Origin of the sequence: Lentzea sp. NPDC051213 (genome assembly GCF_044455585.1) — a bacterium.
GTDB lineage: Bacteria > Actinomycetota > Actinomycetes > Mycobacteriales > Pseudonocardiaceae > Lentzea.
In genome coordinates, this window is the sequence record NZ_JBITEX010000005.1 from 115344 (window position 1) to 506723 (window position 391380).

416 protein-coding genes, 5 tRNA genes and 1 riboswitch are annotated in these 391380 nt (G+C 68.3%); of the genes, 254 read left to right on the forward strand and 167 right to left on the reverse strand.

The window, feature by feature from the left end; translation table 11 throughout:
- Positions 1–240: 240 nt before the first annotated feature.
- A complete protein-coding gene (locus ACIA8G_RS22840; protein ID WP_396420661.1) occupies positions 241–639 on the reverse strand; it encodes a DUF5318 domain-containing protein in 399 nt (132 codons plus the stop codon).
- A 164-nt stretch (positions 640–803) separates the two neighbouring features.
- Here ACIA8G_RS22840 and ACIA8G_RS22845 point away from each other — a divergent pair, with 164 nt between their 5' ends.
- Complete coding sequence (locus ACIA8G_RS22845; RefSeq protein ID WP_396420662.1) at positions 804–1340, forward strand: PadR family transcriptional regulator; 537 nt, start codon at positions 804–806, stop codon at positions 1338–1340.
- Between the two features lie 30 nt (positions 1341–1370).
- Complete coding sequence (locus tag ACIA8G_RS22850) at positions 1371–2456, forward strand: inositol-3-phosphate synthase (protein WP_396420663.1); 1086 nt, start codon at positions 1371–1373, stop codon at positions 2454–2456.
- Between the two features lie 57 nt (positions 2457–2513).
- On the opposite strand, the gene ACIA8G_RS22855 is transcribed toward ACIA8G_RS22850, so the two are convergent.
- The 4 genes from ACIA8G_RS22855 to ACIA8G_RS22870 form a co-directional block, all read right to left on the reverse strand.
- Positions 2514–3248: an SDR family NAD(P)-dependent oxidoreductase gene (locus tag ACIA8G_RS22855; RefSeq protein WP_396420664.1), complete on the reverse strand. Its 735-nt coding sequence runs from the start codon at positions 3246–3248 to the stop codon at positions 2514–2516.
- Positions 3249–3317: 69 nt separating this feature from the next.
- Positions 3318–3581, reverse strand: coding sequence for a ComF family protein (locus ACIA8G_RS22860; protein ID WP_396420665.1), 264 nt, complete (start codon positions 3579–3581; stop codon positions 3318–3320).
- On the reverse strand, positions 3562–3879 hold the full coding sequence (locus tag ACIA8G_RS22865) for a hypothetical protein (RefSeq protein WP_396420666.1): 318 nt from the start codon (positions 3877–3879) through the stop codon (positions 3562–3564). Before ACIA8G_RS22865 ends, ACIA8G_RS22860 begins: the two co-directional genes overlap by 20 nt.
- A gap of 73 nt (positions 3880–3952) precedes the next feature.
- Positions 3953–4846 carry a DNA-processing protein DprA gene (locus ACIA8G_RS22870; RefSeq protein WP_396420667.1) on the reverse strand — a complete coding sequence of 298 codons (894 nt, stop codon included), beginning with the start codon at positions 4844–4846 and terminating at the stop codon, positions 3953–3955.
- Positions 4847–4946: 100 nt separating this feature from the next.
- Between ACIA8G_RS22870 and ACIA8G_RS22875 the strand changes: the two genes are divergently transcribed.
- Positions 4947–5528: a hypothetical protein gene (locus ACIA8G_RS22875; RefSeq protein WP_396420668.1), complete on the forward strand. Its 582-nt coding sequence runs from the start codon at positions 4947–4949 to the stop codon at positions 5526–5528.
- Here the strand turns inward: ACIA8G_RS22875 and ACIA8G_RS22880 are convergent.
- Entirely contained in the window at positions 5477–6106 is a 630-nt protein-coding gene (locus ACIA8G_RS22880; RefSeq protein WP_396420669.1) for an HAD family hydrolase, read from the reverse strand. The genes ACIA8G_RS22875 and ACIA8G_RS22880 overlap by 52 nt on opposite strands.
- Before the next feature lie 66 nt (positions 6107–6172).
- Between ACIA8G_RS22880 and ACIA8G_RS22885 the strand changes: the two genes are divergently transcribed.
- The 5 genes from ACIA8G_RS22885 to ACIA8G_RS22905 all read left to right on the forward strand — a co-directional run bounded on the left by ACIA8G_RS22885 (position 6173) and on the right by ACIA8G_RS22905 (position 12991).
- Positions 6173–7339, forward strand: a complete 1167-nt coding sequence (locus ACIA8G_RS22885) for an MFS transporter (RefSeq protein WP_396420670.1) — start codon at positions 6173–6175, stop codon at positions 7337–7339.
- A gap of 64 nt (positions 7340–7403) precedes the next feature.
- Entirely contained in the window at positions 7404–9422 is a 2019-nt protein-coding gene (locus ACIA8G_RS22890) for a PhoX family protein (RefSeq protein WP_396420671.1), read from the forward strand.
- A gap of 129 nt (positions 9423–9551) precedes the next feature.
- A complete protein-coding gene (locus ACIA8G_RS22895) occupies positions 9552–11645 on the forward strand; it encodes a PhoX family protein (RefSeq protein WP_396420672.1) in 2094 nt (697 codons plus the stop codon).
- A 128-nt stretch (positions 11646–11773) separates the two neighbouring features.
- Positions 11774–12316 carry a DUF3455 domain-containing protein gene (locus ACIA8G_RS22900; RefSeq protein ID WP_396420673.1) on the forward strand — a complete coding sequence of 181 codons (543 nt, stop codon included), beginning with the start codon at positions 11774–11776 and terminating at the stop codon, positions 12314–12316.
- 135 nt (positions 12317–12451) lie between these two features.
- Positions 12452–12991, forward strand: a complete 540-nt coding sequence (locus ACIA8G_RS22905) for a DUF3455 domain-containing protein (protein WP_396420674.1) — start codon at positions 12452–12454, stop codon at positions 12989–12991.
- Here ACIA8G_RS22905 and ACIA8G_RS22910 read toward each other — a convergent pair.
- Positions 12964–14139 (reverse strand): MFS transporter, encoded by a 1176-nt coding sequence (locus ACIA8G_RS22910; protein ID WP_396420675.1) that lies wholly within the window; start codon positions 14137–14139, stop codon positions 12964–12966. The genes ACIA8G_RS22905 and ACIA8G_RS22910 overlap by 28 nt on opposite strands.
- A 14-nt stretch (positions 14140–14153) precedes the next feature.
- Between ACIA8G_RS22910 and ACIA8G_RS22915 the strand changes: the two genes are divergently transcribed.
- A complete protein-coding gene (locus ACIA8G_RS22915) occupies positions 14154–14831 on the forward strand; it encodes an SDR family oxidoreductase (RefSeq protein ID WP_396420676.1) in 678 nt (225 codons plus the stop codon).
- Positions 14832–14861: 30 nt separating this feature from the next.
- On the opposite strand, the gene ACIA8G_RS22920 is transcribed toward ACIA8G_RS22915, so the two are convergent.
- Positions 14862–16175: an amidohydrolase family protein gene (locus ACIA8G_RS22920; protein WP_396420677.1), complete on the reverse strand. Its 1314-nt coding sequence runs from the start codon at positions 16173–16175 to the stop codon at positions 14862–14864.
- Positions 16176–16397: 222 nt separating this feature from the next.
- On the opposite strand from ACIA8G_RS22920, the gene ACIA8G_RS22925 reads away from it, so the two are divergent.
- Positions 16398–16604, forward strand: coding sequence for a hypothetical protein (locus ACIA8G_RS22925; RefSeq protein ID WP_396420678.1), 207 nt, complete (start codon positions 16398–16400; stop codon positions 16602–16604).
- 1 nt (position 16605) lies between these two features.
- On the opposite strand, the gene ACIA8G_RS22930 is transcribed toward ACIA8G_RS22925, so the two are convergent.
- From ACIA8G_RS22930 to ACIA8G_RS22945, 4 genes are all read right to left on the reverse strand, one after another.
- Positions 16606–17775 (reverse strand): sensor histidine kinase, encoded by a 1170-nt coding sequence (locus tag ACIA8G_RS22930; protein ID WP_396420679.1) that lies wholly within the window; start codon positions 17773–17775, stop codon positions 16606–16608.
- 299 nt (positions 17776–18074) lie between these two features.
- Positions 18075–19181: a nitric oxide synthase oxygenase gene (locus ACIA8G_RS22935; RefSeq protein ID WP_396420680.1), complete on the reverse strand. Its 1107-nt coding sequence runs from the start codon at positions 19179–19181 to the stop codon at positions 18075–18077.
- 132 nt (positions 19182–19313) lie between these two features.
- The gene (trmB, locus tag ACIA8G_RS22940; RefSeq protein WP_396421256.1) at positions 19314–19958 is read right to left on the reverse strand and encodes a tRNA (guanosine(46)-N7)-methyltransferase TrmB; all 645 of its coding nucleotides are present in this window, start codon (positions 19956–19958) and stop codon (positions 19314–19316) included.
- Between the two features lie 68 nt (positions 19959–20026).
- Positions 20027–20539, reverse strand: a complete 513-nt coding sequence (locus ACIA8G_RS22945; protein WP_396420681.1) for a hypothetical protein — start codon at positions 20537–20539, stop codon at positions 20027–20029.
- A 155-nt stretch (positions 20540–20694) separates the two neighbouring features.
- Between ACIA8G_RS22945 and mycP the strand changes: the two genes are divergently transcribed.
- On the forward strand, positions 20695–21870 hold the full coding sequence (gene mycP / locus ACIA8G_RS22950) for a type VII secretion-associated serine protease mycosin (protein WP_396420682.1): 1176 nt from the start codon (positions 20695–20697) through the stop codon (positions 21868–21870).
- Here the strand turns inward: mycP and ACIA8G_RS22955 are convergent.
- From ACIA8G_RS22955 to ACIA8G_RS22965, 3 genes are all read right to left on the reverse strand, one after another.
- On the reverse strand, positions 21836–22738 hold the full coding sequence (locus ACIA8G_RS22955) for an ABC transporter ATP-binding protein (protein ID WP_396420683.1): 903 nt from the start codon (positions 22736–22738) through the stop codon (positions 21836–21838). The genes mycP and ACIA8G_RS22955 overlap by 35 nt on opposite strands.
- 82 nt (positions 22739–22820) lie before the next feature.
- On the reverse strand, positions 22821–23570 hold the full coding sequence (locus ACIA8G_RS22960) for a hypothetical protein (protein WP_396420685.1): 750 nt from the start codon (positions 23568–23570) through the stop codon (positions 22821–22823).
- Between the two features lie 5 nt (positions 23571–23575).
- Positions 23576–24487 (reverse strand): ABC transporter ATP-binding protein, encoded by a 912-nt coding sequence (locus ACIA8G_RS22965; RefSeq protein WP_396420686.1) that lies wholly within the window; start codon positions 24485–24487, stop codon positions 23576–23578.
- A 131-nt stretch (positions 24488–24618) separates the two neighbouring features.
- Between ACIA8G_RS22965 and ACIA8G_RS22970 the strand changes: the two genes are divergently transcribed.
- Positions 24619–25053, forward strand: coding sequence for a PPOX class F420-dependent oxidoreductase (locus ACIA8G_RS22970; protein ID WP_396420687.1), 435 nt, complete (start codon positions 24619–24621; stop codon positions 25051–25053).
- Between the two features lie 3 nt (positions 25054–25056).
- Here ACIA8G_RS22970 and ACIA8G_RS22975 read toward each other — a convergent pair whose 3' ends face one another.
- Complete coding sequence (locus ACIA8G_RS22975; protein ID WP_396420689.1) at positions 25057–25845, reverse strand: HAD family hydrolase; 789 nt, start codon at positions 25843–25845, stop codon at positions 25057–25059.
- A 48-nt stretch (positions 25846–25893) separates the two neighbouring features.
- On the opposite strand from ACIA8G_RS22975, the gene ACIA8G_RS22980 reads away from it, so the two are divergent.
- From ACIA8G_RS22980 to ACIA8G_RS22990, 3 genes are read left to right on the forward strand one after another with little or no spacing between them, the layout of a single operon-like run.
- A complete protein-coding gene (locus ACIA8G_RS22980) occupies positions 25894–26421 on the forward strand; it encodes a TetR/AcrR family transcriptional regulator (RefSeq protein ID WP_396420690.1) in 528 nt (175 codons plus the stop codon).
- Positions 26421–26894, forward strand: coding sequence for a pyridoxamine 5'-phosphate oxidase family protein (locus ACIA8G_RS22985; protein WP_396420691.1), 474 nt, complete (start codon positions 26421–26423; stop codon positions 26892–26894). The genes ACIA8G_RS22980 and ACIA8G_RS22985 overlap by 1 nt, the downstream gene beginning before the upstream one ends.
- Complete coding sequence (locus tag ACIA8G_RS22990) at positions 26878–27798, forward strand: SDR family oxidoreductase (protein ID WP_396420692.1); 921 nt, start codon at positions 26878–26880, stop codon at positions 27796–27798. Before ACIA8G_RS22985 ends, ACIA8G_RS22990 begins: the two co-directional genes overlap by 17 nt.
- A 158-nt stretch (positions 27799–27956) precedes the next feature.
- Here ACIA8G_RS22990 and ACIA8G_RS22995 read toward each other — a convergent pair whose 3' ends face one another.
- Positions 27957–28613, reverse strand: coding sequence for a response regulator (locus ACIA8G_RS22995; protein WP_396420693.1), 657 nt, complete (start codon positions 28611–28613; stop codon positions 27957–27959).
- Positions 28614–28622: 9 nt separating this feature from the next.
- On the reverse strand, positions 28623–29798 hold the full coding sequence (locus ACIA8G_RS23000; RefSeq protein ID WP_396420694.1) for a sensor histidine kinase: 1176 nt from the start codon (positions 29796–29798) through the stop codon (positions 28623–28625).
- Positions 29799–29913: 115 nt separating this feature from the next.
- On the opposite strand from ACIA8G_RS23000, the gene ACIA8G_RS23005 reads away from it, so the two are divergent.
- Entirely contained in the window at positions 29914–30582 is a 669-nt protein-coding gene (locus ACIA8G_RS23005; RefSeq protein WP_396420695.1) for a hypothetical protein, read from the forward strand.
- Positions 30579–30944: a GntR family transcriptional regulator gene (locus ACIA8G_RS23010; RefSeq protein ID WP_396420696.1), complete on the forward strand. Its 366-nt coding sequence runs from the start codon at positions 30579–30581 to the stop codon at positions 30942–30944. The genes ACIA8G_RS23005 and ACIA8G_RS23010 overlap by 4 nt, the downstream gene beginning before the upstream one ends.
- Here ACIA8G_RS23010 and ACIA8G_RS23015 read toward each other — a convergent pair.
- Positions 30932–31366, reverse strand: coding sequence for a hypothetical protein (locus ACIA8G_RS23015; RefSeq protein WP_396420697.1), 435 nt, complete (start codon positions 31364–31366; stop codon positions 30932–30934). The two genes, ACIA8G_RS23010 and ACIA8G_RS23015, sit on opposite strands and share 13 nt — an antisense overlap.
- 54 nt (positions 31367–31420) lie before the next feature.
- On the opposite strand from ACIA8G_RS23015, the gene ACIA8G_RS23020 reads away from it, so the two are divergent.
- The 7 genes from ACIA8G_RS23020 to ACIA8G_RS23050 all read left to right on the forward strand — a co-directional run bounded on the left by ACIA8G_RS23020 (position 31421) and on the right by ACIA8G_RS23050 (position 38336).
- Positions 31421–32923, forward strand: a complete 1503-nt coding sequence (locus ACIA8G_RS23020; RefSeq protein WP_396420698.1) for a dynamin family protein — start codon at positions 31421–31423, stop codon at positions 32921–32923.
- Positions 32920–33285: a nucleotide exchange factor GrpE gene (grpE, locus tag ACIA8G_RS23025; RefSeq protein WP_396420699.1), complete on the forward strand. Its 366-nt coding sequence runs from the start codon at positions 32920–32922 to the stop codon at positions 33283–33285. Before ACIA8G_RS23020 ends, grpE (ACIA8G_RS23025) begins: the two co-directional genes overlap by 4 nt.
- A complete protein-coding gene (locus ACIA8G_RS23030; protein WP_396420700.1) occupies positions 33282–35102 on the forward strand; it encodes a dynamin family protein in 1821 nt (606 codons plus the stop codon). The genes grpE (ACIA8G_RS23025) and ACIA8G_RS23030 overlap by 4 nt, the downstream gene beginning before the upstream one ends.
- Positions 35103–35346: 244 nt before the next feature.
- Positions 35347–35937: a hypothetical protein gene (locus ACIA8G_RS23035; protein WP_396420701.1), complete on the forward strand. Its 591-nt coding sequence runs from the start codon at positions 35347–35349 to the stop codon at positions 35935–35937.
- Entirely contained in the window at positions 35934–36818 is an 885-nt protein-coding gene (locus tag ACIA8G_RS23040; RefSeq protein WP_396420702.1) for a copper resistance D family protein, read from the forward strand. The genes ACIA8G_RS23035 and ACIA8G_RS23040 overlap by 4 nt, the downstream gene beginning before the upstream one ends.
- Before the next feature lie 19 nt (positions 36819–36837).
- Positions 36838–37728 (forward strand): plastocyanin/azurin family copper-binding protein, encoded by an 891-nt coding sequence (locus ACIA8G_RS23045; protein WP_396420703.1) that lies wholly within the window; start codon positions 36838–36840, stop codon positions 37726–37728.
- Entirely contained in the window at positions 37728–38336 is a 609-nt protein-coding gene (locus ACIA8G_RS23050) for a cupredoxin family copper-binding protein (protein WP_396420704.1), read from the forward strand. Before ACIA8G_RS23045 ends, ACIA8G_RS23050 begins: the two co-directional genes overlap by 1 nt.
- Here the strand turns inward: ACIA8G_RS23050 and ACIA8G_RS23055 are convergent.
- Positions 38315–38923 carry a hypothetical protein gene (locus ACIA8G_RS23055; protein WP_396420705.1) on the reverse strand — a complete coding sequence of 203 codons (609 nt, stop codon included), beginning with the start codon at positions 38921–38923 and terminating at the stop codon, positions 38315–38317. The two genes, ACIA8G_RS23050 and ACIA8G_RS23055, sit on opposite strands and share 22 nt — an antisense overlap.
- Positions 38924–39050: 127 nt before the next feature.
- Here ACIA8G_RS23055 and ACIA8G_RS23060 point away from each other — a divergent pair, with 127 nt between their 5' ends.
- From ACIA8G_RS23060 to ACIA8G_RS23070, 3 genes are all read left to right on the forward strand, one after another.
- Positions 39051–39737 (forward strand): hypothetical protein, encoded by a 687-nt coding sequence (locus ACIA8G_RS23060; protein ID WP_396420706.1) that lies wholly within the window; start codon positions 39051–39053, stop codon positions 39735–39737.
- A 299-nt stretch (positions 39738–40036) separates the two neighbouring features.
- A complete protein-coding gene (locus ACIA8G_RS23065; protein WP_396420707.1) occupies positions 40037–41848 on the forward strand; it encodes a phosphoenolpyruvate carboxykinase (GTP) in 1812 nt (603 codons plus the stop codon).
- A gap of 74 nt (positions 41849–41922) precedes the next feature.
- The gene (locus tag ACIA8G_RS23070; RefSeq protein ID WP_396420708.1) at positions 41923–42135 is read left to right on the forward strand and encodes a hypothetical protein; all 213 of its coding nucleotides are present in this window, start codon (positions 41923–41925) and stop codon (positions 42133–42135) included.
- Positions 42136–42419: 284 nt separating this feature from the next.
- Here ACIA8G_RS23070 and ACIA8G_RS23075 read toward each other — a convergent pair whose 3' ends face one another.
- From ACIA8G_RS23075 to ACIA8G_RS23095, 5 genes are all read right to left on the reverse strand, one after another.
- Positions 42420–43262 (reverse strand): septum formation family protein, encoded by an 843-nt coding sequence (locus ACIA8G_RS23075; RefSeq protein ID WP_396420709.1) that lies wholly within the window; start codon positions 43260–43262, stop codon positions 42420–42422.
- Positions 43259–44515: a hypothetical protein gene (locus ACIA8G_RS23080; protein WP_396420710.1), complete on the reverse strand. Its 1257-nt coding sequence runs from the start codon at positions 44513–44515 to the stop codon at positions 43259–43261. Before ACIA8G_RS23080 ends, ACIA8G_RS23075 begins: the two co-directional genes overlap by 4 nt.
- A 70-nt stretch (positions 44516–44585) precedes the next feature.
- Entirely contained in the window at positions 44586–46220 is a 1635-nt protein-coding gene (gene mctP, locus ACIA8G_RS23085; protein ID WP_396420711.1) for a monocarboxylate uptake permease MctP, read from the reverse strand.
- Positions 46220–46486 (reverse strand): DUF3311 domain-containing protein, encoded by a 267-nt coding sequence (locus ACIA8G_RS23090; protein WP_396420712.1) that lies wholly within the window; start codon positions 46484–46486, stop codon positions 46220–46222. Before ACIA8G_RS23090 ends, mctP begins: the two co-directional genes overlap by 1 nt.
- 105 nt (positions 46487–46591) lie before the next feature.
- Positions 46592–47278, reverse strand: a complete 687-nt coding sequence (locus ACIA8G_RS23095) for a GntR family transcriptional regulator (protein ID WP_396420713.1) — start codon at positions 47276–47278, stop codon at positions 46592–46594.
- 96 nt (positions 47279–47374) lie between these two features.
- On the opposite strand from ACIA8G_RS23095, the gene ACIA8G_RS23100 reads away from it, so the two are divergent.
- Positions 47375–48154: a LamB/YcsF family protein gene (locus ACIA8G_RS23100; RefSeq protein WP_396420714.1), complete on the forward strand. Its 780-nt coding sequence runs from the start codon at positions 47375–47377 to the stop codon at positions 48152–48154.
- Between the two features lie 60 nt (positions 48155–48214).
- Here the strand turns inward: ACIA8G_RS23100 and ACIA8G_RS23105 are convergent, their stop codons facing one another.
- The 7 genes from ACIA8G_RS23105 to ACIA8G_RS23135 form a co-directional block, all read right to left on the reverse strand.
- Positions 48215–49105, reverse strand: coding sequence for an ROK family protein (locus ACIA8G_RS23105; protein ID WP_396420715.1), 891 nt, complete (start codon positions 49103–49105; stop codon positions 48215–48217).
- A gap of 11 nt (positions 49106–49116) precedes the next feature.
- Entirely contained in the window at positions 49117–51285 is a 2169-nt protein-coding gene (locus ACIA8G_RS23110; RefSeq protein WP_396420716.1) for an NEW3 domain-containing protein, read from the reverse strand.
- Between the two features lie 72 nt (positions 51286–51357).
- Entirely contained in the window at positions 51358–53466 is a 2109-nt protein-coding gene (locus tag ACIA8G_RS23115; protein WP_396420717.1) for a pentapeptide repeat-containing protein, read from the reverse strand.
- Positions 53467–53471: 5 nt separating this feature from the next.
- Positions 53472–54239 carry an amino acid ABC transporter ATP-binding protein gene (locus ACIA8G_RS23120; protein WP_396420718.1) on the reverse strand — a complete coding sequence of 256 codons (768 nt, stop codon included), beginning with the start codon at positions 54237–54239 and terminating at the stop codon, positions 53472–53474.
- Positions 54236–55036 (reverse strand): amino acid ABC transporter permease, encoded by an 801-nt coding sequence (locus tag ACIA8G_RS23125; RefSeq protein ID WP_396420719.1) that lies wholly within the window; start codon positions 55034–55036, stop codon positions 54236–54238. The genes ACIA8G_RS23120 and ACIA8G_RS23125 overlap by 4 nt, the downstream gene beginning before the upstream one ends.
- A 79-nt stretch (positions 55037–55115) precedes the next feature.
- Positions 55116–55928: a basic amino acid ABC transporter substrate-binding protein gene (locus ACIA8G_RS23130; protein WP_396420720.1), complete on the reverse strand. Its 813-nt coding sequence runs from the start codon at positions 55926–55928 to the stop codon at positions 55116–55118.
- Positions 55929–56169: 241 nt separating this feature from the next.
- Positions 56170–58824 carry an MGH1-like glycoside hydrolase domain-containing protein gene (locus ACIA8G_RS23135; RefSeq protein WP_396420721.1) on the reverse strand — a complete coding sequence of 885 codons (2655 nt, stop codon included), beginning with the start codon at positions 58822–58824 and terminating at the stop codon, positions 56170–56172.
- A gap of 136 nt (positions 58825–58960) precedes the next feature.
- Between ACIA8G_RS23135 and ACIA8G_RS23140 the strand changes: the two genes are divergently transcribed.
- The gene (locus ACIA8G_RS23140; RefSeq protein ID WP_396420722.1) at positions 58961–61024 is read left to right on the forward strand and encodes a hypothetical protein; all 2064 of its coding nucleotides are present in this window, start codon (positions 58961–58963) and stop codon (positions 61022–61024) included.
- Here ACIA8G_RS23140 and ACIA8G_RS23145 read toward each other — a convergent pair.
- On the reverse strand, positions 60975–62378 hold the full coding sequence (locus ACIA8G_RS23145) for a M20/M25/M40 family metallo-hydrolase (RefSeq protein ID WP_396420723.1): 1404 nt from the start codon (positions 62376–62378) through the stop codon (positions 60975–60977). The two genes, ACIA8G_RS23140 and ACIA8G_RS23145, sit on opposite strands and share 50 nt — an antisense overlap.
- 370 nt (positions 62379–62748) lie before the next feature.
- Between ACIA8G_RS23145 and pdhA the strand changes: the two genes are divergently transcribed.
- Genes pdhA through ACIA8G_RS23160 form a run of 3 tightly spaced genes read left to right on the forward strand, consistent with a single transcriptional unit; the run spans position 62749 to position 66385 of the window.
- Positions 62749–63945, forward strand: coding sequence for a pyruvate dehydrogenase (acetyl-transferring) E1 component subunit alpha (gene pdhA, locus ACIA8G_RS23150; RefSeq protein ID WP_396420724.1), 1197 nt, complete (start codon positions 62749–62751; stop codon positions 63943–63945).
- Positions 63945–64970, forward strand: a complete 1026-nt coding sequence (locus tag ACIA8G_RS23155; protein WP_396420725.1) for an alpha-ketoacid dehydrogenase subunit beta — start codon at positions 63945–63947, stop codon at positions 64968–64970. The genes pdhA and ACIA8G_RS23155 overlap by 1 nt, the downstream gene beginning before the upstream one ends.
- A 14-nt stretch (positions 64971–64984) precedes the next feature.
- A complete protein-coding gene (locus ACIA8G_RS23160) occupies positions 64985–66385 on the forward strand; it encodes a dihydrolipoamide acetyltransferase family protein (protein ID WP_396420726.1) in 1401 nt (466 codons plus the stop codon).
- A gap of 63 nt (positions 66386–66448) precedes the next feature.
- On the opposite strand, the gene ACIA8G_RS23165 is transcribed toward ACIA8G_RS23160, so the two are convergent.
- Positions 66449–67039 carry a hypothetical protein gene (locus ACIA8G_RS23165; protein ID WP_396420727.1) on the reverse strand — a complete coding sequence of 197 codons (591 nt, stop codon included), beginning with the start codon at positions 67037–67039 and terminating at the stop codon, positions 66449–66451.
- Positions 67040–67257: 218 nt separating this feature from the next.
- On the opposite strand from ACIA8G_RS23165, the gene ACIA8G_RS23170 reads away from it, so the two are divergent.
- Entirely contained in the window at positions 67258–68178 is a 921-nt protein-coding gene (locus ACIA8G_RS23170) for a MerR family transcriptional regulator (RefSeq protein WP_396420728.1), read from the forward strand.
- A gap of 68 nt (positions 68179–68246) precedes the next feature.
- Positions 68247–68570: a hypothetical protein gene (locus ACIA8G_RS23175; RefSeq protein ID WP_396420729.1), complete on the forward strand. Its 324-nt coding sequence runs from the start codon at positions 68247–68249 to the stop codon at positions 68568–68570.
- On the opposite strand, the gene ACIA8G_RS23180 is transcribed toward ACIA8G_RS23175, so the two are convergent.
- From ACIA8G_RS23180 to ACIA8G_RS23195, 4 genes are all read right to left on the reverse strand, one after another.
- Positions 68571–69068: a hypothetical protein gene (locus ACIA8G_RS23180; RefSeq protein ID WP_396420730.1), complete on the reverse strand. Its 498-nt coding sequence runs from the start codon at positions 69066–69068 to the stop codon at positions 68571–68573.
- Between the two features lie 103 nt (positions 69069–69171).
- Positions 69172–69879 (reverse strand): thermonuclease family protein, encoded by a 708-nt coding sequence (locus tag ACIA8G_RS23185; RefSeq protein WP_396420731.1) that lies wholly within the window; start codon positions 69877–69879, stop codon positions 69172–69174.
- 101 nt (positions 69880–69980) lie between these two features.
- The gene (locus ACIA8G_RS23190; protein ID WP_396420732.1) at positions 69981–71195 is read right to left on the reverse strand and encodes an acyl-CoA dehydrogenase family protein; all 1215 of its coding nucleotides are present in this window, start codon (positions 71193–71195) and stop codon (positions 69981–69983) included.
- A 21-nt stretch (positions 71196–71216) separates the two neighbouring features.
- A complete protein-coding gene (locus tag ACIA8G_RS23195; protein ID WP_396420733.1) occupies positions 71217–71846 on the reverse strand; it encodes an SCP2 sterol-binding domain-containing protein in 630 nt (209 codons plus the stop codon).
- 100 nt (positions 71847–71946) lie between these two features.
- On the opposite strand from ACIA8G_RS23195, the gene ACIA8G_RS23200 reads away from it, so the two are divergent.
- On the forward strand, positions 71947–72582 hold the full coding sequence (locus ACIA8G_RS23200; protein ID WP_396420734.1) for a TetR/AcrR family transcriptional regulator: 636 nt from the start codon (positions 71947–71949) through the stop codon (positions 72580–72582).
- On the opposite strand, the gene ACIA8G_RS23205 is transcribed toward ACIA8G_RS23200, so the two are convergent.
- Entirely contained in the window at positions 72571–73332 is a 762-nt protein-coding gene (locus tag ACIA8G_RS23205) for a MaoC family dehydratase (protein ID WP_396421257.1), read from the reverse strand. The two genes, ACIA8G_RS23200 and ACIA8G_RS23205, sit on opposite strands and share 12 nt — an antisense overlap.
- Positions 73332–74567: a 3-oxoacyl-ACP reductase gene (locus tag ACIA8G_RS23210; RefSeq protein WP_396420735.1), complete on the reverse strand. Its 1236-nt coding sequence runs from the start codon at positions 74565–74567 to the stop codon at positions 73332–73334. The genes ACIA8G_RS23205 and ACIA8G_RS23210 overlap by 1 nt, the downstream gene beginning before the upstream one ends.
- Before the next feature lie 45 nt (positions 74568–74612).
- On the opposite strand from ACIA8G_RS23210, the gene ACIA8G_RS23215 reads away from it, so the two are divergent.
- Genes ACIA8G_RS23215 through ACIA8G_RS23225 form a run of 3 tightly spaced genes read left to right on the forward strand, consistent with a single transcriptional unit; the run spans position 74613 to position 77096 of the window.
- The gene (locus ACIA8G_RS23215) at positions 74613–75827 is read left to right on the forward strand and encodes an acetyl-CoA C-acetyltransferase (RefSeq protein ID WP_396420736.1); all 1215 of its coding nucleotides are present in this window, start codon (positions 74613–74615) and stop codon (positions 75825–75827) included.
- Complete coding sequence (locus tag ACIA8G_RS23220) at positions 75824–76801, forward strand: serine hydrolase domain-containing protein (RefSeq protein ID WP_396420737.1); 978 nt, start codon at positions 75824–75826, stop codon at positions 76799–76801. The genes ACIA8G_RS23215 and ACIA8G_RS23220 overlap by 4 nt, the downstream gene beginning before the upstream one ends.
- Before the next feature lie 34 nt (positions 76802–76835).
- Entirely contained in the window at positions 76836–77096 is a 261-nt protein-coding gene (locus ACIA8G_RS23225; protein WP_396420738.1) for a hypothetical protein, read from the forward strand.
- A gap of 1 nt (position 77097) precedes the next feature.
- On the opposite strand, the gene ACIA8G_RS23230 is transcribed toward ACIA8G_RS23225, so the two are convergent.
- Complete coding sequence (locus ACIA8G_RS23230) at positions 77098–77418, reverse strand: hypothetical protein (RefSeq protein WP_396420739.1); 321 nt, start codon at positions 77416–77418, stop codon at positions 77098–77100.
- A 71-nt stretch (positions 77419–77489) separates the two neighbouring features.
- Positions 77490–78101, reverse strand: coding sequence for an SIMPL domain-containing protein (locus tag ACIA8G_RS23235; RefSeq protein WP_396420740.1), 612 nt, complete (start codon positions 78099–78101; stop codon positions 77490–77492).
- Positions 78102–78244: 143 nt separating this feature from the next.
- Here ACIA8G_RS23235 and ACIA8G_RS23240 point away from each other — a divergent pair, with 143 nt between their 5' ends.
- The 5 genes from ACIA8G_RS23240 (at position 78245) to ACIA8G_RS23260 (ending at position 82627) form a co-directional block, all read left to right on the forward strand.
- Entirely contained in the window at positions 78245–79438 is a 1194-nt protein-coding gene (locus ACIA8G_RS23240; RefSeq protein ID WP_396420741.1) for an AAA family ATPase, read from the forward strand.
- A gap of 158 nt (positions 79439–79596) precedes the next feature.
- Positions 79597–79743, forward strand: a complete 147-nt coding sequence (locus ACIA8G_RS23245) for a hypothetical protein (protein WP_396420742.1) — start codon at positions 79597–79599, stop codon at positions 79741–79743.
- A gap of 233 nt (positions 79744–79976) precedes the next feature.
- The gene (locus tag ACIA8G_RS23250; RefSeq protein ID WP_396420743.1) at positions 79977–80828 is read left to right on the forward strand and encodes an NAD(P)-dependent oxidoreductase; all 852 of its coding nucleotides are present in this window, start codon (positions 79977–79979) and stop codon (positions 80826–80828) included.
- A 51-nt stretch (positions 80829–80879) separates the two neighbouring features.
- Positions 80880–82268 carry a S28 family serine protease gene (locus ACIA8G_RS23255; protein ID WP_396420744.1) on the forward strand — a complete coding sequence of 463 codons (1389 nt, stop codon included), beginning with the start codon at positions 80880–80882 and terminating at the stop codon, positions 82266–82268.
- Between the two features lie 14 nt (positions 82269–82282).
- Positions 82283–82627, forward strand: coding sequence for an NTP pyrophosphohydrolase (locus ACIA8G_RS23260; protein WP_396420745.1), 345 nt, complete (start codon positions 82283–82285; stop codon positions 82625–82627).
- On the opposite strand, the gene ACIA8G_RS23265 is transcribed toward ACIA8G_RS23260, so the two are convergent.
- Positions 82624–83397, reverse strand: a complete 774-nt coding sequence (locus ACIA8G_RS23265) for an HAD family hydrolase (RefSeq protein WP_396420746.1) — start codon at positions 83395–83397, stop codon at positions 82624–82626. The genes ACIA8G_RS23260 and ACIA8G_RS23265 overlap by 4 nt on opposite strands.
- Positions 83398–83424: 27 nt before the next feature.
- Here ACIA8G_RS23265 and ACIA8G_RS23270 point away from each other — a divergent pair, with 27 nt between their 5' ends.
- On the forward strand, positions 83425–84093 hold the full coding sequence (locus tag ACIA8G_RS23270) for a dienelactone hydrolase family protein (protein ID WP_396420747.1): 669 nt from the start codon (positions 83425–83427) through the stop codon (positions 84091–84093).
- On the opposite strand, the gene ACIA8G_RS23275 is transcribed toward ACIA8G_RS23270, so the two are convergent.
- Positions 84090–85142: an NAD(P)-binding domain-containing protein gene (locus tag ACIA8G_RS23275; RefSeq protein WP_396420748.1), complete on the reverse strand. Its 1053-nt coding sequence runs from the start codon at positions 85140–85142 to the stop codon at positions 84090–84092. The two genes, ACIA8G_RS23270 and ACIA8G_RS23275, sit on opposite strands and share 4 nt — an antisense overlap.
- 115 nt (positions 85143–85257) lie before the next feature.
- Here ACIA8G_RS23275 and ACIA8G_RS23280 point away from each other — a divergent pair, with 115 nt between their 5' ends.
- Entirely contained in the window at positions 85258–85776 is a 519-nt protein-coding gene (locus ACIA8G_RS23280) for a hypothetical protein (protein ID WP_396420749.1), read from the forward strand.
- 34 nt (positions 85777–85810) lie between these two features.
- On the opposite strand, the gene ACIA8G_RS23285 is transcribed toward ACIA8G_RS23280, so the two are convergent.
- The gene (locus tag ACIA8G_RS23285; protein WP_396420750.1) at positions 85811–86383 is read right to left on the reverse strand and encodes a PIN domain-containing protein; all 573 of its coding nucleotides are present in this window, start codon (positions 86381–86383) and stop codon (positions 85811–85813) included.
- 3 nt (positions 86384–86386) lie between these two features.
- Positions 86387–86878, reverse strand: a complete 492-nt coding sequence (locus ACIA8G_RS23290; RefSeq protein WP_396420751.1) for a helix-turn-helix domain-containing protein — start codon at positions 86876–86878, stop codon at positions 86387–86389.
- Positions 86879–86940: 62 nt separating this feature from the next.
- Here ACIA8G_RS23290 and ACIA8G_RS23295 point away from each other — a divergent pair, with 62 nt between their 5' ends.
- The 4 genes from ACIA8G_RS23295 to ACIA8G_RS23310 all read left to right on the forward strand — a co-directional run bounded on the left by ACIA8G_RS23295 (position 86941) and on the right by ACIA8G_RS23310 (position 92018).
- Positions 86941–88791: an NHL domain-containing thioredoxin family protein gene (locus ACIA8G_RS23295; protein WP_396420752.1), complete on the forward strand. Its 1851-nt coding sequence runs from the start codon at positions 86941–86943 to the stop codon at positions 88789–88791.
- A 36-nt stretch (positions 88792–88827) separates the two neighbouring features.
- Positions 88828–89121: a GroES family chaperonin gene (locus tag ACIA8G_RS23300; protein ID WP_396421258.1), complete on the forward strand. Its 294-nt coding sequence runs from the start codon at positions 88828–88830 to the stop codon at positions 89119–89121.
- Between the two features lie 272 nt (positions 89122–89393).
- Positions 89394–91178 carry a VanW family protein gene (locus tag ACIA8G_RS23305; RefSeq protein WP_396421259.1) on the forward strand — a complete coding sequence of 595 codons (1785 nt, stop codon included), beginning with the start codon at positions 89394–89396 and terminating at the stop codon, positions 91176–91178.
- 111 nt (positions 91179–91289) lie between these two features.
- Positions 91290–92018: a DUF1206 domain-containing protein gene (locus tag ACIA8G_RS23310; RefSeq protein WP_396420753.1), complete on the forward strand. Its 729-nt coding sequence runs from the start codon at positions 91290–91292 to the stop codon at positions 92016–92018.
- 57 nt (positions 92019–92075) lie between these two features.
- Here ACIA8G_RS23310 and ACIA8G_RS23315 read toward each other — a convergent pair whose 3' ends face one another.
- Both ACIA8G_RS23315 and ACIA8G_RS23320 read right to left on the reverse strand, forming a co-directional pair.
- Positions 92076–93911, reverse strand: coding sequence for an acyl-CoA dehydrogenase (locus ACIA8G_RS23315; RefSeq protein ID WP_396420754.1), 1836 nt, complete (start codon positions 93909–93911; stop codon positions 92076–92078).
- A 151-nt stretch (positions 93912–94062) separates the two neighbouring features.
- Positions 94063–95109 carry an FAD-dependent oxidoreductase gene (locus tag ACIA8G_RS23320; protein ID WP_396420755.1) on the reverse strand — a complete coding sequence of 349 codons (1047 nt, stop codon included), beginning with the start codon at positions 95107–95109 and terminating at the stop codon, positions 94063–94065.
- Between the two features lie 34 nt (positions 95110–95143).
- Here ACIA8G_RS23320 and ACIA8G_RS23325 point away from each other — a divergent pair, with 34 nt between their 5' ends.
- Entirely contained in the window at positions 95144–95767 is a 624-nt protein-coding gene (locus ACIA8G_RS23325) for a TetR/AcrR family transcriptional regulator (protein WP_396420756.1), read from the forward strand.
- Here the strand turns inward: ACIA8G_RS23325 and ACIA8G_RS23330 are convergent.
- Positions 95729–96367 (reverse strand): response regulator transcription factor, encoded by a 639-nt coding sequence (locus ACIA8G_RS23330; RefSeq protein ID WP_396420757.1) that lies wholly within the window; start codon positions 96365–96367, stop codon positions 95729–95731. The genes ACIA8G_RS23325 and ACIA8G_RS23330 overlap by 39 nt on opposite strands.
- 239 nt (positions 96368–96606) lie before the next feature.
- Between ACIA8G_RS23330 and ACIA8G_RS23335 the strand changes: the two genes are divergently transcribed.
- Positions 96607–98121, forward strand: a complete 1515-nt coding sequence (locus ACIA8G_RS23335) for a sodium:solute symporter family protein (RefSeq protein ID WP_396420759.1) — start codon at positions 96607–96609, stop codon at positions 98119–98121.
- Here the strand turns inward: ACIA8G_RS23335 and ACIA8G_RS23340 are convergent.
- Positions 98069–98476 carry a hypothetical protein gene (locus tag ACIA8G_RS23340; protein WP_396420760.1) on the reverse strand — a complete coding sequence of 136 codons (408 nt, stop codon included), beginning with the start codon at positions 98474–98476 and terminating at the stop codon, positions 98069–98071. The genes ACIA8G_RS23335 and ACIA8G_RS23340 overlap by 53 nt on opposite strands.
- 92 nt (positions 98477–98568) lie before the next feature.
- On the opposite strand from ACIA8G_RS23340, the gene ACIA8G_RS23345 reads away from it, so the two are divergent.
- Positions 98569–98985, forward strand: a complete 417-nt coding sequence (locus ACIA8G_RS23345) for a hypothetical protein (protein ID WP_396420761.1) — start codon at positions 98569–98571, stop codon at positions 98983–98985.
- Between the two features lie 135 nt (positions 98986–99120).
- Here ACIA8G_RS23345 and ACIA8G_RS23350 read toward each other — a convergent pair whose 3' ends face one another.
- On the reverse strand, positions 99121–99549 hold the full coding sequence (locus ACIA8G_RS23350) for a PH domain-containing protein (RefSeq protein ID WP_396420762.1): 429 nt from the start codon (positions 99547–99549) through the stop codon (positions 99121–99123).
- A gap of 176 nt (positions 99550–99725) precedes the next feature.
- Between ACIA8G_RS23350 and ACIA8G_RS23355 the strand changes: the two genes are divergently transcribed.
- On the forward strand, positions 99726–100169 hold the full coding sequence (locus tag ACIA8G_RS23355; protein WP_396420763.1) for a hypothetical protein: 444 nt from the start codon (positions 99726–99728) through the stop codon (positions 100167–100169).
- A 99-nt stretch (positions 100170–100268) separates the two neighbouring features.
- Here the strand turns inward: ACIA8G_RS23355 and ACIA8G_RS23360 are convergent, their stop codons facing one another.
- Both ACIA8G_RS23360 and ACIA8G_RS23365 read right to left on the reverse strand, forming a co-directional pair.
- The gene (locus ACIA8G_RS23360) at positions 100269–100700 is read right to left on the reverse strand and encodes a PH domain-containing protein (RefSeq protein ID WP_396420765.1); all 432 of its coding nucleotides are present in this window, start codon (positions 100698–100700) and stop codon (positions 100269–100271) included.
- Positions 100701–100848: 148 nt separating this feature from the next.
- Positions 100849–100919, reverse strand: a tRNA-Gly gene (locus ACIA8G_RS23365).
- 49 nt (positions 100920–100968) lie between these two features.
- On the opposite strand from ACIA8G_RS23365, the gene dcd reads away from it, so the two are divergent.
- Positions 100969–101550, forward strand: coding sequence for a dCTP deaminase (gene dcd / locus ACIA8G_RS23370; protein WP_396420767.1), 582 nt, complete (start codon positions 100969–100971; stop codon positions 101548–101550).
- Here the strand turns inward: dcd and ACIA8G_RS23375 are convergent.
- A complete protein-coding gene (locus tag ACIA8G_RS23375; RefSeq protein ID WP_396420768.1) occupies positions 101547–102521 on the reverse strand; it encodes a cation diffusion facilitator family transporter in 975 nt (324 codons plus the stop codon). The genes dcd and ACIA8G_RS23375 overlap by 4 nt on opposite strands.
- A gap of 195 nt (positions 102522–102716) precedes the next feature.
- Here ACIA8G_RS23375 and ACIA8G_RS23380 point away from each other — a divergent pair, with 195 nt between their 5' ends.
- The 6 genes from ACIA8G_RS23380 to ACIA8G_RS23405 all read left to right on the forward strand — a co-directional run bounded on the left by ACIA8G_RS23380 (position 102717) and on the right by ACIA8G_RS23405 (position 107996).
- Positions 102717–103346: an SdrD B-like domain-containing protein gene (locus tag ACIA8G_RS23380; protein WP_396420769.1), complete on the forward strand. Its 630-nt coding sequence runs from the start codon at positions 102717–102719 to the stop codon at positions 103344–103346.
- A 175-nt stretch (positions 103347–103521) separates the two neighbouring features.
- Complete coding sequence (locus ACIA8G_RS23385; protein WP_396420770.1) at positions 103522–104073, forward strand: MarR family winged helix-turn-helix transcriptional regulator; 552 nt, start codon at positions 103522–103524, stop codon at positions 104071–104073.
- A 160-nt stretch (positions 104074–104233) separates the two neighbouring features.
- A complete protein-coding gene (locus ACIA8G_RS23390; RefSeq protein WP_396420771.1) occupies positions 104234–105478 on the forward strand; it encodes an SdrD B-like domain-containing protein in 1245 nt (414 codons plus the stop codon).
- A 23-nt stretch (positions 105479–105501) separates the two neighbouring features.
- Positions 105502–106737, forward strand: a complete 1236-nt coding sequence (locus ACIA8G_RS23395; protein ID WP_396420772.1) for an LPXTG cell wall anchor domain-containing protein — start codon at positions 105502–105504, stop codon at positions 106735–106737.
- Positions 106738–106768: 31 nt separating this feature from the next.
- Positions 106769–107149: a phage holin family protein gene (locus ACIA8G_RS23400; RefSeq protein WP_396420773.1), complete on the forward strand. Its 381-nt coding sequence runs from the start codon at positions 106769–106771 to the stop codon at positions 107147–107149.
- Between the two features lie 76 nt (positions 107150–107225).
- On the forward strand, positions 107226–107996 hold the full coding sequence (locus tag ACIA8G_RS23405) for an SdrD B-like domain-containing protein (protein WP_396420774.1): 771 nt from the start codon (positions 107226–107228) through the stop codon (positions 107994–107996).
- A gap of 55 nt (positions 107997–108051) precedes the next feature.
- Here ACIA8G_RS23405 and ACIA8G_RS23410 read toward each other — a convergent pair whose 3' ends face one another.
- Entirely contained in the window at positions 108052–110271 is a 2220-nt protein-coding gene (locus ACIA8G_RS23410) for a (Fe-S)-binding protein (protein ID WP_396420776.1), read from the reverse strand.
- A gap of 144 nt (positions 110272–110415) precedes the next feature.
- Between ACIA8G_RS23410 and ACIA8G_RS23415 the strand changes: the two genes are divergently transcribed.
- The 9 genes from ACIA8G_RS23415 to ACIA8G_RS23455 all read left to right on the forward strand — a co-directional run bounded on the left by ACIA8G_RS23415 (position 110416) and on the right by ACIA8G_RS23455 (position 117588).
- On the forward strand, positions 110416–110739 hold the full coding sequence (locus ACIA8G_RS23415) for a DMT family transporter (protein WP_396420777.1): 324 nt from the start codon (positions 110416–110418) through the stop codon (positions 110737–110739).
- Positions 110736–111314 (forward strand): TetR/AcrR family transcriptional regulator, encoded by a 579-nt coding sequence (locus tag ACIA8G_RS23420; RefSeq protein WP_396421260.1) that lies wholly within the window; start codon positions 110736–110738, stop codon positions 111312–111314. Before ACIA8G_RS23415 ends, ACIA8G_RS23420 begins: the two co-directional genes overlap by 4 nt.
- A gap of 4 nt (positions 111315–111318) precedes the next feature.
- Complete coding sequence (locus ACIA8G_RS23425) at positions 111319–111873, forward strand: hypothetical protein (RefSeq protein WP_396420778.1); 555 nt, start codon at positions 111319–111321, stop codon at positions 111871–111873.
- A gap of 81 nt (positions 111874–111954) precedes the next feature.
- Positions 111955–112788 (forward strand): DUF4097 family beta strand repeat-containing protein, encoded by an 834-nt coding sequence (locus tag ACIA8G_RS23430; protein WP_396420779.1) that lies wholly within the window; start codon positions 111955–111957, stop codon positions 112786–112788.
- 188 nt (positions 112789–112976) lie between these two features.
- Positions 112977–114842, forward strand: a complete 1866-nt coding sequence (gene dnaK / locus ACIA8G_RS23435) for a molecular chaperone DnaK (protein ID WP_396420780.1) — start codon at positions 112977–112979, stop codon at positions 114840–114842.
- Positions 114839–115462 (forward strand): nucleotide exchange factor GrpE, encoded by a 624-nt coding sequence (grpE, locus tag ACIA8G_RS23440; RefSeq protein WP_396420781.1) that lies wholly within the window; start codon positions 114839–114841, stop codon positions 115460–115462. The genes dnaK and grpE (ACIA8G_RS23440) overlap by 4 nt, the downstream gene beginning before the upstream one ends.
- 24 nt (positions 115463–115486) lie before the next feature.
- Positions 115487–116647, forward strand: a complete 1161-nt coding sequence (dnaJ, locus tag ACIA8G_RS23445; protein ID WP_396420782.1) for a molecular chaperone DnaJ — start codon at positions 115487–115489, stop codon at positions 116645–116647.
- A 6-nt stretch (positions 116648–116653) separates the two neighbouring features.
- A complete protein-coding gene (locus ACIA8G_RS23450) occupies positions 116654–117082 on the forward strand; it encodes a heat shock protein transcriptional repressor HspR (protein WP_396420783.1) in 429 nt (142 codons plus the stop codon).
- Complete coding sequence (locus ACIA8G_RS23455; RefSeq protein WP_396420784.1) at positions 117079–117588, forward strand: hypothetical protein; 510 nt, start codon at positions 117079–117081, stop codon at positions 117586–117588. Before ACIA8G_RS23450 ends, ACIA8G_RS23455 begins: the two co-directional genes overlap by 4 nt.
- Here the strand turns inward: ACIA8G_RS23455 and glyA are convergent.
- Positions 117571–118788, reverse strand: a complete 1218-nt coding sequence (gene glyA, locus ACIA8G_RS23460; protein ID WP_396420785.1) for a serine hydroxymethyltransferase — start codon at positions 118786–118788, stop codon at positions 117571–117573. The two genes, ACIA8G_RS23455 and glyA, sit on opposite strands and share 18 nt — an antisense overlap.
- Positions 118789–118801: 13 nt before the next feature.
- Positions 118802–118883: riboswitch (ZMP/ZTP riboswitch) on the reverse strand.
- A 6-nt stretch (positions 118884–118889) separates the two neighbouring features.
- Positions 118890–119993 carry an FAD-binding oxidoreductase gene (locus ACIA8G_RS23465; RefSeq protein ID WP_396420786.1) on the reverse strand — a complete coding sequence of 368 codons (1104 nt, stop codon included), beginning with the start codon at positions 119991–119993 and terminating at the stop codon, positions 118890–118892.
- A gap of 480 nt (positions 119994–120473) precedes the next feature.
- On the opposite strand from ACIA8G_RS23465, the gene ACIA8G_RS23470 reads away from it, so the two are divergent.
- Both ACIA8G_RS23470 and ACIA8G_RS23475 read left to right on the forward strand, forming a co-directional pair.
- A complete protein-coding gene (locus ACIA8G_RS23470) occupies positions 120474–120935 on the forward strand; it encodes a pyridoxamine 5'-phosphate oxidase family protein (protein ID WP_396420787.1) in 462 nt (153 codons plus the stop codon).
- Positions 120936–121446: 511 nt separating this feature from the next.
- Complete coding sequence (locus ACIA8G_RS23475) at positions 121447–123105, forward strand: MDR family MFS transporter (RefSeq protein WP_396420788.1); 1659 nt, start codon at positions 121447–121449, stop codon at positions 123103–123105.
- Here the strand turns inward: ACIA8G_RS23475 and ACIA8G_RS23480 are convergent.
- The gene (locus ACIA8G_RS23480) at positions 123003–123386 is read right to left on the reverse strand and encodes a VOC family protein (RefSeq protein WP_396420789.1); all 384 of its coding nucleotides are present in this window, start codon (positions 123384–123386) and stop codon (positions 123003–123005) included. The two genes, ACIA8G_RS23475 and ACIA8G_RS23480, sit on opposite strands and share 103 nt — an antisense overlap.
- 158 nt (positions 123387–123544) lie before the next feature.
- Here ACIA8G_RS23480 and clpB point away from each other — a divergent pair, with 158 nt between their 5' ends.
- The 8 genes from clpB (at position 123545) to ACIA8G_RS23520 (ending at position 130968) form a co-directional block, all read left to right on the forward strand.
- Entirely contained in the window at positions 123545–126127 is a 2583-nt protein-coding gene (gene clpB, locus ACIA8G_RS23485) for an ATP-dependent chaperone ClpB (RefSeq protein WP_396420790.1), read from the forward strand.
- Between the two features lie 174 nt (positions 126128–126301).
- Complete coding sequence (locus tag ACIA8G_RS23490) at positions 126302–127039, forward strand: hypothetical protein (RefSeq protein ID WP_396420791.1); 738 nt, start codon at positions 126302–126304, stop codon at positions 127037–127039.
- 111 nt (positions 127040–127150) lie between these two features.
- Positions 127151–127327, forward strand: a complete 177-nt coding sequence (locus ACIA8G_RS23495; RefSeq protein ID WP_396420792.1) for an LPXTG cell wall anchor domain-containing protein — start codon at positions 127151–127153, stop codon at positions 127325–127327.
- A gap of 49 nt (positions 127328–127376) precedes the next feature.
- Positions 127377–128150 (forward strand): SDR family NAD(P)-dependent oxidoreductase, encoded by a 774-nt coding sequence (locus ACIA8G_RS23500; RefSeq protein ID WP_396420793.1) that lies wholly within the window; start codon positions 127377–127379, stop codon positions 128148–128150.
- A 67-nt stretch (positions 128151–128217) separates the two neighbouring features.
- Positions 128218–128772, forward strand: coding sequence for an orotate phosphoribosyltransferase (gene pyrE / locus ACIA8G_RS23505; protein ID WP_396421261.1), 555 nt, complete (start codon positions 128218–128220; stop codon positions 128770–128772).
- A 67-nt stretch (positions 128773–128839) separates the two neighbouring features.
- Positions 128840–129208, forward strand: a complete 369-nt coding sequence (locus ACIA8G_RS23510) for a DUF2784 domain-containing protein (RefSeq protein ID WP_396420794.1) — start codon at positions 128840–128842, stop codon at positions 129206–129208.
- Positions 129180–129845 carry a TrmH family RNA methyltransferase gene (locus ACIA8G_RS23515; protein ID WP_396420795.1) on the forward strand — a complete coding sequence of 222 codons (666 nt, stop codon included), beginning with the start codon at positions 129180–129182 and terminating at the stop codon, positions 129843–129845. The genes ACIA8G_RS23510 and ACIA8G_RS23515 overlap by 29 nt, the downstream gene beginning before the upstream one ends.
- Positions 129846–129870: 25 nt before the next feature.
- On the forward strand, positions 129871–130968 hold the full coding sequence (locus ACIA8G_RS23520; protein ID WP_396420796.1) for a glycoside hydrolase family 76 protein: 1098 nt from the start codon (positions 129871–129873) through the stop codon (positions 130966–130968).
- Here the strand turns inward: ACIA8G_RS23520 and ACIA8G_RS23525 are convergent.
- A complete protein-coding gene (locus ACIA8G_RS23525; RefSeq protein ID WP_396420797.1) occupies positions 130955–131689 on the reverse strand; it encodes a sugar phosphate isomerase/epimerase family protein in 735 nt (244 codons plus the stop codon). The genes ACIA8G_RS23520 and ACIA8G_RS23525 overlap by 14 nt on opposite strands.
- Positions 131683–132657, reverse strand: coding sequence for a LacI family DNA-binding transcriptional regulator (locus ACIA8G_RS23530; protein WP_396420798.1), 975 nt, complete (start codon positions 132655–132657; stop codon positions 131683–131685). The genes ACIA8G_RS23525 and ACIA8G_RS23530 overlap by 7 nt, the downstream gene beginning before the upstream one ends.
- A gap of 33 nt (positions 132658–132690) precedes the next feature.
- Between ACIA8G_RS23530 and ACIA8G_RS23535 the strand changes: the two genes are divergently transcribed.
- Both ACIA8G_RS23535 and ACIA8G_RS23540 read left to right on the forward strand, forming a co-directional pair.
- On the forward strand, positions 132691–133536 hold the full coding sequence (locus ACIA8G_RS23535) for a PfkB family carbohydrate kinase (RefSeq protein ID WP_396420799.1): 846 nt from the start codon (positions 132691–132693) through the stop codon (positions 133534–133536).
- The gene (locus ACIA8G_RS23540) at positions 133500–134135 is read left to right on the forward strand and encodes a nucleoside/nucleotide kinase family protein (protein ID WP_396420800.1); all 636 of its coding nucleotides are present in this window, start codon (positions 133500–133502) and stop codon (positions 134133–134135) included. The genes ACIA8G_RS23535 and ACIA8G_RS23540 overlap by 37 nt, the downstream gene beginning before the upstream one ends.
- Here ACIA8G_RS23540 and ACIA8G_RS23545 read toward each other — a convergent pair.
- Entirely contained in the window at positions 134132–134926 is a 795-nt protein-coding gene (locus ACIA8G_RS23545) for a right-handed parallel beta-helix repeat-containing protein (RefSeq protein WP_396420801.1), read from the reverse strand. The two genes, ACIA8G_RS23540 and ACIA8G_RS23545, sit on opposite strands and share 4 nt — an antisense overlap.
- A 241-nt stretch (positions 134927–135167) precedes the next feature.
- Positions 135168–135836, reverse strand: a complete 669-nt coding sequence (locus ACIA8G_RS23550) for a DedA family protein (RefSeq protein ID WP_396420802.1) — start codon at positions 135834–135836, stop codon at positions 135168–135170.
- A 156-nt stretch (positions 135837–135992) separates the two neighbouring features.
- Between ACIA8G_RS23550 and ACIA8G_RS23555 the strand changes: the two genes are divergently transcribed.
- Positions 135993–137369: an FAD-binding oxidoreductase gene (locus ACIA8G_RS23555; protein WP_396420803.1), complete on the forward strand. Its 1377-nt coding sequence runs from the start codon at positions 135993–135995 to the stop codon at positions 137367–137369.
- Here the strand turns inward: ACIA8G_RS23555 and ACIA8G_RS23560 are convergent.
- From ACIA8G_RS23560 to ACIA8G_RS23590, 7 genes are all read right to left on the reverse strand, one after another.
- A complete protein-coding gene (locus ACIA8G_RS23560) occupies positions 137366–138802 on the reverse strand; it encodes an amidohydrolase family protein (protein WP_396420804.1) in 1437 nt (478 codons plus the stop codon). The genes ACIA8G_RS23555 and ACIA8G_RS23560 overlap by 4 nt on opposite strands.
- A 42-nt stretch (positions 138803–138844) precedes the next feature.
- Positions 138845–139990 (reverse strand): glycoside hydrolase family 18 protein, encoded by a 1146-nt coding sequence (locus ACIA8G_RS23565; RefSeq protein WP_396420805.1) that lies wholly within the window; start codon positions 139988–139990, stop codon positions 138845–138847.
- A 158-nt stretch (positions 139991–140148) separates the two neighbouring features.
- On the reverse strand, positions 140149–140865 hold the full coding sequence (locus ACIA8G_RS23570; protein ID WP_396421262.1) for a DedA family protein: 717 nt from the start codon (positions 140863–140865) through the stop codon (positions 140149–140151).
- Positions 140866–140888: 23 nt separating this feature from the next.
- Positions 140889–141083 (reverse strand): hypothetical protein, encoded by a 195-nt coding sequence (locus ACIA8G_RS23575; protein ID WP_396420806.1) that lies wholly within the window; start codon positions 141081–141083, stop codon positions 140889–140891.
- Between the two features lie 4 nt (positions 141084–141087).
- Positions 141088–142239 (reverse strand): N-acetylglucosamine-6-phosphate deacetylase, encoded by a 1152-nt coding sequence (gene nagA / locus ACIA8G_RS23580; RefSeq protein ID WP_396420807.1) that lies wholly within the window; start codon positions 142237–142239, stop codon positions 141088–141090.
- Entirely contained in the window at positions 142239–143147 is a 909-nt protein-coding gene (locus ACIA8G_RS23585; protein ID WP_396420808.1) for an ROK family protein, read from the reverse strand. The genes nagA and ACIA8G_RS23585 overlap by 1 nt, the downstream gene beginning before the upstream one ends.
- A 108-nt stretch (positions 143148–143255) precedes the next feature.
- Positions 143256–143819, reverse strand: a complete 564-nt coding sequence (locus ACIA8G_RS23590) for a SigE family RNA polymerase sigma factor (protein WP_396420809.1) — start codon at positions 143817–143819, stop codon at positions 143256–143258.
- 40 nt (positions 143820–143859) lie between these two features.
- Between ACIA8G_RS23590 and ACIA8G_RS23595 the strand changes: the two genes are divergently transcribed.
- A complete protein-coding gene (locus ACIA8G_RS23595) occupies positions 143860–144144 on the forward strand; it encodes a YciI family protein (RefSeq protein ID WP_396420810.1) in 285 nt (94 codons plus the stop codon).
- On the opposite strand, the gene ACIA8G_RS23600 is transcribed toward ACIA8G_RS23595, so the two are convergent.
- Genes ACIA8G_RS23600 through ACIA8G_RS23610 form a run of 3 tightly spaced genes read right to left on the reverse strand, consistent with a single transcriptional unit; the run spans position 144134 to position 146261 of the window.
- Positions 144134–144985, reverse strand: a complete 852-nt coding sequence (locus ACIA8G_RS23600; RefSeq protein ID WP_396420811.1) for an SDR family oxidoreductase — start codon at positions 144983–144985, stop codon at positions 144134–144136. The genes ACIA8G_RS23595 and ACIA8G_RS23600 overlap by 11 nt on opposite strands.
- Before the next feature lie 44 nt (positions 144986–145029).
- Positions 145030–145956, reverse strand: coding sequence for an aldo/keto reductase (locus tag ACIA8G_RS23605; protein WP_396420812.1), 927 nt, complete (start codon positions 145954–145956; stop codon positions 145030–145032).
- A 20-nt stretch (positions 145957–145976) separates the two neighbouring features.
- Positions 145977–146261: a DUF427 domain-containing protein gene (locus tag ACIA8G_RS23610; protein WP_396420813.1), complete on the reverse strand. Its 285-nt coding sequence runs from the start codon at positions 146259–146261 to the stop codon at positions 145977–145979.
- A gap of 113 nt (positions 146262–146374) precedes the next feature.
- Between ACIA8G_RS23610 and fbaA the strand changes: the two genes are divergently transcribed.
- Positions 146375–147409, forward strand: coding sequence for a class II fructose-bisphosphate aldolase (fbaA, locus tag ACIA8G_RS23615; protein WP_396420814.1), 1035 nt, complete (start codon positions 146375–146377; stop codon positions 147407–147409).
- A gap of 74 nt (positions 147410–147483) precedes the next feature.
- On the opposite strand, the gene ACIA8G_RS23620 is transcribed toward fbaA, so the two are convergent.
- On the reverse strand, positions 147484–148599 hold the full coding sequence (locus ACIA8G_RS23620) for a hypothetical protein (RefSeq protein WP_396420815.1): 1116 nt from the start codon (positions 148597–148599) through the stop codon (positions 147484–147486).
- A 250-nt stretch (positions 148600–148849) separates the two neighbouring features.
- Here ACIA8G_RS23620 and ACIA8G_RS23625 point away from each other — a divergent pair, with 250 nt between their 5' ends.
- Positions 148850–149260, forward strand: coding sequence for a DUF3151 domain-containing protein (locus tag ACIA8G_RS23625; protein WP_396420816.1), 411 nt, complete (start codon positions 148850–148852; stop codon positions 149258–149260).
- A gap of 6 nt (positions 149261–149266) precedes the next feature.
- Positions 149267–150427 (forward strand): aromatic acid exporter family protein, encoded by a 1161-nt coding sequence (locus ACIA8G_RS23630; RefSeq protein WP_396420817.1) that lies wholly within the window; start codon positions 149267–149269, stop codon positions 150425–150427.
- Between the two features lie 159 nt (positions 150428–150586).
- Here the strand turns inward: ACIA8G_RS23630 and ACIA8G_RS23635 are convergent, their stop codons facing one another.
- Positions 150587–151216, reverse strand: a complete 630-nt coding sequence (locus ACIA8G_RS23635; RefSeq protein WP_396421263.1) for an HNH endonuclease family protein — start codon at positions 151214–151216, stop codon at positions 150587–150589.
- Positions 151217–151320: 104 nt separating this feature from the next.
- Positions 151321–151977: a hypothetical protein gene (locus ACIA8G_RS23640; RefSeq protein ID WP_396420818.1), complete on the reverse strand. Its 657-nt coding sequence runs from the start codon at positions 151975–151977 to the stop codon at positions 151321–151323.
- A 62-nt stretch (positions 151978–152039) separates the two neighbouring features.
- Between ACIA8G_RS23640 and ACIA8G_RS23645 the strand changes: the two genes are divergently transcribed.
- Entirely contained in the window at positions 152040–153329 is a 1290-nt protein-coding gene (locus tag ACIA8G_RS23645; protein WP_396420819.1) for an adenylosuccinate synthase, read from the forward strand.
- Here ACIA8G_RS23645 and ACIA8G_RS23650 read toward each other — a convergent pair.
- On the reverse strand, positions 153322–155772 hold the full coding sequence (locus ACIA8G_RS23650) for a M48 family metalloprotease (protein WP_396420820.1): 2451 nt from the start codon (positions 155770–155772) through the stop codon (positions 153322–153324). The genes ACIA8G_RS23645 and ACIA8G_RS23650 overlap by 8 nt on opposite strands.
- Before the next feature lie 128 nt (positions 155773–155900).
- Here ACIA8G_RS23650 and ACIA8G_RS23655 point away from each other — a divergent pair, with 128 nt between their 5' ends.
- The 4 genes from ACIA8G_RS23655 to ACIA8G_RS23670 are packed head-to-tail and all read left to right on the forward strand — an operon-like array spanning position 155901 to position 159457.
- Positions 155901–156716 carry an ABC transporter permease gene (locus ACIA8G_RS23655; protein WP_396420821.1) on the forward strand — a complete coding sequence of 272 codons (816 nt, stop codon included), beginning with the start codon at positions 155901–155903 and terminating at the stop codon, positions 156714–156716.
- Entirely contained in the window at positions 156701–157402 is a 702-nt protein-coding gene (locus ACIA8G_RS23660; RefSeq protein WP_396420822.1) for an ABC transporter ATP-binding protein, read from the forward strand. Before ACIA8G_RS23655 ends, ACIA8G_RS23660 begins: the two co-directional genes overlap by 16 nt.
- Positions 157386–158336, forward strand: a complete 951-nt coding sequence (locus ACIA8G_RS23665) for an ABC transporter substrate-binding protein (RefSeq protein ID WP_396420823.1) — start codon at positions 157386–157388, stop codon at positions 158334–158336. The genes ACIA8G_RS23660 and ACIA8G_RS23665 overlap by 17 nt, the downstream gene beginning before the upstream one ends.
- Complete coding sequence (locus ACIA8G_RS23670; RefSeq protein WP_396420824.1) at positions 158333–159457, forward strand: LLM class flavin-dependent oxidoreductase; 1125 nt, start codon at positions 158333–158335, stop codon at positions 159455–159457. The genes ACIA8G_RS23665 and ACIA8G_RS23670 overlap by 4 nt, the downstream gene beginning before the upstream one ends.
- Here the strand turns inward: ACIA8G_RS23670 and ACIA8G_RS23675 are convergent.
- Entirely contained in the window at positions 159447–160529 is a 1083-nt protein-coding gene (locus ACIA8G_RS23675) for a glycerophosphodiester phosphodiesterase (protein ID WP_396420825.1), read from the reverse strand. The two genes, ACIA8G_RS23670 and ACIA8G_RS23675, sit on opposite strands and share 11 nt — an antisense overlap.
- 84 nt (positions 160530–160613) lie before the next feature.
- Positions 160614–162179, reverse strand: a complete 1566-nt coding sequence (locus ACIA8G_RS23680) for a Na+/H+ antiporter (RefSeq protein ID WP_396420826.1) — start codon at positions 162177–162179, stop codon at positions 160614–160616.
- A gap of 28 nt (positions 162180–162207) precedes the next feature.
- Here ACIA8G_RS23680 and ACIA8G_RS23685 point away from each other — a divergent pair, with 28 nt between their 5' ends.
- From ACIA8G_RS23685 to purD, 4 genes are all read left to right on the forward strand, one after another.
- Entirely contained in the window at positions 162208–162468 is a 261-nt protein-coding gene (locus ACIA8G_RS23685; protein WP_396420828.1) for a UBP-type zinc finger domain-containing protein, read from the forward strand.
- Positions 162469–162581: 113 nt separating this feature from the next.
- Complete coding sequence (locus tag ACIA8G_RS23690; protein ID WP_396421264.1) at positions 162582–164471, forward strand: TRAP transporter permease; 1890 nt, start codon at positions 162582–162584, stop codon at positions 164469–164471.
- The gene (locus ACIA8G_RS23695; RefSeq protein ID WP_396420829.1) at positions 164461–165438 is read left to right on the forward strand and encodes a TAXI family TRAP transporter solute-binding subunit; all 978 of its coding nucleotides are present in this window, start codon (positions 164461–164463) and stop codon (positions 165436–165438) included. Before ACIA8G_RS23690 ends, ACIA8G_RS23695 begins: the two co-directional genes overlap by 11 nt.
- A gap of 16 nt (positions 165439–165454) precedes the next feature.
- On the forward strand, positions 165455–166711 hold the full coding sequence (gene purD / locus ACIA8G_RS23700; protein WP_396420830.1) for a phosphoribosylamine--glycine ligase: 1257 nt from the start codon (positions 165455–165457) through the stop codon (positions 166709–166711).
- A 39-nt stretch (positions 166712–166750) separates the two neighbouring features.
- On the opposite strand, the gene ACIA8G_RS23705 is transcribed toward purD, so the two are convergent.
- The gene (locus tag ACIA8G_RS23705) at positions 166751–167599 is read right to left on the reverse strand and encodes a GyrI-like domain-containing protein (protein WP_396420831.1); all 849 of its coding nucleotides are present in this window, start codon (positions 167597–167599) and stop codon (positions 166751–166753) included.
- Between the two features lie 210 nt (positions 167600–167809).
- Between ACIA8G_RS23705 and ACIA8G_RS23710 the strand changes: the two genes are divergently transcribed.
- The 9 genes from ACIA8G_RS23710 to ACIA8G_RS23750 all read left to right on the forward strand — a co-directional run bounded on the left by ACIA8G_RS23710 (position 167810) and on the right by ACIA8G_RS23750 (position 175748).
- Complete coding sequence (locus ACIA8G_RS23710) at positions 167810–168268, forward strand: hypothetical protein (RefSeq protein ID WP_396420832.1); 459 nt, start codon at positions 167810–167812, stop codon at positions 168266–168268.
- Positions 168265–168858: a DUF3558 domain-containing protein gene (locus ACIA8G_RS23715; RefSeq protein ID WP_396420833.1), complete on the forward strand. Its 594-nt coding sequence runs from the start codon at positions 168265–168267 to the stop codon at positions 168856–168858. Before ACIA8G_RS23710 ends, ACIA8G_RS23715 begins: the two co-directional genes overlap by 4 nt.
- 9 nt (positions 168859–168867) lie before the next feature.
- On the forward strand, positions 168868–170154 hold the full coding sequence (locus tag ACIA8G_RS23720) for a hypothetical protein (protein ID WP_396420834.1): 1287 nt from the start codon (positions 168868–168870) through the stop codon (positions 170152–170154).
- A gap of 23 nt (positions 170155–170177) precedes the next feature.
- Positions 170178–170915, forward strand: coding sequence for an ESX secretion-associated protein EspG (locus tag ACIA8G_RS23725; protein ID WP_396420835.1), 738 nt, complete (start codon positions 170178–170180; stop codon positions 170913–170915).
- An 89-nt stretch (positions 170916–171004) separates the two neighbouring features.
- Positions 171005–171472 (forward strand): ESX secretion-associated protein EspG, encoded by a 468-nt coding sequence (locus ACIA8G_RS23730; RefSeq protein ID WP_396420836.1) that lies wholly within the window; start codon positions 171005–171007, stop codon positions 171470–171472.
- A gap of 20 nt (positions 171473–171492) precedes the next feature.
- Entirely contained in the window at positions 171493–171798 is a 306-nt protein-coding gene (locus tag ACIA8G_RS23735; RefSeq protein ID WP_396420838.1) for a hypothetical protein, read from the forward strand.
- Between the two features lies 1 nt (position 171799).
- Positions 171800–172972: a transglycosylase SLT domain-containing protein gene (locus tag ACIA8G_RS23740; RefSeq protein ID WP_396420839.1), complete on the forward strand. Its 1173-nt coding sequence runs from the start codon at positions 171800–171802 to the stop codon at positions 172970–172972.
- Positions 172973–173398: 426 nt separating this feature from the next.
- Positions 173399–174529, forward strand: coding sequence for a pyridoxal phosphate-dependent aminotransferase (locus ACIA8G_RS23745; protein WP_396420840.1), 1131 nt, complete (start codon positions 173399–173401; stop codon positions 174527–174529).
- A gap of 493 nt (positions 174530–175022) precedes the next feature.
- Positions 175023–175748: a potassium channel family protein gene (locus tag ACIA8G_RS23750; RefSeq protein WP_396420841.1), complete on the forward strand. Its 726-nt coding sequence runs from the start codon at positions 175023–175025 to the stop codon at positions 175746–175748.
- Here the strand turns inward: ACIA8G_RS23750 and ACIA8G_RS23755 are convergent.
- Together ACIA8G_RS23755 and ACIA8G_RS23760 are read right to left on the reverse strand one after the other, a co-directional pair.
- A complete protein-coding gene (locus tag ACIA8G_RS23755) occupies positions 175692–176294 on the reverse strand; it encodes an HAD-IA family hydrolase (RefSeq protein WP_396420842.1) in 603 nt (200 codons plus the stop codon). The genes ACIA8G_RS23750 and ACIA8G_RS23755 overlap by 57 nt on opposite strands.
- Entirely contained in the window at positions 176294–177235 is a 942-nt protein-coding gene (locus ACIA8G_RS23760) for a threonine aldolase family protein (RefSeq protein ID WP_396421265.1), read from the reverse strand. Before ACIA8G_RS23760 ends, ACIA8G_RS23755 begins: the two co-directional genes overlap by 1 nt.
- 182 nt (positions 177236–177417) lie before the next feature.
- Here ACIA8G_RS23760 and ACIA8G_RS23765 point away from each other — a divergent pair, with 182 nt between their 5' ends.
- Genes ACIA8G_RS23765 through ACIA8G_RS23795 form a run of 7 tightly spaced genes read left to right on the forward strand, consistent with a single transcriptional unit; the run spans position 177418 to position 182851 of the window.
- The gene (locus tag ACIA8G_RS23765; RefSeq protein ID WP_396420843.1) at positions 177418–177936 is read left to right on the forward strand and encodes a SigE family RNA polymerase sigma factor; all 519 of its coding nucleotides are present in this window, start codon (positions 177418–177420) and stop codon (positions 177934–177936) included.
- Positions 177937–177959: 23 nt separating this feature from the next.
- Positions 177960–178661, forward strand: coding sequence for a hypothetical protein (locus ACIA8G_RS23770; protein WP_396420844.1), 702 nt, complete (start codon positions 177960–177962; stop codon positions 178659–178661).
- A gap of 27 nt (positions 178662–178688) precedes the next feature.
- Positions 178689–179273 (forward strand): TetR/AcrR family transcriptional regulator, encoded by a 585-nt coding sequence (locus tag ACIA8G_RS23775; protein WP_396420845.1) that lies wholly within the window; start codon positions 178689–178691, stop codon positions 179271–179273.
- A 57-nt stretch (positions 179274–179330) separates the two neighbouring features.
- On the forward strand, positions 179331–179864 hold the full coding sequence (locus ACIA8G_RS23780) for a SigE family RNA polymerase sigma factor (RefSeq protein WP_396420846.1): 534 nt from the start codon (positions 179331–179333) through the stop codon (positions 179862–179864).
- A complete protein-coding gene (locus tag ACIA8G_RS23785; RefSeq protein ID WP_396420847.1) occupies positions 179861–180616 on the forward strand; it encodes a hypothetical protein in 756 nt (251 codons plus the stop codon). The genes ACIA8G_RS23780 and ACIA8G_RS23785 overlap by 4 nt, the downstream gene beginning before the upstream one ends.
- 25 nt (positions 180617–180641) lie before the next feature.
- Positions 180642–182060 carry an adenylosuccinate lyase gene (gene purB / locus ACIA8G_RS23790; RefSeq protein ID WP_396420848.1) on the forward strand — a complete coding sequence of 473 codons (1419 nt, stop codon included), beginning with the start codon at positions 180642–180644 and terminating at the stop codon, positions 182058–182060.
- A 2-nt stretch (positions 182061–182062) separates the two neighbouring features.
- Positions 182063–182851: an MOSC domain-containing protein gene (locus ACIA8G_RS23795; protein WP_396420849.1), complete on the forward strand. Its 789-nt coding sequence runs from the start codon at positions 182063–182065 to the stop codon at positions 182849–182851.
- Here the strand turns inward: ACIA8G_RS23795 and ACIA8G_RS23800 are convergent.
- Positions 182848–183276: a hypothetical protein gene (locus tag ACIA8G_RS23800; RefSeq protein ID WP_396420850.1), complete on the reverse strand. Its 429-nt coding sequence runs from the start codon at positions 183274–183276 to the stop codon at positions 182848–182850. The genes ACIA8G_RS23795 and ACIA8G_RS23800 overlap by 4 nt on opposite strands.
- A 90-nt stretch (positions 183277–183366) precedes the next feature.
- Here ACIA8G_RS23800 and ACIA8G_RS23805 point away from each other — a divergent pair, with 90 nt between their 5' ends.
- Entirely contained in the window at positions 183367–184242 is an 876-nt protein-coding gene (locus ACIA8G_RS23805) for a phosphoribosylaminoimidazolesuccinocarboxamide synthase (protein WP_396420851.1), read from the forward strand.
- A 65-nt stretch (positions 184243–184307) separates the two neighbouring features.
- Positions 184308–184943, forward strand: a complete 636-nt coding sequence (locus tag ACIA8G_RS23810; protein WP_396420852.1) for a DUF2334 domain-containing protein — start codon at positions 184308–184310, stop codon at positions 184941–184943.
- Here the strand turns inward: ACIA8G_RS23810 and ACIA8G_RS23815 are convergent.
- Complete coding sequence (locus ACIA8G_RS23815; protein WP_396420853.1) at positions 184906–185529, reverse strand: MBL fold metallo-hydrolase; 624 nt, start codon at positions 185527–185529, stop codon at positions 184906–184908. The two genes, ACIA8G_RS23810 and ACIA8G_RS23815, sit on opposite strands and share 38 nt — an antisense overlap.
- 66 nt (positions 185530–185595) lie before the next feature.
- Here ACIA8G_RS23815 and ACIA8G_RS23820 point away from each other — a divergent pair, with 66 nt between their 5' ends.
- Positions 185596–186735 carry a trypsin-like serine peptidase gene (locus ACIA8G_RS23820; RefSeq protein WP_396420854.1) on the forward strand — a complete coding sequence of 380 codons (1140 nt, stop codon included), beginning with the start codon at positions 185596–185598 and terminating at the stop codon, positions 186733–186735.
- Here the strand turns inward: ACIA8G_RS23820 and ACIA8G_RS23825 are convergent.
- Positions 186719–187699, reverse strand: coding sequence for an NAD-dependent epimerase/dehydratase family protein (locus tag ACIA8G_RS23825; protein WP_396420855.1), 981 nt, complete (start codon positions 187697–187699; stop codon positions 186719–186721). The two genes, ACIA8G_RS23820 and ACIA8G_RS23825, sit on opposite strands and share 17 nt — an antisense overlap.
- Before the next feature lie 153 nt (positions 187700–187852).
- On the opposite strand from ACIA8G_RS23825, the gene ACIA8G_RS23830 reads away from it, so the two are divergent.
- The 4 genes from ACIA8G_RS23830 (at position 187853) to purL (ending at position 191709) form a co-directional block, all read left to right on the forward strand.
- A complete protein-coding gene (locus tag ACIA8G_RS23830) occupies positions 187853–188311 on the forward strand; it encodes a hypothetical protein (protein WP_396420856.1) in 459 nt (152 codons plus the stop codon).
- Between the two features lie 232 nt (positions 188312–188543).
- Positions 188544–188783, forward strand: coding sequence for a phosphoribosylformylglycinamidine synthase subunit PurS (gene purS / locus ACIA8G_RS23835; RefSeq protein WP_030465889.1), 240 nt, complete (start codon positions 188544–188546; stop codon positions 188781–188783).
- Entirely contained in the window at positions 188780–189451 is a 672-nt protein-coding gene (gene purQ / locus ACIA8G_RS23840) for a phosphoribosylformylglycinamidine synthase subunit PurQ (RefSeq protein WP_396420857.1), read from the forward strand. The genes purS and purQ overlap by 4 nt, the downstream gene beginning before the upstream one ends.
- On the forward strand, positions 189448–191709 hold the full coding sequence (gene purL / locus ACIA8G_RS23845) for a phosphoribosylformylglycinamidine synthase subunit PurL (RefSeq protein WP_396420858.1): 2262 nt from the start codon (positions 189448–189450) through the stop codon (positions 191707–191709). The genes purQ and purL overlap by 4 nt, the downstream gene beginning before the upstream one ends.
- Before the next feature lie 43 nt (positions 191710–191752).
- Here the strand turns inward: purL and ACIA8G_RS23850 are convergent, their stop codons facing one another.
- On the reverse strand, positions 191753–192544 hold the full coding sequence (locus ACIA8G_RS23850; RefSeq protein ID WP_396420860.1) for a lysozyme: 792 nt from the start codon (positions 192542–192544) through the stop codon (positions 191753–191755).
- A gap of 42 nt (positions 192545–192586) precedes the next feature.
- The gene (locus ACIA8G_RS23855; protein WP_396420861.1) at positions 192587–193426 is read right to left on the reverse strand and encodes an aldo/keto reductase; all 840 of its coding nucleotides are present in this window, start codon (positions 193424–193426) and stop codon (positions 192587–192589) included.
- Between the two features lie 78 nt (positions 193427–193504).
- On the opposite strand from ACIA8G_RS23855, the gene ACIA8G_RS23860 reads away from it, so the two are divergent.
- Positions 193505–194398 carry a LysR family transcriptional regulator gene (locus ACIA8G_RS23860; RefSeq protein WP_396420862.1) on the forward strand — a complete coding sequence of 298 codons (894 nt, stop codon included), beginning with the start codon at positions 193505–193507 and terminating at the stop codon, positions 194396–194398.
- Between the two features lie 871 nt (positions 194399–195269).
- Here ACIA8G_RS23860 and ACIA8G_RS23865 read toward each other — a convergent pair.
- Positions 195270–196136 (reverse strand): hypothetical protein, encoded by an 867-nt coding sequence (locus ACIA8G_RS23865; RefSeq protein WP_396420863.1) that lies wholly within the window; start codon positions 196134–196136, stop codon positions 195270–195272.
- A 71-nt stretch (positions 196137–196207) separates the two neighbouring features.
- Between ACIA8G_RS23865 and ACIA8G_RS23870 the strand changes: the two genes are divergently transcribed.
- Positions 196208–197020: an SAM-dependent methyltransferase gene (locus ACIA8G_RS23870; protein WP_396420864.1), complete on the forward strand. Its 813-nt coding sequence runs from the start codon at positions 196208–196210 to the stop codon at positions 197018–197020.
- A gap of 60 nt (positions 197021–197080) precedes the next feature.
- Complete coding sequence (locus ACIA8G_RS23875; RefSeq protein ID WP_396420865.1) at positions 197081–199246, forward strand: putative bifunctional diguanylate cyclase/phosphodiesterase; 2166 nt, start codon at positions 197081–197083, stop codon at positions 199244–199246.
- Here ACIA8G_RS23875 and ACIA8G_RS23880 read toward each other — a convergent pair.
- Entirely contained in the window at positions 199243–201888 is a 2646-nt protein-coding gene (locus tag ACIA8G_RS23880; protein WP_396420866.1) for a glycosyl hydrolase 2 galactose-binding domain-containing protein, read from the reverse strand. The two genes, ACIA8G_RS23875 and ACIA8G_RS23880, sit on opposite strands and share 4 nt — an antisense overlap.
- Positions 201889–202038: 150 nt before the next feature.
- On the opposite strand from ACIA8G_RS23880, the gene ACIA8G_RS23885 reads away from it, so the two are divergent.
- The 5 genes from ACIA8G_RS23885 (at position 202039) to ACIA8G_RS23905 (ending at position 206862) form a co-directional block, all read left to right on the forward strand.
- Entirely contained in the window at positions 202039–202629 is a 591-nt protein-coding gene (locus ACIA8G_RS23885) for a DUF3558 domain-containing protein (RefSeq protein WP_396420867.1), read from the forward strand.
- Between the two features lie 113 nt (positions 202630–202742).
- A complete protein-coding gene (locus ACIA8G_RS23890; RefSeq protein WP_396420868.1) occupies positions 202743–203114 on the forward strand; it encodes a transcriptional regulator in 372 nt (123 codons plus the stop codon).
- Positions 203115–203129: 15 nt separating this feature from the next.
- On the forward strand, positions 203130–204356 hold the full coding sequence (locus tag ACIA8G_RS23895) for a PPE domain-containing protein (RefSeq protein WP_396420870.1): 1227 nt from the start codon (positions 203130–203132) through the stop codon (positions 204354–204356).
- On the forward strand, positions 204353–205159 hold the full coding sequence (locus tag ACIA8G_RS23900) for an ESX secretion-associated protein EspG (protein WP_396420871.1): 807 nt from the start codon (positions 204353–204355) through the stop codon (positions 205157–205159). The genes ACIA8G_RS23895 and ACIA8G_RS23900 overlap by 4 nt, the downstream gene beginning before the upstream one ends.
- A 56-nt stretch (positions 205160–205215) precedes the next feature.
- On the forward strand, positions 205216–206862 hold the full coding sequence (locus tag ACIA8G_RS23905; RefSeq protein WP_396420872.1) for a glycosyl hydrolase family 28-related protein: 1647 nt from the start codon (positions 205216–205218) through the stop codon (positions 206860–206862).
- Here ACIA8G_RS23905 and ACIA8G_RS23910 read toward each other — a convergent pair.
- Positions 206857–209097 carry an FtsK/SpoIIIE domain-containing protein gene (locus ACIA8G_RS23910; RefSeq protein ID WP_396420873.1) on the reverse strand — a complete coding sequence of 747 codons (2241 nt, stop codon included), beginning with the start codon at positions 209095–209097 and terminating at the stop codon, positions 206857–206859. The genes ACIA8G_RS23905 and ACIA8G_RS23910 overlap by 6 nt on opposite strands.
- A complete protein-coding gene (locus ACIA8G_RS23915) occupies positions 209094–210620 on the reverse strand; it encodes a hypothetical protein (protein WP_396420874.1) in 1527 nt (508 codons plus the stop codon). Before ACIA8G_RS23915 ends, ACIA8G_RS23910 begins: the two co-directional genes overlap by 4 nt.
- An 88-nt stretch (positions 210621–210708) precedes the next feature.
- Between ACIA8G_RS23915 and ACIA8G_RS23920 the strand changes: the two genes are divergently transcribed.
- Complete coding sequence (locus tag ACIA8G_RS23920; protein ID WP_396421266.1) at positions 210709–211056, forward strand: sterol carrier family protein; 348 nt, start codon at positions 210709–210711, stop codon at positions 211054–211056.
- On the opposite strand, the gene ACIA8G_RS23925 is transcribed toward ACIA8G_RS23920, so the two are convergent.
- Both ACIA8G_RS23925 and ACIA8G_RS23930 read right to left on the reverse strand, forming a co-directional pair.
- On the reverse strand, positions 211053–213035 hold the full coding sequence (locus ACIA8G_RS23925; RefSeq protein WP_396420875.1) for an alpha/beta hydrolase: 1983 nt from the start codon (positions 213033–213035) through the stop codon (positions 211053–211055). The two genes, ACIA8G_RS23920 and ACIA8G_RS23925, sit on opposite strands and share 4 nt — an antisense overlap.
- Positions 213032–213355 (reverse strand): type VII secretion target, encoded by a 324-nt coding sequence (locus ACIA8G_RS23930; protein ID WP_396420877.1) that lies wholly within the window; start codon positions 213353–213355, stop codon positions 213032–213034. The genes ACIA8G_RS23925 and ACIA8G_RS23930 overlap by 4 nt, the downstream gene beginning before the upstream one ends.
- 94 nt (positions 213356–213449) lie before the next feature.
- On the opposite strand from ACIA8G_RS23930, the gene ACIA8G_RS23935 reads away from it, so the two are divergent.
- The 8 genes from ACIA8G_RS23935 (at position 213450) to arfB (ending at position 219572) form a co-directional block, all read left to right on the forward strand.
- Complete coding sequence (locus ACIA8G_RS23935) at positions 213450–214196, forward strand: maleylpyruvate isomerase N-terminal domain-containing protein (RefSeq protein WP_396420879.1); 747 nt, start codon at positions 213450–213452, stop codon at positions 214194–214196.
- Complete coding sequence (locus tag ACIA8G_RS23940; RefSeq protein WP_396420880.1) at positions 214196–214519, forward strand: hypothetical protein; 324 nt, start codon at positions 214196–214198, stop codon at positions 214517–214519. The genes ACIA8G_RS23935 and ACIA8G_RS23940 overlap by 1 nt, the downstream gene beginning before the upstream one ends.
- Positions 214519–214857, forward strand: a complete 339-nt coding sequence (locus tag ACIA8G_RS23945; RefSeq protein ID WP_396420881.1) for a hypothetical protein — start codon at positions 214519–214521, stop codon at positions 214855–214857. Before ACIA8G_RS23940 ends, ACIA8G_RS23945 begins: the two co-directional genes overlap by 1 nt.
- On the forward strand, positions 214857–215198 hold the full coding sequence (locus ACIA8G_RS23950; protein ID WP_396420882.1) for a hypothetical protein: 342 nt from the start codon (positions 214857–214859) through the stop codon (positions 215196–215198). Before ACIA8G_RS23945 ends, ACIA8G_RS23950 begins: the two co-directional genes overlap by 1 nt.
- Positions 215199–215344: 146 nt before the next feature.
- Positions 215345–216850, forward strand: a complete 1506-nt coding sequence (gene purF / locus ACIA8G_RS23955) for an amidophosphoribosyltransferase (RefSeq protein ID WP_396420883.1) — start codon at positions 215345–215347, stop codon at positions 216848–216850.
- 32 nt (positions 216851–216882) lie between these two features.
- Entirely contained in the window at positions 216883–217944 is a 1062-nt protein-coding gene (purM, locus tag ACIA8G_RS23960; protein WP_396420884.1) for a phosphoribosylformylglycinamidine cyclo-ligase, read from the forward strand.
- 52 nt (positions 217945–217996) lie between these two features.
- Complete coding sequence (locus ACIA8G_RS23965; RefSeq protein WP_396420885.1) at positions 217997–219133, forward strand: SigE family RNA polymerase sigma factor; 1137 nt, start codon at positions 217997–217999, stop codon at positions 219131–219133.
- A gap of 10 nt (positions 219134–219143) precedes the next feature.
- Positions 219144–219572, forward strand: coding sequence for an alternative ribosome rescue aminoacyl-tRNA hydrolase ArfB (gene arfB, locus ACIA8G_RS23970; protein WP_396420886.1), 429 nt, complete (start codon positions 219144–219146; stop codon positions 219570–219572).
- Here the strand turns inward: arfB and ACIA8G_RS23975 are convergent.
- Together ACIA8G_RS23975 and ACIA8G_RS23980 are read right to left on the reverse strand one after the other, a co-directional pair.
- A complete protein-coding gene (locus tag ACIA8G_RS23975) occupies positions 219555–220226 on the reverse strand; it encodes a response regulator (protein ID WP_396420887.1) in 672 nt (223 codons plus the stop codon). The genes arfB and ACIA8G_RS23975 overlap by 18 nt on opposite strands.
- Positions 220223–221758 carry an ATP-binding protein gene (locus ACIA8G_RS23980; protein WP_396420888.1) on the reverse strand — a complete coding sequence of 512 codons (1536 nt, stop codon included), beginning with the start codon at positions 221756–221758 and terminating at the stop codon, positions 220223–220225. The genes ACIA8G_RS23975 and ACIA8G_RS23980 overlap by 4 nt, the downstream gene beginning before the upstream one ends.
- Positions 221759–221888: 130 nt before the next feature.
- Between ACIA8G_RS23980 and ACIA8G_RS23985 the strand changes: the two genes are divergently transcribed.
- The 3 genes from ACIA8G_RS23985 to ACIA8G_RS23995 are packed head-to-tail and all read left to right on the forward strand — an operon-like array spanning position 221889 to position 224890.
- Positions 221889–222857 (forward strand): Bug family tripartite tricarboxylate transporter substrate binding protein, encoded by a 969-nt coding sequence (locus ACIA8G_RS23985; protein WP_396421267.1) that lies wholly within the window; start codon positions 221889–221891, stop codon positions 222855–222857.
- Complete coding sequence (locus ACIA8G_RS23990; protein WP_396420889.1) at positions 222854–223372, forward strand: tripartite tricarboxylate transporter TctB family protein; 519 nt, start codon at positions 222854–222856, stop codon at positions 223370–223372. The genes ACIA8G_RS23985 and ACIA8G_RS23990 overlap by 4 nt, the downstream gene beginning before the upstream one ends.
- Positions 223373–224890, forward strand: coding sequence for a tripartite tricarboxylate transporter permease (locus tag ACIA8G_RS23995; RefSeq protein WP_396420890.1), 1518 nt, complete (start codon positions 223373–223375; stop codon positions 224888–224890).
- 43 nt (positions 224891–224933) lie between these two features.
- On the opposite strand, the gene ACIA8G_RS24000 is transcribed toward ACIA8G_RS23995, so the two are convergent.
- The 5 genes from ACIA8G_RS24000 to ACIA8G_RS24020 all read right to left on the reverse strand — a co-directional run bounded on the left by ACIA8G_RS24000 (position 224934) and on the right by ACIA8G_RS24020 (position 228986).
- Complete coding sequence (locus ACIA8G_RS24000) at positions 224934–225398, reverse strand: BTAD domain-containing putative transcriptional regulator (RefSeq protein WP_396420891.1); 465 nt, start codon at positions 225396–225398, stop codon at positions 224934–224936.
- Positions 225395–225658 carry a hypothetical protein gene (locus ACIA8G_RS24005; RefSeq protein ID WP_396420892.1) on the reverse strand — a complete coding sequence of 88 codons (264 nt, stop codon included), beginning with the start codon at positions 225656–225658 and terminating at the stop codon, positions 225395–225397. The genes ACIA8G_RS24000 and ACIA8G_RS24005 overlap by 4 nt, the downstream gene beginning before the upstream one ends.
- A gap of 263 nt (positions 225659–225921) precedes the next feature.
- The gene (locus ACIA8G_RS24010) at positions 225922–226233 is read right to left on the reverse strand and encodes a hypothetical protein (RefSeq protein ID WP_396420893.1); all 312 of its coding nucleotides are present in this window, start codon (positions 226231–226233) and stop codon (positions 225922–225924) included.
- Positions 226234–226494: 261 nt separating this feature from the next.
- Complete coding sequence (locus tag ACIA8G_RS24015) at positions 226495–227988, reverse strand: CoA-acylating methylmalonate-semialdehyde dehydrogenase (protein ID WP_396420894.1); 1494 nt, start codon at positions 227986–227988, stop codon at positions 226495–226497.
- Entirely contained in the window at positions 227985–228986 is a 1002-nt protein-coding gene (locus ACIA8G_RS24020) for a LacI family DNA-binding transcriptional regulator (RefSeq protein ID WP_396420895.1), read from the reverse strand. The genes ACIA8G_RS24015 and ACIA8G_RS24020 overlap by 4 nt, the downstream gene beginning before the upstream one ends.
- Before the next feature lie 109 nt (positions 228987–229095).
- Between ACIA8G_RS24020 and ACIA8G_RS24025 the strand changes: the two genes are divergently transcribed.
- The 11 genes from ACIA8G_RS24025 to ACIA8G_RS24075 all read left to right on the forward strand — a co-directional run bounded on the left by ACIA8G_RS24025 (position 229096) and on the right by ACIA8G_RS24075 (position 240404).
- Positions 229096–230091 (forward strand): Gfo/Idh/MocA family oxidoreductase, encoded by a 996-nt coding sequence (locus ACIA8G_RS24025; protein ID WP_396420896.1) that lies wholly within the window; start codon positions 229096–229098, stop codon positions 230089–230091.
- A 2-nt stretch (positions 230092–230093) separates the two neighbouring features.
- On the forward strand, positions 230094–230954 hold the full coding sequence (locus ACIA8G_RS24030) for a TIM barrel protein (protein WP_396420897.1): 861 nt from the start codon (positions 230094–230096) through the stop codon (positions 230952–230954).
- Positions 230955–230968: 14 nt separating this feature from the next.
- A complete protein-coding gene (locus tag ACIA8G_RS24035; RefSeq protein WP_396420898.1) occupies positions 230969–231952 on the forward strand; it encodes a sugar ABC transporter substrate-binding protein in 984 nt (327 codons plus the stop codon).
- Between the two features lie 21 nt (positions 231953–231973).
- The gene (locus tag ACIA8G_RS24040) at positions 231974–233023 is read left to right on the forward strand and encodes an ABC transporter permease (protein WP_396420899.1); all 1050 of its coding nucleotides are present in this window, start codon (positions 231974–231976) and stop codon (positions 233021–233023) included.
- Positions 233020–233790 carry an ATP-binding cassette domain-containing protein gene (locus ACIA8G_RS24045; RefSeq protein WP_396420900.1) on the forward strand — a complete coding sequence of 257 codons (771 nt, stop codon included), beginning with the start codon at positions 233020–233022 and terminating at the stop codon, positions 233788–233790. Before ACIA8G_RS24040 ends, ACIA8G_RS24045 begins: the two co-directional genes overlap by 4 nt.
- On the forward strand, positions 233787–234719 hold the full coding sequence (gene iolC, locus ACIA8G_RS24050; RefSeq protein WP_396420901.1) for a 5-dehydro-2-deoxygluconokinase: 933 nt from the start codon (positions 233787–233789) through the stop codon (positions 234717–234719). The genes ACIA8G_RS24045 and iolC overlap by 4 nt, the downstream gene beginning before the upstream one ends.
- The gene (locus ACIA8G_RS24055; protein WP_396420902.1) at positions 234716–235621 is read left to right on the forward strand and encodes an aldolase; all 906 of its coding nucleotides are present in this window, start codon (positions 234716–234718) and stop codon (positions 235619–235621) included. Before iolC ends, ACIA8G_RS24055 begins: the two co-directional genes overlap by 4 nt.
- Positions 235618–236505, forward strand: a complete 888-nt coding sequence (iolB, locus tag ACIA8G_RS24060) for a 5-deoxy-glucuronate isomerase (RefSeq protein WP_396420903.1) — start codon at positions 235618–235620, stop codon at positions 236503–236505. The genes ACIA8G_RS24055 and iolB overlap by 4 nt, the downstream gene beginning before the upstream one ends.
- The gene (iolD, locus tag ACIA8G_RS24065; protein WP_396420904.1) at positions 236502–238355 is read left to right on the forward strand and encodes a 3D-(3,5/4)-trihydroxycyclohexane-1,2-dione acylhydrolase (decyclizing); all 1854 of its coding nucleotides are present in this window, start codon (positions 236502–236504) and stop codon (positions 238353–238355) included. The genes iolB and iolD overlap by 4 nt, the downstream gene beginning before the upstream one ends.
- Positions 238356–238411: 56 nt before the next feature.
- Positions 238412–239332: a pentapeptide repeat-containing protein gene (locus ACIA8G_RS24070; protein WP_396420905.1), complete on the forward strand. Its 921-nt coding sequence runs from the start codon at positions 238412–238414 to the stop codon at positions 239330–239332.
- An 82-nt stretch (positions 239333–239414) separates the two neighbouring features.
- A complete protein-coding gene (locus ACIA8G_RS24075) occupies positions 239415–240404 on the forward strand; it encodes an NADH:flavin oxidoreductase/NADH oxidase (RefSeq protein WP_396420906.1) in 990 nt (329 codons plus the stop codon).
- A gap of 72 nt (positions 240405–240476) precedes the next feature.
- Here ACIA8G_RS24075 and ACIA8G_RS24080 read toward each other — a convergent pair whose 3' ends face one another.
- Positions 240477–240665, reverse strand: coding sequence for a DUF3073 domain-containing protein (locus ACIA8G_RS24080; protein ID WP_396420907.1), 189 nt, complete (start codon positions 240663–240665; stop codon positions 240477–240479).
- Between the two features lie 173 nt (positions 240666–240838).
- On the opposite strand from ACIA8G_RS24080, the gene ACIA8G_RS24085 reads away from it, so the two are divergent.
- Complete coding sequence (locus tag ACIA8G_RS24085) at positions 240839–241702, forward strand: hypothetical protein (RefSeq protein ID WP_396420908.1); 864 nt, start codon at positions 240839–240841, stop codon at positions 241700–241702.
- Here the strand turns inward: ACIA8G_RS24085 and ACIA8G_RS24090 are convergent.
- The 5 genes from ACIA8G_RS24090 to ACIA8G_RS24110 are packed head-to-tail and all read right to left on the reverse strand — an operon-like array spanning position 241645 to position 245784.
- Complete coding sequence (locus ACIA8G_RS24090; protein ID WP_396420909.1) at positions 241645–242826, reverse strand: MFS transporter; 1182 nt, start codon at positions 242824–242826, stop codon at positions 241645–241647. The two genes, ACIA8G_RS24085 and ACIA8G_RS24090, sit on opposite strands and share 58 nt — an antisense overlap.
- 43 nt (positions 242827–242869) lie before the next feature.
- A complete protein-coding gene (locus ACIA8G_RS24095) occupies positions 242870–243439 on the reverse strand; it encodes an aerial mycelium formation protein (protein ID WP_396420910.1) in 570 nt (189 codons plus the stop codon).
- A gap of 60 nt (positions 243440–243499) precedes the next feature.
- Positions 243500–244324 (reverse strand): 3-keto-5-aminohexanoate cleavage protein, encoded by an 825-nt coding sequence (locus tag ACIA8G_RS24100; RefSeq protein WP_396420911.1) that lies wholly within the window; start codon positions 244322–244324, stop codon positions 243500–243502.
- 18 nt (positions 244325–244342) lie between these two features.
- On the reverse strand, positions 244343–245404 hold the full coding sequence (locus ACIA8G_RS24105; protein WP_396420912.1) for a YgfZ/GcvT domain-containing protein: 1062 nt from the start codon (positions 245402–245404) through the stop codon (positions 244343–244345).
- Entirely contained in the window at positions 245401–245784 is a 384-nt protein-coding gene (locus tag ACIA8G_RS24110; RefSeq protein ID WP_396421268.1) for a Fur family transcriptional regulator, read from the reverse strand. Before ACIA8G_RS24110 ends, ACIA8G_RS24105 begins: the two co-directional genes overlap by 4 nt.
- Positions 245785–245855: 71 nt before the next feature.
- Here ACIA8G_RS24110 and ACIA8G_RS24115 point away from each other — a divergent pair, with 71 nt between their 5' ends.
- Positions 245856–246698 (forward strand): aminodeoxychorismate lyase, encoded by an 843-nt coding sequence (locus ACIA8G_RS24115; RefSeq protein WP_396420913.1) that lies wholly within the window; start codon positions 245856–245858, stop codon positions 246696–246698.
- A 57-nt stretch (positions 246699–246755) separates the two neighbouring features.
- On the opposite strand, the gene ACIA8G_RS24120 is transcribed toward ACIA8G_RS24115, so the two are convergent.
- From ACIA8G_RS24120 to ACIA8G_RS24170, 11 genes are all read right to left on the reverse strand, one after another.
- Entirely contained in the window at positions 246756–249290 is a 2535-nt protein-coding gene (locus tag ACIA8G_RS24120; protein ID WP_396420914.1) for a glycosyl hydrolase family 18 protein, read from the reverse strand.
- 84 nt (positions 249291–249374) lie between these two features.
- A complete protein-coding gene (locus ACIA8G_RS24125; protein ID WP_396420915.1) occupies positions 249375–250229 on the reverse strand; it encodes a biotin-dependent carboxyltransferase family protein in 855 nt (284 codons plus the stop codon).
- Entirely contained in the window at positions 250226–250813 is a 588-nt protein-coding gene (gene pxpB / locus ACIA8G_RS24130; RefSeq protein WP_396420916.1) for a 5-oxoprolinase subunit PxpB, read from the reverse strand. The genes ACIA8G_RS24125 and pxpB overlap by 4 nt, the downstream gene beginning before the upstream one ends.
- A 63-nt stretch (positions 250814–250876) precedes the next feature.
- A complete protein-coding gene (locus ACIA8G_RS24135; RefSeq protein ID WP_396420917.1) occupies positions 250877–251551 on the reverse strand; it encodes an FABP family protein in 675 nt (224 codons plus the stop codon).
- A gap of 601 nt (positions 251552–252152) precedes the next feature.
- Positions 252153–252452 (reverse strand): DUF1416 domain-containing protein, encoded by a 300-nt coding sequence (locus ACIA8G_RS24140; protein ID WP_396420918.1) that lies wholly within the window; start codon positions 252450–252452, stop codon positions 252153–252155.
- A 5-nt stretch (positions 252453–252457) separates the two neighbouring features.
- A complete protein-coding gene (locus ACIA8G_RS24145) occupies positions 252458–253303 on the reverse strand; it encodes a sulfurtransferase (RefSeq protein WP_396420919.1) in 846 nt (281 codons plus the stop codon).
- Positions 253304–253332: 29 nt separating this feature from the next.
- On the reverse strand, positions 253333–253770 hold the full coding sequence (locus tag ACIA8G_RS24150; protein ID WP_396420920.1) for a DUF4395 domain-containing protein: 438 nt from the start codon (positions 253768–253770) through the stop codon (positions 253333–253335).
- 74 nt (positions 253771–253844) lie between these two features.
- Positions 253845–253922, reverse strand: coding sequence for a putative leader peptide (locus ACIA8G_RS24155; protein WP_352235731.1), 78 nt, complete (start codon positions 253920–253922; stop codon positions 253845–253847).
- Positions 253923–253988: 66 nt separating this feature from the next.
- Entirely contained in the window at positions 253989–254414 is a 426-nt protein-coding gene (locus tag ACIA8G_RS24160) for a thioredoxin family protein (protein WP_396420921.1), read from the reverse strand.
- The gene (locus ACIA8G_RS24165; protein WP_396420922.1) at positions 254411–255241 is read right to left on the reverse strand and encodes a DUF2993 domain-containing protein; all 831 of its coding nucleotides are present in this window, start codon (positions 255239–255241) and stop codon (positions 254411–254413) included. Before ACIA8G_RS24165 ends, ACIA8G_RS24160 begins: the two co-directional genes overlap by 4 nt.
- On the reverse strand, positions 255238–256053 hold the full coding sequence (locus tag ACIA8G_RS24170) for an alpha/beta hydrolase (RefSeq protein ID WP_396420923.1): 816 nt from the start codon (positions 256051–256053) through the stop codon (positions 255238–255240). Before ACIA8G_RS24170 ends, ACIA8G_RS24165 begins: the two co-directional genes overlap by 4 nt.
- A gap of 82 nt (positions 256054–256135) precedes the next feature.
- On the opposite strand from ACIA8G_RS24170, the gene ACIA8G_RS24175 reads away from it, so the two are divergent.
- The 7 genes from ACIA8G_RS24175 to ACIA8G_RS24205 all read left to right on the forward strand — a co-directional run bounded on the left by ACIA8G_RS24175 (position 256136) and on the right by ACIA8G_RS24205 (position 263046).
- Positions 256136–256891: a winged helix-turn-helix domain-containing protein gene (locus ACIA8G_RS24175; RefSeq protein ID WP_396420924.1), complete on the forward strand. Its 756-nt coding sequence runs from the start codon at positions 256136–256138 to the stop codon at positions 256889–256891.
- A gap of 10 nt (positions 256892–256901) precedes the next feature.
- On the forward strand, positions 256902–257777 hold the full coding sequence (gene mshD / locus ACIA8G_RS24180; protein WP_396420925.1) for a mycothiol synthase: 876 nt from the start codon (positions 256902–256904) through the stop codon (positions 257775–257777).
- Between the two features lie 198 nt (positions 257778–257975).
- Positions 257976–259079, forward strand: coding sequence for a phosphate ABC transporter substrate-binding protein PstS (gene pstS / locus ACIA8G_RS24185; RefSeq protein WP_396420926.1), 1104 nt, complete (start codon positions 257976–257978; stop codon positions 259077–259079).
- A gap of 33 nt (positions 259080–259112) precedes the next feature.
- Positions 259113–260177: a phosphate ABC transporter permease subunit PstC gene (gene pstC, locus ACIA8G_RS24190; protein ID WP_396420927.1), complete on the forward strand. Its 1065-nt coding sequence runs from the start codon at positions 259113–259115 to the stop codon at positions 260175–260177.
- A complete protein-coding gene (pstA, locus tag ACIA8G_RS24195; RefSeq protein ID WP_396420928.1) occupies positions 260174–261088 on the forward strand; it encodes a phosphate ABC transporter permease PstA in 915 nt (304 codons plus the stop codon). Before pstC ends, pstA begins: the two co-directional genes overlap by 4 nt.
- Before the next feature lie 10 nt (positions 261089–261098).
- Positions 261099–261875 carry a phosphate ABC transporter ATP-binding protein PstB gene (gene pstB, locus ACIA8G_RS24200; RefSeq protein ID WP_396420929.1) on the forward strand — a complete coding sequence of 259 codons (777 nt, stop codon included), beginning with the start codon at positions 261099–261101 and terminating at the stop codon, positions 261873–261875.
- Between the two features lie 10 nt (positions 261876–261885).
- Complete coding sequence (locus ACIA8G_RS24205; protein ID WP_396420930.1) at positions 261886–263046, forward strand: hypothetical protein; 1161 nt, start codon at positions 261886–261888, stop codon at positions 263044–263046.
- A gap of 4 nt (positions 263047–263050) precedes the next feature.
- Here ACIA8G_RS24205 and phoU read toward each other — a convergent pair whose 3' ends face one another.
- Together phoU and ACIA8G_RS24215 are read right to left on the reverse strand one after the other, a co-directional pair.
- Positions 263051–263716 (reverse strand): phosphate signaling complex protein PhoU, encoded by a 666-nt coding sequence (gene phoU / locus ACIA8G_RS24210; RefSeq protein ID WP_396420931.1) that lies wholly within the window; start codon positions 263714–263716, stop codon positions 263051–263053.
- 72 nt (positions 263717–263788) lie between these two features.
- On the reverse strand, positions 263789–266320 hold the full coding sequence (locus tag ACIA8G_RS24215) for an LCP family protein (protein WP_396420932.1): 2532 nt from the start codon (positions 266318–266320) through the stop codon (positions 263789–263791).
- Between the two features lie 255 nt (positions 266321–266575).
- Between ACIA8G_RS24215 and ACIA8G_RS24220 the strand changes: the two genes are divergently transcribed.
- Positions 266576–267115: a hypothetical protein gene (locus ACIA8G_RS24220; protein ID WP_396420933.1), complete on the forward strand. Its 540-nt coding sequence runs from the start codon at positions 266576–266578 to the stop codon at positions 267113–267115.
- Between the two features lie 429 nt (positions 267116–267544).
- On the opposite strand, the gene ACIA8G_RS24225 is transcribed toward ACIA8G_RS24220, so the two are convergent.
- The 5 genes from ACIA8G_RS24225 to ACIA8G_RS24245 all read right to left on the reverse strand — a co-directional run bounded on the left by ACIA8G_RS24225 (position 267545) and on the right by ACIA8G_RS24245 (position 271360).
- Complete coding sequence (locus ACIA8G_RS24225) at positions 267545–268393, reverse strand: GGDEF domain-containing protein (protein ID WP_396420934.1); 849 nt, start codon at positions 268391–268393, stop codon at positions 267545–267547.
- Between the two features lie 141 nt (positions 268394–268534).
- Positions 268535–268987 (reverse strand): hypothetical protein, encoded by a 453-nt coding sequence (locus ACIA8G_RS24230; RefSeq protein ID WP_396420935.1) that lies wholly within the window; start codon positions 268985–268987, stop codon positions 268535–268537.
- A complete protein-coding gene (gene dusB, locus ACIA8G_RS24235) occupies positions 268980–270104 on the reverse strand; it encodes a tRNA dihydrouridine synthase DusB (protein WP_396420936.1) in 1125 nt (374 codons plus the stop codon). Before dusB ends, ACIA8G_RS24230 begins: the two co-directional genes overlap by 8 nt.
- Positions 270105–270155: 51 nt before the next feature.
- Positions 270156–270653, reverse strand: coding sequence for a macro domain-containing protein (locus ACIA8G_RS24240; protein ID WP_396420937.1), 498 nt, complete (start codon positions 270651–270653; stop codon positions 270156–270158).
- 41 nt (positions 270654–270694) lie between these two features.
- The gene (locus ACIA8G_RS24245; protein ID WP_396420938.1) at positions 270695–271360 is read right to left on the reverse strand and encodes a macro domain-containing protein; all 666 of its coding nucleotides are present in this window, start codon (positions 271358–271360) and stop codon (positions 270695–270697) included.
- A 76-nt stretch (positions 271361–271436) separates the two neighbouring features.
- On the opposite strand from ACIA8G_RS24245, the gene ACIA8G_RS24250 reads away from it, so the two are divergent.
- Entirely contained in the window at positions 271437–272114 is a 678-nt protein-coding gene (locus ACIA8G_RS24250) for a DUF4241 domain-containing protein (protein WP_396420939.1), read from the forward strand.
- Here ACIA8G_RS24250 and ACIA8G_RS24255 read toward each other — a convergent pair.
- On the reverse strand, positions 272111–272662 hold the full coding sequence (locus ACIA8G_RS24255; RefSeq protein WP_396420940.1) for a superoxide dismutase: 552 nt from the start codon (positions 272660–272662) through the stop codon (positions 272111–272113). The genes ACIA8G_RS24250 and ACIA8G_RS24255 overlap by 4 nt on opposite strands.
- Positions 272663–272751: 89 nt before the next feature.
- Here ACIA8G_RS24255 and ACIA8G_RS24260 point away from each other — a divergent pair, with 89 nt between their 5' ends.
- The gene (locus ACIA8G_RS24260; RefSeq protein WP_396420941.1) at positions 272752–273225 is read left to right on the forward strand and encodes a DUF6328 family protein; all 474 of its coding nucleotides are present in this window, start codon (positions 272752–272754) and stop codon (positions 273223–273225) included.
- On the opposite strand, the gene ACIA8G_RS24265 is transcribed toward ACIA8G_RS24260, so the two are convergent.
- Positions 273190–273891, reverse strand: a complete 702-nt coding sequence (locus ACIA8G_RS24265) for a hypothetical protein (protein ID WP_396420942.1) — start codon at positions 273889–273891, stop codon at positions 273190–273192. The genes ACIA8G_RS24260 and ACIA8G_RS24265 overlap by 36 nt on opposite strands.
- A 161-nt stretch (positions 273892–274052) precedes the next feature.
- Here ACIA8G_RS24265 and ACIA8G_RS24270 point away from each other — a divergent pair, with 161 nt between their 5' ends.
- Entirely contained in the window at positions 274053–275018 is a 966-nt protein-coding gene (locus tag ACIA8G_RS24270; protein WP_396420943.1) for an NAD(P)-dependent alcohol dehydrogenase, read from the forward strand.
- Between the two features lie 9 nt (positions 275019–275027).
- On the opposite strand, the gene ACIA8G_RS24275 is transcribed toward ACIA8G_RS24270, so the two are convergent.
- Complete coding sequence (locus tag ACIA8G_RS24275; RefSeq protein ID WP_396420944.1) at positions 275028–275240, reverse strand: hypothetical protein; 213 nt, start codon at positions 275238–275240, stop codon at positions 275028–275030.
- A 452-nt stretch (positions 275241–275692) separates the two neighbouring features.
- Here ACIA8G_RS24275 and ACIA8G_RS24280 point away from each other — a divergent pair, with 452 nt between their 5' ends.
- Complete coding sequence (locus ACIA8G_RS24280; protein ID WP_396420945.1) at positions 275693–277129, forward strand: MDR family MFS transporter; 1437 nt, start codon at positions 275693–275695, stop codon at positions 277127–277129.
- Between the two features lie 402 nt (positions 277130–277531).
- Here ACIA8G_RS24280 and ACIA8G_RS24285 read toward each other — a convergent pair whose 3' ends face one another.
- From ACIA8G_RS24285 to ACIA8G_RS24295, 3 genes are all read right to left on the reverse strand, one after another.
- A complete protein-coding gene (locus ACIA8G_RS24285) occupies positions 277532–278113 on the reverse strand; it encodes a hypothetical protein (RefSeq protein WP_396420946.1) in 582 nt (193 codons plus the stop codon).
- 15 nt (positions 278114–278128) lie between these two features.
- On the reverse strand, positions 278129–278263 hold the full coding sequence (locus tag ACIA8G_RS24290) for a hypothetical protein (RefSeq protein WP_396420947.1): 135 nt from the start codon (positions 278261–278263) through the stop codon (positions 278129–278131).
- Between the two features lie 90 nt (positions 278264–278353).
- A complete protein-coding gene (locus tag ACIA8G_RS24295) occupies positions 278354–278629 on the reverse strand; it encodes a hypothetical protein (protein WP_396420948.1) in 276 nt (91 codons plus the stop codon).
- Between the two features lie 1205 nt (positions 278630–279834).
- Here ACIA8G_RS24295 and ACIA8G_RS24300 point away from each other — a divergent pair.
- From ACIA8G_RS24300 to ACIA8G_RS24310, 3 genes are read left to right on the forward strand one after another with little or no spacing between them, the layout of a single operon-like run.
- Positions 279835–280455 (forward strand): hypothetical protein, encoded by a 621-nt coding sequence (locus tag ACIA8G_RS24300; protein WP_396420949.1) that lies wholly within the window; start codon positions 279835–279837, stop codon positions 280453–280455.
- Positions 280455–280994: a hypothetical protein gene (locus ACIA8G_RS24305; protein WP_396420950.1), complete on the forward strand. Its 540-nt coding sequence runs from the start codon at positions 280455–280457 to the stop codon at positions 280992–280994. Before ACIA8G_RS24300 ends, ACIA8G_RS24305 begins: the two co-directional genes overlap by 1 nt.
- A gap of 1 nt (position 280995) precedes the next feature.
- On the forward strand, positions 280996–281769 hold the full coding sequence (locus tag ACIA8G_RS24310; protein ID WP_396420951.1) for a hypothetical protein: 774 nt from the start codon (positions 280996–280998) through the stop codon (positions 281767–281769).
- Here ACIA8G_RS24310 and ACIA8G_RS24315 read toward each other — a convergent pair.
- Complete coding sequence (locus ACIA8G_RS24315; RefSeq protein WP_396420952.1) at positions 281762–282232, reverse strand: NUDIX hydrolase; 471 nt, start codon at positions 282230–282232, stop codon at positions 281762–281764. The genes ACIA8G_RS24310 and ACIA8G_RS24315 overlap by 8 nt on opposite strands.
- Before the next feature lie 9 nt (positions 282233–282241).
- On the reverse strand, positions 282242–282985 hold the full coding sequence (locus ACIA8G_RS24320; RefSeq protein WP_396420953.1) for a DUF5919 domain-containing protein: 744 nt from the start codon (positions 282983–282985) through the stop codon (positions 282242–282244).
- 159 nt (positions 282986–283144) lie between these two features.
- On the opposite strand from ACIA8G_RS24320, the gene ACIA8G_RS24325 reads away from it, so the two are divergent.
- The 8 genes from ACIA8G_RS24325 (at position 283145) to ACIA8G_RS24360 (ending at position 289004) form a co-directional block, all read left to right on the forward strand.
- Positions 283145–283597 carry a hypothetical protein gene (locus ACIA8G_RS24325; RefSeq protein WP_112275217.1) on the forward strand — a complete coding sequence of 151 codons (453 nt, stop codon included), beginning with the start codon at positions 283145–283147 and terminating at the stop codon, positions 283595–283597.
- Between the two features lie 8 nt (positions 283598–283605).
- Positions 283606–283842 carry a hypothetical protein gene (locus tag ACIA8G_RS24330; protein ID WP_359842812.1) on the forward strand — a complete coding sequence of 79 codons (237 nt, stop codon included), beginning with the start codon at positions 283606–283608 and terminating at the stop codon, positions 283840–283842.
- Positions 283829–284080: an AMED_5909 family protein gene (locus ACIA8G_RS24335; RefSeq protein ID WP_359842814.1), complete on the forward strand. Its 252-nt coding sequence runs from the start codon at positions 283829–283831 to the stop codon at positions 284078–284080. The genes ACIA8G_RS24330 and ACIA8G_RS24335 overlap by 14 nt, the downstream gene beginning before the upstream one ends.
- A 222-nt stretch (positions 284081–284302) precedes the next feature.
- Positions 284303–284521 carry a hypothetical protein gene (locus ACIA8G_RS24340; protein WP_396420954.1) on the forward strand — a complete coding sequence of 73 codons (219 nt, stop codon included), beginning with the start codon at positions 284303–284305 and terminating at the stop codon, positions 284519–284521.
- 89 nt (positions 284522–284610) lie between these two features.
- Positions 284611–285981, forward strand: coding sequence for an FtsK/SpoIIIE domain-containing protein (locus tag ACIA8G_RS24345; RefSeq protein WP_396420955.1), 1371 nt, complete (start codon positions 284611–284613; stop codon positions 285979–285981).
- A complete protein-coding gene (locus ACIA8G_RS24350; protein WP_396420956.1) occupies positions 285978–287582 on the forward strand; it encodes a replication initiator in 1605 nt (534 codons plus the stop codon). The genes ACIA8G_RS24345 and ACIA8G_RS24350 overlap by 4 nt, the downstream gene beginning before the upstream one ends.
- A gap of 16 nt (positions 287583–287598) precedes the next feature.
- Positions 287599–287793 (forward strand): helix-turn-helix domain-containing protein, encoded by a 195-nt coding sequence (locus tag ACIA8G_RS24355; RefSeq protein WP_396420957.1) that lies wholly within the window; start codon positions 287599–287601, stop codon positions 287791–287793.
- On the forward strand, positions 287793–289004 hold the full coding sequence (locus ACIA8G_RS24360; protein ID WP_396420958.1) for a tyrosine-type recombinase/integrase: 1212 nt from the start codon (positions 287793–287795) through the stop codon (positions 289002–289004). The genes ACIA8G_RS24355 and ACIA8G_RS24360 overlap by 1 nt, the downstream gene beginning before the upstream one ends.
- Before the next feature lie 82 nt (positions 289005–289086).
- Here the strand turns inward: ACIA8G_RS24360 and ACIA8G_RS24365 are convergent.
- A tRNA-Lys gene (locus tag ACIA8G_RS24365) sits at positions 289087–289159 on the reverse strand.
- A 187-nt stretch (positions 289160–289346) separates the two neighbouring features.
- Here ACIA8G_RS24365 and ACIA8G_RS24370 point away from each other — a divergent pair.
- Positions 289347–290414 carry an aldo/keto reductase gene (locus ACIA8G_RS24370; protein ID WP_396420960.1) on the forward strand — a complete coding sequence of 356 codons (1068 nt, stop codon included), beginning with the start codon at positions 289347–289349 and terminating at the stop codon, positions 290412–290414.
- Positions 290415–290513: 99 nt separating this feature from the next.
- Positions 290514–291641: a serine hydrolase domain-containing protein gene (locus ACIA8G_RS24375; protein ID WP_396420961.1), complete on the forward strand. Its 1128-nt coding sequence runs from the start codon at positions 290514–290516 to the stop codon at positions 291639–291641.
- Positions 291642–291667: 26 nt separating this feature from the next.
- Here ACIA8G_RS24375 and ACIA8G_RS24380 read toward each other — a convergent pair whose 3' ends face one another.
- A complete protein-coding gene (locus ACIA8G_RS24380) occupies positions 291668–292579 on the reverse strand; it encodes a CobW family GTP-binding protein (protein WP_396420962.1) in 912 nt (303 codons plus the stop codon).
- Positions 292580–292590: 11 nt separating this feature from the next.
- A complete protein-coding gene (locus tag ACIA8G_RS24385) occupies positions 292591–293403 on the reverse strand; it encodes a TIGR03619 family F420-dependent LLM class oxidoreductase (protein ID WP_396420963.1) in 813 nt (270 codons plus the stop codon).
- A gap of 73 nt (positions 293404–293476) precedes the next feature.
- On the opposite strand from ACIA8G_RS24385, the gene ACIA8G_RS24390 reads away from it, so the two are divergent.
- From ACIA8G_RS24390 to ACIA8G_RS24400, 3 genes are read left to right on the forward strand one after another with little or no spacing between them, the layout of a single operon-like run.
- The gene (locus ACIA8G_RS24390) at positions 293477–294007 is read left to right on the forward strand and encodes a hypothetical protein (protein ID WP_396420964.1); all 531 of its coding nucleotides are present in this window, start codon (positions 293477–293479) and stop codon (positions 294005–294007) included.
- A 4-nt stretch (positions 294008–294011) separates the two neighbouring features.
- The gene (locus ACIA8G_RS24395) at positions 294012–295937 is read left to right on the forward strand and encodes a flotillin family protein (protein ID WP_396420965.1); all 1926 of its coding nucleotides are present in this window, start codon (positions 294012–294014) and stop codon (positions 295935–295937) included.
- Positions 295934–300349: a DNA repair ATPase gene (locus tag ACIA8G_RS24400; RefSeq protein ID WP_396420966.1), complete on the forward strand. Its 4416-nt coding sequence runs from the start codon at positions 295934–295936 to the stop codon at positions 300347–300349. The genes ACIA8G_RS24395 and ACIA8G_RS24400 overlap by 4 nt, the downstream gene beginning before the upstream one ends.
- Here ACIA8G_RS24400 and ACIA8G_RS24405 read toward each other — a convergent pair.
- Positions 300346–300801: a hypothetical protein gene (locus ACIA8G_RS24405; protein ID WP_396420967.1), complete on the reverse strand. Its 456-nt coding sequence runs from the start codon at positions 300799–300801 to the stop codon at positions 300346–300348. The two genes, ACIA8G_RS24400 and ACIA8G_RS24405, sit on opposite strands and share 4 nt — an antisense overlap.
- Positions 300802–300886: 85 nt before the next feature.
- Positions 300887–301333, reverse strand: coding sequence for a PPOX class F420-dependent oxidoreductase (locus ACIA8G_RS24410; protein ID WP_396420968.1), 447 nt, complete (start codon positions 301331–301333; stop codon positions 300887–300889).
- On the opposite strand from ACIA8G_RS24410, the gene ACIA8G_RS24415 reads away from it, so the two are divergent.
- Both ACIA8G_RS24415 and ACIA8G_RS24420 read left to right on the forward strand, forming a co-directional pair.
- Positions 301332–302144: an oxygenase MpaB family protein gene (locus ACIA8G_RS24415; protein ID WP_396420969.1), complete on the forward strand. Its 813-nt coding sequence runs from the start codon at positions 301332–301334 to the stop codon at positions 302142–302144. The two genes, ACIA8G_RS24410 and ACIA8G_RS24415, sit on opposite strands and share 2 nt — an antisense overlap.
- 82 nt (positions 302145–302226) lie before the next feature.
- Positions 302227–303042, forward strand: a complete 816-nt coding sequence (locus ACIA8G_RS24420; protein ID WP_396421269.1) for a glutamate ABC transporter substrate-binding protein — start codon at positions 302227–302229, stop codon at positions 303040–303042.
- Here the strand turns inward: ACIA8G_RS24420 and ACIA8G_RS24425 are convergent.
- Entirely contained in the window at positions 303039–304130 is a 1092-nt protein-coding gene (locus tag ACIA8G_RS24425; RefSeq protein WP_396420970.1) for an Ig-like domain-containing protein, read from the reverse strand. The two genes, ACIA8G_RS24420 and ACIA8G_RS24425, sit on opposite strands and share 4 nt — an antisense overlap.
- Positions 304131–304508: 378 nt before the next feature.
- On the opposite strand from ACIA8G_RS24425, the gene ACIA8G_RS24430 reads away from it, so the two are divergent.
- Complete coding sequence (locus tag ACIA8G_RS24430; RefSeq protein ID WP_030477903.1) at positions 304509–304712, forward strand: cold-shock protein; 204 nt, start codon at positions 304509–304511, stop codon at positions 304710–304712.
- Between the two features lie 83 nt (positions 304713–304795).
- On the opposite strand, the gene ACIA8G_RS24435 is transcribed toward ACIA8G_RS24430, so the two are convergent.
- The 4 genes from ACIA8G_RS24435 to ACIA8G_RS24450 all read right to left on the reverse strand — a co-directional run bounded on the left by ACIA8G_RS24435 (position 304796) and on the right by ACIA8G_RS24450 (position 308203).
- A complete protein-coding gene (locus tag ACIA8G_RS24435; RefSeq protein WP_109629158.1) occupies positions 304796–305095 on the reverse strand; it encodes a hypothetical protein in 300 nt (99 codons plus the stop codon).
- A gap of 358 nt (positions 305096–305453) precedes the next feature.
- Entirely contained in the window at positions 305454–307637 is a 2184-nt protein-coding gene (locus tag ACIA8G_RS24440) for a heavy metal translocating P-type ATPase (protein WP_396420971.1), read from the reverse strand.
- The gene (locus ACIA8G_RS24445) at positions 307637–307843 is read right to left on the reverse strand and encodes a heavy-metal-associated domain-containing protein (protein WP_396420972.1); all 207 of its coding nucleotides are present in this window, start codon (positions 307841–307843) and stop codon (positions 307637–307639) included. The genes ACIA8G_RS24440 and ACIA8G_RS24445 overlap by 1 nt, the downstream gene beginning before the upstream one ends.
- Before the next feature lie 54 nt (positions 307844–307897).
- Positions 307898–308203: a hypothetical protein gene (locus ACIA8G_RS24450; protein WP_396420973.1), complete on the reverse strand. Its 306-nt coding sequence runs from the start codon at positions 308201–308203 to the stop codon at positions 307898–307900.
- 155 nt (positions 308204–308358) lie between these two features.
- On the opposite strand from ACIA8G_RS24450, the gene ACIA8G_RS24455 reads away from it, so the two are divergent.
- From ACIA8G_RS24455 to ACIA8G_RS24475, 5 genes are all read left to right on the forward strand, one after another.
- Complete coding sequence (locus ACIA8G_RS24455; RefSeq protein WP_396420974.1) at positions 308359–308604, forward strand: hypothetical protein; 246 nt, start codon at positions 308359–308361, stop codon at positions 308602–308604.
- A gap of 124 nt (positions 308605–308728) precedes the next feature.
- Positions 308729–309367, forward strand: coding sequence for a ScbR family autoregulator-binding transcription factor (locus tag ACIA8G_RS24460; RefSeq protein ID WP_396420975.1), 639 nt, complete (start codon positions 308729–308731; stop codon positions 309365–309367).
- A gap of 130 nt (positions 309368–309497) precedes the next feature.
- A tRNA-Glu gene (locus ACIA8G_RS24465) sits at positions 309498–309570 on the forward strand.
- Between the two features lie 37 nt (positions 309571–309607).
- Positions 309608–309681 (forward strand) — tRNA-Asp (locus tag ACIA8G_RS24470).
- Positions 309682–309712: 31 nt separating this feature from the next.
- Positions 309713–309786, forward strand: a tRNA-Phe gene (locus ACIA8G_RS24475).
- A gap of 46 nt (positions 309787–309832) precedes the next feature.
- Here the strand turns inward: ACIA8G_RS24475 and ACIA8G_RS24480 are convergent.
- Entirely contained in the window at positions 309833–310537 is a 705-nt protein-coding gene (locus ACIA8G_RS24480) for a protein phosphatase 2C domain-containing protein (protein ID WP_396420976.1), read from the reverse strand.
- Between the two features lie 61 nt (positions 310538–310598).
- Here ACIA8G_RS24480 and ACIA8G_RS24485 point away from each other — a divergent pair, with 61 nt between their 5' ends.
- A complete protein-coding gene (locus ACIA8G_RS24485; protein ID WP_396420977.1) occupies positions 310599–310808 on the forward strand; it encodes a helix-turn-helix domain-containing protein in 210 nt (69 codons plus the stop codon).
- Positions 310805–311332 (forward strand): Clp protease N-terminal domain-containing protein, encoded by a 528-nt coding sequence (locus ACIA8G_RS24490; RefSeq protein ID WP_396420978.1) that lies wholly within the window; start codon positions 310805–310807, stop codon positions 311330–311332. The genes ACIA8G_RS24485 and ACIA8G_RS24490 overlap by 4 nt, the downstream gene beginning before the upstream one ends.
- Here the strand turns inward: ACIA8G_RS24490 and ACIA8G_RS24495 are convergent.
- A complete protein-coding gene (locus ACIA8G_RS24495; protein ID WP_396420979.1) occupies positions 311298–311936 on the reverse strand; it encodes a YitT family protein in 639 nt (212 codons plus the stop codon). The two genes, ACIA8G_RS24490 and ACIA8G_RS24495, sit on opposite strands and share 35 nt — an antisense overlap.
- Before the next feature lie 61 nt (positions 311937–311997).
- Here ACIA8G_RS24495 and ACIA8G_RS24500 point away from each other — a divergent pair, with 61 nt between their 5' ends.
- Positions 311998–313434 carry a PLP-dependent aminotransferase family protein gene (locus ACIA8G_RS24500; RefSeq protein ID WP_396420980.1) on the forward strand — a complete coding sequence of 479 codons (1437 nt, stop codon included), beginning with the start codon at positions 311998–312000 and terminating at the stop codon, positions 313432–313434.
- A 299-nt stretch (positions 313435–313733) separates the two neighbouring features.
- Here ACIA8G_RS24500 and ACIA8G_RS24505 read toward each other — a convergent pair whose 3' ends face one another.
- Entirely contained in the window at positions 313734–314534 is an 801-nt protein-coding gene (locus tag ACIA8G_RS24505; RefSeq protein ID WP_396420981.1) for a hypothetical protein, read from the reverse strand.
- 252 nt (positions 314535–314786) lie between these two features.
- Here ACIA8G_RS24505 and ACIA8G_RS24510 point away from each other — a divergent pair, with 252 nt between their 5' ends.
- Positions 314787–315626, forward strand: coding sequence for a S8/S53 family peptidase (locus tag ACIA8G_RS24510; protein WP_396420982.1), 840 nt, complete (start codon positions 314787–314789; stop codon positions 315624–315626).
- On the opposite strand, the gene ACIA8G_RS24515 is transcribed toward ACIA8G_RS24510, so the two are convergent.
- From ACIA8G_RS24515 to ACIA8G_RS24530, 4 genes are all read right to left on the reverse strand, one after another.
- Positions 315557–317611, reverse strand: a complete 2055-nt coding sequence (locus ACIA8G_RS24515; RefSeq protein ID WP_396420983.1) for a CHAT domain-containing protein — start codon at positions 317609–317611, stop codon at positions 315557–315559. The genes ACIA8G_RS24510 and ACIA8G_RS24515 overlap by 70 nt on opposite strands.
- A complete protein-coding gene (locus ACIA8G_RS24520) occupies positions 317608–317976 on the reverse strand; it encodes a hypothetical protein (protein ID WP_396420984.1) in 369 nt (122 codons plus the stop codon). Before ACIA8G_RS24520 ends, ACIA8G_RS24515 begins: the two co-directional genes overlap by 4 nt.
- Positions 317973–318503 carry an RNA polymerase sigma factor gene (locus ACIA8G_RS24525; protein ID WP_396420985.1) on the reverse strand — a complete coding sequence of 177 codons (531 nt, stop codon included), beginning with the start codon at positions 318501–318503 and terminating at the stop codon, positions 317973–317975. The genes ACIA8G_RS24520 and ACIA8G_RS24525 overlap by 4 nt, the downstream gene beginning before the upstream one ends.
- Positions 318504–318675: 172 nt before the next feature.
- Positions 318676–319839 carry a pyridoxal phosphate-dependent aminotransferase gene (locus ACIA8G_RS24530; RefSeq protein ID WP_396420986.1) on the reverse strand — a complete coding sequence of 388 codons (1164 nt, stop codon included), beginning with the start codon at positions 319837–319839 and terminating at the stop codon, positions 318676–318678.
- A gap of 80 nt (positions 319840–319919) precedes the next feature.
- Here ACIA8G_RS24530 and ACIA8G_RS24535 point away from each other — a divergent pair, with 80 nt between their 5' ends.
- Positions 319920–321116 carry a DUF445 domain-containing protein gene (locus ACIA8G_RS24535; RefSeq protein WP_396421270.1) on the forward strand — a complete coding sequence of 399 codons (1197 nt, stop codon included), beginning with the start codon at positions 319920–319922 and terminating at the stop codon, positions 321114–321116.
- Here the strand turns inward: ACIA8G_RS24535 and ACIA8G_RS24540 are convergent.
- Entirely contained in the window at positions 321089–321586 is a 498-nt protein-coding gene (locus ACIA8G_RS24540) for a CGNR zinc finger domain-containing protein (protein ID WP_396420987.1), read from the reverse strand. The two genes, ACIA8G_RS24535 and ACIA8G_RS24540, sit on opposite strands and share 28 nt — an antisense overlap.
- Positions 321587–321672: 86 nt before the next feature.
- On the opposite strand from ACIA8G_RS24540, the gene ACIA8G_RS24545 reads away from it, so the two are divergent.
- From ACIA8G_RS24545 to ACIA8G_RS24555, 3 genes are read left to right on the forward strand one after another with little or no spacing between them, the layout of a single operon-like run.
- Positions 321673–322197 carry a PadR family transcriptional regulator gene (locus tag ACIA8G_RS24545; protein WP_396420988.1) on the forward strand — a complete coding sequence of 175 codons (525 nt, stop codon included), beginning with the start codon at positions 321673–321675 and terminating at the stop codon, positions 322195–322197.
- A complete protein-coding gene (locus tag ACIA8G_RS24550; protein ID WP_396420989.1) occupies positions 322194–322868 on the forward strand; it encodes an ABC transporter ATP-binding protein in 675 nt (224 codons plus the stop codon). The genes ACIA8G_RS24545 and ACIA8G_RS24550 overlap by 4 nt, the downstream gene beginning before the upstream one ends.
- Positions 322865–325102 (forward strand): ABC transporter permease, encoded by a 2238-nt coding sequence (locus ACIA8G_RS24555; RefSeq protein ID WP_396420990.1) that lies wholly within the window; start codon positions 322865–322867, stop codon positions 325100–325102. The genes ACIA8G_RS24550 and ACIA8G_RS24555 overlap by 4 nt, the downstream gene beginning before the upstream one ends.
- On the opposite strand, the gene ACIA8G_RS24560 is transcribed toward ACIA8G_RS24555, so the two are convergent.
- Positions 325038–327056: an NACHT domain-containing protein gene (locus ACIA8G_RS24560; RefSeq protein WP_396420991.1), complete on the reverse strand. Its 2019-nt coding sequence runs from the start codon at positions 327054–327056 to the stop codon at positions 325038–325040. The two genes, ACIA8G_RS24555 and ACIA8G_RS24560, sit on opposite strands and share 65 nt — an antisense overlap.
- A 70-nt stretch (positions 327057–327126) precedes the next feature.
- Positions 327127–328194 carry a methyltransferase domain-containing protein gene (locus ACIA8G_RS24565; protein WP_396420992.1) on the reverse strand — a complete coding sequence of 356 codons (1068 nt, stop codon included), beginning with the start codon at positions 328192–328194 and terminating at the stop codon, positions 327127–327129.
- A 118-nt stretch (positions 328195–328312) separates the two neighbouring features.
- On the opposite strand from ACIA8G_RS24565, the gene ACIA8G_RS24570 reads away from it, so the two are divergent.
- The 5 genes from ACIA8G_RS24570 to ACIA8G_RS24590 all read left to right on the forward strand — a co-directional run bounded on the left by ACIA8G_RS24570 (position 328313) and on the right by ACIA8G_RS24590 (position 330977).
- Positions 328313–328690, forward strand: a complete 378-nt coding sequence (locus ACIA8G_RS24570) for a helix-turn-helix domain-containing protein (protein WP_396420993.1) — start codon at positions 328313–328315, stop codon at positions 328688–328690.
- A 5-nt stretch (positions 328691–328695) separates the two neighbouring features.
- The gene (locus ACIA8G_RS24575; protein ID WP_396420994.1) at positions 328696–329361 is read left to right on the forward strand and encodes a hypothetical protein; all 666 of its coding nucleotides are present in this window, start codon (positions 328696–328698) and stop codon (positions 329359–329361) included.
- 132 nt (positions 329362–329493) lie between these two features.
- Entirely contained in the window at positions 329494–329766 is a 273-nt protein-coding gene (locus ACIA8G_RS24580; protein ID WP_396421271.1) for a DUF2516 family protein, read from the forward strand.
- A complete protein-coding gene (locus ACIA8G_RS24585; RefSeq protein WP_396421272.1) occupies positions 329763–330419 on the forward strand; it encodes an alpha/beta fold hydrolase in 657 nt (218 codons plus the stop codon). The genes ACIA8G_RS24580 and ACIA8G_RS24585 overlap by 4 nt, the downstream gene beginning before the upstream one ends.
- A gap of 9 nt (positions 330420–330428) precedes the next feature.
- Positions 330429–330977, forward strand: coding sequence for a type 1 glutamine amidotransferase domain-containing protein (locus tag ACIA8G_RS24590; RefSeq protein WP_396420996.1), 549 nt, complete (start codon positions 330429–330431; stop codon positions 330975–330977).
- Between the two features lie 26 nt (positions 330978–331003).
- Here ACIA8G_RS24590 and ACIA8G_RS24595 read toward each other — a convergent pair whose 3' ends face one another.
- Positions 331004–331759 (reverse strand): MerR family transcriptional regulator, encoded by a 756-nt coding sequence (locus tag ACIA8G_RS24595; protein WP_396420997.1) that lies wholly within the window; start codon positions 331757–331759, stop codon positions 331004–331006.
- A 203-nt stretch (positions 331760–331962) separates the two neighbouring features.
- On the opposite strand from ACIA8G_RS24595, the gene ACIA8G_RS24600 reads away from it, so the two are divergent.
- Positions 331963–332511, forward strand: coding sequence for a YbaK/EbsC family protein (locus ACIA8G_RS24600; protein WP_396420998.1), 549 nt, complete (start codon positions 331963–331965; stop codon positions 332509–332511).
- Between the two features lie 24 nt (positions 332512–332535).
- Here the strand turns inward: ACIA8G_RS24600 and ACIA8G_RS24605 are convergent, their stop codons facing one another.
- Positions 332536–333603 carry an LOG family protein gene (locus tag ACIA8G_RS24605; protein WP_396420999.1) on the reverse strand — a complete coding sequence of 356 codons (1068 nt, stop codon included), beginning with the start codon at positions 333601–333603 and terminating at the stop codon, positions 332536–332538.
- 127 nt (positions 333604–333730) lie between these two features.
- Here ACIA8G_RS24605 and ACIA8G_RS24610 point away from each other — a divergent pair, with 127 nt between their 5' ends.
- The 3 genes from ACIA8G_RS24610 to ACIA8G_RS24620 are packed head-to-tail and all read left to right on the forward strand — an operon-like array spanning position 333731 to position 335584.
- Positions 333731–334705: an aminotransferase class III-fold pyridoxal phosphate-dependent enzyme gene (locus tag ACIA8G_RS24610; protein ID WP_396421000.1), complete on the forward strand. Its 975-nt coding sequence runs from the start codon at positions 333731–333733 to the stop codon at positions 334703–334705.
- Positions 334706–334760: 55 nt separating this feature from the next.
- Entirely contained in the window at positions 334761–335186 is a 426-nt protein-coding gene (locus ACIA8G_RS24615; protein ID WP_396421001.1) for a hypothetical protein, read from the forward strand.
- Positions 335183–335584, forward strand: coding sequence for a hypothetical protein (locus ACIA8G_RS24620; RefSeq protein WP_396421002.1), 402 nt, complete (start codon positions 335183–335185; stop codon positions 335582–335584). Before ACIA8G_RS24615 ends, ACIA8G_RS24620 begins: the two co-directional genes overlap by 4 nt.
- On the opposite strand, the gene ACIA8G_RS24625 is transcribed toward ACIA8G_RS24620, so the two are convergent.
- From ACIA8G_RS24625 to ACIA8G_RS24645, 5 genes are read right to left on the reverse strand one after another with little or no spacing between them, the layout of a single operon-like run.
- Positions 335581–336351: a hypothetical protein gene (locus ACIA8G_RS24625; protein WP_396421003.1), complete on the reverse strand. Its 771-nt coding sequence runs from the start codon at positions 336349–336351 to the stop codon at positions 335581–335583. The two genes, ACIA8G_RS24620 and ACIA8G_RS24625, sit on opposite strands and share 4 nt — an antisense overlap.
- A 24-nt stretch (positions 336352–336375) precedes the next feature.
- Complete coding sequence (purU, locus tag ACIA8G_RS24630) at positions 336376–337251, reverse strand: formyltetrahydrofolate deformylase (RefSeq protein ID WP_396421004.1); 876 nt, start codon at positions 337249–337251, stop codon at positions 336376–336378.
- Positions 337252–337276: 25 nt separating this feature from the next.
- On the reverse strand, positions 337277–338011 hold the full coding sequence (locus ACIA8G_RS24635) for a maleylpyruvate isomerase family mycothiol-dependent enzyme (protein ID WP_396421005.1): 735 nt from the start codon (positions 338009–338011) through the stop codon (positions 337277–337279).
- A gap of 9 nt (positions 338012–338020) precedes the next feature.
- Positions 338021–338827: a class I SAM-dependent methyltransferase gene (locus ACIA8G_RS24640; RefSeq protein ID WP_396421006.1), complete on the reverse strand. Its 807-nt coding sequence runs from the start codon at positions 338825–338827 to the stop codon at positions 338021–338023.
- On the reverse strand, positions 338806–339294 hold the full coding sequence (locus ACIA8G_RS24645) for a DUF2505 domain-containing protein (RefSeq protein ID WP_396421007.1): 489 nt from the start codon (positions 339292–339294) through the stop codon (positions 338806–338808). The genes ACIA8G_RS24640 and ACIA8G_RS24645 overlap by 22 nt, the downstream gene beginning before the upstream one ends.
- Before the next feature lie 16 nt (positions 339295–339310).
- Between ACIA8G_RS24645 and ACIA8G_RS24650 the strand changes: the two genes are divergently transcribed.
- Together ACIA8G_RS24650 and ACIA8G_RS24655 are read left to right on the forward strand one after the other, a co-directional pair.
- Positions 339311–340393 (forward strand): UDP-N-acetylmuramate dehydrogenase, encoded by a 1083-nt coding sequence (locus ACIA8G_RS24650; RefSeq protein ID WP_396421008.1) that lies wholly within the window; start codon positions 339311–339313, stop codon positions 340391–340393.
- Positions 340394–340470: 77 nt separating this feature from the next.
- Positions 340471–341475: a hypothetical protein gene (locus tag ACIA8G_RS24655; RefSeq protein WP_396421009.1), complete on the forward strand. Its 1005-nt coding sequence runs from the start codon at positions 340471–340473 to the stop codon at positions 341473–341475.
- A gap of 192 nt (positions 341476–341667) precedes the next feature.
- Here ACIA8G_RS24655 and ACIA8G_RS24660 read toward each other — a convergent pair whose 3' ends face one another.
- Positions 341668–342402 carry an SDR family oxidoreductase gene (locus tag ACIA8G_RS24660; RefSeq protein ID WP_396421010.1) on the reverse strand — a complete coding sequence of 245 codons (735 nt, stop codon included), beginning with the start codon at positions 342400–342402 and terminating at the stop codon, positions 341668–341670.
- A gap of 128 nt (positions 342403–342530) precedes the next feature.
- Between ACIA8G_RS24660 and ACIA8G_RS24665 the strand changes: the two genes are divergently transcribed.
- The 7 genes from ACIA8G_RS24665 to ACIA8G_RS24695 all read left to right on the forward strand — a co-directional run bounded on the left by ACIA8G_RS24665 (position 342531) and on the right by ACIA8G_RS24695 (position 349388).
- Positions 342531–343634, forward strand: a complete 1104-nt coding sequence (locus ACIA8G_RS24665) for an Ig-like domain-containing protein (RefSeq protein ID WP_396421273.1) — start codon at positions 342531–342533, stop codon at positions 343632–343634.
- A gap of 113 nt (positions 343635–343747) precedes the next feature.
- Complete coding sequence (locus ACIA8G_RS24670) at positions 343748–344512, forward strand: alpha/beta fold hydrolase (protein ID WP_396421011.1); 765 nt, start codon at positions 343748–343750, stop codon at positions 344510–344512.
- The gene (gene mshA / locus ACIA8G_RS24675; RefSeq protein WP_396421012.1) at positions 344509–345768 is read left to right on the forward strand and encodes a D-inositol-3-phosphate glycosyltransferase; all 1260 of its coding nucleotides are present in this window, start codon (positions 344509–344511) and stop codon (positions 345766–345768) included. Before ACIA8G_RS24670 ends, mshA begins: the two co-directional genes overlap by 4 nt.
- Positions 345765–346244 (forward strand): YbjN domain-containing protein, encoded by a 480-nt coding sequence (locus ACIA8G_RS24680; RefSeq protein ID WP_396421013.1) that lies wholly within the window; start codon positions 345765–345767, stop codon positions 346242–346244. The genes mshA and ACIA8G_RS24680 overlap by 4 nt, the downstream gene beginning before the upstream one ends.
- 38 nt (positions 346245–346282) lie before the next feature.
- On the forward strand, positions 346283–347146 hold the full coding sequence (locus tag ACIA8G_RS24685; RefSeq protein ID WP_396421014.1) for a DUF4349 domain-containing protein: 864 nt from the start codon (positions 346283–346285) through the stop codon (positions 347144–347146).
- 399 nt (positions 347147–347545) lie between these two features.
- A complete protein-coding gene (locus ACIA8G_RS24690; protein ID WP_396421015.1) occupies positions 347546–349111 on the forward strand; it encodes a 4-coumarate--CoA ligase family protein in 1566 nt (521 codons plus the stop codon).
- 64 nt (positions 349112–349175) lie between these two features.
- Positions 349176–349388, forward strand: coding sequence for a hypothetical protein (locus ACIA8G_RS24695; protein WP_396421016.1), 213 nt, complete (start codon positions 349176–349178; stop codon positions 349386–349388).
- Here ACIA8G_RS24695 and ACIA8G_RS24700 read toward each other — a convergent pair whose 3' ends face one another.
- Entirely contained in the window at positions 349389–350021 is a 633-nt protein-coding gene (locus ACIA8G_RS24700) for a TetR/AcrR family transcriptional regulator (protein ID WP_396421017.1), read from the reverse strand.
- A 56-nt stretch (positions 350022–350077) separates the two neighbouring features.
- Here ACIA8G_RS24700 and ACIA8G_RS24705 point away from each other — a divergent pair, with 56 nt between their 5' ends.
- The 14 genes from ACIA8G_RS24705 to ACIA8G_RS24770 all read left to right on the forward strand — a co-directional run bounded on the left by ACIA8G_RS24705 (position 350078) and on the right by ACIA8G_RS24770 (position 361697).
- The gene (locus tag ACIA8G_RS24705; RefSeq protein ID WP_396421018.1) at positions 350078–350521 is read left to right on the forward strand and encodes a VOC family protein; all 444 of its coding nucleotides are present in this window, start codon (positions 350078–350080) and stop codon (positions 350519–350521) included.
- 5 nt (positions 350522–350526) lie between these two features.
- Positions 350527–351273, forward strand: a complete 747-nt coding sequence (locus tag ACIA8G_RS24710; protein WP_396421019.1) for a phosphoglyceromutase — start codon at positions 350527–350529, stop codon at positions 351271–351273.
- A gap of 198 nt (positions 351274–351471) precedes the next feature.
- Entirely contained in the window at positions 351472–352644 is a 1173-nt protein-coding gene (locus tag ACIA8G_RS24715; RefSeq protein WP_396421020.1) for a sensor histidine kinase, read from the forward strand.
- The gene (locus ACIA8G_RS24720; RefSeq protein ID WP_030477953.1) at positions 352641–353321 is read left to right on the forward strand and encodes a response regulator transcription factor; all 681 of its coding nucleotides are present in this window, start codon (positions 352641–352643) and stop codon (positions 353319–353321) included. Before ACIA8G_RS24715 ends, ACIA8G_RS24720 begins: the two co-directional genes overlap by 4 nt.
- Positions 353322–353348: 27 nt before the next feature.
- On the forward strand, positions 353349–354332 hold the full coding sequence (locus ACIA8G_RS24725; RefSeq protein WP_396421021.1) for a hypothetical protein: 984 nt from the start codon (positions 353349–353351) through the stop codon (positions 354330–354332).
- Positions 354332–355552, forward strand: coding sequence for a hypothetical protein (locus ACIA8G_RS24730; protein ID WP_396421022.1), 1221 nt, complete (start codon positions 354332–354334; stop codon positions 355550–355552). The genes ACIA8G_RS24725 and ACIA8G_RS24730 overlap by 1 nt, the downstream gene beginning before the upstream one ends.
- Positions 355549–356361 (forward strand): sugar phosphate isomerase/epimerase family protein, encoded by an 813-nt coding sequence (locus ACIA8G_RS24735; protein WP_396421023.1) that lies wholly within the window; start codon positions 355549–355551, stop codon positions 356359–356361. The genes ACIA8G_RS24730 and ACIA8G_RS24735 overlap by 4 nt, the downstream gene beginning before the upstream one ends.
- A gap of 10 nt (positions 356362–356371) precedes the next feature.
- Entirely contained in the window at positions 356372–357268 is an 897-nt protein-coding gene (locus ACIA8G_RS24740; protein WP_396421024.1) for a proline dehydrogenase family protein, read from the forward strand.
- Positions 357265–358047 carry a thioesterase family protein gene (locus tag ACIA8G_RS24745; protein ID WP_396421025.1) on the forward strand — a complete coding sequence of 261 codons (783 nt, stop codon included), beginning with the start codon at positions 357265–357267 and terminating at the stop codon, positions 358045–358047. The genes ACIA8G_RS24740 and ACIA8G_RS24745 overlap by 4 nt, the downstream gene beginning before the upstream one ends.
- A 23-nt stretch (positions 358048–358070) precedes the next feature.
- Positions 358071–358880, forward strand: a complete 810-nt coding sequence (proC, locus tag ACIA8G_RS24750; RefSeq protein WP_396421026.1) for a pyrroline-5-carboxylate reductase — start codon at positions 358071–358073, stop codon at positions 358878–358880.
- A gap of 129 nt (positions 358881–359009) precedes the next feature.
- Complete coding sequence (locus ACIA8G_RS24755; RefSeq protein WP_030477960.1) at positions 359010–359222, forward strand: helix-turn-helix domain-containing protein; 213 nt, start codon at positions 359010–359012, stop codon at positions 359220–359222.
- A 120-nt stretch (positions 359223–359342) separates the two neighbouring features.
- Positions 359343–359444, forward strand: coding sequence for a 30S ribosomal protein bS22 (locus ACIA8G_RS24760; RefSeq protein WP_015105422.1), 102 nt, complete (start codon positions 359343–359345; stop codon positions 359442–359444).
- A gap of 239 nt (positions 359445–359683) precedes the next feature.
- The gene (locus ACIA8G_RS24765) at positions 359684–360721 is read left to right on the forward strand and encodes an NAD-dependent epimerase/dehydratase family protein (RefSeq protein WP_396421027.1); all 1038 of its coding nucleotides are present in this window, start codon (positions 359684–359686) and stop codon (positions 360719–360721) included.
- 16 nt (positions 360722–360737) lie between these two features.
- Positions 360738–361697: a lysophospholipid acyltransferase family protein gene (locus ACIA8G_RS24770; RefSeq protein ID WP_396421028.1), complete on the forward strand. Its 960-nt coding sequence runs from the start codon at positions 360738–360740 to the stop codon at positions 361695–361697.
- Here the strand turns inward: ACIA8G_RS24770 and ACIA8G_RS24775 are convergent.
- Positions 361666–362940, reverse strand: a complete 1275-nt coding sequence (locus ACIA8G_RS24775; protein WP_396421029.1) for an isocitrate lyase/phosphoenolpyruvate mutase family protein — start codon at positions 362938–362940, stop codon at positions 361666–361668. The genes ACIA8G_RS24770 and ACIA8G_RS24775 overlap by 32 nt on opposite strands.
- Positions 362941–362997: 57 nt before the next feature.
- On the opposite strand from ACIA8G_RS24775, the gene ACIA8G_RS24780 reads away from it, so the two are divergent.
- Entirely contained in the window at positions 362998–363654 is a 657-nt protein-coding gene (locus ACIA8G_RS24780) for an ArsR/SmtB family transcription factor (protein WP_396421030.1), read from the forward strand.
- A gap of 175 nt (positions 363655–363829) precedes the next feature.
- Here ACIA8G_RS24780 and ACIA8G_RS24785 read toward each other — a convergent pair whose 3' ends face one another.
- Genes ACIA8G_RS24785 through ACIA8G_RS24795 form a run of 3 tightly spaced genes read right to left on the reverse strand, consistent with a single transcriptional unit; the run spans position 363830 to position 366468 of the window.
- Positions 363830–364726, reverse strand: coding sequence for an HAD family hydrolase (locus ACIA8G_RS24785; protein WP_396421031.1), 897 nt, complete (start codon positions 364724–364726; stop codon positions 363830–363832).
- Positions 364727–364767: 41 nt separating this feature from the next.
- Positions 364768–365838 (reverse strand): DUF5667 domain-containing protein, encoded by a 1071-nt coding sequence (locus tag ACIA8G_RS24790; protein WP_396421032.1) that lies wholly within the window; start codon positions 365836–365838, stop codon positions 364768–364770.
- 54 nt (positions 365839–365892) lie between these two features.
- Positions 365893–366468, reverse strand: a complete 576-nt coding sequence (locus tag ACIA8G_RS24795; RefSeq protein WP_396421033.1) for a sigma-70 family RNA polymerase sigma factor — start codon at positions 366466–366468, stop codon at positions 365893–365895.
- 211 nt (positions 366469–366679) lie between these two features.
- Between ACIA8G_RS24795 and ACIA8G_RS24800 the strand changes: the two genes are divergently transcribed.
- From ACIA8G_RS24800 to ACIA8G_RS24880, 17 genes are all read left to right on the forward strand, one after another.
- Positions 366680–368155 (forward strand): AMP-binding protein, encoded by a 1476-nt coding sequence (locus ACIA8G_RS24800; RefSeq protein WP_396421034.1) that lies wholly within the window; start codon positions 366680–366682, stop codon positions 368153–368155.
- Positions 368156–368158: 3 nt separating this feature from the next.
- Positions 368159–368398: a glutaredoxin family protein gene (locus tag ACIA8G_RS24805; protein WP_396421035.1), complete on the forward strand. Its 240-nt coding sequence runs from the start codon at positions 368159–368161 to the stop codon at positions 368396–368398.
- Between the two features lie 57 nt (positions 368399–368455).
- Positions 368456–369925 (forward strand): molybdopterin-dependent oxidoreductase, encoded by a 1470-nt coding sequence (locus ACIA8G_RS24810; RefSeq protein ID WP_396421036.1) that lies wholly within the window; start codon positions 368456–368458, stop codon positions 369923–369925.
- Positions 369926–370168: 243 nt separating this feature from the next.
- Positions 370169–370864, forward strand: a complete 696-nt coding sequence (locus ACIA8G_RS24815) for a redox-sensing transcriptional repressor Rex (protein ID WP_396421274.1) — start codon at positions 370169–370171, stop codon at positions 370862–370864.
- A gap of 37 nt (positions 370865–370901) precedes the next feature.
- Positions 370902–372218, forward strand: coding sequence for a glutamyl-tRNA reductase (locus tag ACIA8G_RS24820; protein WP_396421037.1), 1317 nt, complete (start codon positions 370902–370904; stop codon positions 372216–372218).
- Positions 372215–373150 carry a hydroxymethylbilane synthase gene (gene hemC, locus ACIA8G_RS24825; RefSeq protein ID WP_396421038.1) on the forward strand — a complete coding sequence of 312 codons (936 nt, stop codon included), beginning with the start codon at positions 372215–372217 and terminating at the stop codon, positions 373148–373150. The genes ACIA8G_RS24820 and hemC overlap by 4 nt, the downstream gene beginning before the upstream one ends.
- An 18-nt stretch (positions 373151–373168) precedes the next feature.
- Entirely contained in the window at positions 373169–374701 is a 1533-nt protein-coding gene (locus tag ACIA8G_RS24830; protein ID WP_396421039.1) for a uroporphyrinogen-III synthase, read from the forward strand.
- A 71-nt stretch (positions 374702–374772) separates the two neighbouring features.
- Entirely contained in the window at positions 374773–375747 is a 975-nt protein-coding gene (hemB, locus tag ACIA8G_RS24835; protein ID WP_396421040.1) for a porphobilinogen synthase, read from the forward strand.
- Positions 375748–375918: 171 nt separating this feature from the next.
- A complete protein-coding gene (locus tag ACIA8G_RS24840) occupies positions 375919–376209 on the forward strand; it encodes a hypothetical protein (protein ID WP_396421041.1) in 291 nt (96 codons plus the stop codon).
- A gap of 9 nt (positions 376210–376218) precedes the next feature.
- A complete protein-coding gene (locus ACIA8G_RS24845) occupies positions 376219–376662 on the forward strand; it encodes a hypothetical protein (RefSeq protein WP_396421042.1) in 444 nt (147 codons plus the stop codon).
- Positions 376659–377057, forward strand: coding sequence for a hypothetical protein (locus tag ACIA8G_RS24850; protein ID WP_396421043.1), 399 nt, complete (start codon positions 376659–376661; stop codon positions 377055–377057). The genes ACIA8G_RS24845 and ACIA8G_RS24850 overlap by 4 nt, the downstream gene beginning before the upstream one ends.
- The gene (locus tag ACIA8G_RS24855; protein ID WP_396421044.1) at positions 377054–377713 is read left to right on the forward strand and encodes a hypothetical protein; all 660 of its coding nucleotides are present in this window, start codon (positions 377054–377056) and stop codon (positions 377711–377713) included. The genes ACIA8G_RS24850 and ACIA8G_RS24855 overlap by 4 nt, the downstream gene beginning before the upstream one ends.
- Complete coding sequence (locus tag ACIA8G_RS24860; protein ID WP_396421045.1) at positions 377713–378132, forward strand: hypothetical protein; 420 nt, start codon at positions 377713–377715, stop codon at positions 378130–378132. Before ACIA8G_RS24855 ends, ACIA8G_RS24860 begins: the two co-directional genes overlap by 1 nt.
- A 5-nt stretch (positions 378133–378137) precedes the next feature.
- Positions 378138–378500 carry a hypothetical protein gene (locus ACIA8G_RS24865; RefSeq protein WP_396421046.1) on the forward strand — a complete coding sequence of 121 codons (363 nt, stop codon included), beginning with the start codon at positions 378138–378140 and terminating at the stop codon, positions 378498–378500.
- An 11-nt stretch (positions 378501–378511) separates the two neighbouring features.
- A complete protein-coding gene (gene hemL / locus ACIA8G_RS24870; protein ID WP_396421047.1) occupies positions 378512–379807 on the forward strand; it encodes a glutamate-1-semialdehyde 2,1-aminomutase in 1296 nt (431 codons plus the stop codon).
- Positions 379804–380433: a histidine phosphatase family protein gene (locus ACIA8G_RS24875; protein ID WP_396421048.1), complete on the forward strand. Its 630-nt coding sequence runs from the start codon at positions 379804–379806 to the stop codon at positions 380431–380433. The genes hemL and ACIA8G_RS24875 overlap by 4 nt, the downstream gene beginning before the upstream one ends.
- Positions 380430–380987, forward strand: coding sequence for a TlpA family protein disulfide reductase (locus ACIA8G_RS24880; RefSeq protein ID WP_396421049.1), 558 nt, complete (start codon positions 380430–380432; stop codon positions 380985–380987). Before ACIA8G_RS24875 ends, ACIA8G_RS24880 begins: the two co-directional genes overlap by 4 nt.
- A 29-nt stretch (positions 380988–381016) precedes the next feature.
- On the opposite strand, the gene ACIA8G_RS24885 is transcribed toward ACIA8G_RS24880, so the two are convergent.
- Positions 381017–382003 (reverse strand): M64 family metallopeptidase, encoded by a 987-nt coding sequence (locus tag ACIA8G_RS24885; RefSeq protein ID WP_396421050.1) that lies wholly within the window; start codon positions 382001–382003, stop codon positions 381017–381019.
- 128 nt (positions 382004–382131) lie between these two features.
- Here ACIA8G_RS24885 and ACIA8G_RS24890 point away from each other — a divergent pair, with 128 nt between their 5' ends.
- The 4 genes from ACIA8G_RS24890 to ACIA8G_RS24905 all read left to right on the forward strand — a co-directional run bounded on the left by ACIA8G_RS24890 (position 382132) and on the right by ACIA8G_RS24905 (position 386756).
- Entirely contained in the window at positions 382132–382908 is a 777-nt protein-coding gene (locus ACIA8G_RS24890; protein ID WP_396421051.1) for a cytochrome c biogenesis CcdA family protein, read from the forward strand.
- 41 nt (positions 382909–382949) lie between these two features.
- Entirely contained in the window at positions 382950–384425 is a 1476-nt protein-coding gene (locus ACIA8G_RS24895; protein WP_396421052.1) for a cytochrome c biogenesis protein ResB, read from the forward strand.
- Positions 384425–385345, forward strand: coding sequence for a c-type cytochrome biogenesis protein CcsB (gene ccsB, locus ACIA8G_RS24900; RefSeq protein ID WP_396421053.1), 921 nt, complete (start codon positions 384425–384427; stop codon positions 385343–385345). Before ACIA8G_RS24895 ends, ccsB begins: the two co-directional genes overlap by 1 nt.
- Before the next feature lie 103 nt (positions 385346–385448).
- Positions 385449–386756 (forward strand): AAA family ATPase, encoded by a 1308-nt coding sequence (locus ACIA8G_RS24905; RefSeq protein WP_396421054.1) that lies wholly within the window; start codon positions 385449–385451, stop codon positions 386754–386756.
- Positions 386757–386805: 49 nt separating this feature from the next.
- Here the strand turns inward: ACIA8G_RS24905 and ACIA8G_RS24910 are convergent, their stop codons facing one another.
- A complete protein-coding gene (locus ACIA8G_RS24910; RefSeq protein WP_086667950.1) occupies positions 386806–386973 on the reverse strand; it encodes a hypothetical protein in 168 nt (55 codons plus the stop codon).
- 57 nt (positions 386974–387030) lie between these two features.
- Entirely contained in the window at positions 387031–387237 is a 207-nt protein-coding gene (locus ACIA8G_RS24915; protein ID WP_167980329.1) for a BldC family transcriptional regulator, read from the reverse strand.
- Between the two features lie 162 nt (positions 387238–387399).
- On the opposite strand from ACIA8G_RS24915, the gene ACIA8G_RS24920 reads away from it, so the two are divergent.
- The 5 genes from ACIA8G_RS24920 to ACIA8G_RS24940 all read left to right on the forward strand — a co-directional run.
- A complete protein-coding gene (locus ACIA8G_RS24920; protein ID WP_396421055.1) occupies positions 387400–387861 on the forward strand; it encodes an Lrp/AsnC family transcriptional regulator in 462 nt (153 codons plus the stop codon).
- A gap of 4 nt (positions 387862–387865) precedes the next feature.
- Positions 387866–388135: a DUF4229 domain-containing protein gene (locus ACIA8G_RS24925; RefSeq protein ID WP_396421056.1), complete on the forward strand. Its 270-nt coding sequence runs from the start codon at positions 387866–387868 to the stop codon at positions 388133–388135.
- 26 nt (positions 388136–388161) lie between these two features.
- Positions 388162–389250, forward strand: a complete 1089-nt coding sequence (locus ACIA8G_RS24930; RefSeq protein WP_396421057.1) for a PLP-dependent cysteine synthase family protein — start codon at positions 388162–388164, stop codon at positions 389248–389250.
- A gap of 54 nt (positions 389251–389304) precedes the next feature.
- A complete protein-coding gene (locus ACIA8G_RS24935; RefSeq protein ID WP_396421058.1) occupies positions 389305–389607 on the forward strand; it encodes a hypothetical protein in 303 nt (100 codons plus the stop codon).
- Positions 389604–391380, forward strand: a 1777-nt coding sequence (locus ACIA8G_RS24940) for a hypothetical protein (protein WP_396421059.1), incomplete at its 3' end; no start/stop codon positions are given. The genes ACIA8G_RS24935 and ACIA8G_RS24940, both read left to right, overlap by 4 nt.

The window sequence follows — 391380 nt, forward strand, 5'->3', positions numbered from 1 at the left end:
GTGGCGTGCCACCCTGGGGAGGGCGTGCGAAACCGCCGGGCGGGGTGCCCGGTCGTGGCTGATTCGGGACATCGCGCCTCGTACCGCCGCCGTCCGGGTCGTCCCCGGTCGGCCACTGCGGCTCGCCTCCGCGCTGTCGGTCATCATGCTGGTCGTTCACGTGAAAAGGCCTCCCAGACCGGCGTGCATCAGCACACGGTTCGGTGGTCGTACTTCATCCGGAGCAGTGTCACCTGTGGGTCATTCCGCCGCAGTCCTCCTGCGTGGCTTTTCCAGCCCACGCTTCCCCAGGACGTATGACTGCACCAGGTGGTTCCAACTGCATGTGCGACAGACTTCAACCACGTACACGGTGAACTCCTCGAAGAGGGTTGCCATCTTCACGAGTTCTTCAGGTGTCCGGGCAGAGCCGGTCGCGTGCTTGAGCTCGTCACCGTAGACCCAAGACACGTTGGTGAGGGGTTCCTTGCGGCAGACAGGGCAAGGCACTTGTGTCTGCGTACCGTGGAACTTCGCAGCTCGCAGCAGGTACGGGGACGCGTCGCAGACCTCCATGGTGCCCGTGCGGCCAGAGTAGACCTCCGCCAGCAGCGCACGCCGCTGCAGCGAGTAGTCCACCACCTGCCGTTGGGTCAACACGTGACCAGAGTACGTGCCGACCGCATCCCGATGATGGGCCGTTCAGGGCAGCGAAGTCCGAGGCGGTATGACGGTGTGCCACATCCCACAGTGAAGAGGGGCCATCGATGTATCGCGGCGATATACTCGCCTCACCTATCGGTGCAGGTGCGAGGAGGTGACTCGTGTTCGAGTTCGCGCTGCTCGGCCTGCTGCACGAGGCGCCCATGCACGGCTATGAGCTGCGCAAGCGTTTGCATGACCTGCTCGGAGCGTTTCGAGCGTTCTCGTACGGATCGCTGTACCCAACACTGCGGCGACTCCAACGTGCGGGCCTGATCGTGGAGGAGGGGCCGGAGGAGTCGGCTCTTTCTTGGGGACGTCGGGCGCGCAAGGTCTACAAGCTGACCCCGGAGGGCAAGGAGCGGTTCGCCGATCTCCTGGTCAACGCGGGCCCGCAGACCTGGGACGACGATGCGTTCGGTGTCCACCTGGCGTTCTTCTCCCGCACGCCCGCCGAGATCAGGATGCGAATCCTGGAAGGGCGGCGGCGGTGTGTCGAAGAACGCAGGGAAGGGCTCCGTGAGCGGCTGGCTCGCACGGGTGAGCAGATCGACCGCTACACCCGCGAGTTGCACCGCCAGGGACTCGAAAGCACCGATCGCGAGGTGCGGTGGCTCAACGAGCTCATCGCGCACGAACAGTCCGAGCAGGACGAGTAGTACTCACCGTTGATCAAGGAGGACTCGGCAATGGGCGGAAACCACCGCACCGTTCGAGTGGCCATCGTCGGGGTTGGCAACTGCGCGGCGTCGCTGGTGCAGGGCGTCCACTACTACGCGGACGCCGATCCGAGCACCCGCGTGCCCGGCCTGATGCACGTGCAGTTCGGTGACTACCACGTGCGCGATGTCGAGTTCGTCGCCGCGTTCGACGTCGATGCCAAGAAGGTCGGTGTCGATCTCGCCGAGGCGATCCTGGCCAGCGAGAACAACACGATCAAGATCGCGGACGTGCCGCCGCTGGGCGTCGTCGTCCAGCGCGGGCACACCCACGACGGTCTCGGAAAGTTCTACCGGGAGACGATCGAGGAGTCCGACTTCGAGCCGGTCGACGTCGTCGCGGCGTTGCGCGAGGCCGAGGTCGACGTGCTCGTGTCGTACCTGCCGGTGGGCTCCGAGGACGCCGACCGCTTCTACGCGCAGTGCGCCATCGACGCCGGTGTGGCGTTCGTCAACGCCCTGCCGGTCTTCATCGCCTCGGACCCGGAGTGGGCGGAGAAGTTCCGCGCGGCCGGCGTGCCGATCGTCGGTGACGACATCAAGTCCCAGGTGGGCGCCACCATCACGCACCGTGTGCTGGCGAAGCTCTTCGAGGACCGCGGCGTCCAGCTCGACCGCACCATGCAGCTGAACGTGGGCGGCAACATGGACTTCCTCAACATGAAGGAACTGGAGCGCCTGGAGTCCAAGAAGGTCTCCAAGACCCAGGCCGTCACCTCCCAGGTGGACCGGGAGATGGGCAAGCGCAACGTCCACATCGGCCCGTCGGACTACGTGGCGTGGCTCGACGACCGCAAGTGGGCCTACGTGCGCCTCGAGGGCCGCGCGTTCGGCGACGTGCCGCTGAACCTCGAGTACAAGCTGGAGGTCTGGGACTCCCCGAACTCCGCGGGCATCATCATCGACGCGGTCCGCGCCGCGAAGATCGCTCTCGACCGCGGCATCGGCGGCCCGATCCTCTCGGCGTCGTCGTACTTCATGAAGTCGCCGCCCGTGCAGTACTCGGACTCCGCGGCCCACGAGGCCGTCGAGGCCTTCATCCGCGGCGAAGCCTGACCTTCGGTCGTCTGCAAGTACCACCAACAGCGAGTTGGTGGTACTTGCAGACGCCGTTCAGCGCTTCGAGAGCCGCAGCTTCTGCCACGACCCGTCGGCGGTCCACCCGCCGTCCACGGGCAGCGCGACCCCGTTGATGTACCGGGCGCTATCGCTCGCCAGGAACCGCACGGCCTGCGCGATGTCGTCCGGCGCCGCGAACCGCCCGACCGGCACGTGGTCAGTGATGTCCTCGTCGACGTAATAACCGCCGGCCTGCGACTCGACGTCCATCTCCGTCTTGACCCAGCCGGGGCACACCGCGTTGACCGTGATCCCCCGCCCGCCCCACTCGACGGCGAGCGTGCGGGTCAGCCCGATCAACCCGTGCTTCGTCGTGTTGTACGCGGCCCGGTCCGCCACCCCCTGCAGCCCGGCGACGCTCGCGATGTTGATCACCGCGCCGCTGCCCTGCCCGAGCATGACCTTGCCGAGTGCCTGGGTCAGCAGGAACGGCCCGGTCAGATTGACCGCCATGATCCGCTCCCACTGCTGGAGCGTGGTCTCCTCGAACGGCACGATGCCGGCGATCCCCGCGTTGTTCACCAGCACGTCGACCCGGCCGTGGGTGCTGGTCACGTGATCGGTCAGTCGCTGGACGTCCTCGGCGCTCGTGACACTGCCGACGATCCCGTCCTTGCTCTCCTGCAGGTCGAACCCGACGACGGCGAACCCGTCCTCGCGCAGCACGTCCGCGATCCGCAGCCCCATGCCCTGCGCCGTGCCGGTGACCACAGCAACTCGTTGCGTCATGAGCGCGAGGCTAGGTAGCCGCTGCGGGTCAGCGACAGTGCCCATCGGTGGCTGCACGCCTGAGGCCAATCACTGCTGTTGCTCGAGGCAGCAGACGTCCCAGTCGAACGGCTCCGTGACCGAAGGCGTCGGCTCATCGAGGTGCCTGCCGATCACCAGGCCGACCACTCGGGTGGCACCAGCACGTTTCAAAGCCACTGCTGCCGACTGCAGACTTGCTCCCGATGTCCAGGTGTCGTCGACGAGCAGGATGCTCCGCTCCTCGACATCAGCGGCGACCTCGTACTGCGCAGGCCGCATCTTCCGGGTGTTCTCACCGCAGGTGCTCAGCATCTCGGCGAACTTCTTGCTGGTCAGCCCGAGTCGCCGACCGAGCACATCGATCAACGGAGACGTGCGGCCTCGGGAAGCTCGCGAGGACGGTGAGCAGTTCGTCGGTGAACCGGCGTCGCACCGTCTCGGAGGCAGCGTCCTTGTAGTGGAACAGCACGTGAGCGAGCTGCTTCCCCTTGAACGCCAACGAGATGGGCGCGACCTCGTCGGCCAGCTCCGCACCAAAGGACTGGAAGTGCTGGTTGCACTGCCAGCACCGCTCGAACCCGTCGGTGGTGCGCCGGCACGTGACGCACACATTCGGTCCACGGTCAGGAGGCGCGATGAGGATGTTGCGATAACGCTCGCGAACGGGGCTGAGTGGGCTCAAGTCAGATGTCGATCAGGTCCGGGACTTCGGCGCTCAGTTCGTCAAGGACGCGCAACAGGTGGTCGGGGCTGTCCAGCACCGTCGTGTTCGGACGGTCGGCCATCTCCCGGCCCCACGTCGTGCCGGACACGACCTCGAGCAGCAGGAAGACGTGGCGGCCGTGCTCCAAGGCCAGCCGCGCCTGGATCCGGGTGCCGCTGTGTTCGCCCGCCTCCACCACGACCGTCGCGACGCTGCACCCGCTCATCACGGCATTGCGCATCGGGAAGTGGTGCTTCGCCGGGCCGGCGTCCGGCCAGAACTGGGACAGCACAGCGCCCGTCCTGGCGATCTCCTGCTGCAGCTCCGCGTTCTCCGACGGGTAGCTGTGACGCAGGCCTGTGCCGACCACCGACACGGTCCGGCCGCCGGCGTCCACCACCGCTCGGTGCGCTGCCGTGTCCACGCCCGCGGCCAGACCGCTGAAGACCGTGATGTCGTGCTTGGTCAGAGTTGTCGCGATCTCACGAGTGATGTGGAGTCCACGCGCGGTCGCGTGCCTGCTGCCGACGACGGCGACGCCGAACTGGTCGGCGGGGTCGAGGAAACCCCGGCAGGTGAGGAAAGGCGGTCGCTGATGCACCATCAGCAGCTGAACCGGGTACTGCTCGTCCAGCACGGTCACCAGGTGAATGCCCTCGTCCGCCCAGGACTCGATCTCCTTCTCCAGGAGGTCGAGCCGATCGGTCAGATCCGGAGCGATGTGATCGAGCGTCGGCTGGTCCGGCGTGAGCAGCGACTCCAGCGCAGACAGTGCGGAACCGGCTTCCTCCACGGCGTTGGTGACGTCGGCCCAGCCGCGCTCGCTGTCGCGGAGTGCGAGCAGCAGCGCCGCTTGTTCGCGCCGGTTCACCACGGTCACATCCTATCGAACACAGGTTCGACGCGCTGGGTCGAATCGCCTGAGAGTGGGCGAGTCTAGTCGGACAAGAGGTGATCACCGCTAGGTTCGCGCGGTGCGCACCCTGCTCGTCGCCCTCCCCGGCCTGGTCCTCGCCACCATCGGCCTGACCCACCCCCACCACCTCGACGGCGACACCGCCCAGTGGTGGCGCGACATGCACATCATCCTGGCGGTGATCTTCCCGCTCCTCGGTGCGGCGCAATGGGTTCTGCTCGAAGACACCCCGATGCCCGTGCGCTACGCAGGCCGCCTCGCCGCCTTCGGCTACGTCGTCTTCTACGGCGCGCTGGACGCGTTGGCGGGCATCGGCGGCGGCGCCATGACCATGGCCACGAACGGCCGCACCGACGCGAGCCTGCCGGTGTTCAAGATCGGCAACCAGCTCGGGCACGTCGGTGCGTGGTGCTTCTTCGCGGCCAGCATCGCCATCGCGGTCTGCGCGCTGCTCAAGCACAAGCTCAGGGCCATCCCCGGAGCCATCTTCCTGCTTACCGGCAGCTTCCTGTTCCTCAGCAGCCACATCTACTGGCCGAAGGGCGTCATCGCCTGCCTGTGCATCGCGATCGGCATGGCCGCGATCAGCTACGTCAGCGCGCCCGGCAGGTCGGCGATCGAGGACAGCACCGTCACCTGAGCCAGCACGGCGGGGTCCGGCGGGAAATGCGGGTTCGGCACGGCGAGCACGGTCATCCCCGCTGCCAGCGCGGCCTTCAGTCCGTTCGTCGAATCCTCGACGGCGTAACAGGAAGTGGCGGAAACCCCGAGCCGCGAGGCCGCCAGCAGGTAGACGTCCGGCGACGGCTTGCCCGCGGCGCACTCTTCGGACGACACCGCGACGGGCACCGGCAACCCGGTCACCTCGAGGAACACCTTGATCAGCACCGCCGGTGCCGAGGAAGCGATCGCGACGGGGAATCGGGACGCGACCGCGCGCACGGTGTCCACGGCGCCGGGGATCACCGGCAGATGGGCCGCGTACGCCTTCTCCATCGAGGCGATCACGCCGGCCGAAGCCTCCTCGGGCGTGAGCTGCACCCCGACGGAGGACACGAGGTACGAGGCCCACTCGGGGGTCGACATCCCCTGCATGTCACGGGTGGCCGTGGCCGTCCACGTGCCGCCGTGCGCGGCGGCGAACGACTGGCGCACCTCGTCCCACACCTGTTCGGAGTCGATCAGCACGCCGTCGAGGTCGAAGATCACCGCATCCACCTCCGAACCGTACCCTGTGGCGCAGGATACTTAGCTACACGAAGTAATAAATGTTAGGGTAGCTAAGTGAATTTCAAGGCTCAGCCCAAGCAGGTGTGGATCACGGCCTTCGCCGCGGTCATCGCTTTCATGGGGATCGGGCTCGTGGACCCGATCCTGTTGTCCATCGCAGAGGGTCTGCACGCAACACCCGCGCAGGTCACCCTCCTCTTCTCCTCCTACCTCGGCGTTCAGGTCGTCGCGATGCTGTTCACCGGCGCCGCGAGTGCGCGGTTCGGGGCCAAGCGGACGCTCGTCGGCGGGCTCGCGCTGATCGTCGTCGCCACGCTGGCGTGCGCGGCGGCGGGGAGCATCGGCCAGCTCGTGGGACTGCGGGCCGTCTGGGGGCTCGGCAACGCGTTCTTCATCGCGACCGCGCTCAGCGTCATCGTCGGCGCGGCCAGCGGCGGGCAGAAGGGCGCGATCCTGCTCTACGAGGCCGCCCTCGGCCTTGGTCTGAGCGTCGGGCCGCTGCTCGGTGCACTGCTCGGCAGCTTCTCGTGGCGCGGGCCGTTCCTCGGCACCGCCGTTCTGATGGCCATCGCGCTGGTCCTCTGCGTGATCTTCCTGGCCAAGGACTCCCACCACGAACGGCAGAAGATCGGCTTGCTCGACCCGCTCAAGGCACTCAAGAACCCGGTCCTGCTGCGCACGTCGATCGGTGCCGCGCTCTACACGGCCGCGTTCTTCACGGTTCTCGCGTGGTCGCCGTTCGTCCTGCGCTGGGGCGCAGTCGAGATCGGACTGATCTTCTTCGGCTGGGGTGTGGGCGTTGCGCTGTCGAGCGTCTTCCTCGCTCCCCGGCTCGCCGACAGGATCGGCGAGAAGCGCGCGATCATCGGTTCGGTCCTCGCCTTCGCGGTGCTCATGCTGCTGATGGCCGTGCCGAGCAAGCCGTTGCTGGTGGTCGCCGTGATCGTGAGCGGCCTGGTCAGCGGCCTGCTGAACACCCTGTTCACCGGTACCGCCATGAGCGTCAGCGACGCGCCGCGGCCGGTTGCGAGCGCTGGTTACAACTTCCTGCGCTGGCTCGGCGGTGCCCTCGCGGCGACGTTCGTCAGCCACCTCGCCTCGCCGTTCGTCGTGGCGGCCGTCCTCTGCGTCCTCGCGGCGGGGCTGCTCACGCTGAACCGGACGGACACGCGGGAGATTCCGGACGAAGCGATCGTCAGGTCAGAACAACTGGTGGGTTAACAAAGGGTGAACTGCAGCATACGGTCGGTACCGGTTCCCGGACCGACTGTAGGAGGCCACCACCATGATCCCTCTGCCGCTCGCCAACCACCGCATCGGCAGAGCAGCGGTGACGTGCGAGTACCGCTGCGGAGATGCCTGTTTCCACGAGGTGCCCAACACCTCGGACAACCCCTACTTCGGGGACCTCGTCAGCCGTCGCGCCGCGCTCAAGGCAGGCGCTGTGATCGCCGCGGCCGCGACGGTCGCACTGCCGGCCACCGCGGCGGCGGAACCTGAGGCCCAGTCCCACGGCCGCCCACCGCGGGGACTCGACTTCAAGCCCGTCGAGGTCAACACCAAGGACGAGGTCGTCATCCCCGAGGGCTACCAGCAGGGCGTCGTGATCCGCTGGGGCGACCCGCTCTTCCCCGGCGTGCCGGAGTTCGACTTCGACAACCAGACCGCGGCCAAGCAGGCCAGGCAGTTCGGCTTCAACTGCGACTTCGCGGCGATCCTGCCGCAGGACCCGCTCGGGCTGACCGGGATCATGGTCACGAACCACGAGTACACCAGCGAGCCCTTCATGTTCCGCGGCTACAGCGCCGCGAACCCCACCGAGGAGCAGGTCAAGATCGCCTGGGCCGCGCACGGCCTTTCGGTGTTCATGGTCAAGCGCTCGCTGTTCTCCGGCCACTACCGGCCGCGCTTCAGCAAGTACAACCGCCGCATCACGTTGCACACGCCGTTCGAGGTGCGTGGCCCGGCCGCGGGCAGCGACCTGCTCAAGACCTCGGTCGACCCCCAGGGCAAGACCGTGCTCGGCACGATCAACAACTGCTCCGGCGGCGTCACGCCGTGGGGCACGATCCTGTCCGGCGAGGAGAACTTCAACCAGTACTTCGCCAACGCCGCCGGGCGCAACGACCCGAGGCTCACTCGCTACGGCGTCACCGGCACGGCGACGACGCGCAAGTGGGAGCGCTTCGACAAGCGCTGGGACCTCGCGCAGGAACCCAACGAGGTCAACAGGTTCGGCTGGGTCATCGAGCTCGACCCCAACGACCCGGACTCCACGCCGGTCAAGCACACGCACCTCGGCCGGTTCAAGCACGAGACCGCGAACGTGCGCATCGCCGACGACGGCCGCGTCGTCGCGTACTCCGGTGACGACGAGCGGTTCGAGTACATCTACAAGTTCATCTCGAACGGCAAAGTCAAGCGCGGCAACAGCAAGGCCGCGCGCCGCCACAACATGACGCTGCTCGACGACGGCACGCTCTACGTCGCGCGGTTCAAGGGTGACAGCCCGGCAAGCGAGATCGACGGCACCGGAAAGCTGCCCAGCGACGGGAAGTTCGACGGCACCGGTGAGTGGATCCCGTTGGCAGCGGGCAAGAAGTCGTTCGTGCCTGGGATGTCCGCCGAAGAGGTGTACGTCTTCACGCGCATCGCGGCGGACAAGGTCGGCGCGACCAAGATGGACCGTCCCGAGGACATCGAGACGCACCCGCGCACCGGCACGGTCTACTGCGCGCTCAGCAACAACGTCGAGCGCGGCCTGCCAGGCAAGGAGGGCGGGACCGAGCCGAACCCGCGGGTGAACAACCGGCACGGGCAGGTGCTGGAGCTGATCGAACGACGCAGCGACGCGCTGGCGCTGACGTTCAACTGGAACCTGTTCATGGTGTGCGGTTTCCCGAACGACCCCAACACCTACTTCGGCGGCTACGACAAGTCGAAGGTCAGCCCGATCTCCAGCCCGGACAACGTGGCGTTCGACCGGCACGGCAACCTGTGGATCTCCACGGACGCCGACGGCAAGCTGGACGGGTTGAACGACGGCCTCTACGGCGTGCCGCTGGAAGGACCGGAGCGAGGCCACCTCAAGCTGTTCCTCACGGTGCCGCGCGGTGGTGAGACGTGCGGCCCGATCATCGGCGAGCGGGTGATCACCGTGTGCGTCCAGCACCCCGGTGAGGTGGACGGCGCGAGCGCCGACAAGCCCGCCTCCAACTGGCCGGACCGGGGTGACTCGCGGCCTCGTCCGTCGGTCGTCGCGGTGTGGCGAGAAGGCCATCGTCAGCTGGGTGAAATCGGTTGATCACCCAGCGTTGCCCGATCGTTCGGGAGTAGCGCGTGTTCGCCTGCCGTTCACCTCCTGGACGGCAGGCGAACTCGTTGGGCTCTTAGGTTCGGCCAGTTCCCACACTGACCGATCTCGGAGGCCTGCGTGTCTTCATCCACCGATCGGGGCCGCCGCCTGCTGCCCCTGCTCCCGACGAACCACCCGCTCGGGCGTCAGGCCGTCACCTGCGAGTTCCGCTGTGGCAACGCCTGTGCGCACGAAGCGCCCAACTCGTCGCAGAACGCGTACTTCGGCGACGTCGTCAAGGAGGTCGTGAGCCGCCGCGGCATGCTCAAGGCGGGCGCGGTCGTCGCGGTCGCCGGCGCCGGTGCGCTCGCGATGTCCGGCTCGGCCGCCGCAGCCCCGGTAAACGTCGACGTCGACCTGAACCTCGGGTTCGGCCACAACAACGACGGACTCAACTTCGAGCCGGTGCTGCCCAACACCCTCGACCAGATCACGGTGCCCAAGGGGTTCCAGCAGGACGTCGTCATCCGCTGGGGTGACGCGGTGCTGCCGGACGCGCCCGCGTTCGACTTCGACAACCAGACGCCAGAAGCGCAGGCGAAGCAGTTCGGCTTCAACAACGACTTCTGCGGCCTCGTCCCGGTGCCCGGCTACCACGACAGCTGGCTCATGGTGAGCAACCACGAGTACACGACCGAGTCCTTCATGTTCAAGGACTGGGCCGCGGACAAGGTCACCGAGAAGCACGCCAAGATCGCGTGGGCCGCGCACGGCCTGTCGGTCGTGATGGTCGACCGCGACCCCCGCACGGGCAAGCTCTTCGTCTGCCCGGACGACATGGAGAAGTACAACCGCCGGATCACGCTCACCACGCCGTTCGAGGTGCGTGGCCCCGCGGCCGGCTCGAAGTTCCTCAAGACCTCCGCCGACCCGACCGGCAAGACCGTGCTGGGCACGCAGAACAACTGCTCCGGCGGCGTCACGCCGTGGGGCACGATCGTGTCCGGCGAGGAGAACTTCAACCAGTACTTCGCCAACGCCAACCTGGTCACCGACCCGGACACGAAGGCCAAGTTCGTCCGCTACGGAATCAGCGGTGGCGCGTCGCTGCGCAAGTGGGAGAAGTTCGACAAGCGCTTCGACCTCGCGCAGGAGCCGAACGAGGCCAACCGCTTCGGCTGGATCGTCGAGATCGACCCGCTCGACCCGAAGTCGACGCCGGTCAAGCACACCGCGCTCGGCCGCTTCAAGCACGAGGGCGCGAACGTCATCGTCGCGAAGGACGGCCGCGTCGTCGCGTACATGGGTGACGACGAGCGCTTCGACTACATGTACAAGTTCGTCACCGACGAGCGCATGCAGAAGGGTGACTCGAAGCGCGCCCGCGAGCACAACAAGAAGCTGCTGGACAAGGGCACGCTCTACGTCGCCAAGTTCACCGGTGACAGCCCGGCCGCGGAGATCATCGGCGACGGCACGCTGCCCAAGGACGGCGAGTTCGACGGCACCGGCGAGTGGATCGCCCTGGCGCACAACGACAAGTCGTTCGTGCCGGGCTTCACCGCCGAGGAGGTGTACGTCTTCACGCGGCTGGCCGCGGACAAGATGGGCGCCACGAAGATGGACCGTCCGGAGGACGTCGAGCCCTCGAAGCACAACCGCCGGATCTACGCCGCGCTGACCAACAACACCGACCGCGGCAAGGCGGGCAAGGAAGGCCCGACCGAGATCAACCCGCGCAACGCCAACAAGCACGGCCACATCCTCGAGATCGAGGAGCGCCGCAGCGACAACACGGCGCTGGTGTTCTCGTGGAAGCTGCTGCTGGTCTGCGGTGACCCGAAGGACCCCGGCACGTACTTCGGCGGCTACGACAAGTCGCAGGTCAGCGCGATCTCGTGCCCGGACAACGTCGCGTTCGACTCGCACGGCAACCTGTGGATCTCCACGGACGGCAACGCCCTGGGGTCCAACGACGGCCTGTTCGCGCTGCCCGTCGCCGGCAAGCGCCGCGGGTTCGTGAAGCAGTTCCTCACGGTGTCCAAGGGCGCGGAGACCTGCGGTCCGGTCATCACCGAGGACTTCGTGCTGGTGTCCGTGCAGCACCCCGGTGAGCTCGACGGCGCTTCGGCGAACAACCCGCTCTCGCACTGGCCGGACGGTGGCACCTCGCAGCCGCGTCCGTCCGTCGCGGTGGTGTGGCGCAAGGACCGTCGCAAGATCTGCGACTGATCCTCCGACTGTGCGCTGGGTCACTCAACCGGAATGAACCGGTGCAGCCATCTGTCCGTGTGATGGGTGGCTGCACCGCGGACAGCCGACGGGAACGTCCACAATGGCTGTCTACTTTGGAGTGAGCTGTGAAGCGTGTTGGTCTTTTCGTTGGTACTGCTGCTCTTCTGGGTCTTGCTGCGTGCGGCACCACCGCCGGCACCGCAACCCCGACCCCGGTCGCCCAGGCCGACAAGGACGTCCCTGTCGCGGCCGCCGTCCAGGTTCCGGCCGGTCAGCAGCTCGTCGGCAAGTACCAGGCCGAGGGTGTCCAGACGTACAGCTGCACCGGCAACGCGTGGAAGGGCCTGGAGCCCGCCGCGACCCTGGTGGACAAGGACGGCAAGCCGATCATCCTGCACTCCCGCGGCCCGATCTGGGTGTCCACAGTGGACGGCAGCGCGGTAGAGGCGACGCCGGTCGACGGTGCGAAGAACGACATCAAGGGCGCCGTCCCCGAGCTCCTGCTGAAGACCAAGACCGTGCGCGGCGACGGCCTGTTCGGCAAGGTCAGCTACATCCAGCGCCTCGCCACCGAGGGCGGCGTTGCTCCGTCCGGCGGCTGCAAGGCCGGCGCCCAGATCTCCGTGCCCTACAAGGCGCTCTACACGTTCTTCGCTCCTGCTGCCTGAGTACGCGCGGTACGCATCGTCTCACTAGGTGAAGTCGTTTGAACCGGTGCGGTCACCTGCACGTTAGCCCTGGTGGCTGCACCGCGGACAGCCAAGACACGTCGCACTGTCTGTTCTGTCCACTAGGAGTAAGTGATGAAACGTGCTGGGCTCGTGCTCGTCGCAACAGCTCTGATCGGCGTCGGAGCAGGAGTGGCAGGCTCCACCGCCGCGCCGACGCCGGAAGCCATGGACGTATCAGAAGCGCAGGTCGCGTCCGCGGTGAAAGTTCCGCCAGGCAACAAGCTCGTCGCCAAGTTCTACGCCAAGGGTGTGCAGACCTACAGCTGTGTGACCGGCGCCTGGAAGGGGCTGGAGCCCGCAGCCACCCTGGCTGACCGGCTCGGCCGTGCGGTCGCGCTGCACTCACGTGGTCCGATCTGGGTGTCCACGATCGATGGCAGCGCGGTCGAGGCCGCTCCGGTCGACGGTGCCCGCAACGAGGTTCCCGGAGCCGTTCCGGAGCTCCTGCTGAAGGCCAAGTCGACCAGGGGCGCGGGGGTGTTCGGCGGCGTCAGCTACGTGCAGCGCCTCGCGACCAAGGGCGGCCTCGCCCCGACGGGCGGATGCCAGGAAGGTACCCAGACGTCCGTGCACTACGAGGCGCTCTACACCTTCTCCGTGCCCGCTCTCTGAACCAGCGCGACCACGGCTGCGCTGATCATCGTGATGCCGACGACCCAGAGGCCGGTCTTCTGGGTCCCGGTGATGTCACGCAACCATCCGGTGACGTAAGGCGCGACGAAGCCACTCACGTTGCCCAGTGAGTTGATCAACGCGATCCCGCCCGCCGCGGCCGTGCCGCCCAGAAAGCTCGTGGGAAGTGCCCAGAACGTGGGCAGGGCGGCACAAACACCGATGGCGCAGACCGAGACGGCGACCATCGCGGCGACGGGGTTGCTGAGGTAGAGCGCGACGGGGATGGCCGCTCCCCCGAGCAACATCGGCGCGGCAACGTGCCACTTCCGTTCTCCGGTGCGGTCTCCGTGCCTGGCCCACAGGACCATGGCGACCGCACCGAGGACGTACGGAATAGCGTTGATCAACCCGCGCTCGACGATGCCGGCGTTCGGCGCCAGGCCCTTGATGATCGTGGGCAGGAAGAACCCCAGGGTGTACAGCCCGTACACGATCCCGAAGTACACGAAGCTCAACGCCAGGATCCGCGGGTGCGTGAGGGCCTTGCGCAGCGGCCAGTGCTCCTTCGCCGGCTCCTCGATCGCGGTCTCCGGCTTGTCCGGCAACCAGAACCACGTCACGAACGCCAGCGCGATCGCGGGCAGTCCCTCGATCAGGAACATCGTGCGCCAGTCAGTCCACTGGATCAGCAACCCGCTGAGCGTGGCCCCGAGCGCGGTCGAGATCGGCACCGCCATCATGAACAGCGCGACGATTCGCGCCCGTTCCTTCTCCGGGAACCAGTACGTCAGGTACAGGATGATGCCGGGAAAGAACCCGGCCTCCGCCACACCCAGCAGAAACCGCAGGACGATCAGCACGGTTCCGTTGGGCACGAACGCCATGGCCGTGGCGACGATCCCCCAGCTGATCATGATCCGGGCGATCCACTTCCGCGCCCCGAACCGGTGCAACGCCAGGTTGCTGGGCACCTCGAGCAGGAGGTACCCGATGAAGAACACCCCGGAGGCGAACCCGAACGCCGTCGCCGTCAGCTTCAGCTCGTCCGACATCCCGTTCGGCCCGGCGAACCCGATGTTGACCCGGTCGAGGTAGTTGACGAAGTACAGCAGGCACAGGAACGGGACCAGCCACTTCTTCGGCACGTTACGGTTCCCCCATGAGTGATCGTCCGGTCGCCCTCGTCACCGGGGCATCCAGCGGAATCGGCTCGGCCATCGCCCGCAGTCTGGCCCCAACTCACGATCTTCTGCTAGGTGGACGCGACGAAACGTCCCTCTCACTGGTCGCCGCCGAACTGCCCGGCGCGCAGGCGTGGCCGTTCGACCTGACGAACGTGGCCAGCGCGGACCTGGGTCCGTTGCAGCGCCTGGACGTTCTCGTGCACAGCGCGGGCGTCGCGCTGCTCGGCCCGCTCGCCGAGGCGTCCCCCGCCGACTGGCGCACGACGTTCGACGTGAACGTCTTCGCCGTCGCCGAACTGACGAACCTGGTGCTGCCACAGCTTCGAGCCGCCTCAGGCCACGTCGTGCTGATCAACTCGGGCGCCGGCCTGAACGCCAATCCGGGCTGGGGCGTGTACGCGGCCTCGAAGTTCGCCCTGCGCGCCTACGCCGACGCCCTGCGCGCCGACGAGCCGTCGTTGCGGGTGACCTCGGTCTTCCCCGGCCGGACCGCCACGCCGATGCAGCAGGACGTGCGCCGCCAGGAAGGCGGCGACTACGACTCCTCGCAGTACATCGACCCGGCGTCGGTGGGACGGGCGGTGGCGTCAGCCGTGCTGGCGACGCCCGACGCGCACATCACCGACGTGATGGTGCGCCCCCGGCCGAGGTGAGTTGTCCACGGGCCCGTCAACAGCCTGTGGTCAGAGGTTGACGCTCCGCAAGCGGGAGGCAACGGCGGTCACTCCGGCCTGAGCCTCCCGCCGATCCACCCGAGTGGACTCCCCACCTGCGACGACGTGGTCGCCGGCGACCCACACGTCGGTGACCCGCCGGGCTCCGGAAGCCCAGACGAGGTTCGCCAGCAGCTGGGAGTCGGGCGCGTCCAGCCCGGTCGCGAAGGCGGGGTCGTCGACGTCGATGTGCACGACATCGCCCCAACGCCCGGCCTCCAACGCCCCGATGTCCTCGCGGCCGAGAGCCGCGGCCCCGCCCCGAGTCGCCATCAGCAACGCCTGCGCGGCACCCAGCACCGTCGCGTCCATCGCGGAGACCCGCGCGAACAGCGCCGCCAGTCGTGCCTCCTCGAGCAGGTCGAGGTCGTCATTGGACGCGGGTCCGTCGGTGCCGAGTCCGACGTTCACGCCCGCGTTCAGCAGCGCCGGCACCCGCGCGATGCCGGAGGCCAGCTTCGCGTTGGAACCGGGGCAGTGCGCCACACCGACGCCGTACGACGCGTACAGCGCGATGTCGTCATCGGACAGATGCACCGAGTGCGCGGACAGCACTCGCCCGCCCAGCACGTCCGAAGCCTTCAGCAACGCCGGCACCGAGCCGTACTCGGCCCGCTGCGCGAGGTCCTCCTCCGGCGACTCGGCGACGTGCACCATCAGCAACGCCTCGCGCGCCCGAGCCTCCTCGGCCACGGCGGTCAGCATCGAGGGCGCCAGCGTGTACGCGGAGTGCGGACCGTAGGCCAGTTCCACCCGCTCGCCCGGCCCGAACCGCAGCCCGTCGGCGTCGATCCACGACGTCATCTCGTCCATCAGCGACCGCCACGACATGCCGGGCACGTCGAGGATCGCCGCGCCGAACACCACGCGTGACCCGGCGGCCAGGATCGAGGACACCAGCTCCGGTCCGTGGAAGTACATCTCGGCCGAGGTGGTGACGCCGTGCCGCAGCATCTCCACAGCGCCGAGCAGCATGCCCGTACCGACGTCGGCCGCGGTCATCTGCGCCTCGTTGGGCCACATCTGTTCCTGCAACCACCGCAGCAGCGGCAGGTCGCTGCCCAGGCCGCGCAGCACCGTCATCGGGCTGTGCGCGTGGGTGTTCACCAGACCGGGCAGCAGGATTCCGGTCAGCTGCCGGACCTCGCCGTCGAAGGCCGGCGCGTCGGCAGAACCACCCACAAAGGTGATCCGACCGTCCACGACGTCCACGACCGCGTCCCGCAACACGGAGCAGGACGGGTCGCAGGGCAGGACCACCGGAGCGTGCAGGCGCAGTGACATGCGGAGAATCTTCCCATTGTGATCCCAGTCACAAGCAGGCATGGGTCGGTGACGAATGGGAATCCTGATCCCGTCGGGCGCGGGCCGACCCCCAGGGTCCGCCCCGGCCTTTAACTCCTCCCCAACCAAGGGGCCTGTCGCGCTAGTTGCGACAGGCCCCTTGTGCATCCGCACGCAACCACGGACGGGACAAGGGCGTCACATGATCATGTCGAAGAAGCCGTGCACGTCCAGTGGAGACTTCCGGCGCGCGCAGAAGCCCGCCACCCCCAAGCCGCCGACTCGGCGCTGAGTTGGCATGATCACATCGCACGGGTACGGCGTGATCATGCGGAGGCATCAGTGGCCGACATCGACCCACAGAACGACGACCAGTTCAGCGATGCCGAGATGACGAAGGAGTTCGACGTCATCCGCGAGGACAGCTGAGCTACGAGATCGGCAGTTCGGCGCGGACCGTCCATCCAGTCGGTTCGCGTCGGCCTGCGGAGAACGTCCCGCCGAGCAGTTCCGCGCGTTCACGCATGCCGATGATGCCGTAACCTCCCGAGCCCCCAACGGGAACGCCGGAAGCGATCCCGTCGTCGGACACGGCAAGGAACAGCACACCGTCCCTTGAGGACAGCGAAACATCCACTGAGGACACTGCCGCCGCGTGTTTCTGGGTGTTCGTCAGCGATTCCTGCACCAACCGCAGCACCGAGCGGGCCAGCTCCTGCGGCACCGCGTCCTGCAGGTCGAACGAAAGCCGCACCGGCAGCCCGGACTCCGCCGCCAGCGAGCGCACGTCGTCCACCAGCGACGAGGACGCGGCCGGTCCGGAGGATTCGCCGTCCCGCAACGTCCCGACCAGCCGCCGCATCGCGGTCAGCGCCTCGTAGCCGGACGCCTCGATGGTCGGCAGCACCTGCTCGGCGGTCTCGCGACTCATCTGGCCAGCCTGCGCGTGCACCACGATCGCCGTCACGTAGTGCGCCACCACGTCGTGCAGTTCACGGGCCAGCGCAAGGCGTTCCGCGTTCTGGGCCGCGGCGACGGAAGCGGCCAACTGAGACGTGCGTTCGTTGTCGCGGGCCCGGAAGTACAGGCCAGTCCCGACCGCCACCACGAGCATGAGGACCGCGCCGAACAGGTAACCCGGCACGTCGGGTGTGTACTCGTAGCGGTAGTACTCCTGCGGCGCCACGATCGGGTAGCCGATGAACTCCGCGGCCACCATCGCCACCACGACGAGCGCGCTGCCGGACACCGCGTACCAGCGCGATGCCTCGCGGACGACGATCGCGATGGTCGCCATGGCCGCGCCCGTCACGGAGATCGACGCACCGCTGACGAAGAAGTGCGGATGCATCGGGACGCCGATGAACCGCAGGTAGATCGCCGTGAAGGTGATCGCGGCAGCGAGTGCGAGCGTCGCGTCGAACGGGCGGCGAGGCGCCAGCACCGCGATCGCGCAGATCACCGCGACCCCGGGAGCCTGCCACCAGGGGTTCGTGAAGTCCGCGGTGATCAGTTCGAGCGACGCGATGAAGGCCAGTGAGAGCGCCAGCGGCCACTGGCGTTTGGCGAGCAACCGCCAGTTCAGTTCCGTGCTCTCCACCCGGTACACGGTAAAGCCGGAAGGCTGATCCCGCGTCCGACCGGGGTCTACCTACGGGTCAGCCATAAGGCTGAGTGGGCGACCTGCGGAAATACCCTCCCGGCGGATGCCGGATGACGACGCGGTAACGGACTCTGGAGGAGCGAAAGTCGGGGAATGGAGGACGCCATGTTGTCAGTTGTGTTCACTTGGGCCGCCGCGGTGGTCGGCCTGTTGGTCCTTGCACTGATGGCCCTGTCGGGCGTGATGATCGACTCTCAGCGTTAGAGATCGACCGCGATCAGCGTGTGATGGGGAAGTCAGGCGCTGGTCAGGGAATGTTGCAGGCGAAGCAGTTCCGCCAGCCTGCTGGTCGGTTGAGGACGGGTTTCGTCCAACGCGGCCGTGAACCTCGCCGGCGCACCGGTGCGGGCACGGGCCGCGGCGGCCGGGTCCAGGCGGAAAGCGGGCCTGGCCGCGGAAGGACGTTGGCGAGAGCGCAACCACGCGAGGCGGTGCAAGGCCTCCGCGTGGTGGTCGGTGATGGTGACGGACGCCTTGTCGAATGAGTGCAGCACTGCCGCGTTCAGGTGAACGGTCGCGAAGTCCCGCCACAGCGTGCGTTCGGATGAAGTGTCCAAACCCAACGCGTCGGCGACCTCGCGCGCCACACCGTATGCGCCTTCTTCGGCGAGCGAACGAGTGCCGATCTCGGCGCCCACGAACCAGGAGTTGAACGGCGCGGCCGGGTAGTTCACGCCGCCGATCGACAGCCGCATGTTCGAGATGACCGGAACCGCGTGCCAGCGCAGGCCCATCTCGCCGAACCACGGCAAAGTCGGGTGCTCCAGCGGAACCTCGTGCACGATCTCCTGCGGCAAGGTGAACAGCCGCGATCCTTCGTGCTCGGTCTCCACCACCAACGGCAGCAGGTCGAAGCGCGATCGCCGGGCAGGCGGCCGCCATCCCATGCCCTGCATGGTCTCGGTGAACTGGGTGAAGCGACGGTCCCCCATGCCGTCGGCGTACCCGGCGTACCGGATCAGCTGCTCGTTCCAGATCACCGGACCCGGCGAACCGGGAGCGTCCGGCGCGAACACCGTGACCAGCGGCCGGATCTCGCCGCCGTTCGTCGCGAGCCGCAGGTGCTCGACGCACTCGCCCGCCACAGCCGCGGCGTTGCGATAGCCGCGCAGATCGCGGACTTTGAGCCGCCGCCACGGCACACCCGAGGTGCACCAACCGGAATCTCGCAACGCGATCCGCGCGCCGTACGCGAGTTCGTTGGTGGTGTGGCGGTAGGTTCCGGTCTCGGCGATCTCGGCGCGCACCTGGGCGATGCGGGCGGACAACGAGCCTGCGTCTGAGTGCGCCGCGTGGAACATGCGGACGAACTCCTCCGCAACGGGGAGGACGTCGGGGGTCACGGAGCGAGAACCTATGGCCGGAACGACCTCACGCGTCACTGCCACTCGGGGCATTTCGGGTGATCAACACGTGCCACCCCATCGAGTGAACGCTCGACCGAGTGTGCTCACTCGAACGGCTTGAGACCTCGATCAGGTGAGGTCGTTCCGCTTGAACATCAGGTCGTGCGACACGCGCCCCTCGTTCACCGCACGCTGCTCGAACTTCGTGACGGGCCGCCAGTCCGGCCGTGGCGCCCAGTCGTCGAACATGTTCGTGAGCAAACGCTCCCCGGAACACACCTCGAGCATCTGCTCCGCGTAGTGCTCCCAGTCCGTCGCGAGGTGCAGCACCCCGCCCGGCGAGAGCCGCGACGCGAGCAGCGACACGAACTCCGGCTGCACCAGTCGGCGCTTGTGGTGCTTCTTCTTCGGCCACGGGTCCGGGAAGAAGATCCGCACGCCGTGCAACGACCCCGGCGCGATGTGGTCGGTCAGCAGGTCGACGGCGTCACCGCGCAGCACGCGCAGGTTGTCGAGCCCGCCGAGGTGCTCGCCGCGCAGCAGCAGCTGGGCCAGGCCGGGCTTGTAGACCTCGACGGCCACGTAGTTGAGCTCGGGCGCCGCCGCCACGAGCTGGGAGGTCGTCTCGCCCATGCCGGAACCGATCTCCAGCAGCACGGGCGCGGAACGGCCGAACCACGAGTCGAAGTCCAGCGGTCCCTCGGGCAACGCTTTCACGTCGTTGCCCATCTTCTCCCAGTACGTGTCCCAGGCGCGCTCCTGCCCCACGGTCATGCGCTCGCCGCGCTGGACGAAGCTGACGATGGAACGGGGGAACTCAGGCCTGGTCACGACCGAGAAGTCTAAGCAATGAGTTCGATGTCCTCGATCTGCGCACGCAGGTCGGCGACCGTGAAGTCGATGGGCTGGGGCCGGCCAGGCCCGCGATGGGCGGGCACCAGGTGGATCCAGCCGCGGTGCGAGGCCGTGAACTGCACGGTCGTCGGCGTCGCCGGACCGTAGACACCGGTCTCGGACGGCACGAACTCCCAGTACCCGACCTCGCCGTGGTCGACCCACGGCACGAAGACCCAGCCGGGACGTGAGGACAGCAGTTCGGTCACCGCGTCTTCGAGGGCGTGACCTTCGGCACGTGAGGAGAGCTTGCCGCGATCCAGCGCACGCAGCCACCACGGCGCGGGTGCGTCACCGACCGCGTTCACCGCGCGGTACGTCGCGAGGACCTGCTTCTCGTCCGCTTTGTTCACCCAGGACCGGCGGAGCTCTGCCGGTGCGTTGGCCAGGTCAGGAGAGTTCGGGACTTCGAGCGCGTCAGACCACTCGAGGCTGAGCATTGCTTCGACACGGACCGCCACAGGCCACCTCCGGCACGGGGATAACCCAATTGAACGCGAATCCAAACGCCGGTGTTGTCTGGAAAGGGGCATTTCACGGCTTGTTAACACCACTCTTACGCAACGTGTGACCCCAGGCACGTTGCGCTGTGGGTTGGAAACACGATGTAGCTGACGTGCACCTGGTTCCCGCGCTCGCCGTCGCGCTGCCGTTGCTGCTCGCCGCGCAGACGATCGAGGAGCAGGAGTGGCATCTCGACGCGCTCGACATCTACTCCGCGCAGGACCAGAGCCGCGGTGACGGCGTGGTGGTCGCGGTGATCGACTCCGGCGTCGACGCCAAGCACCCCGACCTCTCCGGCCGCGTCTTACCCGGTACCGGCTTCGGCAGCTCGAAGGGCAGCGACGGCACGACCGACCCCGACGGCCACGGCACCGGGATGGCCGGGATCATCGCCGCGACCGGCCGCAACGGCGGCGCGCTCGGCATCGCGCCCGGCGCCAAGATCCTGCCGATCGCGAGCGCCGAGAAGGAGCAGTTCACGCTCGACGTCGTCGCGGAGAGCATCAGGTGGGCGGCCGACCACGGCGCCAAGGTCATCAACATGTCCCTGGGCTTCTCCAGCTCGATGACGCCGAGCCTCGTCAAGGCCGTGAACTACGCGATCGAGAAGGACGTCGTCCTCGTCGCCGCCACCGGCAACGAGGGCAAGGAGGTCTCCGCGCCCGCCAACATCGGCGGTGTGATCGCGGTCGCGGGCACCGACCGCCAGGGCAAGCCGTGGAAGTCCTCCAACATCGGCGCCGACACCGCGATCGCGGCGCCGGCGGAGGGCATCGTCACCGCCGCGCCGGAAAGCGTCTTCGCCAGCGGCTATGCCGAGATGGACGGCACGAGCGCGGCGTCGGCGATCGTGTCCGGTGTCGCGGCGCTGGTGCGGGGGAAGCATCCGCAGATGCCGGCCAAGGACGTCGTCAACGCGCTGATCAAGACCGCGAAGGACATGGCGGAACCCGGCCGCGACGAGACGACCGGGTTCGGCATGGTCAACCCGATGGGCGCGCTGACCGCCCAGCTTCCGCCGGTGGAGCGCAACCCGTTGCTGCCGCCGCCGCGGCCGTCGACGACGCCGACCACTCCTGTCGCCGCGGCGCAACAACGTGCCGCGCAGCCGGCCGTGAGGATGACGGACCGGCTGCCGTTCGTCGCCGCCGTGGCGGGTGGGACCGCGGTGCTGACGGGGCTGCTGATCGCGTTGCCCGCCATCAGGTCACGCCGCCCGCGGCCGCAGGCCGTCGTGCACGTGCTGGCACCCGTCAGTGGGCGTGATACTCCACCGATTCACTGGTGAGCTGCATGAAGGCCTCCTCCAGCGACCCGCGCTGAGGGCTGAGCTCGTGCAGCACGATCTGGTTCTCCGCCGCGATCTCACCGATGCGCGGCGCCGGAAGTCCGTGCACCACAAGGGCTCCGTCGACCGCGTCCTCGGTGACCGTGGCACCGGCCGCGAGGATCTCGCGCAGCTTCAACGCGTGCGGTGAGCGCACCCGGACGTGGTCCTGGGTGGCGTCGCTGATGAACTGCTCGGTGGTGGTCTGCGCGATCAGCCGGCCCCTGCCGATCACGATGAGGTCCTGCGCGGTCTGCGCCATCTCCGAGAGCAGGTGGCTCGACACGAACACGGTGCGGCCCTCGTCCGCGAGCCGGTGCATGAACTGCCGGATCCAGAGGATGCCCTCGGGGTCGAGGCCGTTGACCGGTTCGTCGAACAGCAGCACCTCCGGGTCGCCGAGCAGCGCGCCCGCGATGCCGAGCCGCTGGGACATGCCGAGCGAGAAGCCACCGGCCTTCTTGCCGCCGACCTCGGTCAGCCCGACGATCTCCAGCACCTCGTCGACGCGGCTGACCGGGATCTTGTTGGAGACCGCGAGCCACTTCAGGTGCGAACGCGCGGATCGGTTGGGGTGCACCCACTTCGCGTCGAGCAACGCGCCGATCTTGCGCAACGGCTGCTTGAGCTCGGAGTAGTACTTCCCGTCGATCGTGACGTCTCCACCGGTGGGGGTGTCGAGGCCGAGGATCATCCGCATGGTCGTGGACTTGCCGGCACCGTTGGGGCCGAGAAAGCCCGTGACACGGCCGGGTTTGATGGTGAACGACAGGTCGTCCACGGCCTTCGTCCTGCCGTAGTGCTTGCGCAGCCGCACTGCCTGGATCATGACCACTCCGTTCGCTCGAAAGACTGATCGGGGCGCGGTCATCCCCCCGAAGGATGACCGCGCCCCGCTCCCCCTCAGTTGGTCACGCGTCCCGCCGCTTGGCGACGATCAGGGCGACCACCAGCAACGCGACCGCGATGCCGGCGTAGTAGCCGAGCGAACCCCACTGGCTCAGCTTGAAGACGACGCCCGCCGGTTCGGCGTTGAGCTCGTTCGAGCCCGTCTGCATCGCGAGGAAGTTGTCCGCGTTCATGAACGGCAGCCAGGCCTGGATCTTCACGCCGACCTTGGGGATGATCCCGACCAGGTTCTCCAGCAGCATCGACCAGACCAGCAGGATCGCCACGGCGCCCGCGGTGTGGCGAACGAGGATGCCGACCGCGACCGCGATGATCGCGCCGATCGCGAACATCAGGCCGACGCCCGCGACGTGCCGCCATTCCGCGCCTGTGTTGATCGCCAGGTCGGCGCTGGGCTTGATCACCTTCGCCATCGCCCACGAGCCGAAGGCGACGATCTCACCGATCACGCCGGCCACGAGGGCGACGACCGCCGTCTTGGCGACCAGTGCCGACGTGCGGTTCGGCACCGCGAGGAACGTCGAGCGGATCGTGCCGAAGCGGTACTCGGTGGTGACCGCGAGCGCGCCGAGCACGAGCACGACGACCAGCGCGAGCCTGCTGCCCGCCTGCGTGAGGTCGATGCCCACGGTCTCGGAGTTCGCCGCGATCAACGCCGTGAATCCGATCGACATGGCGATCGCGAGAGCCGTGCACCAGTAGGGCGACCGGGTCGAGAAGAGCTTGATTCTCTCAACTGCCAACAGGGTCATCAGACTCACTTCCCGATCTCTGCGTGGTACTCGACAGCATCTCCGGTGAGCTCCATGAACGCCTCTTCAAGCGAGCCGCGCTGCGGGCTCAGCTCGTGCAGGACGACACCGTTCGCTGCCGCGATGTCACCGATCTGGTCACTACTGGCACCCGATACGGACAACGCGCCGTCCGCGCCGTCACGAACCGTGAACCCCTTGTCCACCAGAAGCGGGCCGAGCTTGAACAACTGAGGGCTGCGCACCAGCACGGAGTTCCCCGTCGAGCGGTCGATGAACTCGCTCGTGCTGCTCTGCGAGATCAGCTTCCCCCGGCCGATCACCACGAGGTCGCTCGCCGTCAGCGCCATCTCGGACAGCAGGTGGCTCGACACCAGGACCGTGCGGCCCTCGGCGGCGAGGTTCTGCATGAACGTGCGGATCCAGAGGATGCCCTCCGGGTCCAGGCCGTTGACCGGCTCGTCGAACAGCAGCACCTGCGGGTCGCCGAGCAGTGCCGCGGCGATCCCCAGCCGCTGCGACATGCCGAGCGAGAACCCGCCCGCCTTCTTGCGGGCGACCTGGCTGAGGCCGACCGCGTCGAGCACGAAGTCCACGCGCTTGTCCGGCAGGCCGTTGGACTTGGCGAGCCAGCGGAGGTGGGCGCGCGCCGAACGGTTCGGGTGCACCCACTTGGCGTCGAGCAGCGCGCCGACCGTCCGCAGTGGACGGTGCAGTTCGGTGTAGGGCTTGCCGTCGATCAGCACGCGGCCTGCCGTCGGACGGTCGAGCCCCAGGATCATGCGCATCGTGGTGGACTTGCCGGCGCCGTTCGGACCGAGGAACCCGGTCACCCGTCCAGGCTGGACGGTGAACGACAGGTCGTCGACCGCGACCGTCCTGCCGTATCTCTTGGTGAGGCCGATTGCCTCGATCATTGGCTTTCCCCTCTCGGTGATGGGGACAACTCTGCTGGTCCGAGGGGGTCTGCCACATCGGCCTGCGGTCTTCGGCCGCGTCAACTTCCGTCGCCGGGTGCCGCTACCTCCGTCGTAGTTGAATGAGCCACATGGGATACACGGAAGCTCCCGAAGGCTGGTGGCGCGAGTTCGTGCTGGCCACGCCCGCCCGCACCGGCAAGCTCGCGGTCACCCGCAAGGACGGTTCACCGCACGTCGCACCGGTGTGGGTCGACGTCGACGGCCCCGATCTCGTCTTCCTGACCGCGCGCGAGACCCTTAAGGGCAGGTCGATCCTGCGCGACGGCCGGGTGGCCCTGTGCTTCGACGACGAGCGGCCGCCGTTCAACTTCGTCACCATCACCGGCCAGGCGGTCACCGACGAGGATCCCGAGCAGCTCAAGTACTGGGCGGGCCGCACCGCGGCCCGCTACATGGGTGCCGACAAGGCCGACCACTACGCCGAGCGCAACGGCGTGCCCGGCGAGATGGTCGTGCGGGTGAAGATCGACAAGATCGTCGCCAGGGTGAACATCGCGGACTAGGCCCTAGGCCGGGAAGAACCGCCCCAGCACCTCCGCCGCGCCGTCCTCCAGCACAGTGGGGGCGACCGCGTCCGCCGCCGCCTGCACGTGCGCGGGTGCCTGCCCCATCGCGACGCCGAGCCCCGCCCACTTCAGCATCTCGACGTCGTTCGACCCGTCGCCGATCGCGAGCGCGTCCTGCGCGCCGATGCCGAGCTCCTGGCCGAGTTCCTCCAGCGCGGAACCCTTGGTCACGTTCTCCGGCACGGCGGTCAGCCACGCTTCGGTGTGGTCGACCGACCACTCGATGCCGGACATCTCCAGGTTCCTCACGGCGAACGACAGTTCGGCCGGCGTGTGGTCGAGCCAGCGCATGACCAGCCGCGGGGTCGGCGTGGCGGCGATCTCGTCGAACGTCGCGTCGGTCGTCACGCCCCACAGGTCGTCGGGCAGGAAGCGACCGAGCGAGAGGTTGCCGACCCCGGTCTGCTCGATCGCGAACACCGCGCCGGGCAGCAGCGCCTGCAGGGCCTTGATCGTCGGGCCGGGGTCGAACGTCGTGCGCCTGATGACCTCACCGGTCGCGGGGTCCCACCACACCGCGCCGTTCGAGCACACCGCGTGTGACGCGGGCAGTTGCGCGGCGATCGGGGTCGTGCCGATCAGGCTGCGGCCTGTGCACAGCACGACGTGCGTGCCGTGTTCGGCCACGCGTGTGATGGCTGCTTTTACGGCCGGAGAGATGTCATTCGAGCCGACAGGGGTCAGGGTTCCGTCGATGTCCAGCGCGACGAGCCGCGGTCTCCAGTTCACGCGGTGCCACCCTATGCGAAGGTTAGTGAACTGTGGTTCACTAATGGCGTGGCACGACCTCGCACGATCACCGACGAGCGGATCCTGTCCGCCGTCGCGGCGGTCATCGACCGGCGCGGACCGGAGTTCACCGTCGCGGACGTGGCGACGGAGGCCGGGGTGTCGGTCGGGGCGGTGGCGAAGCGGTTCGGGTCCAAGAGCGGACTCCTGCAGGCACTCACCCGAGCGGGTACGGAAGAGGTCGCGCGCCGGATGCGTGAGGCCGGCTCCGTCCGGGAAGCGCTGCTGACCTGGTTCGACCGCCTGGCGGACCCGGTGGTGGCGACGAACAACCTCGCGCAGCTCGGGGTCGACCTCATCGACCCGGAACTGCGCGCGCTGCTGGCCCGGCACTACGCGGTGCTGGAGGCGGAACTGGAGACCCTGTGCGCGGCAGAGGATCTGCCACCGAACGCGGCTCGCGTGCTGGCCGGGCTGGTCTACGGGATCTCGATGGACTGGTCGATCCGACCGCGAGGAGACCTGTTGGCACGCATGGCAGAGGACATCGATCTGGTGCTGGAAGGGATGCGCTGATGGCTACCTGGGCGGAGTTCGCGGCCGAACAACCCGATCTGGCCGCGTTCGTGGAGAGCAGGTTCGCCGCGGACCGGCACGCGTTGATCGCGACCCTGCGCAAGGACGGTGCACCGCGGATCAGCGGCGTGGAACCGGACTTCACGCGCGGCGAGCTGTGGGCAGGCATGATGGTCGACTCGACGAAGTCGCGTGACCTGCGCCGCGACCCGCGGTTCGCGTTGCACTGCATGAGCACGACCGCCTCGGTGACGGAGGCCGGCGACGCGAAGATCAGCGGCACGGCCGAGTTCTGGACCGACAAGACCAACTACCTCAAGGACCTGTTCGAGCGCACCGGCTGGGAACCCGATGGACTCGACCTCTTCCGGATGAACGTCACCGAGGTCGTTTCGATCACCGTCGAGGGCGACGAGATGGTCGTCCTCTCCTGGCACGAGGGAAGGGGAACTCGCCGTGTCGGCAAGAAGTGATCCCGATCTGAGCGGCAAGGTCGCCGTCGTCACCGGCGCCACCAGAGGCGCAGGCCGGGCGATCGCGGTCGAGCTGGGGGCCGCCGGGGCGACCGTCTTCGTCGGTGGCCGCACCACGCGGTCAGAGCAGTCGGAGGTCGGTCGTGCCGAGACGATCGAGGAGACCGCGGAACTGGTGGACGCGGCCGGTGGCAGAGGGATCGCCGTCCGGTGCGACTTCACCTCACCGTCCGATGTGGACGCTTTCGCGGCGCGCATCGACCGGCTCGACATCTTCGTCGACAACGCCTGGGGCGGCGAGAACCTCGTCGAGTGGGGCAAGTTCTGGGAGCACGACCTCGACAAGCAGCTGCACATGTGGCGCAACGGCATCGAGACGCACCTCGTGGCGCTGCACAAGCTGATGCCGATCCTCGTGCGGTCCGACGACGGGCTCGTGATCGAGGTGACCGACGGCGAGGACGGCGAGGCGTACTTCGTGAACCTCACCTACGACGCGGTGAAGAACTCCGTACGGCGGTTCGGCGAGGTGCTGGCGAAGGACCTCAAGGACGTCCCGAACGTGACGGCGATCGCCGCCACGCCTGGTTTCCTGCGCTCGGAGCAGATGCTGGACACGTTCGGGGTGACCAAGGCGACCTGGCGGGACGCGATCGAGAAGGTGCCGGACTACGCGTTGTCCGAGACACCGCACTACCTCGGGCGCGGGCTCATGCACGTGGCCGCCGACCCGGACCGCAGGAGGTTCTCCGGGCAGTGCCTGTCGTCGTGGCGGCTCAAGCGCGAGTACGGCTTCACCGATCTCGACGGTTCGCAGCCCGACTGGGGTCGCTGGTACGACGACGTGGTGAAGCCGCGGATGGCGGGGACGATCGTGGAAGCCGATCCCGAGCAGTATCGCTAGTGGCGTGACCCGGAACGTGGGCGGCTAATTCACGCTCAGGAGGACGCCTCGCGGCACCGCCCCCGCGCCCCCATACATCCAGTATGAAGGCGCGGGGGCGGCACCACGATGCGCCCGCCTGACCGCGAATTGGCACGGCAACGTTCCGGGCCACGCCACTAGACATCTCCGGGGCGGACGAGACCGGTCTCGTAGGCCAGCACCACGGCCTGCACCCGGTCTCGCAGCTCCAGCTTGGCCAAGATCCGCCCGACGTGCGTCTTCACCGTCGCCTCCGACAGGAAGAGCTTCCTGGCGAGCTCGGTGTTCGACAGCCCCTTGGCGATCAGCACGAGCACCTCGCGCTCCCGCTCCGTCAGCACGTCCAGGACGGTGGCGTCGCGCAGTTCGCCGCCGCCGTCACCGAGGAACCGGCCCAGCAGCCGCTTCGTCACCGACGGGGAGACCACCGCGTCGCCCGAGGCCACGGCACGCAGCGCCGAGACCAGGTCGCTGGGCGGCGTGTCCTTCAGCAGGAAGCCGCTGGCGCCGTTGCGCAGCGCGGACAGCGCGTACTCGTCCATGTCGAACGTGGTCATGACCAGCACCTTGGCCGTGTCGGCCTCGGTGATGCGCTTGGTCGCCTCCACCCCGTCCAGCACCGGCATGCGGACGTCCATCAGCACGACGTCAGGGCGCAGTTTGTCCGCCATCTGCACGGCGTCCAGTCCGTCGGCTGCTTCGCCGACGACGTCGATGTCCTCTTGCGCACCCAGCACCATGCGGAAGCCCATGCGCATGAGTTCCTGGTCGTCGACCAGCAGCACCCGAATCACTCGATCACCCTATGCGGCCAGTGGGAAGACCGCGCGCACGCGCCAGCCCCCGCCGGGGTTGGGGCCCGCCTCGAACTCGCCACCCAGCACCGCAGCCCTTTCCCTCATGCCGATCAGTCCGTTGCCGCCCGACACCTTGACCACGTCGTGCGGCGTGCCGAAGCCGTTGTCGATGACCTCGAGCCGCAGCTCTTCCGGGGTGCGGGCGAGCCGGACGAGCGCGGTCGAGCCCGTGCCGGCGTGTTTGATGGTGTTCGTCAGCGCTTCCTGCACGATCCGGTAGACGCTCAGGCCGACGCCGACGGGCAGGTCCTCCACGTCGCCGTTGATCTCCAGGCGCACCGGCACGCCGGCCGCGCGGGTGTTCTCGGCCAGTTCGACGACGCCGCGCGCGTCCGGTTGCGGGGCCCACTGGGTCTCGGCGTCCTCGCTGCGCAGCACGCCCAGCAGGCGCCTCATCTCGGTCAGCGCCTGGCGGCCGGTGTCCGCGATCGTGCGGACGGCGTTCTCGGCGACCTCCGGCTGTGACCTGATCGTGTAAGCGGCGCCGTCCGCGTGGACGATCATCACGCTCACCGCGTGCGCGACCACGTCGTGCAGCTCGCGGGCGATGCGGGAGCGTTCCTCGCCGACCGCGATCCTGGCCTGCTGGTCACGTTCGGTCTCCAGCAGCGCGAGGCGTTGTTCCAGCTCGCTCTGGTACGCGCGGCGCGCGCCGACGAACTCGCCCATCGCCCAGCTGAAGCCGAAGATCACGAAGACCATGAACACGAGGAACACGGCCTCGAGGTTGCCGAGCTGGAAGATCGCCCAGAGCAGCGTGCCGGCGAGCAGCCAGCCCGCGTAGATCAACGCCGTCTTGCGGGTCGTGTACGCGACGAGCGTGTACAGCGCGATGGCCAGCGCGAAGTCCGACATCCGCGCCGGTATGCCGTTCTCGCCACCGTGGGTGAAGAGCTGCAGGAACGCGCCGCCGAGGATCAGGTAGCTGCTGCCGAGCGGGTGGTAGCGCCGGAAGGGCAGCGGCCCGAGCATCAGCAACGTGACCGCGAGGAACGCCGAGAACGACACCCCCCGCTCCACTGTCGAGACACTGAGTCCCATGTCGAAGATCAGCAACAGCCCGGCGATCAGGGAGTCCCCGAACGCCGGGTGAGCCTTCATCCACAGGCTGAACCTCCGCACCGGACAAGGTTAGGTGCGCTTCGAACTTCCGCGCGTCGCGCCACGGAATGACGCTCCGTACGACTTCAGTGTGAGTTATTGTGTCGAGGGATTGATACAAAGTTTGGGGGTCACGATGGGCGAGCTCACCACGATCGGCATTGTCGCGGGCGTCGGCCTGGTGCTCATGGTGCTGCTCTGGCCGACCCGGTCGACCGGCGAGCGCCTGCTGAAGAAGTGGCAGGTCGCGGACCCTGCGGAGGCGCAGGTCGAGGACGCCGTCCGGTACTTGCGGCGGCGCCGGCTGCTGTACCCGTGGCTCTACCTGGGCCTCGGGCTGGCTCCGGAGATCAGCGCCGGCACCACTCACCTCGCGGTCATCGTGCTCGGCGGCACGCTGCTCGCGGAGTTGATCGCACTGCGCCCGTCCCGAGGCTCGAAGCGAGTGGCGTCGCTCACCCGGCGCGGGCTCACCGACATCGCGGCCAAGGGCCTGCTGGCCTCCTACGTGGTGATCGTGCTGGGCGCGGCGATCTACCTCGTCATCGACCACGGTTGGCAGCGAATCCTGTGGCTCGGGCTGTCGGTGTTCGCGGTCGCGGTGATCACGTGGGCGGCGGTGGCCAGGCCCGCGACCGGTGACGAGCGCGTCGACATGGCGTTGCGCACTCGCAGCGTGCACGTCTCGGCCGGTCTCGGCGCGGCGGTGGCGGGTGCGTTGCTGCCGTCGCCGTTCGGGTTCGTCGGAATCCTCGCCTGGATCGCGATGGCCAACACGAAGCCCTACGCGAAGATCAGAAGGTGAGCGCTCCCCGAATCGTCGTGGACGTCGACAACGGCGTCGCACCGTGGCGTCAGGTCCGCGACCAGCTCATCCTGTTGATCAGCGGTGGGGTGCTGCCGGTCGGCTCCCGGTTGCCGACGATCCGCCAGCTCGCCGCCGACCTCGGGCTCGCGGCGGGCACGGTCGCGCGGGCGTACCGGGAGCTGGAGACCGAAGGCGTGCTCACGACAGGGCGAAGGCAGGGCACCGTGGTGGCCGCCCTGCCTTCGCATGCACCGAATCCGCTCTCCGCCGCCGCAGCGGAGTTCGTCGCCGTTGCCCGTGCTCTCGGCGCGAGCGAGGGGGAGGCGCTCAACGCCGTTCGCGCTTGTTATGTCGAGTAAGGCGACTCGATCTTCGGTGCGGGTCGTGGTTCGCTGACGTGCGCGTGCCGTTCCTCGTAAATCCGGTGCTCCTCGGCCATCTGGTCCGCGAGCTGCTGCTGCATCTGGCGATCCCGAATCCTGGCCAGGATCGCCATCGTCACGCCGTGAGCGAGTGCCAGCAGCAACAGCACCACACCGAGCTTCACGACCACGTTCTTCACCGGATCACCGGTGTCTACTTCGATGATCGACACCAGCGCCAGGAGGCCGAGCACGACGAGGTGGAACAACACGGCCGTCAACCGCATCATGGCCGCGGCCTGCTCGTCGTCGTACGCAGCGCGCTTCAAATATCCCTTGCCGCTGTGGTAGATCAGCTGGCCGTCGACCACGACCAGGACGATCCCCAGCACTAGGAACGTCACGTAGCTGTCACCCATGCGCTGTGGCTACCCGCGCACGCACGCGCACAAACCGTGGCACGATCAGTGCCCGTGACGGCGTTGCAGGGACAACAACTGGCCGGACCGCTGTGCGCGGCGGTGGCCAACTTGTGTGTTGCCTTGCAACCGCAGGTTTCCCAGCAGACGGCCGCCGGGTTCCAGGAGGTGCTCCGCCGTCTGCACGCACCGCTGCAGGTCGCGGTGGCCGGCCGGATCAAGTCCGGCAAGTCGACGCTGGTCAACGCGCTGATCGGGCGCCGGGTCGCACCCACCGACATCGGTGAGTGCACACGGCTGGTCACGCGCTATCAGTACGGAACGGTCGACCGCATCGAAGTCGTTCTTCAGGACGGCCGGCGGCAGGTGTTGCCGTTCGACCCGAACGGCATGATCCCTGCTTCTCTTGGCGTGGAAGGCGTCTCGCACATCGAGGCGTACCTGACGAACGCGGTGCTGCGCGACTTCACCGTCATCGACACACCCGGTCTCGGTTCGCTGGACGCGGCCTCGGTCGCGCGCACCGAGGAACTGCTGGATCCCGTGTCCCGCAACGCGGTCGCCGGCGCCGAGGCGGTTCTCTACGTCGTGACGCAGGGCGTGCGCGCGGACGACCACTCGACGCTGGCCGTGTTCACCGCCGCGACGGCCTCGCGGGAAGCCGGTCCGGTCAACGCCATCGCCGCGTTGAACAAGGTCGACGCCGTGGCACCGGAGACCGTCGAGGGGTCGGACGGCGAGGTCTGGCGTGCCGCGGAGATCCTCGCTTCGAAGCAGGCCCAGCTGCTGAAGCCGCGGGTGGCCGACGTGCTGCCGGTGATCAGCCTGCTCGCCGAGTCCGCGGAGACCGGCGAGTTCACGTCGGCGGACGCGGAGGCGTTGCGGCAGCTGGCGGCCCTCGATGCGGACACCCGCTCGATGATGCTGATGGCCGGTGATCTCTTCACCTCCTGGGACTGCGACGTGCCGGCCGGCGTGCGCTCGCGGTTGCTGGAGAAGCTCGATCTCTACGGCATCGGCCGCGCCCTGCTGGCCCTGGACGCCGAGCCCGCGCTCACGGCGGGTGCGCTGCGGCGGGTGCTGTTCGACGCCTCGGGGTTCGCCGCCGTCCGCGGCCGGCTGGACGCGGTGTTCCGGGCGCGGGCCGACGGCATCAAGGCGGCGGCCGCGCTGGCGTCGATCACCTCGCTGGCCTCCGGTGATCCCGGCGAACGGCAACGCGTGCACGACGCGATCGAGGTCCTGCTGGCCCGGCCGGAGGCACACCAGCTGCGGCTGCTGGAGGCGTTGACCCTGGTCTCGTCCGGTGCGGTCACGCTGCCGCCGGACCTGACCGAGGAGGTGCTGCGGGTCGGCAGCACCGCGGACGTGCCGGGCCAGCTCGGTCTGACCGGCCGGCCGCTGCCGGAGCTGGTCGCGTTCGCGCTGGAACGTGCCGGCTGGTGGCGTTCGTTCGCGTCGTTCGGCGCGACGCCGGCGCAGGCTCGGGTGGCGCACGTCGTCCATCGGGGGTATTTCCTCATCTGGCAGCGACTACGTGCTGGGGGGCACCGATGAGCACGAGTGGAACCGAACCCGCCGACGTGACGTCGGACGACGGTGTGGAGACCATTGCCGACGAGCTGCTCGACCAGGCGCTGGCCGAGCGCCGCGCGTTGGTCGGGCTGTGCCTGTACGCGCTGGACCGCGCCAGTGCCGGCGTGGTCGAACGCATCGAAGAAGGCCTGTCGTCCATAGGCGTCGTGGCGGTGCGTGCCGACGGTGAGCGGTTCGACCCCGCGCTGCACGAGGCGGCCGGTGCCGTGCCGACGGACGACCTGTCCCTGCAGGGCCTGGTCGCGGAGACCGAGGTACCCGGCTTCTGCGACCGCGGGCGAATCCTGCGGGCCCCGATCGTCACGGTCTACACGGCCCGATGAGCACCCTTTCCCAGACAGTCCGGCAGACGCGCGAACGCCTGACCGCGCTGGTCCGCGAGCTGGACTCGTCGATGGCCGACTGGGTCACGCGTCGCGCCGCTCCCGAGGTCTCGTCCGTGGTGATCGTCGGCGAGACGAACCGCGGCAAGTCGTCCTTGGTCAACGCGTTGCTGGTGAGCCCTGGCCTCTCCCCGGTCGACGCCGACGTCGCCACGTCGACCTACCTGGTCTTCCAGCACGGCCCCACCTGGGCCGCCCGCGCCTGCTATCCGGGCCTGCTCGCACCCGTCAGCTTCCCGCTGCCCGCCCTGATCAACTGGGTCTCCGCGGCCCACGACCTGCCGGAGGGTGAGCTACCCCCGCGCTACGTCGAGGTCGACGCGCCGATCCCCTTGCTGGAACGCATGTCCGTTGTGGACACTCCGGGCGTCGGTGGCCTGGAGTCCGTGCACGGCGAGCTGGCCCTGGAAGCCGTCACGTCGGCCACCGCCCTGGTCTTCGTCGTCGACGCCTCCTCCCCGTTCACCCGCGGCGAGCTGGACTTCCTCAAACGCGTCGGCGACCGCGTCGAAACCGTCGTGTTCGTGTTGACGAAGACCGACCAGTACCGGGGCTGGCGCCAGATCCTGGAGGCCGACCAGGCCCTGCTCGCCGAGCACGCGCCACGCTTCGCCGACGCCACCTTCTACCCGGTGTCGTCCCGCATGTTCGAGATGGCAGCCCAGGCCCCGAACCCGGACGCGGCGGCCATGCTCCGCGAACGGTCGGGGGTGGCGTCGTTGCAGACCTCCCTGCAGGAGCTCGTCGCGGGCCGGGCCGGAATGCTGGCCGAGGCCAACGCACTCCGCGCGCTGTCGACGGTCCTGGACGAGCTGGTCGTGCGCCTGGAGCACGAGAAGCGCGCTCTGTCCGTGGGCGAGGACGAGGCCGCCGTGCTGAGGGCCCGCCGCGAGGAGCTGCAAACCGAACGCCGCTCGTCCACGCGAGGCTGGCAGGTCCGCCTGCGCGGCGAGATCCAGCGCGCCCGCGTGGAGAACTCGCACGAGATCTCCCGCCAGATGCGCGACCTCCAGACCTGGTACCGGCAGGCCATCGACTCCGCCGACCGCACTGCTCTGGCCGCGTTGCCGCAGCAGGTCGACACGGCCCTGCAGGTGGTGTCCGGCCGCATCTCCACGGCTCTGTCCGTGCGCCTCGGCCAGGTCACCGACGCCGTGCTGGCCACGATGTTCAGCACGGAGGAGCTGACCCTGATCCGCGGTCAGTTCGCGCGCGGTGAGCAGCCGCCGGTCGTGTTGCGCCCCAAGGAGAAGCGCCCGCCGACGGCCGAGGACAAGCTGCTGGTGTTCATGGGCGTGTCCGGTGGCCTCGGCGCCGGCAAGCTCGCGGTCATGCCCCTGGCCGGGCTCGGCGTCGCCGTGCTGAACCCGATCGTGCTGCCGGTGACCATCGCCCTGGGCCTCGGCGCGGGCTGGTGGATGGCCCGCACCCGCACCCACACCGCGGAGAAGCAGCACGTCAAGCAGTGGCTTTCGGACGCCATCGCCGACGCACGCTCCACAGTGGACCAACTCGCCGCCGAGCAGTTGATCCAGGCCGAGCAGGCCCTCTCGCTCGCGCTGGACGAGGCCCTCGCCAAGCGCATCGAGGCCATCGAGGCGGAGCTGCGCGAGGTCGACAGGGCCCTGCGGATGGAGGCCGGCGAACGCGGCCGCGAGCTGCAGTCCGTGACGCGCCGGCTCGCCGAGGTGGAGTCCGGGCGGGCGAAGGCCGAGGAGCTGCTCGGCCGGATCCGGTCCGTGCGCGACCGCGCATAGGGCCGAAAAGAACTCAACGAGCCCCGGACCACGTGGTTGCGGGTGGTTTTGCAATTCACCCGTGCAAACGAAGGAAGTTAATCGAGCGATCCTCATTTTGCCTGTTCAGAGCCTCTTTGTGGCGACAACTTAATTCGGTGTTTCCGGCTCTGCACCGATCTTCCTGAATTAGGTGAGGAGCTAGTTCACGCGCGGTTCACGGAATGGGAACAGCCGGTAATCGCCAACTGCTTCGCTGCCGAATATGAAGCTGCAACGAGACCAGGTGGTGGCGGCGACCCTGGTGGGCACCGTGGTCGTCGTGCTCGGGTTCGCGTCGGGAATGGGGCGTGTCCCGCAGACGCAGAACGCCGTCAGTCAGCCGAGTCAGCACACCCACACACCGACGCCGACGCCGACCGAGCAGCCGCATCAACCGATGAACCACGTGCCGCAACCGGTGGCGCACAACCCCGTCCCGATCCCGCACCAGCCGGCGGGCCCGCACGTTCCGGCACCTGAGCATCCGCACCCGACCACACCTCCGCCAACGACGAAGCCGCCGACGACAACACCCCCGACCACCGAGCCTCCCAAGCCCTGTGACGCCGGCGCGATCACGAAGCTGTTGCGGCAGCTCGGGTTGCTGTCGTTGCTCGACGGCGACCTGCCGGTCGTGCAGGAACTGCCGGAAGGCACGAAGAAGGCCGAGGAGCTGTCCCTTGTGGAGCTTCCGCTGCTCGGCGATCCCGTCAAGCTGGTCGACGGCGTGCTCGCCGGTCTGCTCGGCACGACGTGTGCGCTCGTCGTGGACGAGAAGACCGACAAGGTCACGGCGCTGCTGGAGGGGCCATGACCGAGGCGGCGAAGTCGTGGTTCATGTTCGCCAGGTCGTTCGACTACCTCGGCACGACGCTCTTCGTCGGCGGGGTGGCGTTCCTCGCGTGGCTGTGGCCTGACGGCGCGGACACCGCGCGGGGCAGGCGGCTGCTCGCGTTCGGCTGGCTGTGCGGCTTCGCCGGCACCGTGGCGAGCCTCGCCTTCAACGCCGCCTGGGTCGCGGGACGTCCGCCGTCCGCCGCGCTCGACCCGTCAGTGCTGCTGCCGCTCTTCGACGCCCCGTTCGGCCGGGTCTGGTTCGCCCGCACGTTGTTGTGGGTGCTCGCGCTGGTGGTGCTCGCCGACCTGACCCGGCGTGGCTCGAGGGCCGCGAGATCGTGGTCGTGGCGCGTCGGAGCGGGGGCGATCGCACTCGGCGTGTTGCGCACCAACGGGATGACCGGTCACGTCCTCGACCTGCCCGGCTGGAGCCAGGTCATCGTGTTCGTGCACCTGCTGGTGGTCTGCGTCTGGATCGGCGGGCTGCTGGTGTTGCTGCTCGCCGTCCTGCCCGCCCGCGACCGGGACGCGCTGATCGCGGTGCTGCCGCGCTACTCGCGGCTCGCGGTGGTCTCCGTCGCGACGCTCACCGTGGCGGGCGCGGTGCTGGCGTTCCAGCTGATCGGTTCGGTGGACGCGTTGCTGCACACCGGGTACGGGCAGCTCCTGCTGGCCAAGCTCGTGCTCTTCGGCCTGCTGCTGGTACTCGGGTTCGCGAGCAAGACCTGGGTGGACCGGCGGCTACGCGTCGCCGCGACCACCCGCGGGCTCGCACTCTCGGTCACCGCCGAGGCGGTTCTAGCCGTCGGCGTGCTGGGTGTGGCCGCCTTCCTCGTCACGACCGGTCCCGGTCGCTGACCCTGCAAAACGAGAAGGGATGTCCACTGTGGACAAAGGAAACCGGTTCGCCGTGCTGGTCGCGGCACTCGGAATAGCGGGTACCGCGTTCTGCCTGAGCCTGGTGGGGCCGGGCCAGGCGGCTCCGGTCGGGATCGATCTCGCGGCCGCACAGGGCGAGGCGGCGCCCGCGGTCCAGGCGGCGACGACCAACGTCGAGATCATGGGCTACGCGTACCAACCGGCCACCCTGACGATCAACGCGGGCGACACCGTCCTCTGGACGAACCACGACACGGCACCGCACAACGTGGTCGTCACCAACGGGCCGGAGAAGTTCACGTCGCCGACCCTGCAACAGGGTCAGACCTTCCGCTTCACCTTCACCAAGGCGGGCTCGTACTCGTACTACTGCTCGATCCACCCGGACATGAAGGCGTCGGTCACGGTCAACGGCAGCACCACGCCGCCGTCCACCCCGCCGTCGACCACCACTCCACCGTCCACGACCACCCCACCCACGACCACCCCGCCGACCGGTCACCCGACCACGCACCCCACCCCGACGACGGCACCACCGACGGGAACGCCAGGCTGCGTCAAGAAGGAAGCGCTGGCACCGTTCATCGCTCACCTGAAGGCAGCCCACTTGGAGACGTCGCCACTGCAGCAGGTGCAGGATGCATTGGCCTTCGACAAGTACATCAAGGCGCACACCGTGCTCCTGGAACAGATGCTCGACCCGGCGTTGAACTCGTCGCTCGCCACTGACGCGCTGGCACCGTTCATCGCGCACCTCAAGGCGGCTCACCTGGAGACGTCGCTGTTGCAGCAGGTGCAGGACGCACTCGCGTTCGACAACTACATCAAGGCGCACACCGTCCTGCTGGAACAGATGCTCGATCCGGCCTTCAACCAGGCGATCTGCTGATGATTCGCGGCCTGGCCAGCGTCGTCCTGGCCGCGTTCGCCGTGCTGACCTTCGCCCTCAGCACGGCGTCCGCCGCCGAGACGCACCAGATCCCGATCGCGCGGTACACGTACATGCCCGCCTCGATGACCGTGCGAGTGGGCGACGTCGTCACGTGGACGAACCAGGACGAGGCGTCGCACGACGTCGCGGGCGGCACGTTCCGCTCCCCGATGCTCGCCCAGGGGCAGTCGTGGAGCTTCACGTTCACCCAGCCGGGCACGTTCGACTACATCTGCTCCGTGCACCCCGACATGCGGGCGCGGATCGTCGTGCTCCCTCAGGAGACGACAGCCGCCCCGCCGCCGGCGCCGGTGCAACAGCCCGTCGCCCAGCAACCCGCCGCGCAGACAACACAACCGACGACGACCACATCGGCAGCACCTGAGGTCACCACCCCTGCGACCAGCACGCCGGCAGTCGCCGCGGCGTCGTCGCCGACGTCACCGGGGTTGCCTCCGATGCTGCTCCTCGCGGGTCTGGTCGCTGCGGTCACCACGCTGTGCCTGCTGATGATCGGCTCGCGTCCGGAAAGCGGCGCTGGGCGTCACGTAGCGGAAACCAAGTAGGCGACCCACGCCAGGAGCGCCGGCAACCCGAAGCACAGCGGAAAGATCACGAAGGTCATGGAGGTACCGCCTGGCAACCGCCAGGTCCGGTACCTCCCCGGTGGTTCCGGCAGGCCGAGCCGGGCGAGGGCGGCACTGGAGATGCGGAGTGAGTCGGTCTCGTGGTTCGCCAGCGCCCGTTTCATGACTCGGTCGAGGTCGTCGTCAGCGTTGACCATGAGCCGAACGCCGTCGAGGTCGACCAGCACCAGCATGTCCGTGTCCTTGCCGCCGCGCACGTTCATCACGTAGTAGCGCCCGACCCTCGCCAGCCGGTGCAGGTCGACCGTGCGCCAGCCGCTGATGGTCTGTGCCGTCAGGTACCGGGGGCCCAGCCGGACAAAGGCACCCTTGGCCAGGTACGGCAGCATGAACAGGAGCAGCCCGGCGAGGCCGACGAGGATCTTGCCCATCATCTTGTCGTCGGAGTCGGAGTGCTGGAGGTTGCCGCCGAGCACCGGCAACGCGGCGCACACCAGAAGTGCGACCGCCAGTCCGGCACGAGCCCGTCGCCGCGCACTCGTCGCTGGTACCGGTTCTCTCTTCACGACATCCCCCTGGCTCGTCGTCACCACCCAGACGCCGGATCAGACGCCGGTGTTGAGCTTGGCGAGGGAACCGAACCGGCATAACGTGGGTCATACCGGTACGCAAGATCCCAGGAGGTGTGTCCCGGTGTACATCGACGAGAACGGTGCGGCCGACGCCGAGCTGAAGGTCACCGTCGAGGATGAGGAGTACACCGCCGACGTCACCTTCGACCTGAACGACGACGGCGTGAACGACTCCGCCGTGGTCGAGACGGACGACGGCGGCCACCTCGCGTTCACCGACACCAACGGCGACGGCGATGCCGATCTGATGAGCACGTTCGACAAGGACGGCAATCTGCTGAGCCGGGCTCGGTTCGAGGAGAATTCGGGTGAGTGGGTTGCTGTCGACCCGAACGACTCCCCGCAAGAAAAGACGAATTCGTCACCCCAGCAGACGATTGTCGTGGACACCGACGAAGGCGACCGAAAGGTCGGGCAGGCGACCGAGGACACCGACGGCGACGGCAAGGCCGACACCGCGGTGGTCCGCGACGACGCCGGAGACACCTGGCTGTTCACCGACAAGAACGGCGACGGGCACGCCGACGTGGCGACCGAGATCACACGATCCGGCGAGGTCACGATGTCGGAACACCGCGGTGACGACTGGGTCGAGGTCGAGCACGGGCACATCGAGTCCGACGGCCGGTACGTGACCGACAGCAAGAGCGGCATTCTGGACGACTCGGACGACTGGTTCGAGGAGGAACGGTTCGACGGGGTCGTCCGAATCGATTCCACCACCGGGCAGTGGATCAGCCCGAACTGAAGCGCAGGTCACAGGCCCCGATGTGGTGAGAACCGCATCGGGGTCTCTTGTTTTTTCCCCACCTCAAGCGCGCCTTAACGCCGTCCGAGTGCTGAATCGATTCCAGAATCGGTTTTGTGAGGGAAGCGACAGGCTGGGGGTGCTTTACCTGCCATTCACCGGGCTAACCTCGATCCATCCCCTTCACGCACGCCCGGCCCCACCGGGCGTCTGGAGCTATTCCCGAGGACGACGAAGTCCTGAACGGACCCAGCTACGTCCTCGGGCAGCCGAGGCGTTCAGTCAGGAGACGAGACGAGATGACGGCAGTGACCATTCCCGGTCTCGAACACGCACCTACCAACCACGCGCGTTTGCTCGCCTGGGTTCAGGAAGTCGCTGAGCTGACCTGCCCTGATGAGGTTGTTTGGGCGGACGGGACCCAGCAGGAGTGGGACCGTCTCACGCAGAAGCTCGTCGACGCCGGCACCTTCGTGCCCCTGAAGAAGAAGCAGAACTCGTTCTGGGCGGCCTCGGACCCGAGCGACGTCGCGCGCGTCGAGGAACGGACCTACATCTGTTCGGTGCGCGAGGAGGACTCGGGCGCGACGAACAACTGGATGGACCCTTCCGAGATGAAGGCCATCATGACCGAGCTCTACCGGGGCTGCATGCGTGGTCGCACGATGTACGTGATCCCGTTCTGCATGGGCCCGCTGGACGCGGAGAAGCCGATGCTCGGTGTCGAGATCACCGACTCGGAGTACGTCGTCGTCTCGATGCACATCATGACCCGCATGGGCACCAAGGCGCTGGCGCTGTTCGGTGAGGACGCACCGTTCGTGCCCGCGCTGCACTCGCTCGGCGCGCCGCTCGAGGCCGGTCAGGAAGACGTGCAGTGGCCGTGCAACGACACCAAGTACATCTCGCACTTCCCGGAGACCCGCGAGATCTGGAGCTACGGCTCCGGCTACGGCGGCAACGCCCTGCTCGGCAAGAAGTGCTTCTCGCTGCGCATCGCCTCGGCCATGGCGCGTGACGAGGGCTGGCTCGCCGAGCACATGCTGATCCTCAAGCTCACCTCGCCGGAGAACAAGGCGTACTACATCGCCGCCGCGTTCCCGTCGGCCTGCGGCAAGACGAACCTCGCGATGCTCGAGCCGACCATCCCCGGCTGGAAGGTCGAGACGCTCGGCGACGACATCGCCTGGATGCGTTTCGGTGAGGACGGCCGCCTGTACGCGGTGAACCCGGAGAACGGCTTCTTCGGCGTCGCGCCCGGCACCGACTACCACACCAACCCGAACGCGATGCGCACGATCGCGAAGGGCAACTCGCTGTTCACGAACGTCGCGCTGACCGACGACGGCGACATCTGGTGGGAGGGCATGGGCGAGCCCCCGGCCCACCTCACCTCGTGGAAGCACCAGGACTGGACGCCCGACAGCGAGGAACTGTCGTCGCACCCGAACTCGCGTTACTGCACGCCGATCGAGCAGTGCGACATCAAGGCGCCGGAGTGGGAGGACCCGAACGGCGTGCCGATCTCGGCGATCTTCTTCGGTGGCCGCCGCGCCACGACGATCCCGCTGGTCACCGAGTCGCGCGACTGGCAGCACGGCACCTACATGGGCGCCACGCTGTCGTCGGAGACCACGGCCGCCGCGGTCGGCAAGACCGGTGTCGTCCGCCGCGACCCGATGGCGATGCTGCCGTTCATCGGCTACAACGCCGGTGACTACTTCCAGCACTGGGTCGACCTCGGCAAGCGCGCCGACGCGGACAAGCTGCCGAAGATCTTCTACGTCAACTGGTTCCGCCGCGGTGACGACAAGCGCTTCCTGTGGCCCGGGTTCGGCGAGAACTCGCGCGTGCTGAAGTGGGCCATCGAGCGCATCGAGGGCAAGGCCGCCGCGCAGGAGACCCCGATCGGTTACGTGCCGACCGCGGCCGACCTGGACCTCGAGGGCCTGGACGCGTCGCGTGAGGACATCGAGGCCTCGCTCGCGTTCGACGCCGACGAGTGGCGTGCAGAGATCCCGCTGGTCGAGGAGTGGTTCGCGAAGATCGGCGAGAAGGTTCCGACCACGCTCCGCGACGAGCTGGCGTCCCTGAAGCAGCGCCTGGGCTGATAGCTCTCAGGTGTTTGGTGACCCACCGGTCAACGGCGACCGGTGGGTCACCTTTTTGAGGTACTACTAGTGGTGTGACGCAGGAAGACGACTTCCTCGGCGGACTGCACTTCGACGGCTCGAAGCGCGATGTCGAGGTCGGCCCGACGAAGGGCATCGTGCGCTACTACCCGGTGCCGCCCGCCCCACCGGCCCGCGTGCCGTGGTGGCGCTACACCCTCGTGTTCGTCCTCGGTTTAGCGATCGGCACTGCTGCCGGCGTGGTCCTGTGCAGCAATTTCCTCTGAATCAGTGCAGCTCACCGTCCATTTGAGACGAAGTTGTCCACAGGTGTGGACGGCTCTGTGCACATGTTGTGGATAGCTGGGGACAGCCTGGGGTGAGTTCTCCACAGGTTGGAAAAATGGTCTTGCCGCAGGAATGAACCTGCCCGCCTCCGGGAACGTCTTATGTGTGTGATGACGGTCACAAAGATCGTCACCGGAGGTGAGGGAGGTGTGCCGTGGGGATCGCAGGAATCGCGATGCTGGTGCTGTCCCTGGCCGCCGTGCTGATGGTCTGGATCGCCGGATCAGTTCGGGAGCGGATTGTCGCGGATGCCGAGGAGAGTGCCGGTGAAGGTCTTGTTGGCCTCCGCGTAGCAGATCGCGTAGGTCCAACCCTCTGACCAGCCCTGGGAGCCGGGCATGCGCCACGCGGGGATGACGTCGGTGCGCTTGTCCGAACCCACGTAGTCGTGGACCGCCTTGGTGCACTTGTCCTTGGCGACCGCGTTCATCTGGTCCTTGGACGGCGTCGGGTCGCTGTGCTTGCCGAGCGGCACGATGCCGCCGGGAACGGCCTCGGCCATGTGTGCGCCGTTGCAGGCGGTGGTCTTCACGTCGGCCTCTTTCGAGGGCGAGCCCGCTAGGCAGAGCTGATAGGTGTTGAAGCTGTTCCCCTTGAGGGAGTCCTTCAGCGAACCCTTGCGGGGGAGCGCTTTGCCGTCCGGCGTGAGCTCCGTGACGGTGCACAGCCGCCAGCGCTCGCCCTTCGCCCAGCCCTGCTCGTTCGGCCAGAACGTCCAGATCTGCAACCGGGTGCCGGCCGAGTCCTGGCTGCCGAGGTAGTCGTTGATCAGCGCGTAGCAGGGCGGCAGCGTCGCCTTGCGCAGCGCCTGCGCGTCCGGGTAGGCCGACGGCAGACCGGAGATCTCGCCGACGGCCATCACCTCGGCGTCGTGGCTCTCCGCGCACTCGACGGGCTTGATCTCGGCGGAGTTCAGGCACTGCCCCGCCTTCGGCAGCGTCGGTGCGCCGGGGGCGGCGGTGGACGGCGCCGGTCCTGGGAGCGCCTGACCTCCCACGTTGATCGTGCAGGCGGAAAGCGCCCACACACAGAGGAAGATTCCCACCGCCAGCCGTACCCGAGTCACACCAGAGAGACTAGGGCCTTCACCTGATCGGCGATGTCCCGACGCTGCTTTTCGAACGCGGCATCGGTGAGCGCGGCCGGATCCGCCGGCTGGCCCAGCACCGGGGTGTGCAGGTGTCCACCTAGGACGTTCGTTGCGCCGTAACCGATTCGCAGGCGGTTGGCCCGGTACATGCTCTCGTTGGAGAGGTAGTCACCACCACCGCCGCTGGCCGCGACCGCACCCGGCGTCGGCTGGTCGGTGCGGCAGTCGCGCTGGGTGCCGACCGGCGTGCCGACCTTCCACTCGCAGAAGCTCAGGTTGTAGGCCACGGTGAACGGCCCGGTGCCCGCGTCGATCATCTTCTGGAACGGCAACGACGTCTCGATGAACTCGTGCGCCGGCTGCGGCCAGCCCGCCGCGTTGGGCACGGAGCCGAAGGAACCGACGTTGTTGTTGTCCGCGAAGCCACCGCGCCAGCGCGCCGCCCACCGCTCGATGTCGAACCGGCCCGGCCGGCCCTGGCTGATCGTCACGAACCCGTCCGGCTTCTGCGTCAGCGCCGAACCGTAGAACTGCTCGACCACCCCCTCGTCGAAACCGCCCCACAGCACCGGAAGTACCGCTGCCTGCAGCACGACCTTGCCGGTAGGGGTGCTGATCTCACGGCCGTCGAGCTGCAGTGCCGCCGCGCCCGCGGGGTTGGCGCGCCGCACGTTGACCCCGCTGAGCTGGAACGGGTCGAAGCCGGTGACCGCGACTCTGCGCACGCCGGGCTTCGCCGGGAAGGCCGCGTCGCTCAACCCGCGCGAGGCCCAGTCGAACTGCTGGACGAGCTTCGCCCGGTCGTTCGGCGAGATGGCGAAGCGCGGCTTCCACTGGCGCAGTGCGGTGCTGAGCTGCAGTCGTGCCCAGTAGAGCGGGCGGTCGTCGTAAGCGTCGTGGGTGACCGGCTTCGTGCTCTGCGCACGGGAGACCGCGGCCTTCCACAGCGCGTTGCCTTCGCGTTCCACGAACTGCTGCGCCTGTTTCGGCGCGATCTGGCGGCAGAGCTTGGTGGTGAAGTCCGTGACGCGGCCGTCGAAGCCCGCGAGCTTCACGAGCGCGGGACCGACCGCGGGACCACCCGCGACGAGTGTGTCGTCGAGTCGTTGTTCTTCAACGGTGAGAGGGACGGTGGTGTCGTAGCAGTTCGCGTCCTGCGCGTGGGCGATGCCCGGCGCGACCGTGAGCGCGGTGGCGGCCAGTGCGACAAGAGCAGCAGGGATTTTCACCTGAGCAATCTCAACAAAAGGGTCCACCCGCCGGAACCGACGGGTGGACCCTTTTGTTAACTCTCTTGTCTCAGTGGGCGGCGACGGGCTTGACCCGCGGGCTGTCCTCATCGACGTGGTAGTCGGACGGGTCGGTCTGGTCCGTGCCGTTGAAGACGCGGAGCTTCTTGGCGATCAGCGTGACGATCACGGCCACGATCAGGTTCGTCGCCAGCGCGGGGATACCGACGTAGATCGTCATCGCGGACTCCCCGAACGGGTGCCAGCCGAAGATCGACAGCTTGCCGAGCGGCAGCGCGGAACCAGCGAAGTGCGCCTTGCCGATGGCCGGGTTGCCGATGTTGTAGAGCAGCCACATGCCGTAGCCCATGCCCGCGATCCAGCCGGCGACCAGGCCGTACACGTGGAACCAGCGCGTGTACAACGCGATCGCGACCGCCGGCAGCGTCTGCAGGATCATCACGCCGCCGATGAGCTGCAGGTCGATGGAGAACTGTGGGTCGACGAACACGATGAACGCCACGGCGCCGAACTTCACGACCAGGCTGGCGAACTTGGCCTGCTTGGCTTCCTCCGCCGGGGTGGCGTGCTTCTTGATGTATTCCTTGTAGACGTTGCGCGTCCACAGGTTCGCCGCCGCGATCGACATGATCGCCGCCGGCACCAGCGCGCCGATGCCGATGGCCGCGAACGCGATGCCCGCGAACCACGACGGGAAGTTCGCGCCGAAGAGCTCGGGCACGATCGTGTTGGTGTCGGGACGCCCGGTCGCCTGGTTGACGATCGGCTTGGTGCCCGCGCTGATCGCGACGTAGCCCAGCAGTGCCAGCAGGCCCAGCACCAGCGAGTACGCCGGCAGCGCGACCATGTTGCGCTTGATCACGTTGCGGCCGCGGCTGGCCAGGATGCCGGTCAGCGAGTGCGGGTAGATGAACAGCGCGAGCGCACTGCCCAGCGCCAGCGACGCGTACTGCAGCTGGTTGTTGCCGTTGAGCAGGATGCCGTCGGTCTTGGCCGGTGTGGCGTCGAACTTGGCCTGCGCGTCGTTGAAGATCTCGCCCCAGCCGCCGAACTTGGCGGGCAGGTAGACGATCGCCACGAGGATGACGATGTAGATCAGGATGTCCTTGACGAACGCGATCAGCGCCGGCGCCCGCAGGCCGGACTGGTACGTGTAGACCGCGAGGATCACGAACGCGACGAACAGCGGCAGGTGGCCGAGGATGCCGCTGCCGTTGAGGCCCATGCTGCGCAGCACGGCTTCGAGGCCGACGAGCTGCAGGGCGATGTACGGCATCGTCGCGATGATGCCGGTGACCGCGATGATCAGCGCCAGCCAGTGCGAGCCGTAGCGGCCCTTCACGAAGTCGGCGGGCGTGACGTATCCGTGCACGCGGCTGACCGACCACATCCGCACCAGCGGCAGGAACACGATCGGGTAGAGGATCACCGTGTAGGGCAACGCGAAGAACCCGGTCGCGCCCGCGCCGAACATCAGCGCCGGCACCGCGACGAAGGTGTAGGCGGTGTAGAGGTCACCACCGACCAGGAACCACGTGATCCAGCTGCCGAACTTGCGGCCGCCCAGACCCCACTCGTCGAGGTGCTCGAGGGTGTCGCCCTTCTGCCACTTGGCTGCCACGAAGCCCATGACCGTGACGAGCAGGAAGAGGACGCTGAAAACGATCAGCTCGGTCCACTGCATCAGTTCGCTCCCTCGTCCAGGTCGTCAACGCCGAGCTTGTCGGGCTTGCCGGTGACCACCGGCTTGTCCTTGGTCTTGATGTAGACCAGTGCGACGCACAGGACGCCGAGTGGCACGAACGCGAACTGGTACCAGTAGAAGAACGGCAGCCCGAAGACTCGGGGCTCGTCCTGGTTGAACCACGGCGTGATGAGCATGACCAGGGGAACCAGCAACAGCAGGTTCCAGTTGCTCCAGCGCAAGCCGGTCTTCGGGTCCGACGGCATGGTGGCCCTCCGTGTACGCGGTGTTGCGCGGATGTTAGGCCTGATCACACGTGCCGTCAGCCTGGTGATCGGAATCGTTGCACTCGTCTTAACGTTCCCTTTGGCTTAATCCGCTTCCAGTCGGGTGACGAGGTCCTGCTCAGCGGCGTCGAAGTACTCGTAGAGCTGGTCAATTGCCTCGTCGGTCGTTCCATTGTTCAACAATTCTACGATCCTACGATTCCACGGCAGGTACGTCTGGTGGAAGTCGTTGATCTCCTGCGCCACCCGGAACGCGAGCATGAGCTCGGCGAACAGCCGGTCCGACTCGTCGCTCAGCCGGGCGCTGCCGGCCAGTCCGACGATGCCGCGGTGGAACTGGATGTTCGCGGCGCCGGCCTTGGACCAGTCGTTCTTCTCGGCCCTGGCGACGGCCTGCCGGACGGGTGTCCGCACGGCCTCGCGCTGCGCCTCGGTGACGTTGCCCCACAACCTCAGCGCGCCGCATTCGATCACCCGGCGGGCGGCGTAGAGATCACGCACGTCGTCGCCGGTCGGCCTGCGGACGAACACGCCGCGGCTGTGCTCGTGCACCAGCAGGCGGTCGCGGGTGAGCAGCCGGAAGGCTTCCCGCAGCGTGTTGCGGCTGACGCCGAGCGCCCCGCCGATGGCTTCCTCGCTGAGCCGCAGGCCGGGTGCGAGCTCACCGTCCAGCACCCGCTCACGCAGCATGTCCGCGACCTTCTGCGCGGTGCTCGCGCGCTCCAGATCGGCCTTGCCCTGCGCCAGCGTCGACACCCACGTCTCACTCACCGAACCAGTCTATTTGCAGGATCGTTCGATTGCACTATCGTAGAATCGTTCAACAATCCAACGATCCAACAAAACACGCAGGCGTTGGAGGACGGCATGGACCTGAACGCGGACCTCGGCGAGGGCTTCGGCCACTGGACCCTGGGCGACGACAAGGCGTTGCTAGAGGTCGTGACCAGTGCAAACGTGGCGTGCGGCTATCACGCCGGTGATGCCGACACGATGCGCTCGGTCTGCGCGCTGGCCGCCGAGGCGGGCGTGGCCGTCGGCGCGCATGTCGGGTACCGCGACCTGGCCGGGTTCGGGCGGAGGTTCATCGACGTCGCTCCGGACACCTTGACCAACGAGGTCGTTGCGCAGCTCGGAGCCCTGTCGGCCTTTGCCCGCGTCGCCGGGACGCGGGTTTCGTACGTGAAGCCGCACGGCGCGCTCTACAACGCGCTGGTCCGGCATGAAGGCCAGGCCGACGCCGTGGTGGATGCCGTGCGGATGTTCGACCCGACGCTGGCGGTGCTGGGTCCGCCAGGCGCGGTGTGGCTGAAGCGGGCTTCCGTGGCAGGCCTGCGCGTGTGGCACGAGGCCTTCGCGGACCGCGCCTACACGGCGGCCGGAACGCTGTTGCCCCGCGGCGAACCGGGGGCGGTGCTGCGCGATCCGGCGGAGATCGCGGCTCGCTGCGTGCAGCTCGCCACCGAGGGATGGGTGCGCAGCGTCAGCGGTCGCCCGGTGCGGATTCAGGCCGACTCGATCTGCGTGCACGGGGACACGCCGAACGCCGTGGAGATCGCGAGGACGGTTCGTGCGGCCCTGGAATCGGCCGGGACAGCGGTGGCACGGGTGGAGTCACCGCTGCGCCACACCTACCAGGCAGTCTGAAGGCGGCCGCCGGTATTCACCGCGCCGCGCCCACCGGCCCGGCCTCTCCGCCCACGGTCGTCACCGCACCAGCGCCGCCGCGCCCACCAGCCCGGCCTCTCCGCCCAGCTCAGCCGCCCGCACCTCGAGACCGGCCAGGTACGACAACCCGGCGTGGGTCTTCAGTGCTTGCCGCACCGGCTCGAACAGCAACTCCCCGGCTTGAGCCACTCCGCCCCCGATGACCGCCAGCTCCAGATCACACAGCGCTGAGGCACCGGCGATGGCCATTCCGACGGCCTGACCTGCGCGTTCAAAGGCGACGATCGGGATCTCCTCGCCTGACAGCGCGGCAGCGGCCAGCAGGGCCGCGTCGGCGTGATCCGGTGCCTGCCATCCGGCTCGCCGCGCCCACGCCACCATTCGCGGTCCACCGGCCACGGTCTCGACGCAACCCCGCCCGCCGCACGTGCAGGGCTCGCCGTCGGGTTCGACGACGAGGTGGCCGATGTGCCCGGCGTTTCCGGTTCGGCCGCCGAACGGTCGCCCGCCCAGCACCAGGCCGCCACCGACGCCGGTGGACACGACCAGGCCGACCATGAACGTGCTGCCTTGCCCGGCTCCGCGCCAATGCTCGCCCAAGGCCATGCAGACGCCGTCGCCCGCCAGCTCGACCGGGGCGTCGGGAAAGAGCGAGGCCACGGAGGCTCGCAACGGGAAGTCGTGCCACGAAGGCACGTTGATCGGGGAGACGGTGCCGCGCACTGCGTCCACCGGGCCCGCCGAAGCGATGCCGACCCCGGCGACCGCCTCGACGCCGACGACGGACGTCACCAGCGAGGCGACGGCGTCCCACGGATCGGTGGCCGGCGTCGGGACCCGGGACGAGCGCACTACAGAGCCTGCGGAGTCCACCAGGGCGGCAGCGATCTTGGTGCCGCCGAAGTCCAGTGCCAGCACCAGATCAGTCACGATGAACCATGTTAACCAGCGACTTCGAGGCGGATCACCGGAGTGGTCCGAACCAGCTCACCGGCCGCCACCTTCACCACGGCCGACCACGAACCGGCGGTCGCCCACTCGGGCGCGGAGAGCGTGAAGTCGAGTGGCAACCGGCTTTGCGCTGGTAGCAGGCCGCCCACGCAGAACGGGGCGACCAGGTCCCACGTGTCGCGCGGCGACAGGACCCGCGCCTGCACCGGCAGGTCGCCGTGCGCGCCGGACGCCACCCAGACCCGCAGCGCCGAGGACTCGCCTGGCGAGACCCGGACCACGGCAGGCGACGACGAGACCCACAGCACCTCGACGGGATCTTCGAAGTCCCACTCCGGCACGGTCAGCAGTGCGACGTCGTAGACCTCGAACGGCAGGCCCTGCAGCGTGGCCCGCACCGGGTAGCAGCCGGGGGTCCGGGGCGGCACCAGCCGCACCTCGGCGGACACGAACTCGCCGGCGGGCACCGTCACCGGCATGGATTCCCACGAGGCCGACCAGCCGTCCGGCAGCGTGAGCTGGACGGAGCCGGTGAAGTCCGCGCCGTCCGACACCGCGACCACCCGCAACCGGGTCGGCCCGAGCACCTCCAGCCGCACGTTCGCCGCCAGTCCGCCCAACGGTGCGGGCTCGTGCAGCCAGTACCGCGCGAACACCGGCGTCACCTCGGGCGAAACGGGCCCGAGCGGCGGTCCGGCGACCGACAGCCGAGGCGTCACCTCGGGCAGCGTGCCGCAGGCGGGTGTGCGCGAACCCAGCACGCCCACCAGCGGTGACGGGTCCAGGTGGCCGACCTCGTGCCACAACGTGCAGGTCGTGGAGCCGACCATCTTCTCGCCGACCTCGCTGTGCCAGACGGTCACCGGGCCCACCAGCGCCGGCGGTTCCAGCGCGGGACCGTCGACGGCCACCAGCGAGGCGACCGGGTCGTACGACAGGACGAAGTGCGTGGACGCGATCTCGTTGCCGTAGCCGCGCTTCCACCCGTGGTCGACGTCGTCCTCGACCAGCGAATAGGTCCGCCACCCGGTCGCCGGCACGTCCTTGGCCAGGAAGGTCACCGTGGATCCGTCGACCAACGTCGGCAACGCGGCACCGTCGGAGGCCACGTGCACGTTCCGCGCGGAAGGCAGGTGCACGGAAACGATGTCGGTGCACGGCTCCGGCAACGGGTTCCAGACGACCACCGACGAGTCCACAGTGGACGTCAGCGCGGCCAGAGAGCGCGATGTGACGTCGGAGCGCAGGTCGAAGGCCTCGCGCGGGTGAGCGACCTGCGCGCGGGCCAGCGCGGAAGCGGGGAACGCGGCCCCGGTCAGCCGCGCGGCGTGCGAGGCGAACACGGCGGCGGGCGACTCGTCCGGTGGCGCCGGAGGTACCGGCACAGACCCGCGCACGTAGTAGTCACGCGGCAACGAGCAGGCGACCCGCGGCCAGGTGTAGCGCCGATTCCAGTCGTGGTGGATCGCGGTCACCCAGCGGTTCGGCCAGGACCGCGGCGACCCGACCGGCAGCAGCACGTGCGGCGACTCGGCAGAAGACCGCAGATCGAGGAAGGACGAGTAGACCGACCGCTCCGCCTCACCCAGCGACGAGGCCTCCAGCGGGCTCCCGGACGGCAGCGCGGCGAGCAGCGGCGTCACACCGACCACATTGGACGGATCGCCGACGACCTCGACCCGTCCCTCCGAGATCAGCCGCAGCAGCAACGAGCGGTGCTGCGGAAACGTGTCCCAGTACGGCTGCAGCAGCTGCACCGACGTCACGGCGAACCGGTAGGCGGGATCGGTCAGCGCCAGGTCCAGGTGCGCGCGCAACACGTCGAACGGAGCATCCCCCGCCACGTGTCCGACCAGGTGCACCGTCCACCCCGGCTCGCCCACGACCAGCGAAAACGCGCAGGAAGCCTCGCCGGCGGCCGAGCGCAGGAAGGCCTGGGCGGGCACCACGTCGCCGGGGGAGTGCTCGGAGACGTCGACGCTCACCTCGAAGCCGAACGGGCCGGGGTGGAGCGTTCCGCCGTGCCGCGGCGAGTGCAGGCCGGGCCCGGACACGTGCGCGTGCGCCGGCCCCGTCGGCGTTGGCGAGGTCACCCGCACCACCTGGAGCAGTGCGGTCCGAGGCCCGACGAAGAGCTCGGTGGACTCGGCGGCGATCACCGAATGATCGCACCACCGTTCAGTACCGGACGAAATACCCCGATGGTGGCGAGTGCGGTGACATCACCGCTCTCATCGTTTCAACATTCGTGTCAGGCCGGCCGCCACCGTCGTAGCCAAAATCCACCCGGTGACGATCAACCCGGACGCGATCCACTGCGACGCCCCCGGCATCTGCCAGCGGTTCTTGTTGCCGAAGTCGACGATCGGCACCACCAGGTCGATGGTGAAAAGCCACGCGTTCCACGGCAGGTGGTCATCGGCGTTGATCTCCACGAGCGGTCCCTTGAACTGGAACCACATGACGCCCACCAGCCACGCCGTGATCAGCCACCCCAACGCGCGCGCCGGCCGGTAGCCGTACCCGACCATCGAACGCTGCAGGAAGCTCCACAGCAGCACCAACGGGCCGAAGAACCGCATGCCCTCGGCGACCGCCCGGTACCGCAGCCGCTGCTTCTCGATCAGCACGGTCGAGGCGTGCTCCTCGTTGCCGGACGCGGTCAGCATCTCGGCGAACTGGTCGTACGGGCGCGGGCGGTAGCTGCGCCGCATCGCCTGCCGCAGCCAGCGCAGCCGCTGCTCGACCTGGTCGTCGTCGCGCAGGTCGATCGGGTAGGCGAGCGAGTCGTAGCGGAAGTCGTCGAGGTCGATGAAGCCGGTGGCGTTCCAGAAGTTCTCGTTGTCGTCCAACGACGTGCAGCGCGCCTGCCGGAGCGTCACCAGGCCCTTGGGCGGCGACACCACGTTCAGCATCAGCTCCTGGACCTGCATGCCCATGGCGTTCAACGCGTGGCTGTCCAGCTTGTCGCCGAGCACCGCGCCGTTGAAGTTCGCCATGCGGCCGATGGTCGCGCGCCGGCACCGCACGCCGCCGTGCGCGACGAACTCCTTGTCGCCGCGCGCGCAGATGAGGTCGCGGCCGATCGCGGCACCGCCGATGTCGAGCGACGGCTTCTCCCGCGGCTGGTGCCGGTACTTGCCCGGCTTGATCAGCCGGCTGCCGCGCAGGTCGAGGTTCGCGCCGACGGTGATGCCGCGCAGCTCCAGGCCGCCGGAGATGTCCGACTCGCGCACCACGAAGTTGCTGCCGACCTGCGAGCGGTTGGCCAGCACGGCGTCCGCGAGCGGATTGTCCACAGTGGCCCGTTCGATCGTGATGCTGCCGCGCACGTGCGTGTCGACCATGCGCAGCTGGCCCTTGATCACCACGCCGCGCCCGACCACGTCGCCGCCGATCTCCGCGCCGTCGACGTGCAGCGCTCGCCCCGATCCGGTCGGGTCGGTGCCCACGGCGGGTGGTGACACCGCGTCCAGCTTGGCGCCGGCCATCGACAACGTGCCGCCGATCCGCGCGTTCACCGCGCGCACGGTGCCCGAGCTCGTGAAGCCGCGATCCAGCTCCAGGTCACCGGACACGTCCACCCGGTCCAGGACGAGCGTCGCGGACGGGTCGTCGTGCGGGTCGGTGGTCTCCTCGAAGTCCGATCCGCGCGACAGCATCGCGCCGCTGAGCGACAGCGTGGAGCTGATCCGCGCGTTGGCGAGGAATACCACGCCGTGCGAGGTGAAGGCGCCGAGCAGGTTGCCGCCGACCTGCATGCCGTTGCCGTTCAACGTGAAGCCGTTGGCGTTCTCCAGCACCGCGCTGCCGAGGTTGACGTTGCCGCCGATGTGCGAACCCGCGAGCCGGATCTCGCCCTCGGCGTGGATGCCGAAGCCGAGCAACGCACCGGCGACCGTCAGCCGGTCACCGTGCACGCACAGCCCGCCGGGCAGGCTGAAGCTGCTGTCCCGCAACAGAACCGAGCCGGCGATGTCGGCGTCGGTCAGGTCGGTCAGCCCGGAGACCCGGCAGCCGAGCAACGAGACGTCGTTGCTGCTGCGGAGATTGCGCGCTTCGAGGCCCGGCAGGTCGCAGTCGCTGAACGAGACGCCGGCGAGGTTCGCCTGCCGCAGGTCCGGTGGCTCCTCGAACTTGCAGCGCTCGAACTCGAGCACGTACGGCACGTCGACCGCGCGCAGGTCGAGCACGCCGGTGACCACCCGGTCCACCACGCGGATGACGGGCGGGGTGCTCGGCTTGCGCCGAGGCAACCGCCACCCGCCACCACCAGAGTTGTCGTTCTCCCCCATCAGCCCCCGCAGCACCTCGGCCGCGGGGACCTTCCCCCTCGCCACGCGGCCTAGACCGGGTCGCTCGGACCGTGGTGCGTCGGGTCGAGCACGCGGGCCAGGAACTCCTTGGTGCGGTCCTCCTGCGGGTTGCCGATCACCTCGGCCGCCGGGCCCTCCTCGACGATGTAGCCGCCGTCCATGAAGATCACCTTGTCGGCGACCTCACGGGCGAACTGCATCTCGTGCGTCACGACCAGCATCGTCATGCCCTCGTCGGCGAGCTGGCGCATCACGCCGAGCACGTCACCGACGAGCTCGGGGTCGAGCGCGGAGGTCGGCTCGTCGAACAGCATCACGTCGGGGTTCATCGACAACGCGCGGGCGATCGCCACGCGCTGCTGCTGACCACCGGAGAGCTGCGCGGGCATCGCGTGCACCTTGTCGCTCAGCCCGACGCGCTCCAGGTTGTGCAGCGCGACCTCGCGGGCTTCCTTCTCGCCGCGCTTGAGCACCTTGCGCTGTGCCACCGTGAGGTTGGCCAGCACGTTGAGGTGCGAGAACAGGTTGAACGACTGGAAGACCATGCCGATCTTCGTGCGTGCGGCGTCGATGTCCACGTCCGGATCGGTGAGTTCGATGCCGTTGACGACGATCTTGCCGCCGTTCGGCTCCTCGAGCAGGTTCACGCACCGCAGCAGCGTCGACTTGCCGGAGCCGGACGGGCCGATGATGCAGACCACGTCACCGCGTTCGACGGTCAGGTCGATGCCCTTGAGGACGTCCAGCGGGCCGAAGGACTTCTTCAGCCCGGTGATCTCGACGAACGTCTCGCTCATGCGGACACCTTCTTCTTACCGGTGGTGCCGCGGCGCTCCAGGTACCGGGACAGGTAGCCGAGCGGCAGCGTGATGATCAGGTAGCAGAGACCGGCGATGAGGATCGGCGTCAGGGACGGGCTGCGGCTCAGCGTCTCCCGGCCGAACTTCGTTAGCTCGTACTGCTCGCGGAACAGGCCGAGGATGTAGATGAGCGAGGAGTCCTTGGTCAGCAGGATCAGCTCGTTCGTCAGCGGCGGCAGGATGATCCGGAACGCCTGCGGGATCACGATCGTGATCATGGCGCGGCCGCTGGACATGCCGAGCGAGCGAGCCGCCTCGACCTGTCCCTTCGGCACCGCCTGGATGCCGGCGCGGATCGTCTCCGCCATGTAGGCGGCGCCGACGCCACCGAGCGCCAGCATGACCGTGGTCAGCGGCGGGAACTGCATCTGGAACGCGATCGGCACGCCGTAGTAGATGCCGATGAAGACCAGCAGCGCGGGCACGCCGCGGAAGAACTCGATGTAGACCGTGGCGATCCAGCGGTACGGAGCGACCGACGACAGCTTCATCAGCGCGAGCACGAGACCCAGCGCGAGGCCGAACGCGAAACCGAGCGCGGTGTAGATGATGGTGTTCTTCAGCGCCACCGTGATGACGCTCGGGAACATCGACGCGGCGATGTCCGTGTTGAAGAACGCGCCCCGGATCTGGCCCCAGTCAGCCAGGAACGCGACCAGCAGGGTGATGACGACCAGCACGCCGTATTGCACGTAGCGGATGATCTGCGTCCGCTTGCGCTTGGACAGTGCCATGGAGGCTCCTAGCGGTGGTGGTTCGAACAAGCGGCGGGGCCGGTGCGACGCGAGCCGCACCGGCCCCGAGGGCAATGAGTTACTTGCTCTCCGGCTTCTTGCCGAACCACTTCTCGTAGATCTTGTCGTACTCGCCGCTCTCCTTGGCCTTCTTCAGGACCTCGTTCACCTTGGTGAGCAGGGCGGTGTTGCCCTTCTTCAGGCCGATGCCGTACTTCTCGCCGGTGTCGAACTCCTTGGTGACCTCGGTGTCCGGGAACTCCTTGGCGTAGTCGTAGAGCACGCCGTTGTCGTTGATCGCCGCGTCGACGGCGCCGGTGCGCACGGCGGTCTCCATCAGCGGGAGGTCCTCGAACTGCACGACGGTGTAGCCGTTGGCGGCCGCGTTGTCGTTCGCGTAGGTCTCACCGGTGGTGTCCTGCTGGACGCCGAGCTTCTTGCCCTTGAGGCTCGCGAGGTCCTTGAGACCGGCGCCCTTCTTCACGAGCAGCGCCTGCGAGGCGTCGAAGTACGGGTCGGAGAAGTCGATCGCCTTCTTGCGCTCCTCGGTGATCGTCATGCCCGCCGCGGCCAGGTCGCACTGGTTCGCGTTGAACGACGTGCCCGAGGTGATCGTCTCGAAGGGCGTGTCGAAGATCTGCTGCGTGACGCCGAGGTCCTTGGCGATCAGATTCACCAGGTCGACGTCGAAGCCGACGGTCTGGTCGCCCTCGCTGTACTGGAACGGCTTGTAGGACAGGTGTGTGCAGGTGACCAGCTTGCCGCTCTGCACCAGCGGGATGCCCGAGCCGCCCGTGCCCTGGTTCACGGGAGTCGCGCAGCCCGACGCTGCCATCACGGCCAGCCCCAGCACGGGGATCATGGCCATCAACTGCCTGGTTCGACGAGCCACTGCGTCACTCCTCGTAACTGTCGCGGACGAGTGACCGGGATACTGCCACTCGGGTGACGTGGTGGACAGCACGTGCGTGTTACAGGCCACTCCGTTGCAACAATTTTGCGTGAAAAGGCCCTGAGTGGCGCAGAATGTTGCGCAGATTGGCCTAGATCACACAACGTATGCACGTATTGCACCCGAATGGTGACGACTCGCAACGTTGCTTGATCAGGATTTGATCACGACAGCAGGACGTTCACCGGAAACGCTCGGTCAACAGGCCCGCGACCAGCGCCGTCCACCCCGTCTGGTGGGTCGCGCCGAGCCCCTCACCGGTGTCCCCGTCGAAGTACTCGCTGAACGTGACGTGCTGCCGCCACAGCGGTGACTCCGAGGCCTCGATCCGCTTGCCGTCCGAGGGCCTGCGCCCGTCGTGGTCGGGCAGGAACAGCCCGATCAGCCGATCCGACAGGTCGTCCGCCACCTGCCCCGCGGTCACCCAGCGGCCGGAGTGCGTCGGCATCTCGACCTGGAACACGCCGTCGTGGAACGCGCAGACCGTGCGGAGTGCCTCGACGAGAAGTGCGTTGGTGGGCAACCAGATCGGGCCGCGCCAGTTCGAGTTGCCGCCGAACATCGGGGTGTGCGACTCGCCCGGTTCGTAGCCCATCCGGTGGTCCTGGCCCGCGACCTTGACCTCCAGGCCCTCGCGGTGCGCGGCCGACAGGGAGCGAATCCCGTGCGGCGAAAGGAACTCCTGCTCGTCGAGCATCCGGTGCAACACGCGGCGCAGCTTGGACTCGTCCAGCAACGACACGAACGCGCCGCGCTCGTAGTGGAACGTGATGAACTGCCGCAGCTCCGGCCGGCGCTTGAGCAGGTGCTCCAACCGTCTGGTGAACCCGTGCAGCTCGCTGAGCACCCACGGTTCGAGCACGGCGCTCGCCAGCAACGGGATCAGGCCGACCATCGACCGCACCCGCACGGGCTCCGACTCGACCGAGCCGTCCGGCTGACGGCGCGAGACCCGGTCGTAGCAGAAGCCGTCCTCGTCGTGCCAGATGCCGCTGCCGGACGACCCGAAGTGCGTGAACGCCTCCGCGATCGACAGGAAGTGCTCGACGAACTTGGTCGCCACGTCCTCGTACGACTCGTCGTCGCGCGCCAGCTCCAGCGCGATCTGCATGAGGTGCAGGCTGTACGCGGCCATCCACGAGGTGGCGTCGGACTGCTCCAGCCGCCACTCGCCGAGCATGGGCTCGGACCGGTTGACCGGCCCGATGTTGTCCATGCCGAGGAAGCCGCCCTCGAAGAGGTAGCTGCCGTCGGCGTCCTTGCGGTTCACCCACCAGGAGAAGTTCAGCAACAGCTTGTGGAAGATCTTCGCGAGGAACTGCCGGTCCCGGCTGCCGTCCGCGCGGTAGACCTGCAACGCCGCCCACGCGTGCACGGGCGGGTTCACATCGCCGAACTCCCACTCGTACGCGGGAATCTGGCCGTTCGGGTGCATCATCCACTCGCGGCAGAACAGCAGCAGCTGCTCCTTCGCGAACGCCGGGTCGACCAGCGTGAACGGGATCGTGTGGAACGCCAGGTCCCACGCCGCGAACCAGGGGTACTCCCACTCGTCCGGCATGGAGATCACGTCGGCCACGTCGAGGTGCCGCCAGTGCACGTTGCGCGCCTCTTGCGCCCGCCGTGAGCTGGGCGCCTCCGGCTTGGTCGGGTCGCCGTCGAGCCAGTCCCGCGTCCGGAACCGGTAGTGCTGCTTCGTCCACATCAGACCGGCGAGCGCCCGGCGCAGCACGTTCTTCTGCTCCGGCCCCGCCTGCGGCGCGATCGCGTCGTGGAACTCGTCCGCCTCGATCTTCCTGGCGCTCATGGTCTCTTCGAAGCTCGGCCCGAACGGGTCCATGTGCCCGTCTCCGCCGACGAGCCGCAGCCGGATGGTCACCGTCTCGCCCGGCTCCACCGGATCGAACGAGTACCAGGCCGCGAACTTCGTGCCCGCCGCCCCCGCGTCGTCCGGCCCGACCACCTGACAGGTGCTCGTCGACCCGTGCACCACGTAGTTGCAGATGCCGTCCTTGGTCCACGGCGACGGGTTGCGCTCGGCACCGAAGAGCGACATCTCGTTGCTCTCGTTGTCCGTCATGAGCATCGACGGCGAGTCGTCGAGGTGCAGCGTGTACCGGCCGAGGTTGCCGTGGTCCGCGGTGACCTTGCGCCCGGTGGAGGTGCTCGCCACGAGCTGGCACGGCCGCTGGTCCCGGCCCCACGCCCAGGTGTTGCGAAACCACAGCTGGGGCAACAGGTGCAGCGGCGCGTCTTCAGGCCCCTGGTTGGTCGCCTTGATCTCGACGCAGATGTCGTCGGTGTCGGCCTTCGCGTAGGTGACCTGGACGTCGAAGAACCGGTTCTCGTCGAGCACCCCGGTGTCACTCAGCTCAGGCTCGCGGTTCTCCCGGCCGGCGTTGCGCGACATCTCCCGCAGCTGCCCGTACGGGAACTCCCGCTGCGGATAGCGGTAGAGCACCTGCATCCAGGAGTGCGTGGGCGTCCCGTCGGTCACCCACCAGTGCTCCTTGACGTCCTCACCGTGGTTGCCCTCTTCGTTGGCGAGGCCGAAGTACCGCTCCTTGAGGATGACGTCGTTGCCGTTCCACAGCGCGAGCGCGAAGTTCAGGAACCCGTGCATGTCGCAGATGCCCGCGATGCCGTCCTCGCCCCACCGGTAGGCGCGCGCACGGGCGTGGTCGAACGGGAACGACCGCCAGGCGTCACCCTCGGGCGAGTAGTCCTCGCGGACCGTCCCCCACTGGCGACCGGACAGGTACGGCCCCCACAGCCGCCACGGCGAAGTCGGGTTCTCCGACTCCGCGAGACGCGCCCGTTCCGCATGTTCGCCCATCGCTCCAGTGTGGGACACGGGGCAGCACGCCTGGTCAGGCCCAGGTCAGGTCTGAGTCTTTCCTCACTAAACAACCGGTGGAGCATGACCTGAACGGGGCATTTCATCTGTGTCCGAATGAAGTCAGCATGCTCGAGTGACCCGTGACGACAGCGAGGACGCGGTGTTCGAGTGGGCGGTCGCCGCAGCGCTGGAGCCGCGGCACCGGGGAGACCGAGCGCTCCGGCACGCGATCGACGTTGCGAAGCCGTGGATCCTGGCCGCCGCGGAGACTCAGGAGGACAGCTACGCCGTCCGCGCGGAGAAGGTCCGGCGCAACACCTCCGAGCGGGCGGCTCGCCGACCGGCGCTGGTGCGAGTCGTGCTCCTCGTGATCGTTCCGACGATCACCTGGTCGCTCCTGGTCCTGTCCACCCGTCTGGGTTCGCTGCGCGCCGCCGAGCTGAGCGTGGGCAGGTCCGCGTTGTACGTGCTCGGCTTCTCCCTCGTGGTGCTTGCTGTGTCGTACGCGGGATCGCCGGGCAGAGCGGTCGGCCGGTACTGGGCCACCACGAGTCTCTGGCTGCCGACCTGGTTCGCGTGTGCCGGTGTCATCGTCGCTTCGGGTCAGTCCGGCTGGTACTCGCTGGTTGCCTTCCTGGTCTGCGCAGGTATCGGCGGCGCGTTCTTCACCATTGTGGAGACTGCGCTGCCCACCAAGGAGATGAAGGCTGATGCCGCCGCTGCGGAGCAGGCACTCGAAGAGTGGCGCGCGGTGGTCCTGAGGGACGGCGTGCAACCTGTGTTGCGTGCCGAGCTCGGCAGCAAGCGGGTCGTGCTCGGCACCAAGCTGTCCTATCGCGGCGGCCACGGTCTGCAGAAGGGCGGCTCGCTGATCGTCCACCAGCCCGTCCGGGCGGGCCGTGACCTGGCTGAGCACGTGCGCGGCCTCAACGGCGGCAGCTTCGCGCTCGCCGGGCCTCGTGGGGCGGGCAAGACCAGCCTGCTGAAGGCGTTCTGCCAGGGCGCCTACCGCAGGCCGGAGGAGCCGCTCGACCTGGCGATCATGGTCGCGGCGCCGGTGGACTACGTGCCGCGGGAGTTCGTGCTGCACCTGTACGCGCGGACCTGCCGCGCCGTGATCTCGTACATGCACGACGTCGACCGGCGCGCGGTGAAGCGGGCAGGACGGCGCGACCTGTGGTGGCGATCCGCACCTGACGACGCGGTCCGGCTCGTCCGGGCCGCCCGGCGCGGGCTTCAGGACGTCGCGTGGGTGCAGACCCGCAGCGGCGAGACGAGCGGGAAGTTCGGGTTTCGTGGTGCGGAGCTCGCGTACAAGAGGGGCGTCAGCCTGGCCGGCCGTCCGGCGACGTTCCCCGAGGTGGTCGACGACTTCCGCCGGTTCGTACGGGCCGCGGCGAGGGTGCTGGCGCCGGTCAGGGTCGTGATCGCCATCGACGAGATGGATCGCATCGGTGCAGGGGAACCGGCGCGCAGGTTGCTCAACGAGATCAAGGCGATCTTCGACGTACCCGGCTGCTACTACGTGGTGTCGGTGTCCACCGAGGCGCAGCACGACTTCGAACTGTCCGGCATGGGCCTGCGCAGCGTGTTCGACAGCTCGTTCGACGAGGTCGTGCGCGTCGACTACCTGGACTTCGCGCTGGCCCGCGGCCTGATCAGCCGGTCGGTGGAGGAGCTGCCCGAGGTGTTCGTGGCGCTGGCCTACGTCTTTTCCGGCGGACTGGCGCGCCAGCTGACCAGGACGGCGCGGGCGATCCTGCGGCGGGAGCAGGGGACGCCGCTCGCCTCGGTCACCGAGGAACTCGTGGCCGACGAGCTCGAGCGGGTGTGCAAGACGACGGGTGACGCGTTGACCGCGTTGGACGACGGCGCCGGCGTGACCGCCTTGCTGCGGGTGCTCGCCGACCAGGGGAACGATCTTCGCGACTACCGGAAGGCGATCCAGGCCGCTTACGACGGCGAGAACACCGCGATCTGCGACCTGCGCGACCGAGCGGCGGCGCGCGTCGAGTTTCTGGCGGTGGTGAGGGAGATGTTCACCGAGGAGCTGGCCGGGGTGCTCACCGATCGGGTCGACGCACTCGCGAGAGCGCGCCGCTACGCGGGCAGCAACCCGGCCACCGGCCTCGCGTTGCTGGAGGAGTTCAGTGCTGAGACGAGTGCGCGTCCAGCACCAGAGCAACCGCCTCAGTGACCCGAGCCGCATGCGCCAGGTGCAACCACTCATCCGGCACGTGACAGTTGGAGTCCGGCCCGATCGCGCCGGTCACCACGAACTGCGCGTCCGGGTACGCCTCGTGCAGCAGCCCCATGAACGGGATCGACCCACCGAGCGACACGGTCCGCCACGGCGCGCCGAAGACCTCCTTGCCGGCGTCGTCCAGCGTCGCGGACAGCCACGGCGCCAGCGCCGGCGCGTTCCAGCCGTCGGCGAACTCGACGCGGGAGAGCTCCACGGTCGCGTTGTAGGGCACGTCGGTGGTCAGCTTCTGGCGCACCGCCTCCAGGGCCGCGGCAGCCGAGGCCGTCGGCGGCAGGCGGAAGGACAGGACCAGGGTGGTGAACGGGCGCAGCACGTTGCCCGCGTCGTCCGGGAGCGGCAGGCCTTCCGCGCCGGTCACCGAGAGCGTCGGGCGCCAGCCGGAGTTCAGCGCCAGCTCGACCTCGTCGGAGGACATCGGCTGCAGGTCGCCCACGCGCGGCACCGGACCCCACAGGGCACCCGGCGCGGCCTCGACGGCCTCGCGGACCTCGGCCAGGCGGTGCGCCGGGATCTCGACGTGCATCTCCGGGATCAGGATCTCGCCGGTCTCCGAGTCCTCGAGCCGGTCGAGCAGGATCCGCGCGATCCGGAACGACGACGGCACGATGCCCGAGGCCATGCCGGAGTGCAGACCGCCGTCCAGCACCCGCACGGTGGCCGTGACCTGCACCAACCCGCGCAGCGACGTGGTCAGCCACATGCGCTCGTAGTCCGAGCCGCCGGAGTCGAGGCAGACGACCAGCGACACGCGGCCCAACCGCTCGGAGAGGTGCTCCAGGTACGCGGGCAGGTCGGGCGAACCCGACTCCTCGCCGGTCTCCAGCAGCACCACGGAGCGGGCGTGCGACCCACCGCCGGCGCGCACCGCCTCGAGAGCGGCAATCGCGGCATATCCGGAGTAACCGTCATCTGCGGCGCCACGGCCGTAGAGACGTCCATCACGCAGCACCGGGGTCCACGGACCCAGTCCTTCGCTCCAGTTCGCCACCGGCGGCTGCTTGTCCAGGTGTCCGTAAAGCAACACCGTGTCGTCGCCCGCATTGCCGAACGCGGGCACGTCGACGATCAGAAGCGGCGTGCGTCCCGCCAGTTGGACGACCTCGAGCGTGACGTCCGGCAGGTTGCGGGAGGCGATCCACGCGCGCACGTGCTCGATCGCGGCGGCCAGTTCGCCGTGCTCTTCCCAGGCGGGATCGAACGCGGGCGAGATCGCCGGCACGGCGACGAGCTGAGACAGGCTCGGAACGATGTCGTCGTCCCAGAGCGTCCTGACAGTGCTGGTCACAACTGAGCGGTCCACCTCTCGATCCTGTCACGACTCCGCCTCTGCTCGCGTGCCTAGGCTCTTCCTCGGAGGCCCCTGACGAAGTTAACGATCGGTAACCGGGACAGCATCGTCCGGTAATCGGACGGCCTAGTCGGAGGACAAAAGGTCGAACCTCCGACTGTTGTCGCTGATCAGAACGTTGACTCGTGTGTTACGAAGTGGGACGGGTCTCACCAAGTCGGGTGAGGCCGTGTCAGGATGTGGTCGTAAGCCACCGTCACCGTCGACGGCTGCCTCCGGCCCCACAGGGTCAGCGGCGACCGCCGGCGTCGCCGCACGAGATCGTCACGAGCGATCAGGCGGTCGGAGAAGACAGAGGAGAAGGCGCATGTCGTCCCCTGAGCAATGGACGCACCCTGAGCCGGACGCAGCGCCGGCCGCCACTGCCGCAAAACCGACAGCGGAACAGGTGATCGCAGGCTTGCGAGCGACTGACGAGGGCGGCGCCGACCTGGTGCAGCTCCTCACCCCTGAGGGCGAGCGGGTCACGCACCCCGACTTCGACATCGACATCTCGGCGGAGGAACTGCGCGGGCTGTACCGCGACATGGTCCTGATCCGCCGCGTCGACCGCGAGGCGAACGCGTTGCAGCGCAAGGGCCAGCTCGGCATCTGGGTGCCGCTGCTCGGTCAGGAGGCCGCGCAGATCGGTGCCGGCCGCGCGATGCGTCCGACCGACATGGCGTTCCCGAGCTACCGCGAGCACGGCATCGCGTGGACCCGCGGGATCAACCCGACGGAGCTGCTGGGCATCTTCCGCGGCACCGATCAGGGCACGTGGGACCCGATGGAGAAGCGCTTCCACCCGTACACGATCGTCATCGGCAACCAGGTCCTCAACGCGGCCGGGTACGCGATGGGTCAGAAGTTCGACGGCAAGGTCGGCGACGACGACGGCGAAGCCACCATGTGCTTCTTCGGCGACGGCGCGACCAGCCAGGGTGACGTGCACGAGGGCTTCGTGTGGGCCGCGGTCTACGACGCGCCGCTCGTCTTCTTCTGCCAGAACAACCAGTGGGCCATCTCCGAGCCCACGGAGCGCCAGTCGCGCCTGCCGCTGTACCAGCGCGCCCGCGGCTACGGCTTCCCCGGCATCCGGGTCGACGGCAACGACGTGCTCGCCACGCTCGCCGTGACCAAGTGGGCGCTGGAGGAGTGCCGGCACGGCAACGGCCCGATCCTGATCGAGGCGTTCACCTACCGGATGGACGCGCACACCACCTCCGACGACCCGACCCGTTACCGGCTGTCGGACGAGCTGGAGATGTGGAAGCTCAAGGACCCGATCGAGCGGGTCAAGGTCTACCTGGTCAAGCAGCAGTGGGCCGACCACGCGTTCTTCGAGGGTGTCGAGGCCGACGCCGACGCGCTGGGCGAGGAGTTGCGCGAGTTCTGCACGAACATGCCGGACCCGCCCGCTGAACGTATCTTCAGCAACGTCTACGCAGAGGGCAACGCGAACCTCGAAGCGCAGCGCGACGAATTCCTCGACTACGTCTCGGGTTTTGCTGGAGGTGAGCACTGATGGCTGCTCCGACCATGGACCGTTCCACGACGGCTGCCCCGGCCACCCCGGTGCAGACGCTCACGATCTCCAAGGCCCTCAACATGGGCTTGCGGGCGGCGATGGAAGCCAACCCCAAGGTCATCATGATGGGCGAGGACATCGGCAAGCTCGGCGGCGTCTTCCGAATCACCGACGGTCTGCAGAAGGACTTCGGTGAGCAGCGCGTGCTCGACACGCCGCTCGCGGAGTCCGGCATCATCGGCACCGCGGTCGGCCTCGCGATCCGCGGCTACCGCCCGGTGTGCGAGATCCAGTTCGACGGCTTCATCTTCCCCGGCTTCGACCAGATCGTGTCGCAGGTCGCGAAGCTGCACTACCGCACGCAGGGCAAGATCAAGATGCCCATCGTGATCCGCGTGCCGTTCGGCGGCGGCATCGGCGCGGTCGAGCACCACTCCGAGTCGCCCGAGTCGTACTTCGCGCACACCGCCGGCCTCAAGGTCGTCTCGTGCTCGAACCCGGCCGACGCGTACTGGATGATCCAGCAGGCGATCGACTGCGACGACCCGGTGCTGTTCTTCGAGCCCAAGCGCCGCTACTACGAAAAGGGCGAGGTCGACACGACCGCCAAGCCCGGCCCGCTGTTCGCCTCGCGCGTGCTGCGTTCCGGTGACAAGGCGACGTTGGTGGCCTACGGCCCGATGGTCCGCACGGCTCTCGACGCCGCCACCGCCGCCGCCGAGGACGGCAACGCTTTGGAGGTCATCGACCTCCGTTCGTTGTCTCCCCTGGACCTGGCGCCGGTGTACGAGTCGGTGCGCCGCACCGGCCGTCTGGTGGTCGTCTCCGAGGCTCCGTCCGAGTCCTCGATCGCCAGCGAGATTGCAGCCAAGGTCCAGCAGGAGTGCTTCTACTCCTTGCAGGCACCGGTGCTGCGGGTGACCGGTTTCGACACCCCGTACCCGCCCTCGAAGCTCGAGGAGGAGTTCCTCCCCGACCTCGACCGGGTGCTGCACGCCGTCGACCGCTCTCTCGCCTGGTAAGGGGAACAACGGAAATGCCGCAGTACAAGCAATTCCCCCTGCCCGACACGGCTGAGGGACTGACCGAGGCCGAGATCCTCACCTGGCACGTGAAGCCGGGTGACACCGTCAAGGTCAACCAGATCATCGTCGAGATCGAGACGGCCAAGGCGGCCGTCGAGCTGCCGTGCCCGTGGGCCGGCGTGGTGACCGAGCTCCTCGCGGAGCCGGGTCAGACCGTCGAGGTCGGCGTTCCGATCATCACGATCGACACCGACCCCGGTGGCGCGGCCGCACCCGCTCCGGCTCCGGCACCCGCCGCGGTCGCGGAGGCCAACGGCACCTCGTCCGGCAAGATCGGCGAGGAGATGCCGGGCGGCCGCATCGCGACGCTCGTCGGCTACGGCCCGAAGTCCGGCGCCGCCAAGCGTCGTGCCCGCAAGGACACGGCCGCTCCGGCACCGGTTGCGGCCCCCGCCGCCGTTGTCGTCGCACCGCCCGCGCCAGCGCCGGCGCCTGCTCCGGCTCCTGTTGTTGTGCCGCAGCCGGTTGCGACGCCCGGTGGTTACGTGCCGCTGGCCAAGCCGCCGGTCCGCAAGCTGGCCAAGGACCTCGGCGTCGACCTGTACGCGCTCACGGGCTCCGGCCCGAACGGCGTGATCACGCGGGAAGACGTGGAGAACGCCGGTTCAGCTCCCGTCGTCGCCACCGCGCCGGTGTCCGTTGTGGACAACGGCTCGCGCGAGCGCCGGGTGCCGATCAAGGGCGTCCGCAAGGCGACCGCGCAGGCGATGGTGGACAGCGCGTTCACCGCACCGCACGTCACCGAGTTCCTGACGGTCGACGTGACGCCGATGATGGAACTGCGCGCACGCTTGAAGAACGCGCCGGAGTTCCGCGGCGTGAAGCTGACGCCACTTGCGTTCTGCGCAAAGGCGATCATTCTCGCCGCGCGCCGCACCCCGGACGTGAACGCGACCTGGGACGCGGCCGCGAACGAGATCGTCTACAAGGACTACGTCCACCTGGGCATCGCGGCCGCCACGCCGCGCGGCCTGGTGGTGCCGAAGGTCCGCGATGCCGACCGCATGTCCCTGAAGGAACTCGCGGTGGCACTGGACGAGCTCGCGACGGTCGCCCGTGACGGCAAGACGTCCCCGGCGGACATGATGAACGGCACGATCACGATCACCAACGTCGGCGTCTTCGGCGTCGACACCGGTACGCCGATCCTCAACCCCGGTGAGTCCGCGATCCTCGCGCTCGGCGCGATCCGCGACATGCCGTGGGTGGTCGACGGCGAGATCAAGATCCGCAAGATCTGCCAGCTCGCGCTGTCGTTCGACCACCGCGTGGTCGACGGTCAGCAGGGTTCGCAGTTCCTCGCCGACGTCGGTGCGCTGCTGGCCGAGCCCGGCATCGCGATGACCTACTGAAATCAGGCAGCGGGGTGCCTTTCCGTCGCCAAAACGACGGAATGGCACCCGGCTGCCTTTTCGCTACAGAATCGTTCCGGTCACTGCTTCCAATTGCCGGGACCCGCCGATGGTGCCGACAGCGGTGAGGATTCCGGCGTCGTTGCAGCGGTACCCCATCCAGCCGAGGCCGGCTACGTGGGCCTCCGCGCACGAGCTCCGCCCGGTGTTCCCGAACCGGATCGCCTCGATCCTCTTGGCCTGCCCGATGGTGCCGACCCGTCCGACCAGGCCGTCTCCCAGGCACAGCGTGGTCTGCCAGCCGTCGTTCTGGACGTGTGCCTGCATGCAGGTGTGAGCACCCGTGTTGCGGCCGAAGAACTCCACGGCCTCAAGCCTGCGGGACTGGCCTGTCGTGCCGGCGAACGCCCAGCTCCCGTCGTCGCTGCAGTCCCAGCCCTGCCAGCCGAGGTCCTGGACGTGGCCGCGGAAGCAGGCCACGGGATCCGCGCCCGAACCGAGGTTGGGCGGGGCGTCGCCGACGCCTACCGTCTCCGGCACCACATCACCGATGCTCACCGGCGTGTCCCACGGCTCGTCCGCCGCGGTCGCCGGCGCAGCGACCGCGGAGAGCAGCGCGGCGATCAGCCCGGCGGCTCCGATGGTGAGTTTCAACGCACGCGAAAAACCGCGCATTACTTCCCCCAGAGAAATGGCTGGTCGGCGCACACCGAATAGACCTTCGACGAAGGTCATGAATCGATGTTTGCCCCCCAGGCGAATACCGACGCGGCCCACGCTTCCACAGGACGGGCGGTTTCGTCACTAGTTCATTCGGCCCAACCGCGTTGCGAGTTGACTCTCCACCTACTGGAGACTGCACAGTTGTCCCCGTGACGCGCTACCAGATCGGTGAGCTGGCCAGGATGTCCGGACTCACCGTCCGCACCATCAGGTTCTACTCCGACTCGGGCCTCATCCCGCCCACGGACAGAACCTCAGGCGGGTACCGCACCTACGACGCCGACGCGCTGGCCAGGTTGAAGCTCGTCCGCACCCTGAGGGATCTGGGTGTGGACCTTCCCACCGCTGGCCGCGTGCTGGCGCGCGAGGTGTCGGTGACCGACGTGGCGCGTGCTCATGCAGATGCGATCGACGCGCAGATGAAGACGTTGCGGCTGCGCCGCGCCGTTTTGCGCGCCGTCGCCAAGGGAGGGGAGATGGAACTGATGAACGAGTTGGCTCGCATGTCGGACGAGGAGCGCCAGCGCATCCTCGACGACTTCTTCGAGGAGGTGTTCGGCCCGTACCAGCTGGACCCGCAGTTCGAGCAGCACATGCGGTCCGTGCGGATCGAGCTGCCGGACGACCCGTCGACCGAGCAGCTGGAGGCGTGGGTCGAGCTCGCGAAACTCGTGCAGGACCCGGACTTCCGCGCGTCGGTCAAGCGGATGTCCCAGCAGCACGAGGAACGACGCAACAGCGGCGCGGACATGGCTCCGCCGTCGGACGGTCAGATGGAGGCGTTCAACTTCGCGATCGCCCAGGCGCGCGCGGCGCTCGAAGCCGGCATCGTGCCGGAGTCGGACGAGGCGAAGGCCGTGGTGGACCGCGTGAACGCCAACTGGGCGGAGGCGCTGGGCGTGCCGAACGACGAACGCGTCGTCGAGCGGCTGCGCACGTTCTCCGACTTCGCGGACCCGCGTGCCGAGCGGTACTGGGTGCTGATCGCGAAGATCAACGGGTGGCCCGCCATGCCGGACCACTCGCGGGAGCGCGCCTGGCTGCGCGCGGCCGGCCAGCCGTTCGGCTAGACCACCTGCACTGCACGGGAACCAGCTGGGCGCCCAGCTCGTTCCTGTAGCAACGAAGGGGGTCGTCTATGTCTGTGTTTGAACTTCTTGGGGGAGTTCTCGGGGAGGCCTTCGGGCCGAGCGGGGAAGACCACACGCGCGGGGACGGCGACGTCTTCCTCGACGGCGAGTGGCGTGAGGGCGAGCTGTTCTTCGGCCCGACGAAGATCATCTGGGACGAGCGGATCATCTTCAGCGCCGAACAGGGCCGGGTCGAGTTGATCGTCGACCACGACCCGCCGCACCCGAACTTCGTGGTGCTGCACTTCCGGCGCGCCGAGGACGTCCTGCTGCTCGCGGTGCACCGCCGTGAGCTCAAGCGCGTGCAGGCGGTCCTGCCGCTGCCGGTGTGATCAGCTGGTCTCCTTGATCCGCCGGACCACCCCGGCGAATCCGAGCACACCACCGGCCACCGCGAGCCCGATGGAGCTGAAGATGCGCTGGTTCGCCGCCTGCGCCGCCTCGTACTGCTCCTTCGTGAGCACCTTCACGACCTTGCGCTGAGTAGACGTGTACTGGCCGTTCTCGTACTTGAGGTTGCCCGCCGCACTGCCGGACACCATGGTGCCCAGCGCGATGAGCCACCCGCCGTAGAACGCGAGAGCGGCCAGCACGATCGCCCACATCGGCAACGACTCGCGCAGGAACCGGAACGCGGTCTTGAGCCCCTTGACCCGCAGCGCGCCCCCGGACCGCACCAGCAACAGCACGAGAAGCGCCGCGGACGCGAGCACCAGCACGAGGTTCCACCACGAGGCCAGCACCGGCACGCCCATCAACGTCGACACGACGACGATCGCGTCGAGCACGATCAGCGCGACGGCGGCCCACTGCAGCGGCAACAGCTTCATGGCTCGGGAGGATATGTCCAACCTGGACATTTACCGAGCCATAACCGCGCACCGACACGGTGTGGTTCTTGGCGGCCCGCCGGTACAGGGGTACGGCGGGCCGTCACCTCAAGCCCTTCACGACGTTGCGCAGCTCGGCTTCCTTGCGGTACAGGGTCGGCACGACCTTGGTGACCTTGGCCAGCAACACCGTCTGGTCCACCGGCGCCACCGCGTCCCACGTCAGCCCGCCGGGCTTCGCGAGCTGGTCCACCAGCCCGATCGCGGTCTTCGCCGTGTCCGCCGCGACCGTGAGCTCGGTCTTGGTCCCCTTGAGCGGCTGGGCTTCCACGGCAGCGGCCGCCTCCGTGATCGCCCGCACCTGGCCGGGCAACGTGCACGGGATGTCCGGCGAGTGCAGTCCCTTCCGCTGCTCGGCAGCGGAGTGGTGCGCTTCCTTGGCCCTGTCGAGGAACATCGTGCCGTTGACCGACGGCACGGCCAGGCCCGCGGCGATCAGCGCGGCGTTGACCAGCGTGCCGTCCTGTGTGGACACCGCGACGAACGGCCCGTCCCGCACGACCGTGATCGGGGTGCCTTCCGGCAGCAGCTCGGCGAGCTTCACCGCGGATTCCTGGTGCAGGCACTCGGAAGCCGCCGGTGCGTCGACGTTGACGAGCTTGAACCTGGTGACGCGATCACCGTCGCGCACCTCGATCGTCTCGCCGTCGAGCACCTCGGCGACGTGGCTGACCACGACCGGCTTCGGACGGTCCACGACCGTCACGACGTAGGCACTGCCCGCGGCACCGGCCAGGACCGCGGCAGCCATGAGGTACACATTCGGGAGCATCTCGATTCCCCCTAACGCCGTTCCACTGCTCTGATCGGAGTAGTGGAACGCGGCGTTACAGGGTGCTCACGCTCGGTGGCTCACTTGATCTGGATGCCGGAGATCGCGCGCGACACGACGAGCCGCTGAATCTCGCTGGTCCCCTCGAAGATGGTGAAGATCTTGGCGTCCCGGTGCATCCGCTCCACCGGGTGCTCCCGCGTGTACCCGGCCCCGCCCAGGATGTGGATGGCCCGCTCGGTGGCCCACACCGACACCTCGGAAGCCTTGAGCTTCGACATCGACCCCTCGCCCGCGGTGAACGGCACGTTGTTGCGCCCCATCCAGGCCGCCCGCCACACCAGCAGCCGGGACGCGTCGATCTCCATCCGCATGTTCGCGAGGTCGAACGCGATCGACTGGTTCTCGATGATCTTCCGGCCGAACGCCTCGCGGTCCTTGGCGTACTCGAGTGCGTAGTCGTACGCGGCCCGTGCGACGCCAACGGCCATCGCGCCCACGGTCGGGCGGGTGGTCTCGAAGGTCGCCATCGCGGCCTGCCCGCCGGCCTTCTGGCCCTCACGAGCCCGCGCGAGCCGCGCCTCCAGCCGTTCGCGGCCACCCAGCACGCAACGCCCAGGCACCCGCACGTCGTCGAGGAACACATCGGCGGTGTGCGAGGCACGCATGCCGTGCTTCTTGATCTTGCCGGGCGACGACAGGCCTGGCGTGCCGGGCGGGATGATGAACCCGGCCTGGCCGCGAGCGCCCAAGGAAGCATCGACCACGGCCGTCACGACGTGCACGTTCGCGATGCCGCCGTTGGTGGCCCAGGCCTTCTGGCCGTTCAGCACCCACTCGTCGGTGGCCTCGTCGTAGCGCGCCCGCGTCCGGTAGCCGGCGACGTCCGAACCGGCCTGCGGCTCGGAGGCGCAGAACGCCGCGACCTTCGGGTCCGACTCGTCGCCGAAGCACTCCGGCACCCACTCGGCCAGCTGGTCCGGGTCACCGCCCGCGAAGATGCCGGCGGCCGCGAGGCCGGTGCCCATCAACGAGAGTGCGATGCCGGCGTCACCCCAGAAGAGCTCCTCGGTGGCGATCGGCAAAGACAACCCGATCGGGTCCGCGAACCAGGTCGCGAGGGCTTCGAAGCCGTAGAGGCCGATCTTCGCGGCCTCCTGGATCACCGGCCACGGCGTCTCCTCGCGCTCGTCCCACTCGGAGGCTGCCGGCCTGATCACGTCTTTGGCGAAGCCGTGCACCCAGTCGCGCAGGTCGGTCTGGTCTTCGTTCAGCTCGAGCGAGAAGCCACCCACTGGAACTCTCCCCAAAATTCGTCAGGCCTTCGGGATGTTGAACAGGCTCATGAACCCGGCAGCGAACCCCAGGTCACCCTTCACCTTCAGCTTGCCGGTCATGAACAGCACCGGGGCCGAGGCGTTGCCGGTCGCGAGCTTCAGGAAGTCCGCGGGGGTCAGCGTCACGATGGCGCGGGCCTCACGCGAGACGCCCTTGTTGATGACACACGTGGCGTCTTCGATGATGGCCTCGTAGACGTCTTCCAGCACGTGGAAGTGCACGACGGCACGGGTCGCACCGGCCCGGTCCGCGCGGAAGTGGACCTCCATGCGGCGGAACACCTCGTCCAGCACGCGCACGCGCAGGGCGGGGTCGGCGACCACGGCCTCGATCTGGTCCTTCGAGGCACGCGAGATGATGCGGGCGAAGTTGGACGGGTCCATCTTCGCCAGGTCGAGGTCGGCGCCGCCGTCGGCCAACGCACCCAGCACGTTCAGCAGAGCCGCGAAGTCGTCCTTGCCCAGCTTCTTCGGGTCGATGCCGCGGGCGATGACGTCGATGTTCACATCGGCGAGTGCCGGGTCGTCCGGCGAGATCTGCTGCAGCGTGCTGATCAGCTCAGCCGGGCTGAGCTTCGCGATCGCCTCGGTGGTGAGGTCGAGCGTCATTGACACACCTCCTGGTACCTACTCGTGAGTAAGACTACTGGCGAGTAGATAGCGCGGCAAGCCGATCGGATAATCTTGTCCTCCGAACCGAGGGGTAGTGATGCGCACAGAAGGTCGAGCCAAGCGCTTGCCACGCGCCGTGCGTGAGCGGCAGATCATGGATGCCGCCGTCGACGTGTTCTCGCGGCTCGGCTTCCACGCGGCGTCGATGGACGAGATCTCCGACGTCGCCGGCATCTCCAAGCCGATGCTCTACGCCTACCTCGGCTCGAAGGAAGAGCTGTTCGCGACCTGCATCCGGCGTGAGGCCACCCGGATGATGGAGGCCATCGCGACCGGCGTCGAGCCCGACCAGGAACCCGACGTGCAGCTGTGGAGCGGGCTGCGGGCGTTCTTCGGGTTCGTCGGCGAGAACCGGGCGAGCTGGCTGGTGCTGCACCGGCAGGCCTCGAGCCAGGGCGGGCCGTTCGCGGTCGAGCTCACGGACATGCGCAGCCGCGCCGTGTCACTGGTCGCCGCGCTGCTGACCCAGTCGACGAAGGCGCCCGCGACCAAGCTGGAGGCCGAGTCGCTGGCCGCCGCGCTCGTCGGGGCCGGCGAGTCGCTCGCGGAGTGGTGGCTCGATCACCCCGAGGAACCCGCCGGCGTCGTCGCGGCCCGCCTCATGAACCTCGTCTGGATGGGCTTCGGCGACCTCGTCGACGGCAACGTCTGGCACCCGCCGTCACGCCGCTGACCCGAGCAGGTGGGGACCCTTGCCCCACACCGCGAACTCCCAGCCCGTGCCGTTCTCGTGCGCCGAGAACTCGACACGTCCGGGGATGAGCAACGGCTTCTTGAACCGCACGTCCACGGTCACCGCTTCCGGCAGGCGGCCCTCCAGCGCGGCCAGGCAGCGGGCCTTCGTCCACATCCCGTGCGCGATCGCCCGCTTGAACCCGAACAGCTTGGCGCTCAACGGGTACAGGTGGATCGGGTTCCGATCGCCGGACACCGCGCCGTAGCGCCGGCCGATGTCGCCCGGCACCCGCCACACCGCCGATCCGACGGGCCGTTCCAGTTCCTCGCCCGGACCCGAGGAGCCGCCGGTCCGCCGCAGGTAGGTCGACACCCCTTCCCAGACACCGGAAACCGACGTCACGACGTCGACCTGGGTGCCCTGGGGGTGCTCCCGCAGATCGCGCGCGGACACCGTGATCTCCAGCGGTTCGTCCAACGTCAGCGGCCGCGACTGCGTGATCCGGTTCGCGATGTGCACCAGGCCGGGCAGTGGAAACGGGAACCCGCTGCCGGTCATCAGCTTCATCTGCAGCGGAAAGCCCAGCACGTGCGGGTAGGTCAGCGGCAACGCGTCGCGCAACCCGAACCCGCACACCGCGTTGTACGCCGCCAGATGCTTCAGCGAGACGTGCAAGGACGTCGAGACCGGCTCCGCGGAAAGCGAAGCCCCGCGCCGGAACGACGTGAGTGCCGCCTTGAGCAACATCACGCCCCCAGCAGCATCTGGCCGCACACCCGCACGACGTTCCCGTTCACACCACCGGAACCAGGCGATGCGAACCACGCCACGGTCTCCGCCACGTCCGACGGCAGACCGCCCTGCGAGAGGCTGTTCATCCGCCGACCGACCTCGCGCGTCAGCAACGGCACCGCCGCGGTCATCTTCGTCTCGATGAACCCCGGTGCGACGGCGTTGATCGTGGCCCCGCGACCGGCCAGGACGGGTGCGAGGGAGTTGACCATCCCGATCACGCCGGCCTTCGAGGTGGCGTAGTTGGTCTGGCCAACGTTGCCCGCGATGCCGGCGATCGACGACACCCCGATGATCCGCCCGCCGTCGCGCAGCACGTCGCCGTCGAGCAGTGCCGCGTTGACCCGTTCCTGACAGGCCAGGTTGACCTCGAGCACCGCGTCCCACAGCGAGGAATCCATACGCGCCAACGACTTGTCGCGCGTGATACCCGCGTTGTGCACAACGATGTCCACACCGCCGTGCCGTTCCTTCAAGTACGAGGTCAGTCGAGCCGGGTCGCCGGTGATGTCGAGCTGCAACGCCGACCCGCCGACGGAGTTCGCCACCTTCGACAGGTCCTCGCCGGCCGCGGGCACGTCCAGGCAGACGACGTGCGCGCCGTCGCGGGCGAGCGTGGCCGCGATCGCCTCGCCGATGCCCCGCGAGGCACCCGTGACCAGCGCGACCTTGCCCTCCAGCGTGCCTGTGGCGGCGTTCCCGGACACGTGGACGACCTGCCCGGACACGTACGCCGACCGTCCGGACAGCAGGAACCGCAGCGTCGACTCGACGCCGTCCTCGGCACCGTCGGCCACGTAGACCAGGTTCGCCGTCCCGCCCCGCCGCAGCTCCTTGCCGGCCGAGCGGACGAAACCCTCCAGCGCCCGCTGCGCCACGGAGTCCGGCGATCGCCCGAGGACGACCACCCGCCCGCACGGCCCGAGCTGGGTGATCACCGGGTGGAAGAAGTCGTGCAGCTGCCGCAGATCGGCGACGGAAGAGATGTCGGAGGCGTCGAACACCAACGCGCCGTACGGGGCTGTTCCTGTTTCGAGCTGCTTCAGGAAGGGCAGCCGGGTGGCGCCCCCGACCAGCACGGGTGTCGCGAGGGCGGCGTCGCGGCGCAGTGGATGCGGGTTCGGCAGGCCGAGCCCGCGCACGAGCCTGCGACCCAGCCCCGACGATGCGAACTTCTGGTAGCTGTCCACGACCTACAACCTACTCGCTAGTAAGTCTACCCGCTAGTAGGTAGTATGCCGTGCATGCGAGTAGCGATCATCGGCGGCAACCGCATCCCGTTCGCCCGCTCGAACGGCCCGTATGCGACCGCGTCCAACCAGGACATGCTCACCGCGGTGCTCGACGGCCTGGTCAGCCGCTTCGGCCTGCAGGGCGAACGGCTCGGCGAGGTGGTGGCGGGCGCGGTGCTCAAGCACTCGCGCGACTTCAACCTCGTCCGCGAGTCTGTCCTGGGCAGCAAGCTCAGTCCGCAAACTCCCGCGTACGACCTCCAGCAGGCGTGTGGCACCGGCCTCCAGGCCGTGATCGCGGTGGCCAACAAGATCGCGCTCGGCCAGATCGAGGCGGGCATCGCCGGCGGCGTCGACACCACGAGCGACGCCCCGATCGGCGTGAACGAGAACTTCCGCAAGCTCCTGCTCGAGTTCAACCGCACCCGCAAGGTCAGCCTGCTCGCCAAGCTGCGCCCCGGTCACGTCGTGCCGCACCTGCCCCGCAACGGCGAACCGCGCACCGGCATGTCGATGGGCGAGCACGCGGCCATCACCGCCGCGAAGTACGGCATCGCCCGCGAGGATCAGGACGAGCTCACCGCCCGCAGCCACCAGAACCTCGCCCGCGCCTACGACGAGGGCTTCTTCGACGACCTGGTCACCCCGTACCTGGGCCTGACCCGTGACCAGAACCTCCGCCCGGACAGCAGTGCCGAGAAGCTCGCCAAGCTCAAGCCGGTCTTCGGCGACACGATGACCGCCGGCAACTCGACCCCGCTCTCCGACGGTGCCTCCGCGGTTCTGCTCGCGACCGAGGAATGGGCGCAGCAACGCAACCTCCCCGTGCTCGCGTACCTGACGTTCGCCGAGACCGCCGCCGTCGACTACGTGCACGGCGATGAGGGCCTGTTGATGGCTCCGGTGCACGCCGCACCGCGCATGCTGGAGAAGGCCGGCCTCAAGCTGCAGGAGTTCGACTTCTACGAGGTGCACGAGGCGTTCGCGTCCCAGGTGCTCGCCACGTTGAAGGCGTGGGAGCCCGACCTCGGCGAGATCGACCGCGCCAAGCTGAACGTCAACGGCTCGTCGCTCGCGGCGGGCCACCCGTTCGCGGCGACCGGTGCCCGGATCGTGGCGACTTTGGCGAAGTTGTTGCACCAGAGGGGGAGCGGGCGCGGGTTCGTGTCGATCTGTGCCGCCGGCGGTCAGGGGATCACGGCGATACTGGAGCGATGACGCTGCAGGAAGTGCTGGAGTCCCACCGCGACACCGTGCCCACCGCGGTCGCGTTGATCGCCCGAGGTGACGACGTCGAGTTCGCGGCGGTCGGCGAGGACACGCGCGAGTCGGTCTTCCCGATCGCGTCGGTCACGAAGCCGATCATCGCCGCCGCGGCGATGCTCCTGGTCCAGGACAGGGCGATCGCGCTCGACGACCCGATCGCCGAGTGGCTGCCGGAGCTGGCCTCGCCAGTGGTCGTCCGCACGCCCGGCAGCCCGGTCGACGACGTGGTTCCCGCGACGAAGCCGATCACCCTCCGGCACCTGCAGTCGTTCCGCTCCGGCTGGGGCTTCACCGCGGACTTCTCGTTGCCCGCCACCCGGAAGCTCTTCGAGGCATCGACCGTGCACGGCCGCGATGACCTGCCGACCCCGGACGAGTGGCTCAAGCAACTCGCCGAGGTTCCGCTGCTGCACCAGCCCGGCGACGGCTGGCTCTACAACACCGCAGCGGACGTCCTCGGCGTGCTGATCCACCGCGTGACGGGCTCGCTCCCTGGCTTCCTCGCCGACCGGATCTACCGGCCGCTCGGCATGACGAACACCCGCTTCACCAACGCCGTCTTCCCGTCCGGCGCCGGCGGCCTTGAGTCCACTGTGGACGACCTGCTCGCGTTCAACCGGTACCTGCTGGCCAGTGACCTGCTGCCGCAACTGGCGGTCGACACGACGACGGCGGAGGAACGTGCGGAGGCGGAGATCTTCCTGGAAGGCCAGGGCTGGGGCTTCGGCGGCAGCGTCGACGTCGCCGAGATCGACCCGTGGAACGTCCTGGGCCGCTACGGATGGGTGGGCGGTTCCGGCACCGCCGCGCACGTCGTACCGGACCGGAACATGATCACGATCCTGCTCACCCGCACCGCCATGACCAGCCCCAGTCCGACGGCCGTCATGCGTGATTTCTGGCGCAGCGCCATGCACACTCTCTGAACCTGGGGGAAGTGCTGTACTGGGGGTAGTGCTGATGTTGCAGGTCGATCCAGAGAAAGATCCGGTGCTGGCCAGAGCCTTGACGGGCACCCTGCGCGACGAGTGGCGGCCGGCCGCCGACGCGATGGCGTCGGCGCGGGAGTGGGAGCGCCGCGCCTACATCGTGCTGACGCTGGCCGAGGCGGCCGCGCGCCGCGACGAGTGGCTCAGGAACTGGCTCAGGGCCCGTCCCGGCGACCGTGATGCCATGGCCGTGCGTGCCGCGATGGAGTCCTTGCACGGCACCAGTTCGTAGGTCAGCGCGACCACGGTGCTGTTCGCAGGCACCTCGGCACAGGTCTCTTCGCCGCCTTGCGCGCCGAGTACTTCGTTGCCGAGCCGCGGTGAGGCCGGATGCTCTTGCGCGCCGACGCCTTGCCCGAGCAGCGGGACGGCACGGGCGCGGTCTTCAGCGGCGTCAGGGCCACCGGGGTGGTGAGCTTGATCGGGCGAAGGTCGCCCTGGTGCATGCTCTCCATCTTCGTGACGCTGCCGTCCGCCTGGGCAGGCATCACCGCAAGGGTCGTCGCAGCCATCGTCGCCGCACCGACGACCATCCCGATCAGCAAGTTCCGCATGGCCGGAACGCTACGGAACCACGTCGTCAGCGCGGATCATGCCGCCGCATGATCCGCGTCAGACTTTAGGACTAGTCCAGCAACGACCAAGTAGCTGTGCAGGAGGCGGAAACGGTGATCTGCTGGGCCTTGAGGTTCAGCTGGTCGACCATCCCGGCCGGCCCGGCCATCTCGAACGACGCGGCCGCGCTCATCCGGGGCGAGTAGCCCACGCCGCCGTCGGTGTCGCCGATGCGCAGCAACGGCCCGAGCCGCCGCCCCAGCGCCAACGCGTAGCCCTCGGCGCGGCGCAACGCGTCCGCCACGGCTCCCTTCTGCGCCTCGCGGATGGCCTCGGTGTCGTCGACGAGCGTCCACGACGGTCCGTTGACCCACGACGGCTCGGCCTGCACCAGTTCGGCCAGCAGCCCGTCGAGCCGGTCGAGGTCCTTCACCCAGATCACGTACTGCTGGGTCGCCCTGCTGCCGACGCGCTGGTTGTTGTCCCAGTTGTCGTGCACAGAGAGCTGCCGCGACCGCACCTCGAAGTCCTCCAGCACCGGCTCCACGACGGAGATGCGCTGGTTGAGCGTGCTCACCGCCTCGGAGCGATCAGCACCCTGAGCCTCGAACGTCACGTCCACCTGGGCGCGGTCGGCGGTGCGCTCGACCTCGCCGGTCCCCTTCGTCACGACTTCAGCCACGTGACCAACCCTTCCCGTGCCCCGGTCCATCCGCAACTATTCATCTGTATTGCTCGATCACTAGAAAGCTGAATACAGATCCAGTCGAGGTTCGTCTGCGCGTCTCTACTGCGTGCACTAGAAACGCCGATACGGTGCGAGGCATGGACCCGGTGCGCAATCCGTTCGCCCCCGGTGCAGGCCAGCGGCCTCCTGAGCTCGCCGGCCGGGACAAAGAGGTCGGCGCCTTCGAGGTGGTGCTCGAACGCGTGGCCCGCGGCCGTCCGGAACGCAGCCTCGTGCTGACCGGACTGCGCGGCGTCGGCAAGACCGTGCTGCTCGGCGAGCTGCGGTCGATGGCGGTCAAACGCGGCTGGGGCGCGGGCAAGATCGAGGCCCGGCCGGAGGCCGACCTGCGCAGGCCGCTGTCCGCGGCGCTGCACCGGGCGGTCCGCGACATCGCCGTCCGCCACCGCGCGCCGGACCGGGTCGAAGCGATCCTCGGCGTGCTGAAGGCGTTCGCGCTCAGGGCCGCCCCGGACGGCGCCAAGCTCCGGGACCGCTGGCAGCCAGGCATCGACGTCCCGGCGGCGCAGGGCAGGGCCGACTCCGGTGACATCGAGATCGACCTGGTCGAGCTGTTCACCGACGTCGCCGAACTGGCGCAGGACGTCGGTACGGGCGTCGCGCTGCTCATCGACGAGATGCAGGACCTGAAGCCGGACGACATCAGTGCGTTGTGCGCGGCGTGCCACGAGCTCTCGCAGTTGGGTGCACCTCTAGTAGTTGTCGGCGCCGGACTGCCGCACCTGCCGGCGGTGCTCAGCGCCAGCAAGTCGTACTCGGAACGTCTCTTCCGCTACGTCCGCATCGATCGGCTCAGCCGCGAGGACGCCGACCGAGCGGTGCTCGCCCCGGTCGAACGGGAGGAGGCGGGCATCACCGACGAGGCGCTCGACGCGTTGTACGACGCGTCCGGCGGCTACCCGTACTTCATCCAGGCCTACGGCAAGGCCGCCTGGGACGCCGCGCCGGCCGATCCGATTAGCGCGATGGACGTCTCCGTGGCCGCTCCGGAGGCCGACGCGGAGCTGGCCGTGGGCTTCTTCGGCTCCCGATACGAGCGTGCAACGCCTGCTGAACGCGAGTATCTCCGGTCGATGGCCGAGTTGACCGACGGAAAGGATGCGGGGGTCAACACCGCCCAGGTGGCCGACCACCTCGGTCGCAAGCCCTCCTCGCTGTCGCCCGCGCGGGACTCGCTCATCAAGAAAGGCCTGGTCTACAGCGCGGAACGGGGTCAGATCGCCTTCACCGTGCCGCACTTCGGGAGGTTCCTGCTCGGTCGCGAGGACTGAGGGGGCCCACCCGGCGTTGTCCGGCCGTTCACGTTGTCAACCGGCGATTCATCGGCCTGTGCCCCAACTCACCGGATAATCGCGTGCGTTTGTAGGTCTGCAGGTGCATACTTGAGTCACCAGCCCGACAGACCTCCGAGAGGGAAGTGCAGACCGAGATGAACTTCGCAGCGAAGCTCCGCGCCCGCCGTGCCGAGGCGCGCAACCAGAAGGCCGTGGCTCGCGCGATCGACATGGCCACCACCCCGGCCATGCGTCACGAGCTGATGGCCATCGCCCAGGCTCAGGTCACCACCCTGCGCTGACTCACGAACCCGGCACTCGCTTGACGGCGCCCCGTCGCGAGTGCCTCCCCAAAACGGAAACCCCTGGTGCACCTCCCGCGCACCAGGGGTTTCATTCTGTTAAACGTGATCCAGGCCACAGTATGCTGGTCGTGTAACAGTGCAAGACCGTGGACCGATCTCACGGTTGACCTCGCGGTGCTGTCGGACCCCCGACCTGGCAGCACCGCGAGGTTTCTTGTTTGCTGGGGGACATGAAGATCGCCGTGCTCGGCACCGGCCTCATGGGTGCCCCCATCGCAGCCAACCTCGCCGCAGCCGGGCACGACGTCCGGGTCTGGAACCGCACGCGCGCGAAGGCGGAACCGCTCGCCGCGCAGGGCGCCACCGTCGCTGACTCGCCCGCGGCCGCCGTCGACGGTGCGGAGATCGTGCTGACGATGCTCAACGACGGCTCGACCGTCACCGAGGCGATGAACGCAGCCGCCGAGGCGTTGCCGCACGACGCGGTCTGGATCCAGGCGTCCACAGTCGGTGTCGACGCCACAGACGACCACATCGCGCTCGCCCGCTCGCTCGGGCTGGAGTTCGTCGACGCACCCGTGCTGGGCAGCGTGAAGCCGGCGACCGAGGGCAAGCTCGTCGTGCTCGCCGGTGGCGCCGAGGAACTGCGCTCTCGCGTGCAGCCCGTGTTCGACGTGATCGGCGCGCGCACGATGTGGGTCGGTGAGGCGGGTGCGGCATCGAGGCTGAAGCTCGTCGCGAACAGTTGGGTGCTCGCGCTGACCGCGGCGGTCGGGGAGGCCGTGTCGCTGGCCGAGTCGTCCGGGCTCGACCCGAAGCTGTTCCTGGAGGCCGTGTCCGGCGGCGCGATGGACAGCCCGTACCTGCAGATGAAGGGCAACGCGATCATCGCGAGGTCGTTCGAACCGTCCTTCACCGCGCAGAACGCGTTGAAGGACGCGTTGCTCGTCAGCGAGGCCGCTGACCGGGCGGAGGTGCGGCTCGACGTCGCGGAGGCCTCGGCCGAACGCCTCAACCGCGCGGTCGCGAGCGGTCACGGTGACGAGGACATGGCAGCGTCTTATTACGCCAGCTACGAATAAGCCGACGATCGGCCGGTCCGGTGAGGCGGCCGGGCTGCATAGCTTGGCCGGGTGAACAGATTCGTACGCTCCCTGCTGGCGATCGGCCTGGCATCGGCACAGGTTGTTGCCGTTGCGGCGATCGCCACCGCGGCCCCGGAAAGTGCGCCGGACATCAAAGATCGCATCGCCGCCATCCCCGGCGTGCGGATCATCAGCGAGGGCACTTCAGGCACGGCCAGGACGTTCGTCCTCGGCATCCAGCAGCCCGCGGACCACCGCAAGCCGCGCGGCGGCAAGTTCGAGCAGCGCTTCTCGTTGCTGCACAAGGCGGAGTCCAAGCCGATGGTGCTGCACACCTCCGGCTACCACCTGCCGGGCACGATCGGCGCGTCCGAGCCCGCCCGGCTGGTCGACGGCAACCAGATCAGCGTGGAGCAGCGGTTCTTCGCGCCCTCGCGGCCGGCGCCCGCCGACTGGGACGATCTGAACATCTGGCAGGCGGCCAACGACCACCACCGGATCGTCGGCGCGTTCAAGAAGATCTACGGCGCGAAGTGGCTGTCGACGGGTGCCAGCAAGGGCGGCATGACGTCGATCTACCACCGCAGGTTCTTCCCGCGTGACGTCGACGCGACCATCGCGTACGTCGCGCCGAACGACGTGGTGAACGACCGCGACGTCTACGGCGAGTTCATCAAGAACGTCGGCAACGACCCGGCGTGCAACAGGCGCCTCGAAGGCGTGCAGCGCCAGATCCTCCAGAACCGCGACGCGATCGTGGCTCGCCTGGAGGCCAAGGGCTACACGTACAAGCAGTTCGGCAACGCACACCGGGCACTCGAGGTCCTGGTGCTGGACACGCCGTTCACGTTCTGGCAGTACGGGACCCAGGACCAGTGCGCGCTGGTGCCCGGTGCAGCGGCTTCGGTGGACGACCTCTGGACGTTCATCGACAAGACCGTCGGCTGGGACTTCTACACCGACGCGGGCGTCGCGCCCTACGACACCTACTACTACCAGGCGGGTACGCAGCTCGGCTGGCCTGAGGCCGACGAGTCGGCGGTGCGGGATCTGCTGCGCTACCCCGGTGTCAGCGTGCCGCGCACGATGGTGCCCGCCGAGATCAAGTTCGCGCGCTTCGACCGGCACGCGATGAAGGACGTCGACCGCTGGGTGCGGTACGAGGGCAGCCGGCTGCTGTTCGTGAACGGGCAGAACGACCCGTGGAGCGCGGAACCGTTCACGCTCGGGCGCGGCACGCGTGACTCGTTGTCGTTCGCCGTGCCGGGTGGCAACCACGGCGCGAACATCGCGAAGCTGCCGGAGAAGGAACGTGCCGCGGCCACGGCGGCGGTGCTGCGCTGGGCCGGCGTGTCCGCTCCGGCGGCGTCGCTTTCCGTTGCGACCGCCGACGAGGACCCGGACTCGCTCGACGCGCTGCGGGCCCGCCGGGGCTGAGGCAGTCTGGAGGCGTGAAGCCGTTGCTCGTGGTCGACGCCGCCAACGTCGTGGGATCGGTTCCCGACGGGTGGTGGCGCGACCGGGCGGGCGCGGCCGAACGCCTCCGCGACGCGTTGCGCGGCCGTGACGAGGAGGTCGTCCTGGTCGTGGAAGGCAAGGCGCGCAACGTGTCCAGCGTGGAGGACGTCCGAGTCGTCGCCGCGTCAAACTCGGGTGACGACAAGATCGTCGAGGTGGTCCGGGAAGAGGGAGCCGGACGACCGGTGACGGTCGTGACCGCCGACCGCGAGCTGCGGCGGCGGGTGACGGCGCTCGGTGCCGAGGTGGCGGGACCCACCTCGGTGCCGCGCCGTTAGAGCTGGAACAGGCGCTCGAGCACCTGGGCGACGCCGTCCTCGGTGTTCGGCGGCGCGTGGTTGGTGCAGGCCTGTTTGACCACCGGGTGCGCGTTGCCCATCGCGTACGCCGTGCCGGCCCAGCCGAGCACCGACAGGTCGTTCGGCATGTCACCGAACGCGATCACCTCTTGGGCTGAGATTCCCCTTGTGTGGCACAGAGCTTCGAGCGTGGCGGCCTTCGAGACGCCCGGCGGGCTGATCTCCAGGAGCCCGAGCCCGCCGGAGTGCGTGACCGTGACGTGCTGCCCGACCGCCTCTCTGGCGATCTCCATCAGGTGGTCGCTCTCGGCGTCCGGCGCCCACGCGAGCATCTGCACGACCTGGTGCGCCTCGTCGAAGACGTGGTCGAGCAGTTCGAGTGTCCGGTGTGGATTCTTCGGCCCGAACCCCTGGAAACCGGGCTCCGACAGCACTTCCAGCCCCGTCTCGACCGCGATGCCGACGTTCGGGATCACGTCGGCCAGCGCCTCCGACACCTTGCGGACGATGTCGAGCGGAACCGTCTGAGCGTGCGTGACCTCGCGGTTCGTCAGGTCGTAGATCATCGCCCCGTTGGAGCAGATCGCGGTACCGGTGAGCGCGAGGTCCTGCACGAACCGCGGCGGCCGCGCGGTGACGACCACCACGTCCGCGTCGACGGCGTGGAGCGTGGCGCGGGTGCGGTCGCTGAGCACTCCGCCAGGCTGGAGCAGCGTGCCGTCGAGGTCGGTCGCGATCAACCGGATCATCGGCCGATTATGCGGCAGGATCAAGGTATGACCCATCGAGTTGACGACATGCCGCTGCCCGTCTGGCTGCCCGAGTCCGGATCCGGACCCGGCATCGTGCTGATCCAGGAGATCTTCGGCCTGGACGCCTACCTGCGGGGCATCGCCGAGAAGCTCGCCGCGCTCGGCTACGTCGTGGCTGTTCCCGAGCTGTTCCACCGCTTCCAGCCAGGCTGGGTGGGCGAGCACGACGAGGCCGGCATCGCGAAGTCGATGGAGGTGGCCGGGAAGCTCGACCTCCCGCTGGCCGCGGCAGACGTCGTCGCGTCCGTCGCCTACCTGCGCGGTTTGCCCGAGGTCACCGGCGGCGTCGGCGTGCTCGGTTTCTGCCTCGGCGGCACCCTGGCCTACGCGGTGGCGGTCGAGTCCGACCCGGACACCTCCGTCTCGTTCTACGGCTCGGGCGTGCCGGACCAGATCGGCACGCTGGACCAGGTGTCGTGCCCGATCCTGTTCCACTTCGGCACCGAGGACGCGTTCATCACCGGGTACCAGAAGGTCGCCGACGCGGTGGCGGAGCACGAGGGCGCCGAGATCAACCTGGCACCCGCGGGTCACGCGTTCCTCAACCACCTCGCCCCCTGGTACGACGAGACCGCCGCCGACCAGGCGTGGGACCTCACCGCGAACTTCCTCAAGCGCACGCTGCCCGCCTAAGCGATGCAGGGCACCGCGAGCTGCTGAGAGAAGAACCTCTCCAGCGGCTTGCGGTGCAACCGGCGCTCGACCCCGAGCAGCTCGTCCTTGCGGTAGTGCCGGACCTGCGTGCTGGTGACGACGAACCCGTTCTTCCGCCGCAGCGGCATCTCGTCGTAGAGAAGCGCGTGCTGGCCTTGGGGCACAACGACGTCCGCCAGCCCCTGCGGGATGGCGTGAGCCCGAGTCGCGATGGTGGCGGCCAACGCGTCAGGCCGGTTGCGCAGCTTGCGATGCGGCCAAGGCACCCCGTGATGCTCGGCCTCGAGCGTCCGGTGCAACGCCCTGGCAGCGTGCCGAATGGCTTTGATCGAGTCCCCGGCCAGCACGTGCGCGTGCGAAGCATCGAGGCTGGTGTCCCGCCGAAACCCGGCACACACGATGACCTTGTCGTACCGCAGCTCCCCCGAGCCGTCGATGGTGGCCCGGAACCCGTTGCCGTCCTTGACGATGCGCTGCACGGTCCGCCCAACCGTGTGCGTGACCCGAGCCGTAGCCGCGATGTTGTCCGCAGTCTCGAACGCACTGTGCCCGCGCCCGATGATCAGCACCCGCTTCCCCGCGTACTCGGTGGGATCAGTGCTGGCCGTCGCATACGTCTCGGCCAGCTCGACACCGGGAATTTCCGGAGTGTGCGGCCGATTTCCGGTAGCGATGATGACGTGCCGCGCCCGGAACTGAGCGATGTCGCTGACGGGCGTGTTGTACCGGATGTTCAACGGCCGCGCGAAGTCTTCCAGATACCGCACCAGATCGTCCGCGTTGGGAAAGGAACGCTTGCTGTACCGGGAAAACGGCACACCCTCGAACAACGAGTTGTCGTCCGTCCCGAGCACCCGATGCCGCGGAAACCTCCGGAAGAACGCCGCAGGCTGCTGTGCGGCCTCGAGGATCACGTAGTCACGGCCGGCCCGGTGCAGAAATCGCCCCATCTGCAAACCCGCGGGACCTGCACCGATCACCAGGTACTCCACCATCACGCACCTCCCGGCGTCCTCTACGCCGAGCACGGCGAAAAGGTTCAGACGGGCGGTCTACCTCCATGATGACGGCTACCGGCGAGTTCGGGTGAACGTTCGCTCCAACGGACCCGCGCCCCCGTTACGCCGGGGTTACGCTGGCCTTATGAGGCTCCTCGCAGTGACGGCTTTCGCGTTGCTGCTAGCCGCCTGCGCCTCCGGGGCAGAACCGGCACCTGTTGCGTCGACCGAGCCGGCCGATAGTTTGACGACCATGCCACCGACGCCGCCGAGGCAGGAGCCGATCGAGATCGCGACGGACGCCCAAGGCGTCCGCGAGTGGCACAATTCCCCAGAGGAGATGGGCTTCGTCTATCGCATGCAGCCCATCGACTTCATCCTGAGGGCGCGCAACACCGGCAGCACACCGCAGACGGCTGCGGAGATCAGGTTCGTCGTTGAGGACATGGACGGCGAGGGCGAGCTGTCTGTCAGCGGGGAGGGGTGGAACTGCGAGGGCGGGCGTGCCATCGGCTGCACGGCTACTGGCACGGCTGAGCCTGGTGGGACCTGGCCTCCGCTCACCCTGACCATGCGGCATGCCAAGGGCGGGCAGACTCGCGTTGTTGTGCATTGGGGCGGGGCCACGCCCAACGTGATCTTTCGGTACGACACCGGCACCTGAGGTCTCGCCGCCACCGTCGTTCTGCTGCCAAAGGTCAACTTCTCCATGTGCCGAACGAGCGAGCGTTCCGGAACGCCTCAACGAAGCCGGTGCAGCGGTGACCGTCATTGGCCAGAACCTCGAGCAGGTCGTCGACCGAACGCGGTGCTTGCCGATACCGGGACACCTGCCGCCGGAGTGCCGCGATCACCAGCTCAGGCGCGAGATCGAGCTGGTCGAGCAGGAACTCGTCCTGGTGCAGCACCTCGATGTCGAAACGGCTGACGGCGGCCGCAGGGAAGTCCTTCAGGTTCTCGGTGACCAGCAACTCGGCACCACCCCACACAGCCGCAGCGAGAACGTGTCGGTCCTTGGGATCGTTCTCCATCGCGTCGATCAGGTGCTCGTAGCCGGTCACTTCGGCATCCGGAAAGTGCCGTTGCATCTGACCGATCCGGTGGGCCACCTGCCGCTCGGACGCACCACGCTTGCGCAGGTTCCGGTCAAGCTCGGCCAGCACGTCCCTCGACCACAACGGACGGTAGACGCCACTTTCGCTGATCGTCAGCAGCGTGTCGCACAGGTAGGGCTTGAGCAGGACACATGTGTCGATGAAGACGGGAAGCACTGATCACCTGAGGTCGTCGTTCGTCGGCATCCGCTCGAACGGCGTGTCCAACGGGAGGTCGTAGAGGCCGCTGTCCTCACCGTCGCGGACCATCTCGTCCAGCCCGGCGGCACGTGCCCTGCGGGAGCGGTCCTGGTAGGCGAGAAGGTCGGCCAGGCGGACCCGGCGGTGCCTGCTGGGCTGCTCGTAGGGGATCTCGCCCGCCTCGAGCAGGCGCACCAGGGTCGGCCGGGACACTCCAAGCAGGTGGGCGGCTTCGCTCGTGGTCAGCACGGTGTGCTGCGGGGCCACCGTGATCGCCAAGCCTTGTGACATCGCGAACACGACCGACCGCAGCACCTCGAAGATCTCCGGGGGCAGCTCCAGGTGGGTGCCGTCCGGTGCGACGAGCGCGGCGGTCTCGCTCCCTGACCGTGCCAGCGCGGCGACCCACGGGGACAAGCTCTCCGGACGTGCCGGAGGCAGCACTGTTCGTTCGCCTGCGCCTGCCGTCATGCCCTGATGCTAGCCCAAAACGAACAAAACGAAAGCCGTCCGCATCGTGGACAGCGGAATCGATGCCCCGTCCCACGGTGTTGGATACCGTCGTGACGACTGCGAAGCGCCGTGCCCGTGTCCGAGCCCCAGAACTGGCAGGCCGAGGCTGGCTCAACACGGGCGGCGACCAGGTCAGCCTCAAAGACCTGCGCGGCAAGATCGTGCTGCTCGACTTCTGGACGTTCTGCTGCATCAACTGCCTGCACGTCCTGGACGAGCTGCGCCCCCTCGAAAGGCAGTACGAGGACGTCCTAGTCACCATCGGCGTGCATTCGCCGAAGTTCGTCCACGAGGCCGACGCCGACGCGCTGAAGGCCGCGGTCGAACGGTACGAGGTGCACCACCCGGTCCTGGACGACCCGGAGCTCACCACCTGGCAGAACTACGCGGTCAAGGCATGGCCGACGCTCGTCCTGGTCGACCCCGAGGGCTACGTCGTCCACGTAGCCGCGGGTGAAGGCCACGTCGAGGCTCTCAAGACGATCATCAAGGAACTCGTCGAGGAGCACGACGAGAAGGGCACGCTGCACCGCGGCAACGGCCCGTACGTCGCGCCGACGCCCGCGGACACCACCCTCCGCTTCCCCGCGAAGGCGATCGTCACGCCGCAGAACACCATCCTGGTGAGCGACTCCGCCCACCACAGCCTCGTGGAACTGGAAGCCGACGGCGAGACCGTCATCCGTCGCATCGGAACAGGTGAACGGGGCAGGGCGGACGGCCTCAACCCGACCTTCTCCGAACCCGCGGGCCTCGCCATCGTTCCCAACACCCACGGCTACGACGTGGTCATCGCGGACACCGTCAACCACCTGCTCAGGGGCCTCAACCTCGCCACCGGCGAGGTCACCACGCTGGCCGGTACCGGTGAGCAGTGGCGCGGCGGCGAGACCGACGGGCCCGCCGACAAGATCGACCTCACCAGCCCGTGGGACGTCGCGTGGTGGAACGGCGGCGTTGCCATCGCCATGGCCGGCAACCACACGCTGGGCTTCTTCGACCCCGAGGCCAACGAGACGACCCGCCTGGCCGGCACCACCGTCGAAGGCATCAACGACGGACCCAAGGAAGAGGCCTTCTTCGCGCAGACGTCCGGGCTTGCCGCGGACGGCGACCGGCTGTGGATGGTCGACTCCGAGACGAGCGCTCTGCGGTACCTCGAGCACGGCGAGGTCCACACCGTGATCGGCAAGGGCCTGTTCGCGTTCGGCCACAAGGACGGGGACGCGGACCAGGCCCTCCTGCAGCACCCGCTCGGCGTCACGGTCCTCGGCGACCACTCGATCGCCATCTCGGACACCTACAACAACGCCATTCGGCGCTTCGACCCCGAGACCAACACGCTCACGACCATCGCGACGGACATCGCCGAGCCGTCCGACGCGCTCGTCATCGAGAACGAACTGGTCGTCGTGGCGAGCGCTGCTCACCGACTCGAGCGGTTCTCGGCGGCCGCGACCAAGATCGATGGTGAGGCTCACGAGGTCAAGCGGCCGTCCACCGACATCGCGGCGGGCGAGGTCGAGCTCGCGGTGATCTTCACGCCGCCGACCGGGACAAAACTGGACGAAAGGTACGGGCCGTCGACCCGTCTGGAGATCACCAGCTCACCCCCGGAGCTGATTCTCGAGGGCGCCGGCGTCAGCACCGAACTGGTACGGGCGTTGCGGATCAACGATCAGGTCACGAACGGTGTACTGCACGTGGTCGCTCAGGCTGCCAGCTGCAGTGATGATCCGGCCGAAGAACACCCCGTCTGCCGTCTGACCAGGCAGGACTGGGGAGTGCCCGTTCGAGTTGTTGCCGATGCACCTACCCGGCTCCCCCTGCTCATGGGCGGCATGGACGAGGCACCTGGGCAGGACACGTAGACTCTGCTGGTGCCTGATGTCAAGCTCGAGATCCAGATGCTGTACGACCGCGTCATGGTCCGCATCTCGCCGGAGGACGGCGAGCGGCGTTCCAGCGGAGGCATCGTGATCCCCGCTACCGCCCAGATGGCGAAGCGGTTGGCGTGGGGCGATGTGTTCGGGGTCGGTACCAGCGTTCGCCAGGTGAAGGTCGGCGACCGGGTTCTGTTCAACCCGGAAGATCAGCTTGAGGTCGAGGTGCACAGCACCACGTATCTCGTGATGAGGGAACGCGATCTGCACGCTGTGGCGACTGAGCTCACCGAGCACGGTACTGGCCTGTACCTATGAGCCGCCGGTTCGTGATCTGCGCCTGATAGCTACACATATGCCGCCTCAGGAGAGACAGGGCAACGGGGAGAGCTGTGCCGTACGACGCTGACAAGACGAGAGCGATACCTCCGGTGGGTCCTGGGGGTACGGCTTCCGAGGAGACGACGAAGATCGCGCCGGTGAGCGCGTCCGCGGACGCGTGGCCGTCTGAGGAGCCGGACAACGAGCCGACCATCGCGGCCGCCGTGCCCGGTGTCGGCTTCCCGGCCAGTGAGGACGCCACCGAGTACATGCGGCCGGTCCTCCCGCCGGAGCCGAAGCCGGAGGACTCCGGCGTCTACGGGCCCGTGATGATCGAGCCGGGCGAGGACGAAGCCCCGGAGGGCAACAGCAGGAAGAAGGCCCTGATCGTGGCCGCGGCCGTGGTCGGCGCGTTCGGCCTGCTCTACGGCCTCGACATCCTTGTCTCCAGCGGCAACGTCCCGCGCGGCGTGACCGTGGCCGGCGTCGAGGTCGGCGGTCTCGGCCACGCGGAGGCCGAGAAGAAGCTGCGCGACGAGATCGGCCCCCGGCTGAGCAAGCCCGTCGCGCTCAAGGCAGGCGACGTCACCGCCGAGCTCGACCCCGCGGCCGCGGGTCTGGAGCTCGACTGGTCGGCCACGGTCGACCGCGCCGGCAGCCAGCCGCTCAGCCCGATCACGCGCATCACCTCGTTCTTCACCTCCCGCGAGGTCGGCGTCGCGACGAAGGCCGACGACGCGAAGGTCGGCGGCGCGCTCGAGGCCCTGCGGCCCAAGCTCGACCACGACCCGATCGAGGGCACCATCAAGTTCGAGGGCGCCAAGCCGGTCGCCGTCGAGCCGCACGACGGTCAGAAGCTGAAGGCCGACGAGGCCGCCGGCGCCGTCGTCGCGAACTGGGCCTCCGGCAACCCGGTCGAGGTCCCGATGGACTTCACCGCGGTCAAGACGACCAAGGAGGGCGTCGAGAAGGCGCTCAACGACGTCGTCAAGACGGCGGTCTCCGGCCCGGTCAAGATCAAGGGCGAGGGCAAGGACGCGGACCTCACGCCCGAGCAGGTCGCCGCCACGCTGGCCTTCGAGCCCGGCGACGGCGGGTCGCTGAACGTGAAGCCGAACAAGGACAAGCTCGTCGAGGTGGCCCTTCCGCAGCTCAAGGACACGGTCAAGGAGGGCAAGGACGCCCAGATCGTGTTCGAGGGCGGCAAGCCGACCGTGAAGCAGTCGGTCGACGGTCTCGACCTCGACTGGGACAAGAACCTCCAGCCCTACTTCGACACGCTGAAGAAGACCGACGCGCGCGAGGTGAAGTTCGAGTACAAGCACACGCCCGCGAAGGTCACCACCGAGCAGGCGAACAAGATGGGCATCAAGGAGGTCATCGGCGAGTTCACCACCGGTGGCTTCGTCGCCGCGTCGGGCACCAACATCCGCGTCGTGGCCGAGAAGGTCAACGGCGCGATCGTGAAGCCCAAGGAGACGTTCAGCCTCAACAAGTACACCGGTCCTCGCGGCACCGCGCAGGGCTACGTCGAGGCGGGCATCATCGAGAACGGCATCCCCGGCAAGGCGGTCGGCGGCGGTATCTCGCAGTTCGCGACCACGCTCTACAACGCGTACTACTACGCGGGCATGAAGGACGCGGGCCACCGGGAGCACAGCTACTGGATCACGCGGTACCCGAAGGGCCGTGAGGCCACCGTGTTCATGGACGGCGCGGGCAACAGCCTGATCGACGTCGCGTTCACGAACCAGGACGACACGGGCGTCGCCATCCAGACGATCTGGACCCCGGGGAACATCACGATCAGACTGTGGGGAACCAAGAACTACGACGTCTCCGGCTCCACCAGCGGCGAGTTCAACCCCACCCAGCCGCAGGAGAAGAAGGTCAACAAGGCCGGTTGCGCGCCGAGCAACGGCGTCCCGGGCTTCTCGGTGACGGACACCCGCACGATCACGGACCGCCGCACCGGCCAGTCCCGCAGTGAGTCGCGCACGGTCCGTTACGACCCGCAGTTCAAGATCGTCTGTGAGCCACCGCCAGGCGGCTGATTCGTCCCGAGGGTTGTGCAGTGGCCACGAGTGGGTATTCACCCCTTCGTGGCCACTGTTGCGAATGAGGCACGAAGACATCCCGCGGTCCAGATGCTGGGGCGGGCGGGCATGGTTGTGTACGGAGCCGTTCACGTGCTCGTCGCGTGGCTTGCGCTCCAGGTCGCGTTCGGCACGAGTGCCGAGCAGACGGATTCGAAAGGCGCGCTCAGCGAACTCGCGCAGAACGGCGCCTGGTTGTTGTGGACGGTCGGGATCGGCCTGGTGTTCTTCGCGCTCTGGCAGGTGCTCCTGGCGTGCGTCGGGTACACGTACGTCAGCAAGAAGCGCAAACGGATCTCGAAGCGCATCGGCTCGTTGGCGCGCGCCATCACGGCCAGCGCCATCGCGCTGGGTGCCTTCAAGTACGCGACGAGCGGCAGCTCCGGCAACCAGACCGAGCAGCAGCAGGAGCTGACGGCACAGGTGCTCGCGTGGCCGGGCGGTCAGCTGATCGTCGGCGCGATCGCGATCGGCGTGCTGATCACCGCTGGAGTCATCGCATACAAGGGCTTCAAGAAGTCCTTCGAGAAAGACCTCGACATGAGCCGCGCACCGTCGTGGATCGAGGCCGTCGGCCGGGTCGGCTGGATCGGCAAGGGCGTCGCGTACGGCGTGATCGGTGTCCTCATCGGACTTGCCGCGGTGAACGCGGACCCGGAGCAGTCCGGCGGCATGGACAAGGCCTTGCACACGTTGGCCGAGCAGCCGTACGGCATGTTCCTGCTGGCTGCCGTCGCGATCGGCATCGCCGCGTTCGGCGTGTACTGCTTCGTCGCCGCAAGGGCTTTGAAGGAATGAAAAACGGGTCCTCGCACCTCGGGCAGGAGGTGCGAGGACCCGTCGTCCTGGTGGCGCTTAGAACACGCTCTCGTCGATGTCCATCAGCGCGTTGTCGGTCTGCTCGGCGATCTTGCGACGCGCGGTCAGCTCCGGCAGGACGCTCTTCGCGAAGAACGACGCGACGGCGACCTTGCCCTCGTAGAACGCCTTGTCCTTGGCGGACGGCGTGCCCGCGAGCTTCTGCAGCGCGACCTCGGCCTGACGCAGCAGCAGCCAGCCGACGAGGACGTCACCCGCGGTCATCAGCAGGCGGACCGAGTTCTGGCCGACCTTGTAGAGGTTGCGGACGTCCTCCTGCGAGGTGGTGAGGAAGCCGACCAGGGCGCCCAGCATGCCCTGCAGGTCCTCGAGAGCCTGCTTGAGGAGCGCGCGCTCCTCCTTCAGCCGGCCGTTGCCGCCCTCGTTGTCCAGGAACTTCTGGATCTCGCCGTTGATGAAGCCGAGCGCCTGGCCCTTGTCGCGGATGATCTTCCGGAAGAAGAAGTCCAGCGACTGGATGGCCGTGGTGCCCTCGTACAGCGAGTCGATCTTCGCGTCGCGGATGTACTGCTCGATCGGGTACTCCTGCAGGAAGCCGGAGCCGCCCAGCGTCTGCAGCGACTGCGCCAGCTGCTCGTACGCACGCTCGGAGCCGACACCCTTGACGATCGGGAGCAGCAGGTCGTTGACCTTCGCCGCCAGCTCGGCCTCGTCGCCGCCGAGCATCACCTTGTCCTGGAACGTCGCCGTGTACAGGTACACCGCGCGCAGGCCCTCGGCGTATGCCTTCTGCAGCATCAGGCTGCGGCGGACGTCCGGGTGGTGGGTGATGGTGACGCGCGGGGCGGTCTTGTCCGTCATGCGCGTCAGGTCGGCGCTCTGCACGCGCTCCTTGGCGTAGGACAGCGCGTTCAGGTAACCGGTCGACAGCGTCGCGATGGCCTTGGTGCCGACCATCATGCGGGCGTACTCGATGACGTCGAACATCTGCGCGATGCCGTCGTGCACCTCGCCCAGCAGCCAGCCCTTGGCGGGCACGCCGTGCTGGCCGAACGTCAGCTCGCACGTGGTGGAGGCCTTGAGGCCCATCTTGTGCTCGACGTTGGTCACGAAGGCGCCGTTGCGCTCGCCCAGCTCACCGGTCTGCGGGTCGAAGTGGAACTTCGGCACGAGGAACAGCGACAGGCCCTTGGTGCCCGGCTTCGACTCGACGCCTTCGCCCTCGGGGCGCGCCAGCACCATGTGCATGATGTTCTCGGTGAGGTCCTGGTCCGCGGACGTGATGAAGCGCTTCACGCCGTCGATGTGCCAGGAACCGTCTTCCTGCTTGAACGCCTTGGTGCGACCGGCGCCGACGTCGGAACCCGCGTCCGGCTCGGTCAGCACCATCGTGGCGCCCCAGCCGCGGTCGATCATCAGCTGCGCCCAGTGCTGGTCGCGCTCGGTTCCGTTGTGGTAGACGACCGTCGCGAAGCTCGGGCCCGCGAGGTACATGTAGATCGCCGGGTTGGCGCCGAGCAGCAGCTCGGACGCGGCCCAGGTGACCGACGGCGGGGTGCCGAAGCCGCCCAGCTCGTTCGGCAGGAACAGGCGGTACCACTCGCCGTCCCACACCGCCTGGTACGACTTCTTCAGCGACTCCGGCAGGGTGGCCGAGTGCGTCGCCGGGTCGAACACCGGCGGGTTGCGGTCGGCGTCGACGAAGGAGTCCCCCAGGACACCCTCCGCGAGGTTCTTCACCTCGGCCAGCACGCTGCGCGCGGTGTCCTCGTCGGACTGCTCGAACGGCCCCGTGCCGAGGTGGTCCTGCACGTTGAAGACCTCGAACAGGTTGAACTCGAGATCCCGGACGTTGCTCTTGTAGTGGCCCATCTCGTCAGCTCACTCCTCAGGGTCGCGGCGGGGTCGCCTACTGACCGGTAACAACAGAGTATTACCCGACAGTAACCCCGGCAAGGCCGACCACCCACTGGTGGCGAACCAGACAGTCCCGCAACGTCCCTGAATCGGGCATGAGCGCCGGTCAGACGCGTATCGGGCGCGCGGGAACCATCTCCTGAAGTCCGACCTTCGTGTGCTCGGCGTACTCGATCGCGCGCGGCACCATGACAGATTCGTAGGCCTGCACGCCCTCTCGGACACCGTGCTCGGCGATCGCGAGCGCCAGATCGGCCGCGTCCTGCATCGCGAGGTTCGCGCCGACGCCCAGCGGTGGCATCAGGTGGGCGGCGTCGCCGAGCAGGGTCACGCCGGGCGTGTGCTCCCAGGTGTGGGGCACGGGCAGTGCGTACAGCGGCCGATAGATCAGCTCGCCCTCGAGGAACGCCGTGAGCGACGGGTGCCAACCGGCGTAGACCTCCAGCAGTTCGGCCTTGGAGGGCTTCCAATCCTCACGCGCGCGCATGCACGCGTACGCGCGAATGTGGTCGCCGCTGTTGCGCTGGCACCACAGCAGCACGCCCTCGTGGTCCGCGACCATCGTGCCGTGGCCGGTGAGGTCGAGCAGCTCCTCGTTGTCGTCGTGCCGGGTCTCGACGAACAGCACACCGGTGTACTCCGGCGTCGCGTCGGACAGTGCCTGGCGCACCCGTGACCAGGCGCCATCCGCGCCGATGACCAGGTCGAACTCGGCCGTGGACTCGTCCAGGAACGTGACGGTGCTCTTCGGGTCGCCCGGCGTGGCCGAGGCGATGCCGAGGCCCCAGGTGACGGTCGCGGGTGCCAGCGAGTCGAGCAGGAGTCGCCGCAGCTGGCCGCGGTCGATCTCCGGGTGGAAGTCGCCCTCCGCCGGCTGATGCCCGATCAACGCGGCCGTGACGTGGTCGACCTTGCGCTGTTCCTGGCCTTCGTCCCGGGCGAGAGCGCGCCACTCCTCGTAGAGCCCGGCGGCGCGGACGGCCTCCTGGCCGCTGTCGGCGTGCAGGTCGATCGTGCCGCCCTGCTGGCGGGCGTCCGGCGAGCTCTCGCGCTCGAACACGGTGACGTTGTCGAAGCCGTGCAGCTGGAGGACGCGGGCACAGGTGAGGCCGCCGATGCCGGCCCCTGCGATGGCGATGCGTGGTGTGGTCATGTCTCCAGGAAAGCGCATCGACTACAAAAGTGCAATGACTAAACTTTCGAAGTGGCTCAACTCGCAGTACGATCTGGAGGTGCCCGAACTCGGCCGCCGTGAGCGGAAGAAGCTGCAGACCCGTCAGTCGCTCGCCGACGCGGCACTGGAGTTGTTCATGGCGCGCGGGTTCGACGACGTGGGCGTGAAGGAGATCGCCGACCGTGCGGACGTGTCGGTCACGACGCTGTTCAAGCACTTCCCGAGCAAGGAGTCGCTGCTCTTCGACGAGGACGAGCAGCAGGAGTCCGAGCTGGTCAGCGCCGTGCGGGACCGTCCGGCCGGGCAGTCGATCCTGGGCGCGTTGCGCGACCACTTCGTGGGCGCCGCGGCGGGGCACCCCGACAATCCGCTGTTCGCCGACTTCCTGCGGCTGGTGCGGTCGACGCCGGCGTTGCGCGCGTACGAGCACAGGATGTGGTTGCGCCATCAGGAAGGGCTGGCGCGCGCCATCGCCTCGGAAATCGGTGCGCCGGAGAACGACGTCAGGTGTGCTGCGCTGGCCCGGTTCGCCCTCGAGGCGCGGGACGTGATCTTCGAACGGCAGGACCGGCGGAAGGCCGCGGAAGAGGTGTTCGGGCTACTCGAGTACGGCTGGGCGGCCCACCAGCAGGCCTGACCGATAAGCGAGCGACACCGCGTGTGTCCGGTCGCGCGCGCTGAGCTTGCGCAGAATGCCCTTCACGTGGGTGCGCACGGTCTCCACGGACACGATCAGCTCGTTGGCGACCTGCTGGTTCTCCAGGCCGTCCGCGATGAGCGTGAGCACCTCGTACTCGCGTCGGGTCAGCGTCGGCCGTTCCTTCGGCCGCAGGTCAGGATGCACGTAGCCGCGGGACCGGAAGGTCTCCGCGATCACCCGCACGATCTGCTCGGGCTGGGCCGACCGCGGCACGACGCCGCGCACCCCGGCTTCGAGCGCGGACGTCACGTAGTTCGCGTGTGAATGCGCGTCGCGGACCAGCCCGATGATCAGCAGCCGCGGGTCGCGCTCGGTCAGCAGGCGGGCCAGATGCCCGACCGGATCGAGCACGGAGTCGACGAGCAGCACGTCGGGGCGCAGTCGTTCGTGCAGGCGAACGGCAGCGTGCAGGTCGCCCGTGGACCCGAGCCAGCGCAGACCGGGAGTCCGTCGGACCAGTGCGGACAGACCCTCGCGGTAGAGCGGAACCGGGTCGATCAGTGCGACACCGGGGGCAGGCCGGCTGGGCGGGAGCATCAGCACCTCCGTTCGTACATCCAGACGAGAGACGTCGTTCCCTCGGACGTGTGACGCGGAACAGTCGGTTCATGTAGGTGAACAAGGGTCACGAATGTGATTCAAGACCGCCGAAGGTCTTCCACCGGGGGCAACAGTCTCGTAAGACCTACGTCACATATCCCGTGCGGATGTGCCAGGTTCGCCGCCAGAGGCCTGGTGCTCTCGCGGGCACACGTGTGTGCACGCAAGGAGGTCACATGGGCACCCTCGATTGGATCGTGGTCGCCGGATATTTCGTGGTGATGGTCGGCATCGGTCTCTGGTCCCGCAACCGGATCAAGAACATCGCCGACTTCTTCACCGCGGGCGGCAAGATGCCGTGGTGGTTGTCGGGCATCTCGCACCACATGTCCGGGTACAGCGCCGTCATGTTCGTCGCGTTCGCGGCGGAGGCGTACCGGCTCGGCCTCACGGTCTACATCTGGTGGTCGCTGACGATCGGCATCGGCGTCGGCATCGGCGCGTTCCTCTGGGCGCCGGCGTGGAACCGGCTCCGTGCCAAGCACGACGTCAAGTCGCCGCTCGAGTACCTGGCCATCCGCTACAACGTGCCGACCCAGCAGGTCATGGCGTGGGCAGGCGCCGGCCTGAAGGTCGTCGACATCGCGGCCAAGTGGGTCGCCGTCGCACTGCTGCTGCAGGGCTTCGCCGGTGTCCCGATCGGCTGGGGCATCGGGCTCGTCGGCGTCGTCACGATGGTCTACTCGGTGCTCGGCGGCCTGTGGGCGGACGCGCTGACCGACTTCGGCCAGTTCATCATCCAGGGCCTGGCGGGCTTCGCGATGTTCTTCGCGGTCGCCTCGCACTTCGGCGGCATCAGCTTCATGTGGACGATCTGGGACAAGCTCCCCGCGAGCCACAGCGACCCGCTGACCGGCCCCTACACACTGACGTTCTTCATGGCGCTCTTCCTGATCAAGACGCTCGAGTACAACGGCGGCATGTGGAACCTGGCCCAGCGCTACATGGCGGCCCCGTCGGGCTTCGCCGCGAAGCGCTCGGCGTTGCTGTCCGCGGGCCTGTGGCTGGTGTGGCCGCTCGTGCTGTTCTTCCCGATGTGGGCGGCCCCGCTGATCGTGCCGGGCATGGAGGCGAACGCCGAGCAGGCCTACGTCAAGATGGGCGAGGCGATGCTCCCCGCGGGCATGATCGGCCTCGTCCTGGCCGGCTTCTTCTCGCACACGATGGCGATGGTCTCCTCCGACGCCAACGTCATCACCGCCGTCATCACCCGCGACATCCTTCCGCGCCTGTGGAAGGGCGCGAAGGCGATGACCGCGGAGGCCCAGCTGAAGCTGGCCCGCATCACGACGTTCTTGTTCATCGGTCTGTCGATGACCATCGCGTTGACCGCGGATACCAAGGGCTTCGTGCTGAAGGTCGTGATCGCGCTGGTCGCGGCCACAATGGGCCCGATCGCGATCCCGCTGATGCTCGGCCTGCTGCCGTGGTTCCGCAAGTTCGGCCCGACGGCCGCACTCTCGTCGACCATCGGTGGCCTCAGCACCTGGGTGTTCCTCTACGTCGAGCAGCAGTTCCTGAAGGACTTCGCCGTCTCACAGGCCCTGATCGTCTCGACGCCGTTGCTGGTCTCCCTGGTCCTGTACCTGGCGATCGGCTTCGCGAAGCCGGAACCGTCCGACGAGCGCGACGCGCTGATCAACTCGCTGAAGTCTGATACGCCAGAGACCGCGGAGCCGGTGACGGCCTAGCAGGACGTTCGTTCTTGATGATCCTCGCGGCGGCGCACCCGAACAGGGTCGTCGCCGCGAGCCAGACGTAGGGCATCGGCGTGCCGGTGTAGTTCTGCGCGAACACCGCCAGCACCGCCGTCGCCCCCGCGACAAGCCCGCACGTGTGCGTCACCGGATACCGGCTGCGGAGCACGGTGACGACCGCGATGGGCACGAGCAAGAACCCGTAACCCAGCACCCGAGTGAGCAAATTGGCGTGGTCGCTCGCCTCGTACTCGAGCGCCAGTAGAGCGAGCTGAGTCAGCAGCAGGCCGACCCCCAGCCCGGTCGCGAGACTCAGCAGCACGGTAAGCCCTGGCCATACACGCGTCATGCGGTTCAAGACGCGCACATCACTCGTTGGTTGCCGTGGCGTGCGTCATCGTCACGAGACCTATGCGTGCCGACGCATGCACAGTGGAGGTCATGGGTGCCTGGTTTCCTGGAGACGACGCGGAACTGGCCACGGGTTGGCGGCTCTGGCTGGAGCTGAGCGACCGCGTGTGGCCGGATCCGTCGTGGGACGGCACCCCTGCCGATGCCATCCGCCAGGTCCGCTCGTTGCTGGCGGTGTGCGAGGAGATCCGGGTCGATTACCTCGCCGAGTCCTCACGGCCTTCTGTGGCGCTTCTGCAGCTGCTGCAGTCGATGGTCTTCGTGGCGTCGTTCCCGGTTGATCTTTGGCATGACGACACTCATCCGTTGGATGTGGAGCGGGCTGAGCTGTTGCACGGTGATCTTGCGTCGTTTGCTCAGCATGTGGCTGGGGTGCGGGCGGCTCTGGCTCGGGGTGGGGGCTGGGTTGAGCTGGACCGCCGGCCGTGGGGTCTACCGGTCGACTGAACTCGGGCTCGAACCCTCGCCACCCCACGTGGGTTCCTGCTGGGGGGTCGGCCAGCCCCTGTCCCAGGCCGCGCCGTTGTGGCACATCGTGCTGCCAGCGCAACAGATCGCGTTGGGACACGTGCATGACAAAACCTAGTCGGCGCGCCGTTCCTGCGCCGCGAGCCGTTCGGTGACCGCCTGAACCAGCGCCCGTGAGTGTGGCTCGTCGCCGAAGGCCCACCCGCGCATCGCGTCACACGGCACGACCCTGCCGTCGCTCATCAGGAACGACACTCGCTGGATGCGGCTCGACTCGAGGTCGATGCCCCTGATGTCGGCCCACGGCAGGTAGTGGTCGCGCCACGAGTTGCGGACGAGCACCCCGTCCGGCCGCAGCGTCACCGCCAGGCGCCAGGTCTGCCAGAGCCCTGCCACCACCAACGCGGCGAACAACCCGATGAGAATGGAGTCGAAGGGCGCGTCCACGTTCTGGGTGATCCGCCACGACACCAACGGGTACGCGATCACGAAGATGATCACTGCGGTTAGGCGGGCCGACGGGCGGCGGAACGTGGTCCCCATGTGCCGAAGTTAGCCCGCGGCCGGTCTGCCTGACTCGGAAACGACGAAAGCCCCCGCGTGGAGGGCTTTCGAGTGGAGCGGGTGACGGGAATCGAACCCGCCCAGATCGGTAGCCGAGGGCTCCGTCCGACGGACACCATGTAGGCGTGACAGCTTGGCTAGCCAGCGTGATCGCTGTGGCAGGCACTCTCCTCGGGTCGACCATCACCTTCGTGTTCCAGCGTTCTCACGCAGAGCGGGCCGAAAGATTCGCCCGCGATGAGCGGCTGCGCCAGGAGCGGATACAGGCCTACAGCGCGTTCGCCGGGGCGATCACCGAACTTCGGCGCGGAGTCATCAGCCTCTGGTTCGTTCGACTTCGCAAGGACGACCCCGCAGATCCGGAACTTCTTGCGGCTTTCGCAGAGTCGGATCGTTTGGGGGCCGCCGCCGCTCATGCCCGGTTCAGGGTGCAGCTCCTGGCCGAGGATGCTGATCTTGTGGCACTTGCGGCAGCCGCATTCGGACCGATCACCGCCATACGAGCCTCGGCTGATCGTGCTGAGCTGGTGGAACACGAGGATCTGTGTGAGGAGAGGATCAAGGCGTTCATCACCGCTGCTGGCACTCAGGTTCGCTGAGCCTTGTCATGTCATGCCGCGCGCTGGGCTGCTCCGCTGCGGAGTCGGCAGTCGACGCAATTGCACAAGCTTGGGAAGCCGTTGCGGTGGTCGACTGGCTTACCGCTGTCCGGACCCGATCCGCTGCCGAACCGCGTCGACGAATTCCTCACCCAGCGGCGTGCCGCTCAGCGACCCGCCGCGGAAGGCCGCACACGGCACGCTGGAGCCGTCGGTCAGCACAAGGTTGACGCGCTGCATGCCCAGGACGTTTTCACGCTCGATGTCGGCGATCCGGTCCCAGGTGATGTGGTAGTCGCGCCCTGGGTTGCGCACGATGACCTTCTCGGGCGTGAGCGTCACGCACACGCGCCATATCTGCCAGATGGCGGCGAACGTGCCCAGGATGTAGGCGGCTCCGGCCATGACCACCAACGTCGAATCGCCGAAGTTGACGACGAGCCGCCAGGGCACCATCACCACGCCCGTCACCATGATGACTGTGACGAGCCAGCGTGCACCTCGCCTGAAAAACGTCACGTTCTCTTCCATGCGTCCTCCCTCGCGAGAGTCACGCGGGGCCGGGCAGAAAGGTTGCCCGGTTGCAGGCCGCTGCTGTGGCAGGGCATCAGAGAGCTCCCGAAACGCCGAAACCGGGGTGTGTCTGCGCTTCCGCAGACACACCCCGGTTCCGGTTTTGAGCGGGTGACGGGAATCGAACCCGCCTCTACAGCTTGGGAAGCTGTCGTTCTACCAATGAACTACACCCGCAGGAGCAGTGCGTCGCCGATCATACACAAGCCTGAGCTAGCCTGTCCGAGTGCTGCTGAGTGACCAGGATCTGCGCAAAGAGGTCGAGTCGGGCCGTCTCCTCCTCGACCCGTTCGACGTCGAGATGGTTCAGCCGTCGAGCATCGACGTGCGTCTGGACCGGTTCTTCCGGGTCTTCAACAACACCCGGTACACGCACATCGACCCGTCGATCCAGCAGGACGACCTCACGAGCCTGATCGAGGCGCAGGAGGACGAGCCGTTCGTGCTGCACCCCGGCGAGTTCGTGCTCGGGTCGACGTACGAGATGGTCACGCTGCCGGACGATCTGGCCGGGCGCCTCGAAGGCAAGTCCAGCCTCGGTCGGCTCGGGCTGCTCACGCACTCCACGGCCGGCTTCATCGACCCCGGCTTTTCCGGCCACATCACGCTCGAGCTGTCCAACGTCGCGAACCTGCCGATCACGTTGCACCCCGGCATGAAGATCGGGCAGCTCTGCCTGTTCAAGCTGTCGAGCCCGGCGGAGCACCCGTACGGCTCGTCGCAGGCCGGCAGCCGGTACCAGGGGCAGCGCGGGCCGACGCCCAGCAAGGCCTACCTGAACTTCCACCGCACGGACACCCGGCGCTAGAAGCCGTAGCGCTCCAGCACTCGGCGGCGCAGGTCGGGATCGGTCCGGGGCACCGGCTCCAGGAAGATCTCGTCCAGGTCCGGGAACGACGCGCGCAGCTCGGCGGAGATGCGCACGCACGCGTTCTCCAGCTGGAAGGCCGTCAACGCGTCGTCGAAGTCCAGCCGGGCGCACAGCAGCACGCGGTCGGTGCCGATCAGCATCGTCAGCACGTCCACGACGGCGTCGACCTCGGGCACCTCGGCCAGCCGGGCCCAGATCGCCTTCACCATGACCGGGTCTGCCTGCCTGCCGATCAGGAGGCCGCGGTTGGTGCGCGCCAGCACGTAGGCCACCAGAGCCAGCAGGACTCCGATCGCCAACGATGCCAGGCCGTCCCACAGGGACGAGCCGGTCAGCTGGTGCAGGCCCAGGCCGGAGAACGCCAGGACCAGGCCGATCAGCGCGGCGGAGTCCTCGAGGAAGACCGTCTTCACGGTCGGGTCGTCCGACATGCGCAGGAAGTCCCAGAAGCCACGGCCGTGTGCGGCGGCCTCGGAGCGGACCTGCCGGAACGCCTGCGTCCAGGACACGGTCTCCAGTGCGAACGCCAGGCCGAGCACCAGGTAGCCCACCCACGGCCGGGTTTGCTCTTCGGGAGAGCCGAAGACCGTGCGGAAGCCCTCGTAGAACGCGAACATCGCGCCCGAGGCGAAGATCGAGACGGCCGCCAGCAGGGACCAGAAGTAGCGCTCCTTGCCGTAGCCGAACGGGTGGCGGCGGTCGGCTGGGCGGTCCGAGCGGCGCAGGGCGGTCAGCAGCAGGGCTTCGGTGAACGTGTCGGCCACCGAGTGCGCGGCTTCGGAGAGGATTGCCGCCGAACCGGTCAAAACGCCCGCAATGGCCTTCATGACCGCAATCGCCAGATTGACCAGCAGGGCCAATACGACCGTGAGAGTGCTTTCACCCGAGCCCGACGGCTTCTCGCTCATGGGTGATCAGCTTAGGGCTCCAGGCGTGTGCGCACCCGGCGTTGACCGGCGAAAATCACGGTTCGGTCTCGGGCTGCAACCGGCAGTACCCCTCAAACGACTTCTATAGTGACCGGCTGCTGGGGAGCTACCGGGAAATCCACTGATGAATGTGCGGCCCTATTTGTGCTGCGCGAAAATCCTGGGGGAAGAGAAATGAACAGCAAGATCCGCGCGGAAGCCGTCGTCATCGCGACCTCACTGGTCGCCCTGCCGCTCGCGCTCACTGGTACCGCACTGGCGCAGGACGAGGACCGCCCGACGAGCTACATCGGCGGAGCCGTGTTCAGGGACCTCAACGGCGACGGTGTGCGGCAGGACGACGAGCCCGGAATGGTGAACGCCGAAGTCATGGTCAAGGACTTGGAGGGCCAGAGCTCTCCGTTCTTGTCCGACAACAACGGCAACTGGTTCGTCAAGCGCGTCCCGGCCGGCGAGTGGGAGATCAGCTACACCCACCCGTACATCGTCAACACCACGCCGGCCTCGGTGAAGGTCGTCGTCGAGGACGACAACGGGTACACGGTCAACTTCGGTGTGCGCGTCAAGTCGAAGGACGAGATTGCCGGCGGCGAGGCGCCGCAGGGTGCCGCCCCGAAGCAGGCGCAGCAGGTGGACCAGGTGCAGCAGGTGGACCAGGCGGAGCAGGCGGTGACTCCCGTGGCCAAGACGACCTCGCTGGCCGAGACCGGTGTGGACCCCGTCGCCGCGGGCGCGGTCGGCCTGGGTGGCCTGGCCCTCGGTGGCCTGGTGTTTTACGCGGCTCGTGGCCGCCGCCGCGCCTGATCGTTACTGCATTCGAGTGACATTCGGCCTGCAGGGCAACATCCAGCTGCCCTGTGGTGTCTTAAGGCTGGGATCTGCTCCGGGGGGACGCTGATCACCAGGGGGTAAGACAGAACCGCCCGCGTCCGGGAGAGACGCGGGCGGTTCTGCGTTTCGGCACAACTACCATCGTGAGATGGGCAAGCGTGGTGCGGACGACACCGATGCCGAGGTCGAGTCGTGGAGGGCCATGGTTCCGGCGATCGATCCTGTGGTCGAAGGCGTGGTCGACCGGGTGCACCAGATCAGCAAGTACCTCGACTTCCTCGCCACGGAGATCGCCGCGCCGCACGGGCTCAACCGCGCCGACTACGAGATCCTCGCCAGACTCTTCTGGATCGGGCCGCCGCACCGGCTGACGCCCAAGCAGCTCGCGAACGGCACGCTGAGCCCCGCCACGACGATCACGAGTCGCCTCGATCGGCTGGAGAAGGCCGGCCTCGTGGTCCGCGAGCTCGACCCGAGCGACCGCCGGTCGTTGCCCGCGACCCTCACCGACGCCGGCCGCGAGATCTTCCTGCGGATCGTCGCCGGTCAGGCGGAACGAGAGAAGGAGCTCTTCACCTCGTTGCCCGGCGCTGATCTCGAGAGCCTGCGGGATCTGCTGCGGCAGGTCATGGAGGTGCTCGGGGGCGAGTTGGGACCCGCGCACCGTCGCACGAGGCTCGCGCTCGACACCAAGGAATAATTGCTACGAACTCGTACTATCCGATATCGTGCTATCTGTGGCACGAGAGGGAGGGGTGCGACATGGGTGGCTATCCGCTGTCCGAGTGACCGGGATCACGCAACGCTGAGCCCCTGGTGTTCCGATGTCCTAAGTGGAGCACTCGAACGCTGGGGGATCAGTGAAGAACGTCTTCGCCGTCACGATGACGGCTGCCTTAGTCCTGGCCGCGACCGGCGCACCCGCCGCCGCGCAGGAGGACAAGATCTTCATCGGCGGCCTGGTCTGGCTCGACCGCAACGGTGACGGCAAGGTCGGCGACGAGCCGGGTCTCGCCGGCGAGAAGGCCGTGAAGATCACCAAGTTCGACGGTGGTGAACTCGTCGGTGAGTACACGACCGACGACAAGGGCATGTACGTCGCCAGGGACCTGCCGGCCGGCAAGTACCGCGTGAGCGTTTCCGGTGAGCGGTACACGCCCACCACCCAGCGCAACGTGGTGACGGAGGGCGGGACCGTCGACTTCGGCCTGCAGGGTCGCGGCATCGCGGGCCGCTCGTTCCTCGACAAGAACCGCGACGGTGTCCGCCAGGCCGACGAGGAGCTGCTCTCGCCGGGAACGCTCAACGGCAAGCCCATCCCGGTGTCCCGTGAGGACGGTCAGTTCAGCGTCGAGGACCTGCCGTTCGGCAAGTACAAGTTCGTCGCGGCCGACTACTCGCAGCGCGGTCTCGCGCTGGTCAAGCCGCTGGGCACCAACCCGATCGACTGGGTCACCGGCACGCTCGAGTTCACGATCGGCGAGCTCGAGGGTCCTGCTCCGCTCGACGCGATGTACTTCGAGCCCAAGGCCGACGCCGCCGTCGAGGACGTCACTATCGCCCCGGCCAAGGACACCTACACGGTCGGCGAGCAGATCGACGTCAAGTTCAAGCTGGCCAACAAGGGTGACGTCCCCGGCAAGCTGTCGGTGATCATGTTCAACTTCGGCAGCGTCAAGCTCGTCTCGCTCAGCGACAACGTCGCCGGTTCGAAGGACGACTTCGAGACGGTCGCGGCGGTGCTGCCCGGTGAGTCGGTCACGGTCGATCTGAAGGTCGAGATCACCGGCACCGACCTCGCCGAGATCTGGCCCTGGGCGCGCCCGTTCGTCGGCCCCTTCAAGGACGTCGACCGCAAGAACCAGGGCACGCAGTCGAAGAAGACGATCAAGGTCGTGGAGAAGGGCGCCAGCGCGCCGACCACGTCGCCGACCGAGACGACCGCACCGACCACCACCACGACTCCACCGGCCGTGGTGAAGGCGGGCAACAACTCCGGCCTCGCGACGACGGGTGCACCGGTGCTCGGTTTCCTGGCCCTCGGTGCCCTGCTGCTCACGGCTGGTGCGAGCGCGTTCCTCGTCGCGCGCCGCCGCCGTTCCTGACAACCAAAGTCCTTGGGGGACAAGTGAAGAACGTCTTCGCCGTCGCGACGACGGCCGCCCTCGTGCTGACCGCGGCGGGTGCTCCCGCCTTCGCGCAGGACGAGAAGATCTCGATCGAGGGTCTGCTCTACCTCGACCGCAACGGCTCCAGGGCGCACGAACCCGGTGAGGCCGTGCTGGCGAACGAGCCCGGCACGATCGTCAAGGCGGACTCCGGTGAGACCGTCGCCCAGTTCGCCACCGACGCCAACGGCCGGTACCGCGTGGAGAACCTCCCCGCCGGCAGCTACCGCGTGGAGCTGGAAGCCGCCATGAGGGACTTCCACTCGCCGGTGAGCCCGCGGGAGCGCACGACCACCGGCGGTGTCGTCGACGTGCGGTTCTTCGGCATGCGCTTCTACGGCTTGTCGTTCCTGGACAAGAACGAGGACCGCGTCCGACAGGCCGACGAGGAGCTCCTCAACCCCGGCACGCTCAACGGCAAGCCGTTGCCGATGCCGAACGACGAGGGCAAGTTCGAGGTCGACGACCTCCGCGCGGGCGACTTCACCTACGTCGCGGCTGACCACGCGGACAAGAAGTACCGGCTGGTCAACGAGTCCGAGGTGGATCGGACGACCCGCACGCTGACTTTCAAGCTCGAGAAGTTCGCCAACTTCAAGACCGTCGACGTCCGCAACGTGCCGATCAAGGGCGACTTCGCGACCGACCTGCCGGTCCTGTCTCCTGCCAAGGACGCCTACGTCCTCGGTGAGGAGGCCGACGTCGTCATCAAGATCAGCAACAAGGGCGAGGTCGCCGAGAAGCCGTCGTTCGTGCTGGCGAGCTACGACGCCGAGACGCTGTCCCACAGCGACAACGTGGTGGCGTACAACCACACCGGCTTCGAGTTCGAGGCGAAGGACCCGATCGCGGCCGGTCAGAGCATCGACGTCAAGCTCAGGATCAGGTTCACCACCACCAAGATCGAGAACCTGCACGTCATCGTGCGGCCCAGCGTGTTCGGCAAGGACCCGTTCAAGAACAACGTGGCCATCAAGCCGGTCAAGGTCGTCGAGAAGGGCGCCACGACCGAGCCGACCACGCCTGCGACGGAGACGCCGGCGCCGACCACCTCGGCCCCGGCCGTGGCGAAGGCGGGCAACAACTCGGGTCTCGCCTCGACGGGTGCCTCTGTGCTCGGTTTCGTCGCGCTGGGCGGCGTGCTGCTCGCCGGTGGCGCGGGTGCGTTCCTGATGGCGCGCCGCCGCCGTTCCTGACCACTGAGGACCGCCACGGTTAGGCTGCGGCATGGGCATCTTGGTGCATGTGCTGCTGACCGCCGTGGCGGTCTGGGTCTCGACCGCGCTTCCCGGCATCGACCTGGGCGAGGGCACCACCGGCGCGAGAATCCTCACGCTGATCGGCGTCGCGGTGATCTTCGGCCTGGTCAACGCCGTGGTGAAGCCGCTGGTGAAGTTCTTCGGCTGCCTGTTCTACCTGCTCACCCTCGGTCTCATCGGGCTCGTCGTGAACGCGCTGCTGTTCATGTTCACCGGGTGGATCGCCGAGCAGCTGGACGTGCCGTTCCGCGTCGACGGGTTCTGGCCCGCGTTCTGGGGCGCGATCATCGTCGCGCTGACCAGCTGGGTGCTGAACGTGATCTACGACAAGATCACCGACAACGACTGAGGCAACCCCGGTGCGCGAGGCACGTCTCTCCAGGTGAAAGTTCACTTTTCATCCTGGGGGATTTGAAATGCGTGCTGTGACAAGACTTTCCGCACTCGGGCTCGCGCTGGCCGCGTCGGTCGTCGTCGTCGGACCGGCGATGGCCGACGAGCCCGGCGGTGTCATCACCGGGTCGGCGTGGTTCGACGACAACGGTGACGGCATCCGGCAGCAGGGCGAGGCGCCGAAGGCCGGTTACACCTTCCTGATTCCGGGGCTGTACCGGGCGGCGACCACCGACGCGAACGGCAACTACCGGTTCGAGGACATCCCGGCGGGCACCTACGTGGTGACCATGTTCAGCCGGGATTGGTCGACGACGTTCACCAAGAGCGGCGGTGACTCGGACTTCGACGAGAACACGCTCGAGACCGAGAAGTTCACCCTCGCGCCGGGCGGCCAGGCCGGCCCGTACGACGCGGGTTTCGTGAAGGGGCGGTTCGACACCGCGGTCGGCCGCGTGGAGGCGCCCCGCGTCATGAAGGTCGGTGACGAGGTCGACGTCGAGATCACCTACCGGAACAAGGGCAACATGCCCACGCCGCTGCACGGTTACGCCACGCTGCCGGAGGGGCTGACCCCGTTGTCCGCCAACGCACCCGTCTGGTACGTCGACGGACAGCGCATCAGCCTGTCGAGTGCCTACCAGAAGGACACCTACATCGGCGAGTCCGTGACCTACACGGTGAAGGCACGGGTCGACAAGCCGATCAGGCGCGGCGAGATCGTCGTGACCGCCGAGACCTCCGGCGCTCCGGACGTCGACCAGGAGAACAACGTCAAGAAGGTCAAGGTCTGGGCTTTCTGACCACAAAAAATGGCCCCGGTCCACAGTGGACCGGGGCCGTTTTTCGTTGCTCGGCTCAGACGTTCGCGTCTTCCGCGGTAGGCGCCGGCTTTCCGCGCTTCACGGACTCCAGCAGCATCTGCGCGACGTCCACGACCTCGACGTGCGCACCGGCCAGGCCGTCGGACTGACGAGCGGTCACGCCGTCGGTCAGCATCACGCGGCAGAACGGGCAGCCGGTCGCGATCTTCGACGGCGCGGTCGAGAGGGCCTCGTCCACGCGGTCGACGTTGATGCGCTTGCCGATCCGCTCCTCCATCCACATGCGAGCGCCACCGGCACCGCAGCACATGGAGCGCTCTTCGTGGCGCGGCATCTCGCGCAGCTTCGCGCCCGACGCCCCGATGAGCTCACGCGGCGCCTCGTAGACCTTGTTGTGGCGGCCGAGGTAGCACGGGTCGTGGTACGTGACGTCCTCGGTGACCGGCGCGACCGGCACCAGGCGACGCTCGCGCACCAGCTTGTTCAGCAGCTGCGTGTGGTGCACGACCTCGTAGGTGCCGCCCACCTGCGGGTACTCGTTCGCCAGCGTGTTGAAGCAGTGCGCACACGTGACGACGATCTTGCGCTGACCGGCGGGGCGGTCCTCGAAGACCGAGTTGAGCACCTCGACGTTCTGCTGCGCGAGCATCTGGAAGAGGAACTCGTTGCCGGCGCGGCGAGCCGGGTCACCGGTGCAGGTCTCCTCCGGCCCCAGGACCGTGTACTTGACCCCAGCGGTGTGCAGCAGTTCGGCGACGGCGCGCGTGGTCTTCTTCGCGCGGTCCTCGTACGCACCGGCGCACCCGACCCAGAACAGGTACTCGGCGTCGCCCAGCTCGCCCTCGAACACCGGCACCTCGAAGTCGAGGCCCTCGGTCCACGCCAGGCGGTCCTTGGAGTTCTGGCCCCACGGATTGCCCTTGTTCTCCAGGTTCTTGAACATGCCGCCGAGCTCGCTCGGGAAGTTCGACTCGATCAGCACCTGGTAGCGGCGCATGTCGACGATGTGGTCGACGTGCTCGATGTCGACGGGGCACTGCTCGACGCAGGCACCGCAGGTCGTGCACGACCACAGCACCTCGGGGTCGATGACGCCCAGCTCGTCGGGGCCGCCGACCAGTGGGCGCTCGGACTCGGCCATCGCCAGCACGTCGATCGACTCGAGGCGCTTCTTGTAGTCCTCGTACTTGTCCTCGGTGAGACCGACCTCGTCGCCCGCCATGTCCCGCGAGCCACCGGCGAGCAGGTACGGCGCCTTGGCGTACATGTGGTCGCGCAGCTGCGTGATGACCAGCTTGGGGGACAACGGCTTGCCGGTGTTCCACGCCGGGCACTGCGACTGGCAGCGGCCGCACTCGGTGCAGGTGGAGAAGTCGAGCACGCCCTTCCAGGTGAAGTCCTCGACCTTGCCGACGCCGAACACGTCCTTGTCCGGGTCGGCCTCTTCGAGGTCAAGGACCTTGCCGCCGGACATCATCGGCTTCAGCGCGCCCAGAGCGACGCCACCGTCGTCCTCGCGCTTGAAGTAGATGTTGAAGAACGCCGAGAACCGGTGCCAGGCGACACCCATCGTCAGGTTCCGGCCGACCACGATCAGCCAGATCATGCCGCTGAGCAGCTTGATCAGCGCCATCACGGACACCCAGATCGGGGCGGACGGCAGCACCGAAGCCAGCGGCTGCGTCACGAACGACGTCCACAGCGGGGCCACCTCGAGGCCGCTCGACTGCTTGAACGCCTTGACCATCAGGATGCCGATGCCCTCGATGATCACGACGGCCTCGACGAAGTACGCGGCCTTGAAGTCCGAGCCCTGGAAGCGGGAGACCCGGTCGGCGCGGCGCGGGTGGTTGCGCTGGCGGATCACCGCGAGCGCCACACCGCCGACGACGGTGCCGAGGCCCAGCAGTTCGATCAGCAGCAGCCAGATCGACCACGTGCCGATGATCGGCCAGTGGAAGTGCGGGTCGAACACCTCGCCGTAGGCCTCGAACAGCACCGCGGAGCCGATGAGGAAGCCCCACATCACCATCCAGTGCCACGGGGCGACAGAGCGGAACTTGGCCATCCTCGTGTGCGCCACGAACTCGACGATCAACGTCTTCAGCCGCGGCCAGAACGGGCCCGTCCGCGTCCCGTCCGGCTGGCCGAGCCGGATGATTTTGATCATCTTCCACACGGCGGCGACGAACACGCCCCAGGCGACGACGCTCACCGCCACGGCGACGAGTCCGAGAACCAGCTGGAGGGTCATGGCGGGAGTCTAGGCCACGTTACTCACCAGTAACCACTTGGACGTGGCCGGTGTCTCCTCACGTACCGGTAAAGAAGCCGGACTCCAGCGGAAAACTTGTGGAACACTTGTTCAAGTAGTTCCGCTGGACACCTGGAGGTCGCCGTGTTGTACCTGTATCTCGCTGTGGCGATCGTGGGAGAGATCGCCGCCACCGTCTCATTGAAACTGTCCGACGGGTTCAGCAGACCGTGGCCGTCGGCCGTGGTCGTCGTCGGATATGCCATCGCCTTCACGGCGCTTTCGCGCGCGTTGAAGTTGGGTATGCCCGTGGGTGTCGCTTACGCCGTATGGTCGGCTGTCGGCGTCGCGGCAGTCGCGATCATCGGCTGGAAGTTCCTCGGCGAGACCCTCAACCCCACGATGGTCATCGGGTTGGCGTTGATCATCGGAGGCGTGGTGACGCTCGAGCTCGGGAGGACGCACTGACCGCGGTAGCAGTAGACGGACGGAAAGCACGCGGCGAGAAGAAGCGCCGCGCGATCGTCGAGGCCACCCTGCGGGTGATCGAACGCGACGGTGTCGCGGGCGTGACCCATCGCAGCGTGGCGCGGGAAGCCGGCGTGCCGACGACAGCGCCGACCTACTACTTCGCGACGCTCGACGACCTCTTGATCGCCACGCTGATGTGGGTCGCCGAAGAGCTGTGCGACGACATGCTGAAGATCGTCGCGAGTGGTGGCACCGCGCGTGAGATCGCCGTGTCCCTCGCCCGAGCGGTCGACGAGAACCGCGGTCGCACGCTCGCCGAGTACGAGCTGTACCTGCTGGCCGGTCGCCGACCTGAGCTGAGGGCAGCCGCGCGCCGGTGGCTCGACCTGGCGGTGGAGACGGTGCGCCCGGCGGACCCGATCGCGTTCCGCGCGTTCCTCGCGGCGATCGACGGGCTGCTGCTCCAGGGCCTGATCGCCGATGTTGCGCCGAACGAGGACGAGCTGGAGCCAATTGTGTCCTTCTTGATCCGCGGTCGCGACGATTCCACCCCGCCGACACGGGAACAATGAAGTCATGAAGTTCGCGCGAGAGGTGTCCGGTATCAGCCACGGGGTGAGCCTCGGGCTGCTCGCCGCGCTCTACGTGCGCGACTCCCTCGCGTTGTCGGTGGACGTCGAGCCGCACGTGCCGCTTTTGGAACCGTCGCTGCCGGTGCGGGTGCCGGTGGGCATCGACCGCGCGGCAGTCACCCTCGAGTGGCCCGGCTGGTGGACCGACGCGCTGGAAGCGTGCAGGCGAGGCGCCGAGCCGGCCACGCCGGAAGACGCCGAGGCGTTGCTCACCCGGCCCGCCAGCCGTGCCGCCGTGCTGGCGCTCAAGGCGGGCATCGAGCAGCTGCACCGGGTGCAGAGTCCGGTGGCGCTGCCGATCGGCGACGTGCTGCGCGGCATCGAGTCCCGGATCGGCAGGTGGGCGCAGAGCGTGGAGCTGCACATCGCCGAACTGCCGGTCGACGGCCTGCTGTGGGAGCGGATCGCACCTGCTCATGTGCTGGCCTCCACGCGGTTCCTGAACGACCCGGCCCGCACCGCACCGGCGTTGCGCGCGGTCCTCGAAGACCTGGTCTGAGCAACGGTAGGGACAACCCCACCCCGCCTTAGGGGGCTGACCGTCGTGTAGGTGAGTCTCGCCACCTCTAGTTTTGTGCTCATGATGAGGACGGCGCTGGTGGCGTTGCTGGTGGGGGCGGTGCTCACGGCCTGTGGCATCCGCATCGTCAAATACGAGTTCGCCGACGACCAGGTGGTCGCGGACAAGTTCACGTCGGTGCGGGTGCGCACCGGCTCCGGGGACGTCTCGATCAGGTACCAGCAGGGGCTGACCGAGACCAAGATCCACCGCAAGATCCAGCACGCGAAGGACAACAAGCCGGCGAACGTCTCGCACCGCATCGAGGGCAACGCCCTGGTGCTGGAGGACTGCGGCCGCAACTGCTCGATCGACTACGAGGTCGCGGTGCCCGATCCGGCCATCTTGGTGCGGGGCGAGGAGGTCGGCTCGGGCAACGCGGTGATCGAGGGGCTTGCGTCCGTCGACTACCAGGTCGGCTCCGGCAACGTCACGGTTCGCGACATCGCGGGCGACGTCAAGATCCGCACCGGCTCCGGCGACTTCCGCGCCACCGCCGTGAAGGGCACCGTCACCGCCAACGTGGGCTCCGGCAACCTGTGGCTGGATCAGCTCAAGGGCAAGGTGCTGGTCAACACGCACTCCGGAGACATCAGGGGCACGGCGATGGACGCCGACGTGACCGCGGACGCCGACTCCGGCAACATCGACCTGACGTTCCTGTCGGCCAGGACCGCCCGCATCGACACCAGGTCCGGCGACGTGACCGTGCGGGTGCCGGGGAACGACTCGTACAAGGTCGGCGGCGACACGTCGAGCGGCGAGCGCAGGATCGACGTCCGGACGGACCCGAACGCGCTGAACGAGCTCAAGCTGACCACGAGGTCGGGCGACGTGAAGGTGCTGGGCGTCTGAGGCGCCATCCAGGGGGAATGTGTCGAGGGCCACTCCACAAGGGGTGGCCCTCGTCGCGTTCTGGGGGAACAACCAGACCTGCACGTCCGTTGGGTCAGTCAGAAAGCTTGAGTCGGGTAGGCTCAATCTTGAGCGGATGGCAAACTTGAGCCAGCAACGCTCAACAAGTACTAGCGGAAGGAACTCCAATGGCGCGTGCAGTCGGCATCGACTTGGGGACGACCAACTCGGTCGTCGCAGTCCTCGAAGGTGGTGAGCCGACGGTCATCGCCAACTCGGAGGGCTCGAGGACGACCCCGTCCATCGTCGCGTTCGCGAAGAACGGCGAGGTCCTCGTGGGTCAGCCCGCGAAGAACCAGGCCGTCACCAACGTCGACCGCACCATCCGCTCGGTCAAGCGCCACGTCGGCACCACGTGGAAGACCGACGAGATCGACGGCAAGCAGTACACCTCGCAGGAGATCAGCGCGCGCGTGCTCATGAAGCTCAAGCGCGACGCCGAGGCGTACCTGGGCGAAGAGATCACCGACGCGGTCATCACCGTCCCCGCCTACTTCGAGGACGCGCAGCGCCAGGCCACCAAGGAGGCCGGCCAGATCGCGGGCCTCAACGTGCTCCGCATCGTCAACGAGCCCACTTCCGCCGCGCTGGCCTACGGCCTCGACAAAGGCGAGAAGGAGCAGACCATCCTGGTCTTCGACCTCGGTGGCGGCACGTTCGACGTCTCGCTGCTCGAGCTCGGCGACGGTGTGGTCGAGGTCCGCGCGACCTCCGGTGACAACCACCTCGGTGGCGACGACTGGGACCAGCGCATCGTCGACTGGCTGGTCGAGCGCTTCAAGTCCGCGAACGGCATCGACCTGACCAAGGACAAGATGGCCCTGCAGCGCATTCGCGAGGCTGCGGAGAAGGCCAAGATCGAGCTGTCCAGCTCGGCGCAGGCCTCCATCAACCTGCCCTACATCACGGTCGACTCCGACAAGAACCCGCTGTTCCTCGACGAGACGCTGTCGCGTGCCGAGTTCCAGCGCATCACGAACGACCTGCTCGAGCGCACCCGCGCGCCGTTCAACAACGTGATCAAGGACGCCAGCATCTCCGTCGGCGACATCGACCACGTCGTGCTCGTCGGTGGCTCGACCCGCATGCCCGCCGTCGCGGAGCTCGTGAAGGAGCTGACCGGCGGCCGCGAGCCCAACAAGGGCGTGAACCCGGACGAGGTCGTCGCCGTCGGCGCCGCCCTGCAGGCCGGTGTCCTCAAGGGTGAGGTCAAGGACGTCCTGCTGCTCGACGTCACCCCGCTGTCCCTCGGCATCGAGACCAAGGGCGGCGTCATGACCAAGCTGATCGAGCGCAACACCACGATCCCGACGAAGCGCTCCGAGACCTTCACGACGGCCGACGACAACCAGCCGTCCGTGCAGATCCAGGTCTTCCAGGGCGAGCGCGAGATCGCCTCGCACAACAAGAAGCTCGGCATGTTCGAGCTGACCGGCCTGCCCCCGGCCCCGCGCGGCGTGCCGCAGATCGAGGTCACCTTCGACATCGACGCGAACGGCATCGTCCACGTGTCGGCGAAGGACCTGGGCACCGGCAAGGAGCAGTCGATGACGATCACCGGTGGCTCCGCGCTGCCGAAGGACGACATCGACCGCATGGTCAAGGACGCCGAGGCCCACGCGGAGGAGGACAAGCGCCGCCGCGAAGAGGTCGAGATCCGCAACCAGGCCGAGACCCTCGTCTACCAGACGGAGAAGGTCGTCAAGGAGAACGACGACAAGCTCCCGGCCGAGGTCAAGGAGAAGGTCACCGCCGCGATCGCCGAGGCGAACGAGGCGCTGAAGGGCACCGACATCAACGCCATCAAGACGGCGGTCGAGAAGCTCGCGACCGAGTCCCAGGCCATCGGCCAGGCGATCTACGCGAACGCGCCGGGTGCCGCCGGTGCCGAGGCTCCTGGTGCGGACGCGCCTGGTGCCGCGGGCGCCGGAGCCAAGGCCGGTCAGGACGACGTCGTCGACGCCGAGATCGTGGACGAGGACGAGAAGAAGTGACCGAGCCGAGGCACGCCGCCCCTGACGAGGAGCAGCCTCAGCCTCAGGTGGTCGTGAACGACCGGCGCCGGATCGACCCCGAGTCGGGTGAGGTCCGCGCGCCGGCGCACGCCGCCGAGGAAGGCGCTGCTCCGGCCGAACCTCTGGTCGCCGAGGTCGTGGACGAGGTGGCCGCCGAGCTGAAGGTCCAGCTCGACGAGCGCACCGCCGACCTGCAGCGGCTCTCTGCCGACTACGCGAACTACCGCAAGCGGGTGGAACGCGACCGCGAGGCAGTGATCAACAACGCGAAGGCGGCCGTGGCGGCCGAGCTGCTGCCCCTGCTGGACGACATCGAGCGGGCCGCCGCGCACGGCGACCTGACCGGTGCCTTCAAGGCCGTGGCGGACAAGCTCGTGTCCACGCTGCAGAAGACGGGTCTGGAGCCGTTCGCGCACGACGGCGAGGCGTTCGACCCGTCAGTGCACGAGGCCGTGCAGCACAACACGTCTCCGGACGTCGAGGGCCCGACGGTCACCGCCGTCCTGCGCCGCGGTTACAAGTTCGGCGACAAGCTCGTCCGGCCCGCGCTCGTCGCGGTGACCGACCACGAGCCTGCCGCACCGGCCGAGGAAAGCTGATTCCGGGGAAGGAGGAGACGTCCGGTGAGTGCTAGGGACTGGATCGAAAAGGACTTCTACCGCGAGCTGGGCGTCTCCTCCGACGCGTCGGCGGATGAGATCAAGAAGTCGTACCGCAAGCTCGCCCGCGAGCTGCACCCCGACGCGAACCCCGGCGACGCCAAGGCGGAGGCCCGCTTCAAGTCGGTCTCCGAGGCCTACGGCGTGCTGTCGGACCCGGCCAAGCGCAAGCAGTACGACGAGGCCCGCCGCCTGTTCGCGGGTGGCGGCTTCCCCGGCGCCGGTGGTTTCGGCTCCGGGGGCTTCGACGTCAACGACCTGTTCGGCCGCGCCGCCCAGGGCACCGGCGGTGGTGGCCTCGGCGACCTGCTCGGTGGCCTGTTCAACCGCCGCGGCGGCGGTACGGCGGGTTCCGCCACGCGCCCGCGTCGTGGCGAGGACGTCGAGACCGACGTCCGCATCGACTTCACCGAGGCGGTGCGCGGGGCGACCGTTCCGTTGCGCCTCTCGTCTCCCGCCGCCTGCACGACGTGTGGTGGTTCCGGCGCCAAGCCGGGCACCACGCCGCACGCCTGTGCGACCTGTTCCGGCTCTGGTTTGGTGACGCGTTCGCAGGGCGCTTTCGCGTTCAGCGAGCCGTGCCGCGACTGCCGCGGTACCGGGCGGATCATCGAGGACCCGTGCCCCGAGTGCGGTGGTGACGGCGTCAGCACCCGCACGCGGACGCTGACCGTCCGGATCCCGTCCGGGGTCGACGACGGGCAGCGGATTCGCCTTGCCGGGCAAGGGGAACCCGGTCGCAACGGCGGTCCGTCCGGCGACCTGTTCGTGCGCGTGCACGTCAACCCGCACAGCGTGTTCGGGCGGCAGGGCAACGACCTGACGCTGACGGCGCCGATGACGTTCTCCGAGCTGGCTCTCGGGACGACGTTGACCGTGCCGACGCTGGACGGCAAGGTGACCTTGAAGGTGCCCGCCGGCACCGCCTCCGGGCGGGTCCTGCGGGCTCGGGGCAAGGGGATCACCAAGCGGGACGGTTCCGCCGGCGATCTCCTCATCACCCTGGAGGTCGCGGTGCCGAACAACCTGTCTTCCGAGGCTCGCAAGGCACTCGAGGCCTACGCGGCCACCACTGGTGACCACGATCCGCGTGGCGAGTTGAACGCGCTGCTTGAAGGGCGGTGAGTTCTGGTGGGTTTTCCGTTCCCTCCTGGGACCGACGAGGACACGCCGTTCTTCGTGATCTCGGTGGCGGCCCAGCTCTCGGGTCTGCACGCCCAGACACTGCGGTCCTACGACCGGCTGGGTCTGGTGTCGCCGGGCCGCACGTCGGGTGGCGGTCGCCGCTATTCGATGCGCGATATCGTGCTGCTGCGTGAGGTCCAGCGGCTCTCGCAGGACGAGGGCGTGAACCTCGCCGGCATCAAGCGGATCATCGAGCTGGAGAACCAGGTCGATGCTCTGCACGCGCGAGTCGCCGAGCTGACCCAGGAACTGGCGCAGGCGTTGGCAGCGGCCGATTCCACGGCCGCCGCGGTGCACGCCTCCTACCGGCGGGACCTGGTCCCGATCCGGCAGGAGACGGCGCTCGTCGTGTGGAAACCCAAGCCCCGCAAGTGATCGAGCGTCTTTACGAGGTGTTCGCCGCACCTCGTCCGAGGGTGGTCGACTACTGCGACCACTGCGTGGATCCGGCGGACATCGCGCCGTTCACCACCGTGCCGTTGCGCGAGCTGACCGCTGATCAGGTCGAGAAGTACTGGCTGCGTTGCGGGACGATCGGCGACGAGACCTTCCGTCGCTACCTGCTCCCGCGGGTGCTGGACCTGATCGCGGCGGATGATCTCGACGCGGACTTCTTCTGGTTGCGCATGGCGACCGAGGCTCATGCGAAGGGCGACCGGCGGGAGCAGGCGGTTCTGCAGGAGTACTTCCTCGCCACGCCACGCGCGTTGGCGGTGCTCGTCCAGGAGACCGCTGAGGGAAGCCTGGCCACGTGGCTGTGTGGCCCGGAACCGCTTGCCGCCCTTGAGGAAGCCGCGCTCGCCGGGCCAGATCCGAATGGCGTGATCTCCGACGCCCATCTCGTGCTCGAAGCTCAGCGCTCCTCAGAGGGTGCCGAGTAGTTCCTCGACCTCGGCGGCGATCCGGTCCAGCGCCTGCTCGTCGTCGTGGGCGGTGATCGCGCGGTCCATCCAGTTCGCGATCAACGGCATCTGCTCCGGCTTGAGGCCCCGCGTGGTGACACCGGGCGTGCCGAGGCGGATGCCGGACGGGTCGAACGGCTTGCGGGTGTCGAACGGGACCGCGTTGTAGTTCAGCTCTATCCCGGCCCGGTCCAGCGCCCGAGCCGCCGGCTTGCCGCCGAGGTGCTTCGACGTCAGGTCGATCAGGATCAGGTGGTTGTCCGTGCCGCCCGACACGAGGTCGAAACCCCGCTCCAGCAACGCATCCGCCAACGCCCGTGCGTTCGCCACGATCGCGTGCGCATACGTGCGGAACTCGGGCTGTGCGGCCTCGTGCAGTGCCACGGCGATCGCCGCCGTCGTGTGGTTGTGCGGACCGCCCTGCAGACCGGGGAAGACCGCGCGGTCGATCGCCTTCGCGTGTTCGGCATCGGTGAGGATCATGGCGCCGCGCGGGCCGCGCAACGTCTTGTGGGTGGTCGTGGTGATCACCGGCGCGTGCCCGACGGGTGACGGGTGCGCGCCGCCCGCGACCAGGCCGGCGATGTGCGCGATGTCGGCGACCAGGACGGCGCCGATCTCCTGCGCGATGGTCGCGAAAGCGGGGAAGTCGATCGTGCGCGGGATCGCCGTGCCGCCGCAGAAGATCACCTTCGGGCGTTCGGCGAGGGCCAGTGAGCGGACCTCGTCCATGTCGACCACACCGGTGTCCTTGCGGACGTCGTACTGGACCGCGTGGAACCACTTGCCCGTGGCGGACACGTTCCAGCCGTGGGTCAGGTGGCCGCCCATCGGGAGCGACATGCCCATCACGGTGTCACCGGGCGAGAGGAAGGCGAGGTAGACGGCGAGGTTCGCCGGTGCGCCGGACAGCGGCTGGACGTTGGCGTGGTCGACGCCGAACAGCGCTTTCGCCCGGTCGATCGCCAGCTGCTCGACCTGGTCGATGAACTGCTGGCCTTCGTAGTACCGCTTGCCGGGGTAGCCCTCGGAGTACTTGTTCGTCAGCACCGAGCCTGTTGCTTCGAGCACGGCGGCCGACACGTCGTTCTCGGACGCGATCATGCGCAGCTTGCGGGACTGGCGGTCGGCCTCGGCGTTGATCAGGCCGAACAGGGTGGGATCGGTTTCAGCGAGCACGGCATCACTCCGTGCCGGGCACCCAGGCGTTCGGTGCGCTCGGCAGTCGCTTCCCGGTGGTCGTTTCCACCCTCGGCACGCCAGTCGCGGACGTGCCGAGCCTAGTCCAGCGTGAACGGGTCGTACTTGATCCGGTCGAGCGGAGTTCCGGCGACCAGCATGCGGGACACGGTCGACCTGATCATGGCGGGACTGCCGCAGACCAGGACGTCGCGCTCCTCCCACGCTCCGTAGCGCGTGACCACGTCGGCCAGGGTGCCCTGCTCGACACCGCGGACGCCGGGGTCCGACTCCAGCACCGGCACGACCGTGAGCCACGGGTTCGTGGTCGCGATGCGCTGCAGGTTGTCCAGGTCGTAGAGGTCTTCGCGGGTGCGGCCGCCGTAGAACAGGTGCACACGCGGGTTCTCGCCGTACTGCGCCATCTCGTCGATGATCGCGTGCATCGGCGCGACGCCAGTGCCACCGGCCACCATCAGGATGTCCGTCCCGGCCGTGCGGTCGACCGAGAGACGTCCCATCGGCGGTCCGATCCGCCACGTGTCGCCGGCCTGGGTGTGGCCGACCACCGAGCGGGACACCCAGCCGCCGTCGACGGACCGGATGTGGAACTCGATGATGCCGTCCTCGCGCGGGGCGTTCGCCGGCGAGTAGTACCGCCACAGCCTCTTGCGCTGCGGCGTCTCGACCGAGACGTACTGCCCTGCCTTGTAGGCGACGGGGTGGTCCGGTTGCAGCCGGACGACGGCCAGGTCCCACGACACCCGCTGGTGCTCCAGCACCGTCGCGTGCCAGTAGGCAGGCCCGTTGTCCGCGTCGGCCGCTTCCTGCATCGCCCGGGCCATCAGCGTGTAGGCCTCGGCCCACGCCATCTCGACCTTCGGCGTCCAGGCAGCGCCCGCGAACTTCTTGACCGCGGACAGCAGGGCCGTGCCGACGGCCTCGTAGTGGACGTTGATGACACCGAACTTGCGGTGGTCACGGCCCAGCTGGCGCAGGAAGGGGATCAGGTCGTCCGGGCGGTCGACCATCTGAACCACGTGCACGAGGGCGCGCAGCAGACGGCTGCGCTGCACCTCCATGTTCGCGGGGAACATCTCGCGTGTGGCAGGCGAGAGCGAGAAGAGCATGCCGTAGAAGAATTTCGCCACTTCTTCGGCGTGCGGTTCCACCACCGCGAAGCTCTCCCGGATCATCCGCACCATCGCGGTGACGCCAGGCGGGGGTTCACGGTGTGGCGGGGTAGGGATGGGGCTCAGCACAGCGTTCGCAGTCATGGTCCGCGCGCAGTCTCCACGTTCTCATTGGCGCCAGCAAGGTGCTGTCGTCCTCGTCAAGCATCCGTCCCCCGACAGGGTGGACAGTAACCCCTGATCGGTGGGTTTGACTCCTTGATGCCACCTTCGAGCGAAGTCCGATTACCGTACGCAACTGGTTGTTACCGCAACAGTGTGAATGTGAGGGTTCGTCTGTACCGGGTTGCGTGCTTGCGTGCGACGGTGGAGCGCGTGTCCCTGCCTGAGCTGACTGAAACCACCTCACCCGACCGTGTTGAGCGTCCTGGCTCACGTCCTGAGTCACGTCCTGGTTCTCGGGGTGAGCACTTCCTCCAATGTGCCCTGGAGACGTCGGACCGCGCTAGCAGGTTCTACGAGGACCAGGTACTCGATCACCTGAACCCGGTCATGGTGGAGTTCGTTGGGCGGATGGAGATGGCGTTCATCTCTACTGCTGATGCTGATGGGGCCTGTGACTCTTCGCTGCGGGCTGGGCCTCCTGGGTTTTTGCGGGTGGTCGACTCTCGGACCGTGGTCTACCCCGAGTATCGGGGGAACGGGGTTATGGCCTCGCTGGGCAACATCATGGAGAACCCGCACGTTGGGATGCTTCTGCTGGACTTCGCTGATGATCTGATCGGGCTGCATTTGAACGGGGCGGCTCGGATTGCTCCTCTGGAGGAGTTCTCCACTGAGGATCGGCGGGTTGAGCGGTGGGTTGTGGTTTCGGTTGAGGAGGCTTACATCCACTGTCGGAAGCACATCCCTCGGATGGTGCCGGTGGAGCGGGTTCGGGCGTGGGGGACGGACGACGTTCGGCGCAAGGGTGGGGACTTTTTCGGGGTTAAGGCTGGTCAGAGGGCTGATTGACGGTGCGCTCCGGGTGCTTTGGTGGTCCGGTTGAGTTGGCGGGTTCCTGGTGGGTGCTTCCACCTGGGGCTCTGCCCCAGACCCCGGCAATCTGATCTGGGGGTCCGCGCCGTGGGCGGGTTGATGGCACGCCTGTTGCTTACGGCGGCTTGCGGTTGCGTAGGTGCTTGCGTTGGCGGTGGGGTCCCGTCACGAGTCGCACGGGAGGCAGCCACACCCGAGTAGGGGTGTCAACCGGACGAAAAGCGTGTCCGGTTGACACCCCTACTCGGGCGCGGCAAGAGCATCCATGCGACTCGTGACGGGACCCCACCGCCGGGTCTGTGTGACTGAAGGGCAACTGCGGCTCGGCTTCGCCGTCGCGTCGGCTCGCCTGCGGCATTGCGTTGATTGGCGCTCTAGCGGCTGGCTGGACGCTGGGTGTGATCCGTCAGCTAGAGGGAATTGTTGCTCTAGCTAACTATCTCCGGATATAGTTGCGTAGCATCAACTAACTTCTGGAGGGGTGTGCTTGAACCGGCCCAGCTCGCATCGGGAGATTCTCGAGGCGCTGTCGGGGATCTGGGTGGCGCTGCTTGTGGCCATCCTCAGCTCGACGATCGTGTCCAACGCTCTTCCGACGATCCTGGCCGAGCTCAAGGGCACTCAGACCCAGTACACGTGGGTCATCACCTCGATGCTGCTCGCGTCTACGGCCAGTACGCCGTTGTGGGGCAAGCTCGCTGATCTTTTTGACAAGAAGATGCTGCTTCAGGGCGGCATCGTGCTGTTCGTCATCGGGTCTGTGCTGTCGGGGCTCAGTCAGAACATGGAGCAGCTCATCGCGTTCCGGGTTGTTCAGGGGCTTGGCATGGGTGGCGTGCAGGCTCTTGGCCAGGTCGTGGTCGGGGCGCTGCTCAGTCCGCGTGAGCGCGGCCGGTACAGCGGGTACACCGGCATGGTGATCTCCGCGGGCACCGTTGGCGGGCCGTTGGTCGGTGGGTTCCTGGTCGACTGGCCTGGTTGGCGGTGGTGCTTCTTCGTTTGCGTGCCGCTTGCCCTTGTTGCGCTGGCCGTGTTGCACAAGACGTTGCACCTGCCGGTCACCAAGCAGCGGGTGAAGATCGACTATCTCGGGGCCACGCTCATCACCGGTGGGGTCAGCCTCGTGTTGATGTGGGTGTCGTTCGCGGGTAAGGACTTCGCCTGGTTCAGCAAGGAGAGCGCGCTGTTTGTTGGCGGTGCGCTGTTTGCGCTGGTCACGGCGTTCTTTGTGGAGCGGCGGGCGTCCGCTCCGGTTATTCCGTTGCACCTGTTCCGCAACCGGACGGTCTTGCTGGCGATGCTTGGTGGCATTGCGGTTGGTACGGCGATGTTCGGCGCGTCTGTGTTCATGGGGCAGTACTTCCAGATTGCGCGGGGGTTTTCGCCTACCAAGGCTGGGCTGCTCACTGTGCCGTTGGTGCTGGGGCTGGCGGTGTCCAGCACGGTCAGCGGGCAGTTGATCGCTCGGAGCGGGCGGTGGAAGAGCTACCTGGTCTGGGGGGCGTTCTCGCTGGTCATCGGGCTGGCGTTGCTCGGCACGATCGACCATCGGACGAACCTTGTGCTGATGAGTGCGTATTTGCTGCTGGTTGGCGTTGGGGTGGGGCTGACCATGCAGAATTTGGTGCTGGCCGTGCAGAACGGCGTTGGCATGGCTGATCTTGGGGCGGCCAGTTCTACTGCCACGTTCCTGCGATCGCTTGGGGGGACGGCCGGCGTCTCGGTGCTTGGGGCGGTGCTTGCCGCCCACGTGAGCACTAAGACACTCGACCGTGGGTCCCTCTCCCCAGTTGTGCGGGACTCTTACGGCGATGCGATGGGCCAGTTGTTCCTCATCGCCGCTGGTCTCGCGGTCTTCACGGTGATCGCGGTGCTGCTGATCAAGGAGCAGCCGCTGCGGGACTCCGTGGATGTCACCCCAACGGCTTCTGGTGCACAGACGGTCGCCACTGAACTTGATTCACCTGTGGATACTGAACAGCGGATTGTGGATAACTCGGTGCCCGCTGTGGACAAGCTGTTGGTACGAGTGGGTGACGGTGATCAGGAGGTTGCGGCGCGTTCCGCTGCGCTGCGTTCAACGCAGAACTCGTTGCCCTCTGGGTCGCGCATCGTGACCCAGCCGGTGCCGTCCGGCCTGCGCTGATCGTCGTAGATCGTCGCGCCGATGCCTTGCAGGCGCTCTACCTCCTCGTCGCGGGTGGCGTCTGAGGGTTGTAGGCAGATGTGCAGGCGGTTTTTGACCGACTTGTCCTCTGGGACCTCGATGAAGAGGTAGCGGATGCCGTTCGGCAGGTTGATCAGGCACTCCGGGTCGCCTGGGTTGTCCTCCGGGTCCAGTGGCAGGCCCAGGACTTGGCCCCACCACGACGCGATCTTGTACGAGTCGCGGCAGTCGACGGTGACGTTGTGGATGATTGAGGTCATGGCGCCGATCTTGGCCTAGCCGGCTCGAACCGCCGCCCGAATTTCGGACAGACGTGTGTGAAGTGAGGCCGTTCTCGTAGTTGAGCGGAACAGACTCAACTTTTCTGACGTTGTGCGGGATGATGGGCCATGCTGAAGGCTGACCACGAGGTGGAGGAATGGACGCTTTCAACCCGACGACGAAGACACAGCAGGCGGTTTCTGCTGCGGTGCAGGCCGCGACGCTCAACGGGAACCCGGACGTGGGGTCCGTGCACCTGCTCAGTGCGCTGCTGGCGCAGACGGACGGGTTGACCGCGCCGTTGCTCTCGGCGGTGGGTGCTGACCCGACGCTGGTGCGCAAGGAGCTCGAGCAGCTCTCCCGTGCGCTGCCCAGTGCGTCGGGCACGACGGTCTCCGCTCCGCAGCTCTCGCGTGACGCCGTGCGGGTGCTCAGCAAGGCGCAGGAGCTCGCCACCGAGATGGGTGACGAGTACGTGTCCACCGAGCACCTGCTCGTCGGGCTGGCGCAGCACGGTGGGCAGGTCGCCGACCTGTTGCGCAAGCACGGGGCGACGCCCGACGCGTTGACCGAGGCCTTCACGAAGGTGCGAGGGTCGGCGCGGGTGACGTCGGCGGACCCGGAGGGCACCTACAAGGCGCTGGAGAAGTACGGCGTCGACCTGACCGAACGTGCCCGCAAGGGCGAGCTCGACCCGGTGATCGGCCGTGATGCCGAGATCCGCCGGGTCGTGCAGGTGCTGTCGCGGCGCACCAAGAACAACCCGGTGCTGATCGGCGAGCCCGGCGTGGGCAAGACGGCGATCGTCGAGGGTCTTGCGCAGCGCGTGGTGGCCGGTGACGTGCCGGAGTCGTTGCGCGGCAAGCGGGTCGTGTCGCTGGACCTCGGCTCGATGGTCGCGGGTGCCAAGTACCGCGGTGAGTTCGAGGAGCGGCTGAAGGCCGTTCTGAAGGAGATCACCGACTCGGCCGGTCAGGTCATCACGTTCATCGACGAGCTGCACACGATCGTCGGCGCGGGTGCGACCGGTGAGTCGGCCATGGACGCCGGCAACATGATCAAGCCGATGCTCGCCCGCGGTGAGCTGCGCATGGTCGGCGCGACGACGCTGGACGAGTACCGCGAGCACATCGAGAAGGACGCCGCGCTGGAGCGCCGCTTCCAGCAGGTGCTGGTCGGTGAGCCGTCGGTGGAGGACACCGTCGGCATCCTGCGGGGACTCAAGGAGCGCTACGAGGTGCACCACGGTGTGCGCATCACGGACGCCGCTCTGGTCGCCGCCGCAACGCTTTCCGACCGGTACATCACCGCGCGTTTCCTGCCGGACAAGGCGATCGACCTCGTCGACGAGGCCGCGTCCCGGCTGCGCATGGAGATCGACTCGCGGCCCGTCGAGATCGACACCGTCGAGCGTGCCGTGCGCCGGTTGGAGATCGAGGAGATGGCGCTGGCGAAGGAGTCGGACGCGGCCTCGATCGCACGGCTGCACGCGCTGCGCGCCGAGCTGGCGGAGAAGCGCGAGACGTTGTCCGCGCTGACCGCCCGGTGGCAGAACGAGAAGGGCTCCATCGACCGGGTCCGGACGCTGAAGGAGCAGCTGGAGTCGTTGCGCGGTGAGTCGGAACGCGCTGAGCGCGACGGCGACCTCGGCCGTGCCGCTGAGCTGCGCTACGGCCGGATTCCCGCGCTGGAGAAGGAACTCGAGACGGCCGCCGAGTCCACCCAGGACGATGCGATGCTCAAGGAAGAGGTCGGGCCCGACGACGTCGCGGACGTCGTCTCGGCGTGGACCGGCATCCCCGCCGGTCGGCTGCTGGAAGGTGAGACCGCGAAGCTGCTCCGGATGGAGGACGAGCTCGGCCGCCGTGTCGTCGGCCAGGGCGAGGCCGTGCGGGTCGTCTCGGACGCGGTGCGCCGGACACGGGCCGGCGTCGCCGACCCGGACCGCCCGACGGGCTCGTTCCTGTTCCTCGGCCCCACCGGCGTGGGCAAGACGGAGCTGGGCAAGGCGCTGGCGGCGTTCCTGTTCGACGACGAGCGCGCGATGATCCGCATCGACATGAGCGAGTACTCCGAGAAGCACTCGGTGGCCCGCCTGGTCGGTGCGCCTCCCGGCTACGTCGGCTACGACCAGGGCGGCCAGCTCACCGAGTCGGTCCGCCGCCGCCCGTACTCGGTCGTACTGCTCGACGAGGTCGAGAAGGCGCACCCGGACGTGTTCGACGTGCTGCTGCAGGTCCTCGACGACGGTCGTCTGACGGACGGTCAGGGCCGCACCGTCGACTTCCGCAACACGATCCTGGTGCTGACCTCGAACCTGGGTTCCACCGCGATCGCCAACCCGTCGCTGACGGAGATGGAACGCAAGGACGCCGTGTTGGCGGTGGTGCAGCGGCACTTCAAGCCGGAGTTCCTGAACCGGCTCGACGACATCGTGGTGTTCCACGCGCTCGCCACCGAGGAACTGACCTCCATTGTGGACATCCAGATCACCCGCCTGGCCGACCGCCTGGCGGCTCGGCGGCTGACCCTGGACGTCACGGCGTCGGCCCGCGACTGGTTGGCCCTGAACGGCTTCGATCCGGTGTACGGGGCCCGGCCGCTGCGGCGGCTGGTGCAGTCGGCGATCGGTGACCAGCTGGCGAAGGAGCTGCTGGCCGGCGAGGTGCGGGACGGCGACACCGTGCGCGTGGACGTGCTGGACGACAACTCGGGGCTGATCGTGGGCCGCGCGGCCTGAGCCCGCGGCGCCGCTGGATGGAGTCCGACTACCTGGACCACGTCATGTACGAGGACGCGGCCCAGGTAGTCGTCGTGCCGAGGTGGGGGCCCGAACCGCCGGGTAACTCGCGAACTAGCACCGACGCGCGGAAGTGATCTTCGTTCCCGAGGGCGGACCCACTACGCTTCAGCTGTGGACATACCGGTGTGGGTCTGGTTCACCGTCGCCGCGGTGGCGGGTGTGGCGGGGTTCGCCCTGCTCGCGACCGACCGGGCGCAACGAACCGCGCGCAATCGTGAGCGCCGCCGTTGGGCTGCTCTGCGTGGCTGGCAGTTCGAAGAGACAGACCACGTCCTGCCGACACGCTGGGAAGCGGGTGCCATCGCCTACTACGGCACTGGGATCGCGCGTGACGTCGTCGCGGGCTCGACCTTCACCGCGGACGGACGGCGCCAGGTCTACGTGCTCGACCACGAGACCGGCGGCAAGGTCAACTCGGTGCTGGTCGGCGTGCGCTGCCGCCGGGCGTTGTCGGTGGTGATCGAGCTGTGGCTCTCGACGGTGCCGTTCCAGCGCGACAACGACAAGATGCCGATGCCGGACCTGCTGGGGCCGGTCGGCTCGCGGTACGCGTTCGTCACGGACGTCCCGCCCGCCCGCAAGATCATCACGCCGGACCTGATCGACGCCGCCGAGGAGATCGGTGGCGACGTCACGGTCGTCTGGCTGGAGAACGACTGGGTGCTCGCCGCCGCGCCGCCGAACTCGTCGCCCGCGCGCCTCGAGCGGCTGCTGCGCGACATCGGTGAGCTCGCCGACGTCATCGATCCTTTCGACCCGGATCCTTCCGAGGCGGAACCCGCCGAGGACGCCGCGGACGAAGAAGGTGGCGAGGTCTACCGGCCGTCGTTCGGTCGCAAGCAGCCGTAACCAAAGTCGACGTGACCTAGGTCACACTTTTCTCCGTGTAAAACATTCCGTGTCGATGCAGATACTCCGTGCGTAAGTCGTCGCGTCCCCACTCCCCCGGAGGGAAGCACGATGTACGGAGTGAAGGTTGTGCCACCTGTAGCCGTCGCGGGTACGGCGTCTGTGGTGACGCTCGCCAACACGGGTGCGTCAGTCGGGTGGTTGCTGTTCGGCGGCGTAGCACTGGTCGTGTCCGGCCTCGCGCTGCGCCTGCTCGTGCTTCGACGCCCTGCCAAGCGCGAAGCGTGATCATCGGCGCGCTTCGAACCCGGCGGTTCAAGGACTAACGTGCGGTGGCATGCCTATCGCACTGGTGACCGGATCGACCGTCGGGATCGGAGCCGCCTTCGCCCGCCGGCTCGCCGCCGAGGGGTATGACCTCGTGCTGGTCGCGCGCACCGCGTCCGCGCTGGAGGAACTCGCGCAGCAGCTGCACGACCGCCACGGCGTGCACGTCGACGTCCTGCCGGCCGATCTCAGCGACCACGGTGACCGCGCCAAGGTCGAGGCGCGCCTCGCGGAGTCGCCGGTCGACCTCCTGGTCAACAACGCCGGCTTCGCGAACACCGGCGAGTTCTTCGCGGCCGACGTGGAGAAGCTGCAGGCCCAGCTGGACGTCAACGTCGCCACGGTGCTGCGCCTGTGCCGGGCCGCGATCCCCGCCATGATCTCCCGCGGCAAGGGCGACGTGATCAACGTGTCCAGCGTCGCCAGCTTCCTGCCGGGCCGCGGCACCAGCTACAGCGCAGACAAGGCGTGGGTGACGGCGTTCTCCGAGGGCATGTCTCTCGCGGTTGGACGGTCTGGCGTGCGGATCATGGCGCTGTGCCCCGGCTTCGTGAAGACGGAGTTCCACAAGCGCGCGAAGATCGACATGTCGAAGACGCCGGACTGGCTCTACGTCGACGCCGACCGGCTGGTCCACGAAGCCCTGCGCGACCTGCGCCGCGGCAAGGTGCTGTCGATCCCCGGCGCCCAGTACAAGGCGATCGTGACCCTGACGAGGGTGTTGCCGCGGGCAGTGGTGCGCAAGATGGCGTCGCGGTTCGCCGGTGGACGCGGCCGGACCTGAGCAGTGACGAAGGGTATGCGGCGCCCGCCGCGCCGGTGTGCGAAGCTCACGACCCGTGCGAACTGAAGTGGTCTTGGACGCGAACGCGAAGTCTGAACTCGCTCGTCTGGTGAGCGAATTGGCCGTCGTGCACGGCAAGGTAACTCTCTCTAGTGGCAAGGAAGCTGACTACTACGTCGACCTGCGGCGAGCCACGCTGCACCACGCCGCGGCACCGTTGATCGGCAAGCTGCTGCGGCAGCTCACCAGCGACTGGGACTTCGTCGCTGTGGGCGGTCTCACGCTGGGGGCCGACCCCGTCGCCTACGCGATGATGCACTCCGCCGCGATCTCCGGTGACGTGCTCGACGCGTTCGTGGTGCGCAAGGCCAGCAAGGCCCACGGCATGCAGCGGCAGATCGAGGGCATCGACGTGCGCGGCCAGCGCGTGCTCGCCGTCGAGGACACCTCCACCACCGGCGGTTCGGTGCTGACGGCCGTCACGGCGTTGCGCGAGCACGGTGCGGAGATCGTCGGTGTCGCGACGGTCGTCGACCGCGGCACGGGTGCCAAGGAGGCCATCGAGGCCGAAGGTCTGCAGTACCGGTACCTGTTGGACCTGAACGACCTCGGTCTTGCCTGACGCCTGAAGGTTTTATCGAGAGCGCTTCGAGCCACCCCGTCCTAGTCTGGAGGACGGGGTGGTGCGAATGGCCAGGTTCTTCGCCGAAGCGGTCATGATGCTGCACTTCGCCGTGCTGGCGTTCCTGCTCGTGGGCGGGTTCTTCGCATGGCGGTGGCGCGGTGTCATCTACCCGCACCTGGCGATCGGTGCGTGGGCGATCCTCAGTCTGCTGGTGCCGGTGACGTGCCCGCTCACGTCCGCGGAGGAGTTCTTCCGCGCGCAGGCCGGGCTGCCGTCGCTGGGCACCGGGTTCATCGACCACTACATCGACGGCGTCTGGTACCCCGAGAGCGCGTCGATGTTCGTGCAACTCGTGCTCGGGTCGATCGTGATCGTCTCGTGGGTCGGCTTCTATGCTGGCAGCCGTGCTGCTCGAAGGCTTTCACGCTGTTAAGCACGCGTTGCGCTTCGGCGCCCACGTGCACCCGTTGATCACGACGGATCTCGCCGCCGCGATCAGCCTCGCCGAGACGCACGCCCCCGACCTGCGCGAGCAGTTCGCGGCCGCGACCGAGGTCGACCAGGCGGCCTTCAAGATCCGGGCCGGGCGCATGCACCCCACCGGTGTGGCGGGGTTCGCGGAGCAGCCGGACCTGCCGTTCGACCGCAACGCCCCGATCGTCCTGCTCGACAACCCCCGCAACCTCGGCAACTTCGGCGCCGCCATCCGGGTGGCGGCCGGCCTGGACGCGGGCGGCGTGCTCTCCACCGGTGACGTGGACCCGTGGCACCCCAACGTCATCAGGGGATCCGCGGGCCTGCACTTCGCGCTCCCGGTCGCGAAGACCGAGACCCTGGACTTCGCCGGTGAGCTGATCGCGTTCGACGCCGACGGCGATCTCCTCACCGGCCCGATCCCCGACAACGCCGTGCTGGCGTTCGGTTCGGAACGCCACGGCCTCTCCCCGGAGGTCCGCGCGAAGGCCGCCAGGATCGTCCGACTCCCCATGCGGGACAGGGTCAGCAGTTACAACCTGACAACTTCTGTGGCCATGGGCCTGTACCACTGGGCGATTCACCGAGCTTCTTGACCGATCAAGCCCGCACGATGGCGCAGTGGTGATCGCGAAACTGCTGGCGGCGCGGGCCGGTGTCGCCGAGCGGGCGGTGTACTCGAGGCACTTGCGACGTGTTTGGGGTGTGCCGGGCACTCTGCTCGGGGCGCGGGCGTGGCCCCCGCTGCTGCGGGACAAGCTCCACACGAGCTTCAACTACTGGTGGCAGGCGCACCTGCTCGACTGCATGATCGACGGCTACCAGCGTTCGCCGAGCGTGCTGCGCAAGGCGGCCATCACCAAGGTCGTGCGGGGCATCCGGGTGCGCAACGTCCTCGGCTGGACCAACGACTTCTACGACGACATCGCGTGGCTCGGGCTCGCCCTGCAGCGCGCCCAGCACGAGCTCGGCATCGCCAAACCCAAGGCGCTGGACGCCATCGCGGAGCGGCTGCGGGACGCCTGGACCGACCACGCCGGCGGCGGCATCTGGTGGAAGCGCAACGACGACTTCAAGAACGTGCCGGCCAACGGCCCGGCCGCGATCTTCCTCGCCCGGCAGAACGACCGCACCGATCTCGCCCGCGCGCGATCCATTGTGGACTGGGTGGAGGACAACCTCGTCGACCCCGCCAGCGGTCTCGCGTGGGACGGCCTGCACGTCCACCCGACGGGCGAGGTCCGCGAGGTCGAGAAGAACATCTACACCTACTGCCAGGGCGTGCTTATCGGCGCGTGCGTCGAACTGGCGAAGCACGGCCAGCAGGAGAAGTGGCTCGACCGGGCAGCGCGCACGATCACCGCGGTGCACGACGACCTGGCCACCAACGGTGTCATCAGGGGGCAGGGCGGCGGTGACGGCGGCCTGTTCGCCGGCATCCTCACGCGCTACCTGGCCCAGGCCGTGCTCACGATCCCCGAGCTCGACCCCGCCCGGCACGAGACGGCCGATCTCGCCAGGGAACTCGTGATCCAGTCAGCGGAAGCGGCGTGGCTCAACCGAGTGAGTGCGGTGAGCGGCCCGTTGTTCGGTCCGGAGTGGACGATCCCGGCGGACGAGCGGGAAGGACGCGACCTGTCCGTTCAGCTCGGTGGCTGGATGTGCCTCGAGTCGGCGGCCCTGCTCGAACGGCACGGCCTGAACGTCACTGGGGCTTGAGGTAGCTCAGCAACGACTTGGCGTCCTCGCGGAACTGCTCGGGCGAGTCGTCGAGCACGAACTCAAGCAACGCGTTGCGCTCGATGCCGTCACGCGCGAGTTCGGTCAGCACCGGCCTCCACATGTCGCGGCGCGCGGCGAGCGGCAGCCGATCCTTGAAGCCGCCCGGCCCCCAGGAGAAGACGTGCGCCGTCACCGGTTCCAGCGTGCGCACCTCGTGCACCGCGGAGAACACGTCCTGGCCTCCGCGTGGCTGCCAGTACGACACGACGCCCTCGACCTCTTCGAGCAGTTGGACGGTGGAGTCCAGCGTGTCCGTCAACGTGTTGCCGTGGTACTCCAGCGCGATCCGCGTGCCCATCGCCTCGGCGTGCTCGACGGCGTGCTGCAACGCCTCCACCACCGGCCCGCGATCGGGACACTCGGCCGATCCCGCGGTTCCCGCCCACACCCGGACCAGCGGCGCGTCCAGTTCGGCGGCGGTCTCCAGGATCGCCGCCAGGTCACCGCGATCGGACACGCCCGCGCGGTAGTACGACCCGTACGCCGCCACCTTCAGGCCGGTGTCCAGCGCACGCCGTGCCGCCGCGAAGTCACCGGGCGGTACGTGCACGTCGCCGCCCCACTCCACGGCCTGCAGCCCGCATTCCGTTGCCAGCTCGCCGATCTCCTCGACCGACAGCTGCCGGAACGTCACCGAGACGAGGCCGGGGATCAGCATCCGCAGGACTGCCGGTGCATCAGCGAGGGCGCGAGCCGGATGGTCTCCGGTGGCCTCGTCGGGTCGGCGATGCGGGAGAGCAGCAGCTTCACCGCGGTCCTGCCGATCTCCTCGACGGGCTGGGCCAGCGTGGTCAGCGGCGGTTCGATCAACGTCGCCCACTCGACCTCGTCGTAGGACACGACGGCCAGGTCGGTGCCGAGCTTCAGGCCGCGGGCGCGGGCCTCGTGCAGCATGCCGATCGTGACGAGGTGGTCCGCGGCCACGACCGCGGTCGCCGGGTCGTCCTGGTCGAGCAGCGGCGCGAGCCAGCCGGCCTGCGACACCAGTGCCTCGTCCCACTTCAGGCCCGCGCGGCCGAGGCCGAGCCGGTAGCCGAGGATGCGTTCCTCCGTGGTGGCCACGCCCGTCTTGCCGCAGAGGATGCCGATCCGCCGGTGCCCCAGTTCGGCGAGGTGCCGGACCAGGCCCGAGGTGGCCTGCACGTTCTCCGGCCCGACCTGGTCGATGTCCTTGGCCATGGTGAGCCGGTCCACCAGCACGGTCGGGATGCCCAGCCGCTTGAGCTCAGGGAGCACCAGGCTCCCGCCGCCGGCCGAGGGTGTCAGGAGCAGTCCGTCGACCCGTCGTGAGCGCAGCATTCTGACCGCTGTCTGCTCGGATTCGGGGGTGTCCCTGGTGTCGATCAGCACGAGCGAGTAGCCGCATCTCGTCGCTTCGGACTCGATGGCGGCGATCAGCTCGGCGAAGTACGGGTGGGAGACCAGCGACACCGCGAGGCCCAGCGACTTCGTGCCGCCCATGACCAGCGATCGCGCGATGGCGTCACCCGTGTACCCGGTTTCGTCGATCGCCTTCTGGACCCGCTCTCGCGTGTCTCCCGCGACCGGCCTGGTCTCGTTGATCACGTGTGACACCGTGGTGATGGAGACCCCCGCGAGAGCCGCGACATCCCGCATGGTGACCATGGCCGGGACCTTACCCGTTTGGAGGAAGCCCAGATGGCAGCCGTGCTGTGTGTCGGGCTGACAACTCTCGACGTGACTCAGCGGGTGGACGTTTTCCCAGAACCCGGCCACAAGGTCAGGTCGCTCGACGCCGTCCTGTCACCGGGTGGTCCCGCGGCCAACGCGGCCCGTGCCGTTGCCGCACTCGGCGGATCGTCGTCGCTGCTCACCGCGTTGGGTGCGGACGCTCTGGGTGAATTCGTGCGGGCGTCCCTGGCGCCGGTGGTCGTCACCGCCGTGCCGGGAACCACGCCGGTCAGCATGGTCGTCGTCCGTGACGGCGACGGAGAACGCACCGTCGTCTCCCGCAACGCGTCGGTGCCGGTCACCGCGCCGGACCTCGACGGCCTGCTCGACGGCGTCGACGTCGTGCTGGTGGACGGTCACCACGACGGCCTGGTGCTCCCGGTCGCCCGCGCGGCGAACGCGCTGGGATTGCCTGTGGTGCTCGACGCCGGGAGCTGGAAACCTGTCCTCGATCACCTGTTGCCGCTGGTCGACGTGGCCGCCTGCGCTTCGGGGTTCGAGCGGTCGGAGGCCGAGGTGCACTCCTACGGGGTGCCGCTGGTGATACGCACGCACGGTGCGGCGCCGGTGACCTGGTCCCGCGACGGCTCGACCGGAGAGCAGCCCGTGCCGGCGGTGGAGGTGAAGGACACGAACGGTGCCGGGGACGTCTGGCACGGCGCGTACGCCTACGCGCTGGCGTCAGGTGCGGACCCGGTCGCGGCCATCGGCTTCGCGTCGGAGGCGGCCGCCGTGCGCGTCGCTGCGGTCGGGGACTGGGTTGAAAGGCTGGCACGGTGGCAGGACAGCAGGTCAAGTTCGAGGAGCTGCTAGAGCGGGCCCGAGCGCTCACCGATCTGGGCGAGCGCAAGATCCTCGGGATCGGCGGCGCACCGGGTTCCGGCAAGTCGACACTCGCGCGCAGGATCGTCGAGGCGCTCGACGGTCAGGCCGTGCTCGTCGAGATGGACGGCTTCCACCTCGCACAACGCGAGCTGGAACGGCTTCGGCTGGTCGAACGCAAGGGCGCGCCGGACACGTTCGACATCCCCGGCTACGTCGACCTGCTCGGCCGGATCAAGGCGTGCGGGCCGGACATGATCTACGCGCCGGAGTTCCGCCGCGAGATCGAGGAGCCGGTCGCCTGCGCGGTGCCGGTGCACCCGGACGTGCCGCTGGTCGTGACCGAGGGCAACTACCTGCTGCTCAACTACGACAAGTGGAAACGCGTCCGGATCATCCTCGACGAGGCGTGGTTCCTGTTCATCGACGAGGACGTGCGCGTGCAGCGCCTGATCGACCGCCACTTGCGGTACGGGCGGACCTTGTCGGAGGCGGAGGAACGCGTGCTGCACGGCACGGACCACGTCAACGCGTTGATGGTCAACTCGTCCAAGGGATCAGCGGATCTGCTGATCACCGAGGTGCTTTAGCTGCAGACGATGCTGAAACAACCGAGCGCGTCGTTGTTGGAAACGTTGCCGCCGCCGTCTTTGACGGTTCCTGCGGTCGCCCACATCCCGTACTGACCGTTGTTCTCGCTGACGTTCTTCCGCACGGTGATGTCGAGTGGGATGGGGACGTTGACGCGCAGTCCGTCCTCGACGTTTCCGGCGAAGGTGTTGCGGTCGATCACGGCGGGCCCGGTGAGTGGTTGTTTCACGTCGACGAACAGACCTGCGAAGCGCATGTTCTCGAACCGGTTGCCGCGGATGATGCCGCTGCCGAGTTCGTGGACGCCGATCCAGGGACCGCCGCTGAACGTGTTGCGCAGGAGTTCCAGCCGGCCGGGTGCGTACACGTCGAAGTGGTCCAGTTCGCTGTCGCGGATGGTGAGTCGCTCGGACGCGCCGACCCGCAACGGGTTCAGCCTGGTGTCGATGATCTCGGTGATGGTGCCGCCGATGAAGTTGATGCCGTTCGTCGTGCCCTGGTCGCCCTGGATGATGAGGTGATCAGCGCCGATCTGGTTCAAGGTGAACGTGCTGCGCAGCAGGTGGCAGCGTGCGCCGCAGAAGAGCCGCCACGCGTCGATCTTGCTGCGCAGGAACGTCACGGACGTCGTGCCGTTCCACAGGTAGGTCCCGTTCCTGTTGCCGACGGTCGCGTCGATGAACCTGGTGTTGGTCGCGTTCTCGGCGACGATGTTGATGCCGGCCACCGTGCCGTTGCGGATCGTCGTGCCGTCGACGTTCGTCATGGTGAGCACAGGAGAACCACTCACCGTGTGTCCGTTGAGGTTGATCGTCACCCCGTTTGCCCCAATGGTGAGGCCGGCCGTTCCGGAACATTCCAGATCGGCTGTCAACTTGACGCTTTGTCTCAGGGTGTCACCGCATTGCGGCATCGCTTGTGCTTGTGCCGGTGTTACTGCGCCGAACAGTGCAATTAAGCCGACTAATGCGCCTGAAAATCGCATGACAGGCCTCCCCTTGCCTTTGCGGAAAGGCCAGGGTGGCAGATTTTCAGCGCGCGTGGTGCTCGCTCAGGTGTTCCAGGTCGTCGCTGGTCTCGTCGACGGGCTTCTGCATCTCTTGGCGATAGCGCCAGATGCCCCAGCCCGTGCCACCGAGGAAGAACGCCACACTGATGACCAGCGCCGCCGTCTCCAGCCAGGGAAGTTCCTGCAGCACGCCCGCGCCGTAGTACCCGGCCAGCACCAGCGTCGGCACCCACGCGATGGCCCCGATGGTGGTGGCCAGCGTGAAACGGCGGATGTCCATCCGCGCGGCACCGGCGATCATCGGCGCCAGCGTGCGGATCCACGGCAACCAGCGGGCGAGCACGACAGCCCAGAACCCGCGCCGGTCGAGGAAATCACCCGCGCGCGTCAGGTTCTTCCGGTTCAGCACCTTGCCACCCTTGCGTGCGAGCACGCGGGTGCCGGTGTGCCGGCCGATGTAGTACCCGACCTGGTTGCCGACAACGGCCACGATCAGCGCCACACCGGACAGTGCCCACGCCGAGAACTCGCTGTTGTGCTGCGCCAGCACCACGCCGGCGGCGAACAGCAGCGAGTCACCGGGCAGGAACAGCCCGAAGATGAACGCGCACTCGAAGAAGATGAAGCTCAGCACGATCAGCCACACGGCCACCGGACCTGCGGTCTCCAACGAGGCGAAAGCATGCGCCACGGTGAGCCAGCCTACGTTGTGGTGTGCCGCCGGCACGGCGACATCGGTCTAACGGGTCGACGAAATCTGGGTTGAGCACACACAGTCACCTCGTGAACTCCCTTCGTTCGAGATCACTTTCGAGTGAACCAGTCGAGTCGGACTAGCGTGGGACACATGGAGACGCTGCTCGCCGAACTCCGCGCGGCGCTGGGTGACCAGGGCGTGGTGACCGACGCCGATGTCACGGCCGGCTATCAGCGCGACATGATGCCGCTGGCGCCGCACGGCAGCCCGTTGGCAGTGGTGTTCCCGCTGGACACCGAGCAGGTCCAGGCCACGGTGAGGGCCTGCGCCCGCCACCGCGTCCCGATCGTGCCGCGCGGGGCGGGCAGCGGCCTTTCCGGTGCCGCGAACGCCATCGACGGCTGCGTGGTGCTCGTGACGACCAAAATGGACGCGATCGTGGAGATCGACGCCGACAACCGTCTCGCCGTCGTCGAACCGGGCGTGATCAACCTCGACCTGCGCGGCGCGGTGGAGAAGGACGGCCTGTTCTACCCACCGGATCCGAGCAGCTACGACTGGTGCACGATCGGCGGCAACCTCTCCACCAACGCGGGCGGCCTGTGCTGCGTGAAGTACGGCGTGACCACCGACTCCGTGCTGGGGCTGGAGGTCGTCCTGGCCGACGGCGAGCTGCTGAAGACCGGCCGCCGCACGGTCAAGGGCGTCGCGGGCTACGACCTGACCAAGCTCTTCATCGGCTCTGAGGGCACGCTGGGCGTGATCACCAAGGCCACCCTGGCCCTGAAGCCGCTCCCGCAGGCACCCGCCACGCTGGTGGCCGCGTTCAGCAGCACCGCGACGGCCGGTGCCGCGGTCAGCCGGATCGTCCGCGAGGGCCTGGTGCCGTCGCTGATGGAGATCATGGACCGGACCTCGATCGAGGCCGTCGAGCAGTACCTCAAGACCGAACTCGGTGCGGGTCCAGGCTGCGCGGCCCTGCTGATCTGCCAGTCCGACGCGGGCGGCGAGCAGGCCCGCCACGAACTGCAGCAGATCGAGACGATCTGCGCCGAGGCCGACCTCGTCTACGCGACCGACGACGTGAACGAAGGCCGCGACCTGCTCACGGCCCGCCGGGCTGTGCTGACCGCGCTGGAGGTCTACGGCTCCTGGCTGACCGACGACGTGTGCGTGCCGCGCACCCGCATCGCCGAGCTCATCCAGGGCTGCGAGGACATCGCGGCGGAGGTCGGCCTCAAGATTGCCGTCGTCGGCCACGCGGGCGACGGCAACATGCACCCCACGATCGTCTACAACCCGGCGTCGGAGGACGAGTTCGCCCGCGCCCAGAAGGCGTTCGACGACATCCTCGCCGTCGGGCTGGCGCTTGGGGGCACGGTCACCGGTGAGCACGGCATCGGCAAGATCAAGCGTGAGTGGCTGGCCAAGGAGATCGGGCCGGTCGGTCTCCGGGTCCACCGCGAGATCAAACGCGCGCTGGACCCGGAGAACCTGTTCAACCCCGGTTCGATGTTCAGCCTCTAGCAGCACGCCCGCTGAACAGTGGGAAATGGCTCCTGAGCGGCCTTCTCCACATCCGCGAGCATCTTCGTCCGTTCCGCGGGCCCGAGCACCCTGCCCCGAGTAAGCACCGCGTGGATCCGCTGCGTGTTGCGGATGTCGGCCAACGGGTTGCCGTCCAGCACCACGAGGTTGGCCTTGGCACCCGCAGTGAGCGCGGCGCCTCGCGTACCGGCCTTCAGCGCCGCCCGAGGTGACAGCCCGGCCTCGACCAACAACTCCAGCTCGTCGTGCACCGAGAAGCCGGAGAACACGTACGGGTTGCCCGCGTCCGTGCCGAGCAGGACCTCGACGCCGTGCGAGTGCATCTCGGCGACCTGTTCCATGCGGCGCTTGAAGAACTCGGCCTGCTGCCGGATCTCCTGCGGTGTCACCGGAGCCCAGTTCTTCAGGCCGTCGCGCCAGAAGTCCCGGTAGAACGCAGGCATGTACTTCATCCGCGGATCGTTCGCGAACCGATCCGCCGGACTCGAGTACACCCGCATCGCGACCATCGTCGGGCTCAGCGCCGAGCCATTGCGCCGCAACCGTTTCGCGAGCTGAACGGTCTTGGACCTGCTGTGCGACGCGGCAGCCTGGCGTTCGAACTCCAGCACCTGCTTGAACCACGCGAACGAGTTCGCCGGATCCAGCGGCAGGTCCCGAATCGCTTGGCGCAGTTCGGTTTCCCGCGTGCTGGTCGCGAGCGGCAGGCCGTACATGTGCTCGAACGTGCGCTGCCCCAGATCGCTCGCATCGCCCAGCGCCACGTGGTTCGAGCAGTGCCCGGCGAACGTGATGTCCTGCCGCGTGCACTCGTCCGCGATGGCGGTGAGCGTCGCGCGGTCCAGGTACGAGTAGACCTTCACGAAGTCGGCGCCCTGGGTCTTGGCGTCACGCACGGCCTGCCGGCCCTCGTCCGGCGTGCTGACGATCACGGCGCCGGGCAGGGTGGAGTGTGGGCCGTCGATGATCGAGCTGCCGACGACGAGCTCTGGCCCGAACACCTCGCCGCGGGCGATGCGTTCGCGCAACTCGTAGAGCGGCGGGAAGCCCCACATCTCGCGGATCCCGGTCACGCCGTTGACCAGGCACAACGGCAGCGTGATCCGCTCCGAGTAGGCGCCGTGCACGTGCATGTCCCACAGGCCGGGGATGACGAACTTGCCCGCCAGATCCAGCACCGTCGATCCGCGCGGCAACGGCAGGTCGCACGAGCCGACTGCGAGGATCTTGTTGTCCGCCAGCACGATCGTGGCGTTGGAGCGAGTGCCGGTCGCGTCGACGAGCGTGACGCCGCGCAGTGCCGTGACGGAGGTGAGAGCGGCGGCCCGGCCCGGTGCGAGCAGGCCCATGCCTGCCGCCGCACCGAGCCCGGCCAGCCAACCCAGCACCTCACGTCGAGTGGTGTCAGTCATGCCTTCAACCAACACCTTGACGTTACGTCAGACTCAAATCCTTTAGCGCGCCATCGCCTTCAGCAGCGAGTACTGCGCGTCGTCGTGCCCGAGCTCCCACATGAACGTGCCGAGCAACCCGCGTGAGCGCGCGAAGTCCGCGCGGAGGCCGATCGACCGCGGGTTCTCGTAGGAGACGAACTTCTTCTCCGCCGCGTTGTACAGCCACGGCGACTGTGCGACCGGGTGCCAGTACTCCTTCCAGCCAGGAGCAGCCTTCAGCTTGAGCGCTTCCTCGTAGCCGTCGACCCAGAACGCGCTGTCGTAGGCCTGGTAGAGGCCGTGCTGCGGGCCCTCGGTCTTCACGTTGAAGCCGCGGCCGTAGAACGGCGTGCCCAGCACCATCTTGCGCGGCGAGACGCCGTGCCGCTGGTAGTAGTCGATGGCGCCGACGACGTTGTTCCACCTGCGGTCCGCCGGCGGCATCGGGTCGGAGGAGACCTCGCGGAACGGTGCGTTGAACGTCGACACGGGCGAGAAGCCGGTGCCCATGTCGTAGGTCATCACGTTGATGAAGTCCATGATCTGCGACAGCTCGCGCAGCTCGAACGACTTCGCGGGGTCGTACGGGCCATCGGTCTGCAGTCGGCCGGTCGGCAGCGCGGCGGTGACCAGCTTCTTGCCGAGCGCGCGGCGGAAGTCCTTGGTCAGCAACGTCATGTTGCGCTTGTCCTCTGGCCGGTCCTTGATCTCCGTCGGACCGCCGTAGACCGGGAACTCCCAGTCGAGGTCGAGGCCGTCGAACGTGCCGTCCGTGAAGAACAGGTCCACACAGGACTTGACCAGCGTCGATCGGGAAGCCGGAGTCAGTGCCGCGTCGGAGAAACCGCCGGCGCCCCAGCCGCCGAGGGAGATCAGGGCCTTCAGCGACGGCTTGCGCTTCTTCAGGTCGCGGATGTCCGCGAAGTCCTTGGCCGCCGTCGCCGCCGGCATCACGCACTTGCCGTTCTCGATCAACGCGAACGCGTAGAACAGGTGCGTGACCGGGGTGTTCGTGGGGATCGACGAGATCGGCTTGCTGGCGCTGTACCAGTTGCCGTAGTAGGCGCCGACGATCTTGCGCGGTCCGGCCTCCGCAGCCGGGACAACGCCAAGTGAGACGGAAAGGGCGGCTAGTGCGACCGCCAATCCCTTGCGCAACAACGACATCACAGGCCTCCACCCAGGTGGTTTAGACCAAAGCAACCTAGGGCCGACAGCCGGTCCGCCGCAAGACCGCGTGCGGATGTGCCTCCAGGCCGGGTGAAAAACCGGGAAAGCCCGCAAAAAAGGCCCGCCTGCCGGAGCAGGCGGGCCTCAGCCGCTGGTCAGCGCTCGGCGCGCGGGATGACCTGGGTCGAGTCGTCCTGGAGCTGAGCCTGCATGACCTGGGTGATGTCGTCCGCCTCTTCCTGCATGAGCGACTTCTTCTCCCGGCGCGCCTTGATCACCTCGATGATGATCGGCACGATCGACAGGAACACGATGGCGAGCAGCGTGACCTCGAGGTTGTTCTTGATGAACGAGACCTGGCCGAGGAAGTAGCCCAGGATCGTCAGACCCGCCGCCCACGCCACGCCGCCGATCGCGGAGTACGTGAAGTACTTCTTCGGGTCCATCTTGCCGACACCGGCCATCGCCGTGATGAACGTGCGGACGATAGGCACGAAGCGGGCGAGGACGATGGCGCGCGCGCCGTACTTGTCGAAGAACTCCTGCGTCTTGTCGACGTACTCCTTCTTGAAGATCTTCGACTCGGGCTTGCTGAACAGCGCAGGGCCGGCCTTCACGCCGATGTAGTAACCGGCGACGTTGCCGACGAACGCGCACACCGTCAGCAGCACGCAGACGAGCCAGAGCGGGGTGTCGATGGTGCCCGCCGCAACGAAGAGACCCGCCGTGAACAGCAGCGAGTCGCCGGGCAGGAAGAAACCGACGAGCAGTCCGCACTCAGCGAAGATGATCAGGCAGAGTCCGATGAGCATGTACGGGCCGAGCCCGTTCAGCAGAACGGTGGGGTCCAGCCAGTCAGGTCCCAAGGCAATCGTCACGGCCACAACGGTACAGGTCAGCTGAGCGTGATCACTGCGGCCACCGTGCCCGCAGCCAGGCCCAACAGCAGCGCCAGACCCAGCACCCACCACAGCGACAGGTGGGCAGGACGTTCCGGGGGAGCCGGGACATGTGCGACAAATCCGGCATTGGTGCTGGTCGCCTGGGCACGCAAAGCGTCGGTCACCAGTCGTTCCGGATCGTCCGCCATGCACCTATTCCTTGACCCATGCGCCCTTGACCATCACGTCCCTCGGCTTCAATTCTGCATCCAGCACGACGATGTCCGCAGCGAGCCCTGCCGCCAGCTTGCCGGTGTCGAGTCCGAGCAGCTCGGCGCCACGCGTGGACGAGGCGTACACGGCCTCCACGAGCGACAGGCCACAGGAGTTGACGGCGTTGCGGAACGCCATGTCCATGGTCAGGGTGCTGCCGGCCAGGGAGACGCCGCCGGCGAGCGTCGGGACGCCGTCGACCACGCGCACTTCAAGGCCGCCGATGTCGTAGACGCCGTCACCGACGCCTGCGGCCGCGATCGCGTCCGTGATCAGCACGGTCCTGCCGGTCCCCGCGTGGCGTGCGGCCAGCCGGACGGCGGTCGGGTGCAGGTGCACGAGGTCGCAGATGAGCTCGACGGTCACGCGCTCGTCGTCCAGCAGGGCGCCGATCGGGCCGGGCTCGCGGTGGTGCAGCGGGCGCATGCCGTTGAACAGGTGCGTGGCGACCGAGGCGCCCGCGTCGACGGCCGGGCGGACCTGCGCCTCGGTGGCGTCGGTGTGGCCGATGGCGGCGATGACGTTGTTGTCCACGAGCTGGCGCACGGCGTTGACCGCGCCCTCCAGCTCCGGCGCGATCGTGATCATCCGGATGGTGCCCTTGCCGGCGTCGAGCAGCTTCGTGACCGCGGTCTGCTCGGGCGGGCACAGGATCGCCGGGTCGTGCGCGCCGCAGCGGGCGGCGGACAGGAACGGGCCCTCCATGTGGATGCCCGCGACCACGCCCTCCTGGACCAGCTCGGCCAGCGCGGACACCTGGTCGGCCAGCTCGGGCACCGGGCGGGAGACCAGCGAGGCGAGCAACGTCGTCGTGCCGTGCTTGCGGTGTGCGGCCGCGGCCCTGCGCACCTTGGCGGGATCGCTGCTGGTGAACGCGTCACCGCCGCCGCCGTGGCAGTGGATGTCCACGAACCCCGGCACGATCGTGCCACCGCCCACGTCGCTCGTCGGGCCCTCGGGCGCGGCGCCTTCGCCCACGGCCGCGATCCGGCCGTCCCGGACGCTGACCCACCCGTTCTCGAGCACCCCGCCCGGCGTGACGACCCGACCATTGGTCAGGGTCACGTCGACAGGTCCACCCCACGTGCTCATCACGCCTCCAGCATGTCGATGGCCAGCAGCGCCGCGCCGAGGAAGCCCGCCTCGTCGCCGAGCGCCGCGAGCCGCAGCTCCGGTCGGCGCTGGAAGGCGATCAGCCCGTCCAGCCTTGCCCGCAACGGCTCCACCAGCAGGTCTCCTGCCAGTGCGAGCCCGCCACCGAGCACGACGGCTTCAGGGCCGAGCAGTGTCGCCAGCACCAGGATCCCCCTGGCCAGCGCGTCCACCGCCTCGTGCCACACCGCGATGGCGTCCTGATCCCCGTCTTTCACCCTGCTTGCGACTTCAGCGGCGCCGTTCACGGGAGTGCCGGTACGTGCGGTGTACCGGCGGGCGATCGCTGCGGACGACGCGACCGTCTCCACGCAGCCGATCTGGCCACAGGCGCACGGCACGCCATGACCCACGTTCACGTGCCCGATCTCGCCCGCGTAGCCGTCCCCGCTGAAGATCTCCCCGTCGAGCAGCAGCGCACCGGCGATGCCCGTGCCGATCGGCAGGATCACCGCGTTGCGCAGGTCCTTCGCGGCACCCATGCGGCATTCGGCGAGGCCGGCCGCACGGACGTCGTGACCGAACGCGACCGGGATGCCCAGCCGTTCGGTGAGGACCGAGCTGAACGGGAACTCGCTCCACGGCAGGTTCGTGGTGTACACGCCCACGCCGTTGGCCTCGTCCACGATCCCTGGCGCGACGATGCCAACGGTGTCGATCTCGTGCTCGGAGGCCCGGCGCAACTCGCCGACGAGCTCGGTGATCACGTCGAGGAGCGGTTCCAGCTCGTCCGGCGTTGCCCGGCGTGCGTGCTTCTCCGCCACCACTGCGTCCGAGGTGCCGGTGACCAGCGCCGCCTTGGTTTCGGTGCCACCGATGTCAACGGCGACCACGTGTCTGCGTGCCACGAGGACTGATCCTGCGGCATCGGAGCCCTATTGGTCTATACCAAGTACCGGATTGGGCGCGTGTTCCTACACGGTGAAACCACTCTCACCGGGCAAAACGGCTTTTGGTCACCCAGCCATGATCTTCTGCAGTGCGTCGAGCGCACGGGACGCCGTCGACTTCACGGTGCCCTTCGAGATACCGGTCGCCTCGGCGATCTCGGCCTCCGACAGGTCGCCGTAGTACCGCAGCACGAGCACCTCGCGCTGCCGCGGCGGTAGCTGCTGCAGCGCCTTGACCACGGCCTGGTGCTCGGCCGTCAGCATCGCGAGCGACTCGGCCGAACGTGCGTTCGCCACGTGCGGCGGGATGTAGTCGCGTGCTGTCTTGCGCCGGCGCAGCACGCTGCGCGAGCCGTTGACCACGGCCGTGCGGAGGTAGCCCACGGCCGCCTGTGCGTCGCGCAGGCCCTTCCAGTTGCGGTGCAGTCCGGCGAACGCCTCCTGCACCACGTCCTCGGCCGTCGACGGCTCGTCCACCAGCAGCAGCGCGAGCCTCACGAGGCGCATGCGGTGCTGCTTGTACAGGTCTTCGAGCGTGAGCGGCCCTGTGGGAGGTCCTGCGACGCCGTCTTGGATCCGCAGGTTGGTCAGGGTGTCCTGCACGCTGCGCGGGGTTTCGTCGCCAACCACAAGGTAGGACGGTACCGGTCAGCATCGCTACGGTGGTCGCATGGCCCGCTTTGCTGTCGAATTGGTGTTCGGTCCGGACCGCGAGAAGCGCCTCGAGGTGCGTCCGGCGCACCGCGAGTACATCGCCTCCCTCGCCGAGAAAGGCGTGGTCCTGGCCGCAGGTCCGTACGCGGACGACACCGGCGCGTTGATCATCTACGAGGCGCAGGACGAGACGACGCTGAAGGAGATCATCTCCGCCGACCCGTACACCCCGGCGAACGTGATCACCAAGTGGGAGATCCGCGTCTGGAACGCCCTGCTGGGCTCCTGGCTCACCGACTAGCTGCTTGACCACCCGGTCCGACCAGCCCTGATGTGTCGCTCGCGGCCATCTGCCGGTCGGCCTCGGCCACCTCATCGACCGCCTGGCGGTCCACGACCATCGGCGTGAACGCGCGGAAGTACTTCAGAGCGCCGACCCAGCCGGGGACGTGGACCGCCTTCGCTCGTTTCTCGATGCCCTTGACGACGGCCCTGCCGACGTTGCGCACGGGGTACTTCTTGCCGGCGACCCCCGGCATGCCCTGGCGCAGCTTGCCGAAGACCGGGTGCTGGTCGGCGCTGTTGACCATGTCCGTCGAGATCCACGAGAAGTACGCGGTGCCGACGCCCACGCCCAGGTGCCTGACCTCGGCCCGCAGGCTGTCCGCGAACGCCTCGCAACCCGCCTTCGCCGCCGAGTAGGCCGCGTTGCCCGGGATGTGCACGATGGCGGCCAGCGACGACACGACCAGGCAGTAGCCGCGGCTGCGGATCAGGTGCGGCAGCGCTGTGCGAACCGTGCGCCACACACCGAGCAGGTTGACTTCGATGACCCGTTCGAACGCCTTCGGGTCCATCGAGCGCACGAACCCGGTGGCCGCGATGCCCGCGTTCGCCACCACGACGTCGATGCCGCCGAAGTGCTCGGCGACCTCGTTCGTGACGCGTTCGAGCACGTCCCAGTCGGTGACATCGGCTTCCCACGCCTTGCCGCCGGTCTGCTGGGCGACCTCTTCGAGCTGGGCCTTCTCGAGCCCGACGAGCGCGAGCCGAGCCCCGCGCGCGGCCAGTTGCCTCGCCACCTCGGCGCCGATGCCCCTGGCCGCGCCGGTGATCAGTACCACCTTGCCCGTGACGTCCATGCCGTCACGGTAACGCAACCTACTCCCGGTAAGCTACTGGCAAGTTAAACTACGCTGAGGCGGTCCACCTCGGCCTGCGTCAGTTCGAGGTCGAGGACCTGCACGATGTCGCTGAGCTGCTCCAACGTGCGTGCCGACGCGATCGGCGCGGCGACCGTGGGCTGCTGCGCGAGCCACGCCAGAGCCACCGCGGCCACCGTCGTGTCGTGCGTCTCGGCCAGTTCGTCGAGCACCTCCAGCACCTGCAGGCCGTGCTCGTCCAGGTACTTCGACGCGGCCTTGGCCCGAGCGCTCTCGACCTCGACGCCCGGCCGGTACTTGCCGGTCAGGAAGCCCTTGGCGAGCGACCAGTACGGCACGGTGGCCAGGCCGTTCTTCGCGACGACCTGCTGCAGGTCGCCCTCGAACTGGTCGCGGCTGACCAGGTTGTACTCGGGCTGCAGCGCCACGAACTTCGCGAAGCCCTCGCGCTCCTGGATCTCCAGCGCCTGCGCCAGCCGTTCGGCGGAGAAGTTGGACGCCGCGATGTGGCGGACCTTGCCGTCCTGGACGAGCTGGTCGTAGGCGGCCAGCGTCTCCTCGAGCGGCGTGTTCGGGTCGTCGAGGTGGTTGTAGTAGAGGTCGATGTGGTCGACGCCGAGCCGCTTCAGGGAGCGGTCGGCGCTGGCCAGGACGGTGTCGCGCTTCTGGTTGTTGAACCCGGCGAGCATGCCGACCTTGGTGGCGACCACGACCTCGTCGCGGTTCCCACGGCCGGCCAGCCACTTGCCGATGATCGTCTCCGACTCGCCGCCGGAGTTGCCCTCGCCCCAGGCCGAGTACACGTCGGCGGTGTCGAGGAAGTTCCCGCCCGCCGCGGTGTAGGCGTCGAGCACTGCGAACGAGGCGTCCTCGTCGGCCGTCCAGCCGAAGACGTTGCCCCCCAGGCAAAGACGGGACACGTTCAAATCAGTGGTGCTCAAGATCGGCATACAGCGAAAGGTAGTCCGTCTCAGGCGGTGATCTCGACGCCTTTCCAGAACGCCACGCGGCCCTTGATCTGCGCGGCGGCCTCTTTCGGCTCGGCGTAGAACCAGGCGGCGTTGGCGTTCTCAGAGCCGTCGACCTGCAACGAGTAGTAGTTCGCCGTGCCCTTCCACGGGCAGAACGAGGTGTGCTCGGACGACGCCAGCACGGCCGGGTCCACGGACTCCAGCGGGAAGTAGTGGTTGCCTTCGACGACCACCGTGTCGTCACTCGAGGCGATGATCTTGTTGTTCCACCGGGCGGTTGCCATGACCTCCACTATGCCCTTACCGGCGGGTAGCCCGGAGCGGGTGGGAACCACCGGTCACCCGGCCTCGTAGGATGCGGTTGATACGCGTTCAGGGCGCCTGAGGAGGACGACCGATGCCCATCGCAACCCCTGAGGTCTACGCGGAGATGCTTGACCGGGCCAAGGCGAACGAGTTCGCCTACCCCGCGATCAACGTGACTTCGTCGGAGACTCTCAACGCGGCTCTGCGCGGATTCGCCGAGGCCGAGAGCGACGGCATCATCCAGTTCTCGACCGGTGGTGCGGAGTTCGCCTCCGGCACCAAGGTCAAGGACATGGTGACCGGCGCCGTCGCCCTCGCGGAGTTCGCGCACGTCGTCGCGGCCAAGTACCCCGTGAACATCGCGCTGCACACCGACCACTGCCCGAAGGACAAGCTCGACGGGTACGTGCGCCCGCTCATCGCCATCAGCCAGGAGCGGGTGGACAAGGGCGGCAACCCGCTCTTCCAGTCCCACATGTGGGACGGCTCCGCCGTGCCGATGGAGGAGAACCTCCAGATCGCGAGCGAGCTGCTCGACCTCAGCGCCAAGGCGAAGCTGGTCCTCGAGATCGAGGTCGGCGTCGTCGGTGGCGAGGAGGACGGCGTCGACAACGAGATCAACGACAAGCTCTACACGTCGCCAGAGGACTACCTGAAGACGGTCGACGCGCTCGGCGCCGGTGAGAAGGGCCGCTACCTGCTGGCCGCCACCTTCGGCAACGTGCACGGCGTCTACAAGCCGGGCAACGTGAAGCTCCGCCCGGAGATCCTCAAGCAGGGCCAGGACGTGGCGGCGGAGAAGCTGGGCCTCGCGGCCGGCTCGAAGCCGTTCGACCTCGTCTTCCACGGCGGCTCCGGCTCGCTGCTGGAGGAGATCCACGAGGCCGTGTCGTACGGCGTCATCAAGATGAACATCGACACGGACACGCAGTACGCCTTCACCCGCCCGATCGCGGCGCACATGTTCGCGAACTACGACGGCGTGCTGAAGATCGACGGTGAGGTCGGCAACAAGAAGGCCTACGACCCGCGCAGCTACCTCAAGGCCGCTGAGCAGGCCATGGCCGCCCGCATCGCTCAGGCGTGCGAGCACCTCAAGTCGTCGGGCCGCATGATCGCGGGCTGACCTGGCACAGGCTGAAATGCCATGAGGGTGACCTTCATGGACCTCAGGTCCATGAAGGTCACCCTCATGGACGTCTAGCCGAGTTTGAGGCGTGACGCGAGTAGCTGCGTCTCCGGCCGGTGGATCAGCATGTCCCCGGCCGTCCACAGCACCGCCAGCAGCACGGCGGTGACCGCTGCCGATGAGAACGAGATGGGCGGCCCCCACAGGTACTCCTGCTGGGCCCAGATGCCGACGTACCCGACAGTCGTGACGGCCGCCGATCCCAGCACGGCCGCGGCCGGCGTGGGCATCTTGACGACGTGCGCGGCGTCGATCGCGAGGCCGACGAGGATCAGGAACAGCGGCACCGCGGACTTCGGGAAGTCGATGCCGGCGAGCAGCGGCCAGATCAGGCACCGGTAGGCGATGTAACCACCGGCGACGGCCGCGGCCGCCCACGGCCGGTCGATCGTGCGCCGCGCGACCACCAGCACGATGGCCGCCGCGACCAGGCCCCACACCGGGTACACCCAGTCCGCGATGGGCAGCGCGAAGTGCACGACGGCCTCGCGCCCGACCGGCACGCCGAGCTGGTCGGCGGCGAACTGGATCAGGATCGGCTCGGCCTCGGCCCTGCCGCTGTCGTAGGCCTGCAGCGCGCGCACGCCGTACTCCTGGTGCTGGTTGGGGAACCAGACGTTCTCCAGGAAGAAGAACCACAGGGCGACGAGCCCGAACGTCCGCATGGTGCCCACGGGGAAGTACTTCATCCACCCGCGGATCGCGCCGGCCAGCATGACCGCCGTGCCCAGGTAGAGCAGCGCGTGCGACCCGCTCCAGCTCGTGATGTCGAGCCCGTTGATCCGGTGGTTGATGATGTCGATCGGCAGTGCGACGAGGAAGACCCCGCACCCGATCTGCATCAGCCGCAGGGTCACCTTGTCGACCCCGTACCCGGTGAACGTGTGGAACAGCGTGAGCCCGACCACGATCACCGTGCCGACGGTGTTGATCAGGTGCGGCGGCGCGAGGTCGTCGCGCAGCCACTTGAAGTGCCACGACACGTCCCACGACGACCCGATCAGCTTCAACAGCAGACCTACGAGCCAGAGCTGGTAGAGCTGCTTCGTCAGCGCCGCCGGTGTCTCCCTGCCGGGCGCGCCTCGCTCCCAGTACTGGTCGCGGAACTGCTTAACCCCCTGAATCATCCGCCCATCATGAAGTGAGGGTTCGTCATCAGGAAGGCCAACTCACCCTGGCTTTACCCTGATGTTTCCAATTCGTTTGCTCGGACGGGTGAACGCCGTTGATCTGTCCGGCCCAGCCCGGCACCATGCTCCGCCATGAGCAAGAAGATCGTCGCCGGAGTGCTCGTCACCGCTCTTGTGCTGGCCGTCGTGGCCGCCGTCGTGAGGGTGTTCGTCTCGTAGTTCCCCGTCGTGCGGCACGATGGGCCGCATGCATGAGAACCTCCTCGGGCCTGAGCCGACCCGTCTTCCTGAGCGCCCTGAGGCGCAGGCCGCCGCGGACGGTGGCACTGATCCCGCGAAGATCGTGCGGGCCTATCCCGATTTCTCCGAGGCTTGGGCCTTGCTGGCCGAGCGATCGCTGCACGCCGGCGACCCGGTGGCGGCGTACGCCTACGCCAGGACCGGCTACCACCGCGGCCTCGACCAGTTGCGTCGTTCCGGCTGGAAGGGCTTCGGCCCGGTGCCGTGGGACCACCGGCCCAACCAGGGCTTCCTCCGCGCGCTCGGCGCGTTGGCCCGGGCTGCCCGGGAGATCGGCGAGGACGAGGAGTGGGAGCGCTGCTCCAAGTTCCTCGCGGATTCCGACCCCAAGGCACCGGCCGCGCTCGGGCTGGTCTGAGCCGAGATGGGTGCGGTGCGGGATGCGGTCGGACGTGGGCTGACGCGGTGGCGTGGAGCCGCGCTGCCGATCGTCCAAAGTGCCCTGTCCGCCGGGCTCGCCTGGGTCGTGGCCACCCTCCTGATCGGCCACGAGCACCCGTTCTTCGCACCGATCGCCGCGGTCGTCTGTCTCGGAGTCTCGCTGGGACAACGGCTGCGGCGCGTCGGTGAACTCGTTGTCGGCGTGTCGGTCGGTGTCGGGGTGGGCGACGCGCTGATCAGCTGGATCGGCTCGGGTCCCTGGCAGATCGCGCTGGTGGTCGCCCTGGCGATGTCGGGTGCGGTGCTGCTGGACGGCGGTTCGATCATCGCGCTGCAGGCAGGCAGCAGTGCGGTCCTGGTCGCGACGCTGCTGCCGCCGAGCGCGGGCGGCGGGTTCGACCGCATGATCGACGCGCTGACCGGTGGCCTGGTCGGTCTTGCCGTGGCGGCGCTCCTCCCGGCCAACCCCGTCACCGTCGCCCAACGTCAGCTGAAGGCGCTCACGGGCGCCCTCAGCGGTGCGTTGCGCAACATCGCCGCGGCGATCGACGAGAAGGACTCGGTCAAGGCGGCCGGGGTGCTCGCGGAGCTGCGGACCAGCCAGACCGCGATCGACGACTACAAGGCCGCGCTGCAGACCGGGTCGGAGATCGCGAAGATCGCGCCCATCCGGTGGCGGTCCAAGGACGAGCTCGGCAGGTACCAGACCGCGGCCGGGCCGGTGGACTACGCGATCCGCAACACCAGGGTGCTTGCGCGCAGGACCATGGCCGCGCTCAAGGCGGACGAGCAGATCCCGGACGGGGTGGCCGAGGTGCTCGTGGCCTACGCGAACGCCGTCGACTGCCTGAAGAAGGAACTGGAGAAGGGCACGACGCCCCAGCAGACCCGCGAGGCGATCAAGAACGCCGCGCGGCCTCTGACCGCGCGGCGTCTCGGTGGGGACGGGTTCTCGTCCAAGGTCGTGCTGGCGCAGATCCGGAGTGTCGCGGTGGATCTGTTGCAGGCGACCGGCCTCAGTCGTGCTGAGGCGATGGAAGCGTTGCCGCCGCTCAGCCCTCCGGCCGGTTCAGCAGGCCCAGCAGCAGGGAATGAACCGGTTCGTGATCGCGAGGATCGGTCAGGGCACACGCAGCGCCCGTGATGGCGTACCACTCTTCCGCGCCCTCGTAGCGGACCAGTGCGCGGAGCTTTCCGTCGTCGGAAAGCTCGGTGCACAGTTCGAGGTCTCCCGTGACGACGCCGACCTCGTCGGTCATCACGCCGCCGGGGCCTGCCACGAAAAGCGAGGAGAGCGCAGCCATCAGCACCTTCCGAGCATGGTTCCCAACGCGTCCTTTTCGGCCTGGTTCACGCTGAGGTTCCAGTGGTCCTTAGTACGTACCCACATCTTGGCGTAAGTGCACCAGTACGACTGCAGCGGAGGCTTCCAGGTGGCCGGGGTCTGGTCGCCCTTGGCCTGGTTCACGTTGTCGGTCACCGCGATCAGCTGCGGGCGGGCGCGGTCGTTCGCGAACGCCTGGCGGCTGGCCGTCGTCCAGGTCGACGCTCCCGACCTCCAGGCGGCCGCCAGGGGCACGATGTGGTCGATGTCCACGTCGGAGGCCGCGGTCCAGGTGGCGCCGTCGTACGGCGAGAACCAGCGGCCGGAGGTGGCCGCGCACGACGAGTCGGTCACCACGTTCGTGCCATCGCGCTTGAGGACTTCCTCGCGGGTGTTGCAGGACCCCGACACCGTGCTCCAGTGCGGGAATTTGTCGCGCGAATAGCCCGTCATCGATCCGTCCGCGCGGACGGTCAAAGAAGCGAGCTGGGTCCGCGCCTCGGCGGCAGTGGGGATGTCCGGCGGTGTCGCGAGTGCAGGGGAAACGAAACCAATGGTCAGCGCTAATGCGGCAACTGAAACACCAATGGTTCGGTTAACTTTTGACATCATCCCGACCTTCCTTGTTGGAAAGTGATCGGGACCACCCTTAGTCACCATTTGGAATTAGGCAATGCCCTTGGGTGACGCTCAAGTGAATGACAAGCGCACGGTTAGACGCCTCGAACCAGCCTCAAGTCCTCGGTGTGGCGGTACCAGGTCCACTTGTCGACGGCCCGCGGATGCTTGTGACCATCCAGAACGGCGGTCGTGGGCAGGCAGCCGAGCTGAAAGGCGCGCGGCCGGCTCTCCCGCACACGGGACCCGATGAGGCGTTTGTTAACGATTCGGATGACGAGGCCCAAGCCGCCGTCCGGGTCCGGGGTGCACTCGATCCGGCTCGCCTGGCCGCGCAGCACGTTGTCCGCGTCGCTGTAACCAACGCCACGCACAGGTGACAACACGCCGCGGCCCATCAGCACTCCGCCGACGTCGTCACGCACGAGCGGGACGGGATCTACGTCACCGTTCAGGGCGATGTCCAGCGCGCGTCCGGGATCGGCCGAAAGGTCCCACAGCGCGGCCACCGGGGAATCGTCGACCGGCACGTACCCGAGTGCCACCGAACCGAGTTTCTCCTTGCGCAGCAATCGCAACGCCACCGCTGCAAGATCGGCGTCGGTACCCACTACGATGAGCCTGTCGGCGTCGAGGTGATGGTCAACGTGGTCTTTGCCGGGGCGTGCGGGCACCACCTGCACTTCGTCACGTTGAGTGATCATTGGCAACTGCGTGTTTCCGCAGGCCAACACGATTCCGCGCACGGTCATCTCCTGGTCTACCCTCGCTTACCGGCATTCGCTTGAACCAGTCCAAGTGCTTGGAGTTTCACATGCCGGCCGTCGTGCTGATCGGTGCCCAGTGGGGCGATGAGGGCAAGGGCAAGGCCACCGACATCCTCGGTGAGCGTGTCCAGTGGGTCGTCCGCTACCAGGGTGGCAACAACGCGGGTCACACCGTGGTCCTCCCGGACGGCCAGAACTTCGCCCTCCACCTGATCCCCTCCGGCATCCTCACGCCCGGCGTGAAGAACGTCATCGGCAACGGTGTCGTCGTCGACCCCGGCGTGCTGCTGACCGAGCTCGCGGGCCTGGAGGCGAAGAACGTCGACACCAGCAGCCTGCTGATCTCGGCCGACGCGCATTTGATCATGCCGTACCACGTGGCCATCGACAAGGTGACCGAGCGCTACCTGGGCAAGGCGAAGATCGGCACGACCGGTCGCGGCATCGGCCCCGCCTACCAGGACAAGCTCGCCCGCGTCGGCGTGCGCGCGCAGGACCTGCTGGACGAGAAGATCCTGCGGCAGAAGGTCGAGGCCGCGCTCGACTTCAAGAACCAGGTGCTGGTCAAGGTCTACAACCGCAAGGCGCTCGACCCCGAGCAGGTCGTCGACTCCGTGCTCGAGCACGGCCAGCACTTCGCGCACCGCATCGCGGACACCCGCCTGCTGCTCAACGAGGCGCTCGACCGCGGCGAGCACGTGCTGCTGGAGGGCTCGCAGGGCACCCTGCTCGACGTCGACCACGGCACCTACCCGTTCGTCACGTCCTCGAACCCGACGAGCGGTGGCGCGGCCGTCGGCTCCGGCATCGGCCCGACGCGGATCAAGACCGTGATCGGCATCCTCAAGGCCTACACGACCCGCGTGGGCTCCGGTCCGTTCCCGACCGAGCTCAACGACGACATGGGCGAGTTCCTGCGCAAGACCGGTGGCGAGTTCGGTGTCACCACGGGCCGTTCGCGGCGCACCGGCTGGTTCGACGCCGTGATCGCCCGGTACGCCTCGCGCGTCAACGGCATCACCGACTACTTCCTCACCAAGCTGGACGTGCTGTCGGGCCTCGAGAAGGTGCCGGTCTGCGTCGGGTACGAAGTGGACGGCCGCCGCGTCGACGAGATGCCGATGACGCAGACCGACGTGCACCACGCCGTGCCGGTGTACGAGGAGCTGCCGGGCTGGTTCGAGGACATCTCTGGCTGCCGCGAGTTCGACGAGCTGCCGGCCAACGCCAAGGCCTACGTCGAGCACCTGGAGAGCATCATCGGTGCCCGCGTGTCGGCGATCGGCGTCGGCCCAGGCCGCGACCAGACGATCGTCCGCCACGACGTGCTCAGCTGATCACCCGGTTCTGGGCCTCGAGCAGCTCGGTCTGCACGACCTTCAGCTGTTCGAGGCCCTTGCCGAACTCGCGGGCCATCGAGCCGTCGTCGGCTCCGCTGTCGCGGAACACGACGAGGCACGACCGGGCGCCGTTCTCCAGCGCCACCAGCCCGTCGCGCCACATCGTCGCGATCCGGTCGTCCGGTGGCGCGGGGAACTCCTCACGCACCACGGGAACGAGTGCGTCGCAGCCCACCGCGATGGCCGCCGGGTCGTTCGCCCGCACGCCGGCGAACACCTGGTCGTTGGCGCGGACCACCGCCATCATCCGGTCCCAGCCACCGCCGTAGATCCACGTGTTCACCGCCTCGTCGGTGTTCACCTCAACGTCCTGCGGAGCAGGCGGTTGCAGCGGTGCCGCGGTCGGTATCGCCTTCGGCCACCAGACCGAGACACCCACGCTCACCACGGCGATCGCGATCAGCCCCCACGGCCGGGCGGGGTTGGGGCTGGGCCGGCCGAGACCGCCCACCAGTGCCACCAGCGTGCCCAGCACGGGCAGGACCTGGTGCGGGCGCGTCGCAAGCACGCTGTCGACTGCACCATCTTGCAAGTGCGTCAGCCAGATCGTCGCGGTCGCGGCCAGTCCGATGAGCCACGCGGTGAACAGCGCGCCCACCCGGTCCACGCGCCGCGCCACCACCAGCGTCACGACGAGCTGCACGGCCACGACGGCCACGACCTGCCACGCGGTCGCGACCAACGGCGACCCGAGTGACCCGGTCAGCACCACAGCCGCGGCCGCCAGCAGACCACCTGCCGCACCCGCGAGGGCGGCGAACCTGGGGAACTCGCGGCGCAGCACCAGCGGTACCAGCCACACAAGCGCCAGTGCCACGACGGTCAGCACCCGGTTGAAGTTCCACAGGAACGGGAACGCCACCGCCTTCAGCACCACGTCGTCCACTGTGGACGAGGTGTAGGTGCCGAGCAGGTCGAACACCGGCCCGATGGCGTTGTTCCACAACGAGGACGCCAGCCGCACCTCGGCGAACCACCCGAGCAGCGTGTACGTCACCACGGCCGCGGACAGGCCGAGGAACCAGGCGTGCCAGCGGTTGCGCACCAACGTGGCGCAGTAACCCACCCACACCGTGACGAGCGTCGTGGTGGCGATGAGCACGGCGGCGGCGATCACGCCGGGCACCGTCACGGGGCTGAGGTTCTGCACGTCCAGACGGTCGCCGAACACGAGACCGAGCCCGATCGCGAGTCCCGGCAGCGCGAACGTGCCGCGCACCGGCCCGAAGGCCGCTCCCCGCCAGGCGACCAGCCCGATCAGCGCGGCGATCGCGATCACCCACACGATCCGCATGACCACGAACGACTCGTTGCCCTCGCGGTACCAGGTCACGTCGCGCAGTCCTGCGATTGTGTGCCACCACGCGATCTGCACGGCGAGCGCGGAACCGAGCACCTCCCAGAAACCGGGGCGCAGCAAGGAGTCCGGGTCGCGCATGACGGCCAACCTGGCGGCCGGCGCCGGGTGGTGGCCGAACCAGCGGCGGAACCAGCCGGTCGGTGGCAGCGTGCGGTATGGCTCGGAGTCACCGGTCCACCGCACGACCAGTGCGTCGGCGTACTTCTCGCGGGCACGCAGCACCGCGATCCGCGCGGCGAACACCAGCAGCGTCATGACCGCGAGCCGCCACATCATGCCGAACGTGATCGAGCTCGACGGCAGCCCGAACACAGGCAGCTTGAACGGCGTGCGGGACAACAACATCGGGTTGACCAGCGTGAGCGCGTACGGCACAAGCACCGCGATGACGAAAGCACGCCAGATCGCCAGCGTCGCGTAGGTGACGGTCACGTCCGCCCGGACGTGCGCGAGTTCGTGCAGCACGATCGCGCGGAACGCCGCCGGGTCGGTCCGGCGCAATGCGAGCATCCCGGCGTTCAGCGCCACGTACTTGTGCCGGTGGTTCCCGAACGCCACGCCGCCCACGCGCACGTTGGTCCGGTCGAGCAGGAACACCGGCGCCTTGGCCAGCCCCGCCTCGTCCACCAGCGCGGCGAGCGGTTCGTTCAGCTCTTCCGGCACCAGCACGAGTCCGCGCCTGCGGACGCGCCACGACGGCCGCACGAGGTAGATCAGCAGCGCGACCGCGGCGAGCAACACGAGGCCGCCCACGAGCCACAGCGCACGCGCACCGAGGAACGTGGCCATGCACGCGCGATAACCGTCCCATTTGGACTGATCAGGATCGACCTGGTGGGTGGAGGTCAGGTAGAGGCCGGACCGCACCTGGCACCGGGCGTTGTCGAGATTGGTGGCCATGGGCCACACCGCCGCGTAGTGGCCGAACATCTGCAAGGTGGTCGCGGTGGCCAGCAGCACCACCGACACGAACCTCAACGTGGTGCCCGACGGCACCCTGGATCTCTCCCCCTGGTTCATGGCCAAATGTTCGCTGGCGCACGGGACGATGTCACTCGGCTGTTGGAGCGAAAGCCTCGCTGTCCGACGCATTTTCACAATTTGGGCGTCGTTGACTCGCGCCTTGGGCTCGCCTGTACTCCGTGGCTATGTCGGTGTCATTTGCAGGCGTGGCCGCGCGGCCCAAAACCGCGCGGCCACCTACCACGCCATCGCGGAAACTGAAGCTGCCGCTGCGCTGGATCAGCCCGGTGGCGCTGGTTCTGCTGTGGCAACTGGCCAGCTCAACAGGGTTGCTGTCACCGGACAAGCTGGCGTCGCCGGTCACCGTCGCGCAGTCCGCCGGTGAGCTGATCGCCGACGGCCAATTGGTCGAAGCGTTCGCGGTGTCCATTGGCCGCGTTTTCTTCGGATTTCTCATAGGTGGCGCGGCAGGCGTTGCTCTCGGTCTGGCTTCCGGCCTTTCCAGGTGGGGCGAGATATTGTTGGACCCACCCGTCCAGATGTTGCGCACACTGCCGCACCTCGGCCTGATCCCGTTGTTCATCCTGTGGTTCGGGATCGGCGAGGAACCCAAGCTCGCGCTGGTCGCGGCCGGTGTGGCGTTCCCGCTCTACCTCAACCTGCACGCGGGCATCCGGCAGACCGACCCCGGCCTGGTCGAGGCCGCGAAGGTCCTGGGCTACAGCCGGATCGAGCGGGTCCTGCACGTCGTGCTGCCGTCCGCCGTGCCGCAGACCCTGGTGGGGCTGCGGATCGCGCTCGGCACGGCGTGGCTGTCGCTGATCGTCGGCGAGCAGATCAACGCCGATGCCGGGCTCGGCTTCCTGATCAACAACGCCCGTGAGTTCCTCCGCACCGACGTCGTTGTCGTCGGCCTCGTGGTCTACGCGTTGCTCGGTCTCTCGACCGACGCGCTGGTGCGGTTGCTGGAGAGGAGGGTGCTGCGATGGCGAGCGCGGTGAGCATTCGGGGGCTGCGCAAGGCTTTCGGCCCGCGGACTGTGCTGGACGACATCGACCTGGAGATCGCGCCCGGCGAGTTCGTGGCGCTGCTAGGCCGCAGCGGCTGTGGCAAGTCGACGTTGCTGCGCATCCTGGCCGGCCTCGACCGCGAGATCTCCGGAGAAGCGCACGTCCCCGGCACGGTGTCGATCGCGTTCCAGCAGCCGCGCCTGCTGCCGTGGCGCACGGTCTGGCGGAACATCTCGTTGGGCCTGCACAAGCCCGACGGCCGCGCGGTTGCCCTGAAGGCGCTGGAAGAAGTGCGGCTGACCGATCACGCCGACGCGTGGCCGCTGACGTTGTCCGGCGGTGAGGCGCAACGGGTTTCGCTCGCGCGAGCGCTGGTGCGCGAGCCCGACGTGTTGCTGCTGGACGAGCCGTTCGGCGCGCTGGACGCGTTGACGAGGCTCGCGATGCACCACCTGGTGGAAGACCTGTGGATCAGGCACCGGCCGGCCGTGCTGCTCGTGACGCACGACGTCGATGAGGCGTTGCTGCTGGCCGACCGGATTCTCGTGCTGGACGAGGGCCGGATCGTCGCCACGCACCACGTCGACCTGCCCCGCCCGCGCCGCCGGGCATCCGTTGTGGAGCAACGCACCCGCGTGCTCGCTGATCTGGGAGTGGACGTTGAAACAGCTGCTTAGCCTGCTCACCGCGATCCTGTTGACGACCGGGTGCGCGGCGACCGCCGAGACGCCCCAGGCCGAGGTCGTGCTGAAGGTCGGCGACCAGAAGGGCGGCGCGAAGTCGCTGCTCACCGCCGCCGGTCTGCTCGACGACTTCCCGTACAAGATCGAGTGGTCGACGTTCACCTCCGGCCCGCCGCTGCTGGAGGCCGCCTCCGCGGGCGCGATCGACGTCGGCGCGGTCGGCAACACACCGCCGATCTTCGCCGCCGCCGCGAACGCCAAGATCGCCGCGGTCGGCGTGTCCAAGGGCGAGGTCGAAGCGGACGCGATCCTGGTGCCGGAGAACTCCCCGCTGCGGACCGTCCCGGATCTCAAGGGCAAGAACATCGCTGTGGCCAAGGGAAGTTCGGCGCACGGCCAGGTGCTGCTGACGTTGCGCTCGGCCGGCCTCACGACCAAGGACGTCACGCTGAACTTCCTGCAGCCCTCGGACGCGTACGGCGCGTTCACCCAGGGCAAGGTCGACGCGTGGGCGGTCTGGGACCCCTACACCGCGCAGGCGCAGCAGGAGGCCAAGGCGCGCGTTCTCACGACCGGTGAGGGCAGGTCGAACGGCTACGGCTTCCAGGTCGCCGGCAAGAAGGCCTTGGACGACAAGGGGAAGAACCCGGCGCTCAAGGAGTACCTGATCCGGTACTACAAGGCGCAGAAGTGGGCGGACACGCACCGCGAGGAGTGGGCGAAGGCGTGGTCGGCGGAAACGGGCCTGAAGTACGAGGTCGCGCTCGCCGCGGTGAAGCGCAACGGCGACCAGGTGGTGAAGCTGGACGACACGGTGATCCGCTCCGAGCAGGAGCTCGCGGACGCGTTCACCGAGGACAAGACGCTGCCGGGCAAGGTCGACTTCGCGAAGTTCGTCGACACGAGGTTCCAGGGAGATCTCGCATGAGCATCACGCTGCACTGGTTCCTGCCGACATCCGGCGACGGGCGCACGGTCGTGGAGCACTTCCACGCCAACCGCGCACCGGCTGCCGGGGCACGCCGCGAGCCGGACATCGACTACCTGGCACAGATCGCCCGCACCGCCGAGCAGGTCGGGTTCACCGGTGTGCTCACGCCGACCGGCACGTGGTGCGAGGACGCGTGGCTGACCACGGCGGCGTTGATCGCGCAGACGTCGAAGCTGAAGTTCCTGGTGGCGTTCCGGCCGGGCGTGCTGTCGCCCACGCTGGCCGCGCAGATGGCCTCGACCTACCAGCGGATCTCGCGCGGGCGGTTGCTGCTCAACGTCGTGACCGGTGGTGATTCCGTTGAGCAGCAACGGTTCGGCGACTGGCTCGACAAAGACCAGCGGTACGCGCGCACCGACGAGTTCCTCCAGATCGTGCGCGGTGCGTGGAGCGGCCAGCCGTATTCGTTCCAGGGCAAGCACTACCAGGTCGAGGGCGCGACCGTGCTGGGCGCACCGGACCCGGTGCCGCCGATCTACTTCGGTGGCTCGTCCGACGCTGCTTTGCCGGTGGCAGCGGCACGCGCGGACGTCTACCTGACGTGGGGCGAACCGCCGCAGGACGTGGCGTCGAAGATCGCGCGGGTGCGGGCGCTGACGGACAGGCCGATCCGGTTCGGCATCCGGCTGCACACGATCAGCCGTGACACGTCGGCGGAGGCGTGGGCGGCGGCAGGGAGGTTGCTCGACGCGCTGGACCCGGCGGCGGTGGCGAAGGCGCAGGAACAGCTGCGGACGTCGGAATCCGTTGGCCAGCAACGGATGCTGGCGCTGCACGGTGGCGACCTCAGCCGTGGCGTCCGCGGTCTGGAGATCTACCCGAACCTGTGGGCCGGCGTCGGACTCGTGCGTGGTGGCGCGGGAACGGCGCTGGTGGGTTCGCACTCCGAGGTCGCCGATCTCGTCGAGGAGTACCACTCCATCGGGATCAGGGAGTTCATCCTGTCCGGCTACCCGCACCTGGAAGAGGCCTACTGGTTCGGCGAGGGCGTGCGGCCCCTGCTCGCGCAACGCGGGTTGCTCGACGGGGACCGCACGCTCTCGCTCGTCAACGCTTGATCTTGGCCTCGATGGCCGTGTCGGGGTTGTCCGCGAACACGCCGTCGATGCCGGTCTTGAAGAACCTGTCGTACTCCTCGAAGGCCCGGCCGTACGCGGCCGGGTCGACGGAGGACCGGAAGTCGGCCGGCAGGAACGAGTTCTCGTTGCGGAACGTCCACGAGTGCACGATCAGGCGTGCCTTGTGGGCGTCCTGCACGAGCGTGGTCGGCTGCTGCAGGAACCCGGCGGCGTTGCGCGGGATGATCCGGTCCTTCGCGGCGCCGATGCCGTCCGCGTAGGTGGCGATCTCCTTGAGCCCGGCCGGGGTGACCATGTCGCTGTAGGTGCGCTTGTCGCCGCCCGCCACGAAGTCGTACGGCGCGCCGGAGGCGTTGATCAGCTGGACGATCGGCACCCGCAGGCTCTTGTTGAGCTCCTTGAGGTTCGCGACCTCGAACGACTGCACGTAGACCTTGGCGCTGCGGCGGTTGAGGCCGTTGCGGTTCAGGGCGTCGAGGAGCTTCGGCTCCAGCGCGAGATCGATCGACTGGAAGTACGTCGGGTGCTTGGTCTCCGGGTAGATGCCGATCTCGCGGCCGAGTTCGCGGGACAGGCGCTTGCTGAGGTCGATGACCTCCTGGAACGTCGGTACCTCGAAGCGGCCGTCGTAGAGCGTGTTGCGCGGCCGGATCTCCGGGATGCGTTCCTTGGCGCGCAACGTCTTCAGCTCGGCGAGCGTGAAGTCCTCGGTGAACCAGCCGGTGAGCGCGACGCCGTCGATGGTCTTGGTCTTCTTGCGGTCGGCGAACTGGAGCTTCGTCGCCACGTCCGTCGTGCCGCCGATCTCGTTCTCGTGCCTGGTGACCAGCTTGCCGTCCTTCGTCGGCACCAGGTCCGGTTCGATGTAGTCGGCGCCCATGCGCGCGGCCAGTTCGTAAGCGGCGAGCGTGTGCTCCGGCCGGTACGCCGACGAGCCGCGGTGGCCGATCACGATCGGGCCCTTCTCGTCGTGTGCCGAGGCGGACGGCAGTGACGCCACCACCGCTCCCGCGAACACGAGGACCGCGGCGGCAAGACCTCTCCGGTACATCGTTCGACCTCCCAGATGGTGTTGAGAGCGCACCCAAGCATCGCAACACGAAATGCAGGTGAACGGTTACTCACGAGGCAATGTCTATTCACGTGACAGGGCGGCTTCCTCCAAGTCCAGCTCGCGCAGCACCCGGAACAGCACCTCGTCGTCGATCTCGCCCTGGTCGCGGGCCTTGATGAACTCGTCGCGCTCGGCCTTCAGCATCACCCTGCGCACCCTGCGATAGGCGGCGGCCGGGCTCTCCTCCTCCTGGCGGCCGAGCCGTTCCCACGCGGCGTTGCCCCGGTGCTCGGCGAGGGATCGCAGCTGGTCACGCACGTGGTCGGGCACGTCGTCGAGCTCCGCGTCCAGCCGGTCGACCGCCGCCTGCGCGGCCCGGTGCTGCACCTGCGCCTCGGCCAGCGCGTCCTCGCGCTCGTCGTCGCCCTCGAAACCGATCTTGTTGATGACCCACGGCAGCGTCAGGCCCTGCAGGAGCAGCGTGCTGATCGTCACCACGAAAGCGCAGAAGACGATGATGTCGCGGCCAGGCACGTTCTGCGGGATCGCGGCCGCGGCGGCGAGCGTGACCACGCCGCGCATGCCCGACCACGCGATCACCGTGACCTGGCCGAGGTGCGGGGCTCTGTCCTCGCGCTCCTTGAGCTTCGGGAAGAAGAGCCTCGGCAGGTAGGTGGCCGGGTACATCCAGACGAACCGCGCCAGGATCGTCGCCAGCACCACGGCCGCGGCACCCAGCAGCAGGCCGGAGTTCAGGTCGGCGTCGCTGATGATCGTCGACACCTGCAGCCCGATGAGCGCGAAGACGAACGACTCCAGCAAAACGTCCGCCGAACGCCACACCGCCGCGTCCTGCAGGCGGGTGGAGTAGGTGCCACGCGGTGAGTGGTGGCCGACGTAGAGACCCGCGACGACGACCGCGAGCACCCCGGAGAACTGGATGCCGAACGCGTGCAGGCCCTCTTCGGCGAGGAGGTAGGCGCCGAACGGCACGAGCAGGCCGAGCGCGCTCTCCAGCACGCCCTCGCAGAGCCGTTTGCGCAGGAAGCGGACCACCACGCCGACGACGAGTCCGACCGCGATGCCACCCGCCGTGATGTACAGGAACATCCACACGCTCGCGACCGGGTGCATGGCCGCGCCCGCCGCGGCCGCCACCGCGACCTTGAACGCGGTCAGCGCCGTGGCGTCGTTGATCAGGCTCTCGCCGACCAGCAGCGTCATCGCGCGGCGTTGCAGCCCCAGCTTGCGCCCGATCGCGACGGCCGCGACGGCGTCCGGCGGCGCCACGACCGCGCCCAGGACCAGCGCCGCGGCGAGCGGCAGGTCCGGGAAGACCAGCTTCGCGGTGAGGCCGACGGCGACCGTCGTGAACAGCACCAGCCCGACCGCGAGCAGGCCGATCGAGCGCATGTTCGCGCGGATGTTGAGGTACGAGCTGTCCAGCGCGGCGCTGTAGAGCAGCGGCGGCAGGACCAGCACCAGGATCAGGTGCGGATCCAGCTCGAACTCCGGCACACCCGGTATGAACGAGACGACGAGCCCGACCGCGACCAGCACGAGCGGTGCCGACCAGTTCAGCCGGCGGGCGATGGCGGTGACGACCAGCGCCCCGAGCAGCAACAGCAGAAGTTCAGGCCCGTGCATGCGCTCATTCTGCGTAAAGATGGACGGCATGACCTGTTCGCATCTGGAAGCGCTACCTCGGTCGGTTGACCCGGAGACGACCGAGGGCTGCGTCGACTGCCTCGCCGAGGGCCAGCGCAACTGGGCTCACCTGCGGATGTGCCTGTCGTGCGGGCACGTGGCGTGCTGCGACTCGAGCCCGGGCAAACACGCGACCGCGCACTTCGGCTCGTCCCAGCATCCGGTCATGCGCTCGTTCGAACCGGGCGAGAGCTGGCGCTGGTGCTATGTGGACAGTGCCATCGTCTGAGGACTTTGCACTCCCTTTGGATTGATCGCCTAACGCTGTGATCGCGCCCACAGTACGGTGCGATCGTGGCCAACCCCGACCTCGCCCGCATCGTCGCGGAGCACGACGAGGAGATGCCGTCGCGCTCGCTGTCACCCCGGTGGGAGCGGGCGCTGTGGATCGCCGGTCTGCTGATCGCCCTGTTGGTGCTCAAGCAGGTGTTCTTCCCGTTCGCCAAGGGAAGCCAGTACTACCTGATCATCTTCCTGGCGGTGACCCTGCCGCTGGTGTTCCTGTCCTACGGCCGCGGTCATTCGCCGAAGATCGTCGACTGGGTGCTGGCGGCGCTGGCGTTCGCCGCCGCCTCCTACCCGCTGTTCGGTGGCTTCGACGCGTTCCTGAACCGGCAGGGGCAGCTGACCACGCTCGACGTGATCGCGGGCGCGGTGCTGCTGGTGCTGATCCTGGAGGCGTGCCGGCGCACGACCGGGTGGGTGCTTCCGCTGGTGTGCCTGGGGTTCATCGCCTACGCCTACTACGGCGGGTTCTTGCCGCCGTCGTGGTCGATCGCGCACTCCGGCGTCGACTTCTCGAACATCATCAACGGGTTCTTCAACGACGCCAGCGGGTTCTACGGGACGCCGCTGGACGTCGCGGCGACCTACATCGTGCTGTTCACGATCTACGGCGCGGTGCTGAACGCGTCCGGCGCCGGGAAGTTCTTCGTCGACGTCAGCTTCGCCGCCTTCCGCAAGTCGCGGACGGCGCCGGGTCGCACGGCGGCCACCGCCGGCTTCCTGCTGGGGACGGTGTCCGGCTCCGGTACCGCGACGACCGTGTCGCTGGGCGCGGTGACGTGGCCGATGCTGCAGAAGGCCGGATATCCCAAGGAGAACGCGGGCGGCCTGCTCGCGGCGTCCGGCATCGGCGCGATCCTGTCACCGCCCACGCTGGGCGCGGCGGCGTTCATCATCGCCGAGTACCTGCAGGTGTCGTACCTGGAAGTGCTGATCTGGGCGATCATCCCGACGCTGCTCTACTACCTGGGCATCGCGCTGGCCGTGGAGGCCGACGCGCGGCGGTTCGGGGCCAAGCCGGTCGACGTGGACGCGCCGCGGTTCTGGGACGTGCTGAAGGTCGGCTGGTACCACTTCCTGTCGCTCGGGATCATCATCGTCTTCCTGGCGCTCGACATCCCCGTCTACCGCGCGGTCGTGTACGCGACCGGTGTCGCCGCGCTGTTCGCGTTGGTCAACCACCGGCGGGACTGGCCGCGGCTCATCGCCGACTCGCTGTCGACCGGCGTGCGCTCGGCGTTCCCGGTGATCGCGGTGTGCGCGGCGGCCGGTGTGATCACGTCGACGATCACCAAGACCGGGCTGGGGCAAGCGCTTGCGGGCTCGCTGGTGGACCTCGCCTCGGTGTTCACGGACAACCGGACCGTCGTGCTGATGCTGACTGCGGTGCTCGCCGCGGTGGCGGTGTCCGTGCTCGGGCTCGCGGTGCCGGTGACGGCGTCGTTCATCATCTCGTGGGTCGTGATCGGTCCGGCGTTGATCACCCTGGGGGTCGAGCCGGCCGAGACCGCGATGTTCATCTTCTACTACGCGGTGCTGTCCGAAGTGACGCCTCCGACGGCGCTCGCCGCGGTGGCTGCCGCGGCGCTGACCGGCGGCGATGTCATGAAGACGATGTGGCAGACGTGGAAGTACACGCTGCCCGCGTTCCTCGTGCCGCTGGCCTTCGTGCTGACCGATCAAGGTGCCGGGCTGCTGTTGCGCGGGTCGCTGCTGGAGTCGGTGTGGACCTTCGGGGCGTCCGCGCTGGGGGTGGCCGCTCTCGCGGTGCTGACGGGCGGCTGGTTGTTCGGTCCCGCGCGCTGGCCGGAACGCCTGTTGTGCGTGCCGGCGGCGTTGTTCCTGCTCTATCTGCAGCCGTTGACGATCGCCATCGGGGCCGGGTTCCTCGTGGTGGCCGTGGCGGTACACCTGGTTACTCGTGGGAGGGTTCCTGATGCTGCGTAAATATGCGATCGGCGCGATCGCTTTGGCGCTCGTGGTTTCCGGGTGTGGCGGCAAACGCACGCCCACGACCCCGGACGCCGGCGGCTCGCAGGCGGCGTGTGAGACGTCCGACGGGCGGATCACGATCGCGACCGGCAACTCCGGTGGCGTCTACTTCGTGGTCGGCGGTGGTCTGGCCAAGCTGATCTCCGACAACACGAAGCTGAAGGCGTCGGCGGCGGAGACCGGCGCGTCCGTGCAGAACATCCAGCAGCTGGCGGACGGCACCTACGACATCGCGTTCTCGCTGGCGGACACCGCCGCGGACGCGGTGAACGGCACGGGCGCGTTCGACGGCAAGAAGCAGAAGATCGCCGCCCTGTCGCGGATCTACCCGAACTACACGCAGGTGCTGGTCAGGACCGAATCCGGGATCAACTCCGTGGCCGACATGAAGGGCAAGCGGATCTCGACGGGGTCGCCGAAGTCCGGCACCGAGGTGATCGCCGGCCGCCTGCTGAAGTCGGCCGGGCTGAACATCGACTCCGACGTGGCGGCCCAGCGCCTCGACCTGACCAAGACCGCGGACGGGATGAAGGACGGCAGCATCGACGGCCTGATCTGGTCCGGCGGCCTGCCGACGCCGCAGCTCACCGACATCACCACGTCGCTCAAGGGCAAGGTGAAGCTGCTCGACATCTCGTCGCAGCTGGGCGAGCTGCAGAAGATCAGCAAGGTCTACGACACGGCCTCGATCCCCGCGGCCACCTACGGGCTCGCCGAGACGCCCACCATCGTCGTGCCGAACCTGCTGCTCGTCCGTGAGGACTTCGCCGCCGGTAACGCGTGCGCTCTGACCAAGCTGATCTTCGACAAGAAGGCTGACCTGGAGAAGGTGCACCCGGCCGTGAAGGACATCGTTCGGGACAAGGCCAGCGCCACCGACCCGGTCCCGCTGCACCCAGGAGCGAAGCAGGCGCTCGGCTGAACTAGGCTCGGGCACCGTGCGTGTCCTGGTCATCGGGTCTGGCGCCCGTGAACATGCCCTTGTCGTCGCGTTGTCGCGCGACCCGCAACTGACTGCTTTGGCGTGCGCGCCTGGCAATCCGGGAATCGCGGGTCACGCCGAGATCTACGGCGTCGACGTCGGTGATGCCTCGGCGGTCGCCGCTCTCGCGAAGGAGTGGAAGGCCGACCTCGTGGTCATCGGCCCCGAACAACCCCTGGTGGTCGGGGCCGCCGATGCGGTCCGAGCGCTCGGCATCCCGTGCTTCGGGCCGTCGAAGGAGGCGGCCCGGATCGAGGGGTCCAAGGCGTTCGCCAAGGACGTCATGAACGCGGCGGGGGTGCCGACAGCGCACAGCGAGGTCGTGGACAATCCGGCCCGCCTGGACGCGGCCCTGGGCCGGTTCGGCCCGACGTGGGTGGTGAAGGACGACGGGCTGGCCGCGGGCAAGGGCGTCGTGGTGACGACCGACCTGGCTTTGGCGCGTGCGCACGCCATGACGTTGCTCGACGGCGGGCACCCGGTGCTGCTGGAGTCCTTCCTGGACGGTCCGGAGGTGTCGCTGTTCTGCGTCACCGACGGCGTCTCCGTGGTTCCGCTGATCCCGGCGCAGGACTTCAAGCGCGTGGGTGACGGCGACCACGGCCCGAACACCGGCGGCATGGGCGCCTACGCACCGCTGCCGTGGGCCCCCGAGGGCCTGGTGTCCGAGATCGTGTCGCGCTGCGTGCAGCCCGTCGTCGACGAGCTGCGCGCGCGTGAGACCCCGTTCGTCGGCCTGCTCTACGCCGGGCTGGCGCTGACGTCGTCCGGCGTGCAGGTGATCGAGTTCAACTGCCGCTTCGGCGACCCGGAGACCCAGTCCGTGCTGGCGCTGCTGAAGTCGCCGATCTCTTCTCTGTTCTTGGCGGCCTCCTCCGGCTCGCTGGCGTCGTTGCCCGCGCTGGAGTGGGAGAACGGCTACGCCGTGACCGTCGTCCTGGCCGCCGAGGGCTACCCCGGCCGCCCGCGCACGGGTGACGTGATCACCGGTGCCGAGGCGGACGGCGTGCTGCACGCGGGCACCCGCCGCCGCGAGGACGGCGCCGTGGTGTCGTCCGGCGGCCGCGTGCTGTCGGTCGTGGGCACCGGCAAGTCGTTGTCCAAGGCGCGCGATCGGGCCTACAAGCGGGTGGCGGAGATCCACCTGACGGGCTCGCACCACCGTTCGGACATCGCTTCGAAGGCGGTCGACGGCCAGATCACGCTGCCGTGAGCCCTGCCCGGCGCCTGTACCGGCGCCGGGCGTTCGGCCTCAGCTGGTAACAGGAATCCACAACTCGGCCGTGGCCGTGTCACCGTTGATGCGCGTCTGCAACATCGTCGGCCCTTCGACGCTCTCGTAACTGTTGGACGGGAACCACTGCGTGTACACGTCCCGCCACATGTGCTGAATCGTCTCCGGATAAGGGCCCTCGGTCCGGAACACGGCCCACGTGTGCTTCGGCACGGTGACGACCTCCATGTCGTCCGGTGGGTTCTGGCTCGTCACCGCCCCGTGGAAGTAGTCGAGGTGATCGCCCTCCTCGTTGCCCTCCTGGTTGCTGGTGAGCGCCACCAGTCCCTCGGGATCGCTGTCGCTGAGGGCTTTCATCCGTTCCAGCGTGGGCATTCCGATGCCCTTGATGAAGTCGACGATCGCGGGGTTCATCCCCAGATGAACCAACGGCACCCGCGTGCCCCTGCCGACGACCTGGAACGCGTCCTTGTTGACGATCCGGTACTCCATGTTCGTACTCCCCTCGACGACCAGCTTGAACGTGAGAATCTGCTGTGACTGCAACGGTTTCTTGGTGTTCCGCGCTTCCTGCGGCCCCACCTTGTGCATGGCCTTGAAGGCCCGCGCGAAGGCCTCGTTGGACCCATAACCCCACCGCGTGGCGATGTCGAGCAACGAGTCGTGTCCACTGAGGACCTCACTCGCCGCCCTGGTGAGCCGCCTGCGCCTGATGTACTCGCTCAGCGGGATGCCGGCGAGCGCGCTGAACATCCTGCGGAGGTGGTACTCGCTCGTGTGGGCGATCCGGGCGAGGTGTTTGACATCGATCTCGCCGTCGAGGTTCGCCTCGATGTGGGCCATGGCCTGGTTGAGTCGTTCCAGCACGTCGTCAACGCTATGGGGCGTTTTCGGTTCGCACCCGACTTCCTGTGCCCTGTCCGGTCGCCTCGTGTTCGCCCAGGTGGTTGAGGACTCAGGGGCAAGGGGGAACCAAAGAAGGGTGGTCTTCGTCCAACCACAGGTACGTCTTACGCAGGCGTTGGTAGCCTGCGAAGCGGGACCGAACCGTTACCGAACGTACGGGGGTAGGACGTCGTGACACAGGAGAGCGCGGGGGCGGATGCCGCTCTCAGTGCCGTCGCGGGTGTGGCCGGGGGCGCGATCGGGGCCGCGGTCAGCGCGTTCCACACGGCATCGGCGTTTCTGGACGGCCTGACGTCGGGTCCGGCCACGCAGAGCTTCCACGTCGACAAAGACAACGTCCTCAAGGCTGGCACTGTCATCCAGGACCAGGCTGATGTGCTGAAGCGCGCGCTGATCTCGGCGCAGCGCAAGCTCGAAGTGCATGTGAACGCAGACTCGGCCGGCGTGGTGAGCGCGAACATCGCAGCTTTGTGGAACCGTCGTCTGACGACCGATGAAGATTCATACGTGGGTCGAATTGTGCAGTACGTCGAAAGCCTGGAGAACTTGGCGATACAGCTGAAGGAATCGGCCAAGCAGTACGGCTTCACCGACGAAGAGATCACTACTGTGTTCGGAAAGACGACGTGAGCAAAACCTCCTTCAAGATCATCGCCGCGGCGTCCGCACTGGTGGCGGCCACTGCCTGTACGGGCAGCGGAGAACAGGGCAAACCGAACCCAACTTCGGGCGGCGGTAGTCCTACTTCAGGCTCCGCTTCGGAATTGCCGAAGCGTCCAGCTGAGTTGAAGCTCGACGGCGTTGATGCGTGCAAGTTGCTCACGCAGGCGCAGATGAGTCAAATCAAGGTCGCTGAGGCCGTGCCGGACCAGATCGAAGTGTCCAATTTCGGGAAAGCACCTGGCTGCTTCTATGAGAACGGACTCAAGTATTCCTACACCGCTGTCCTGGTGACGAACAAGGGCGTGCCGTTCTGGCTCACGGGTTCAGGCAACCTCGACGTGAAAGTCGTTGATGTTGCCGGATACGGGGCCGCTCAACTCACGTTGACCGGCACGAACAGCGTTAATTGCACCGTAACGGTCGACGTGGCGGAAGGCCAGCAGCTGCACATGTCCTACGACCCAGTTACGGAAAAGGGTGACTCGCAGGACCTGATGTGCAGCAAGGTCAACAAAGCCGCCGCGCTCGCGGTCGAGACTCTCAAGACCTTGAAGTGAGGGGGAGCTATGTCGGGTGAACAACTCACTGATTGGAACTTCGAAGGCTGGAGCAACGAGCAGCTGGCGCAAGAGGTCAAGAAGCTCAGCGTCGGCAGTGGCGAACTCTCCCGGCAGTTCGCATCCGCTTCCGACGTCCTTCGGGATCTTGCCAGCAGCCTTCACGGCGTGGACGCCGTACTGCGTGATCAGCTGAACAAGCTGGGCATCGACTGGGGCGGCGCGGCCGGCGAGAAGAGCCAGCAGAAGACCAAGGTCACTTCCGAGGGCTTCAACGAAGCGGGCGAAGCGACCGTGGGGAACTCGGACGCGATGGCTCGCCAGGGCGAAAGCACCACCGATGCCCGCAACAAGTCGCCCGAATCCGACTCGCTGCGCGGCGACACGGACAAAAACCTGTTCGACAAGGGCGCGGGACTCTTCGGCATCGAGACCGACCACGCTGCCGAGGTCGCGCAGACCAACCGGGCGCGTGAGCAGGCGATCGACAGCCTCACCGGCTACACGAAGAACAGTCAGGGTGCGCTGGACTCGTTCCGCACGCCCAACCAGCCGCCGGACATCGTCGTCGCCAGCGCCGCAGTGGCTCCGACCGTTGGCCCAGCTGTCACCCCAGGCACGGGCGGCACTCCGGGCATCCACGGTGGCCCCGGCTTCACCGGCACACCTGGCCCCGGCTCGCCCGGCTCCCCGCTCGGCCCCACCCCCAACTTGCCCGGCGGCAGCACGGGCGTGATCCCCGGCACGCAGCCCCCCGGCCCACTTGCGACCGGCCCCGGCCTGCCCAAGCCGTTCGGCTCCCCGCTGCCAGTCGGTATCGCCGCAGCGACCGCCGCGGCGACGGGTCTCGCCGGCGCCACCGGTGCCGCGCGCGGACCACAGGTGGTCGGCGGTGGCCGCGGCCCGAGCCAGGCCCCGAAGACGCCCATCGCGCCCACCGGGCCGAAGGGTGCGCCGAGCACGATCGGTGCCGGCGACAAGCCTGGCGCCGGAGGCAAGGGTGGTCCTGGTGTACCGGGTGCGACCGGTGCCGCGGGCAAGGGTGCGATGACGCCTGGTGGCGCCACCGGTGTCGGGCCTGACGCGAACCGGCCAGGTGCGGGCGCTGCAGGCAAGGGTGGCGTGGCCGGCAAGGGTTCTGGTTCGCTCATGTCGCCCGCGGCCAGCGCTGCCAAGGGTGAGGGCGACGAGGACGGCGAGCACTTCAGCAAGTACGGCGTCGACTCCGACGAGATGTTCGGTGATGACCGCATGGTGGTGCAATCCGTCATCGGCGAAGACCCGAAGGACAAGTAGATCCCTTGAGCTCACCAGGTTCTGTGGTTCTGTCCACAGTGGAGTTCGCCGTGGTCTGGGAGGCGCAACGCCTCCCGGCCGCGCACGTCGCGCTCGACACGCGGATTCCCTCCATCACCCACACCGAGAAGGCGGAGGTGGTGAAGCGGGCCTGGGAGTCGCTCGAGGCACGCGGCCTGGCCGACAACGGCCGGGTCGTGCCCGAGCTCGCCGACGGGTTCGCGTTGCTGGCGAACCCGCAGGTGTCGATCGACCTGTGGATCTGGGCCGACCGGCAGATCAGCGGGCTGGCCGCGGCGATCGGCGACGAGGCGATCCTGGCGGTCCAGGATCGCGACGAGATGTGGCTGATCGAGGCTCGCGGCACCGCACTCGCCGAGGCCGCGGTGTCCGTGGCCGGCGAGATGCCGGCAGGCTTCGGACGGTCGATCAGCCTGCCCTACGACGATCTGGTGGCCGCGGCCAAGGACGTCGGGCAGGACGCTCAGCGGTTGATCACCATGCTGGAGCGGCAGGGCATGCGGCTCGGTGACGCGCAGGAACTCGCCGGGATGCTCGACGGCACGTCCACGCGCGGGCAGTTCGGCGTGCAGCGCAACGGACAGCGCGCCGGCCGCGTCGTTTCCTTCCACGACACGCACAACGGGCGCTACATCCGCCAGCTCAAGCCGAGCAGCGACGGGCGCAGGTGGTGCACCATCACGCCGGTCGACAACCACCGGCTGGCCGGCGCCATCTGGGAGCTCCTGCAAGAGGTGTGATCGCGGAACCCCGGCCCCCGCCCGCGCGTCGTAGTCGACGCGGGCCTGGGGGGCCAGGGGATGACGCCCGCCGCATGCCGGGAGTCCGCGTGAGAGCAGCACTCTCCCCGTCCGCGTTTCGCGCGGCGTGGGACCACCTCGAGCTAGGCGCGATGCCGATCGTGCTGCACGTGCCCAACGCCGCCGAGCAGCACGTCGGCGACCTCGATCCGTGGCTCGCCAAAGCACTCGAACAGCTCGCGCACCCGACCCTCGCGCTGGACCTGCGCCTAGGCATCGGCAGCACGTCGACGCGCGCGATGGTCGTGGCGAGCGGGATTCGCGCTGTGCTCACGCGGGACGAGCTGACCGTCGAGGAAACGACCGACATGACGCAGTCGCTCGTCGAGCTCGTGCCGGCAGAAGGCATCCGGGCCTGGTTCGGCGCCGTCGCCGTCGACGCCAGCGGGCGCCGTCATCGGGTCGACGCGATCGTGGACGAGGACATCACCCGACCGGCGTTGAAAGGACGAATCGACGCCCTGCTCGACGAAATTCGTTCTAAGGTCTTCGAGTAGACATGAGGGGGTAGGCGCGCATGGCTGTGGCGAAGTTCAACAGCGAAGCCATGGAACAGTGCCGCACGACCGTGAGCAGCCAGGCCGGACAATTCGGCGCGATCGGTGACGGCTTTTCCAATCAGTACGGCAATCCGGACATTTTCGGGAAACTCGGCGCTTCCGGTGCGATCTCGGGCGCGGTGACCGCAATGGATCAAGCGGGCTCGCAGGAGTTCGAGGCGGCGGAGAAGTTGCTGCGCAAGGTCGAGAGCGCGCTGGACGCGGTCCAGACGACCGTGGAAGGCGTCGAAGAATCCAACAAGAACTCGATGAAGGCGGTGTGACGTGAGCGCGATGGACGAGGTCGCGGCACTGCCGGGCGGCGCGGAACTGGCCGCGCTAGCAGACAAGATCGAGACCGCCCAACCGCAGGCCGTGCGCGACATCGCGAACCGCTGGAAGCAGGCAGGCGGCAAATGCGGCGACCAGACGAACGCGCTGCAGAAGTCCGTCTCGCAGATGGACGGCGCCTGGGAAGGCAAGTCCGCGGACGGCTTCGTCGCCTACATGGCCAACGTCACGAAGTGCGGCACCTCGATGACAGAGGCGCTCAACGGCGCCGCGGCCGACCTGGAGGCGGCCGCGAACGCGTTGGAAACCGCGAAATCCTCGATGAGCCGCATCTGCGAAAACCTCCTGAGCCGCGCCCGCCAGGTGCGTCAGCAGCTCCACAACCAGCCGCAGGAGGACGTCGACAGCGTCATCCGCGGCCTCTGCGCCGAGGCGACCGGCGACGCGCAACCCGTGATCTCCCAGGCAGAGAACGCCGTGAACGCCGCCGCAGGCACCCTGAAGGGCCGCCCCGGCGCGCTGGCACCGAAGTTCTCCTCCATTCAGGACCCGAACACCCAGGCTTTCACCCTCGCCCCCGGCAAGCCGGTGGAGTGGGCGCCGACCCCGCCGCCAGACGACTCGACCAAGCCGTCCCAGTCAGACTCGAAGCCCCAACCGGCTGAAGACCGCGGCGGCTCCAGTGGCTCCAGCGGTTCCGGCGGCTCGAGCGGCGGTGGCGGTGGCGCTTCCGGTGGAGGCGGCGGCGGTGGAGGTGGCATGGGCGGCCTCGGCTCCAGCGGCGGTCCGCCGTCGGGCAGCCCACCTCCCGGCAACGTCGAGGAGTGGATCCGCGAGGCCATCAAGATCCTTCAGGCCAACGGCATCCCGGTCACCGAGGACAACATCGACGAGATCTGGAAGATCATCGAGAAGGAGTCGAGCGGCAACCCGCACGCCATCAACCTCTGGGATTCGAACGCGCAAAAGGGCACGCCGTCCAAGGGCCTGATGCAGTGCATCGACTCGACCTTCAACGCCCACAAGCTGCCCGGCCACGACGACATCTGGAATCCGGTCGACAACATCGTTGCCGGCGTCCGCTACACGTTCTCGCGTTACGGCGGCTTCGAAGGACACCCCGGTCTGAAGGCAATGTCCCAAGGCGGCGGCTACCAGGGCTACTAACTCATCGCACGATCGGGTGACCTCTGTCCCGAACCCGGCACCTCTTCGTCCTGTCTCTCGTGACGGAAATGTGCCGGGTTTCGTTTGTCCACACCCACATGGGTATGGAATGTCCTGAAACGCTGTTGCCGTTTCTCTCGCATATGCGGAAGCGCGGGGGTTGCGGCCGAAGGCGAAGGGCGGAACGGACCGGGAGGTGACGGGTCGGATGGCGGCTGGGCACGGCGCCAGACAGGGTCGGACGTGCGCGTGGTGTCTTGCGAGAGAAACCGCGTCGCCGCGGGAGAGGCGTGCGGTGCGCGCGGGAGAGGCGTGCGGTGCGCGCGGGAGAGGCGTGCGGTGCGCGAGAAGTCGAGGTGTGGCACGAGGTGTGGCGCACGCAGGATCTCGGGGCCTGCCAAAGCGATGGGGAGCTAGCCTGGCGGCATGCTGACCGTGGCTGCCCGCGCCGACGTCCCGCCCTTCCACGTCATGGACGTGCTCTCCGCCGCCGCGCACCGGCAGCGGACCCACGGGGACGTGATCTCCCTGGCCGCCGGGCAGCCGTCGAGTCCGGCACCGCGCCCGGTGCGGGAGGCTGCTGTGCGTGCACTGGGCGAGCATGCGCTGGGGTACACCGAGCAGTTGGGGATTCCCGAGCTGCGGAGTGCCATCGCGGGGCACTACCGGCGGCAGTACGGGTTGGACGTTGCGGCGGACGACGTGGTGGTGACGACGGGGTCGTCGGGGGCGTTCACGTTGGCGTTTTTGGCCGCGTTCGACGCCGGGGATCGGGTCGCGCTGGCTCGGCCGGGGTATCCGGCTTACCGCAACATCTTGAAGGCGTTGGGGTGTGAGGTTGTCGAGTTGCCGTGCGGGCCCGAGACGCGGTTTCAGCCCACGGTGGAGATGCTCGATCCGGGGCTCAAGGGCGTGATCGTGGCCAGCCCGGCCAATCCCACCGGGACGGTCGTGGACGTCGGGCCGATTGCTCGGTGGTGTGCGGACAACGGGGTGCAGCTCGTCAGCGACGAGATCTATCACGGGATCAGCTACGGGGAGCCGTTGCGGTGTGCGTGGGAGACGTCGCGGGATGCGATTGTCGTCAACTCGTTCTCGAAGGCCTTTGCCATGACCGGGTGGCGGTTGGGGTGGATGTTGCTGCCGGAGCGGCTGCGGCGGGCGGTTGACTGTTTGACCGGCAATTTCACTCTTTGTCCGCCTGCGTTGGCCCAGTATGCCGCGGTTGAGGCGTTCCACGCGGATGCCTATGCGGAGACCGCGGAGCACCTCAAGCGGTACAAGGTGAATCGGGATCTGTTGCTGGAAGGGTTGACGAATCTCGGGGTCGACAAGCTCGCGCCGGCGGACGGGGCGTTCTACGTGTACGCGGACGTGCGGCATCTGACGGACGACTCGATGGGGTTCTGCCGGAGGTTCCTGGACGACACCGGGGTCGCGATCGTGCCCGGCATCGACTTCGACCCCGTGGACGGGCATCACTTCGTGCGGATGTCGTTCGCGGGGGCCACCCAGGACATCGAGGAGGCGCTGAGGCGTCTCAAGGCCTGGCTCTGAGCGAACCCCCGAGCGAACCAACGACCGCAGCCACCGACCGCAGCCAACGAGCAGCCACCGGCCCGCAGGCAACGACCGTAGCCAACGAGCAGCCACCGGCCCGCAGGCAACGACCGCAGCCAACGAGCAGCCACCGGCCCGCAGGCAACGACCGCAGCGAACGAACCACCGAGCGAACCACCGAGCCACCAAACGACCGAGCGAACGATCCCAGCCACCGGCCAGCCCCAACCACCAGACAGACGAGCGCAACAAACCGGGCCACCCGAACGTTGCAAAGAGGAGAGAGGGAGGGGACCGGACCAATGTGGGCGATCATCGGTTGGCTCGTCGCGATCTGGATCGCGCTTGCCGTCGTAGGCGCGGTCGTGAAAGGCCTGTTCTGGCTCGCTGTGATTGGAGGACTACTCCTCGCAGGCACCGCGGCTTACGGTGCGATCAAATCGCGCAGATGACCCTGGTCTAATCGGAGATCACCGCTCACCATGAAGCGGTGTTGCAGTCCAACGAGGCTCGCCTCGAGCAGTGGGAGCGAAAGGTCGAGTGGCCGCTGACGGCTCTCGCCGTGCTGTTCCTCGTCGCGTACGCGTGGCAGGTGCTCGATGTCCGCGCGGAGACGCATCTGCCGCTCGAGATCGCGTTGTGGCTGGTCTGGGCGCTGTTCACGGCCGACTACGCGACCAGGTTCGCGCTGGCGACGAACAAGATCCTGTTTGTGAAATCGCACCTGTTCGAGCTTGCGGCTGTCGTGCTGCCGATGGTGCGGCAGTTCCGGGTGCTGCGGCTCGTCACCGTGCTCAGCCTCCTGAACAAGAAGTTCCAGCACAAGATTCGGCAGCGGGTCAGCATTTATGTTGCCGGCGTGACGATTCTTGTCATGTTTTGCGCGAGTCTTGCCGTGCTGGACGCGGAGCGGAATGCGGAAAACGCCAGCATCACGACGTTCGGGGATGCCTTGTGGTGGACCATCACCACGATGTCGACGGTCGGGTACGGCGACCGCTTCCCCGTCACGGCCGAGGGGCGGCTCGTGGCTGCGTTGCTCATGGTCGGGGGCATCGCGCTGCTTGGTGTCATCACCGGCACGATCGCCAGCTGGCTGGTGGAGAAGCTGCGCGGCGTCGAGGAGGCCGAGCTCGAGACCGTGCAGGAGCTCCGGAACCTACGCGCCGAGATCGCCGAACTCCGCGCGGAGCTCGGTGCGCGCGGCAAGAGCTGACGTCCACAGGCGCGCGTCGATGCCGAAGGCCTGTGCGCCGTCCACATTGGACGCGCGGTCGTCGTAGAAGATCAGGTCACCGGCAGAGGCACCCAGCACCGAGCAGGTGTGTTCCCAGATCGCCACGTCCGGCTTCGCGTAGCCGAGGTCGCCGGAGAAGATCAGGTGCCGGAAGTGCTTGGCCCACGGCACCTTCTCGGCCAGCCGGGCGAAGGTGACCGGCGCGTTCGACAGCAACGCCAGCGGAAGTCCGAGAGCGGACAGGTCCTCGATCAGGGCGACGGTTTCCGGCACCGGGTCGTCGAGCCAGCCTGCGTTGTCGAGAGCGGTCATCTCGGCAACAACCGGCGAGTCGAACGAAAGCCCGAGCGAGGAACCGATCGACGACCAGTAGGAGGCGTCGGAGCCGCCGCGGTCGTAGGCGTCGCGGTCCCAGTACGCGTCCTCGAACCGGTCCAGCGAGACGCCGAGCCGGGAAGCCATCGCCGGCAGAGCCGGGTTCCGCCGGCTGATGACCTCGCCGAAGTCGAACACGATCCAGCGCATCAAGCGTCCTCTCGTAGCCGGCGCAGCACCTCGGCGATGTCGGACGAGTCCACGTCGCCGTGCGTCACGAACCGAACCTTGCCGGACATCGGACTGGCGAAAACCCCGACATCGCGCAACGAAACGATTGTCTTGTCCAGGTCGGGCACCGAAGCCAGCACGATGTTCGTCGCGGGTTCAGCCACCTCCCAGCCCAGCGAACGCAACCCGGCAGCCAAAGCGACAGCATTTGCATGATCAGCACTCAACCGATCGATCCGATCAAGAGCGACCAGACCCGCAGCGGCCAGCACGCCACCCTGCCGAACGCCGCCGCCGAGCATCTTGCGCACCCGCCGCGCCTCGACGACGAACGAAGCCGACCCGGCCACGACGGACCCGACCGGCGCGCCCAGCCCCTTCGACAGGCACACCTGCACGGTGTCCGCCCCCGCGGTCAAAGCCGTGAGCGGCACCCCGAGAGCCACCGACGCGTTCCAGAGCCGGGCGCCGTCCAGGTGCACAGCCAGCCCGACCGAGCGAGCCGCGGACACCAGAAGAGCATGAGACTCCGGCGTGGTCACGGTGCCGCCGGAGGCGTTGTGCGTGTTCTCCAGGCACAACAACGTGGTGCGCAGCCCGTAATAAGGAGACTCGCCGCCACCGGCAGCCACCACGGCCTCCGGAGAGACGACGGGGAGCGCGTGCGGCATCCCGCCCGCTAGCCAGGCGGCGGTGCCGAGCTCGGCATCCAGCACGTGCGCGCCGAGCGGGGCCAGGAAGCGGTCGCCGCGCCGCAGGTGCAGGAACAGGGCGATCAGGTTGCCCATGGAACCGGACGGCACCCACAGCGCCGCCTCGACGCCGAGCAGCGCCGCGACCCGCTCTTCCAGGGCCGCCATGGTCGGGTCGTGGTCCAGCACGTCGTCGCCGACCTCGGCCGACGCCATCGCGCGGCGCATCTCCTCGTCCGGCTGGGTGACGGTGTCCGAGCGCAGGTCGATGGGGGTCACGACCCCGATCACATCACATCCGGTGAACGACCGAGGGGGTGATGTAGCTCTCGCCGATGGTTCATGCAACCGTTGGTGCCTCAGATTCCGTCCGGTCAGTGCAACTCGAGGAACGAGCGGAGACAGTCCGCGTGGATCAGCGCGACGAGCAGGAGTTCGCGGAGTACTTCGTGGCTCGCCGTGAGGCTGTGCGCCGAACGGCATACCTGCTGTGCGGCGACTGGCACCGCGCTGACGACTTCGCGCAGACAGCGTTCGTGGCACTGCACAGGAGGTGGCGGAAGATCCGGGACAAGCAGGCCCTCGACGCCTACGTCCGCCGCACCGTGGTGCGTGCCGTGATCGACGAATCGCGCCGTCCGTGGCGGCGCGAGAAGTTCACCGACGAGCTGCCGGAGTCACCGACGACGGACAACGAGATCGGCGAGACGGTGGCGACGCGTGACGCGTTGATGAAGGGTCTGCGCAGAGTCCCGCCGAGGCAACGGGCCGTGCTCGTGCTGAGGTTCCTCGAGGGCCTCGACGTGACGGCCACGGCCGAGACGCTGAAGTGCTCGGAAGGAACTGTGAAAAGTCAGACCGCACGCGGGCTGACCGCATTGCGGGAAGCTCTCGGTGACGCGATCGATGATCTGCGGCCGGCGTCATGAACAAGAGCGAGAGGAGGACGTAGATGGACGAGCAGAAGCTCGCGGGCCTGTTCCGCGACGCCGCGCACGACGCGCCACCGGCGTCCTTCGACGCCGGTGACGTCCGAACGGCTTCGCGACGCGCCACCCTTCGCAGGCGCAACTCGATCGCCGTCGGCACTACCCTGGTCGTCGTGCTCGGCATGGGTGGCGTCGTGGTGGGCAACGGCTGGTTCGGCGCGAACACGAGCAATGAAGCGGGTACTGGGCAGGCGCAGGACAACGCGGCACAATCGCCGCTGACCGGACCGATAGCCCCGAACCAGTCAGCACAACCGCCGGCCAACGACTTCCCTGGCAGCGTGTCCACGCAGGGGGACACCGCTTCGCCGGGAAGCACCGGGCTCACGCCCGGTGAACGCGCAGTGCAGGGCTGCGCGGCGGTGGACCGAGAGCTCGCAGACGCCCTCGCCAGCGAGCTTTCGGTCTCATCGCAGCCTTCGGTCTCGCCGGAGGACGCGAAGCCACCGTTGGTGACCTGCTCACCCGACTCCCGGTCGGCCATGTTCACGATCGACGGCCTGTCGATCACCGCGATCGTCACGCCGCAATCCTTCGAAGCGCCCTCCGGCGCGGAGAAGGTGAAGACGGCCAAGGGCCAGGACCTCTACGTGTTCACCCAGGGCGACGGCGAGTTGAAGGGCAAGGCCAGGCAGTTCGCGGACGCACTGGCCCCGCGGTTCTGAGCGGTCGCCCAGTACTCTGGCGCGACTATGACGGCAGCAACCCCCAAGGGCGAGCGCAGACGGCAGGCGCTCGTCGAGGCGGCGTCCGACCTGCTCGTGCAGGGCGGCTTCGACGCGGTCCGGCACCGCGCGGTCGCCGAACGCGCAGGTCTGCCGCTCGCGTCCACCACGTACTACTTCGACTCGCTCGACGAGCTGATCACCGCCGCGGTCGAGTTCCACGGCCGCACCGAGCTGGCGACCTGCCGGCAGCGCCTTGCCTCGATCTCGGACCGGCTGAGCGACGACGACGTGCTGGTGGAGCTCATCCTCGACCTGCTCGTCGGCGAGGACGTCACCGACACCGAGACGATGTTGCTGCGCTACGAACGGCTCGTCGCGACCGGGCGCCGCCCGTACCTGCGGCCGCTGATGCGGACGCTGTCCACCGAGCTGCACGAGCTGATCGCCGAGATCTTCGCCCGCTCCGGCCGCGACATCGCCCCGGACCGGGTCGAGGAGCTGATCGCGCTGGTCGACGGTTCAGTGGTCAACTCGTTCATCGAGCTGAAGTCGGATCCGCGCGGAGTGGCGGCCAGGATGCTCCGAACGGCCCTTTCGCGTCACGAGTGATGCAACCTCGCGTCCCTCCGGTGCGTTCCCCTGGTTGAGGACGCGAGAGGGGAACGTATGCGCAGGGCCGATGAGCAGGGCTTTCGCGAGTTCGCGGCAGCCAATGCCGCGTCTTTGCGACGCACTGCGTACCTGTTTTGTGGCGACTGGCACACGGCTGAAGACCTGATGCAGTCGAGCCTCATGAAGATGTACATGGCCTGGAAGCGCATCAAGGACCTCGACAACCTGATCGCTTACGCCCGCAAGGTGCTGCTGCGCACCTGGCTGGACGAGAAGCGCAGGCCCTGGCGCAGAGCCGAGCAGCGGGACGGGGAGCTGCCGGACGCCGCGGACGCCAGCGTCGATCCCGACACCACCGGCGCGAAGCTGTGGGCGCGGGAGTTGGTGCACACCGCGTTGCTGGAGGTCCCGCCGAGACAACGAGCCGTGCTCGTGCTGCGGTACTTCGAGGACCTGCCGGTCGCCGAGGTGGCGGTGGCCATGGGGTGCACCGAGGGAACGGTCAAAAGCCAGACGGCGCGTGGTCTCGCGACACTGCGCACCATCGTGGAGAAGCTCGACAGCAGTTCGGGGAGGGTCGCGTCGTGAGTGAGCAGGAGATCCGCGAGGGAATGCTGCTGGCCGTGTGGGACGAGCCGCCGCTCGACTTCGACCCCGACCAGCTGATGAGGCGGGCCGAGCAGAAAAAAAGTCGCAGGCGAGCGCTGGCAAGCGTGGGAGTTGCCACCGCCCTGATCGTGGCGACGGCGGTGACGCTGCCCGGCTTCGTGCTGCGTGGCGGCGGTGACGCACAGGTCGGCTCGGAGACGCCGTCGAGCGTCTCCACCACACCGTCGTCCAACGTCAGCGAGGTGCGCGTCGGCGAGTCGCTGGTGAAGAGGCTGAAGGTCATCAGGCCGGACCTGAAAGACGTCAGCGTGAGCTTCAACTTCAACCAGGCGGGCTTCAAGCCGACGCAGTCGCTGCAGCCGGCCAGGAGGAACCCGAACGACCTGTACGGGTTCGTGTACTTCACCGACGACATCGGCCCGACCGCGCTGCTGGTCACCACGGGTCAGGCCGTCGGCACCAAGGACCTGTGCGGCGGCACTCAGAAGGTGCTCTTCTGCCGGGAGAAGCCGATGAACGACGGATCGGTGGTCGTCGAGGCCGAGTACTTCGAGGGAACGGAGACGATCGGGGCGGTGTCGGCGCGCAAACTCGCCGGCGGCAACACGTCCGTGGTGATCTCCAGCTACTCGCACAACCCGTCCAACTCCACCGGCTTCCGGCAGATGATCCCGGTGGGTGTGGAAGTGCTCACAAGCCTGGTCACCGACCCCGGCATCACCTGGGAGTGAGTCCGGGGTGCACTAACCTGACGGCGTGAGCAAGCCGCGCATCGCCAACGTCCTCGCAGGTCGCTACGCCTCCACGTCGCTCGCGACGCTCTGGTCGGCCGAGCACAAGATCGTGCTGGAGCGCCAGCTGTGGCTCGCGGTCCTGCGCGCCCAGGCCGCCGCCGGCATCGACGTGCCGGCGACCGCGGTCGCCGACTACGAGCGCGTGCTGGAGCAGGTCGACCTGGAGTCGATCGCGGCACGCGAGCGGGTCACGCGGCACGACGTGAAGGCGCGCATCGAGGAGTTCAACGCGCTCGCCGGCCACGAGCAGGTCCACAAGGGCATGACCTCGCGCGACCTGACCGAGAACGTCGAGCAGCTGCAGGTGCTGCGCTCGCTGGAGCTCATCCGGGGCAAGGTCGCCGCGGTGCTCGGCCGGCTGGCCAGGCTCGCCGCCGAGCACACCGACCTCGTGATGGCGGGCCGCTCGCACAACGTGGCGGCGCAGGCCACGACGCTGGGCAAGCGGTTCGCGACCACCGCCGACGAGCTGCTGGTCGCGTTCGGACGGCTCGACGAGCTGATCGCGCGCTACCCGCTGCGCGGCATCAAGGGCCCGGTCGGCACCGCCCAGGACATGCTCGACCTGCTCGGCACGCCGGAGAAGCTGGACGAGCTGGAGCGCACCGTCGCCGGGCACCTCGGCTTCGAGCGCGTGCTGACCTCCGTCGGGCAGGTGTACCCGCGCTCGCTCGACTTCGACGTGGTGTCGGCGCTGGTCCAGCTCGCGGCCGGGCCGTCGTCGCTGGCGAAGACCATCCGGCTGATGGCGGGCCACGAGCTCGTGACCGAGGGCTTCAAGCCCGGCCAGGTCGGTTCCAGCGCGATGCCCCACAAGATGAACACGCGGTCGTGCGAGCGCGTGAACGGCTTCGCGGTGATCCTGCGCGGCTACCTGGCGATGGTCGGCGAGCTGGCCGGCGACCAGTGGAACGAGGGCGACGTGTCGTGCTCGGTGGTCCGCCGGGTCGCGCTGCCGGACGCGTTCTTCGCGTTCGACGGGTTGCTGGAGACGTTCCTGACGGTGCTCGACGAGTTCGGTGCCTACCCGGCCGTGGTCGCCCGTGAGCTGGACCGCTACCTGCCCTTCCTCGGCACGACGAAGGTGCTGATGGCGGCGGTGCGCGCAGGTGTCGGCCGGGAGACGGCGCACGAGGCCATCAAGGAGAACGCGGTGGCCGTCGCGCTGGCGATGCGTGAGCAGGGCCTCGCGGAGAACGACCTGCTGGACCGGCTGGCCGCGGACGACCGGCTGCCGCTGGACCGGGCAGCGCTGGACGCGTTGCTGGCCGACCGCCTGTCCTTCACGGGCGTGGCGTCGGCGCAGGTGGCGGCCCTCGTGGCGCAGGTCGAGGACGTGATCTCGAAGTACCCGGCCTACGTCCCGGAGCCGATTCTGTGATCGTGTCCGGCCTGGTCGTGTATCCGATCAAAGGGTGCGGTGGGTACTCCGTCGCGTCGTCGGCGGCCGACCTCACGGGGTTGCGCGACGACCGGATGATGATGCTGGTCGACAGCGACGGCGTTTTCCTGTCACAGCGCAAGGTTCCGGAGATGGCCGCCCTGCGTCCGTCTGTTGTGGACTCCTCGCTGGTGATCGGCGGGGAGTCGTTCCCGGCGGTGCTCGACGGGCCGCGGGTGCCGGTGGTCCTGCACACGTGGCACGGCTTCGGGGTGGATCAGGGCGACGCCGCTGCGGCTTACTTCTCGGACGCGCTCGGCAAGCCGGTGCGGCTCGTGCGAACCCCACCTGACCTGCGCCGGGAGACGACCGGGGAGACCACGGGGCTGGTCGGATACGCCGACGGGAACGCGCTGCTGGTCCTCTCGCTGTCCTCGTTGGACGGCTTGAACGAGCGGATCGCGGAACGCGGCGGCGAGCCGGTGCCGATGGATCGGTTCCGCCCCAACGTGATCGTGTCGGGCTGGCCGGAACCGCACACCGAGGACCGGGTGCGGCGCGCGGTGATCGGTGATGTGGAACTGGCCTACGCCAAGGACTGCGTGCGGTGCGCCGTGCCGATGGTGGATCAGGAGACCGGGCGCAAGGACGGCCCGGAGCCGATCCGCTCGCTCGCCACCTACCGGCGTGACCCCGACGGCGGCGTGACCTTCGGGATGAAGGCCCAGGTCGTGCGTACCGGAAAGGTCGCTGTCGGCGACAAGCTCGACGTCCTGGAGTGGCGTTCCTAGGCCTTCTGCCAGCGCAGCCGGTCGTTGCGGTCGGGGTCCTTGCGGCAGAGCAACGGCTCACCGCGAGGGCTGAGACCGAGTGCGCCCTCCGGCCGGCAGGGTGCGCCCTCGTGGACGAACAGGCCCTGCTGAGGGGACTCGGTGGTCGTCGTGGGCTGCTGCACGGGCGGCGGAGCCTGCACCGGTGGCGGCTTGGGCGTCGTCGTCGTTGTGGTGGTCGGCGACGGGGTCGTCGTCTTGACCGTGATGTCGGCGACGTTCGGCGTCGGCATGATGCTGACCGACTGGGCCGTGCTCGAGTTCAACGAGCCCGACTGCGGGGACGACACGGGGCCGGCGTTGCTGCCCCAACCTGCCACGACCAGCACGATGAGCAGTCCCGCACTGGCCAATGCCGGGATCCACAGCGCCTTTCGGGTGAGCACGGGGTGCACCTTAAGGGTCTTTTGGCTTGATCTGTAGGGGTGAAGGGGTGTACGTCGGTTCCGGGAACCCGCACACGTAGGCTGACCAGCGTGCCAACGCTCGCTGACTACCAGCACGTCGCCCGCGGCAAGGTCCGCGATCTGTACGACGTAGATGACGAGCTGCTGCTGTTCGTCGCGTCCGACCGGATCTCGGCGTACGACCACATCCTGAGCACCGAGATCCCGGACAAGGGCCGGGTGCTCACCGCGATGAGCGTCTTCTGGTTCGAGCGGCTCGCCCCGAACCACCTGGTCAGCCACGACGACCCGCGCATTCCCGCCGAGGTCCGCGGCCGGGCGCTGCTGGTCCGCAAGCTCGACATGATCGACGTCGAGTGCGTGGCGCGCGGGTACCTGACGGGCTCCGGCATGGCCGACTACCGGGCCACCGGTGCGGTCTGCGGGATCGAGTTGCCGGCCGGTCTGGTCGAGGCCGACGAGCTGGACCCGCCGATCTTCACGCCCGCGTCGAAGGCCGAGATCGGGGCACACGACGAGAACGTGTCGTTCGAGGTCATCGCGGCCAAGCACGGCGTCGAGCTGGCGTCCAAGCTGCGTGATCGGACGATCGAGCTGTACAGCGAGGCGCGTTCGTACGCGCTGTCGCGCGGGCTGATCCTGGCGGACACGAAGTTCGAGTTCGGGCTTTCCAAGGACGGCGAGCTGATCCTCGCCGACGAGGTCTTCACGCCGGACTCGTCGCGCTACTGGCCGGCCGAGGGCTACGAGCCGGGCCGCGTGCAGCCGTCGTTCGACAAGCAGTACGTCCGGGACTGGCTGACCTCGCCCGCGTCCGGGTGGGACCGGAAGTCGGACACGCCCCCGCCTGCGCTGCCCGCGGACGTGGTCGAGGCGACGCGCAACCGGTACGTCGAGGCGTACGAGCGGCTGACCGGCCGGTCTTTCGCCGATTGGCTCGCCTGAGTTAGCTCCGCTTTCACGCGGTTGTCACCACGGCATGGGGCACTCATACCGTGCACTCACAGCTCGTGGTCTCTCTGTCCGGCATCGGTCCGCAGACACTCGACCGATGCGCTGCTCTCGCCGCGGCCCTGGAGCCGCGGCAGGTGCCGTTGTCGCTGCTCGTGGTACCTCGCGAGCTCGGCAGGGCGCATGACTGGGTGCGGGAGCGTGCCGCACTCGGTGACGCCGTCGTGCTGCACGGTCTCGGCCAACGGCGGTTGCCCGCGCACGAGGCGGGGCTGCTGCTCACCGGCGCTCGGGTCGCGATGGAAGCCGTCGGGCTCAACGCCGACACGTTCGCGCCCCGGCGGTGCGTGGCGTCGCCGGGAACGTTGCTCGCGCTGCGCAAGCACCGCTTCAACCGCTGCGCCGACGCGCACGCCGTCCGCGACCTCGGCACCGGCCTCGCGACGCTCGGGCGGCTGCACGCGCTGACCGAGCGCAGCAGCTTCGGCGAACTGCGCTCGCTGGCGCTGGTCTACGCGACCGCTCGCTCCGCGCGGCGCGGTGGGCTGACCCGGATCACCGTGGACGCCCGTGACCTGGACCGGCCCGGCGCGCGGCAGGCCGTGCTCGACGCCGTGGACATCGCCCTCGCCCACGACGCCGCGCCGACCACCTACGTCAAACTGCCGACTCCTCGCCACGAGGCAGCGGCCTGACCTCGGTTCCACCCGGCTTGAGCAGCTCGAACAGGCGGTAGGCCATCTGCGGCATCGCGAGGACGGCCTCGTGGATCGGCACGGCCACCCGCGGCTCGACCGCGCGCAGGAAGTCGACGGCCTCACCGGTGCGCATCCAGGGCGCGCCAGAGGGCAGGCCGAGCACGTCGATGTCCTCGTCGGGGACGAACAGGGCGTCGCCGGGGTGGTAGAACGCGCCGTCACCGATCACGTAGCCGGCGTTCGGAATGACCGGAATGTCCTGGTGGATCACCGCGTGGCGGCCGCCGACGACCTTGACCGTCGTGTCGCCGACCTTGACGACATCACCCGGCCGGGCGACGGTCGGATTTTCGGTCTGATCCGCGCTTCCCTCGTCCACGATCAGCTGCGCCCGCGGGTTGGCGGCGAGCAACGCGGGCAGTTTCGCGATGTCCAGGTGATCGGGATGCTGGTGCGTGATCAGCACCGCATCCAGGTCTTTCACGCCCTCGAACCCGCTCGAGAACGTGCCGGGGTCGATCAGGATCCGCGTGGTTCCCGTGTCGAGAAGTACGCACGCATGACCGAAATGGACAACTTGCACAGATGCCTCCTTTACCGACGTTCGGCGGGCTGACACGGTCGTGTGACGTCGGAAGTATCAAGGAGCATGAGGAAAACCCTGCAACTCCTCACGGCACTGGCGCTTGCCCTGCCGATGACGTCCTTCGTCCCTGCAACCACCACCTCTACACCTGCTCAGGCTCTGGCGCCGCAAACGCAGTCGCCTCAGACGCAGGAGATCGGCACCGAGGAATCGCTCTCGGTCCGCGTAGGTGGAAACAGCCGCACCACCGCGATCGAGCGGCCGGGCTCCGGCTACGTGAAGATCCACTTCACCGATCTCCGTATCTTGCCCGGCGATGTGCTCACGGTGTCGAACCCTGACGGCACCGAGAAGTACACCTACACGCGGGATCTTCGCTCCTCCCTGACGGCCACTCCCGATGCGACCGGCTTCTGGGCCATGTCGATCACCGGCGAGAAGGCCGTCGTCTCGGTGAAGAACCCGCTGTCGCGCGTGCGGATCGACAAGATCACGCGCGGCTACACCGAGGCCGAGATGTCCGCGCAGCCGTCCGTGCAGAGCATCTGCGGCACGAACGACTACAAGGACGCGGTCTGCTACCAGTCCAGCAACCCGACCGAGTTCGGCAAGACGGCGTCGGTCGCGAAGCTGCTGCGCAACGGCAGCTCGCTGTGCACCGCGTGGCGGGTCGGTCCCAACAACCGCCTGCTGACCAACAACCACTGCTTCACCAGCACCGCCGGCATCGAGGTCTGGTTCAACTACCAGTGCCCGACCTGCGGCGGCACCGCGTCGGCGCCGACGACCAAGGTGCTGGCGGCGCAGGTCCTGAAGACCAGCGCCCCGCTCGACTACACCCTCTTCACCGTGAACAACTTCGCGGCCATCAGCTCGTTCGGCTACCTCGAGCTGGACGCGCGCGTCCCGGCCGTGGGTGAAGAGATGTACGTCATCGGCCACCCGGCCGGGAAGCTCAAGAAGTTGTCGTTGCGCGACAACACCAACGGCGGTGGCTACTGCATCGTGCGCGGGGTGCGGGTCGACGGCAGCTCGTCGCAGTCCGACATCAGCTACATGTGCGACACCGAGGGCGGCTCGTCCGGCTCGCCGGTGCTGTCGAGGCGCACGCACAAGGTGATCGGACTCCACCACTTCGGTGGCTGCCCGAACCAGGGCGTGCGCATCGACCTGGTCGCGGCGCAGATCAACTCACTGCTGTGAGGATCTCCTCCTCTTCCTGCTGAGTGAGCCCGGCCTTGCGAGGCCGGTCCAGCCCGAGGCCGCGCTCGTACTCCAGCGAGTCGAGCGCGGTCTCGGCGAGAGGCCGGGTCCGCAGCCCGTTCGCCAGCGCCGGGCTGACGTCCCGGCCGGTCATCTTCGACCACTCCCGCGGCAGCCACAGCGGAATCGACCGCGGCCCCGACCACGGGTTGATGCCCAGCTTCTCGAGGACGCTCTCCGGCACGGACACGAGCTGCGTTCCCGGCGGCGCGGTGGCACCCGCGATCTCGCCGATCCCCAGCTGGAACGGAATCGCGGGCCCGGTCGCGTCGTAGGTGCCGGTCACCCGCTCCTCCGCGGCGAACACGATCCACTGCGCCAGATCCCGCGCGTCGATGTGCTGGAACCCCAGGTCGGGGCTGTTCGGCACGACGACCCGGCCACCCTGGCTGAGCCGCGCCGGCCAGTACCCGAACCGGTCGGACGGGTCGTCCGGCCCGGTGATCAGCCCGGCCCTGACGATGAACTCCCGCCCCCGCACGGCCTCCCGGACCGCGTTCTCGCTGGCCACCTTGACGCTGCCGTACCGCTCCGACGTGAACTCCTCCGCCGGGTCGTCCTCCAGCGGCGGCAGCAGCTCGTTGTTCAGCGTCGAGTGGTCCGCGTAGACCGAGATGCTGGAGACGAACGTCCAGTGCGGCGTGCTGTGCCCGAACGCCTCCAACGCGTCCCGCACCCAGTTCACCGAGTACTTCGACACGTCGATGACCGCGTCGAACTGCTCGCCGGCCAGCTGGTCGAACGCGCCGGGTTTGTTTCTGTCCATCGGGATCAGGCGTGCGCCGTCGGGGACTTCGCCCGAGGCGCCGCGAGCGCCGCACACCACGTCGTGGCCCCGGCGGACCGACTCCGCCGTGATGGCCTTGCTGAGGAACACGGTTCCGCCGAGCACCAGGATCTTCATGATCTCCAGCATCCGTCGGCTGCGCCGGTTCTGCCAGCGGTTCTCCGTTCAGCAGAACGCGCTCGATCGGCTGGACTTCTTTATGCATTCGTCGACGAGTCGCGGCGAAACCACACCTACCTGCTGGCCGCAGCTGTCGTCGACCCAGGCGAGTTGACCAAGCTGCGCAAGTTGCTCATGGGACTGCGCATGCCGAATCAGCGTGAGCTGCACTTCAAGAAGGAGGCCCCAGCTCGCCGCAAACAGATCCTGTCCGCTCTGGCCCCAGCTACGGTTCACGTCGACATCTATCTCGCGTGTTGCCGGAAGGGCGAAGAGCGGGCTCGGCAGACGTGCGTTGCACGACTGACCGACGACCTGCTGAAAGTCGGCGTCTCGCGGTTGGTGTTCGACAGTCGCGAAGTTCGTGACGACCACGATCTGCTGACCATTCGAACCGCTCTCGGCAAGTCCGCATGGGGCACGGGCCTGTTCTACGAGCACCTGCCTAGCGAGAACGATCCGTTGCTGTGGATCGCCGACATCGTCGCGTGGTGCTACGGCGCCGGCGGGGACTGGCTGCGCCGCGTTCGGCCGTTGATGGGCAACGTCGTTGACACGAGATTGCCCTAGAAAGCGCGAAGCACGGCGGCCGACCGTCCGGACGGGCACCGTGCTCACTTCTCCGGCTTACGGGCCGAAGCTGACTCAAGACTACCAAACCGCCGGACCGAGGCAAGGTCGTTCACCCGATGGTGGAGCAGGGTGAAGGTGTGCCTCCGAACACCTGTCGAGTTGATGAACAAGCAGGTCAGGTAGGCTCCCGGAGTACCGCCAGCCCCCTCAAACCCGGGAGCAGTCTGTCGTGGCCCGAGTCGTCGTCGACGTCATGCCGAAGCCCGAAATTCTCGACCCGCAAGGCCAGGCGGTGGCGAACGCGCTGCCGCGCCTTGGGTTTGACGGCATCACCGCCGTCCGCCAGGGCAAGCACTTCGAGCTGGAGGTCGCCGACGACGTCGACGACGCCACGCTCGCCAAGATCGCAGAGACCTTCCTCGCCAACCCCGTGATCGAGGACTGGACCGTGCGCAGGGTCGAGGCATGAGGGTCGGTGTCATCACCTTCCCCGGCACGCTCGACGACATCGACGCGCAGCGGGCCGTGAAGTACGCGGACGGTGAGGCCGTGCCGCTGTGGCACGGGGATCACGACCTCAAGGGCGTTGACGCGGTCATCGTGCCCGGCGGGTTCTCGTACGGTGACTACCTGCGCTGCGGTGCCATCGCCCGGTTCGCGCCGGTCATGCAGGAAGTGATCGAGGCCGCGAACAAGGGGATGCCCGTCCTCGGCATCTGCAACGGCTTCCAGATCCTCGCCGAGGCGCACCTGCTGCCGGGCGCGCTCGTCCGCAACCACAAGCTGCACTTCGTGTGCCGCGACCAGTGGCTCAAGGTCGAGAACAACTCGACCGCGTGGACGACCCGCTACGACGAAGGCGCCGAGATCCTCGTGCCGCTGAAGTCCGGTGAGGGTGGTTACCAGGCCAACGAAGAGACCCTCAAGGAGCTCGAAGGCGACGGCCGGGTCGTGTTCCGGTACGTCGGCGAGAACCCGAACGGCAGCCGCAACAACATCGCGGGCATCACGAACGCCAAGGGCAACGTCGTCGGCCTCATGCCGCACCCCGAGCACGCCATCGACGCGCTCACCGGCCCGACCGACGACGGACTGGGCATGTTCCTGTCCCTGCTCGACTCGGTGGTGAAGGCATGAGCATCGACACCGTGAAGAACGCGGAAAGCACGCCCGACCAGGAGCAGCCCTACAAGGAGCTGGGCCTGAAGGACGACGAGTACGCGCGCATCAAGGAGATCCTGAAGCGCCGTCCCACCGACGCCGAGCTCGCGATGTACTCGGTCATGTGGAGCGAGCACTGCTCGTACAAGTCGTCGAAGGTCCACCTGAAGTACTTCAGCGAGACCACGACCGACGAGATGCGCAGCAAGATGCTCGCGGGCATCGGTGAGAACGCCGGCGTCGTCGACATCGGTGACGGCTGGGCGATCACGTTCAAGGCCGAGAGCCACAACCACCCGTCCTACGTCGAGCCCTACCAGGGTGCGGCGACGGGTGTCGGCGGCATCGTGCGCGACATCCTCGCGATGGGTGCGCGGCCGCTCGCGGTCATGGACCCGCTGCGCTTCGGCAAGCCGGACCACCCGGACACGCGCCGGGTGCTGCCCGGCATCGTCGCGGGCGTCGGTGGCTACGGGAACTGCCTCGGTCTGCCCAACATCGGTGGTGAGGTCGTCTTCGACGAGACCTACCAGGGCAACCCGCTGGTCAACGCGCTGTGCGTCGGTTCCATGCGCGTGGAGGACCTGCACCTGGCGCACGCATCGGGCACCGGCAACAAGGTCATCCTCTACGGCGCGCGCACCGGCCTCGACGGCATCGGCGGCGTCAGCGTCCTCGCGAGCGAGACCTTCGACGACTCGGCCGGCAAGCGCAAGAAGCTGCCGTCGGTCCAGGTCGGCGACCCGTTCACCGAGAAGGTGCTGATCGAGTGCTCGCTCGAGCTGTTCGAGAAGGGCATCGTCGTCGGCATCCAGGACCTCGGCGGCGCGGGCCTGTCCTGCGCCACGAGCGAGCTGGCGTCCGCGGGTGACGGCGGCATGCACGTGTGGCTCGAGCGCGTCCCGCTGCGGGCCACCGGCATGACCCCGGCGGAGATCCTGTCCAGCGAGTCCCAGGAACGCATGTGCGCGGTCGTCGAACCGGCGAACGTCGAGGCGTTCATGGAGGTCTGCCGCAAGTGGGACGTCATCGCCACCGAGATCGGTGAGGTGACGGACGGGGATCGCCTGGTGATCACATACCACGACGAGGTCGTCGTGGACGTGCCGCCGCGCACCGTCGCCCACGAGGGCCCGGTCTACCACCGGCCGATCCAGCGGCCGGCCGACCAGGACGCGCTGCAGGCCGACACGCCGGACAGCCTCGCGAAGCCGGCGAAGGACGAGCTGCTCGCGCTCATCAAGAGCCAGGCGGCCAGCCCCAACCTGGCCTCCAAGAGGTGGGTCACCCAGCAGTACGACCGGTACGTCCGCGGTAACACCGTCCTGGCGCAGCCCAGCGACGGCGGCATGATCCAGATCGACGAGGAGACGCACCGCGGTGTCGCTCTCTCGACGGACTGCAACGGCCGCTACACCAAGCTCGACCCGTACGAGGGTGCGCGGCTCGCGCTGGCCGAGGCCTACCGCAACGTGAGCGCCACCGGTGCCACGCCGGTCGCCGTCACGAACTGCCTCAACTTCGGCTCGCCGGAGGACCCGGCGGTCATGTGGCAGTTCGAGCAGGCCGTGAAGGGTCTCGCGGACGGCTGCGTCGAGCTGGGCATCCCGGTCACCGGCGGCAACGTCAGCTTCTACAACCAGACCGGCTCCACGGCGATCCTGCCGACGCCGGTCGTGGGCGTGCTCGGCGTGATCGACGACGTGCGGCGCCGCATCCCCACCGGGATCGGGGCCGAGGCCGGCGAGACGCTGCTGCTGCTCGGCGAGACGCGCGCGGAGTTCGGCGGGTCGGAGTGGGCGCACGTCGTCCACGGCCACCTCGGCGGTCTGCCGCCGAAGGCCGACCTGCAGCGTGAGAAGCTGCTCGGCGAGGTCATGGTCGCGGGCTCCCGCGACGGCATGATCTCCGCCGCGCACGACCTGGCCGAGGGCGGTCTGGCCCAGGCGCTGGTCGAGACCTGCCTGATCGGCGAGACGGGTGCGCGGGTCTTCCTCGAGGGCGACCTGTTCACCGAGCTGTTCAGCGAGTCCGCCGGTCGCGTGCTGGTCGCCGTGCCGCGCACGGAGGAGCAGCGCTTCAGCGACATGTGCACCGCGCGCGGTCTGCCGTGGCGCAAGGTCGGCGTCGTCGACCCGGAGTCCGGCTCCCTGGAGATCCAGGACCTCGGTCAGCTGCCGCTCGACGAGCTGCGCGAAGCCTGGGAGGGGACCCTCCCGGCGCTGTTCGACTGAGCGAGAACGCAAGGAGAGGGCCCCGTCGTCGACGGGGCCCTTTTCAGCTGGTCGCGATGCGCTGCAGCTGCTCGAACTGACCGTTGAACAGGTTCTGGTCGCCGGGGAAGAGCCCGGCCGCCTGCCACTGCCAGATGGTGTGGAACTCGAACCCGACCGGCAACGGCCCGAGCTTCGCGTTGTAGTGCGCGACCCACAGCGGGTTGTTCTCGCCGAACTTCACCGAACCGCCGACGCACTTGTTCCACCAGCTCGTGGACGTGTAGATGACCGGATGGCGCTTGGTGCGGGCGAAGACCGTGTCGCTGAACGCCTTCACCCAGGCGGTCATCGCGGCCTGGTCCATGCCGTAGCAGGTCTCGCCGTACGGGTTGTACTCCATGTCCAGCGCCGGCGGGAGCGTCCTGCCGTCGGACGACCAGCCGCCGCCGTTGCTGACGAAGAAGTTCGCCTGCGCCGCGCCGTCGGCCCGGTTGGGCAGCGCGAAGTGGTACGCGCCGCGGATCATGCCGACGTTGTAGGAACCGTTGTACTGCTGGGTGAACTTCGGGTTCCGGTAGTGGGTGCCCTCGGTCGCCTTCACGTAGCTGAACCGGGCCCCTTTGTCCCAAGAGGACTTCCAGTCGACGTCGCCCTGGTGGCTGCTGACGTCCATGCCGGGCACTTTGCCCTCCGTCGGCGGTGATGTCTCCGCTTTCGAATACTCGTCGCCCTCGTGCTTGAGGATCTGAGATCCCGCGAAATGGTCCGCGGAGCCCTCTGGCAAGGGCGCCGCGGACGCGGGGGCCGGCGACAGGCCGGCGACGATCGCCACGATGCTGATCAAGGTCCGCATGGACTAGATCGTGCGACCATTTGTCCTAATTTGCCACAGGGGTCACCCGTCCAGGCGGCGCAGCTCTTCGCTGGTCAACTCCAGGTGGGTGGCCGCGGCGGAATCCTGGATGCTCGCGGGCCGGGAAGCACCCGGAATGGGGACTACCACTTCGGACTTCGCCAGCATCCACGCCAGGCAGGCCTGGTGCGCGCTCACCCCGTGCGCGTCACCGACCTCCTTGAACGGACCGCTCAACGCGCCCGCCTTGCCGATGCCACCGAACGGGCTCCACGGCAGGAAGGCGATGCCGAGCTTGTCGCACAGCTCCAGCTCCGGCTCGCTCGACCGGTACGACGGCGAGAACTGGTTCTGCACGGCCGCGAGGCGCCCGCCCAGGATCTCGTTGGCCAGGCTGATCTCGTCCGGGTTGAAGTTCGACACGCCCGCGTACCGGATCTTGCCGTTGTCCAGCAGTTCCTTCAGCGCGCCGACCGACTCGGCGATCGGCGTCTTCGGGTCCGGCCGGTGGAACTGGTACAGGAAGATCTGGTCGACCCCGAGCCGCCGCAGCGACCCGTCGACGGCCTTGAGCAGGTACTCCGGGCGTCCGTCGAGTTCCCAGCCGCCGCCGGGCACGCGGGTGTGACCACCCTTGGTCGCGACGAACACCTCCTCGGAACGGCCTCGCAACGCCTCGGCGATCAGCTCCTCGTTGTGGCCGAAGTCGGTGTCGTCGAGCGAGTAGGCGTCGGCGGTGTCGATGAACGTCACGCCGGCGTCCAGTGCGGCGTGGACGGTCTCGATCGCCTGTGCGCGGTCCGGCCTCCCCTGGACGGAGATGGGCATGCCGCCCAGGCCGATGGCGCTGACTTCCACTTCTCCGATACGACGCTTCTGCATGAAGACCACTCTGGACCAGTTCGATTAAGCTGTCCAACGCAAAGAAGTGATCTCATTAAGCACCGTGGGTGATGAATCTTGGAACTCAGACAGCTGGAGTACTTCCTCGCGGTCGCCGAGGAATCGCACTTCACGCGGGCCGCGCGCCGGATGCACGTCGCCCAGTCCGGCCTCTCGGCGTCGATCCGCGCCCTGGAGGTGGAGCTCGGCGCGCCGCTGTTCCTGCGCACCACCCGGCAGGTCGAGCTCACCCAGGCAGGCCGGGCGTTGCTGCCGGAGGCCCGCCGCGCGCTCGGCAGCATCGAGTCGGCCCGCGACGCGGTCGCTGCGGTGCAGGGGCTGCTGCGCGGCACGTTGTCCGTCGGCAGCCTGCAGTGCCTCCACGTCGTGCACCTGCCCGCGGTGCTCGCGCGGTTCCACGAACTGCACCCCGGCGTGGAGATCAGGATGCGCCAGTCCGGCAACGCCGAGCTCGTCGAGGAGGTCCGCGCGGGCCGGCTCGACCTCGCGTTCGTCACGCGTCAGCCGAAGATCGCGGACGACCTGCGAGTGTCCACTTTGGCCGCGGAACCGCTGGTGCTCGCATGCGCGCTGGAAAGTCCCTTCGCCGCAAGGGATTCCGTCGCACTCGAAGAACTCGCCGCGCAGTCGTTCGTCGACTTCAACGCCGACTGGGGCACGCGCGACGAGGCCGACCGCGCGCTTGCCGCCGCCGGTGTCGAACGGCGGGTGGCGGTCGAGGTCAACGACGTGCACTCGCTGCTCGACTTCGTCGGGTTCGGCCTCGGGGTGGCGCTAGTCCCGCAGTCCTTCGCCGTCAAGACCGACAGTGCGTGCTTCGTCGGCCTTCGCGGGGACCTGCCCGTTGCCGAGACGGTGGTCGTCACCAGCAACACCGTCAGCGCTGCCGCGAGCGTTCTGCTCGACATGGTCGCCGAGGCCAAGTCCGGCCGCCTCCGTGCCGTCGGTTAGCTGCCAGCCGGTCGCGGGTGCGCGGAACTCGGTCTCCTTCAACACCGTCATCTCACCGGTCTGCTCGGCGGGCGGCTTCGGCGACGGGTGGAAGAACCGGCCGACCTTCGCGACGCCGATGTCCTGCTTGCTCAGCTCGACCTCGCCGGCGAACGTGACTTCCTGGAAGGAGACCCCGCCTTCGAAGTTGCCGTTGGACAGCTGCAGCCTGCCGTGGAACGAGCCGCCGGAGAACAGCGCGACGCTTTGCACGTGGACGTTGCGCAGGTTCGTGATGCCGTAGAACTGCGCGCGCCGGGCGACCAGCCGGTTGACGTGCCTGCCGTCCAGCGAGAAGTACTCGAGCGTCGCGCCCGTCAGGTCCAGGTTGTAGTGCTTGTACCTGCGCTGCTTCCGCCACGACAACGTGTCCTTGATCAACCGCTGGGCGGTGAGCCGGACCTGGTGCTCCAGCTGGATCGCGTGCTCCACGTCGAGGAAGGCCTGGTCAGGATCGTCAGGGCGCTTCTTGTGTGCGGGGTGCACGAACGGCCGCCGCAGGTACGCGCACAGCACGTCCAGCACGGTCTGCCGGTAGCGCGGCGTGGATTCCGCCAGCCACGCCAACGCGTGCATGGCGCCCACGCGCACCTGGTCCGCCTCGTTGCCGAGCAGCTCGACCGAGCGCGCGAACCGTTCGTCGGCGACCTTCTCGCTCTCCAGGAAGTGCTTGCGGTCGTTGAGCCACAACGCGTACAGGGCGACGATGGCGCCGCCCGCCACCCCCGCGGTCTTCACCAGCTCGATGGCGGGGGCGTCGACGAGGTACAGCGCGTAGCCGGTTCCCACCGTCACGAGTGCGGCCATCAGCACCGCGGTAAGCCACTTCACGTCAGTTCCTCCACGCTTCCGGAAGATCGGCTTCCAGTGCGAACGTACGGCCGTCGGCCTTCACGTCCGCCCACTCCGAGCCGGTGAACTTGGTCTCTCCCAGGAACTTCGTGTCCGTGAAGATGGCGAGCCCCCGCGACTTGAACCGGCTGAACCAAGCCTTGCCGCGGATCTCGGTGTGGTGCATGTGGAACCGGCCGTTCATCTCGGCCTCGGTCACGTAGAAGTGGCCGTGGATCTTCATGTGGTGGAACGAGTTGGAGTCCTCGAAGCGCGCGACCCGCATGTACAGGTCGCCGACCTGCCGGTACGACAGATCCATGAACTCCAGGTGGGCCTTCGTGAGGTTGAGATCATAGAGAGGCGGGTTCTCCTCCTCGAGGCGCGGCAGCAGGTCCTCGATCAGCCGCTGCGAGGTGAGCCTGACCTCCAGCTCGATCTCCTCGGGGTCGTTCTTGGTCTTCGTGTACGGGCGGCGCAGGTACGCGCAGAGGATGTCGAGCACGGTCTGCGCGTACTCGACCCTGGACTTCGCGAGGCCGGCGAGAGCGTGCATGGCGCCCACCCGCACCTGGGCCGCTTCGTGCCCCAGCAGCTCCACGGCGCGCGCGAACCGTTCGTCGGCCACGCGGGACCTGTCGTGTTCGATGCGCTGGCCTTCGAGCTCCTGGCGGGCTTCCTCGACCTTGCGGCGCCGGTCGTTGAGCCACAACGCGTAGAGCGCGATGATGGCGCCGCCCGCGAGGCCGCCGGTCTTGATCGCCTCGTGCTTCGGCGCGCCGGGGTCGATCAGCAGCAGCGCGCCGCCGACCAGCAGAAACACGCCAATTGACGCGAGAATGGTCGACAGCAGCAATCTTTTCCTCACGAGGTCGGCATTCTGCCAAGTCAGCGGTGCACAATGTGCTGGAACGGTCCGGACGCGGATGAGGTGAGCGGGTGGAGCGGCCGCACTGGGCGCCGGGCGACATCGACCTGGAACGGCCGAGTGTCGCGCGGGTGTACGACTACTGGCTCGGCGGCGCCCACAACTTCGCCGCCGATCGCGCGGTCGCTCAGCAGGCCATGGAGAAGATGCCGGACCTGCGCGGCATCGTCCTGAACCACCGCGCGTTCCTGGGCAGGGCCGTCCGCTACCTGCTCGGCAGGGGTGTCCGGCAGTTCCTCGACCTCGGTTCCGGCATCCCGACCGTGGGCAACGTGCACGAGATCGCCCAGTCCGTCGACCCCGCGGCCAAGGTCGTCTACGTCGACATCGACGCGGTCGCCGTCGCGCACAGCCGGTCGCTGCTCGACGGCAACAAGCAGGCGAGCGTGCTGCACGCGGACATCAGGGACCCGGCGGCCGTGCTGGCCTCCGTCGAGGTGAACGACCTGCTCGACTTCGAGGAGCCGATCGGGGTGTTGATGATCGCGCTGCTGCACTTCGTGTCGGACCAGGAGAAGCCGCTGGACATCATCGGCGGCTACCGCGACCGGCTCGCTCCCGGGAGCTTCCTCGCCATCTCCCACGCAGGCTACGAGGCCGAGGAGGAAACGGACGAGTGGCGGGAGGCGCGCCGGCTGTACGAGCGCAGCGTCACGAACACGACGTTGCGCAACGAGGTCGAGGTCGCCCGCCTGTTCGACGGTTTCGAGCTGGTCGAGCCCGGTGTGGTGCGGTTACCCGCCTGGCGTCCGCAGTCGCCGGACGATCTCGACGGGGCCGAGAGATCGTTTCCCGGGTTCTGCGCGGTAGGCCGGAAGGTGTAGAGGTGACTCCACACGGCGACCGCCCGTATGCTGCGCGTTCGTGGCGTTAGGGCCGAACAGATGACCGAACGGGTTGACCACCGGGTGCGTGACGACCGCTCGCCTTTGGACCCGGCCGTGTTGGCCGGTGCCGAGTCGTTCGCGCGCAGCTGGGCCACGGCCGTGATCGGGTCGAGCTACGTGCCGATGACCCGCGCCGAGGTCGCCCAGCACCTGCAGGATCTCACCGAGATGCTGGTCGAGGCGCTGTTCGCGAGCCCGTTCCGCACGGCGCCCGGTTACGAGATCGGCTCACGGCTGGTCGACGCGCACTTCACCGGCACGGACACGCTGGGCCGCACCATCCAGCTCCTGGGCGACGACCTGCTGGTCGAGCTGGACGCCGCGGCCGATGAGCGCCTGCACTCCCGCCTGGCCGCCCTGCAGGGCGCGCTGGCCGCCGGGTACGCCCGCGCGCTGCGGGAACGCACGCTCGCCGAGCAGGAGGCGATCAGGGCGGCCGTCCTGGACGCCCGCGACCAGGCAGAGGCGATGCTGCGCGCCTCGGAGGCCCGGTTCCGCGCGATGTTCACCGAGGCCGCGATCGGCATCGGCATCGCCGACATCGACGGCCGGATCCTGGACGTCAACCAGGCCCTGCAGGACATGCTCGGGTTCAGCGTCGAGGAGATGCGCCAGTACAACGTGCGCGACCTCATGCACCCCGAGGACGCGGGCAGCGTGTGGCGGCTCTACGACCAGCTCATCGCGGGCGAGTGCGACCACTACCGGGCCGAGAAGCGGTTCCACCGCGCCGACGGCGAGCAGGTGTGGACGCACCTGACGCTGTCGCTGGTCCGTGACGACCACGGTGAGCCGCAGTACCAGGTGGCGATGATCGAGGACGTCACCGATCGGCACCTGCTGCAGAACCGGCTGCGCTACCAGGCGCTGCACGACCCGCTGACCGGCCTGCCGAACCGGGCGCTGTTCCTGGAACGGCTCGGCCGGGTGTTCAACAACCGCGGCAGGCACCTGCGGGCCGGCCTCTGCTACCTGGACCTGGACGGCTTCAAGGTCATCAACGACTCGCTCGGCCACGACGTCGGCGACCAGTTGCTGGTCGAGGTCGGGCGCAGGCTCGACCACTCCGTCTCCGGCGAGGGCAAGCTGGTCGCACGCATGGGCGGCGACGAGTTCGTGATCCTGGTCGAGGGCTCGTCGGGCGAACGGGACATCGTCGACGTCGCGGACCGGGTGCTGACCGAGCTGGAGGCGCCGATCCGCATCGCGGGCCACGAGCTGTCCGTGTCGGCCTCCATCGGCATCGTCGAACGGCAGCTGTCCGGCACGACGTCCGCTGACCTGATGCGCGACGCGGACATCACGCTCTACTGGGCGAAGGCGGACGGCAAGGCGCGCTGGGCGTTGTACGACCCGGAGCGCAACGCCCGCGAGGTCGCCCGGTTCACGTTGTCCGCCACGATGCCGCGGGCCCTGGAACGTGGCGAGTTCTACGTCGAGTACCAGCCGCTGGTGCGCCTGGAGGATTCGACGGTCACCGGCGTCGAGGCGCTGGTCCGCTGGCAACACCCGGAGTTCGGGCGGCTCGCGCCGGACCGGTTCATCGAGCTCGCCGAGGAGACCGGCCTGATCGTCCCGTTAGGACGGTGGGTGCTCCGCAAGGCGTGCGAGGAAGCACGGCGCTGGCTGGTGGAGTTCGGTGACGCGGCACCGTTCGTGTCGGTGAACCTGGCCGTGCGGCAGTCCCGCGACCCCGAGCTGGTGCGCGACGTCAAGCGCATCCTGGACGAGTGCGCGCTGCCGCCGCACCACCTGCAGCTGGAGCTGACCGAGTCGGCGATCATGGGCACCGCGGACGAGCCGCTGGAGGCGCTGCGGTCGTTGTGCGACATGGGTGTGCGCATCGCGATCGACGACTTCGGCACCGGCTACTCGAACCTGGCGTACCTGAAGCACCTGCCCGTGCACGAGCTGAAGATCGCCGGCTCGTTCATGGAGGGCCTGCGCGCCGAGAACGAGGAAGACCCCGTCGACTCGCAGATCGTCGCCACGCTGGTGCAGCTCGCGCACGCGTTGTCGTTGGGCGTCACGGCCGAGGGCGTGGAGACGCCCGCTCAGGCCGCACGACTGTTGAGGCTGGGATGTGACACGGGCCAGGGCTGGTTCTTCGCCCGCCCTGGCCCGCCGGAGAACATCGACAGCCTCCTGCGTGGAGACCTCTAGCTGAAGGACTTCTTCGCCACGTTGTGACCGGAGATCTCCACGACCGGCTGCGCGGAGCCGAGCGAGGAACTGCGGTACTCGGCCTTGAGCGTGAGGGTCTCGCCAGGCCACAGCGTCACGTAGTTGTCGCTCCACTGCGTCGGCAGCACCTCGGCACCGCCCTGGCCCTTGCGCAACGACGCCCGCACGAAGAACGCCACGGAGTTGCCGGTGTTCTTCACCGTCACGGTCGTCACCTGCTTGTCGTCACCGGCCGGTGCGGTGGACACGGTGGAGGACACCGTGCCGGGCTTCAACGTGTTGAGGCCCTTCAGATCCGCGTAGCCGGACTGCGGCGTGTGGTACCAGGTGGAGCCGCCGTAGTTCAGCGTGTCGGCCTTGGTCGACAGCCAGTAGACGTTGCGGTCCACCACGTTGCCGGCCGCGTCCTTGAGCAGCAGGCGCACGAAGTACGTCGTGGACAGACCGCTCGGCTGCGGCAGCGAGCCGACCTTCGTGGGGCCGTTCGCCGTCGCGTTCACGTTGCGGGTCTCGTCGGCCTTCTGCGTGCCGTCGAGGTTGAACAGCGTGACCTGCAGCTTGTGGTTGTTCGCGGTCTGCAGGCTGGTGTTCATCACGGCCAGCGACTTGTCGTCGTAGGAGTACTGGGCGTGCAACGGACGCAGACCGGTCTTGGCGCCGAAGTACGAACCCGCCGTGGCGAGGTAGTAGTCGTACAGGTGCCAGTACAGCGTCGGCCACGCGTTGTTGAGCATCCAGTAGATGACGCCCGTGGACGGGTTGCTGGAGTCGTTGAAGTTGTCGCCGAACGCCTCGAACTGCGAGCGGTTCGTCTCGTAGTTCGCGAGCTGCGCCTTGCGGACGAAGTCCTCGACGTTCGACGGCTTGCCGTAGCGGTTGTCGAGTGCGGTGCCCCAGAAGGTGAGCTTGTTGAACGTCGACGACGGCGACAGGTGGTACTGCGTCGCGTTGTAGTCGGTCAGCTTGTTGATCTCGCCCTGGGACAGGAACTTCTTCAGCTCGTCCATCTCCGGGATGGTCGCGCCGGGGCCGATCTCGGACGCGAACCCGGCCGCGCCGCCCTTCTGCTTGTTGAACCAGTAGACCGGCGGCTCCCACCAGTACGGGCCGTCCATCTTCATGCCGGGATTGCCCAGCTGCGGCGAGCTGACGTTCTTCGCCGACGAGATCACCGGCAGGTTCCACTCGGCCCGCTTCAGCGCGTCGAGGTAGATCTTCTCCAGGCCCGCGCGAGGCGCGTCGTCGGAGCCGATCATGAAGCCGATCATGCTCGGGTGGTTGCGGATGCGCTTGGCCTCGCTCTCCGCGGACTCACCGGCGACGCGGTTGTCCTCGGCGTCGAACGAGTCGTACTTCTCCCACTTCGAGCAGCACTCCCAGCCGGTGAGCAGCATGATGCCCTTGCGGTCGGCCAGGTCGTAGAGCTCGTCGTTCTCCGGCTTGCCCTCCAGCCGGATGGTGTTCATGCCCATCGCCTTGACGAGGTCGAGCTGGTCCTCGATGTAGCGCAGGTCGGTGCGCAGGAACAGATCCGACGCCCAGCCGCCGCCGCGCACCAGGAACGGCCTGCCGTTGACGGTGAACTGCCGGCCGCTGCCGCGGATGCTCGACGTGACCTCGCGGACGCCGAAGGTCGTCTTCGCGGTGTCGGACTCGGTCGTGCCGACGTTCGCGGCGAGCGTGGCCAGGTAGAGCGGCTGCGCGCCCATCTGGAACGGCCACCACACCTGCGGGTTCTGCAGGTCCTGGGTGAACGTCACGGTCTTGGTCTGGTTCGCGTTCAGCTGCACCGGCTGCTTGAACACCTGGCCCGCGATGGTCGCGGTGACCTCGGCGTTCACCGGCTGGCCGGTGTTGTTGCGCGCGTCGACCTTGGTGGTGATCTTGGCGCTGCTCAGGCTCGGCAGCGGCAGGTCGGAGTCGACGCGCAGGTTGCGCAGCGACACCGGGCCGCTCGGCGCGAACTGCACGTCGCGGAAGATGCCCTGGTTGCGGTCGGGCGGCAGCTGCGCCCAGTCGATGAAGTGGATCGCCAGGTCGTTCTGCGGGTCGGACGGCGACGCCTTGATCGCCAGCGCGTTGTCACCCTTGCGCAGCAACGAGGTCACGTTGAACTCGTGCGTCGGGTACGCGCCGACGACCGTCTCGGTGCCCGCGACCTTCGTGCCGTTCAGCCAGATCTCACCGCGCGAGATGATGCCGCCGTTGAGCTTGAGGAACGTGTTCACGCCCGGCTGCGGGTCGGCGGTGAACACCTTGCGGTACCACCAGGCGACCTTGAAGTCGTTGGGGTTGGCCTGTTTCAGGTTGTCGGAGTACCGGACGTCCGGGTACCTGTTGTTGGCGATCAAGCCGGCCATCACGGTCGACCTCGCCGGCACGGACAGCCAGCCGGCGTCCGAATAGGCCGGTCCGGAGATCACGTTCCCGGCCTGCGTGGCCGTGGCGCTGCTCTGCATGCGCCAGTCGGGAACGGTGGAGGTCGCACCGGGGCCGGCTGCCACCTTCAGCGCCGCTCCCGTGCCGGGTACAGGTCCCGCGTTGGCCGTGGTGCCTGGCACGAGCAAAGCCAGGCCCATCGCCGCCACGACCAGTGTTGGCAGTGGTCGGTTGCGCAGCATGTCGCTCCTCGACGCATCGGTGGCGGCGGCGCTCGGGGTATCGTAAAGAAGGTTTCCTTTTTGTGAGGTGACCGGCAATGCGCCTAATGGGTGATGCGTGCCACATCAATCGGCACACTCCGTGCGTGGTGATCCGATACGTTGGCCCGCATGCGTCGACTTGCCGTCCTGTTCGTGCTGGCAGCGGTCCTGAGCGGGTGTTCTTCGAAGGAATCCGGTACGCCGTCCGCGGGTGACCAGACCGCCACCGCACCGACCGGAACTTCCACAAAGAGCACCCCGGTGAACAGGCCGAAGGCCGTCGACATGAAGACGCTGGACCCGTGCTCGCTGGTCACGCCGGAGACGAAGACGGCACTCGGCATCCGCACTGTGGAGCCGGGTAAGCCGGACGCGGACTACGGCGAGGGCAGCAAGGGGTGCGGCACCAGCTACGAGGACCGCAAGTTCATCTGGAGCATCGACACGCTGGTCAACGGTGGCGTCGAAAGGCTGAAGAGGACGGTCGGCAAGGAGAGCGAGCTCACCGAGCTCAAGGTCGCCGGTTACCCCGCCTACCTCACCAAGGGGACGTCCGGGCTGAGGACCCCTGAGTGCCAGATCTACCTCGACTCGAACGACGAGCAGATGTTGCTGGTTTCGGTGACCGTGTCACTGGGTAGCGAATCGACTATGGACAGTGCTTGTGAGCGGGTCAAAGGGCTCGCTGAAGCGGCAGGTGCCGTGCTCGCGACGAAGTGAGTAGAAGTACTCCGCTTTTACCGGGAACCGGTCACTCGCGTCATGCATCAGAGCTAAAGTCGTTTCAAATGCACACGAGGCCCACTGGGGGCCGTACTGACGGAGGGTGTGCCGTGCATCTCGTGGATGGTGGGGGCGGTACTTCGCTGCCCCCGGACTTCGGGCAGCGCAAACTGAAGGTGGAGCCGTCCGCCATCCCGGAGGCCAGAAAGGCCTTCGAGCACGCACTTGACCAGTTCGACGCCAAGATCGAGCAAGCCGTTCGCGAGCTGCCCACGAAGCCCTGGGCCGAGGACCCGATCAGCAGCGAGACCTCCAAGGCGTTCAACGAGCAGACGACCGAGAAGGCGCTGGCCGCTCTGATCTTCTACAAGAAGCAGCTCGTGGGCGTCATCGATCAGCTGAAGATGATCGAGGAGCAGTACCGCCAGGTCGAGGGCGACAACACGGCCATGTGGGGCAAGCATCTGCGGGACCGGGACTGAGAGGGGGACTGACCGATGTCCGACCACCGTTTTCAGGGGTACGACCACCCCGAGCTGTACAAGATGATCAACTCGGGCCCCGGCGTCGCCGTCTCCATCCCGGTCGAGGCCGGTTGGAAGACCATCGCCACGACGCTCGCGCAGATCGACAGCGACCTGCACACCGCGCTCACCAAGATGGGCGCCGGCTGGGAGTCGGATGCCGCCGACGCTGCCCAGGGCGCATTGTCGCCGCTGGCCGAGTGGGCTGGATTCGCCGAGCGCGGCGCGAGCACCATGGAGAGCTCCGCCCGTCTGCAGGGCGAGTTCATCGCCGACGCGCGCAAGAAGATGCCCGAGGTCGTCCCGATCACGACCGAGAAGCCCGGCTTCATGGACTACGCCGTCGGCAGTCTCGCCGGTGGCATCGGCGTGGCGCACGTCGTCGGCCAGCAGCTCGACCACGAGCGCCAGGAAGCCGCCGCGGACAACGCCGCGGCCCAGGCCGTGAAGGTCATGGAGGACTACCAGTCAGACAGCCGCTGGAACTCCTCGACGCTCGGCGAGTTCCCGGACCCGCCGCAGGTCGTGATCGACACGCCGCCTCCCGGCGACACCGGCACCGGCAGCACGCGCGTCGGCTACACGTCGACCGGCCCGTACTCGCCGTCCGGCAACACCGGCACGACCTCGCCGTCGTGGACGCCGCCGCCGTCGGGCCCGCCGGTCACGCCCACGCCGACCTGGACGCCTCCCGGCACCGACACCCACGTCTCGTGGACGCAGCCGACGCCCACGCCCACCCCGACCCCGCCGCCGACGAGCCTCCCGCACCCGACGCCCACCCCGACGCCGACGCCGACCCCGGTCGCGCCCGGCCCGGTGTTCACCCGGCCGTCCACGGGCGGGCCCGGTGGTGGCGGCTCCAACGGCGTTCGCGGTGGTCAGCTCGGTGGCGGCAAGTCGTTCGGCCCGATGTCGGGTTCGCTCGGCTCGTCCAGCCAGAGCGGCATGAAGCCCGGCGGCATGCCCGGCATGGGCTCCGGTCCCGACGCGATGCGCGGCGGTGCCATGGGCGCCGGTGCGGGTGGCGGCAAGGGCGGTGCCGCCGGCGGCATGGGTGCCGGTGGCGCGCAGGGCCAGAAGGGCGAGGGCGAGGACGACATCGAGCACAAGGCGGCCGACTACCTGGTCGAGACCGACGACGTGTTCGGCGACGAGCGCATGGTCGCGCCCCCGGTCATCGGAGGCCTTCCGGAGTGAGTCTGTTCGGCAGCCCTTCGGAGAGGGAGCCGATCACTCTCTCCGCAGAGGAGTTCGACGTGGTGTGGGAGCGGCTGAACGTCGGTCCCATGCCACTCGTGCTCAAGGTTCCTTCGCCCGGCAAGACGCGCGACGAGCGCATCGCGCTGGAGAACCGCGTCCACCAGCAGCTCGACCAGCGCCGGCTGGGCAACTCGCGCGGGCTTTCCGCCGAGCTGGACGGACTGCTGCGCATGTTCGTGAAGCCCGAGCGGGAGGCGGACGGCCGCCTCTGGCTCGGCCACAGCTTGCGTGTCCTCGCGGTCGCGAACGGCGACTTCGGCGCGCTGGCGACGTTGCAGGACAAGCAACTGACGTTCCAGCCGTGGGCGGGCTCCGGGCTCGCCTCGGCGTTGCTGTCCGTGCTGCCCGCGCATCCCGCCGGCACCGGGATGTCGGTGACGGTGCCGAGCGAGGACATCGAGAAGGCCCTCGGGAACACCGACGGGTCGCCGAAGTCGATGGACGCGGCGTTCCGGAACATCGGTCTGCGCGAGGACGACGCGAAGGCGCTGGTGAAGATGTTCACCGGCCTGGAGCGCACCGGGAACTTCGGTGCCGCCGCCCGCGACAAGTACGGCAAGCGTTGCCGCCCGGACCGCGTGGTGTCGTTCTTCGACACAGAAGAGGGCCGCTACCTGCAGCAACGCCGTGCCTCGAACGGTCAGCCGCCGTGGAGCACGTTCACGCCGACCGACGCGCGCCGGCTCATGCACCAGGTCGACGAACTCATCGCCGAAGCGGTTCGTTCCGCCGGCGACTGATGTCTGGTTTGATCTGAGCACCGCCGCCGTGGCCAAGACCCCTTGGAGACGGCGAAATGAGCATCGACAGACGGCGGTTCCTGCTGGCTACAGGGGCTGCACTGATCGGGACGTCAGTGTTGACGGGGACGGCGTACGCCGAGCCCTCCGCTTCGCTGTGGCAAGAATTCGTTGCCAACCCGTACAACCACCCGCAGATCCCGAACATCGCCTTTGCCGGCTACCGCACGGGTGAGCGCCCGCCGCGCAGGCCCGTGCTCGCCAACGTCCTCTTCTTCGGCGCCCGCCGCGATGGCTCGGCCGACGCCTCCGGTGCGATCAACAAGGCGATCGAGTTCGTCGGCCGATTGGGCGGAGGCACCGTTTTCGTGCCGCCGGGCCGCTATCGGATCGACGACATCATCCGCATCGGCTACGACAACGTGGTGCTGCGCGGTGCGGGTAGCGCGAAGACGACCTTCTACGCGACCCGCTCGCTCGAGGAGATCGTCGGCATCAACCGCAGCCGCTACGGCTCGGAGAACTCGGCGTGGAGCTGGTCCGGCGGCCTGGTGTGGGTGTGCCACCGCGCCCGCTACCAGCCCCTGGTCGACGCCATCAAGGCCAAGAAGTGGCCGTTCGAGGGCTGGACCGGCAACGAGCTGGAAGCCGGTGAGACCCTGACGACGGTTTCCGGCTCCGCGGCACGGGGTGCGTTCGTCGTGACCGTCGAGAATGGACGGAAGCTGCGTGCCGGCCAGCGCGTGCTGCTGCGGCTGGACGACTCCGAGTACTCGCTGCCGAAGCACATGTGCGGTGACGTGCCCGGCACGACGACCTACCGGTGGGACGACAAGACCAAGCTCCTGTCGTACTTCCCGTTCCTGTGGCCGGTGCGCGTGGAGTGGGTGCGCGGCAACAGGGTCAAGCTTGCGCAGCCGTTGCCGCTGGAGATCCGCCCGGAGTGGAAGGCGCGCCTGACCACCATGGCACCGGTGATCACCGGCGCCGGTGTCGAGGGCATCAAGATCGAGATGTTCAAGGTTCCCACGCCGAGGCACCTGCAGGACAAGGGGTACAACGGCGTCGCGTTCCAGTGCGCCTGGGACTGCTGGGCCGACGACGTGCACGTCCAGGACGTCGACAACGGCTTCCTGCTGGTGTCCGCCAAGGGAATCTCGCTGCTGAACACGAAGGTCTCCGGCCGCGGTCACCACCACGCGTACGCGACCCGCGAGCAGTCGCACGACAACCTCACCGACGGCTTCGTGATCGAGGCACCGTCCGAGCCCTCACAGCCTGGCGCGGGCAACCACGGCCTGAACGTGGAGGGCCTGTCCTGCGGCAACGTCTGGACCCGCGGCCGGATGGACCACGACGTCTTCGACACCCATCGCGGTCTCCCGTTCGCCAACGTCCGCACCGAGATCACCATCAACAACGTCGGTGCGCACGGCGGTAGCGCAGACGCAGGACCCTTGTACGGCGCCAGGTTCGCGCACTGGAACGTCACCGTCACCAACCAGCGTGCCGGCAACGTCCGCATCGACCTGGTCGCCCCGTGCAGCGCCACCGTCGCCATCTCCGAGGTCCGCGACTTCGGCCAGATCGACAAGCCGGACTTCGCCGGAGCGCTGAACTCCCGCCTGGAGCTCTACGGCTCGACCGAGGTCACTCCTCGCAACCTCTATGACGCGCAACGCAAGCTGCGCCGCCACTCATGAGGTAATAGCGATCCGCACCTGTTGCTTCTGGTGCACGCAGAGGCCCGTGCCCGGTCGATCGGGGAGATCCGCCTGCCGGCGTTCATCCACGATCGACCAGGTCGGGTCCGTCAGCTTCAGCTCGACGCCCCACGCCAGGCTGTCCCTGACGAACTGCGGCACCTCGGCCCACGACGACGCGGTGACGACGACGTGCTGAGCCTCCGGGCGGCCGTACAGCGGGCCGTCCTCCAGGTGGAAACCGCTGGTGGAGCCGAAGGTTCTGGTGATCGACTCGGTCAGCGTGCGCATCGCCGTGGTGCGCCCGGAACCGGGCTTGCCGACGATCGCGCCGTGCCGGCCGGTGCCGCCGAAGTTCGCGTCGAACACGTCGACCCGGTGCTCGAACGGGTTGTCGCGCAGACCCACCGGCACCGTCCTGTGCTCCGGGGCGATCACGGTGAACTGGTCGAGCGTGATGTCGGTCCACTTGTGCAGCGGTGGCGGCAGGAGCTGGTCGCACACGGCTTCGACCTGACGCATCGCGTGCGGCAGCGACTTCGTGGTCTCGTCGAGATCTGGTGGGAGCGCGAAGCTCTCCACCGACCTGCCGATGCGCCGCGTCCAGTTCTCGCCGGTGAGCTCGAAGTGGTACGCGAGGAAGCTCTTCAGGTCGGCCGCCGGAGCCGTGTCGGACAGCAGGAGGTGCTGGCCGTAGCTGCGTCCGACTCGTCCGAAGGTCTGCAGGACCTCGAGGAACTCCGGGTGCTGGTCGATGAGGCCCTGCACGCCGTCGATGCAGACGAGCACCTCGGGCAGCGGGTCGAGCGGGGCGCCGTTGACGCGTGCTTCGCGGTAGTCCCAGGTGGTCTGGTAGTTGCCGCCGCCGACGAGCACGTTGGTGCGCCGCTCCTGTTCGCCTTGCAGTGCCTCGAGAATCCGGCTCGCGGTGGCCGCCTCCACGCGGTACGACCCGTACACGTGCGGTGCGCTTTCGAGCCCCGCGAACACCCCCGAGCCGTGGAAGTCGATGAGGATGAGCTGAAGCTCGTCCGGTGAGTGCCACAGGATCTGGCCGAGCAGCATCGCGCGGATGACCTCCGCGCGGCGTGCGGCCGGCGCGACCACCTCGCCGTGCGGCCCCATGCCGTCCTGCAGGCTGGCCGACTTGATGTCGATGTCGATCGGCTGACCGTGCTCGTCCGTCCCGACAGCGACCCGGTACTGCTCGCGGACCGGGCGCATCCGCCACGCGTGCTGCCGGTCGAAGCCGTCGGGCAGTCCGTGCAGTGCGAAGAAATCCGGTACCGGTTCGGCCTTGTTCATGAGCAGCGGCAACGACCTGGCCACCTCGTCGAGGTTCGCGGGCACGGTGCAGCCGGGAACCTGGTGCGGTGCCAGGTCGTGCGGGCTGTCGAGCAGCAGCTGCATCCCGGACTTGCCGACGTCCTGGGCGATGGTCGCCAGCGCGGTGCCGAACTCCGGTGCCGCGGCGAGGATGTCGTCCAGCCCGTTGACGCAGATCAGCAGCTGCGGCAGAACCTGGTCGAAGCCGCGGTGGTGGAAGATCGTCCAGGTGTTGCCGACGACCTCGAGGCGGCGTTCCGACTCGGCCAGCAGGGTCCCGGCGACCTGGCCGGGATCCGTTGCCACGCCTCGGTAGTGCGCGTGTACGTGCGGTGCTTGGTCCAGCCCTGCGAACGTGGTGGTGTCGTGGGCGTCGATGAACACCGCCTGGAACACCTTGGGCGAATGGGTCGTCATCAGGCCCAGCACCAGGCTGCGGAAGGCTTCCGGTGCGGTCGCGCAGAGATGCGAACCTCTCCGGTACTGCTCGTCGGAGTCGGTGAGCTCCACGCTGACCGGGTCGCCGTCCCCGTCGACACCGATCGGAACCGTCCCCCACTCACCCTTCCACGCTTCCGCCCTGGTGAAGCCACCCAGGCCGTGCAGAGCGAGGAAGTCCAGTCGTACCAACGATCGCAGGTATTCCGGAACGTCGTTCGGCGAGCCCGCCGTGATGATCACCTCGACGCCGCGGGCCATCGCGGTGATCCACCTGAGCGACTGGGCGAGGCCGGGATCGGCTTCCTCGCAGAGCTTCCAGTTGTCGATCAGCAGGGTCGCGCCCGGCTCGCCGCCGCGTTCGAACCACGTCAGCAGGTTCTGACACCGGCGGTGGTCGGTGGGGTCGAACGAGACGTTGACCGGTCCGGGCGGGGCACCTCGGCCGATGCGGTAGATCTGCTGGGTCACGGGATCGCGATCTGTACGGCGGTCTTGTCCCGCACGGACAGCCCGATGCCGGGCTGGTGCGGCACGTGCGAGGCGCTGCGGGCGTTGATCAGTGAGGTGGTCGGGTCGTCCAGGCGCAGCTCGATGCCGAACGCGAGGCTGTCCCTGATGAACGACGGTACCTGGTCCCACGACCGCGCGGTCACCACGATGTGCCGCTGCTGGTCGAGGGGCTCGCCGGGCCCGTCGAGCAGCTGGTACGCGCTCAGGTCGCCGAGGACAGCGGCGAGGGTGCGCATGGTCGCGCTCTTGCCGGTGCCGGGCGCGCCGACGATTGCCCCGTGCCGCAGTTCCTGGCTGAACTGCGGCACGAGCAGGTCGCGGCGGTGCTCGTAGGGGTTGTCGATCAGGCCGAGCGCGCCCTGCGGCAGCATGCCCAGCGTCAGCGGTTCGCCGTCGTAACCCAGCGGCGGAAGCATGATCTGGTAAGCGATTCCGGCGCCCGGCACGTTCGGGAGCCTGTCCGTCATCTCGGCCAGGTCGTGGGTCGGCGTCGCGAGCGGCCACTCCGGCAGCTCGTACGGGATGCCCTCGGGCACCTCGCCGACGAACAGGACGTGCATGCCCACCCCACGTCCGCCGCGCATCGCGGTCAGCAGCGCCGGGAGGTACTTCGGTTCCCTGGCGAGCAACGCCTCCGCGCCGGTGACGCAGACCAGGAAGTCGGCGACGGGCTCCAGATCCGCGCCGTCCAGCATCGCCTCCCGGTACTCGTGGAGGTTCTTGAACCCGCCCTTGTGCACGGTCTCCTGCCGTCGCGCGATCTCGCCGTAGAACGCGTCCAGCAACCGGATCACCATCGCGTCGTCGGCCGCCGGCGTCATCGTGTGTGTGACCTGCGGTGCGAATGCCAGCGGGTCGAAGACCCCGCTGCCGTCACCGTCGATGAAGAGGTACTGCAGGTAGTCCGCCGAGTGCGTGACCATCAGCCCCAGCAACAAGCCCTGCACCTGCTGCGGCAGGCCGCGGTGCACGGCGCTGCCGATCCCGACCTCGACGTGCACCGGCCAGCCCCGCTCGTCGACCCCCGCGGCGGCCGTGAAGTCGTTGCGCTGCCACATACCGCTCAGATCGGCCTCAATGCCGTGCAACGCCAGGAAATCCGTCGGCTGACCGAGCAACTGCCGCCGCAACCGAGGGGACAGATCGGTCCACTTCCGCGCCGTGACCACGACCTGCACGCCACGCGCGGGCCCGAAGCCCGCGATCCACTCCACGACACCGTCGAGCCCGGCGTCCTGCCCGGCGCACAACGCCCAGTCGTCCACCAGCAGCACCGCCCCGGAGGGCGCCCCGCGCTCGAACCAGTCCAGCAGACTCCGGCACCCGGCCTGATCGGCCGGATCGAAGGTGGCCGCGACCGGCAACGGGTCCGCACCCCGCCCGATCCGGTAGACGGCCATGTCCGGCGCGGCCGCGAGAGCCGCCGTCAGCCGCTCCCTCGTCGCCTGCCCGGAACCGACCACGGCGAAGTTACTGATCACCGCCCAGATATACCAACAGCCCCGAGACGGCCGCTGTCACTTCGCTAATGTGGGCCACGTGCCAGCCAGAGCCGTCGACCCCGCCGAAATGCGCGCCGCGGTCGAGGCCGTCCTCCCCTGGCTGCGCGGAGAGGCTGACCAGCCAGAACGCCCCACGCTGGCCGCAGCCGTCCGCCTGAGCCTGCGCACCCTCGAACAGATCGCGCCGGGCCGCAGCGTCGAGGTCCGCGTCCCGCCGTTCGCCGCCGTGCAGTGCGTCGAAGGCCCGCGCCACACCCGCGGCACGCCCCCGAACGTCGTCGAGACCGACCCCCGCACGTGGCTGGAACTGGCCACGGGCACCCTGGGGTGGTCCGCCGCGCTGGACGGCGCTCGGGTCACCGCTTCCGGGACCCGAGCCGACCTCTCAAGCCTGCTACCTATCGTGAAGTTCTAGAACCACGACCCGATCGTCGAGCCAACGCCCTTGACGATGTTCACGCCACCCTCGACGACGTCTCGCCCGGCCTCGATGGTGTTGCCCACCGTGTCGGCCACGACGTCGACCGCATCGCTCGCCACCTCGCCGACGGTGTCCACCGCGTGGCCGGCCGCGTCACCCCAGTTGCCCTTCGAGATGTCGTCGACGACCTGACCGCCACCGCGCCAGATGTCCTCGCCCATGTCGACGACCTCCTTGCCGGTGTTGACGCCCCAGTCGATGATCGGCCCCGCCACCGGCAGGTCCGAGCCGGGCACCTCGACCGGCGTAGGCGAGTCCTGCCACCGCTGCTCGCTGACGTCGCCGCCGTGACCGGTGGCGATCTTGGCCAGGTTGTCCAGCGACTCGCTGCCCTTGTCGTAGTAGGAGGAGTGCGCGTGCCCGACCCAGTCCTGGCCGGACGTGCCGAACTGCTTCGCGCCGAACGACGAGTCGTAAGGCCCGGTCGACGACCCGTCCTTGGTGAACCAGTCGCCACTCGTCAGCTGGATGATCGGGTCGTGCTCGGCACCGCCGACGTACACGTGGCCGCGACCTGGCGGGATCTGGTCCACATTGGACGCACCGACGCCCGGTGAGCCGACGAACGCGATGTCGTCCGCCTTCAACCCGTTGTCCATCGCCGAGTAGCCGACGACCGTGCTGCCGTAGCTGTGGCCGACCACGGTGACGTGGGCGCCGGGGTTGCGCTCGCGGTAGTTCGCGACGTCCTGGGCCAGGAGCGCCCCGCCTTCCTTCGCCTGTGCCGGGTCGTCCACCTGGCCGGGCATGAACTCCGGAGCGTCGTAGCCGAACCACTGGATGGCGGCGCCGTCGGCGCCCATCGCGGCGCTGAGCTGCGCCGCCTGTTCCATGCTGAAATCGTCCAGACCGGATCCCGTACCGGGCACTGTCACCGCGAGGTTCTTGGCGGTGTCGGGGTCACCGAACGCCACCGCCATCGTGCCTTCCTTGGCACCAGGTCCGTCAGGGCTCCACTGCAGGACGTAGGCCTTCTTGCCGGTCTCCGCGCTGAGGGTGTTCGCCTGTTCCAAAGCAAGCGTCGCGTCGGTGGCGTTCTTGGCGCGGCGGGCGGCATCGTCGTAGTCCGACATGAGCTGCGCGGCCTGTGGGTCGTTGCGCAGGGCACGCTGACCGTCGGACGTGTTCGGGTCGATGCCGAGTTCGCGAGCTCGGTCCGCGAGTTGCCGCTGCAGGTCCTGCTTCTGCGCCTCGAACCGATCCTTGTCCTGCCGGATGCGCTCGCGGTTGGCCATGTCCAGGCCCTCGGCGGGCAGGCCCTTGATCTTGCTGAGCTCTTCTGGCTTGGCCTTGGCCAGCGCTTCCTTTTCCTCTTTGCTGAGCTTGTTCCACCAGTCGCGCACGGCCTGCGGGTCGCTGCCCGGCGGCGGAAACGGTGGCAGCGCGCCGCCGGGACCCGAGCGCTGGGCGGCTCGGTCCCAGCCGCAGTCGGTCCGCGCGGACTCCTCGAAACCTGGCGGGATCTTGGTGAGGGCACTCGCGTAGGAACGCAACACGTTGTCGTAGCCCGACTTCACCTTGTTCAGCGAGTCGTTGACCTGCCTTGCCAGCGTGCGGGTCTGCTCCTCGTCGAGGCCCGGCGGACGGCTGCGCCACACGCCGATCGCCTGGTCGGCGGCGCCCCGCATCTGGCCGTAGGCACGGGAAGCCGCCTGCACGATGTCGACACCTGCGCCCAGGCGTTCGCCAACGGCCTTCGCGGCGCTCGCGGACAGCTCAGCACGTGCGGTGAACTTCGTCGCCGTCTCGCCGACCCAGTTGCTGACCGCGGTCTTGCCTCCCTTGGCGACCGATTCGCCCGCACGCCCGACCGCGCTGATCGCGCCGGTGATCGGGTCGGCCGCGGCCGCGATGCGACCGGCGTCGCCGGAGGCGAGCCTGCCGTAGATGCTCTCCGGATCCGGGTAGCTCACTTGCCACCCCCGAGTCCCTGCATCAGCTTCGTCAACGCGGACGCGTGGTCGTCGTCCGTGCGCTGGTAGGCGTCGGCATTCGAGGTCAGGCCCTCGGCGGCGTCGGTGAACCAGGAGGAGCCGCGCTGGAGGTCCTGGGAGTGGGTGCCGACGAACTTGGACAGTGCGGCCGCGAACTCCGCCGCCGCGTCCACCTCACCGAGGGCGCCCGCGTCGAGCTGGAGCATCGAGATCATCTCCGCCGCCTCACGCACCGCGTCGGAGCCGTTGCCGAACTCCTTGGACGCGTTGCGCAGCAGCTCTGGCTCAACGCCGAACATCGCCACCCCCTGTTGGTCTTTGATCTATGCGACGCAGAAGCATCATGACCGGTTCCTCACTCATGCGTGGACCGTTTCGGGCACGATGTCGCCCATGGCGCAGACAGGGTGGACGGCTCAGCGGTGGACCGCTGTGTTCATCGAACAGGCAGAGATGTTCCGCAAGGCAGTGGCGGACGCGGACCCCACCGCCGAGGTGCCGACGCGTCCTGGATGGACCGTGCAGGACCTGGTCATCCATCTCGCCCGCTTCCTGGAGACGTCCACCGCGTACCTGCGCACCGGAAGCCGCGCCCCTTTGCAGCCGCCGTCCGCGCCCACCGGCCTGTCCCCGCTGGAGTACCTGGACCTGCAGCTGACAGCGGCCAACGAGATCCTCACAGCTGTGCCGGGCAACCGCCCTGTGTGGACGTTCTCGCCGTCCGCGCCGGACCTGGCCTGGGTGTGGCACCGCCGGATCGCGCACGAGACGGTGCTGCGCAGGTTCGACGCCCAGGCGACCGTGCGGCAGCTCGTCGCCACCGACGCCGACCTCGCCGTCGACGGCATCGACGAGGTGCTGACCACGATCGTCGCGGCCAAGGTCGCGGGTGACGTCCCGAGCGACGCGTCCGGCAGCGCCGTGGTGCGACCGACCGACGTGCCCGAGTCGTGGCTGATCTCGCTCGCAGCCGGCGAGGTGCCCGAGGTCCGCGCCGCCGCCCCTGGCGAGGAAGGCGACGCCCAGGTCGCCGGCGACGCCGAGCTCGTCTACTTCTGGCTCTGGAACCGGATGAACCTCAAGGAGATGACCGGCGACCGGCGCGTGCTGGACGTTCTTCAGGTCGGGCGGGGGCATTGATGCGCAAGGTCGCTGCGGTAGTGCTCGGTTGTCTGCTGCTCACGGGTTGTGCCGCGTCCTGGCAGGGAGAGGAAGTCCGCTACAAGATCGTCTCCCTCGACCACAGCAGCCCGACCGAGATGTTCAAGGTCGAGCTGGTGGGAGACGCCCCGAAGGGCGCGCTGGATCCGAAGGCGCTGACACCTCGGTTCAAGACGACGAGCGAGGTCAGCGGTGGTGCCGCGGTCGGCGACGAGATCGTGTGCACGGCCCGGCAGGAGAAGGGGAGCGCGTTCGAGAACTCCAACGTCCGCACCTTCCTGACGGACTGCCGGAAGGCCTGATGCGCAAGATTGTTGGGGTGGTCGCGGGCTGTCTCGTGCTGACCGGATGTGCCTCCGACTGGCAGGCGGAGGTCACCTACAAGGTCATCGAGGTCTACGACTACAAGATGGCGCCGAGCTCGGACCCGGAGAAGCGGGTCCGGATGGAGCTCGCCGGATCGGCGCCGAGCGGTGCGCTGGCCAAGGACTCCCTGTCCGCGCAGAACGTGGCGTTGGCCGCCGTCAGCGGCCCGGTCGAGGTGGGTGACCAGGTGACGTGCACCGCGAAGCAGCACTCGCGGGGCGCGACGCAGACCAACCCTGTCCAGACCGAGCTGAACGGGTGCAGGAAGGCTTGATGCGCAAGATCCTTGTGGTGGCCGCAGGCTGCCTGGCACTGACCGGATGCACCTCCAACTGGCACCAGGAGGTCACGTACGAGGTCACCAACGTGGACGAGTTCAAGATCTCGCCGACCACCGGCCCGGTGAAGCGGGTCCAGCTGGAACTCGTCGGATCGGCGCCAAGTGATGCCCCGGCGAAGGACTCCCTGTCCCCGCAGTCGGTGGACATGTCCGAGATCAGCGGCGGCCCGGTCGAGGTGGGCGACCAGGTGAGGTGCACCGCGAAGCAACACTCGCGGGCCGCGACGCAGACCAACCCGGGCGTGACCCAGCTGAGCGGGTGCAAAAAGGCATGACGAGAAGGAAAGCTTGATCGTCCGGGTCATCCCGGGTCACAACGCATGAGTTTGGTCACCCCACCAGGGGTTCGATAGGGGTAGTTCCCCTAGTACTCCACTTACACTCGGGAAGTAGCCAGCCCCGTCGTGAGGGAGCCAACTCGGTGGTCGCCGACCAGTCCCAGCCCGAACAGGATCCTCGTGAGGAGTGCGGCGTCTTCGGCGTCTGGGCTCCAGGTGAAGACGTCTCCAAGCTGACCTACTACGGGCTCTACGCCCTGCAGCACCGCGGCCAGGAGGCTGCGGGCATCTCGGTCGGAGACGGGGCTCAGGTCGTCGTCTTCAAGGACCTCGGGCTCGTCAGCCAGGTCTTCGACGAGCAGGTCCTGCAGAGCCTGAAGGGCCACGTGGCCGTCGGGCACTGCCGTTACTCCACCACCGGGTCCACGACCTGGGAGAACGCGCAGCCCACGTTCCGCACCACGGCCGCCGGGTCGGGGTTGAGCCTCGGGCACAACGGCAACCTCGTGAACACCGCCGAGTTGCGGGACAAGGCCAAGGGGCTCGGCATCGTCGAGCGCAACGGCGCGACGACCGACTCGGACATCCTGTGCGGGCTGCTCGCTCACGCGGCGGCCGACAAGGGCATCGAGCAGGCCGCGCTGGAGTTGCTTCCCACGGTCAAGGGCGCTTACTGCCTGACCTTCTCCGACGAGTCCACGTTGTACGCGGCGCGTGACCCGCACGGTGTGCGGCCGCTCGTGCTCGGGCGGCTGGAGCGCGGCTGGGTCGTGGCGAGTGAGACCGCGGCGCTCGACATCGTCGGAGCGAGTTTCGTCCGCGAGGTCGAGCCCGGTGAGCTCATCGCGATCGACGGTGACGGCCTGCGGTCGACGCGGTTCGCGAACCCCGAGCCCAAGGGCTGCATCTTCGAGTACGTCTACCTGGCTCGGCCGGACACCACGATCGCCGGGCGCGGTGTGCACGCCACCCGTGTCGAGATCGGGCGCCGGCTCGCCAAGGAGCATCCGGCCGAGGCCGACCTGGTGATCCCGGTGCCGGAGTCCGGCACGCCGGCCGCCATCGGGTACGCGCAGGCCAGCGGCATTCCGTACGGCTCGGGTCTCGTCAAGAACGCCTACGTCGGCCGGACGTTCATCCAGCCGTCGCAGACCATCCGCCAGCTGGGCATCCGGCTGAAGCTCAACCCGTTGCGCGACGTCATCCGCGGCAAGCGGCTGGTCGTCGTGGACGACTCGATCGTGCGCGGCAACACCCAGCGCGCGCTCGTTCGCATGTTGCGCGAGGCCGGTGCGCTCGAGGTGCACGTGCGGATCGCGTCGCCGCCGGTCAAGTGGCCGTGCTTCTACGGCATCGACTTCGCCTCGCGGGCCGAGCTCATCGCGAACGGCCTGGACGACGACGGCATCCGGCGTTCGGTCGGTGCCGACTCGCTCGGGTACGTGTCGCTCGAGCAGCTCATCGCCGCGACCGAGCAGCCCAAGACGCGGCTGTGCTCGGCGTGCTTCGACGGCGAGTACCCGATCGAGCTGCCGCCGGACGCGCTCATCGGCAAGCACCTGCTGGAGGGCCTCAAGGGCGTGTCGGGCTCGGCGGCTCCGGTCCTGGCGAACAGCTATGGTGCCGAAGACGCCCTGCGTCGTCCCTGAACTCCCAGATCCAAGTGGAAGAAGTTGTTGACGTGACCGACAGCGCCAAGGCCACCTACGCCGCCGCCGGAGTCAGTATCGCCGCAGGTGACGAGGCGGTGGAGAAGCTCAGGCCGTGGGCGGCCAAGGCGCATCGGCCGGAGGTCCTCGGCGGGATCGGCGGCTTCGCGGGTCTGTTCCAGCTCAAGCTCGACCGCTGGAAGGAGCCGATCCTCGCGTCGTCCACGGACGGCGTCGGCACCAAGATCGCGGTCGCGCAGGCGCTCGACAAGCACGACACCGTCGGCATCGACCTGGTCGCCATGATCGTGGACGACCTGGTCGTGTGCGGGGCCGAGCCGCTGTTCGTGCAGGACTACATCGCGGTCGGCAAGGTCGTGCCGGACAAGATCGCCGCGCTGGTCAAGGGCATCGCCGAGGGTTGTGTCCAGGCCGGTTGCGCGCTGCTCGGCGGCGAGACGGCCGAGCACCCCGGCCTGATGGGCGACGACGACTACGACATCTCCGGCACCGGCGTCGGCGTGGTCGAGCACTCCAAGCTGCTCGGCCCCGACCGGGTCCGCGACGGCGACGTCGTGATCGCGATGGGCTCGTCCGGCCTGCACTCCAACGGCTACTCGCTCGCCAGGCACGTGCTGCTGGAGATCGCGCGCATGCCGCTGTCCGGGCACGTGGAGGAGTTCGGCCGCACCCTCGGCGAGGAGCTGCTGGAGCCGACCAAGATCTACGCCAAGGACTGCCTCGCGCTGATCGCCGAGACGGAGGTCCGCGGGTTCTCCCACGTCACCGGTGGTGGCCTGGCGGCGAACCTGGCCCGCGTGCTGCCGGAGGGCCTGCACGCGACCCTCGACCGCGGCACCTGGACGCCGTCCGCGGTGTTCCAGCTCATCGCCCAGCGCGGCCGCGTCGAGCGCGAGGAGATGGAGAAGGCGTTCAACATGGGCGTCGGCATGGTCGCCGTCGTCGCGCCGGAGGACGTCGACCGCGCGCTGGCCGTGCTGACCGCGCGCCACGTCCCGGCGTGGGTGCTCGGCGAGATCACCAAGTCCGAGCAGGGCGGCGCCGCACTCGTCGGCGACCACCCGCGATTCTGAGGCAACCTCCCGGCACGGTCGTCGCGTACTAAGCGGCGACCGAGGAGGGGACTTGGACCGCGACAGCGAATTCGGGGAGTTCGTCGACGCACGCGCTCTCGTCATGCGCCGCACCGCCTATCTGCTGTGCGGCGATTGGCACCGCGCTGAGGACATCGTCCAAACAGCACTGATCAAGCTGTACGTGGCCTGGTCGCGCGTGCGCAAGGACAGCGTCGACGCCTATGCGCGCAAGGTGCTCGTGCGCGCCGCGATCGATGACGGCCGGCGCGGGTTCTTCCGCCGTGAGCGGAGCGTCGACGCCGTGCCGGAGCGTCCGGTTGCCGATCACGCGGCCGATCTCGACCTCAGGATGGCGCTGGACGCGTTGCCACCGGGGCAACGTGCCGTCGTCGTGCTGCGGTACTGGGAGGACCTGAGCATCACCGAGACCGCCCGCATCCTCGGCAGGACGGAGGGCACGGTGAAGAGTCAGGCGGCCAAGGGGCTTGCCGCGTTGCGCGAACTGCTGGAGAACGAGCCGGTGTCGGCGATCCACACCGCGGACGTCATCCGGGCGGGCAGGACCCGGCTGGCCCGCAGGCGGACCGCGATCGCCTCCGCGCTGGCCCTCGTGCTGGTGTTGCCGCTGGGCTCGGTCGTGTACCTGAGCCGGACGATGACCACGAAGGACCAGGGAACGGCGGTCTCCAGCGCCGATCACAACGCTGAACTGACCGCGCTCCTGCGCGCCGCGAACATCATCCCCCTGGGCGTCACCGCGCAGAAAGCGGCGGAGCGGAACCCGTTGGAGTTCTACACCTACGACCAGGCCCGGTATGCGGTCGCACGCCTGGTCGATGCCCAGGGCGCGAGCGGCCTCACGATCGGTCTCTTCCGCACCAACGAACCCGGCTACGACTCCTGTCCCGACCGGCACAAGGACCGGGAGTGCCGGATCGACGTGGTGAACGGCATCAAGGTCATGACCTACCGGGAGCGCGACGACACCAACGGTGGCGTGATCTGGTCGGCGGAGGCGGCTCGGCCGGACGGCACGCTCGTCCAGATCACCAGCGACAACTACGGGAGCTTCCCCGCGAGCCCTCCCTTCCATCCAGACATCGGCGTCAGTGCCGCCCGGCCGGAACCGGTCCTCGGCCGGGACGCATTGATAAAGATCGCGACATTGCCGGGTCTCACCTTCTAACCTTGAAGGCATGAACGACGTGACCGTGACTCGGACGCTGGTGATCCCGGCGTCTGAGTTGCGCGAACGTTTTTCCAGGTCAGGTGGGCCGGGCGGGCAGGGAGTGAACACGGCGGACAGCCGCGTGGAGCTCTCGTTCGACCTGGCTGCCTCGCCGTCGATCCCCGAGCACCTCAAGCGCAGGATGCTCGACCGGCTGGAAGGCCGGCTCGTCGAGGGCGTGCTGACGATCGCCGCCTCCGAGCACCGCGCGCAGCTGCAGAACCGCGGTGCTGCCAGGGAACGCCTCGCCGCGATCCTCCGCAGTGCCGCTGCCCCGCCGCCGCCGATGCGCAGGCCGACCAAGCCCACGAAGGGCTCGCAGGAACGCCGCATCGCCTCGAAGAAGCGCCGTGCGGACACCAAGCGCGGCCGTGGTCGCTCAGGCTCCTGGGACTAACGCGTAGATCCGTTCCGGCCTGCCGGTCCCGCCGTAGCGCAACCGGACCTCCGCCCTGCCGATGGACACGAAGTGCTCCAGGTACCGGCGCGCACTCACCCTCGCGACCCCGGTCGACGAGGCGCACTCCGAGGCAGACAGCCCTTCCGGGTGCGACCGCAGCGCGGTGTCCACGAGCCGGGCGGTCTCCGGTGTCAAACCCTTCGGCAGCAACGGTTTCGAGGTCGGCCGTGCGCCGAACACCTGGTCCACGTCCGCCTGCCCGGCCGAACCGAGCCGGTGCAGCTTCTCGCGCAACGACGCGAAGTGCGCGAGCTGGTCGCGCAGCGCCGAGTAGTCGAACGGCTTGATCAGGTAGTGCAGCACGCCACCGCGCATGGCGCTGCGCACGGTGTCGACGTCGGTTGCCGCGGTGATCACGATGACATCCACGTCCTCGTTGGCGCGCAACGACTTCAGCACTTCGAGCCCGCTCTGGTCCGGCAGGTGGATGTCGAGCAGCACCAGATCCGGCTTCAACGACGAGGCGAGCCTCAGCGCGTCACCGCCGGTGTGCGCGACCCCGGCCACCTCGAAACCCTCGGTGCGCGCGACGTAGCCGCTGTGCACCTTGGCCACCATGAAGTCGTCGTCGACGACGAGCACCCGGATCACCAGGGCAGCCTTGCGGTGAAGACAGAGCCCGACACGCTCACCGAACCTCCGCGCCGCAGGCACGCGCGCCTGATCAGTGCGAGCCCGATGCCGCGTTCGCCGTGCGATGCCGCCTTGGTCGTGAACCCGTGCCGGAACACCTCTTCCGCGAGTTCCGGCGCCACCCCGGGACCGGAGTCACGCACCACGACCTGGACCTCGTCGTCCATCTGCATCACACCCACCTCGATCCACTTCCCCGCGCCGTTCGTGTTCAGCGAACTCAGCGCGTCCAACGCGTTGTCGACGAGATTTCCCAGCACCATCACCAGATCCGAGGACAGCGCGTCGTCGACGCGGCCCAGCACGCTGTCCGGTCCCATCCGCAGCGCCGTGCCGCGTTCGGCGGCCAGCGACGCCTTGGCGATCAGCAACGCGGCCACGGCCGGGTCGCCGATGCTCGAGCCGACCTCGGCCCGCCACTGGTCCTGCGCCGAGCTGATCTGGTGGATGTAGTTGCTGACCTCGTCGTACTCCTTCAGCGCGATCAGCCCGGCGATGGTGTGCAGCCGGTTCGCGAACTCGTGCGCCTGCGCCCGCAGCGTGTCCGTCGCGTGCTGCGACGCGTCGAGTTCGTGTTGCAGCGCAAGCAGTTCCGTGCGGTCCCGCATGGTCACGACCGCACCCGCGCCGTCGATCGGCATGCGGTTCAACGTCAGCACGATGCCCTGCCGCAGCACCAGCTGGTCGACACCCGTCGCGCGGCCGGTGAGCACGTCGCGCAGCCGTTCGTTGAGCTCCAGCTCCTCCACGGTGCGGCCGACCGCGTCCGCGGGCAACGCGAGCAGGTCGCTGGCGTGGTCGTTGACCAGCGTGATCCGGTTCTGCCCGTCGAGCCCGACGACGCCTTCCCTGATGCCGTGCAGCAACGCCTCGCGGTTCTCGACCAGCGCGGTGATCTCGTGCGGCTCCAGCCCGAGCGTCTGGTTCTTCACCCTGCGCGCGAGCAACAACGAGCCGGTGACGCCGATGACCAGGGCGATCGCCAGGTAGCGCAGCACGTCGACCGGCTGGTCCAGCGCACCGGCGAAGAGGCCGGGCTCGACCACGCCGGCGACGACCATCCCGTTGACCCGCCGGGTTTGTTCGTCGAACACCGGTACATGGGCCTCGATCGAGTCGTTGACCGTGCCGACCCACGCCTTGCCGTCCAGCGCGGTCGTCGGAGTGTCCAGAGTGGACCCGATCTGGGCCGGATCGGGTGACGCGATCACGACCCGCCGAAGATCGACGATCAGCACGTAGGTGGCACCGGACAGGCTCCGCGCCGTCTCGGCCGGGGCCGCGAGGATCCGCCAGTTGCCCATGTTCGTCTGCACGACGTTCGTGGCCGCGACGTTCTCCGCCACGGACAGCATCCGGCGTTCCTCGTTTGAGCGAAAGTTGCTGCCCGTCTGGACGACCGTCAGCGCGCCCACCGCGCACAGTAGCAACGTGACGACTACGAGTTGCCATACGAGAAGTTGGCTGGCCAGGGAACGGCGGCGGCGCATGAGACCTCCCGTGACCAGAAAGACCGAAAGAAACCTTAGAAGCGCAACGAGGACATCCAGGTTTACACCAGTGCAACATGTCCAACCACGCGGATGAGAGGCGGGGATCACAGTGTCGGTGAAGGTGTGGGTGGCGGTGGCGGCGGCGTTGCTCGCTGTCCTGCTGGTGCCACCGCTGCTGACGCCGGGTGCGGACAGCGGCGAAGGCAGCCAGGTGCGGACCCTGCGCGTGCTGGTGCCGAACCAGCCAGGCGGCGGGTATGACATCACAGCACGCACGGCGGCCAAGGCCATGGAAGACGCTGACCTGCTGCGCAACGCCGAGGTGTTCAACCTCCCCGGCGCCGGTGGCACGGTCGGGCTCGGGCGCACGGTCGGTGAGCGCGGCAACGGCAAGCTGATCATGTCGATGGGTCTGGGCGTCGTGGGCGCGGTGTACACGAACAAGTCGCCGAACTCGCTGCTCGACACCACCCCGATCGCGAAGCTGATCGAGGAACCGGACATCGTCGTGGTCGCGAAGGACTCGCCGTACACGTCGATGCAACAGCTCGTGGACGCGTGGAAGGCCAACCCCGGCACCGTGACCGTCGGCGGCGGTTCTGCCCCCGGCGGGCCCGACCACCTGGCGCCGATGCTGATCGCGAAGGCCGTGGGCCTGCAGCCCAAGAGCGTCAACTACATCCCGTTCGACGGCGGTGGCGAGCTGCTCGCGTCGGTGCTCGGCGGCAAGGTCGCGTTCGGCGTCTCCGGCGTCGGCGAGTACCGCGACCAGATCCAGGCCGGCACGTTGCGGGTGCTCGCGGTGACGAGCAAGGACCGCATCAAGGGCATCGACGCGCCCACGCTCAAGGAGTCCGGTGTGGACGTCGAGTTCACCAACTGGCGCGGCATCGTGGCTCCTCCCGGCATCACGCAGACCGACCGCGACAAGCTGGTCGACCTGCTGCAGCGGATGCAGAAGACATCGCAGTGGGCAGAGGCGTTGCAGCGCAACGGCTGGACCGACGCCTTCGCACCGGGAGATCAGTTCAAGACCTTCCTGGAAAACGAGAACAAGCGGGTGGCAACGGTGCTCAAGGACTTGGGGCTCGCATGACGACCGAGACGAAGACGGGGTCGAGGAGCTGGCTCCGCGAACGCTCTGAGCTGGGCATCTGCGCCCTGCTGGTCGTGCTCGGCGTGCTGGTGCTGACCGACGCGCTGCGCATCCCCACGGACTTCGCCCAGCGCGGCCCGGTCGGCCCGAAGGCCGTGCCGATCCTGGTCGGCTCGCTCCTGCTGGTCGTCGCGGTGATGCTGGCCCGTGACGTGCTGCGCGGCGGCCGCGGTGAGGCGGAGGGCGGCGAGGACGTCGACCTGTCCGCACCCGCCGACTGGCGCACGGTTCTGCTGCTGTGCGGGGCTTTCCTCGCCAACGCCGCGCTGATCGGCGTGGTCGGGTTCCCGATCTCCGGCGCGATTCTGTTCTGGGGCGCGGCCTACGCGCTCGGCAGCCGCAACCTCGTGCGCGACCCGTTGATCGCCGCGGGGATGTCCGTCGCGACGTTCCTGGTGTTCAACAACCTGCTCGGCGTCCCGCTCCCCGGTGGCCCGTTGATGGAGGTGTTCTAGGTGGAACAACTGCTCGACGGCTTCGCGACCGCGCTGACGCCGACCCACCTGCTGCTCGCCGCGATCGGCGTGCTGCTCGGCACCGCGATCGGTGTCCTGCCGGGCATCGGCCCGGCGATGGCGGTGGCGTTGCTGCTGCCCGTCACCTACGGCATGGAGCCGACCGGCGCGTTCATCATGTTCGCGGGCATCTACTACGGCGGCATGTTCGGTGGCTCGACCACGTCGATCCTGCTGAACACACCGGGCGAGAGCGCCGCGGTCGTCGCCGCCTTCGAAGGCAATCCCATGGCCCGCAAGGGCCGTGGTGCGCAAGCGCTTGCCGCTGCTGCCATCGGCCACTTCACCGGCGGCATCATCGGCACGATCCTGATCGTCCTGCTGGCGCCGTTCGTGGCCAGGCACGCGGTCGACATCGGTGCGCCCGACCTGTTCGCGATCATGGTGCTGGCGTTCATCGCGGTCACGTCGGTGCTGGGCACCTCGCGAGTCCGCGGCGTGGCGTCGCTGCTGATCGGCCTCACCATCGGCCTGGTCGGTCTCGACGAGATGACCGGGCAGCAACGGCTGACGTTCGGGTCGCTGCACCTCGCCGACGGCATCGACGTCATCGTGGTCGCGGTGGCGCTGTTCGCGGTGGGCGAGGCCCTGTGGGTCGCCGCGCACCTGCGGCGCAAGCCCTTCGAGCCGATCCCGGTCGGCCGCCCGTGGCTGTCGCGCGCCGACCTCAAGCGGACCTGGAAGCCGTGGCTGCGCGGCCCGATGATCGGGTTCCCGTTCGGCGCGATCCCCGCCGGTGGCGCGGAGATCCCGACGTTCCTGTCGTACGTGACGGAGAAGCGGCTCTCCAAGCACAAGGACGAGTTCGGCAAGGGCGCCATCGAGGGCGTCGCAGGCCCGGAGTCCACGGCGTCAGCGTCCGCGGCGGGCACACTCGTCACGATGCTGACGCTGGGCCTGCCGACCACGGCGGTCGCGGCCGTGATGCTCGCGGCGTTCCAGCAGTACGGCATCCAGCCTGGTCCGCTGCTGTTCCAGCGGGAATCGGGCCTGGTGTGGGCGTTGATCGCCTCGCTGTTCATCGGCCTGACGCTGCTGCTGGTGCTGAACCTGCCGCTGGCGCCGTTGTGGGCGAAGCTGCTTCGCATCCCGCGGCCGTACCTGTACGCGGGCATCCTGTTCTTCGCCTCGGTCGGTGCGTACGCGGTGAACGCGGACATCTTCGACCTGCTGCTGATGTTCGTGATCGGCCTGCTGGGCTTCGGGATGCGCCGCTACGGCCTGCCGGTGCTGCCCGCGATCATCGGCGTGATCCTCGGCCCGGCCGCGGAACAGCAGATGCGCCGGGCACTCCAGCTCTCCGACGGGTCGCTGACCGGCCTGGTCAACACGCCGATGTCGATCATCGTCTACGCCGTGATCCTGATCATCGTCTTCTTCCCGCTGATCAGGAAGTTCCTGCCGAAGCCGACGCCTCCCGCGGCCGCGGCGCCGGAACGCGAGAAGGTCGACGCCTGATCATCTGAGCAAAGCCCCCGCTCATCGTCGAGCGGGGGCTTTCTCATGCGCTGACCACGAGTTCGGTCTGCTCGCGCAACGTCGCCCACAGCTCCATCACGCGGGCCACCCGCGACTCGGGCAGCCCGCAGATCGTCACGAACGCCCGCACCTGCTCGGGTTTTGTCGGCAGCTTCCCGCGCTTGAGCAGTGAGTAGATCTGGCTGCGCGGCAGCACCCGGCCCGCCCTGCGGGCGATCTCCGGCAGGGTCAGCCCGGACCGCACGTGGATCGTGCGCAGCAGGTCGATGAACTCGGCCGCGGTCGCGGCCCGCAGCTCGGTGGCCGGCGTCGGGATCAACGGCAGCGCCACCTCGGGGTCGATGCCGAGCTCGGTCCCGAGGATCACGCGCACCTCGCGGTACGCCGCGAGTGCCTCTGCCCGCCGGCCCGATCTGGCCAGCGCGCCCATGAGCTGCGCCCACAACCGGTTCAGGCGCTCGAGCGGATCGCCGCTGGGCTGGGTCATCGCTCGTCGTCCCGCCAGATCACCATCGGGTTGGCCGGTGGCAACGGGCCGAATCTGGCGGTGAACGGCCTGCTCCGGCTCAGCGTGGTGCTCACGGCCAGCACGGCGCTCGCGGTGCAGACCGAGACAACCGGTGAGTGGCCGTGGGCGAGCATCCAGCCGGTGAAGAGAAACGCGGTCATGACCAGCGGGACGGTGCTGGTGGCGGACGAGGAACGACGCTTGCGTGAGTGCGGTGCCCCGCTGTAGGGGGTGGTCATGCGAACTCCTGAGTAGAGAGAGCCGGTGCGGTGCGGCGCCGTGAACCGGGCATGCCAGCTGATTGGCGGAACAGCGGAAAGCCGCTTGCGCGGAAAGAGTCCACTTCGGTTTTCGGTTGCCGAGAGACCCGGCGGCATTGCGGCTGGCGACGATCCTGTCACTCACACGGGTGATTGCCAACCGAATCGGCGTCCAGCTTTTTCGCGTGTCGCGAACGGATGCGTCCAAATGCGTCCAACGAAACGCCGATGGCCATTATTTGTCATCTTTCTGACGGGGTCCAATGCCGGGACCGCAGCCGCAGCCACTGCTCGACCCACCCGTCGAACCTCTCGGCGGCCTCACCGCAGCCGGTCAGGAACGCGCGCAGCTGGTCTTCCCGCTTCGGGAACCGGAAGGTGCACAGCGCGTGTGCGCTGCTCTTCGGCAGCACCAGGTCGCCGGCGTTGGCCGACACCTGCTGGTACGACAACCCCTTCGACCGCCGCAGCCGGTTCAGCGCGCAGATGAATGCGGAACGGGTGGTGGCGCGGCATGCCGTCGCGAACGGACTGTCGTCCTCGCTGGGCGACATCGTGTTGGATCCTCCTGCTGCGGCGTTCTTCGCTCTTTCCTGCGCTGTTGTAACGAACTGGACGGGCCTCGCGAGAAAGAGAGCGTTGTTCGACTGTGCGAACGCGGATACTACCGTCGTGTCCAGCACCTATGTCGAGCCGATCAACCACACCCGGATATTCCATGATCAATGGCTTGGTCGCACCAATTGGTTCGTACCAAATAGAAACGGCCGCTCTGTCCGCGCAATTGCGGACAGAGCGGCCGTCAGCCGAACGGATCAGCCGTGGGTCGGGAAGCCCAGGTTCACGCCGTGCTGCTGCGGCCACCGGGCCGTGATCGCCTTGGCGCGGGTGTAGAACTTCACGCCTTCGGCGCCGTGCACGTGCGTGTCGCCGAACAGCGAGTCCTTCCAGCCGCCGAACGAGTAGTAGGCCATCGGCACGGGGATCGGCACGTTGATGCCGACCATGCCGACGTGCACGCGTCGCTGGTACTCGCGGGCGGCGAGCCCGTCGCCGGTGTAGATCGCGGTGCCGTTGCCGTACTGGTTCGCGTTCACGAGTTCGAGGGCGTCCTCGAACGTGTCGACGCGGACGACCGCCAGCACCGGGCCGAAGATCTCGTCGGTGTAGATCGTCATGTCGCGGGTGACGTGGTCGAAGAGCGTTGGGGCGAGCCAGAAGCCGTTCTCCGCACCTTCCGGTGCGTAACCGCGGCCGTCGACGACCAGCGCGGCACCGGCGGCCTCTCCCGCGTCCACATAGGACTTGACCTTGTCCCGGTGCACGCCGGTGACCAGCGGGCCCATCTGCGCGTCCGGGTTCGTGCCGGGCAGCACCGACGGGTGCAGGTCGCGGGTCCGCGAGGCGATCTTCGAGACCAGCTCGTCGCCCGTGTCGCCGACCGCGACGACGACCGAGATCGCCATGCAGCGCTCACCGGCGGAGCCGTAGCCGGCGGACACGGCGGCGTCGGCGGCCACGTCGAGGTCGGCGTCCGGGAGCACGACCATGTGGTTCTTGGCGCCACCCAACGCCTGCACGCGCTTGCCGGCCGCGGTGCCGCGTGAGTAGACGTGCTTGGCGATCGGGGTCGAGCCGACGAACGAGGCGGCCGACACGTCCGGGTGGTCGAGCAGTGCGTTCACCGCGAAGGCGTCGCCCTGCAGGACGTTCAGCACGCCGTCGGGCAGCCCTGCCTCCCCGAACAGCTCGGCCAGCCGCACCGACGCGGACGGGTCGCGCTCGGAAGGCTTGAGGACGAACGTGTTGCCGGTCGCGATGGCGATGGGGAACATCCACATCGGCACCATCACGGGGAAGTTGAACGGCGTGATGCCCGCGACCACGCCGAGCGGCTGGCGCAGCGAGTACGCGTCGACCCCGCGCGAGACCTGCTCGGAGTGCTCGCCCTTGAGCAGCTGCGGGATGCCGCACGCGAACTCGACGACCTCGAGACCGCGCTGCACCTCGCCGGCCGCGTCGGAGAGCACCTTGCCGTGCTCGGACGTGATGATCTCGGCGAGCTCACCCCGCGCCTCGTGCAGCAGGTGGCGGTAGGCGAACAGGATCCGGCTGCGGGTCGACAGCGACGACTCGGACCAGGACTGGGCGGCCTTCAGCGAGGACGACACCGCCAGGTCGACGTCCGCCTGCTCGGCCAGCACGACCTGCGCGGCGACCTCGCCGGTGGCCGGGTTGAAGACGTCGGACGTGCGGGACGACACCCCCGTGGTGCGGGCGCCGTCGATCCAGTGGGGGATGGTGCTCAACGCGGTCCTCCTGGGGGAGCTGTCGTGTTCCGTACGACGAGAGATGGGTTCAAGAGATGGCGCACGGGTTCGGTGCGCTCTTCGCGGACCCGTTGCAGCAGGGCGTCCGCCGCCAACCGGCCGAACTCGGCACGGGGCTGGTCGATCGTGGTCAGTGAGACATGGCGCAGAGCCGCCAGCGAAGTGTTGTCGTACCCCACAACGGAAACATCCTCGGGCACGCGCAGACCGGCGTCCTCGAGCGCGGAAATGGCGCCGACGGCGTTGAAGTCGTTGCAGGACAGGATGGCCGTGGGCAACGCGTCACCGGCGATCAACCCGCGGATCGCCCGTGCGCCGGCGACATCGGTGTACTCGGAATCCACGATGTGCGGCTTCAGTCCGTGCGCCTCCATCGCGGTGACGTAACCGCGCCGCCGCGGTCCGGCCTGGGTGCCTTCGCCGCCGTCCAAATGCGCGATGTGCCGGTGCCCCAGCGAAACCAGGTGGTCGATCGCGAGCCGGGCGCCCTGCTCGCCGTCGTCGTTCACGGTATCCACAGTGGACACCCGCGACGACCGGGCCACGAGCACGATCGGAAGTTGTTCGGCCGCCTTGGAGATCGCGGTCGCGGGCACGACGGGCGACAGCAGGATCAAACCGGCGGGGCGGAAGGACAGCAGCGATTCCAGCGCGCGGCGCTCACGGGCGGGCGAGCGGCCACCGGTGTTGATGATGACGTCGAACCCCTGGTCGCGCGCCACCTCGTCGATGCCGTCCACGACCTCGGCGAAGAAGGCGTTGTGCAGGTCGGACACCATCACGCCGAGCACCGTCGACGTGCGCGAGGCCAGCGACCTGGCCATGGCGTGCGGCGAGTACCCCAACTCCTCCGCGGCCTTCAGCACAGCAGCGCGTCGCATCTCGCTCACCTTGGGTGAACCCCGCATCACCAGTGACACCAGTGCGCGGGACACGCCCGCCCGCAGAGCCACGTCCTCCATCGTCGGCCTGACCACCTGGAACCACCTCCCCTCTTGACACCCTGTGGCCGAAGTTACAGCATTAGAGCGCTCCAACCAATAGAGCGCTCTAATCCATCACGGCCACGAACAGGGGAAACCTGCGATGCGGATCGGAGTAGCGGGTGTCGGCAGGATCGGCACCATGCACGCGACCAACCTCGCCGCGCTGGATCGAGTCGACGAGGTGGTTCTCTTCGACCCGGTGCCCGGTCGTGCCGCGCAGGCGTCGGCCGAACTGACCGGGACCAAGGCGGTCGACGATCTCGACACGTTGCTGGGCAACGTCGACGGCGTCCTGCTCGCCACCCCGACGAACACGCACCCGGAAATGCTGCGCGCGTCGATCGCCAGAGGTGTCCCCACGCTGTGCGAGAAGCCGATCGCGAGCGACGTCGCCGAGATGGCCGCACTGATCGAGGACGTCGAGAAGTCCGGAGTCGAGGTCCTCGTGGGCTTCCAGCGCCGCTTCGACCCGGCCATCTACGAGCTGAACCGCCGCATCCGCGCGGGCGAGGTCGGTGACATCTACCTGGTCAGGGCGGTCGGCAACGACGCCAACCCGCCGGACTTCTCCTACCTGCCCGCCTCCGGCGGCATCTTCCGCGACCTGCTGATCCACGACCTGGACTGCGTGCCGTGGCTGGTCGGCGAGCCGGTCGTCGAGGTCTACGCGAGTGGCTCGGTGCTGGTGCACCAGGCGTTCGCGGACGCCGACGATGTGGACAACGCCGTGGTGATGCTGAAGTTCGCGGGCGGCGCGCACGCCACGCTGGCCGGCGGCAGGCACGACCCGGTCGGCTACGACCACCGCATCGAAGTGCTGGGCAGCAAGGACTCGCTGGTCGCGGGCGTCGACCCGCGCACGCCGCTGAACTCGCTGGAGCCCGGCGGCCACGTCGCGGGACCCGACGCCTACCCCGGCTTCCCCGAGCGTTTTCACCGCGCGTACGTCAACGAGATGAACCTGTTCACGCAGGTCATCAGCGGCGAGGTCGCGAACCCGTCACCGGCGCGAGAGAGTTTGATCAGCCTCCGCCTGGCTGAAGCGTGTGAGCAGTCGCGCCGAAGCGGCGCACCGGTTCGTATCGAGGGGAACTAGGCATGGCGAAGATCGCTGGGGCACCGATCTCCTGGGGCGTGTGCGAGGTTCCTGGCTGGGGCAACGTCCTGCCTCGCGCGACGGTGCTGAACGAGATGCACGAACTCGGCCTCGTGGCCACCGAGCTCGGCCCGCCCGACTACCTGCCCGCCGACCCCGGCTCGTTGAAAGCGCTGCTCGGCGAGTTCGAACTGACGCTGGTCGGCGGCTTCCTCGCCGTCACGCTGCACACGGGCGTGCAGTCCACTCTGGACGAAGCCGACCGCGTGGCCGCGATCCTGAAGGCCGGTGGTGCCGAGGTGCTCGTGCTCGCCGCCGCGACCGGCCTGGACGGCTACGACGAAACGCCCCAGCTGACCGACGACGAGTGGAACACCCTCGTCGGCACCTGCGCGAAGATCCGCGAGATCGCCGCCACGCACGGTTTGAAGACCGTGCTGCACCCGCACGTGGGCACCCACGTCGAGCGGGAGGCGGAGGTCGTCAGGTTCCTCGCGGACTCCGATCTCCAGCTCTGCCTGGACACCGGCCACCTGCTCATCGGTGGCACGGACCCGGTCGAGCTGGCGCGCCGCTACCCGGACCGGATCGGTCACGTGCACCTCAAGGACGTGCGTGACGAGATCGCGGCGAAGGTGCGCAGCGGCGAGCTCAGTTACACAGATGCCGTTGAACAGGGCATCTACGTGCCGCTCGGGGACGGCGACGTGGACGTGGAAGCGCTGGTGAAGCTCGTTCAAGAGGCGGGCTACACCGGTTGGTTCGTGCTCGAGCAGGACACGCAGCTCAAGGACGGAAGTCCAGTGGACAAGCCACTGACGGACACCGCGCGCAGCCTCGCGCACCTCAGCAAGATCCTCTGAAGGGACTGGAGACGATGAAGTCTCGTCTGGTCATCCGTGCGGGCGTTGCTCTCGCCGGTGTTGCTCTACTCGCCGCGTGCAGCGGTCCCACGGGAACCAACACCCAGAACACGCAGAACAACAGCGCTCCGGCCACCGGTGACCTCAAGGTCGCCGTCATCACGCACGGAACCGCGGGTGACGCGTTCTGGAGCGTGGTGAAGGTCGGTGCCGAGGACGCGGGCAAGCAGCTCGGCGTCGGCGTCACCTACAACTCCGACGGCGACCCCGGCGCCCAGTCGAAGCTGATCGACAACGCCGTGTCGCAGAAGGTCGGCGGCATCGTGGTGTCGATGGCGAACCCCGAGGCGTTGAAGACCTCGATCGAGTCCGCGGTCAAGGCGGGCATCCCGGTCATCACCATCAACTCCGGTGGCGGCAAGAGCGCGGAGTTCGGTGCCATGGCGCACGTCGGCCAGGAGGAGTCGATCGCCGGTGAGGAAGCCGGCAAGAAGCTCAAGGCGGCCGGCAAGACCAAGGTGCTGTGCGTGATCCACGAGGCCGGCAACACGGGCCTCAACCAGCGCTGCGACGGTGCCCGCACCGGCTTCGGCGGCACGGTGGAGAACCTGCAGGTCGACATCAGCAACCCGACCGACGTCGAGGCCCGCATCAAGGCCAAGCTGCAGTCCGACACCGCCGTCGACGGCGTGCTCGCGCTGAACCCGCAGGTCGCCGTGAACGCGGCCGCCGCGGCCAAGGGCGCGAGCTCGAAGGCCCAGGTCGCAACGTTCGACCTGAACGCGGACGTGGTCACCGCGATCAAGTCCGGCGAGGTGCTGTTCGCCGTCGACCAGCAGCAGTACCAGCAGGGTTACCTGCCGATCGTGATGCTCAAGCTCTTCCGCGACAACGCCAACACCCTCGGTGGCGGCAAGCCCGTGCTGACCGGTCCCGGCTTCGTCGACAAGTCCAACGTCGACAAGGTCGCGGAGTACGCCAAGAACGGCAAGCGCTGAGGCTGAGGAGGAATCGGAGAGATGACCGTGACGGCCAAAGCACCACCGCTTGCCGATGAACGGGTGGGCAAGCCGAAGCTGACCGACCGGCTGATCGTGCGGCCGGAGATCGGCGCCATGCTCGGTGCACTGCTGGTGTTCGTGTTCTTCTCCGTGGTCACCCAGCAGTTCCTGAGCCTCGGAGGCGCCGCCACCTGGCTCGACGACGCGTCGACGCTGGGCATCATGGCGGTGGCGGTGGCGTTGCTCATGATCGGCGGCGAGTTCGACCTCTCCGCCGGTGTCATGACCGCGTCCACCGCGCTCGTCACGGCCATCCTCTCCACCCAGCTGGGCCTGAACGTCTGGCTGTCGTTGCTGGTGTCGCTCGCCTTCGCGTTGTCGGTGGGCGCGTTGAACGGCTGGCTCGTGATGCGCACGGGCCTGCCGAGCTTCATCGTCACGCTCGGCACGTTCTTCGCGTTGCAGGGCTTGAACCTCGGCGTGACGCGGCTGGTCACCGGCAGCGTGCAGGTGACCGGCATGCGCGGGGCCGACGGCTACGAGTCGGCCGGCTTCCTCTTCGCGTCGACGTTCCAGATCGGCGGCCAGGCGTTCTACATCTCGATCCTCTGGTTCGTGCTCTTCACCGTCGTCGCGTCGGCCGTGCTGGTGCGCACCAAGTTCGGCAACTGGATCTTCGCGGTCGGCGGCTCCGCGCACAGCTCGCGCGGCGTCGGCGTGCCGGTGCTGCGCACGAAGGTGTTGCTGTTCATGACGACCGCGTTCGCCGCGTGGCTCGTCGGCTCGGTGAACATCCTGCGGTTCGCGAGCGCGCAGGCGAACCAGGGCATCGGCCTCGAGTTCCAGTACATCATCGCCGCGGTGATCGGCGGCTGCCTGCTCACCGGCGGGTTCGGGTCGGCGGTCGGCGCCGCGGTCGGTGCGCTGATCTTCGGCATGGCCAGGCAGGGCATCGTCTACGCCAACTGGAACAGCGACTGGTTCCAGCTGTTCCTCGGCGTGATGCTGCTGGCCGCCGTGCTGGTGAACAACGTCCTGCGCCGTCGAGCGGAAAGGGTGCGGCGATGACGGCACTCATCGAGACCGAGAACATCGGCAAGACCTACGGCAGCGTCATCGCGTTGAGCGATGTGTCCACTGTAGTCAACGCGGGTGAGGTCACCTGCGTGCTCGGCGACAACGGCGCCGGCAAGTCGACCCTGATCAAGATCCTGGCCGGCGTCCACCAGCACGACCAGGGTTCGTTCAAGGTCGAGGGCAACGAGATCCGCTTCTCCTCGCCGCGCGAAGCCCTGGATCACGGCATCGCGACCGTGTACCAGGATCTCGCGGTCGTGCCGCTGATGTCGGTGTGGCGCAACTTCTTCCTCGGCTCCGAACCGACGAGCCGGTTCGGCTTCCTGGACCGCAAGAAGGGCCGGGAGGTCACCAAGAAGGCGTTGTCCGACATGGGCATCGACCTGCGGGATGTGGAACAGCCCGTTGGCACGCTGTCGGGTGGCGAACGGCAGTGCGTCGCCATCGCCAGGGCGGTGCACTTCGGTGCCAAGGTCCTGATCCTCGACGAACCGACGGCCGCCTTGGGTGTCAAGCAGGCCGGTGTGGTGCTGAAGTACGTCGCTCAGGCTCGTGATCGTGGTCTCGGCGTCGTGCTGATCACGCACAACCCGCACCACGCCTACCCGGTCGGCAACCGGTTCCTGCTGCTCAAGCGGGGCCGTGCGCTCGGCAGCTACGAGAAGTCGGAGATCAACCTCGAGGAGCTCACCCGGCAGATGGCCGGTGGGGCCGAACTCGAAGCGCTGGCGCACGAGCTGCGGGGTGTCGAGGCGTGACGTCGCTCGAAGTGCTGACCGTGGGCCGGGTCGGGGTCGACCTCTACCCGGAGCAGTCGAACGTTCCACTGGCTCAGGTCAGCACGTTCGCCAAGTCGCTCGGCGGCACCGCGACCAACGTCGCGGTCGCCGCCGCGCGGCTCGGCCGCCGTGCCGGGGTGCTCACCAAGGTCGGCCCCGACGGGTTCGGCACCTACGTCCGTGCTGCGCTCGAAGACTTCGGGGTGTCGTCGGCGCACGTCGGCACCTCGCCGGATCTGCTGACACCGGTGGTGTTCTGCGAGCTCAACCCGCCCGCGGACCCGCCGCTGCTGTTCTACCGGCTGCCGATCGCGCCGGATCTGACGCTGGGCGAGGACGACGTGCCGTGGGACGTCGTGCGCGACGTACCGCTGCTGTGGGTCACGGGCACCGGTGTCTCCGCCGAACCCGCCCGCGGGACCCAGCGGATGATGCTGGCCAGCCGGGGCCGCAAGTCCCACACGGTGCTGGACCTCGACTACCGGCCGATGTTCTGGCCGGACGTCGAGACCGCGCGGACCGAGATCAGCTGGATGCTCGACCACGTCACGGTCGCCGTCGGCAATCGGACCGAGGTCGAGGTCGCGGTCGGCACGTCCGACCCCGACGAGGCCGCGTCACGGCTGCTGGACCGCGGGTTGTCGCTGGCGCTGATCAAGAAGGGCGCCGAGGGCGTTCTCGTGGCCACGCCGGAGGGCCGGTGGACCGTGGAACCGAACCTCGTCGAGGTGGTCTGCGGGCTGGGCGCCGGTGACGCGTTCGGCGGTTCTTTGGTGCACGGCCTGCTCTCCGGCTGGGACCCGGTGAAGATCGCCCGCTACGCCAACGCGGCCGGCGCGATCGTGGCGTCCCGCCTGGCCTGCGCGGACGCGATGCCCGACCAGAAAGAGATCGAGGAACTGCTGTGATCACCGATGGGCAGTGGCGCGAACTGTTGTGGCGGCGGGCCGAGGATCCTGGCTCGATCAGACGGGCCTATCAGGCGCGCAAGCGGCGCAATTCGTTGCTGAACGGCAAGTCCACGCTGTTCCTGGTCGCGGCGGACCACCCGGCGCGAGGTGCGCTGGGCGTCGGCGGCGACCCGCTGGCGATGGCCGATCGACGGTCGTTGCTCGCCCGATTGCTCACGGCGCTGGCGAACCCCGAGGTCGACGGCGTGCTCGGCACGCCGGACGTGATCGAGGACCTGCTGCTGCTCGACGGCCTGAACGAACGGGTCGTGATCGGCTCGATGAACCGCGGCGGCCTGGCCGGCGCGGACTGGGAGATCGACGACAGGTTCACCGCCTACGACGCCTCGTCCATCGCGACGTTCGGTCTGGACGGCGGCAAGATGCTGCTGCGCCTGGTCGACTCCGACCCCGGCACGATCCCGACGCTGGAAGGCTGCGCGCGAGCCGTCACCGAACTCGCCGAGCACGGCCTGATGGCGATGGTCGAACCGTTGCCGTACAAGCGTGATCACAACGGCAAACTGGTGCTGCAGAAGGACTCTGCCGCGCTTTCGCGCGCATCGGCCGTGGCCGCGGGACTGGGCGCGACCTCCGCCTACACCTGGCTGAAGCTGCCCGCGCCGGAGGAACCGGACATCGTGCTGGACACCACCGCGTTGCCCGCACTGGTGCTCGGCGGCGTGCCGTCCGCGAGGCCTGAGGACGACCTCGCGTCGTGGGGCCGCTCGTTGCGCCACCCGACCGTGCGTGGCCTGGTCGTCGGCCGTGCGTTGCTCTACCCGCCGGACGGTGATGTCGCCGCCGCCGTTGCCGCCGCCGCCGAAATCCTGCGTACCGCAAAGGGAGTCACGGTATGAGCTTGCACCGTCCACACGGGATGCTCTCGACTTCCACCGACGTCATCCACCTGACCCCGGAGGACGCGAGCTGGATCTACACCGGTCTGCGGGTGCTGCGGATCGAGGCAGGCTGGGTGCGCACGATCGAGACCGGCGAGTTCGAGGCGTTCGTGCTGCCGCTCGCCGGGTCGCTGACCGTCGAGGTCGACGACGAGCGGTACGAGCTGCAGGGCCGTGACTCGGTCTTCACCCGCGTCACGGACTTCGCGTACGTGCCCAGGGACGCCTCGGTGAAGCTGTCCTCTGTGGACGGATGCGAGGTCGCGCTGCCCATGGCCCGGTGCTCGCGGCGGTTGATTCCGAAGTACGGCCCGGCCGACGGCGTACCGGTCGAGGTTCGAGGCTCCGGCAACGCCACCCGTCAGGTCACGAACTTCGGCGTGCCCGGCGTGTGGGACCACGCGGACAAGCTCAACGCGTGCGAGCTGATCACCCCGGACGGCAACTGGTCCTCGTACCCGCCGCACAAGCACGACTCCTCGGAACCGTGTCTCGTCGAGAACGAAGAGGTCTACTACTTCCGGATCGCCGACCGCGATGGCGTGACTCCGTCGCGAACCGGGTTCGGCTTCCACCGCACGTACACCGACGACGGCACGATCGACGAGGACGTGACGGTGCGGGACGGTGACGTGTTCCTGATCCCGCGCGGCTACCACGGTCCGTGCGTCGCGGCGCCGGGATACCCGATGTACTACCTGAACGTCCTCGCCGGACCGGGCGACGAGCGCTCGATGGCGTTCTGCGACGACCCGGCGCACACCTGGGTCCGCGACAGCTGGGCGACGCAAGAGCTCGACCCCCGTTGTCCGGTCACGACCGCAGAGGGGCGGGTCAAGTGAAGCTCACGACCGCGCAGGCACTGGTCCGCTGGATGCTGGCCCAGCGCACCGAGCTGTTCGACGGCTCGCACGTCCCGCTGTTCCCCGGCGTGTTCGCGATCTTCGGCCACGGCAACGTGCTCGGCCTCGGCAACGCACTCGAAGAGGTGCGCGACCGGATCCCGGTGTGGCGCGGCCACAACGAGCAGGGCATGGCGCTGGCCGCGGTCGGCATCGGCAAGGCCACGCACCGCCGCCAGGTCGGCGTCGCCACGTCGTCGATCGGCCCCGGCGCGCTGAACATGATCACCGCGGCCGGCGTCGCCCACGCGAACCGCCTGCCTCTCCTGCTCCTGCCAGGCGACACCTTCACCGGCCGAGCCCCGGACCCGGTGCTGCAGCAGGTCGAGCACTTCCACGACCCGACCGCGACGGTGAACGACGCGTTCCGCGCGGTAAGCCGCTACTTCGACCGCATCACCCGCCCCGAGCAGCTGCTGTCGACGCTGCCGCAGGTCGCCCGCGTCCTGACCGACCCGGCCGACTGCGGCCCGGTGACCCTGGCCCTGCCACAGGACGTCCAGGCGGAGTCCTACGACTTCCCGGCGTCGCTGTTCGCTCCGGTCCTGCACCGCCCGCTGCGCCAGCGCCCTGACCGCAACGCCCTGGCCGAGGCCGCGCGCGCGATCCGTTCCGCCGCAAGGCCGTTGCTGGTCCTGGGCGGCGGCGTGCGCTACTCGGGCGCCGCGGGCCGCGCGCTGCGGTTCGCCGAACAGCACGGCATCCCGATCACCGAGACCACCGCGGGCCGCACCCTCGTGCCGCACGACCACCCGCTGCACGCGGGCCCGCTGGGCATCACCGGCTCGACGTCGGCGAACGTCCTGGCGGGCGAGGCCGACCTGGTGATCGCGGTGGGCACGAGGTTGCAGGACTTCACCACGGCGTCCTGGACGGTCTTCTCGCCCGACGTGCACATGGTGTCGCTGAACGCAGCCCGCTTCGACGCGGTGAAGCACGGCGCGTTCGCCCTGGTAGCCGACGCCGACGAAGGCCTGCGCGAACTGACCGACGCCCTCGGCGCCTGGCAGGCCGCACCAGACTGGGCCCGCCGCGCCCAGACGGAGCGCGCGAAGTGGGACCAGCACATCACCAAGCTGCGGGTGCCAGGCGACGGCCTGCCGACCTACGCTCAGGTCGTCGGCGTCGTGAACGACGTCAGCGGCCCCACCGACTACGTGATGACGGCGTCCGGCGGCCTGCCCGGCGAGCTGATCGGCGGCTGGCGAGCGGCCGGCGAGGCCACCATGGACGTCGAGTACGGCTTCTCCTGCATGGGCTACGAACTCGCCGGCGCCTGGGGAGCGGCCATCGCCCGCCCGGAAGGCGTGGTCACCACACTGCTGGGCGACGGTTCGTACCTGATGCTGAACTCCGAGCTGTTCTCCGCGGCCTTCGCGGGCCACGGCTTCGTCGCGGTCGTCTGCGACAACGACGGCTATGCGGTGATCCACCGCCTGCAGACCGGGCAGGGCGGGGCGGGCTTCAACAACCTCTACGCCGACTGCACTTCCAGCCACGCCGAACCTCCGCGCACGGACTTCGCCGGTCACGCCGCTGCGCTGGGTTGTGCGGTGTTCGCGGTGGACTCTCTGGGTGACCTTGAAGGGGCCTATCGGAAGGCTCGTGAGGTGGCGGTCGACGAGCGTCGGCCTGCCGTTGTTGTGATCCGGACGCATCCCTCGTCCTGGACCGAGGCCGGGGCCTGGTGGGAGGTCGGGGTGCCGGAGGTCTCGCATCGGGCCGAGATCGCGGCTGCTCGCGACGAGGTGCTGGAGGGCAAGGCCAGGCAGGTCCGCTACCTGAGCTGAGCAGGACACCAACAGCGGATACCGCCTGGCCGGGGCCTTCACGAGGATGGCCCGTCATGGGACAGCGGACGTTCTGGCTCGGGGCCGCCGGCGTTGCCGTCGGCCTGATCGCTCTCGGCGTCATCGTGTTCGTGCCGCAGGTGATCTATCCGTTCGCGACCGGTGTCGACCTCCAGCACCTGACCGAACCTCAGGCCAAGATCATGCTCCAGCGGGAGCAGTCGCAGACCAACCTGCGTACGACGCTGCTGCAGTTCTTCGGTGCGTTCTTGGTCGTGGCAGGAGCCGCGGCGACCTGGTACCAGGTCCGGGTCAACAGGGACGGCCAGATCACCGATCGGTACGGCCGCGCTGTCGAATACCTCGGCAACGAGGACGTCAACATCCGGATCGGCGGTCTCTACGTGCTGGAGAGGATCGCGAACAACTCCGCGGAGGACCGCCGGTTCGTCCAGCTGACGATCGGCAGTTTCCTGCGCAATCGATCACCTTGGCCAGTCGGGTCACCGGACGGGCCGCAACACCCGACCCCGTCCGTCGACGAGACACTGCCGTGGTTGCGGATCCGTGCTTCGGACGTCCAGACCGCGCTGGCCGTCCTCTCCCGTCAACCGAAGGCGGGCGACGCCCCGCCGATCAGCCTGTCCCGGGTCGACCTGCGCAGTGCCTATCTGGAGAACGGCGACCTGAGCGAGGCGAAGATCCGTTGGTCGAACCTCGCCAGGGCACGGTTGCGGGGCACGCGGCTGGACGGCAGCGATCTCCACGGCACTGACCTCCGTCAGGCCAACCTGCAAGGTGCGAGCCTCCGGAAGGCTTCGTTGCGCAACGCCTACCTCGAAGGCGCCGACCTGCGCGGAGCGGACCTGGAAGGAGCGGATCTGCGCGGCGCGCACGGTGACGCGAAGACCATCTGGCCGCCGGAGTACACCCCGGAAGTGCTGCGCGAGCGCGGAGCGCAACCGCCCAAGAACTGAGACAACTCACAACCGGGAACAACACGCCACCGCCCACACCTTGAACAGTTCGTAGGCCTACGAACTGTTCAAGGGAGCCCCAGTGAGCTTGCTCTTCTCCCCACTGACCCTGCGCTCGGTCACCCTGCCCAACCGCATCGCGGTGAGCCCGATGTGCCAGTACTCGGCGACCGACGGCATCCCGAACGACTGGCACTTCGTCCACCTGGGCTCGCGCGCCGTCGGCGGCGCCGGTCTGGTGATCGCCGAGGCCACCGCCGTCGAGCCGCGCGGCCGGATCTCGGCGCAGGACGTCGGCATCTGGAACGACGAGCAGGTTGAGGCCTGGAAGCGGATCACCACGTTCATCAAGGAGCACGGCGCGGTTCCCGGTGTCCAGCTCGCGCACGCCGGGCGCAAGGCGTTCGGCGACTGGGTGCCGGTCGCGCCGACCACCGAGCCGTTCCCCGGACTTAACACGCCGGAGAAGCTCACCAACCACACTGAGATCGTGAAGGCGTTCGTGGCCGGTGCGCTCCGGGCGATCGAGGCGGGCTTCGAGGTGCTGGAGATCCACGCGGCCCACGGCTACCTGCTCCACGAGTTCTACTCGCCGTTGACGGACGAGGGCAGCATCGAGGAACGCATCGCCGTCCCCGTCGAGGTCACCGCGGCCGTGCGGGCAGCGGTCGGCCCGGAGGTGCCGGTGATCGTGCGGATCAGCGGCAGCGACTGGGTGGAAGGCGGGTGGACCGCTGACGACAGCGTTGTGCTGGCGCAGGCGCTCAAGGCCGCGGGTGCGGACCTGATCGACGTGTCCAGCGGTGGCAACACCGCGCAGGCGGAAATCCCGATCGGGCCCGGCTACCAGGTGCCGCTCGCCGAAGCGGTGCGACGCAAGGCAGACGTGCCCACGGGTGCGGTCGGCCTGATCACCGAGGCGGCTCAGGCCGAACAAGTGTTGACGGACGGTTCCGCCGACCTGGTGCTGCTCGCGCGCGAATTGCTCCGCGACCCGTACTGGCCGCTGCGCGCGGCACAGCAGCTGGGTGTGGAGGTCAAGGCGCCTAGGCAGTACGCCAGGGCGTTCTGATAGAGCCCTCAGAGTCCAAGGGCTGGGCACCGATGATCCGGTTACCCAACCCTTGGACTCTGAAGGCTGAATTCAGCGACGGTAGTCGTCGTAGTCGTCGTACGGGTCGTCGTGTGGCACTTCGCCACCACCACTCCCGTTCGGCGACCTTTCGTCACCAGACAGCTCGCGCTGCAGCGCAGCGAAGTCGGTCTCATGAGAGCTGTACTTGAGCTCCCTGGCGACCTTCGTCTGCTTGGCCTTAGCTCGGCCGCGCCCCATGGCTCGACCCCCTCGCACAGGGACGGGGGCGGCCGGGGGAACGGCGGCCCCACTCGTCTCGACAACTAGTTCCTGGTAACTACCGTACCGTGCCGATGGGGTTCCTCGCGACGCGGTAGGCGTGACACGTACCGCCAAATCTCGCGGCCGCCCTCGCGTGGAAGGATGCACAGGTGCCCAGACCGTTCGTCGCCTACCTACGGGTGTACGAACCGTTATCAGTCTTGGACGCACCGCTAGCGGACAAGATCCGAAAAGCCCTGGAAAACGGCCCGATCCCCCGTGCGGAGGTCGGCGACCGGGAGCGTGAGCTGTGGTTGCGATCACAGTTGTCGAAGAAGCTCCTTCCCGGCGAGGCGTCCTTCGACGTGATGACGATCAGCCCGGCCGAGGTCCCGACGTCTGACGCCGCGCGTGTCGGCCCGGCACCTCTCGTCTGCCCTCTCGACCTTCGCGCCCGTTCCGCGGCCGCTCTGGTGGGCTTCCTGGCCTCGTCGCCGCCGATCCTGCAGGACGCGGCCCTCAACATCGCCCCGGAGACGGTCCGGTCGCGTGCCTCGGCCGTGATGGCCGAACTGGCGGCGGGGGCCGTGCACGTGATCTCCACGACCTGGACGGTGCCGCTGCCGTGGTTCGCCATGGTCGACCCGGCGCAGCGCCGCGTGGTGCTGGCGAGCGCGCAGGACGACCCGGAGAGGCAGGTCTCGTGGCGGGTGGCGATGGCCGACGCACGCCGCCGGGTCGCGCGGGCGTTGAAGGTCGTGAAGACCTCGCTGGGAGAGGACGGGCCGGCCAAGGTCCTCGCCGACACGGGTCGCTGGCTGGAGCACTTCCACCCGCACTCGGCCGTCGAGCTCGACTACGGCGGCCTGGTCCAGCTGCTCGAGGACAAGGACCTGCTGGAGGACACCTCGGCGGTCGATGTGAACGCCATCATCGACGCGCTCGAGGCGGACAACTCCGAAGAGGTGGCGTTGCGCTACGAGACGCTGCGCGAGTTCTGGGGCGAGTTGGCCCGCAGAGAACGCCACGGATGAAGTAGGAACCTAGCCACCACCGCCGCTAGGGCTGCCAGCAGCATCGCCGCAGGCCATGACACGGACACCGCGACCCAGCCCGCGATGAACGGGGTGACGGCCGCACTGAGGTAGTTGGCCGAGTTCTGCATCGCGATCGCGGTGGCGCTGCGGCCGTCCGGAGCGAGCTCACCCGCCTCGGTGACCGCCAGGCCGTTCCAGCACACCGCCAGCGCGGTCGTCGGCACCAGCACCGCGAGCAGCACCGGCAGCGGCGCCTGGTCGAGCACCGCGACCAGCACGAACCCCACCGCGGTCGCCACGGCGACGATCTTCAGCGGTCCGATCCGGCTGCGGACCCGGTCCGACCACACGCCGACGACCAGCCTGCCCGCGCCGCCAACCGCCTGCGCGATGCCGAACACGATCGCCGCGGCCGTCACGGTCATGCCGCGGTGGTCACTCAGCATCGCCACCAGCAGCGCCGTAGCGGTGAACTGGGGCACCACCAGCAGGCCGCTGGCCAGCGACAACCTGAGCAGCTTCGGATCTTTGAGCACCAGCCCGTGGTCGCTGCCCCCACGGGTGGCGCCAGGAGGTTCGCGGACCAGCAACGCCACCGCGAGCGCCACCAGGGCGGTCACCGACGCCAGCGCCACGAACGCCGCCGGCACTCCCGAGGTGATCGCGATCCCCGGCAGGAACGCGGCGGTCAGCGCTGCTCCGAGAGGCGTCGCCGTCTGCCGCACGCCCATCGCGAGGCCCCGGCCGCCGGAGCGGAACCAGGACATCACCGCACGGCCGCTGGCGGCGTTCACGCTCGCCCCGAAGAGACCGGCGCCCAGCAGGGCCAGCCCGGCGATCCACGCGTTGCCCAGCGCGACCGCGAGCAGGCAGGCGGCCGCACCGACGCCGCCGACGGTCATGGCGAGCCGTTCGCCGCGCTTGTCCGCGAAGAACCCCCACGGGACCAAAGCGATCATCGTGCCGAGGTTGACCGCGCCCAGAAGCAGCCCCACCTGGGGCAACGTCAGGCTGAAGTGATCACGGAGCTGCGGGCTGATCGCCGACAGCCCGAGGAAGACCGCCGCGTTCGTACCCTGCGCCAACGCGCCGATGAGCAGCACGACCCAGCGATACCCCATGGGGGCACGCTAGGTCGGCTGCTCAGAAAGTGGAACGCTCGTCTTATCTCTTGGGACGGTGGTGTCCGCGCTCGGCCGCCAGCAACTCGTCCACCGACGCGCTTCCGCGCTGGTAGCGGGCAGCGATCTCGGCGTTGAGCCGGTCCACGACCACCTGCACCTCGCGCCGGCGCACCGACACGGACGCCTCTTCCGAGATGAACGTCTCCAGCACCTCGCCCAACCGCGGGTCGGACAGCGAGCTCACGTCGGAGATGTCGACGTCGGAGATGAGCGCCTCGACGTGGCGTTGATGCGCGTCGGCACGTGACGGCTCATGGGTCTGATAGCGGCCTAGACCGGTTGCCGGTCCGACCGCGTTGGTGGACAGGATCGTCGCCAGTTGCTCGACCACCGCCGATCCGCCTGAGCTGCGGCGTTCCTGTTCCGCACGCACGATGTCGATCCGCGCGTGCAACAACCGCCGCAGGTAGGACAGGTCGGTCTCTTCCTGCGCTGCCTCGTCGCGGAGTTCGCGCACCTCGACGAGCGGGCGCTGCTCGACGCCCTCCGTGTAGTCGGGGGCGAGCACCCGGTCGATTCGGCGGCGCCCGCCAGGACGCACCTCGATCACGTGTCCATCCTGCGGTAGATCCCCCTCACCCGCCAACACATCCCATGCACCAAACTCGTCTCAAATGTGCACACCCAGGAGCTTTCGCGCCTCGTCGGGCGTCAAAGCAGGTCGCTGAGCGATCTTGGAAAGGCCTGCGGCACGTGCTACGAGCTGTGCGTTGTCCCGCACCGGCACGCCTCGTGAGTAGCTGATGGTGTCTTCCATGCCGACCCGGAGGTGGCCACCCGCACCCAGTGCGGTGAACATCACCGGCAGGGTGGTCCGGCCGATTCCGGTGGCGGAGAAGCTCGCCCCGTCCGGTAGCGCGTTGACGGCGGCGACCAGCGTGGCCGCGTCACCGGGCATACCGCCGGGCACTCCCATGACGAAGTCGACGTGCACGTGGCCGCCCGCGGGCAGGCCGTGCTGGTCGAGGAGACGCTTCAACGACGCCAGCTGGCCGATGTCGAAGATCTCGTACTCCGGCACGATGCCGCGTTCCTGCATGCCCTTGTGCAGCGCGACGATGAACTCCCAGCGGTTCATGAACACGTCGTCGCCGAAGTTGACCGTGCCCATCGTGCAGGACGCCGAGTCCGGCATCGCCTCGAGCACGCGCAGCCGGTCCGACTCCGGGTCGTGCACCGACCCGCCGGACGAGAGCTGCACGACGAGGCTGGTCTGCTCGCGCAGGGCCTCGACGGTCGCCTTCAACCGGCCGAGGTCCAGGCTCGGGCGGGCGTCCTCGCCGCGGATGTGGACGTGGATCATCGCCGCGCCGACCTGCTCGCAGCTCTGAGCCGTCGAGACCAGCTCTTCCAGGGTCACTGGAAGCTGCGGGACGTCGGCTTTCGCGTGTTCCGCTCCGGTGGGAGCGACCGTGATGAGCGTGCCCTGAGACATGCGCCGAACTCTAGGGGGTCATCCCCGCAGGTTGCGAACAGCTTCCCGGCCCAGACCGGGGGTGTCCGGCGGCACCGAGTCCGGGTCGATCCGCGCAGGCACCGCACGTTCGGGAGCACCCGCGAGGAGGTCGGAGTCGATCGGTACGGACCGCTTGACCAGCGCCAACGCGATCGGGCCCAGCTCGTGGTGCTGTGCCACGCTGCCCACCCGGCCGACGGTCTTGCCGTCCAGCGTCACCGGGTCGCCGGTCTCCGGCTCCCCGTCCGCAGAACCATCCAGGTGGAGTAGGAGCATCCGGCGCGGCGGGCGGCCCACGTTGTGGACCTTCGCGACCGTCTCCTGGCCGCGGTAGCAGCCCTTGTTCAGGTGCACCGCGGGCTCGATCAGGTTCACCTCGTGCGGGATCGTGCGCTCGTCGGTGTCGATCCCGATCCGGGGCTTGCGCGACTCGACCCGCAGCGCCTCGAACGCGAAGCTGCCGGCCGGGCGCGCGCCCGCGTCGGTGATCCGCTGCCACCACGAGGTGAGCTCGGCGCGCGGGACCAGCAGGTCGACCGCGTTCTGACCGGGCCACGACATCTGGCGCACGAAGCCCTCGCCCAGCGGTGCGGCGTCGGCGGGCAGCGGGATGTCCAGCTTCTCCAGCAGAGCGGAGGCGTCCGGCCCGACGATCGTGAGCAGCGCGAACTCGCCCGTGGCGTCGCGCGGCTCGACCTTGGACCAGAAGACCATCTTCTGCAGGTACGACAGCAGGTCGTCGACCTTCTCGACGTCGAGGAACACCGTGCCGCCGACGTTCGCGACGACCATGTGGTGCTCCAGCCGGCCCTGCGCGTCCAGGACCAGCGCCTCGGTGCTCGCGTTCTCACCGAGCAGCTCGAAGTGCTGGCTCGTGAGCGTGTGCAGCCACTTCAGCCTGTCTTCGCCGGGCACGGCGATGATGCCGCGGTTCGAGCGGTCGACGACCACTACGGCACGGGCGGCGGAGCGTTGCTCGGCGAACGGGTCGCCGTAGTGCCAGGCGACGCCTGCGTCGGTGGAATCGTCGGGCGGCGGGACGGCTCCGGGGAGGGTCACTCGGTCTCCTGCTTCATGCAGTCGCGGCAGGTGCCGGACAGCGCGAGATGGCTTGCATCAAGTTCGAACCCATCGCGCTCCCGCAATGTTCCGACGAGCGGGTCGAGCAGCTCGTTCGGGATCTCTTCGATCCGGCCGCAGACGTGGCACACGAGGTGCACGTGCTGGTGGTCGTCGGCCGAGTAGCTCGGCGCGCCGTGGCCCAGGTGCGTGTGCCGCACGAGTCCGAGCCGGTCCAGCAGGTCGAGCGTGCGGTAGATCGTCGTGATGTTGACCGTCGGCGCCGTCTCCTGGACGCGCTGACAGATCTGTTCCGGCGTCGCGTGTTCCAGCGACCTGACCGCGTCCAGCACGAGCTGACGCTGCGGCGTCATCCGCATGCCGCGGTCGTGCAGCGTTTTGCGCAGCCCTCTTGCGGTCTCCACACCACCGATGTTAGTAGGCTCGGCTCATGCGCGTGCTGGCACTGCTCGACGGAACCCTCGCTGACCCCGATTCGCCGCAGATCCGCGTCGACGACCTCGGACTCATGCGCGGTGACGGTGTGTTCGAAACGATCCTGGTGGTCGACGGGAAGCCCCGCGAACTCACGCCGCACCTCGACCGGCTGGACCGGTCCGCCGCCATGCTCGACATGCTCCCGCCGCCGCGCGCGGAGTTCGAGCGCGCGGTCGAGCTCGTCCTCGGCAACTGGACCGGTGGCAGGGAGTTCGCCCTCAAGCTCGTCTACACCCGCGGCGTCGAGAGCGGCGACGGCACGCCCACCGGGTTCGCGCTCGGCATGGAGATCGGCGCGAAGGTGCTCAAGCAGCGCGCCGAGGGCCTGTCCGCGGTGACGCTCGACCGCGGCATCGACCCGGACCTCGCCGACCGCGCGCCGTGGTTGCTGCTCGGGTCCAAGTCGCTGTCGTACGCGATCAACATGGCGGCGCTGCGCGAGGCCGAGCGCCGCGGTGCCTCCGAGGTCGTCTTCACGACGTCGGACGGCTCCGTGCTGGAGGGCCCGACCTCGACCGTGATCCTGGTGCGCGGCAAGACCCTGGTGACGCCGCCGGCGAAGCTCGGCATCCTGCCCGGCACCACGCAGTACGCGTTGTTCCGCGCCGCCGAGCGCGCCGGCTGGACCGTGCTCGTGGAGCCGATCCAGACCGGCGAGCTCTACGACGCCGAGGGCGTGTTCCTCGCCTCCAGCGTCCGCAAGATCACGCGGGTGAACACGCTGGACGGCAAGCAGCTGCCCGACTCGGCGGCCCTGCTGACCGAGCTGCAGGGCCTGTACGAGTCCGAGTACTGAGTGCCATGAGGGTGACCTTCATGGACCTCAGGTCCATGAAGGTCACCCTCATGGCAGTTACCTGAGTCCGGCGTCGACCGCGGCCATCAACGGGCCGCGGTCACCGGACATCTCCCAGAACATCGCGCCCAGCAGGTTCTTCGACTTGAGCCACGCGGTCTTGCGCTGGATCGACCAGGCGTCGTCGAAGGTCCACCACTGGTTGCCGGTGTAGCAGGACGTCGCCACGGCGACTTCGTCGTGGAAGACGGTGCAGTTCGGCACGGACGCGACGAGGTTGGCGTACCCGCGGGTGCCCGACTCCTCAGGGAACTGGCCCGGCGCCGCACCACCCGCGGCCTGCCACTCACCGTTCTTGCCGCCGTTGGTCACGTTCTGCCAGCCGCGGCCGTAGAACGCGAGCCCGAGCGTGATCTTGCGTGACGGCACCCCGGCGTCGAGGTAGGCCTGCACGGTGCTCTCGACGCTGAACTTGGTCGTGTACGGGTCGTCCGGGTCCGGGTACAGGTTGCCCTGGTGGCCGGTCCGGTTCGGCTCCCACGAGTTGTCGCTGCCGGAGCCGTGGAAGTCGTAGCCCTGGACGTTGAAGATGTCCATCGACTGCGCGACCCGAGCGAGCTCCCAGCCCGCCGCGATCTTGGCCGGGTCGGCCGGGGTGAACGCGGTCAGCTGGTAGCGCTTGCCCGTGGTGGTGCTGTACGCGTCCATCTGCCGGCGGAACTCCTCGATCAACAGGCTGTTGTTGACCTTGTCCTGCGGGCCGAAGTGGTTGCCGGCGTGGCCTTCGGCGCCCGGCCACTCCCAGTCGAGGTCGAAGCCGTCGAAGATGCCGGCCGCGGTGCCGGGGCCGCCGGCGCCGTTGTAGACGGGCAGGTTGCCCTTGAGGTAGACGTCGATGCACGACGACACGAACTTCTTGCGGGCCGCGTCAGTGGCCGCGACATCGGAGAAGTACTTCGAGTACGTCCAGCCGCCGAGCGAGATCAGCACCTTGAGGTTCGGGTGGCGCGCCTTGAGCTTCTTGAGCTGGTTGTAGTTGCCGCGCAACGGTTCCCAGCCCGAGTCCGCGACACCGTCCACGGACTGCGCCGCACTCATCGGCCTGCTGTAGTCGGCTTCCGCGTCACCCGCGCCGTCACCCTGGTTCGGGTCCTGCGGGTTCGGGCTCGTGCCCTTCGTGACGCCGTGCAGACACGTCAGGTTGACCGGGTCGATGTTGCCGAACGCGTAGTTGACGTGGGTCATCTTCGCGGCGTCCATGTCCTTCACGAAGTACTGGCGCCCGTAGATGCCCCACTGCACGAAGTACCCGACGCGCGCATATCCGCCGACGATGTCACTTGTGCGCTCGGTCAGCGCGGTGCTCGGCGCGGAGACGTTGTCGTAGATGTCGCGCGCCCTCACGGTGAAGGTGTAGCTCGTCGACGGCGCCAGGCCGGTGACGACGGCGGTGGTGCCGCTGACCGTCTGCTTCAGGGTCGTGCCCACGTAGACGTCGTAGTTCGCGACACCGCGGTTGTCGGTGGACGCGTTCCACGCCAACGTGATGCTGCCCGCGTCCTTCGCCGTGGCGCGCAGGTTGCCCGGCACGGTCGGCGGCGTGGTGTCGTCCGCCGGGTTGTTGGTGGTGACGCTCAGGGCCCCGCTCGGAGCGCTCTGAGTGCCCCTGGTGTCCTTGGCCCGCACCGTGAACGAGTACGCGGTGTTCGGGTTCAGGCCGGTGATGATCGTGGACGTCGTGGTGGAGCTGCCCGCGAGCGCCGAGCCGTTGTAGACGTCGTAGCCCGCGATCGGCAGCGAACCGGCGGTGGAGGCGTTCCACTGCAGCGTCACCGTGCGCGTGGTCTTCGACGGCGAAGCCAGACCCGTTGGGGCGGTTGGTGGAGTGTCCGCGGCGCCGTTGCAGTTCGCGTTGTTGATCCGGCAGGTCACCGGGTCGACGTTCGAGCTGATCGAGAACGTGGGGCTGTACGGCTCGGTGGAGCTGCCCGCGGCCACGCTCTTGTTGTAGTGGGCCGGGGTGAGCGTGACCTGGTTGCCGCTCTGGCTGAGGGTGCCGTGCTGGCCGTTGCTCACCGTCACGCCGGCGGGCAGCGTGAAGACGATCGACCAGTCGGCGACGGCGGCGCTCGTGTGGTTGCGCACGATGAACTTCGCGGTACCCCCGGCGACCGAGTAGTCGGCCGTCACACCGGTCGGCGCCGGTGCGGGATCACCGCTGCCGTCGCAGGCCATGTTGTTGATGGTGCAGGCGGTCAGGTCGGCCGCGGCGCTCAACGTGAACGTCGGGCTGTACGGCTCGGTGTTGCGTCCGGCAGGGATGTTGTTGATGTAGAAGGCAGGAGTGAGCGTCACTCTTGTGCCGTTCTGGGTCGTCGTCGCGTTCTGAACGTTGCTGACCGTGACTCCGGCCGGCAGGTCGAACTTGACCGACCACCCGTTGAGCGCGGTCGTGCTCGCGTTGGCGACCACGAACTTGCCGCTCGTGCCGGTGCGGGAGAAGGTCGCGGTGATGCCCGTGGCGGCCTGTGCGGGCACGGCCAGGGCTATTACCGCGACCAGAACCGCCAGCAGGGCAGGGATTCGGCGCATGCGGAACTCCAGGTTGGTAGAGATTCCGCGGCGGCCCGGAGATGACGTTATGTGGTCTGGACCACTTCGTCAACGGCGTGGGCCTCAGCCGATCGGGCGGAAACGCACGCTTGTGCCAGGTCGCGCCTGGCCGAGAAACCGCAGGTGATCACGGTCGACCACGCCGATGACGGGATAGCCGCCGGTGGTCGGATGATCGTTCAGGAAGACCACCGGCTGCCCGTCCGGCGGCACCTGGACCGCGCCGGTGATCATGCCCTCGCTGGGAATCTCGCCGTCACGACGATTCAGAGCGGTGCCCTGCAGTCTCGTGCCGACCCGGTTGCTGCGGTCCGACACCGTCCAGGACCCTTGCCGCAGCTGGGTTTCCGCGTCGGCGAACCAGTCGTCGCGCGGGCCGAGCGTGATCGGGATGACCAACGTTTGCAGCGCCCGATGCGGCGGCACCACGTCCGCGCCCGCTGCCGCGCTCGGGGTGCCGAGGTGGAGCACGTCGTTGTCCCGCAACGGTTCTGGGCCGATCCCGGACAGCAGGTCGGTGGACCGGCTGCCGAGTTCCTTCGGCACGTCGATGCCTCCGGACACGGCGAGGTAGCAGCGCAGGCCGGTGTCCGGTGTCCCGATCTCCAGGGTCGAGTTCTCAGGAAGGTGGATCGGCTGGTGGGAGTCGACGAGCTTCTGGTCGAGATGCAGCCGGACCGCGGGCCCGGTGACCGCGACCGTGCAACTCGCGTCGGCGCGGACCGTGAGGCCGCCCAGCAGCAGTTCCAGCCCGGCCGCGGTCTCGTCGTTGCCGACGAGCCTGTTGGCGAGCTTGAGGGAATCGGGGTCGACCGCGCCCGACGGCGGCACACCGAGGTGCGCGTGGCCGGGCCGGCCGAGGTCCTGGACGAGTGCCTGAGGGCCGGTGCGAAGGACGGTGATGCTGCGTTGGTTCATGCGACCACGAACCGGACCTGGTCACCGGGCTGCATCAGGGCGGGCGGCTCGGCCTTCGGGTCGAACAGCGTGACCTCGGTCCGCCCGATCAGGCGCCAGCCGCCCGGTGTCGCCCGCGGGTAGGCGGCGGTGAACTCGCCCGCGATGCCGACGCTGCCCACCGGGACCTTCGTGCGCGGGGATTCCAGACGTGCCTGCTGGAGGCAGTGCGGCAGGCCGGTGAGGTAGGCGAAGCCAGGAGCGAAGCCGCAGAACGCGACCTCGTACGTGGCCTCGGCGTGCAGCTTGACGACCTCGTCGGTGGTGAGTTTCGCGGTCTCCGCCACGAGGTCGAGGTCCGGGCCGTCGTAGCTGACCGGGATGGTGATCTCACGGGGGTGCGTGGTGGGCGCCTTCGTCAGGTCGACGCCCTTGAGGACTTCCCTGACCTGCGGCAGCGCACCTTTGACCAGCACGGTCCTGGCGGCCGGCACCAGCTCCTCGATGCCGGGCACCTGCTGGAGCGCCGCGCGGACCGCTGCGACCTCGGTCAGCGAGTCGACCTCGACGAGGAGCGCATCGGTTCCGCAGCGCCGCAGGAGCATGCGCCCATGCTACGGGGAATCGTGGGATTGTTGAACAATCCCACGACCCTGAGTTTCCCGCTTCTAGCCGACCACGCGCTTGAGGTGCGCAGACGCGTGCGGCTGCAACGGCTGCCCCACCATCGCGCGCTCCTCGACGTACGCGAGGTCGCCGTTGTTGACGATCCCGTACAGCCGGTGCGACGCCTGGACCTCTTTGGCGGTCGCGGTGCGGATGATGGCGTCCGTCTCGAATTCCCACGACGTCTGCGTGCGCGGCTTGCCGTAGTACATCTCGATGATGCCGGTGTTGTGCGTCAGCAGCAGCTCGATCGTGTCGTCGGGCTGCGGGCGCCAGAAGCCCTGCTCGCGCGCGGCCGGACGGATGACCTCGCCGGCCTCGTTGAGCAGCCACGACCTTGCCTCGTAGACGAGGAAGGGGCGGCCGTCGTGCGCGAAGGTGATCTGCTGGCCGTACCGGAACGGGCCCTCGATCGTCGGGTAGACGATCTCGCCCTCGCCTCGCCACACGCCCACCAGGGGGAGGACTGCGAGGAGGGCGTCGTTCAGGTTCGCGCCTTCGCGCAGGTTCGCCGTGTCGCCTGGGATGGGCATGTCGGTGAACTGCGGGAGGTTGCGGGCACGGGTGGCCGCGGCTCGCTCTTCGGCCAGGCGGATTGCTTCGTCTCCGCTGCCGGGGACGGGGCTGCCGGGGACGGGAGCGCCGGGGACGGGGCTGCCGGGGACGGGCGTGGTCATCGCTGGTCGGAGTAGAGGCGGTAGACGACGTAGCCCGCGAACCACATGACTGCGATGGTCACGAGCACCAGGAGTCCGGTGAAGATGTGTTCCACCTGGAGAGGATATCTCGGCTGTTCAGACGTGCAGTGTTGTGGTGGTGCAGGACACCGGGGTGGCTGGGTTTCGGGGTCGCGTGCGGTCCGTAGGTGGTTGGGTTGCGCTGGCGGGTTCCTGGTGCGTGCTTCCCCTGGGGGACTCCGTCCCCCAGACCCCCTGACAATCTGATCTGGGGGTCCGCGCCGCTCGCGGGTTGATGGCACGCCTGTTGGGTTGGGCGGCTGCCGGTTGCGTAGGTGGTTGCGTTGGCGGTGGGGTCCCCGTCACGAGTCGCACGGGAGGCGGCCACACCTGGGGGATGAGGTCAAGTCGACGAAAAGCGTGTCGACTTGACCTCATCCCCCAGGCGCGGCAACAGCATCCATGCGACTCGTGACGGGGACCCCACCGCCGGGTCTGTGTGACTAAGAGCGGGCGGACTGCTCGCCTTCGGCATCGCTTGCTTACGCGGAAGACCCCCGGCAGTTGTCACCGCCGGGGGTCTTCGTCATACCAGCTGGTACTAGGCGACCGCGATCTCCACTGCGTGGATGCCGGGGCCCGAGGCCGACACGTCGGCCTGGCCGTTGCCGGTGCGGTGCAGTGCGCGGACGGTCCAGGAGCCCGGCGCCGCGAAGAAGCGGAAGTCACCCTCTGGGGAGGAGACGACCTCGGCGGTGAACTCGCCGGTCGAGTCGAGCAGGCGGACGTATGCGCCGCCTACGGGGGCTCCGGCCGCGATGACCTTGCCCTGCAGGACGGTCTCCGTTGTGGACACTTCCACTGTGCCGCCCTGGGCGGGCGCGCCGCATGTGTCGCTCATGATTGTCAGGCCTCCTTGCCGGAACCGAGTTCGATCGGCACGCCGACCAGCGAGCCGTACTCCGTCCAAGAACCGTCGTAGTTCTTGACGTCGTCGTGGCCGAGCAGCTCGCGCAGGGCGAACCAGGTGTGCGACGAGCGCTCACCGATGCGGCAGTAGGCGATGGTCTTGCGGGAGCCGTCGAAGCCCGCTTCGGAGTAGATCTCGCGGAGCTCTTCGTCCGACTTGAACGTGCCGTCCTCGTTGGCTGCCTTGCTCCACGGCACGTTCACGGCCGAGGGGATGTGGCCGCCGCGCTGGGCCTGCTCCTGCGGGAGGTGGGCGGGGGCCAGCAGCTTGCCGGAGAACTCGTCGGGCGAGCGGACGTCGACCAGGTTCTTGTTGCCGATGGCTTCGACCACCTCGTCGCGGAACGCGCGGATCGTGAGGTCCTGCTCCTGCGCGGTGTACGTGGTCGCGTCGCGGGTCACCTCGTCCTTGTCCAGCGGGCGGCCGTCGAGTTCCCACTTCTTGCGGCCGCCGTCCAGGAGCTTGACGTTGGTGTGGCCGTACAGCTTGAAGTACCAGTACGCGTAGGCGGCGAACCAGTTGTTGTTGCCGCCGTACAGGATCACCTGGTCGTCGTTGGAGATGCCCTTGGCCGAGAGCAGCTTCTCGAAGCCCGCGCGGTCTACGAAGTCGCGGCGGATCGGGTCCTGCAGCTCGTTCTTCCAGTCGATCCGGACGGCGCCGGGGATGTGCCCGCCGTCGTACGCGGTGGTGTCCTCGTCGACCTCCGCGAACACGACGCCGGGCGTCTGGAGGTTCTCCTCGGACCAGGCGGCCGAGACCAGCACGTTCTCACGGCTCATGGGAAGTTGCTCCTGTAGTAGTGCGTGTTTTATTGCGGACGTGCGAGCGCGGGTGCGTACCGGCGCAGCAGCAGGTACATCTCGCACCCGAGGCACAGGCCGAACGCCGCGTTGAGCAGCGCTGCGACCAGTGCGAGACCGGTTGCCACCAGGCCGAGCGTGGTCAGCCCCGTGGCGTAACCGAGGGTGCCGATCAGCGCGAAGACGAACCCGACCCCTTGCGCGAACCGCAGCGGGGCGGCTTCCTCGCGTTCGGTGGTCTTGGGCAGTCGCGGCTGGATCGCGTAGCGGTAGACGTGACCCCACGGGTTCAGCTTCAGCGAGATGAACGCGCACATCGCGAAGAGCACCGTCTGGGCGGCGAGCAGCCGCCACCAGCCGGTGAGCAACACGATCGCGAGGATGATCACGGTCATCCAGGCGGAGAAGCGCGGTCCGCGCGGGTCAACTGGGGCATCTTTGGGCACGACGACCTCCGGGCATTCGGACGAGGAGATATTCAGTCCGGCAGAGGTAGCTGATGGGCGTCAAGCAGCCCGGATCAGCTCGTCGTGCGACACAGGCTGCTGCGCACGCGGCACAGGTCCACCGCGCGTCGCTTCGTGAGCAGCATTGTCATGTCAGCGAGGGTAGTACGCGATCCCTCGGTGCGGGAGGTATGTCCACTTGGTGGAACAACCCAGGTTCACTCGACCGGATTACCCGCCAAATGGGGTCGCAGCGCCTCCAGCAACGTGTCCCGTTTCGGCACGCCACCGACTCGCAACACCTCTACGCCATCGGCCGTGAGGGCCAGCGTCGTCGGTGTGCGCATGACGCCCAGCGAGGCGGCCACGTCCGGCAGGTTCGTCACGTCCAGCTCGGCGTGCTCGAGGCCGTCGGTGCGGTCCGCGATGTCGCGCAGGATCACCTTCGCGTGCCGGCACGGCGCACAGAACGTGGTGGACAGCTGCACGAGCGTCACGCCTGGAGGCGCGAGCAGGTCGCGCACGGCCGGAGGAAGGTCAGCGGAAGAAGCAGAAGTCTTGATGCGGCCCTCGCGGACCTTGAGCAGCACACCGATCACGCCGGCCACAGCCAGCGCGCCCAGTAGCGCCACTACACCAGTCATCGTTGGACCAACGGTACATCCGTGATCACGCCCCGAAGGATGAACGCACCGCTCTCCACCTCAACGGAGGTAGGCGCCGCGTTGAACGGCAGCGTGCCGGGCTCGATCTTGATCGCGAGCGCCTGGCGCAGCTGCGGGATGATCTGCTTGAGCGAGGCGTCTTCCAGCTCGATGTCGTCGACGTTGATCTGGATGGCCCCGCTGACCAGCGCGATCTGGCCGTACGCGGTGAGCGTGACGGTCTTGCCCGCGACGTTGGTCTGGCCGGAGAGCTTGATCGCCGCGGTCGTCTTCGGCGTGCCGGCCGGGGGCGGCGTGGTCGTGACGCGGTTGTCGGGCTCGATCGAGAGCTTGTCGAACGGCGTGACCTGGTTCGCCAGGCGGTTCAGGTCCAGCGCCTTGACCTTGATGCTGCCCTCGACCTTGTCGATGGTGGCCTTGGACACGTTGCCCGCGAGCAGGTCGGCCAGCTCGACGCGGGTGTTGTAGAGGTCGGCCACGATGTCGAGGTCGCGCAGGTCGACGCCCTGCTGCTCGTTCTTGATCGGCACGCCGACCGCCTCGATCTTGACGTGCGTGTAGTCGCCGCGGATCGCCTGGGTCATGAACGGGAACCCGTTGATGCGCACCGACGGGTCCTCGTCGAGCTGCAGCTTCTCGCGCATGCGCTGCGCGATCTGGTACTCGCCGGCGGCGGCCAGTGCGAAGTCGGCGGCCACGAGGAGCACGCCGAGCACGATCACCGTGATGATGAGGAACTTCCCGCGCCGGGACTTCTTCTTCGGCCGGGGACGGGTCTGGGCCTGTCCGGAATACCCTGCAGTCATTCCTCGTCCTCGATCTTCGCGGCGATCCATGCCGCCATCCGGTCTACCAGGTCTGGAGTCGTGGCCGATTCCGCGTGCCGCATGCCGGGCTCGATCCACAACTCGGCATGTCCCAAGGACGCGCGGTGCAGTGACACGGCGTGCTCCGGAGCGAAATAGTGGTCCAGGTCACCGTGCACGAGCAGCAGTGGGGTGGGCGTGATGCGTCCCACCACCTCCAGCGGACTCTCCGGCGGTTGTACCCAGCTCTCCCCGAGCCGAACCCCGATCGCCCGTGCCGCGAGCTTGCCGTGGGGCTGCTCCAGCAGCCAGTGCACCCGCCGCATCGGCGCGGTCTCCCGCGACCACCACCTGGCCGGCGCGCTCACAGAAACGACCGCGTCCGGCCTGGTTTCGCCGAGTGCGGCGTGCCGGATGACGACCGAGGCGCCCATCGAGAACCCGACCGTGGCGATCCTGCGGTACCCGAGCTCGCGTGCGGTCCGGACGGCCGCCTCGATGTCGTGGACCTCGTCCATCCCGACCGTGGAGCGTCCCTCGGAGCGTCCGTGCCCGCGGAAGTCGAACGCGACGACGCCCGCGTGCGCGGCGAACCGGGCCAGCACCCGAGCGACGTACGGCTTGGCCACGTGGTTCGTGAATCCATGTCCCACAACGAAAGCGAGGTCGCTCTCGCTCTTGTGGTGGACTCCGTGCAGGCCCACCCCGTCATGTGACATGGATGTAACAGGCGTGACGCTTGTGGAAACAACTGTGAGCACGACTTCTTGACCTGGGACTTTCTCGGGTTGCACCGGTATTGTCTCCGTCATCCGCAGGCAACGGGGCCCGGTCACCGTACGCCGCTGGTCTGGTCGAGGTGACCTGACCACGGCCGATTTGGAGGGCGCCGCGATGAGCATCGACGTGCTTCTGCTGACGACAGACCCGGACCCGGAGGCCGTGCTTCCCGCACTGGCACTCCTGCCGCACGCCGTGCGTCCGCTCCGTCCCGAGGTCTCCGCGCTCCTCGAAGCGGGACCCCACGACATCGTGCTGGTCGACGCCCGCACGGACCTGGTCGGCGCACGTTCGCTGTGCCGCCTGCTCGACTCTTCCGGCGTGGACGTGCCGGTCGTCGCCGTGGTCACCGAGGGCGGCCTGGTCGCCGTCAACTCCGACTGGTCGGTCGACGAGATCCTGCTGCCGAACTCCGGCCCCGCCGAGGTCGACGCCCGGCTGCGCCTGGTGCGCTCGCGCCGCGGCGCGACCCAGCCCGGTGGCGACGGCGCGCTGCAGCTCGGCGACCTGGTGATCGACGAGGCGACCTACACCGCCCGTCTGCGCGGCCGCCCGCTCGACCTCACCTACAAGGAGTTCGAGCTGCTCAAGTACCTCGCCCAGCACGCAGGCCGGGTGTTCACCCGCGCGCAGCTGCTGCAGGAGGTCTGGGGCTACGACTTCTTCGGTGGCACGCGGACGGTCGACGTGCACGTGCGACGGCTGCGCGCCAAGCTCGGCCCCGAGCACGAGGCGTTGATCGGCACGGTCCGCAACGTGGGCTACAAGTTCGTCCGCCCGCCACGTCCGGGTTCCTCGCGCCGTCCGGCCGAGGTCACCGAGGTCGACGACTCGGCCCAGTACCTGGATGACCATTTGATCGCGCGGTAGGTTCGCCTGTGTGGCGCAACTGAGCTGGTACGACGAGCTGACGACCGATCAGGCTGCCGAAGCTGGGCAGCTGCTGGCGGCTGCGGAGAGCACCGACGGCGTGGCCCCGGTCGGCGAGGCCGTGCGACTGCGGATGCGCCCTGGCGCCACCGGCAGCAGGCACCTCCTCGCGCACCTGAACGGCGAGCTCGCCGGATACGCGCACGTTGACATGCTCGGCGACTCCGGCGGCCACAAGGTTGCCGAGTTCGCCGTGCACCCGCAGTACCGCCATCAGGGCATTGGCGAGGCGCTGGTGAAAGCACTCCCGCAGGAGTCGCTGCGGATCTGGGCGCACGGCGGGCACCCCGACGCCGAGGAGCTGGCGGGCAAGCTCGGCTTCCGCAAGGTGCGCGAGCTGCTCCGGATGCGCCTGCGGGTCGACCACGACCTGCCGGAGCCCAAGCTGCCGGACGGCATCACCATCCGGGCGTTCGTGCCCGGCAAGGACGAGGCCGCGGTCGTCTACGTGAACCACCGCGCCTTCGACTGGCACCCCGAGCAGGGCTCCATGTCCATCGAGGACGTCCGCCTGAAGGAAGCGGAGGACTGGTTCGACCCGGCCGGCTTCCTGCTCGCGTTCGACGCCGACGACCGGCTGGCCGGCTTCCACTGGACGAAGGTGCACACGCCGGAGCTCGGCGAGGTGTACGTCATGGGCGTGGACCCCGACCGGCAGGGCGGTGGCCTGGGCAAGGCGCTCACGCTGGCCGGGCTGCGGCACCTGCAGGAACAGCAGGTCAAAGAGGTCATGCTCTACGTCGAGTCGGACAACGCGGCGGCGGTGCGCGTGTACACGAAGCTCGGCTTCACCCTCTGGGACGCGGACGTCCAGTACGGCCGGTAGTCAACGGATCGTCACAATACGCATACGCGCAGGTCACGCCATCACTCTTTCGGTCGTGTGACCCGTCACTTCCCGTTCGGTGTTCACCTCCCGTTCACCCCGACAAGGGGGGATGTCCACCATGGATACCTACCTTCCGAAGCGAGCGGCGACGTCCGTCGCGAAACCGCTAATGCTTCCGCAAGGTGGAGGACCAAGGTGAAGATCCAGCGGCACGGCGCCGTGCTCGGCCTCGTCGCGGCCAGCGCGCTTCTGCTCGGTGCGTGTGGCAGTGACAACAACGCGGGCGCGGGTGGCACGAACACGCCCGCCGCCTCCGGTGTCGAGTGTGGTGGCAAGACCAAGCTGAACGCCGAGGGCTCTTCCGCGCAGAAGAACGCCGTCGACGCGTTCGTGCAGGCCTACCAGGCCGCCTGCCCCGGCACCGACCTCGCCTACAACCCCTCCGGTTCCGGTGCGGGTGTCAAGAACTTCAACGCCGGCCAGGTCGACTTCGGTGGCTCCGACTCCGCCCTCAAGGAGGGCGCGGAGACCGAGGCCGCCGCCAAGCGCTGCCAGACGAACCCGGCCTGGAACCTGCCGCTCGTCTTCGGTCCCGTCGCCATCGGCTACAAGGTCTCGGGTGTCGACAGCCTCGTGCTGGACGCCAAGACCACCGCCGCGATCTTCTCCGGCGCGGTCAAGAAGTGGAACGACCCGGCCATCAAGGCGCTGAACGGCTCCGCGACCCTGCCGGACAAGGACATCGCGGTCATCTACCGCTCGGACGAGTCGGGCACCACCGACAACTTCCAGAAGTACCTGAAGGTCGCCGGCGGCTGGACCAACGGTGACGGCAAGCAGTTCAAGGGCGGTGTCGGCGAGGGCAAGGAGAAGTCCGCCGGTGTCGCGCAGGCCGTCGGCTCCATCGACGGTGCGATCACCTACGTCGAGTGGTCGTTCGCGCAGGACAACAAGCTCTCGATCGCCAAGATCGACTCTGGTGCCGGCGCTGTCGAGCTGACCGCCGAGTCGGCCGGCAAGGCCATCGACGGCGCGAAGATCAAGGGTGAGGGCAACAACCTCGTCCTCGACCTCGACTCGATCTACGGCTCCAAGGCCGCCGGCGCGTACCCGCTGCTCCTCGCGACCTACGAGATCGTCTGCTCCAAGGGCTACGACGCCGACACCGCGAAGGCCGTGAAGGCGTTCCTCACGGTCGCCGCCACCACGGGCCAGCAGCAGCTCGCCGAGGCCGGCTACGTGCCGCTGCCCAAGGCGTTCCAGGACAAGCTGCTGACCGCTGTGAAGGCGATTGCCTGAGGTTGATGCGAGACTTCGGCTGACGCTGACGCGATGAACGATCCCGTCGTGGCCAAGCGCCCCGCCGGCTCCGGTGACCCCGGAGCCGAGCGGGGCGTTGCGGCTGCTACCAAAGCCACGGAGGCTCCGATTCCCCCGACACCGGAAGCTTCAGCACCACCCGAGAAAGTCCACGTTCGGCCAGGCGACCGGATCTTCCGGGGACTGGCGACGGGTTCGGGCGTCTTCACCGTCGTGCTCATCGGCGCGATCGGCCTGTTCCTCATCCTGCAGGCGATCCCGTCACTCGGCCTCGACCAGATCAACTTCCTGACCAGCCGCGAGTGGAACACCACCGATCCCGCGAACCTGCGGTTCGGCATCCTCGATCTGCTGCTCGTCACGGTGGTCGTGTCGGTGCTCGCCCTGCTGATCGCCATGCCGGTCGCGCTGGGCATCGCGCTGTTCCTCACGCAGTACGCGCCGCGCAAGCTCGCCCGGCCGTTCGCCTACGTCATCGACCTGCTCGCCGCCGTGCCCTCGATCGTCTTCGGTCTCTGGGGCCTGTTCGTGCTCGGGCCGGTGCTGTACCCGTTCTCGCAGTGGCTGATCGAGAACCTCGGCTGGCTCCCGATCTTCGCCAAGGGCAACGTCAACGTGCAGCTCGGCGGCACCGTCTTCACCGCGGGCATCGTCGTCGCGGTGATGATCCTGCCGATCATCACGGCGGTCAGCCGCGAGGTGTTCGAGCGCACGCCCACGATGCACATCGAGGGCGCCATCGCGCTCGGTGCGACCAAGTGGGAGGTCGTGCGCACGACCGTGCTGCCGTTCGGCAAGGCCGGTTACGTCAGCGCCTCGATGCTCGGCCTCGGTCGCGCTCTCGGTGAGACCATCGCCGTCGCGATCATCCTGAGCACCGCCACCCAGGCGTTCGGCTGGTCGCTCTTCGACGGTGGCTCGACGTTCGCGTCGAAGATCGCGCTCGCCGCCCCCGAGTTCAACGACCCGCGCTCGGCCGGTGCCTACATCGCCGCCGGTCTCGTGCTGTTCGTGCTGACCTTCGTGGTCAACGCCATCGCGCGTTCGATCGTCGCCGGCCACAAGGAGTACGAGTGAGCACCAACCTGGCGGACCCCACCCGCCTCGCGACGCCGCCTACGTTCCAGGCGGTCAGCCTCCCGCGCCGGATCAAGAACGGCGTCGCCACCGCGCTCGTGTGGGGCGCGTTCCTGGTCGCGGTCATCCCGCTGGTGTGGGTGCTCTACACCGTGGTGCAGCGCGGCTTCCCGGTCGTCCTGGACGGGGACTGGTGGCAGAAGTCGCTGTCCGGCCTGCTGGCGCGCCAGCAGGGCGGCGGTGCGTACCACGCGATCTACGGCACCTTGGTCCAAGGCCTGGTGTGCGCCGTCATCTCCGTGCCGATCGGCATCATGATCGCGATCTACCTCGTCGAGTACGGCGGCCGTTCGAAGCTGTCGAAGGCGACGACGTTCATGGTCGACATCCTCACCGGTGTCCCGTCGATCGTCGCGGCGCTGTTCGTCTACACGGTGTGGATCACGACCTTCGGGCTCAGCCGCAGCGCGTTCGCAGTGTCACTGGCGCTGGTGCTGCTCATGGTCCCGGTCGTCGTGCGGACCACCGAGGAAATGCTCAAGATCGTCCCGGACGAGCTGCGCGAGGCCTCCTACGCGCTGGGCATCCCGAAGTGGAAGACGATCGCCAAGATCGTCATTCCGACGGCGCTCTCCGGCATCCTGACCGGCATCATGCTGGCCCTCGCCCGCGTCATGGGCGAGACCGCGCCGGTGCTGGTCCTCGCGGCGTACGCCCCGTTCATCAACTACAACATGTTCGACGGCCCGATGGCCTCGCTGCCGTTGATGATGGTGAACGAGCGCAACAACCCCACCCAGGCGGGCTTCGACCGCATCTGGGGCGCCGCGATCACGCTGGTGCTACTCATCACCCTGTTCAACCTGCTGGCCACCGTGATCTCGCGGGCGCTGGCGCCGAAGACGAAGTGAGCGGGCGGACATGGCCAAGCGACTCGACATCAAGGACCTGAACCTCTTCTACGGCAAGTTCCACGCCGTCGAGAACGTCGCACTCGCGGTGCCGCCGCGCAACGTGACCGCGTTCATCGGCCCTTCCGGTTGCGGCAAGTCCACTGTGCTGCGGTCGCTGAACCGCATGCACGAGGTCGCGCCCGGTGCGCGCGTCGAGGGCAAGGTGCTGCTCGACGGCGAGGACATCTACGCGTCCACTGTGGACCCGGTCGAGGTGCGTCGCACCATCGGCATGGTGTTCCAGCGGCCGAACCCGTTCCCCACGATGTCCATTCGCGACAACGTGGTGGCCGGCCTGCGGCTGTCGGGCGTGAAGGACAAGAAGAAGCTCGACGAGGTGGCGGAGCGCTCGCTGCGCGGCGCCAACCTGTGGAACGAGGTGAAGGACCGCCTCGACAAGCCGGGTGGCGGCCTCTCCGGCGGTCAGCAGCAGCGTCTGTGCATCGCGCGTGCCATCGCGGTGCAGCCGGACGTGCTGCTGATGGACGAGCCGTGCTCGGCCCTGGACCCGATCTCCACGCTGGCGATCGAGGACCTGATCACGGAGCTGAAGAAGGAGTACACGATCGTCATCGTGACTCACAACATGCAGCAGGCGGCGCGGGTCTCCGACCAGACCGCGTTCTTCAACCTGCTGGGTGTCGGCCAGCCGGGCCAGCTGATCGAGGTGGACGACACGGAGAAGATCTTCTCCAACCCCAGCCAGAAGGCGACCGAGGACTACATCTCCGGCCGTTTCGGCTAAGTTCCCTCGGGTGAGCCCGCAGAGCAAGTCCCGCAAGCGCAAGCTTGGCAAGGCACCCGGCCGCCGGCCGGAGCAGCGGTCCCCGTACGGGGCGCTGCTCGAGTCGGCGGCCGCGTTGCGTTCGGAGTCCTGGCTGCTCGCGGACGCGTGGGCGAGCGAGCTGTACGCCACGCTCTGGCTCGCCGGATCCGGGTACGCCCCGATGGTCGAGGCGCTCAAGGCGATGGACGACCCCGCCGCGCTCACCGCGTTGCGCGCGCTGGCCGGTGTGGGTGACGCGGAGACCAGGCAGTCCGCCGCGACGGCGGCGGAAGCGGTGGCGGCACGCGGTGTCGCCGAGCCGGACTGGTACTCCGCGGGCGCCGCGCTGGAGTTCCGCGATGCGTTCCTCGTCACGAACCTGTTGGGGGACGTGGAGGTCGTCGCGATCACCCAGGAACGCGCGGGCGCGGCGGAGACCGTGCTGTTCATGCGGCAGCCCGTGCTCGGGGCGACCGCTATCGAGCTGTTCGCGACGCCTGACGAGGGCACCGTGGCGTTGCTGGAGGACATGATCGCCTCGACGCCCGACGCGTTCCGGGACGTGATCACGCCGTTGAGCGCCACCGACGTGTACGACCGCGTGTGGCCGGACGTCGAGCAGTTCTGGGAGGACGGGCCGGACGAGGAGGCCGAGGAGGGGCTGATCGGCTCCGAGGACGTCCGCCACCCCGTCCAGCTGATCGCACTCGCCGATGCGCGCGTGAGTGCGTTGGTGCCTCAGGGTTACGAGATTCCCGCCGTCAGTCCGGAAAGGACGGACGAGGTCGTCGAGGCGTTCCTGGCCTCCGATCACGGGGTGGCCGACGTCGAGGCCGCGCGGGCGTTCGCGCGCATCGTCGCCGCCGCCGCGGTCGAGCAGAACCGGGATCCGGTGGTGTACGGACCGGCGTCGCTCACGGCGGTGCTGATCCTGAACGTGGCCGCGCGCGTGCACGTCTCGGACGAGGATCTGGCGCTGTTGCCGGAAATCGTGCGGGCGTGGGCCTACTTCACCGTCGACGCGCGGGATCTGCCGCGTGACGAGGCGCGGGCGGCGTGGGACGACGAACTGCCCACCGTGCTCGCCGAGTTCTCCGAGGCTTACGTCGATCCGGAGCTCGTGGCCGAGCGCGATGGGCAGTTTCGTTGAGTGACTAGAGGTTCTCGTCGCCGCTGTAGCCGGGCATCCGGCCGGTGACGACGAAGACCGTGCGCTTGGCGACCGACACGGCGTGGTCGCCGTAGCGCTCGTAGAAGCGGCCGAGCAGCGTCACGTCCACCGCGGCGGCGACGCCGTGCTGCCAGTCCTTGTCCATGATCACCGAGAACAGGTGGCGGTGGATGTCGTCCATCGCGTCGTCCTCGTCTTCGAGGTTGCGTGCGCGTTCGACGTCCTTCTCGCGGATGATCACCGCGGCCTCGGTGGCGAGCTTGACCGCGATCCGGCCCATCTCGGCGAAGTACGGCTGCACGTCCTCCGGCAGCGCCGACGCCGGGTGCCGACGCCTTGCGGCCTTCGCCACGTGCAGGGCCAGGTCGCCCATGCGCTCGACGCTCTCGGCGGCGTGGATCACCGCGAGCACGGTGCGCAGGTCGGTCGCGACCGGTGCCTGCAGCGCGAGCAGCGCGTACGACTGCTCCTCGATGCTGGAGCGGACGTCGTCGACCTTCTGGTCACCGCTGATGACCTGCTCCGCGAGGCCGAGGTCGGCCTGCAGCAGGGCGGCGGTCGCGTTCTCCATCGCCTCGGCGACCATGCCGGTCATGTCGGCCAGTCGGTCGGCGAGCTGTTCTAGCTGGTCATGGTAGGCCTCGCGCATGGCGCTCAGCCTACGTCGCGACCATCGCGGCAGCGACATGCCAGGATGAACCCGAGGTGAACCCCAGGCGAATCACTTCGCGCAGGGGTCCTGTGCCGCGTTCACAATGGACAGATCATTTCCGGCTTGTCCCTGGTTACCGGCCTGGGTGCCACCCGGTGCCACGACCTTGTCGTCGAAGTTCGAGCCGAGGGTCAGCAGGACCGCGCCACCCATCTCGGGTGCCTCCACCAGTTCCGCGCTGGGCACCGCGGCCCTGAGCGTCGCCGCCCAGTCCTCACGCCCCTTCGCGAACTTGATGGTGGTCTTCGCCTCCTTCGGCGCATCACCGACCTTGACGACCTTGAATCCGTTTTCCTGCAACGCGGTCACCGTGCGACCCGCCGCGCCACCGTTGGTCGGATCGCCGTTGACGACCTGGACGGTGACGCCCTTGGGGTCGACGATCGAACCGGGCTTGGCCGGCGTGGGGGTCTCGCCGGGCTTCGGCTCGGTCGGCTTCTCCTGCGGCAGCGGCGTTCCGTCGATGATCGTCTGGAACAGCGACTTGACGTCGTCGTCCTTCAACCGCTCGATGTTGTCGTTGTTCGACTTCGTGGGACCCTCGTCGGTCCAGTGCGGCATCGTGACGAACGAGACGCGGCCGGCATCGAGGCTCTGCAACGAGTTCGCGAGCTCCAGCAGCGAGGCCACGCCGATGTTGTCGCCGACGGTGGACTTCGTGAGCGCGTTGATGAAGTTGTTGAGCTTGGTCGGGCTCAGCAGCACCTCGTTCGACAACGCCTGACGAAGCATCGCCGACAGGAACTGCTGCTGCCGCTTGATGCGGTCGAAGTCGGTGCCGCCGTCGCCGGCGACCTTGCGGGCGCGCACGTACTGCAGCGCCTGGTCGCCCTGCAGCGTGTGCTTGCCGGGCTTGTCGATGACGACGCCGAGCTCTTCGTCCTTGATCGCGGTGGGCGTGCAGATCTGCACCCCGCCGATCGCCGTGGACATCTCGCGGAACCCGACGAAGTCGATGCTCACGAAGTGGTTGATCTTGAGGCCGGACATCTGGGTCATCATGTTGGCCACGCACTCGGGTCCACCGTCGTTGTAGACGCTGTTCGCCATGACTGCGTCCGCGGCCGCCAGAGGGCCGCCGTACTGGCCGTTGTCCGGGTTCCAGCTGCGGCACGCGGGCCGGTCGACCCGCACGTCGCGCGGCAGGGACACGACGACCATGCGCTTACGGTCGGCGGGGATGTGCGCGAGCATGATCACGTCCGAGCGCGCACCACCCTGCTGGGCCTGCGTGCCGACGTTGTCGCCGGCCTTCGCGCCCGCGCGGGTGTCCGAGCCGACGAGCAGGAAGTTCTCGTCGCCGAGCTGCTTCTCCGCCTGCTGCACGGCCTGCGAGTTGCCACCGAGCGCGTCGATCTTCTGGATCTTCGAGTCGGCCCACTGCATCGCGGCCCAGCCGATGCCGGTCGACGCGAACACCACGGCCGCGGCCGCGATGGCGCCGATCTTGGCTCCACGCATGAGCTTGCGTTGCTGGGGCGTGCGACCGACGACCTTGGGCTCGTCGTCCTCCTCACCGAGCAGAACCGGGTCGGCGAACTGGGTCGCCTCCACGTTCTCCTCGTCCCCGTCCTTCACCCACGGCATGAGCTTGGAGCGCCGCTCCTTGCGCTGGCGCTCCTGCTCGAGCAGTTCGTCGTGCACCGCGGAGAACCGGGCAAGCGTGTGGTCGACCTCGCGACGCTTCTTGACGTCGTCGCCGATGGCCTCCATCTCGGTGGTGAGACACGTGGGGCCCATCTCGTCGCGCGTCTCGACCTTGGCCACACCCGCCGCCGGGGCGATCTGGGTGGCCTCGGGTCCGGGCGCCTCGGCCTCTTCGGCGGGGGCGCCACCGAGCCGGTTGGCGATGACGGCCTGGGGAGGCATGGGCCGGGGTCCGCTGGACTCCGCGCGGGACGGCATGGGGTGCCTGCCGGTCATGTCCCCGTTCGGGAGCGCGGGAGGGCGCGGAATGCTGGTCGAGGACGGCGCGTCACCGGGCAGGAGCCGCCGTGGGGCAGCGTCGGGCGTCCCGCCTGGGGGACGCGGCATGCCGTTCGACGTCGCGTCGCCGGGTGCCGGCGGGCGCGGGATGCCGTTGGAGGAGGGTGCGTCGCCGGGCGCGAGCCTGCGCGGCGCACCGTCGGGTGCTGGGCGGCGCAACGTGCCGCTCGCCTCGGGTGGACCGTCGGGCCGGCGCAGTGTGCCGTTGGCGTCGGGTGCACCGTCGGGCCGGCGCAATGTGCCGTTGGCGTCGGGTGCACCGTCGGGTCCGGGTCGGCGGAGCGTGCCGCCAGCTTCGGGTGCACCGTCGGGTCGGCGCAGTGTGCCGTTGGCGTCTGGCGCACCGTCGGGACCGGGTCGGCGCAGCGTGCCGTTGGCGTCTGGCGCTCCACCCGGACGGCGCGGAACGCCGTTCGACGACGGGGCGTCACCAGGAGGCATCCGCCGCGGGTCGCCGGGCGCTGGTGGGCGCGGCATGCCGTTGGACGTCGCCTCGCCTGCCAGGGCCCGCGAGATGCCGTTCGACCCGTCGCCGGGCGCCGGTGGGCGTGGCATGCCATTAGAAGCGTCGCCGGGGGCCGGCGGGCGGGGCATGCCGTTGGACGTCGCGTCGCCGGGTGCCGGCGGGCGCGGGATGCCGTTGGCAGAAGGTGCGTCTCCGGGGGCGAGCCTGCGCGGCGCGCCGTTGGGACCCATCTCGCCGGGTGCCGGCCGCCGGACCGTGCCGGTCGGCTCGCCGGGAACCGGCCGCCGCTGCATTCCAGTCGCGTCGGGCCGTGGGCGCTGGCCGGTCTGCTCACCGGGCGCCGGATGTGGCCGCTGACCGGTCTGGTCGGCGGGAGCCGGGCGTGGGCCGGTCTGCTCACCTGGCGCTGGACGTGGCCGCTGACCCGTCTGGTCGGCGGGAGCCGGACGTGGGCCGGTCTGCTCACCAGGAACCGGACGCGGTCGCTGACCGGTCTGCTCGCCAGGCACCGGACGTGGCGCCGGGCGCGGCCCGGTCTGCTCACCAGGTGCCGGACGCGGTCGCTGGCCAGTCTGCTCACCGGGCGCGTAGGCGCCGTTCTGCACGGGACTCTGCACCGGCCCCTGGGCCGGGTTCTGCGCAGGATTCTGGGCCGGCCTGGGCCGGGTGCCGGTCTGCTCGGCCGGGAGGTCCGCCCTGCGGCGCCTGCCGGTCTGCTCGCCGGTGAAGTTCTGCGGTGGCGCTTGCTCACCCATCGGTGGCCGCGGGCGCGTACCCGTCTGCTCACCAGGACGGTGAGCTGCGGGCGGCTGCTGCCGCGGGTCCACGCCGGGGCGAGGTGGCTGCGGGTCCGGCAGGGCACGCCTGCCGGTGGGAGGAGGTGAGTCGGGCAGGGCACGCCTGCCTGTAGTGGAAGCGTCGGGCGAGCCTGGCGGGACGGGTCGGGGGATGTTCGTCCTGCTGTGCTGCTCGATGAGGTCCGAGACGCTCAGGCCCCCAGAGCCTTCCATCGAGCGACGTCTACGGCCGGTCGGCTGGTCTTGGTGCTGGGGATCCTGATCACCACGGGAAGAGGGGCCGCCACGTCGGGGGTCGTCGGGCACCCAATCTCCCTTCTGGGTCAGAAGCAGAAAAGCGGTTCGTCATTACGAAGTGACGACGACCGGGACACAAGGGTTGCATCACCGGCGTGTCAGTTGCGCCCGCGATACTACGGATGTAGCCGACTTCTGACGACCACTCCGGGTGATACGCCTGCGATCTATACGCGATTACGCGCAGTCCGCTTGCCCTGAACGGGTGAGCTGGCTCACTCAGTAGTAACCGAGAACACGTGTCTCGGCGATGGCCCGCCGCCCCGCCGCTGCGCCTGCAAGGCGCACCCGGCCATCCGCACGGTACGCCACCGCGTTGCGACCCGACTGCTTGGCCGTGTACAGCAGACTGTCGGCCCGCAGCAGCTGTTGCTCCGCCCCGACAGCCGGACGATCAGGGGCCACCTCGGCGGGCGGCTCGTAGGCGAGGCCCGCGCTGACCGTCACGCGCAGCCCCGGCGCGATCTCCTGCCACGGGTGACGCTCGACACGTTCCCGGGCCGCTTCGGCGATCTCCACGGCGCTGGCCGCGTCCACCCGAGGCAGCACGAGCACGAACTCCTCGCCGCCGTAGCGGGCGCAGAACGCGTCCTCCGGCAGGTCCAGCTGCAGCAGTTCCACCACGCGCTGCAGCACCCGGTCACCGAGCAGGTGGCCGAAGGTGTCGTTGACCTGCTTGAACCAGTCGAGGTCGATCAACGCGATGGCGAGCCCGTCGCGGCGCGTGCCGTGCTCGGTCAGCAGGCCGATCAGCCGCTGGTCGAGGTACCGGCGGTTGTAGGAGTCGGTGAGGCTGTCGCGCAGGCTCTGTTCGCGGGCCTCCGCGTGCTCCCGGCGCAGCCGGTCGACCTCGCGGCGCAGCTGTTCGGGAACCTGCGGCTCCTCGTCCTGGTCGGCGTACACCAGGTCGAGAGCGGAGCGCAGGTGCTGGTAGGCCTGCCGCCACTGGCCGCGGGAGGCGAGCAACGCCGCGATGGATTCGTGCAGCCCGACCAGCCTGGCCCCCTGCTGGTCGACGCTGGCGTCGGCCTGCTGGGTCTCTGCGATCTCGGGTTGCAGCGCGGTCATCGCGGTCACCTCCTTACTTGCCAGGTGTCGTCCCATAAGAGGCGGCGCTTGAGCTAGAAGGACGCGTGGGGGCGGGATTTCCCCCGTCCGGTTGACCGTTAGCTGCTCCGAACTAGTGAGCGAAAGTGATCAACAACCCGCTCAGCCACCGAGGCAGGGCGCGAACCCGTACACCTGGTCGTCGAGCATGACGACGTGCAGTGATCCGATCTGGCTGCCGATCACCTGGTCGTCCTGGCGCAGCGTGACCGTGACGGCGAGTACGTAGACGTGGCCACGCGGATGCGCCTTCTCACCAGGGGGTGCCCAGTCGGCGTCGATCCGAAGGGTCGACCAGGTCGGCTCGACCTTGATCGTCGCGCCGCGCAGTTCGCACGTTTTCTGCCGGAAGTCCGGATGCTGCGTGTCCTTCAACAGCGTCTGCTGCTGGGACGCACCCTCGTCGCCCGCCTTGTTGAGGCGTTCGTAGAACTGCTTGAACTTCGTGCGGTCGTCGTCGGTCAGCTGGACCGGGCGAGCGGTGCCCGCGACCGGGCCGGTGCAGCCCACGAGCAGCGCGAGCGAGGCGAGCAGAACCGCGACCCGTTCAGCCACCGGAATGCATCACGTCCGCGCCGGCGGGCACCGTGGCGTCCTCCGGATCGTCCAGCCACCCTTCGGGAAGCACGACCTTCGCCGACGATCCCTGCCTGCCGCGCGGCCCCTCGGCGTTCTCGGGGAACGGCACGGTCTTGTCGAGCGTGCCGATCAGGTCGTCCAGCTCCTGCAGGCTCGACACCATCGCGAACGCCCGCCGTGTGTCGCCGCCGACCGGGAAGCCGTGCCAGTACCAGGCCATGTGTTTGCGCAGGTCGCGCAGGCCCTTGTGCTCGCCGTCGTGGGCGGCGAGGAGCTCGGCGTGCGTGCGCAGGACCTCGGCGACCTCCCCGAGGTTCGGGCCTTCGGGGATCTCCTCGCCCCGGAACGCCGCCTGCAGGTCGCGGAACAACCACGGCCGCCCGAGGCACCCGCGCCCGACGACCACGCCGTCGCAGCCGGTCTCGGCGACCATGTCGAGCGCGTCCTGAGCGCTGAAGATGTCGCCGTTGCCCAGCACGGGAATGCTGGTCACGGCCTCTTTGAGGCGCGCGATGGCCGTCCAGTCAGCCTTGCCGGAGTAGCGCTGCGAGGCCGTGCGCGCGTGCAGCGCAACGGCCTGTGCACCCTCGTCCTGCGCGATACGTCCCGCGTCGAGGTACGTCAGGTGGTCGTCGTCGATGCCGATGCGGAACTTGACGGTGACCGGCATGTCTCCGGCGTTGCGCACCGCAGCCCGCACGATCTGCCGGAAGAGCTCCCGCTTGTACGGCAACGCCGCCCCGCCGCCCTTGCGCGTCACCTTGGGCACCGGGCAGCCGAAGTTCATGTCCATGTGGTCGGCGAGGTTCTCGTCCACGATCATCTTCGTGGCCTCGCCGACGTTGCGGGGGTCGACGCCGTACAACTGCATCGACCGCGGGCTCTCGCCCTCGTCGAACGTGATCATGTGCATCGTCATGGGGTCGCGCTCGACCAGCGCCCGCGCCGTGATCATCTCGCACACGTACAGCCCGGCCCCGTAGCGACGGCACAGCTGCCGGAACGCCACGTTGGTGATGCCGGCCATGGGGGCGAGCACAACGGGCGGATCGACGGCGTACGGGCCGATTTTGAGGGTGGCTGGAACGGACACGCCCCTCAGGTTACGGCACTGACCAGCCGCGATCTTCACCGAGCGTGACCGTCACGACCCCGCACACCGCGTGAGTGCGTCGTAGGTCTCCCGGTCGAACGCGACCAGCCGGATCCGGTCGATGATCGGCAACGACCGCACGGCCCGTACCGCGATCTCCGCCGCTCTGGGCACCGGGAAGCCGTAGACCCCGGTCGCGATGGCGGGGAAGGCGATGCTGCCGACGCCGAGTTCGACCGCCAGTCGCAGCGAGTGCAGGTAGCAGTCGGTCAGCACCTGGTCCTCGCCGTGACCCCCGCCCTCCCAGACCGGTCCCACCGTGTGGATCACGTAGCGGACCGGGGCGAGGTCGAACGCGGGAGTCGCCACCGCCTGTCCCTGCTCACACGGAGCCAGCTCCGCGCCGGCCGCCGCGAGCCGTGGCCCGGCAGCGCGGTGAATCGCGCCGTCGACGCCACCTCCGCCCATCAGCGACTCGTTCGCGGCCGTGACGATCGCGTCCACGGCCTCGGTCGTGATGTCGCCCAGCACCACCTCGATCGTCCCCATGCCTGAAGCGTGGCACCGTCGTGCCCACTCGGCGTGCACTTTCACGCCGGGTGAACAGGGTGATCTTCACCAAGCGTGACCGCGATGGCTTCCTCGATCGCGATCTGGGTGCGGCGTTCGTCACGTTCACCGTTCGTCCACCGGTGCTCGTTGTCGGCCGTGCACTCCCAGTACGGATCCGTGCCGTCACCCCGCACCAGGCAGCCGTACATCACCACCAGCCCGGCACTAGCGGCCTGCCAGACGCCACCGGTCCTCCGCCCGTACGCGATCGGCCGCGCCTTCGCCCCGCAGGTCGGGCAAAGCTCGACGATCGGCTTGACCAGGTTCGTCCTGAGCGCGTCGCAGGTCTCCTGGTCGGGCGCGACGAGCCGGATCGTGTCGATGATCGGCAACGACCGGATCGCCGTGGTCGCGATCTCCGCGGCCACCTCCGTCGGGAAGTCCGTCGCGATGGGGCCGAACGCGATGCTCCCGACCTCGAGTTCTTCCGCCACGACCAGCGAGTTCGCGTAGCAGTCCGAGAGCTCCTCGTCCTCTCCGCCGCGACCGTTGAACCAGGCAGGAGCTGCCGTGTGGATCACGAACGGCCCGGACGTCCGGTCGCACGCGATCGCATGGCCCGGCCTTCCCGCCCGTGCGGCGACGACGATCGCCTCCACGTTCTGGTCCGTGATGTCGCCCAGCACCACTTCGATCGTCCCCATGACGCGAAGCATGGCAGTGCCCCGATCGGGTTCAAGAGCCTTCTGCCACGATGCCCGTTGAGACGTGAGGTGAGGCGTGGGGGCGGTTGAACTGATCAGGACCGGGTTCGAGCGGTTCTTCGTCGACGGACCGGTCGGCAAGCCGACCGGCGGCGGCGAACAGCAGGTCGTCAACGTGCAGCAGGTGGGTGAACTGGCCCTGCCGACCGGCAGACTCGTCGCGGCCGACCCGTTCGTGCTGTGGCCGGAAGACGCGGAGGCGTTCACCGAGACGGTCGAGCCGGGCACGTACCCGGTGTCGGTCTCCCTGGTTTCGTGGATCGACGGCGACGGCTTCCCCGACCTGCGGCAGGGCTACCGCGTGGCCGCCGCCAAGGTGACGGTGAAGGACGAGCCCGCTTACTCGTGGCGGCCGGCCGTGGTGCCGGGCGAGCACGTGCCGATGCTGCCGGTGATGCCGGAGTTCGGCTACGACGTGAAGTCGAGCACCGGCGCGTTCTTCGACCTCTCCGCTGCCGACGCCCTGGATCGCCTGGCCGCCGACGACGAGGTGGGCAACTGCGACCTGATCGACGCCCTCGGCGCGGTGGGCGGCGGCCGCGGTCCGGCCAACGTCACCGACCCCCACTCCGGCCTGAACGTCGTCGCGTTCTCCACGGGCTGGGGCGACGGTGTCTACCCGACCTGGGTCGGCCGCAACACCGCGGGCGACCCGGTCGCGTTCGTCACTGATTTCTTTGTGATCAACCGCTAGAAGTCCACGTTTACGCAAGCTAGCCGCGGCCCGGCGGTTCCGGCTTCACCGGGCTTCGTGTGCGTGTGTTCGTTGTGCAGCACCACAGATTGCGCGTGCCGGTCGGTGAACTGCCAGTCCACAGTGGACGAGGTGTAGGCGAACCCGTTGCCGTCGGTGTGGACGTCGAGCCAGATCTCGTTGCCGGGGTTGGCATACGCCGGATCGACCGACGGCTGCACCGGATCCACGACGTGCTGGAAGTGCGGTCCCGAATCAGCCGGCGCCGCACCGCACTTCTTCACGTGCACGTGCGCCCCGTACGCCCGATGCGGCAGCAATCCGTTGAGCTTCAACAACACGGTCGTGCCGCCGCTGATCGTCGGCACCGACACCACGGTCACCTTGGCCTTGTCCGGCACCTTGGCCGCGTCGTACGTGACAGCCTCAGCCGTCGGGCTGTAGCTCCCGAACGCCCCGAACGTGACCGCCGTATTGGCCGCGTGCGCCACACCGCTGGTTGCCGTCAACAAGAGCGCGGCACCGACCACAGCTGCAAACGTCTTCATGGATCACTGCTTAGTCCTGATGGCCGCACTCCGCCATTTCTGGGACACGAACGGAGTTTCAACCGGCCCTCAGCGGGTACGTGGATGACGTGAGTGAAGCCGAGGAATCCGACCAACGCAGGCTCGCCCGCAACGTCAACGAGCTGCTGCAAGAACTACGGGTGGCCCAGGCAGGCGTGCAGATCCTGTTCGGCTTCCTGCTCTCGATCGCGTTCACCGAGAAGTACTCGTCCGTCGGCGCCTACATCCGCGTCACTCACCTGGTCACGGTCCTCTGCGCCGCCATCGCGGTCGCCTTCCTGACCGCCCCGGCCGCCTGGCACCGCGTCCTCTTCCGCCAGGGCCGCCGGGAGGACGTGGTCACCTCCGGCAACACGTTCGCCCTGATCGGCCTGGCCTTCCTGGCGCTGGCCATGACCGGCACCGTCCTCCTGCTGGCCGAGGTGATCATCGGCGGCTGGCCGTCCATCGTCGTGGGCGTGATCGCGTTCGCCGTCTTCGCGGGCCTCTGGTTCACCTGGCCGCTCTCAACCAAGCGAGCTGAGCAGCGCGAGCGCCCCTAGCCCGACCGCCACCGGCACCGCCGTGATGACGCTCCGCCTGCTGGGCCGCGGCTGCCTCCTGAGGGTCCGAATCCCCAACGGCACCAACGCGACGCACAACCCGACCGTCCCCACGATCGACAACAGCTCGGTGCCCTTCAACACCCCGAGCGGCAGCAACCCCATGCACCCCAACGCGACCGCCCAGGGCGCCTTCAGCACTCCGCCGAGGTAGGCGGCGATGGCCAGCACGAACCAGCCGAACATGATCGTGAAGGACAGGAAGCTGAACAGGTGCAGGTCCTGGTACCCGCGCGCCACCAGATCCGTGGCTCCCTGAACACCCAGTTGACTGGTAGCGCTGAACGCCGCCTGATCCACCCCGGCGTGAAACGTCCGCTCGAACAGCCCCACTGTCACCAGCACGCCGGCCCACGCGGCCCACCCAGGCCTGCGCACCCCGATCTCCTGGGCGAGCACCGCCACCGCCGGCCACATCACCACGTTCCCCGCCAAGAACGCCGTGTAGGCCGCCTTGACCAGCGTCGGATGCTCGGCCACGGCCAGCAACTGGTCTGGGAAGAAGAAGTTGAAAGGCGCCCTCAACAACGTGCCCACCAGCAACAACACCGGCCCGAGCACCAGCGCCGTGCCGCCCACCCACCCGTTCGGGAACTTGTACGTCATGGCTGAAAAGCTGCCAGCGTTGCGACTGCGGCGGATCGGCCCGCGGTCCGAGCCTCGTTGTCGGACCACGGTCTGAGGCCCCTTAGGGGAGCGCCCTGCTTTCTCCCTGATTAGCGAATCCGTCCAGGTGCAAACAGTCGCAGCAGCCCTACCGTCACCCCATGAGAGCCGCCGTGCACACGAGGTTCGGCCATCCCGACGTCGTCCAGGTCGTCGACGCACCACTACCCGTCCTGCGCGCAGGGGACGTCCTGATCAAGGTCCACGCCACCACCGTGACGTCGGCGGAAACCGCGATGCGCCGCGGCGAACCGTTGTGGGGCCGCGTGATCCTCGGCCTCCGCCGCCCGCGCCGAAGACTCCGGACCCTGGGCCTGGAGGTGTCCGGCGTGGTCGAGTCGACCGGCCCGGCCGTGACCGGCTTCCGCCCAGGCGACGAGGTCTTCGGCTTCACCGGCTTCGCAGTGGGCGGCCACGCCGAATACGTCCGCCTGCCGGCCAACGGTTCCCTGGCGAGGAAACCGGCCAACCTGACGTTCGCCGAGGCAGCCGCCGCAGTGGACGGCGCTTCGACCGCACTGTTCTTCCTGCGCGACAAGGCAAAGGCGCGCCCCGGCCAGCGCGTGCTGATCAACGGCGCCGCAGGCAGCATCGGCACCTACGCCGTCCAACTGGCCAAGCACCTCGGCGCGGAGGTAGTCGGCGTGTGCGGCCCGGCCAACGTCGACCTGGTGCAGTCCCTCGGCGCGGACGAGGTGATCGACTACACCGCCCGCGACTTCACCGCCGACCTCGACTCCTACGACGTCGTCTTCGACACCGTCACGAAGAGCTCGTTCAGCAAAGCGCGCCACGCACTGCGCAAAGACGGCAAGTACATCCCCACCACGGGCCTCACGAACAACCTGTGGGCCCTGTACACATCCTTGCTAGCTGACAAGCGAGTCGTCACCGGCATGTCGGTGAACAAACGCGCGCTGCTGCCCGTGATCAGAGACCTGATCGAAGCCGGGCAGCTGCGAGTCGTCGTCGACCGAACCTATCCGCTGGCGCAGATCGCCGAGGCACACCGATACGTCGACTCAGGCCACAAACGCGGCAACGTGGCCATCACCGTCGTCGACTGAGCCTCGTCGTCACCGTCGCGGGGCAGCGTGAGCCGCGGCCCGGTACTCGCCGACGAGCCGGAAGAACACGTCGAGCGGGTCGTCCATGCCGGCGTTCTCCTCGATGGCATAAGCCCAGCCGCTGGCCATGCGCCAGCCGTAGCGGGCATAAAGCCAGTCGCCGAAACCGCCACGAGGACCGAACGGGAACGGTTCAGTGATGCCGTGGACTTCCAGGGCCATGCCATAACCCCAGAGCGTGGTCTCGAGCTCTCGGAGCTGGCGACCCCGAACCCACACCCCAGGTCTGAGCCGGATCTGTTCGAGCAGGTCGTAAGCGTCGACGCACTCGCTGAGGGGCGCAGGTCTAGGTCGGTCGGTTGCAGACACAACCAGAGTCTACGGAGGAGCGACAGCCCTGAGCAGGCCCGTCAGCTAAGACCTCGTACCGGGCTGTTCAGATCCCTTCGGATCAAGTGTCGATTCGCGGCCTCGCCGTTCGACGAGTTGTTAGACGGACAAGGACCCGGTCCGCCAACGGCGAAAATCGGGTGAGACGGCGCAGCGATTGCGGAACACTCAGCAAGACCGATGAGTTCCGCCAGATCTGCCGGTCTCTACCGGTGTCACGAAGAACGTTGACGCCGGCGGCCTTGGCCGCGACGCGACTGCCAGAAACCTAGTGAGGTCCTGACATGCCTGCTGCGATCCAAGACCGACCGACCGCCCAAGCGGGCCGAACACCACTGGTGGTCCGCCTGCTGGTGCTGGCCACGTTCGTCGTGATCCTGAACGAGACGCTCATGATCAACGCGATCCCGCGGTTGATGGAGTCGTTGCACGTAACCGAGCAGGCCGCGCAGTGGGTGTCCACCGCGTTCATGCTCACCATGGCCGCAGTGATCCCGGTGACCGGCTGGTTCCTGCAACGGGTCACCACCCGCCAGGGCTACGCGATCGCGATGGGCGTGTTCCTGACGGGAACGGCCCTGTCCGCCGCAGCGCCGACCTTCACCGTGCTGCTGCTAGGCCGAATCGTGCAGGCAGCGGGCACGGCCGTGATGATGCCGCTGCTCATGACCACGCTGATGACCGTCGTGCCCGAAAACGACCGAGGCCGCGTGATGGGCAACGTGACGCTGGCGATCTCAGTCGCCCCCGCACTGGGCCCCGCCGTCTCCGGCCTGATCCTGCAACTGGGCTCCTGGCGCCTGCTGTTCGTGGCCGTCCTGCCGATCGCGGGTGCCGTGACCTACTTCGGCCTGCGCCAGCTGACCAACATCGGCGAACCGCAGGTGAGCAACATCGACTGGTTCAGCGCGGCCGCGGCCACCCTCGGCTTCGGCGGCCTGGTCTACGGCCTGAGCCTGTTCGGCGAACGCGACGCCAACCTCGGCCCGAGCATCGGCATCACCATCGCCGGCGCCGCGACCATCGCGATCTTCGTGCGCCGCCAGCTCAAGCTCCAGCGCACCGGCGCCCCGTTGATGGACCTGCGAACCCTCAAGCACCGCACGTTCGCCCTGGCGCTGACCCTCATGTGCGTCGCGTTCCTGGCGATGATGGGTTCGATGATCCTGCTGCCGCTCTACCTGCAGAACCTCCGCGGCCTGACCCCGTTGCAGACCGGTCTGCTGCTCATGCCGGGTGGCCTGGCCATGGGCGTGCTGGGACCGACAGTCGGAAAGCTGTACGACCGCTTCGGCAGCCGGCGGCTCGTGCTGCCCGGATCGATCGGCATCGTGCTCTCCCTCGCCGGGTTCACCCAGGTCTCGATGTCGATGCCGTACTGGCAGGTGCTGGGCCTGCACGCGCTGCTGATGGTGAGCCTGGCGGCGACGTTCACCCCGATCTTCACCGTCGGCATGGGCGCGCTCCCGCCGAACATGTACCCGCACGGCAGCTCGATCCTCGGCACCTTGCAACAGGTGGCGGCGGCTTTGGGGACTGCGCTGGTGGTGACTGTGATGTCCGCGCGGACTGGGCAGTTGGTCGCTGACGGTGCCGGTGCGGTGGCTGCGCAGTTGAGCGGGATGAAGGTGGCCTTCGTGGTCGCGACCGTTCTCGCTGCGGCGACGATCGTGGTCGCGGCCCTGCTGCCGAAGCAGGCTGCTGCGGCCTCCGACGCCTGAACGCGGGTGGGGCCCCGGACATGTCCAGTCCAGGGCCCCGGTTGGCCGCCCATTTGCGCACACCAGCGACGTTTAAGAGTCGGATCAGTCCTTAGGTCGCCGCGCTCTGCCGTTGAGCTACGGCCGCATGATGAAGCGGCCAGCAGGATTTGAACCTGCACCTCGGCGAGTCTTGTCCGTTCTCGGGCGATCTGGCGTTCGGCGGAAATGCTGATCCTGGAGCGAGAGTCTGAGCTTGATCCCGGCTGCCTCTGCCATTTGGGCTATCCCGGCGCGATGGTGCCGGGAGAGGGATTCGAACCCCCGCTGTGACCGAGTGGTTCAGGCTGACGTTTCAGTTTCAGCTTTCACGCTCCCATTGGGAGCGCAACCCCCGCGCTCCAGCGGGGGAGTCTGTCGACGCTACCTAAACAGGTAGCCGAAGACCACCTCACCAACACGCTGGTCGGTGATCTCCATGTTGTTGGCTTCCTCGCGGGCGAACTTCACCGCGTGCTGCAACTTCTCCACCCGGTCGACGAGTTCGTTGACCCGCCGGGCAGGCAGCGAACCGGAGAACTTCACGGTGTTCCAGTAGCCCACCGGAATGTCCTCGTAGTACACCTCGACCTGAGCCGGGTGCTTCTCCGTGGCCTCGGCCTTGACGTGGTTGCGCGGCACCTTCTTGGTGCGGATGGTCCGGACCTGCTCGGTGCGCCAGTAGTCAGCGGACTCGTCGAAGTTCCAGTCCTCGGCCGCATCCAGCAGGGGCAGCTTCTTCACGAAGGTGTGCAAGTCGGTCAGCTGCTTCTCGAGGAAGAGCAGGTACGACACGGGCACATCGCGAAGCAACGTCTGCCCGTCGACGACGACATCAGCCTTCGCAACGCAGTTGGCCCAGTCCTTGGTAGCCGTGACGTCGAAGAGCCGAGTCATCACCGCGGCGGTCTTCCGCAGCACGTCCTCGGCCTTGACCTGCACGCGAGTGGACTCCGGCGGCAACACCTCGCCGTCCTCGTCCTACGGCTGGTACGTCCGGGAGATACCGGCCAGCAGCGCGGGCTTCTGCAGCCCGTGATGCGCGTCGGTGAGGTCCCGAAGCGTGCCTCCCTTGACACTCTTCTCCACCGCGATGATCTGGTTCAGCTTCGTCATGCCGCACCCCCCTTTGGTCTCGCGCACCCTACTCAGTGAAAAGCCATGCCTGCACCCGATTTTGGCTCGCTGCAGCGTCGCTGGCCGTTGTCATGCTGGCGGCGTCGGGGTGACGCTCGCCCTGAAGTCAGCCAGCCACTCAGCTATCTGCTCGTCGTCGTGCAAGTAGGGCATGTCGGGCCCGTGGCGGAGATCAACGCCGTGGAGTCGTGTGACCGCAGTTGTGACCGCGTCGTCGGCGATGTCGACGTCATCAGCCATTTGGGTAGCGGCCCACCGGTCGACCTCGTCGCGGCTCGCCTCACCTTTGAGAAGGCGCACAAACTGCAACTCGACATCGGCGCCGGACGGACCGGTGGAGTTCATGGGGAGCAGTCTGTCAGGGCATCGTCGCTGCGCTCCGACATGCGAAACCCCCAGGCCTGTGACCTGGGGGTTTGGTGGGCCGCCAGGGACTCGAACCCTGAACCCGAAGATTTTCGGAAGTCGGTCGGCGTTGTTTGCTGATCTTCGCCGACAGTGCTCGCTACCTGCACGGATGCGGTCTTGAACTGAGCACTGTGGACAGTCGCTTCTCGATCTTTGCCATCGTTTTCTGAGACTAAAGTGTGCCGTCGATCTTGGTCCTCTGATCGTCCACACCTCTGCCATCATCCCGACACTGAGCCTAGAACGCGGCCGGTGGCGTTGGGTCAAGGTACTCGTTCCAGCCTTGACGCAGCGTCGCCGGCCGTTGTCATGCTCGCGGCGTCGGGATGGCTCGGCCTAGTGCTCGTTGAGCGTCCCCGCGGCTTCGTCCTGGCCCCGATTCGGTGGCAAGGCGGCGCAGCCGTCGCGGCAGTCGAGCGCCGTGCCCAGCAGCCTCCGGTGACTCTGCTGGCGCTCGTAGGGAGCTGCTGGACGGCTCAGTTCTATGGGGTGGGCTCGTCGGTTGGGGCAAGGCCGGAGGACGGCGCGCAGCGCCGCCCGGCCGACCGGCGCAGCGAAGCGGATGCCGGGAGTGCCGGGATGGATGTTGTTCGCCGGAGGGACCGGGACGCGCCGCCAGCGGCGGCGCCTTGATCCTGTAGAGCCCAATTCGGCAGCAACTATCTGAAGTCTCGGCGCCGCCTAATAACGATCATGAAGTTGCTGGCCCGAACAGCACCGTCGGGTGCTGATGCGATCTCATCAGGGTGCTCCGCTACCCTGCTGTGCCTAGATGACGCGGTGATCTGCGATGGGAACGCGGGCTGCTGACCCATTGATGGATCGAATCTCTCAAGCCATTTGCCCTCTCTTGCATCCTGCGGTGCCTCTGACCACCTGAGCTGCGACTTCATGATGACCGGACTCGTGCGGCGCAATTGGTCTAGTCATCAAGATGGCTGATGTCAATCGTGCCATTAATGATCATCCGTCCGGGGCGGACGCCTGGCGTCAGAGCATGGCGGTGAGCTGCGGCTATGTGACGCGATCAGGCATGGCTTGCCTTAGTTCGACCGCTTCAATGGCACGGTCGCGGTGTGTCATGTTGCGATCATGAAATTGGTAGAAGTAGCCTGATGCCCTCGGAGTAGTGGAGTGATGCAATGGACGTAAGCGAGACGCTGAAGAAGGCGTGGGCGGCCGTGCAGGAAGCCGACTTGCCCGAAGTGATGCACGAGGTGGCGTTCCGCGAGGCAGTTCGACTCCTCGTGCCGACAGGGAACGGTTTGGCCGTTGTGCCGAGGGCGGGGAAGCTCAACGGCGATGCAACTGCTGAGCAGGCTGGCCGTTCGAACGGTGAGAACGCGAACGATAGTGGAACGCCGGGCGTGACTGAGAACGAGATGTACGACCTCGTTGTGCAGCAGACCAGTGTCGACCGTGAGAAATTGGAACGTATCGTCCATTTGGACGTCGATGGTCCTAGGATCAGCATTGCTGGTATCAAGCTCGGTAAGAACAACGCCGAGCGGACGCGGGTCGTCGCTCAAGTTCTGGCGATCACTCGCGGATTCGGCTTGGGTGAGAGTGACACTCCCCTAGAGGTTATTCGTGCTGAGTGTGACCGACTTAAGGTCTACGACTTGAACAACTTTTCTGCGCAAATGAAGGCCCTTAACGGCTACGTAATTACAGGTACAGGTCAGGGCCGGCGCCTGCGCGCGAAGGGGAATGGCATTTCGGCGTTCGCTGGTCTTGTGGACGACCTTGTGGGGACTGCCTGATGACTGACCCAGAGATCGGCGCCATGTCGGCGATTGCGGAGGCGATTGCTGATCTTGACGAAGCTGCCAAGGGTCGTGTCCTCAGGTGGGCGGCTGAGCGATACGCCGTGCCTCTGCCGACTGGTAGACAGCTGGCCGTCAGCGGGAATGGTGTTGGGGCGGGTATCGCAGAGGGACCTGCTTCAGTCTCTCGCGAGGAGGTCATGGAGGACGAGCCGGCCTTTGAGCACTTTGCTGAGTTGTTCGCGCTAGCGCAGCCGAAAACAGAGTCAGACAGGGCCTTGGTGGCTGCCTACTGGGTGCAGGTGCATAAGGGGCTAGGGCAGTGGGCGTCCCGGCTTCTCAACATCGAGTTGAAAAATCTCGGTAAAACCGTGCCGAACGTTACTGACTCGCTTACTCAGAACATGAGGAAGAAGCCGCCGCGTGTCATACAGCTGACGAAGTCAGGAAGTAGTAAGCAGGCCAACAAGACGTACAAGGTAACGAACGAAGGCATTGTCTACGTTCAAGGCATGCTGAATAGCGGGAACGTTTGACATGGGAATCGCGCCCGAGGATGCCTTCTCGGTTCTGCCTGTCACCCTGCGAGACGACCTGTTGTCGGCGTTCAATGAGATTGTGAAGAACTATCGAGAACGCCGCTGGGAGCCATCGGAGCTGAATGGCGGAAAGTTGTGTGAGGCTGTCTATACCATCTGTGTTGGATGGCTGGAAGGAGGGGCTTATCCGGCTCGGGCAAGTAAGCCGACGAATTTTCCTGACGCCTGCTGGAAGATGGCTAGTAACTATCCAAAAACCTCGACAAGTGGATCTGCGCGCGTCCTGATTCCCCGGATGATGCTCGGGCTATATGACATCAGGAATAATCGTGGGGTTGGTCACGCGGGCGGAGATGTTGACCCGAATCACATGGATGCCACGGCCGTTTTGTATACAGCTAAGTGGCTCGTAGCCGAACTTGTGAGGCTGCTGCACACGCTCACTACGGAGGACGCCACGGCCGTTGTTGAAGGCCTAATCGAGCGCGAGGTCGCATGGGTGTGGGCGCATGGTGACAAGAAGCGCGTATTGCGTACCGGTATGACGTGGAAGAATCAAACGCTTGTGCTGATGCTCACTGAAGCAGGTGACGTCGCTGAAGCGGACTTGGTCCGGTGGCTAGAGCATTCCAGTGTGGCAATCTTCCGCAGAGACGTGCTGCGGCCGATGCACAAGGCGCGAATGATCGATTACGACGCTGCTGGGCGGATGGTTCGACTGCTCCCTCCTGGTCTTTCGGCTGCTGAGGCTCTCGTAAACGGCTCTAGGTGAAGTAGGGTTCGGAGCGAGCTTCGAATCCGTGTTGCAGCCGCAGCCTGATCGAAGGATGGACGTTCAGCTCGTCGATCTGCTGCGGCTTAACCCAGAGAACCTCCTTGGATTCGCTGCTGATGGTCAAATGGCCGCCACGAAAGCGAGCTCGGAAACAGATAGAAAACTCTTGCCGTATCTCACCGTCGTCATATTCGATGACATGATCGGGATTCGAGTAGAGACCGATCAATCCGGTGACCTCAATGTCTACCCCGGTCTCCTCCTTAACTTCTCGAATCGCCGCTTGGGTCAGGGTTTCTCCGGCTTCCTGTTGGCCGCCAGGGATCGCGTACATGTCGTTGTCTGTGCGGCGAATCATCAGCAGCCGGCCTGTGTCGTCTTGGACGAAAGCGCTGACAGCGGGCCGGAGACTGTTGGCTTTCGGGGCGTTGGGGTCGTGGAAGTAGTCCACGCGGGCCATGTGGCTCCCTCAGAACGTTGCTGGCTTGGACAGATTCCAGACGTGCTCGAAGCTTTCAGAGTAGGTCTCGAAGAGATCGCCCGCAGCGAGCCGACGCAGATGTAGCGCCGGGGCGTGCGCGGCCTGGAAGCCGTAGACGTGTGTGTTTACGACCATCTCGTCGTCGAAGCGGAAGATCGAGTTGTAGAGCGTCGTCTTGTGGAAGCGCATCTCCACGCCATCCACATCGATCAGCGGGCGGTAGAACGCCAGCGCGTTGCGGATGCGGGACCCGAGCGTGCCCTTGCCAAGCTGCTCCTCGTCGCTGCGCTTGGCGACTTCGCGGCTGGCTGGATCGCCGAAGATCAGCCGGATGCGTGCACCGTTCGCGGCCTTGTTGGCGAGATCGCGCATGAACGTTGGCCGCTCCACCAGGAAGATGCCGGCGTGCACTAGCACCTCCACCTGCTGAGTGGCGTTGGTGATGAGGTGGTCCCACAGGTCCGCGGGGATCGAGTTCCGGTGTGGGTAGAGCTTGACCACCTCGGACTCGGTGATCTCGGCCTTCCTCTCCGGCGCAACCGCGTCTGGCCAGAGGTACGTCTCGGTCTCCTTGACCATCGATGCGATGGTGTTGCGGTGGCGCGGGTACGGCGCGCGGCCCTTCGTAATCCAGCGCTCGACGGTCTTCTGGTCGACGCCTGTGGCCTTCGCTACCTGCTCGTATGTAAGTCCGTTGCGCAGCAACGCATCTCGTAGTCGCTCGTTCGCCATGATCGCTTCCTGGGGGACGTCAGGGACGTCTTACGTTAGCCGGGACGTCTCTAGAAGTCCTGCTGTGCGGTGCTCCCGTCCTCGTTTTCAGCCGAAAGTCGTAGTCGTCGAGAACTTCAGGCAACGGGCCTGGACGACGTACACGACAGGAGAGCCACGATGGCGATCACAGGTGGGAGCAGGCTCCCTGCGGGTCACGACTTCGTGTTTCCCAGGGGCGCGCTCGTGATGGGCGTGGAGCCCGTGCTCAAGTTCCAGTCCGCCGACGAGCGGGCGAAGGGCCTGCCGGTGGAGCAGGAGAAGGACAAGGAGACCGGTCTCCTTGTGTGGTCCGTGCTGGTGATCGACCAGGCGGCGGAGCGCAAGACAGACGCAGTGGTCACCGTGAAGATCTCCGCGCCTCACCAGCCGGTGCCGCCGGAGGCTATCCCCGGAACGGACGTGCGGCCCGTGCTGTTCGAGGGGCTGACGGTCACGCCGTGGATCGATGACAAAGGTTGCCGCGCCACGCACGCTGGTGAGCGTCACCGGTGCCGGGCGAAGCTGGGCTACAGCCTGCGGGCGTCTGGCATGAAGCCGGTCGTCAGCAAGCCAGCCGCTAAGGCGGCGTGATGCCGGACATGGTGCGTGTCCATCTCACCGCCGGCGTGCCGATGCGTCCTCTCGCGATGCCGTTCGCCGATCGGATCGAGATTCGCCTCGGCAACGCCTTCCCCGCAGTGCTCGTGATCGACCGGGACGTCGTCCCGCAGCTGCGGGACGTGCTTGACCAGGCGTGGCGGGCACTTCAGGCATCGGCAGCTCGGCAGGACGGGCGGCACGCGCTCGCGGAGGAGGCGGGCGATGTCCGCAGTTGACGCTATGAGCTGGGGCGTCGCGGAGAAGGTGACGACGCTGAGCGAGGCGCACGACGTGCTGAGCAAGCTCATGCCCAACCCGAAGGCCGCGCCTGCGGTGCTGCGGGACTACTACCTCCGCTCCGCCGCCGTCTACGCGCGGGTCGCCGAGACCGATCGCAGCCATCACCACGAAGCCCTCTACTGGGCCAACCGTGAGCGCGAGAAGGGGGAGGAAATCCCGGCTTCCAAGCGCTAGATCAGTCCTGTTTAGACAGAACGCGTGACTCTGCTGGGTCATGCGGCGATGCCGCACATCTTGTTGCGGCGCAACGAGAACGTGAGACGCAGGAGCGGAACCCGGCTACCAACCTCGCCGCTCCTGCGTTGTCCACCCAACTGGGAGTGAACAACGATGAGCGTAGAGCCTGGGCGCATTCCTGCGCCAGACAGGGCCACGAAACAACTGCTGTGGGATCGGATGATCGCCAGCAAGCAGACCGTCTCCAGCTACGTCGTCATGCTCGACGGTGGCTCCTTGGAGACGCTGGAACTCACCGCCGCACAGGCCGAGGGTTTCGAGTGCCTGACCTGCAAGGCGCAGTGCACCACGGGCGCAGGCGCGTTCCAGCCTGTTGGGCGCATCCCGAGCGTTGGCAGCGTCTTCCAGTGCATCAAGTGCCTCGGCGGTGTGCGATGAATGGAAGCCGTTGGATCGACCCAGCGCCGTTCGAGGGCGCACGTCCTCAGTTCCCTTGGTGGGTATGGCTTCCCGGCTGGGTCAAGGCTGTGCTCGCACCGTTCGCTCTGCTGTGGCTGACTGGTCGCCTCGCTGTGAGGCTCGTGTTCCTCGCGGTCCGGTATCCGGTCGCCGTCACCGCCGGTCTCGGCAGCTACGCTGGCTATCGCCAGTTCGGGCTTTCGCCGCTGGTCCTGGCCCTGCTGTCTCTCGTGTGCGTGCTGGTCGTCTGGTACGGCCTCGATCGAGACTCGTTTATGAGGCACGGCTGGTATCGCGTCCTGACGGAGTGGCGGCGCTTGACGGTCTACGTGCCGCAGTGGCGCACGGTGGTGAGGCTCGCGGAGCTGACGAAGGACAGCCGCGGGAGGGAGTACCGCCCGAAGCTGCGCCGCGTCCGGTCTGAGGGCTGGCGGGACAAGGTACGGGTGCGGATGATCCCGGCGCAGTCTCCAGAGCAGTGGGAAGCGCGGCGGGACAACCTGGCGCACTCGTTCAACGCCCGGTCCTGCCGGGTTCGCGTGGTGCGGCCGAGCGTGCTTGAGCTCGACTTCATCCACTCTGATCCGCTCGCGCGTCCGGTTCCTGTTCCGCCGCTCGCGGAGGTTGGAGAGATTGATCTCAAACGCGTGGTCGTCGGTCGCACCGAGACCGGGAAGGCTTGGCGGCTGAGGCTGCTCGGCTCGCAGGTGCTCGTGGTCGGCGTGCCCGGCGCGGGCAAGGGCTCCGTGCTTTGGTCGATCGTCTGGCAGCTCGCCCCGGCCATCAAGGCCGGCGTGGTCCGCCTTGTCGGCGTCGATCCCAAGGGCGGCATGGAACTGGGGCAGTGCCCGGATGCGTTCGAGAAAGTCGTCTATGACAACGGGCCGGAAGCTGTTGCCCTGCTTGAAGAAATCGCCGCAGAGGTCAAGGAACGCGCCTCCCGATACCGGGGCATCCGGCGACTCTGGGTGCGCAACACTGGTGAGCCATTCACGGTCTTGATCGTGGACGAGCTGGCCGACTTGATCGCCTACCAGTCGGACCGAAACCTCCGCGAACGTGCCACGCGCGCCATCCAGACGATCACCTCGCAAGGTCGCGCACCCGGCTACGCCGTCGTGGGCCTGGTCCAGGACCCGCGCAAGGAGATCGTGGGCTTCCGGCACCTGTTCACCACCCGCGTGGCGCTTCGACTCGATGAGCCGGTCCAGGTGGACATGGTGCTTGGTGATGGTGTTCGGCAACGTGGCGCGGCTGCTCACGAGATCAGTGAGAACACGCCCGGTGTCGCCTGGCTCAAGGAAGACGGACAGCGCGAACCGGACCGAGCACGGGCCTTCCATGTCACGGATGCGGACCTGGTCGAGCTGGGCGCGTACCTCGCCCCCGCCACCGTGCACGAGTTCCCCGAACTGTCCGAGGGGAGCGCAGCAGCATGACCGAGTACCTGAACCGCTCGGAGCGGATGAAACAGCCGGCCGCGCTCGACGTCGCTCGGGCTGTCGCCGAAGAACACGGCGTCTGCGTCCGGCCGCTGGCCAAGGAACGGATCGACCTCGACACCGGACGCGTGGACATCGTGCCCGTGCCGTGCGGCTCGACGGTCGCCAGCGTGTGCCCCACGTGCGCAGAGAAGAACCGTCGCCTGCGGATGGCGCAGTGCCGCGAGGGATGGCACCTGACTGAGGAGCCGGACTTCACGCCGAACGCCCCAAACGACGATCAACGCGGATTGGCCGCGTACCGGGCTGACCTGGTCAAGGCCTTCCGCCTGGCTCTCGATGAGGGCGACGAGGTTGGCGCTGAGGAAGTGCGGGAAGAGGTCGCCGAGGTCGACGAAGAACTTCGGCAACTCGGAGTCCGCGGTTCACTCCCGTCTCTGGAAGCTCCGCTCAAGGCGGTCCGGAAGCGGTCGACCAAGCGGCGGCAGGACGCGGCCAACTTGCCTCGTCGGCCGGTCAGCAAGCGCACGGTCGGCAAGGTCTTCGGAGGCAAGTACCAGCCCTCGACGTTCCTCACGCTGACCCTCGACACCTACGGCAAGGTCCGCAGCGACGGAACGCCCGTCGACGCCTCGAGCTATGACTACCGCCGGGCTGCGCGAGACGCGGTGCACTTCGCGGCACTGCTGGACCGGTTCGTGCAGAACCTTCGTCGCTGTGTCGGCTGGGAGGTTCAGTACTTCTCCGCCGTCGAACCGCAGCGGCGGTTGGCTCCGCACTGGCACGCGGCGGTCCGCGGGAGCATCTCCCGTGCAGAGCTGCGGGCGGTCGCTGAAGCCACTTACCACCAGGTCTGGTGGCCTGCGCACGACGAGATCAAGTACAGCGGCGACAACCTGCCGGTGTGGGATGTCCGGGCCAAGGGCTTCGTTGATCCACAGACCCGAAGGGCCCTGCCTACCTGGGAAGACGCGCTTGACGCGGTCGAGCGTCCGGCACACGTCGCGCGATTCGGCATTCAAGTCCACTCCAAGGGCATCCTCGGCGGCACTGAGGAAGCCGGCCGCCACATCGGCTACCTCACGAAGTACCTGACCAAGAGCATCAACGAGTGCTTTGAGGCGCAGACGGCACGGCAGGAAGACCACGCCGAACGACTCTGCGCTGAGCTCGCGGTCACGCCCTGCTCACCGCAATGCCCTGTCTGGCTGCTCTACGGCGTCCAGCCTCGCGGAGCTCGGCTCTCGACGGTTCCAGGCAAGTGCAAGGGCAAGGCGCACAAGCGAACCACGCTAGGCGTCGCCGGTCGTCGCGTCCTGGTGTCGCGCAAGTGGTCCGGGAAGTCGCTCGCCGACCACAAGCACGACCGCAAGGCGTTCGTTCGGCAACTGCTCGCGGACGTCGGGATCAAGCCTGAGGACCAGGCCCAACGGGTCGTATGGAACAACGTGCAGCCCGGTGACCCGAACGTGCCGCCAAGGGCTCACCTGCTTCTGAGCGCCGTCGCAGAGCGCCGCAGGTGGAAGGCCGAATACACGGCCGCGCTGCTCGCATCAGCCGGACCGCCGGGGAGTTCGGCAACACCACAAGCTGCTTGATCTAGGGGGAAATATCATGGATGCACAACAGTTTGAGCCACTGTGGACAATCGGCGACGTTGCACTCTTCCTGAACATCCCGGTCCACACGCTCTACGGCTGGCGAACGAAGAACTACGGCCCGCCCGCACGGCGCTTGGGGAAGCACTTGCGGTACCTGCCGTCCGAGGTGCGGAGCTGGTTCGAGCACCTGCTTGAGGAGGCTGCCTGATGGGACGGCCACCTCTCGACATCGGCACCTATGGCGCGATTCGTTGCTACCAAGAGGCAAAGGGCTGGCGCGCCCAGACGAATTATCGCGACTACGACGGCCACACGCGGCCGGTGCAGCGGCGCGGGAAGACCAAGGCTGAGGCGGAGAGGAACCTCAAGAAGGCGTTGGCTGAGAGAAAGGCACCTGCCGGTGACGGGCTGACGCCTGACAGCCGGTTCAAGGAAGCTGCCGCTCTGTGGTTCGGCAAGTTTCAGGCGCTCGCCGATGCCGGCAAGAGGTCACCTGGCAGCGTCGACACTTACCGGAGCATTCTTGATCGGCACGTGTTGCCTGGCCTTGGTGAGCTGCGAATTCGTGAGATGACCGTGGCTCGGATCGACGCGTTCCTTCAGGCGTTGTGGCGGTCGGTCAGCGTCGATACTGCTAAGACGGCTCGATCGGTGCTCTCCGGGGCGCTGCGCATCGCGGTGAGGGACAAAGCGCTCGACACCAACCCGGTCCGCGAGACGGATCGGCTGGAGGCTGGGCGCAAGAAGAGTCCGCGGGCACTCACGCTGGAAGAACGGCTCTTGTGGCTCGAAATGCTGGAGTCGGACGAGCAAGCGGTGAAGTGGGACCTTCCTGACCTGTCGCGCTTCATGATGGCGACCGGTGTCCGGATCGGTGAGGCGCTGGCCGTCTACTGGGAGGACGTCGACTTCGAGGCGGGCACGGTCGCGGTGAACTACACCGTGATCCGGGCCAAGGGCATCGGGCTCATCCGGAAGTCCACGAAGACGGAGGCTGGAGAGCGCACGCTTCCGCTGCCTCGGTGGGCGCTGGACATGTTGAAGCGGCGGTATGCAGCGACCCTGTTCCCGAACGGGCCGGTTTTCCCGAGCAGCCTCGGAGGCCTGCGTGATCCGTCTAACGCTCGGAGGGACCTCCGCAAGGCTCGCGGCGGCGAACAGTTCGCGTGGGTCACCTCGCACGTCTTCCGGAAGACGGCGGCCACCATCCTCGATGAGGCTGGACTCTCCGCGCGACTGGTCGCGGACCAGCTCGGCCATGCCCGGCCCTCGATGACGCAGGACGTCTACTTCGCCCGCAAGGTGGTGGACAAGCGGGCTGCTGATGCTCTTGAGGGCGCGCTCGACAAGCCGAAACAGGACGCTGAAAAGGGCGAAGAAGACCAGGTCGACGACGGTCCGCCTGATGCCGCAGCTTGAGAGTCAGAGGGGTAAAGCGTGCCAAAGGTGTGCCAGCGCTCCGGACATGCGAAACGCCCAGGCCGTTGACCTGGGCGTTCAGTGGGCCGCCAGGGACTCGAACCCTGAACCCGAAGATTAAAAGTCTCCTGCTCTGCCAATTGAGCTAGCAGCCCTCGCCGGGACAGCCTACCGATCTCGACAGCCCGATGTCCTCCGGGTTGCCAACCTCACGGTTGACACCCCACCCCACCGCAACCAGAGAGGATCAGGCAAGAACCAAAGCGGATCGTCGTACCGCCAGAAACCACCACAGACCAGGCTCGAAGACGTCAAACAAGACGACGTCAAGGAGCCAGCAAGATGCCGCTCGACCACTACGAAACCCTAGGCCGCTCCGGACTCCGGGTAAGCCCCTTCGCACTAGGCGCGATGACGTTCGGCGAGGACCCAGGCGCCGCCGGCTGCAGCGTCGAGGAGTCCGAGAAGATCCTGCGCACCTACCTCGACCGCGGCGGGAACTTCATCGACACCGCCAACTTCTACACCAACGGGCACTCGGAGCGGATCCTCGGCGACTTCTTCGCCACGCACGGCAACAGGGATCGGGTGGTGCTCGCCAGCAAGTTCTTCGGCAACATGCACCCCGGCGATCCCAACGGGGGCGGGGCCGGCCGAAAGGCCATCAGGGACCAGTTGCACGAGACGTTGCGGCGGATGCGGACGGACTACCTGGACCTCTACTGGATGCACAACTGGGATCGGAACACCCCGATCGAGGAGACGCTCAAGACGCTCGACGAGTTGGTGGGATCGGGCAAGGTCCGGTACATCGGGTTCTCCAACACGCCTGCCTGGGTCACGGCCCAGGCGCAGACGATGGCGCTGCTCAACCGGTGGACGCCGTTGATCGCGTTGCAGGTCGAGTACTCGCTGCTGGCGCGGACGGTGGAGGGGGAGATCGCGCCGATGGCCACTGACATGGGGATGGCGCTGGTGCCGTGGAGTCCGCTGAAGAACGGGTTCCTGTCGGGCAAGTACCGGCGGAACGTGCAGGTCAGCGACTCGGAACGGGCCAAGTTCGTCGGAGGACCCACGGAGGACGAGTTCAAGGTCATCGACGTCGTGAACGAGATCGCCGCCAACCTGAACACCACGGCGGCGGCTGTGTCGCTGGCTTGGCTCAAGGCCAAGAAGACGGTGCCGATCATCGGGGCGCGCCGGCTGGAGCACCTGGAGAGCAACCTCGAGGAGGTCACGCTCACCAGCGAGCAGGTCCAGGCCCTGAACGACATCTCCGTGCCGGACCTGAACTACCCCGCACCGTTGCATGGCGCGACCAGGGCGATGCTGCAGTTCGCCGGCACGACGGTCGATGGCGAGGCGTCGACTGTGTATCCGTCGTTGTTGCAGAGCAGCGTTCGGTACTGAGGTGGAGCCTGCTCCACCTGGAGAACGGGAGCGTGCGTGACTGCGCGCGGCACCCGGTGATTGAGAGCGTTTCCTCATCGACGAACGGGGAGGCAGAGGATGAGGAAGACGCTGGTAGGAGTGCTGGCCGTGGCCATGTTGTGCACCGGCACGGCCATGGCCGCACCGGAGACTGCGCAGAACCCTGTGCAGCAAAGGCTTGACGGGCTTGTGAAGCAGCACGAATTCCCGGCCGCGCTTGCCACCACCACGGCGCCGAACGGCAGGACAACGTCGTTGACCTCCGGCACGTCCGAGCTCGGCAAGAACACGAAGGTGCCCAAGGACAGCCAGGTTCGCGCTGGCTCCAACACCAAGGCGTTCGTCGCCACCGTGGTCATGCAGCTCGTCGGGGAAGGCAAGGTCGAGCTCGACAAGCCGATCAACCAGTACCTGCCCAACGCCATCAAGGACGATCGGATCACCGTCCGGCAGCTCCTCAATCACACCAGCGGGCTCGCGAACTACAGCAACTACATGGGGCTGGACAAGTTCGAGGAGCTGCAGCACCGCTACTACGAGCCGCGGGAGCTGCTCGACATCGGCAACGCTCACCCGCCTACGCACGAGCCGGGCGCGAAGTTCAAGTACAGCAACACGAACTACGTGGTGCTCGGGCTGCTGATCCAGAAGGTCACCGGGCGGCCGGTTGCCGAGAACGTCGATCAACGGATCCTCGACAAGCTGAACCTCAAAGACACCTACTGGCCCGGCATCGGTGAGCAGGGCTTCCGGGGCAAGCATCCGCACGGGTACGCCAAGACGAGCAACGGCGTAAAAGACGTCACCGAGCTCGACCCCTCGTGGGGGTGGGCGGCCGGTCAGCTGATCTCCACCACGAAGGATCTCAACACCTTCTACCGTGCGCTCCTCAAGGGAGATTTGGTGCAGCAGAAGGAACTCAACGAGATGCGCAAGACCGTCGACACCGCGGGCGAGCTGTGGCCGGGCGCCGAGTACGGGCTTGGGATCGCCAGTTCGCCGCTGAGTTGTGGTGGCCGGTCCTGGGGTCACGGCGGTGACATCCCCGGCTATGAGACTCGTGGCGGGGTCACCGAGGACGGCAGGGCGTTCTCGGTCGCGGTCACCGCGCTGCCCGGCACCTTCCAGGACACGCCGGAAGAGGCGGCCAAGGCGCACGAGGCCGTTCTGGCCACTGTGGACAGTGCGTTGTGCGGCGCCAAGTGAAGGTCACCCCGCTCTGTGAGTGACGATCAGTCGCGGGCGTACCGGAGCACCCAGAGCATGTCCTGCTCGGTGACCGGTCCGTCCGCGACGCACGCCAGGAGCCAGTCCGTCAACGACTCCGGATCGATGCCCGCCCCGATCAGCACCAGCTGCGTCGGGGCGTCGTCGACTCGCGTGAACGAGACGGCGGCGCCGACCGTGTGCAGCATGAACGTGCCGCCGGCGAACCGCACGAAACCTTTGGTGCGGAACAACCCGGAGGGTCGAGCGGCCAAGAAGTCCATGAACAGCTTGGGATGCAGCGGCTCGTCGCACTCGAACGTCACGCTGTCGTAGGAAGCGTGGGCGTGCGTCGAGTGGTCGTCCAGATCGTCGAACGACAGCTGTCGTGGTCCCAGATCTGGCGGCCGCACCTCGAACAGCAACGCCGGGTCGATCTGCCCGTACGACACCGGAAGCACCGGCACGGAGCACGGCAGGGACGGCGGCTCGGACACCTGGTCGACCTTGTTCAGCACCACCAGATCCGCCAGCGAGAGATCCCGCGACAGGTGAGGCACGGCCGCGAACTCGACGGCGTCGACCACGTAGATCAGCCCGCCGTACGAGACCCCCGGCGCCTGCAGCACCATCCTGACCAGCGTCGACGGCTCGGCCAGCCCGGACGCCTCGATCACGATGACGTCCAGGTCCGCCGCTGAGAGCTTCGACAGCATCTCGTCCAGTTCGGAGCCGTCGACCGCGCAGCACAGGCAGCCGTTCGACAGCGACACCATCGAGTCGACCTGGGCCGACACCGCGAACGCGTCGATGTTGATCCGGCCGAAGTCGTTCACCACCACGCCGATCCGCGTGCCGCCGGATGTGCGCAGCAGGTGGTTGAGCAGTGTGGTCTTGCCGGAGCCGAGGAAGCCGGCGAGGACGACGACGGGGATCACGACGACCGAGGCTAGCCGGTGAACTCCGCATTCCTCTTCAGGACCTCGTCCACCGAGCCGTCGAACATCGGCGGGTAGATCACCAGTTCGTCCACGCCGAGGTCCGCGTACTCCGCGACCACGGCCGGAGTCAGCGGGACCGGCGCCGAAACGGAGATCCGGAAGCCGGAAGGCTGCTCGGGGAATCGTGAGAGGTGGCCGCGGATGTCCGATGGCGTCCCGATGCCGAACCAACCCTGGGCACGCGTGGCCGCGCGCCGCAGGGCCGCCGGGCTGTGCCCGCCGACCACCACGCGCACGTTCGACGGTCGCGGGTACGCGTCCACCCCGGAGAACGACACGAACTTGCCGGCGAACGACGGCGCCGGGGCGTGCCAGAGCTGGTCCATCGCGTCCAGGTACTCGTCGGTCCGCGCGCCCCGATCGTCGAACGACACCCCCACGGCGGTCATCTCGGGCTCCACGTAACCGGCGCCGACGCCCAGCGTGAACCGGCCGCCGCTCAAGTAATCGAGCGACGCGACCTGCTTCGCCAGCACCAGCGGATTGCGCTGCGGCAGGATCACGATGCCGGTGGCGAGCTGGAGCCTGGTCGTGGCCGCCGCCACGAAGCCCAGGTGCACGAGCGGATCCACGATCACGGTGTCCGGTTCGGACGGTGACGGGTCGACGCGCGGGCTCGGCAGCACCACGTGATCGGACGCCCACCACGAGTGATAACCGAGCGATTCGGCCAGCTGGGCGAGGCGTCGCGTCTCGTCCGGTCCTGCGGTGTCACCGATGTTCAGCCCCTGCACCCCGATGTCCATGATCAGAGCAACCATCGATTTGCATCGATCATTCCCGAAAACGCAACGGATTCGCTCCTCAACGCATCAGAATGTCGAGAAGGGGGTGATGATGACCGAGTTCCTGGCTGCCGCTTTGGCCTTCCCGACTGTCCTGTTCAGCCTCCTGGTGCTCGTCGTGCTGGCCTACTGGCTCACGGTGGTCCTGGTGGGCATCGACTTCGACGCCCCGGTGCTGCCGATCTCGATCTCGCTGTTCGTCGTGATCACGTGGTTCCTCGCGCTGGTCGGCACGGTGCTCACGCCCGAGAACAAGCTGCGCTGGGTCGTGCTGGCCGGTGCGCTGCTGCTCGGCGCGCTTGCCACGAAACTCGTGCTCATCCCGGTCAAGCGCTGGACGCGGCCGGAGAAACCCGCCTCTCGCAACGACTTCGTGGGTCGCACGGCGATCGTGCGGACGAGTCGCGTCACGGAGAACTACGGGCAGGCAGAGGTCACCGCCGACGACGGCGGCACGGCGGTCGTGCAGGTGCGGGCGGCTACGAGCACCGACCTCAAAGCGGGGGAAACCGCGCTGATCTTCGACTACGACGCCGAAGGCGAGTTCTTCTGGGTCGTCGACATCTCCACAGGGGGCTGAACACATGGGTGCGATCTCGACAGGGCTGCTGGTGTTGATCGGGGTGAGCGTCGTCGTCGTGCTCGCGGCGATGATCGTGATCAGCAGGCTCTTCAAGAAGTGCGAGCAGGGCAAGGCCCTCATCGTCTCGAAGATGCGCAAGGTCGACGTGACCTTCACCGGCACCGTCGTGCTCCCGGTGCTGCACAAGTGCGAGACGATGGACATCTCGGTGAAGACCATCGAGATTCGAAGAGCCGGCAACGAAGGCCTGATCTGCAAGGACAACATCCGCGCGGACATCCGGATCACGTTCTTCGTGCGCGTCAACAAGACCGTCGAGGACGTCATCAAGGTCGCGCAGGCTATCGGCACCGAGCGCGCGAGCCACGAGGCCACGCTGCAGGAGCTGTTCAACGCCAAGTTCTCCGAGGCCCTCAAGACCGTCGGCAAGCAGCTCGACTTCGTGGACCTCTACACCCACCGCGACGAGTTCCGCGACCGGATCATCCAGGTCATCGGCACCGACCTCAACGGCTACAGCCTCGAGGACGCGGCCATCGACTACCTGGAGCAGACGCCGCTCAAGCAGCTCGACCCGGCGAACATCCTGGACGCGCAGGGCATCCGCAAGATCACCGAGCTGACCGCGATCGAGCACGTCAAGACGAACGAGTTCACCCGCAACGAGGAGAAGGAGATCACGCGCCAGAACGTCAGCGCGCGTGAGGCGATCCTCGAGCTGGAACGGCGTCAGGCCGACGCGGAGATCAAGCAGAAGCGCGAGATCGAGACCGCCCGCGCGCAGCAGGAGGCCGAGACCCAGAAGGTGCAGGCCGAGGAACGCCTCAAGGCGAACACGGCGTTCATCCGCACCGAGGAGCAGCTCGGCATCCAGACCGAGAACAAGGCCCGCGAGATCGCCGTCGCCGAGAAGAACCGCGAGCGCGTGATCGCCGTCGAGACCGAGCGCATCGAGAAGGACCGCCTGCTGGAGGTCATCGCCCGCGAACGCGAGACCTCGCTGCGCATGATCGAGAAGGACAAGGAGCTCGAGCACGAGCGCCGCGCGATCGCCGACCTGATCCGCGAGCGGGTCGCGGTCGAGAAGACCGTGGCCGAGCAGGAGGAGCACATCAAGCGCCTGCGCGCGGTCGAGGAGGCCGAGCGCGAGCGGCAGCAGATCATCATCAGGGCCGAGGCCGAAGCGCAGGAGTCGCTGGTCAAGGACATCAAGGCCGCCGAGGCCGCGGAGCAGTCCGCGCAGCACAAGGCGCGCGAGGAGGTCGTGCTCGCCGAGGCGCGCAACCAGGCCGCCGAGCTGGACACCCGCGCCAAGATCCGCCTCGCGGAGGGCACGCAGGCCGAGGCCGCCGCGAAGGGCCTGGCGGACGCTCAGGTCAAGGAACGCGACGCTGCCGCGTCAGAGAAGCTCGGCCGCGCCGAGGCCGTCGTCGACCGCGAGAAGGCGCTCGCCGACGCCGATGGCATCCGCGAGCGGCTGAAGGGTGAGGCAGAAGGCCTGTCGCACAAGGCGGAAGCCATGGCCGCGCTCGACGACGCGACCCGTGTGCACGAGGAGTACCGCCTGCGGCTCGAAGCCGAGAAGGAGATCCGCCTCAAGGGCATCGACGTGCAGCGGCAGATCGCCGAGGCGCAGGCCATGGTCCTCGCGGCCGGGCTGGAGAAGGCCGACATCGACATCGTCGGTGGCGACACGATGTTCTTCGACAAGATCGCCAGCGCGATCACCGCGGGCAAGCAGGTCGACCAGTTCGTCGGCAACTCGGACGTGGTGCAGGCGTTGGGCCACAAGTGGATGGACGGGACCGAGAACTTCCCGGAGGACCTCACCAAGATCCTCAGCTCGTTCACCACGGGTGACGCGCAGAACCTCGCCGCCGCGATCGCGCTGACCCAGATGGCCAAGAACAACGGCCAGAACGCATGACGCAACTCGACGCGGGCACCTACGAGGTGCTGCGGGCCCGGCTGGCCGAACAGGCCGCCGGGCTCGCCCGGAGCACGGAAGCGCTGAACGCCCAGCGCGTCGAGACGTTCGGCAGCACCGCACTGGAACTCGTTGCCACCGAACGCATCCGTACCGAGAACAACTGCGTGCCGCGCGACATCGTGGCACTCGGCGACGTGATGCTGTTCGGTTACAACGTGTTCATGGGCCTCAAGCCCGAGACCACGGTCAACGACGTCTTCGCCGCGCACGGCAGGGACTTCGGCGCGGTCGAGGCGTCGTTCCTGCAGGACTCGAAGTTCCGCAACGACTTCGCCGAGCTGTACCGGTACTACCGCGAGACCCGGTTGCTGCAGCTGCGGGTAGTCGAGTCACGGCTGCTCGCGGTGTTCCAGACGGGTGCGCGGATCGAGGACATCCGCGTCCTGCGCTGGGACATCGCGGTCGACGGCACGGTCACCTACGTCGACAACCGCGGCGACCGCGACCACGTCTTCCCGCCGTCGCACGACTTCACGTGGGTCGAGACGACCCGCGAGCAGCACGTGCTCGGCCGGCACCCGCACATCGCGATCGAGAACGAGGTCTTCGTCGAGACGGTCGGCGGCACGCTGACCGTCAAGGTGGAGAACAACACCGAGACCGGCGAGGGCGTCTACGAAGAGCCCGTCGACGAACCGTTGCAGAGCCTCGCGGACGCCGAGATCCACTACGCGCGCGTCGGGCCGTTGATCCTCCTGTGGATCCTGCCGTACAAGGAAACCGTGGCGCGGCACCTGGTGTTCAACACGCGCACCAAGGCCGTGGCCAGGCTCGACGGCATCGGTCAGGCCTGCCAGCGGCTGCCGGAGGACCAGGGGATCATCTTCCCCGGCGGCTACTACCTGGTCACCGGTGCGGACAAGACGTTCGACGTCGACACCGACGACCTGGAGTTCGAGCGGGTCATCAGGTCCGCGAACGGCGAGGACGTGCTGTACGTCTTCCACGCCCGCCGCGAGGGTCGCAGCCTGCTGTTGCCCTACAACGTGATCCGCAAGGAAGTCGCGACCCCGCTGGTGTGCCACGGCTACTCGCTCTTCGCCGACGGCACGCTGGTGATCTTCCGGGAGACCGGCGACGAAGCCGTGCGCGTGCACCCGATGCAGGTGTGGCGCACGCCGTTCCTCGCGGACGAGGTGCTGCCGGAGGAAACCGGTCCGCTGGCCCGCATCGGCAACGCCGAGCTGGTCCGCGGCATCTCGGACTGCCTCAGCGTGACCAGGATGGCCGCCGGGATGACGCCGAGCGCGCCGGTGTTCGAGGGTCTGATCGCCCTGTGCACCAGGGTGATCGACAGCGTGCACTGGCTCACCGAACTCGGCCTCAGAGAAGACGTCCTGGCCGTCCGCGCCACGGCAGAGCAGGTGCTGGACGAGTTCGAGGCGGTCCGCACCCTCACCGAGCACGCCGCCGAGCAGCTCACTACCGCCGCCGAGAAGCTCGCCTCGCTGATCAGGCTGGCGCGGTCGGCAGCACCGCGCAGCGCCGACGAGTGGGTCCGGCTGCTGGCCGATCTGCGGTCCGCGCAGGGCCGGCTGATCACCCTCAAAGAGCTGAAGTACGTCGACCTGGAGGAGGTCGACCGGCGGGAGGCGGAACTCGTCGAGGAACTCGGCGCCTCGGCCCGCCGGGCAGTGGCGTTCCTCAGTGGTGAGGGCGCGTTCACGCAGTACCACGAGGAGATCGACCGGATCGCGGCCACGGAGCTCGCGACCGCTGCCGAGGCGAAGCCCCTGCGCGAACGGCTGGCACAGCAGCAGACCGGGCTGGAGGTGCTGACCGAGGTCGTCAGCACCCTCGACGCGGCGGACACGACCACCCGCACGGCGATCCTGGCGAGCATCGGCGAGGTGCTGGCCGCGGTGAACCGCGCTCGAGCCACTGTGGACGGTCGACGGCAGACGCTCGCGAACGCCGAGGGCAGGGCCGAGTTCGCCGCGGAGTTCGCGTTGCTCGGCCAGGCGATCACCGGCGCTCTCGCGGTCGCCGACACGCCGCAACGGTGCGACGACCAGCTCGGCAGGTTGTTGCTGCAGCTCGAGAACCTCGAGTCGCGGTTCGGCGAGTTCGACGACTTCCTGGCCCAGGTCGGCGCCAAGCGCACGGACGTCTACGAGGCGTTCTCCGCACGCAAGCAGACGCTGCTCGACGAACGGGCGCGCAAGGCCGACCGGCTCGTGCAGTCCGCGGAACGCGTGCTCGGCACGATCCGCCGTCGCATCGGGAAGCTCACCTCGACCGACGAGATCAACACGTACTTCGCCGGCGACCCGATGGTCGCGAAGGTCCGCAGCGTGGCCGAAGAGCTGCGCGGGCTGGGCGACGTGCGGGCGGACGAGCTCGACGCGAGTCTGCGCGATGCCCGGCAAGAGGGAGGCCGGGCACTGCGTGACCGCGCCGATCTGTTCGACGGCGCGTCGATCGTGCTCGGTCGTCATCGCTTCCCGGTGACGACCGAGCCGATGAACCTGACCCTCGTACCGCGGGACGGCCGGCTGTTCTACGCGGTGACCGGCACCGACTACCGCAGCGAGATCACGGATCCGGCGTTCGCGACGACCAGGCCGTTCTGGGACCAGCTGCTGGTCTCCGAGACCCAGGACGTGTACCGGTCGGAACACCTCGCCGCGTGGCTGCTCGCCGAGGGTCGCACGGATGTCGCGACCGCCGCCGCGGAACGGTACGACGAGGGCTACGAGAAGGGCGTCCACGACCACGACGCCACCCGGATTCTCCAGGTCCTGCAACGGCTTCACGCCGGTGCCGGCCTGCTGAGGTACCCGCCGGCCACCCGTGCCGAGGCGCAGCTCTTCTGGGCCGCCCAGCCTGAAGAGCAACGCGCGGTGTGGGCGCGCAAGGCCGAGTCGCTGGCCCGTGCGCGCACGATTTTCGGTGGCACGCACGGAATTCCGGAGCTGACCAAGCAGTTCGGCATCGACGATCTGGCCGCCGAGTACCTGTTCGAGGAACTCGCCTGCGAGCCGCGCGGGTTCGTCACGAGCAAGGCCGCCCGCACGGTGATCGACAGGTTCCGCGCGGTGGTGACCGAGGAACTGCACGACCGCGATCTGATCGAGGCCTGGCTGCACGCGTTCCTCGGCGACGAGGACTGCCCGGAGCTGCCCGAGGTCGTCGCGGTGCTGCTGTGCGACCTGCCGCGCTACGACTCCAGCGCGGCGCTGAGCGAGACCGTCACCGGCCTGCTCGGCACGCACCCGCGCGTGCACAACCAGTCGCTGGACCTGCGTCTGGACGAAACCCTCACCAGGCTGCGGAGGTTCCGCGCCGAGCAGGTGCCCGCGTTCCGCGCCTACCAGCGCCGGCGCGACGAGCTGCTGGCGGAGGAACGCAAGCGGCTCAAGCTCGACGAGTACCGGCCCGCGGTGCTGAACACGTTCGTGCGCAACAGGTTGCTGAACGAGGTGTACCTGCCGCTGATCGGCGACAACCTCGCCAAACAGCTCAACGACGGCACCGGCCTGCTGATGCTGATCTCCCCGCCCGGCTACGGCAAGACGACGTTGATGGAGTACGTCGCGAACCGGCTGGGCATGGTGTTCGTCAAGGTCAACGGTCCGGCGCTGGGCAGCGGCGTCACCTCGCTCGACCCGGAGGAGGCACCGAATGCCACCGCACGGCAGGAGGTCGAGCGCATCAACTTCGCGTTCGCCCTGGGCAGCAACGTTCTGCTGCACCTCGACGACATCCAGCACACATCACCTGAGCTGCTGCAGAAGTTCATCTCGCTGTGCGACGCACAACGACGTGTTGACGGCGTGTGGGACGGCGAGGCACGCACGTTCGACCTGCGGGGCAAGCGGTTCGCGGTGTCGATGGCGGGCAACCCGTACACCGAGACCGGCCGCGCGTTCCGGGTTCCCGACATGCTCGCGAACCGCGCGGACGTGTGGAACCTCGGCGACGTGCTGTCCGGTCGCGACGCCCTCTTTGCGTTGAGCTACCTGGAGAACGCGTCCGCCTCGAACCCGACGCTGGGCGGTGTCGACGTGGAACCGCTGGTGCGCTTGGCAAACGGCGAGGCCGTGCAGCACGAGCACGACACCGTCGAGCTCGATCGGATGCTGTCGGTCGTCCGCAAGCTGACGCGGATCCAGGAGGTCGTGCTCAAGGTCAACCAGGCCTACATCGCCTCGGCCGCGGCAGGTGGGCAGTTCCTGTTGCAGGGCAGCTACCGCAACATGAACCGGATGGCGGCCAGGATCGTCCCCGCGATGAACGACGACGAGGTCGAGGCGTTGATCGACGACCACTACCTCGGCGAGGCGCAGCTGCTCGGTGTGCTGGCGGAGGCGAACCTCACGAGGCTGCGGGAGCTGAAAGCCGGCTAGTCGCAGTGGAGGTCGAAACCGTCAGGGCCGCGGACGTCGACCGGCTTCAGGTGGTGCTCCTTCAGGAGGTCGCACAGCAGGTCGTCGTTGAACGGCCACTCAAGGCACCGCTCGAAGTCGTCGAGGTACTCGTAATCACAACGCAGCAGGTCGAGCAGGCCGCGCGGTTGCGACGAAGAGGGTGCGGCAGGGGTGGCCGGCGGCTTCTGCCGGGGTAGCGGCTTGGCGGCCGGAGGCGGCGGCGGTGGAGGCGGGGCCGGCACCACGGGACCGACGGCGGAGACGGTCGTGGTGGCGGTCGCGGTGACGGTTTCGGCGGCCGGGGGCGGCGGGGCGACGAGGCGGATGTCCACCGGTCTGTCCGGTGGACTCGCCAGCAGCGCTGTGAGCAGCGCAACGCCCATGATCGCCACCGCGGCTGTGAAGTAGCCGCGGCGTCTGACACCAGTCATCGCACTTGCTCCCCAGGTTCCGCCTGCCCGGTAGCCGCCGTCCCCGTGGAATCGTTTCGTCCGCTAACGGTGTTACGAACTCGGGTCAACCTGTCTTGTCTGGTCCCGCACCGGTCAGCGAGATGCGCAGAATGACCCGTTGCTCCCGCTTCATCGCGGCCCGGTAGTCGTCCCAGTCGGAGTGCTCACCGGAGATCGTCCGGTAGTACTTCACCAGCAGTTCCATCGCTTCCGGCAACGGCACGACCGTCGCCGTGCCGGTGATCTGAATCCATCGCCCGAAGAAGCTGTCCGGCAGCACGCACAGCCAGACGTTCGGATCGCGCTGGACTTGCTTCGTCTTGTACGCCGTGGCTCGCGTCGAAACGAGCACATCGCCGTTCTCGTCCAAAGCGACGAGCACCGGCGACATGGCCGGCGTGCCGTCCGACTTCAACGCGCAGAACACCGCTCGGTGCTGGCTGCGGAGCACTTCCCGTGCCTGGTCCAGGTCCATGGTCTTCATCATCGCGAGGCGGGACGATGCTCGCATGCCCGATCCCAACTCCGTGAGCTGGCAGATGTACGCAGACCCGATGATGTGGATCGCCGGGATCGCGAGCCTCTTCGTGCAGGCCCTGCACCCGAAGGTCGTCGCGGGCGTCGTGCAGAACTCGAACTTCCAGGCAGATCCGCTCGGCCGGCTCAAGCGGACCGCGGATTTCGTCGGACTCGGCGTCTACGGCACCGACGCGGAGATCGCCGCGGCTGCGGCACGGGTGCGCGCCACGCACCGCACCCTGCGCGGGGTCGTGGACGGCCGGTCGTTCCGCGTCGACGAGCCCGAACTGCTCCTGTGGGTGCATTGCTCGGAGGTCTACTGCTTCGAGACCGTGCTGGACCGCGCCGGTTATGGGTTAACAAACCGGCAGAAGGACCGGTACTACGCAGAGCAACGATTCGCGGCCAGCCTGGTCGGTCTGCACGAGGACGAGGTGCCGGGATCGCGGCGCGAGATGGCGGACTACTTCGAACGGATGCGTCCTGAGCTGCGCCGGACGCCCGATTCCGATGTGATCTACGACTTCCTGCACGGCCCGCCGGTCCAGGGCTGGACCCGGCACGGCCTGCCCGTCTACCGGGTTCTCGTCGGCCACCTGGCCTATTCGGTGCAGCCCGACTGGGCGCTCGACCTGTACGGCCGGCCGCCGTACGCGCGGGCCGATCTGTGGCTGCGAATGATGCGCCGAGCTGCGGTTTCAGTGCCGGGCAAGATCAGATGGATGGCTCCGCCCGGCCACATCCGGCGCGCCATCGCCCGCGACGGCCGACATGTGACACCCAGTAAGGCCCGACTCCCGTAGTTGTCATACATCACAGTTGATCATCGCCGCAGGTCCGTAGCATTGCGCAGGACTCCCAAACACCCCCGGAAGGCCTGTCGTGATCCGTTGTGCTGCGCTCCTCACTGCCGTAGCGGTGCTCGCCACCGCCTGTGGGAGCGGTGACACGAGCACAGTCATCGGACGTGCCGACTCGGGCAAGCTGACGATCGGCATCCGCTACGACCAGCCGGGCCTGAGCCAGAAGCGCCTCGACGGCCGGTACGTCGGCTTCGACGTGGACGTCGCCAGGTACGTGGCGAACGAGCTCGGCGTCGAGGACAGCGGCGTGACCTTCAAAGAGGCCCGCGGCGCGGTGCGCGAGTCGATGCTGGAGACCGGCGAGGTCGACCTCGTCATCGCCACGTACTCGATCACCGACGCCCGCAAGGAGAAGGTTGCCTTCGCCGGCCCGTACTTCGAGACGGGCCAGGGCATGCTGGTCCGCTTCACCGAGTCGTCCATCCAGGGCCCGGAGACGCTGAACGGCCGCAAGCTGTGCTCGGTCAAGGGTTCCACCTCGGCCCAGAAGGTGAAGGCCGACTACGCCCAGGGCGTGGAGCTCAAGGAGTACGGCCAGTACTCCGACTGCGTGATCGCGCTGATGGCGGGCAACGTCGACGCCGTCACCACCGACGAGGTCATCCTGGCCGGCTTCGCCGCCGAGAACCCGGAGCTGCTGAAGCTGGTCGGCAAGCCGTTCTCCAAGGAGCGGTACGGCATCGGTGTGGCCAAGGGCGACGGCAAGAGCCGTGACGCGGTCAACGAGGCCATCGAGAAGATGATTTCGAGCGGTGAGTGGAAGCGGGCGCTGGAACGCAACGTCGGCCCGTCGGGCTACGAGATCCCAGCGCCGCCCCAGATCACGGAGAAGAGCTAGGACGTAGCGGCGGACTTGGCGGTCCAGGCTGCCCAGTCCAGCGTCCAGTCCCAGTAGTCGCGGTCGGCCGGCCCGAGCGGGATGGTCGATCCCACGACCTCGACCGGGTCGCCCATCATCGTCAGATCGAAGAAGATCTTCGCGTTCGGGCCGGACAGGTTCGCGCACCCGTGCGAGACGTTCTCCTTGCCCTGCTTGGCGATCGTCCCGTTGTTCTCGTGCACGAACTCGCCGTTGCCGGAGATCAGCACCGCGTACGTGACCGGGATGTTCTGGTACTTGAAGAAGTCGCTCGACATCGTCCGCTCGGCCCACTTCTGCTGCACCACGTGGATTCCGGACCGCGTCACGGCCTGCGGGATGTGCTCCGTGCCGTACGACGCCGGGAAGTCGTGCAGCAGCACGCCGTCGCGGTAGATCTCGAACCGCTTGGTCTGCGTGTTCGCCTTGGCCACAAGTGCTCGGTCCGCGATCTTGAACTGCGCGTGCACGTCATCGGCGCCGTACGCGCCGCCCCCGAACGGCACGCCGTACACGTCGACGTCGAGGGAGACCTCGGTGTTCGGCTTCCAGTACTCCCGCGGCCGCCAGTGCGCCTCGGTGTCGGTCAGCCACGCCCACGCGCCCTCGGTCGGCACGGAAGTCTTGACCGTCATGGCCTTCTGCACCGACGCCTTGTCCTGCACGGCCGAGCTGAAGGTCACCTTCAACGGCATCGCGATGCCGTACGTCTGGTTGTCGCCGACGTTCAGCTTCGCGCTCGTGAGCCGCTGCGGCTTGAGCGTGCGGAACGAACCGCTGACGGGCACGTCCGCGCCGTCCGCGCCCTTAGCCGAACCGGACCACGTGTAGGCCTTGTCGTAGCCCAGATCCTCGGTGGCGACCCACCTGTCGGCGGTCAGTTCCCCCTTGACCACCGTGCCGTCCGCGCCCGTCAGTGCGACGGCGGTCAGCGAACCTCCAGTCACCCCAACCTGAAACGGTCCCGCCGGGCTGACCCCCTCGCCCGACTCCGGCGTCACGGTGAGTGCCGCCTTCGCCTTCTCCTCCGCGACCCCAGCAGCCGGTGACGACGGTGCGTCAGGCACAGCGCTGCAGGCGGTCAACCCCAGTAGTGCAGCCAGAATCAGTGGCCGAATCACGTGCTCTCCCCAAGATCCCCCGGTCCAATGCTCATGAGGACGCACGGGTCACCTACACGTTGCTTGGGAGAACGCGATCACCCACCCGGACCAGCGGGTTTCCTCCTATTGAGGCACGCAACTGGCCAGTAATGACCTGTAGTGCTATGACGCATCACACGTTAGGCTGATCCGCGCAGGCCGTGGTTTCTGTGTTCGTGCTTCACACGCTCGCGGAACGACACGCGGGCGTGCTGTGCGCTCGAGACGAGCGAGCTGAACGCCCCCGGGACGGCCGGGGTTGCACGGTGCAGCCCCAAGCTTTCCTGCGATGGAGGCAGGTACATGGCACAGGGCACTGTCAAGTGGTTCAACTCCGAAAAGGGCTTTGGCTTCATCGCCCAGGACAACGGCGGCGCAGACGTCTTCGTCCACTACTCGGAGATCCAGGGTCAGGGCTTCCGCACCCTGGAGGAGAACCAGCGCGTGGAGTTCGAGGTCGGACAGGGCACCAAGGGCCCTCAGGCGCAGAACGTCCGCGCGGTCTGATCCGCCGCTCATGAGTTGAGTCGTACGTGAGAAGGACCCTCAGCCGGGCTCGGCTGAGGGTCCTTTTTCGTCTGCGTGGAGGACTAGTGGCCGCGCTGGCGGGCTTCCCACTCCAGTCGCTGCATGACCCACTCGGTGGCGAGCGCCTGCGGGGAGGTCTGGCGCTCCGCGGCCAGCTCCTTGAGCTGCTCGTTGGCCATCAGCTGCAGCCGCAGCTGGTACACCTGCGCGTTGCCGAAGCCCGAGGCTGTGGTCTCGTTGTCCGAGTCCGGGGCCAGTGCGGCCAGGTAAGAGGTCAGCTCCTCGTCGGGCAACGTCTCCTGCGGTTCGTCCGCTGGGCGGTGACGGCCTGACTTGGAACGTCCGAGGGATCCGATAGGCACCGGGCAACGATAACGGTTCGGCTACGGAACCCCAACACCTGTGACCTGAGTCACTCCATGGAGTGGGTGAGCCCACTCCCAGTTGACCTGCCGCAGACGCCTTGCGGTACAACGCCGGGGGTCCGGGGGCGGAGCCGCCCGGCTGGGGTCTGGGGGCTTGGCCCCCAGAAGACACCCGCAGCCCGCGGGCGGCGAGGCGCAAGCCGAGCAGCCTGGGTCAAGAGCTGCGGAGGCCCCCGCGCCAGGGGGAGGAACGCGGGGGCCGGAGGGGATCTCCACAGGCGCTGACCGGGGGTGTGTCAGCAATCGGATTGTTGCACGCGCACAAGGCAGTTGGGGAGTGTTCCCACCGAGATTCTTACGTTGCCGATGGACGGAATCCCCGTAGTCGCAAGCTGTTGGTAACAACGAACACGCTGCTGAAGGCCATTGCGGCCCCCGCGATCATGGGGTTCAGCAGGCCGAGCGCCGCGAGTGGAAGTCCAGCGACGTTGTAGGCGAACGCCCAGAAAAGATTCCCCTTGATCGTGCCCAATGTCTTGCGGGACAACCGAATGGCGTCCGCCACGACCCGCAGGTCGCCGCGCACGAGGGTCAGGTCGCTCGCCTCGATCGCGACATCGGTGCCGGTTCCCATGGCCAGCCCCAGATCCGCGGCCGCGAGGGCGGGCGCGTCGTTCACGCCGTCACCGACCATCGCCACAACTCGGCCCTGTACCTGAAGATTCCGCACCGCGTCGACTTTCCCGGCCGGCAGGACGTCGGCGATGACCTCGTCGATGCCGACCTCGGCCGCGACCTCGGCGGCCACGGACGCGTTGTCGCCGGTCAGCAGCACCGGGCGCAGCCCGAGTTCTTTCAACTCGCGAATCGCTTGTGCGGACGTGGGTTTCACGACGTCCGACACCACGACGATTCCGACAACCTTGTCATCAAAGGAAACCGCGACGACGGTGCGGGCTGTCTGTGCAACCAGGGCCTCAGTCAGTTCGGCCGGCAGCGAGACGTTCCGCAACCGCCCGACAACAACGCGTCGACCCTCGACGGTGCCGCTGACGCCGACGCCGTCCGTCGAAACGAAGTCCGACACCGGCAGAACGTCGGGAACCTCGCGCACGATCGCCGCGCCGATCGGATGTTCGGACGCGTTCTCGACCGCCGCCGCGTACCGCAGCACCTCGTCGCGCGGCACGCCGTCCGCGGGGATCACGTCGACCAGCGTCAACCGGCCTGTGGTCACGGTCCCGGTCTTGTCCAGCACCACGGTGTCCACGCGCCGCGTCGACTCCAGCACCTCGGGACCCTTCACCAGGATGCCGAGCTGGGCGCCGCGCCCGGTGCCGACGAGCAACGCCGTCGGCGTCGCCAGGCCCAGTGCGCATGGACACGCGATCACGAGCACCGCCACGGCGGTCGTCACCGCGAACTCCAGCGGCCGGCCGGCGAGCAGCCACGCGCCGAGCGCCGCCAGGGCGATCAGCAGGACGACGGGCACGAACACCGCCGACACCCGATCGGCCAGGCGCTGCACCTCTGCCTTGCCGGCCTGGGCCTGCTCGACGAGCTTCGCCATCCTGGCGAGCTGCGTGTCCGCGCCGACCGAAAGCGCCTCGATCACGAGCCGACCGCCCGCGTTGACCGTGCCGCCGACCACCGAATCGCCGGTGCCGACCTCGACCGGCACCGATTCACCGGTGACCATCGAGCGGTCCACAGCCGAGTTGCCCTCGACCACTAGGCCGTCAGTGGCGATCCGCTCACCCGGACGGACCAGGAACCGTTCGCCGACCCGGAGCTGACCGACCGGAATCCTGGTCTCCAAGCCGTCACGCAGCACCGCGACGTCCTTGGCGCCGAGCGTGAGCAACGCCCGCACCGCCGCGCCCGCGCTGCGCTTGGACCTGGCCTCGAGCCAGCGTCCGAGCAGCAGGAACACGGTCACGCCGACCGCGACCTCGAGGTAGATGTCACCCGAGGTGGTCGGCCGCGGCAGCAGGCTGAACTCGTGCCGCATGCCGATCATCCCGGCCTCGCCGAACACCAACGCGTAGAGCGACCACAGGTACGAGACCGTGACGCCCATCGAGACGAGGGTGTCCATCGTGCTGGCGCCGTGCCGCGCGTTGACCAGGGCCGCGCGGTGGAACGGCCAGCCGCACACCCAGACGACCACGCTCGCCAGCGCCAGCGACACCCACTGCCAGGTGGGGAACTGCAGTGCCGGGACCATCGAGAACGCGATCACCGGCACACCGAGCAGCGCGGCCAGGCTGAACCTGGTCTCCAGCTCACCGGCCTCGTCGTCACCGGACGCCTCCGGGCGGGGCTCCTCGGCGTCGTAGCCCGCCGCACGCACGGTCGACACCAGGTCGTCCACGCGCATGTCGTCCGGGAACTGGACGCTGGCCTTCTCGGTCGCGTAGTTCACGGTGGCGGAGACGCCGTCGAGCTTGTTCAGCTTGCGTTCGATGCGCCGCGCACAGGAGGCGCAGGTCATGCCGCTGATGCTGAGCTCGACGTGACGAGGCTCGGTCGTGGTCATCAGGCGACCTGGTACCCGGCCTCGGTGACGGCGGCGACGACCTCGGCGCGGTCGAGCTCGCGATCGCTGGTCACGGTCACCGCGCCGGTGTCCAGGACGACGTCGACGCCGGTGACCCCGGAGACCTCGGACAGCTCTTCGGTGACCGAGCTGACGCAGTGGCCGCAGGTCATGCCGGTGACGGTGTAGGTCGCAGTGACGGACATCGGGGTCCCTTCCTCGGTACGGGCCACCGATCATACCCCCCTGGGGTAAGAGGTCTACTGAGGACCTTCCTGTTTCGGCTGGTCCAGGTTCTGGATGTCCTGCTCGATCTTCTCGACCAGTGAGTCGAGTCCCTCGAGCATCTTGTCCAGCTCGGCCATCCGGGCGCCGAACGCGGACTCGATGTCGACCTCGATGGCGTCCAGGTTGATGCCGCTGATCGCCTTCAGGATCTCCTGCGGGTCCACGGGCGGAGGCACCGATTCCTGGTCCGCGCCCTGGTCCGGCTGCTGCGCGTCCGGTATCTGGGCGGCGTTTTGCTGCTCTGGTTCGGGGGAAGGCTCCGGCGTGGGGTCGGTCATCGGTCCATCTTCCCTTGGCCACTTCCCCACGGGACAGGCACCACACCAGTACAGAAAGTAACGCTGGGTGTCGGTGGAATCACTCTGCGGGGGGCTGCGGCCGTTGTCCCAGGTCGCTTAGCCTCGCGCCAACCTCAAGTCGGGGAGGGTGCTACATGAGCGGGTCACTGGAAGTGCGGAAGTTCCTGTTCACACAGGACGACAGCGTGTCGCGACAGGGCGGGCCGAACGTGCCGGCCCAGCGCAGCGGAGAACCCTCGCGGATCTCCGACGAACAGGTCCACCGGGCGAGGCTGGCCGTCGCCCGCAGTGCCCTCGGCACCGAGGACTGCCGGATGCTGCTCGACATGCTGGGCCTGTCGCCAGGCGAGGACGGCGGGGCGCCACCTGCTCAACGGTGACGTGATGCGAAAGCGGAAGCGGCCCTGACCGAGACGCGCACCCCCCGGAAGCGCGTCTCAAGACAGGGCCGCATCCCGAAACATACCCACGGGTCTCTTTAGCGGCAACGGCTAACCTTTACCCATGCCCCAGCAGGACCGGGCGTATGCGACACGTGAGGCGATACTCCAGGCCGCGGCGGAGGAGTTCGACCGGCTCGGTTACGACCGCACGTCGCTGACCGCCGTGCTCGCGCGCACCGGGCTCACCAAGGGTGCGTTCTACTTCCACTTCGCGTCGAAGGACGCTGTCGCCCGCGCGTTGATCGACCACCAGAACGATCAGTGGACCGATCTCCGGGAACGGTGGCGGGCCCGCGGCCTCGATCCGCTGAGCACGCTCTGGGGCCTGTTCGCCGAGTCGGCCGACCGGATGGCTGCGGACGTCGTGCTGCGCGCCGGCGTGCGGCTCAACGCCGAACGCGAGGTCGGTTATCCCGGCGTGCCGAACACGCACGTCCTGTGGGAGAAGCTGATCACGTCCTACGTGGCCGAGGCCGGCGAGTGCGGGCAACTGCGCGAGGGCGTCGATCCCGAGGCGGTCGCGCGGACGTTGTGCGGGGCGGCGCTCGGTGCCCGGCTGATCTCCTCGGCGACCACCGCGTGCGCCGACTTCCCCGCCCGGATCCGCGAGGTGCTCGGGTTCGTGATGCCCTCGATCGCGCCAGATGGCTGGAAGTTGTCTGGATCACAAAACGCGGGTGACGGGCCGATCAGGCCGTGAACAGGCATTTGATGTTCCCGGTGCCCTGGCGCCGCAGGTGGTTTGGGCAGGTCAAGGCATAAGTGGGACCCCCGTTTTGGAGGTGCGCGCACCCATGCCATATGCTTACGATGCTTCCAGAGACCAGCTAGTCCCCATCATCTAGCGGCCTAGGATCCCGCCCTTTCAAGGCGGTCGCGCGGGTTCGAATCCCGTTGGGGGCACGCAGTAAAGTACGGTACGGTAAGACTGCAAGAGCAAGGCCCAGTGGCGCAGTTGGTTAGCGCGTCGCCCTGTCACGGCGAAGGTCGCGGGTTCGAGTCCCGTCTGGGTCGCTTTTCCTGTGGTTTGACAGCCACGGTTCATGGCCAGGTAGCTCAGTTGGTACGAGCGACCGCCTGAAAAGCGGTAGGTCGGCGGTTCGACCCCGCCCCTGGCCATCCTTCTTCGAAAGAAGCCCCGCAGCATTCTGCGGGGCTTCTTTCGTTATGCCGTGATGCGGGCGATCGCCTGGTCGTCGTGCGTTTTGTAGCGGGGCCAACGCTTGTGCTCCGAATCTCCCCGCTCGGCTTCCCGGATTCGGTCGAGGACTTCGCCCAGTGGCAATTCGGCGAGGTCCTCCCACGAGAAGAGCCCGTACTCGGACACTCCACATGAGACACCGTCGGTGGCGACGATCAGCTTCGTGATCTCCGCGCGCGGCCAGGTCGCGGTCAACGCCTGGTGCGCGGCAACGGGTTCGGCCTCGGCGACCCAGTAGCCGCCCTGCTTGTTCTTCCACGCCAGGATGTCCGGGTCCGGTCGCCGATCTTCGAGCCGGGTGTCCTCGAGCACGTGCGTCGTCTGTCCGAACGCGACGATCGGGGTGTCGCACAGCACCAGCGCGTCGATCGTCTCGCTGGTCCACCGCACGATCGCCGCGGTGGCGGACGGGGAGTCGCCGGGCACGAGGTCGTGTTCTGCCACGAGATTCGCGATCGCCGTGGCCAGCAGGTCCGTCAGCGGGTCGGTGTCGTTGATCAGTCTGGCCAGCTCGTCGGCGAGTTTCGTGGCGTACCAACCGCCGTTGCGATCCGGCGGCCTGGTGCGGGAGGTGACGCCGTCCAGCACCACGACGGCGTTCGGCAGCACCCTGATCCGGTCCTCGGTGATTCGGCCTGGAGCCCCCTGCTCAGCAGTCTCGATCTTCACGGCTCCACGGTACGTGTCAACGTTGGTTGACGGATCGACGTTGTCAACGTACGTTGACATCATGACTGAAGCGACGGATCTCGCCACAGCGGCTGGGGACCGCGACCCGAAGGTCGGGTTGCGGGCCGTCAGCGCGTTGCGGCGATTGCTGGAACATCTGGAGGCCGCCCAGGTCCGCAGCGCGCGGGCGCAGGGCTGGTCGTGGCAGGACATCGCGGATGAACTCGGGGTGTCCCGCCAGGCGGCACACAAGAAGCACGGGGGGCGATGATGATCGGCGAGCGGTTCACCAAGGAAGCCCGCGAGGCGGTCAAGGCCGCGGTGCGGGACGCGGAACGGATGCACGCGGCCGAGGTGGGTGTGGAGCACCTGCTGCTGGCGCTGCTCGACTCACCGGCGCTGGCCGGGTTCGACCTGCCGCGGGACGAGCTCGAGACGACGTTCCGGGACTACCGGCGCCGGGGCGGGCTGACGAAGGCCGACCAGGAAGCGTTGCGGGGCTTGGGGATCGACCTCGACCACGTGATCGACTCGGTCGAGCAGTCGCTCGGCAAGGGCGTACTGCGGCCAGGGCCGCGCCGGCGGTGGTTCGGGATGCCGCTGGAGGCCGCGTTCAAGAAGGCGCTGGAGAACAGCCTGCGCGAGGCCCGCGACCTCGGCCACAACTACCTCGGCAACGAGCACATCGTGCTGGCTCTGTTGCAGGGCAAGGGAATCGTGGCCGAGGTGCTGACCGAGCGCGGTGTCACCTACGAGGAGATCAGGAAACGGGCTGCGAGCGCTCGCGCCAGGTGAGGCCGGGCAGGAACAGCTGGGAGAGCGGGCCGATGCCGAGCGCGTAGAGGATCGTGCCGATGCCCACCGTGCCGCCGAGCAGCCAGCCGGCGGCCAGCACGAGCAGTTCGACGACGGTGCGGGTGACGCGCAGGGAGATGCCCGTGCGACGGCAGAACCCGGTGACCATGCCGTCGCGCGGGCCCGGCCCGAGGCGGGACCCGACGTACGCGGCGAACGCGATCGCGTTCAGCACGATGCCCAGCGCGAGAAGCACGATGCGCGGCAGGAGTTCCTGCGGCGCGGGGATGATCGCGAGGGTCACGTCGACGCTCACCGCGATGAGCACCACGTTGGCGATGGTGCCGACGCCGGGCTTCTGCTTCAGCGGGATCCACGCGAGCAGCACCAGCACGCCGGTGATCGCGGTGATCAGGCCGAAGCTCAGCCCGGTGCGTCTGGCCAGGCCCTCGTGGAGCACGTCCCACGGATCGAGGCCGAGGGTCGCGCGGATCTGCATGGCCATGCTCGCGCCGTAGAGCCACAGACCTGCGAAGAGCTGGGAGAGGCGACGGACGGGGGCGATCCTCACGGGGACCTGGTGGAGTGCGGTCAAGGTGGCCATGTGGCCATCCTGAGGTGCGATTGGCCTGGTAATCCATAGCCAATTCGCGATAATTGGCCTCATGCTCCCACCTGGCGGACGTATCTCCGGTGCCCGGCTCGCGCGGCAGCTCGGGTCGTGGCGCAAGCGCGGCGCTCGGCAGGGGTCGGCCGACCTCGCCGCGGCGCTGAAGCTGCTGGTCGCGGACGGCCGGCTGCCGGTCGGGACCAGGCTGCCGTCCGAGCGCGAGCTCACCGAGGCGCTGCCGGTGAGCCGCACGACCATCACGGCCGCGCTCGACCAGCTGCGGGACGAGGGGGTGGTGGCGTCGCGGCGCGGGGCCGGGTCGTGGATCAACGGACCGGTCGGTGCCGGCGGTGGCATCACCGGCACCGACGACACGTTGATCGACCTGTCCCGCGCCGCGCCTCCCGCGTTGCCGTCGTTGCGACTGGCGATGGAGGTCGCGATGAGCCGAATGCCGGAGCACCTGATGTCGCACGGGTACGACGAGCGGGGATTGCCGGTGCTGCGGCAGCGGATCGCGGACCGGTACACCGCACGCGGCCTGCCGACCTCTGCCGACCAGATCGTGGTGACCTCCGGCGCGCAGCACGCGTGGGCGCTGGTGCTGCGGCTCTTCGTCGGACCGGGCGATCGCGTGCTGGTGGAGCAGCCGAGCTACCCCAACGCGCTGGAGGCGGTGCGGGCGTCGTTCGGCATCCCGGTCCCGGTGCCGATGCTGGCGGAGGGCTGGGACGTGGACGGGTTCGACGCGGCGCTGCGGCAGGCAGGCCCCCGTTTGGCCTATCTGATCCCGGATTTCCAGAACCCGACCGGGCTGCGACTGTCCTCCGAAGGGCGGGAAACGCTTTCCGCCGTGCTGCGCAAGGCGCGGACGCCGATGGTGGTGGACGAGACCCTGGTGGAACTCGCGCTGGACGACGCACCCGCGCCGTTGCCGATGGCCGCGTTCGGCGGGGACTCGGTGGTGACACTGGGATCCGCGAGCAAGTCGCACTGGGGTGGACTGCGGATCGGGTGGATCAGGGCGTCCGCGGACACCGTGCACCGGCTGCTGTCGACGCGGGCGGCGATCGACCTGGGCACACCGGTGTTCGAGCAGCTGGTGCTCGCCACGTTGCTCGAGGAGCCGGAAACCGTTCTGCGGCAACGACGTGCGGAAGCCCTGCGGCAACGGGACGTGGCGGTCGCGGCGTTGCGCACCCATTGTCCACAGTGGAGCTTCGAGGTGCCTGTCGGTGGGCTGGGGGTGTGGTGCGCACTCGATGCGCCCGTGAGCACCCGAATCGCCGTGGTGGCGCAGAACCACGGACTGCGGCTCGTCCCCGGCCCGCGGTTCGCGGTGCACGGGGGGTGCGAGCAGATGCTCCGAGTGCCGTACACGCAGTCACCCGAAGTGCTGCGCGACGCCATCCGCCGTTTGGGTGTGGTGGCTGCATCTGTTGCCGGAACAGGGTTTCCGGCGGATGCCGACCTCTCGATGCCGGTGGCGTGAGACACGTCGGCCCGGCCTCCCACAGCGGTGGAGACCGGGCCGACGAACTTGCCACCGGGTTGACCTGCCGCGGGGGACGTCCCAGGGATTGGCGTCCCCCGCAGGCAGGTTTTCCCGTGCGGTCCGAGAACTGCGGGGGCAGCGCGGCACTCGGACCAGACCCGACCTGCCAGGGCGCGGTTGGCAGGTCAGGAAGACTGGGTTCGTTGCGTACAACGGGAAATGTGAGGCGGAGTTACTGCGCGCGACGGAGAAGAGAGGTCACAAATCGCGCAGAGGGCAGAGATGTCCCGTCTGACTCAGTCGGGTGACGTGCTGGGCAGGCCTGGAAGGCTGCCGGGCGAGCGTCCGTCGCTGCGTTCCTCCACCGACCACGTGGACGGCGGGAACAGCGCGTTGTGCGACGTCAGAACGGCGAGCACGCCGCGCGTGCCGCCGGAGTTGTCGGTGTGACCGGACGACGCGGAGGCCGTCGCGACGACCGGTGCCTGCTGCGGAGCGGGCAGCGGCGCGTCCTGGCCGGGTGCGGTCCAGTTGTAGTCATTTGCCGGAGCCGGCTCGGTCTTGGCGATGTTCAGGACCGGCAGCGGCTGCGGTGCGGCCTTCTTGACGGCGACGACGACGGGCGGCGCGGGCGGCGGAGGAGCCGGCAGTTCGGCGGCGGCCTTCGCGGCCTTCTTGGCGGCGCGAATCTCCGCCTTCGCCTGGATCACCTCGGGCGGGGCCTCGTTCGACACCGTGCCGGAACGCGTGTTGCTGTGCGAGCCGCCGCTGAAGTCGACGACCGGACCCTCGTCCTGCTCGGCCGGCTCTTCGGGGTCCGGTTCCCGCGGCTGCGTGAGGACCGGCGGCTTGTGGTGCCTGGCCGGCTGGTGCCGGTCGATCAGGGACGCGGTCAGCGACTGGGTCCACGCCACGGGATCGTCGAGCAGCTGGGGAGCCTCTTCGAGGAGGTTCGGCGTCTCGATCGCGATCTCGACCGGCGGCGGTTCCTCGGGGCTCGCGGACGCGGACGTCCCGCTCAGCAACCAGGCGGCGGCGGTGAGCCCGCCGAGCGCGGCAGCCCGTAGCAGCAGTGCACCAGCTCCACCACCAGCCACAGGATCACCACCCGTCCACCGTTCAGGTCACCGCCAACGCACAGTGCCGCCGGAGGTCGACGTTGAGCTATGTCTAGCACTGGTGAGTGACTTTGCGAACCGACTCGCCACAAAACACTCGGAAGGGCGTTCCCGTGCGGCTGACCGGGTTGCCCTGATCAGGCATGAACACCCTCAGTGTCGTCATCGGATCGAGTGATGTTGTGCCTCGCTCCCCTGTGGACCGTGTCGCGGCGGGGGATGGTGTCCGATGTGGACGCACTGAAGCAGGTCAACAGCCTCTCTGAGCTGGTCGATCACGCGCGTGCCGCCCTCGGCCCGGTGCACGTGCACGATCCAGAAGGCCCAAACGAATGCTTGGTCCGTTCGGGCGAACTGGTCGTCCTCCCGGCGGACGCACCCACTGTGCGCAAGCGCTTGCGAGGGGTCTACTCCCACGAGGAGATCACCGCGGGAGTCATTCGCATGTACACGAAGGCCCCTGACCGCCTGCGCACCGTCGAGATCGCCGCAGCGGTCGGCGCCACCCCGAACCACGTCCACCTCGCCTGCCCGATCATGATCGGCACCTCCCGCCCGGTGGTCGGCGAACGCCTCCCCGAACTCCGCGGCGAAGGCACCGTCGCCCTGCTGGACACCTCGCTGGACGCCCCGCACGGTGCCCTGGTCGCAGGCGTCCTGCGCCACCACGGAGCCTTCGTCCGGCCGTTCCCCGTGCTGGGCCCCACGGGTTTCGGCGACGACCTGACCCTGGCCGCCGCCCTGCGCGCCACCCGCGACCTTCCGGTGGTGCTCGTGGCTTCAGGCACCTATTCGTTCAACGACGAATGTCCGCCGGTGCTGGCTGCCTGCGGCCGCAACGTGGTGGCCGCGGCGGGCAACGGCGGCACCACCCGCCCGTGGTGGCCTGCCGCTCTGCCCGCGGTGATCGCTGTGGGTGCGGCGGCCCCGTTCTCCGGGCACGGGCCGTGGGTCGACGTGGTCGCCGGTGGAGTCGACGTGCCGGCCACCGTGGGCTCCGGTCAGGCGTTGTGCACCGGAACCTCGTTCGCGGCCGCCCTGCACGCGGCGACCCTGGTCCCGGTGCCGTAACAGCTGAATCCCAGGTGGGCCACGGCTTTCGCGGCCTGGGCGGGATGGCCGACGAGCCGGTGCACCTCGGCCATGGCGGCGCTGACCCGCGCGTCCGGCACCGGGAGGACGCTCGCGATCACCGCCCGCGTTCCCGCGTCGAGGAACGCCCGGGCCAGGCCCGACTCGCACGCGGACAGGACGACGATCTCGGGCGGGAGCTCGAGGCGGGCGATGTCGTAGCCGTAGAGCGGGCCGTCGCCCAGTTCCAGGTACGAGAACAGCGGGTTGTCCGGGTGGACGTGCCCGTGCGCCGCGATGTGCGCGATCCCGGCACCTTCGAAGGCGGCGAGCGCTCCCTCCACAGTGGATCCGACGATTCTTCCGCCGTGTTCGCGTTGCAGTGCAGGCACTTCCGTGTGGGTGAGTGTCGGTCCGCTGATCCACACCCGCTCTGCTGCGCCGCCCGGCGGGTGCCAGCAACTCAGTCGTGGCAGGACGTGCACCTTGGGCCTGAAGGCTGCCCACGGCATGTCGTGCAGCACGCCATCCGGAACGACGATGACCTCGTCGGCCTCGGGCAGGAGATCGGTCGCGACGGCGCGGCCGGCTCGCAACGCGAGTCTGGCGGTGCGGACGAGCTCGGCCGGTTCCGGGATCGCACGCAGGCGGGCTCGCCCGTCGACCACCGTCACCGCCCGCATGTGTCCTTTGTGGAACACGAAACTCACCAACGGGAGGTCAGGGACCGCAACGGTTTCCTTGGTCTCCCGAGGGCGCGTGGCAAGTGCGAGCCGTCGAACGTCCCGCTCCAGCGCCTCGACTGGACCGCCGAGCGCGCGCGTCCGGCGCAGCGCGGTCAGTGTTCGGGCGAGCTCGGCGTTCGGTGGTGGCAGCGGTGAAGGCGGGATCGCCCGATGCTGTTCAGCCCAGTGCAGCACCTCACGCGCCGTGCGGGCGAGTCCGAGCGCGTGTCCGGTCAGCTCGCGCCGCGGCCAGTCGCCCGTGAGCATCGCGCGGTGTTCGTCCAGCAACCTGAGTCCCGCGCGGCAGGCGGCCAGCGCACCACGCCGGTCGGATCGCCGGGCCTGAGCGAGCCAGCCGAGCGCCCGCGTCTGCACCGGGCCACGAAACCGATGTGCCGCAACAGCATCGAGTTCGCCGGCGGCCAGCATGAACTCGACGTCCGTGCGCTTGCTCCGCAGTGCCGGCGCAGGATCGCCATCGCGCAACGCACACCGAGCGCTCAGGACGGCCAGCTCCGGCACGTGCCGGTTGCACCGCCGCAGCAGTTCGAGTGCCGGCGTCAGGAGTCGCCGCGCCTCGGTGGTCAGCCCGGCGGCGAGCAACGCCTCCGCCCGGTCGACGAGCGCTTCCGGCCGGCTCGTCGAGTCGAGGCCCGCCTTCGCCGCGTCCTCGTACCGGCGGAGGGCGAGCGGCAGATCGCCGGTGAGCATCGCGACGAATCCCCTGTTGTGCAAGCACATCGCCGCACGTCCGGGTTCACCGATCGCCTGCAGCACCGTCTGCGCCGCGGCGAAGTCGGCTTCGGCCTCGGTCAGTTTCGTCGCGCTGCACCGGGCGATACCGCGCCCGACCAGCGCGTTGGCGAGCCACCGCTCGTCGCCGTACCTCCGCAACTCCCTGATCACCGAGGTGAGTTCCGCGATCGCCAGCCTGGGCTCGGCCGACCCGCACAGGTGGAGCCCGCGCAGGCACCTCGCTCTCGCCAGCTCCCGGCCGCGCAGGTGTGGGGTGGCGAGGTCCAGGTGACGCAGGCTCTGGCCGCGGCGCCCCCGGTCGAGGTCGATCCACGCCAGCGTGAGGTGGAACCGGGCCTCGCCGCACAGCCGCAACCCGCGCCGGGCGAACCTCGCGGCGACGTCGAGGTGCCCGAGTTCGACGTGGGCGATGCTGAGGTCGTGCAGGGCATCGGCCCGTTCGGCGCGAGTGCCCCGGACCTCGGTCGTCGCGATGGTGGCCTGCGGGTCGGCGCTGGCGCTCATGCGACGAACCACCCCGTCGTCAGGCCGAGCGCGGGCACGGTGACGCAGAGCGGGCCCGGCGTGACGTCGGCGCGGAACCAGCCTTCGGCGTCCGGCAGCAGCTCCTGACCAGAGCCGGGCGAGCGGACCTCGACCGCGACCCGGTCGTCCAGGACGCCGGTCAGGCGGAGTCCCGCCGGCGCGGGGTCCAGCTGGAGGTACAGGCGGCCGGCGCCGACGTGGAACACGAGTTGGCGGGACGGGCCGCGGACCGGTTCGTGGACGGCCTCCATCGGTGCGAACCCGGTCGGCCGCGGAGCCAGGACGGGCGGTGGCACGTCCGCGTCGAACAGCGCGGCGATCTCGTCGAGCAGCGAGTCCCTCATCGCAGGTCCTCCAGCTTCCGGCGCAGCGCCGTCAGGCACCGGCTGCGGGTCGAACCCACGGACGCCGTCTTCATCCCCAGGGCATCGGCGATCTGTGCATAACTCAGTTCAGGGCTGTGGGCAGCGATGCGGAGCAGTCGCTGGCAGCGTTCCGTCAGCTGGGCGAGGCCGGACCACAGCCGCCGCTCGCGTTCGGTGGCCAGCACCACCTCGTCAGGCGTGGGCAGCGTCGACTCCGGTTCCCAGAGGTCGACCGGCACCTCACGGCCACGCGCACGGACAACCCTGATGCTGTGATGCGTGGCGGTACGGACCAGCCATGCCGCCAACGATTCGGGTTGGCGAATGCGAGTCAGGTGTTCGGCCAGGCAGAGCCAAGTGCACTGGTAGACGTCGGCGGCGTCGGTGTGGCTCAGCCGGAACGATCTGGGCACCGACCAGACCAGGCGGGAGTAGCGATCGACCAGGACGTCCCAGCCGGAGAGGCCGGAACGCCAGGCGAGAAGCACCTCAGTGTTCGAGTCCATGCCATTTGGAGTCGAACTCCGGAGTCAAGGCTCCACACGTCACTCGAAAGTGGGTTGTCCACAGTTGTGGAGGAACTCATCCACACCTGTGGACAACTAGTGCCATGAGGGTGACCTTCATGGACCTCAGGTCCATGAAGGTCACCCTCATGGCAAACGCACCTCAGGCGAACTACAGTTTGTGGAGCCGCTCCACGGCCTCGTCGATCACCGAGTCCTGCTTGCAGAACGCGAACCGGATCAGGTGCTGCCAGTCCGCCGGGTGGTCGGTGAAGACCTGGACCGGCACGGCGGCGACACCGATGCGGGCGGGCAGGTCGCGGCACAGGGCCCAGCCGTCCGTGTAGCCGAGCGGGCGCACGTCGGCGCAGATGAAGTACGTGCCCTCCGAGGAACGCACCTCGAAACCGGCCGCACGCAGGCCCTCGGCCAGCCGGGCGCGCTTCGAGGCCAGCGAGTCGCGCAGGGACGCGACCCAGTCCAGTTCGGCGGTCAGCGCGTGCGCGACGGCGGGCTGGAACGGCGCCCCGCCGACGAAGGTCATGAACTGCTTGGCGGCACGGACGGCCGAAACGAGCTCAGCCGGCCCGCACACCCAGCCGATCTTCCAGCCGGTGCAGTTGAAGGTCTTGCCGGCGCCGGAGATCGACAACGTTCTGGAGGCCATGCCCGGCAACGACGCCAGGGGGATGTGCGTCCGCCCGTCGAACACCAGGTGCTCGTAGACCTCGTCGGTGATCGCGAGCAGGTCGTGCTCGACGCACAGCGCGGCAACGGCCTGCAGCTCTTCCAGCGTGAAGACCGTGCCGGTCGGGTTGTGCGGCGAGTTGATCAGAACCGCGCGCGTCCGCGGCGTGACGGCGGCACGCAGCGCGTCGACGTCCAGTGCCAACCGGCCGGAGGCGTCCTCGCGCAGGCCGACCGTGACACGGGTCGCGCCGGCCATGGCCACCGAAGCGGCGTAGGAGTCGTAGTACGGCTCGACCAGCAGCACCTCGTCGCCGGCCTCGACCAGCGCCATCAACGAGGCCGCGATGGCCTCGGTGGCGCCGACCGTCACCAGGACCTCGGTGTCCGGGTCGTAGGAGAGGCCGTACCGGGAGCGGTGGTGGGCGATCGCGTTGCGCAGGACCGGCATGCCCGGACCCGGCGGGTACTGGTTCACGCCGGAGGAGATCGCCGAACACGCGGCCTGGAGCATCGACTCCGGGCCGTCGGTGTCGGGGAAGCCCTGACCGAGGTTCACCGCGTCGTGCTGCACGGCCAGCGCCGTCATCTCCGCGAAGATCGTCGACGTGAACGGCTGCAAACGAGGGACTAGCGCTGGTACCCGCACAACGCAGGATCTTCACGGACAATGGGCCTGTGGAGCAACTGACCGTCGCTGACCAGCAAAAGCGCACTGAGCTGCGCCGGATGAAGCTCGTCGCGACGAGCTTCCTGATAGGCGCGACGGTCATCTTCTTCGCCACGCACGCGTTCGAAGGAGCCTGGGTCGGTTACGTCAGGGCCGCGGCCGAGGCGGGCATGGTCGGCGCGCTCGCGGACTGGTTCGCGGTCACCGCGCTGTTCAAGCGGCCGCTGGGCCTGCCGATCCCGCACACGGCGATCATCCCCACCCGCAAGAACATGTTCGGCAAGACGCTCGGCGACTTCGTGGGCGTGAACTTCCTGAGCCCCGAGATCGTCCAGGACAAGCTCCGACGCGCGGGCATCGCGGAGCGGGCCGGTGCCTGGATCAAGGAACCGGAGAACGCCGAGCGCCTCACCAACGAGCTCTCGAACGTCATCAAGGGCGCCATCACGGTCCTCAAGGACGACGAGGTCCAGGCGGTTCTCGAGCACGCGATCGTCAAGCGGGTGACCGAAAAGCCCTGGGGGCCGCCGCTGGGCAAGCTCCTCGGCCAGGTCCTCACCGACGGCGCGCACCACAAGCTCGTCGACCTGATGTGCGACCGGGCCTACGAGTGGGTGCGCGACAACTACGACAAGGTCAGCCTGATCGTCACGGACCGGGCGCCGACCTGGTCGCCCAAGTTCGTCGACGCGCTGCTCGGCGACAAGGTCTACGCCGAGCTGGTCAACTTCGCCTGGGCGGTCAAGACCGACGTCAACCACCCGATGCGCCTCGCCGTGGACCAGTTCCTGATCGAGTTCTCCGGCGACATGCAGACCGACCCGGTCACGATGCAGCGCGCCGAGCAGGTCAAGCAGCAGGTGATCACCCACCCGGACGTGCAGCGCCTGATCGAGTCCGCGTGGGGCACGGCGAAGAAGATGCTGATCGACGCCGCCGAGGACCCGTCCAGCGAACTCCGCAAGCGCGTCACCCAGGGGTTGATCACGCTCGGCACGAACCTCACCGACGACCCCGAGCTGCGCGCGAAGGTCGACGGCTGGCTGGAGCAGGCCGCCGGGTACGTGGTCGGCAACTACCGCGCGGAGATCACCACGCTCATCACGGACACGGTCGAGCGCTGGGACGCCGAGGAGACCTCGCGCAAGATCGAACTGCAGGTCGGCAGGGACCTGCAGTTCATCCGCATCAACGGCACGGTGGTCGGCGCGCTCGCCGGCCTGGTGATCTACACCGTGGCCAGCGTGCTGTTCTGAGGCGTGTTCTGGGCTCGCGTTCGTTTTCGGAACGTGCGGGCCTTCTCCCGGTTCCCGCACACCTGCATCGAGCACCACGTGCGCGAGCGGTTGCGGGACCTGTCGAAGAACGCGCGCAGGCAGTCGTCGGCCGGGCAGATCTTGAGCCGTTCCCACGACCCCAGCACCGCCAGCCGGGCCGACGAGGCGAGCACGGCACCCAGAGCATCGCTGCTCGCGAGCATCGGCACGCCGTCGGTCAGCTCGATGTGGACGACGCCTGCCGCCGTCTGCGGGCCTGACGACCCCTCGATGGACGAGCGCAGCGCTGCCCGCGCGGCGCGCGCCTGTGCGATTTCCCCGCTCCGCCCGAGGCCGCGTTCGGTCACCCACGCGCGCCAGGAGGCTTCACTGTCCAGTACGTGTCGAGTGTTCAGGAAGTCGAGCAGCAGCTCGACGTCGTGATCCCAGCCGACAGTCAGACCAGTCACCCCACCACTGTAGGCGCCACGGCCGGTGCTCGTCAGGGCATCTGATGAATACACCGGGTGTATACATAGTGTGTATAGTGCCTCTCATGTCGATCGGACACGCACTGTTGGGGCTGCTAGAGGGCGGTCCAAGGCACGGTTATGACCTCAAGCGCGCCTACGACGAGCGCTTCGGCCAGGACCGGCCCCTGCACTACGGACAGGTGTATTCGACCCTGTCGAGACTGCTGAAGAACGGCCTCGTGACCGAGGCGGGCGTGGAGTCGGGTGATGGCCCGGACCGCAAGCGGTACGCGATCACGGACGCCGGTGTCACTGATGTCGAGCGGTGGCTGGGCACTCCGGAGAAGCCGGAGCCGTACCTGCAGAACACCCTGTACGCGAAGGTCGTGCTGGCCCTGCTGTCCGGCCGCAGTGCCGCGGAGGTGCTCGACACGCAACGCGCCGCGCACCTCACCACGATGCGCGAACTCACCAAGCGCAAGACCGACGGCGATCTCGCCGACCAGCTCATCTGCGACTTCGCCCTGTTCCACCTCGAAGCCGACCTGCGGTGGCTCGAACTGACCGCGGCCCGCCTCGACAAACTCGCCGAGGAGGTGGCCCGATGAGCCTGTTGAGAGCCGAGGGCCTGCACAAGTCGTTCGGGAAGACCCACGCGCTCGACGGGGCGGGCATCTCGATCCGCGAGGGCGAGGTCGTCGCGATCATGGGCCCGTCCGGGTCGGGCAAGTCCACCCTGCTGCACTGCCTCGCGGGCATCCTGCCGCCGGACGCCGGCACGGTCACCTATCGGGACCGCGAGCTGACCTCGATGAACGACGGCGCTCGCAGCGAACTGCGGCGCACCGAGTTCGGGTTCGTCTTCCAGTTCGGCCAGCTGGTGCCGGAGCTGACCTGCCTGGAGAACGTCGCGCTGCCGTTGAGGCTGAGCGGGATGAAGCGCAAGGACGCCGAACGGGCCGCGAACGAGTGGATGGCCCGGCTGGAGGTCGACATGGTCGCCGACCAACGGCCCGGGGAGACCTCCGGTGGCCAGGGGCAACGGGTCGCGGTGGCCCGCGCGCTGGTCACGTCGCCGAAGGTGATCTTCGCCGACGAACCGACCGGTGCGCTCGACTCGCTCAACGGCGAGCGGGTGATGCACCTGCTCACGACCGCGGCCCGCGAAACCGGTGCGGCGGTAGTGCTGGTCACGCACGAGCCGCGGGTCGCCGCCTACTCCGACCGCGAGGTCGTGGTTCGTGACGGTCGTTCGCGGGACGTGGAGTTCGTCAGGTGAACCGCGTGCTCAGCGATCTCGCCCTGGGAGTCCGGCTGGCCGTCGGGGGCAGCCGGAAGTCCTGGGTGAGGCTCGCGCTCCAAGGCGCCGGCATCGGGATGTGCGTGGCGGTGCTGCTGCTCGCGGCCTCGCTGCCGACCACCTTCGGCAACCGCGACCTGCGCACGGCCGCCCGCGAGGCCGTGACGGAGGGCTCCGGTCCCGCGCCGCTGCTGCTGGAGAACGGGGCGGTGGCGTACCGCTCGGACTACGTCCGCGGCTCCTACGTGCGCGTGCTCGCGCAGGACGCGCCCAAGCCGCCCGGCGTGGACAGGCTGCCGGCCGACGGCGAGATCATCGTGTCGCCACGGCTCGCGGCCCTGCTGGCGAGCCAGGAGGGCGAACTGCTGCGGCCGAGGTTCCCGCAGAAGGTCATCGGCACGTTCGCGCAGGCGGGCATGGACGGTCCGCAGGATCTGCGGTTCCTCGCGGGCGACGCGAAGATCGCACCGAGCGAGACCAACCAGGTCCACGCGTTCGGGCAGACGGGTCGTGGCGGAGGACTGCCGACGATCCTGCTGATGCTCAGCGTCGTCGCCGCGGTCGTGCTGCTGTTCCCGGTGCTGGTGTTCATCAGCGTCGCGACCAGGCTCGCCGCGGCCCAGCGCGACCGCAGGCTGGCGGCGTTGCGGCTGGTCGGGGCCGGTGCGACGCGGGTGCGGCTGATCGCGTCCGGTGAGGCGCTGGCCGGTGCGCTGGCCGGGCTCGTGATCGGCTTCGGGCTGATGTTCGCGGTCCGGCCGCTCGCCGACGACATTCCGCTGCCCGAGGTCGCGTCCTTCCCGAGCGACCTCACGCCGACGTTGCCGCTGACCCTCACGGTCGTGCTCGCGGTGCCGGTGCTGGCCGTGCTGACCTCGGTGTTCGCCATGCGCCGGACGATCATCGAACCGCTCGGCGTGGTGCGCGAGCAGAAGCCCGTCAGGCGCAGGCTCTGGTGGCGGGTCGTGCCCGCGCTGGCCGGCGCGGCGTTGCTGGCGAGCCAGTTCGGCAAGCTCGGCGCCCAGTCGAAGCCCGACCAGTGGCCGATCATCGCCGGTGTGGTGCTGTTGATGTTCGCCATCCCGGTGTTGCTGCCGTGGCTGGTCGAACGGGTCGTGCACCGGATGAGCGGCGCCACGCCCGCGTTGCAGCTGGCCGTGCGCCGGTTGCAGCTCGACGCGGGTACGGCGGCGCGGGTCGTGGGCGGCGTGGCGGTGGTGCTCGCCGGAACCGTGACGCTGCAGGTGATCCTCGCGGGCGTCGAGCACGAGATCCGGGCCGAGCAGAAGGTGCAGATGGGCGACCGGCACCTCAACGTCACCGTGAACGAAACGGTCAAGCTCCCGGAGTTGCCAGAAGTCCTGGCCAAGACCCATGGCGTTGTGGGTGTGCACTCCCTGTTGCGCACCTACGGGCAGACGTCCGACCGCAGGTACGGCACCGTTTCCATCGGTTCGTGCGCCGCGCTCAAGTCCACGGCCACCGTCCCGAACTGTGAGGACGGCAAGGCCTACTTCGTGCCGTTGGGGAACGGTGCCGACGAGCTCAAGGCAGGCGACTCGCTCAAGCTTCGCGAGACCGGCGCCACCTGGACGGTGCCGCCGCTGGAGGTCACGACGGGCACCAGCAGCGGCCTGTTCGTCACGCCGGCCGCCGCCAAGGGCATCGATCTCACCAGAGCGTCCGTCGAGCTGAAGGTCGAGCTCGACCAGTCCGTGCCGGACGTCGCCGAGCACGTGCGCAACGCCATCGCGCCCTACTCGTGGCGGGTCTTCACCTACTACAGCGGCCAGGACGCCTCGGCCGAGATCGAGCAGGTCTTCGGGGTCGTGCGCAAGGCGTTGTACGCGGCCGCGCTGCTCACGTTGCTGCTCGCCGGGGCATCGCTGCTGGTCGTGGGTCTGGAGCAGGTGCGGGAACGACGTCGGCCGCTCGCCGCGATGGCGGCCAGCGGGGTGCCCCGCCGCACGCTCGCCGGGTCCCTGGTGTGGCAGAACGCGATCCCGCTGGTGATCTCCACGGTGGTGTCGGTGGGCACCGGAATCCTGCTCGGTGTGCTGGTCACGCGGGTGTTCGACGCCGAGGTGGCCTACGACTGGGCTGGCATCGGGGTCGTCACCGGTATCTCGGTCGGGCTGGTCGTGCTGGTCACTGCTCTGACGTTGCCTTCGCTGAGAAGGGCGACCGGAGCACTTGGGCTGCGGACCGAGTAGTCACCTCGTGCTCTGCCAGGCGGTCCTGCACCAGTCCGTGCCGGAACTGGTAGCAGGCTCCCGCCCGGCAGAGCACGCCCAGCTTGCGTGAGTCTTCGAGGAACACCATCAGTTCCCACGGCAGCTTCCCGCGCGTGGCGAGCCAGATGCGCGCGACGGTGAACCACCACCACCGCAGGTGCAGCACGGCCAGCGCGAACCCGAGCATCAGCCCGGAGGCCAGGCCCAGCCCGACCATTCCGGTCTGGCCGGGGCCGAACACCAGTGCCGCCGCCGAGCCGAACACCACGGCCAGCACGAGAGATCCGGTCCACACCGCGATCCGGTCGCGCGACATCGTCCACTGAGGACTGGAGGCCTGGGAGAGCTCGGCCGAGCTCGACAGCGCGAACCGCAGCGCCACCGCCACCGCGATGCCGAGACCGACCACCAGACCGGCGGAAAGTCCGTACAGCGCACCGAAGACGAGTCCGGCGGCGAGTCCGAGCACGCCGGGGACGAGCAGCAGGCTGCGCCAGATTCCCAGGCGCGGCTTGGCTTTGCGTTCCTGCGACGCGGTCAGCGCGGCCGCGCCGACGGCGATGCCCGCTACCAGGCCGGTGATCGGGGCGAGCGACGGCGTGATCGAGTACGCCATCAGCCAGCCGACCCCGAACCCGCCGATCGCGCCCAGCACCAGTGCACCGAGCACGGCGAGCCAGGTGTTGCCGACCGAACGGCGCAGCTCCCACCAGGCCAGCTCGCGGATGTCCCGGTCGCGCATCTCGTGCGCGAGGAACTCGAGCCACCGGCGGGCCCGGTCACGTGGCCAGACCTGCGTCGTCTTCGCGTGGTGCGCGGCCGCCCTGTTGCCGAACGCCCGCGACACCAGCTCGTCGCACAGGTGGTCGGAGATGGCTCGCGCGTCCGGGAATCGGCCGCGGTCCAGCAGTTCGGTGGGCTCGGCCTCGGAGTCCGCGTAGACCATGCTGGCCAGCCACATCGTCAGCGGCGTGCACAACGCGTCCGCGAGCCGGCCGTCCGGTTCCTCGCGCAGGTGGATGAACACAGGCTCCCACCGCGCCGCGCTCACCGTGTCCGCGCTGGCCCGCAGGTAGGCGGCGACCTCCTCCAGGTCGAGCGGGGTCAGTTCGACGACGTCCGCGCCCGGCACGGGGCCGGCGAGGTGCACGGCCTGCTCGAACTCGGCCGTGCGGCAGGTCAGCACCAGCGGCCGGCTCGCCGGGAATGCCTTCGCGATCCGCGTCAGCGCGTCCGCGCGCTGGTGACCGGGGATGTCGTCGAGCCCGTCCAGCACGGGCAGCACCTTGTGCTGCTCGACCAGCAGATCAGCGGCGTAGCTGCCGTACAGCTCGGTGTTGCGCAACGCCGGATGGTCCTCGTACAGCCTGCGCGTCAGCCATGTGCGGATGTCCTCGACCGCCGGGTTCCACGTCGAGAGCGGCAGCAGGACCGGCACCATCCCGCCGTCGTAGCGGTCCAGCAGGCCGCACGTCAGCAGCATCGCGACCGTCGTCTTGCCGGTCCCGGCCTCGCCGATGACCACCATCCTGCGGTTGATCTGCCGTTCGAACGCGCCCACCACCGCGTCGCTGCGTCCCGGCGGAGCGTCCGGCTCGTCGCTCACGTCCAGCTCCGACGCGGTCCAGTGCAGGTCCAGCACGTCCGGGTCGGTGAGGCCGCGCGAGCGCACCTCCTCGTTCCACTGCGCCTGCAGGCCGACGGCGAGCGCCCGGCACGCCGCGTCCAGGTGCTCGTCCGTGCTCAGCTCGGCGTTGTGCCTGCGCCGCACCCACGGGTCGAGTAAAGCCAGGAGGCCCAGGAACGCCAGCGCGAGAACGATCAGCCACACGTGCGGGTTGATGCCGTGGTCGGTCACGAACAGACCGGCCGCGGTGAGCAACGCGGTCAGCACGCAACCGGCCAGCAATGCCTGCTGGCGGAATCTGGACATGCGCGCATCATGACGCACCGCATCCGCCCGGTGTCGATTCAGTGACTCGTGTCGTGACGTTCGTTGTCGATCACAGCGGCCACCTCAGGTCGTCGAGTGTCAGGAACTGGCCGTCGGGCCCCACCGTGAGCCCGAACTGGTGCCGGCGGGGCTTGCCCAGATCGCGCCATTCGACGATGGCCTGCTCGGCGAGGTCCCACAGGCGCCGCGGCCCGCCCTGGTCGACGTGCGAGCCGTGGTGGTGCACCCAGGAACCGTCCGGGTGGGCCAGCCAGTTGTGCCCGCCGACCACCTCCGGCAGCGCGATGCCCGCGAAGAACTCGAACGGGCTGGCCGCGTTGCCCACGGTGTCCAGCGACAACGTGGTGGCGCGGCGTTCGTACTCGCCGGCACCGGCGAGCATGGGCGGTGTGGCGTGGGCGCGCATCGGCATGAAGCGGCCGTCCTCGACGAGCACCTGGCCCTCGCCCGTGCCGTCACCGTTCGACACGATCCGGACGAGGCCCGCGCCGATCGGCCGGTGCAGGGTGGTGACGACGAGGCCGCCGGGTCTCGTCTGCTCCAGCCAGGCGGGTGGGATCCTCGAGACGGAACAGGTGGCGAGCAGACGGTCGTACGGCGCACGCCCCGGATGGCCGAGTGCGCCGTCGCCCGTGACGCACGTCGGGGTGAACCCGTTGCGGTGTAGGTGTTCTCTCGCCCGTTGCGAGATGTTCGGATCGATGTCGACCGTGGTCACGTTCGCCGAACCCACGGCGTGGCAAAGTAGAGCAGCGTTGTAGCCGGTGCCGGTACCGACCTCGAGGACCGTCTGTCCGTTGTGGACTTCCAGGGCCTCCAGCATGATCGCCATGATCGTGGGCATGCTCGACGAACAGGTCGGTGTGCCGCCGGTCACCGTGTCGTCGCCGTCGAACTGGGTAACCCACACCCGATCGGCGTAGACGAGTCTCAGCCAATCCGGGTGCTCTGCGGTGACGTGCTCCCAGTCACCGTTGTGCAGCTGACGGTAGAACCGCGGCAGGAACTCGTGCCGTGGTACCGCCCGGAAAGCCTTGAGCCACTTGGAATCGCGCAGCACACCGTCACCGAGCAGCTGGTCCACCAGCTCGGCGCGCAAGGCCCCGGCGTCGTCCATGTCACCCACAACGGTATCCCTGTGGCGGAGCACACGCAGCGATTGCTAGCAGGGTGCTTGCAAGAGCTAGCACTCCTCGCTAACGTAGTTGGTGGCACGAGGAACGGGAGCGGGAACAGTGGACAAGTCCATCGACAAAGCAGTCGCGGACCTCGGCCGCAACATCGGTGAGTACATCCGCGAGCAACGCAACACCGCCAAGATCTCCTTGCGGGAACTGGCAAAGCAGGCGGGTGTCTCCAACCCGTACCTCAGCCAGATCGAGCGAGGACTGCGCAAGCCATCTGCGGAGATCCTTCAACAGATCGCCAAAGGGCTGCGCATCTCGGCCGAAGTGCTTTACGTCGAGGCCGGGATCCTCCAGCAACGCGAAGGCGGTGCGTTGGCGGACGCCATCGTCGCCGCGACCGATCTGAGCGAGCGGCAGAAGCAGGTGCTGCTCGACGTTTACGAATCTTTCCGGCGGGAGAACACCGCCAAGAACAAGGAGGACTGATCTCCATGCCGAAGCTCACCCAGGACGACGTTCGCAAGGCCGCCGAGCAGGGCGCCCACGCCGCACGCCAGGCGCTGCTCGCCGCGCTCGGTGCCGGTGACCTCGCCGCGAAGGCCGTGGTCGAGGCCCTGAACAAGGCCAAGGACCGCGCCGAAGAGGCCCGCACCCAGGCCCAGGACATCCCGACCGAGCTCAAGGACCTGCGCGACAAGCTGCAGCCGGCCGAGCTCAAGAAGCTGGTCGACGCCTACACCGCCTCCGCGGTGAACCTGTACACCTACCTCGCCGACCAGGGCGAGCAGACGCTGGAGCAGATCAAGGCCCAGCCGCAGGTCAAGCAGGCCGTCGAGCAGGTCGAGCAGGCCGTCGAGGCCGCGCAGAAGCGCGCCGAGTCCGCTGCCGCCGACGCCCGCGAGCTGGCCGACGACGTGCTCGGCAAGGTCACCCGCCGCACCCGTTCGGTCGGCGAGAAGGTCGCCCACGCGGTCGACAAGGGCAGCGAGAAGCTGGCCGCCGAGATCACCGAGGCCGGTGACGAGGTCGCGCACGAGGTGCGCAGCACCGCCCGCAAGACCGCGAACCGCACCGCGCCGCGCAAGCCGGCCACCACGACCCGCAGCACCACCGCGGCCAAGAAGCCGGCGACGACCACGACGAACACCACCAAGTGAGTCGCTGAACGTCTCTGAAAGTCACTGAGAGGGGAGCGCCCGAGAGGGCTGCTCCCCTCTTCGTGTACCGGCACGTAGTCTGGGTGGGTGTTCGATCTGCCGATCTTCAGCCTCTGGTACCTCGACACCGTCGTGTACTTCTTCGCTGACCTCGCGTTCAGCATCATCGGGCTGTTCGCGTTCTTCCACGCGCTGGCTCAGCGCGTGGATGCGTACACCGCGGCCGAACGCATGACCAAGCCCGCCTGGCTGGGCATCACGGGAGGTGGGGCGGCGGCATTGCTGCTGTTCAAGCCGTACAGCTTCGGCTCGATCTTCTGGCTGGCCGGCCTCGTCGCGATCCTCGTGTACATGGTCGACGTCCGACCGAAACTGATCGAGGTGCAGCGCGGCCCCCGTTGGTGATCACGCACGCCTACGGCACCGGTTCGCCGGTGACGCTGGTCGCCCACGGCCTCGGCGCCACTCCCGGCGAGGCGCGGATCCCGGCCTCCGGGCTGCCCGGCACCCGCGTCGTCGTCACGCTGCCGTCGCACGGTGACGCGCCTGACGCCCCGCCTGGGTACTGGGACTACGGCCGGATCGCCGCGGATCTGGGTTCGGTACCGGCGGACTTCGCGCTCGGGGTGTCCCTCGGCGCCGGAGCGCTGGTCCGCCTGCTCTCCCTCGAACCTGATCGATTTCGCCGGGTGGCGCTGCTCCTGCCTGCCGTTCTGGACCAGCCGCGCCCGCCGATCACTCTGCAGCAGCTGTCCGACCTGACCGTGGGACCGCCGATCTACGTCGCCGAACGAAGAGCCGCGCTGACCAGGCTGGCGGCGGCCGCCGAGCAACTGCCCGGCCAGGTCGCGGTGGCCGACGCGGCGCTGCTGGCGTCCGTGGAGATCCCCGTGCTGGTCATCGGCGCTGTGGGCGATCCGCTGCACCCCGAGGACGTGGCCAAGGCGACAGCCGCGGCGTTCCCCAACGGCGAGCTGTGGCTGATCGACTCGCCCACGCCGATGATCACGCACCGCACCGAGCTGCGGCACAGGTTGGCCGAGTTCTTCGCCGGGTAGCCGAAGAGCATGGCTGAAAAGAAGAAGATCGCATTCCTCGTCGACACGGAAGGCATCGAGCAGGTCGAGCTCACGGACCCGTGGGCGCACGTCGAGAAGGCGGGCGGGGTACCGCGGCTGCTCGCGCCGAAGCTCGGCCGGGTGCGTGGGTTCAACCACCTCACGCCTGCTGACAGCTTCTCCGTCGACGTGACCTATGCCGACGCCTCGGCCGACGACTACGACGGTGCGGTCATCCCGGGCGGCGTGGCCAACGCGGACTTCCTGCGCATGGACGAGGACGCCGTCGAACTGGTGAAGGCCCTGGTGGAGGCCAGCAAGCCGATCGCGGCGATCTGCCACGGGCCGTGGTTGCTGGTCGAGGCGGGCGTGGTGCGCGGCAAGATGCTGACCTCGTTCCCCAGCCTGCAGACCGACATCCGCAACGCGGGCGGTGACTGGGCGGACCAGGAGGTGCGGGTCTGCGACATGAACGGGTGGACGCTCGTGACGTCCCGGACCCCCGACGACCTCCCGGAGTTCAACCGCGAGGCTTTGAAGGCCTTCGGACTCGAGTGAATCGGGGTCTGCAGCCCCCGATCCACCTACAGACGCGTCTGCGCGTAGTGCGCCATCGCGTTACGAACCCACTGGGCCATGTTGTCGCCGTCGACCTCGAAGTTCACCCGGAACTCCGGTGAGTCCACGTAGAGGTCGCCGAGGCCGGTGTAGGACTCCCGGTTGGGCGTCCAGCTCCGGCAGATCCAGCGGTAGTGGCGGTCGATCAGCTCCTGTGTCTGCGGAGCGTCGATCGCCGTGCCCGCGGTGAACAGGACACCGAGCTCACGCGCGATCTCCTGCCACTCGTTCATGAACTGGTCCGCGTCAGCACGCGTCCAGCCCTTCAGGTTCCGCCTGCTCTCGGCGAGGTGCTCCTTCACGCCCTCGCCGTAGCGCTCGACCAGCTCGGCCTCGTAGCGCTCCTGCTTCGACGCGTCGAAGCCGTCGAACAGCTCTTCCATCTTCACTTCGTCCCCTCCTTCCAGTTCGGCAATGGTGCGCGCGACGGTGCCGGCCAGCCGGTCCAGCCGCTCCTTCTCGCCCTGCAGCCACCGGTGGTGGTTGCGCAGGACGGTCAGCTGGTCCGAGCCGCTCAGCAGCTCCGCCACCACGTCGAGGCCCAGGCCGAGGTCGCGCAGCAGCAGGATCTGCTGCAGGCGATGCACCTGTTCCTTCTCGTAGTAGCGGTAGCCGTTGTCACCGATCCAGGCCGGTGGCAGCAGGCCGATCGAGTCGTAGTGCCGCAGCGTCCTGGACGTCACCTTCGACATCCGGGCCACCTGGGCGATCGACCAGGCCATTTCGGTTCCCCCCTCGCGCTGTACTTCGAAGGTAAGGGTTGACGTAGCGTCAAGGTCAAACCGAGTTTGGCAGGATGGTCGCGAAGTCGCGCCGGTCGTCCGGTCACCCCTTCGTCGCGATTCGGCGGAGCCCAATCGCGACGAAGCGGTGGCCGGATGGCCGGCTACCAGGCGACTTCGCCGGAGTCTGCGGAGCAGCGACAATGGACACCGTGTGGACCATCGCTGGATCGTTGGAAGCCGTCCCCGTGCTCTCCCGCCTCGACCTGCTGGCCGACCCGGTAGCCGCAGCGGTGAAGGCACTCCCGGACCCCGAACGCCTGGCCGTCGCCGAGATCGACCCCACCCTGGCGGACACCGCCGAGTTCTGCGCGCACTACGGCTCGCCACTCGAAGCCTCCGCGAACTGCGTCGTCGTCGCGGGCAAACGTGGCGGAGAGCTGCGTTATGCGGCCTGCCTGGTGATGGCGACCATGCGCGCGGACGTCAACGGTGTGATCAGGCGCAGGCTCGACGCGCGCAAGGCGTCGTTCGCGCCGATGGACGACGCCGTGTCGTTGACCGGCATGGAGTACGGCGGCATCACCCCGATCGGCCTGCCCGCGGACTGGCCGATCCTGCTGTCGCCCGAGGTGGCCGCCGCGCCGGAGCTGGTGATCGGCAGCGGCATCCGGGGCAGCAAGATCCTGGTGCCCGGTGACGTGCTGGCGAAACTGCCCGGCGCCGAGATCCTCGAGGACCTCGCCCGCTGACGGCGACCCACACCACCCGGTGAGCTAGGCCTGGTACTTCACCAGCAGCTCGACCGCCTCGTCGATCTCATCGGTGACGAGGATCCACTGCTCCGCCTCCCGGCCCGCCGCGAGCTTCTGCACCAGCGGCGCGGCCGGGACCTCGTCGGTCCAGAACGCCCTGCCCAGGAACACCATGGGAGCGGCTGGGCCGACGCTGGCGTAGTAGTTCTGCGTGAAGTCCTGGAAGACCTCCTGGACCGTGCCCGCCTTGCCCGGCGTGTAGACGATTCCGCCGGTCGCGACGGTCAGCAGGCCTTCCTCGCGCACCGAGTTCGCGAAGTACTTCGCGTGCAGTTCGCAGGCCGGGTTGGGCGGCTCGTGGCCGTAGAACCAGGTGGGGATGCCGATCGTGCGCGGCGTCTCGAACCTGCGCACCTCCGGGAACGCCGCCAGCCACCGGCCGATCGACTCGTCGTCGTGGCCGAACGTGGGGGCCTTCCCGATCATTTCGAGGACGTCCGTGTCGACCTCACCGAGCCGGACGCCCAGCGGGACCGCCTCCATCGCGCCGGGGCCGCCGCCGGTCAGGACCGTGAAGCCGGCTCTGCCGAGCGCGGCACCGAGCTCGACGGCGTTGCGGTAGCCGGCGCTGTCCCTGGCCAGGGCGTGGCCGCCCATCACCGCGATCGGCGAGCCGGTCAGCGTCTCGTCGAGGGCCTCGGTGATCGAGTGGTCGTGCAGACGCTCGGCCAGCGCGTGCAGCGGGTCCGGGTGGTGTCCCTGCTGCTTGCTGTGCCGGTAGATCTCCGCGTCGGGGGTGTTGGCGTACGACTTCGGGTCGGCCGGGTCGAAGCCCGCGAACAGCTCCGCGGGTGTGTACAGCCGGGAGCGGTAGACCTCGTAGGGCAGGTCGGGGATCACCGGGAAGATCAACGCGCCCGCGGCCTCTGCCCGGCGCTGCATGGTCTCGCTGAGGGTGCAGCCGAGCAGCAGCGCGCCGTCGAGCGGGACCCGCACGTCCTCGCGAGTGAGGTCGAGTCCGATGATGACGGCTTTGCGCAGGTCAGACTCTGCCCGCAGCTGATCCAGGTCGATGATTTCGGTCCGCACGAAAGAAAGCCTATGCCTGCCGCGAACCAACGCGCCGTGGAATCCGAATGAGTTAGTGGGAACTGGGGTCCGCTCGTCGTCCCGCCGAGCGGCCACGGGCCGCGCTGCCCAGGAAAGGTTCCCCGCAATGGCTACCGAACAGCTGACCGGTTGCGCCGCCCGAGGCGCCCGAGTGGTAGATCCCCACCGCGTCGAGTACCTGGACTGCGGTGGATACGGAGTCCCCCTGCTCGGCCACGCCCACCCGGCCGTCGTGCAGGCCGTGGTCGGCCAGGTGCGCCGGCCGTCGCTGCTGGACCGTCTGATGCTCGACCTGGTCACGCCGAACGGCCTCGACCACATCCACACCTTCCCGTCGGCCTCGGAGGCCGCTCAGTTCGCCGTGGCGCTCGCACAGGCCAACGGCCGCCCACGCGTGCTGACCACGGGCGCCGTCCCGTACGGCGGCATCGAGTCGTTACGTGCCGTCCTGGCGGCCGGTCCACCGGCCTGCGTCATGGTCGAACCCGTCCGCGGCATCTCCGTCCCGCCCACCGGCTACCTGCGCGCGGTCGCCCAGGTGTGCCGCGACCACGGCGCCCTGCTGGTCGTCGACGAGACCCGGACCGGCCTCGGCCGCCTCGGCGTGTGGTGGGGCGTCGACCTCGACGGAGTGACCCCGGACATCCTGCTGGTCGGAGAGGGTCTCTCCGGCGGCGTGCTCCCGATCGCCGCGGTCGTGGCCACGGCCGACGTCGAGGTACCGCTGTGGCGCGGCCACGATGCTGTGTCGCCACTCGCCTCCGCCGCCGTGAACGCGTGCCTGCGCGTCACGGCCTCCGAAGGCCTGGTGGAACGCGCCTCGCTGCTCGGCGACGAACTGCTCCTGGGCCTGCGTGCCGCGGTCGCCGGGAAGGCCTACGCGTCCGGCCGCGGCCTCCTGCTCGGCGTCGAGCTGCCGGACCAGCGCGCCGCCGACATCTTCACGGGCGAGCTCCTGCGGGCGCGGGTGCTCGCCGACTTCCGCGGCCGGACGGTGAGCTTCACGCCTCCAGCCGTCATGTCGGCCGCGGACGCCGGGTGGTTGATCGAGGCCGTGGGCAGGGCCGCGGCCAAGATCTGACCCAGGCCCGGCAGGCGCCGCGCGCCCCTGCGAAGATTCCCCGCGGGGGTGCGCGGTGCTCAGACTCATTCCGCTCCTCGCGCTGCTGCTGACCGGCTGCAGCGCGCTGGAGGGCTTCGACCCGGAGATCAACGCGGTCGGCCGGCAAACGGTCGCCGACTGGAAACAGCGCTCGGACGTGGTCGCGGCGCAGTTCGAGTACAAGCACGGCCTCGACGCCGGCGGCAGCCTGAAGCTGGAGGTCATGCTGAAGGCCGAGGACAGCGACGACTCGAAGATCAACGAGCTCGTCGAGCTCGTCGAGCGCAACTGCTGGCGCACCTGGAAGTCGTGCAACGCGAGCTACACCATGTACACGACCGCCGACCCGCCCTACGCGGACGTTCAGGGCTCGGGCAAGCCGGTGCGCGAGGGCCGCGTCACGCTCACGGGCGAGATGGAATCCAGGTACGGCCCGCGTCCGACGAGGCCGGCCAAATGAAGCGACTGGCATTGATCGCCCTGCTCGCCCTCACGGCGTGCGGCACCGGCGACGACACGGTCGAAGCCCTCGGCAACCGCATCGAGGCCGACCTCAAGGCCCTGGACGGCGTGTCGGACGTGGTCGTGCAGTACCGGTCCGACCTCGACAACCGGCAACGCCTCACCGTCACCGCCACGACCCGCAACCAGCCCATCGCCGACCAGGCGCTGGAGATCGTGAAGCGCGACTACTGGACCGGCACCGGGCGCAGGGTCGACTTCAGCGTCCGGTTCGGCAACCCGACCGGGGTCGAACTGCGCAAGTCCGACGTGACGTTCAAGCTCGGCGACGTCGTGGAGATGGAACGCAAGTACGGCAAGCGCTCCGAGGCCGGCGAACTGGATCCTGGCCGCTAGGACGTCGTCTTGTTCCACACGAGGACGTCGAGGCTGAGGCTCTCGTACGTCCTCTCGCGCACCTTGATCCGCGCGTGGTGGCCCTCAGAGGTCTTCACACAGAACCAGTTGCCAGCCACGAGCTTGTTCGAACCGTATTCGGGGTGGTAGCCGGCGTGGACACAATCCTCCTGGGACGGCTCTTTGTCGACGAACGCGAGGTCCTTTCCGGCGTGGAGGGTCCCGTATCGGTAGTAGATGTCTTCTGTTGCCGTCGTCTCGGCGGTGGTCGGCACAGAGATCCAGGCGGCCGCAGTCGAATCGAGGTCGAGGCTGTAGTCGTTGGTGAGCGCCATCGGCTTGTTGCCGGCCGTCTCTCGACGGACGTCCGGGGACGACGCTGGAGGCAGGGAGACCGACGGTTTCGTGCTCGGCGCAGGGGGAGTCGTCGCACCGGTCGGTGAGCTCGGGGTTGTGCTGTTCGGCTGGCTTGAAGTGGTCGAGCCGGAAGCCTGTCCCGGCGTGTCAGGGAAGGACCGGACGGCCCCAACCGTGAGCGCCACCGTCCCCAGCACGATCCCCACAACGGCCAGCAGCACCATCGTGTCGACCGGCTTGCCGAACTTCAGCACCACCTGGCCCACCCCGAGCAGCAGCGCCACCGAGCCCAGCACCAGCCACAGCACCGACGCCGATCCGGCCAGCACCGTCACGACCGCCGAGACGTCGGCGACCAGGCTGATCGGCAGCAGCCACTGCCACCCGCGATTGCTCTCGTTCTCCGACACCGTCACCCCCCAGTGGCTTGGACGCTAGAAAATCACCGTCTGGTTCCCGTGCACCAGCACCCGATCCTCGAGATGCCACCGCAACCCGCGCGCCAGCACCACCTTCTCGATGTCACGCCCCTTGCGCACCATGTCGGCGACCGAGTCCCCGTGCTGCACCCGCAGCACGTCCTGCTCGATGATCGGCCCGGCGTCGAGGTCCGCGGTCACGTAGTGGCACGTGGCGCCGACCAGCTTCACGCCGCGGCGGTGCGCCTGGTGGTACGGGCGGGCGCCGATGAACGACGGGAGGAAGCTGTGGTGGATGTTGATCGTGCGGCCGGCCCAGGCCGCGCACAGCTCCGGCGGCAGGATCTGCATGAAGCGGGCCAGCACCACGGCGTGCGGGTCGTGCTTGTCGACCAGCTGGCGCAGCTGGGCGAAGGCTGCCTGCTTGCCCTCCGGGTCGTTGACCGGGAACGGCACGTGGTGGAACGGGATGCCGTGCGCGCGGGTGATGTCACCGAGTTCCGGGTGGTTGCCGACGACGGCGGACACCTCGACGTCGAGCTCGCCGGTCGCGACCCGGGCCAGCAGGTCGTAGAGGCAGTGGCCTTCCTTCGACACCAGGATGACCACGCGCTTGCGGGAACCCGTGTCGGTCACCGTCCACGTCGACTGCGCGCCCAGCGAGGCGGCCACGTCGGCGAAGCGGGTGCGCAGTTCGTCCACGCCGAACGGCAGGGAGTCCGCGCGGACCTCCTGGCGCGTGAAGAACCAGCTCGTCTCGGGGTCGGTGTGGTACGCGGCCTCGACGATCCAGCCGCCGTTGTCCGCGAGGAACGACGAGATCCTCGCGATGATGCCGGTGCGGTCCGGGCAGCCGAAGGTGATCACATAGCGACGCTCAGGCGATGACACGCCGCGAGAGTATTCCCTGCGGCGTTCAGGGCCTGCGCAGTCCGTCCAACAGCGCCCGGTTGCCGGAGACGATTGCGTGGCTCGGACGGCCCCACACGGCGCGATAGATGGCATCCGCCGTGCCTGCGACGGTGGCGTCTTCGTCCACGGCCGCGTCACGCGCCGGACCCACGTGAACGGGCTCGCCCGGCGTCAGCCGCACCTCCCAGGTCCGGCCCGCGTCGGCCGCGTGGAACAGGATCGTGCCGCTCACGTCGACCGGCACGCGCTTCACGGCGCGGGGCATCAGCCGGGAGAAGTACTCGTCGACGCCGTCGGCCGCGAACTCCGGCGACCACAGCAGCGACGGCACGTCACCCAGGGCGTGCAGCGCGTCGAGGTGGTGGATCGAGGTTTCGTGCGCCTGCCGCTGTGCCCAGAACGAAGCCACGTTCTCGCCGCTGAACGTCCACACTGGAGCGTCCGGGTCGGTCGTGCGGAGCCGGTCCAGCAGCAGTGCCAGCTTGCCGTCCCACCACGTCAGCAGGTCTTCCCACTTCGCGGGACCACCGGCCGCCGGCATCTCCTCCGGCCGCGGCGGACGCGCGCTCGGCGGCGTCACCAGGGCTTCCGCCGCCCAGGCGTGGATGCTCGACTGGTGCCAGACCAGGTCGTGCACGGTCCACTCGGGACAGGTTGGCACCGGTGCCTCCGGACCCGCCGTGACAGCGGCGGCACGCAACCCCGAAGCCTGCTTCTCGATCTCCGCGACGAAGTCCACAACACGACCCTACGGCGCTACGGCAGCCCATTCGAGCGAGATTTCCCCCAGCCGCCACCGCCGCCGGTCGTCCACCACCGGCCAGCCGCGCTCGACCAGCAACCTGGCCGCCTCCACCCACCGGGCGCGCGGTCCGAAGGGGGCGAACGGGGCCGCGGTCGCCCAGCAGGCGTCCAGCTCGGCCAGCAACGCGTGCACGCGCTCACCCGGCACGTTCTTGTGGATCAGCGCCTTGGGCAGCCGCTCGGCGAGATCGGACGGCACCTCGATGCCGGACGGCTTGCACGCCAGCGTGAACGTCTGGGGCCCGTCCGAGGTCAAGGTCACCCACGTGCAACGGCGGCCGATCTCGTCGCACGTGCCCTCGACGATCAGCCCGCCGGGAGCCATCCGGGACAGCATCGTGTCCCACGCCTCGAACGCCTGCTCCTCGGTGTACTGGCGCAGCACGTTGAACGCGCGCAACAGCACCGGTCGTGCACCGGCCAGCTCGAAGCCACCACGCCGGAAGTCCAGGAGCGGAGGTGAGGCGACGGCCTTGCCCGCGTCGACGCGTTCCTGGTCGATCTCCAGCCCGAGCACGCGCACGTCCGGTCGCACGACCCGCAACCGGGCGGCCATCTCCACGGTGGTGATCGGCGTCGCGCCGTATCCGAGGTCGACGACCAGCGGATCAACGGCGTCCAGCAGGAACGAGCGCAGCGTCCCGGTCATCCACCGGTCGACCCGGCGCAGGCGGTTCGGGTTGGTCGTGCCGCGGGTCGGAACACCGAGCGCACGCGCCCGGCCGGCCGCTAGCCGCGGTTTGCGAGCCATTGCGAGGTGAACTCGCTCTCCTTGTCGAGCAGCACGATCACCTGCTCGGCGATCACCTTCTCGAGCTTCCCGCCCATCAGCGGGATGCTGACCTTGACCTCCCCCGTGAGGGTGACCTTCGAGCCGGAACCGTTGTCCGTGATGGTGAACGCGCCGTCCAGCCGGCCCGGCACGCCGCCCAGCGTGACCTCGACCGTGCCCGCGCCCGCCGCCCAGTTCTCGACGCGCTGGATCACGAGGTCGCCGCCCAGCAGCGACTTGGCCATCGAGGGCAGGTGCTCCGCGGGCACGCCCTGCTTGAGCTGGTAGGACGTCCGCTCGCCCGATGTGGTGAACGACACGAGCTCGGCGTTGTTGCCGCCGATCTCGGCCAGCCGGTCCCGCAGATAGGTCTCGTCGACCATCGCGCCGAAGACCTTCTCCGCCGAATGGGGTGACGTGGTGTGGTGCTCGATGCGGCGTGCCATGTCGCGGAGGCTACCGTTGACGCCTGTGACCACCACGCAGTCCGTACCTCTGGCCGAGCGCACCACGCTCCGACTCGGTGGCCCGGCCGCGCGGTTCGTCCACGCCACGACCGCAGCTGAGCTGGTCGAAGCCGTGCGAACAGCCGACGCCACCGCCGACGAGAAGGTCCTCCTGCTCGGCGGCGGATCGAACCTCGTGATCTCCGACGGCGGCTTCGACGGCACCGTCGTGCACGTCGCCACCAAGGGCTTCCGGCTCGACCCGCTGGGCGGCGGCATCGTCCAGTTCACCGTCGAGGCGGGCGAGGAGTGGGACGCGGTCGTCGGCGAGGCGGTCGCGCAGGGGCTCGGCGGCCTCGAGTGCCTGTCCGGCATCCCCGGCCTCAACGGCGCCACGCCGGTGCAGAACGTCGGCGCGTACGGCGTCGAGATCTCCCAGGTGCTGCAGTCGGTGGATCTTCTCGACCGGCGCAGCGGCAAGGTGCACCAGGTGCCGGCCGCCAAGCTCGGCCTCGACTACCGCACCAGCGTGCTGAAGAACACCGACCACGCGGTCGTGCTGCGCACCCGGTTCTCGCTGACCGCGGGCGGCATGTCCGCGCCGATCCGCTACGCCGAGCTGGCGCGCGTTCTCGGTGTGGCGCAAGGTGATCGCGTGCCCGCCGACGAGGCCCGCAAGGCCGTGCTGGAGCTGCGCCGCGGCAAGGGCATGGTGCTCGACGCCACCGACCACGACACGTGGAGCGCCGGCTCGTTCTTCACGAACCCGATCATCGACGAGTCCACGTTCACCGGCGTGCTGATCAGGATCTCCGAACGCCTCGGCGCCGACGTCACCGTGCCGACCTACCCGGCGGGGCCCGGCCTGAGGAAGCTCTCCGCCGCGTGGCTGATCGAGCGGGCCGGCTTCCGAAAGGGCCACCAGGGCCCCGGCGGCCGGGTGTCGTTGTCCAGCAAGCACACGCTGGCGCTCACCAACCGCGGCGGCGCCTCCACCGAGGACCTCCTCGACCTGGCGCGCGAGGTGCGCGACGGGGTGCGGACGGCGTTCGGCGTGGAACTGCACCCGGAACCGGTCTTCGTAGGCGTTCAGCTGTAAGGCCGTTCGGGTGACTCCATGTGACCAACCCGCTACCTGGCGTGTTTCATGGAAACAAGGGTGGAACGGAGGTCGCTATGGGCTACCTCGACGACAACGTGCGAGCGGTCATCCGGCCGGTCAAGCGCATGGTGGAGGACGAGTTCCTGTCCCGGCCGGGCGTGATCGGCGTCGACATCGGCGAGAAGTACACCGGTGGGCGCCCGACCGGCCAGGCCGCGATCGTGGTCTACGTGTGCGCCAAGGGGCCCGACCACCCGCAGCAGATCCCGCCAGAGGTCGGCGGCGTGCCGACCGACGTGGTCGCGGAGACGATCGTGCTGCACCGGGCCAGGGTCTCGCGCACCGATGACGAGCACCCCCTTGTGGCGGAACGGCATCCGGTCCTGCGCGGCGGTGTCGGCATCGGCCCGGCCAGGTCGTTCCGGGTCGTGCCGCCGGAGGTGGAGAAGGCGGGCGAGTACGTGATCGCCGGCACGCTGGGCGCGTTCGTGACGACCCTCGACCAGCCCAGGAAGGTCTTGGGGCTCACCGCGTTCCACGTCGGCTGCGTCGACGACTCGTGGTCGGTGGGCGACGAGTTCGTGCATCCGTCCAGAGTGGACGGTGGGATCGTGGGTGCGGACATGGTGGCGGTGCTGGACCGGGCCGCGCTGGCCGGTTCGGTGTGCGCCGCGGGCCTGCGGATGGGCGCCCGGCCGTTCCGCGCCGAGGTGCTCGACATCGGCGCGCTGACCGGGACCGCGCGGGCCGTCACCGGTTCGACGGTCCGCAAGTACGGCCGCACAACGGGTCTGACCCACGGGATGGTCAGGTCTGCCGACGCGACGCTGCGGCTGGACTTCGGCGACGGCATCGGCGTGCGGACGTTGCGCGACCAGATCCGGGTGGACTCGGCCGAGCGCTTCGGTGACCACGGCGACTCGGGCGCGGTGCTCGTCGACGCCGACAACCGCGTGGTGGGCCTGTACGTCGCCGGGACAGGCCCGACGGGGTTCGCGAACCCCATCGAGCCCGTCCTGCGTCAACTGGACGCGGAACTGATCACTCCCGGTGTCCCTGAGTCAAGAAGGGCTCATTAGCCGTCACGGCGGCACCCTGCCCAGGGTCCGCGCACCCCGGAAGTGACTGCGGGATGCCGCACTCGTCCGCGGACGCGTGCGGCGCGACGGCGATCGCCAGTGCCGCGGCAGCCGCAGCGGCGATCGCAAAATTCTTGATCATGCATTCCCCCAACGTGATCGTGCGGAGCCCCCATGCCCCGCAAGATCAGGTTAGAGGCTTCGGTCCGCCCGCGTCGCGGAAGCCTGGGCCCTGGGCTTGAGCACGATCGTGTCCAGGTTCACGTGCGACGGCCGGGTGACCGCGAACGAGATCACGTCCGCCACGTCGTCGGCCGTGAGCGGCGTGATGCCCTGGTAGACCTTGGCCGCGCGGTCGGCGTCCCCGCCGAACCGGTTGACCGAGAAGTCGGTCTCGACCATGCCCGGCAGGATCTCGGTGATCCGCACCGGCTGACCCAGCAGTTCGCCCCTGAGCGTGCGGTGGAGCGCCGATTGCGCGTGCTTGGCGCTCGTGTACCCGGAACCGTTGTCATAGGCCTCGTACGCCGCGATGGACGTCACGGACACGATGTGCCCGTCGCCGGACTCGATCAGCTTCGGGATGAACGCCTTGGTGACGAGCAGGGTGCCGAGGACGTTCGCCTCCCACATCCAGCGCCACTCCTCCGGATCACCCTCGGCCACGGTCGAGAGCCCGCGCGCACCACCCGCGTTGTTCACGAGGACGTTCGCCTGGGGTACCCCCTCGGCGAAGGCGGCGACGGAGGCGGCGTCCGTGACGTCCAGCTCGATCGCGGTCCCGTCGATCTCCTTCGCGATAACGTGGAGACGATCCAGACGACGTGCACCGAGCACGACGTGGAAGCCCTCGGCGGACAACCGCCGCGCGGTGGCCTCGCCGATGCCCGCGCTTGCTCCGGTCACAACTGCGACAGGTCGATTCACGACTGTGATCGTAGGCTGCCGAGCGGGGTGTGACTGACGTCACTCGCACCGTCCGGTACTCCCGGACGTCTTGCTTTGTGGAGGTCAGAACCGTGAAGAGAACCATTGGTGCGTTGCTCGCCGGCCTGATGCTGCTGTCCGCGTGCTCGAGCGTCGAAGCAGGGTCCCCGAAGCCGGACAGCTCGCTCCCGTCCGCGAAGGTCACGCTGTCCCCGGTGGACGCGACCAAGGATGTACAGGTCACGACCCCGGTCCAGGTCACCGTGGTGGACGGCAAGATCGAGTCGGTTGCCCTGAAGGGCCCCGACGGCAAAGAGGTCAAGGGCACCCTCACCGAGGACAAGTCCGGCTGGACCACCGCCGAGCCGCTCGGCTACGGCAAGACGTACAGCTACAGCGGCAAGGTCGTCGGCAGCGACGGCAAGCCCGTGGAGCTGAAGGGCTCGTTCACCACGGTCGCGCCCGGCTCCCAGACCCGCGCCACGCTGTGGCCCAGCGACAACCAGACCGTCGGCGTCGCGGCGCCGATCATGGTCAAGTTCGAGGCGCCGGTGGAGGACAAGGCCACCGTCGAGAAGGCCCTGAAGGTCACCAACTCCGCGAACGTCCAGGGCACCTGGGCGTGGCTGAGCGCTCAGGAAGTGCACTACCGGCCGGAGAAGTACTGGCCGGCGAACACCACGATCAAGGTCGAGGCGAAGCTCTACGGCGTGAACTACGGCGGCGGCGCGTTCGGCAAGGCCGACGTGACCTCGGACTTCACCGTCGGGCGCAACCAGGTCGTGAAGATCGACAACCCGACGCACCGGCTCAAGGTGTTCCGGGACGGCGCGCAGGTGGCGGACTACCCGGCCTCCTTCGGCAAGGACGCCGACCCCGAGCTGACCACGCCGAACGGCACGTTCGTCGTCATGTCGAAGAACGACACGTTCTCGTTCGACAACCCGCGCTACGGCTACACCAACGTCGTGAAGAAGTGGGCCGTCCGGTTCTCCAACCACGGCGAGTTCATCCACGAGAACAACGACAACGCGGGCAACATCGGCTCGAACAACACCTCGCACGGCTGCGCGAACCTGCTGGAAGCCGACGCGAAGGCGTACTACGACTCGGCACTGGTGGGCGACCCGGTCGAGGTGACCGGTTCGATCACCACGCTGCCCGCGCAGTTCGACTGGTACGACTGGCAGATCCCCTGGGCCCAGTGGAAGGAAAAGTCCGCGGTCAAGTAAGCGGTCCAGACGGCACGCGGGGGCCCCGCGTTTCCCAGGAGGAAACGCGGGGCCCCCGCGTTCCCTTTCGGGCCGGCGGGAATGCGTCCCCCGACCAGGTCGTTCGTACTTGTGTGCAGCTGACACACGTGACGGCGGCCGGCGGGGGACGACTGGCCGTTCGTGAGGCAGGACCGCCGGGCGCGCCGCCGGTGGTGCTCGTCCACGGATGGGCGCAGACGGGCGAGGTCTGGGACCTGCCCGATTTTCACACTTACGCCGTTGACCTGCGAGGACACGGCGAATCAGACGACTTCGGCGACTACCGCGATTCCGCCCAGTGGGCCGCGGATCTCAAATCCGTGCTCGACCACACCGGACCGGCGACGGTCGTCGGGTGGTCCTACGGCGGGCTGGTGATCACCGACTACCTGCGCTCGCACGGCACCGCCGGCATCAACGCCCTGGTGTTCGTGAGCGCGATCACCGAGATCGGCCGCGGTCGCCCGGGAGGCGAGACCGGGCCGGTGATGCGGGCCGCGTTGCCCGCGGCGATCACCGATGACGCCGCGCTGGCGACGTTCTGCCGGGCCATGGCACCCGCGCTGCCTGCCGCGACGGTCGACAAGCTCACAGCCGCTGCGACCGCCGTGAGCCATAAAGTGCGAGGTGAGCTGTTCCGCAGGGACGTGGGCAGCGCTGACGTGCTGAAATCCGTCGACGTGCCGACGCTGGTCGTGCACGGAACTCAAGACGAGGTGGTCGCCCCTGCCGCCGCCGAGTACTCCGCCGCCCTGATCCCCGGAGCCGAGTTGAGCCTGTATCCCGACACCGCGCACGCGCCCTTCCTGGAGCAGCCCGTGCAGTTCGCCCTGGACCTCAAGCGGGTGGCGCGATGAAGCGCCCGATAAGGCGTGCGGCGGTGCTCTCGGTGCACACGTCGCCGCTGGAGCAGCCGGGCACGGGTGACGCGGGCGGGATGAACGTCTACATCGTGCAGACGGCCACGCGGATGGCGCAGCGCAACGTCGAGGTGGAGATCTTCACCCGCGCCACGTCGTCGGACCTGCCGCCGGTCGCCGAGCTCGCGCCCGGTGTCCACGTCCGGCACATCGCGGCCGGGCCGTTCGAGGGGCTGGGCAAGGAGGAGCTGCCCGGTCAGCTCTGCGCGTTCACGGCGGGTGTCCTACGCGCCGAGGCACGGCACGAGCCCGGCTACTACGACGCGATCCACTCGCACTACTGGCTGTCCGGCCAGGTCGGCTGGCTCGCCCGGGAACGGTGGGGTGTGCCGCTCGTGCACACCGCGCACACGCTGGCCAAGGTCAAGAACCTGGCGCTGGCCGAGGGCGACGCGCCGGAGCCGCGGATGCGGGTGATCGGCGAAGAACAGGTGGTCAACGAGTCGGACCGGCTCGTGGCCAACACCGACATCGAGGCCGCCGAGCTGATCAAGCTCTACGACGCGGACGCGTCGAAGGTCGTCGTGGTGCCGCCGGGGGTGGACCTCGATCGCTTCACGCCGGGTGACCAGGCGCAGGCCCGGCACTGGTTCGGCATCCCGCAGGACGCGATCGTGCTGGCGTTCGTCGGCAGGATCCAGCCGTTGAAGGCTCCTGACGTGCTGCTGCGCGCCGCCGCCGAGATGCTGGTCCGCGATCCCGGGCTGCGGTCGCGGCTCGTGGTGCTGATCGTCGGCGGACCGTCGGGCAGCGGTATGGAACAGCCCAAGGCGCTCGAGGAACTGGCCGTGCAGCTGGGGATCGCGGACGTGGTGCGGTTCCTGCCGCCGCAGCCGGGGCCGACGCTGGCGGGGGTCTACCGGGCGGCGGACCTTGTCACCGTGCCGAGCTACAACGAGTCGTTCGGGCTGGTGGCGCTGGAGGCGCAGGCCTGCGGGACGCCGGTGGTCGCGGCGGCGGTCGGCGGGTTGCCGGTCGCGGTCAACGACGGGGTGTCCGGGGTGCTCGTCGACGGGCACGAGCCGGCGGCGTGGGCCAGGGCGATCGGCGCGGTCGCGTTGCCGCAAAGGGAGCACCTGGCGAGCAACGCGGTCGGGCATGCGCGACGCTTCTCCTGGGACCGCACGACTGACGCCCTGCTGGCGGGGTATCAAGAGGCGGCAGATGTGTTCCGCCGGGAGGTTTTCATTTGAGCGTCGACGCCGTCATCAAGTCCTTTTTGGACGAACGGGAGCTGAAGTACGACCGGCGCGAGCCGGGCAGGTTCTTCGTCACGCTGCCGGGCACCAAGAAGCTGCAGACCAACGTGTGGCTGGTCGAGACCACGCACGCGCTGCTGGTCGAGGCGTTCGTGTGCCGGCGGCCGGACCAGTCGTTCGAGGACGTCTACCGGTTCCTGCTGCGCCGCAACGCGCGGCTGTACGGCGTGCACTACACGATCGACGGCGAGGGTGACATCTACCTGGTCGGCCGGGTCGGCAAGCACGCCGTGACCGCCGACGAGCTCGACCGCGTGCTCGGTCAGGTGCTGGAGGCGGCGGACGGGGACTTCAACCCGCTGCTGGAGATCGGGTTCGCCGACGCGATCCGGCGGGAGTGGGCCTGGCGGGTGTCGCGCGGCGAATCGCTTGCGAACCTGCAAGCTTTCCAACATCTCGTTTCGGAATAGGCGGCAACCCCTGGTCTGCCCTGCAACGTCCGACAGGCATGGGCAGACCAGTGCTGTGGGTGGGAGTCGCGTTGCTGGCCCTGGTTTCCGCGGGGTGCAGCAGCGCTAAGGATTCGGGGACGTCGGCGGGCTACAACGCCGCCGCACCAGAGGCAGCGACGCAGAAGGTGGCGCCGCAACAGGGAAATCCGCAGGAGAAGGCACCTGCACCGGCGGCCGTGCAGCCGGTGCAGGAGCAGGAACGGCAGTTGGTGCGCACCGCCACGGTCGACCTGCGCAGTGACGACGTGCGCAAGGCCGTCTCGCAGGTGAAGGACCGGGCGCAGGGCGCCGGCGGGTTCGCGGGGCAGGAGAACACGACCTCGACCTACGGGTCGGTGACCGTGCGCGTGCCGTCGAACCAGCTGGACACCGTGGTGGACGGCCTGGAGCAGGTCGGCGAGGTCACCCGCCGCGAGATGCGCAGCGAGGACGTCACCGACCAGCTGGTCGACGTCGAGGCGCGCATCGCCACGCAGAAGGCCAGCGTGGAGCGGTTGCGGGTGTTGTTCGAACGGGCGGGGTCGACCACCGAGATCGCGCAGATCGAGGGCGAGCTGACCAAGCGCCAGAGCGAGCTCGAGTCGATGCAGCGGCGCAGCGAGTCGCTGAAGGGCAAGGTCGCGATGGCGACGCTGACCGTGCAGGTCAGCACCACCCCGCTCGCGCCGCCGCAGGAGAAGAAGGCGGGGTTCGGCGGAGCGTTCGCGGCCGGCTGGGACGCGCTCGGGACGGCGTTCAGGTGGATCACCGTGGGGGTCGGCGGACTGCTGCCGTTCCTGCTGGTGCTCGGCGTGCCCGCGGCGGTCGTGATCTATCTGCTGCGTCGGCGGCGTGTCACCCGAACGAACGAAGCTGCGTGATCAGCTTCTACTGAGAGTGGCCCTTTTGAAGCGCGGAACGGCTCGGGAGAGAGGGGGAGTCGCTTCGAGCCGTTCCGCGTCAAAGGTCCCCGCTGCACTGGGTCCGTGGACGGGGGGTGCCTCCGGAATCCCAAGCGGGCCACGCGATTCGACGGGGGGTGACGAACCGCGCATGTGCCTCACGCTGTGTCGAGTAAGCGTGGGAGCCGACTCGCGGAGGCGCTATCAACTTCCCAGATACATCCTTGCGTTCACAAGTGCTTGGATTACGCCATTCGAGTGTAATTAGCCCCGCGAAGTAACGTATCTGTAGCGATCGAGCGGTCCTTGACCTGCCCAGTGGGCTGGATCACGATGACCCCACAGGCTGGGTGTACAGCGAGTGAATGAGGTCGCCGCATGGTCTTTCGCAGTCCGTTCCCCGATGTCGAGATCCCTGACGTGTCGCTGCACCAGCTGTTGTTCGGCGACATCGCCGACCGGGCGGAGCGGGTTGCGCTGATCGACGGCATGTCCGGTGCCTCGCTCACGTACGGCCAGCTCGTCGGTGCGATCGACAGGATGGCGGCCGCGCTGGCCGCGCGGGGCATCGGCAAGGGCGACGTCGTCGGCATCCTCAGCCCGAACACGCCGTACTACGCCGTCGTCTTCCACGGCATCCTGCGCGCGGGCGCCACGGCGACCACGATCAACGCCCTCTACACGCCGGACGAGGTCGCGCACCAGCTGCACGACGCGGGCGCGAAGATGCTGTTCACGGTCTCCGTGCTGCTGCCGAACGCCGCTCCGGGCGCCGCGAAGGCCGGCGTCACGGACGTCGTGGTGCTGGACGGCGCCGAGGGCTACCCCTCGTTGCCCGAACTGCTGGCGAACGACCACCCGGTGCCCGACGTCGAGATCAACCCGGCCGAGGACATCGCGGTGCTGCCGTACTCGTCCGGCACGACCGCGTTGCCCAAGGGCGTGATGCTGACGCACCGCAACCTGGTCGCGAACCTCGTGCAGTGCGGACCGATCTTGTCCGACGTCGGACCGCACACCCGCATCCTCGCCGTGCTGCCGTTCTTCCACATCTACGGCATGCAGGTGCTGATGAACAACGGCCTGTACATCGGCGGTGTCGTCGTGACGCTGCCGAAGTTCGAGCTGCCGGAGTTCCTGCGGGTGATCGCCGAGCACAAGACCGACCGCGTCTACATCGCCCCGCCGGTCGCCGTCGCGCTGGCGAAGCACCCGATCGTCGACAACTACGACCTGTCCGCGATGAAGATGCTCTTCTCCGGCGCCGCACCGCTGGACGAGGACCTCGCCGACGCGGTGAAGAAGCGCATCGGCTGCAAGATCGCGCAGGGCTACGGCATGACCGAGATGTCGCCGGTCAGCCACGCCATCCCGGACGGCCGCGAGGACATCTCGATCGGCACGGTCGGCGTGATCATCCCCAACCTGGAGTGCCGCCTGGTCGACCCCGCCACCGGGCAGGACGTCGGCGCGGGCGAACGCGGCGAACTGTGGTGCAAGGGCCCGAACATCATGAAGGGCTACCTGAACAACCCGGAGGCCACCGCCGCCACCATCGACGAGGACGGCTGGCTGCACACCGGCGACGTGGCCGTGATCGACGCCGACGGCATCGTCTCGATCGTCGACCGGGTCAAGGAACTGATCAAGTACAAGGGCTACCAGGTCCCGCCGGCCGAGCTCGAAGCCGTGCTGCTGACCCACGACGAGATCGCCGACGCGGCGGTCATCGGCGTCCGTGACGCGGACGGCGAGGAGATCCCGAAGGCCTTCGTGGTGCGTCAGCCGGGTTCGTCCATCGAGGGCGACGCCGTGATGGCGTTCGTGGCCGCGAACGTGGCGCCGCACAAGAAGGTGCGCGTGGTCGAGTTCATCGAGGCGATCCCGAAGTCGGCCGCCGGCAAGATCCTGCGCAAGGACCTCAGGGCCCGCGAACAGGCCTGAGCAAGCGACACCGACGAGGCCCCGGCAGGATGCTGCCGGGGCCTCTCGGCGTTGGAGGAAAGCGATGAGCGACTCGATCGACCAGCAGGTGGAGGACGCGGCGGGCAGCGGCGACCTGGACGCGTTGCGCCGCCTCGCCGCCGCCGGTTCTTCCGACGCGGAGGACGTGCTCGTGGAACTGGCCGGCGAACGCGGTGATCTCGACGAGCTGCGTCGCCTCGCCGACGGTGGCAACACCGATGCCGCGGACGTGCTGGAGGAGCTCGCCGAGGAGTAGTCAGGGCATGAGCAGTGTTGCCCGCAGCGCATCTGCCAGCCACCCCTGATAGCGGCTCGACGACCACCCCATGAGCTGGAAGACGTGTGGCGACAGCATGGTCGTCAGCACGTCCGCCACCCGTTCCGCGCCGTACTCCGGCCGCACCTCCCCGGTTCCGATCAGCGCGGTGGCCAGCGCGAGGCAGTTCGCCCGCATCGCGTGCTCGCCCTCGTCCGAGATCCGCCGCATGTCCGCGTCGGCGCCGGACGACTCGATGCCCGCCATGATCAACGCACCGGCGCGTTCGAGGATCACCGCGTTCGCCGCGACCGCCTCGTCGATCAGCTCCCGTGCGGACGACATCCGCAGCAGCTCCTCGAACGACGGCCGGTCCCGCATCGCCACCGGCAGCTCGTCGCCCGCGATCGCCACGTTCAGGGCGTCCTGGAAGAGCTCGACCTTGTTGCGGTAGTGCGTGTACACGGTCCGCTCGGACACGCCCGCCTCGTGCGCGATCTTCTTGATCGACGTCGCCACGAACCCGTCCCGCGCGAACAACCGGTGGCCCGCGTCGCGCACCAGAAGGCGCGTGGAGGCGGCCGCCTGCTCCCGCAGCGGTGAGCTGTACGAACGCTTGACTTCGCCACTCATCGAGCGCAGTCTAGCTGCATTCGTTGCGGGCATGCTGCACTCAATTGGAGCAACTCATGGCGCAGCTCAGAGGCATCAGAGGCGTGAAGATCCCGGTGACCGATCTCCAAGCCAGTACCGAGTGGTACGGCGAGGTCTTCGGGTTCGAGGTCTCGTGGGAGTTCGAGGACGCGGACGGTGTCGTCCGGGGCGTTTCGGGCTACGTGAGCAACGGAGCCGCGGGACTGAGTCTCCGGCTCAACCCGGAGAAGGCGGCCGCGCTCGCCGGCTTCGACCCGGTCAACTGGGCCGTGGAGACCCGCGCGGACCTCAACGAGTGGATCGAGCACCTCGACGAACTCGAGATTCCCCACTCGCCGGAGATCGAGGCGAGCATCGGCTGGCTGCTGGTCTTCAACGACCCGGACGGGCTGGAGATCCACGTCTACACCGACGAGTCCCATGGCGTGGATCACGGTGACCGGCCGGGGTACGGCAGGCGGGTCGGCATGGCAGGCTAGCCGCCATGTCTGTCGGAACCTTGGTGCTGCTCCGCCACGGCGAGAGCACGTGGAACGCGGAGAACCTGTTCACCGGCTGGGTGGACGTTCCCCTGTCGGAGAAGGGCGAGAAGGAGGCCCGTCGCGGCGGTCTGCTCCTCAAAGAGGCCGGCGTCCTGCCGGAGATCCTGCACACCAGCCTGATGCGCCGGGCGATCATGACCGCCAACCTGGCGCTCGACGCCGCCGACCGGCACTGGATCCCGGTCAAGCGCGACTGGCGCCTCAACGAGCGTCACTACGGCGCGTTGCAGGGCAAGAACAAGAAGCAGACGCTGGCGGAGTTCGGCGAGGAGCAGTTCATGCTCTGGCGCCGCTCCTACGACACCCCGCCGCCGCCCATCGAGCCGGGCAGCGAGTTCAGCCAGGACACCGACCCGCGCTACGCGGACCTCGGCCCCGACCTGCCGCTGACCGAGTGCCTGCTGGACGTCGTGAAGCGGATGATCCCGTACTGGGAGTCGTCGATCGTGCCGGATCTGCGCACCGGCAAGACCGTGCTGGTGGCCGCGCACGGCAACTCGCTGCGCGCGCTGGTCAAGCACCTCGACGGCATCTCGGACGAGGCCATCGCCGGGCTGAACATCCCGACCGGCATCCCGCTGCGCTACGACCTCGACGAGGAGCTGAAGCCGCTCAAGCCGGGTGGCGAATACCTCGACCCGGACGCCGCCAAGGACGCCATTGCCGCGGTGGCCAACCAGGGCCGCTGACTGCTTTGGCGCGAAAAGCACGTCCGGGCCAATAGACGGCCCGAACGTGCTTTTCGCGCCATGAAGCCGTCTCAGGACACGGTTGGGTGAACAGCGCCTGACCAGGGACGGAACAACCGTCCACTCAGGTGTCGCGGGCGTCACGGTTCACGCTCATGTACTAGGCCAAGACACCTGCCAGCTGCTTACCATTCGCCCGTGACCACAACGGGTTACCTCGCTGTGTCGATCGGCCTCGCGCTCATCGGCGCGATCGCCGCATTCCTCGTTGGCAGGTTGACCGCCCCGCGGCAGCCCAAGCAGCCGGAAGGCCTCACGGTCGCCGACCTGATCCAGCGGGTCGTGCACGACTCGCACGACGGCATCGTGGTCTTGAACCACTTCGGTGACGTGGTGCTGCACAACCCGCGTGCCGAGGAGCTCGGGGTCGTCCGCAACAACCGCGTCGACGACCGCGCTCGCAAGGCCGCCGAAGCCGTCCGGAGCAGCAACGAGGTCGTCTACGTCGACCTCTCGCCGCTCGACGGCCAGCGCGGCGGCAGGCAGCCGGAGGCCGTGCACGCGGTGGTCCGGCAGCTCATCGAGAACTTCATCCTGGTCGACGCCACGGACGAGTCCGAGTCCGTGCGGCTGGAGAAGACGCGGCGTGACTTCGTGGCGAACGTCAGCCACGAGCTCAAGACCCCGGTCGGTGCGCTGGCGCTGCTGGCGGAGGCCGTGCTGGACGCGAGCGACGACCAGGACGAGGTCCGCCGCTTCAGCGCGAAGATCATGCAGGAGGCCACGCGCCTCGGCACGCTGGTCACCGAGCTGATCGCGCTCTCACGTCTGCAGGGCGCGGAGAAGCTGCCGGAACTCAGCGACACCGAGATCGACGTCGTGATCAACGAGGCGCTGTCGCGGTCCAAGCTCGCCGCCGAGTCGGTCGACATCTCGATCACCACCGACGAGCCGAGCGGGTTCGTCGTGCCCGGCGACCGGTCGTTGCTGGTCACGGCGCTGACGAACCTGCTGGACAACGCGGTCGCGTACTCGCCGCCCGGCAGCCCCGTCAGCGTGAGCCGCCGGCTGGTGGACGGGCACGTCGAGATCGCGGTGACCGACCGCGGCATCGGTATCGCCGAGGAACAGCAGACGCGGGTCTTCGAGCGGTTCTACCGCGTCGACAAGGCTCGATCGCGGGCGACCGGAGGCACCGGCCTCGGGCTCGCGATCGTCAAGCACGTCGCCGCCAACCACGGCGGTGAGGTGAAGCTCTGGAGCCTGCCAGGAACGGGGTCCACCTTCACGTTGCGGATTCCCGCCGCGACGACCGAACCCAACCCGCCCCTCGTGCCGACCGGCGCGGGTGATCCAGGAGGAGAGCAATGACCAGGGTGCTCATCGTGGAGGACGAGGAGTCCTTCGCCGATCCGCTCGCCTTCCTGCTGCGCAAGGAAGGGTTCACCGCCGCGCTCGCGGCCACCGGCCAGGAGGCGCTGGAGGAGTTCGACCGCAACGGTGCCGACATCGTGCTGCTCGACCTCATGCTCCCGGGCATGAGCGGCACCGACGTCTGCAAGCAGCTGCGGCAGCGCTCCGCCGTGCCGGTGATCATGGTGACCGCGCGCGACAGCGAGATCGACAAGGTCGTCGGCCTGGAACTGGGCGCGGACGACTACGTCACCAAGCCGTACTCGGCCCGTGAGCTCATCGCCCGCATCCGCGCGGTGCTGCGCCGCGGCGGCGAGTCCGAGGACCTGTTGCCGCAGATCCTCGAGGCGGGCCCGGTGCGGATGGACGTGGAACGGCACGTCGTCACCGTCGCCGGCCAGGACATCAGCCTGCCGCTCAAGGAGTTCGACCTCCTCGAGTACCTGCTCCGCAACGTGGGACGGGTCCTGACCCGCGGTCAGCTGATCGACCGCGTGTGGGGCGCCGACTACGTCGGTGACACGAAGACGCTGGACGTGCACGTCAAGCGGCTGCGGTCGAAGATCGAACCGGACCCGTCGGCCCCGCGGCACCTGGTGACCGTGAGGGGTCTCGGTTACAAGTTCGAGTCCTGACGGACACGACCAGGTACCGTTTCCGGCGTGCGCCTGGGCGTTCTCGACGTGGGGTCCAACACCGTCCACCTACTCGTGGTGGACGCACATCGTGGTGCCCACCCCATCCCGATGACGTCCGAGAAGACGATCCTGCGTCTCGCCGAGCAGCTCGACGGCAAGGGTCAGCTCGCCAAGCCGGGCGCTGACCAGCTGGTTCGTGCCGTGGCCGCCGCGAAGGCATCGGCCAAGCGGTCCGGCTGCGACGATCTGATGGCGTTCGCGACCTCGGCCGTGCGCGAGGCGGGCAACTCGTCCGAGGTGCTCGACCGGGTGCGCACCGAGACCGGGGTCGATCTCCAGGTCCTGTCCGGCGAGGACGAGGCCCGCTACACCTTTCTCGCGGTCCGCCGCTGGTACGGCTGGTCCGCGGGCAGGTTGCTGTCCCTCGACATCGGCGGCGGCTCGCTGGAGCTCGCGGTCGGTCGCGACGAGAACCCCGACATGGCCTTCTCCGTGCCGCTGGGCGCGGGCCGGTTGACCAGGACCCGGTTCAAGAAGGACCCGCCCCGGCGCTCGGAGGTCCGCGAGACCACCGAATGGCTCGCCGAACAGCTCGCGCCCGTGGCGCGGAAGCTGAAACGCGCGGGTGAACCCGATCGGGTGGTTGCAACCTCAAAAACGTTCCGAACGCTGGCGCGGCTCACCGGGGCCGCGCCATCGTCTGCCGGGCCCAGGGCACGACGCGTGCTCACCGACGCGGGCCTGCGGCAGCTGATCGCGTTCATTTCCCGGATGTCGGCCGGCGACCTCGCCGAACTGGAAGGCGTGAGCACATCTCGCGCGCACCAGCTCGTCGCGGGCGCGCTGGTCGCGGAGGCAACGATGCGAGCCCTGTCACTCACGCAGCTGGAGATTTGCCCCTGGGCACTCCGGGAGGGTGTCATCCTCCGGCGGCTGGACCACACTGATGGGACGGACCAGGCGAGCGATACTGGACGTACTGGCCAGACCGGGGCACGGTGGAGTTGATGAGTCGAGAGAGCGGATCGGAGCACACGCAGCGCACAGTCGCTGAACTGCTCGCCCAATACGGCGGCAGCTCAGAGGCGGCGCCACGTCGGCGACGCCGCCGAGCGGCCGATGACGAGGACGACTCGCAGCAGCCGGAGACCGCACCCCAGACGATCATCGAACGGGTCCTGTCCGACAGCGGCAGGCTGATGGCGATCCGCGACGACGAGCCACCTCCGTCCGGTCGTCGCGCGGCCCCCGAACCTCCCCCGGTCGCACCGCCGGCTGCCTACCAGCAGAAACCGCCGGTGGCCCCGCCCGCAGGGCCGCCGCAGGTGCGCAGACCGGCGCCCATGCCCGCACCACCGCCGGCCGCTGCCGCCGAGCAGACCCGGCAGGTGCCGCAGGTCCGCGACCAGCCGTCGCGGTCCGACCTGCCCCGGCCCGACGCCCCGTCGCGCTCCGACCTGCCGCGCCCGGACGCCGCGCGGATCGACGCACGCCTCGACGCGGCCGCGCCGCCGGCCCCGTCGCGCACGAACATCCCCCGCCCGCCGAAGCCGGTGCCACCCCCGGTCCAGAAGCCCGGTCCCCCGCCCCGTGAGGCGATGACCGAGCAGCTCCCGCGCATCCCGGCGAAGGCGCCGGTGGACAAGATCGCCGCGCTGGAGACCGAGTCGGTGCTGATCGTGCCGCCGGCCCCGCCGAAGCTGCCGGAACCGCTGCCGAACGTCGAAGCCGACGACTGGTTCAGCGACGAGGAGATGAACGCGAAGACGGACCTCGCGTTGCCTCCGATGGAGTCGACCGCTGCGCACGCCGGCCCGTACGTGGATGACGACGACTCGCAGGAGTACGCCGTCTACCGCGCCGAGGACGACTACCTCGCCGACGACGACCAGGAGGACGAGGGCCCCGCGGGCCTGGACGACGCCGCCGAGGCCGACGAAGAGCCGGAGGAGGCCGAGGAGCGTTCGCCCGGCAAGGAGTGGCTGATCATGATCGGCCAGCTCGCCGTCGGCGTGCTCGGTGGTGCCGCCCTGTGGCTGGCCTTCAACTTCCTGTGGCGCACGCAGGCCGTGGCCGCACTCGTCGTGGCGTTGGCCGTTACTGTGGGTCTGGTGTTGCTGGTTCGCAAGATCCGCCGAGCGGACGATCTCCAAACCACCCTTCTGGCCATCCTGGTCGGCCTGATCGTCACTGTCTCACCAGCGGCGATGCTGCTGGTGAAGAGTTGACGGCCAGCATCCCGGTCGGGCTTTCCACGGCATCGGTCTACCCGCAGCCCGCCGGAGCGGCGTTCGAGATCGCCTCCGAACTGGGCTACGACGGTGTCGAGCTGATGGTGTGGGCCGACCCGGTGTCGCAGGACATCCGCGCGGTCGACCGCCTGTCGTCCCGATCGGGCCAGCCGGTGCTCGCCGTGCACGCTCCCTGCCTGCTGATCTCGCAACGGGTGTGGTCGCCGGACCCGGCTGAGCGGCTGCGCAAGTCCGTTCGCGCGGCACAGGACCTCGGGGCGCCGACCGTCGTGCTGCACCCGCCGTTCCGGTGGCAGCGGCGGTACGCGGACGGGTTCGCCGCGCTGGTCTCCGAACTGGAGGACGAGAGCGGCATCGCGATCGCGGTGGAGAACATGTTCCCGGTGAAGCGGCCCCTGGGGCGTGGGCGGTCGGTGCAGATGACGGCGTTCAAGCCGTCGATCGACCCGACCGACGTGGGACACCGCAACTACACCCTGGACCTGTCGCACTCGGCCGCAGCGCACGTGGACGCGCTGGAACTGGCGAAGCGGATGGGCGACGGGTTGCGGCACATCCACCTCGCCGACGGCTCCGGTGCGCCCAAGGACGAGCACATGATTCCGGGCCGTGGGACCCAGCCCTGTGCCGAGCTCTGCGAGATGCTGGCGCGCGGCGGATTCGACGGCCAGGTCGTGCTGGAGGTCAACACCCGGCGCGCGGTGTCGCCGTCGGCTCGGCGGGAGATGCTGGCCGAGGCCTTGTTGTTCGCGCGGCTGCACTTGGACTGGCCGATCGCGAGTTAGGGTTCGAGATGTGAACCCGCTGCGAGCGTTGATCATGGCCGCGTCTCGCAACGAGACTGTCCGCCACCTCGTCGCGAGTGCGCCGATCAGCCGCGACGTGGTGAAGCGCTTCGTCGCGGGCGAGAGCACCGCGGACGCCGTCGAGGTGGTGCGAGACCTCGGGCTGCCGGTCACGCTGGACTACCTCGGCGAGCACACCACGGACAAGACCCAGGCCGAGAACACCGTGCAGGCGTACCTGGAGCTGCTCGACGCGCTCCACGCGGCCGGGCTGGCCCGCGACTCCGAGGTCAGCGTGAAGCTGTCGGCGGTCGGGCAGTCGCTCGACGAGTCGCTCGCCCTGACGAATGCCTCCCGGATCTGTGCCGCCGCCGAGCAGTGCGGCACGACTGTGACGTTGGACATGGAGGACCACACCACCACGGACTCGACCCTGCGGGTTCTGCTGGAGCTGCGGCGGAGCTGGCCGTGGGTCGGGGCGGTGCTGCAGTCGTACCTGTACCGGACGCTGGACGACTGCAAGGCGCTGGCCGGGCCGGGAAGCAGGGTGAGGCTGGTCAAGGGTGCCTACGCGGAGCCGCCGGAGGTGGCGATCCAGGACCCGCACGAGGTCGACCTGAACTACGTGCGGTGCCTGAACGTTCTCCTCGCTGGAGAGGGGTACCCGATGTTCGCCACACACGACCCGCGGTTGATCGAGATCATTGGCGAGCGGGCCCGCTGGTATGACAAAACCGACTTCGAGTACCAGATGCTCTACGGCATCCGGCCGGACGAGCAGAAGCGCCTCGGGACTCGCGTTTATGTCCCTTACGGCGAGCAGTGGTACGGATATCTCATGCGGCGACTTGCAGAACGACCTGCCAACGTGACTTTCTTCCTGCGGTCGCTGGCCAGCCGCTCATGACCTTCACGAAGTCGAGCGCGGTGCGTTCCCTCGGTGACGGAACCTTCACCGCGTCCCTGCCCGCCGAGTGGACCGTAGGTCCGAAGCCCCACGGCGGGTTCCTGCTCGCGGTGATGACTCGGGCGGCCGCCCAGATCGCCGGCGGCGACCCGCTGGCGGTGTCCGCGCAGTTCCTGCGGGCGCCGGAGATCGGGCCGGTGCTGGTCAGGACCGATGTGCGCAAGGCAGGCCGGACGGCGACGGTGGTCGCGGTGGCGCTGGAGCAGCGCGGTCAGGTGTGCGTGGAGGCGAGCGTGACGACGGGGCGGATCCCCGAGCACCGCGCCGACTACGTGAACCTGCCGTCGATCCCGGCCGCGCCGCCGCCCGATTCGGTGGAGCTCGCGACGTTCCCCACCGGCGGCGTCTACAAGGTCGGCAGCCTCTGCGACCTGCGGGTGGACCGGGAGAGCGCGAAGTTCCTCGACCGGCGCACCGACGGGCCGCTGACGCTCAAGCTGTGGGCGCGGCCGACCGAGGAGCAGCCCGACCCGTACTTCGCGTTGCTGGCCGGCGATCTGTCGATGCCGGTGACGTTCAACCTCGGCCGCTTCGGGTGGTCGCCGACCGTGCAGCTGACGGCGTTGCTGCGGGCCAGGCCCGCGCCTGGCTGGCTGCGCATCCACGTCACCTGCCAGGCGGTGCACGGGCAGTGGTTCGACGAGGACGCCACGGTGATCGACTCGGCCGGGCGGCTGGTGTGCCAGGCGAGGCAGCTGGCGTTGACACCTGCCGTCTGAGAGCACTGTGTGAGACTTGACCGATGACGAAGATCGCGGTGCTCGGCGCGGGCAAGATCGGTGAGGCGCTGCTGTCCGGGCTTCTGCAGGGCGGTCGTGCGGCCGCCGATCTGATGTTCACCGAGAAGCACGAGGAACGTGCGCGCTCGCTCACCGAGCAGTACGGCGTCGAGGGCACGACGATCGCCGGCGCGGCCGCGGCGGCCGATGTGCTGATCGTCGCGGTCAAGCCGCAGGACATCGAGCCGTTGCTCACCGAGCTCAAGCCGGTGCTGCGGGCGGGCACGCTCATCGTGTCGCTGTGCGCGGGCCTGCCGACGGCCCTGTACGAGCGCAGGCTGCCCGAGGGCACCCCGGTCGTGCGGGTCATGCCGAACACGCCGATGCTCGTCGGTGAGGCGATGAGCGCCGTCTCCGGCGGTTCCAACGCGACGCCCGAGCACCTGAAGGTCGTCGAGGAGCTGCTCTCGACCGTGGGCAAGGTCGCAGTCGTGCCGGAGTCGCAGCAGGACGCGGTGACGGCGCTGTCCGGTTCCGGGCCCGCCTACTTCTTCTTCCTGGTCGAGGCCATGATCGACGCGGGCATCCTGCTCGGCATCCCGCGCGACCTCGCGTCCACGCTGATCATCCAGTCGGCGGTGGGTGCCGCGACGATGCTCGCCGAGGGCTCGTCGCACCCCGTCATCCTGCGTGAGGCAGTGACCTCACCTGCGGGAACGACCATCATGGCGATCCGCGAGCTGGAGCGGCACGGCGTCCGTGCGGCCCTGCTGGCGGCCATCGAATCGGCCAGGGACCGATCGGTCGAGCTGGGCCGTCAGCACGAAGACTGACCGAAACGATCACTGGTCGGACGTCGCAGGAGTCACACCAGTCCCGCTACTCTCAAGAGAGCACGTGCGTGTCGAACCGTCGGTGGGGAAGACCGACGGCACGACACGTGTCGAAGGATGCGGTGATTTATGCCTGCGAAGGAGAACGAACGAACAGGTCTCGCTCAGGTCCAGTTCCTGACCGTGGCCGAGGTGGCCTCGATGATGCGGGTCTCGAAGATGACCGTGTACCGGCTGGTGCACTCCGGAGAGCTACCCGCGGTGCGGGTCGGCAAGTCGTTCCGGGTGCCCGAAAAGGCGGTGCACGCATACCTCGAGAACGCGTACTTCGACGCTGGCTGAAGGCTGGCGAACCCCAGCGGGTAGACTGGTAGGCCGATCGTGCTTACCGGCGCGCCGTGCTTGACACGGCCAAGGCTGGGGCGCGCCAGTCAAAGCAACGTCTAGAGCTAAGGATCCCGCATGGGCTCGGTCATCAAGAAGCGCCGCAAGCGCATGTCGAAGAAGAAGCACCGCAAGCTGCTGCGCAAGACCCGTGTCCAGCGCAGGAAGCGCGGCAAGTAAGCCCGCATGCGCTCTCGCCACCGCCGGTCCCTCTCGCAGGGGCCGGCGGTGGTTGCGTTAGCACGGAATATCACCCACTGGGACGAGTCGCGGGGAAACACGGGAACGGTCGCCGCCGTTCGGGTGATTAGCCGGTAAAGCCTGCGTGACCTGCGTCAAGACGGCGTTCCGGCCCCCTCCGGTTTCCGAATTGGCTTGTAGCATCGTCGGATCGCAACACCCCTCCTGCTTGGAGTCGCATGACGCCGAAGGTCGTCCTCGTCACCGGAGTCAGCCGCTTCCTCGGCGGCCACCTCGCCGCGCGCTTCGCCGCGAACCCGGACATCGAGCGCGTGCTCGGTGTGGACACCGAGCCGCCGCCACGCGATCTCCTGCGCCGGATGGGCAGGGCGGAGTTCGTGCGCGCGGACATCCGCAACCCGTTGATCAGCAAGGTCATCTCCACCGCGAACGTGGACACGGTCGTCCACGCCTCGGTCACCGCCAGTCCGGCCGGGCCCACCGGTCGCACGGTGATGAAGGAGATGAACGTCATCGGCACCATGCAGCTGCTGGCCGCGTGCCAGAAGTCGCCGAAGGTGCAGAAGCTCGTCGTGAAGTCCACGAGCGCCGTGTACGGGTCTTCGTCGCGTGACCCCGCGGTGTTCACCGAGGACATGGGCCCGAAGGACCTGCCGTCGTCCGGTTACGCCAAGGACGCGGTCGAGGTCGAGGGCTATGTGCGCGGGTTCGGCCGCCGCAGGCCGGACGTGAACGTCACGACGTTGCGCTTCACGAACTTCATCGGCCCGCGCATCGACACGGTGCTGACGCGCTACTTCGCTCTCCCGGTCGTGCCCACCGTCCTGGGTTACGACGCTCGTGTGCAGCTGCTGCACTCCGAGGACGCCTTGGCGGTCCTGGAGCGCGCGACGCTGCACGACCTGCCAGGTGTGTACAACGTGGGCGGCGACGGCGTGCTGCTGCTGTCGCAGGCGATTCGTCGTGCGGGCAGGCTGAACCTGCCGGTGCCGAGTGCCGCCGTGCCCACGGTCGGAGGCTTCTTCCGGAGCGCCCGGCTCGTCGACTTCTCGCCAGACCAGATGAGGTTCCTCAACTGGGGGCGCGTGGTCGACACCACCCTGCTGAAGAAGGACTTCGGGTTCACGCCGCGGTGGACCACGCAGCAGGCGTTCGACGACTACGTGAGCGGACGTGGCCTGCGCCCGCTCATCGACCCGGAGATGATTGAGTCGGCCGAACGGGGAATCCTCGACGCAGCCGCCCGTTTCCGCTGATCTTTGCTTTGAGGAGATGAACGCAGTGGCAGGAGCACGCGTTATCCCGCTGCACGACCCGGAACGCGACGCCGCGCGCAGATCGCGCCACGTCGAGGTGGTTCCCGAGCCCGCGCAGCAGCAGTCCGAGACACCGGACTGGGAACGCAGGCTGACGGACCTGTTGTCGTTCGCCCGCAGGCGGATCGCGGGCGAGTACCAGATCGACGAGTTCGGGTTCGACCGCGACCTGACCGAGAACGTGCTGATGCCGCCGCTGAAGCCGTTGTACGAGAAGTGGTTCCGCGTCGAGACGATCGGGCTGCAGAACATCCCGGCGGCCGGCGGAGCACTGCTGGTGGCGAACCACTCCGGCACCTTGCCGCTGGACGCCCTGATGACCTCGTACGGCATCGCCGCCGAGCACCCGGCCCAGCGGCACCTGCGCATGCTCGGCGCGGATCTCGTGTTCCGCACACCCGTGCTGGGTGCGCTGGCCCGCAAGTCCGGCCAGACGCTCGCCTGCAACCCCGACGCCGAGCGGCTGATGTCGTCCGGTGAGCTCGTCGGGGTGTGGCCGGAGGGCTTCAAGGGCATCGGCAAGCCGTTCAAGGACCGCTACAAGCTGCAGCGCTTCGGCCGCGGCGGGTTCGTCTCGGCGGCGTTGAAGACCGGCGCGCCGATCATCCCGTGCTCGATCGTCGGGGCCGAGGAGATCTACCCGATGATCGGCGACATCAAGGCCCTCGCGCGCTTGTTCGGCTTCCCGTACTTCCCGGTGACGCCGTTCTTCCCGCTGCTCGGGCCGCTGGGCGCCATCCCGCTGCCCTCGAAGTGGTACATCGAGTTCGGTGAGCCGATCCGCACCGACGTGTTCGGCGAGAACGCGGCCGACGACCCGATGCTCGTCTTCAACCTCACCGACCAGGTGCGGGAGACGATCCAGCAGACCCTGTACCGGCTGCTCACCCAGCGGCGGAACGTGTTCCTGGGCTGACCAGGCCCTGCACCTCGGCGTAGCTGAACGCGATCGGCTGTTCCCGTCCGTCGCGGACCGCCTGTGCGGCCGCGACGGTGTGGTGGAGCGCGGCCCGGAACAGCAGCGAGCCGGTGCTGATGCGTTTGACGCCGAGGGCGCCGAGCTCTTCCGGGGTGCGTTGCTGGGCGAGCACGTTCAACGGCCCGAGGTGCGCCAACGCCTCGATCTGGTGCGGCTCGGTCACGCCCGGCACGAAGATCCCGTCGGCGCCGGCCTCGGCGTACCGCTTCGCGCGATCGACGGTCTCGGTGATCGCGACGCCCTGCCAGTGGGTGTCGACGCGGGCGTTCAGGAACACGCCGGGAGCGCGCTCTTTGACCTTGGCGATGAGTTCGGCCTGCTCCGCAGGGTCGGCCAGCCCGTGCGGCCGGCCGTCTTCGAGGTTGATGCCCGCGACCCCGAGGCCGGCCACGAGCTCGGCCACCTCGTCGTGGTCGTCGGAGAACCCGGACTCCAGGTCGATCGTGACGGGAACGGGCAGGTCCCTCAGCAGCTCGGCCAGCGCGATTGCCTGCTTCTTGGCCAGGCCTGCGCCGTCCGGGATGCCCGCGGCCGCCGCTACCCCGAGGCTGGTCGTGCCGACGGCCAGGAAGTGCTCGGCGAGGGCCGCTCCCGAGGCGTGGTCCCAGGCGTTGGGGAGGATCAGCGGCACGTCCTGGTGGTGCAGCGCGCGGAACGCCATGTTCTTGGCGATCCTCGTCGCGAGCTTCTGCCCGGGACAGGCGTGCGCCCCGTGCCCGAACGGGTGGTTGTCCAGGCTGACCTCGACGATGCCGCTCGCCGTTGCCCTGCGGGTGATCGGAACGGGCGGTGCGGGGTTCCCGGTGCGCAGGTGCTCGGCGAGCGCGTGGGTGGCCGCCCAGGCTTGCACGAGCAGCCCGATCCTGGCGGCTGTCTCCTCGGATTTGTTCTTGGCCAGCCGCTCGACGGCGGCGTCGGCCTCGGCGGTGATCGGCTCGTGCGGCTGGTAGGCCGGTGCGATCTTCGCGATGTCATCCAGCGAGCCGGGCAGGCTGAGCGCGGTCGCGAGCTCTTCGAGCGTGTCAGCCTCGACGTTGTGGATGAGGCTGTTCGTGAGCGCCCGCCTCCGCGCGTGCTCGGCCCCGTTGCTGAAGCGGACGACGTTCGCCCGCAGCCAGGCCACTCCGCGGTCGCTGTCGGGGACGGACGGGACTGGTAGGCCCAGCAACTCTTCGCTCATGCTGTTGACGCTAGGCCCGCGACGTTTCGGCGCGGGCCGAAGTGTTCCGCCCCCAGAATGGCTGTCGTGGAAGCACTGGCTCGCCTGCTCGCAGACAGGACTCGCGCCGCGTTCTGCGGGGCTCTGCTGGACGGACGCGCTTGGACGGCGAACGAGCTGGCCCAGCACGCGGGCGTGGCCGCTTCGACCGCCAGCGAGCACCTCACCCGCCTGATCGAGGGTGGACTGCTCGTGGAGCACCGGCAGGGGCGGCACCGGTACGTGGCGCTGGCGGGACCGCACGTCGCCGAGTTGCTGGAGACGATGACCGCCTTCGCCGGGCCTCCCGCGCGGCCGCGCACGTTGCGGACGGCTGCGGTGTCAGCGGCGATGGCGCGGGGGCGGACCTGTTACGACCATCTCGCCGGTGGGTTGGGCATCGCGTTGAAGTCTGGCCTGGTGGAGTTGGGCGTGGTCAGCGCGGATCTCGCGGTCACCGAACCGGGCATGGTGTGGCTGAAGGAGCTGGGGTTCGAGCCGTCCAAGCGGCAGGTCAGCAGGGCTTGCCTGGACTGGACGGAGCGCGTGCCGCACCTCGCCGGTGCTGCTGGGGCACACCTTTGCGGGGTGTTCTTCGAGCGGGGCTGGTTGCGTCGGATCGGCACGAGCCGCGCGGTCGTGCTGACGGCTGCAGGCGAGCAGGGGTGGCGCGACCTCGGTCTCACCGACCGCTGATGGCGTCTGCAAGTACCACTTACTCAAGGTCAACAGGCTTTTTTCTACCACCAACAGGCGTTCTGGGTGCCGTGGCGACCGGCAGGTCAGAGCGGCGAGGGACCCCTGATGCGCCCCGGCGCTTCCCTCCGGGGAGTTCACCGCTCATGCTCCGGTTACGCGTGAACGAGCACAGCTACTTGACCCGGCGCCGGTACGCCAGCGTCGCCGCCACCGCCCCAGCCAACGCCCCAGCACCCAGCACCGAAGGCACGCCGATCTTGGCCGCCTTCCGCCCGGTCCGGAAGTCGCGGATCTCCCACCCCTTGCGCCGCGAGATCTCCCGCAGCTGCGAGTCCGGGTTCACCGCCACGGCCGTACCGACCACCGAGAGCATCGGCACGTCGTTGGACGAGTCCGAGTAGGCGGTGCATCGCCGCAGGTCGAGGCCCTCCTTGGCGGCCAGTGACCGCACCGCCTGGGCCTTCGCCTTGCCGTGCAGCAGGTCGCCGACGAGCCGGCCGGTGTAGACACCGTCCTCGGACTCCGAGACCGTGCCCAGCGCGCCGGTCAGGCCCAGGCGGCGGGCGATGATCTGGGCGAGCTCGACGGGCGTCGCGGTGACCAGCCACACGCGCTGACCTGCGTCGAGGTGCATCTGGGCGAGGGCCTGGGTGCCCTTCCAGATCCGGTCGGCCATCAGCTCGTCGAAGATCTCCTCGCCGAGCGAGACCAGCTCGGCGACGCTGCGGCCCGCCACGAAGGAGAGGGCCTGCTCGCGGGAGGCTTTGACGGATTCCGGGTCCTCGCGGCCGCCGACCCGGAACTTCAGCTGCTGCCAGACGAAGCCCGCCAGGTCGGACGACGAGAAGTACTTGCGCGCGGCCAGGCCGCGGGCGAAGTGGAAGATCGACGCGCCCATCATCATCGTGTTGTCGACGTCGAAGAACGCGGCCGCGGTCAGGTCGGTGGGCACCGCCAGCGACGCTTCGAGCTCGGGCGCCATCGCGGCAGCCTGCACCGCCGCCTCGGCCGATGCCTCGCCGGCGAGTTCGGCCAGCCGGTCGCTCTCCGCTTCACGCTTGCTTGCCATGTCACAAGCCTAGCGATCAGGTCCGGCGGTAAACCCCCGACTCAGCCGAAGCTGATACCGGGGAGCAGCGGCAGCGAGATGCTGGGTAGCGGCAACGGCAGCGGAATCGTGATTCCGGGCTTGCCTGCGGACGGCGGGGTGGAGGTGCCCGGCTGTCCCGCCGGAGGCGTCGAGGAGCCTGGCAGGACCGACTGCGTGGGCTGCGCGGGCGGCTGCACCGAACTCGACGGCACGCCTGACTTGGTCGGCGGCACCGAGGACGGATCGCGGCCCGACGACGAGTTCGGGTCCGTCACCACGGTCGCGCAGTCCTGCTTGGACGGCAGCGGGCCGAGCGAGTCGGACTCGCTGCCCGCCACCTGAGCGCAGCCGGTGCGGGCGGCCAGGTCGTGGGCGCGCTGGGCGATGCTCGCCAGCAGCCACATCGTGGTGTCCGCGTGCGGACCCGCCTCACCTGGCAGGCGCGGGCGAAGGGTGCCGAGCTTCATGTACTGGGCCAGCGCCCAGTCGCGCAGCGACGGCAGCGCGCGCTCGTCGGACGAGGTCGCGTACGTCGTCAGCTGGCGCGCGCCCTCCACCGCGTCGGCGTCCATGTCGGCCAGCGCGGTGAGGTGGTCGGAGGCCGTGGAGGAACGTTCCGCCAGGGTCTCCATCTCGGTCATTCGGGATGCGGCGAACTCCAGGTGCTTCAGCGCCCGGGACTCGTCGTCGAAGGTGAGGCCCAGCGAGGCGCCTTCGGCGGTGCGCTTCACGCCGTAGAGCGGGTCTCCCGGGAGCGCGTCACGGCTGAGCAGCACGCTCATACCACCGAGCGACATCAGCAGGCAGAGCACAGCGGCCGCTGCGACTGCTAATCGCCCACGCGCTCCCACCCGTCTTACCGACGAGAGCACCAATGGCTTTTCGGGCGGGGGCGCGGTCAGGATGCGCTGTTTCATGCGCTCGCGCGTCTCGGCGTCCGGGCCGGCGTCCATGCGCCGGAGCAGGTCGACGATCGCGAGGTCCTCAGCGAGGTCCTCACCGCCGACCGGCTGTGGACCGCCTTCCACCGCACGAGCGAACCGCTCGTGCTCTGTGTGCCGCCACCGCGGTGTTCTTCCCTTGCCGTCCATCTCAGCCCGAGTAACGAAGTTGATCTGCTTGGGGTTACGCGTTAGCGACGGTGATCACCGCAACCAGCCCGGCAGAATTTGCGCGAGCCGTCGTACGGCCCGGTGTTGCAGTGCCTTCACGGCGCCCTCGTTGCGGTCCATGAGCTGCGCGACCTCGGACACCGACTTGCCTTCGATGAACCTCAGCACGATGCACTCGCGCTGATCGTCACCCAGTTGAGAGACGCACCGGAGCAGCTCCGCGTTGGTCGCCTCGGTCATGACTTCCTGCTCGGGACCGCTGGTCTCCTCGCGGTTGTCCTGCAGTTCGGCCGTGGTGACCTCGAGCCGGTAGCGGCTCGACTTCACGTGGTCGAACACGATGTTGCGGGCGATCGTCACGAACCAGGCGCCGACGTCGCGCCCCTGATAGCTGACCGAACCGATGCTGCGCAGCGCACGCAGGAACGTCTCGCTGGTCACGTCCTCGGCGAACGCGCGATCGCCGCCCACCCGGAAGAGGACGTAGCGGAAGACCATGTCGACGTACTTGTCGTAGAGCACGCCAAACGCCCCGGTGTCACCCTCTTGGGCGGCCTTGACGAGCTGCCACGGCTCGTCGCCGGGGTTGTCGTGCTGACCTCCCGTCATGCTTCGGGTGGTCCTGATCGTGTTCGGTCGCGCCCGTGCGGTCATCGGCTGGCGGCACCTCCACAGAGTCGCCGTGGCGGCAGCATACGTGTTGTTACTCCGTAGTAGGTAGCGGACGGTGTTGCGATGTGGAGACGCACGAACCGCGGCTTCATGACGCTGGCCACGCGTGGAAGACTGCTCGGAGCGTCCAGTTGTTCATGAGGAGGCCATGTTGACTTCCGCTCGCAATGTCGCAGATCTGGTCCGTGCTTCGGCACAGCGGGGGCCGAGCCACGTCGCCTTGGTCGACGTAGCGAGCGGTAAGAGCCTCACGTGGGAAACCATCGACGGTGCCGTCGATGCTTTCGCCCGCCGTTTGGCCGATTCCGGTCTCGAACCCGGCGACCGAGTGGCGGTACGGCTGCCCACCTGCCCCGAGTTCGTGGTCGCCGTCTTCGGCGTGCTGCGCGCGGGCGGCGTCCTGGTGCCCACCGGCCCCGGCAACCCGCCGCGCGAGCTGCAGCGCATCCTGGCCGACTCCGGCGCCACGCTCCTGGTGGGCGACGGCGAGGGCTCGGACGCGACCGTGCTCGACGTTCCGGACGTCACCGCCACCGCCGAGCCGTTCGAGGCCCTCCGCGGCGGCGAGGACCTCGCGGTGCTCGGCTACACCTCGGGCACGTCCGGCGTGCCGCGCGGCGCGATGCTGTCGCACCGCGCGCTGCTCGCGAACGTCTCGCAGTGCGCCTCCCTGCGCCCCGCGCCCGTGACCGCGGGCGACCGGGTGCTGCTGGCGTTGCCGTTGTTCCACGTCTACGGCCTCGGCCCCGGCCTGCTGCAGGTGGCGGGTGCTGGCGCCACGGCGGTCCTGCTGGAGCGCTTCGACCCGGCCGCCGCGCTCGACGTCATCGAGCAGCACCGCGTGACCACGATGGTCGGCGTGCCGCCCATGTACCGGGCGCTGCTGGCGAACCCGGTCGAGGTGCTGCGCGAAAAACTGGCCACGGTCCGACTCTTCACGTCCGGCGCCGCACCGCTCCCGGCGGGGGTCATCGACGAGATGCGCACCGCCATCGGCATCCCGGTCTACGAGGGCTACGGCCTCACCGAGACCGGCCCGGTGCTGACGTCCACGCTGGTCGGCGGCGTGCCGAAGCAGGGCTCCGTCGGCCAGGCGCTGCCCGGCGTGCAGATCCGCCTGGTCGACACCGACGGCTCGGTGCTCGACATCGACGAGGACGAGCCGGGCACCGGCCTGGTGTCCGCGAAGGGCGACAACCTCTTCTCCGGCTACTGGCCCGACGGCGCGTACGGCCCGGACTCGAGCGGCTGGTTCCGCACGGGCGACGTCGGCTTCATCGACGCGGACGGCGACCTGCACCTGGTCGACCGCGCCGGCGACCTGATCATCGTGAACGGCTTCAACGTCTACCCGCACGAGGTCGAGCAGGTCCTCGGTGAGCTGTCCGCCGTGGTCGAGGCCGCGGCCGTCGGCGTGCCGGACGAGAAGACCGGCGAGTCGGTGAAGGTCGTGCTCGTGCTGCGCGACGGGCAGTCGCTGACCTCCGACGAGGTCGTGGCCCACTGCGCGGCCCGGCTCGCCAAGTTCAAGGTGCCGACCTCGGTCGAGTTCGCCCCGGCCCTGCCCCACTCACCGACCGGCAAGCTGGCCCGCGCCGTGCTGCGCAAGCCGCTGGGGGCCTGACCGATGGCCCACCACGTGACGGTGATGAGCCGCGAGACGTGCCACTCGTGCCACGTCGCCGCGGCCGAGATCGAGCGGATCTGCGGCGAGCTGGGCGCCACCTGGTCCGTCGAGGACGTGGACGCCGACCCGGAGCTGCGGGCCGAGTACGGCGACCGGGTGCCGGTGTTCCTGATCGACGGTGCTGAGCACGGCTACTGGAAGGTGGAGGAGGACCGCCTGCGGGCGGCCCTCGCGGATTGATTACCGGGGCCTTACGGCTCGCGCGAACCAACGCCACATAGGTGTCGAATGAGAGGTATGAAGCCCGCCAAGGCCGCACTCACCGGACTGCTCGCCCTCGTCGCCGCGCTCGCGGCCGGGCACCTGGTGGCGGCCTTCGTGGGCCTCAGCGCCTCGCCGTACCTGGCGGTCGGCAACGCCGCGATCGACCTCACGCCGTCCTGGCTGAAGGAATTCGCGGTCACCACGTTCGGCACGTACGACAAGCTCGTGCTGCTGACCGGCATGGCCGTCGTGCTCGCGGGCATCGCGATCGCCGCGGGCCTCGCCAGCACCAGGTCCCCGCTGCCGGGCTCCGTCACCGCGGTCGTCCTCGGCCTCGTGGGCCTCGCGGCCGTGCTGAGCAGGCCGGACATCGGCCAGCTCAGCGTCCTGGCACCGCTCGCCAGCCTCGCCGTCGGCCTCTACGTGTTCCGCTACCTGCACAGGGAGACCCAGGACAACGAGTCCAGGCGCGCCTTCCTGATCACGGCAGGGGTCGCGGCCGCGGCGGGCATCGCGGGGCAAGTGTTCGGCAGCCGGACCGACGTCGAGGGTTCGAGAGCGGCCGTCGGTGATCTCACGCCGAAGACCAAGGCCCCCGAGATCCCGGTCAACGCCGACTTCGTCAAGGACGGCACGCCGAGCTTCATCACCAGCAACAAGGACTTCTACCGGATCGACACGGCGCTGAGCGTGCCGCGGATCCGCGCGGAGGACTGGACGCTGCGGGTGCACGGCATGGTCGAGCGGCCGACGGTGCTGACCTTCGACGAGATCCGCCGGCGAGACCTCGTCGAGGAGACCGTCACGCTGACCTGCGTGTCCAACGAGGTCGGCGGCCCGTACATCTCCACGGCCGACTTCACCGGCATCCGGATCGGCGACGTGCTCCGGGAAGCGGGCGTCAAAGCGGGCGCGGACCAGTTGTTCAGCACCAGTGACGACGGGTTCACCGCGGGCAGCCCCCTCGACTACGTGCTCGAACGGGGCCTGATCGCCATCGCCATGAACGGCGAACCGCTGCCCGCCGAGCACGGCTTCCCGGCGCGGCTCGTGGTGCCAGGCCTGTACGGCTACATCTCCGCGACGAAGTGGGTGACCGATCTCAACATCACCACGTTCGCCAAGGAACAGGGCTACTGGATGCCGCGGGGTTGGGCGACAAAAGCGCCCATCAAGACCATGTCGCGGATCGACCGGCCCAAGCGGCAGGGCAGGGTCCAGGGCAGGACGGTCGTCGCGGGCACCGCGTGGGCCCAGCCGAGGGGCGTGGCCAAGGTGGAGGTCAGGGCGGACGGCGGCCCGTGGCAGGAGGCGCAGCTCGGGGCGGACGTCAGCGACAGCACGTGGCGCATGTGGCGACTCGAGCTCGACCTGAAACCCGGTAGTCACACGGTCGAGTGCCGCGCCACGGACAAATCCGGCTACACGCAGGACCAGGCACGCCTGGATCCGGTCCCCGACGGCGCTACCGGCTGGCATTCCGCCTCGTTCACCGTCGAATAGGTGCTCACCCCGTAGTGATCATGAGGCGGACCTGCGCTGGTCACGCCCTGTGACCAGCGCTGTCTTCGTCAACCACCGACTTTGTGCATGCGTTCACAAGCGGTACGGTGTGCGTATCACCAGCGCCGCGGGGTCCCTGCGGTGAAGCACACCCGGAGGTCGGAGAGCGTGGCATCACAGCGGGGCGAAGGTGAGACGACCACCACCCCTGTGGAGCCTGCGGACCGGGAACGCGCCCGCGCGATCCCGGAGGCGGCCGTGGCCAGGCTCGCCGTGTACCTCCGCGTCCTGTCCGGCATGGCCGACCAGGGTGTGACCGCTGTCTCCAGCGAGGAGCTCAGCCAGGCCGCCGGCGTCAACGCCGCGAAGCTCCGCAAGGACCTGAGCTACATCGGCTCGTACGGCACGAGGGGCGTCGGTTACGACGTCGAGGTCCTCGTGAGCCACATCGAGCGCATTCTGGGGCTCACTCGCAACCACTCGGTTGCGGTCGTCGGCATCGGTAACCTTGGTCACGCTCTGGCCAACTACGGCGGGTTCCCCGGCCGTGGCTTCCCGGTCACCGCCCTCTTCGACGTGGACGCCGATCTCATCGGAATCCCTGTTGGGGGCATCCCCGTCAACCACATCGACGAGATCACCGCGATCTGCCTCGAGCGCGAGGTGTCGATCGGCGTCATCGCGACGCCGCCGCCTGCGGCTCAGTCGGTTTGCGACCGTTTGGTATCTGCGGGCGTCCAGTGCATTCTGAACTTTGCACCAGTTGTCCTTCAGGTTCCAGACAACGTCGAGGTGCGCAAGGTTGACTTGGCGGTCGAGATGCAGATCCTGTCGTTCCACGTCGCTCGACGTGCGGACGAGGCTGTGCACAACTCAGGCGGCGGGGTCTCGGTCGGCAGCAACGGACTCGGTGTGGACGGGATGGTGATTCGCCCGTGAGCGTGAGCCAGACGGCTCCGGCAGACGTGGTGAGTACATGAGTGTGCTCGTAGTCGGTCTGTCGCACCGCACCGCCCCAGTCCCGGTCCTGGAACGCGTCACCGTGGCCGAGCCGGACCTGTCCAAGGTCCTCGGCCAGCTGCTCGCCGCTCCCAGCGTCTCCGAGGCGATGGTCCTGTCGACCTGCAACCGGGTCGAGGTCTACGCCGTCGTCGAGTCGTTCCACGGCGGCATGTCCGAGGTCGTGGACGTCCTCGCGCAGCACGCCCAGGTCGACGCCCAGTCGCTGTACGAGCACTTTTACGTGCATTACGCCGCCGCTGCCGTGGAGCACCTGTTCTCCGTCGCGGCCGGCCTCGACTCGATGGTCGTCGGCGAGTCCCAGATCATCGGCCAGCTGCGCGGTGCGTACGCGGCGGCCGACGAGGCGGGCACCGTCGGCAAGACCGTCCACGAGCTCACGCAGAACGCGTTGCGCGTCGGCAAGCGCGTGCACACCGAGACCGGCATCGACCACGCGGGCGCGTCGGTCGTGTCCGAGGCCCTCGGTGACGCCGAGACCGAGCTGGGCACCCTTGTGGGCAAGCGCGCGCTGCTCGTCGGCGCGGGCGCCATGGGTGGCCTGGCCGCCGCGCACCTGCGCAGGGCGGGCATCGGCGAGGTCGTCATCGCGAACCGGACGCAGGCCAACGGTGTGCGTCTCGCCACTTCGCTGACGGCCGAAGGCGTCCCCGCGACGGCCGTCGACCTGGCTCAGCTCGCCCGCGAGATCGATCTCGCGGACATCGTCTTCGCGTGCACCGGGTCGGTCGACACGGTGGTCCGCGCGGACATGATCACCCAGCGCACCCGGCCGCTCGTCGTGTGCGACCTGGGCCTGCCCAAGGACGTCGACCCGGCCGCGGCCGAACTGCCGAACGTTCGTGTGGTGGACCTGGAAACGCTGCAGCGGCGGCTCTCGGACGCCCCGGCCGGCAAGGACGCCAGGATGGCGGCCCAGCTGGTCGCCGACGAGGTCAAGGCGTACCTGGCGAGCCAGCGTTCCGCCGAGGTCACGCCGACCGTCACGGCACTGCGCAAGCGCGCGGCCGAGGTGGTCGACGCCGAGCTGCTCCGACTTGATTCGCGACTTCCCGAACTGGACCCCGCGACACGCGGTGAATTGGCCAAGACGGTGCGCCGCGTTGTAGACAAGCTCCTGCACACGCCGACTGTCCGGGTGAAGGAGCTCGCGTCCTCACCGGGTGGTACCGGCTACGCGGAGGCTCTCCGCGAACTGTTCGGGCTCGACCCCCAGTCGCCTGGGGCTGTCAGTCAGACCAAGCAAGCTTCTGTGGATGGTGAAACGCGGTGACCCGCACCCTACGGATCGGTACCCGAGGCAGCGCATTGGCGCTTGCCCAGACGGGGACCGTGGCCGAGGCGCTGAAGGCTGCCGGAGCTCAGGTCGAGATCGTCGTCATCAAGACGCCGGGCGACCTCTCCGACGCACCGATCGCCCAGATCGGCATCGGCGTCTTCACGTCCGCGCTGCGCGACGCGCTCGCGAACGACGAGATCGACATCGCCGTCCACTCCTACAAGGACCTGCCGACCGCGCCGGACAAGCGTCTGGTGCTCGCGGCCGTGCCGCAGCGGGAAGACCCGCGTGACGCCCTCGTGGCGCGCGACGGTCTCACGCTCGGCGAGCTGCCGGCGGGGTCCACTGTGGGCACCGGGTCCCCGCGTCGCGCTGCCCAGCTGGAGGCGCTCGGCCTCGGGCTGAACATCGTTCCGTTGCGCGGCAACGTGGACACGCGGATCGGCAAGGTTCGCAACGGCGAGCTCGACGCCGTGGTGCTGGCTCGCGCCGGCATCTCGCGCCTCGGTCGCACGAGCGAGATCACCGAGAACCTGGAGCCCATCCAGATGCTTCCCGCACCCGCGCAGGGTGCGTTGGCAGTCGAGTGCCGGATCGACGACGTCGATGCCGAGCACCTGATCCAGTCCACTTTGGACGACTCGGCCAGCCGGGCCGCTGTGACCGCTGAGCGCGCCATGCTGGCCGCGCTCGAAGCGGGCTGCAGCGCGCCGGTCGGCGCGCTGGCCGATGTGGTGGAAGACCTCGACGACGAGGGGAAGGTCGTGTATCGGCTTTCTCTGCGCGGGGTCGCCGCGACGCCGGAGAACGACCTTCTCCGTGCGTCCGCCACCGGTGACTTGACCGAAGCTGAGGGACTTGGCCGGGCGCTGGCCGCCGAGTTGCTCGACCTCGGGGCCGCAGTGCTCAGCGGCCCAGAGGCGTAATCGATGGGGAGTGCCCTGATGACCCGCGCACGCAAGACCCCCGGACGCATCGCTTTTGTGGGCTCCGGCCCCGGCGACACCGGGCTGCTCACGGTCCGGGCCCACGACTTGCTCACCAGGGCTGAACTCGTGGTCACCGATCCAGACGTCCCCGCGGACGTCCTCGCGACCGTGGCCGAGGGAGTCGAGGTCCGCCCCGCTGTCGGCGAGGCGGCCGACGTGGCCAAGGACCTCGTGACAGAGGCGCGCAACGGCGCGACCGTCGTTCGTCTCGTCGCGGGTGACCCGCTGACGCTCGACTCGGTCGTGAAGGAAGCGCAGGCGGTCGCGAAGTCGACGATCCCGTTCGACGTCGTCCCCGGTGTGCCCGCGGGCACCGCGGTGCCGGCGTACGCGGGTGTCGCGCTCGGTGGCGTGCACACCGAGGTCGACGTCCGTGCGGTGAGCGACTGGGCAGGCCTCGCGGCCGCGCCCGGCACGCTCGTCCTGCACGCGACCGGTTCGCACCTGGCCGAGGCCGCGTCGAACCTGGTCGAGAACGGCCTCGCGCCGCAGACCCCGGTCGCGGTCACCGCCGAGGGGACGGGCTTCCAGCAGCGCACCATCGACACGACGCTGGCGTCCGTCGCCGCCGACGCCGGTGAGCTGAACGGCCCGCTCGTCGTCACGGTCGGCGCCGCCGCCGCGAACCGCTCGAAGCTCTCCTGGTGGGAGTCGCGGGCGCTCTACGGCTGGCGCGTGCTGGTGCCGCGCACCAAGGAGCAGGCCGGCGCGATGTCCGAGCGTCTGCACTCGCACGGCGCGATCGCCGTCGAGGTGCCGACGATCTCGGTCGAGCCGCCGCGCAGCCCCGCGCAGATGGAGCGTTCGGTCAAGGGTCTCGTCGACGGCCGCTACCAGTGGGTCGTCTTCACCTCGACCAACGCCGTGCGCGCCGTGTGGGAGAAGTTCCGCGAGTTCGGCCTGGACGCCCGTGCGTTCTCCGGCGTGAAGATCGCGTGCGTCGGCGAGGCCACGGCCGCGAAGGTGCGCTCGTTCGGCATCATCCCGGAGCTCGTGCCGTCGGGTGAGCAGTCGTCCGAGGGTCTCCTCAACGACTTCCCGCCCTACGACGACATCCTGGATCCGGTCGACCGCGTGCTGCTGCCGCGGGCCGACATCGCCACCGAGACGCTGGCCGCCGGCCTGCGCGAACGTGGCTGGGAGATCGACGACGTGACGGCGTACCGCACCGTGCGTGCGGCCCCGCCGCCCGCCGACACCCGCGAGATGATCAAGTCCGGTGGCTTCGACGCGGTGTGCTTCACCTCGTCGTCGACCGTGCGGAACCTGGTCGGCATCGCGGGCAAGCCGCACGCCCGCACGCTCGTCGCGTGCATCGGCCCGCAGACCGCCGAGACGGCGCGGGAGTTCGGCCTCCGGGTCGACGTGCAGCCCGAGGAGGCGAACGTCCCGGCGCTGGTCGACGCGCTGGCCGCTCACGCCGCCCGGTTGCGCGCCGAGGGAGCGCTGCCTCCTCCGCGCAAGACCAAGCGTCTGCGCCGCAGCTAGTTCATGAAGCCGTCGGGGCCACTCAAGATCCTTGGGTGGCCCCTTCTGCTCTCTCCAGAGGGAGTTTGGCCGTGTACCCACTTCACCGGCCCCGGCGTCTCCGCACGACGCCTGCGATGCGCCGCCTCGTGAGTGAGACCGAGGTGCGCCCGAGGCAGCTCGTGCTGCCCATGTTCGTCAAGGAAGGCCTGCGCGAGCCCGCCGCGATCGCGAGCATGCCCGGCGTCCTCCAGCACACCCGTGACTCGTTGCGCAAAGCCGCGGTCGAGGCCGTGCAGGCAGGCGTCGGCGGCATCATGCTGTTCGGCGTCCCCGCCGAGCGCGACGCCGTCGGATCCGGCGGCACCGACCCGGACGGCATCCTCAACGCCGCACTGGCCGATCTCCGCGCGGAGCTGGGCGACAGCACCGTGCTGATGTCGGACTGCTGCCTCGACGAGTTCACCGACCACGGCCACTGCGGCGTGCTCGCCGCCGACGGCACGGTCGACAACGACGCGACCCTGGAGGTCTACGGCGAGATGGCCGTAGCGCAGGCGCGCGCCGGTGCTCACGTCGTCGGCCCGAGCGGCATGATGGACGGCCAGATCGGCTTCATCCGCACCGCCCTGGACCAGGCGGGTCTCACCGACACCGGCATCCTCGCCTACTCGGCCAAGTACGCCTCCGCGTTCTACGGCCCGTTCCGCGACGCCGTCGAGTCGCAGCTCTCCGGCGACCGCAAGACCTACCAGCAGGACCCCGCGAACGCCCGTGAGGCGATCCGCGAGGTACAGCTGGACCTCGCCGAGGGCGCGGACATGGTCATGGTCAAGCCGGCGCTGCTGTACCTGGACGTGCTGCGGTCCGTCGCCGAGATCTCGGACGTTCCCGTTGCGGCGTACCAGATCTCCGGTGAGTACGCGATGATCGAGGCCGCTGCTGCGAACGGCTGGATCGAGCGCGAGCGTTCGATCCTGGAGTCGCTCACGTCGATCCGGCGCGCAGGTGCGGACATCGTGCTGACGTACTGGGCCGCGGAAGCCGCACGGTGGCTCGACCGCTAGGACTGCCTGAGATCACGAGCTGGCCTAGCTCGGGGGCGGCGTCCCGCACCTAGCGGTTGCGCACGGATTGCGCGAAGCGCCGCCTCCAGGAGAAGCCCGCGCATGCTCCGGTTACTCGTGAACTAGCACAGCGTCAATGGCGGGATCCTGTTCGGACTGCTGATCGCGACCGTGATCCTGGTCGCGTACACGCGGCTGGCGAACGCGATGGCGAAGGGCCGCAACTGGGCCAGGATCGCGCTGACCGTGCTCGGGGCGGCGTCCGTCGCGTTCGGACTGTTCCGGCTGATCGCCTGGGGCAGTGGGATCGCAGCGGCGGTCGGGGTCGCGATGAGCGCGGTCGACCTGGTCGTCACGGCCGTCACCACGGCACTCGACGCCACCGCGATCGTGCTCATGTATCGGGTGTCCGCGCACTTCAAGAGGCGAGTCACGGTGGACAGCGACATCCTGCGGTCCTAAGTTCCGACCGTGACTTCTCCGAAGGAATCGGGTGCTCCCGGCACGATCACCGCGGGCTACTGGCTCGTCGTCGTCGGCTCGGCGCTCGCGGCGCTGGTCGCCGTCTACGTGCTGCTCAACAAGCAGCCGCTGATCGACGCCAACGTCCAGGTGAACAAGGACCCGAACATCACCCCGGAGATGATCGCCTCGGCGGTCAACACCGTGCTGATCGTCTCGCTGGTGGTGACGGTGATCGTCGCCGTCATCGCGGTGTGGTTCGCGGGCAAGATCAGGGGCGGCCTGAAGAAGAGCCGCACCGGTCTGATGATCCTGCTGCTGCTCAACCTGTTCTTCCAGCTGCTCACCAACACCCTCGGGGTGGTCATGGCGCTCGTCGCCATCTCGGGCCTGGTGCTGTTCTACTTCCGGCAGTCGACCGAGTACCTGACCGAGCGCGAGCAGCTGACGTGAACGACGCTCCCCGGCCTGTCCGCATCGCGGTCGGGCTCTGGCTGGCGACCGCGGTGTTCGTGTTGTTCACCACGGCCGGTCTGTGGTTCCAGCGCGGTCAGGTGCAGGAGCTGACCAAGTGGTCGTCCGGGCAGGTCACGAGTTTTCTGGCGACCCTCACCGGGGCCGCGGTGATCTTCGTGGCGGCCTACGTGTGGCTGACCCGGTCGTTCCTCAAGCGCAAGAACTGGGCGCGGATCGCGCTGTCGTTCCTCTCGATCGTGCACATGATCTGGCTGCTGTTCCTCGGGATCAGCGCGGCGAACCTGGTCACACTGCTGCTCATCTGTGCCGCAATCGTCTTCACGTGGCAGGCGCGTACGGCACAGTGGCTGGCGGAGGTGCGTGAGCAGTGACCGATCCCCAGAACCCGGCGCAGAATCCGGTGCAGAATCCGGTGCAGAACCCGAACCCGTGGCAGCCCCCGGACAGCGCCCAGTGGCAGAACCCGGCCGGCGCCTACCCGGTGTCCCCGGAGCCCTTCGCCGGGCACTACCAGGTGAGCCACGTCGGGCAGGCGAGTTTCTCGATGGCGCCGCTCTCGCCGGTGTTGCCGCAGGAGATGGCCCCCGCGCGCCCCGCCACGATCACCGCGGCGATGTGGATCTGGCTCGCCGGTGCCGTGCTCTCCATCGCGGTGGTCCCGGTGCTGATGCTCGGCAACATCGACTTCCTGGTGGCGCAGGACGGCTCGGTCGAGAGCCTCAGTGATCGTCAGGCGGCTGAGCTGGGCGTGACGGTCACGGCGGTGATGGCGGGCTTCGCCATGCTCGTGGCCGCGGCGCCGTACGTCGCGTTCGCCATCGTGCTGCGCAACGGCCAGAACTGGGCGCGCATCCTGCTCACGATCCTCGGCGCGCTCGGCTTTCTCACGATGGTGTCGATCCTGCTGCTCAGTCTGGCGGCGGAGGTGTGGCAGGTGCCGGCGGCGATGTCCGTCGTGGTGATCGGGCTGACGGTCGCGGCCGTGGTCCTGCAGTTCCTCCCGGCGTCGAACAAGTACGTGCGGTAGTGCTGTACCGCGAGTCCGGCAGCAGCTGGTGGCCGCTCCTGTGGGGACCGGCGTTCGCGGTCGCCGGCTACCTGGTCGAACTGATCACCGGACCTGCCTCGGTGGCGCTGTGGACGATCGTGGGGCTCGGCCTGACGCTCGGCGCGCTGCTGTGGGTGTTCGGCCGGGTGAAGACCGGCAGCGTCGTGCTGACGGCCGAGGAAGCCCAGTTCGGGCGGGAGAAGCTGCCGGTCGCGATGATCGAGGCCTGCCGGGACGTCGGTGCGCCGACCGGCGCGCGGGTGCTCGGCGGTGGCTGGTCGGTGCCGAAGGGGACGACCGCGGTGCCGTTGCGGCTGCTCGACGGCACCGTCGTGCTGGGCTGGGCGCGTGATCCGGAAGCCTTGCTCGCCGGGCTGCGCCGGGTCGTGAGAGGGTGAGCAACGTGACAGAGGCCGTGACCGAGTCGGACGCAGAGGCAGACGTGGCAGACGAACAGCCGCCGGCCCCGCCGCCCGCCGGGCCCGGCCTGCACCAGCCCAAGCGCGGGCTGATCGCCGCGGCCGAGGTCGTCGTGGTCGTCGCGCTCGTCTTCGTCGCCGTCTGGTGCTGGAACCGCGGCATCGTGCACCTCGCCTACCCGATCGAGGGACGCGAGCCGTTGATGTCCACTCGCTACCACGGCAACTGGCTCGGCACCGCGGTCGGCGCGATCACGCTGGCCGTGCTCCTCGCACTCGACGCCGTGCGCCAGGTCGTGCTGGCCCTGCGCACCCGGCCGCAGAAAGCCGCCGACTCCGACATGTGAGACTGGGGTACGTGACTGCGAGTCGATCCCAGGCCCTGTTCGAGCGCGCGTCGACGCTGACCCCCGGCGGAGTCAACTCTCCGGTGCGGGCGTTCCACTCCGTCGGCGGCACCCCGCGTTTCATGGTGCGCGGCGAGGGTCCGCACCTGTGGGACGCGGACGGCAACCGGTACGTCGACCTGGTGGCCTCGTGGGGCCCGATGATCCTCGGGCACGCCCACCCGTCCGTGGTCGAGGCGGTGCAGAAGGCCGCCGCGAACGGTCTGTCGTTCGGCACGCCGACCGAGGGCGAGATCGACCTCGCGGCCGAGATCATCGACAGGGTCGAGCCGGTCCGCCAGGTGCGCCTGGTCAACTCGGGCACCGAGGCCACGATGAGCGCCATCCGCCTGGCCCGCGGCTACACCGAGCGGCGCAAGATCATCAAGTTCGCCGGCTGCTACCACGGCCACGTCGACGCGCTGCTGGCCCAGGCCGGCTCCGGTGTCGCGACGCTGGGGCTGCCGACCTCGCCCGGCGTCACGGGCGCGCAGGCCGCGGACACGCTCGTGCTGCCCTACAACGACGTCGAGGCCGTGCGGAAGGCGTTCGCGGACAATCCCGGCGAGATCGCGTGCGTGATCACCGAGGCCGCCGCGGGCAACATGGGCGCGGTCGCACCGCTGCCCGGCTTCAACGCCGCGCTGCGCGAGATCTGCGACTCCGACGGCGCGTTGCTGATCATGGACGAGGTCATGACCGGCTTCCGCGTCTCGCGCGCCGGCTGGTTCGGCCTGGAGCGGGTGAAGGGCGACCTCTTCACGTTCGGCAAGGTCATGTCCGGCGGGCTCCCCGCGGCGGCGTTCGGCGGCCGCGCGGACGTGATGGCCAGGCTGGCGCCGTCCGGCCCGGTCTACCAGGCGGGCACGCTGTCCGGTAACCCCGTCGCGGTGGCGGCCGGTCTCGCGACCCTGCGCGCCGCGGACGAGCAGGTCTACCAGGCCCTCGACCGCAACGCCGCGCGCCTGGGCTCGCTGTTCACCTCCGCGCTGACCGAGGCGGGCGTCGAGCACCGGGTGCAGTTCGCCGGGAACCTGGTGAGCGTCTTCTTCGGTTCTGAAGAGGTGAGGGACTACGCGGGTGCGCAGGCGAGCGAGACGTGGCGCTTCCCGCCGTTCTTCCACGCTCTGCTGGACCGAGGCGTGTACGCACCGCCGTCGGCTTACGAGGCGTGGTTCGTCAACGCCGCCATGGGTGAAGAGGAGTTCGCCGTGATCGCCGACGCGCTGCCGCACGCGGCCCGCGCCGCCAAGGAGGCCCGCAAGTGACCCGCACCGTCGTCCACCTGCTCCGTCACGGTGAGGTGCACAACCCGACCGGCATCCTGTACGGCCGCATCCCCGGCTTCAAGCTGTCCGAGCGCGGGCAGAAGCAGGCGCTGACCGTGGCCGAGCACCTCGCCGACCACGACATCGTGCACGTCGTCGCGTCGCCGTTGGACCGGGCGCAGCAGACCGCGGCACCGATCGCGGACTCGCACCGCCTGGAACTGGCCACCGACGACCGGCTGATCGAGGCGGACAACCAGTTCGAGGGCCTGAAGGTGGCGGTCGGGGACGGCGCGCTGCGCTCCCCGCGGCACTGGCCCAAACTGATCAACCCGTTCACGCCGTCGTGGGGCGAGCCGTACATCGAGATCGCCCACCGGATGCTCGGCGCCGTGCAGAAGGCCCGTGCGGCCGCCGAGGGCCACGAGGCCGTGTGCGTGTCGCACCAGCTGCCGATCTGGACCGTGCGCCGGTTCCTGGAGGGCAAGCGGATGTGGCACGACCCGCGCAAGCGCGAGTGCTCGCTGGCGTCGCTGACCTCGCTGATCTTCGAGGGCGAGCAGCTGGTGCGGATCGAGTACTCGGAGCCGGTCGGCGCGACCAACCCTCGGGTGACCGGCGCATGAAACGGCTTCTCGTCCTGCTGTTGCTGGTCTCGGGCTGCGCGGTCGGCAAGGACGCGGCCCAGATCGGTGCCGGCGACTTCTACCTGGTCGCGCCGGGCGGCCAGGTCAAGATCCGTTACGCCGCGGGCGAGCGCAAGGACCTCAAGGGTCTCGAAGGCGAGTCCCTGATGGAGGACGGCAAGACGATCAAGCTGTCCGACTACGCCGGCAAGCCGGTCGTCATCAACATCTGGGGCGCGTGGTGCGGTCCGTGCCGCACCGAGGCGCCGGAGATGCAGAAGGTGTTCGACGCCGGCACCCAGGTGATCGGCGTCGACGTCAAGGAGACCTCGAAGGTCCACCCGCAGGACTTCATGAGGGACCGGTCGCTGACCTATCCGTCCATTTACGACGGTTCCAGCCGCAGCTTCATCAACGTCTTCAAGGGTGTTCCGGCGAACACCGTGCCGTCGACGTTCGTGGTGGACAAGAACCACAAGGTGGCTGCGGTGTTCCTGCTGCCGGTGCTGGCCTCCGACCTGCAGCCGGTGCTGGACGAGCTGGCCAAGGAATGAGAAAAGGGGGCCTCGCGGCCCCCTTTTCCCTACTCTCCGGGTGGTGCGACCGGGGGGTTCAGCGACGGGATCTTGGCCTTGAAGGCCTTGATCATCGCGTCCCTGCCGATCGAGTTGAACCGCTTGCCGAGCGTCCGCATGATCGAGTTGTCGGTCGGCCGGTACAGCCCGTTCTTGTAGTAGCGGGCGCCCTGGACCGGGCCGATCACGCCACCGTCCGGCGACGGCTGGCCGAGGTACTGGCCCCACTTCGCACCGGTCGGGTCCTTGGTGACGTTGAGCTCCTTCGGCTCGTCACCGGTGTAGGTCTCGTACGGGTAGTCGTACTCGTCGGCCAGGCCGCCGATGGAGTGCCCGAGTTCGTGGACCGCGATCTGGCCGGCCTGGGCGTTGCCACCGGAGGCGGTGGCAACGGAACCGCCGGCACCGCCGTACTTCGTGGTGTTCCCGAGCGCGATCACCTGGTCCGCGGCAGGGGCGAGCGCCGCGTACTCCAGGGCCTTGGTCTCGTTCACGCAGAGCAGGCGTTCGGTGTTGGCATCGAGGCCGCGGCACCAGAAACCCATGTCCAGCGCGGTGATCCGGTCGACGCCTCTGGTCGGGTCGTTGTCCACACCGGACTCGGCGGAGGTGACGTTGACCTGCCAGACGTTGAAGTAGTCCTTGTAGGACGCGAACGGCTCGATGGACACGAGTTCGGACCACTTGCTGAGCACGTGGTCGCGGTAGGTCGCCAGATCGGCGGACGTGTAGCCGTCGCCGACGAAGACCAGGTCGAACCGGTCGGCCGAGGGGCCGGTCACCTGGATCGGGATCACGTCGGCCGTGACCGCCGTCCGGAAGCCCGCCGTCTTCTCCGGGGGAGCCTTCGGAGTGAGGGTCTGGGTGATGGAGCCGTCTTCGTGGAAAACCTCGCGCCATTCCATCGCCGGGGCTGCGCCACCGGTCGGTACCTGGGCGAACAGAGCGAGCGTCGCGACCGTCAGTGCAGGGAGGATCAGCCGGGAACGATGCATGCGATGACGCTAAGGAAACGCTCATTCACCCACAAGGCGGCAGAAGTCGGTACTTCGGTCTATGGATCGGTAGGCCAAAGGTGACACCGGTCGAGGCGTGATCTGGGCAACTACCTACCCTGAGTTGTGTGAACCCCACCGATCTGGCGATCTCCGGGCCGTTGCTCCTGGCCACCGGGGTCGCTTTGCTCGCGGGTTTCATCTCATTCGCCTCGCCGTGCGTGGTCCCGCTCGTCCCCGGTTATCTCGCCTACCTGGCCGGTCTGGTCGGCGCCGAGGCACCGCGGGTCGATGCGAACGAGCCGGCCAGGCAGGGCCGGTGGCGCGTGGCCGGGGCCTCGCTGCTGTTCGTGCTCGGGTTCACCGTCGTCTTCGCGTTGGCCTCGATGGTCGTTCTCGGGGCGTCGGACGCGTTGTTCCTCAACGCCGATCTGTTCCAGCGCATCGGCGGGGTCGTCACCATCCTGATGGGACTCGTGTTCATCGGATTCGTGCCGGCGCTGCAGAAGGACGTCCGGTTCCACCCGAAGCCCAGGGCCGGGCTCATCGGCGCGCCGGTGCTCGGTGCCGTGTTCGCGCTCGGGTGGACGCCGTGCCTCGGGCCCACGCTCGCCGGGGTGCTCGCCGTCGCGCGCAGCACCGAGGTCGGGTCGTCCACGGTCCGCGGGGCCGTGCTGGTGCTGGCCTACTGCCTCGGGCTCGGGTTGCCGTTCGTGGTGCTCGCCCTCGGTGCGCGGTGGGCGTTGGGCGTCACGAAGTGGCTGCGCGCGCACGCGCGGCAGGTGCAGATCTTCGGTGGTGTGCTGCTGATCCTGGTGGGCATCGCACTGGTCACCGGGCTCTGGGGTGAGTTCGTCGGGTGGCTGCGCTACTCGTTCGTCGACGTCGTGAGGCTGCCGCTCTAGTGATCGCCTTCCTCCGCAACACGTGGCGTGGTCTCACCTCGATGAGGACCGCGCTGACCCTGCTGTTCCTGCTCGCGCTCGCCGCGATGCCCGGCGCGTTGCTGCCGCAGCTCTCGCTCAACGCGTCGAAGGTCGACGAGTACATCGCGAGGAACGGCTGGTGGGGCGAGATCCTCCTCAAGCTCGGGTTCTTCGAGGTGTACGCCACGCCGTGGTTCGCCGCGATCTACCTGCTGCTGTTCACCTCGCTCGTGGGCTGCCTGCTGCCGCGTACGTGGGAGTACTTCAAGCAGATGCGGGCGCGGCCGGTGCTGACGCCGCGCAACCTCTCGCGCATGCCGCACCACGCGGAGGCTGTGCTCGACGTGACGCCCGAGGAGGCCGTCTCCCGGGCGAAGAAGGCCATGCGCGGCTGGCGGATGGACACCGGTGACGACACGGTCAGCGCCGAGCGCGGGTATCTGCGCGAGACCGGCAACCTGGTCTTCCACTTCGCGCTGCTGGGCCTGCTCGTCTCGTTCGCGCTGGGCAAGATGTTCAGCTACGAGGGCCAGGTCATCGTGCAGGCCGACGGCGGCCAGTTCTGCAACGGCGGCATCTTCAACTACGACTCGTTCCGGCCGGGCCTGCGCGTCGACGGCACGGACCTCACGCCGTTCTGCGTGGAGATCGGCAAGTTCTCCGCCGAGTACCTCGACAACGGTCAGCCCGTCGGTTACCGCGCGGACATCCGGTACCAGTCCGGTGAGGACCTCGCCTCCGGCACGTGGCGCCCGTTCAACCTGCAGGTCAACAATCCGCTGCGCACCGAGGGCGACCGCCTTTACCTGCTGGGCCACGGCTACACGCCCACGTTCACCGTGACGTTCCCGAACGGCGAGAAGCGCACGCAGTCCATCCAGTGGCTGCCGACCGACCAGCTCACGCTGGCCTCCGAGGGCGCGACGAAGTTCGATCCGCCGCTCGTGACGGACGCCGAGCAGCGGCGCAAGGGTCAGATCGCGGTGACCGGGCTGCTCGCGCCGACACCGTTGCTGCACGGCAGCATCCTGAACTCGAAGTTCCCGGCGCTGAACAACCCGATGGTCGCCGTCGACGTGTACCGCGGCGACCTCGGCGTGGACGACGGCCGCGGCCAGTCGATCTTCTCGATCGACATGAAGATGGTCGAGCAGGGCCGGTTGCAGAAGGTCGCGCGCAAGAACCTCGCGCTGGGCGAGGAGATCGCGCTCGAGGACGGCACGAAGGTGCGGTTCGACGGCGTGAACGACTGGGTGTCGCTGCAGGTCTCGCACGACCCGACGCAGACGTACGTCCTGCTGTTCGCGATCCTGATCATTCTCGGCCTCGGGGTGTCGCTGACCGTCAAACGCCGGCGGGTGTGGGTGCGTGCGACGGTTCAGGAGGACGGGCGTACTTTGGTCGAGGTCGGTGGGCTTGCCCGCACTGACCAGGCCGGATATGGCGAGGAGTTCACGCGGCTGGCCCGCGCTGTGTTGCACGAGGGGAAGTCCTGATGCCGGTCAACGAGACTCTCGCGACGTACAGCGACTGGCTGTACCGCAGTGCCCTCGGGGTCTACTTCTTCGCGATGGCCCTGTACCTGGTCGAGCAGGTGTTCACGCGGGCTCCCAGGAAGGCCGAGGCTCTGGTCGGCGCGGGTACGCCGGTGCCGGGCCTGGTCGAGGAGCCGAAGCGGGAACTGTCCAGGCCGGAACGTCTCGGCCGCATGGGTGCCGCGCTGACGGTGCTCGGTGCGTTGCTGCACCTGGGTTCGCTGGTGATGCGCGGTCTCTCCGCCGGGCGCGCCCCCTGGGGCAACATGTACGAGTACATGTCGCTGCTGTGCCTTGCGGCCGTGGTGATGTGGATCGTGCTGATGGCGAAGTTCCCGATCCGCCGCCTCGGTGGGTTCGTGCTCATGCCGATCGTGATCCTGATGTTCCTCGGCGGCACCGTGCTCTACGCGGAGTCCGCGCCCGTCCAGCCCGCGCTGCGGTCGTACTGGCTCGTGATCCACGTCTCGGTGATCTCGATCTCGTCCGGCATGCTGCTGATCCCCGGCGTCGCCTCGATCCTCTACCTGCTGAAGGACGGCAGGGACGACAGGCTGCCGAAGCTGCCGTCGGCCGATGTGCTCGACCGGATGGCGTACCGCACCACCGTGCTGGCGTTCCCGCTGTTCACCGCGGGCATCATCCTCGGCGCCATCTGGGCGGAGGCCGCGTGGGGCCGGTTCTGGGGCTGGGACCCCAAGGAGACGGTGGCGTTCGTCTCGTGGGTGGTCTTCGCGGCGTATCTGCACGCGCGCGCGACGGCCGGTTGGCGCGGTCGTGGGGCCGCTTGGATCAACGTCGCGGGCTTCGCGCTCAACGTCTTCAACCTGTTCTTCATCAACTTGGTTACTAGCGGGTTGCATTCCTACGCGGGTCTCTAACGACTTATCCCCCCAGGTCGATGGAACCGGTGCGAGGTGCGTACCGTCGCATGCTGGGGGTCGGGGAAGTCTCGATCCTCCTTGCTCAGGGAGGGCCACAGCGGTGACATGGCAACCACCGGGTGAGGATCAGGGCTCCGGCCCGCAGTACGTCGACCCGCAGACGGCCTACCTCGACCCGCAGCAGTCCGGTCCGCAGCACGTGAGCGGCGGCCAATCAGGCCCGTACCCCGTGGGCGGCAACCAGTCGGGCCCTTACCCGGTGCCCGGCAACCAGTCAGGTCCCTACCAGGTGCCCGGCACGCAGTCCGGGGCGTACCAGGTGGGTGGCGGCCAATCGGGTTCTTATTCGGTCAGCGGTGGCCAGTCCGGCCCGTACAACGTGGGCGGCGGCCAGTCCGGTCCCCACAACACGAACCAGAACACAGCCCAGTACGGCCAGTTCGCAGGCGCGCAGTACCCGAACAACTTCCCGCAGCAGCAGTACCGCTCGCAGGCGGAGCAGGTCTCGTCGCAGCAGCTGATCAAGAAGGACAAGCGCCCGCCGTCGTCCGGCTGGCGCAAGTCGCTGCACTCGATGACCGGTGGCGCCGTCAACCTGGGCGAGAGCCCGGCCGACGTGCGCCGGCGTGAGTTGATCGGGCGGATCAACCAGCCGCTGCGCGGGTGCTACAAGATCGCGATGCTCTCGCTGAAGGGCGGCGTCGGCAAGACCACGACGACGACCACGCTGGGCTCGACGTTCTCGTCGCTGCGCGGCGACCGGGTGATCGCGGTCGACGCGAACCCGGACCGCGGCACGCTGGCGTTGAAGATCCCGCGGGAGACCACGGCGACCGTGCGGCACCTGCTGCGCGACGCCTCGCGGATCACCAAGTACAGCGATGTGCGCGCGTACACCTCGCAGTCACCGGCGCGCCTCGAGGTGCTGGCGTCCGAGCAGGACCCGGCGGTGTCGGAGGCGTTCAGCGAGGACGACTACCGGCGCACGGTGGCGTTGCTGGAGCACTTCTACAACCTCGTGCTCACCGACTGCGGCACCGGCCTGATGCACTCCGCGATGAAGGGCGTGCTGGACGAGGCGGACTCGCTCGTGCTGGTGTCGTCCGGCTCCGTCGACGGAGCGCAGACCTCGGCGGCCACGCTCGACTGGCTGGAGGCCCACGGCTACCGCGACCTGGTCGCGAAGTCCGTGTGCGTGATCAACTCGGTGCGCCCGAAGTCCGGCAAGGTCGACCTCGACAAGCTCGCCGCGCACTTCCAGCAGCGTTGCCGCGCGGTCGTCCGTCTGCCGTTCGACGAGCACCTCGAAGAGGGCGCCGAGATCGCGCTCGACCAGCTCGCGCCGGAGACCCGGCTGGCGTTGCTGGAACTCGCCGCGGTGGTCGCGGACGACTTCCCCAACTCCTGAGGCCGGTCACACGGCGAAAGGGGCCCCGGGGTCGGGGCCCCTTTTCCGTTCACTCGTCGCGTTTGCGCTGCTCATCGAGCTTGCGCAGGAACTCCGGGTCGTCGTCGGGTGCGATCACCTTGCGGCCCGGCGTGTACTCCGAGTGCTGCGGGGCGAAGGCTCGCCACACCAGCACTGCCACGGTGAGCGCACCGATCACCGCCAAAAGGTAGATCATTTGGTCGCCACCTCCCTTTGCCACGACATTACTCGCGGCACAGGGATTACTACGGTTTCAGTGGCGGACGGGTTCAGTCGCCTCGGTGGTCAGCTCCGAAAGCAGAGCCTTCACCTCGGTCTCACGGAACCTGCGATGTCCTCCAGGCGTGCGGATCGAGCCGATGCGACCGGCGGTGGCCCATCGGGTCACGGTCTTCGGGTCGACCCGGAACAGATTGGCGACTTCCCCAGGCGTCAACAGCCGCTCGGACGCTGTAGTCACTCGTCCTCCTCAGATCAGACGTTCCGGCCTGATCGTGGCATCTCACCCTTCAGGTACTCGAACGCTTGTTTTTTGGTAAAGAGGTAGTAAGGGACGACCGGGGCGATTCGGACATGTGACCGGGACTACTTGAGTGCACTCGTGGGGCATAGGGTGTCGCGGGTGGATGCTCTTGATCGACAGATCATCGCCGCGCTGCGTGCGAACGGCCGGGCCACCTACGCCGATCTCGGCCGCCAGGTCGGCCTGTCCGCCAGCGCCGTGCACGAGCGCGTCGGGAAGCTCGAGTCCAGCGGCGTGATCGTCGGCTATCACGCGGTCGTCGACCCCAGCGCGGTCGGCCTGGGCGTGACCGCGCTGATCGGCATCCACCCCACGGACACCGCGGACGACAACGAGGTCGCGGACGCGCTGGCCGAGCTCATCGAGGTCGAGTCCTGCTACCGGGTGGCGGGCGACGAGTCGTTCATCGTCAAGGTCAGGGTGGCGACGGTGGACGATCTGGAGCGCGCGCTCGGCCGGCTGCGGCGCATCCACGGCGTCGCCCGGACCCGCACCACCGTGGTGCTGTCCACGCGCTTCGAGGGACGGCCTAACACCTCTGACGAGGGCGACGTAACCTGAACGGGTGCTCGCTCGCGATGTGACGCTCTACGTGCTCGCCCGCCTCGGTCTCGTCGGGCTGGTGACGGGCGCACTCATGCTCTTCACGGTTCCGCTGCTGCCCGCGCTGGCCGTGGGCGTGGTCGTGGCGTTGCCCGCGTCGTTGTTCCTGTTCAAGGGGCTGCGGCAGCGCGTGGCGGCCGGGTTGAACGAGCGCCAGGCCGTGCGTCAGGCGGAGCGGGACAAGCTGCGCGCCGAGCTGCGCGGCGATGAGGGAACTCTCACCCAGGCATAAGCGCCGGGCGCGGTTATCGTGCCGCTGTGAGTACCACCGTTGACCGTGTTTGCAGCAGGACCAGGCACTGGGTGTGCGAAGCCGTCTCGATCATCGAGGCGGACGCCAACCGCAGCGCGGACACACACCTGCTGCGCTACCCGCTGCCGCTCGACTGGGGCATCGACCTCTACCTCAAGGACGAGTCGACCCACCCCACCGGTTCGTTGAAGCACCGGCTGGCGCGGTCGTTGTTCCTCTACGCGATCTGCAACGGCTGGATCACCGGTGGCACGCCCGTGATCGAGGCGTCGTCCGGGTCGACGGCGGTCTCCGAGGCGTACTTCGCGCGGCTGCTCGGGTTGCCGTTCATCGCGGTGATGCCCCGCTCGACCTCGGCCGAGAAGGTCGTGCTGATCGAGCGGCAGGGCGGCAAGTGTCACTTCATCGACGACCCGTCGACGATCTACGACGAGTCCCGGCGGCTGGCTGCTGAGCTCGGCGGCCACTTCATGGACCAGTTCACGCACGCCGAGCGCGCGACGGACTGGCGTGGCAACAACAACATCGCGGAGTCCATCTTCGACCAGATGAAGCTGGAGCCGTCGCCGGAGCCCGAGTGGGTGGTCGTCGGGGCAGGCACGGGCGGTACGTCGGCGACGATCGGCCGGTACATCCACTACCAGAAGCTGAACACGCGGCTGGCCGTGGTGGACCCGGAGTTCTCGGTGTTCTTCGACGCCTGGCGGGACAGCGCGCCGGACCTCGTGGGCACGCGCGGCTCGCGGATCGAGGGCATCGGGCGGCCGCGGGTGGAGCCGTCGTTCGTCGGCCAGGTGATCGACCGCATGATCAAGGTGCCGGACGCGGCCTCCGTGGCGACCATCCGGTACGTCGAGGACCTGCTCGGCCGGCGCGTCGGCGGCTCGACCGGGACGAATCTCTGGGGAGCGTTCCAGATCGTGGCCCAGATGCGGCAGTCTCGCACCCGCGGGAGCGTGGTGACTCTGCTTTGTGATGGCGGCGAGCGTTACGCGAACACCTACTACGACGACTCATGGGTATCCGCACAGGGCATGGATCTCGACCCGTGCCTTGAACGCCTGAACAACTTCCACCGCACGGGGAACTGGTGACGAGAGTTGTGCGTCACAGCGTGACCTGAGCACCTGAGTCCGCAGGGGGACGCTGTGTCGCTGTACACCGACGCCGCCGAGCTGCGCGCGTACGCCGAGTACCTGCGCACCGAGGCGCAAGAGTTCGAGACGATCCGCAAGTACGTGCACACCACGGCGTGCGACAAGAGCGGCTTCACCGGCCTGCTCACGTTGCTGCAGCCGGGCGTGGACATCGTGCGTGCGCTGTTCGACGAGACCCTTGACTTCGGCAAGTCCAAGCTGGAGGGCACAGCGTCCGCTGTGGACGAGACGGCCAACGTCTACGAGGCCGTCGACAGGGCCCAGATGAAGATCTTCGAAGGGCTCCTCAAGTGACCACGGCCTACCGCGACCCACGCCCCGTCGCCGCTTCGCTCAAGCAGCCCGACGTCGACACGGCCTCGCTGAACGACGTCCTCGCCGACCAGGGCTGGGGCGTGCAGGCGGTCAACTGGGTGTTCGAGGCCGTGACCGGCGAGAGCCTGGTCGCCACGATCATCACGCCGATCACCGGCGACTGGTCCAAGATCCGCGCCGACGGCGACGCCTGGCGCATGGTCGGCAACGCCATGAACGACGTCTCGTACAACCTCACCGACGCGGTCGGCAAGGTGCGCGACAACTGGGACGGCGACGCCGCCCGCGCCCACGAGAAGTACATCGCGCTGGGCTGGAAAGCCGCCCTGTTCGCGGAGATGGGCGTCACCCAGCTGATCGCGAAGGGCTTCGACACGGTCGCGTCCGGCGCGGAGGCGCTGGGCAAGCAGGCCGCGCGCTTGCTGGACTACCTCGTCAACAAGCTGCTCGAGGCCGCCGCCACCGTCTGGATCCCCGTCGCCGGTTGGATCAAGGCCGCCGAGATGGTCTGGAACGCGTACCAGATCTACCGGCGCGTCATGGACATCATCGACACGGTCAAGAAGCTCATCACCGACGTCAAGGCCCTGTTCGACGCCGTCGGCCGAGTCTTCTCCGCCATCGGCAAGCTGAAGGACGCCGACTCCCTGGCCGAGGCCATGAACGCCACCCAGGAGGTGGCGGAAGCCGGCCGCGACGTCCGCAACGCCGTCAACGACATCCACGACGACATGACGTCCATCAAGGACTCGGCCACCGAGATCGTGGACCGGGGCCGCGACATCGGCTCCTCGGTGCGTGAGGTCTACACCCCGCCGGGATCTTCTGACGGCACCAAAGCCGCCGCCGTCTCGGCCGTGGCTCCCGGTGGCGCCCCGGTCTCCGCGCCCCCGACGTTGCACGGCGGCCCTGACGCTCCCGCCACCCACGCCGCGACCGCCGGCGGCCCCGCCGTCTCCGCTCCGCCCACGGTGGGCTCGGGCGGTGGCGGCTCTGGTGGCGCTGGCTCTGGTGGCGCTGGCTCTGGTGGTGTGCCGACCGGTGGTGGCGCTGGCGGCTCTGGTGGCGTGCCGACTGGAGGTGGCACCGGCGGCTCTGGCTCTGGCGGTGTGCCGACGAGCGGCCACGGTGGCCCAGCCGGGTCCGCCCCGCCGCGAGTCGACACGACCCACGCGGCCGGCGCCGCACCTGCCGCAACCGCACCGTCGCACCACTCGACGCCAGTCGGCGGCGCGATGCCGATGGGCGCCCCGATGGCACCCGGCGGTGGCGGCGGCGACTCGTCGCGCAGCTCGGGTTCACGCCCCGGCTCGTCCGCCGGGTCGGCCTGGCCAGCTCCCGGCACGTCCGGCCAGGCAAAGCCCCCGACCGCCGGAACGGGCGGCCTGCCCTCCCCGCCCGGACACGCGAGCCCCGGCCTCCCGACGCCTCCCGGCCACGCCAACCCCGGCCAGTCGAACTCGGGCCCCGGCGCGGGCGGCGCTCGCCCCGGCCTGCCGACGCCCCCGTCCGGCTCTGGTCTGCCCACGCCCCCGTCCGGTCCCGGTGTGCACACGCCCCCGTCCGGCCCTGGTGTGCACACGTCGCCTGCGGGCACGGGCGGCTCGCACCCGACGCCAGGCTCGGCCGGCTCGCACCCGGCGCCGGGTGGGTCTGGGCTGCCCACGCCTCCTGGCCACCCAAGCGCGAGCTCCGGCACGGCAACGGCCCCAGCTCCTACCGGAACAGGCGGTCACCCGACCCCGTCCGGTG

Excerpts from the sequence above, each read along its gene's own strand:
- ACIA8G_RS22850 (WP_396420663.1), top strand. The coding sequence starts at position 1,371 with ATGGGCGGAAACCACCGCACCGTTCGAGTGGCCATCGTCGGGGTTGGC.
- ACIA8G_RS22855 (WP_396420664.1), bottom strand. The coding sequence starts at position 3,248 with ATGACGCAACGAGTTGCTGTGGTCACCGGCACGGCGCAGGGCATGGGG.
- ACIA8G_RS22860 (WP_396420665.1), bottom strand. The coding sequence starts at position 3,581 with ATGCTGAGCACCTGCGGTGAGAACACCCGGAAGATGCGGCCTGCGCAG.
- ACIA8G_RS22890 (WP_396420671.1), top strand. The coding sequence starts at position 7,404 with ATGATCCCTCTGCCGCTCGCCAACCACCGCATCGGCAGAGCAGCGGTG.
- ACIA8G_RS22905 (WP_396420674.1), top strand. The coding sequence starts at position 12,452 with ATGAAACGTGCTGGGCTCGTGCTCGTCGCAACAGCTCTGATCGGCGTC.
- ACIA8G_RS22915 (WP_396420676.1), top strand. The coding sequence starts at position 14,154 with ATGAGTGATCGTCCGGTCGCCCTCGTCACCGGGGCATCCAGCGGAATC.
- ACIA8G_RS22920 (WP_396420677.1), bottom strand. The coding sequence starts at position 16,175 with ATGTCACTGCGCCTGCACGCTCCGGTGGTCCTGCCCTGCGACCCGTCC.
- trmB (WP_396421256.1), bottom strand. The coding sequence starts at position 19,958 with ATGACCGTGGGGCAGGAGCGCGCCTGGGACACGTACTGGGAGAAGATG.
- ACIA8G_RS22955 (WP_396420683.1), bottom strand. The coding sequence starts at position 22,738 with ATGATCCAGGCAGTGCGGCTGCGCAAGCACTACGGCAGGACGAAGGCC.
- ACIA8G_RS22960 (WP_396420685.1), bottom strand. The coding sequence starts at position 23,570 with ATGACCCTGTTGGCAGTTGAGAGAATCAAGCTCTTCTCGACCCGGTCG.
- ACIA8G_RS22965 (WP_396420686.1), bottom strand. The coding sequence starts at position 24,487 with ATGATCGAGGCAATCGGCCTCACCAAGAGATACGGCAGGACGGTCGCG.
- ACIA8G_RS22970 (WP_396420687.1), top strand. The coding sequence starts at position 24,619 with ATGGGATACACGGAAGCTCCCGAAGGCTGGTGGCGCGAGTTCGTGCTG.
- ACIA8G_RS22985 (WP_396420691.1), top strand. The coding sequence starts at position 26,421 with ATGGCTACCTGGGCGGAGTTCGCGGCCGAACAACCCGATCTGGCCGCG.
- ACIA8G_RS23005 (WP_396420695.1), top strand. The coding sequence starts at position 29,914 with ATGGGCGAGCTCACCACGATCGGCATTGTCGCGGGCGTCGGCCTGGTG.
- ACIA8G_RS23015 (WP_396420697.1), bottom strand. The coding sequence starts at position 31,366 with ATGGGTGACAGCTACGTGACGTTCCTAGTGCTGGGGATCGTCCTGGTC.
- grpE (WP_396420699.1), top strand. The coding sequence starts at position 32,920 with ATGAGCACGAGTGGAACCGAACCCGCCGACGTGACGTCGGACGACGGT.
- ACIA8G_RS23030 (WP_396420700.1), top strand. The coding sequence starts at position 33,282 with ATGAGCACCCTTTCCCAGACAGTCCGGCAGACGCGCGAACGCCTGACC.
- ACIA8G_RS23035 (WP_396420701.1), top strand. The coding sequence starts at position 35,347 with ATGAAGCTGCAACGAGACCAGGTGGTGGCGGCGACCCTGGTGGGCACC.
- ACIA8G_RS23040 (WP_396420702.1), top strand. The coding sequence starts at position 35,934 with ATGACCGAGGCGGCGAAGTCGTGGTTCATGTTCGCCAGGTCGTTCGAC.
- ACIA8G_RS23045 (WP_396420703.1), top strand. The coding sequence starts at position 36,838 with ATGTCCACTGTGGACAAAGGAAACCGGTTCGCCGTGCTGGTCGCGGCA.
- ACIA8G_RS23050 (WP_396420704.1), top strand. The coding sequence starts at position 37,728 with ATGATTCGCGGCCTGGCCAGCGTCGTCCTGGCCGCGTTCGCCGTGCTG.
- ACIA8G_RS23065 (WP_396420707.1), top strand. The coding sequence starts at position 40,037 with ATGACGGCAGTGACCATTCCCGGTCTCGAACACGCACCTACCAACCAC.
- mctP (WP_396420711.1), bottom strand. The coding sequence starts at position 46,220 with ATGCAGTGGACCGAGCTGATCGTTTTCAGCGTCCTCTTCCTGCTCGTC.
- ACIA8G_RS23090 (WP_396420712.1), bottom strand. The coding sequence starts at position 46,486 with ATGCCGTCGGACCCGAAGACCGGCTTGCGCTGGAGCAACTGGAACCTG.
- ACIA8G_RS23100 (WP_396420714.1), top strand. The coding sequence starts at position 47,375 with ATGGACCTGAACGCGGACCTCGGCGAGGGCTTCGGCCACTGGACCCTG.
- ACIA8G_RS23120 (WP_396420718.1), bottom strand. The coding sequence starts at position 54,239 with ATGAGCGAGACGTTCGTCGAGATCACCGGGCTGAAGAAGTCCTTCGGC.
- ACIA8G_RS23125 (WP_396420719.1), bottom strand. The coding sequence starts at position 55,036 with ATGGCACTGTCCAAGCGCAAGCGGACGCAGATCATCCGCTACGTGCAA.
- ACIA8G_RS23135 (WP_396420721.1), bottom strand. The coding sequence starts at position 58,824 with ATGGGCGAACATGCGGAACGGGCGCGTCTCGCGGAGTCGGAGAACCCG.
- pdhA (WP_396420724.1), top strand. The coding sequence starts at position 62,749 with ATGTCGTCCCCTGAGCAATGGACGCACCCTGAGCCGGACGCAGCGCCG.
- ACIA8G_RS23155 (WP_396420725.1), top strand. The coding sequence starts at position 63,945 with ATGGCTGCTCCGACCATGGACCGTTCCACGACGGCTGCCCCGGCCACC.
- ACIA8G_RS23160 (WP_396420726.1), top strand. The coding sequence starts at position 64,985 with ATGCCGCAGTACAAGCAATTCCCCCTGCCCGACACGGCTGAGGGACTG.
- ACIA8G_RS23175 (WP_396420729.1), top strand. The coding sequence starts at position 68,247 with ATGTCTGTGTTTGAACTTCTTGGGGGAGTTCTCGGGGAGGCCTTCGGG.
- ACIA8G_RS23180 (WP_396420730.1), bottom strand. The coding sequence starts at position 69,068 with ATGAAGCTGTTGCCGCTGCAGTGGGCCGCCGTCGCGCTGATCGTGCTC.
- ACIA8G_RS23185 (WP_396420731.1), bottom strand. The coding sequence starts at position 69,879 with ATGGCTGCCGCGGTCCTGGCCGGTGCCGCGGGCAGTGCCTACGTCGTG.
- ACIA8G_RS23195 (WP_396420733.1), bottom strand. The coding sequence starts at position 71,846 with ATGACGCTCGACCTCACCACCGAGGCGATCGCGAAGCTCAGCCCGGCT.
- ACIA8G_RS23200 (WP_396420734.1), top strand. The coding sequence starts at position 71,947 with ATGCGCACAGAAGGTCGAGCCAAGCGCTTGCCACGCGCCGTGCGTGAG.
- ACIA8G_RS23205 (WP_396421257.1), bottom strand. The coding sequence starts at position 73,332 with ATGTTGCTCAAGGCGGCACTCACGTCGTTCCGGCGCGGGGCTTCGCTT.
- ACIA8G_RS23215 (WP_396420736.1), top strand. The coding sequence starts at position 74,613 with ATGCCGTGCATGCGAGTAGCGATCATCGGCGGCAACCGCATCCCGTTC.
- ACIA8G_RS23220 (WP_396420737.1), top strand. The coding sequence starts at position 75,824 with ATGACGCTGCAGGAAGTGCTGGAGTCCCACCGCGACACCGTGCCCACC.
- ACIA8G_RS23225 (WP_396420738.1), top strand. The coding sequence starts at position 76,836 with ATGTTGCAGGTCGATCCAGAGAAAGATCCGGTGCTGGCCAGAGCCTTG.
- ACIA8G_RS23230 (WP_396420739.1), bottom strand. The coding sequence starts at position 77,418 with ATGCGGAACTTGCTGATCGGGATGGTCGTCGGTGCGGCGACGATGGCT.
- ACIA8G_RS23240 (WP_396420741.1), top strand. The coding sequence starts at position 78,245 with ATGGACCCGGTGCGCAATCCGTTCGCCCCCGGTGCAGGCCAGCGGCCT.
- ACIA8G_RS23245 (WP_396420742.1), top strand. The coding sequence starts at position 79,597 with ATGAACTTCGCAGCGAAGCTCCGCGCCCGCCGTGCCGAGGCGCGCAAC.
- ACIA8G_RS23250 (WP_396420743.1), top strand. The coding sequence starts at position 79,977 with ATGAAGATCGCCGTGCTCGGCACCGGCCTCATGGGTGCCCCCATCGCA.
- ACIA8G_RS23265 (WP_396420746.1), bottom strand. The coding sequence starts at position 83,397 with ATGATCCGGTTGATCGCGACCGACCTCGACGGCACGCTGCTCCAGCCT.
- ACIA8G_RS23270 (WP_396420747.1), top strand. The coding sequence starts at position 83,425 with ATGACCCATCGAGTTGACGACATGCCGCTGCCCGTCTGGCTGCCCGAG.
- ACIA8G_RS23280 (WP_396420749.1), top strand. The coding sequence starts at position 85,258 with ATGAGGCTCCTCGCAGTGACGGCTTTCGCGTTGCTGCTAGCCGCCTGC.
- ACIA8G_RS23290 (WP_396420751.1), bottom strand. The coding sequence starts at position 86,878 with ATGACGGCAGGCGCAGGCGAACGAACAGTGCTGCCTCCGGCACGTCCG.
- ACIA8G_RS23295 (WP_396420752.1), top strand. The coding sequence starts at position 86,941 with ATGCCCCGTCCCACGGTGTTGGATACCGTCGTGACGACTGCGAAGCGC.
- ACIA8G_RS23300 (WP_396421258.1), top strand. The coding sequence starts at position 88,828 with ATGCTGTACGACCGCGTCATGGTCCGCATCTCGCCGGAGGACGGCGAG.
- ACIA8G_RS23305 (WP_396421259.1), top strand. The coding sequence starts at position 89,394 with ATGCGGCCGGTCCTCCCGCCGGAGCCGAAGCCGGAGGACTCCGGCGTC.
- ACIA8G_RS23310 (WP_396420753.1), top strand. The coding sequence starts at position 91,290 with ATGGTTGTGTACGGAGCCGTTCACGTGCTCGTCGCGTGGCTTGCGCTC.
- ACIA8G_RS23315 (WP_396420754.1), bottom strand. The coding sequence starts at position 93,911 with ATGGGCCACTACAAGAGCAACGTCCGGGATCTCGAGTTCAACCTGTTC.
- ACIA8G_RS23320 (WP_396420755.1), bottom strand. The coding sequence starts at position 95,109 with ATGACCACACCACGCATCGCCATCGCAGGGGCCGGCATCGGCGGCCTC.
- ACIA8G_RS23325 (WP_396420756.1), top strand. The coding sequence starts at position 95,144 with ATGACTAAACTTTCGAAGTGGCTCAACTCGCAGTACGATCTGGAGGTG.
- ACIA8G_RS23330 (WP_396420757.1), bottom strand. The coding sequence starts at position 96,367 with ATGCTCCCGCCCAGCCGGCCTGCCCCCGGTGTCGCACTGATCGACCCG.
- ACIA8G_RS23335 (WP_396420759.1), top strand. The coding sequence starts at position 96,607 with ATGGGCACCCTCGATTGGATCGTGGTCGCCGGATATTTCGTGGTGATG.
- ACIA8G_RS23340 (WP_396420760.1), bottom strand. The coding sequence starts at position 98,476 with ATGACGCGTGTATGGCCAGGGCTTACCGTGCTGCTGAGTCTCGCGACC.
- ACIA8G_RS23345 (WP_396420761.1), top strand. The coding sequence starts at position 98,569 with ATGGGTGCCTGGTTTCCTGGAGACGACGCGGAACTGGCCACGGGTTGG.
- ACIA8G_RS23350 (WP_396420762.1), bottom strand. The coding sequence starts at position 99,549 with ATGGGGACCACGTTCCGCCGCCCGTCGGCCCGCCTAACCGCAGTGATC.
- ACIA8G_RS23360 (WP_396420765.1), bottom strand. The coding sequence starts at position 100,700 with ATGGAAGAGAACGTGACGTTTTTCAGGCGAGGTGCACGCTGGCTCGTC.
- ACIA8G_RS23375 (WP_396420768.1), bottom strand. The coding sequence starts at position 102,521 with ATGAGCGAGAAGCCGTCGGGCTCGGGTGAAAGCACTCTCACGGTCGTA.
- ACIA8G_RS23380 (WP_396420769.1), top strand. The coding sequence starts at position 102,717 with ATGAACAGCAAGATCCGCGCGGAAGCCGTCGTCATCGCGACCTCACTG.
- ACIA8G_RS23385 (WP_396420770.1), top strand. The coding sequence starts at position 103,522 with ATGGGCAAGCGTGGTGCGGACGACACCGATGCCGAGGTCGAGTCGTGG.
- ACIA8G_RS23400 (WP_396420773.1), top strand. The coding sequence starts at position 106,769 with ATGGGCATCTTGGTGCATGTGCTGCTGACCGCCGTGGCGGTCTGGGTC.
- ACIA8G_RS23410 (WP_396420776.1), bottom strand. The coding sequence starts at position 110,271 with ATGACCCTCCAGCTGGTTCTCGGACTCGTCGCCGTGGCGGTGAGCGTC.
- ACIA8G_RS23425 (WP_396420778.1), top strand. The coding sequence starts at position 111,319 with ATGAAGTTCGCGCGAGAGGTGTCCGGTATCAGCCACGGGGTGAGCCTC.
- ACIA8G_RS23430 (WP_396420779.1), top strand. The coding sequence starts at position 111,955 with ATGATGAGGACGGCGCTGGTGGCGTTGCTGGTGGGGGCGGTGCTCACG.
- dnaK (WP_396420780.1), top strand. The coding sequence starts at position 112,977 with ATGGCGCGTGCAGTCGGCATCGACTTGGGGACGACCAACTCGGTCGTC.
- ACIA8G_RS23465 (WP_396420786.1), bottom strand. The coding sequence starts at position 119,993 with ATGGTGCGGATGATCCGGGAGAGCTTCGCGGTGGTGGAACCGCACGCC.
- ACIA8G_RS23470 (WP_396420787.1), top strand. The coding sequence starts at position 120,474 with ATGGTGGAGTTCGTTGGGCGGATGGAGATGGCGTTCATCTCTACTGCT.
- ACIA8G_RS23480 (WP_396420789.1), bottom strand. The coding sequence starts at position 123,386 with ATGACCTCAATCATCCACAACGTCACCGTCGACTGCCGCGACTCGTAC.
- clpB (WP_396420790.1), top strand. The coding sequence starts at position 123,545 with ATGGACGCTTTCAACCCGACGACGAAGACACAGCAGGCGGTTTCTGCT.
- ACIA8G_RS23495 (WP_396420792.1), top strand. The coding sequence starts at position 127,151 with ATGTACGGAGTGAAGGTTGTGCCACCTGTAGCCGTCGCGGGTACGGCG.
- ACIA8G_RS23500 (WP_396420793.1), top strand. The coding sequence starts at position 127,377 with ATGCCTATCGCACTGGTGACCGGATCGACCGTCGGGATCGGAGCCGCC.
- ACIA8G_RS23510 (WP_396420794.1), top strand. The coding sequence starts at position 128,840 with ATGGCCAGGTTCTTCGCCGAAGCGGTCATGATGCTGCACTTCGCCGTG.
- ACIA8G_RS23525 (WP_396420797.1), bottom strand. The coding sequence starts at position 131,689 with ATGCTGATCCCCGGCCTCGTCTCGGTGACGTTCCGGCAGCTGTCGGTC.
- ACIA8G_RS23530 (WP_396420798.1), bottom strand. The coding sequence starts at position 132,657 with ATGGTCACCATGCGGGATGTCGCGGCTCTCGCGGGGGTCTCCATCACC.
- ACIA8G_RS23535 (WP_396420799.1), top strand. The coding sequence starts at position 132,691 with ATGGCAGCCGTGCTGTGTGTCGGGCTGACAACTCTCGACGTGACTCAG.
- ACIA8G_RS23555 (WP_396420803.1), top strand. The coding sequence starts at position 135,993 with ATGGAGACGCTGCTCGCCGAACTCCGCGCGGCGCTGGGTGACCAGGGC.
- ACIA8G_RS23560 (WP_396420804.1), bottom strand. The coding sequence starts at position 138,802 with ATGACTGACACCACTCGACGTGAGGTGCTGGGTTGGCTGGCCGGGCTC.
- ACIA8G_RS23565 (WP_396420805.1), bottom strand. The coding sequence starts at position 139,990 with ATGTCGTTGTTGCGCAAGGGATTGGCGGTCGCACTAGCCGCCCTTTCC.
- ACIA8G_RS23575 (WP_396420806.1), bottom strand. The coding sequence starts at position 141,083 with ATGGCGGACGATCCGGAACGACTGGTGACCGACGCTTTGCGTGCCCAG.
- nagA (WP_396420807.1), bottom strand. The coding sequence starts at position 142,239 with ATGAGCACGTGGGGTGGACCTGTCGACGTGACCCTGACCAATGGTCGG.
- ACIA8G_RS23595 (WP_396420810.1), top strand. The coding sequence starts at position 143,860 with ATGGCCCGCTTTGCTGTCGAATTGGTGTTCGGTCCGGACCGCGAGAAG.
- ACIA8G_RS23600 (WP_396420811.1), bottom strand. The coding sequence starts at position 144,985 with ATGGACGTCACGGGCAAGGTGGTACTGATCACCGGCGCGGCCAGGGGC.
- ACIA8G_RS23605 (WP_396420812.1), bottom strand. The coding sequence starts at position 145,956 with ATGCCGATCTTGAGCACCACTGATTTGAACGTGTCCCGTCTTTGCCTG.
- ACIA8G_RS23610 (WP_396420813.1), bottom strand. The coding sequence starts at position 146,261 with ATGGCAACCGCCCGGTGGAACAACAAGATCATCGCCTCGAGTGACGAC.
- fbaA (WP_396420814.1), top strand. The coding sequence starts at position 146,375 with ATGCCCATCGCAACCCCTGAGGTCTACGCGGAGATGCTTGACCGGGCC.
- ACIA8G_RS23620 (WP_396420815.1), bottom strand. The coding sequence starts at position 148,599 with ATGATTCAGGGGGTTAAGCAGTTCCGCGACCAGTACTGGGAGCGAGGC.
- ACIA8G_RS23625 (WP_396420816.1), top strand. The coding sequence starts at position 148,850 with ATGCATGAGAACCTCCTCGGGCCTGAGCCGACCCGTCTTCCTGAGCGC.
- ACIA8G_RS23630 (WP_396420817.1), top strand. The coding sequence starts at position 149,267 with ATGGGTGCGGTGCGGGATGCGGTCGGACGTGGGCTGACGCGGTGGCGT.
- ACIA8G_RS23635 (WP_396421263.1), bottom strand. The coding sequence starts at position 151,216 with ATGTCAAAAGTTAACCGAACCATTGGTGTTTCAGTTGCCGCATTAGCG.
- ACIA8G_RS23640 (WP_396420818.1), bottom strand. The coding sequence starts at position 151,977 with ATGACCGTGCGCGGAATCGTGTTGGCCTGCGGAAACACGCAGTTGCCA.
- ACIA8G_RS23645 (WP_396420819.1), top strand. The coding sequence starts at position 152,040 with ATGCCGGCCGTCGTGCTGATCGGTGCCCAGTGGGGCGATGAGGGCAAG.
- ACIA8G_RS23650 (WP_396420820.1), bottom strand. The coding sequence starts at position 155,772 with ATGAACCAGGGGGAGAGATCCAGGGTGCCGTCGGGCACCACGTTGAGG.
- ACIA8G_RS23655 (WP_396420821.1), top strand. The coding sequence starts at position 155,901 with ATGTCGGTGTCATTTGCAGGCGTGGCCGCGCGGCCCAAAACCGCGCGG.
- ACIA8G_RS23660 (WP_396420822.1), top strand. The coding sequence starts at position 156,701 with ATGGCGAGCGCGGTGAGCATTCGGGGGCTGCGCAAGGCTTTCGGCCCG.
- ACIA8G_RS23670 (WP_396420824.1), top strand. The coding sequence starts at position 158,333 with ATGAGCATCACGCTGCACTGGTTCCTGCCGACATCCGGCGACGGGCGC.
- ACIA8G_RS23675 (WP_396420825.1), bottom strand. The coding sequence starts at position 160,529 with ATGTACCGGAGAGGTCTTGCCGCCGCGGTCCTCGTGTTCGCGGGAGCG.
- ACIA8G_RS23680 (WP_396420826.1), bottom strand. The coding sequence starts at position 162,179 with ATGCACGGGCCTGAACTTCTGCTGTTGCTGCTCGGGGCGCTGGTCGTC.
- ACIA8G_RS23685 (WP_396420828.1), top strand. The coding sequence starts at position 162,208 with ATGACCTGTTCGCATCTGGAAGCGCTACCTCGGTCGGTTGACCCGGAG.
- ACIA8G_RS23690 (WP_396421264.1), top strand. The coding sequence starts at position 162,582 with ATGCCGTCGCGCTCGCTGTCACCCCGGTGGGAGCGGGCGCTGTGGATC.
- ACIA8G_RS23695 (WP_396420829.1), top strand. The coding sequence starts at position 164,461 with ATGCTGCGTAAATATGCGATCGGCGCGATCGCTTTGGCGCTCGTGGTT.
- ACIA8G_RS23720 (WP_396420834.1), top strand. The coding sequence starts at position 168,868 with ATGTCGGGTGAACAACTCACTGATTGGAACTTCGAAGGCTGGAGCAAC.
- ACIA8G_RS23735 (WP_396420838.1), top strand. The coding sequence starts at position 171,493 with ATGGCTGTGGCGAAGTTCAACAGCGAAGCCATGGAACAGTGCCGCACG.
- ACIA8G_RS23745 (WP_396420840.1), top strand. The coding sequence starts at position 173,399 with ATGCTGACCGTGGCTGCCCGCGCCGACGTCCCGCCCTTCCACGTCATG.
- ACIA8G_RS23755 (WP_396420842.1), bottom strand. The coding sequence starts at position 176,294 with ATGCGCTGGATCGTGTTCGACTTCGGCGAGGTCATCAGCCGGCGGAAC.
- ACIA8G_RS23760 (WP_396421265.1), bottom strand. The coding sequence starts at position 177,235 with ATGCGCCGCGCGATGGCGTCGGCCGAGGTCGGCGACGACGTGCTGGAC.
- ACIA8G_RS23770 (WP_396420844.1), top strand. The coding sequence starts at position 177,960 with ATGGACGAGCAGAAGCTCGCGGGCCTGTTCCGCGACGCCGCGCACGAC.
- ACIA8G_RS23775 (WP_396420845.1), top strand. The coding sequence starts at position 178,689 with ATGACGGCAGCAACCCCCAAGGGCGAGCGCAGACGGCAGGCGCTCGTC.
- ACIA8G_RS23780 (WP_396420846.1), top strand. The coding sequence starts at position 179,331 with ATGCGCAGGGCCGATGAGCAGGGCTTTCGCGAGTTCGCGGCAGCCAAT.
- ACIA8G_RS23820 (WP_396420854.1), top strand. The coding sequence starts at position 185,596 with ATGAGGAAAACCCTGCAACTCCTCACGGCACTGGCGCTTGCCCTGCCG.
- ACIA8G_RS23825 (WP_396420855.1), bottom strand. The coding sequence starts at position 187,699 with ATGAAGATCCTGGTGCTCGGCGGAACCGTGTTCCTCAGCAAGGCCATC.
- purQ (WP_396420857.1), top strand. The coding sequence starts at position 188,780 with ATGAGGGTCGGTGTCATCACCTTCCCCGGCACGCTCGACGACATCGAC.
- purL (WP_396420858.1), top strand. The coding sequence starts at position 189,448 with ATGAGCATCGACACCGTGAAGAACGCGGAAAGCACGCCCGACCAGGAG.
- ACIA8G_RS23850 (WP_396420860.1), bottom strand. The coding sequence starts at position 192,544 with ATGCGGACCTTGATCAGCATCGTGGCGATCGTCGCCGGCCTGTCGCCG.
- ACIA8G_RS23855 (WP_396420861.1), bottom strand. The coding sequence starts at position 193,426 with ATGCAGAAGCGTCGTATCGGAGAAGTGGAAGTCAGCGCCATCGGCCTG.
- ACIA8G_RS23875 (WP_396420865.1), top strand. The coding sequence starts at position 197,081 with ATGACCGAACGGGTTGACCACCGGGTGCGTGACGACCGCTCGCCTTTG.
- ACIA8G_RS23880 (WP_396420866.1), bottom strand. The coding sequence starts at position 201,888 with ATGCTGCGCAACCGACCACTGCCAACACTGGTCGTGGCGGCGATGGGC.
- ACIA8G_RS23885 (WP_396420867.1), top strand. The coding sequence starts at position 202,039 with ATGCGTCGACTTGCCGTCCTGTTCGTGCTGGCAGCGGTCCTGAGCGGG.
- ACIA8G_RS23895 (WP_396420870.1), top strand. The coding sequence starts at position 203,130 with ATGTCCGACCACCGTTTTCAGGGGTACGACCACCCCGAGCTGTACAAG.
- ACIA8G_RS23905 (WP_396420872.1), top strand. The coding sequence starts at position 205,216 with ATGAGCATCGACAGACGGCGGTTCCTGCTGGCTACAGGGGCTGCACTG.
- ACIA8G_RS23920 (WP_396421266.1), top strand. The coding sequence starts at position 210,709 with ATGCGCGCCGCGGTCGAGGCCGTCCTCCCCTGGCTGCGCGGAGAGGCT.
- ACIA8G_RS23930 (WP_396420877.1), bottom strand. The coding sequence starts at position 213,355 with ATGTTCGGCGTTGAGCCAGAGCTGCTGCGCAACGCGTCCAAGGAGTTC.
- ACIA8G_RS23935 (WP_396420879.1), top strand. The coding sequence starts at position 213,450 with ATGGCGCAGACAGGGTGGACGGCTCAGCGGTGGACCGCTGTGTTCATC.
- ACIA8G_RS23940 (WP_396420880.1), top strand. The coding sequence starts at position 214,196 with ATGCGCAAGGTCGCTGCGGTAGTGCTCGGTTGTCTGCTGCTCACGGGT.
- ACIA8G_RS23945 (WP_396420881.1), top strand. The coding sequence starts at position 214,519 with ATGCGCAAGATTGTTGGGGTGGTCGCGGGCTGTCTCGTGCTGACCGGA.
- ACIA8G_RS23950 (WP_396420882.1), top strand. The coding sequence starts at position 214,857 with ATGCGCAAGATCCTTGTGGTGGCCGCAGGCTGCCTGGCACTGACCGGA.
- arfB (WP_396420886.1), top strand. The coding sequence starts at position 219,144 with ATGAACGACGTGACCGTGACTCGGACGCTGGTGATCCCGGCGTCTGAG.
- ACIA8G_RS23980 (WP_396420888.1), bottom strand. The coding sequence starts at position 221,758 with ATGCGCCGCCGCCGTTCCCTGGCCAGCCAACTTCTCGTATGGCAACTC.
- ACIA8G_RS23990 (WP_396420889.1), top strand. The coding sequence starts at position 222,854 with ATGACGACCGAGACGAAGACGGGGTCGAGGAGCTGGCTCCGCGAACGC.
- ACIA8G_RS24000 (WP_396420891.1), bottom strand. The coding sequence starts at position 225,398 with ATGACCCAGCCCAGCGGCGATCCGCTCGAGCGCCTGAACCGGTTGTGG.
- ACIA8G_RS24005 (WP_396420892.1), bottom strand. The coding sequence starts at position 225,658 with ATGACCACCCCCTACAGCGGGGCACCGCACTCACGCAAGCGTCGTTCC.
- ACIA8G_RS24010 (WP_396420893.1), bottom strand. The coding sequence starts at position 226,233 with ATGTCGCCCAGCGAGGACGACAGTCCGTTCGCGACGGCATGCCGCGCC.
- ACIA8G_RS24025 (WP_396420896.1), top strand. The coding sequence starts at position 229,096 with ATGCGGATCGGAGTAGCGGGTGTCGGCAGGATCGGCACCATGCACGCG.
- ACIA8G_RS24030 (WP_396420897.1), top strand. The coding sequence starts at position 230,094 with ATGGCGAAGATCGCTGGGGCACCGATCTCCTGGGGCGTGTGCGAGGTT.
- ACIA8G_RS24035 (WP_396420898.1), top strand. The coding sequence starts at position 230,969 with ATGAAGTCTCGTCTGGTCATCCGTGCGGGCGTTGCTCTCGCCGGTGTT.
- ACIA8G_RS24040 (WP_396420899.1), top strand. The coding sequence starts at position 231,974 with ATGACCGTGACGGCCAAAGCACCACCGCTTGCCGATGAACGGGTGGGC.
- ACIA8G_RS24045 (WP_396420900.1), top strand. The coding sequence starts at position 233,020 with ATGACGGCACTCATCGAGACCGAGAACATCGGCAAGACCTACGGCAGC.
- iolB (WP_396420903.1), top strand. The coding sequence starts at position 235,618 with ATGAGCTTGCACCGTCCACACGGGATGCTCTCGACTTCCACCGACGTC.
- ACIA8G_RS24070 (WP_396420905.1), top strand. The coding sequence starts at position 238,412 with ATGGGACAGCGGACGTTCTGGCTCGGGGCCGCCGGCGTTGCCGTCGGC.
- ACIA8G_RS24080 (WP_396420907.1), bottom strand. The coding sequence starts at position 240,665 with ATGGGGCGCGGCCGAGCTAAGGCCAAGCAGACGAAGGTCGCCAGGGAG.
- ACIA8G_RS24090 (WP_396420909.1), bottom strand. The coding sequence starts at position 242,826 with ATGGGGTATCGCTGGGTCGTGCTGCTCATCGGCGCGTTGGCGCAGGGT.
- ACIA8G_RS24100 (WP_396420911.1), bottom strand. The coding sequence starts at position 244,324 with ATGTCTCAGGGCACGCTCATCACGGTCGCTCCCACCGGAGCGGAACAC.
- ACIA8G_RS24110 (WP_396421268.1), bottom strand. The coding sequence starts at position 245,784 with ATGCGGATGACGCCGCAGCGTCAGCTCGTGCTGGACGCGGTCAGGTCG.
- ACIA8G_RS24115 (WP_396420913.1), top strand. The coding sequence starts at position 245,856 with ATGCGCGTGCTGGCACTGCTCGACGGAACCCTCGCTGACCCCGATTCG.
- ACIA8G_RS24120 (WP_396420914.1), bottom strand. The coding sequence starts at position 249,290 with ATGCGCCGAATCCCTGCCCTGCTGGCGGTTCTGGTCGCGGTAATAGCC.
- ACIA8G_RS24125 (WP_396420915.1), bottom strand. The coding sequence starts at position 250,229 with ATGAACCAACGCAGCATCACCGTCCTTCGCACCGGCCCTCAGGCACTC.
- pxpB (WP_396420916.1), bottom strand. The coding sequence starts at position 250,813 with ATGCTCCTGCGGCGCTGCGGAACCGATGCGCTCCTCGTCGAGGTCGAC.
- ACIA8G_RS24135 (WP_396420917.1), bottom strand. The coding sequence starts at position 251,551 with ATGACCACGCCCGTCCCCGGCAGCCCCGTCCCCGGCGCTCCCGTCCCC.
- ACIA8G_RS24140 (WP_396420918.1), bottom strand. The coding sequence starts at position 252,452 with ATGAGCGACACATGCGGCGCGCCCGCCCAGGGCGGCACAGTGGAAGTG.
- ACIA8G_RS24145 (WP_396420919.1), bottom strand. The coding sequence starts at position 253,303 with ATGAGCCGTGAGAACGTGCTGGTCTCGGCCGCCTGGTCCGAGGAGAAC.
- ACIA8G_RS24155 (WP_352235731.1), bottom strand. The coding sequence starts at position 253,922 with ATGACAATGCTGCTCACGAAGCGACGCGCGGTGGACCTGTGCCGCGTG.
- ACIA8G_RS24160 (WP_396420921.1), bottom strand. The coding sequence starts at position 254,414 with ATGACTGGTGTAGTGGCGCTACTGGGCGCGCTGGCTGTGGCCGGCGTG.
- ACIA8G_RS24165 (WP_396420922.1), bottom strand. The coding sequence starts at position 255,241 with ATGACTGCAGGGTATTCCGGACAGGCCCAGACCCGTCCCCGGCCGAAG.
- ACIA8G_RS24170 (WP_396420923.1), bottom strand. The coding sequence starts at position 256,053 with ATGACGGAGACAATACCGGTGCAACCCGAGAAAGTCCCAGGTCAAGAA.
- ACIA8G_RS24175 (WP_396420924.1), top strand. The coding sequence starts at position 256,136 with ATGAGCATCGACGTGCTTCTGCTGACGACAGACCCGGACCCGGAGGCC.
- pstC (WP_396420927.1), top strand. The coding sequence starts at position 259,113 with ATGAACGATCCCGTCGTGGCCAAGCGCCCCGCCGGCTCCGGTGACCCC.
- pstB (WP_396420929.1), top strand. The coding sequence starts at position 261,099 with ATGGCCAAGCGACTCGACATCAAGGACCTGAACCTCTTCTACGGCAAG.
- phoU (WP_396420931.1), bottom strand. The coding sequence starts at position 263,716 with ATGCGCGAGGCCTACCATGACCAGCTAGAACAGCTCGCCGACCGACTG.
- ACIA8G_RS24215 (WP_396420932.1), bottom strand. The coding sequence starts at position 266,320 with ATGCCACGCCCACCGGCGCCCGGCGACGGGTCGAACGGCATCTCGCGG.
- ACIA8G_RS24220 (WP_396420933.1), top strand. The coding sequence starts at position 266,576 with ATGTGGCCGCTGACCGGTCTGGTCGGCGGGAGCCGGGCGTGGGCCGGT.
- ACIA8G_RS24225 (WP_396420934.1), bottom strand. The coding sequence starts at position 268,393 with ATGACCGCGCTGCAACCCGAGATCGCAGAGACCCAGCAGGCCGACGCC.
- ACIA8G_RS24240 (WP_396420937.1), bottom strand. The coding sequence starts at position 270,653 with ATGGGGACGATCGAGGTGGTGCTGGGCGACATCACGACCGAGGCCGTG.
- ACIA8G_RS24245 (WP_396420938.1), bottom strand. The coding sequence starts at position 271,360 with ATGGGGACGATCGAAGTGGTGCTGGGCGACATCACGGACCAGAACGTG.
- ACIA8G_RS24255 (WP_396420940.1), bottom strand. The coding sequence starts at position 272,662 with ATGAAGACGTTTGCAGCTGTGGTCGGTGCCGCGCTCTTGTTGACGGCA.
- ACIA8G_RS24265 (WP_396420942.1), bottom strand. The coding sequence starts at position 273,891 with ATGACGTACAAGTTCCCGAACGGGTGGGTGGGCGGCACGGCGCTGGTG.
- ACIA8G_RS24270 (WP_396420943.1), top strand. The coding sequence starts at position 274,053 with ATGAGAGCCGCCGTGCACACGAGGTTCGGCCATCCCGACGTCGTCCAG.
- ACIA8G_RS24275 (WP_396420944.1), bottom strand. The coding sequence starts at position 275,240 with ATGGCCCTGGAAGTCCACGGCATCACTGAACCGTTCCCGTTCGGTCCT.
- ACIA8G_RS24280 (WP_396420945.1), top strand. The coding sequence starts at position 275,693 with ATGCCTGCTGCGATCCAAGACCGACCGACCGCCCAAGCGGGCCGAACA.
- ACIA8G_RS24290 (WP_396420947.1), bottom strand. The coding sequence starts at position 278,263 with ATGACGAAGCTGAACCAGATCATCGCGGTGGAGAAGAGTGTCAAGGGA.
- ACIA8G_RS24295 (WP_396420948.1), bottom strand. The coding sequence starts at position 278,629 with ATGAACTCCACCGGTCCGTCCGGCGCCGATGTCGAGTTGCAGTTTGTG.
- ACIA8G_RS24300 (WP_396420949.1), top strand. The coding sequence starts at position 279,835 with ATGGACGTAAGCGAGACGCTGAAGAAGGCGTGGGCGGCCGTGCAGGAA.
- ACIA8G_RS24305 (WP_396420950.1), top strand. The coding sequence starts at position 280,455 with ATGACTGACCCAGAGATCGGCGCCATGTCGGCGATTGCGGAGGCGATT.
- ACIA8G_RS24310 (WP_396420951.1), top strand. The coding sequence starts at position 280,996 with ATGGGAATCGCGCCCGAGGATGCCTTCTCGGTTCTGCCTGTCACCCTG.
- ACIA8G_RS24315 (WP_396420952.1), bottom strand. The coding sequence starts at position 282,232 with ATGGCCCGCGTGGACTACTTCCACGACCCCAACGCCCCGAAAGCCAAC.
- ACIA8G_RS24320 (WP_396420953.1), bottom strand. The coding sequence starts at position 282,985 with ATGGCGAACGAGCGACTACGAGATGCGTTGCTGCGCAACGGACTTACA.
- ACIA8G_RS24325 (WP_112275217.1), top strand. The coding sequence starts at position 283,145 with ATGGCGATCACAGGTGGGAGCAGGCTCCCTGCGGGTCACGACTTCGTG.
- ACIA8G_RS24330 (WP_359842812.1), top strand. The coding sequence starts at position 283,606 with ATGGTGCGTGTCCATCTCACCGCCGGCGTGCCGATGCGTCCTCTCGCG.
- ACIA8G_RS24335 (WP_359842814.1), top strand. The coding sequence starts at position 283,829 with ATGTCCGCAGTTGACGCTATGAGCTGGGGCGTCGCGGAGAAGGTGACG.
- ACIA8G_RS24340 (WP_396420954.1), top strand. The coding sequence starts at position 284,303 with ATGATCGCCAGCAAGCAGACCGTCTCCAGCTACGTCGTCATGCTCGAC.
- ACIA8G_RS24350 (WP_396420956.1), top strand. The coding sequence starts at position 285,978 with ATGACCGAGTACCTGAACCGCTCGGAGCGGATGAAACAGCCGGCCGCG.
- ACIA8G_RS24355 (WP_396420957.1), top strand. The coding sequence starts at position 287,599 with ATGGATGCACAACAGTTTGAGCCACTGTGGACAATCGGCGACGTTGCA.
- ACIA8G_RS24360 (WP_396420958.1), top strand. The coding sequence starts at position 287,793 with ATGGGACGGCCACCTCTCGACATCGGCACCTATGGCGCGATTCGTTGC.
- ACIA8G_RS24370 (WP_396420960.1), top strand. The coding sequence starts at position 289,347 with ATGCCGCTCGACCACTACGAAACCCTAGGCCGCTCCGGACTCCGGGTA.
- ACIA8G_RS24375 (WP_396420961.1), top strand. The coding sequence starts at position 290,514 with ATGAGGAAGACGCTGGTAGGAGTGCTGGCCGTGGCCATGTTGTGCACC.
- ACIA8G_RS24385 (WP_396420963.1), bottom strand. The coding sequence starts at position 293,403 with ATGGTTGCTCTGATCATGGACATCGGGGTGCAGGGGCTGAACATCGGT.
- ACIA8G_RS24390 (WP_396420964.1), top strand. The coding sequence starts at position 293,477 with ATGATGACCGAGTTCCTGGCTGCCGCTTTGGCCTTCCCGACTGTCCTG.
- ACIA8G_RS24395 (WP_396420965.1), top strand. The coding sequence starts at position 294,012 with ATGGGTGCGATCTCGACAGGGCTGCTGGTGTTGATCGGGGTGAGCGTC.
- ACIA8G_RS24400 (WP_396420966.1), top strand. The coding sequence starts at position 295,934 with ATGACGCAACTCGACGCGGGCACCTACGAGGTGCTGCGGGCCCGGCTG.
- ACIA8G_RS24405 (WP_396420967.1), bottom strand. The coding sequence starts at position 300,801 with ATGACTGGTGTCAGACGCCGCGGCTACTTCACAGCCGCGGTGGCGATC.
- ACIA8G_RS24415 (WP_396420969.1), top strand. The coding sequence starts at position 301,332 with ATGCCCGATCCCAACTCCGTGAGCTGGCAGATGTACGCAGACCCGATG.
- ACIA8G_RS24410 (WP_396420968.1), bottom strand. The coding sequence starts at position 301,333 with ATGCGAGCATCGTCCCGCCTCGCGATGATGAAGACCATGGACCTGGAC.
- ACIA8G_RS24430 (WP_030477903.1), top strand. The coding sequence starts at position 304,509 with ATGGCACAGGGCACTGTCAAGTGGTTCAACTCCGAAAAGGGCTTTGGC.
- ACIA8G_RS24440 (WP_396420971.1), bottom strand. The coding sequence starts at position 307,637 with ATGACCACGACCGAGCCTCGTCACGTCGAGCTCAGCATCAGCGGCATG.
- ACIA8G_RS24445 (WP_396420972.1), bottom strand. The coding sequence starts at position 307,843 with ATGTCCGTCACTGCGACCTACACCGTCACCGGCATGACCTGCGGCCAC.
- ACIA8G_RS24450 (WP_396420973.1), bottom strand. The coding sequence starts at position 308,203 with ATGACCGACCCCACGCCGGAGCCTTCCCCCGAACCAGAGCAGCAAAAC.
- ACIA8G_RS24455 (WP_396420974.1), top strand. The coding sequence starts at position 308,359 with ATGAGCGGGTCACTGGAAGTGCGGAAGTTCCTGTTCACACAGGACGAC.
- ACIA8G_RS24460 (WP_396420975.1), top strand. The coding sequence starts at position 308,729 with ATGCCCCAGCAGGACCGGGCGTATGCGACACGTGAGGCGATACTCCAG.
- ACIA8G_RS24485 (WP_396420977.1), top strand. The coding sequence starts at position 310,599 with ATGACTGAAGCGACGGATCTCGCCACAGCGGCTGGGGACCGCGACCCG.
- ACIA8G_RS24490 (WP_396420978.1), top strand. The coding sequence starts at position 310,805 with ATGATGATCGGCGAGCGGTTCACCAAGGAAGCCCGCGAGGCGGTCAAG.
- ACIA8G_RS24495 (WP_396420979.1), bottom strand. The coding sequence starts at position 311,936 with ATGGCCACCTTGACCGCACTCCACCAGGTCCCCGTGAGGATCGCCCCC.
- ACIA8G_RS24500 (WP_396420980.1), top strand. The coding sequence starts at position 311,998 with ATGCTCCCACCTGGCGGACGTATCTCCGGTGCCCGGCTCGCGCGGCAG.
- ACIA8G_RS24515 (WP_396420983.1), bottom strand. The coding sequence starts at position 317,611 with ATGAGCGCCAGCGCCGACCCGCAGGCCACCATCGCGACGACCGAGGTC.
- ACIA8G_RS24520 (WP_396420984.1), bottom strand. The coding sequence starts at position 317,976 with ATGAGGGACTCGCTGCTCGACGAGATCGCCGCGCTGTTCGACGCGGAC.
- ACIA8G_RS24525 (WP_396420985.1), bottom strand. The coding sequence starts at position 318,503 with ATGGACTCGAACACTGAGGTGCTTCTCGCCTGGCGTTCCGGCCTCTCC.
- ACIA8G_RS24535 (WP_396421270.1), top strand. The coding sequence starts at position 319,920 with ATGAAGCTCGTCGCGACGAGCTTCCTGATAGGCGCGACGGTCATCTTC.
- ACIA8G_RS24545 (WP_396420988.1), top strand. The coding sequence starts at position 321,673 with ATGTCGATCGGACACGCACTGTTGGGGCTGCTAGAGGGCGGTCCAAGG.
- ACIA8G_RS24550 (WP_396420989.1), top strand. The coding sequence starts at position 322,194 with ATGAGCCTGTTGAGAGCCGAGGGCCTGCACAAGTCGTTCGGGAAGACC.
- ACIA8G_RS24560 (WP_396420991.1), bottom strand. The coding sequence starts at position 327,056 with ATGTCCAGATTCCGCCAGCAGGCATTGCTGGCCGGTTGCGTGCTGACC.
- ACIA8G_RS24565 (WP_396420992.1), bottom strand. The coding sequence starts at position 328,194 with ATGGACGACGCCGGGGCCTTGCGCGCCGAGCTGGTGGACCAGCTGCTC.
- ACIA8G_RS24575 (WP_396420994.1), top strand. The coding sequence starts at position 328,696 with ATGCCGAAGCTCACCCAGGACGACGTTCGCAAGGCCGCCGAGCAGGGC.
- ACIA8G_RS24590 (WP_396420996.1), top strand. The coding sequence starts at position 330,429 with ATGGCTGAAAAGAAGAAGATCGCATTCCTCGTCGACACGGAAGGCATC.
- ACIA8G_RS24595 (WP_396420997.1), bottom strand. The coding sequence starts at position 331,759 with ATGGCCTGGTCGATCGCCCAGGTGGCCCGGATGTCGAAGGTGACGTCC.
- ACIA8G_RS24600 (WP_396420998.1), top strand. The coding sequence starts at position 331,963 with ATGGACACCGTGTGGACCATCGCTGGATCGTTGGAAGCCGTCCCCGTG.
- ACIA8G_RS24610 (WP_396421000.1), top strand. The coding sequence starts at position 333,731 with ATGGCTACCGAACAGCTGACCGGTTGCGCCGCCCGAGGCGCCCGAGTG.
- ACIA8G_RS24620 (WP_396421002.1), top strand. The coding sequence starts at position 335,183 with ATGAAGCGACTGGCATTGATCGCCCTGCTCGCCCTCACGGCGTGCGGC.
- ACIA8G_RS24640 (WP_396421006.1), bottom strand. The coding sequence starts at position 338,827 with ATGGCTCGCAAACCGCGGCTAGCGGCCGGCCGGGCGCGTGCGCTCGGT.
- ACIA8G_RS24645 (WP_396421007.1), bottom strand. The coding sequence starts at position 339,294 with ATGGCACGCCGCATCGAGCACCACACCACGTCACCCCATTCGGCGGAG.
- ACIA8G_RS24655 (WP_396421009.1), top strand. The coding sequence starts at position 340,471 with ATGGGCTACCTCGACGACAACGTGCGAGCGGTCATCCGGCCGGTCAAG.
- ACIA8G_RS24665 (WP_396421273.1), top strand. The coding sequence starts at position 342,531 with ATGCTGCTGTCCGCGTGCTCGAGCGTCGAAGCAGGGTCCCCGAAGCCG.
- mshA (WP_396421012.1), top strand. The coding sequence starts at position 344,509 with ATGAAGCGCCCGATAAGGCGTGCGGCGGTGCTCTCGGTGCACACGTCG.
- ACIA8G_RS24685 (WP_396421014.1), top strand. The coding sequence starts at position 346,283 with ATGGGCAGACCAGTGCTGTGGGTGGGAGTCGCGTTGCTGGCCCTGGTT.
- ACIA8G_RS24690 (WP_396421015.1), top strand. The coding sequence starts at position 347,546 with ATGGTCTTTCGCAGTCCGTTCCCCGATGTCGAGATCCCTGACGTGTCG.
- ACIA8G_RS24695 (WP_396421016.1), top strand. The coding sequence starts at position 349,176 with ATGAGCGACTCGATCGACCAGCAGGTGGAGGACGCGGCGGGCAGCGGC.
- ACIA8G_RS24700 (WP_396421017.1), bottom strand. The coding sequence starts at position 350,021 with ATGAGTGGCGAAGTCAAGCGTTCGTACAGCTCACCGCTGCGGGAGCAG.
- ACIA8G_RS24705 (WP_396421018.1), top strand. The coding sequence starts at position 350,078 with ATGGCGCAGCTCAGAGGCATCAGAGGCGTGAAGATCCCGGTGACCGAT.
- ACIA8G_RS24710 (WP_396421019.1), top strand. The coding sequence starts at position 350,527 with ATGTCTGTCGGAACCTTGGTGCTGCTCCGCCACGGCGAGAGCACGTGG.
- ACIA8G_RS24720 (WP_030477953.1), top strand. The coding sequence starts at position 352,641 with ATGACCAGGGTGCTCATCGTGGAGGACGAGGAGTCCTTCGCCGATCCG.
- ACIA8G_RS24730 (WP_396421022.1), top strand. The coding sequence starts at position 354,332 with ATGAGTCGAGAGAGCGGATCGGAGCACACGCAGCGCACAGTCGCTGAA.
- ACIA8G_RS24745 (WP_396421025.1), top strand. The coding sequence starts at position 357,265 with ATGACCTTCACGAAGTCGAGCGCGGTGCGTTCCCTCGGTGACGGAACC.
- proC (WP_396421026.1), top strand. The coding sequence starts at position 358,071 with ATGACGAAGATCGCGGTGCTCGGCGCGGGCAAGATCGGTGAGGCGCTG.
- ACIA8G_RS24755 (WP_030477960.1), top strand. The coding sequence starts at position 359,010 with ATGCCTGCGAAGGAGAACGAACGAACAGGTCTCGCTCAGGTCCAGTTC.
- ACIA8G_RS24760 (WP_015105422.1), top strand. The coding sequence starts at position 359,343 with ATGGGCTCGGTCATCAAGAAGCGCCGCAAGCGCATGTCGAAGAAGAAG.
- ACIA8G_RS24765 (WP_396421027.1), top strand. The coding sequence starts at position 359,684 with ATGACGCCGAAGGTCGTCCTCGTCACCGGAGTCAGCCGCTTCCTCGGC.
- ACIA8G_RS24770 (WP_396421028.1), top strand. The coding sequence starts at position 360,738 with ATGAACGCAGTGGCAGGAGCACGCGTTATCCCGCTGCACGACCCGGAA.
- ACIA8G_RS24775 (WP_396421029.1), bottom strand. The coding sequence starts at position 362,940 with ATGAGCGAAGAGTTGCTGGGCCTACCAGTCCCGTCCGTCCCCGACAGC.
- ACIA8G_RS24780 (WP_396421030.1), top strand. The coding sequence starts at position 362,998 with ATGGCTGTCGTGGAAGCACTGGCTCGCCTGCTCGCAGACAGGACTCGC.
- ACIA8G_RS24785 (WP_396421031.1), bottom strand. The coding sequence starts at position 364,726 with ATGGCAAGCAAGCGTGAAGCGGAGAGCGACCGGCTGGCCGAACTCGCC.
- ACIA8G_RS24790 (WP_396421032.1), bottom strand. The coding sequence starts at position 365,838 with ATGGACGGCAAGGGAAGAACACCGCGGTGGCGGCACACAGAGCACGAG.
- ACIA8G_RS24795 (WP_396421033.1), bottom strand. The coding sequence starts at position 366,468 with ATGACGGGAGGTCAGCACGACAACCCCGGCGACGAGCCGTGGCAGCTC.
- ACIA8G_RS24800 (WP_396421034.1), top strand. The coding sequence starts at position 366,680 with ATGTTGACTTCCGCTCGCAATGTCGCAGATCTGGTCCGTGCTTCGGCA.
- ACIA8G_RS24805 (WP_396421035.1), top strand. The coding sequence starts at position 368,159 with ATGGCCCACCACGTGACGGTGATGAGCCGCGAGACGTGCCACTCGTGC.
- ACIA8G_RS24810 (WP_396421036.1), top strand. The coding sequence starts at position 368,456 with ATGAAGCCCGCCAAGGCCGCACTCACCGGACTGCTCGCCCTCGTCGCC.
- ACIA8G_RS24820 (WP_396421037.1), top strand. The coding sequence starts at position 370,902 with ATGAGTGTGCTCGTAGTCGGTCTGTCGCACCGCACCGCCCCAGTCCCG.
- ACIA8G_RS24830 (WP_396421039.1), top strand. The coding sequence starts at position 373,169 with ATGACCCGCGCACGCAAGACCCCCGGACGCATCGCTTTTGTGGGCTCC.
- ACIA8G_RS24880 (WP_396421049.1), top strand. The coding sequence starts at position 380,430 with ATGAAACGGCTTCTCGTCCTGCTGTTGCTGGTCTCGGGCTGCGCGGTC.
- ACIA8G_RS24885 (WP_396421050.1), bottom strand. The coding sequence starts at position 382,003 with ATGCATCGTTCCCGGCTGATCCTCCCTGCACTGACGGTCGCGACGCTC.
- ACIA8G_RS24895 (WP_396421052.1), top strand. The coding sequence starts at position 382,950 with ATGAGGACCGCGCTGACCCTGCTGTTCCTGCTCGCGCTCGCCGCGATG.
- ccsB (WP_396421053.1), top strand. The coding sequence starts at position 384,425 with ATGCCGGTCAACGAGACTCTCGCGACGTACAGCGACTGGCTGTACCGC.
- ACIA8G_RS24910 (WP_086667950.1), bottom strand. The coding sequence starts at position 386,973 with ATGATCTACCTTTTGGCGGTGATCGGTGCGCTCACCGTGGCAGTGCTG.